Genomic DNA, 461373 nt, shown 5'->3' on the forward strand with positions numbered 1-461373 from the left:
TCGAGCAGAGGAACGTCGCGATCGAGACGGTCTGCCTGCTGCTGTCGAGCTTCACCTGCGGCATGGCCAGCATCGCGGCCGATATGCGCAACCGGTTCTGGTTCTATCTCGGCATGACCGTGACCTGCGCGCTCGGGCTGATCTTCCTCGCCATCGAGTTCCGCGAATTCGCCGACCTCGTCGCGCGCGGCTACGGTCCGTCGCGCAGCGCGTTCCTGACCGCGTTCTTCTCGCTGGTCGGCTGCCACGGCCTGCACGTCTCCGCCGGCGTGTTGTGGCTGCTCACCATGATGGCCCAGGTCTTCGCAAAAGGCTTTCGCGCCGATGTCCTGCGCCGGATGATATGCTTTGCATTGTTCTGGCACGCGCTCGATATCGTCTGGGTCGGGGTGTTCTCGGTCGTCTATTTGCTCGGGAGTGGCGCATGAGCGATCAATCGCACATCGGACACGATCTCGCGCCGGGTGAGGAAGAGCAACATAGTGTCGGGACCCGAATCCTCGGTTACGTCATCGGGCTCGTGCTTGCGCTGCTGCTCACGGCGACATCGTTCTTCATCGCGGGCACCGATCTGGTCTGGCAGCCCTCGATCCCCGTTGCGCTGATCGTGCTGGCGATCGCGCAGATGGGCGTGCATCTGGTGTTCTTCCTGCACATCACGACCGGCCCCGACAACACCAACAACGTGCTGGCGCTGGCCTTCGGATTGCTGGTGGTCTTCCTCGTGGTCGGCGGCACGGTCTGGATCATGGCGCATCTGAACGCCAACATGCCGCCGATGGACCAGATCATGATGCGGCAGTAGCAGCGGGACGCTGCAGAGCCCCCAAAAAAGAAGAGCCGCTTGTTGTGACAAGCGGCCCAAGTCTAGGGAGGAAACGCCCAAGCAAAGACAATCCAATGAGGATCGTCCGCCAAGGAAACGCATGCGCAAACGCTTGCGTATGTTCATAAGTGCAGCAACTCGCGAAGGAGTTCAATTCCGGATCAATACGGTCCCGGACTACCACTCACGGATGCGTGAGCGGCTTGGTTCACTTCGGCCGGCGGCAATTATAGGCCTTGCGGAAGCCGGCCGCCTGGGCGTCGTCCTCCGAGCAGAACCAGCGGTCCGGTTTGGTGGTCGCCGGGTAGCTCGGGCAACCCCGCAAATGATAGATGCCGATATTGCCGGTAACGCGCGCGCGCACCGCAAGCTTGCCCTTGATGCTGCAGCTCGGCGGCATGGTCAGCTCCTCCGGGAACAGCACGGCGCGAATTTCCTTGTCGCGGTCCTGGCGGCAGGCCGCGCCCAGCAGTGCGCCGTCCTTCTTGCCGGCGCGGAAGTCTTGCGGTGCAGCAAAGCAGCCTTTCCAGATTCCGGCCGAGGCTGTCCTGGCTTCGCCTGCCGCCGGCTTGACGTTCGCCTTGATCGGCTCCCGCGCGATGGCAAAGCCGAGCTTGATCAGCTGCTCGTTCAGCGTCGACTTGTCGCCCTCGGCCGTGCAGATGGCCCGGTGCCGCTTGCCGAAGCTTTTCTCCGGCCCGACATCGTCGCAGCGCACGGGCCGCTTGTTGATCAGCTTGGCCAGCTGGTCCCGCGCATCGATGCCGCAGGTCCAGGGATCGGCATGATCGTCGATGCAGACCTGGTCCAGCTCGGGCGCGTCGACGCCGTCGAGCCGGTAGGTGACGTCGCCGAGCTGGATCGAGTTGCCGTCGCGTACCGTCGCGGCGGCGGTCAGCGCGGAGGCCGGCTGGGACGACGCCAGGAATCCGGACAAGGCGAAGAAACAAAGAAGCGCAAACGCGCGGGCGGCGGCAAAGACATTTCGGAAGGACATAAGGTCTCGCTATCGATGGCTCGGACCGCCTGTTCCTAGCATCCGGATGTGGCGATACCAATGGTCTGCGCCCTGCGAAGTGCGACATTCCGGCCTCGCGGCTTTACTCCCCGGCCGCTCTGATCCTATCGTTCGCGGAGCTTGCGAACTGTGCAGGCCGAATCGCCCGGTAAGCGGCGAGGGCGGGAGGACAAGGTTGCGATGAAAGACCCCGTGGACGTCCTGATCATCGGCGCCGGCGCTTCGGGCGCGGCAGTGGCGTGGTCGCTGGCCGAGACCAAGATGCACATTCTCTGCCTGGAGCAGGGCGGCTGGATGAACCCGGCTGAATATCCGAGCACGGGCCGGGACTGGGAGGCCAAATTCTACGGCGAATGGTCGTCGAGCCCGAACGTGCGTGGCCGGCCCGAGGACTATCCCGTCAACGACGACAATTCGCCCATCAAGGTCGTCAACTACAATGCGGTTGGCGGCTCGACCGTGATGTACACCGCACATTGGCCGCGGCTGCATCCCTCCGATTTCAAAGTGAAGACGCTGGACGGCGTCGCCGACGACTGGCCGATCGACTACGACGCCCTGACCCCGTTCTTCGAGGAGAACGATCGCATGATGGGCACATCAGGCCTCTCAGGCGATCCGCTCTCGCCGCTGACGCATCCGCCGATGCCGCCACAGCCGATGGGATTGTCCGGCGCCATCATCGGCAAGACCATGAACCAGCTCGGCTGGCACTGGTGGCCGTCGGACACGACGGTCGCGACGATGGACTATGAGGGGCGGGCGCGCTGCATCAATCTCGGCCATTGCACGCCGGCCTGCGCGCAAGGCGCGAAGTCGTCCACCGACATCACCTATTGGCCGCATGCGATCCGCGCCGGCGTCGAGTTGCGCACCCATTGCCGGGTGCGCGAGATCACCACCGACGAGAACGGCATGGCCTCGGGCGTGGTCTATTACGACGAGGACGGCGTCGAGCAGTTCCAGCCCGCGCATGTCGTCATCATCGCCTGCAACGGCGTCGGCACGCCGCGGCTGCTGCTCAACTCGAAATCAAACCGCTTCCCGAACGGCCTTGCCAATTCGTCCGGCCTCGTCGGCAAGAATCTGATGTTCCACCCCTACGCGCAGATCTACGGCTATGTGAAGGAGCCGACCGATAGCAACCGCGCGCCGCCGACCTGCCTCTGGAGCAAGGAATGGTACGACACCGACCTGTCGCGCGGCTTCGTGCGCGGCTACGGCGTGCAGTTCGTGCGCGGCGCGGGGCCGGTGTTCGAGGCGGTCGTCAGCGAGCAGAAGGGCATTTTGCCGTGGGGCGAGGATCATCACCGCGTTTTCCGCAAGCTCAACGGCCATCGTCTCGGTTTCTCCGCGATCTGTGAGGATTTGCCGGAGGAGCACAACCAGGTCACGCTCGATCCGGTCCTGAAGGACAGCCACGGCATCCCGGCGCCGAAGATCGACTACACGATCAGCGAGAACAGCCGGAAGATGATGGAGCACGCACTCGCCCGCGGGCGGGAGGTTCTCGAGGCCGCTGGTGCGATCGATATCTGCATCAACTCGCCGATCCCGTGGGGCGGATGGCATCTGCTCGGCACCGCGCGGATGGGCACCGACCCGGAGCGTTCCGTCGTCAACGAATGGGGCCGCTCGCACGACGTCAAGAACCTCTTCATCGTCGACGGCAGCATCTTCGTCACATCGGGCGGGGTGAACCCGACCTCCACCATCCAGGCTCTCGCGCTGTACATCGCCGACCAGATGAAGCAGCGCCTGGCCAATTTGTTCGATTGAGGCCGTCATGTCCGCAGATAATCAACTGACGCCGCGGCAGCGCGATGACCTCCGTATCATCGCCGCGATGATCATTCCCGCCAGCGACGAATACAAGGTGCCCGGCGCCGACGATGCGGCAATCCAGGCCGACATTCTGGCAACGCTCGGCCGTGACACCAGGCTGGTGGCCGCAGCGCTCGATCACTTGGCGCGGCTCGCGGGGATGCCGTTTGCCGACCTCGAGCCTGCCGCGCGCGATGCGGTGGCGCAGGAGTTCCGTAAGCACGGCGGCGCTGCTGCGGCGACGCTCGTCCGCGTCGTCCTGCAATGCTATTACCGCGACGACCGCGTGCTGCGCTCGCTCGGGCTCGAGCTGCGCGCGCCGTTCCCCAAAGGCTATGTGCTTCCTGACGGTGACTGGTCGCTGCTCGATCCGGTCAAGGCAAGAGGCGGCTCGCTAAGGCGGGCGCCCTAGCCATCTGGGCAGTCCAGCCCTGCGCACCTTGCGCGGCAGGGAACAGGCCACCATCTGTGTGAGCCTTCAAGGACTCTTGCCATGCTGGATTTCACCTCAGATATCGTCGATGACGCACCGTCATCGCGAACGGCGGCGGCTGCTCCGATCGATGACGGAACGCTGCTGGACGCCTATTCCAATGCCGTGATCGACGTGACCGACCGCGTCGGCCCTGCGGTCGTACGGGTCGAGACCGGGCCCAAGGTGCCTAATAGACGCGAGCGCGGCGGGCTCGGCTCGGGCATCGTGATCTCGCCTGATGGCCTCGTGCTCACCAACAGCCACGTGGTCGGCACGTCCAAGGAGATCCGGCTGCGCGATGTCGAGGGCCATGTCGGCGAGGCCCAGGTGCTCGGTGTCGATCCCGACACCGACCTTGCGCTGCTGCGCGCCAACGGCGCGCGCCATCTGCCCTATGCCTCGCTCGGCAATTCCAAGAGCTTGCGGCGCGGGCAGCTGGTGATCGCCATCGGCAATCCGCTCGGGTTCGAATCGACCGTCACCGCCGGCGTGGTGTCCGCGCTCGGCCGCTCGATCCGCTCGGTGAGCGGCCGCACCATCGAGGACGTGATCCAGACCGACGCCGCGCTCAATCCCGGCAATTCCGGCGGACCGCTGGTGTCGTCGCATGCCGAGGTGATCGGCATCAACACCGCCATCATAAACGGGGCGCAGGGCATCTGCTTCGCTGTCGCCAGCAACACCGCGCAATTCGTGCTGTCGGAGATCATCCGCCACGGCTATGTCCGCCGCGCCTATATCGGCGTCGCCGGGCAGACCGCGCCGGTGCCGCGGCGGCACGCGGTCGCGGCCGGCGTCGAGAACAAGATGGGCGCGCTTCTGATGCAGATCGAGCCGGATGGACCTGCGGCAAAGGCGGGCCTGCTGCCCGGCGACGTCGTGATCAGGCTCGACGGCGTCGAGATCAACGGCGTCGACGATCTGATCCGCGTGCTCGACCGCGACCGGATCGGCCGGCGGCTCGCCATGGACGTGCTGCGGCTCGGGCGATTACGAGCGATCGACATCGATCCCGTAGAGAGGAAGCCCGCCCGCTAGCGTCCGACGGGCGAGGCGAGGTATGACTTTGTCATGCCTCGCCTTCGGACACCCGCCGCATGATGCCGACACATGAGACCTACGACGTCATCGTCATCGGCGCCGGTGCCGGTGGCATGACGGCGGCGGCCGTTGCCGCGGCCGAAGGTCTGCGCGTGCTGGTGATCGAGAAGACCGCGTTCGTCGGCGGCACCACGGCCTGGTCCGAAGGCATGGTCTGGATCCCCGCCAATGCGAAGATGAAGGAGGCAGGGCTCTCCGACAGTATCGCGGATGCCGTCCAATATCTGTCGAGCACGGTCCCTGAAACCGCCAATGCCGGCCTGCGCGCCGCCTTCCTCACGCGCGGGTCCGAGGCGATTGCCTGGCTCGAAGCCAACACGGAAGTTCGTCTCCAGCCGGTGAAGGCCTGTCCGGACTATTATCCGGAACGCCTGGGCGCGACATCAGGCGGCCGCGTGCTGGAGCCGGTTGCGTTCGACGGAACGCGGCTGGGCAGAGCTTTTGCGCGATTGCGGCCACCGCTGCCGGAGTTCACGCTGTTCGGCGGCATGATGGTCAATCGCCTCGATAGTCCGCATTTGCACAGGGTTGGAAGATCGCTGCGCTCGACCATGCGGGCGGCGCGGCTCGTCTCCGCCTATGCATTGCAGCGGCTGCGAAGCCCGCGTGGCACGACGTTGCATCTCGGCAACGCGCTTGCCGCCCAGTTATACGCCTCGCTACTGGCGCGGCGGATTGAAGTTCTCTTCAGCGCCGACGTCGAGGATCTCTCGCTGCAGGGTGATCGCTTCAGCGGCGTGGTGATCCGCCATGGCTCCCGCGACCGGCCGATCGCGGCGCGCCGCGGCGTGGTGCTGGCGACCGGCGGCTTTTCGCACGACGCCGTGTTGCGCAAGCGTTATTTTCCGGCGGCGGCTGGATTTGTCTCGGCGGCCAACACCTCCAGCACCGGCGACGGGCTGCGGCTCGCGGCAGCGACAGGTGCCGCGCTCAATACGGACGCGACCAGCCCGGCCCATTGGGTGCCGGCCTCGCTGTTTCGCCGCGCCGACGGCAGCTGCGGCGTGTTCCCGCACACCGTAACCGATCGCGCCAAGCCGGGGGTGATCGCCGTCAACGCCGCGGGCCGGCGCTTCGTCAACGAGGCGCTGTCGTACCATGAGTTCGTGCTCGGCATGCTGCGCGATGGCAATGGCGAGCCGGACCGGCCGTTCCATTTGATCTGCGATCGCGCGTTCCTCTGGACCTATGGCCTTGGCCGCATCAAGCCGTTCATGCGCAGCTATCGGCGCTACGTGGCGAGCGGCGAGTTGATCGAGGCGTCTGATATCGCACAGCTCGCAGGCAAGATCGGCGTCAAGCCCTCAGTGCTCGCGGCGACGCTGGCGAGCTACAACGAAGGCGCGAAAGAGGGGCGCGATCCCGAGTTCGGCCGCGGCAGCACCATCTATCAGCGCCACCTCGGCGACATCAGCCACAAGCCCAATCCCTGCGTCGCGCCAATCACGCGGGGGCCGTTCTTCGCGATGCGGATCTATCCGGCGGATCTCGGCACGGCGATCGGCCTGAAGGTAGACGCGCAGGCCCGCGTGCTGCGCGCGGACGGCACGCCGATCGCGGGGCTCTATGCCTGCGGCAACGACATGGGCTCGATCATGAGCGGGAATTGTCCGGGGCCGGGGATCACGCTCGGGCCGGCGCTGGCGTTCGGATATATTGCGGGAAGACATCTGGCGGAGAGTGGGGCAGTGGCGCCGACCGCCGCGAAGAAGGTCGTCTGATTGTAACGCGCTCTATCCCCCGTCAGTGCGAGCGAAGCGAAGCAAAGCAATCCAGAGATGTTTCCACGGAAGCAGCCTGGATTGCATCGTCGCAAGGGCCCCTTACAATGACGTGGAGTGAGCCGACCCCAATCTACTCGGCCGCCGCGGCAAAGCGACTGTTCTCCAGCTCCGCTTCCAGGCGCGCCGTCTCGGCCGCCGCCAGTTTGACGTTGGCTTCCTTGACGTGGCCAAAGCCGCGGATCGTCTCGGGCACGCGCGAAAGCCGCGTCAGCAGCGGGATCTGCTCGGCCTTCAGCCCGACGATCCGCTGATCGATCATCGCCAGATAATCCGCGACCAGCTTGCGCTCGGTCCGGCGCTCGTCGGTGCGGCCGAACGGATCGAACGCGCTGCCGCGCAGGAATTTCAGCCTGGCGAGAACGCGGAAGGCGTGGAGCATCCAGCCGCCGAACTCCTGCTTCTGAAGCCGGCCCGTGACCTTGTCGCGCTTCGCAAAGATCGGCGGCGCGAGATGGTATTTCAGCGTGAAATCGCCATCGAACTTTTCCGACACCTTCTTCGCGAAGCTGCCGTCGGTGTAGAGCCGCGCGACCTCGTACTCGTCCTTGTAGGACATCAGCTTGAACAGGTTCTTGGCGACCGCCTCGGTCAGCTCCGTGGACGCCGGCGAGACGGCATTCTCAGCCTTGCGCACCTTGGCGACCTCAGCGAGATAGCGGTCGGCATAGGCCTTGTCCTGATAGGAGGTCAGGAATTCGGCGCGCGTCGCGATGATGTCGTCGAGCGACTTGGTCGGCGCGGCGGCGCGGTTCTTGAACTGCAGCACGCTGCGCACCCGCGACATGTCATGGGCGGCGAGACGGCCCCAGGTGAAGGCGAGCTTGTTCATCTCGATCGCGGCGCCATTGATCTCGATGGCGCGCAGCAGGGCCTCCAGCGACAGCGGGATCGCGCCTTTCTGGAAGGCGAAGCCGAGCATGAAGGGATTTGTGGCGATGCTGTCGCCCATCAGCGCCGCGGCAATGCCTGTCGCGTCGATAATGTCGAGGTTCGTGTCGCCGACGGCGTCACGCAGCACGGTCTGCATCGTGCCCATCTCGAAATCGAGGTCGGGGTTTTGCACGAAGCTCGCGGTCGGCTGCAGATCGGCGTTGATAAAGGCCTTGGTCACGCCGCGTTCGGCGCGGCTGAGCGCGGCGGGACCTGCCGAGACGATCATGTCGCAGCCGAGGATGACGTCGGCACCGCCGGTGGTGATGCGGACTGCCGAAATATCTTCCGGCTTCGGGGCGATGCGAACATGGCTCATCACCGCGCCGTTCTTCTGCGACAGGCCCGTGAAATCGAGCGCCGAGCAGCCGCGGCCATCGACATGGGCGGCCATGCCGAGCAGGGCGCCGATGGTGATGACGCCGGTGCCGCCGATGCCGGTGACGAGGATGTTGTAGGGGCCGTCAAGCTCGCGCGCCGGCGGCAGCGGCAGATCGGCGAACAGCTGGCCGGAATCCACCGCCGACGTCTTCATGCGCTTCAGACTGCCGCCATGCACGGTCACGAAGCTGGGGCAAAAGCCTTCGACGCAGGAGAAGTCCTTGTTGCAATTCGACTGGTCGATCTGGCGCTTGCGGCCGAACTCGGTTTCCAGCGGTTGCACCGAGACGCAGTTGGAAGCCTGCGAGCAATCGCCGCAGCCTTCGCAGACCAGCTCGTTGATGAAGGCGCGTTTGGCAGGATCCGGATAGAGCCCGCGCTTGCGGCGGCGGCGTTTTTCGGCGGCGCAGGTCTGGTCGTAGATCACGACCGTGAGGCCCTTGATGTCGCGCAGCTCGCGCTGGACTGCATCGAGCTCGCGGCGATGATGGATGGTCGCGCCTTGCGGGAAGTAATTGCCTTGCGGATACTTGGCGGGATCGTCGGAGACGATCGCGAGCCGCTTGACGCCTTCGGCCCAGACCTGGTGTGCGATCTGCGCGACGTTGAAGGCGCCTTCCGCCGGCTGACCGCCGGTCATGGCAACGGCGTCGTTGTAGAGGATCTTGTAGGTGATGTTGATGCCGGCGGCCGATGCCGCGCGAAGGGCGAGAAGACCGGAATGGGTGTAGGTGCCGTCGCCCAGATTCTGGAAGATGTGCGTCTCGCTGGTGAAGGGCGACTGGCCGATCCAGTTCACGCCCTCGGCGCCCATATGCGAGATCAGATCGGTGCGGCGGGTCGGCATGCTCAGCGCCATGCCGTGGCAGCCGATGCCGGCCATGGCGCGGCTGCCCTCGGGCACGCGCGTCGAGGTGTTGTGCGGGCAGCCCGAGCAGAAGAACGGCGTGCGGGCGAGTTTGATCTGCGTGCTTGCGGTGACCGGATTGTCGAAGGCCTCGAGCCGGGCAAGACGCTGCTCCAGCACCGGGCTGTGATGACCGAGCTTGCGCAGGCGCGCCACCAATGCGCCCGCGACGATGGTCGGCGTCAGCTCGCCCTCACTCGGCAGCAGCGGCGCGCCGCGCTCGTCGCGCTTGCCCGTGACGGTCGGGCGCCTTGAGGCGTCGATATTGTAGAGGATGCGCATCAGCTGGTCTTCGATGAAGCCGCGCTTCTCCTCGACCACGAGCACGTCCTGCAGGCCTTCCGCAAAGCGCTTGGCGCCGCTTTCCTCCAAGGGCCAGGTCAGCGCGACCTTGTAGATGCGAAGGCCGAGATCCTGCGCGTCCTTGTCGGTGATGCCCAAGTCGGCCAGCGCCTGCCGCAGATCGAGATAGGCCTTGCCGGTCGCGACGATACCGAGCCGCGCGGGTTTGGAATCGAGCACGATACGGTCGAGCTGGTTGGCGCGGGCAAAGGCCTGCACGGCCGCCATCTTCGGCCCGAACAGGCGCTTCTCCGCTTCCAGCGGCGGGTCGGGCCAGCGGATATTGAGGCCGCCGGGCGGCATCTCGAAATCATCAGGAAGGACAATCTTGATACGCTCGGGATCGCTGTCGATCGACGCAGAGCTCTCGACGGTCTCACTGATCGCCTTGAAGCCGACCCAGCAGCCGGAGAAGCGCGACAGCGCAAAACCGTAGAGGCCGAGATCGAGATAATCCTGCAGCGTCGCGGGATTGATCACGGGGATCAGCGCCGCCGCGAACACCTGCTCGCTCTGATGCGCCAGCGTCGAGGACTGGCAACCATGGTCGTCACCGGCGAGCGCGAGCACGCCGCCGTTGAGCGCGGTGCCGGCCGCATTGGCGTGCTTGAGCGCATCGACCGAGCGGTCGACGCCGGGGCCTTTGCCGTACCAGATGCCGAACACGCCATCGACCTTGGCGCCGGGAAACAGGCCGACCTGCTGGCTGCCCCAGACCGCGGTTGCCGCCAGATCCTCGTTCAGTCCGGGGACGAAGGCGATGTCGTGCTGCTGGAGATGCGACTTCGCGCGCCACAGCGCGTGGTCGTACATGCCGAGCGGGGAGCCGCGATAGCCGGAGATGAAGCCGCCAGTGCTCAGCCCCTGGAGCCGGTCGCGTTCGCGCTGCAGCATGGGCAGGCGGACCAGGGCCTGTGTGCCGGACAGGAAGATCCGCTTCGATTCGAGCCGGTATTTGTCGTCCAGCTCGACCTGCAACAGCGTCATTTCAAGGTCCTTGTTGTCATGGTCCGGGGAGGGATTTTGCGCCGCGGGAGGCTTGCGGCTTTGCGAAGCGGAAGATACCCAGTCAAGAGCATGGGCCGGCGAAGTCAATATCGCTGGCCGCATCCGTGGCGCTCCTGCTCGTCATGGCTTGCCGGCGGAGGACATCATGGCTGCAAACGCATTCGACACTGAAATCACCGAGACGACCGAGGCCCTGGTCGGACCATGGCGCCAGCCACGCCAGATGCTGCAGGCCCAAACTTACGACGCGCATGCCTCGATCCACGACGACGCCACCGCGCAGAAGCTCGGCTTCAAGGGCGGCACCATCGAGGGGCCCACGCATTTCAGCCAGTTTGCGCCGCTGGGCGCGCGTCTGTGGGGCCGCGCCTGGTTCGAGACCGGATGTCTGTCCGCGCATTATCGCAGCGTCTGCTATGAGGGCGAGGAGGTGCAGGCAATCCTGTCGAAGCCGTTGCCCGGCAACAGTCAGTGCCAGGTCCAGATGGTCAAGCGCGACGGCACGGAGGTGCTGCGCGGCACGGCGTCCGTCGGTGAACCCCATGCAGCGACGGCACTGGAGGCCCGCCTTGCCGAGCTCAAACCGCTGGCCGATCCCGTGATCCTGCGCGACGTGCGGGTCGGCGTGACCGGCAAGCGGCAAACGGTGCGGATGGCGTTCGACCAGATCATGGGCGACCTCTATCCGTTCTCCCTCAGGCAGAAGCTCGCGGTCATCACCGAGAGTTCGCCTTATTATTCCGGCGCCGACAATCCGTGGGGCAGGGCCATCATCCCCATGGAGATGCTGAGCGTGCTGTTCCAGTATCGCTCCAAGGACGATCCATTGCCGGCCAAGGGACCGGCCGTCGGCCTGTTCGCCGACCAGCAGATCCGCCTGGTGAAGGGCCCGCTCTTCGAGGGCGAGGAGTACCAGGTCGAGCGCGAGGTGGTTGCGCTCTCCGGCAGCCGCCGCACCGAAAGCGCCTGGGCCAGGACCAGCGTGTTCGACAAGACGAACACGCTGGTTGCGACCATGCTGCTGAACATGGCGACGCTGAAGGATTCTTACGCGCCGTACGAGGAAGAGTATCGGCTGCTATACGGCGCGTAGGCCAGGCGACGTCAGAGCTGTTCGTATGACCGCATGCGCGCCATCCCGCCCCATTGCTCGAAGATGGGCTGTGCCGTCGCATTGATCTCCGCAATCGACATTCCTCGGCCCACGCCCGAACCGGCGAACACCGTCCAGATCACGTCTCGCGTTCCGAGGCCGCCCCGCTTGGGATCGGCATTGATGCCGAGGCTGGAAGCCAGCGCGATCGAGCCTTCGCCGATCTTGTCGGCCGGGCCCGTCTCGGCAAACTGACAGAAGCAGAGCTTGCCGTTCAGCTTGTTGTAGGCGACCCCAAGGTCGCCGAGCCGCAGCACTTTTGCCGAGGTGAAGTGCCGGAAGCGGCCACCTGGCAGGACGACGAACGGAATGGTGCTTGCATCGATGTAGTGACTGGGCCGATCGGCAGGGAAGCCGGGGTTGGTCAGCGATGTCGTTGCGACATAATAGCCGGGCGCCGGATCCGCATTGTCCTGAACCCTGGGAACGCCGTGCGCATCGGTCACGAGCGCCCACCAGTTTCCGGGCCGTCCGGCGTTCGCGAGGAAATCGAGCGCGATGGCGTTGTTCTGGTGATAGGCCTTCGGCGCCCCGTCTGCGTCGACCGCGAAGCGGCCGCGGAAGACGGCCGCGCAGACATCGGTCGTCTCGTAGACCTGCCAGCCCTCGGGAGCGCTATAGGCGAGCCGGATGGGGTCGTGCGCCGGCGCGACCCCCAGCATTTCGGCACCAAAATTGGCGACGGCAGGCGCGCCGCCGAAGCGTTCGCGCATGGTTTGATCGATCTGCGGCCATGTTAGACCGGACGAGATCGGATTGTCGTCGGAGCGCAATTGAACATGCGGCGCGTCCTTGAACCGCGGCCAGAGCAGGCCTGCGGTCAGACCGAGCCGCTTCGCCTCCTGGGCGTAGACCTGATAGCCGTTGATCCCGTTGATCTTCCTGGTCGTGGACCATTCGGCTCTTCCCTCGACCTCCCAGAAGCAGTCGACGGCCTCGCCCCATTGATGCCAGCTGTTGCCCGGAAGGACCTTGGTCACCTCGTCTCCGTTCTGGGGACCGACCGACTGCAGCACGTCCGCAAGATACGACGCGCCGTTTTGCCGAAGCGTCGCGATCGCATTGTTGATCTCGATGATCGAACGAGATTGCCGCCAGTAGCGCGCCTGCTGCGCCGGCGTCCTGACGCTTTCGGTCGGCACCATGGTGACGCCGTTTGCCGCACAGGCTTGAAGCAACTCGCTGACCAGCGAGCGGAATTCCGGGACGAGGTCGCCCAGTGAAATGGCCATCGGAAAACTCCACAATCAAATGTTGCGCAATGAGAGAATGCTACCCGATTTGTCGGCCGGTGCAAGATCGGGTGGGGACGGGACACCCGCCAAGCGGCAGGGTGCGCGGCCGGGCCTCGGCTTTATCTAGCGCTGTCATGCCGGGGGAGACGTCGTTGCCGCCGAAGCTCGGAGGCGCAGCGTGCCATCTGCCTCGGAATGATGGAGGGCAAGGTCGCGCCGCTCATCCTCTAGGCAAATGCACGCCGCAAAGCCGTCGCACAGGGAATAAGCAGGTACAGGCATTCTTCCTAACCTTCTGAGCGTGCTTCAAATTCCTCCGCGGCCTGCACGCCGTCGCAATTGTACACAATGGCACGCCGCTTGCAGAACTCCTGGCGCAGTTCTCGCGAGGGGCGGGCGTCATGCTGGACTTGAGCAAGCCGACATTGGGCGTCATTAGCGCCGAGCCCGAGCCAATCGCACTCGACTGGTCCGCCACCGCGCTTCTGATCATCGACATGCAGCGCGACTTCATGGAGCCCGGTGGCTTCGGCGAGACGCTGGGCAACGACGTCAGCCAGCTGGCGCGCGCGGTGAAGCCGATCGGCGCGGTGCTGGCGGCGGCGCGCGACGCCGGCATGCTGGTGATCCACACCCGCGAAGGCCATCTGCCCGATCTCTCCGATGCGCCGCCGGCGAAGATCGAGCGCGGCGCGCCGAGTCTTCGCATCGGCGATCCCGGCCCGATGGGCCGCATCCTCATTCGCGGCGAGGCCGGCCACGACATCATTCCCGCACTTTATCCGCTCGACAGCGAGGTCGTGATCGACAAGCCCGGCAAAGGCGCGTTCTACGCCACTGAGCTCGGCGACGTCCTGGAGAGATACGGTATCGAAAACCTGCTGGTGTGCGGCGTCACCACTGAGGTGTGCGTCAACACCACGGTGCGCGAGGCTAATGACCGCGGTTACCGCTGCGTCGTCATGTCGGACGGTTGCGCATCCTACTTCCCCGAGTTTCACGAGATGGGCCTGAAGATGATCAAGGCCCAAGGCGGCATCTTCGGCTGGGTCACGGACTCGGCCGCAGTTCTGGAGGCAATGAAGACTTCGACCACATCAGGGGGACGATCATGAGCACATTGACGGGGACGGCCGGCAAGTCCGAGATCGATACGTCCGGTTTCAAGCCGGTACTATGGACATCTGGCGACTGGAACGCGTTTTTCGGCTTCGGCACCAACATCCTCGTCAACATGCTGGTGCTCACGGGTCTGTTGCGCTTCGTCCTGAAGATGCCGGACAGTCTGGTGTTCGGCCGCATCCTGCCCGCGCTCGGGCTGATGATGTGCCTCTCGACGTTCTACTACGCCTACCTTGCCTACCGTCTGGCGCAGAAGACCGGACGCAACGATGTCTGCGCGCTGCCCTCGGGCGTCAGCGTGCCGCACATGTTCATCGTCACCTTCGTGATCATGCTGCCGATCACACTGAAGACCGGTGATCCGCTCAAGGGCTGGTCCGCGGGCCTGGTCTGGGTGTTCTTCCAGAGCTTCATTCTCATGATCGGTGGCTTCATTGCGCCGTTCATTCGCAAGATCACGCCGCGCGCGGCACTGCTCGGCACGCTCGCCGGCGTCTCCGTCACCTTCATCTCGATGCGGCCTGCGCTGGAAATGTACATGACGCCGCAGATTGGTCTGGTCTGCTTCGCCATCATCCTGGTGAGCTGGTTCGGCGGCGTGAAATATCCGCGCGGCATTCCCGCAGGCCTCGTCGCCATCGCGGTCGGCATGGTCATCGCCTGGGGCTCGAACCTGTTCGGGCTTGGGCTCGGCGGCTTGAGCATCAAGGGTGTTGGCGATGCCTTCGCCAACTTCGGCTTCTCGGTGCCGATCCCGGCAATTGGCCACGTCTTCTCCGGCTTCGAATTTCTCGGCATCATCCTCGTCACCGCCATTCCGTTCGGCATCTACGACCTCGTCGAGGCCATGGACAATGTCGAGAGCGCGGAAGCGGCGGGCGACGAATATCCGACCACGCGGGTGCTCACGGCCGACGGCGTCGTCAGCCTGATCGGCTGCCTGATGGGCAATCCCTTCATCAACGCCGTCTATATCGGCCATCCCGGCTGGAAGGCGATGGGCGGCCGCATCGGCTATTCGGCGGCAACCGGCATCATGGTGATCGTGCTGGCCTGGTTCGGCATCATCTCGGTGCTACTGGCACTCGTGCCCGTGGTCGCGATCTCGCCGATCCTGCTCTACATCGGCATGCTGATCGGCGCGCAGGCGTTCCAGACCACGCCGGTCAAGCACGCGCCCGCGATCGTGCTGGCGCTGACGCCACATCTGGCCGCCTGGGCCAAGCTGCAGATCGACACGATGCTCGGCTCGACCATGAATGCGGCGGCAACCGTCGGCGGGATGGCCGCCGACAAGGCCGACGCGGTGAAGGCTGCCGCGATCGCCGCGCTGCCGCAGCAGGGCGTGTTCTACCACGGCCTCGAGGTGATGGGCGGCGGCTCCATCCTCGGTGGCCTCATCCTGGGCGCGATCGGCGTCTTCATCATCGAGCGCGATTTCGAGAAAGCCTCGGCGTTTGCGCTGGTCGGTGCCGTGCTGACCTATTTCGGCTTCATGCATGGCGAGGCGGTCGGCATCGGCGGCGGGTTCGGCGTCACGCCCGCGGTCGCGCTGGCCTATGCCGCGATGGCCGCTGGCCTGTTCGCGGCCAGCAGGCTCGGCGCCGGCGAACATTATGCCGCGCATCCGGAGATGTCTGCCGCGCCGGCGGAATAGCAGAACAGCGCGGCCTTCAGCGAAGTGGCCGGCCTGTGCCGGCCGCTTTCGTTTCAGGGCCGCACTGCCGGCGTCTCCATCGGCAGGCCGTGCGCCCGCGACATCAGATAGAGCTCGAGCGCGACCAGCTCGGGCGAGCCGTACTCATAAGCCTGGGCGCGCACGCCGCTCATGCAGCTGCGCAGGCGCCGTTCCAGAGAACCCAGCGTTTGCCATTCCAGGCGGTAGAGCGGATAGCCGGTCGGCTGTCCCTGCGTGATCGGCGCGCCCGCGAGGCGCTTGTCGAAATTGTCGTCGTGGCAATTGGCGCAGGCGAGATTGAGCTGACCCTCGCGCCGCATGAAGAGCTCGCGGCCTTGCTCCACGAACGGTTTTGCCTGCGGATCGTCCCCGGCCGTGATCGCGGCACCACGCGATTGATGGGCAACGAAGGCTGAGAGCGCGAGGAGGTCGCGGCTCTCGTAGGGCAGCGGCGTCGCTTGCTGATGATCGGCTCTGCAGAGATTGATACGCTGGTCGAGCGTGACGGGGCGGCCGAGCGCCTTGTCGAAGGCAGGGTAGCGCGCCGCGACGCCCTTCATGCTGCCGCGCGCATCGCCATGGCAATCCGCGCAGGCCTTCGCCGCGCTGCCGGTCTTCTTCGCCCAGAGCTGTTCGCCATCGAGCACGAACAGCATGGCCGGATTGGAGGTGTCGTCGTCCTGCATCGCCCGGGTGTCGGGTCCCATGAACGAATAGCCGGACCGGCGCGCATCGGGCGGAATTTCACCGGCGAGCAAGGCAGGGGCTGCGGCGAGCAAGGTCGCCGCGGCTATCGCGCGCCAAACGCTCATTCGACCGTGATCGATGCCGATGCGGTGGACGAATAGCCGTTGTCGCCGATCCATTCGAACTCGAACTTGCCGCTCTCCCTGGCGACGGTGAAGAACGACAGATAGGGATTGGCCGCGATCGCCGGAAACAGGTCGGCGCGGAAGATCTCGGCGCCGTTGTAGCGGCAAATGAAGCTCGTGATGATGTCGCGCGGTACCAGCTTGCCGTCCACAGTGTGGCGGAAGCCTGTTTCCATGATGTGCGAGGTCAGCGTGCGGATCTCGATGACGTCGCCGCGTTTGGCCTTCGCGGGAACGTTGATGAGCGCGGCCATCAGTTCATCTCCTCGGTGCAGGCCGCCAGCGTCACGACCACGTCGGCGACGACCTGCCAGAACGTGTCGTCGGACATACGCGCGATCGCCACCACTTTCTGGGTGTCGGCAAGGCGGATGCGGGTCGAGACCTGGGCCCGGCCGGAGGAGGGGCCGAGATAGAAATTGCCGATGTTCGGCTGCGGGTTCTTCTCGTTGAAGACGTGAATGCTCTTGACGTAATCGTCAGCCGTCATCGGGCTTGCGACGCTCACCGTCATCGGCACGGTGTTGCCGTTCTCGACCAGCGGAGGAATATCGAGCTTCACCCTGCCGGTGCGGACGGATGCTTCGCCGACGATGTTGCGGATCGCGCCATTGAGCATCGCGGGCGTCGCCTGAAGCGGACGCAGGGTGACGATCGGGAGCGTCCCGGCGGCGGTGATGCTTCCGGCGAGGCTCAAGAATTGTCGTCGCGTGGTTGGCATGAACAGTCCTAGTCGCGAAGCGTTGCAAGAAAGGCCACGATGTCCTCGATCTCGGCGGCCGACAATATCGGCTTGCCGGCAAAATTGCGTCCGACCCGCACGAGGCCGTCGTTGCGATAATAGGACGGCATGATGGTCTCTGCGTTGAGTCGCGAGGCATCGACCAGTCGAAGCCGCAACTGGCTCGCCGTCCATCGGTTCCCGGCCCCGGTGAGGTCAGGCGCGAGGTCGCCCTGGAACCGCGTCTCCGGGAAGGGGCCGGAATGGCAGAGGATGCAGGTCGTGCTGCGTGCGAGCACAAGCGCTCGTCCGCGTGCGGCATCGCCGTGCGAGCCGGTGAGCGAGACCGGAATTCCGTCACCGACGATGTTGTAGGAGACGAGTTCGTTCGCGCGCACAACGCTGGCAAAGGCGAGGCCCATTACGAGGAATGCGGCAATCGCAAATGTCGGGAAGGACGGCTGCGACCGCCGCGAACTCCACTTACCTCTCCCGCTTGCGGGAGAGGTCGAGCCGAAGGCGAGGGTGAGGGTTCTCGCTTCTTGGGAATTCTCGCGAGTGGAGGCACCCCCCGCAGGCGGTGGAGGGAGCGCACCGAGGCGTTCGCGGCAGGCTTGGTCCATCATTGCTCTAGCCAAAGGTGTCCGCCGTGATGGTTTGAAACCAGCGCTCCGCCTCCGCCGCTTCGCGGGCCCGCAATTCGCGTGGCGCATCGACCGGACTGGTCGCGCCGCCTTCCACCTCGGCGAAGATGTCGCCTCTTGGCTGGTAATTGCCGGCAAGGGAGAAGCCGTAGCCGGGTGCGACGGTATTGTAGCAGACGCCTGTGAACCGCGGCGTTTCCGGTGCGCGGCCGGCGAGGAGACGGACGATGGCGGTGGCGCAAGCCTTGCCTTGCCCGCTTGCGGCCGACGCCGATTTGGGAATGCCGCCGCCGAGGCAGGCATCGCCGATGACATGGATGCCTTTGGCGAGTTTCGACTCGAAGCTCACGGGATCGATCGGGCACCAGCCGGTCGCATCTGCAGCGCCCGCGATCTCGGCGATGCGTCCCGCGCGTTGCGGCGGGATGACGTTGGCGACGTCAGGGGTGTAATTGCCGAACTCGGTGACGATGGTCATGGTCCCAGGATCGACGGAGGTGACGCGGCCGCCTTGCGACAGGCCGACGCGCTCGATCATGTCGCCGTAGAGCTCCTTCCACGCCCTCTCGAACAGCCGCTGCTGGGAGAAATTGTCCTTGGCGTCGAGGATCAGGACTTTCGAGCGTCGCTTGTTCGTCTTCAGGTAATGCGCGATCAGGCTGGCGCGCTCGTAAGGCGCCGGGGGGCAGCGCGACGGATTGGCCGGGACTGCAATGGCGACCGTGCCGCCATCCGCCATCGCTTCCAGCTGCTTGCGCAGCAGCAGCGTCTGCGCGCCGGCCTTCCAGGCATGCGGCATCTTCTCCGATGCGGCATCGTCATAGCCGGGCAGGGCCTCGCCATGGAAGTCGATGCCTGGGGAGAGCACGAGACGATCATAGGCAAACGCGGTGCCATCGGCTGTGGTCACGCTACGCTTTTGCGGGTCGATGGCCGTCGCGGCCTGAGCGACCACGGCGATGCCCTCGGCCGCGATCCTGTCATAGCCGAACTGCTGCGTCTCCATCTTGCGCAGGCCGGCGATCACCTCGTTGCTGAACGGGCAGGACGTGAAAACCTTGTTCGGCTCGATCAGGGTGACCTGCAGGTTCGCATCGGCGCGCTTGAGCGCACGCGCGCAGGCCGCGCCACCGAAGCCGCCGCCGACCACGACGATGCGGCCTGCCGATTGCGCGCGCAGGATCGAAGGTGTGGCGAGCGATGCGGCCGCGGCGGCGATGCCGAGGACGGCATTCCGCCGTGTCACCGGCACATTCATGAGGCTTGTCCGGAAAAGTGTGCCGCGGCGGCCATCGTGACCGCCGCGGCGTTTCTCAGGCGAAGGTGATGTTCTGGTCGCGCAGCGGCACCGAGCGGATGCGCTTGCCGGTCGCGGCGAAATAGGCGTTCAGAACCGCCGGCGCGGCAACACCGATGGTCGGCTCGCCGACGCCGCCCCAGAACCCGCCGCTCGGCACCATCACCGATTCCACCTTCGGCATCTCGTTGATGCGCATCGAGTTGTAGGTGTCGAAGTTGGTTTGCTCGATCTTGCCGTCCTTGACGGTGCAGCCGCCGTAGAACAGCGCGGAGAGGCCATAGACGAAGGAGCCCGCGATCTGCCGCTCCACCTGCGCCGGATTGACGACGTAGCCGGGGTCGGTGGAGGCGACGATGCGATGCACCTTGATCTTGCTGCCGTCGGTCACCGAGATCTCGGCGGCGCCGGCGACATAGCTGCCATAGCCCATGACCTGGGCGATGCCGCGATAGATGCCCTGCGGCGCCGGCTTGTCCCAGCCGATCTTCTCCGCGACCGCATTGAGCACCGCGAGGTGCTTGGGGTGATTGCCCATCAGCTTGCGGCGGAATTCGAGCGGGTCCTGGCCTGCGGCCTGGGCCAGCTCGTCCATGAAGCATTCCATGTAGATCGCGTTGTGATTGACGTTGACGCCGCGCCAGAAGCCGGGCGGGACGTGCGGGTTGCGCATCGCATGCTCGACCAGAAGGTTCGGCACCGAATAGCCGAACGCGGCTTCGCCCGATTGAGCGACGCCCTGGAACGCCGCCGGATCCATGCCGTTCTGCAGCGCCTCGGGGCGCAGCGAGAACAGGATCGATTGTCCGGACAGGCGGTAGTGCAGCGCGACCAGATTGTTGTTGGCATCGAACGCGCCGGTCATCTTGCACTGGGTGATCGGGTGATACCGGCCATGCGCCATGTCCTCTTCGCGCGACCACAACAGCTTGATCGGCGTGCCCGGCATCTGCTTGGCGATGACGACCGCCTGGCGGACATAGTCGGTCTGGCCGCGCCGGCCGAAACCACCGCCCAGCATCACCTTGTGGACGTCGCACTTCTCCGCGGGCAGGCCGGACGCTTCCAGCACTGCAGCGAAGGCGGCTTCGCCGTTCTGCGTGCCGCACCAGACCTCGCATTTGTCCGCGGTGTAGAGCGCGGTGGCGTTCATCGGCTCCATCGTGGCGTGGTTTTGGTAGGGATAGGAGTAGACGGCTTCGACCTTCTTCGCCGCACTCGTAATCGCGGCCTTGGCATCGCCGTTCTTGTTGCCGACATAGGCCGGCTGAGAATCGTCGAGGCCCTCGGTGAGCCACTTCGCAATCGACTCGCTGGAGACCTTGGCGTTGTCGCCCTCGTCCCAGACGATCGGCAGCGCCTCCAGCGCGGTCTTGGCGTGCCACCAGGTGTCGGCGACCACAGCGACCGCGGTATCGCCGACCTTGACGACCTTCTTGACGCCTTTCATGCCGGCGATCTTGGCTTCGTCAAAGCTCTTCAGCTTGCCGCCGAACACCGGGCAGTCCTTGATCGCGGCATTCAGCATGCCCGGCAGCTTGACGTCGGCGCCGTAGATCATGGCGCCGGTGGTTTTGTCGACGGTGTCGAGGCGCTTCACGCCCTTGCCGATCAGCTTCCAGTCCTTCGGGTCCTTCAGCTTGACCTCGGCCGGCGGCGTCAGCTTCGCGGCGGCTTCGGCGACCTTGCCGTAGGTCGTGGTCCGGCCCGACGCCTTATGCGTGATGACGCTGTTTTCAGCCGTGCATTCGGAGGCCGGCACCTTCCATGCGTCGGCGGCGGCCTGGATCAGCATCACGCGCGCGGTGGCGCCGCCCTTGCGGACATAGTCCTGCGAGGAGCGGATGCCGCGGCTGCCGCCGGTCGAGAAATCGCCCCATACGCGCTTGCGTGCGACGCTCTGGCCCGGTGTCGGATATTCGGTCGTGACCTTGGTCCAGTCGCACTCAAGCTCTTCGGCGACGAGCTGGGCGAGACCCGTCAGCGAGCCCTGGCCCATCTCGGAGCGGGCGATGCGGATCACCACGGTGTCGTCGGGCCTGACCACGACCCAGGCGCCGATCTCGGGCGAGCCGTCGGCGGCGCGCACAATGGCGGGCCCGCCGAAGGGGATGTCGAGGCCGATGGCGAGACCGGCGCCGAGCGTGGCGCTGCCGATGACGAAGGCACGGCGGTTCATCTTGGGAGAAACATGCTTGTTCATGGCGCGGCTCCTTTAGGCGCTGGCGATCGTGTGGATCGCTTCGCGCACCTGCTGGAAGGTGCCGCAGCGGCAGATATTGGTGATGGCCTCGTCGATGTCGGCGTCGGTCGGTTTCGGCTTCTCGGTCAGCAGCGCCGCCACCGCCATGATCATGCCGCCCTGGCAATAGCCGCATTGCGGCACGTCCTGGGCGATCCAGGCTTCCTGCACCTTGTGCAGGGTGCCGCCCGAGGCGAGCCCCTCGATCGTGGTGATCTTCTTGCCCTCGGCCTCGCTGACCGAGACGCCGCAGGAGCGGGTGGCGACGCCTTCGATGTGAACCGTGCAGGCGCCGCATTGTGCAATGCCGCAACCGTATTTGGTGCCGGTCAGGCCGGCATTCTCGCGAATCGCCCAGAGCAGCGGCGTATCCGGCTCGACGTCGAGAGTGAAGGTTTTTCCGTTGATTATTAGGTTTGCCATCGCAGTCCCCTGATTGGCCCAATCCACCGATTGAACGCAGGCGCGCAATGTGTCCGGCAAACTGGAACTGTTCAAATCAACAGTCCGCGGGGTGGCTGCCGAAAATTTTCGCGGGCGTGGGAAGATCATGGGCCAAGCGGGGTCATGGCCGAAGCCCGCCCGTGCCCGAGCGGAGGCTTCTCTCTCGCCGCCAACAGGCGGCCTGAGACGACGTTCCGGTGTTCCGCCCGGCGTAATTTGCCACCAATGTCGGGATGCAAGTCGGCGATGCTTTGCTACACTGCGAACGACGCCAGAGGAGTTCCATGATCGTGCCGAGCCCCTGCAACGTGCTGATGCTCTATCCGCTGTTCACGGCGGAATCGTTCTGGAGCTTCGGCGAATCCTGCAAGCTGATGGGCGTCCGGCGTCCCGCCGCTCCTCTCGGTCTGATCACGGTCGCCGCGATGTTGCCGTCGAGCTGGACCGTCCGGCTGATCGACTGCAACACGCAGGCGTTCGGTGACGACGATCTCGCCTGGGCTGACGTCGTCTTCACCGGCGGCATGTTGCCGCAGCAGGCGGATACGCTGCGCCTGATCGACAAATGCCGTGCGGCGGGCAAGCCGGTTGTCGTCGGCGGTCCCGATCCCACGTCGAGCCCCCACGTCTATGAGAACGCTGACTTCCGCGTGCTCGGCGAGGCCGAGAGCGTCATCGACGAATTCATCGCGGCCTGGGAGGGCGGGGCGCGCTCCGGCGTCTTCACCGCGCCGAAATTCCAGGCCGACGTCACCAGGACGCCGGTGCCGCGTTTCGACCTCCTGAAGTTCGAGGACTATCTCTATCTCGGTGTGCAATATTCGCGCGGCTGCCCGTTCACCTGCGAGTTCTGCGACATCATCGAGCTCTACGGCCGCGTGCCCAGGACCAAGACGACCGAGCAGATGTTCGTCGAGCTCGAGACGCTCTACAACATGGGCTACCGCGGCCATCTCGACTTCGTCGACGACAATTTCATCGGCAACAAGAAGTCGCTGCGCCAGTTCCTGCCGCAGCTGGCCGAGTGGCAGCGCGCCCACAACTATCCGTTCGAGCTGTCGACCGAGGCGTCGGTCAATCTCGCCGACGATCCTGAATTGCTGGAGCTGATGGGCGCCGCCAATTTCTTCGGCATCTTCGTCGGCATCGAGAGCCCCGATCCCGCAACGCTGGTCGCGATGCGCAAGAAGCAGAACACGCGGCGCAACATCGCGGAGAGCATCCACAAGATCTACGCGGCCGGCATGCTTGTTACCGCCGGCTTCATCGTCGGCTTCGACAACGAGAAGGTCTCGATGGCGGAAGCGATGATCGACTTCATCGAGGAGGCCGCGATTCCGGTCGCCATGGTCGGGCTACTGTATGCGTTGCCGAACACGCAGCTGACGCGGCGGCTCGCCAAGGAGGGCCGGCTGCATCCGGATCATGACCTGGCTTCGACGACGGGCGGCGACCAGTGCACCGGCGGCATCAATTTCGATCCGGTGCGGCCGCTGCGCGACATTCTGACGGACTACAAGACCGTGCTGGAGCGCGTGTACAGCCCGGCGGCCTACGCCGGCCGCGTCGACAAGCTGATGACGCTGCTCGACCGCTCCAGGCAGCGCCATGAGCTCGCCGAGGGCGACATCCGCGCCAGGGTCGGCGCGATGGAGACCGTGCACAAAGTCGTCACCGCCATTCCCGAGGCGCGCGGGCCGCTGTGGCAGACCTTCATGAATTGCGCCAAGCGTGACACGTCGTCCGCGCGGATCGCGGTGCAGATGATCGCGGCCTATGCGCATCTCGGGCCGTTTTCGCGAAAGGTCATCGATGCCATCGATGCACGCCTGGCCGCGCTGGACGACGAGACGATCGTTCCGGCGGCGGCCGTCGACGTGACGGCGGCCCGCCATTTGGCCTGAGGATTACTTCACCGCCAGCCGCAGGAAGCTCATCACGCTGCCGAGAGCGGCAAAGCCGGCACCGAGCGCCAGCGCCAGCGTTGCGCCCTCGTGGCCGGCGAGCGCGAAGCAGGCCGCGGCAAGCGCGGCGCCCGTCGTCTGTCCCGTCAACCGCGCGGTGGCGACGATGCCGGAGGCGCTGCCGCTGCGATGCGGCGGCGCGCTCGACATCACCGCCTTCATGTTCGGCGCCTGGAAGAACCCGAAACCCATGCCGCAGATCACCATCCGCCAGATGATGTCGGCAATGGCGGGGTTGGCCGGCAGTGTCGCGAGCAGCGTCATGCCGAGGCCAAGCAGCACGAGGCCGATGCCGCCGAGCAGGCCGACCGCATGGCGGTCGGACAGGCGCCCGGCGATCGGCGCCATGATGCCGACCACGAGCGGCCATGGCGTCATGAAGACGCCGGTCTCGACCTGCGAGCGGCCGAGCACGTCCTCGAAATAGAACGGCAGCGAGACGAAGGCGAGGCCCTGCACGGCGAAGGAGCACACGGCCGTCGCCGCCGACAGCGCGAACATCGGCCGGGCGAACAGGTCGATCGGCAGCATCGGCGCCGGATGATCGGCATGCCGGCGCGTCAGGATCAAGCCGAGCGCGAGCGCGGCGACCAGCTCGATGCCGACGACGACAGGCGAGAGATTGTGCGCGGCGCTGCCGATGCCGGTGATGAACAGGCCGAGGCAGGCCGACGCCAGCACCGCGCCGAGGAAATCGAAGCCATGATCGGCGCGCGGCGTCTTCGGCAGCATCGCAAAGCCGATGCCGATCGCGACGAGGCCGAACGGGATGTTGACGGCGAACAGCCAGGGCCACGGGCCGAGCGCGAGAATGGCGGAGGCGATCGACGGCCCGAACGTGAAGGCGGTCGCGACAACAAGCGCATTGTGGCCAAAACCGCGGCCGAGCATCCGGCCCGGATAAACGAAACGCACCAGTGCCGTGTTGACGCTCATGATGCCGCTCGCACCTAGGCCTTGCAGCGTGCGCGCGACCAGGAGGCTCTCCAGCGACCACGCCACCGCGCAGAACAGCGAGGCGATGGTGAACAGGATCAGGCCGCCGAGATAGATGCGCTGGTGCCCGACGATCTCGCCAAGCGCCCCGAGCGGCAGCAGCGTCGCCACCAGTGCGATCTGGTAGACGTTGACCACCCAGACCGACTGCTCCGGCGAGACATGCAGGTCGGCGGCGATGGCGGGCAAGGCGATGTTGGCGATCGCAGTGTCGAGCGAGGCCATCGCCAGCGCGGTGAAGATCGCCGCGATCGCCCAGCGGCGCTGGGCGGCCGGAAGGCCATCGGCGATGGGATGATCGGGCTCGCGCGCGGCGGCAGGTAACGTGATTGTCATTGCGTTCGCGCGTTGCTCCGGCGGCCTCGCTGAGGGGACATTGGCATGTACTACGGCCCGCGCTGCTTCCACAGGCATATGCGTGCATGATGTGTATGCGCGAAGGCTGGGCGATGGTGCTTCGCGCGGGCGTATGATCGCGCCAGCTGCTGCAACGAGGGAAGCGCCATGCAAATCGTCGTTATGCCCGGTGATGGCATCGGACCTGAGATCACGACCGCGACGACGGGCGTGCTGCGCGCAGCGTCCGAGCGCTTCCAGCTCAACCTGCGCCTCGAGGAGCATGCGGTCGGGCATGCCAGCCTGAAGCTGTCAGGCACCACGGTGCGGCCAGAGCTGCTCGACATCGTCCGGGCCGCCGACGGCCTGATCCTGGGCCCGACCGCGACATTCGACTTCAAGGACGAGGCGCGTGGCGAGATCAATCCGTCCCGTCATTTTCGCAAGAACCTCGACCTCTACGCCAATATCAGGCCCGCGCGCACTTATGCGGGGAGGCCGGGCCGCATCAGTGATTTCGACCTCGTCGTGGTCCGCGAGAACACCGAGGGTTTCTATGCAGACCGCAATCTGGAGCAGGGCAATGGCGAGATGCTGGTCACGCCTGACGTCGTGATCTCGCTGCGCCGGATCACGCGGCTGTGCTGCGAACGCATCGCCCATGCCGCCTGCCGTCTGGCGATGAAGCGGCGCAGGCATCTCACCATCGTGCACAAGGCCAATGTGCTCAAGATCGGCGACGGCATGTTCCTCGACATCTGCCGCGAGGCGGCGAAGGCCTATCCCGGCCTCGCGGTCGACGACATCCTGGTCGATGCCATGATGGCGCATGTGGTGCGCAGTCCCGACCGTTTCGACGTCATCGTGTCCACCAACATGTTCGGCGACATCCTGTCCGATCTTACGGCCGAACTCTCCGGCAGCCTCGGCCTCGGCGGCTCGCTCAATGTCGGCGAGCGCTACGCCATGGCGCAGGCCGCGCATGGCTCGGCGCCCGATATCGCCGGACAGGATGTCGCCAATCCGATCTCGCTGATCCTGTCGACCGCGCTGCTGCTCGCCTGGCACGGCGAGAAGACGGGCGCCGTCCGCTATGAAGAGGCCGCGCGTGCGATCGAGGCTGCGGTGGCCAAAGCGATCGGCGATGGCAGGGCGACGCGGGATGTCGGTGGCAAGCTCGGCACCATCGCGGCGGGGGCGGCGATTGCGGAGATCCTGCAGGCGGGGTGAGGCTCCAGACCAAAAAGTCGAAAAACAACCCCATGCACAGTAGAAGTCCCTTGATTGATAAGGGATTTTCGAAACGTTTCCGCGAGGGGGCGTCCGCAGCCGCGATCAAGTTGACCCGTCGGGCAAAACACTGAGCCGCTGCCTGGCCCTGGGGAGTGGGGCACGGTGCACTCCCACCTCAGTTGCCCGGGTCGGTCGCCAATGGCGACGCGCATCTGTCGGCCGACGTTGAGCCAGATCAACACTCCCGCAGCAAGCTCGCGGACCTTTCCATGAGGCATCGATGGAAAGAGCGGCCGACATGCAGATCCTACTCAGGGAAATCCGGAATACTCCTTTGCTCTGGATGCTGGTGTTCGTGCCCATCGTGCTGGTGGCCGAGAAGGCGGCCCCGCATTCCCACACGCTGCTGTTCGTGCTGGCCGTGCTTGCCATCGTGCCGCTCGCGGCCCTGCTCAGCCATGCCACCGAGGCGGTCGCCGCGAAGACAGGCGATGCCGTGGGCGGACTGCTCAATGCCACGCTCGGCAATCTCACCGAACTGATCATCGCCATCACCGCGCTGCGCGCAGGCCAGTACATGCTGGTGAAGGCCTCGATCGCGGGCGCGATCGTCACCAACGCGGTGTTCATGCTGGGGGCCTGCCTGCTGCTCGGCGGCTTGCGCTACCACGTGCAGGAGTACAACCGCGCCGGCGCGCGGCTCTCGTCGGGCCTGCTGTTGATGGCAACCGTGGCGTTGCTTGCGCCTTCGGCGGTCGCCGATCTCGAGCACCTGCCACCGGACGGGGGCGTCCTGAACAAGCTCAGCCTCGGCATTTCAATCCTCCTGATCCTCGCTTACGCACTCGGTTTGTGGTTCTCGCTCGTGACCCACAAGGAATTGTTCGCCAGCGCCGATCACGGCGACGACAAGGAGGCGCACTGGCCGATTGGATTAGCCGTGGGCACGCTGCTGGTCGTCACCGTGCTGGTCGCGCTGGTCAGCGATCTTCGTGGAATCAGTGCAGAAGGCGGCGGAAACCTTCGGAATGAGCCCGGCCTTTGTCGGCTTCATCGTCGTCTCGCTGGTCGGCGCCGCCGCCGAATTCGCGGTGGCGTTCGGTGCGGCGCGCAAGGACCGGCTCGACATGGCCGTCAGCATCGCGCTCGGCAGCGCCTCGCAGATCGCGCTGTTCGTCGCACCCGCGCTGGTGCTGCTCAGCTATGTCGTGGGGCCGAAGCCGATGGACCTGCAGTTCTGGCCGGGCGCCGTCACCATGGTGATGATCGCGACGGTCACGTCGGCCTACATCACCGCCAGCGGCCGCTCGGCATGGTTCGTCGGCGCGCTGATGATCTTCATCTATGCGGTTTTCGCGCTGACGCTCTATGTGGTGCCGCCGGCGGGCCAGGGATGAAGGGCGTTCGTCCGTCCTGAGGGTCACCCCGGCAGGTCATGTCCAAGGCTTCACAGCAGAACGGTCGTGACCACATAGACGACGATGGCGGCGCCGAGACAGCGTCGCCACGGATTCACGCCGCGAAAGATCTCGTCGGCGCCCCAGATGATCAGTCCGGCTTTCATGACGATCGTCAAAGCGACGCTGGATTTGCCTGCGGCAGGCCAGATCCAAAGCAGAACCCCCGCAACGATCACGATCCAGAGGACGAGAGTCGGCCACTGCGCGATGGTGATGGCACCAGTTTCACGGTTTCTGAAGAACCACTCAAGAAATCGCCGCACGTTCCCGCGCTGGTCAGAGCTTAACCTCACCCTCTTCACCGCCCTTCCAATAAGCGATGCGGTTGGCTTTGACCTTGATCAGGACGAGGCCTGGCGTATCGATGCCGTCGTCGAACCAATCGTCGAGATCGCTGGTCCAATGCTGTTGGAAAGCCGCCTTGTCGCGGATCAGCTCGGCGGTCCCTTCGACGGCGACGTAGATCCCGTTCGAAAACAGGCCCGCTTCCGACGAAAACCCGAGCGCGACTTTCGGATTGCGCTGGATGTCCGACACGGTCCGCGTTTGCTCATAGGCAAAGTAGTAGGACGTGCCGTCATAGGCGACATCGCCGTTGTTGCTCATTGGACGGTTGGCGATCTCGCCGTTCTCGGTGTGGGTCGAAAGAATGGCGATGTCGATCCCGGCCATGTCCTTCGCGATTTCGGCAAGCGACGTCTTGGGCATGAACTTTCCTCCGATGAGGCTGGAGCAACGGCGGGATGAACCTCACGTTCCTCGCTCTCGTATCGCTCAAACAAAAACCGCCCCCGGCTTTGACCGGAGGCGGTGTTGAATCAGATCGGCTCAGTGGCCGGTGCCGGGCTTGGTGGTCTTCGGCGGCTTGCCGTCTTCCATGCGGCCCTCGTTGCGAAGATCGCGCCCCTCCTGGGCCTTGCGCTGGCTCTCGGGATCCTTGCCGTGCTCGTTCATCTCTTCCTTGATGTAACCGGCGCCTTCCTTGATCTTGCCTTCAACGCTCATGATGTTCTCCTTCTATATATGAGAGCTAACGCGTTGGCGGATCGACCGTTCCGGCATAGAGCCGCGCGGATTCGCGAGGAACCCTTCCGACATGCCGCGATTCCGAAATGGGTCAGCCAGCACCGCCTCTATTGGGACGGTGTGACGCCCAGGCTGTCGACGACGCCGGAGCCCTCGTCGACGAGTTGTTGAGCGCTCATCCAGATATCGCGGCCGGGAATCTTCTTGCGCAGTCCCGCGAGCCAGGCGGTGTTGACGCGGCGAATTCCCATGTCCTTGTGGAACAGGTCGTCGGTGGCTTGCGTCTCGAGTCTTCACGACCTCCGCGACCACGGCCCTGTTGGCCTCGCCTAATTCCTGTCGCTTCATCATGTCCCTGGCGCTGCCGGTCAGGCTGGCCTCGTGAAACATGAAGTAGGCGTCGGGATCGGCCACGCGCTTCGTGCCCGCGAGAAAGATCGGAACGCACATGGAGGCACAGACGCCGGCCTTCTGCACGAACGTGTCCATCGCACGGTTGCGGGCGCGGATCGCGGCGACGACCTTGCGGCCGTGCTCGATCGAGCCGCCCGGCGAGTTGAGGACCAGCACGAGCCGGCGTTGATCGGACTTGAATTGATCAAGGGCGGCGCCGACCCGCTCGCTCATGGGCTCCTGGACGGGGCCGCTCCAGCCGAGCAGGATGCGGTCCGGCTCTTCGCTGATAGACAGCGTCTGGCGTGACGCTGCCTCCCTGGAACCAGACGGCATTTGACAGATGCCCCACAGCAGCAAGATGCCGCCCGCACCGAGGACGGTTACGAGCCGTGACATGCTCTACTCGCCCAGGTTCACGAATTGAGCGATCGCCAGAACAGGAGCAGCGAGCCGAAGGTGAACAACGCCACCAGGCCCGCCACGGAAACAAACGATACCGTCCGGTTCCAGAGCTTTGTTTCCGCGGCATAGAGAACCGTGATCGCCGCGCGGTCGGTCGTCGAACGCGCCGGCACCAGGGTTTCCCCGCCGCCGCTGCTGAAGAGCATCATGAACTTGTGGGTCACGGCCGGCTGGTCGGGCCTTGCGACTGAAATGATCTTGGTGCTGCAGAAGGTGATCACGAAGTTCGTTCGCTCGCACTTCCCTTCGGTGGCACGCAGGTCATAGGCAGGTTGCCAGGTGCCGGAAAGGCGATGGTCGCGCAGAATGTCCGCGCCGTAGCTTGCGACCAGCCCGTAGAGCATGGCGCCGCAAGCCAGCAGCGCAACCAGCCAGCGGAGCGGGCTGCCTGTCGCCACTGCAGTCCCGGAAGTGGCCTGGCTGGCTGCGGGCGCGGCGGTTAGGCCGACGTCGAACGTTTGAGCTGCGGCACCAACTCCGGACTGACGCTTGCCGAATGCCATTTCGCTCTCTCCGAACAGGGCAGGTTCGGCTGCTACCTGAGGATGAAAAGCAAAAGATTCGTTTAATTTGTATCCGCGAATTTTCTGAATGCGGCTCGAAGGACGGCTGAAGCACCTGCGAAACCCGAGATGCTCCGTGTCGAAAGCCGTCGTCGGGTTCACGGCGCCCTGCCATCCTACGGGCGTCGTCCAGACTCTCGCCATTCAACTTCCGGTAGCCTTGTTTTGACTTCGCGGTGGTCCCTAGAACTGATACCGCCGCAGTCCCCCGTCCACCGGTATCACCGTGCCCGTGATGTACCGCGCCACGGGTGAAGCCAGGAACACCGCGAGCGCGGCGAGGTCTTCCGGCTCGCCCCAATAGCCGACCGGGATCTCTTCCTCGGCAAAACGCTCGCGATAATCCGGCGGATAGTTGCGGCGGATCTGCTCGCTCATGATGCGGCCGGGCGGAATGCAGTTGATGGTGATGCCGTGCTCGCCGATCTCGCGGGACAGGCCCTTGGCCCAGGCGTGCACCGCGGCCTTGGCGGCGAACGCGGCGTTGAGGCCCTCCGGCTCGGACTTGCCGGTGATGTTGACGATGCGGCCCCATTTGCGTTCGATCATCTGCGGCAGCAGCGCATGCGCGATGCGGCGGTAGCTGGTGAAATTCAGCGCGATCGCCTCGTCCCATTTGCTGTCGGGTGCATCGACCGGCAGCGGCCGGCTGCCACCGGCGTTGTTGATGAGGATGTCGACATGGCCAAGCTCCTTCAACGCGAAGGCCGCGATCTTCTCCGCCGCGTCCTTGGCCATGACGTCCTGCTCGAACGGCGTGATCAGCCCGCCGCCGACCTCCTGCACCAGCTCGGCGAGCAGATCGGTGCGCCGCGCCACACCGACGACGCGCACGCCTTCAGCGGCGAGGCCCTTGGCGATGGCACGGCCGATGCCGATGCTCGCGCCGGTGACAACAGCGGTTTTCGATTTGAGCCCGAGGTCCATGGTCACACGCTCTCTTGTTGGTTTTTGCGCCGTCCGTTTCCTGCCCATCCCGCGGGCCTTGAATTGCCTCCGCGGGACGAGCAGTGGTAACCAAGAGCGACGTTGAAGGAAACACGAAAAAGAAAAGGCACCTGAGCGATGGTCTGGGATCCGCAGCAATATCTGAAATTCTCCGGCCACCGGCTCCGGCCCGCGGTCGACCTCCTGATGCGGATTCCGGATTTCGGCCCGCGCGAGATTGCCGATCTCGGCGCGGGCGCCGGCAACGTGACCAAGCTCATCAAGGAGCGCTGGCCGGCCGCGGCGGTGACGGGGGTCGAAGGCTCGGCCGAGATGGTTGCCGCGGGCCGCAAGGCCGCACCCGACGTGGAATGGTCGCATGAGGACCTCGGCCATTGGCGTCCCGCCAGGCAATACGACTTGATCTATTCCAATGCCGCACTGCACTGGCTGCCCAATCACGCGGCATTGTTTCCGTCGGTGATGGAGAAGGTGAAGCCTGGCGGCATGCTTGCGGTGCAGATGCCGCGCAACTTCCTGGCGCCCTCGCACGTGCTGATCGGCGAGACGGCGCTGGATGGTCCGTGGCGGTCCAAGGTCGAGCATCTCGTCACCCCGCCGCCGGTCGAGGGGCCGGCCTTCTACCACGATCTTCTGGCGCCGATGTCCGATAACATCGACATCTGGGAGACCGAATATCTGCAAGTGCTCGAAGGCGAGAATCCCGTCAAGGAATGGACCAAGGGGACCTGGTTGACGCGCTATCTCGACGTGCTGGCGGACGATGAAAAGATCGCATTCGAGGCCGCCTATGGGATGCGCGTTGCAAAGGCTTATCCGAAGAATGCGGCGGGGCAGACCCTGTTCCCGTTCCGCCGTCTCTTCATGGTGGCCCAGCGCAAGGGCTGATGCATTGCCGCAATGCGACATAAGCGCTCGTTCGGAAGGCCGGGCGCGCGTGCCGGGTTGCGCCGACCGCACCCGTCAAGCTAGCTTGGCTGCGGCAAATTGGGCTTAGGTCTAGTTGTTCGGCTTGCGGATTGCTGCCACTACTGACCTGTAAAACAAAAAGAACCCGGTCTTCGAGGTTGTTGGGGAGGTCTTCATGCGCAAACTGCTTCTCGCGGTCGCTGCGGCCGCGTTGGTTCTGGCCCCTGCCGTTGCGCAGGCCCAAAATCCGATCGTCATCAAGTTCAGTCACGTCGTCGCCAACGACACCCCAAAGGGGAAGGGCGCGCTGAAATTCAAGGAGCTTGCCGAGAAATACACCGACGGCAAGGTCAAGGTCGAAGTCTATCCGAACTCCACGCTCTACAAGGACAAGGAGGAGATCGAGGCGCTGCAGCTCGGCTCGGTGCAGATGCTCGCGCCCTCCACCGCGAAATTCGCGCCGCTGGGCGTCAAGGAGTTCGAAGCACTCGACCTGCCGTGGCTGTTCAAGGACGACCAGACCTATTCCAACGCGATGAAGGGCACGCTCGGCAAGTGGCTGTTCCAGAAGCTCGAGGCCAAGGGCATCACCGGGCTTGCCTATTGGGACAACGGCTTCCACATGCTGTCCTCCAATCGTCCCTTGCTGAAGCCGACGGATTTCCAGGGTCTAAAATTCCGCATCTCCGGATCGAAGATCGCCGACCAATATCTGCGTATCATGGGCTCGATCCCGCAGATCATGGCGTTCTCGGAAGTCTACCAGGCCCTGCAGACCGGGGTGGTCGACGGCTGCGAGAACACCGCGTCCAACTATCTGACGCAGAAGTTCTACGAGGTGCAGAAGGACATCACCGTGTCCTATCACGCCCATCTGCAATACGCCGTCATCGTCAATTCGAAGTTCTGGTCGGGCCTGCCGCCCGATATCCGCACCCAGCTCGACAAGGCGATGGCCGAGGCGTCCGACTACACCAACTCGATCGCGCGCCAGGAGAACGAGGACGCGCTGGCCGAGATCAAGAAGACGGGCAAGACCAATCTGCACTACCTCACCGACGCCGATCGCAAGGCCTGGCAGGAGGCAATGCAGCCGACCTATAAATGGGCCAAGGGCAGGGTCGGGCAGGAGGTGCTCGATCTCGTCGCCAAGGAACTCGACGTCAAGATGAACTGACGGCCGCGGCCCAATAAGAACAACACCAACGGTCGGGGGTGATCGCACTCCCGGCCGTTTCGCTCTTGAACGACGAGTCGATGCTTGGGGGGATCAAGTTGCTGCGTGTGCTGAATCGTTTTCTCGATCATCTCGAGGAGTGGCTGATCGCGACGATGATCGCGGCTGCGACGTCGCTGATCTTCGTCGCCGTGCTGCATCGTTACGGCGCCGGGCTGTCGATCGACATCGCCAAATGGGCGGAAGCCCGCAACCTGGCTTTCCTGTCCGTCCCGGCGCGCGCGGCGTTCGTCTGGCTTGCCGCGCTCGATCTGTCCTGGGCGCAGGAGCTCTGCATCTACATGTTCATCTGGATGGCGAAGTTCGGCGCCGCTTACGGCGTGCGGACCGGCATCCATGTCGGCGTCGACGTGCTCGTCAACATCCTTCCGGGCGGATCGCGCCGCCGCGTCATTACCTTCGGGCTGTTGTGCGGCGCGCTCTTCACCGCCATCGTCGCCTATTTCGGCGCCGCGTTCGTCGGCCAGATGTGGCAGACCGGACAGCAGTCCAACGATCTGGAAGCGCCGATGTGGATGGTGTATCTCACCATCCCGCTCGGCTCCGGCCTGATGTGCTTCCGCTTCCTGCAGGTCGCCTGGTCGTTCTACCACACCGGCGAGCTGCCGCATCACGACATGGCGGGCGTCGAAGGCGTCGAGGTGGACCCGGTGCATCCGGCGCCGGTCACACCCACCCAAGTGGTCCGGGACGAGCGCAGCCCGCTCGGCTGGATCCTGATGCTGCTGCCGGTGCTGATCGTCGCGATCTGCTTCGCGCATGCGGGCCATCTCATCACCTTGCCGCAGGGCCTGCGCGTCGCCATCGTGTTCGCGCTGCTGCTCTCCCTGATGCTCACGGGCATGCCGATCTCGATCGCGCTGGGTCTCACCGTGCTCAGCTTCATGTTCACGCTGACCGATGTGCGAACGGAATCGGTGGCGCTGAAGCTGTTCACCGGCATCGAGAATTTCGAGATCATGGCGATCCCGTTCTTCATCCTCGCCGGCAACTTCCTGACCCATGGCGGCGTGGCGCGGCGGATGATCACCTTCGCGACCTCGCTGGTCGGCCATTGGTACGGTGGTCTCGCTTTGTCGGGCGTGGTGGCCTGCGCGCTGTTCGCGGCGATCTCCGGCTCCTCGCCGGCGACCGTGGTGGCGATCGGCTCGGTGATCCTGCCGGCGATGGTCGCGCAGGGCTTCCCGAAGCGATTCGGCGCGGGCGTGATCACGACGTCGGGCTCGCTCGGAATCCTCATTCCGCCGTCGATCCCGATGGTGCTCTACGCCGTCTCCACCAACAGCTCGGTGGGCAAGCTGTTCATCGCCGGCATCGTGCCGGGGCTTGTGCTTGCCACGCTGCTTGGCATGACGACGTTCTATCGCGCTTGGCGCAACGACTATCCGCGGATGCGAAAGGCCACCTTCCTCGAGCGCCTCGATGCCTTCCGCAAGTCGATCTGGGGCATCCTGCTGATCGTGATCGTGATCGGCGGCATCTACAGCGGCCTGTTCACGCCGACCGAAGCCGCCGCCGTCAGCGCGGTCTATGCCTTCATCGTCGCGGTGTTCATCTACAAGGATTTGAAGCTGCGCGACGTGCCGCGGGTGCTGCTGTCATCGGCGAACCTGTCGGCGATGTTGCTCTACATCATCACCAACGCCGTGCTGTTCTCGTTCCTGATGACCTACGAGAACGTGCCGCAGGCGCTCGCGCAATGGATGATCGACCAGGGCCTGGGGTGGATCGGCTTCCTGCTGCTCGTCAACCTGCTGCTGCTGGTGGCGGGCAATGTGATGGAGCCGTCCTCGATCATCCTGATCATGGCGCCGATCCTGTTCCCGGTCGCGATCAAGCTTGGCATCGATCCCATTCATTTCGGGATCCTGATGACGGTCAACATGGAGGTCGGCCTGTGCCATCCGCCTGTCGGCCTCAACCTCTACGTCGCCTCGGGCATCGCCAAGATGGGGATTACCGAACTCACGGTCGCGGTGTGGCCGTGGCTGCTGACGATGCTGGGATTCCTCGTGGTGGTGACGTATTGGCCCGGCTTGTCGCTGTGGCTGCCGCGGCTGCTGGGGATGTAACAGCGCACACGGTGCCCCCTTTCTCCTTGTGGGAGGGGGGCCTGTGCGTCGCTTCATCCGGGCTACGCATCCTTCCGCCGGCAATGGCAATCATCCGCGAGATGCGGTTAGATGCCGCGCGACAAGCCGGGAGGATGCCAGCATGACTGAACGCAGCGGCGAGCCGAAGGACGCGACACCTTCCGTCATCGCGCAGCAGAACGCGATGCTGAACGCGCTGCCGTTTTCCGACACGCAGGATTTCGACGATGCCGCGCGCGGCTTCCTCGGCACGGTCGAGAACGCAGCGATCACGAACCCGCAAGGGCGGACGGTCTGGAGCCTGCAGCCTTACGGCTTCCTGTCCAATGAAGAGGCGCCGCCCACGGTCAATCCGAGCCTGTGGCGGCAGTCGCGTCTCAACATGCAGCACGGCCTGTTCGAGGTCGTGCCCGGCGTCTACCAGGTGCGCGGGCTCGACATCGCCAACATGACGCTGATCGAGGGCGACAGCGGCGTCATAGTCGTGGACACCCTGACCTCGATCGAGGGCGCGCGCGCCGCGCTCGATCTCTATTTCAGGCATCGGGGGGTGAAGCCTGTTGCGGCCGTCATCTTCACGCACACGCACACCGACCATTGGGGCGGCGCGCGCGGCGTGCTGGAGGAGGATGCGCTGGCAAGTGGCCGCGTGCCGATCATCGCGCCGAATCTGTTCATGGAACATGCCGTTTCCGAGAACATCATTGCGGGGCCGGCGATGCTGCGCCGGGCGCAGTATCAGTTCGGCTCGCTGCTCGCCAAGGGCGCGCGGGGACAGGTCGATTGCGGGCTCGGCAAGTCGATGGCGGCAGGATCGGTCGCGCTGCTGCGGCCGACCGACCTGATCATGGCGACCGGCGATACGCGTGTGATCGATGGCGTCGCGTTCGAATTCCAGATGGCGCCGAACAGCGAAGCGCCCGCGGAGATGCATTTCTTCATCCCGCGCTACAAGGTTCTGAACCTCGCCGAGAACTGCACGCACAATTTTCACAACCTGCTGCCGTTCCGCGGTGCCGACGTGCGCGACGCGCTGGCCTGGTCGAAATATCTGGGCGAGGCCCTGCAACTGTGGGACGGCAAGGCGGAGGCGATGTGCGGCCAGCATCACTGGCCGGTGTGGGGACGCGAGCGCATCGGCACGATGATCCGGCAGCAGCGCGACCTCTACAAATTCGCGCATGACCAGACCATCCGCCTGATGAATCACGGCCTCAACGCCGCCGAGATCGCCGAGACCATCCGCCTGCCGAAGAGCCTGGAGGGGGCCTGGCACGGGCGCGGCTATTACGGCCACATCCGCCACAATGTGAAGGCGATCTACCAGAAATATCTCGGCTGGTACGACGCCAATCCGGTCAATCTCGATCCGCTGCCGCCGGTCGAGTCAGGCAGGAAGTATGTCGCGTATATGGGCGGCGCCGAGGCCATTCTGGCGCGGGCGCGTACCGATTTCGACAAGGGTGAATTCCGCTTCGTCGCCCAGGTGCTTGGCCATCTCGTCTTTGCCGAACCGGATAACACGGCGGCGCGCGATCTGCTTGCCGATACGCTGGAGCAGCTCGGCTACGCCGCCGAAAGCGCGACCTGGCGCAACGCCTATCTGTTCGGCGCGCAGGAGTTGCGGCAGGGCATGCCGAAGGTGCCGGCGCGTCCGCCGATGCCACGCGAGACGCTGGCCGCGCTGCGCACCTCGCAGCTCTGGGACGTCCTGGGTATCCGCCTCAACGGCCCCAAGGCGGAGGGCAAGCACATCGTCTTGAACTGGCGCTTTTCCGACACCGGCGAGAGCTTCGTGCTGAATCTGGAGAATTGCGCGCTGACTTACACCGAGGGCGTGCAGGCGGAAGGCGCCGATGCCAGCTTCACGCTGGCGCGCGCAACGCTCGACGAGGTGATCGCCAAGCTGACGAGCTTTCCGGAAGCCGTCGCCGCCGGCAAGGTCCAGCTCGCGGGCAATCCGATGAAGCTTGCCGAGCTGATGGGCCTGATGGACGAGTTTCCAAGGATGTTCGAGATCGTCGAGCCGAAGCGGACGGTGGTGGTGTAGAGGGCTCGTGTCCCGGGCGCAGCGCAGCGCGTCCGGGACACGAGAGTAGCAAGTGCCTCAGCGCTACTCCGCGCTGCTCACCAGCTTGATCCGCGGCGCCTGTTTTTCGGCGAGGCTACGGTAGGCCGCGAGATAGTCGAGCGCCATGCGCCGCGCGGTGAAGCGCGTCTCGAACTGCTTGCGGATCGCGGCGCGGTCGAGTTGCGCGAGGCGGCTGACGACACCGGCGGCGCTGAGCACGTCCTCGACGATGAAGCCGGTCAGCCCGTCGTCGATGATTTCAGGCACCGAGCCGCGGTTGAAGGCGATGACCGGCGTTCCGCAGGCCATGGCTTCGATCATCACGAGACCAAACGGCTCCGGCCAGTCGATCGGCAGCAGAAGCCCGAGCGCACCGCTCAGGAAATCCGACTTCTCGTGATCGCTGATCTCGCCGATGAACTCCACCAGCGGGTTGTTCTCGATCATCGGCCGGATCAGTTCGTCGTAGTAATCCTGGTCGGCGCGATCGACCTTGGCCGCGATCTTCAGCGGAATGCCGCAATGAGTCGCGATCTTGATGGCGCGGTCGACGCCCTTCTCGGGCGCGATGCGGCCGAGCACGGCGAGATATTCCTGTTTCGCCGGCTTCGGCGTCAGCAGGTTCTCCGGAAGGCCGTGATGAATCGTCGTCACCCAGTTCGCCTGCGGCACCGGCCGCCGCTGCGCGTTGGAGATCGAGATGACGGGCATCTTGGAGAAGGTGTTGAAGACCGGCTGATGCTCCGGCAGATCGAGCCGGCCGTGCAGCGTGGTCAGGAACGGCGTCGGCTGCCGGTGGAACAACGACCAGGGATAATAGTCGAGATGGAAGTGGAGGAAGTCGAATTCCTCGTCGTCACATTTCTGCCGCACGCGCTCCAGCAGCACCATGTGCAACGCATTGGGATCGCGCACGGAACCGTCGAGACGAAGGGCCTTCGGCCACAGCGCATCCAGCTTGGCTGAGGTCTGGGAATCGCCGCTGGCGAACAGCGTCACGTCGTGACCAAGCGCTACCAACTCCTCCGTCAACCAATGCACCACCCGCTCGGTGCCGCCATACAGCTTGGGTGGAACAGCCTCCGTCAACGGAGCTACCTGCGCGATGCGCATCTCACCATCTCCTCTGCGATCATGAAAGTTGAAACCCCCGCCAGTACGGCACCGGCATGCCAGAGAAGGGAACGTTCCCGCAGTTGCGAAGTTCCTCCCTGCGAACGTTACTTATTCGACACGTCCGCGGAGCGTCTCGATGCTGCCACGACATCTTCTCAGATCGTCCGCATCCGCATGTCGTGATCGCCCGGCCCGGGAACCGAGGCGAAGAGGTCGATGTTCAGTCGATCAGTAACAAACGAAAACCAAGCATAACGGGGCGATAGCCACATGGATCATCTTTCTGGATACGCGCGCAGACCATTTGCCTTCGTCTTGCGCTATCTTCGGATGCGAATGGCGTCGCATCTGGTGATCCTGACCGCGGTCGTTGCAGCGGTTGCCTGCTCCGTAGGCACGCAATACGGGGTCAAATCCCTGGTCGACGCCTTGTCTGCTGGCCCGTCGCAGAACGGTGGCGTATGGCTGGCATTCATTTTACTCATGTCGCTGATCGCCGCCGACAATTTCCTGTGGCGGATTGCGAGCTGGACGGCGAGCTTCACCTTCGTTCGAGTCACGGGTGATTTACGCCGTGACATATTTCGTCATCTGACCGGGCACGCGCCGAGCTACTTCTCCGACCGCATGCCCGGCATGCTGACGAGCCGCATCACGGCGACGTCGAACGCGGTGTTCACGGTCGAGAACATGTTCGTCTGGAACGTGCTGCCGCCGTGCATTGCCACAGTTGCGGCAATCGCCTTGATTGGAACCGTCAGTCCTTACATGGCGCTCGGCCTGAGCGTGATCGCCGGCGGCATGGTCCTCGCGATGTTCCGCCTCGCCGCCGCCGGCAAACCGCTGCATGACGACTTCGCCGACAAGGCCGCCGCGGTCGACGGCGAGATGATCGACGTCATCAGCAACATGCCGCTGGTCCGCGCCTTCTGCGGCATCGGCCATGAGCATGAGCGGTTCGACGCGACCGTGAACCGCGAACTGACGGCGCGGAGCCGCAGCCTGCGATACCTCGAGAAACTGCGGCTGCTGCACGCCGCAGTGACTGTGGTTCTGACGATCGCATTGATGGCCTGGGCCATCACGCTCTGGCAGAAGAGCGAGGCGACCACCGGTGACGTCGTGTTGGTTTGTACGCTCGGTATCTCCATCCTGAGCGCGACGCGCGATCTCGCGGTTGCGCTGGTCGATGTCACCCAGCACGTCGCGCGGCTGACCGAGGCGATCGCTACGCTGCTGGTGCCTCACGAATTGCGCGACCACCCCGAGGCGGAACCTCTCGTCAAGAGCGGCGCCGCGATCGCATACAATAACGTCACCTTCGGTTATCCCGGCGGCGACAAGATTTTCGAGCGCTTCAGCCTGCGGCTCCAGCCCGGCCAGCGGGTCGGCCTGGTCGGCCAGTCCGGCGGCGGCAAGTCGACGCTGTTCACGCTGCTGCAGCGCTTCTACGATACCGACGAAGGCAGTATCACCATCGACGGCCAGGACATCTCCAAGGTCACGCAGCAGAGCCTGCGCGAGGCGATCTCCGTCGTGCCGCAGGACATCTCGCTGTTCCATCGCTCGATCCGCGAGAACATCCGCTACGGCCGGCCGAACGCCACCGACGACGAGGTGCTGCGGGCGGCGATCGCAGCGCGCTGCGATTTCATCGACAGCCTGCCCGAAGGCCTCGACACCATGGTCGGCGACCGCGGCGTCAAGATGTCCGGGGGCCAGCGCCAGCGCATCGCGATCGCGCGCGCCTTCCTGAAGGACGCGCCGATCCTGCTGCTGGACGAGGCCACCGCGGCGCTCGACAGCGAGTCCGAGGAGGCCATCCGCGAGGCGCTGTCGCGCCTGATGCGCGGCCGCACCGTGATCGCGATCGCGCACCGGCTGGCGACGCTGCGCAATTTCGATCGCGTTGTCGTGCTGAGAAATGGTAAGATCATCGAAGACGGATCGCCCGAGCGCCTCATGCAGGGTCATGGCCCCTATCGTGAACTGGTCACGCAGGAAATGAGCCGGCTCGCGCAAGCCGCCGCGTAAAGCCAACAGTCGCGTTATCGAGTCGGTCGCGTTTCAAAACAAGCGCAGGGGAGCTGCTCATGTCGGCTGAAGCCGTAACCCAACTCGTCTCCGTAACGCGGACCTCGGAACAGGTCGCGGAGCAACCCTTCTATATTCCAATGACGGGGCCCTCGGCACGGCCGCGGCGGTCCCTCAAGCACGACGACATGTTCATCGTGCTCGACAGCCATGGCGACATCGGCGCGTCGGCCGGCGGGCCGGATGGCCTGTTCCATCACGATACTCGGCATCTGGCGCGGCTAGAGCTGGTGCTCGACGATCTCCAGCCGCTGCTGCTCGGCTCCAACCTGCGCGACGACAATTCGGCATTGACCATCGATCTGACCAATCCGGACATTTACCGGGGAGACAGCCTGGTCTTGCAGAAGGATCTGCTGCACATCGTGCGCACGATCTTCCTGTGGCGCGACACCGCCTATCAGCGCATCGGTGTGCAGAACCATGGCGAGCGGCGCGCCAGCTTCGAGCTGACGCTGCTGTTCGACAACGATTTTGCCGACCTGTTCGAGGTGCGCGGCGAGCGCAGGCCGCGCCGCGGGACCGGCACGAGCAGACTGCTCGGGCCGACCGACGTGCTGTTCGAGTATCGCGGTCTCGATGACACCGAGCGCACCACGGGGCTGCATTTCGACCCGCGTCCGACGCGGCTGTCGGTGAACGCGGCGACCTGGCAGCTCGAACTGGACCCTCACGAATCGAAATCGCTGTTCGTGGCCGTATCCTGCAACCGGCCGGTCGCGGAGAAGCCCGCGCGCTTTTTCAGGGGCTTACTCGCCCACCGCCGCGAGATGCGCCAGTCCACGATGGGCGCCGCCAGCATCGAAACCTCCAACAACATCTTCAACGAGGTGCTGTGCCAGGCCATGGCCGACCTCAACATGCTGATGACGGAGACGCCGCAGGGGCGTTATCCCTATGCCGGCATTCCCTGGTACTCCACGACGTTCGGCCGCGACGGCCTGATCACCGCGCTGCAGATGCTGTGGGTCGATCCGCGCGTCGCCAAGGGCGTCCTGCGCCGGCTCGCGCATTTCCAGGCCAAGGCGGTCGATCCGCTTGCCGATGCCGCGCCCGGCAAGATCCTACATGAGATGCGCGGCGGAGAGATGGCGGCGCTGCGAGAGGTGCCGTTCGCGCAATATTACGGCAGCGTCGATTCGACCGCGCTGTTCGTCCTGCTGGCCGGGAGCTATTTCGAACGGACCGGCGACGAGAAGACCTTGATCGAGCTATGGCCGGCGATCGAGGCGGGGCTGGCCTGGATCGACGGTCCGGGCGATCCTGACAAGGACGGCTTCGTCGAGTACCAGCGCGCCACCGAGAAGGGGCTGGCCAACCAGGGCTGGAAGGATTCGTATGACGCGATCTTCCATGCCGACGGCCAGCTCGCGGAAGGCAATATCGCGCTCGCCGAAGTCCAGGGCTACGTCTACGCCGCCAAGCAGCTCGCCGCGCGTTGCGCCTTGCGGCTCGGCAAGCCGGACCGTGCGCGCAAGCTCGAGGCCGACGCCAGGGCGCTGGCCGAACGCTTCGAGAAGGCATTCTGGTGCGAGGAACTCGGCACTTATGCGCTCGCCCTCGACGGCAAGAAGCGGCCCTGCAAGGTGCGGACCTCGAACGCCGGTCAGGTGCTGTTCAGCGGCATGATCCGCGAGGACCGCGCCCGCCTCGTCGCCGCCGATCTGATGCGGCCGCATTTCTTCTCGGGTTGGGGCATCCGCACTGTCGCGCGGGGCGAAGTGCGCTACAACCCGATGTCCTACCATGACGGGTCGATCTGGCCGCACGACAACGCGCTGATCGCGCTCGGGCTCGCACGCTACGGCCTCAAGCACTCGGTGGCGCACGTCTTCAAGGGGCTGTTCGACGCGGCGACCTACATGGACCTGCGCCGGTTGCCCGAATTGTTCTGCGGCTTCCGGCGCGAGAAGCGGCGCGGCCCGACGCTCTATCCGGTCGCCTGCGCGCCGCAGGCCTGGGCCAGCGCGACGCCGTTCACGCTGCTGGAAGCGGCGCTCGGCATCGAGTTCGACGTGGCGCGCGGCGAGATTCGCCTGCGCAACCCGCATTTGCCGGCGTTCCTCAACGAGGTGATCCTGCGCGATCTGCGTCTGGGCGAGTCCAGCGTCGATCTTCGCGTCAGCCGCCATGGCGACGACGTGGCGCTGGAGGTGTTGCGCACGCGCGGCCAGATCCAGGTCTCGATCGTGCTGGCGCGCTAGCGGCGCGCATGGAGGGCGTCATGCGTGCGATCGGAATATTGGGCATAGCCATCGTTGCGAGCCTGGCGGGCGCGACCTCGCACGCCGCGGACGAGCCGCCCACAAGCCCGAGTGAGGCCAATGCGCCGGCGACCCAGCCGCCAGCCTCGACCGTGCCGGTCACGCCGAAGGATGCCGCCCCGCCGCCGTCGGTGACCATCATCGGCGCGAGCGAGGCCCATGGCGTGCTCGGCCGCGACGTGCGCAGTGCGGCCGGCGAGGACATGGGCCGCATCGTCGACGTCATCGTCGATCGCACCGGCCATGTCCGCGCCGCGGCCATCGATTTCGGCGGGTTTCTCGGCGTCGGTAGCCGCAAGATCGTGGTGGACTGGAACGCGCTACGCTTCGGCAAGATCGCCAACAAGAAGGACAGCATCACGCTGGAATTGACCAAGGCGCAGGTCGCGGCCGCGCCGGAATACAAGGAAGACACGCCGATCGTCGTGCTCGGTGCGTCCGGCAGCCTTCAACCGCTGCAAGCAATCCAGTGAGGTGCGGGGAGGGCTGACCGCCTGTGCTGTTGTCGAGGAAGCCGAACCATGCAGATCGCGAGGGCCGCGTTGAACAGGACGACGTCGCCGCGCCATCGGTCGCTGGCATCCCGGCGCCGTCGCGCCAGAGCCTGCGTGGCCTCGACTGGTTCATCTTCTTCCTCGCTGACGTGCAGACCGGATTCGGTCCGTTCATCGCGGTCTATCTGACCACCCAGAAATGGACCCAGGTCGAGATCGGTCTCGTGCTATCGATCGGCGGCATCGTCGCGTTGATCGGGCAGATGCCGGGCGGGGCGATCATCGATGCCGCGAAATCGGAGCGACTGGTTGCCGCCCTTGCGATCGCGACCATCGGCGCTTGCGCGCTGGCCTATGCCGCAATGCCGATCTTCCCCGTCGTGGTGGCCGCGGCCACCTTGCACGCGGCGGCGAGCTGCGTGCTGGGGCCGGCGATTGCGGCGATCAGCCTTGGCCTGGTCGGCCCGTTCGCGATCGGCGAGCGGCTCGGCCGCAATGCGCGCTTTGCCTCGCTCGGCAACGGCGTGGCGGCGGCCGTGATGGGCACAGCGGGCTATCTGTTGTCGAGCCGCTCGGTCTTCCTGGTGACCTTCCTGCTCGCGATTCCGACCCTGATCGCGCTTTCGCGCATCCGCGAGAATGAGGTCGACATCAGGCGCTGTCATGGCGAGATGCCGGCTGACGCAGCCGTGCGCGGCGACACCAACATCTGGCACCTGATCCGGCAGCGTCCGCTCATCATCTTCGCCCTCAGCGTGCTGCTGTTGCAACTCGCCAACGCCTCGATGATGCCGCTGATGGCAAGCGCCGTGACGGCGCGGTCCGCGCAATGGGCGACGGTGCTTGTCGCCTTTTGCATCGTCGTCCCGCAGGCGATCGTGGCGCTGCTGTCGCCAACCGTCGGCCGCAAGGCGCAGGCATGGGGCCGACGGCCTCTGCTTCTGATCGGCTTCGGCGCGCTGATGATTCGCGGCCTGCTGTTTGCGACCGTGCGCGATCCATATCTGCTGGTCGCCGTGCAGGTGTTCGACGGCATCACCGCGGCGGTGTTCGCGGTGATGATTCCGCTGATCGTGGCGGACGTCGCCTTCGGCAGCGGCCATTTCAACCTGGCCCAGGGCATCGTCGGCACCGCGACCGGCATCGGCGCGTCGCTAAGCACGGTGCTCGGCGGCTATGTCAGCGACAAGTTCGGCAACGCGACCGCCTTCATCGGGTTGTCCGGCGTTGCCGCGACGGGGCTGTTGCTGATTCTCTTCGTGATGCCGGAGACGCGACGCACGGCATGATCGCCGCCTCAAGAAAATGGCCGGCCGAAACGAGTTCGGCCGGCCAAGTTGTAGGGAGGAGGAAAGCTAGGATCAGGCGTCGAGATGTTGCAGGCGCTGACGGTTGCGCAGCACGATCTGGCGGGCGCCGGAGAAGCCCAGGATGCCCTGGGTGTGAAGCTGTGACAGCGCGCGCGACACGGTTTCGAGGGTGAGGCCGAGATAATCGCCGATGTCGCGGCGGCACATCGGCAGCGCCATCATGCCGGCAACGGCGAGGCGGCGGTCCATTTCGAGCAGGAAGGTCGCAACGCGCTCCATCGCGGTCTTGCGGCCCAGCAGCAGCATGTGGTCCTCGGCATGGCGCAGCTCGCCAGCCGTCATCGCCCAGAGCTTGCGGGCAACCTGGACGTCGGTGCCTGCAGCCTTCTCGAGGCTGGCGCGCTTCACGAGGCGCACGGTGGTGTCGATGATGGCTTCGGCAGCAAGGCGGTGCGCGGGACCGGATTCGAGGCCGAACACGTCGCCGGGAAGATGGAAGGCGCCGATCTGGCGGCGGCCGTCGGAAAGCAGCTTGTAGCTGCTCACTGCGCCGGAGACGACCTGGTAGACATATTCGGCCGGCTCGTCCTCGCCATAGATCTCCTCGTCCTTGCGGTAGGAGAATTCGGTCGCGACCAGACCGACATGGCCGGTGATGGCGCCGAACTGGTCGGTGACGGGATGGGCGGGAGCAGCCTTGCCGATAATCTGGGTGTTGATCGCCGGGGTGTTGATCGTCTGGGTCAGCATCTTCGCCATCTCCGTTGTGATGGCGCTTTGGTACGCGGTATCCGGCGCTTCGAAAATTTCGATCGATATCTTAAGGGGGGCGCCTTACGTAGAATCCCGTAGGTCAGGCGCGGGGATGGTCCTGGATGGCGTGGCGGATGCACTTGACCAGGTTTTCGTCGAGAAGCGGCTTCAAAACCACGTCTTTGATGCCCGCCGTCGCAGCCCGGGCCGAGATGTTCTCGTCGGGGTAGCCGGTGATCAGGATCACGGGCACATGGCGGTCCGATTTGCGCAAGCGGCCGGCCAACTCGATGCCGTTGATGTCCGGCATCTTGTAGTCGATGACGTAACAGTCCGGTCCTGCCGTGCTGCCGATGTTGAGCAGCGCCGTGCCACTCCTGAAGGTCCGCACGGCAAAGCCGTCGGTCTCCAGCAGGAACCGTAGGGATCCCAGGACGGCGGCGTCATCGTCGACCACAAAGACGGTGGGTCGTGCGGGGGATGACGGCCGCGCAGGATGTGAGCTGACCTCGATCATGATGTCTGGCTAGCATTGCGCCGGGAAGGTGCCTTGACCTGCCTCAATCGTTGAGCATGCCCGCGCGCATCGCCAGCCGGACCAGTTCCGAGAGACTGTTGGCCTGCATCTTGGTCATGACATTGGCCCGGTAGACCTCGATGGTGCGCGGGCTGATGTCGTATTCGCGGGCGATCAGCTTGTTGGAAAGGCCCGCAATCAGACCTTCCATGACCTGGCGTTCCCTGGGGCTCAAGGACGCGACGCGGGCGGCGATGTCCTGCGCGACCGCTTCGTTCTTGGCGGCGGGCTCGGCCTGGCGGATCGCCGATTCGATCATGGCGGTGAGGCGGTCGTCATCGAACGGCTTTTCCAGGAAGTCGACCGCCCCGAGCTTCATCGCCTCGACTGCGAGCGGCACGTCGCCATGACCGGTCATGATCAGGATCGGGAACGCGCTTTGCTGCGCCTTCATCCGCTTGAGCAGCTCGATCCCGTCGAGGCCGGGCATGCGCACGTCGGAGACAACGCAGCCGAAGCCGAGGCCGGGCAGGGCATCGAGAAAGGCGAGTGCGTCATCGAACAGCGTGACGCCGAAACCCGCGGAATCCAGCAGGAAATTCAGCGAATCGCGCATCGCCGCGTCGTCGTCGATGACGTAGACATGTCCCTTGGTCGTCATGAATCAGCTTTCGTCGGTTGCCGGCAAGGTGAAGCGGAATGTCGCTCCGCCCGCTGCGTTGCTCTCGGCCCACATGCGGCCGCCGTGAGCCTCGATGATCGAGCGGCTGATGGAGAGCCCCACGCCCATGCCGGTGTCTTTGGTGGTGAAAAAGGTCTGGAATAGATTTGGAATGACGTCGTCCCGGAAGCCGGAGCCGGTATCGGAGACCTCCACCTCGATCATGTCGTCGGCAACGCGGGTGTTGGCGACGACGAGCTCGCGGCGCGGCGACTGCGCCATCGCCTCCAGCGCGTTGCGGAACAAATTGACCAGCACCTGCTGGATCTGCACCCGGTCGGCGAGCACGAGATCGGCGTCGGGATCGAGGCTGAAGCGGAGCTGGACGTTCTGCTCGCGCGCGCCGGCGAGCCCGAGCGCACCGGCCTCCTCGATCAGCTTTGACAGGCTCTCGACCCGCTTCTCCGATTCGCCGCGGGACACGAAGTCGCGCAGGCGCCGAATGATCTGGCCGGCGCGCAGGGCCTGCTCCGCCGCGCGATCCAGCGCGTTTTCGACCTTCGGCGTGTTGGGATCGCTGCTACCGGCCAGAAGGCGCCGCGACCCCTTCATGTAATTGCTGATCGCCGCCAGCGGCTGGTTGAGCTCGTGGGCGAGCGCAGAGGCCATTTCGCCCATCGCGGTCAGCCGGGAGACGTGGACGAGCTCGGATTGCAATTCCTGGAGCCGGGCCTGGGTCTGCTGATGCTCGGTGAGGTCGCGAACGAAGCCCGTGAAATAGGGCTCGCCGCCGGATTCCATCTCGCCGATCGACAGGTGCATCGGAAAAGTCGTGCCGTCGCGGCGCTTGCCGGTCACGATGCGGCCGATGCCGATGATGTGCGGATCGCTCGTGGTGCGGTAACGGGCGATGTAGCTGTCGTGCCGGGTGCGATCGGGCTCCGGCATCAAGATGTTGACATTCTGGCCGATCGCCTCGTGCTCGGACCAGCCGAACAGGCGCTCCGCGGCCGTGCTGAAAAGCTGCATGATGCCATGGCCGTCGATCACGATCATGGCGTCAGGAATGGTATGGAGAATGGAGCGGAGGTGGGTCTCGCGCGTGCGGAGCGCCTCCTCGACCTGCTTTTCCTCGTCGATGTCGAGAAAGATGCCGGTGAGATGCCGGGCGGTCCCTGCGTCGTCCCTGATAACCCCGGCCCGGGCGCGGATCCACTGCCCGCTGCCGGAGGCGTTCGTGACCCTGAAGGACACGTCGAAGCTGCCGCCACGCTCGGAAACCCGCTTGATTGCGCTCTCGACCCGCTCTCTGTCCGTGGGTTGAAGCCGCGACAGGAAGAGATCGTAGGTCGCCGGTTGATCCCGCTCGATGCCGAGCAAGGCCCTGGCGGTGTCGGACCAGTCCAATTCCCGTGTCGCGAGGTCAAGATCCCAGGTGCCGACGCCAAAGCCCTCGATCCGAACGCGAAAGCGTTCGCCCCGACCGTCGTCCTGCGAGTGCGTTACGCGGGTCGGCGACAAATGATGCTCCTGTCCTGATGCGGCGGTCCCGGACGGGATTACCGCTCGCCTAATGTCGCCCAAGGCCGGGCCGGAGGCAAGTTCTGTTGCCCGCCCGTTGACGGCAAGCCGGGCGTCGGCGGCCTCCTTGATCTATCTCATCTCCATGTGCGGAGGCAGGCGTAAGCTTCACCCAAGTCTTTGCACTGGAGAATTCCGATGACATACGCGACGGTGATGGTCACCCTGGCGCTCGATCAGCCCAACGAAGCGCGTCTTCAGGTCGCCGGTGAGCTTGCTGAACGATTCGAGGCTGCCATCGTCGGGGTCGCCGCGGCGCAGTTTGCACCGCCGCTCTATTTCACCGACGGCGCCGAGGCGCAAGCGCTGATCGACGACGGCGAAGCTTCGGTCAAGGGTCGGCTGGCCGGCCTCGAGGCGCAATTCCGTGCGGCGACCAGGAATCGTGGCGGACATGCGGAGTGGCGCAGCGCCATGGACTTTCCGGCGCGATTCGCCCTGGCGCAGGCGCGCTGCGCCGACATCGTCGTCAGCGGCGGGCAGAGCCCGGCCTTCTCCGACGCGTTCGCGCTCGCAAGTCCCAAGGATCTGGTGATGCAGGCCGGTCGCCCGCTTCTCGTCGTCCCCGATCGGGCCAACTGGCTCGACCTGCGCAGCGTGCTGGTGGCGTGGAAGGACACGCCGGAGGCGCGGCGGGCGGTGGCCGATGCGCTGCCGATGCTGCGCAAGGCGAGGGACGTCACCATCGCCACAATTCCGGAGCGCGACGACGACCGTTCGGTCGTGACGGCTGGCGTCACCGACGTGGCCGCCTGGCTCGCCCGTCACGGCGTCACCGCGACGGCGCGCATCTGCGAGGGCGCCCGGAACGAGACCGCCGCCGCGCAACTGGAGCAAGTCGCGGGCGACGTCGATGCCGGCCTGATCGTTGCGGGCGCTTATGGTCATTCGAGGTTTCGCGAACTGATCCTGGGAGGCGTCACCCAGTATCTGGTCACGCAGACCGCCCGCAGCGTGCTGCTGTCGCACTGACGGCCGGCCGGAATCGAATCGAGGAGACGCGCCGTGTACAGATTTCTTGAACAGACCGTCGACGGCTACATGACGCGCAACGTCAAGGCGGTGCAGCGCGACCGTGATCTGCTCGAGCTCAGCGAGATGTTCGAGACCGACGATTTCAACTCCTATCCGGTCGTGGACGACGGCCAGGTGGTGGGGATCGTCACCAAATTCGACATCCTGAAGTGCTTCGCCTTCACGCCGAGCCAGATGCTGCCGCGCTATCACGACCTGATGAGCCGCAAGGTCGGCGATGTCATGACGCCCGAGTTCATCTATGTCAGTCCCGACACGCGCCTGACGCGCGTGCTCCAGATCATGGTCGAACACCGCATCCGGAGCATCATCGTGCTCGACAGCGCGCAGAAGCTGGTCGGAATCATCGCCCGCGAGGACGTCATCGCAGCACTCAAGGCGACGGCGCAGGACTGACGGATCATCCCTGATCGAGAGTCATCGTCGCCTCCGGGAATTTACGGAGGCGGCTTCCGTTCGCGTGTCACGCCGGGCCGGCGTCCTCGTGCGCCGCGATCTTCGAGGGAACGGGCAAGATCGTCGACGGATCCAAAGAACTTAAGTGCTGCTCTTGATTGAAATCAATTCCCGGTGAGGGCGGATGTGGTTTCTGGCGCTGTGTTCTTTCAGAGAGAATCCGCATGAGCCAGCCCTCCATGTCCAAATCCATGACCATCGGTGAAAGCGGCCTGGCTGTCGTGTTCGCAGTCACCGCCTTCCTCTGCGTGATCGCCGCAGCCAAGGCGCTCGATGCGCCCTTCGCCTTCCATGCCGCGCTCAGCGCGGCGGCGAGCCTGGCCGCGGTGTTCGTCATCGTCAACCGCTACCTCGATCGCCCGGCAGCGCTGCCGCCGGAGGAGATCAACGGTCGCCCCAACTACAATATGGGTCCGATCAAGTTCTCCTCCTTCATGGCGATGTTCTGGGGCATTGCCGGCTTCCTGGTCGGCCTCATCATCGCCTCGCAGCTGGCCTGGCCCGCTCTGAACTTCGATCTGCCCTGGACCAGCTTCGGCCGCCTGCGGCCGCTGCACACCTCGGCCGTGATCTTCGCGTTCGGCGGCAACGTGCTGATCGCGACGTCCTTCTACGTGGTGCAGAAGTCCTGCCGCGCGCGCCTTGCCGGCGATCTCGCGCCGTGGTTCGTCGTGGTGGGCTACAATTTCTTCATTCTGATCGCCGGCACCGGCTATCTGCTCGGCGTCACCCAGTCGAAGGAATATGCCGAGCCGGAATGGTACGCCGACCTGTGGCTGACCATCGTCTGGGTCACCTATCTGCTCGTCTTCCTTGCCACCATCATCAAGCGCAAGGAGCCGCACATCTTCGTCGCGAACTGGTTCTATCTCGCCTTCATCGTGACGATCGCGGTCCTGCATCTCGGCAACAATCCGGCGCTTCCCGTCTCGGTGTTCGGCTCGAAGTCCTACGTCGCCTGGGGCGGCATCCAGGACGCCATGTTCCAGTGGTGGTACGGCCACAACGCGGTCGGCTTCTTCCTGACCGCCGGCTTCCTCGCCATCATGTACTACTTCATCCCCAAGCGCGCCGAGCGGCCGATCTATTCCTATCGGCTGTCGATCATCCATTTCTGGGCGCTGATCTTCCTCTACATCTGGGCTGGTCCCCACCATCTGCACTACACGGCGCTGCCGGACTGGACGCAGACGCTGGGCATGACCTTCTCGATCATGCTGTGGATGCCCTCCTGGGGCGGCATGATCAACGGCCTGATGACGCTGTCGGGTGCCTGGGACAAGCTGCGCACCGACCCCGTGCTGCGCATGCTGGTGGTCTCTGTCGCCTTCTACGGCATGTCGACCTTCGAAGGCCCGATGATGTCGATCAAGGTGGTCAACTCGCTCAGCCACTACACCGACTGGACCATCGGCCACGTGCACTCCGGCGCGCTCGGCTGGGTCGGCTTCGTCTCCTTCGGCGCGCTGTACTGCCTGGTGCCGTGGGCGTGGAATCGCAAGGGCCTCTACAGCCTGAAGCTCGTCAACTGGCACTTCTGGGTCGCGACCCTCGGCATCGTCCTCTACATCTCGGCGATGTGGGTGTCCGGCATCCTCCAGGGCCTGATGTGGCGCGCCTACACCTCGCTCGGCTTCCTCGAATATTCCTTCATCGAGACCGTCGAGGCGATGCATCCCTTCTACATCATCCGCGCCGCCGGGGGTGGGCTGTTCCTGATCGGCGCGCTGATCATGGCCTACAATCTCTGGATGACGGTTCGCGTCGGCGAACAGGAAGTTCAGATGCCCGTCGCTCTTCAGCCGGCGGAATGAGGAGCTAAAGCAATGTCGTTCTGGACACGCCACCAAGTCTTCGAAAAGAACTCGATCGTCCTGATCGTCGGCATCCTGCTGGTGATCGCGATCGGCGGTCTCGTCGAGATCACCCCGTTGTTCTACCTCAAGAGCACGATCGAGAAGGTCGACGGGGTCAGGCCCTACACGCCGCTGGAGCTGGCGGGGCGCAACGTCTACGTCCGCGAGGGCTGCTATCTCTGCCATTCGCAGATGGTCCGCCCCCTGCGCGACGAGGTCGAGCGCTACGGCCACTTCTCGCTCGCCGCCGAGAGCATGTACGACCACCCGTTCCAGTGGGGCTCCAAGCGCACCGGCCCGGATCTTGCCCGCGTCGGCGCCAAATACTCCGACGACTGGCACGTCACCCATCTGACCAACCCGCGGGCGATCGTGCCGCAGTCGGTGATGCCCGGCTACCCGTTCCTCAGCAAGACCGAGGTCGACCCGGATGCGATCGCCGGCGACATGCGCACGCTGAGGGTCGTCGGCGTGCCCTATAGCGACGAGCAGATCGCCAATGCCGCCGCCGATATGAAGGCCCAGGCCGATCCGGAGAACGCCGGCACCGACGCCTTCAACAAGCGCTACGCCAAGGCCGTCGTGCGCAATTTCGACGGCAAGGCCGGCACGCCGACCGAGATGGATGCGCTGATCGCGTACCTGCAGATGCTCGGCACGCTGGTCGACTTCAAGATCTACAACGAGAAAGCCAATCTACGCTGAGAAGGCACGTACGATGAAAGCTATCCTGTCAGTCCACAATCTAGCGTCCGAGCTCGTGACGACGATCTGGACGCCGGTGTTCGTCGCGATCTTTCTCGCGATCATCGCCTACGCATTTTGGCCCCGTAACAAGGCTGCTTTCGATGAAGCAGCACACCTGCCGTTGCGGGAGGAGTGAGAGACCATGACCGATCATCATAGCGACATCGATTCCGTCTCCGGCAAGTCCACGACCGGGCACGAGTGGGACGGCATCAAGGAGCTCAACACGCCGCTGCCGCGCTGGTGGGTGATCTGCTTCTACCTCACCATCGTCTGGTCGATCGGCTACTGGGTCGTCTATCCGGCCTGGCCGCTCGTCTCCAGCAACACCACGGGCATGTTCGGCTACTCCTCGCGCGCCGACGTCGCGGTCGAACTCGCCAATCTCGAGAAGATCCGCGGTGACAAGATGACGGCGCTGGGAGCGGCCTCGCTCGCCGACATCGAGAAGGACCCGGCCTTGCTGGCGCTCGCCCGCGCCAAGGGCAAGACCGTGTTCGGCGACAATTGCGCGCCCTGCCACGGCTCCGGCGCCGCCGGCGCCAAGGGCTATCCGAACCTGAACGACGACGACTGGCTGTGGGGCGGCACGCTCGACCAGATCATGCAGACCATCCAGTTCGGTGCACGTTCCGGTCACGCCAAGACGCATGAGGGCCAGATGCTCGCCTTCGGCAAGGACGGCGTGCTGAAGGGTGACGAGATCGTCACGGTCGCCAATTACGTGCGGTCGCTGTCGGGCCTGTCGACCCGTCAGGGCTTCGACAAAGCCAAGGGTGAGAAGATCTTCGCGGAAAACTGCGTCGCCTGCCACGGCGACGGCGGCAAGGGCAACCAGGAGATGGGCGCCCCGAACCTGACCGACAAGATCTGGCTCTACGGCTCCGAAGAGGCGAGCCTGATCGAGACCATCGGCCAGGGCCGTGCCGGCGTGATGCCGGCCTGGGAAGGGCGGCTCGATCCCGCCACCATCAAGGCGATGGCGGTCTACGTCCACTCGCTCGGCGGTGGAAAATAGCGGATCCGCGGCTCGAACGGTTCAGGCGGGGGCGAACAAAAGTGCCCCCGTTTGAGCTGGATCAACTGATGCGGCGGTGTCGGGTCTAGGTTTAATCGCACCTCTTTTAGAAGTTCCAAGCGATGAACAAGACCGTCAACCCGAACGAGCTCAAGCCTGTGGACGACAACGGACCGCTCTACGCGGCCCGCAAGAAGGTCTATCCGCAGAGCGTCTCCGGCACCTTCCGCCGGATCAAATGGGGCCTGATGGCGGTCTGCCTCGGCGTCTATTATTTCCTGCCGTTCGTGCGCTGGAACCGCGGCCTTGGCGCCCCCAGCCAGGCGGTGCTGATCGATCTTCCCAACAGCCGCTTCTACTTCTTCTTCATCGAGCTGTGGCCGCAGGAGGTCTACTACTTCACCGGCCTGTTGATCGTGGCCGCAGTGGCGCTGTTCCTGATGAACTCGGTCGGCGGCCGCATCTGGTGCGGCTATCTCTGTCCGCAGACGGTGTGGACCGACCTGTTCTACGCGGTCGAACGTCTGATCGAAGGTGACCGGCGCGAGCGGATGAAGAAGGACAAATCGTCCGATCCGCTGAAGCTCGAGCGCATCTCCGAGATCGTGCTCAAGCATTCCATCTGGCTCATGATCGCCTGGTGGACCGGCGGCGCCTGGGTGCTCTACTTCAATGACGCGCCGACCCTGGTGAAGGAGCTCGTCACCTTCCAGGGGCCGATGATCGCCTATATCTGGATCGGCATCCTCACTGCGACGACCTACATCCTCGCCGGCTACATGCGCGAGCAGGTCTGCACCTATATGTGCCCGTGGCCGCGCATTCAGGCCGCGCTCACCGACGAATGGGCGCTCAACGTCACCTACCGCTACGACCGTGGCGAGAAGCGCACCTCGGTCAAGAAGGCTGCCGAGCTGCGCGCGCTCGGCGAGCAGGTCGGCGATTGCGTCGATTGCTACCAATGCGTCGCGGTCTGCCCGACCGGCATCGACATCCGCAACGGACCGCAGATGGAGTGCATCCAGTGCGGCCTGTGCATCGATGCCTGCGACAACGTGATGGCCAAGATCGGCCGGCCGAAGCGGCTGATCGGCTACGACAACGACATCAACATCCATCGCCGCCAGGAAGGCAAGGCGCCGATCTACCGGATCGTCCGAGCCCGCACCATCGTCTACAGCGCGATCATCGCGGCGATCGGCGGCTTCATGGTCTATACGCTGGCGACCCGCAGCCTGCTCGACGTCAACGTGCTGCACGACCGCAATCCGGTCGCGGTCAAGCTCAGCGACGGCTCGATCCGTAACGCCTACACGGTGCGGCTCCTGAACAAGAGCGGCTACGATCGCGCGATCGCCATCGACGTCGAGGGGCCGGTCAATCCCACGATGCACGTCGTCGGCGTCGATTCGGTGACGCCGGATCGGCCGATCATCGTGATCCCGCGCGACTCCACCAGCGAGCTGCGGCTGCTCGTCACCGCACCGGCTGAAAACAATCCGGAGAAGTCAATACCGGTTCGCTTCCACGTCATGGATATCGGCCTCGGCGTCGCCGCGAGCGCCACCGACAATTTCGTCGCGCCGTAAGTTCAGGAGACCGTCATGTCATCCAAGCCGCTGACCGGAACCAAGGTCTTCCTGATGCTGGTCGCTTTCTTCGGCCTCGTGATCGGCGTCAACGTCACCATGATGAAGCTGGCGATCGCGACGCTGCCCGGCACCGACGTCGACAGCCCCTATGCCGCCGGCCTGACCTACGAGCGCGAGATCTCGGCGGCGCACGACCAGGCTTCGCGCAAATGGAAGGTCAACGCCCATATCGAGCGCCGCCACGACGGCGGCGCAATGGTCCAGGTCGAGGCGCGCGATGCCGGCGGCCAGCCGATCTCCGGGCTGAAATTCGGCGGACGCCTGGAACGGCCGACCGACAAGCGCGCCGATCTCGCCGTCGAGCTCACCGAGGCCGGCATCGGCCTTTATCGCGGCGATGCCGCGTCCGTCGCGCCGGGCCAATGGGACCTGGTGATCGAGGGCGAGGCGCGAGGGACGCGCGTGTTCATGTCGCGCAATCGCGTGATCCTGAACTGAAGGATTTTGTCATGCAGGTCACGCGCGATTTCTCTCATTATGTTCGCGATGCGGGCGAGGGGGTCCAGCATATCGATCTCGCGGTCGAGGGCGTTCACTGCGCCGGCTGCATGGCCAAGATCGAGCGCGGCCTGTCCGCCATCCCCGACGTCACGCTGGCGCGCGTCAACCTCACCGACCGCCGCGTCGCGCTGGAATGGAAGGCGGGCACGCTCGACCCCGGCCGCTTCATCGACCGGCTCGAGGAGCTCGGCTACAAGGCCTATCCGTTCGAGACCGAGAGCGCGGAGGTGGCGGAGGTCGCCGAATCGCGCTTCCTGCTGCGCTGCCTCGGCGTCGCCGCCTTCGCCACCATGAACGTGATGATGCTGTCGATCCCGGTGTGGTCGGGCAACGTCTCGGACATGCTGCCCGAGCAGCGCGACTTCTTCCACTGGCTCTCGGCGCTGATCGCGCTGCCGGCGGCGGCCTATGCCGGCCAGCCTTTCTTCCGTTCGGCCTGGCGCGCGCTGTCGGCGAAGACGACCAACATGGACGTGCCGATCTCGATCGGCGTGATCCTGGCGCTCGGCATGTCCGTGGTCGAGACCATCCACCACGCCGAGCACGCCTATTTCGACGCGGCGATCATGCTGCTGACCTTCCTCCTGGTCGGCCGCTTCCTCGACCAGAACATGCGGCGGCGGACCCGCGCGGTCGCCGGCAATCTCGCGGCGCTGAAGGCGGAGACGGCCGCGAAGTTCATAGGTCCCGACGAGATCTCGCAGGTGCCGGTCGCTGCGATCCATCCCGGCGACATCGTGCTGCTCAGGCCCGGCGAGCGCTGCGCGGTCGACGGCACCGTGATCGAGGGCCGCTCCGAAATCGACCAGAGCCTGATCACCGGCGAGACGCTCTATGTCACGGCCGAGCATGGCACGCCTGTCTATGCGGGATCGATGAACATCTCCGGCACGCTGCGGGTACGGGTCTCGGCCGCGTCCGAGGCGACGCTGCTCGCCGAGATCACGCGGCTGCTCGACAACGCGCTGCAGGCGCGCTCGCGCTACATGCGGCTCGCCGACCGCGCCTCGCGGCTGTACGCGCCGGTGGTGCATGCGACCGCGCTTCTGACCATCCTCGGCTGGGTGGTTGCAGGCGCGTCCTGGCATGATGCGATCGTGACCGGCGTTGCCGTGCTGATCATCACCTGTCCCTGTGCGCTGGGCCTTGCCATTCCGACCGTGCAGACCATCGCCTCCGGCGCGATGTTCAAGTCCGGCGTGCTGCTCAATTCCGGCGATGCGATCGAGCGGCTGGCCGAGGCCGACCACGTCATCTTCGACAAGACCGGCACGCTGACTCTGCCCGATCTCGAAGTGATGAATGCCGCCGACATTCCCACTGACATCTTCGAACTCGCTGGCCGGCTCGCGCTGTCGAGCCATCATCCGGTCGCCGCCGCCGTGGCGCAGGCCGCCGGCGCCAAGTCGCCTGTGGTCGGTGCGGTCGAAGAGGCCGGGCAGGGCGTCCATGCGACCGTAGACGGCATCGCGCTTCGGCTTGGCCGCCCCTCCTTCTGCGGCGCTGAAGCGCTGGTTGGCAGCGCCATGGTCGATCCCGAAGCCTCCATCGTCGCGTTCAGCAAGGGCAACGAAAGCTTTATCCTCTCGGTTCGCCAGGGCCTTCGCCCGGATGCGCAGGCCGTGATTGCAGCGCTGAAGGCGCGCAACATCGGCATCGAGATCCTCTCCGGCGACCGCGAGCCGGCGGTGAAGGCGGCGGCGCATGCGCTCGCAATCCCCGAATGGCGCGCCGGCGTGACGCCTGCAGACAAGATCGCGCGGATCGAGGAATTGAAGCAGCGCGGCGCCAAGGTGCTGATGGTCGGCGACGGCATGAACGATGCGCCTTCGCTCGCGGCGGCCCATGTCTCGATGTCCCCGATTTCGGCCGCGCATCTGAGCCAGGCCACCGCCGATCTCGTCTTCCTCGGCCGGCCGCTGGCTCCGGTGGTCGCCGCGATCGATGCCTCGCGCAAGGCGCTGCATTTGATGCGGCAGAATCTCTGGCTTGCGATCGGCTACAATGTCCTCGCCGTGCCGGTTGCGGTCAGCGGTGTCGTGACGCCCCTGATTGCGGCGGCGGCCATGAGCGGATCCTCGATCCTGGTGATGCTGAATTCGCTGCGCGCCCGCAGCGCCTCGCGGGAGATCGTGTGATGGAGATCCTGGTTATCCTGGTCCCGCTGGCCTTGATGCTCGGCGGCGCCGGCCTCGTCGCCTTCCTGTGGTCGCTCCGGAGCGGCCAGTACGACGATCTCGACGGGGCCGCTTGGCGCGCCATCGCCGACGACGAGCCGCCGCAGGAAGCCCCGGCCAAGCGCTAGCGCTTCAGGGCGAAGGTGAGCAGGGCTGCGACCCCCAGGGCCATGCCGATTCCGGCCACACATGCATGCCAGCCGAAGGTGTCGAACAGGCGTCCGAGCACGGCCGTACCGATCAGCCCGCCGCTGAAATAACACGCAAGATAGGTCCCGCTGGCGATGCCGCGGTTGTCGGCGGCCGCCTGTCCGACCAACCCTGTCGCTGCTGCCTGCGCGAAGAATGTGCCGACGCCGACCAGCACCATACCGGTGAGGACTTCGCCCAGATGCGGCATCAGCATCAAGGGCAGGCCCAGCCCGGCAATGGCGAGCGCGCCCCAGATGGTCGGACGCGTTCCGAGCTTTGACGCCACCCTGCCGGCCAGAAGCGTCGTGACGACCGACGGCAGGAAGACGAAATAGACCAGGCCCAGATCCATCATCCCCAGCGCCAGCGGCGGCCGCACCAGCACGAAATTCACGAAGGTGAAGGTGCCGATGAAGGCGAACAGGATGCAGAAGCCGATGCCGAAGGCAGCGCGCAGCCGCGGATTGCGCCAATGCGCGATCATGGCGGCCAGCGGCGGTTCCGGCGGCGCCGCCGCATGCATGGGCGGCACGTGCTTGATCGTGACGTAGACCAGCGCCGCGCCCGCAAGATTGAGGGCCGCGAAGAAATAGAAATTCCAGGCGAGGCCGAGACTGTCGGCAACCGCCGCCGAAATCAGCCGCCCAACGAGATTGCTCGCAACGTTCCCCGTGATGTAGGCAGCAAAAGCGCCGCCGGCGTCCATCGCGCTGCATTGCTCGCCGAGATAGGCGAGGGTGAGCGCGAAGGCTGACGCCATGCAAAGGCCCTGTGCGACCCGCAGGGCGGTGAAGACGGCAAGATTTGGCGCCGAGGCCAGCAGGCTGGTCGGGATCGCCAGCAGCGCCAGGCTGAGCAGGATGCCGCTGCGACGGTCGATGTGCGGGCTGAAAAGGCCGACCACGAGGCTGGCCGTGGCCATGCCGAAGGTGCTGGCGTTGACGGCAAAGCCCATCGCCGCCGGCGTGACGCCGTAGTGCCGCGTCAGCGAGGGCAGGATCGCCTGCGTCGCGAAGAGGTCGACGACGGTCAGGAACGCGGTGAGGCCGATGACGAGCGAGCGCAGCGCCAGACCCGGCGCGTGCGCCTCCATTGTCGGCGTGGCCGGTTTGATCAGTGCGGAAAGATCGGTCATGTCGGTCGTCCTGTAGGGATGCGGCGCCCGGGGTGGGGAAGTCCCGGGCGCCACATCTCGTAGCGAGCGCGCTGGGGCTGGGGGCGCTCGTTACATGTGGTGGTCGTTGGGATCCTTGCGGACGTCGCCGACATAGAGAATGACGGTGTCCTTGCCGAGGTTCTTCCACCAATGCGAGGTGCCGTGGACTTCGGGACGGATGTCGCCGGCCTTGTGCACGATCGGATCGACGCAGTTCGAGGCGTATTCGACGATCTCGCCCTGCTGCACGAAGATCAACGCGGGACGGTCGTCATGGCTGTGCCAGGGCACGATGCCGCCAGGCGCGATGGTCAGCTTGCGGAAACGCAGCTCGCGGCCCTCGATATGGGCGGGCTGCTTGCCGAGGTCGATGGCGCCCAGCGTCACGTCGGTGACGCCGACCGGCTTGTAGTCGACCATCTGCTGTGCGTTTGGCTTGACCTTGTCGGCGGGGCATTCGCCCGCGGCGGCCGGCTGCGACACGAATGTCAGTACGCCGACGAGGGCAAGGCCGGACCAGGCCAGGCGCGACAATCCGGGATGCTTGGACATGAGAAATCTCCTGTGTTGACCGCAACCTCGCTGGTTGCCGGCTATGACGGGAGCTTCATCGAGATCGCCTCCATCCTGAAATGCCGGCTCGCTCTCGATGCGATAGCGCGGTGCTATGTTGATGCGCGGCGGCTATCGATCCGATTGGGCAATTGCATTTCCGCTTTCGCGTCATTCGGCGTCCGATGACAGGGCGCCCGATTGGCGGGCGTTCACGTCAATCCGGAGGAGCACCCCCATGCCGAAATTGTCCAAGACCCTGATCGCCACCGCAGCGTTTGCCATTATCGCCACCTCGGCTTTCTCGGAGGCCGCCTGGGACTTCAAGGCCGGCATGGCCTATGTCTATGGCGGCCCGGGCAAGATGTCGGCGATGGCCATGGCCCCGGCCGAGAAGAACCACGAGGCGATGATGAAGAACGCCAAGAAGGTGCCCGACAACACCGTCTTCTTCATGAGCAACGGATCGATGTACTATACTTCGGGGCGGCTCGATCCGACCGGCAATTTCTACGTGAACTGAACGGGTCCTGGCATCGCGGCCGCCCCTTGCGGGCGGCCGAACCGGGAAACTAATATTCACCGAATGCAATGCCGGAGCAGAAGATGACGTCTCTCTCGCCAGCCGATGCCAAACAGCTCAGGCTCGCCTTCCAGCGCTGTCGCGACATGGACGGCACGCTGAACGAGCAGCTCCGCGCCTATGCTGATGCCAGCCGCGCGGTCTTTCCGGCCTATGGCGAGGCCGTCGACCGCCTGGTGGCGAGATTGGGCGGTAACGGCGGCGGCGAGACCGCGCCGCGTCCGGGCGATGCGATGCCGCCGTTCATGCTGCCGGACGAGGGCGGCCATCTCGTCACGCTGCCTGCGCTGCTGGAGCGCGGTCCGCTCGCCGTGATGTTCTTCCGCGGCCACTGGTGTCCCTATTGCCGGCTCAATGTCCGCGCCGTGGTCCAGGCGCTCGATCGCATCAAGGCGATGGGGGCGCAGGTCGTCGCGGTCATGCCGGAGACGCAGGAATACACTCGGCAGCTCAAGGCCGAATCCGGCGCGCCGTTTCCGATCCTGACCGATCTGGACAACGGCTATGCGCTGTCGCTCAATCTCGCGATCTGGCTCGGCGCCGAGATCCAGGGCCTGTTGTCGTATCAGGACATGGCGAAATTCCACGGCAATGACGGCTGGTTGCTACCGATCCCGGCCGTGTTCGTGGTCGGCCGCGACGGGATCGTCAAAGCCCGCTTCGTCGACCCCGATTTCCGCAAGCGCATGGAAATCGATGATCTGCTCGAGGCGCTGGAGAGTGCGAGCAGGGGTTGAGGCTGCGCACACTCTTCCCCTCCTTGCTTGTGGGGAGGGCGGCTCGCCGCGAAGCGGCGAGACGGGTGAGGGTTCTCTCCGCGCGTGAATCTTTTGCGTCGAATACGCGGACAGAACCCCTCATCCGGCGCTTCGCGCCACCTTCATCCGCAAGGGGAGAAGGGAAAAAGCCGTCCCTATTATCCCGCGATCTCGCGCCAGTCGGCGCCGCGCAGCATGCGCATCACGGCATTGGCGACCGCCGTGCGCTGCCGGCCGGCCACTCCGTAAAGGCTGACGGTGCGACGGGCGTCCAGTCCGGCGACAGTGGCGCGCGTCAGCGTTTCCGGTAAGGGGGAAGTGTGCGGCATCATGGCGACGCCGATATCGGCCTCGACGAGCTCGATCAGGTCGCGCTCGCTCGAAATCTCGTGGCCATGCTCGATGCCGTGCTCGCGCAGGCTGGCGGAGATGCGGCGCGAATGCTCGCAGAACGTCCGGCTCAGCAATTGCTCTGAGCGCAGATCCTCCAGTTCGATGCTGCTGCGTCCGGCCAGCCGATGTCCGTCGCCAACGACGAGCTCGAAGCTCTCGGTGAACAGCGGCCAGGCGTCGAGCCGGTCCCAGGCCTCGTCGATCTCCGCGGCGATGCCGAGCTCGGCCTCGCCCTTCTTCAGGAATTCACCGACCTCGCGGCTCGTCCCGCGCAGGAAGCGCAGTTCGAGCCGGTTGAACTGTCGCCTGATCTCGTTGAGGTGCGGGATCAGCAATGCCAGATCGATCGAATGCGTCAGCGCGATGCGCAGCGCGCCGATCTCTCCGCTCCTGAACGAGGAGGCGAGCGAGCGCGCGCCGGCGGCGGCGTCGAAGCACTGCTTCAGGAGCGGATGCATACGCTGGCCGAGCTCGGTCAGTTGCGCCGCCGGCCGCTCGCGGCGAAACAGGTCGCCGCCGAGCTCGGCCTCGAGCTGCTTGATCGCGCGCGTCAGCGAGGGCTGCGTGACGTTGCACTCCTCGGCCGCGCGCGTGAAGTTCAAAAGCTGCGCCACCGCGAGGAAATAGCGGACCTGGTGCATTTCCATGGATCGGCTCCCCAGCAAGATGGGCTCGAATCTAGCCGATCGGAACGGGAAATGACATCCCGCCCGCAATAGCGCGGACGTATGGAGTCGGAAGCCAGCCGGTATTTCCGTTTGGGCTGGCGATCCTTCAAGTCTTGCGAAGGCTGGAAGCCCAGTCATCGCCGACGGAGACCGTGTCATGAACATACCGCTGAAGCCGCAGACATCCCAACCTGCGCGCGCGCTCGCCGGCAGGGTCGCGCTGGTCACGGGCTCGACCAGCGGCATCGGTCTTGGGATCGCACGTGCCCTGGCGGCAGCCGGCGCCGATGTCGTGCTGAACGGTCTCGGTGTCGTCGCCGAGATCGGCCGGACACGGGAACAGATCGCCGCCGAGTTCGGCGTCAAGGCGAGCTACTCGCCGGCCGACATGACGAGACCGAAATCGATTGCCGAGATGATCGCGGCGACCATCGCCGAGTCCGGCCGGCTCGACATCCTCGTCAACAACGCCGGCATCCAGCATGTCGCGCCGCTCGAGCAGTTTCCGGTCGAGAAATGGGACCAGATCCTCGCGATCAACCTGACCTCGGCCTTCCACACCACGCGGCTCGCGCTGCCGGCGATGCGCCAGAACGGTTTTGGCCGGATCATCAACGTCGCCTCGGCGCACGGCCTGGTCGGCTCGCCGTTCAAGGCGGCCTATGTCGCCGCCAAGCACGGCATCGTCGGTCTGACGAAGGTCACGGCGCTGGAGACCGCGGAGGCGGGTATCACCTGCAATGCGGTCTGTCCCGGCTACGTCTATACGCCGCTGGTCGAAGCGCAGATCGACGGGCAGGCCAAGGCGCACGGCATCTCGCGCGATCAGGTGATCCGCGACGTGCTGCTCGCGCAGCAGCCGAACAAGCGCTTTGCCACGGTCGAGGAGCTCGGCGCGCTGACGGTGTTCCTGTCGACGGACGCGGCGGCTTCGATCACCGGCATCGCGCTTCCCGTCGACGGCGGCTGGACCGCGCACTAACATGAGCCGGCGTAACAAGCCGCCTTCGGCAGCGGCAGTGCAAGCTGATCAGGAGCGACACATGAATGGTACGCAGACGAACATCCAGCGCAAGGACCTGCCGGGGCAGGTGGTTCTCGTGCTCCAGGGCGGCGGCGCACTCGGCTCCTATCAGGCCGGGGCCTACCAGGCATTGCACGAAGCCGGCATCGAGCCGGACTGGATCATCGGCACCTCGATCGGCGCGATCAATGCGAGCCTCATTGCGGGCAACGCGCCCGAGCACCGGCTTGCGCGCCTGAAGGAGTTCTGGAAGCGGATGGAGCAGCAGCCGGTCTGGGATTGGCGCACCGCGTTTCCGGGCTTCAACGAGAAGCTGGCCTATTGGGCGACCGTGACCCACGGCATTCCAGGTTTCTTCCGCCCGAATCCGCTGGCACATGCCGGCGATTCCTACCCACTCGGTGCCGATCACGCGGGCTATTACTCGACCGCTCCGCTGGAGAAGACGCTGTGCGAGCTCGTCGATTTCGATCTCGCCAACCGCTGCACGCCGCGCCTGACGGTCGGCGCAGCTCATGTCGGCACGAGCGAGATGCGCTATTTCGACAGCCGAGACGGCGAACTGACGGTGAAGCATGTCATGGCTTCGGGCGCACTGCCGCCCGCTTTTCCCGCCGTGCGGATCGATGGCGAGCTCTATTGGGACGGCGGCATCCTCTCGAACACGCCGACCGAAGCGGTGTTCGACGACAACCCACGCAGGGACTCGCTGATCTTCTCCGTTCATCTGTGGAACCCGGTCGGGCCCGAACCCACCACGATGGCGGAGGTGCTGAACCGGCACAAGGACGTGCAATATTCCAGCCGGATCGCGAGCCAGATCGTCCGTCAGCAGCAGGCCCATCGCCTGCGCCATGTCATCAACCAGCTCGCGGCGCGGCTCCCCGAGAGCGAACGCAACGATCCTGCGGTGAGGGAGCTGACGAGCTACGGCTGTCCGACCCGCATGCATGTCGTGCGGCTGCTGGCGCCGCAGCTCGAGCGCGAGACCCATACCAAGGATATCGACTTCAGCCCGGCCGGGATCACGCGGCGCTGGCACGCCGGCTATGCTCACACGAAGTCGGTGCTGGCGCGCAAGCCCTGGATCGGCGAATTCGATCCGCTCGCCGGTGTGGTGCTGCACGAGCATACGGACGAGATGCCGATGGCGGCGGAATAGGGACGGCGCCGCTCTTCATCGAATTGCCACAGGGCTTGCCGATCGTCGGTCATCCCACGCAGTCGAAGGGCGTGCAGATGGTGTCCGCGAACGATCTCGAGGCAACGCTCGATCAGGTCCGCGCTTGCGCAGCGGGGCCGGTCGCCGGAGTGTTCGGCCCTGACACGCTGACCTGGCGGATCGACCGCGAGGCCATCATCTTTCTCGGCGCCGGCCGCGCGTTGTTGCTGCAGCTGGCCCACCCTTGGGTCGCTGCCGCCATCGCCGAGCATTCCAGCACGTTTGCCGATCCGATCGGCCGCTTCCATCGCACCTTCGACATCGTCTTTGCCATGGTGTTCGGCTCGCTCGACCGGGCCTTGCTATCGGCCCGGCAATTGCACCGTCGTCACAGCATGATCGTCGGAGAGATGCCCGAGACCGTCGGCCCGTTCGCGGCAGGCTCGCGCTATTGTGCCAACGACATTCCGTCGCTGCGCTGGGTTCACGCGACGCTGGTGGAGTCCGCGCTGATGGCGCACGATTTGGTGCTGCCGTCATTCTCGGCGGAGGAGCGCGAGCGTTACTGGATGGAGAGCCGGCTGTTCGGTGCCTTGTTCGGATTGACCTCGGACGATCTGCCGGCGGACTGGTCGGGCTTTACCGCCTACACCGCGACGATGGCGCAGTCGGAGACGCTGACCGTCAGCCCGGCGGCACGCGAGATCGCGATGCAAATCTTCAGCGGCGCGCGACCATGGCTGCGGCCGCCGCGCTGGTATCGCGCGCTGACGGCGCGGATGTTGCCGGAGCCGATACGTGCAGGCTTTGGGTTTGAGCTGGACGCGCGCGACGAGAAGGCGGCCGACAATGCGCTGCGCTGGATCCGGCGCGTCTATCCGAAATTGCCGGCCAGGCTGCGCTACGTCGGGCCCTATCAGGAAGCGCAGGCGCGCTTGCGCGGCGAGCCGCAGCCCGACTGGATGACCCGCTGTCTCAACCGCGCCTGGATCGGTCGGCCGCAGATGGACATGCGCGGGAAGGGGTGAAAGCCTCTCGTGTCCCGGACAAGCCACAACGCGCAAAGCGCGTTGCGGCGCAGAGCCGGGACCCAGGGGGCCACGAACTCCGGCGCATCATGGGCCCCGGCTCAGCAGCGCACCGTCGAAGAGACGCTGCGCTGCGTCCGGGGCACGAAGCCGGAGTGGAGCGCAGACTCTCTCAACGCCGTCATTGCGAGGAGCCTACCTCACACCGACGCCAGCTTCCGATACAGCGCGCTGTAGCTTCCCGCCGAGATGCTCCAGGAGAACGAACGTCCCATGGCGCTGCGGCGCATGGTGTCGAGCTGGTCTTGCGCCCTGAAAGCCGAGAAGGCCCGGCGGACGCCGCCGAGGAAGGAATCGCGCGAGGGTTTCGAGAACAGGAATCCGGTCTCGCCGTCGGTGATGGTCTCGGCGAGGCCGCCGGTCTGGTGCCCGATCGGCAGCGAGCCGAAGCGCTGGGCGTACATCTGGCTGAGGCCGCAGGGCTCGAAGCGCGACGGCATCAGGGTGAAATCGCTGCCCGCAAAGATGCGGCGAGCCTGGGCGTCGTTGAAGCCGATCACCACGCCGATGGCGTCGGGGCGGCGGCGATGCGCGTCGATCAGGGCCTGCTCGAGCGCCGGCTCGCCGGAACCGGTGACCACGATCTGCCCGCCGGCATCGACGATCTCGTCGGCTGCCGACAGCACGAGGTCGATGCCCTTCTGGTGCACGAGGCGCGCGACGATGCCGAACATCGGGCCGCGCGAGACCGCAAGGCCGAATTGCTTGCGGACGTAATCCGCGTTGGCCCTCTTGCCGACCCAGTCACCGGCGCCGAACTGCTGGGCCAGCTGGGCACAGGAGCGCGGGTCCCAGCTCTCGTCGATGCCGTTGAGGATGCCGGTGAGCTCGGCCGCGTCCGAGCGCTGACGGAGCAGGCCCTCCAGACCGCAGCCGAACTCGGCCGTGGTGATCTCCCGCGCATAGGTGCCGCTGACGGTGGTGAGGTGCGAGGCGTAGACGAGGCCGGCCTTGAGGAAGGAGAGCTGGTCGTAGAACTCGATGCCGTCGATGTGGAAGGAGCTCTCCGGTGCGCCGATCCGCCGCAGCGCCTCCTTCGGGAAGAGGCCCTGATAGGCGAGGTTGTGAATCGTCAGGATCGACGGCAGCTTGGCGCCGCCCCAGGCGAGATAGGCCGGCACGAGCGAGGCCTGCCAGTCATTGGCATGGATCAGGTCTGCTGCCCAATTCTTGTCCAGCCTGCCCATGGCCAGCTCAGCGGCTGCCGAGGCAAAGCGCGCGAAGCGAATGTCGTTGTCCGGCCAGTCGCGTCCGGACTCGTCGCCATAGGGGTTGCCCGGCCGATCGTAGAGTTGCGAGCAGAGCAGCACGTAGACCGGCATTCCGTCCTTGGTCGCGGCCCGGCCGAGCGAGCAGGCCGGCATTTCCGCGAACGCCGGACAACGGCCAACGACCTGAATATGCGTGAGTTGTTCGATGATGTCGCGATAGCCGGGCAGCATGATCCGGATATCGGCGAAGGAGCGCAGGGCGCGGGGCAGGGCCGCGGACACGGCGCCGAGTCCGCCGACGCGGACGAAGTCGTCCATCTCCGTGGTGACGAACAAGACCCTCAAGAACAGCTGCCCTCTTCCGATCCCGTTTGCTGTTATGCCAGAACGGGTCCAGTTGTCCCGGAAATTCCCAAGCCCGCCTACGAGACACGTCGGTTCGGTAAAGACTTTCCTACTCAGCCGCCGCCCTCTAGGGTCGGCGCATCAACAAGAGAGAACATTGATTGTTCCTACGCGACCGAGGACGCAGCAAGTATGCAGCTAGCAGATGAGCATGAGGGGATGACGACAAAGGCCTTCGCGGGCCTCAGGGTCCTGGATTTTTCGACCACCATCGCCGGTCCTCACTGCGCGCGGATGCTTGCCGACATGGGCGCCGAGGTCATCAAGATCGAGACCGACGGCGGCGAGACGATGCGAACCCGGCCGCCTCTGCGCAAGGGTCATAGTACCACGTTCGGCCAGCTCAATGTAGGCAAGAAGAGCGTGGTGCTGGACCTCAAATCCGAGGACGGCAAGGAGGCGGTCCGCCGGCTGGCCGCGACATCGGATATCCTGGTCGAGAACTTCCGCCCCGGCGTGATGCACCGGCTGCGGCTCGACTACGACAGGCTGCGCACCGTCAATCCGAGGCTGATCTATTGCTCGATCTCCGGCTACGGGCAGAGCGGCCCTTCGGCCGAGCTACCGGCCTACGCGCCGGTGATCCATGCCGCCTCCGGCTACGACATGGCGCATCTCGCCTACCAGCCCGGCCGCAATCGCCCCGATTATTGCGGCATCTATCACGCCGACGTCGTCACCGGCACCTATGGTTTCGGCGCGATCGCGTCCGCGCTCTATCAGCGGACCGTGACCGGGCTCGGCCAACACATCGACGTGTCCATGCTGGAATCGATGCTGTCACTGACGCTGACCGAATTGCAGAGTGCGCAATTCGCCGTGAAGCCGCCGCCACGCCCGATGTTCGGGCCGACCGAGACGGCAAGCGGCTATGTCATGATCACGGTCGCCAGCGAGAAGACATTTCAGGCGCTGATGGGTGTGATCGGCCGTCCCGAATGGATCACCGATGCGCGCTTTGCCACCTATGCCCCGCGCCGCGAGAATTGGGCGGAGGTGATGGACGGCGTCGAAGCCTGGTCGCGGCAGTTCACGACCGATGCGTGTCTCGCAGCGCTCAGTGCGGCCGGCGTGCCGGCTTCGGCCTATCGCACCGTGTCCGAGGCGCTGGCCGATCCGCAGCTCGCACACCGGCAGGCGCTCACGTCCGTGCAGGACGAGGGCGGCACCTTTCGGGTGCTCAACCTGCCGTTCCGGATGTCGGGCGCCGACACCACGCCCGCCAAGACGATGGCTGCGCTCGGCGAGCATACGGATGCGCTGCGCGAGGAGCTCGGCCTCGCTGACGAGGCGCCAATTCCGACAGGCAAAACCGCCGCGACATTCTGAGCAGCATTGCGTCGCACATGCGGCGTCATCTCGCGCGCGTTCCTCTTGCCGCCACGCGCTTTTGTCGTCAATCTCGCTTCCAGTCATTCAGCGATCCGAAACATCGGACGAGGGATCCCGGGAGGAACCATGACGAAGATTGCTGCCGCGGCGCGCAAGCACGCGCCGATTTTCCTTGTTGCGGCATTTGGCATCCTTCCGCTGGCCGAGCCTGCGCAGGCGCAGAAGTCCGGCGGCAGCATCACCGTCGGCCAGGAGCTCGACATCCCCGGCTTCGACCCGCTCAAGGTCGGCGTTTACGACACCTCGACCAACACCGCTGCCGCCGCGATCTTCGACACGCTGACAACGCTCGACGACAAGGGCGAGCCGGCACCGAAGCTCGCGGTGTCCTGGACCCATTCCGACGATTACAAGAGCTGGACCTTCAAGCTGCGCGAGGGCGTGAAATTCCACGACGGCACGCCGTTCAATGCGCAGGCCTTCAAGGAGAATTTCGACCGGCAGAAGGACCCCGCCAACAAGTGCCGCTGCGCCTTCTACATCACCAACATGAAGGAGGTGCTGGCGCCGGACGAACACACCGTCGTCTTCAATCTGACCGATCCCTCCGTGAACCTGCCGGCAACGATCACCATCCAGAGTCAAAACAATGTCGTGCATTCGCCGACGGCCTGGAAGACCAAGGGCGACGACTACAACCGCAACCCCGTCGGCACCGGTCCCTACATCCTGAAATCATGGACCGCCGGCGACCGCATGGTGCTGGAGAAGAATCCCAATTACTGGGACAAGGGCCGGCCCTATCTCGACCGCATTGTCCTGAAGCCGTTGCCCGATGCGCAGTCGCGCTTCGCTTCGCTGCAATCGGGCGAGGCCGACATCATCTGGGACGACGAGAACGACGCCGACAACATCATGAAGGCGCAGAAGGACCCCAAGCTCACCGTTCACACCTACAAGGGCTCGGGTGCGCAGGTTTACGCCTTTAACACCAAGGTGGCGCCATTCGACGACGTTCGTGTGCGACAGGCGCTCGTGATGGCGATCGATCGCCCGAAGATGTCGCAGGCGATCACCAATGGCCTCAGCCGGCCCGCGACCAACCCCTATGGCGACGGCTCCTGGGTCAAGTGCAAGGACGACGGCGCGCTGCCGTTCGATGTCGAGAAGGCCAAGGCGCTGATCAAGGATTACGGCAAGCCGGTCGAGTTCAAGACGCTGGTGACCGCGACGCCTAGGGGCCGCATGGTCGGCCAGGTGCTGCAGCAGTTCTGGAAGCGCGTCGGCGCCAACATGGAGATCGAGCAGGTCGATCAGGCCACCATTCCCTCGCGTGCCTTCACCCGCCAGTTCCAGATGACGCCGTGGCGCATCGTCGATCTCGCCGATCCAGATCCGCAAATGTACGCGAATTTCCGCACCGGCAGCCCGCTGGCGCTCGCCGGGTATTCGAACCCCGAGCTCGACAAGCTGCTGGACCACGCGCGCGTCACCGCCGATGTCGGCCAGCGCACCGAGGATTACTGCGCCATCGGCCGCCTGATCAACAAGGAGGCGATCTGGTTCTGGACGTTCCAGAACACGTATTACGCGCTGTCGAGCGCCAAGCTGAAGGGCTTCCCGAAGATCTACAACGGTGTGATCGACGTTTCGACGACCTGGCTGGAATGACGGCGCGATGCTGAACTTCGTCGTTCGGCGACTGCTTGCCATGCTGCCGGTGCTGCTCGCGGTCTCGCTGCTGACCTTTCTGATCGCCTCGCTGCTGCCGGGCGATCTTGCTTTGGTCATCCTCGGCGATCAGGCGACGCCGGAGAACGTAGCGGCGCTGCGCCGCGACATGGGGCTCGACCAGCCGCTGTGGTGGCGTTATCTGAGCTGGCTCGGTCACGTCCTGCAAGGCGACCTCGGCCGCTCGTTCCGCACCGGGCAGACGGTGTTGCAGGCGGTCGCCGAGCGCATTCCGGTCTCGCTCGAGCTGATGCTGATGGCCGAGTTCATCGGCCTCTTGATCGGCGTTCCCGTCGCGATCGCCTGTGCTGCGCGGGCCGGCGGCGCGTTCGACCGCTTCATGACGGGCAGCGCGTTCGCGATGCTGTCGATGCCGTCTTTCCTGATGGCGATCCTGCTGATCTATTTGTTTGCGGTCGAGCTGCACTGGCTGCCGGCGACTGGCTATGTGCCGTTCACCGAGGAGCCGCTGGGCAATCTGCGCTTCTTCGTGCTGCCGGCGCTGACGCTGGCGCTGGCGGAATGGCCTGGCATCATGCGGGTGCTGCGCTCCGACATGATCGCGACCCTGCAGGAGGACTATATCGCGCTCGCCAAGGCAAAAGGCCTCAAGCCGGCGCGTATCCTGTTCGTGCATGCGCTGAAGCCGTCGTCCCTGACCCTGGTGACGGTGACCGGCATCAATATCGGCCGCCTGCTCGGCGGCACGTTGATCGTGGAATCGATCTTTGCGCTGCCCGGCATCGGCCGTCTCCTGGTCGGTGCGATCTACACCCGCGACCTCGTCATTCTCCAGGGCGTGGTGCTGTTGGTCGCCTGCGGCTTCGTCATCGTGAACTTCATCGTCGACATGCTCTACGCCGTGCTCGACCCCAGGATCCGCCATGCCCGCGCTTGAGCTCTCGATGCAGGACGAGGCGGTGCCCGTGCCGGCTGGCCGCAAGCGCCAGCTCGGCCTCTTGTTCTGGCTCGCGAGCACCTGGCTCGCGATCATCCTTGCGCTCGCGATCCTCGCGCCGGTGCTGCCACTGCAAAATCCCGTCGACATGGACATGCTGGAGCGACGTGCGGCGTTCTCCAGCGCGCATTGGTTCGGCACCGACGGACTCGGCCGCGACGAGCTTGCCCGCCTGATTTTCGGCGCGCGGGCCTCGCTGACGGTCGGGTTGATCGCACCGATGATCGGCCTGACTATCGGCGGCGCGTTTGGCCTGCTCGCCGGCTATTTCCGCGGCCGGTTCGAGACGCTGGTGGTCGGCGGCATGGACGTGCTGCTTGCCTTTCCGCCGCTGATTTTTGCGCTCGCGGTGACCGCTTATCTCGGCCAGTCGGTCCCCAACCTCACCCTGATCCTCGGTGTGCTCGGCATTCCCGCCTTCATGCGGGTCGCGCGGGCGGCGACGCTGACGCTAGCGCGGCGGGAATTCGTGATTGCGGCCGAGGCGCTCGGTGCCAGCCATGCGCGCATCCTCCTGCGCGAGCTGTTGCCAAACGTGATCCTGCCGCTGCTGGCCTTCTTCCTGCTCGGCGTCGCCGTCACCATCGTCGTCGAGGGTGCGCTGTCCTTTCTCGGTCTCGGCGTGCCGCCGCCGATGGCGAGCTGGGGCAGCATGATCGGCGAGGGGCGCGACAGCCTCGACGTCGCGCCGCGGCTGGCGTTTCTGCCGGCGGCCGGACTGTTCCTGACCGTGCTGGCCTTCAATCTGGTCGGCGACACCTTGCGGGCCCTGACCGACCCGCGTCAGGGGGCGCTGTGAGCGGCCCCCTTCTGACCATCGCGAACGTCGCGGTCGAGCTGCCGACCCCGCGCGGAACGCTGCGGGCCGTCGATCATGTCGACCTGTCGCTGGAGGCGGGCCGCACGCTCGGCATCGTCGGCGAATCCGGTTGCGGCAAGACCATGCTGTCGCGCGCGGTGCTGCAGCTGCTGCCGAAAAAGGCAAAGCTCACGGGTCGCGTGATGTTCGACGGCCAGGACCTGGTGCGGCTCGCGCCGGAACGCCTGCGACGCCTGCGCGGGCGCGACCTCGCCGTCGTGTTCCAGGATCCCATGACCTCGCTCAATCCGGTCCTGACCATCGGCACACAGTTGATGGAGACGATCCAGGAGCATCTCGAGCTCGATGCGCCCGAGGCACGGAAGCGCAGCATCGAGCTGCTGGCGGCGGTCGGCATTCCCGCGCCGGAGCAGCGGCTCGCGCAATATCCGCATCAATGTTCCGGCGGCATGCGACAGCGCATCGCGATTGCGATCGCGCTGTCCTGCGAGCCGAAGCTCTTGATCGCGGACGAGCCGACGACCGCGCTCGACGTCACTATCCAGGCGCAGATCCTGGATCTGCTCGCGCGCGAACAACGCCGCCGCCACATGGCCATGATCATCATCACCCACGATCTCGGCGTCGTCGCCGGCCGTGCCGACGAGGTCGCAGTGATGTATGCCGGCAGGGTGGTGGAGCGCGCACCGACCTCGGCCTTGTTCAAGCGCATGCATATGCCCTACACCGAGGCGTTGCTGGCGGCGATCCCGAAGCTGGATGCCGCGCCGCATACGCCGCTGCCGGCCATCTCCGGCCGCCCGCCCGATCCGACGCGACCGCTGCGCGGCTGCTCCTTCGCGCCGCGCTGCCGCTATGCGGCGAGCGATTGTCACCACGCCAAGCCCGCGCTGACGCGCGCGGAGATACCCGGACATCTCTATGCCTGCTTCCATCCGATCCAGATGACGGAGGGAGTTGGCGCATGATGCAGCCTGCCGTGCGCGCCGAACCGCTCCTGAACGTCGACAATCTCGTCGTAGAATACGGTCTCGGCAACAAGACGGTGCATGCCGTTTCCGGCGTCAGCTTTCAGGTCGCGCGCGGCGAGACGCTGGGGCTGGTCGGCGAATCCGGCTGCGGCAAGTCGACGCTGGGCCGCGCCGTGCTGCAATTGCGCCGCGCCAGATCCGGGCGTGTACTGTTCGACGGCGAGGATCTCACCGCGATGGAGGGCGAGGCGTTGCGCAAGATGCGCCGCCGCGTGCAGCTGATCTTCCAAGATCCGATCGCTTCCCTGAACCCGCGCCGCCGCATTGGCGACATCGTGGCCGAACCGCTGATCATCGCCGGCGTCAGGGATGCGGCCGAGCGCAAGCGCAGGGTTTACGAGGTGCTTGGCGCGGTCGGGCTCGATCCTGATCTCGTGGCGAACCGCCTGCCGCATGAGTTCTCCGGTGGCCAGTGCCAGCGCATCTGTATCGCACGGTCTCTGGTGCTCAATCCGGAGTTCATCGTCTGCGACGAGCCGGTCTCGGCGCTCGACGTCTCCATTCGCGCGCAGATCCTCAACCTGCTGGAGGAGATGAAGGCGCGGTTCGGCCTGACATTGCTGTTCATCGCGCATGATCTTGCAGTGGTCAAAGCGGTCAGCGACCGCGTCGCGGTGATGTATCTCGGCCGTCTCTGCGAGGTCGGCCCTTCCGAGCAATTGTTCGCGAGGCCCGCGCATCCCTATACGGGACTGCTGTTGCAGGCGATCCCGGTGCCCGATCCGGACGTTCGTCCCGCCGAGAGTGTCGCGGGCGGCGAGCCGCCATCGCCGATTGCACCGCCGTCCGGCTGTCGCTTCCGCACCCGCTGCCCGCGGGCTGATCAGCGATGCAGCGCGGAGATACCGGAGTTGCGCGAAGTCGCACCCGGCCAGTTCGTGGCTTGCCATCATCCGCTGGCCTGAACTAAGACCGGTTTGTCTCGCCTTGCCGGCCATGGCATGGTGGCGCGGCGACAAGAAGCATGCGGGAGGACGCCGATGAAGAGTTTCAAGGTTGCCGATTTCAAGGCGCCGTTGCAGGAGTTCGACGAAGCGACGCCGCAGCCGTCGGGCACGCAGGTGCTGATCAAGGTGAAGGCGGCCGGCGTCTGCCACAGCGATCTCCACATCTGGGAAGGCGGCTACGATCTCGGTCACGGTCGCAAGCCGCTCTCGCTGAAGGACCGCGGCATCAATCTGCCGCTGACCATGGGACACGAGACCGTCGGCGAAGTCCTGGCTTTCGGCCCCGATGTGAAGCCGACCGACCAGGGCGATCTCAAGCTCGGCGACGTCGGTCTCGTCTACCCCTGGATTGGCTGCGGCAAATGTCCGACCTGCCTGGCTGGCGACGAAAACATGTGCCTGACGCCGCGTTCGCTCGGCGTCTATTGCGACGGCGGCTATTCCGATCACATGCTGGTGCCGCATCCGCGCTATCTGCTCAATCTGAGAGGGCTCGATCCGGCGACCACCGCGCCCTATGCCTGCTCGGGCGTCACCACCTACAGTGCGCTGAAGAAGGTCGAGCAGTACTTCGATACGCCGATCGTGATGTTCGGTGCCGGCGGCCTCGGCCTGATGGCGCTGTCGCTCTTGAAGGCGATGGGCGGCAAGGGCGCGATCATGGTCGATATCGACGCCAGGAAACGCGAAGCCGCCGAGAAGGCCGGTGCGCTTGCCACCGTCGACCCCAAGGCGCCCGACGCGCTGGAGCAGCTTGCCAAGAAAGCGGGCGGGCCGATCCGCGCCGTGATCGACCTCGTCGGCAACGCTGCGACGACCCAGCTCGGGTTTGATTGCCTCACCAAGGGCGGCAAGCTCGTCATCGTCGGCCTGTTCGGCGGCGGCGCGACGTGGGCGCTGCCGCTGATTCCGATCAAGGCGATCACGATCCAGGGCAGCTATGTCGGAAACTTGCGCGAAACGCAGGAGCTGCTCGACCTCGTTCGCACCAAGAAGGTGCCGCCGATCCCGGTGACGACGGCGCCGCTCGCCAAAGCCAACGATGCGCTGTTGCAATTGCAGCAGGGCGCGGTGGTCGGGCGCACGGTGCTGACGCCGTAATTCAGTTGTCGTTCCGGGGCGATGCGAAGCATCGAACCCGGAACCTCGAGATTCCGGGTTCGGTCCTGCGGACCGCCCCGGAATGACACCTTGTCTTAGGAATATCCATGTCCGCAAACAACGCCTTCCACATTGCCGTGCTCGCCGGTGACGGCATCGGTCCCGAAGTCATGGCGCCCGCGCTCGAGGTGCTGCGCAAGGTCGGCGACAAATCTGGCCTGAGCTTCCGCTTCACCGAGGCGCCGGCTGGCGCCACCAATTATCTGGCGACCGGAAAATCGATGCCTGATTCGACGATCAAGCTCTGCGAGGAGGCCGACGCGATCCTGCTCGGCGCCTGCGGGCTGCCGTCGGTGCGCTACCCCGACAATACCGAGATCGCGCCGCAGATCGAGCTGCGCTTCATCTTCGATCTCTATGCCGGCGTGCGGCCCGCGCGCCTCATTCCTGGCGTGCCGAGCCCGATCGTCGGTGCCGACCAGCGCGGCATCGATCTCGTCGTGATCCGCGAATCCACGGAAGGGCTGTTCGCCTCGATGGGCAAGGGCGTCGTCACCCACGAGGAGGCGCGCGAGACCATGGTGATCACGCGCAGGACTTCCGAGCGTCTGTTCGAGTTCTCGTTTCGCCTGGCCGAGCGGCGCAAGGCGCGCGGCAAGCCGGGGATGCTCACCTGCGTCGACAAGGCGAACGTGTTCAAGGCCTTTGCATTCTTCCGCGGCATCTTCGACGAGATCGAGAAGAAGCATCCTGGGGTGAAGACCGACCGGCTCTATGTCGACGCCTGTTCGGCGATGCTGGTGAAGCGCCCCTGGGATTTCGACGTGATGGTGATGGAGAACATGTTCGGCGACATCGTCTCCGACATCACCGCGAGCCTGATCGGCGGCCTCGGCATGGCGCCGTCGGCCGACATCGGCGACAAATACGCGGTGTTCCAGCCCTGCCATGGCACGGCGCCCGATATCATGGGGCAGGGCAAGGCCAATCCGACCGGCATGATCCTGTCGGCGGCTATGATGCTCGACTGGCTCGCCGACAAGCACGGCGTCGAGAGCGCGGCGGAAGCGGGCGAGACGATCGAGCGTGCGGTGGATCAGGTCTATGCCGGCGGCATCAAGCCGATGGAGTTCGGCGGCAGCAACGGCACCGCGGACATCACGAAAGCGGTGCTGGGCGCGCTCTGAAAAGCAATCGAGGGCTCCAGTTCATCTCAAAGAAAAGGGGCCTTACGGCCCCTTTGTCGTTCACCAGCGGCGCCAGTGGTGGCGGTGACCCCAGCCCCACGGACGCGGGCCGTAGAAGCGGCGCGGGCCGCCATAATAGCCATAGGCGCCGTAATAGTTCGGGCGCCAGAAGCAGCGGCCCCAGGGGTTACAGACCCAGCGCACCTGATCGACATTCGCGGCCGGCCCGCTCGCGACTCGGTCGGCCTGCGGAATGCCGTTCGGCATCGCGGCAAGCGCTTGCCCTGATGCGAGCGCCGCGCCGCCAAGGGCAGCCAGACCAAGCACAGCAAATTTCAGTTTCATCGCAATCTCCCTCGTTGGTGGCGGGAGAACTACCGCGGGATCAACTGGTTGCTACCGCGCTGAGCCGCACGAGGAATTTAATCTTCCTGAACAAAGGTTCAGCTACTTGCCCTGGAACTGCGGCTTGCGCTTTTCCATGAAGGCCTGCCGGCCCTCGCGGAAATCCGCGCTGTCCATGCAGGCGGTGCCGATCGACTTGATCGCGTCCATGTCGCGTCGGCTTTCGTCCTTCAGCACCTCTGCAATCGTGATCTTTGCGGCCTTGATCGCCAGCGGGGCGTTCTCGGAGATGGTCTGCGCGATCGCCATCGTCTCACCCCAGAGCTCGCCCTCCGGGAACACGCGCTCGACGAGGCCGATGCGCAGCGCCTCCGCGGACTCGATGCGCATGCCCGTGTACATCAGCAGCCGTGCCCAGGACGGGCCGACCAGCGACACCAGATGCTTCAAGCCGTCATAGCCATAGGCGATGCCGAGTTTCGCGGCGGGAATGCCGAACTGGCTGCCGTGTGCGGCGAGGCGGATATCGGCGAGCATCGCGACCTGCATGCCGCCGCCGAGACAGAAGCCCTGGATGCAGGCGATGGTCGGCTTGGGATAGTTGGCCAGCAGTGCGCGCTGGGCGGCGCTGCGCTTGGCATATTCCTCGGACGCCGCCGCGTTATGGCGGGTCTTCTCGAACTGGCTGATGTCGGCGCCGGAGACGAAGGCCTTGCCGCCGGCACCGCGCAGGATCACGACGCGCACGGCATCGTCGTCGCGCAAGGCCGTCAGCGCCTCGCCAAATCCCTCCCACATCTCCAGCGACATCGCGTTGCGCTTGTCGGGATTGTTGAAGGTGATCACGCCGACGCCGTCGGTGACGTGCTGGAGGATCTTGCCGTCGGCGTAGGCTATTTCACGGGAGATGTCGGGCATTGCGCGCTCGCTGGTCGTAGGCCGGGGGCAATGTGGGGCGCCGGCCCTTGCGGGGTCAACCGGGGCCGGGCGGGCTTGTTTGCATCCGCCTGTGCGGTGATTGCATGGCGCGTCGTCCGGAGTGGCGTGCGCGCAAAGAAAAAGGGGCGGTCGAGCCGCCCCGGAAAGGCCACGCGCGAGTGCGCGGGCCGGAATATGCTCGTTCAATCCGGCCGCGCCCCCGCGACGCGGCGGATTGAAAGATCGGCCTTGAAGACCGGAGCGTCGGTCGATCTCAGCTTTCGTTCGCTGCGATCGATTCCATCAGCGAGACGAGCTGGCGTTGCACCGTCTGGTCCTTGATCTTGCTGTAGGCGCGCAGCAGGCGGAGGCTGAAGGCCGAATCGAGGAACAGCAGGCTCTCGACTTCGCGCGCCTTGTTGTCGCCGTCGTAGAAGAAAGTCACGGGCACGTCGAGGGCGGAGGCTATCTGCTGAAGCCGAGCCGCGCCGACGCGATTGACGCCTTTCTCGTATTTCTGGACCTGCTGGAAGCTGACGCCGAGCTTTTCGCCGAGCTCGGCCTGCGAGATCTTCATCTCGACGCGCCGCAGACGAATCCGCTTGCCGAGCTCGATGTCCGGCTTGCCGGCACTACGCTGCTTCATTCTCTTCGCCGCTGCTTTCATTTTCGTTTTCACCTTTGTTCTTCGGTTGAAAATCCCCCGAAGAGCTGGGTCAGGGGTTCGCCCATATACGAGTCCTTGAATTCATGCGGGTGCACGAATTCTTCCTTAAACCACGGGAAACGAGCTGGACTGAAAGCTTCGATCAGCCAGTCGATCATGTGCCGCACGCGCGGAATACGGCCGCTACCGGGATGGTAGGACAACCAGATATCCAGCGGCCGGTTCAGCTCGACCTCCAGTGGAATCAATTTCCCGCCGAGCGCAATGGCGTAGCTGGGGAAGACGCCGATGCCGGCGCCATTCGCGACCGCCCAATAATTGGCGCTCGACACGTTGGTCTTCATGACCAGAAGGTCACGCTCCGAAACGCCCGGGAAGAAGCTCTCGAAGGATTCCTTGGCGGCGAGCTGGTCGGCGAATTGCAGCACCAGGCGATGCTTGATCAATTCCGCCGCCGAACGCGGCGCGCCATGCTTTTCGATGTATTTCTCGGAGGCCCAGAACATCAGGTGCATGCGGCCGAGCCGCACCAGCTTGATGTCGAGCGCCGAGGGACGCGACAGATGGATGGCGACGTCGGCCTCATGGCGCGAGACGTCGGCCGAGCGCATCGCGCAATGCAGGTCGACCAGGATTTTCGGATAGGCCTGCTGGAACTCGACCAGGCGCGGGGCGAGCCAGAACGTGCCGAGCCCCTCGGTGACGGCGACCCGGACCTCGCCTGACAGGGCGTTGGCCATCGAATCACTGGCGCGCAGCACGTCGAAGGTGGCAGCCTCCATGCGCTCGACGGCGGACACCACGAGCGCGCCTTCATCGGTCAGATGGGTACCGTGGACGTCGCGAGTGAACAGCGTGGTGCCGGTCTGGCGTTCGAAATCGTCGATCCGCCGGCGCACGGCGTTGATGGACAGCGACAGGCGTTCGGCCGCCGAACGGAAACTTCCGCATCGGACGACTTCGAGGAATATGCGGGCCGCATCCCAATCAGAGAGGCCGCTGAGATTTGTCTTTGGGCGTTCCGCCACAGGAACGCCCCTTTCCGCCAAGGAGTGCATACAAGTCCCTTCGGACAGCTAAACTGGCAGAATCTGGCGCAAACCACAACCACTGCGGGTTGGGGGATGATGAGTTTTGAACGTCATCCTTACTACCCCGTGGGTGGTATCAGAATGCTGCCAAGGGCTGGGAATCGGGCGGACTGTTCGCCCGGATGAGGGGTGTGGCGTGAGTTCCGTTGCGAGCCGTGAAATGGCTGCGGGATTGCAGGCACTGTCCGCAATGAATGCCGTTGCGCGAGAGCTAGCGCCGTCTCCCTCGATGGATCAATCACAGCGCTCCAAGCGTTTCCTCGCCGATCATTTCGAAACCGAGCGACATCGCAACGCGGCGATGGCAGCCGGAACCGCGGTTCCACAGCGGAATCCCGCTGAAATCAGGTTCAGAGGCACAGCGGCCTCGTGCTATCCTTGGTCTTCCATGGGGGCCGAGGGGGTCGTCACCATTACGTCTCGCAGGCCGAATTAACGGAAAGAACGCCGGTGTCGCATTCAGACGAACAGTTGCAGTCGGTGCTGGAAACGCTCGAGGAGTGCCGCAAGGTTCTCAACGCGTGCAACAGCCGTGAGTCGGCCGAGCTGCTGTCCATTGTCATCCTCGACGTCAGGATGAAACTCAAAGGAATCGACAGTGCCGATCTCAAGGCATTGTGCGACGAAATGCTGCGGAGCGCCGCGAGCGAGCCGCCGCACCCTTCCAAGCAGACGCAGGACCAGCCCCGGCGTCCGCTGCTCCGCGTGGTGAAATAGCCACGCCGCCGAGTCTCGCTTTTTGGCGAGATTTGTGCGCGTCCCGATGCCGCACCTGTGATCACAGACGGCATCGGGAGGAGCCCTGGTTTCGTGCGCTTCTGTTGCGCATTCTCCGGCATCGGCTACACCTGAGCCGGTTCGGCTCCGGGCCGGGCGCATTCCCCGCGCGCCGTACCGGCACCTGAGATGGCTCAGACGGCATCATGCAAAATGTTTCGATCCCGGCGGCGCTGATTGCCGGCCTCGTCAGCTTCCTCTCGCCTTGCGTCCTGCCGCTGGTCCCGCCCTATCTGATCTACCTCACGGGCGCCACGATCGAGCATGTCGAGAGCGACGAGCCGTCCTCGGCCTCCAAGCGCGCGATCATGATGTCGGCGCTGCTGTTCGTGCTCGGCTTCTCCACAGTCTTCGTCGCGCTCGGTGCCAGCGCCTCGCTGGTCGGCGGGCTGATCCGAGCCTGGTCGGCGGAGCTGTCGATCCTCGCCGGCATCGTCATCATCGTCATGGGGCTGCACTTCCTCGGACTGACGCGCATCGGCCTGTTGATGCGCGAAGGACGGCTGCCCATTCCCAAGCCGGTCGGCCTCTGGGGCGCCTATATCATGGGCCTTGCCTTCGCGTTCGGCTGGACCCCCTGTATCGGCCCGATCCTGGCCGCCATCCTGTCGATCGCCGCGGCCGAGGCCACGGTGACGAAGGGCGCCGGCCTGCTCGCGGTTTATTCCGCGGGCCTCGGCATTCCCTTCCTGATCGCCGCCCTGATGATCGAGCAGTTCTCGGCGCTGTTCGCGCGCATGAAGGGCCACCTCGTCAATGTCGAGCGCGCCATGGGCGTGTTGATGGTGATCACCGGCATCGGCTTTCTCACCGGCGCGGTCTCCAATGTGAGCATCTGGCTGCTGGAGACCTTTCCGGCGCTGCAGACCATCGGATAGAGCGGCCCCGTTTACCGCGCCTCGTCCAGCGTGCAGACCACCGTGCAGACCACGCCGCGCGGCAGGAAGTCGACGGTTGCTTCGCCGCCGAGCTGGTCGCGGGCGCTGCGCTCGATCAGGCGCGAGCCGAAGCCGCGTCGCACCGGCGCCGTCACCGGCGGTCCGCCGATCTCGGTCCAGATCAGCCGGAGCCGCGGCTTCGGCGCATCGGTGATGACCTCCCAGTTCAGCGTCACCCGGCCGGTCTCGTTGGACAGCGCGCCGTATTTCGCGGCGTTGGTGGCGATCTCGTGCACGATCATCGACAGCACCACGGCAAGACGCGGCGATAGCGGCACGTCGGGACCGGCCATGCGGATGCGGTCGGGACTGTTCAGCAGGAATGGTTGAAGCGCGCGGGCGATCACGTCGCGGAGCTCGGAGCCGGCCCATTTCTCCTGGCTCAGCAGGTTGTGCGCTTCGGCCAGCGCGCCGAGCCGGCCCTCGAACTTGGCCCGCTCGTCCCGGCTGGCGCTGCGGAAGGTCTGCACCGCGATCGCCTGCATCAAGGCCAGTGTGTTCTTGACGCGATGGTTGAGCTCGTCGATCAGGAGATTGTGCAGCATCTCGCCGCGCGCGATCGTCGTCGCCATTCTGACCGCGAAGGTCAGGCCGGTCAGCAGCAGGATGCCCCCGATCAGGCTGGTGATGGCGATGTTGCGCCAGAGCGGCGCGATCAGCGAGCTCTCGGCGACGCCGGCCACGACCCTCCAGCCGGTCAGGTGCGAGGTGGTGAAGGCGGAAGACAGCGCCACGCCGTCGAGCGACACCGTCGACAAGGTCTCCTCCGAGCTGCGCGACATCGCGTCGTAAATCGCGCCAGACGCCTGCTTGCCGATCGTCGCGCTCGGGTTCGGTACGCGGGCGAAAACGATGGCTTTGGTGTCGACCAGGGACACGGTCCAGAGCTGGTCGGGCCGCTGCTTTTCGACAAGGTCCTGAAAGATGCTGATCGGCGGGCTGAAGCAGAGATCGTAGATCACCTCTCCGTCGCGAAACACCGGAACCTCGACGGTGAGCACCTTCCGTCCGTTGATCGCACCGGTGAACAGATCGGAATATTGCGGCGACTTGTTCGCAAAGACCCTTTCGACGATCGCGAGATTGCCGCGCGCCGGCAGGCTCGCGGTGTCGTCCGTCGCGGAGGAAAACAGCAACCGGCCCTTGCGGTCGGAGACCAGCACCAGACCGCCTTTGCCATACTGCTCGACAAAACCGAGCGCGATGCGGCGGAAGCTCTCGAAGTCGCCGTTGCGCAACGAATTGGTCAACGCCAGCACCTGCAGGCCGCCGGTCATGCGCTGAACCTCCGAATCCAGCACGAGGCGCATGCTGCGCACGTTCTCCAGCACGCGGCGCGTGGCGTCGCCGCGGTCCTGTTGGTAATTGTAGACGGCAATGCCGACCGCAAAGACGATCAGCGGCAACATCGTTCCCGTGACCAGAAGAGCGAGGCGGACCGGCAGGGTAAGCTTTGACAAACGCGAGTGTCCCGGTTCCGGCGCGGCGGCGCCGGAGTATGATTTTGGCCAGACCATACGGGCGGGACTGGCGCTGCGCCACGATTTTCGCGTCGAGCGCAAGCCTCTGCGTATTGAAGAGAGGGACAGAAGTGCAGGCCGGCTGGAGGCCGATTGCACTGCAGCAGTGGCCCTGCGACGAAGGAGTCGCTCCTACGCAGGCGAAATGACTTCCGTCCGGCCGGGGTTTTTCATACGCTTGCCCTCGCAAGCCGCATACCGGCTGCGCTCACGCCCCGGCGACAGGGGCGGAGCATCAAAGGGAGGGGAGACGATGAAGCGAAGATCATTTCTCGCTGGTATCGGCGCGACCACTGCGGCGGCTACGATCGGCATGCCGTCGATCCTCAGGGCGCAAGCGCCGATCACGCTCAACGGAGCCGTGCAGTTCAACGACGACCACGCCTTCAACCGGGCGCTGCTCCGGTTCGAGGAGCTCGTGAAGAAGTATTACGGCAAGCCCGTCAATTTCACCCTGCACAGAAATTCCTCGCTCGGCCTCGAAAAGCAGTATTTCGAGTACATGTCGCAAGGAAAGGCGGTCGACTACGGCATCGTCTCGCCGGCCCATATGTCGACCTTCGCCAAGGCGGCCCCGTTCATCGATGCGCCCTTCGTGTTCAAGGGCATCGACCACATGAACAAGGTGGTCGAAGCCAACATCCTGGCGCCGATCGCCGACGAGGTCGCGGCGAAGGCCGAGGTGGTCCTGATCGGCTATTCCGGCGGCGGCATCCGCAACATCTTCGCCAACAAGCCGCTCAAGAACCTTGCCGACCTCAAGGGGCTAAAGGTTCGCGTGCAGGGCGCGCCGATCTGGTCGAAGACCTTCGCGGCGGTCGGCATGAGCCCGACGGTGATCGCCTATAACGAGATCTACAACGCGATCCAGAACGGTGTGATCGCCGCCGGCGAAAACGAGGCGGCCGGCGTCGAGGCGATGAAGTTCTACGAAGTGGCTCCGCATCTCAGCCTGACCCAGCACGCCGTGTCGATCCGGCCGATCTGCTTCTCGGTGAAGACGCTGAAGACCTTGCCGAAGGATCTGCAGGACGCGATCATGAAGGCCGGCAAGGAGGCCGGCGATTACGGCCGCCAGCTCGAGTCGAGCGAAGAGGTCGTCAAGCTCGACACGCTCGAGAAGGCCGGCAAGCTCAAGCGCGTTCCCTTCGAGGAGCGGGACGCCATGAAGAAGCTCGCCGACCCCGTGATGGCCACCTACGCCAAGGAAATCGGCGCGGAAGGCATTTTCGAGAAGATCAACGTCGTCTGAGATCTCTGCGTCCGCCGACAGCATCTCCGGGCAAGCCCCGCTTCTTGCCCGGACGTGGCGGATGTGCTGCCGCTGGGAGTCCCAATGTCTGAAATGCCCGTCCCGTCCACACCGTCGCTGTGGCGCCGCGCTACGGCGGCTTATGCGAAATTGCTGGAGTTCCTGTTGGCCGCCTGCGTCGGCATCCTCGTCGTTCCGGTCACGCTGCAGATCATCTCGCGCTACACGCCCTTCATTCCGTCCTACATCTGGACGGAGGAGATGGCGCGCTTCCTGTTCATCTGGACGATCATGATCGGTGCCATGGTCGGCGTCCGCGAAGCGCAGCATTTCGAGGTCGACGTGTGGCCGGATCTGTCGCGGCGATCGGAGGCTGCCGTGCGGATCCTGGCGCGGCTCGGCGTGCTGGCGCTGGCGCTGGTGTTCGTAACGGCCGGAATCGAGTTCACCCGCTTTGCCTGGAACAGGACGTCGGAACTGGCCGATCTGCCGCTCTGGCTGATTCACGTCGCATGGCCCGTTGCCGGCGTGACGTGGATTGTCTTCGCGGGCGAACAGATCGTCGATGAAATGCGCGTACTGGTCGGGGCACGGCGATGAGCGGCAATGTACTCTCCGCCGGACAGGCCGCGATGGTGCTGTTCGGGGTCTTCGTCGGCCTGCTCATCGTGCGCGTGCCGGTCGCTTTCGCGCTTGGCCTCGCCTGCGTGCCGATCCTGCTGATCGAGCCGCACCTGTCGCTGATGATGCTCGCGCAGGAGACCTTCAATGCCTACAATTCCTTCATCCTGCTGGCGGTGCCGTTCTTCCTGCTGACGGCGAACCTGATGAGCATCGGCGGCATCACTGACCGTCTGGTGACGCTGTCGCGCTCGATGGTCGGGCATTGGCCGGGGTCCCTCGCGCAGATCAACGTCGTGCTGTCGGTGTTCTTTGCAGGCATCTCGGGCTCGTCGACCGCAGACGCGGCGAGCCAATCGAAAATCTTCATCGATGCCCAGACCAAGGAGGGCTACGACCTTTCGTTCTCGATCGCGATCACCGCGGTTTCCGCGGTGCTGGCAGTCATCATCCCGCCGTCGATCCTCATGATCGTCTGGGGCGGGCTGATCTCGACCTCGATTGCGGCGATGTATCTGGCCGGCATCGTGCCGGGTCTGCTGGTCGCGGGCGCGCAGATGGCGACGGTGCACGTCTACGCCGTCCGACGCGGCTACCCGACCTATCCAAAGTCGACCTGGGTGGAGATGCGCTGCGCCATCTGGAAGTCGATACCTGCGCTGATGACGCCGTTCATCATCGTGGGCGGCATTCTGCTCGGCTGGTTCACTGCGACAGAGTCGGCTTGTGTCGCCGTGCTCTATTCCGTGGCGCTCTCGGCATTCTTCTATCGCGAGACTGGCATTCGCGAGTTGTACAAGGCGCTGCTCGACACCGGGCGCCTTGCCGGCGTGGCGCTGTTCTGCGTCGGCACCGCCAGCGCGTTCGGCTGGCTGCTCGCCTACTACAAGATCCCACAGGAGCTCCTGGCCAATGTTTCGACCTGGGGCATGGGCGCCGTTGCGGCCGGCTTCTTCATCTCCTTCTGCTTTCTGGTGGTGGGCTGCTTTCTCGACGCCATCCCGGCCATCATCATCGTCGGCACCGTGCTGGAGCCGCTCGCCAAATCGGTCGATCTTCATCCGGTCCAGTTCGCGATCATTTCCATCGTGTCGCTGGCCTTCGGACTGGTGACGCCGCCTTATGGTCTTTGTCTGATGATCGCCTGTTCGATCGCGGGCGTGCGGCTGCGCTATGCCCTGAAGGACACGGTGATCATGCTGATCCCGATGCTGCTCGTGCTGGCGGCCGTCATCGTCTGGCCCAGCGTGTCGCTGTTCCTGCCGCGCCTGATCGTGCCGCAAATGCTCAAATGAGCGTCTGCAAGTGAGCTTCTGCAAATAAGCTTCTGAAAGTGCGATCCCGCGGACGAGGGCCGCGGGATCGGGGCAATTGGCTACAGGTTGCTCTCGGTGATCGCGGCGTAGACCATGCTGCGCAGCTCGCGCCGGATCGGGTAGGCGCTCGACGGCAACACCTGCGTCATGAAGATCGCAATCAGCTCCTCGGCCGGATCGATCCAGAACGAGGTGGTGGCCGCACCGCCCCAATTGTATTCGCCGGGGCTGCCGGCGATCAGCGTCTCGGCCGGGCGCATCGTCACGGCAAAGCCGAGGCCGAAGCCGATGCCGTTATAGGCGGCTTCGGAGAACAGCGAGCGGGAGACCTCCGGCAGCGCGCGTCCGCCCGGAATGTGATTGCTCGTCATCAGCGCCAGCGTCTTCGGTCCGATCAGCCTGACACCGCCGAGCTCGCCGCCGTTCAGCAGCGCGCGGCAGAAGGTGAGATAGTCGGCGACCGTCGAGCACAAGCCGCCGCCACCCGAGATGAAGGACGGCGGGGTGAGGAACGAGCTCGTCGACGGATCGTCCTGCAGCGTCAGGCCCTCGCGCCGCTGGCCGGCATGGAAGGTCATGCCGCCGCCGGGGTCGGCAGAATAGCACGCGGCAAAGCGGTGAGCCTTCGAAGCGGGCACATGGAAATCGGTGTCGGTCATGCCGAGCGGATCGAGGATGCGTTGTTTCAGGAATTGCTCGAACGGCATGCCCGAGATCTTGCCGACGAGATAACCGAGCACGTCGGTCGCGACCGAGTAGTTCCAGGCTTCGCCCGGCGAGAATTCCAGCGGGATCTTGGCCAGACCCTCGATCATGGTCTGCAGCGTGCCCGATTTCTCGACCTCGCCGATCTTTTCAGTGCGGTAGGCGGCGTCGACATTGGAGCGCTGCTGGAAGCCGTAGGTGAGGCCCGCGGTATGGCGCAAGAGATCGACGATCAGCATCGGCCGGGACGGCGGCCGGGTCAGGAAGGCCGGGTACGTGCCGGCGACGAAGACGCCGAGATCCTTCCATTCCGGAATGTACTTGGCGACGGGTTCGTCGATCGCGACGAGGCCTTGCTCGACCAGCATCATGAAGGCGACGCTGGTGAGCGGCTTGGTCATGGAATAGATGCGGTAGATGGTGTCGTCCTTGACCGGCAGCTTGCGCTCGACATCGGCAAGGCCCTGGATCGAGCTGTGCGCGACCTTGCCGCGGCGATAGACCAGAAGATGCGTGCCCGGGAAGCGGCCGGCATCGATGTACCGGCTCTTGAGATGCCCATCGATGCGGTCGAGCGCGGCCTTGGACATGCCGACGGATTCGGGCGAGGCGGGGGTGGGCGCGAGCATCAGTTCCTCCGGGCAGTTTTGTCGCTCCGTTGATAGCCAAATGACGGCCCCATTCCAAGCCGCTCTGGCTTAACGCAGGGGGGCGGGCTGGTGTAGGCTGACCCTGGAACGCCTCCAAGGAGCCCCCGGGGCGAACGAGAAAAACACAGGGCAAGCCATCATGACCCAGTTCAACGAGACTGACCTCACCGAAGCCGTCGTCAGGAGCTTCGACAGCACGCCCAATCCCCGCGCGAAATTCCTGCTCCAGGAATTGGTGAAGTCGCTGCACGATTACGTGAGCAAGACCGGCCTGACGTTCGAGGAATGGGACTACGCCATCGATTTCCTGACCCGCACCGGGCAGAAATGCACCGACACCCGCCAGGAGTTCATTCTCCTGTCCGACGTGCTCGGCGTCTCCATGCTGGTCGACGCGGTCAACCATCGCGACCGCGAAGGTGCCACCCAGACCACCGTGCTGGGCCCGTTCTATGTCGGCGAGCACAAGGTGACGGCGCACGGCACCGACATCTCGCCGAACAACCAGACCGGCGAGCGGATGTTCGTGCAGAGCCGCGTCACGGATTTGAAGGGCAAGCCGCTCGCGAACGTGCCCGTCGACGTCTGGCATGCCGATGACGACGGCTTCTACGATTCCCAGAAGGCCAATTATGACGAGGTCGGCGCCTCGGCGCGGGCGCGCTTCATCACCGACGATGACGGCCGCTTCGTCTTCCGCACCATCCTGCCATGCAGCTACCCGATCCCGACCGACGGGCCGGTCGGCGAGATGATCGTGCAGACGGGCCGCCATCCGATGCGCCCCGCGCATGTGCATTTCCTGGTGAATGCGAAAGGCTATGAGCCGCTGATCACCCACGTCTTCATGGACGGCGACAAATATCTGGATTCCGACGTGGTGTTCGGCGTGAAGGACGATCTCGTCGCCAAGGTCGAGCCGCGCACCGACCCCACGATGCCCGACGGTACCAAGGCGAGCGGGCGCTGGCATTTGATGTCTTACGAATTCCACCTCAAGCCCGGTGGCGGCATGGCGCCGAAGCCGCTGGGCGTGAAGGCCGGAGAGCCGGCGTGAGGGCGCGGATTCATCCCCCGATGTAGGCTGCCAACTCGTCGGGCGTTCCCTTCGGAAATGCTTCCTTGAGATGATCGAGGAAAGCGGAGACGCGAGCACTCAGCAATCGCCGCGAGGGATAGAGCGTCCACAGGGCGATATCGGATCCCTCAACGTCGCCCCAGCGTAGCAGCGTGCCGCTGGCCAGGTCGTGGCTGACCAGTGACAGGGGCAGCCGCGCAGCGCCGACGCCGGCTCGAATAGCATCGCGAACCATCATCAGCGACGACAGTCGAAGAACGGGGTCGACAGCGAGACGCGAGGTACCGCTTGGTCGCTTGATGTTCCAGGCGGCAGCCTCGTTGTCCGCTCCGCGCACGACGACAGGAACGGCGAGATCGCCCTTCGGTCGCTTGAGATTGGGACTGGCCACGACCACCAGGCGGTCGTGCAAGAAGATGCGGCCGACCAGGCTTTCATCTGGATGGGGGTTGACCCTGATCGCGAGGTCAAAACCCTCCTCGATCATGTCGACGTAGCGATCATCCGTCGTGACCTCGAGCCTTACTTCGGGATGCTTGAGCGCGAAGCCGGCCGCGAGCCGGCCCATCGCGGTCTGCGAAAAGAGCAGGGGAGCGCTGATCCGCAATCTGCCTCTCGGCTTGTCGCCGCCCGCGGCGATCGCTGCCGCCGCCTCGTCGAGCTCGGTGAGGAGCGCGCCCGTCCGCTCGTACAGCGCGCGTCCCTCCTGGGTGAGCTTGAGCGTGCGGCCGCCGCGCTCGAAAAGGCGCAAATCGAGGCTGCTCTCGAGTTCGGACACGCGCCGGGACAAGGTCGCTTTCGGACGTCCCGCGGCGCGCGCGGCCTTTCCGAACCCTCCGTGTCGGGCGACGAGATTGAAGTCGGCGAGCGCAAGCAAATCCATCTGTTCCACCAGTGAGACGGCCTGTCCAGATATAGCGTCTATCGGCTCACATGTGGATCACTAATTTCCGGGTGTCTCAACCAAACCGGAGTGATCCCCATGACCATCCTCGTTACTGGCGCGACCGGCACGATCGGCCGTCACGTCGTCGAGCAGCTCGTCAAGCGCGGTGCCGATGTGCGCGCGCTGGTCCGAAATCCCGCGAAGGCCAACTTACCGGCAGGCGTCGTTGCGGTGCAGGGCGACTTGCTGGACGTCGATTCCCTGCGCGCGGCGTTCTCCGGCGTTTCGACGCTGTTTCTGCTCAACGCCGTGGTGCCCGATGAATTCACCCAGGCGCTGACGGCGCTCAACCTCGCCCGAGAAGCCGGCATCGAACGGTTCGTCTATCTGTCAGTCATTCACAGCGACCGCTACGTGAACGTTCCGCACTTCGCCGGCAAGTTCGGTGTCGAGCGGATGATCGAGCAAATGGGCTTCAATGCGACCATCCTGCGCCCCGCCTATTTCATGAACAACGAGCTCATGATCAAGGACGCCGTGACCGGATATGGCGTCTACCCCATGCCGATCGGCAGCAAGGGGCTCGCGATGATCGACGCGCGCGATATCGGTGAGATCGCGGCGATCGAATTGATCCGCCGCGAGACGTCCGCCGCGACGCTCCCGATCGAGCGCATCAATCTCGTTGGCCCCGATACGATCACTGGCGCCAAGGCGGCCGCGATCTGGTCGGACGTGCTCGGACGCTCGATCGCCTATGGCGGCGACGACGCCGCGGCATTCGAAAAGAATCTCAGGCAGTTCATGCCCGGCTGGATGGCGTTCGACATGCGGGTGATGAGCGAGCGCTTCGTCACGGAGGGGATGATCCCCGAAGCCGGTGACGTCAAGCGTCTGACCGACATCCTGGGACGTCCCTTGCGCTCCTATCGCGACTTTGTCGCCGAGATCACGGCCTCGGCCTGAGGGCTTGCTCGAGCAGGTGCGCGCTGGCGCCTGGCTGCATCGCTCGCCACTGATCATGTGGTGAGCGGGTAGCCCGGATCAGCGCGCGTGCAAGAGCGCCAGCAGCACGACCACCGCGCAGGCAAGCGCGGCCGAGGTCAGTTTCCAGAACATCAGCGGGCTGCGCTCGAGCAGCGGCGTGATCCGCGTGTCGAGATAGGCCGGGTTGGGGGTGCGCAGCTCGAAGACGAACTCGGACAGATCCTCGTGCCGCTTGTAGGGATCGGGATGCAGCGCGCGGCGGAGCGCGCCGTCGACCCAGGCCGGCACGTTGCGGTCGTCGTCGGCCGAGCGATATTTGAGCTTTCGCACGTCCGCCTTGCGGCGGATCCTGGCGACGTGGGTGCCATAAGGCAGCTTTCCCGTGAGCATCTGGTAGCAGATCACGGCCAGCGAGAACATGTCGGAGCGCGGTGAGCCGCCTTGCCCGAGAAAATACTCCGGCGCGGTGTACTGCACCGTGCCCAGGATTTCGTCGGCTTCGTCCGGCGGCGCGGCCTCGGCGACGCCGGCGACCCTGACCGATCCGAAGTCGATGATCTTCGCGGTGCCGGTCTTGTCGATCAGGATGTTGTCGGGCCTGAGGTCCTGGTGCAGCATCTCCATGCGATGGAAGGCGCGCAAGCCCGCGGCGATCTGCTCAATGATGCCGCGCACGGTTTCGAGATCGGGGCGCGGATTGTCGGTCATCCACTGCTTCAGCGTCTGCCCCTCGACGAACTCGGTCGCGACGTAGAGATAGCTGCGCCGCCGCGACTGGGACAGCGGCTTGAGCACATGCGGGCTGTCGATCCGGCGGGCGATCCATTCCTCCATCAGGAATCGCTTGAGATAGGCGGCGTTGTCGCGCAGATCGACCGACGGCAGCTTGAGCGCTACCGGCTGCTCGGTCTCGGCGTCGACGGCAAGGTAGATATGGCTGCGGCTGCTGCCGTGGATCTCGCGGACGATCCGGTAGCCGTCGAACAACGCGCGCGGCTCCGGCAGCGCGGGAAGCGGCAGTTGCGAGGTCTGATTGAAGATGCCGGCCGGCTCGCGCTGCGGCACCGCATCGATGCGAATGATCTGGACGGTGATGTTGTCGTCGCTGCCGCGCCGGTAGGCTTCCTCGACGATGGCCTTGGCCGCTCCGTCGAGCTCGGCGGCGTGCTCATTCAGCGCGCTCGTGACGAAACGCGCGTCGACGAATTCGTAGGCGCCGTCCGTCGCCAGCAGGAAGGTGTCGCCGGCCTCGACCTCGAACGCCTGATAGTCGATCTCGAGCTGCGGATTGATGCCGAGCGCGCGGCCGAGATAGGTCTGCTCGGACGAGACGATGATGCGGTGGTCGTCGGTCAGCTGCTCCAGCACCTTGCCGGCGACGCGGTAGATGCGGCAGTCGCCGACATGGAAGATGTGCGCGGTGGTCGCCTTGATGACCATGGCGCTGAGGGTGCAGACATAGCCCTTGTCGCGGTCATAGGCGTATTGGCTCTTGCGCGTCTGCGCGTGCAGCCAGGAATTAGTGGCATCGAGCACGCGGCGCGCGGACGTCTTCACCGTCCAGGATTCCGACGTGCAGTAATAGTCCATCAGGAAGCTCTTGACCGCCGACTCGCTGGCGATCTGGCTCACGCTGCTGCTCGAGATGCCGTCGGCGAGGACCGCGGCGATCCCTTTCAGGCCGAGCAGCGGCTCCTCGGGAATCAGGACGCCGTGGAAATCCTGGTTGACGGGCTTGCGACCCTTGTCGGAGTGCTGGCCGACCGAAATCAGGAGTCCGCGGGACATCGTCATCACCAGAGGAAGGGAGCCTCACCCTGCGTGGGCGAGGCTCCCTTGTCGAGACGTATGCGATCAGGCGGCGACGCGGGGCTTCGCAGCCTTGTCGACCTGGCGCTTCGGCTTGGTCATGACATGCGTGGCGTAGAGCGTCATGCCGGTGAAGGCGAGGCCGCCGACGAGGTTGCCGAGCACGGTCGGGATCTCGTTCCAGATCAGATAGTCCATGATCGAGAACTTCGCATGGAGCATCAGGCCCGACGGGAACAGGAACATGTTCACCACGGAATGCTCGAACACCATGTAGAAGAACACCAGGATCGGCATCCACATCGCGATGACCTTGCCGGGGACCGAGGTCGAGATCATGGCGCCGACGACGCCGGTGGAGACCATCCAGTTGCAGAGCATGCCGCGCATGAACAGCGTCGCCATGCCGGCCGCGCCGTGCGCGGCGTAGCCGAGCGTTCGGCCCTCGCCGATGTTGCCGATCGCCGCGCCGACCTTGTCGGGCGCCTGTGTGAAGCCGAAGGTGGTGACAAAGGCCATCATGAAGGCCACGGTAAAGGCGCCGGCGAAATTGCCGACGAAGACCAGACCCCAGTTGCGCAGCACGCCGCCAAAGGTGACGCCCGGGCGCTTGTCGATCAGGGCGAGCGGCGAGAGCACGAACACGCCGGTCAAGAGGTCGAAGCCCAGCAGATAGAGCATCACGAAGCCGACCGGAAACAGCAATGCGCCGATGATCGGCTGGCCGGTGTTGACGTTGATCGTGACGGCGAACCAGGCCGCCAGGGCCAGGATGGCGCCGGCCATATAGGCGCGGATGATGGTATCCCGGGTGGACATGAAGATCTTGGACTCGCCCGCATCCACCATCTTGGTGACGAATTCCGAAGGCGCGAGATACGACATCAATGGTTCCTTTGCTTCGTAAGTGAGATCGACACACCCTCTGGGAGAGCGCGGCTGAACGTCGTTGGTCGTGCGGGGCTGGCGTGCCGCACGAGGGCTATGGGTGTCTGGAAGCCTTGGGAATCGCGTCACGAGGACTTAGCCGGCGAGGGCCGCGAAGCAGTTGAGCTTCCGGAAATGCAGCCGCCAGAGGCTGCAACAATGCGGCGAGGCCGCAGTCTTCGTTGACGCCAAGAGAAATGCAAGTTGCGTGCCGCGTGACGGCGTCGAAAAGACGGCGTGATATCAATGCGATATGTCTTGCCTGACCGGATCCTGGGGTAACCTTGGGGCCTCTTGCATGAGCTGCTGCACAAGCTTTGTGCGGCGCACAAGAATTAAGCAGGCAGCGAATTTCGCAAGCGGAACATGCCTGCGGCAGCCTGGCGCAGCTTCGTCAACATTCTGATTTTTCGATAGTTTCCCCGATGCCGGCCTTGGCATGAAGCTTGAATAGTTCCACGCCGACGCCATTGAAGCCGTCCCGCGAGACTTCTCATCCGACTTGCCGACGCCACCAGACGGGGGTCTCCCCCGTCGCGCGTTCGCATGCGCCAAAGACGGCGCCGCCGGACGGACGGGCTGCTCGTGTGCACTGACGCCAATCAATTCTGCAACGATGCAAAGGACGACACTGCCTATGACCAAGCGCACCCGCCGGCCCTCGGAGACGGGCCTCAGCCGCCGTCGATTGTTGAAAGCCGCCGGCTCCACCGCCGCACTTCTCGCCGCAGCAAAACTGAATTTCCCCGCCGGCGCCTTCGCGCAGGATGCAGGCCCTGAGGTCAAGGGCGCCAAGCTCGGCTTCATCGCACTCTCCGATGCCGGGCCGCTCTTCGTCGCCAAGGACAAGGGCCTGTTCGCCAAATATGGCATGCCCGACACCGACGTGCAGAAGCAGGCCTCCTGGGGCACCACGCGCGACAATCTCGTGCTCGGCTCGGAAGGCAACGGCATCGACGGTGCGCATATCCTCACGCCGATGCCGTATCTGATCTCGGCCGGCAAGGTGACGCAGAACAATCAGCCAACGCCGATGTACATCCTGGCGCGGCTCAATCTCGACAGCCAGTGTATCTCGGTCGCCAATGAATATGCCGACCTCAAGCTCGGCGTCGACGCATCACCCTTTAAGGCAGCGCTGGAGAAGAAGAAGGCTTCCGGCAAGGCCGTGAAAGCTGCGATGACCTTCCCCGGCGGCACCCACGATCTCTGGATCCGCTATTGGCTCGCCGCCGGCGGCATCGATCCCGACAAGGACATCGAGACCATCGTGGTGCCGCCGCCGCAGATGGTGGCCAACATGAAGGTCGGCACCATGGACTGCTTCTGCGTCGGCGAGCCTTGGAACCTGCAGCTGATCAACCAGAAGATCGGCTACACCGCCGTCACCACCGGCGAGCTCTGGAACAAACATCCGGAAAAATCCTTCGGCATGCGCGCCGCCTTCGTCGACAAGTACCCGAAGGCCGCCAAGGCGCTGCTGATGGCGGTGATGGAAGCCCAGCAATGGGCCGACAAGGCCGAGAACAAGGCGGAGCTTGCCGCCATCATGGGCAAGCGGCAGTGGATGAACTGCCCGGTCGAGGACGTGCTCGACCGCAGCGCAGGCAAGTTCGACTACGGCATCCCCGGCAAGGTGGTCGAGAACTCGCCGCACATCATGAAGTACTGGCGCGATCACGCCTCCTATCCGTTCCAGAGCCACGACCTCTGGTTCCTCACCGAGGACATCCGCTGGGGCAAGTACGAGCCTGGCTTCGACACCAAGGCGCTGATCGCCAAGGTCAATCGCGAGGACCTCTGGAAGGAGGCCGCCAAGACGCTCGGTGTCGCCGCCGCCGACATTCCAACGTCCACCTCGCGTGGCAAGGAGACCTTCTTCGACGGCAAGGTATTCGATCCCGAAAATCCGGCTGCCTATCTGAAGTCGCTCGCGATCAAGCGCGTCGAAGTCTGATGGAGCCAGCGGCCGCCCTCGGGCGGCCGCATCGTCTTTTGCAGCCGGAGAAATATTGCGATGAATATGCCTGCCGCCAAAATCGAGATCGAGGCCGCGACGCCCGCGGCAAGTGCCGCGCCGGTCGTTGCGCTGACGCCCAAACGTCCCCCGCGCACGGAAGCCTATGCACGCATGGCGAGGGAGACCGCCGTGCGCGTGATTCCGCCGCTGGTCGTGATCGCTCTCTTGACCCTGGTGTGGGAGCTGGTTTGCCGCCGCGCCGGCTCTGCGCTGCCGCCACCGTCGAAAGTGTTCAAGGACACCAAGGAGCTGATCCTCGATCCGTTCTTCGATCATGGCGGCATCGACAAGGGCCTGTTCTGGCATCTTTCCGCCAGCCTGCAGCGCGTCGCCTTCGGCTACTCGCTGTCTGCGATCGCCGGCATTGCGCTCGGCGTGCTGGTCGGCCAGTCGGTTTGGGCCATGCGCGGGCTCGATCCGCTGTTCCAGGTGCTGCGCACCATTCCGCCGCTGGCCTGGCTGCCGCTGTCGCTCGCAGCGTTCCGCGACGGCCAGCCCTCGGCGATCTTCGTCATCTTCATTACTTCGATCTGGCCGATCATCATCAACACTGCGGTCGGCATCCGCAATATCCCGCAGGACTATCGCAACGTTGCCGCGGTGGTGCAGCTCAACCCGCTCGAGTTCTTCTCCAAGATCATGATCCCTGCGGCCGCGCCCTACATCTTCACGGGCCTGCGCATCGGCATCGGCTTGTCGTGGCTCGCGATCGTCGCGGCGGAAATGCTGATCGGCGGCGTCGGCATCGGCTTCTTCATCTGGGACGCCTGGAACTCCTCGCATATCAGCGAGATCATCCTGGCGCTGTTCTATGTCGGCGTCGTCGGCTTCGTGCTGGACCGCCTGATCGCGGGTCTCGGCAAGGTCGTCACCCGCGGCACCGCGCTGAACTGAGAGGAGAGGGGCCCATGACCGCCTATCTGAAGCTCGACCACATCGACAAGATCTTCACCCGCGGCGCCACCTCGACGGAGGTGCTGAAGGAAATCAATCTCACGATCGAGAAGGGCGAATACGTCTCGATCATCGGCCATTCCGGCTGCGGCAAGTCGACCCTGCTCAACATCATTGCAGGTCTGACCGGCGCCACCACGGGCGGCGTGCTGCTGGAGAATCGCGAGGTCAACTCGCCGGGGCCCGACCGCGCCGTGGTGTTCCAGAACCACAGCCTGTTGCCGTGGCTCACCGTCTACGAGAATGTCAGGCTCGGCGTCGACAAGGTCTTCGCCAGGACCAAGTCCCGCGCCGAGCGCGACGCCTGGGTCATGCACAATCTCAACCTCGTGCAGATGGCCCATGCCAGGGACAAGCGCCCGTCCGAAATCTCCGGCGGCATGAAGCAGCGCGTCGGCATCGCCCGGGCGCTGGCCATGGAGCCGAAAGTGCTGCTGCTCGATGAGCCCTTCGGCGCGCTCGACGCGCTGACCCGGGCTCATTTGCAGGACTCGGTGATGGCGCTGCATCAGAAGCTCGGCAACACCATCCTGATGATCACCCACGACGTCGACGAGGCCGTGCTGCTGTCCGACCGCATCGTGATGATGACGAACGGGCCGAGCGCGCGCATCGGCGAGGTGCTGGAGGTGCCGCTGGCACGGCCGCGCAAGCGGCTCGAGCTGGCCACCAACACCACCTATTTGAAGTGCCGCCAGCGCGTGCTCGAATTCCTCTACGAACGTCATCGTTTCGTCGAGGCCGCGTAAAACAGAAGTTAACGCGAACGATGCGTGCGCCCAAATAATCGACATCACGCTCAATCCTTGTGCGTCGCACAAGGATTGAGCGAATCGCAAATTTAGCGTGCGGAAATGCTCTGCGAAAAATTCGGGCAACGCGAATAACGTTCTGAATTCCCTGTATTTCCAGCGTGCGCGCAACTGGCACGGAAATTGAAACGTCTTTGCGCGACGCCAACGACGACGTCCCTCAACATCATCAATCAGCATCGTAACTCGCCACCGGGGTGAAGCCTCGGAGCGTGCCTCCGTGGCCGGAGGCTGAGCCTGCAACGACGCAGCGGTGAGCCTGGAAGGGATACTCAATGACGAAGAATCCGACTTGGATTTCAGACTGGCGCCCCGAAGATGAGGCGTTCTGGAATGCGACTGGCAAGACTATCGCGCGACGCAACCTGATCTGGTCGATCGTGGCCGAGCATATCGGCTTCTCGGTCTGGCTGATCTGGAGCATCGTCACCACCAAGCTGCCGCAGGCCGGCTTCCACTACACCACCGACCAGCTGTTTCAGCTTGTCGCGGTGCCGGGCCTGATCGGCGCATTGATGCGCTTTCCCTATACATTCGCAGTGACGACGTTCGGTGGCCGCAACTGGACCATCTTCAGTGCGGCGATCCTGTTCATTCCGACCTTGTCGCTGGCCTATTTCGTGAGCCAGCCCGACACGCCGTTCTGGCTGATGCTGCTGGTTGCCTCGACCGCGGGCCTTGGCGGCGGCAACTTCGCCTCCAGCATGACCAATATCTCCTTCTTCTTCCCCGACCGGATGAAGGGCTGGGCGCTCGGCCTGAACGCGGCTGGCGGAAATATCGGCGTCTCCAGCGTGCAGCTGCTGACCCCGATCCTGATGACGCTCGCCGTCTTCAACCTGTTCCAGGCAACGCCCGTCGACGGCATCTTCCTGCAGAATGCCGGCCTGATGTGGGTGCTGCCGATCGCGATCGCGGTGTTCGGCGCGGTGTTCTTCATGAACAACCTCACCACGGCGAAATCGTCGGTGAAGAACCAGCTTGCCATCGTCAAGCGCAAGCACACCTGGATCATGGCGTATCTCTATATCGGCACGTTCGGATCCTTCATCGGCTACTCCGCCGCGTTTCCGCTGCTGATCAAGACTCAGTTTCCGCAAGTCACGATTGCGATCGCGTTCCTGGGGCCGCTGGTCGGCTCGCTGTCGCGTCCGCTCGGCGGCTGGCTTGCCGACAGGATCGGCGGCTCGATCATCACGTTCTGGAATTTCATCGTGATGGCGGGCGCGACGGTCGGCGTGCTCTACTTCGTCGGGCAGAAGGATTTCATCGGCTTCCTGTCGATGTTCCTGATCCTGTTCGTGACGACGGGCATCGGCAACGGCTCGACCTACCGCATGATCCCCTCGATCTTCCGCGAGGAGAACCTGTTCAAGGTGCGCGGCAAGGGCGATGCGGCGCGCGCGATGGCGCTCAAGACGGCGAGCATCGAGAGCGGCGCAGCAGTCGGTTTCATCGGCGCCATCGGCGCGGTCGGTGGCTATCTGATCCCGACCGGCTTCGGCAAGTCGATCGCCATGACCGGTGGGCCGCAACTCGCGCTCGTGATCTATCTCGCCTTCTACGCCACCTGCCTCGCGTTGACCTGGTGGTTCTACCTGCGTCGCAGCCCGCAGGGCGAAGGCGCCTCAGGCCTCGCCCAAGCCAGGGTCTGATACTTGGTACGAATCTCGCTTCTCCCCGTACGCGGGGAGAAGTCCCTCTGATGACGTTTGACCCATGAACTTTTTCCGCAACGGCGCGGACGAAGGCAGACCGAAACAGACAGGAGAACATCATGACGCCAGAACAGATCGCCCTCATCCAGCAGAGCTTCGCCAAGGTCGCGCCGATATCGGAGCAGGCCGCGGTGCTGTTCTACGATCGTCTTTTCAAGGTGGCGCCGTCGGTGCGCGCGATGTTCCCCGAAGACATGACCGAGCAGCGCAAGAAGCTGATGGGTATGCTCGCGGCCGTCGTCGGCGGCCTGTCGAACCTCGAGACGATTCTTCCCGCGGCCTCCGCGCTGGCCAAGCGCCACGTCGCCTACGGCGCGGTGGCCGAGCACTATCCCGTGGTCGGCGAGACCTTGCTGTGGACCCTGGAGAAGGGTCTTGGCGAAGCCTGGACGCCCGAACTGGCAAAGGCCTGGACCGACGCCTACGACGTGCTGTCCGGCTACATGATGTCCGAAGCCTACGGCGCACAGCCGCAGGCCGCTGAATAGGAGATGCCTCGTGAGTGAACCGCTGGTCATCGTCGGTAACGGTATGGCGGCCGCGCGTCTGGTCGACGAGCTCGCCAAGACCTCACTCGGCCGCTACGCGGTCGCCGTGATCGGCGAGGAGCCGCGGCTCGCTTACAATCGCGTGCTGCTCTCATCCGTGCTGGCCGGCGAGACCGGCTCGCACGAGATCGAGCTCCGGCCGGCGGACTGGTGGCGCCATCGCGGCGTCACCGTGCGCTACGGCTATCGCGTCAGCGAGATCGACGTCGGCCGCCGCGAGTTGAAGATCGACGGCGAAGAGAGCATGGAATATTCCAAGCTGGTGCTCGCCACCGGCTCGACGCCGCTGCGGCTGAACGTGCCGGGCGCCGATCTCGCCGGCGTGCACACGTTTCGCGATACGCGCGACGTCGACCTTTTGCTGACGCTGGCCGCGGCCAAGAAGCGCGTCGTCGTCGTCGGCGGCGGCCTGCTCGGGCTTGAAGCAGCCTATGGCCTTGCCAAGGCCGGCGCGCCGGTGACGCTGCTGCATCTGATGGACCGGCTGATGGAGCGCCAGCTCGACGGGCCGGCTGCCGATCTGCTCAAGACGCTGGTCGAGCGCAAGGGCATCCGCATCCTGCTCAACGCTTCGACCGCCCGGATCCATGGCGATGGACATGTCGAGGCCGTCGAGCTTGCCGATGGCAGCCGTATCGAGGCCGACGCCGTGATCTTCGCTGCCGGCATCAAGCCGAACGTCGCGCTGGCCAAAGAGGCGGGGATCGCCGTCAACCGCGGCGTCGTCGTCAACGACGTGATGCAGACCTCCTCGTCCGACATTTTCGCACTCGGCGAGTGCGCCGAGCATCGCGGCACCTGCTACGGCCTTGTCGAGCCCGCTTATGAGCAGGCACGGGTGCTGGCGCGGCACCTGGCCGGCCGGCCCGCCGCCTATCAGGGCAGCGTGGTCTCGACCAATCTGAAGGTGTCCGGAGTCAGCGTGTTCTCCGCCGGCGACTTCATGGGCGGGGAGGGCAGCGAGAGCCTCGTGCTGACCGACCGCAGGCGTGGCACCTACAAGAAGCTCGTGATCGCGGACGGCCGGCTCACCGGTGCGGTGCTGATCGGCGATACCGTCGATGCGCTCTGGTATCTCGAGCTGATCCGCAATCGCGACAAGGTCGCGGCCATCCGCACCGACATGATGTTCGGCCGTGCGCTCGCGCTACCTTCGAAAGCGGCCTGATATGACGGCGATCGATCCCACGCTCCGCGCCACCAAGACGACCTGTCCCTATTGCGGCGTCGGTTGCGGCGTGCTGGCGACGCCCGACGGCAGGGGCGGGGCGGCAATCGCCGGCGATCCCGATCATCCTGCCAATTTCGGCCGGCTCTGCTCCAAGGGCTCCGCGCTCGGCGAGACCGTCGGGCTGGAAGGCCGTCTGCTCTATCCGATGATCCGCTGCAAGGGCCTATTGGAACGCGTCGCCTGGAGCGATGCGCTCGATCATGTCGCCCATCGCATGCAGCACATCGTGGCCCGCGACGGCGCCGACGCGGTCGCGTTCTATCTCTCCGGCCAGCTGCTGACCGAGGACTATTACGTCGCCAACAAGCTGATGAAGGGTTTTGTCGGCACGGCGAATGTCGACACCAATTCGCGGCTCTGCATGTCGTCGTCGGTTGCCGGCCATCGCCGCGCCTTCGGCGCTGACACCGTGCCCGGCTGCTACGAGGATCTCGACCAGGCCGATCTGCTCGTCTTCGTCGGCTCGAACGCGGCCTGGTGTCACCCGGTGCTGTTCCAGCGCATGCTGAAGAACCGCGGGGAGCGCGGCGCGCGCATGATCGTGATCGATCCGCGCCGCACCGACACGGCTGATGACGTCGACCTGTTCCTGGGGCTCAAGCCCGGCACCGACACCGCGCTGTTCTCCGGCCTGTTCGTCCATCTCGCCGACAATGGCGCGCTCGATCAAGACTATATCGCGCAGAACACGAGCGGTTTTGACGACGCACTGGCGCGCGCGCGGAGCATTGCCGGCAGCGTCACCGCGACTGCGCTCGCCACGGGCCTCTCCGAGCAGGACGTCGCGACCTTCTTCAAGATGTTCCGCGACACCGGGAAGGTCGTCACGCTCTATTCGCAGGGCGTCAACCAGTCGGCGCAGGGCACCGACAAGGTCAACGCGATTCTGAACTGCCATCTCGCCACCGGCCGCATCGGCAAGCCGGGCGCCTCGCCGTTCTCGCTCACCGGTCAGCCCAATGCGATGGGCGGCCGCGAGGTCGGCGGCCTCGCCAATATGCTGGCCGCGCATATGGGCTTCACGCCGCCCGACATCGACCGTGTCAGGCGGTTCTGGAAGGCGCCACGCATCGCCACCCATGAGGGGCTGAAGGCGGTGCAATTGTTCGAGGCCATCAATCGCGGCGAGGTCAAGGCGCTCTGGGTGATGGGCACCAATCCCGCGGTTTCGCTGCCGGATGCGGACTTCGTGCGCGAGGCGTTGAAGAAGCTCGAGCTGTTCGTGGTCTCCGAGAACGTGCTGTCCAACGACACGGTCGAGGCCGGTCCGCATGTGCTGCTGCCGGCGCTGGCCTGGGGCGAGAAGTCGGGCACGGTGACCAACTCCGAACGCCGTATCTCGCGACAGCGCTCGTTCCTGCCGGCGCCGGGCGAGGCGCGCCCCGACTGGTGGATCCTGAGCGAGACCGCAAAGCGTCTCGGCTTCGGCGACAGTTTCAACTACAAATCCGCCGCCGATATTTTCCGCGAGCATGCCGCGCTCTCGGCGTTCGAGAACGAGGGCGGCCGCGATTTCGACATTGGCGCGCTGACCTCGCTCTCCGACGAAGCCTTCGACGCGTTGAAGCCGGTGCAGTGGCCGGTGCGCGAAGGCGGGGCGCCTGGCGAACGCTTCTTCGCGAGCGGTGGCTTCTTCACCAATGACGGCAAGGGTCGCTTCGTCGCGCCGGAAGTGCCGGCGCTGCGCAGCGAGACCGGACCATCGCGTCCGCTGCGACTGAACACCGGACGCATCCGCGACCAGTGGCACACCATGACGCGCACGGGCCTCAGCCAGCGGCTCGGTGCGCATCTGCCCGAGCCGTTCGTCGAGATCCATCCCGATGACGCCAGCAAATATGGCATCGTCCATGACGGCTACGCCCGCATCACCACCGACTATGGCCAATGTATCCTGAAAGCGGTTGTGAGCGATCGCCAGCAGCGCGGCGCTCTGTTCGTGCCGATCCACTGGAGCGCGATGAATGCCTCGCACGGCCGCGTCGGGGCGCTGGTGCAGTCGTTCACCGATCCGTTCTCGGGGCAGCCGGAATCGAAGGCGACGCCGGCCGCGATCGCGCCCTATGAATACGTCTTCCGCGGTTTTGCGCTGTCGCGACAGCAGCTCGATCTGCCGCCGAACCTGATGTGGACACGTGTCACGGTTGCCGGCGGTTTCGGCTATCTGTTCGCCGACAATGCGGACCTGTCGCGCTGGCCGGCCTGGCTCGACGGCGTCGCCGGCGAGGATGTCGCCGAATATCGCGATTTCGGCGGCGGTATCTATCGTGCGGCCTCTTTCACCGGCGATCGGATCGAGGCTTGTCTGTTCGTCGGCCCCGGGCATGACGCCGGTGACTGGGAGGTGGTCAGAACCGCCTTTGCGGCCGATCACGTCACCGACGAGCAGCGCCGTATGTTGCTGTCGGGCAAGTCGACGGAGGGGGCAGCCTCTGCCGGACCGATCGTCTGCGCCTGCTTCGGCGTCGGCCGCGGCACCATCTGCGACACCATCGCCGCTGGCGCGCGCACGGCGGCCGAGATCGGTGCGAAGCTCAAGGCCGGCACCAATTGCGGCTCCTGCATCCCCGAGTTGAAGCGCCTGATCGCGACGACGGACGTGCCAGCGAAAGAGGCCAAGCTCGCGCGGGCCGTGGGGTCGGTTTCCTAGGGCGGTTTAGCGCAGCGTAACCCACCGCTCTTCCTCTGCCGAAATGACGGTCTCGTGCCCCGGACGCAGCGCAGCGTCCCCTTGACGGTGCGCTGCAGAGCCGGGGCCCATGTTGCCTCGAGTGCTGGGCTTTTCCGGGTCCCGGCTCTGCGCCGCAACGCTGACGCGTTGCAGCGCGTCCGGGACAGGAGAGTGAGCGGCGATTCCGCCGCGCCTTCGCCCCATTCGACGCGCGCTCGATTGTGCCTTATGGTGCCGCGCGCTCCCCTCAACAATCACAACAACAATGATGTACCTGGAAACGCCGCCGCGTCTGATCGAGCCGAAACTCTTCTCCGCCATGCCCGAACAATTCCGCCGCAAGGGCGTGCGGACCGATTGGGCTGACGCCAACCGGCCGGGCATTGCCACGGACAGCTTCATCGAAGGGCCATCCTTCGATAAGGACGGCAACCTTTACGTCGTCGACATTCCCTTCGGCCGCATCTTCCGTATCGCGCCTGACGGCGAATGGTCGCAAATCGCTGAATATGAGGGATGGCCGAACGGGCTGAAGATCGCGGCCGACGGCCGCGTCCTGGTGGCCGACTACATGCACGGCATCATGGAGCTCGACGTCAAAGCCGGCCGCATGACGCCGGTCCTGACCGCGCGCAACTCGGAATCCTTTCGCGGCTGCAACGATCTGCATCTCGCCTCCAACGGGGACATCTATTTCACCGATCAGGGCCAGACCGGATTGCATGATCCAAGCGGCCGGGTCTATCGGTTGGCGTCGAACGGCCGGCTCGATTGCCTGATCAACACCGGCATCAGCCCGAACGGCCTGGTTCTCGACGCAACCGAAACCGTGCTGTTCGTCGCGATGACGCGCGACAATGCGGTGTGGCGGTTGCCGTTCATGAAGGATGGCAGCGTGTCCAAGGTCGGCCGCTTCTGCTCGCTGTTCGGCACCAGCGGTCCCGATGGGCTGACCATGGACGCCAAGGGCCGCCTGTTCGTCGGCCATGCCTCGCTCGGCCACGTCTTCGTGTTCGCGCCGAACGGTGAACTGATCGCGCGGATCAAGTCATGCGCGGGGCCGAACTGCACCAACGTCGCGATCGGTGGCGCCGGCAAGGATCGTCTCTATATAACGGAGTCGTCGACCGGCAGCGTGCTGGTGGCGGATATCAGTGGACTGTGAGCTCTGACATGAACACCAAATCCTTCGGCAAGACCGGCGCCGATGTTTCCGTGATCGGGCAGGGCACCTGGTATCTCGACCACGGCGACCGCAACCGCGCGATTGCAGCGCTTCAGCGCGGGCTCGATCTCGGCATGACGCATATCGACACCGCCGAGATGTATGGCGATGCGGAGCTCGTCATTGCCGATGCCATCGCGGGACGTCGCGATGAGGTGTTCCTGGTCTCCAAGGTGTTGCCGAGCAACGCCTCGCGCCGCGGAACCGTCACGGCTTGCGAGCGCTCGCTGAAGCGGCTGAAGACCGACCGTCTCGATTGCTATCTGCTGCATTGGCGCGGTTCCTATCCGCTCGAGGATACCGTCGCCGCGTTCGAGGAGCTGGTGAAGGCTGGCAAGATCGGGTCTTGGGGCGTTTCCAATTTCGACGCCGACGATCTCGACGAGATTCTCGCCGTCGCCGGCAAGGGGCGCATCGCCTGCAATCAGGTGCTCTATCATTTGAAGGAGCGCGCGATCGAGCACGCGGTGATCCCGTGGTGCGAGCAGCATGGCGTCGCGGTGGTCGCCTATTCGCCGTTCGGGCACGACGACTTCCCGGACGCGCGCAGCAAGGGCGGAGCGGTGCTGGCAAAGATTGCGGAAGCGCGTCGCGCGACGCCGCGTCAGGTCGCGCTGAGCTTCCTGACCCGTGCAACTACGGTGTTCGCGATTCCGAAGGCCTCGTCCGCGGAACATGCCGCCGAGAATGCGGCGGCCGGCGACCTCGTGCTGACGAAAGACGAGATTGCGGCGCTCGATGCGGCGTTTCCGCGCGGCCCGAAGCCACGCAGCCTGCCCATGCTGTAACGCACAAACGCCCATTGTTAACGGAGCATTGACACGCGCGGCGGCTCGCGCATATCGGCATCCTGTTTTCGGAAGTTGTGAACTCGGCGCATTTGTCGTTTTTTACAACTGCTCTCGATTCGCATTTTGCCCGGGTTCCAGCCGTGACACCGCCGCCCGCCGTAGCCGCAAGGCTCGACAGTATTCCCATGCCCGCCCCGGAGAAGAAGCAGGAGGCTCGCCGTGCGCCCGCGCGCGTCGATCATCCCTTCAAGGGCATTGCGCTGGTGCTGCTGTCGACGGTGTTTCTCGGCACCTCCGACGTCACCGCAAAATACCTCTCGACCAGCCTGCCGTCGATCGAGATCACCTGGATCCGCTTCGTCACCTTCGCGCTGATGTTTACGCCGGTAATGCTGCCGGGCTCGCCGCTCCACGCGATGCGCACCGATCGCCTCGGCCTGCAATTGATGCGCGGCGCCGCGCTGCTCGGCTCGTCGCTGTTCTTCATCACGGGCTTGCGCTTCTTGCCCATTGCCGAAGCCTCCGCCACCGGTTTCGTCTCGCCGCTTTTCGTCACTGCGCTGTCGATCATCTTTCTCAGCGAGAAGGTCGGCATGCGGCGCTGGATCGCCACTGCGATCGGCCTGACCGGCGTGCTGATCATCCTGCGCCCGGGCACGAGCGCGTTTCACGCCGCCGCATTCTTCCCGATCATCTCGGCATTCTGCTGGGCTGCCGCGCTGATCCTGACGCGCATGATGAGCGGCCGCGAAGCCGTGCTCACCACCATGGCCTATTCCGCGCTGACCGGCGTTGCGATCCTGTCCGTGATGGTGCCGTTCGTCTGGGTCACGCCGAGCTGGACCGCGATCGGTCTCGGCATCGTGATCGGCGTTGCCTCCACCGTCGGCCAGTGGATCATCGTGCTGGCCTATCGCTACGGCGATGCCTCGGTGCTGGCGCCGTTCTCCTACACGCAACTGCTCTGGGTCAGTATTCTGGGCTTCTTCATCTTCGGTGAGGTGCCTGATGTCTGGACCGTCGTCGGCGCCGCCTTCATCGTCGCCAGCGGCCTCTACATCGCCCATCGCGAGCGGGTCCGACGGGCCCAATTGCTGGTGCTCGAAGAGCGTTCCCCGAATCCCTGACGCAAGTCGCCCCGCCTGCTTCGTGCTATCAATGGCTCCAACGAAAAGGGGAGGAGCCGGATGCGCGCTGCGATTTTCAGGAACGGTGAGATTGTCGTCGGCGAGATGGCCGAACCCAAGCCCGGGCCCGGCCAGGTGCTGGTCAAGACGCTCGCCTGCGGCATCTGCGGCTCCGACCTGCACGCGCGCCAGCACGCCCATCGCATGGCGGAGATGGCGCGGAAGACCGGGCGCAAGCCGATGGACCTCACCCGCGACGTCGTGTTCGGCCACGAATTCTGCTGCGAGATCGTCGGCCATGGCCCCGGCACCGCGCGCAAGCTCAAACCGGGCACCCGCGTCTGCTCGCTGCCGGCGCTGGTCACGCCCGGTGGTATCGAAGGCATCGGCTATTCCAACGACAATATCGGCGGCTATGCCGAGGCGATGCTGCTGAGCGAAGCGCTGCTGCTCGAGGTGCCGAACAGTCTGGCGCCGGAACACGCGGCGCTGACCGAGCCGCTCGCGGTCGGGGTCCATGCCGTGGCGAAAGCCAATATCCGCGGCGGCGAGGTGCCGCTCGTGATCGGCTGCGGCCCGGTCGGGCTTGCGGTGATCGCCGCGCTGAAGCTGAGGGGACTGCATCCAATCGTTGCGGCCGACTATTCACCGGCACGGCGCGCGCTGGCAGCCAAGCTCGGCGCCGACATCGTCGTCGATCCCAACGTGTCGCAGCCCTATGCGACCTGGGCCGAGCACGCCCAGATGTCGGAGGCCGAGAAGGCGGCGCGGCCGCCGTTCCAGGCCATGCTGCCGGCGCTGAAGCCTGCGATCATCTTCGAATGCGTCGGCGTGCCCGGCCTGCTGCAGCAGGTGTTCGAGGGCGCGCCGCGTGACGCGCGTATCGTCGTTGTCGGGGTCTGCATGGAGAGCGACAGAAACGAGCCGATGCTCGGCATCATGAAGGAGCTCAACGTCCAATACGTGCTCGGCTACACGCCGGAGGAATTCGCTGCCTCGCTGCGCCTGATCGCGGAAGGGCAGGTGGACGCGGCTGCGATGGTGACGGCGGAGGTGGGCCTGGACGGCGTCGCCAGGGCGTTCGCGGATCTCGCCAATCCCGAGGCGCACACCAAGATCATCGTGCAGCCGTGGCGGTGAGGGGCTACACCGGCAGCGCGATCGAATACTTCACCTGGCTGAGCGCGAAGCTCGATTCGATCGAGGCGATGCCGTCGAGCCGGGTCAGCTTGGTCTTCAGGAACGTCTCGTAGGAGGCGAGGTCGGCCGCGACGACGCGCAAGAGATAGTCGCGGTTGCCGGTCATCAGATAGCATTCCAGCACCTCGTCCCATTTCGAGATCGCGCGCGCGAAGCGGTTGAGATCCTCTTCCTTCTGCCGCGCCAGCTTGATCGAGATGAAGACGCTGACATGCAGGCCGAGCGCCTTCTGGTCGACCGTCGCGACATAGCGCGAGATGACGCCGCGCTCCTCCAGCAGCTTGACCCGGCGATGGCAGGGCGAGACCGATAGCCCGACCTTGTCGGCGAGCTCCTGCATGGTCAGCCGGCTGTCGGCCTGGAGATGGCTGAGGATCTTGCGGTCGATGGCATCGAGCTCGGGCATTGGGATGAAACCTGTCATTGGGGCGTTCGGTTGGTAAAATATCCCAATATCGTCAGGTATGGCGCGAAAAATTGAGAAGTTTGGCGCCGCTCGCAGGCGTATCATCGAGCCACCTGTTTTCCGGGAGCATTGCCATGCCCGTTGATTCCGCCCGTCTGGACACATTGACAGCGCTGGCCCGCAAGGCGCTCTGGCTGTCGTCCTGGACCATCCACCACGCCAACCACATCCGCCCCAGCGCGGACGGACTCAAGGTCGGCGGCCATCAGGCCTCCTCGGCCTCGCTCGCCACCATCATGTCGGCGCTGTACTTTAGCGTGTTGCGCCCCGAGGATCGCGTCGCGGTGAAGCCGCATGCGAGCCCGGTGTTCCATGCCATCCAATATCTGTTCGGCCGGCAGAGCCGCGAGAAGCTGGAGAACTTTCGCGGGTTCAAGGGCGCGCAGTCCTATCCTTCGCGCACCAAGGATGTCGATGACGTCGATTTCTCCACCGGCTCGGTCGGCCTCGGCGTGGCGCAGACGCTGTTCGCCTCGCTGGTTCAGGACTACGTGAAGGCGCATGGCTGGATGAAGGACCGCCGCGAAGGGCGGATGATTGCGCTGGTCGGCGACGCCGAGATGGACGAAGGCAACATCTTCGAGGCGCTCGCCGAGGGCTGGAAGCACGGCCTGCGCAACACCTGGTGGGTGGTGGACTATAACCGCCAGTCGCTCGACGCCGTCGTGCGCGAGGGGCTTTGGGAAAAGTTCGAGACCATGTTCCGCAATTTCGGCTGGGACGTCGTCATCGTCAAATACGGCCGTCTGATGCGTGAGGCGTTCGCGGAAGCGGGCGGCGAGGCGCTGAAGCGCTGGATCGACAATTGCCCGAATGCGCTCTACGCCGCGCTGTGCTTCCAGGGCGGCGCTGCGTTCCGCAAGCATCTTCATGATGAGATCGGCGACCAGGGGCCGATCACTAGGCTGATCGACAGGCGCAGCGACGACGAACTGCTGGCGCTGATGTCGAACCTTGGCGGCCACGACATGGCGAGCATGCTGGAGGCATTCGAGTCGATCGACCACGACCGCCCGGTCTGCTTCATCGCCTACACCATCAAGGGCGTCGGCCTGCCGTTCCAGGGCCACAAGGACAACCATGCCGGCCTGATGACGGTCGCGCAGATGGAGAAATATCGCGACAGCCAGAACATCCGGCCCGGCCACGAATGGGACAAGTACGAGGGCCTCGCACAATCCGCGGCCGAGTTTGACGCCTTCCTCGCGCGCGTGCCGTTCAACCAGGACGGCCGCCGCCTGACCGCGCCCGTCATCGAGGTCCCCCAGCAACTTGCGTTCAAGCCGACGCCGCAGATGTCGACCCAGCAGGGCTTTGGCCTCGTGCTGAACGAGATCGCCCGCGGCGACAGCGAGCTGGCGAGGCGCATCGTCACGACCTCGCCCGACGTCACCGTCTCGACCAATCTCGGCCCCTGGGTGAACCGGCGCGGCCTGTTCGCCAGCGCCGAGAAGGCGGACTTATTCCGCAGCGAGAAAATTCCATCCACCTACAATTGGGACGCTTCGCCAAGAGGCCAGCACCTCGAGCTCGGCATCGCCGAGATGAACCTGTTCATCATGCTCTCGGCGCTCGGCCTGTCGCACCAGATCAACGGCGAGCGGCTGCTGCCGGTCGGCACGCTCTATGATCCCTTCATCGAGCGCGGCCTCGATGCGCTGAATTACGCCTGCTATCAGGATGCGCGTTTCATGGTGGCGGCGACGCCGTCGGGCATCACGCTCGCGCCCGAAGGCGGCGCGCACCAGTCGATCGCGACGCCCCTGATCGGCATGGCACAGGACGGGCTCGCCTCGTTCGAGCCGGCCTTCGTCGACGAGCTTGCCGTGATCATGGGTTGGGGCTTTGAGCACATGCAGCGCGATCCGGGCGAGGGCGGCTCGGTCTATTTGCGGCTCTCGACGCGCAGCATCGAGCAGGCGCAGCGCATCATGACACCGGAATTGCAGCAGGGCATCACCGACGGCGCCTATTGGCTGCGCAGGCCTGGCCCGAATGCCGAACTCGTGATCGCCTATACCGGCGCGGTCGCGCCCGAAGCGATCGAGGCCACCGGATTCATCGGCGAGAGCCGCCGCGACATTGGCCTGCTCGCGATCACCTCGGCCGATCGTCTCCATGCGGGCTGGACCGCCGCGCGAAAATTGCGGCGGGACCGGCGCGGCGTGCAGCATCTCAGCCATATCGAAAAGTTGCTGGCGCCGTTGCCGCGCGACTGCGGCATCGTGACCGTGATCGACGGCCACCCGTCCGCGCTCGGCTGGCTCGGCAGCGTCCGCGGCCACCGCGTCGAGGCGCTCGGCGTCGAGCAGTTCGGCCAGACCGGCAGCATCGCCGACCTTTATCGGCACTACGGCATCGATGCGAATGCCATCATCGACGCGGCCGAAAGCCTCACCACCGGCGCCCCGGTGCTGCATCGGAAGATGGCGGTGTAGTCGAGGTACCCGGCTGCATGGGCCCCGGCTCAGCAGGCGCATCACTGAAGAAGTGCTGCCATAGCGCGTCAAAGACGCGCGTAAACGCGCTAATGGCGTCCAAGGCACGAGAGTATTTGCACGCGTTCTAATTTCGTGTCCCGGGCGCACTGCGGCGCGAGGTGCCGCGGTGCTGAACCGGGACCCATGGCTGCGCTTGCCTCGGTTCAAACCAAGTCCCATATTCCGCCCGTCCGCCGCAACGCTGGCCCCGCATATGGCGGGTTCAATTGCCGGCGCTTTCGTGCAAGGATGCCTGCCGAAACGCCCCCACCATGCCCCCAAGAAGAGGTTAACGATGGTCAATCGCATGCAATTCTACATCGACGGCGCCTGGGTCGATCCCGCCGTCAAGAAGTCGACCGCCGTAGTCAATCCCGCGACGGAAGAGGCGATGTACGAGGTTGCGCTAGGCTCCAAGGCCGACGTGGACAAGGCGGTTGCCGCCGCCAAGCGCGCCTTCGCGACCTTCTCCCAGACCAGCCGTGACGAGCGCGTCGCGCTGCTTTCGAAAGTCATCGAGGTCTACAAGGGCCGTCTCAAGGAGATCGGCGCCGCCGTTTCCGACGAGATGGGCGCGCCGCTGCCGATGGCGGAGAAGCTGCAGGCCGGCGCCGGCCTCGGCCATCTCATGACCACGCTCGACGTGCTCAAGAACTATCATTTCGAGGAGCCGGTCGGCACCGCCATGGTGCTGCGCGAGCCGATCGGTGTGGTCGGCATGATCACGCCCTGGAACTGGCCGCTGAACCAGATCGCCTGCAAGGTCGCGCCCGCGCTTGCCGCCGGCTGCACCATGATCCTGAAGCCATCCGAATTCACGCCGACCTCGGCGCTGATCTTCGCGGAAATCCTCCATGAAGCCGGCGTGCCCAAGGGCGTGTTCAACCTCGTCAACGGCCTCGGCCCCGAGGTCGGCGCCGCCATGAGCGAGCACCCCGACATCGACATGATCTCCTTCACCGGCTCGACCCGCGCCGGAATCGATGTGGCGAAGCGCGCTGCTCCCACCGTGAAGCGCGTCAGCCAGGAGCTCGGCGGCAAGTCGCCGAACGTCATCCTCGAAGGTGCCGACCTCACCAAGGCGGTGACCGGCGGCGTGATGCACATGTTCAACAATTCCGGCCAGTCCTGCAACGCACCCTCGCGCATGATCGTGCCGGCCGCGAAGATGAAGGAAGTCGCCGCGATCGCGAAGGCCGTCGCCGACAAGACCAAGGCCGGTGATCCCCGCGCCGAAGGCACCACCATCGGCCCCGTCGTCAACCGCGGCCAGTGGGACAAGATCCAGGGCCTGATCAAGAAGGGCATCGACGAGGGCGCAACGCTCGTCGCCGGTGGTCCGGGCCTGCCCGAAGGCGTCAACAAGGGCTTTTATGTCCGCCCGACCATCTTCGCGGACGTCACGCCCGACATGACGATCGCCCGCGAAGAGATCTTCGGACCGGTGCTGACCATCATCGGTGCCAAGGACGAAGCCGAGGCGGTGCAGATCGCCAACGACACGCCGTACGGTCTTGCTGGCTATGTCACGGGTGCGACGGTCGAGGACGCCAAGCGCGTCGGCCGCCAGATCCGCGCCGGCAACGTCAACCTGCAGGGCGTGCCTAACGACCGCACCGCGCCGTTCGGCGGCTACAAGCAGTCCGGCAACGGCCGCGAGTGGGGCAAGTACGGCCTCGAGGACTTCCTCGAAGTGAAGGCGGTTGCCGGCTTCAACGCGGCCTAAGCGCACGCGACTGACTGACATGACGCCGGAGCGGGCAACCGCTCCGGCGTTTTTTGTTGATCTCTCTCTCTCTCTCTCTCTCGTCATTCCGGGGCGTCGGGTAGCGACGAGCCCGGAATCCATTTGTCCGCAGCCTCTGCTGCACAACGGATTCTCAGGTGCGCAATTGCGCACCATAGCTCGTGCCGCAGACGGCGCGCCCCGGAATGACGCCGGAGAGAAGCGCTTATCCCCCCAACGCTCCCTGCGTGTTCACATACAGCGCGTAGATCGACTGGCTCGCCGCCATGAACAGGCGGTTGCGCTTGACGCCGCCGAAGCAGAGATTGGCGCAGCGCTCGGGTAGCGCGATGCGGCCGATCATGACGCCGTCGGGCGCGAATACCACGACGCCGTCGAGCTCGGGATCGCCCATGCCCCAGCCGCACCAGAGATTGCCGTCGATGTCGCAGCGCATGCCATCGGGCGTGCCCGGGCCCGCGTCGATATGAACGCGCTTGTTGGAGATCGTCGTGCCGTCAGCCGAGACGTCGTAAGCGAGGATCTTGCGATTGGGCACACCGCGGGATTCCACGACGTACAGGATCTTCTCGTCCGGCGAGAAGCACAGCCCGTTCGGCCCGAGCACGCCCTCGGCGACGATGGTTGCCTTATTCGTCGCGGGATCGAACCGGTAGACATTCGGCTCGATCTCCGGCTCGGCCTTGTAGCCCTCGTAATTGCCGAGCAGGCCGAAGGTCGGATCGGTGAACCAGATCGAGCCGTCCGATTTAACAACGACATCGTTCGGCGAGTTCAACCGCTTGCCGTTGAATTGATCCATCAGCACGGTGATGCTGCCGTCATATTCGGTGCGCACCACGCGCCGACCGCCATGCTCGCAGGTGACGAGCCGGCCCTGCCGGTCGCGCGTGTTGCCGTTGGCGAAATTGGAGGGTTTGCGGAACACGCTGACCGCGCCGGTCTCCTCCTCCCATTTGATGATGCGCTGGTTCGGAATGTCGCTGCAGAGCAGATAGCGCCCGTCGCCGAACCACACGGGACCCTCGGCCCAGCGCAGGCCGGTCGCGAGCCGCTCCACCGCCGACAGCTTCAGCCAGTATTTTTCGAAGCGGGGATCCAATGCCCTGATCGCGGGGTCGGGGTAATAGGTCGCTGGCCGCCAGCCTTGGCCGAAATCCGGGGAGTGGGACGATGCCTCATTCATGTCGGTTCTCTCGTTTCGTTCCCTCTGGACAATTCTGCTATCATTAGAGACACGTGACCGCAAATCGGTCACTAACGGCGAGGGACGACAATGCCGCGTATCTTGATGACGGGAGCTTCGGGCGGAATCGGCACGAGCCTGCGAAAACTGCTGCCGCCGATCTATCCGGATCTCCTGCTCTCCGATATCAAGCCGCCGGCCGATCTCGGCGCGAATGAAAAATTCAAGGCGGCGGACCTCGCCGACCTCGCGCAATGCGAGGCGATCTGCGAGGGCGTCGACGGCATCATCCATTTCGGTGGCTATTCGGTCGAAGGCACCTGGGATCAGATCCTCCAGGCCAACATCATCGGTGGCTACAACCTGTTCGAGGCCGCCTACCGCAAGGGCGTCAAGCGCGTGGTGTTCGCCTCGTCGAACCACGCCGTCGGTTTCTATCCGCGCCACCACAAGATCGGCACCGACGTGACCCCGCGCCCCGACGGGCGCTACGGCGTCAGCAAGGTGTTCGGCGAGGCCGTCGGTGCGCTCTACGCCGACAAGCATGGGCTGAAGGTGACGTGCCTGCGCATCGGCAATTTCGGCGACATGCCGCTCGACCAGCGCCGGCTCTCGATCTGGCTCAAGCCAGACGACCTCGTGCAGCTCTGCCGCATCGGGCTCGAGCATCCCGACATCCATTTCGAAGTGTTCTACGGCGCCTCCCTTAACGAGCGCGCCTGGTGGGACAACCACCGCGCCTACGAGTTCGGCTACCGCCCCACGGGCCGTGCCGAAGATTTCCGCGAGCACGCCATGGCCGAGCAAGCCAAGCTGAAGCCGGATCCGGTCGGCGATTATTTCCAGGGCGGCACGTTCTGCAGCATGGAGTTCGATGCTGATCCGAGCCGGATCATCGATTGGAAGAAGCGGTAGGCAGCGCGCTCGACATGGTGAGAGCGGCCAAAGCTCTGCCTGGCCGCTCTCACCGGACGTTCGCGCGGGATCAGAACAGGCAGGGGATCAACATCGCCACCTTCTGCCTGTAGTGCCGGTACTGATCTCCGAACAGGGTGACCAGGTCGCGCTCCTCCAGCCAGATGCCGACGAAGATGTAGGCCGTCGTCACCGTCGCGAACAGCATGTGCCCAAGGGTCATGGTGGGCGTCGACCAGAACGCGATGATGAAGCCGAGATAGATCGGATGCCGGATCAGGCGGTAGAGGCCCGGCGTCCTGAATTTCATCGGCTCGGCAAGCCGGCCTGCAAAGTGGCTGACGACTTGCGTTAGCCCGAACAATTCGAAATGGCTAATCAGGAACGTGCTGTACAGCACGATCAGCCAGCCGGCGAAGCTGCCGGCGACCGCGGCGTAAGCTGCCATCGGCGTCTCGATCTCCCAGACGATGGCCGTGATCGGCCGCCATTGCCAGAACAGCAGGACCAGGCTCAGGCTTGCCAGCAGCACATAGGTGCTGCGCTCGAGCGCGGGCGAGGCGAAGGCGGCGAACAGCTTCTTGAAGCCCTGGCGCGCCATGCCGCTGTGCTGAACGGCAAACAGGGACATCAGCGCGAGGTTGATCAAGAGGGCCTGTCCGGTCGAGGCTGTCGCGCCGCTGTTGATCGTCTTGGGCACGACGAGCTGCGCAATGAAGCCGACAGCGTAAAGAAAAGTCCCGAAGAAGATGAGATAAGCGAGCACGCCGTAGCCAAGCACGAAGCTTCGTGCCGCCAGCGAGCTTGTGGTCTGAGCTGGTCCGTTATGCAGGGTGATGGACATGATAAGGTTCCGATCTTGTGGTGGACATTGAATGGCTGAGTTGGGGGCGTGCCACTGTTGCCTTCGTCACATTGCAAGGACTGTCGGGACCATGGGCGCCTTGCATTTGCCGGGGCTTTTCCGGGCGTTTGCGGCACTCGCCGCCTCGGGCCGAAGGTCGTCTGACGTCGTTGCGGCCGAAGCCAGAACCAGCGACATCATGATGGCGCCGATTGTCCCGATCGCCAGCGCGGCGGTTCTCAACTTGAAATTTCCGAGCATGGAAATCTTGAAATCGGAGGTCCTGGCTCCGGCCTCGGGGTGGTTGAAGGAATTCATGACTATGTCCTCGAAATGAAATCGTTGTGGGGAATGCAAATGCTCTGCAGCGTGTCTCGAGCCGTGCTGTGGTCGTTGGCTGTGGTGCTGCACCCCTTCGCGAACTGCATTGCGGCCTTCTCGCGGTTCGCCAGCATGCTGGCGACAGACCGATTGATGAGCCGGCGAAACCGCAGCAGGATGGCGGCGAGATGTCGCTGCAAAGGGCTTGGCGCGGGCGGCGCCTGAGACTGAACGGACATTTCCTTATCCTTTCGTGGACTCACGAGACGATGACGGCGCCCGCGCTGATTGCTATTCGGCGGCAGCCGTCTGCGGTGTGGGATCGTCGCGGATGACCACGGTCGTGGCGACCTTGTAGAATTCCTCGCCCGGCATGCCGACGCGCCGCGCATGCTCGCGGATCGACTCCCCGTCGCGCGCTTCGTAGATGCAGAAGGTGCCGATGCGCCCGTCGGCCTCATGGACCACGTAGCTGCGGATCCAACGGACGCGGTCGGACATCTGTTCGTTGCCGATCCGCGCGGACTTCGCGCCGGCGGCTTCCAGTTCGTTCAGGTTCGCCCAGGCGCTCGGGCGGCGAATGACATAGAGTTCCATCAAACATCTCCTCAGGGGTTGTCGCCTGCGGGTTGAGAGCGACCCAGGCCGTGAGGAGCTATAGGCGCGGCTAGCGCTGACCGTCCTTACCGCGGGCTGATCATTGCCTGATCCTTGTCTGAACCTTTTCGACCTTGCCTGGACTTAACGATATGACCCTCAGGTTTGGACCCTTCGAGCTCGATGAAGAGGGCCGTGCGCTCATCCATGCGCAGCGGGAAGTCCCGTTGCAGCCGCGTGTGTTCGATCTGCTGGTCTACCTGACCCGCAACCGCGACCGGGTCGTCACCAAGGCAGAGCTGCTTGATACCCTGTGGCCTGACGTCACCGTCACCGACAATTCCTTGCAACGTGCGGTGAGCATGCTGCGTGGCGTGCTGCGCAAGGGTGGCATGGATGGCGCCGTCCGGAATATGCCGGGCAGGGGTTATCGTTTCTGTATCGAAGGCGTATCGGAGCTGCAGGTTGCCGCTCCCGGGGCGAGGGATGAGCAAGCTCCGGACATGCGGGCGCAAGCGCAGCGTGCCGCTGCCGCGCAAGCCTGGGACGAAGCCGCAGCACTGTTCGAGGCGGCCGATGCCGTTCAACCGCTCGAGGGCGCGGACTTGCATCAATGGGCGCTGGCCCTGCAGTGCACCGGCAAGGCCGATGCAGCCCTTCCGCTCTTGGCTCGCGCGGTTGCCGCCCATACCAGAGCCGGCAACGTGCCGCTGGCTGTCGTCGATGCCGTCACACTCTCCGGCTTGCACTTCGAGCGCGGCCAGGCGGCGATTGCCAAGGGGTGGCTGGCGCGGGCGGAGGATTGGGCCTGTGAAGTCGAGGATCCCGCCACGACTGCGCTTATTCTTTGGATGAAGTCGAAGGTCGCGGCGTTCGAAGGCGAGCCCGAACAGGCGCTTTCGCTTGCCGATGTCGCGTACAGCACGGTCCGGCACAAGAACGCTCTTGGCATCGAGGCCCTGAGTCTTGCTTATCGCGGGTTCTACCGGCTGTGTCTGGGCGATACACGCGCAGGACTGGCGGATCAGGACCTCGCCGCTGCGATGGCACTCTCCAGCGGCGATATCGATCCAATCATTGGAGGCATCCTCTACTGCAACATCCTGTGGGCGGCGCGGATGTTCGGAGATTGGGCGAGGGCCGACCAGTGGACGCTGGGCTATCAGAAATATTGCACCGAGAGCGGGATGGAATTAACCGGCTCCTGCCAGCTTCATCGGTCAGAAGTCCTTGGCGTCAGGGGCTCGCTCGGCGAAGCCCTGTCGCGCATTCAAGATTCGCTGGCACGGCTGACCAGTGATGCACCATGGGCGACCGGCGATGCCAATCGCGTGCTCGCTGACATTCAGGCTGCGATCGGGAATGACGACGCCGCGCTCGAGGCCTACGAAAAGGCCTATGCCCTCGGTTGGTGTCCCGAGCCCGGCCGCGCCATGCTCTTGCTGGAACGTGGCGAAGCCGAAGCCGCCTACAGCAGTCTCGAGCGTAGCTTGATCGGAAAATCCTGGTGGACCCTGCAGCGGCGAGGAATATTGTTCGCGCATCTGGCGCTCGCCGCCGCGCATACAGGCCGCCATGAGCAGGCCCGGGAGTTGATCGAAGAGCTTTCCGGAAGTCCCGACCGATGGCCGATGCCGTCGATCCGGGCATTGACGAATGAAGCGCAGTCGGTGCTCGCGCACGCGCGCGATGACTATGAGGCAGCGCTGCGACATCTGCATCTCGCCCGGCAATTGTGGTCGAGCATCGACGGGCGAGTGCAGGCCGTCAGGTTGAGATTGCGGATCGCGAAGCTGCAATTGGCTCATGATGATGTGCGAGGCGCATCAGCGGAGATTCACGCAGCCCAGCTCGCGGCTGGCGAACTCGGTTCGCGGAAGTTCGAGGCTGCGTGTGCGGCTTTGCGAGGCGAGGCCGATACGCGAGCGACGGGACGAGCTGCCTAGCGACCGTCGCGATACTTGCCCAGCCTTGTTAGCGGCATAGATTTTTCGTTCAGGTCAGCACGCGCCGCCGCTTGCCTTGGTGTCCCATCCCTTGATGTGGATCAATGGTGCTCCTGTCTTTTGGCTTTCGATCTGCAATCGTAATTCAGAAACGGTTGCGTTGATGACGACGCAAGGACGGCAGCGAAGTCACGACAATGAAACTCAAATTGTCAGTTGCAATACTCGCGATGATCGTCTCCAGACCGGCGCAAGCCGCGACGCTCACCGACGCCGAGGCAGCGTTCCTCGATCAGATGGTCATCGCATCTGTGGTGCTGGAACAGCGATGTGACGGTTACGAGGTTGATGGCAGCGGCAGCGTTCAGCTCGGCGCCCGGCTGCTCGGCAGTCCGGATGCGGCGATGGCCATGATCGACGCCTATGCCGCGGCCATCAAGGCCCGCGATGGCGAGAGCTACGATCCCGCTAAATTCCGTCCCGAGGTGTCCGATGCGGCCAGCAGAACGTTCAGGCATGTTCGGACGGACTTGATCAGGAACCCGAAAAGGGCCTGCGCCGAATATGGCGAGGCGGGCGTGGATCGCGGGCTGTTGAGGCGGTATTGAAGGGGTCTTCGGCGTCATTCTAACCACAGCTCGACCGATCTACGCGCGAGCTCCTCCAATCCTCCCCAGATAATCCTTCTTGCTGAACTGCATGTGGTCCACGCACAGCTGCGCCAGCGCCCAGCTGTCGCGGCCCCGCAGGAGCTCGATCATCATCTCGTGCTGACGACGTGATTGTGCGAGGCCGTCGCGATCGGCGAGGTTCTTCGCCCGCATCGGTAGTGTCAGGTTCATGTAGTCCTGCAGCGAGCGCACCAGATAGGGATTGCCGCAGGCGGTGAACAGCGCGAGGTGAAAGGCATCGTTGGCTTCATGGATGCCGCGCAGGTCCTGCGCATCCGCCTTGGCGCAATATTGCCGTTGCAGCGCGGTCAGCTCGTCGATCAGGGCTTGCGGCGCGGGCAGTGGGATCATCAGCGCGGCCTGCCGGGTCAGCATCTCCCGGACCTCGTAGATCTGCCGGACCTCCTCGGCGGAGTAGAACCGCACGGTGGCGCCGACATTCTTCTCGCGACGGACGATGCCGCGTCGTTCCGCGTCCACCAGCGCCTGGCGCACGAAATGGCGTGAGGTGCGATAACGCGACATCAGCGCGTCCTCGGTCAGGCGCGCGCCCGGTGCGAGACGGCCGAAGATGATGTCCTCCTCCAGCCGCGCGACGACGTTGTCCGGGTCGTCGCGCCGGACGGGCATGCTGTCTGCGGTATGAATGTCGGACATGCCCTCGGCCTCCGGCTGCGGCCGGTCTGCCCTGTGGAGCAGGGACAAGGCAGATTGTCAATAATCTATGCCCGTGGCGGTGTCCCAGGCGCGAAAAAGCGACACTATGGACCAATCTTATTGACAATCAGGACGCAGGCTGTACCACAATAGCAAATTGAGGAGTGGCATGATGACGAGTGGGTTGCGCAAGGGTCTGACGAGCTATGGCGACGCCGGCTTCTCGCTGTTCCTGCGCAAGGCGTTCATCAAGGCCATGGGCTATTCCGACGACGCGCTGGAGCGCCCCATCGTCGGCATCACCAACACCTATAGCGACTACAATCCCTGCCATGGCAACGTTCCGCAGATCATCGAAGCCGCCAAGCGCGGCGTGATGCTGTCGGGCGCGATGCCGTTCGTGTTCCCGACCATCTCGATCGCCGAGAGCTTTGCGCATCCGACCTCGATGTACCTGCGCAATCTGATGGCGATGGACACCGAGGAGATGATCCGCGCCCAGCCGATGGATTCGGTCATCGTGATCGGCGGCTGCGACAAGACGCTGCCGGCGCAGGTCATGGCCGCCATCAGCGCCGACCTGCCGACCGTGGTCATTCCGGTCGGCCCCATGGTGGTCGGCCATCACAAGGGCGAAGTGCTGGGGGCCTGCACCGACTGCCGCCGTCTCTGGGCCAAATACCGCGCCGGCGAAATGGACGATTCCGAGATCGAGGCGGTGAACGGGCGTCTGGCGCCGTCGGTCGGCACCTGCATGGTGATGGGCACCGCTTCGACCATGGCCTGCATGATCGAAGCCATGGGCCTGTCGCTGCCGATGAGCGCGACGATTCCCGCGCCGCATGCCGAGCGCTTCCGTCTCGCCGAGGCCAGCGGCAAGGTTGCCGCCGAGATGGCCAAGACCAAGGGGCCGAAGCCGAGCGAGCTGCTGACGCCGGCTTCCTTCAAAAACGCGCAGGTGGTGCTTCAGGCCATCGGCGGCTCGACCAACGGCCTGATTCATCTCACGGCGATGGCGCATCGCTCGCCGCATCGGCTCGATCTCGGAGTGTTCGACCAGATCGGCCGCGAGGTGCCGGTGTTGGTCGATCTCAAGCCGTCGGGCGAGCACTACATGGAGCATTTCCATCACGCCGGCGGCGTACCAAAACTGCTGGCGCAGCTCGGCGACCTCGTCGATCTCGACGCCAGGACGATCTCGGGCCAGACGCTGCGCGATGTCGTCGCCAACGCCGAGGACGTGCCGGGACAGGACGCCATCCGCTCGCGCGACAATCCGATCAAAAAGGAAGGCGGCCTCGCCGTGTTGCACGGCAACCTCGCGCCGCGCGGCGCCGTCATCAAGCAATCGGCTGCGAGCCCCAAGCTGCTCAAGCATACCGGCCGCGCGGTGGTGTTCGAATCCGTCGAGGACATGACCTTGCGCGTCGACGATCCCGATCTCGATGTCACCGCCGACGACGTGCTGGTGCTGCGCAATGCGGGCCCGAAGGGCGCGCCTGGCATGCCGGAGGCGGGCTATCTGCCGATCCCGAAGAAGCTCGCGCGTGGCGGCACCAAGGACATGGTGCGCATTTCCGATGCCCGCATGAGCGGCACGGCGTTCGGCACCATCGTGCTGCACATCACCCCGGAATCCGCCGTAGGCGGGCCGCTTGCACTGGTGCAGAACGGCGACATGATCAGCCTGGACGTGGCCAAGCGCAGCATCGAGCTGCTGGTCGAACCGGCCGAGCTGGAGCGGCGCCGTGCTGCGCTAAAACCGGCTGCGGCGCCGGAGGAAGCACGCCGCGGCTACGCCTGGCTGTTCAACGAGACCATCATGCAGGCCGACGAGGGCTGCGATTTCGATTTCATGCAGAGGACTGGGAAGACGGAGACGAGCTGACCGAACGACGAACGCTCAGACCGCTTAAAGCGGCGGGCGATACAACAGGGGGAAACGATGATTGCACGATCCATGCCGAGATTCTTCCATGGGTTGACGGCCGCGGCCGCCATGCTTGTCGTCACCGGAGCGGGGGCACAGGAGGTGAAGCATTATCGCTTCGCCTATGACCAGCCGCGCAATACCGGCTATTCCATCGCGGGTGACCTGTTTGCCGAGAAGCTCAAGGAATTGAGCAGGGGCACCATGATCATCGATCAATATCCCGGTGCACAGCTCGGGCAGGAGCCACAAGTGCTCCAGCTCGTGAAAGCCGGCGACGTCGAATTCTCGATCATCTCCTCCGCCAACACGGCGACGATCTCGCCGCAGGCTGGCGTGATGTCGCTGCATTATCTGTTCCGTGACGAGAACCACGTCGTCAAGGGGCTAGCCGATCCCCGCGTGTTCGAAGCGCTCAAGACCATGATCGACGAGACCACGCAGGGCCTGCATGTGATCGCGACCGGCTCGCAGGGCGTGCGCCACATGTACGCCAGGAAAGAGATCCGCAACGTGGGCGACATCAAGGGCGCGAAGATCCGCGTGCAGGCGACCGCAACCGAGGACACCATGTTCCCGGCCTATGGCGCCCAGACCGTGCACATGCCGTTCGGCAGCGTCTACACCAGCTTGCAGACCGGTGTCGTCGACGTCGCCGAGAACAGCATCAACGTCTATCTCGTCAACAAGCACTACGAAGTTGCGCCGGTCCTCAACCTCACCGAGCACGAGGCCAACAACGCGCTGGTGTTCATCTCCGACAAGCTCTGGCAGAGCCTGTCTGCCGAGCAGAAGGGCTGGGTGCAGGCCGCGGCCAACGAGGTCAGCACCAAGGAGCCGCAGAAGGCGTTCGACCTCGAGCGCAGCGCGGCCGAGAAGCTGAAGAAGATGGGCGTGAAGATCGTCGACAACGTCGACAAGAAGAGCTTCACGGCGATCGCCGATCCCTATCTCGACAAGCTCGCCAAGGAGCTCGGCCCACACGCCGAGAAGATCAAGGATTTGATCCGGTCGATCAACTGACCGCCAGGAAGGTCGTCATGCCCGGGCAGAAGCGCGAAGCGCGTCTTCGCGCCAGGTGTCCCGGGCATCCACGTTCTTCCTTCGAGTCCGCGCCGAGTGCGTGGATGGCCGGGACAAGCCCGGCCATGATGGAAAGCCGCAGCCGGGAACAATCATGGCCATCGCCGACAAACTGCTCGTGCAACGCCAACGCCATCTCAAATGGCGCGCGCTCGACTGGCTCGAGCTTGCGCTGATGATCCTCTGCGGTGTGCTGTGCTTCGGCTTCTCGCTGTCGGTCACCGCCGACATCGTCACCCGCACCATCGGTCATCCCTGGCTTTGGCTGCAGGAGGTGACCTCGACGCTGTTCATCTATGCGATCTTCGTCGGCGCGGCCGCGGCGACGCGCCGCAACGACCATCTCTATCTCACCGCGATCTCCGAGGCGATGCACGGTACCTCGCGGCTGATCGTCGAGGTGATCATCCGCATCGTGGTGCTCGGCGTCGCCTTCTGCCTCGTCTGGTACGGCTATCAGAATTATCTGCGCGGCTTCGGCAGCTTTCGGCTGCCGTCGGGCACGCCGATCGCCTCGCTCTATGCGATCATTCCGTTGTCGGGCGTGCTGATCGGCTTGTTCACCATCGAGCAGCTCGTCAACGGCCTGCGCAACGGCTTTGACCATCCCGAGCCGCCCGAGGAGGACGGAACGCCTATCGTCACCGACGCGCAGGCGAGGGCTCAGCTATGAGCGCACCTGTTGTCCTGACCTTGATGACGTTCTGCTTCCTGTTCTTCGGCTATCTGGGCGTGCCCGTGCCGTTCTCGCTGATGGCGGGTGTCTTCGTCGGCGCGCTGCTGTCGGATGTTTCGCTCGCCGCGATCATCCAGAAGATCTTCGACGGCGTGGACTCCGAAGCGCTGCTGGCAATCCCGTTCTTCCTGCTGGTCGGCGAGCTCATGAGCTCCGCCAACGTCGTTGTGCGAATAGCCAATCTCTCGGTATCGCTGGTCGGCCATATCAGGGGCGGGCTGTCGCAAGTCGTGGTCGTCTTCAGCATGTTCTTCTCGGAGATGTCGGGCTCGACCACCGCCGACGTCGCCGTGATGAGCCGCGCGCTGGGCGGCCCGATGAAGCGCGAGGGCTATGAGCCCGCCTTCATCGCCGCCATCATTGCCTCGGCCTCGACGATTGCCGCTTTGGTGCCGCCGAGCATCACCGCCGTCGTCTATGGCGCCGTCGGCAATGTCTCGATCGCCGGCCTGTTCATGGCCGGCGTCGTGCCCGGCCTGATGATCGGCTTCGGTCTGATGATCTATTGCTATTTCTTCGGCCCCTCGGGCCTGCGCAAGCCCCGCGCGCCGCTGCGCCAGGTGGTGTTCGCGGCTGGCGATGCGGCGCTGCCGCTGATGATCCCGGTGATCCTGCTCGGCGGCATCCTGACGGGCTGGTTCACGCCGACGGAGGCCGGCGTCGTTGCCGTCGTCTGGATCATTCTGGTGGTCATCCCCGCGCTCAACCGCGGACACATCAAGAAGATCCCTTACGATTTCTGCCTGGCCGGCCTGATCTTCTCGCTGCCGCTGATCACCATTGGCGCCGCCAATGCCTTCGGCTGGATGCTCGCCTATCTGCGCGGGGCGACCTACATCGCCGAATGGATCACCTCGATCGCCGGCACCGACCCGCATCTGATCATGCTTTTGATGGTGCTGCTGTTCACCATCGTCGGCGACTTCATCGAGCCGGTGCCCACCATCATCATCTTCATGCCGCTGGTCAACGCGCTGACGGAAGCGGGCGACATCAACGCCGTGCACATGGGCGTAGTGCTGATCGCGACGCTCGCCTTCGGCCTGATCACGCCGCCTTACGGGCTGGTGCTGCTGATGGGCTCGAAATTCGTCGGCGTCAGCTTCGCCAAGGCGCTGCGCGCGGCATTGCCGATCTATGTCGTGTTCCTGGCGACGATCGCGTTCGCGATCTATTTCCCGAGCGTGGTGTTGTGGCTGCCGCGGCACGTGCTGCCGGAGTCGGTCGGCTGCTTCAAGTCGCCGGCGGGGACGGGCTATATTTGTCCGCAATAGGCGCTACTTGCCCTTGCTGGTGAACTTCTTCACGGCGGTGCGGAAGTCTTCCGTGTTCATCGCCATGATGATCTTGTGCTCCTCGGCATCGAGCTGCTGTTTCACCGGTGTGGTGGCGGCCTGATACACCAGCGACTTGGTGCCTGATATCGCGGCCGGCGGGTTCTGCGCGAGCCGCTCGGCGAGCTGCCGCGTCGCCGCCTTCAATTCCCCGGCGGGAACGACCTTGGCCACCAGGCCCCATTCGAGGGCCTGCCGTGCGGTAAAATTGTCCTCGGCGAGGAAGATCTGCAGCGCCCGGCGCGAGCCGACCGTGCCGACGATTCCGACCGTCGAGCCGCCGTCCGGCGACACCCCGATCTTGGCATAGGCCGGCGTGAACTTGGCATCGTCGGCGGCGATGCAGAGATCGGTGACGAAGGCGAGGCCCATGCCGGCACCGGCGGCCGAGCCGTGCACGCTCGACACCGAGATTTTCGGCATGCGCCTGATGATCTCGATGAAGGCATGATAGTGCTTCAACAGCTCACCGACGACCGGTGTCACGGTGCCGGCCTCGGCGGCCCTACCGATCGTCTGCAGATCGCCGCCGGCCGAGAAGGCGCGGCCTTCGCCTTCGATCACCAGGACCTTGATGGCGTCGTCGCCTTCGATATAGGCGGCGAGCTGCTCGAGCTTCTGCGCAATCGCAAGGTTGATCGAGTTGAACGCGGCGGGGCGGTTGAGCGTGATGGTCGCGATCGGGCCGTCGACCTTGAGCAAGGCGGGATCGTCGGGCTGGGAGATGGGAGCTGGCATCTGGATATCCCCGGCATGAGGTGGCTGGTAGCGACTAAATCGCAGATGGGCGGGGGAGACAATCCCCGCGCTGCGCCCTTGCACTGGGCGGAACGATAGGCTCAAATGGACCCGCCTTTTCCAAGGGACGGACACGAGCGCCGGCTCCTCGTAAGGTCAGCAACCAAAATCAGCGAGAGAGGAGACGGCATGGGTCACGCTCGTGTCTTCCGGAAATGGGCTGTCCGATGAGCGACGGTCCGGTGATCATCGTCGGTGCCGGCCATGGCGGCTACCAGGTCGCGGCATCCCTGCGGCAGGCGGGCTTTGCAGGCCGCATCTGCGTGATCAACGACGAGGCGCATCTGCCCTATCAGCGGCCGCCTTTGTCCAAGGCCTACATCAAGGGCTCGGCCGGTCCCGAGAGCCTGATGTTCCGGCCCGAAAAATTCTACCAGGACCAGAAGATCGAGCTGATCGCCGGCCGGGCGGGGTCGATCGACCGCGCGGCGCGGAAAGTTCATCTCGCTTCGGGCGAGACGCTTGGTTACGGCCACCTCGTGCTGGCGACGGGCGCGCGCAACCGGCTGCTCGATCTGCCCAATGCCAATCTGCCCGACGTGAAATATCTGCGCATCCTCGACGAGAGCGAGGCGTTGCGGGCGATCATGCCGTCGAAGACGCGCGCCGTGATCATCGGTGCCGGCTTCATCGGCCTCGAATTCGCGGCGACCGCGCGGATCAAGGGCCTCGAGGTCGACGTGCTCGAGCTCGCGCCGCGCGTGATGGCGCGCGCGGTGACGCCGGAGGTGTCGGAGTATTTCCAGGAGCGGCATCGCGCGGCAGGCATCCGCATCCATCTCGGCGTGCAGGCGACCTCGATTGAGGCCGAGAACGGCAAGGTCACCGGCGTGTCCTTGAGCGACGGACGGCATCTGCCGGCCGACCTCGTCGTGGTCGGCGTCGGCGTGCTGCCGAACATCGAGCTCGCGGCGGAGGCGGGCTTGCCGGTCGCAGCCGGCATCATCGTCGACGAATATCTTGCAACGGCCGATCCTGACATCTCCGCGATCGGCGATTGCGCGCTGTTCGCGAGTCCCAGATTCGGCGGATCGCTGCGGCTGGAATCGGTGCAGAACGCTACCGATCACGCCCGCTGTCTCGCCGCGCGGCTGACCGGCGACAAGAAACCGTATGACGGCCATCCCTGGTTCTGGAGCGACCAGGGCGACGACAAGCTGCAGATCGCAGGCCTCACCACCGGCTACGACCGCGTCGTGCTGCGCGGCAGCCCTGCCAACAAGGCGTTCTCGGCGTTCTGCTACAAGGGCGACAGGCTGCTCGGCATCGAATCGATCAACCGCGCCGGCGATCACATGTTCGGCCGCCGCTTGCAGGCCATGGACCGCTCGATCACGCCGGAGCAGGCAGCGAACGAAAGTTTTGATCTGAAGAGCGCGCTGGCGTGATCAACCAGCGGCGAGAACAGCTTCAACCTCCGCGGCCGTCGGCATCGACGGCCCCGCGCCCATGCGCTGCACGCTGATCGACGCCGCTGCGTTGGCGAAGGCGAGGGCGGCGCGCAGAGGCACGCTGTCAGCCAGTTGCGCCGCCAGCGCGCCGACAAAGCAGTCGCCGGCGCCGGTGGTGTCGACCGCCTTCACGACGCGCCCGGGCACCGAAAACTCTTCGCGCCCGGCCAGCGCGAGCACGCCGCGCTTGCCGAGCGTGATGCAGATGGTCTGGTCCTCGCGCGCCTGAAGTTGTCGTGCGACGTCGATGATCCGTTTGGCAGTATCGTCTTCGGACAGCTCCATGCCGGCGAGGAAGCCGAGCTCGGTCTCGTTCAGCACGAGGATGTCGACCAGCGCGAGCAGCTCATCGGACATTTTTTGCGCAGGCGCCGGGTTGAGCACGGTGACGACGCCGGCCTCGCGCGCCCGGTGGAAGAACGCGGCGATCGTCGGCAGCGGAATCTCGAACTGGCTGACCGCGACATCGCCCTTCAGGAGCGGCACGACGCTGACGTCTTCAGCGCTCACCAGCGCGTTGGCGCCGGGAATGACGACGATCGTGTTGTCGGCCTCGGCGACCGTGATGATCGCGGTGCCGCTGTGGGCCTCCGCATTCTCCTTGAGATAGCCGAGGTCGATGCCCTGGTCGCCGAGGAAGGCTTTCAGCTCGGCCCCGAAGGCATCCTTGCCCAGCCGGCCGATCAGCGTGGTCCCGGCGCCGAGCCGAGACGCCGCCACCGCCTGGTTCGCGCCCTTGCCGCCCGGAAAATACAGCACCTGCCGGCCGGCGACGGTCTCGCCGACGCGGGGATGGCGATCGGCCGTCGCCACCACATCCATGTTGATGCTGCCGGCGACAAAGACGCGCCCCATGGGAAACCTCGGCGAACGCTAGACTCTGACCTCGAACTCGTGCCTGACCTTGGCGATGTCGACCAGTGTCGGCAGGCCGGCCTCGTTGCCGAGGCGCTGGATCTTGTAGGTCGAGGCGGCACGCGCGAAATCGAAATGCTCGCGCCAGCTTTTGCCGGGGTGGGCGAGGTAGGAATAGACATAGGCGCCGTGGAAGACGTCGCCAGCACCGTTGGTGTCGATCACCCGCTCGCGCGGGATCGGCATCGCCGGCATCACCTGCACCGTTCCGGTTTCGTCGAACCAGAGCAGGCCCTTCTCGCCCATGGTGACGCCACCGATCTTGCAACCGCGGCTCTTGAGATAGTCGAGCATTTTCTCCGGCGTCAGGTCCATCTGTTCGCACAGGCGCTCGGCGACGATCGCGACGTCGATGAATTCCAGCAGCTCATGGGTGTTGGTGCGCAGGCCGCCGCCGTCGAGCGAGGTCAGGATGCCGGCCTCGCGGCACACCTTGGCATAATGGATCGCGGCGTCCGGCTGGTGGCCGTCGACATGCAGCGCGCGGCAGCCGCCGAGATTGAGCATCGGGAAGGGATGGATGTGCTCGTCGTCGCGGCAGCGCACGATGGCGCGCTTGCCGTCCTTGGGCATGATGAAGGACAGCGAGGACTGGTTGACCTTCCGCCCGTGCAGCGAGATCGCGTATTTCGCACACATGTCCTGGAACATGCGTCCCAGCCAGTCATTGGCCGCGGTGGCGATGAGATCGGGGACGATGCCGAGCTTGGCGCAGCAGAACGCCGCCGTCACCGCATTGCCGCCGAAGGAGACGGCGTAGTCCGAGGCTACGTGCTTCTCGTCGCCGGTCGGCATGTGGTCGGTGATGAAGACGACGTCGATATAGGTCTGTCCGATGAAGAGAGCCTGCATTGCTTGTCCGTCATGCGCTTGTGGTCCCGGCCGGTACGCCTACTGTAGCACCGGTTCCGCTCCGGCGGGACGCTGAAATTATTCGCAAATCTGCCGCCCGAAGCGCTTGAGGTCAGCATGGTCAGGGAATACGACCATCACCGGGCAATGCCAAGCCCGGACAAACGCCGTGTTTCTGCCCGGGGGTTCCAGAGCCCTGAACGGGGCGATCAAGAGGGGGAAAGATGATCACCGGCCTCGATCATGTCGTCGTTCTAGTGAGGGACATCGGGGCGGCAAAGGCGGCCTACCAGACGCTGCTGGCCCGTGCGCCGTCTTGGCAGAATTCGGGTGAGGGCGCCGACCGCGTGCTGTTCACCCTCGCAAACATGACGATCGAGTTGATGGCGCCCAGCGGCTTCAGCGTGACGGCGGATCGCATGCGCGCGCTGCTGGACGACCAGGAGGGCGTGCTCGCCAGCCTGTGCTTTCGTGTCGCGGACATGAGCCGGATGCACCGGCGGCTGGAGCGGGTGGCCTTGAATCCGGATCCGGTCGCCGAGGTCGAAAGCAGCGATACGGAAACAGGCAATGTCCTGCATTGGAAGCGTACACGCGCCGCCACGGAACTCACGCGCGGTGTGCGCATGTTCTTCCTCGAGCTCGCCGACGAGCGGCCGCTCTCCCTCGCGACCGACATCGCGCCGATCGACGCGCTCGACCACGTCGTGGTCACCACCGAGGATTCCGAACGTGCCGCCGCGCTCTACGGCGCGCGGCTCGGCCTCGATCTGGCGCTCGACCGCTCGCACCAGGATTGGGGCCAGCTGATGTTCTTCCGCTGCGGCGACCTCATCGTCGAGGTGGTTCGCCGGCCCGTCGCCGGCAGCGACCTCGCGCATGACCGTCTCTGGGGCCTGAGCTGGCGCGTCACCGACATCGACGCCACCCGCGCCCGCCTGATCGCCGCCGGCCTCGACGTCACCGAAGTCCGCAACGGCCGCAAGCCGGGGACGCGGATCATGACGGTGCGGAACGGCACTTGCGGGATACAGACGGTGCTGCTCGAGCGCTCGCCAAAGCCGGTCGAGTGAGGGACCTCACTCTCGTGTCCCGGACGCGCTGCAACGCTCTTGGCGTTGCTGCGCAGAGCCGGGACCCATCTCTCCACGAATCCGCTGCAACATGGGCCCCGGCTCTGCAGCGCACCGCTGAAGAAGCGCTGCGCTGCGTCCGGGGCACGAGATCGTTCTCAAACGCTCGCCCGCGTGTTACAGCTGACGAGAGACCACCCAGCGAGCACACGGTTTGGCGAAGGCAAAGCGAACTCTGAAATGGCAGCGTGACCCCGAGGGGATGCGGCTGCGCATTCTCGAAGCCGCCAAGCAGGAGTTCTCCGCCCATGGTCTCGCCGGTGCGCGGGTCGACCGCATTGCGGCCAAGGCCGGCGCCAACAAGCGCATGCTGTACTATCACGTCGGCAACAAGGACGAACTCTATCTCGCGGTGCTCGAAGGCGCCTATGATAAGATCCGCAGCGAGGAGCGCGGGCTCGATCTCGAACATCTCGATCCGCCCGAAGCGATCAGGCGCCTGATCGAGTTCACCTGGAATTATTTCCTGCGCAATCCCGAATTCCTGTCGCTGCTCCAGACCGAAAACCTCGCGCGCGCCAAGCATCTGAAGAAGTCGACCAAGGTCAAGTCGATGCACTCGCCCTTCGTCGAGATGATCCGCACCGTGGTGCGGCGCGGCGTCGACAGCGGCGACTTCCAGGTCGCGGTCGACCCGGTGCAGCTCTACATCTCGATCGCCGGGCTGTGTTTCTTCTATCTCTCCAACTCGGCGACGCTCAGCGTGATCTTCGGCCGGGATCTCCTGGACAAGAAGGCCAAGGACGAGAGGCTGGCGCACATGGTGGGCCTGGTGCTGGCCGCGCTGACCGGACAGTCCGTTGCCCTGTTCGAGATCGCGAAGGCGCCGAAGTCGCGCACCGCGGTGGCGCAGACCGTCTAGCGACGTTCCGTTGCCACTCTCTTCGCGCTCATCGCTCGACTTGATCGGGCGATCCAGTATTCCAAAGGCGGTTGTGATTGAGCCGAGAAGCCGCGGCGTACTGGATTCCCCGCCTTCGCGGGGAATGACACCGAGGGTGGGCGCTCTCGTGCCCCGCAGCGCAGCACGCCAGTGATGCGCTGCAGAGCCGGGGCCCATTCATCCACCCAGCGTGACCGCTGGGGTCCCGGCTCTGCGCAGCAGCGTGTCACGCTGTTGCGCGTCCGGGACATGGGCGCGACCGTCCCGCCACCCCAACGGAACCCGCCGCAAAACGTCACAGGGAAAGCTCTGGACAGTATTTATCCAACGGGTTAATTTCTCCCCACAACGAAGAAGACTGCCGGGAGTGAAAATTGGCCGAGCCGAAGCCGCAAAACGCTGTTTCCAAGATGCTGAATGCAGCCTGGGTTCGGCCGTTCTTGTTCCTGGTCTTCATCGTCGTTGCCTGGGATCTCGCGATCCGTCTGTTCAGGATCCCTGCCTACCAGATCCCGTCGCCGCTCGATGTCGTCGCCGTGCTGCGGACCGAATGGCCGGAGCTGCTGCGCCAGTCCTGGCCGACCACCTATGCGACCGTATGCGGCTTCCTGCTGTCGGCGCTGTTCGGCATTCCCGTCGCGATGCTGATCGCGGGCTCGAAGACGGTGGAGAGCTACGTCTATCCGCTGCTGGTGTTCTCGCAATCCGTACCGAAGATCGCGATCGCGCCGCTGTTCGTGGTCTGGTTCGGCTTCGGCATCATTCCCAAGGTGATTTCGGCGTTCCTGCTCGGCTTCTTCCCGGTGGTGGTCTCCGCCGTGCAAGGCTTCAAATCGGTCGACCCTGACATGGTCGATCTCGCCCGCGCCATGCAGGGCAGCCGCTTCCAGGTGTTTTGCGCGGTGAACCTGCCGCACGCGCTGCCGGCGATCTTCTCAGGGCTGAAAGTGTCGGTGACGCTCGCCGTGGTCGGCGCCGTCGTCGGCGAGTTCGTCGGCTCCAATTCCGGCATCGGCTACGTCATGCAGCGCTCGATCGGCACGTTCGACCTGCCGACGATGTTCGCAGCGCTCGTGATCCTCGCTCTGCTCGGCGTGGTCCTGTTCTGGATCGTTGACCGCATCGAGAAGCTGGTGATTCCCTGGCATGTCAGCCAGCGCGAGGACGTGATTTTCGCCTCTTAACTTAAGCAACGGCTGTCAACGGCCGAAACATAACGACAAGGGAGAGTGACGATGAAGCGTTTGATTGGGGCTGCGTCAGCGGCGCTGATGCTATTCGCGGCCATGCCCGCGCAGGCAGCCGACAAGGTCGTGCTGATGCTGAACTGGTACGTCTATGGCGAGCATGCGCCGTTCTATTACGGCAAGGCCAAGGGCATCTATGCCGCCGAGGGCATCGACCTCGAGATCCAGGAAGGCCGCGGCTCGGCTGCGACCACGCAGGCCGTCGCGGCGAAGACCGCCGATTTCGGCTATGTCGACGTGCCCACCATGATGCGCGCGGCGATCAAGGGCGCGCCCGTGGTCGCGACCGGCGTGCTGCTGCAGACCTCACCGATGTCCGCCATGGGCTTCGTCGACAAGAACATCAGGAAGCCCGAGGACATCAAGGGCAAGACGGTGGCGATCACGCCCGCGGATTCCATGACCCAGATCTGGCCGCTGTTCCTGAAGAAGACCGGCCTGAAGGAGAGCGACTTCCAGACGGTTGCCGGCGACGGCCAGACCAAGCTCAATGCCGTCATCAACGGCCAGGCTGATCTGCTGCTCGGCTATGTCATGGATCAGTCCATGAAGATCAAGGACGCCACCGGCAAGGACGTTTATCCGATCAAGTTCGCCGACTACGGCATCAACATGGTTTCCTCCGGAATCATCGCCAACACCGATTACGTAAAGGCCAATGCCGATCTCGTCCGCCGCTTCATGTCGGCGACGACCAAGGCTGTCGAGGCCGCCGAGAAGGAGCCGAAGGCGGCAGCGCAATCGATCCTCGATGCCAACCCCAAGGGCGGCAAGATCGACACGCTGACGCAAGGTTTCGAACTGACCATCCCGCTCTACCGGACCGCGGAGACCAAGACCAAGCGGCCTTTCCAGGTCACCGATCAGAACATGACGGAAACGGTCAATCTGCTGGTTGAATATGGCGGGCTGGATGCCAAGGCCAAGGACAACCCGAAGGCCTTCTACACCAATGATTACCTGCCGAAGAGCGGCTCGTGAGCGATGATTTTCCGCTGTCGTCCCTGCGTTCGCAGGGACGACGGTTGGAGCGAGGTGAGATGAACCCAGCGACCAAGCCAATCGATATGCAACCGTCCGCCCATCTGCGCCTGGTGTCAGACCGTGCGGGCGATGCCTCGGGCATCAAACTATCAGGCGTGTCCAAGACCTACCGGACGCGCGACGGCGACGTGCCGTCGCTGCGGCCGCTCGACTTCCACATCAATGACGGTGAGTTCTTCGTCGTGGTCGGCCCCTCCGGCTGCGGCAAGTCCACGCTGCTCAAGCTGATCTCGGGATTGCTGCCGCCGACGTCGGGCGAGATCCTGGTCGAAGGCGAGAAGGTGACGACGCCGCACGGCAACGTCGGCATCGTCTTCCAGAACGCGTTGCTGCTGCCCTGGCGCAACATCCTGAGCAACGTGATGTTGCCGATCGACATGAAGCGACTGCCGCGGCAGGAATACCTCGATCGCGCCAAGTCACTGTTGAAGCTGGTCGGGCTCGTAGGCTTCGAGAAGAAGCTGCCCTGGCAGCTCTCCGGCGGCATGCAGCAGCGCGCTTCGATCTGCCGAGCGCTGGTGCACGATCCCAGGATCATGCTGATGGACGAACCGTTCGGCGCGCTCGATGCGCTGACGCGCGAGCGCATGAACGTCGAGCTGATGCGAATCCAGCGCGAGACGAAGAAGACCGTGCTGCTGATCACGCATTCGATTCCGGAAGCCGTGTTCCTCGCCGACCGCGTGCTAGTCATGACCGAGCGCCCCGGCGCAATCGCCGCGATCTACGACGTGCCGCTGCCGCGCCCGCGCTCGCTCGACGTGATGGCCGACCCTGTGTTCACCGAGCTCGTGCAGCGCATCCGCAAGCATTTCTTCTCGCAAGGGGCGTTGGATTAGAGTGGTCATCGGAGTCTCATTGATCGCCTCAAGCGCGGTGCGCTCCTTCCCCCGCCTGCGGGGGAGGGTTGGGGAGAGGGTGTCTCCACTCGCGAGACCCCCCCCGGAAGAGAAAGCCCTCACCCGGCGCTTTGCGCCGACCTCTCCCGCAAGCGGGAGAGGTGCACTGCCGCCTGAGCTGCATCTCGGGAAAGAACTAACACCATGGCGCCGCGCCTGAAGCTGCGAGACATCGCCTTCTTCGAACGTCCCGTGCATTTCGCGCGGCCATTCCGCTTTGGCGCGATTACAATTAATGCAACGCCGCAGCTCTTCGTGAGGGTCGAGATCGAGGTCGAGGGCAGGGGCGTTGAGGTCGGCGCCAGCGCCGAGCTGCTGGTGCCGAAATGGTTCGACAAGCGGCCGGAGTTGTCTCCGGCGCAGACGGTCGATGGCTTGCGGCGGTCGCTGGACATCGCGCGGGGTCTCTATCTGGCGCGGACCGGATTCCATACCGCGTTCGATCTGCATGCCTCATGCATCGGTGCCCAGGTCGCGACCTGCGCGAAGAAGAACATTCCAGCGCTCGCTGCGGCTTATGGTCCCGCGGAAATCGACAAGGCGATCCTCGATGCGCTCTTGCGCGCCGTCGGAACGAGCTTCTTCGACGGGATGGCTGGCAACATCGCAGCCATCGACGCGCGGCTTTCGCCTGATCTGAACGATGCGGATCTCACGGCTTTTCTCACCGGCCGCAAGCCGCTGCCGCGCGTTGCCATCAGGCATACCGTCGGCCTCGACGATACCGTCGAAGGCGAGGGTGGCGTTGCCGATGCCCGCGAGAACGGCGGTGCGAATTATTTCAAGCTGAAGCTGTCGGGCGATCCCACAGCGGATGCGGTGCGGCTGGCGCGGATCGGCAAGGAGCTCGATACGCTCGGGCGCGACTGCAAGGTGACGCTCGACGCGAACGAGCAGTACGCCGATCTCGCCGCGCTGGGCGCGCTGATGGGCCGGCTCGATCACGACGTCGACCTTCGATCGATTGCATCGCGGCTGCTCTATGTCGAGCAGCCGATGCCGCGCGATATCACGCGGCAATCCCCGCTCGGCGCTCTAGCCGCCCGCGGTTTCATCGTCGACGAAGCGGACGATTCCTACGATGCCTTCCCGGCGGCGCGGGCGCTCGGCTATCGCGGCATCTCCTCGAAGTCCTGCAAGGGCCTCTACAAATCCATCGTCAATGCAACCCGCGCAGCGAAGTGGAGCGGGAAAGGCGAGCAGTTCTTCGTCTCCGGCGAGGATCTCACCTGCCAGGCCGGCCTTGCCGTGCAGCAGGACCTCGCGCTCGGCGCGTTTATCGGCGTCACCCACGCCGAGCGCAACGGCCATCATTATGTCGATGGCTTCGGGGAAACGCCTCTCGCCGAAGCGCGGGCCTTTGCAGCCGCGCATCCCGATCTCTACGCCGATGCCGGGCAGGGCATCCGCCTCTCCATTCACGACGGCGATCTCCTGACGGGATCGCTCCATGCTGCGGGCTTTGCGACGTCGGTCCATCCGGACTGGTCGGCGCTCAGCCCGCTCGAACAGCCAAAATCACCTAGGGAGCAATTGGCATGACCACCCAACGCCTCGGTCTCATCATGAACGGCGTCACCGGCCGCATGGGGCTCAACCAGCATCTGATCCGCTCGATCGTCGCGATCCGCGAGCAGGGCGGGGTGCGGCTGAAGAACGGCGACCGCGTCATGCCGGATCCGATCCTGGTTGGCCGCAGCGCCGAGAAGGTCGAGGCGCTCGCCAAGCGTTACAACATCACGCGCTGGACCACCGACCTCGATGCGGCGCTCGCCGACAAGAACGACACCATGTTCTTCGACGCCGCGACCACGCAGGCGCGGCCGGGACTGCTGACCCAGGCCATCAATGCCGGCAAGCACGTCTATTGTGAGAAGCCGATCGCGACGAATTTCGAGGAGGCGCTCGAAGTCGTCAAGCTCGCCAATGCCAAGGGCGTCAAGCACGGCACGGTGCAGGACAAGCTGTTCCTGCCCGGCCTGAAGAAGATCGCCTTCCTGCGCGACTCCGGCTTCTTTGGCCGCATCCTCTCGGTGCGCGGCGAGTTCGGCTATTGGGTGTTCGAAGGCGGCTGGCAGGAGGCGCAGCGGCCGTCATGGAACTACCGCGACGAGGACGGCGGCGGCATCATTCTCGACATGGTCTGCCACTGGCGCTATGTGCTCGACAACCTGTTCGGCAATGTCCAGAGCGTAAGCTGCATCGGCAATACCGACATTCTCGAGCGCTATGACGAACAGGGCAAGAAGTACAAGGCCACCGCGGACGATTCCGCCTACGCGACGTTCCAGCTCGAAGGCGGCATCATCGCCCACATCAACATGTCCTGGGTGACGCGCGTCTATCGCGACGACCTCGTCACCTTCCAGGTCGACGGCACGCTCGGCTCGGCGGTCGCAGGCCTCTCCGACTGCATGATCCAGGCGCGGCAGGCGACCCCGAGGCCGGTGTGGAATCCCGACGAGAAGCGGCTGCATGATTTCTACGGCGACTGGCAGAAGCTGCCCGACAATGTCGCTTACGACAACGGCTTCAAGGAGCAGTGGGAGATGTTCATCCGCCACGTCTACGAGGATGCGCCCTACAAGTTCACGCTGCTCGAAGGCGTCAAGGGCGTGCAACTCGCCGAATGCGCGCTGAAGAGCTGGAAGGAGCGGCGCTGGATTGACGTCGCGCCAATCAAGGCCTGAGGAGGGACACATGAACAAGCCCGTCCAACCCATGTCGTCGTTGTCCCTCAAGCTGCCGAAGGCCGATCGCTCGATCGAGACCTACCGGTTAGCTGCCTCGCGCACGTTTCCCGCAAAGCTCGAGGGGCCGCTGAACCGTATCGCGTTCTCCGCGGTGCATACCGTGGCCGATCCCTTCGCGGACAATGATCCCTGGCTGTCGGTTGCCGTCGACTGGGACAAGACCATCGCCTTTCGCGAACACGTCTGGGACCTCGGCCTCGGCGTCGCCGAAGCGATGGACACCGCGCAGCGCGGCATGGGGCTGGATTGGCCGACCTCGCTGGAGCTGATCACGCGCTCGGTCGGCGCCGCCAAGCGGCGCAACGCGCTGGTGTTCTCGGGCGCCGGCACCGATCATCTCGCGGTCGAGGACGCCAGGAGCCTGGATGATGTGATCCGCGCCTATGAGGAGCAGATTTCGGCCGTCGAGAAGGTCGGCGGCCGCATCATCCTGATGGCGTCGCGCGCGCTGGCAAAGCTCGGCCGCAACGCCGACGACTACGCCAAGGTCTATGACCGCGTGCTGTCGCAAGTCCGCGAGCCCGTGATCATCCATTGGCTCGGCGACATGTTCGATCCCGCGCTGTCAGGATATTGGGGTACCAAAGACCTCGACAAGGCGATGGACACGGCTGTCGCCATCATCAACGGCAACGCCGCCAAGGTTGACGGCGTCAAGGTCTCGCTGCTCGACAAGCAGCGCGAGATCGACATGCGCCGTCGTCTCGACAAGCGCATCAAGATGTATACCGGCGATGACTTCAACTATGCTGAGCTGATCGCCGGCGACAGCGAAGGCTTCTCGCACGCGCTGCTCGGCATCTTCGACGCCATCGCGCCTGCGGCGTCCTATGCGCTGTCGCGGTTAGCTGCCGGCGACGAGGCCGGCTTCCACGACGTGCTCGGACCAACGGTGCCGCTGTCGCGTCATATCTTCAAGGCGCCGACGCGCTTCTACAAGACCGGCGTCGTGTTCATGGCCTACCTTAATGGCCATCAGGACCATTTCACCATGGTCGGGGGACAGGAGAGCACGCGCTCCACGCTGCATCTCGCAGAGCTGTTCCGTCTCGCCGACAAGGCCGGCCTGCTCGCCAATCCTGAACTCGCGACGCAGCGGATGAAGACCGTGCTCGCCACCCACGGTATCGAATCCTGATGCGCGATTTCTCGTCCGACCATCGCTGGCTGTCGCTGAATACGGCGACCGTCCGCAAGCAGGGTGATCTCGTCGCGATCATCGAGGCCTGTGCCAGGCACGGCATCCGCGCCGTCGATCCCTGGCGCGACCAGGTTGCGTCCGTCGGTCTGGAGCGTGCCGCGCGCGCGGTGCGGGATGCCGGTCTCGAATTGTCAGGCTATTGCCGCGGCGGCATGTTCACCTCGGATGCATCGCGCCGGAGCGAAGTGCGCGACGACAACAGGCGCTGCGTCGACGAAGCCAAGGCGCTGGGTGCGTCCTGCATCGTTCTCGTTGTCGGCGGCCTGCCGCAATATTCGCGGCCGGGCAGCGAGGCGTCGAAGGACATCGCGGCAGCGCGCGGGCAGGTCGAGGAGGCGCTGGCCGACATGCTCGACTATGCCAAACAGGCAAATCTGCCGCTGGCGATCGAGCCGCTGCATCCGGCCTACGCGGCCGACCGTGCCTGCGTGAACACGACAAAGCAGGCGCTCGATATCTGCGACCGGCTCGACCCCGGCCGCACCGGCATGCTCGGCGTCGCGCTCGACGTCTATCACATCTGGTGGGACCCCGAGCTGATGAGCCAGGTCGCGCGCGCCGGCCGGGATCGCCTGCTGGCCTTCCATGTCTGCGACTGGCTGGTGCCGACCAGGGACATCCTCAACGACCGCGGCATGATGGGTGACGGCGTGATCGACATCAAATCAGTGCGTGCTGCGGTCGAGGCGCAGGGCTTTGCCGGCTATTCCGAGATCGAGATCTTCTCCAACGACTGGTGGGGCAAGCCGATGGACGAGGTGCTCAGCACCTGCATCACCAGGCACAAGACGGTGGTGTAGGTAATTCGACACCGTGCGCCTGCCCGTCTGATTGACGAGTTGAATCAGAGGGTTGGCTACTGTGCATGGGGTTGTTTTCGCAATTTTTGTTTTGGCGCCTCAGCCGATCGTGCAGGGCACGCTCAAAAAGCCGCGAAACCGCACCCGGCCGCCTCGCACCGGCTGTCCGCTCACGGCATAGTTCGGGAAGCGCGCCAGGAAGCGTGAGATCGCGATCGCGCCTTCCAGCCGCGCCAGCGCCATGCCTGCGCATTGATGCGCGCCGGTGGCGAAGGCGAGGTGCCGGTTCGGCGTGCGCGCGATGTCGAAGCGCTCAGGATCGGGGAACTGCGCGGGATCGCGGTTGGCCGCGCCGATGCACAGCGTCACCGAGGTGCCGGCTTCGAGCATGACGCCGCCGAGCTCGACGCGCTCGGTTGTCATGCGGTTGCCGAGCTGGTTCGAGCTCTCGTAGCGCAGCATCTCCTCGACGGCCGTCTTGATCAGGTCCGGATGGTTGATCAGGCGCTGCTTCTGGTCCGGATTGCGGTCCAGCGCGACGAGGCCGTTGCCGATCAGGTTGGTCGTGGTCTCGTGGCCGGCATTGAGCAGGAAGATGCAATTGTGCAGCAACTCCTTCTCGGTCAGCCGCTCGCCATTCTCCTCGCCCTGGATGAGCCGCGTCAGCACGTCACGCTCGGCATTGCCCGGCTTCGCACGCCGGCGCGCCACCAGCGTTTCGAGATAGGCCAGGAAATCCGTCACCGCCTTGTTGCCGCGCGCGGCGGCTTCAGGCGAGACCACGGGTTCGAGCGCCCCGAGGATCGCCAGCGACCAGTCGCGCAGCGGCCCGCGTTCCTCATGAGGCACGTCGAGCAGATTGCCGATCACCTCGATCGGAATCGAGGCTGCGAAGTCCTCGATCAGCTCGCACGCGCCCTTGGTTGCGATGGCGTCGAGCAGGCCGTCGACCAGCTTGATGAGATCGCCCTCCATCCCAGCAATTGCACGCGGTGACAGCGCCCCCATGATCAGGCGCCGCACGCGCGTGTGCGCCGGCGGATCGTTGAAGACGAGGCTGGTGGTGTGGTGCTCGTAGAGCGGGGTGTCGCCGTATTTCGGGGCGAACTCGCGCTTCTTGTCCGAGCTGAACGACTTCGTGTTCTTGTAGGTCGTGACGAGATCGTCGTAGCGGGTCAGGAACACGGTGCCATTCGGCAGGCGCTTGACCGGCTCGTTCTCCCGCAGTGCACGATAGGTCGGATAGGGGTTGTCGTAGAACTCGGGCGTTAGCTTCTCGAGGTCGAAGCTAGCCGCCAGCTCCTTCGCATCTGCGTTCATCCCGTTATACTCGCCGGTTAAAGCCGATATGCCGTTTTTGTTGTTCGGTCGACGCGAGCATGCGTCTACAGTCTTCGAACACTGCTAGCCGACCGGACAGGAAAATGCACGCGCGCGCTGACGCTCCCGACACGGCCCCAGAATCAAGTGTTCTTTGGCCCGATGATATCTTTGCAACCCTGCAACGCTTCGACGTCCGCCAGGTGCCTTATGTGCCTGACGCAGGCCATTCGAAGCTGATCAACCGCGTGCTGGCCTCACCGACGATGCGCGGCATTCCCCTGACGACGGAGGAGGAGGGCGTTGCGCTCCTCGCCGGCGCCTGGACCGGCGGGCAGCGCGGCGTGCTGCTGATGCAGTCGAGCGGCGTCGGCAATTGCATCAACATGCTGTCGCTGATCCCGATCCTGCGCTTTCCATTCCTCACCCTCGTCACCATGCGCGGCGAGTGGGGCGAGTTCAATCCGTGGCAGGTGCCGATGGGATCGACCACCCAGGGCGTGTTCGAGCTCTCGGGCGTCCAGGTGCTACGCGCCTCGCACGCGGCCGAGGTGCCGGCCGTGTTGGAGGCTGCTGCATCGCAGGCCTACAACGCGCTGACGCCCACCGCTGTCCTCCTGTCGCAGCGCCTGATCGGCGCCAAGGTTTTCACCAAATGAGCAAGGCCAATCTCCTCGACCGCCGGCAGGTGGTCTCCACGCTGCTTGCGAACCGCAAGGACGTCGTCGCGATCGGCGGCCTCGGGGCCTCCACCAACGACATGTGCGCGGCCGGCGACCACGCCCGTAACTTCTACCTCTGGGGCGGCATGGGCGGCGCTGCGATGATCGGGCTCGGCCTCGCACTGGCGCAGCCGAAGCTGCCGGTCTTGGTCATTACCGGCGACGGCGAGATGCTGATGGGCCTGGGCAGCTTTGCCACCATCGGCCTGCAGAAGCCGTCCAACCTGTCGATCGCGGTGCTCGATAACGAGGCCTATGGCGAGACGGGCGGGCAGACCAGCCACACTTCGGCGGCCGCCGATCTCGTCGGCGTCGCCCGCGCCTGCGGCATCAATGACAGCCGTTCTGTCACGACCATGGCCGAGGTCGAGGCCTTCGCCAAAGCCGTCCATGACGTCTCGGCCGGGCCGCGCTTTGCCAATATCAAGATCGGCAGCGCCGAGCTGGAGCGGATTTTGCCAAGCCGGGACGGGACTTACATTCTCAACCGGATCCGCGGCGACCTCGGCTTCCAGCCGATCTAGGGCGGGCCTGTCCCTTCCGGTGGCGCCTAGGGCCTGCACGCGACCCGAGCGGGCGGGATCAATTTCCACTGAATTTACAACGCACTTAGGTTGCGATGCAACATAATACTTGACTTCTGCGTGGGTGAGTGCTTACTCACCCAGCATGAGCTCATTGCGTATGACGAGCGACCTGAGGCGTCAATTGATCCTCGGTGCCGCGAAGCGCTGCTTTGCCCGACATGGCTATACCGGCACCACGACGAAGAGCGTGGCGGCCGCCGCTGCCATTTCCGAGGCGCTGCTGTTCAAGCATTTCCCGTCCAAGGCGGCGCTCTACGCCGAAATCCTCAGCGACGAATGCGAGGCCGATCCGGCGCTCACCGAACTTCTCGAACGGGAGCCTTCGACCGCCACACTGGTCGAGGTGATCCGCGGCATGGTCCAGCATTTCCTCCACATCGCCGATGGTCCCGATCAAGAAGAGGCGCAGCGGTTGCGACTGATGGCCACGAGCCATTTGGATGATGGCGAATTCGCCCGGTTGCTGTATGCCAAGATCGAGACGCTGATCGGGGCGATCTTCGTCGCCTCGCTCGAACGTGCCGTTGTCGCCGGGGACGCGCGGCCATGCAGCGGCGATCCGCTCAACCTGTTCTGGTTTGCGCATCACACGGTGATGACCACGGCGCTGACCAGACTTTCGGCCACGCCTTGCCTGGTCTACGGCAAGGCTGACGACCTCGAGCGGCAGCTGTGTGAGTTTCTCCTGAGGGGTATCGGACTTAACGACGCCGCAATTGCTTCGCATCTGGGCCACGATCAGGCCGCGGATGCCGGCAGGACGGCGATTGCAGAAAGTGCATGACATGAACATCGTAACCGAACACAAGATTTCGGGCGAACCGATCGACAACAAGGCTCCCAAGCGTCCGGTCCGGCCGGTGCTCTGGTTCATCATCGTCGGCACGCTGCTGGCCGCGCTCGTCGGCGGCCTCGTCTGGTTCAATTATTTCCGCGGCCAGATGATCAAGCAGTTCTTCGCCAACAACAAGCCGCCGCCGACCGCGGTCAGCGCGGCGGAGGCAAAGTCCGAGGTGGTGCCGAACCTGCTCACCGCGGTCGGCGGCCTCGTCGCCGTGCACCAGGTCGACGTCAGCGCCGACGTCAACGGCCGCGTCACCGAGATCAAGTTCGAGCCGGGCACGCGTGTCGAGGCTGGCACGCCGCTTGTGCAACTGTTCGACGCGCCGGAGCAGGGCGACCTCGCCAACTACAAGGCTCAGGCAACCGTCGCGCAGCTGTCGCTCGATCGCGCCAAGCAGCTCGCCTCGCGCCAGTTCGGGCCGCAGGCCACCGTCGATTCCGCGCAGGCTGCCTATGACCAGGCGCAGGCCGGCATCGCCAAGACTGAAGCGCTGATCTCGCAGAAGCTGGTGCGCGCACCCTTCGCCGGTGATCTCGGCGTCCGCAAGGTCGAGGTCGGTCAATATCTGACGGCAGGCACGGCGATCGTGTCGCTGACCGACCTTTCCGAACTGTGGGCCAACTTCACGGTGACCGAAAAGGATTCCGGCAGCCTCAAGGTCGGCCAGACCGTCCGCCTCAAGGTCGATGCCTATCCGGGCCGGATCTTTGAGGGCAAGATCACCACGATCGAGCCGCAGATCTCGGCCGACACCCGCAACATCCGCGTGCAGGCGACCGTTGCCAATCCGGAGAAGATCCTTAAGCCCGGCATGTTCGTGAACACCACGGTGGTGCTGCCGGACAAGCCGGCCGTGATCACCGTGCCGGAGACGGCGGTCGACTACACGCTGTACGGCGACTCCGTGTTCGTGATCACCGAGAAGAAAGGAGAGGATGGCAAGACCAGTCTTTCCGCGGTGCGCACCTTTGTGCAGACCGGCAGCCGGGTCGAAGGTCGCGTCGAGATCATCAAGGGTCTGAAGGCGGGCGACAAGGTCGTCGCCGTCGGCCAGCTCAAGCTGCAATCGGGCGCTGCGGTGTCGATTTCGACCGACCCGGTTCCGCAGATCCCGGCGCAGCCGCCGCGCTACTGATCCATGACATTCGAGTGATCCGGCCTCGCCGGATCACTTCTCTTGAGACAAAGAAATCGAGATCGCCGCGATGGCCATTACCGATATTTTCATCAAGCGCCCGGTTCTGTCGGTCGTCGTCAGCCTGCTGATTCTGTTGATCGGCCTGCGTGCGGCGATGGTGCTGCCGATCCGGCAATATCCCAAGCTGTCGAACACGGTCATCAACATCACGACCGTCTATCCAGGCGCATCCGCTGACCTGATCCAGGGCTTCATCACGACGCCTATCGAGCAGGCGGTCGCCTCCGCCGAAGGCGTCGACTACATCACGTCGTCCTCGGTGCTCGGCACCTCGACGATCCAGGTCTACATCAAGCTGAACTTCGATCCGAACCAGGCGCTCACCGAGGTGCTGGCGAAGACGAATTCGGTCAAATATCTGATCCCGAAGGAATCCAACGACCCGATCGTCACCAAGACCACGGGCCAGACCACGGCCGTGATGTATCTCGGCTTCTCGTCCGAGGAGCTCTCGGGTTCGGCGATCTCGGATTATCTGACGCGTGTGGTGCAGCCGGTGCTGTCGACCGTCGACGGCGTGGCTTCCGCCGACATCCTCGGCGGGCAGACCTTCGCGATGCGGCTGTGGCTCGACCCCGAGAAGATGGCCGGCCGCAACGTGTCGCCTGCGGACGTGGCGTCGGCCATCCAGGCCAACAACTTCCAGTCCGCGGCCGGACAGGCCAAGGGCTATCTGATCGTCTCGAACGTCTCGACGAATACGGGCCTGACCAACGTCGACCAGTTCAAGAAGATGATCGTCAAGGCGAAGGACGGCGGCTTCGTGCGGATGGAGGACATCGCCACCGTCGAGCTCGCCGCCCAAAGCACCGATGCGAGCGTCGCCTTCAACGGCGAGCACGCGATCTTCATCGGTGTGCAGGCCACCCCACAGGGTAACCCCTTGACGCTGGTCAAGGGCGTGCGCGCGCTGTTCCCCGAGCTCGAACGCAATCTGCCGCCGTCGATGAAGATGAAGGTCGCCTACGACTCGACCAAGTTCATCCAGTCCTCGATCGACGAGGTGGAGAAGACGCTGGGCGAAGCCGTGATCATCGTGATCGTGGTCATCTTCCTGTTTCTGGCCTCGCTGCGGTCGGTCATCATCCCGGTCGTCACGATTCCCTTGTCGATGATCGGCGTCTGCACCCTGATGCTGGCGCTGGGATTCAGCTTCAACCTTCTGACGCTGCTCGCGATGGTGCTGGCGATCGGTCTCGTGGTCGATGACGCCATCGTCGTGGTGGAGAACATCCATCGCCATCTGGAGGAGGGCAAGACGCCGGTCCAGGCGTCGTTGCAAGGCGCGCGCGAGATCGTCGGTCCCGTCATCTCGATGACCATCACGCTGGCCGCCGTGTACGCGCCGATCGGCTTCCTCGGCGGCCTCACCGGTTCGCTGTTCCGCGAGTTTGCGTTTACGCTGGCGGGTTCGGTGATCGTGTCGGGCGTGATCGCGCTGACCTTGTCGCCGATGATGTGCTCGGTGCTGCTGAAGAACACCGAAGAGGGCCGCTTCGCCAAGCTCGTCAACCGGGTGTTCGGCGCGCTGACGCGCTGGTATGGCCGCAAGCTCGACCGCTCGCTCGACTACAAGGCGATCACGGGCCTGTTCGCGATCACCATCCTCGGGCTCGTCGGCTTCCTCTACATGCACACCTCGAAGGAGCTGGCGCCGGAGGAAGACCAGGGCATCGTGTTCGCGGTCACCAAGGCACCGAAATACGCCAATATCGACTATGTCGATTTCTACGGCGAGAAACTCGACGAGAAATTCCAGCAATTCCCCGAGACCGATCTGCGCTTCGTGCTGAACGGTATCAACGGTCCGCAGGGCGGCATCGCCGGCATGCTGCTCAAGCCCTGGGACGAGCGCAAGCGCTCGTCGATCGCTCTGAAGCCGCTGGTGCAGGCCGAACTCTCCAAGATCGAGGGCGTGCAAGCGTTCGCCTTCAACCTGCCGCCCCTGCCTGGCGGGCCCGGCGGCCTGCCGGTTCAGATGGTGATCAACTCCACCGCGGGGTTCCAAACGGTCTATGAGCAGATGGAGAAGCTGAAGGACGCAGCCCGCAAGAGCGGCATGTTCATCGTCTCCGATAGCGATCTCAACTTCAACCAGCCCAACGTGAAGGTGACGATCGACCGCAGCAAGGCGCAGGATCTCGGCGTCAACATGCAGAACCTCGGTGCGACGCTCGCCGTGCTGCTCGGCGGTAACTACGTCAACCGTTTCAATCTCGAGGGGCGGTCCTATCAGGTGATCCCGCAGGTGCCGCGCGCCAAGCGGCTGTCGCCGGAATCGCTCGGCGGTTACTACGTGACGACCAATACCGGCCAGCAGCTTCCGCTGTCGACGGTGGTGTCGATCCAGACCAAGACCGATCCCAATTCGCTGACCCACTACAATCAGCTCAATTCGGCGACGTTCTCGGCGGTGCCGATGCCCGGCGTGACGGTCGGCGCGGCGGTCGACTTCCTCGAAAGCGAGGCCAAGAAGCTGCCGCAGGGCTTCAGCCATGACTATCTGGCGGATTCCCGGCAATATGTTCAGGAAGGCAACCAGCTCGCGATCACCTTCGGCTTCGCGCTGATCATCATCTTCCTGGTGCTCGCGGCGCAGTTCGAGAGCCTGCGCGACCCGCTGGTGATCATGATCTCGGTGCCGATGGCGATCGTTGGCGCGCTGATTCCCCTGTTCTTCGGCGTGGCGACCATGAACATCTACACGCAGGTCGGGCTGCTGACCCTGGTCGGCCTGATCACCAAGCACGGTATCCTGATGGTGGAGTTCGCCAACGAACTCCAGGTCAACGAGCGGCTCGACCGCCGCTCGGCCATCGAGATGTCGGCTCGCATCCGCCTGCGGCCGATCCTGATGACGACGGCCGCGATGGTCACCGGCCTGATCCCGCTCCTGACCGCGACCGGCGCGGGCGCGGCCAGCCGCTTCTCGATCGGTCTGGTCGTCGTCGCCGGCATGTCGATCGGCACCCTGTTCACGCTGTTCGTGCTGCCGGCGGTGTATGTGGTGCTGGCGACCGACCACCGCGCCGCGGCCGATTCCGAGCGGAACAAGCAGGTTGCCGAGCTCGATCTCGACGCCAAGGCCCTGCGGCCGACCTGAAGCTGTCAGCAAGCGAACCAGGGGGCGGCAGCGGTCCATCCGCTGCCGCCCTTTTTCGTTGCGCCACCGCATCCGCAGTCGGCGCCGCAGCCCTGGGGCGCGGCCTCCTGCGCTCGCAAGAGACAAGGTCCGCGCTTCTTGCTAGTTTCGCGGGATGAGCCTTTCCCTCCATCCTGATACCCCGCAAGCGAGGACGCTGCCGAGCGCGGCTCCGGCTGGGGCCGCCTCCGGCGCGGTCGCGGGACGGGGGATCCGGGCGCGGCTGTTCACCAAATACGTTGCGCTGTTCGTGGCCGTCGTCGCCATCGCGCTGCTGGCCAACGGCCTGTTTGAGGTCTTCTTCTATTATCGTGAGCACAAGGCCTCGCTGATCCAGGTCCAGCATGAGCAGGCCGAAGCAGCCGCGGCCAAGATCGGCCAGTTCGTCAAGGAGATCGAGAGCCAGCTCGGCTGGACCACGCAACTGCCGTGGTCGGCGAGCTCGATCGAGCAGCGCCGGTTCGACGCGCTGCGGCTGCTGCGTCAGGTACCTGCCATCACTGAGCTTGCCCAGGTGGATTCGACCGGCAAGGAACGGTTGCGGGTCTCGCGGCTGGCGATGGACGCGATCGAGAGCGGGACCGACCTGTCCGGTGACCCCAAGTTCATCGAGGCGGTCGCCCACAAGGTCTATTACGGGCCGGTCTATTTCCGCCGGGAGTCCGAGCCCTACATGACGCTGGCGCTGGCCGGCGCGCGCAAGGATGCCGGTGTCAGCATCGCCGAGGTCAATCTCAAGCTGATCTGGGACGTGGTTTCGCAGATCAAGGTCGGCCAGCGCGGGCACGCCTATGTGGTCGGCCCGGAAGGCCGCCTGATCGCCCACCCCGACATCAGTCTCGTGCTGCGCAACACCGACATGTCCGGCCTCGCACAGGTGCGCGCCGCGCAGGCTGCCGGCGGCACGATGCCGAATGCGCTCGAGGGAGCGCGCAATATCCAGGGGCAGAAGGTCTTGACGGCATCGGCCCCCATCGAGCCGCTGCACTGGACCATGTTCGTCGAGCTGCCGGTCGAGGAGGCCTATGCCTCGCTCTACGCCTCGCTGCAGCGGCTCGCGATCGTGCTGCTGGCGGCGTCGATCTTCGCAGTGCTTGCCGGGATATTCCTCGCGCGCCGCATGGTCGGGCCGATCCAGGCGCTGCGCAGCGGCGCCGAAAGGATCGGCGGCGGCGATTTCTCGCAGCGCATCTCGATCCGGACGGGTGACGAGCTCGAAGGGCTCGCCGACCAGTTCAACGACATGGGCGCGCGCTTGCAGGAGTCCTATGCCGACCTCGAAAAGAAGGTCGAGCAGCGGACCTCCGAACTACGGCAATCCCTCAACGAGCTTCGGACCGCGCAGGACCGCCTTGTCCAGACCGAAAAGCTCGCGTCCCTCGGCCAGCTCACAGCCGGCATCGCGCACGAGATCAAGAACCCGCTCAACTTCGTCAACAATTTCTCAGCTCTCTCGACCGAGCTAATCGACGAGCTCAACGAGGTGCTCGAAGCGGCAGGCCTCGACGGCAAGACCAAACAAGAGGTCGACGAGCTCACCCACATGCTCAAGGGCAACCTCGAGAAGGTGGTGCAGCACGGCAAGCGAGCCGATTCCATCGTCAGGAACATGCTGTTGCATTCGCGCGAGGGCTCCGGCGAGCATCGCGCCGTCGATATCAATGCGGTCGTGGAGGAGAGCCTCAACCTCGCCTATCACGGCGCGCGCGCCGAACGACCGTCCTTCAACGTCGCACTTCAGCGCGCCCTCGATCCCGCCGCCGGCATGGTCGACATCTATCCGCAGGAGATCACGCGCGTCCTCCTCAATTTGATCTCCAACGGATTCTATGCCGCCGCCAAGCGCAAGGAGAGCGCGGGCGAAGCGTTCGAGCCCACCTTGAGCGCCGCGACCAAGGACCTCGGCGCCAGGGTCGAAATCCGGATCCGTGACAACGGCACCGGCATTCCGTCCGACGTGATGGAGAAGATGTTCAATCCCTTCTTCACCACCAAGCCGGCCGGCGAGGGCACCGGCCTCGGCCTGTCCATGAGCCATGATATCGTCGTGAAACAGCACGGCGGCACCATCGACGTGAACACCACACCCGGTGTATTCACCGAATTCATCATCACCCTGCCGCGCACGATGACGGCAGGCGACACTTCCGGAGGCAAGTCTTGAACGTTTACATCCTGGTCGTCGACGATGAGCCCGACGTCGAGGCGCTGTTCCGGCAGCAATTCCGCCGCGAGCTGCGCGCCGGCCGCTTCCAGATGGAGTTCGCCTCTTCAGCGCCCGATGCGCTCAAGCGCGCCGCGGAGGTTCGCGACCCCTCGTTGATCCTGATCCTGTCCGACATCAATATGCCCGGCATGAGCGGGCTGGACATGCTGCCGAAAGTTCGCGCCGCACACCCGGACGTTCCCGTGATCATGATCACGGCCTATGGCGACGCCGAGACCCGGCGGAAGGCGATCGAGCGCGGCGCCGTCGGGCTTCTCACCAAGCCGATCGATTTCGCGCTGCTGCGGCAGGAGATCGACACGAGGCTCGAGCAAGCCGCATGAGCGCGACCATCCTCTTCGTCGATGACGAGCCGGATCTCGAGGCGCTGGTCCTGCAAAAGTTCCGCAGGCAGATTCGCGGCGGAGAGGTTACGATCATGTTCGCTCGCGACGGTATCGAGGCGCTGGCTTCGCTCGAGCAGAATCCGCAAGTCGACATGGTGGTCTCCGACATCAACATGCCCCGGATGGACGGGCTGTCGCTGCTGGCGAAGCTCCAGGAGGCCGAGGACAAGAAGTCGACCATCATCGTCTCCGCCTATGGCGACATGAGCAACATCCGGACCGCGATGAACCGCGGCGCGTTCGACTTCCTGACCAAGCCGATCGACTTTGCCGATCTGGAAGCCACGATCGGGAAGACCATCCGTCATATCGAGATGCTGCGCGAGGTGAAGCGCCGCCAGATGGAAGCCGAGCGCGCCCACGCCGCGCTGTCGCGTCATTTCTCGCCTGAGCTCGCCAGGCGTCTGGCCGCCAGCGGTGAGGGCGAGGGCATCGAAGTGCGGTGGCGCGACGTCGCCACCATCTTCACCGACATCACCGGCTTCACCTCGTTGGTCGAGACCGCGCCGCCCGAGACGTTGGGCAAGCTGCTCAACGAGTATGTCGGCGGCATGACCGAGGTCGTCTTTGCCCATGAGGGCACGGTCGCAAAGATAATCGGCGACGCGATCCAGGTGCTCTTCAACGCGCCCGGAGATCAGCCGGATTATGCCACGCGCGCGGTCGCCTGCGCCCACGAGCTCGATGCCTGGGCGCAGGAGTTTCGCGCGCGCCAGAGTGCGATGGGCGTTGCCTTTGGCGCCACCCGCATCGGCATTCACGCCGGCCCGGCGCTGGTCGGCAATTTTGGCGGCAACCGCTTCTTCGACTACACCGCCTATGGCGATACCATCAACATCGCCGCGCGGCTGGAGGCCGCCAACAAGCATCTGGGCACCCGCATTTGCGTCAGCGCTGGCGTCGCCGAGGCGGCTGGGAATTTTCAAGGCCGCCCCGTGGGCGAGCTGATGCTGCGTGGGCGCAGCGAGCCGCTACGCGCGTTCGAGCCGCTGCCCCCGGGCAAATTCGAAGCGCCGGAAACGGCGCTGTACTCTGAGGCTTTCGCCAAGATGGAAGCCGGCGATGCCGCGGCCATGCCGGCCTTTGCCGCGCTGGTCGGCATGCATGCCGACGATTCCCTGGCCGGCTTCCACCTGAAGCGCCTGCTCAACGGCGCCAAGGGCATTCGCATGCAGCTTGAATAGGAGTGCGTCATGGTTCGTGATTTCTCTGCCGGCAATTACCGCTTCATTCCGTCCGTGTTTCAATATTCTGCGGGCGCAGCCGCGGATGAGGGCTATGAGATCGAGCGCGTCCGCTTCGATCGCCTGGTGCCGCTCGCGGAAGGCTTTGCGATGGCGGCAAAGTTCATCCAGGAGGCGGGTCGTCCCCTGACGGCGTTCTGCGCCTGCGAACTGCGTTCGCCGGCGGCCTTCAGCGAGGAAGGCTTTCGCGCGTTCAACCTGCATTATGTGAAGACGCTGTCGGAATGGGGCATCTTCGACGGCACCACCAACCCGGTGGCACGCAGCAATGTCTGCCCCGAGATCGATCCGCCGGCCGAGCCGTCGTTCTATGCGTTCTCCTTCACCCGCCCCACGCGCTCCAAGGCACCGTCTTTCGTGATCGCCGGCGGCGCCGAGGCGCGCGAGGGCAGCGGCACCTATGTTGAGCGCACCGTGCGCTATCGCGACCTCAGCCCGGAGGGGCTGCGGGAAAAGGTGCGCTTCACCACGACGTCGCAGATGGAGAGCCGGATGGCGGCGTTCGGTTTCGGCTGGAAGGACACGACCGGCGTGCAGGCCTATTCCGTCCACGACTTCCACCACGCGCTCGTCGATGAACTGGTCCGCCGCGGCGCGCTGCGCTCCGGCCTGACCTGGCATTTCGCACGGCCGCCTGTGGTCGATCTCGAATACGAGATGGATTGCCGCCGCGTGATGCGGGAGGTGGTGATTTGAGGCCCTTGTGCTGAGGAGGGAAGGCCCTTTCGTCGGGGCGCCAAGCGAGGCTCGTTCCTTCAGCGTTAGCGCTGCCTGGGATCCAGCGCATCGCGCAGGCCGTCGCCGAGCAGGTTCAGCGACAGCACCACGAGGAAGATCGCGAAGCCCGGCCAGATCGCCATCCACGGCGCCTGGGTCAGGAAGCGCTGCGCCGCGTTGAGCATGCTGCCCCAGGACGGCGCCGGTGGCTGCTGGCCGAGGCCGAGGAACGACAATGCGGCCTCGGCGATGATGGCGGCGGCAATCGAGAGCGTCGCCTGCACCAGCAGCGCGGGCAGGATGTTCGGCAGGATATGCGAGAGCGCGATCCGCCACGGCGGATTGCCGAGCGCGCGCGCAGCCTCGACATAATCCTCGGCCTTGACGACGAGGACCTGGCCGCGGGTCAGGCGGATGAAGATCGGGGTCGCCGAGATGCCGATCGCGATCATGGCATTGCCGAGGCTCGGCCCGAGGAACGCGGCGAGCGCGATCGCCAGGATCAGGAAGGGACAGGCCAGCATCGCGTCCGTGATCCGGCTGATCAGCGCATCGAGGAAGCCGCCGCGATAACCGGCGAGGAGGCCGAGCGGAACGCCGATGCCGAGCGCGATCGCGACCGAGATGAGGCCCGCGAGCAGCGAGGCGCGTGCGCCGTAGACGACGCGGCTGAGGATGTCGCGGCCGAGCTCGTCGGTGCCGAACCAATGCGCCGCGGTGGGCGGCTTGCGCACCAGGCTCCAGCTCGTCGCGATGGGATCGTAGGGCACGATGAGCGGGGCCAGCACGGCGAGCACGATGACCAGCACGAGCACGACGAGCCCGAACACCGCCGCCTTGCGCTTGAACAGCCGCCGGCGCGCGCGGCGGGCCGGGCTATCCAGCTCGTCGGCGTGGGTGAGAGGGCTCGGCAGCGCGGCGTCGGTCATGGATCTAGCCTCGAAGCCGCGGATTGACGAGGATGTAGGCGATATCGGCAACGAGGTTCAGCGTGATGTAGACGGTCGCCGTCACCAGCACGACGCCCTGCACCACGGCGTAGTCGCGGTTGAAGACGGCATCCACGATCAGCTTGCCGAAGCCGGGAATGGAGAAGATCTGCTCGGTCAGGACGGCGCCGGACAGCAGCGTGCCGAGCTCCAGCGCGCCGAGCGTGATGACGGGCGTCAGCGCATTGCGCATGGCGTGCTTGAGGATCACCGAGCGCTCCAACAATCCCTTGGCGCGCGCGGTGCGGACGTAGTCGCTGTCCAGCACCTGAAGCATGGCGCTGCGCGTATGCCGCATGAGCACCGCGGCAATCGCATTGCCGAGCACGAAAGCCGGCATGATGGTGGCAGCCAGGCTGGCGCGCCAGTTCTCGGTGAGCGGCACGTAGCCGGACGCCGGTAGCCAGCCGAGCTCGATCGAGAACAGGAAGATCAGCATGATCCCGAGCCAGAAGTTCGGCGTCGAGATGCCCCACAGCGCAAACAGGTTTGCGCCATAGTCCCAGGCCGAGCCTTTCTTCACGGCCGCGACGATGCCTGCGGGAATGCCGATCAGGAACGCGATCACGATCGCCATCGAGCCGAGCTGCAGCGTCACCGGCAGCTTCTGTGCGATCAGCTCGCGCACCGGCATCTTGTTGCGCAGCGATTCGCCGAAATCGCCCGACAGCACGCCCTTGATCCAGTAGGCATACTGCACCGGGACGGGCTGATCGAGCTTGTACTGGCGGCGGATCTGCTCGATCACCGCGGGGTCGCGCTCTTCGCCCGCCATCACCAGCGCGGGATCGCCCGGCAGCAATTGCTGCAGCGAGAAGATCAGCACCGAGACGAAGAACAGCGTCGGCACGATCTGCGCAAGGCGGCGGGCGAGGAAGTTCAGCATCCTCTCGTCGTCACTTCAGCTTGAGGCCGACCACGCGCACGAGGCCGTCGGGCATCTGCTTGTAGCCTTCGAGTTTGGTCGTGTGCGCGATGATGATGCGGCGGTGGTAGAGGTAGAGAATGGCGTGATCTTCCAGCTCCAGCTTCGCGAGTCTCTCGTAAGCTGCTTTGCGCTGAGCCAGATCCGACGTGCGGCGAGCATCGTCGAGCGCCTTGTCCGCATCGGCATTAACCCACGCGCTGTAGTTCTGCGGCGCATCCTTGTGCAAGAAAACATAGGAATTGCCATCGGGATCGATGCGTCCGCTCCAGGCCAGCATGAAGGCTTGGTACTCGCCGGACTCGGCCTGCTTTAGCGATGTCGCAAACTCGGTGACGCGGATCTTCATGTCGAAGCCCGCTTCGCTTGCCATGGATTGCACCACTTGAGCCACCGCTTCGGTCTCGGCCCCCTTCGGTACCAGGAAGTCGACACTGATGGGTCCCGTGACGCCGGCCTCTTTCAGGAGTGCCTTGGCCTTGGCGACATCACGGCCGTGGACCGGGAACGCGCTCTGATAATAGGGGTGATCTGGATTGACCCATTGGTTGCCCGGTTTGAATTCGCCGTTGAATACGACCTGGTTGATCGCCTCGCGGTCGATGGCCAGGTCGAGTGCCTGCCGCACCTTGGCGGACTGGCTGAGCGGTCCCTTGGCCTTGTCCTTGCCGATGTTGAGCGTGATGCCCTGATAGCCGAGCTCGATGGCGGTCGCGACCTTCAGCCGCGAATCCGCGCGCACGTCCTTCAGGTCGGTGGCGAGCACGCGCTCGATCAGGTCGAGCCCGCCGGACTTCAGGTTCGCGAGCCGCACGGTGGCATCGACGATCGGCTGAAACACGATCTTGTCGATGAAGATATTGTCCTTGTTCCAATAGTCCGCGAATTTCTCGAACACGATGCGGTCCTGCTGCACCCGCTCGATGAATTTGTAGGGGCCGGCGCAGACCGGGCGCAGGCCGAACTTGTCGCCGGCTTCCTTCGCCGCCTTCGGCGACACCATCATCCCGGCGCGGTCGGTGAGCTGAGCTAAGAGCGGCGAGAACGGCGATTTCAGCACCAGCTTGATTGAGAGGGGATCGACGACCTCGATATGATCGACCGAGGCCAGCTCCGGTTTGCGGAACGAGCCGGGGAAGGTCAGATGCCGCTCCAGCGAGAACTTTGCGGCTTCCGCGTCGAATGGCTCGCCGTCGTGGAATTTCACGCCGGGCCGGAGCTTGATGACGAGCGCCTTGCCGTCGTCGGCGGTCTCGCTCGATAGCGCGAGCTGCGGCACGATGTTGAGCTTCTCGTCGATGTCGAACAGCTTGTCGCAGAAGGCGGAGAACACGATGCGGCCGACATAGGTTCGCGCCATCGTGGGATCGAGGATATCCGGGTCCTCCGCGAGGCCGATGCGCAACGTACTCTGGGCCTGCGCGGCTCCGATCGACAACAGGATGGCGGCGGCCGTTGCGGCCAGGCGAAACATCTTCATCGGTCAATCCCCATTGCTTCGGCTATGTCGTTGTGGACGCGGCGCCTTGTATACCAACCCCGGCGAGGCTTCCGCCTTCCATCTTTTGGCTGAAGGCCGCGACCAATTTTGCAAGAGTGGGCGAAAACCCGCCGGCGGCCGGCAGGATGGCGTCGGCGGGCGGCAGCTCCGCGATGCGGTGGCATGCGGTGGCATGGCCGGCGCCGTCGGCCAAGAGCTTTGGCGCTTCGCTGCGGCAGCGCTCGATCACGAACGGGCAGCGGGTGTGAAAGCGGCAGCCCGCGGGCGGATTGAGCGCGCTCGGGATCTCGCCCTGCAGCAGGACCGTCGCTCGTTTCGCCTTCGGTTGCGGCAGCGGGATCGCGGACAGCAGCGCCCGGCTATAGGGATGGCGCGGCGATGCGAACAGCGCGTCGGCTTCGGCTGTCTCGACGATCTGGCCGAGATTCATCACCGCCACGTGGTCGGCGATGTGCTTGACCACGGCGAGGTCGTGCGAGACGAAGATGTAGGCGAGACCGAGCCGGTCCTGCAGCTCGCGTAACAGGTTGAGGATCTGCGAGCGGATCGAGACGTCGAGCGCCGAGACCGGCTCGTCGCAGATGATCAGCTTCGGCTCGACCGCGAGCGCGCGGGCAATGGCGATGCGCTGGCGCTGGCCGCCTGAGAATTCGTGCGGATAGCGCCGCGCCAGCCGCGGCTCCAGCCCGACCAGCCGCAGGATCTCCGCGACGCGCGCGCGCCGCTGCGCCGGCGGCACGAGATCGTGCAGCGCCAGCGGCTCGGTCAGGATCTGGCCGACGGTCATGCGCGGATTGAGCGAGGCGTAGGGATCCTGAAAGATGATCTGCGCCTCGCGACGGAATTTTCGCAAGCCGTCGGCATCCAGCGCGAGCAGGTCGCGGCCATTGAAGCGCACCGTACCTGCATCCGGCTCGATCAGCCGCAGCACGAGGCGGCTAACGGTGGATTTGCCGCAACCGGATTCGCCGACCAGGGCCAGCGTCTTTCCGGCATCGAGCGAGAAGGACACGCCATCGACCGCCTTGACGTGCGCCAGCGGCCGGCCGAACAGCGAGCGCTGGGCGACGAAATGCTTGACCAGGCCGGTCACCTCGAGCAGCGCCATCACGACACCAGGCGTTCGAGCGGCGCGCGGATGCAGCGCGAGAGGTGGCCGGGACTGACTTCGATCAAGGGCGGCGGCGCCTTGGTGCAGGCCTCCAGCACGAACGGGCAGCGCGCGGCGAAGCGGCAGCCGGCCGGCGGCTGCGCCATGTTCGGCACCATGCCTTGGATCGTGGCGAGCTGCTCGGCGCGATGGTCGAGCCGTGGGATCGAGCCGAGCAGGCCGACGGTGTAGGGGTGCTGCGGCGCGGAGAACAGCTCATCGACGGCGGCGCGCTCGACGATCTCGCCGGCATACATCACCGCGACCTCGTCGCAGACTTCGGCGACGACGCCGAGATCGTGGGTGATCAGGATGATGGCGGCGCCGCTTGCGGCCTTCAGCTCGCGCATCAGTTCCAGGATCTGGGCCTGCAGGGTGACGTCGAGCGCGGTGGTCGGCTCGTCGGCGATCAGGAGGCGCGGATCGCAGGCGAGCGCCATCGCGATCATCACGCGCTGGCGCATGCCGCCGGAGAGCTTGTGCGGATATTCGTCGATCCGCCGCTCCGGCGAGGGGATGTGGACGCGGCGCAACAGCTCGATGGCCCGCTCGCGCGCGCTCTTCCGCGAACCGCCGCGGTGACGCAAAATGGTCTCGATGATCTGGTCGCCGATGGTGAAGCTCGGATTGAGCGAGGTCATCGGCTCCTGGAAGATCATCGCGAGCCGGTTGCCGCGCAGGTCGCGCAGGGTCTGGTCCGGCGTCCGCAGGAGGTCGATGCCGTCGAAGCGGATCGCGCCCGATATTTCCGTGCTTTGTTTCGGCAACAGCCCCATGATGGCCAGCGAGGTCACGCTCTTGCCGCAGCCGGATTCGCCGACGAGGCCCAGCGTCGCGCCGTTGGCGACGCTGAGATCGACGCTGTCGACGGCATGGGTGACGCGGCCGTCGTCGCCATGGAAGCGGATGCGCAGCTCGGTGATCTCGATGAGGGGGCTCGCGCTCATGATCGTCTTGCGCGCGCTGCTTGGATGCTGGCGTCGATGACGCTGCGATCGGTGTTGCCGGCCGGGTTCTGCCGCGTCGGCATCGAGGGCCGAAAGTGCACCCACAGCTCATGGCTGACCGCTTCGAGCCGTTCGAGCTCGCCGAGTGGATCGGGATGGTCGTCGGCGCGTATGTCCAGCGCCGGCCATTCCTCCTCGCCGTGGATCAGCAGCGCCGCGGACTGCTTGCCGCGTTTGTCGCCGCCGGCAGCTTCTCCTGCGCGCATCGCCGCGAGCAGGCGGCGCGGGAAGGGCAGGCTGTCGTTGGCGAGGTAGGTCTTTGCCGTCTCGGCAAGCACGTCGGCGCCCGCGAGCATGTTGCCGGCGATCGAGAAGCCGCTGCCCGCGGTGTGACCGCACCAGTCGACGCAGTCGCGCCCGGTATGTGCAGCGACCTCGCCGCTCGCATCCATGATGTGGACCTGCCGGCTCTCGCGGCCGTCGTCCGCCGCGAGCAGGGCGGCGAGCACGTCGTGGGCGTTGAGGCCCTCGCGCAGGAGCTTGACGCCGTCGATGCCGTAATAGGGATTGACGAAGGCCTGCGTCGCGATGGCGCCGAGGCCGGCCTCAATATACGGCACGCGCGCGCCGACGGCGAAGAACCGGGTCGCGACTGCGATGCCGAACTGGCCGGTGGCAGGATCTTTCGCGATGATCGACCAGGTCATGTGCTGCCTATCAGCGTCCCGCGGCGTAACCCTGCATGCCGCGCGGATTGGCGGCGGCGCGCCGGCGGACGCCGACACGCGAGGCCGCGGTGAGGCGGCCTTCGGACCAGTCGGGGCCGACCTCGACGATATGCCCGCGCTCGCGAAGGTTTTCGATCGTCGCCTTCGGCACACGGTTCTCGACCACGAGCACGCCGGGACGCGCGGTGCGCGGCCAGAACGAGATCGGGAAATGCTCGGAATGCCAGGCCGGCGCGTCGATGGCTTCCTGCAGATTGAGATTGCAATGGACGTGGCGCAGGAAGAATTGGGTGATCCACTGATCCTGTTGGTCGCCGCCGGGCGAGCCCCAGGCGAGATAGGGCTCGCCATCCCGCAGCGCCATGCTCGGCGACAGCGTGGTGCGCGGGCGCTTGCCTGGCGCGAGCGAACTAGGTTGGTTCTCCTCCAGATCGAACATTTGTGCGCGGCTGCCGAGGCAGAAACCGAGTTCGGGAATGACAGGCGAGGATTGCAGCCAGCCCCCTGAAGGCGTCGAGGACACCATGTTGCCGGCCTTGTCGATGATGTCGAAATGCACGGTGTCGCCGCGCACCTCGCCGAAGCGCCCCACGGTCGGTTCACCGGCGCCTAAAGCACCAACGGCTTCGCGTTGGCCTTCAGCGCGGCGCAGCTTGACCACGCCGCCAAGGCCCTCGACCGCCCCGGGCCGCAGATCGAGCGAAGCCTTCTCGGTGACGAGCTTGCGGCGTTCGTCATTATAGGCATCCGATAGCAGCGTCGCGATCGGGATCTCGCTGAATTTCGGATCGCCGTAGAATTTTTCGCGATCGGCAAAGGCGAGTTTTGCGCATTCGATCTGGAGATGGATGAACTCGGGCCCGGTCGGATCCAGGCCGTCGAGCGCAAAGCCTTTCAGCAGTGCGAGCTGCTGCAGGGTGACCGGACCCTGGCTCCAGACGCCGGCCTTGCAGACGGTGTAGCGGCCATAATCGTAGGTGAGCGGCGCTTCGATCGTCGGCTGCCAGCGCGCCATGTCGTCGGCGGTCAACACGCCGCGATGCGGCGAGCCGCTGACGTCCATTACTTCTTGCGTGCGGCAGAACTTGTCGATCGCTTCCGCGACGAAACCCTGCGACCAGGCCTTGCGCGCGCGCTCGATCTCGGCATCGCGGCCACCGCCGCCGCTTTCGGCTTCGCTCAGGATCCGCGCGTAGGTCGCGGCTAGCGTCTTGTTGGTGAAGAGCGTGCCGGGCTTCGGCACCTCGCCGTTCGGAAGATAGACAGCCGCGGAGGTCGGCCAGTGCTTGCGGAACAATTGTTCGACGGTCTGGATGGTGGCGCAGGCGCGCTCCACGAGCGGATAGCCATCGCGGGCGTAGGAGATCGCGGGCTCCAGCACGTCGCGCACGCGCATCGTGCCGTAGTCGCGCAGCAGCATCATCCAGGATTCGAAGGTGCCGGGGACGCAGGCGGCGAGCAGGCCGGTGCCCGGCACCATGTCGAGGCCCTCGCTCTTGTAATGCGCGATCGTGGCACGCGCCGGGGCCGGGCCCTGGCCGCAGATCACCTCGGTGCGGCCGCGCTTCACGTCGTGCACGATGATGGGCACGTCGCCGCCGGGGCCGTTCAGATGCGGCTCGACCACCTGCAGTGTGAAGGCGGTGGCGACGCCGGCGTCGAAGGCGTTGCCGCCCTTTTCCAGGATGGCCATGCCGACGGCTGTCGCGATCCAGTGCGTGGTGGCGACGACCCCGAAGGTGCCCTCGATTTCGGGGCGTGTCGTGAACGGATCGGGATTGACGTTGCTGGCCATGGGCTACCTCATTTGCGGCGCGCGCAATTGATCACAGCCGATGCTGGGATGCCAAATGCGCAGGCCGCATGGCACGCGCGCGTCACGCTGGGACCGGCGCGGTGTTAACAGCGTGGCAGGCGACGCCGTTGATCAGTTCCGGCGTTTCCTTGCGGCAGAGATCGAACGCCAGCGGGCAGCGCGGATTGAAGGCGCAGCCGGGGGGCGGATTGATCGGGTTCGGGATCTCGCCTTTCACCGGAATTCGCTGGCGGCCGCTCATGGCAAGGTCAGGCACGGCGCCCAGCAGCATCTTGGTGTAGGGCATGCGAGGATTGGCGAACAGCTCGCGTCCCTCCGCGATCTCGACGATGCGGCCGAGATACATCACGCCGACGCGGCTCGCCATGTGGCGGACCACGGCGAGGTTGTGGCTGATGAACATGTAGGTCAGGCCGAACTTGTCCTGGAGGTCGCGCATCAGGTTGAGGATCTGCGCCTGCACCGAGACGTCGAGCGCCGAGGTCGGCTCGTCGCAGACGATGAACTCGGCATCCGAGGCGAGCGCCCTGGCAATCGCGATGCGCTGGCGCTGGCCGCCGGAGAATTCGTGTGGAAATTTCAGCCGGTCGTCGGGATGCAGGCCGACCAGGGTGAGCAATTCGCCGACGCGGGCCTGGATGTCGCGCTCGCCCTGGATCAGGTCGAACGCGCGGATCGGCTCGGAGATGATGGCGTCGACGCGGAAGCGCGGGTTCAGGCTGGCATAGGGATCCTGGAAGATCATCTGGATGCGGCGGCGCAGCTTGCGGCGCGCAGGCGCCTGCCGCGGATCGGTCATCGAGACGCCGTCGATCAGCACGTCGCCCGCGCTCGGCGGCAAGAGGCCGACGACCATCCGAGCGACCGTTGTCTTGCCCGAGCCGGACTCGCCGACCAGCGCAAACGTCTCGCCCTTCCTGATGTCGAAGGTGACGTGATCGACCGCCTTCAGAAATTCGAGGTGGCCGCCTTCGAGCACGCGGTTGAGCCAGGGTTTTGAGACGTCGAACACCCGGCGCAAATTTGTCGCCTGGACGAAGGGAGTGCTCATGCCGCGCTCTCCGCCGGCACGCTGTCATAGAGATGGCAGGCGACCGATTGCGCGCCCCGCGGCAACGGCTCCGGCCGCTCGACCCGGCAGCGGTCGAACGCGAAGGCGCAGCGCGGATTGAAGGAGCAGCCGCGCGGGATCGCCGAGAGGCGCGGCATAGATCCGGGAATCTGCTGCAGGCGCTTGTCGTCGCCGGCCAGCGTCGGGATCGCGCCCATCAGGCCCTTGGCGTAAGGGTGCAGCGGATTTCGCACGACATCCTGGACCGGACCGATCTCGGCGACACGGCCGGCATACATCACCGCGACGCGGTCCGAGGTCTCCGCGATCACGCCCATGTCGTGCGTCACCAGCATCACGGCGGTGCCGTGGTCGCGGCCGAGCCGCTTGATCAGCGAAATGATCTGCGCCTGCACGGAGACGTCGAGCGCGGTGGTCGGTTCGTCGGCGACGATCAGTTCGGGCTCGGCGCAGATCGCGAGCGCGATCACGACGCGCTGGCGCATGCCGCCGGAGAATTCGTGCGGATAGCCGTCGATGCGCTTGTCCGGCGCGGGAATACCGACCTCGGCGAGCAGGTCGATGGCGCGGCGGCGCGCGGCGGATTCTGACAGGTTGAGGTGGGTCCTGATCGTCTCGACGATCTGGTCGCCGACCCGGTAGAGCGGATTGAGCGAGGTGAGGGGATCCTGGAAGATCATGCCGATCCGCTTGCCACGGATGCGCCGCATCTCCTCCGGCGGCAGATTGTCGATGCGCTGGCCGGCAAGGCGAATCTCGCCGCCGGCGATGCGGCCGGGCGGATCGATCAGGCCGATCACGGCAAGGCCCGTGACGGACTTGCCGGCGCCGGATTCGCCGACCACGCCCAGCACCTCGCCCTTGGCGATGTCGAAGGAGACGCCGTCGATGGCGCGCAGCGTGCCGCGGCGGGAGGCGAACTCCACCTGAAGGTTACGCACGGAGAGGATGGGGTCGGTCATGAGCGAGGCGTACTCATCGAAGGATTGCTCATCAAAGTGTTGCTCATCGGAGTTTCGGATTGAGCGCGTCGCGCAACCAGTCGCCGAGCAGATTGATCGACAGGATCAGCCCGGCCAGCGCGAGGCCCGGGAAGGCGACGATCCACCATTCGCCGGCGAACAGGTAGTTATTGCCGATGCGGATCAGCGTGCCGAGCGAGGGCATCGTGTCGGGCAGGCCGACGCCGAGGAAGGACAATGTCGCCTCGGTGATGATGGCGAGCGCCAGGTTGATGGTGGCGATGACCAGGATCGGACCCATCGTGTTGGGCAGCACGTGCCGCAGCATGATCTTCGGCGCCGGCAGGCCGATCAGCTGCGCGGCCGCCACGTAGTCCTTGTTCTTCTCGACCATCACGGAGCCGCGCACCGTCCGGGCATACCCCACCCAGAAACTCAGGCCGATCGAGATCACCAGCACCACCAGCATGCTGGTGGCATCCAGCCGGTTGCCGAAGATCGATTTGGCGATGCCGTTGACGAGCAGCGCGATCAGAATGGCGGGGAAGGTGAGCTGCACGTCCGCGATCCGCATGATCACGCCATCGACCGCACCGCCGAAATAGCCGGCGATCAGGCCGAGTGCGATGCCGAGCGCACCCGCGAAGATCACGCCGGCGACGCCGACGGCAAGCGAGATGCGCATCCCGTAGAGGATGGCCGAGAACACGTCGCGGCCCTGCTCGTCGGTGCCGAGCAGGAACGGGCTCTGGCCGTCGGCGGTCCAGAGCGGCGAGATGCGCGAGTTCATCAACTGGAGCTGCGCCGGATCGAACGGATTCTGAACCGCGAGCGCGGATGCAAAGATCGCGAGCAGGAAGAACAGCACGGTGATGGCCGCCGCCACCATGGTCAGCTTGGAGCGGCGGAACGAATAGAAGATGTCGCTGTCGAGCGCGCGGCTCAGCCAGCTGCGGCCGGCATGCGCAGGCGGTGCGCTCGGCTTGTCGGGACTGGAGGCGACTGCGTCGGACATGCAGGATTGCCTTATGTGGCGCGGCCGACCGTCGCGCGCAGGCGCGGGTCGACCACGGTGTAGAGGATGTCGACCACCAGATTGATGGTGACGAATATCAGCGAAACCATCAGCAGATAGGCGGCCATGATCGGGATGTCGACGTTTTGCACGGCTTGCACGAAGAGCAGCCCCATGCCCGGCCATTGGAACACGGTCTCGGTGATGATGGAAAATGCAATAACCGAGCCAAACTGGAGCCCGGCCACCGTGATCACGGGAATCAGCGTGTTCTTCAGCGCGTGGCCGAAATGGATGGCGCGGGTGGTGAGGCCCCGGGCGCGGGCAAAGCGGATGTAGTCGGTCCGCAGCACTTCCAGCATCTCCGCGCGCACCAGCCGCATGATCAAGGTCATCTGGAACAGGCCGAGGGTGATCGAGGGCATGATCAAGGCCTTCAGTCCCGACAGCGTGAGCAGGCCCGTGCTCCACCAACCGAGCTTGACCACCTCGCCGCGGCCGAACGAGGGCAACCAGCCCAACGTCACCGCAAACAGATAGATCAGCAGAATGCCGATGAGGAAAGTCGGCAACGAGATGCCTATCAACGAAACCGCCTGCAATAGTTTGGCCAACATGGTATCGCGCCTGAGCGCCGAATAGACGCCCATCAGAATGCCGAACACCATGGCAAAGACGGTGGCGCAGATCGCAAGTTCCAGCGTGGCGGGCATACGCTCCATCAACAGCGTCGAGACCGGCTGGCGGAACTGATAGGAGACGCCGAACTTGAACTGCGCGGCATCGGCGAAATAGCGTACGAACTGCACCGGCACGGGGTCGTCGAGGCCGAGCGATTTGCGCACGATTTCGCGTTCGGCCGCCGACGTGTCGATCGAGACGATCTGGTTGACGGGATCGCCGGCGAAACGGAACATCGAGAAGGCGATGATGCCGACGGCGAACATGACGCCGATGGCCTGAAGGGCGCGGCGAAGAGTGAAAGCGAGCATGCCTTCCACTGTCCTTGTGAGCCTGCGGCCGACGACTTTGTCAGCCGGAAAAAGGAAAGGTCCCGGAAGCCTCGCGCTGCCGGGACCTTGTGATCAATCGACTTCTATTCCTTCTTGGTCGCCCAGTGGAACATCACCAGATTGTCGGCGCGCTGCGGCAGGTTGACCTTTTTCGATACGCCCCAGGCCAGCGCCTGCTGGTGCAGCGGAATGTAGGCCCAGTCCTTGATGCTGATTTCGTAGGCCTGCTTGATCAGCTGGTTGCGCTTGGCGGTGTCGGTTTCGACCAGCACCTTGTCGGTGATGGCGTCGAACTCCTTGTTGCAATAGCCGCCGAGGTTGGCCTCGCCGCGCGAGGATTTCGCATCGTCGCGGCAGCCCATGATGTCGTAGAGCACGTTGTGCGAGTCCATCGTGCTCGGCGTCCAGCCCAGCAGGTAGAACGAGGTCTGATAGCCGCCCTGCTTGAGCACCTTGGCGAAGTACTGCGCCTTCGGCTGCGCCAAAAGATTGATCTTGACGCCAATGCGGGCGAGCATGCCGACAACGGCCTGGCAGATTGCGGCGTCGTTGACGTAGCGATCGTTCGGGCAATCCATCGTGACCTCGAAGCCATCGGGGTAACCGGCCTCGGTCAGAAGCTTCTTGGCGCCGTCAGGATCGAATTTCGGCCGCGTGAACTCCTTGGACAGCACGAACAGCTCGGGCGCGATCATCAGGGCTGACGGCGTCGACAACCCGCGCATCACGCGCGTCTTGATCAGCTCGATGTCGATCGCCTTGTAGAAGGCTTCGCGAACACGAGCGTCCTTGAACGGGTTCTTGCCCTTGATGTTGGAGTAGAGCAGCTCATCGCGCGTCTGGTCGAAGCCGATGAAGATCGTGCGCAGCTCCGGCCCCTTCAGTACTTGGGCGTTCGGGCTGGAATCGACGCGGGAGATGTCCTGGATCGGCACCGGCTCGATGACGTCGACCTCGCCGGAGAGCAGCGCGGCGACACGGGTGGCGTCGGAGGAGATCGGGGTGAAGATGATCTCCTTCAGATTACCTTCCATCTTGCCCCAGTAATTGGGGTTGGCCTTGAAGACCGTCTTCACGCCGGGCTGATGGCTTTCGATGATAAAGGGGCCAGTGCCGTTCTCGTGCAGCGAGGCGTAGCTCGGCGTGGTCGCCGCCACCGGCGTCGGATCGACGACGTTGTTCTCCTCGGCCCATTTCTTGTCCATGATGTACCAGACATCCCACGAATTATGCAGGATGGGATTGGGCGAAGGCAGGACGAAATCGACGGTGTAATCGTCGACCTTGACGACCTTGACGTCGGGCGCAAGGCGGGTCTGCATATTGGACCCCTTCTTGCGGACGCGATCGGCGGAGAACACGACGTCGTCGGCGGTGAAGGGGTCGCCGTTGTGGAATTTCACGCCCTTGCGCAAATGAAAGCGCCAGCGGGTCGGCTCGGGGGTTTCCCAGCTCTCCGCCAGCGCCGGAACGATCTTGAGCTCCTTGTCGCGCGCGGTGAGGCCTTGATAGACGTGACCGAGATGGGCGTGTGTCGTGCTCTCGTTGAGCGTGTAGGGATCAAGGGACTTCAGGTCGCCCTGGTTGGCATAGCGTAGCGTCTGGCTGGTTGCCGGCGAGACCGTCAACGCAAATGCACCGGCGAGCGTCGCCGCAAACAGACTTCGACATACAGACATTCTTGACCCTCTCCACGCCGCCGTGCCGGTGGTTTTTGATTGTTCGGCCGGCCGATTAATCCATGTTGCCCAGAGTTCTCGACCGGTGCAAGCGCCATTCCAGCAAGGAACGCGCCAAGTTGCACCGCTGTGCAGCAATGCTGACCAGCAATTTGGGGTGGAGGCCCGTGGGAGATATTCGACTTTCGACCTGTGCATTCCCCGGGGCAGTGCGGTGACGCCTCTGCCGCGGGACGGCGCCAAGGGGGTTGATTGACCATACCCCTGGATTGCGGAAGCCGGCGCCTTGCCGTCCGCCTCAGGTCGCTTGCGTTGCACACCGTGTCGCGGCGATACTCCCGCCAAGCCGCTCGAATCTCATCTGGAGGGGACATGAAAGTTAACATCGAAATCGACTGCACCCCCCTCGAGGCCCGCCAGTTCTTCGGTCTGCCCGACGTCGGGCCGATGCAAACGGCGGTGATGGACAAGTTGCAGCAGCAGGTGCTCAGCAACATCGAGAAGGTCTCGCCGGAATCGCTGATCCAGAGCTGGTTCACGTTCGATCCGAAGATCGCCGAGCGGTTTCAGGACATGTTCGTCACGATGGCGGGCCTCGGCGGCACGCGCAGCAGCGACAAGAAGAAATAGTGTCGCCCGAGCAGGAGGAGGGGCAGGAGAGAGGCCGGCTTCGTCCGCCGGGTCTCGGTCTGTTGCTCGCCGAAGCCCGCGGCCTGTTCGAGCTCAATGCGAGCCTGCTGCTGTCGCCGATCCTGATGCGGGCGCCGAGGGGCGACGGCCATCCGGTGCTTGCACTGCCGGGCTTTCTGGCCAGCGACCTCTCGATGGTGCCGATGCGGCGCTATCTCAGCGAGCTCGGCTATGAGGCACAGGCCTGGCGGATGGGCCGCAATCTCGGCGGTCTCGGCCGGATGCGGGACGCTTTGCGTGCCCGTCTCACCGAGATTCATGCTGCGAGCGGACGCAAGGTCAGCCTGGTCGGATGGAGTCTCGGCGGCGTCTATGCCCGCGATCTCGCGCTGTGGGCACCCGACATGGTCCGCTACGTCGTCACGCTCGGCAGCCCCTTTGCCAATGACGTGCGGGCGACCAACGCCACGCGGCTCTACGAAGCGCTATCCGGTGAGCGGGTCGAGGATCTTGCGGAAGCGCGCGAGGCGATCGCCGGCGATCTGCCCGTGCCGACAACCTCGATCTATTCGCGTGCCGACGGTGTGGTGAACTGGCGGACCTGCTTGCTGCGTCCCTCCGACCGTGCCGAGAACATCGAGGTGCACCTGGCGAGCCATATCGGCCTCGGGGTCAATCCCGCGGCGCTGTGGGCCGTGGCCGATCGTCTGGCCCAGCCGGAGGGGGAATTCTCGCCATTTGACCGGGCAGGGCCGTTTGCCATTGCATATGCCCCGCCGGAACAGGCAATATCGGCCTGACGAGAAGCGCCGGCCAAAGGCGCCCGTCAAATCTTGCGGGAGGGAACTATGGCTGACGGTAAGAAGCTGTCGTCGCTGGACGCGTCGTTTCTCTATCTGGAAACGCCTGAGATGCCGATGCATGTCGGGAGCATGGCGATCTTTCGCCTGCCCGACGACTACAAGGGCGACTTCTTCGAAGACTTCAAGGCGATGATCGTCTCGCGCCTGCACATCGCGCCGATCCTGAAGGCGCGACTGGAGAAGGCGCCGCTCGACATCGACCATCCCTCCTGGGTCGAGGACGATCAGTTCGACATCGATCGTCACATCTTCCGCGCCAGCCTGCCGCAACCACGCGACCGCGCCACGCTCGAGCGCATCGTCGGCTGGATGCATGCCAAGCTCTTGAACCGTGCCCGCCCGCTCTGGGAGTTCTACGTGTTCGAGGGCATGAAGGACAACGAGGTCGGGCTCTATTCCAAGATGCACCATGCCGCGATCGACGGCGGCGCCGGCGCGGCGCTGACCAACATGATCTACGATATCTCGCCGATCCCGCGGCAGGTCGAGCCGCCGACGGCCGGAAGCAAGCCTGGGCAGGAGCCGCGCGACATCGCGGCGAACCTGCTGGATTCCTACCAGCAGCTGTTCAACCAGCCCCTCGATGCCGGCAAGGCCGCCCAGAACCTGCAACTGCCGCGCACCGGCAAGAGCGACATCGGCTCGATCCTGTTCGACAACGCGATGTACCAGATCGAGAGCGCAGTGCGCTTCGCGGGCAATATCCCGACCATGGTCAAGAGCGTCTCCGAGGTGCTGGGCAAGGTCTCCGATCCGAAATCGCGCGAGAGCCTTGCCAGCATGGTGTCGCCGCCGACCATGCTGAACAAGACCATCTCCTCGGAGCGCAGCTTTGCCGGCGTGTCGATCTCGCTGTCGCGCTCCAAGGCGCTGGCCAAGCGGGCGGGCGGCAAGCTCAACGACGTCGTGCTGGCGCTCGCCTCCGGCGTGGTCCGCCGCTATCTGCAGCAATATGGCACGCTGCCTGCGAAATCGCTGACGGCGGCCGTGCCGATCTCGCTACGTGAGGAGGGAAACACCGAGGCCAACAACCAGGTGTTCGGCATGATCTGCGCGATTGCGACCAATATCGACGATCCCAAGGCGAGGCTCGAGGCCATCATCGCGCAGTCGACCAAATCCAAGGAGATGTCGCATCCGCTGCGTGCCTTGATGCCGCAGGTCTCCAACATCTCGATGCTGGGCGCACCGATCATGGTGCAGATCCTGGCGCTGCTCTACAGCCGTTCGAACCTCTCGGACGTTCTGCCGCCGGCAGCCAACATCACGGTGTCCAACGTGCCGGGGCCGCGGCAGACGCTCTATGCCGCGGGCGCCGAGCTGCTGCACATCTTCCCGGTGTCGATCTCGACGCACGGACAGGCACTCAACATCACCGTGCAGAGCTACCGCGACCAGCTCGATTTCGGCTTCATCGTCGGCGCCAACATCATTCCGCATGTGCAGGTGATGTGCGACATGCTGCTGGAGGAGTTCGCCGCGCTGGAGGCGGCCTACGCGCCACCGGCGGCCGAGATCAAGGGCGCCGCGGAATAGGACGTTTGTGATGATTGAAATGCCGCCGCTCCAGTTCGCGCAGACGAACGGAATTCGCATGGGCTATTACGAGGCGGGCCCGGCCGACGACAAGCCGCCGATCGTGCTGTGCCACGGCTGGCCCGAGCTCGCCTTCTCCTGGCGTCACCAGATCAAGGCGCTGAGCGAGGCCGGCATCCGGGTGATCGCCCCGGACCAGCGCGGCTACGGCGCAACCGACCGGCCCGAGCCGGTCGAGGATTATGACATGGAGCATCTGACCGGCGATCTGGTCGGTCTGCTCGACCATCTCAATATCGACAAGGCGATCTTCGTCGGTCACGATTGGGGCGGCTTCGTCGTCTGGCAGATGCCGTTGCGGCACCCTTCGCGCGTCGCCGGTGTGGTTGGCGTCAATACCCCGCATTGGGACCGCACGCCGATCGACCCCATCGCCCTGTTTCGCCAGCGCTTCGGCGATCAAATGTATATCGTCCAGTTCCAGGATCCCGCGCGCGGGCCGGACAGGATCTTCGGCAGCCGCGTCGAGCAGACGTTCGACGCCTTCATGCGCAAACCGCTGGCGCGCCCGCCGGCAAAGCCTGATGAGCCGCCCATCGCGGGTGTCGGCGCCTCGTCGAAGACCAATCTGGCGTTTCCGCAAATGATCGCAGCCTACGATGCCAAAGTCGATCCGCGCGCACCGATCCTGTCGGCCGACGAGAAGAAGGTGTTCGTCGACACCTTCACGAAAACTGGTTTCACCGGCGGTATCAACTGGTATCGCAACTTCTCCCGTAACTGGGAGCGGTCGAAGGGCCTGGATCACAACGTCCATGTGCCCTCGCTGATGATCATGGCGGAGAACGATGCCGTGCTGCCGCCGTCCGCGGCCGACGGCATGGAGAAGCTGATCGGCGATCTCGAGAAATATCTGGTGAAGGATAGCGGCCATTGGACGCAGCAGGAGAAGCCGGAAGAGGTCAGTGCCAAGCTGATCGAATGGCGTAGAAGGCGGTTTGGTTGACGACGCGGTCGTCCAGGTAAGTGCACCGTCGTTCCGGGATGGTCCGAAGGGATCGCGAGGCGACCCAGAGGACCAGACCCGGAACCTCGAGATTCCGGGTTCGATGCTGCGCATCGCCCGGAATGACGGCAAGAGGGGGAAGCGAAGTTAAATGTCATCCAAGAACCGTCTGGACCCGATCCCGCATCCGCCGACCAAGCCCGTGGTCGGCAACATGCTGTCGCTGGATTCGGCCGCTCCCGTGCAGCACCTGACGCGGCTCGCCAAGGAGCTCGGCCCGATCTTCTGGCTCGACATGATGGGCTCGCCGATCGTCGTCGTGTCAGGCCACGACCTCGTCGACGAGCTCTCCGACGAGAAGCGGTTCGACAAGACAGTGCGCGGCGCGCTGCGGCGCGTGCGCGCGGTCGGCGGCGACGGGCTGTTCACGGCCGACACCAAGGAGCCGAACTGGAGCAAGGCGCACAACATTCTGCTCCAGCCCTTCGGCAACCGCGCCATGCAGTCCTATCATTCGAGTATGGTCGACATCGCGGAGCAGCTCGTCCAGAAATGGGAACGGCTCAACGCCGACGACGAGATCGATGTCGTCCACGACATGACCGCGCTGACGCTTGATACGATCGGCCTGTGCGGCTTCGACTATCGCTTCAATTCGTTCTACCGGCGGGACTACCATCCCTTCGTCGAGTCGCTGGTGCGCTCGCTCGAAACCATCATGATGACGCGCGGTCTGCCGTTCGAGCAGATCTGGATGCAGAAGCGGCGCAAGACGCTGGCCGAAGACGTCGCCTTCATGAACAAGATGGTCGACGAGATCATCGCCGAGCGGCGCAAGAGCGCGGAGGGGATCGACGACAAGAAGGACATGCTGGCCGCGATGATGACCGGCGTCGATCGTTCGACCGGCGAGCAGCTCGACGACGTCAACATCCGCTACCAGATCAACACGTTCCTGATCGCGGGCCACGAGACCACCAGCGGGCTGTTGTCCTACACGCTCTATGCGCTGCTCAAGCATCCGGACATCCTCAAGAAGGCCTATGACGAGGTCGACCGCGTCTTCGGTCCCGACGTCAACGCGAAGCCGACCTATCAGCAGGTGACGCAGCTCACCTACATCACGCAGATCCTGAAAGAAGCGCTGCGACTGTGGCCGCCGGCGCCGGCCTACGGCATCTCCCCGCTGAACGACGAGACCATCGGAGACGGCAAGTACAAGCTTCGGAAAGGCACCTTCACCACGATCCTGGTGACCGCGCTGCATCGCGATCCCTCCGTCTGGGGGCCGAATCCCGATGCCTTCGATCCCGAGAATTTCAGCCGCGAGGCGGAGGCGAAGCGGCCGATCAATGCCTGGAAGCCGTTCGGAAACGGCCAGCGCGCCTGCATCGGCCGCGGCTTTGCGATGCACGAGGCCGCGCTGGCGCTCGGCATGATCCTGCAGCGCTTCAAGCTGATCGACCACCAGCGCTACCAGATGCATCTGAAGGAAACGCTGACGATGAAGCCGGAAGGCTTCAAGATCAAGGTACGTCCGCGCGCCGATCGCGAGCGGGGGGCCTATGGAGGGCCCGTTGCGGCTACCGGTTCAGCGCCGAAGGCGCCGCGTCAGCCCACGGCCCGGCCCGGCCATAACACGCCGATGCTGGTGCTGTACGGATCCAACCTCGGCACCGCCGAGGAGCTCGCGACGCGCATGGCCGATCTTGCCGAGATCAACGGCTTTGCCGTGCATCTCGGCCCGCTCGACGATTATGTCGGCAAGCTGCCGCGGGAGGGTGGCGTGCTCATCATCTGCGCCTCCTATAATGGTGCGCCACCCGACAACGCGACGCAGTTCGTCAAATGGCTCGGCGACGATCTGCCGAAGGATGCCTTTGCAGGTGTGCGCTATGCCGTGTTCGGCTGCGGCAACAGCGACTGGGCTGCGACCTATCAATCGGTGCCGCGCCTGATCGACGAGCAATTGTCGAAGCACGGCGCACGTGCGGTTTATCCGCGTGGCGAGGGCGATGCGCGCAGCGATCTCGACGGCCAGTTCCAGAAGTGGTTCCCGGCCGCCGCCCAGGTCGCGACCAAGGAATTCGGCATCGACTGGAATTTCACCCGCACCGCCGAGGACGATCCGCTCTATGCGATCGAGCCTGTGGCGGTGACCGCCGTCAACACCATCGTCGCCCAGGGCGGCGCTGTGGCGATGAAGGTGCTCGCCAACGACGAGCTTCAGAACAAGAGCGGGGCCAATCCGTCGGAGCGCTCGACGCGCCATATCGAGGTGCAGCTGCCGTCCAATGTCAGCTACCGCGTCGGCGATCACCTCAGCGTCGTCCCGCGCAACGATCCAACCCTGGTGGATTCGGTGGCGCGTCGCTTCGGCTTCCTGCCGGCGGACCAGATCAGGCTCCAGGTCGCAGAAGGCCGCCGCGCGCAATTGCCGGTGGGAGATGCCGTGTCGGTCGGGCGCCTGCTCAGCGAGTTCGTCGAGCTGCAGCAGGTCGCGACGCGCAAGCAGATCCAGATCATGGCGGAGCACACCCGCTGTCCCGTCACCAAGCCGAAGCTGCTGGCCTTCGTCGGCGAGGAGACGGAGCCGCTCGAGCGCTATCGCGCCGAGATCCTGGCCAAGCGCAAATCGGTGTTCGATCTGTTGCTCGAATATCCCGCCTGCGAATTGCCGTTCCACGTCTATCTGGAAATGCTCTCGCTGCTGGCGCCGCGCTATTACTCGATCTCGTCCTCGCCGTCGGTGGACCCGGCGCGCTGCAGCGTCACGGTCGGCGTGGTCGAGGGGCCGGCGGCTTCGGGGCGCGGGGTCTACAAGGGAATCTGCTCGAACTATCTGGCCAATCGCCGCGTGGGCGATACGGTCTATGCCACCGTGCGTGAGACCAAGGCTGGCTTCCGCCTGCCGGACGATCCATCCGTGCCGATCATCATGATCGGCCCGGGCACCGGCCTTGCGCCGTTCCGCGGCTTCCTGCAGGAGCGCGCCGCGCGCAAGGCGAAGGGGGCCAGCCTCGGGCCATCCATGCTGTTTTTCGGCTGCCGCCATCCGGATCAGGATTTTCTCTACGCGGAGGAGCTGAAGGCGCTGGCGGCCAGCGGCATCACCGAGCTGTTCACGGCGTTCTCGCGTGCCGATGGACCGAAGACCTATGTGCAGCACGTGCTGGCCGCGCAGAAGGACAAGGTCTGGCCGCTGATCGAGCAGGGCGCGATCATCTATGTCTGCGGCGACGGCAGCAAGATGGAGCCGGACGTGAAGGCGGCGCTGGTTGCGATCCATCGCGAGAGGAGCGGCAGCGATGCCGCCGCCAGTGCGCGCTGGATCGAGGAGATGGGGACGCAGAACCGCTATGTGCTCGACGTCTGGGCGGGCGGGTGATTGTTCGTCCGATCGTGCTAAACGTCGCCCATGATTCCCTGGGAAAAAATCGACACCGCCAAGATCCCCGGCTCCGACGAAGAGCTCCGCCTGATGCGACGGGGCAAGGAGTTCTCCATCAAGCTCGGCACCAACGAGCTGATGAACAATCGCCTGTCCGGGTCGGAAGCCGCGCTCGCGACGCTTGCGGCGAAGCAGATCGAGAAAGTCGCAAAACCCGTCGTTCTGATCGGCGGCCTCGGCATGGGTTTTACCTTGCGCGCGGCGCTTACCGTGCTCGGCCCCAAGGCGAAGATCGTGGTCTCCGAGCTCGTGCCGGCGGTGGTGAGCTGGGCGAAAGGCCCGATGGCGGAGGTCTTCGGCGACAGCCTCGATGATCCCAGGGTGGATATAAGGGAAATCGACGTCGGCGAGATCATCCGTGCGAAGAGCGCAGCCTACGACGCCATTCTCCTGGACGTCGACAACGGGCCCGAGGGGTTGACCCGAAAGGGCAACGACGCGCTCTACAATGCGAGCGGGCTAACGGCGGCGAAGACGGCGCTGCGGCCGGGCGGCGTGCTGGCGGTGTGGTCGTCCGGGCCCAACCCCGCGTTCACCAAGCGTCTCAAGCGCGTCGGCTTGGACGTCAACGAAGTCGCTGTCCGCGCCACCGGCAGAGGCGGCGGCGCGCGCCACGTGATCTGGATCGCGAGGAAGAGTTAAGCGGCCTGTACCGCCGCGCCATGCGCGTGCTTGTCGATGGCGCCGATGATCTCCGGCCAGAACCGCATCGGCAGCGCGTGGCCCATGCCTTCGATCATCAGCAGCTTTGCATTCGGGATCGACGCCGCCGTGTCCTTGCCGCCTTCGGGTCGCACCAGCGGATCGACGGTGCCGTGAATGACGAGTGTCGGCGTCTGAACGGCGTGCAGCCTTTCCTTGCGACTGCCGGATGCCAGCACGGCGCGGAGCTGACGGCCGACGCCGGCCGGATTGAGCCCGCGGGCGAACACGCGCTCGGCGCGACCCGGGTCCAGCGCTTCCTCCTCCGGAAACTGTCCAGCTCTCAGCACTTTCCAGGTCTGGCCGTAGCGGACCATGAATTCTTCCTTGCTGCGCGGCGGTGGCGCCATCAGCATCGCGGCAGCCTCGCGCGACGGCGGCGGGATGCGCGGATTGCCTGTCGTCGACATGATCGATGTCAGCGAACGGACGCGGTGCGGAAACGACAAAGTCACCTCCTGCGCGATCATGCCGCCCATGGATGCCCCGACCAGATGCGCCGACTTGATGCCGAGCGCATCCATCAGCCCGACCGTGTCCTTCGCCATGTCGATCAGTCTGTAGGTCGCGGCGACGGGAATCCTGAGGAACCGCAGCTTCAATAGCTCGAGCGGCGTCAGGCGCTTGCCGCCGGTGAGATGGCTGGACTTGCCGATATCGCGGTTGTCGAAGCGGATCACGCGGAAACCGCGCGCGGCAAGCTGCTCGCAGAACGCATCGTCCCAGTGGATCATCTGCGCTCCGAGCCCCATGATCAGCAGCAGCGGCTCGGAATTGTCGTTGCCAAAGATCTCGTAGCAGATGTCGATGCCGTTGGCGCGGACGGTCTGGGGCGGCTGATGGCTGGTCACGGGTCCCTCCTGCTGATCGATGCTGTATCGCACGGTTTCCCGTCTCAAAGAAGCGGCGTGCCAAGTGGCGGGCGTGCTTGCCGGTTGACCGGCATCGCGCAACGGTGTGGTATGGCGAGAAAAGAAGGGCATCGCAGCTCTCGATTTCAGGAGGACGCCGATGACCGACAAGACCAACGACCCCGTTGCCATGTGGCAGAAGATGGTTGGTGAGATGGAGAAAGGGTTCAACTCTTTTGCCAATCAGGCCATGTCGTCGCCGGAATTTTCGCAGGCGATGAACCGTGCGGGCGGAGTTGCTGCAGGTGCTCAGAAGCAGCTCGGCGAACTCATGGAGAAATACCTCGTCACGATGAACCTGCCGAGCCGGGAGCAGATCACGGGTCTTGCGGAGCGGTTGCAGTCGATCGAGGCCCAGATCGGCGAGATGAAGTCGATGCTGAGCCAGATGGCGGCGAGTTCCGGCATCGCGCAAGGCTTGGATGGCACGCCGCGGCCGCCGCGCACCAAGCGCCCGCCCTCCGAGAACGGAGAGCCGACATGAACGCGCCGACGGGACTCGATTTCGCATCCATCCCGGAGCGCATCCAGTCCGAGGTGCAGCGCGCCATCCAGCGCAGCATCAAGGGCGTTGAATATTTCTCGACCTCGGGCCCTTCGCTCGGCTCGACACCGAAGGACGTGCTGCATTCGCGCGGCACGATGAGCCTCTATCACTACCGGCCGATGTCGGACGAGATCTACCGCGTACCGGTGCTGATCGTGATGGCCACCACCAACCGCGGCTACATTCTCGATCTCGTCCCCGGCCAGAGCTTCATCGAGTTCCTGCTCAAGCGCGGCTACGACGTCTATATGCTCGACTGGAGCGCGCCGCGGCCGGAGGAGAAGAGCCTGCGGATGGAGGACTATGTCCTCGACTTCATCCCGGATTGCGTTCGCCGCGTGCAGGCGGACTCCGGCGAGCAGGACGTCTCCGTCATCGGCTATTGCTTCGGCGGCGTGTTGTCGCTCCTCTATGGCTCGATCCACGCGGACGGGCCGATGAAGAACCTGATCTGCTTCACCACGCCGATCGACTTCCGCGAGATGAAGCTGTTCTCGAACTTCTCCGACCGTCGCTATTTCGACGTCGACCATCTCGTCGACAGTGTCGGCAACGTGCCGCCGGAGATGATCCTGTCCTCGTTCGAGATGCTGCGCCCGGCCTCGCGCACCGTGAGCCAGATCCAGCTCTGGGAGAACATCTGGAACGACGAGTTCGTCAAATCCTACCGGATGTTCGACCGCTGGGCGACCGATACGCTGCCATTGGCCGGCGAGTATTTCCGCACCATCACCAAGGACCTGATGTGGGACAACAAGCTGTTCAACGACACCATGTCGGTCGGTGGCCGCGCGGCGAAGCTCGAGAATATCAAGGTGCCGATCCTGCATGCGGTGGCGGAGCACGACCACATCGTGCCGTATGAGGCCGCCAAGCACCTGATTACGAAGATTGGATCTGCGGACAAGGAAGAGGTGATGCTGAAAGGCGGTCACGTCTCGCTGGTCGCGGGTGCCAACGCCGTGAAGCGGCTATGGCCGAAACTGGATTCCTGGCTGGGAAAGAGATCGATATGAGCGAGCAGCGTTCCTATCCGCGTCACGTCAAGACCGACGCCGGCGATATCGAGATTCGCCTGATGGCATCTTCAGACGAAGCCGCGGTGCTCGCCTTCGGCAAGGGCCTGCCGACGCACGATTTGCTGTTCCTGCCGCGCAACATCAGCGAGCCGAAGGTGCTGTCGGCCTGGGTCAAGGAGATCGAGCGCGGCGCGATCACAAGCCTGCTCGCGGTCAGGGACGGCAAGGTCGTCGGCTGCGGCACGCTGGTGCGCGATCCTCATTCATGGTCGCCCCATGTCGGCGAGATCCGGATGGTGGTCTCGCTCGATGTGCGGGGCAAGGGAGTGGGGCGGGCGCTGTCGCAGGAGACCTTTGCGCTCGCACTTGGGGCGGGCCTGGAAAAGCTCTCGGTCCAGATGACGGTCGACCAGCAGGCCGCCATCGCCCTGTTCGAGAGCCTCGGCTTCAAGGCCGAAGCGTTGCTGCGCGACCACGTCCGGGACGTCGAGGGCAAGACCCATGATATCGTGGTGCTCGGCCACAACATCGCGCAGGTTCAGGCCCAAATGGAGGCCTATGGGCTGCCGGGGGCGGTGCAGCACTAAGGGCCGGGCAGCCGGCGCCGGAAGCTCCGCTGAGAACCCGTTGGCCAGGGAGGCATCGAAGTGCCTCCCATTAAGGCTGTTCACGAATTCGTGATATCGCACTGCAATATGAATATTGCATCGCACAATTAACTATGCCATATAGGACGTGCCCCGGGCCGATACGGACGGGGTGAGCCCATAGCTCAACCCAATGAGGATGGAGAGAACCCCATGACCACTGAAACCAACACCGCTTTCGAGGGCTTCAAGGACGCTTTCAAGAACATCCAGAACCTGGAAGTTCCCGAGGCCGCCCGCGAGTTCGTCAAGAAGACCGCCAACACCGCCAAGGACCGTGCTGCCGAGGCTTTCGCCGGTTCCGAGCGCGTGACCGCCGCCGTCGAGAACGCGGTGACCGAATCCGTCACTGAAGCCGGCAAGATCAGCCGCAACATCCAGCAGGCGATCTACGAGGACGCTGAGGCGTTCTTCTCCAGCATCGACAAGCTCGCTTCCGCCAAGTCGTTCAGCGAGGCCGTCGAGATCCAGTCGGGCCTGCTCCGTTCGCGCGGCGAAGTGTTCGTCTCGCGTGCCAAGGCGACCGCCGACTATTTCGGCAAGCTCGCCGCCAACGGTGCGAAGTCCGCTCAGGACAATTTCGCCAAGGTCTACAACAAGACCGCCTGATCCGGCGCCCTGAGTGCAAACTGAAATTTGAGGCCCGCTTCGGCGGGCCTTTTGTTTTTGTCTGCTGCGTTCCCCGGATGCAGCGCAGCGCGCCCCTGGCGATGCGATGCATCGTCCAGGTGGCGTGGCGCACTGCTGATCCCTGGGTCCATGCTGGGTCCCGGCTCTGCCTCGCAGCGCTGCGCGTTGCGCCTTGTCCGGGACACGAAGAGACCGACGCGCTAAGTATCCCTCATGACTCCGCCTATCACCTTCTCCTTCGACACTCCCGGCGATGCCGAACGTGCGGCCGAGCTGCGCCGCGTCAAGGCGCTGGCGACGCTGGTGCTGGCGTCCACGCTTGGGCTCTTCATAGTCGCCAAGATCTTCTTGAACGTGCATCCCGTCTTCGGCTTCATCGCCGCCTTCGCGGAAGCCGCGACCATCGGCGGGCTCGCCGACTGGTATGCCGTGGTTGCCCTGTTCAAGCGGCCGCTCGGCCTGCCGATCCCGCACACCGCGATCATCCAGAGCAATCAGGCCCGCATCGCCGACAAGCTCGGCGAGTTCATCCAGGTGCATTTCCTCGAGGCCGGCCCGGTCGAGGCCAAGCTGAAGGAGATCGATTTCGGCTCCTTCGTCGCCGACTGGCTGCGTGATCGCAAGCGCAGCGACGATCTGGCGCGCTTTGCGCTACGCCTGTTGCCCGAGGCCGTCTCTGCGACGGAGAGCTCGGGCCTGATGACCTTCATCATCCGCCGCATGTCGTCGCAGCTCCAGGCGATCGACCTTGCGCCGCTCGCCGCCGGCACGCTGCGCGGCTTCGTGGCGGAAGGGCGCCACCAGATCCTGTTCGACGATCTCCTGCGCGTGATGCATGAGACGCTGAACCAGAAGGAGACGATGGGGATGATCCGCGAGAAGGTGCGCGCGGAGTTGCCGACCCTGCTGCGGCTCTATCGCGCCGACAAGTTTCTGGTGAACAAGATCGTGGCGTCCGCCACCGCGTTCTTCAACGAGGTGCGCAATGATCCCAAGCATCCGTTCCGCGGCGAGTTCGACCGCATGGTGCTGAGCTTCGTCGACCGGCTCGGCACCGATCAGGCCTATATCGACCGCATCGCCGGCTTGAAGCGCGATCTCTTGGCGCGGCCCGAGCTCGCGGATCTTGCCCGCACCGTCTGGTCCAATACGCGCTCCTTCATCGAGCGTAGCGCGAGCGGCGAGACGCAGGTGCTGCAGCATCATCTCGCCGGCATGTTCGTCGCGGCCGGCGAAGCGCTCGCGGGCGATGCCGAGCTACGCGGCGAGATCAACAAGGGCTTGGTGACGGTGTTGCGCAGCTTCGTCGCCGACCAGAAGAGCGGCGTTTCGATCTTCATCTCCGACCAGGTCAAGGCGTGGGATATGGCGCAGCTGATTTCGCTGATCGAAATCAACATCGGGCGCGACCTGCAATACATCCGCTTTAACGGCTCGCTGATCGGCGGCCTCGCCGGGCTCGCGCTTTACTCCGTAGAATCCCTGCTCCGATGGCTGTGACTTTTGCGTCACGGCCGGTGGCATTCACACGCGGGCCTATTGTCGCCCCGCATCTCTCCCGCTTGAATGTCGGGAACCGGCCGCCTAGCTGATTCATGTTGCGCTGCGGAACGATCAAGAAGCCGGCGAGTTGGAATCTCTATGCGTTTGCCGGCCTCGTCCGGCCACCTTTTCAGCAATTCTTCCAGGGGACCATTGATGACCGCTACTGCCCAGACGCTGCGTCCGCCGCCCCGTACTCTGATGTTTCTGGAAGGGCGCGCGATCCACGAGTTCGGCGCATTCCTCGGCGCGCTGCCGCTGCTGAGCCTCGCGCCGCGCGGCGATGGGCATCCGGTGCTGGTGCTGCCGGGCCTTGTGGCCTCCGACGCGTCCACGCGCGCGCTGCGCACCTTCCTGACCGGCAAGGGCTATGCGGTGAGCGGCTGGCGCCAGGGCCGCAATTACGGCCTGCGCGATGGCGTGCAGCACGCGATGGTCGATCTGGTCCAGGAGCTCAGCGACAATCATGGCCGCAAGATCAGTCTTGTGGGCTGGAGCCTCGGTGGTCTCTATGCACGCCAGCTCGCCAAGATGATGCCGGAGCGTGTGCGTCAGGTGATTACGCTCGGCAGCCCCTTCGCCGGCAATCCCCGCTCCACCAACGCCTGGCGCGTCTATGAATGGGCGAGCGGACGGAAGTCCGACGAGGTCGATCCGCAGTTCGGAGGCGAGCTTGCCGTCCCGCCGCCGGTGCCGACCACCGCCATCTTCAGCCGCACCGACGGCGTCTGCGCCTGGCAAGGCTGCATGGAGAAATCGGGCGCGCAGACCGAGAGCATCGAGATCGAGAGCAGCCATTGCGGCATGGGTCATCATCCGGCCGCGGTCTATGCGGTGGCCGACCGCCTCGCACAGAAGGAAGGCCAGTGGCGTCCGTTCGACCGCAGCGGCTGGCGCAGCGTGGTGTATCCCGATCCGCACAGGTGATTTCTTCGCCTCTCCCCGCTCGCGGGGAGAGGCCGCAATTTGCGAAAAGCAAATTCCGGGTGAGGGAGACTCTCCACGAGTCCAATTCTCGCCGACTCCGCGGAGACTCCCCCTCATCCCGACCTTCTCAGCCTGAGCGAAGCTCGTCGCGGCCCCGCAAGCATGGAGAAGGAGTAGAGGCATTGTCGCTTCCATCCATTGTCGCGCCCGCACCAAACGCGCTAAGCCTGCCGCATGGCGCATCCGCTTTCCCGCATCATCGACCAGCTCAAGCGTGAACCGTCGCGCACCGGCTCCATCGTCATCACCGTGTTCGGCGATGCCATCGTGCCGCGCGGCGGATCCGTGTGGCTGGGCACGCTGCTGGAATTCTTCCAACGCCTGGATATCGACAGCGGCGTCGTCCGCACCGCAATGTCGCGCCTTGCCGCCGATGGCTGGCTGACGCGCGAAAAGGTCGGCCGCAACAGTTTCTACCGGCTTGCCGACAAGGGACGCCAGACGTTTGAAGCTGCCACGCGCCACATCTACGATCCGCCGCCGTCGGACTGGACCGGACGCTTCGAGTTGCTCCTGATCGGCAACGGCGAGGACCGTGACGTCTCCCGCGAGGCGCTTCGCAACGCCGGCTTCGGCAGTCCGCTGCCGGGCGTCTGGGTCGCGCCGTCGGGTGTGCCGGTGCCGGACGAAGCCGCGGGCGCTATCCGTCTGGAAGTCTCCGCCGAAGACGATAGCGGCCGCCGTCTGCTCAGCGCGAGCTGGCCGCTGCAGCGCACCGCGGACGCTTATCTGAAATTCATGAAAACGTTCGAGCCGCTCCGCGCCGCAATCGCGCGCGGCACGGATCTGTCCGAGGCCGACGCCTTCGCCGCGCGCATCCTCTTGATCCACCATTATCGCCGTGTCGTGCTGCGTGATCCCTTGCTGCCGGGCGAATTGCTGCCGGCGGACTGGCCGGGCAGGGCGGCCCGTGACCTCTGCGGCGATATCTATCGCGCGCTGCTCGCTCCCTCCGAGCAATGGCTCGATGATCATGGAACCAACGAAAAGGGGCCATTGCCGCCGGCGCGAAAGCTGCTGGAACGGAGGTTTGGCGCCTGAGATTTATGTTACAGAAATATCTTGCATGAAGTAATTCTTGTTATATATTCTCTCCCAATCAATCGGGAGGATGCGCATGTATACCCAGGCGCTGAACACGGCCGAGACCGACGACCGCGGTCTGGAGGACGCCGGCAGGGCTGCGCAGTTCCAGGCCCGTATCGATGCCGAGGAGCGCATCGAGCCGAACGACTGGATGCCGGCGGCCTATCGCAAGACGCTCACCCGCCAGATTTCCCAGCACGCCCATTCCGAAATCGTCGGCATGCTGCCCGAAGGCAACTGGATCACGCGCGCGCCGACGCTGCGCCGCAAGGCCGCGCTGCTTGCCAAGGTGCAGGATGAGTGCGGCCACGGCCTCTATCTCTACGCCGCTGCCGAGACGCTCGGCACCTCACGCGAGGAGCTGGTCGACGCCATGCTCGCCGGCAAAGCCAAGTATTCCTCGATCTTCAACTATCCGACGCTGACATGGGCCGACATCGGCACCATCGGCTGGCTGGTCGATGGCGCCGCGATCATGAACCAGATCCCGCTGTGCCGCTGCTCCTACGGCCCCTATGCGCGCGCGATGATCCGGGTCTGCAAGGAGGAATCGTTCCACCAGCGCCAGGGCTACGAGATCATGCTGACGCTGTGCCGCGGCTCGGACGAGCAGAAGGCGATGGCGCAGGACGCGCTGAACAGATGGTGGTGGCCGGTGCTGATGATGTTCGGTCCGCCGGATGCGACCAGCCAGCACAGCGACACTTCGACGAAATGGAAGATCAAGCGCTTCTCCAATGACGAGCTGCGCCAGAAATTCGTCGATGCCACCGTGCCGCAGGCGCAATATCTCGGCCTCACCATTCCCGATCCCGGCATGATTCAGGATGCCGACGGGCACTGGCGCTACAGCGAGATCGACTGGACCGAGTTCAAGCAGGTGCTCGCCGGCAACGGCCCTTGCAATCGCGACCGCATGGCCGCGCGCCGCAAGGCCCACGAAGAGGGCGCCTGGGTGCGCGAGGCGGCCGCAGCCTATGCCGCCAAGCGCGCACAGCGCCAGACCGCGCAAGCCGCGGAATAGGGAGATCGATATGGCCACGCCGAACACGCCGCTGTGGGAAGTCTTCATTCGCAGCCGCAACGGCCTCGCGCACAAGCATGTGGGATCGCTGCACGCGAGCGATGCCACCATGGCCCTGCAGGCCGCCCGCGACATCTACACAAGGCGTGGCGAGGGCCTGTCGATCTGGGTGGTGCCGTCGACCGCGATCACCGCGAGCGATCCCGCCGAGAAGGGCATGATGTTCGAGCCGGCGGAATCGAAGATCTACCGGCATCCGACGTTCTACGAGGTGCCCGAGGAAGTGGGGCACATGTGATGGCGACCGCCAACATCGAGGTCTCCGAAACGCCTTTGGTGCTCTACGCGCTGCGCCGCGCCGACGATGCGCTGATCCTCGGCCATCGGTTGTCGGAATGGTGCGGGCATGCGCCGATGCTGGAAGAGGACATGGCGCTCTCCAACATCGCGCTCGACCTGATCGGCCAGGCGCGAGAGCTCTACAGCTACGCCGCCAAGGTCGAAGGCAGGGATAACGACGAGGACAAGCTCGCCTATTTGCGCGACGTCAGGCAGTACCGCAATTTGCTGCTGGTCGAGCAGCCCAACGGCGATTTTGCGCAGACCCTGGTGCGGCAGTTCTTCTATTCCGCCTTCGCCGACCTCTACTGGCGCGCGATGATGACCTCGCGTGATGCGACGCTGGCTGCGATTGCCGCCAAGTCGGAGAAGGAGAGTGCCTATCATCTGCGCCACGCCTCGGAGTGGATCATCCGGCTCGGCGACGGCACCGACGAGAGCCACACGCGCGCGCAGGCCGCGATCGATCACCTCTGGGCCTTCACCGGCGAGATGTTTGCCGTCGACGAGGCCGAACGCGCTTTGATCCATGCCGGTCTCGCCGCCGATCCCGTCACCTTGCGCGGTCGCTGGCTGCAGACGCTTTCCGATGTCGTCAGCGAGGCCACCTTGGTCCTGCCGCAGAACGACTGGATGCAGCAGGGCGGCCGCACGGGCCGGCACAGCGAACATCTCGGCCATCTCCTGTCCGAGCTGCAATCGATGCAGCGCACCTTCCCGGGGCAGACATGGTGAGCGTGCTGGAGCGCGATAGCGAACTGCGCCAGCGCGCCTGGGACGCTGCGGCAAGCGTGGTCGACCCGGAGATCCCGGTCTTGACCATCGCCGATCTCGGTGTGCTCCGCGAGGTTGCCGTGGCCGGCGATCATGTCGAGGTCGCGATCACGCCGACCTATTCTGGCTGTCCGGCGATGAACATGATCGCGCTGGAGATCGAGCTGGCGCTGGAGCGCGCCGGCTTCCACCGTCCGAAGGTGCACACGGTGCTGTCGCCCGCCTGGACCACCGACTGGATGAGCGAGGAGGGACGCGAGAAGCTGCGCGCCTATGGTATTGCGCCGCCGCAAGCCTCGAACTCGCGCCGCGCGCTGTTCGGCGAGCAGACCATCACGTGCCCGCAATGCGGCTCGGACAAGACCGAGCTTTTATCCGAATTCGGCTCGACCTCCTGCAAGGCGCTGTGGCGCTGCAAGTCCTGCCGCGAACCGTTCGATTACTTCAAGTGTCATTGACCATGTCAGCAGCAGCCGCACCGCGCTTTCATCGCCTGGCCGTCAACGATCTCCGCCGCGAGGCTTCCGACGCCATCTCCATGACCTTCGCCATCCCGGGCGAACTCGCCGGCGACTACGCCTTCACGCCCGGACAGTACCTGACGCTCCGCACCACGCTGGATGGAGAAGAGGTGCGCCGCTCCTATTCGATCTGTTCCGGCCCTGACGACGGTGAGATCCGCATCGCCGTGAAGAAGGTCGACGGCGGCGCGTTTTCGAATTGGGCAGCCGAAGATCTCAAATGCGGCGACGAGCTCGACGTGATGACACCGACGGGCCGCTTCGGCGTGGTCCCGCCGGCAGAAAGCGCGCGTGTTCATGTCGGCTTCGCTGCTGGCTCCGGCATCACGCCGATCCTGTCGATCGTGAAGGGCGTGCTCGCGCGCGAGCCGGGCAGCCGCTTCTTCCTGTTCTACGGCAACCGCAGCACCGACAACATCATGTTCCTCGAAGCGCTCGAGGAGCTGAAGGACCGCTTCATCGATCGCCTCTCGATCTTCCACGTCATCTCCGGCGAGGAGCAGGACATCCCGATCCTGCATGGCCGGCTCGACGGCGACAAGGTGAGGGTGCTGCTGCGCTCGCTGGTGCCGGCGGGAAGCGTCGATCACGCCTATGTCTGCGGTCCCCTTGGCATGAGCGAGGATATCGAGGCAACGTGCCGCGAGCTCGGCATCGTGCAGGACCGTATCCACGTCGAGCGCTTCGTCTCCGAATTCGGCGGCAAGCCCAGGCCAAAGAAGCTGGTTGCGCCCGACGCGCCGCCGAAGGCGATCGCATCGCTGATCATCGACGGCAAGCGGCGCGACGTGCCGGTGGCCGAGGACGAGGCGATCCTCGATGCCGCGCTGCGCGCCGGCGTCGATCTGCCCTTCGCCTGCAAGGGCGGCATGTGCTCGACCTGCCGCGCCAAGCTGGTCGAAGGCGAAGCGCCGATGGACATCAACTATTCGCTGGAGCCGTGGGAGCTGAAGGCGGGCTTCATCCTGACCTGCCAGGCCAAGCCATCGTCGGAGCGCGTCGTGGTCGATTATGACCATGTCTGAGCGGGCGTATCAGTGCCTGACGTTGCAAATGCGTCGCATTATTTGACAGTCCTGGCCAACCAGCAGAACATTATATGCAAGCATTTGACCGGGAGAGGCGCGTGAACCTCAAAGCCGCTGTGTCGCCTGACGATGTTGCCCGCGCCTGCGCCGACGCAATGTGGGCGGAGGACGATGCCTCCAAGGGACTCGGCATGGAGATCATGGAGATCGGTCCGGGCTTCGCGACGCTGGCGATGACGGTGCGGCCGGACATGGTCAACGGCCAGCGCATCGCCCATGGCGGCTTCATCTTCACGCTCGCCGATTCCGCCTTCGCCTTTGCGTGCAACTCGCACAACGACCGCGTCGTTGCCGCGCAGGGCCAGATCACCTTCATCAAGCCCGGCAAGCTCGGCGATCGCCTCGTTGCCAGGGCGCGCGAGATCACGCGCGGCGGGCGCTCCGGCATCTATGACGTGCGCGTCACTGCGGGCGACACCGTGATCGCGGAATTCCGCGGACACTCGCGCGTCATTCCCGGCACGTGGCTGCCGACACAAGAGCAATAACCAACCAAGAAAAGAACAAATCAATGTTGTGGGGAAGCGAGGATGGCTTTGACGAGGGTGAAAGAAAGCGGCGGCTATAGCGCCGAGATGGACGCGCATGAGCGCGCTTCGCGCGACGAGATCATGGCGCTGCAGAAGCAGCGGCTCGCCTGGTCGCTCAAGCACTCCTATGACAACGTCGCACATTATCGCAAGGCGTTCGATGAAGCCGGCGTGCATCCGTCCGACTTTCGCGAGCTGTCCGACCTTGCGAAATATCCGTTCACGGTGAAGACGGATCTACGCGACAATTATCCGTTCAACATGTTCGCCGTGCCGCGCGAAAAGCTGGTGCGCGTGCATGCCTCCTCCGGCACGACCGGCAAGCCGATCGTGGTCGGCTATACGCAGGCCGATATCGACACATGGTCGGACGTGATGGCGCGATCGATCCGCGCCGCCGGCGGCCGGACCGGCATGATCATTCACAATGCCTATGGCTACGGTCTCTTCACCGGTGGGCTCGGTGTCCACTACGGTGCGGAAAAGCTCGGCTGCACCGTGGTGCCGATCTCCGGCGGCATGACCGAGCGGCAGGTGCAGCTCATCAATGATTTCCGCCCTGATATCATCACGGTGACGCCGAGCTACATGCTGGCGATCCTCGACGAGTTCAAGCGCCAGAGGCTCGATCCGCGCCAATGCTCGCTCAAGGTCGGCATCTTCGGTGCCGAGCCCTGGACCAATGCGATGCGCGGCGAGATCGAGGACGCCTTCGACATGGACGCGACCGACATCTATGGCCTCTCCGAAGTGATCGGCCCAGGCGTCGCGCAGGAATGCATCGAGACCAAGGACGGCCTGCACATCTGGGAGGATCATTTCTACCCCGAGGTGATCGATCCCGAGACCGGCGCGGTGCTGCCCGACGGTGAGAAGGGCGAACTGGTCTTCACCTCGCTCACCAAGGAAGCGTTCCCGGTGATCCGCTATCGCACCCGCGATTTGACGCGGCTTCTCCCCGGCACCGCTCGCCCCGGCATGCGGCGCATGGAGAAGGTCACGGGACGCTCGGACGACATGATCATCCTGCGCGGTGTCAATCTGTTCCCGACCCAGATCGAGGAGGTGCTGCTCGCGACCGATTGGTGCGGCGGCCATTTCATCCTGGAGCTGACCCGCGAAGGCCGCATGGACGAGCTCACCATCATCGCCGAGGCGCGGTCCGAAAGCTGGGACGGACGAGGCCTCGTCGACCACGCCGACCGGATCTCGACCCACATCAAGAACACGATCGGGATCAGCTCCAGGGTGAGGGTGGTCGCGCCGGATACGCTGGAACGCTCGCTCGGCAAGGCCAAGCGGCTCTACGACAAGCGGCCCAAGGACTGATTGGAAGGACCGACTTGGCGGATTGACTTGACCGGTCCCAGAGGCGACAAGGCCCGCGAGAAATCGCGGGTCTTTTCATGTCGCCAGCCGATGCCAAAACCGTCGAAGCGCGCTGCGTGCGCCTCAATGCCAAAGCCGAGAACGCCGCCGCGCTTGCGCCGGTGGTCGAGCATCAAATGCTGACGCGCGGTCCGAACGATCTCCTGATCGAGGTGAAGGCCGCCGCCGTCAATCCGTCCGACGTCAAGGCCGCGACCGGGCTGATGCCCTATGCCGTGTTCCCACGCACGCCGGGCCGCGATTATGCCGGCATCGTCATCGACGGGCCGGCAGGCACCGCCGGCCGCGAGGTGTTCGGCTCTTCCGGCGATCTCGGGATCCGCCGCGACGGCACCCATGCCAGCCATCTCGTGGTCGAGGCCGAGGCGGTCGTCGAGAAGCCGAAGACGGTGTCGTGGGAGGAGGCCGCCGGCATCGGCGTGCCCTTCGTCACCGCGATGGAAGGTTTTCGCCGCGCCGGCGTGCCGAAGAGCGGCGAGACCGTGCTGGTGTTCGGCGTCAATGGCAAGGTCGGTCAGGCTGCGGTGCAGATCGCGACCTGGCAGGGCGCGCGCGTCATCGGCGTGGTGCGCAAGGCGGAAGCCTATGAAGGCCACAGCAACGCCCCGATCGAGGTGGTCGATGCCTCCACGACCGACGTTGCCGCGCGCGTGCGCGAATTGACCGACGGCAAAGGCGCCGACATCGTCTTCAATACGGTGGGCGATCCCTATTTCCAGGCGGCACACAAGTCGCTCGCCTTGCGCGGTCGCCAGATCCTGATTGCCGCGATCGACCGCATCGTGCAGTTCAACATCCTCGAATTCTATCGGGGCCAGCACACCTATGTTGGCATCGACACGCTCGGCCTGTCTTCGGCCGCGACCGGCGCGGTGCTGCGCGATCTCGGCCCGGGCTTTGCCGGCGGCCAACTGAAGCCGTTCCCGATCAAAGCGAGCGCCGTCTATCCGCTCGATCGCGCCAAGGAGGCCTATGTTGCCGTCGCCGGCTCCTCGCGCGACCGCGTGATTTTGAAGCCGTAATCATGGAATCGTCCTCCCTGCTCGTCATCCTCGCCGGCCTCGGCATCGGTCTCGTCTACGGCGCCGTCGGCCTGCTCAGCGGGTTCTGCCTGATGAGCAGCATGCGCGGCTGGCTGGCCGAGGGCGACGGGCGGCTGGTGCGGACCTATGCGCTGGCGATCGCGGTCGCGATCGCCGCGAGCCAATTCCTCGCCGGCAACGGCATGGTCGATCTCGGCAAGACGATCTACCTGCAACCGTCGTTCTCGGTGCCGGTGCTGTTCATCGGCGGCCTGCTGTTCGGTTACGGCATGGTGCTGTCGAACGGCTGCGGCTCGCGCGCGCTGGTGCTGCTCGGCCGCGGCAATCTCCGCTCCTTCGTCGTCGTGGTCGTGTTGGCCATCGCCGCGCAGATGACGCTCAAGGGCCTGATCGCGCCGGCGCGCATCGCGCTGGTCCAGGCTTCGCAAACCACGGTCAACGCGAATTCGCTGCCGTCCTTGCTGGCGACGCTCGGTCTCACGGAGGCGCTTTCGCGCGCGCTCGCAACCGTCACGATCGTCGTCGCGTTGATGCTGTTTGCTTTCGCGCATCCGGCGTTCCGCCGTTCGCCCGGCCAGATCGTCGCGGGCATCATCGTGGGCCTCCTCGTTGCCGGCGGCTGGTACGTGACCGGCTGGCTCGGTGCCGACGACTTCAATCCCATCCCGGTGACCTCGCTCACCTTCATCGTGCCGATCGCCGACAGCCTGCAATACGCCATGCTCTCGACCGGCCTGACGCTCAACTTCGGCATCGCGACGGTTGCCGGCGTCTTCGTCGGCAGCCTGGCGACGGCGCTCGCCACCGGCCGCTTCAAGCTCGAAGGCTATTCATCGCCACGCCACATGCTGCGCTCGGGCACCGGCGCTGCGCTGATGGGGATCGGCGGCGTGATGGCGTTCGGCTGCTCGATCGGGCAGGGCCTCACGGGCGTCTCGACCCTCGCGCTGGGCTCGTTCGTCGCGATCGCCGGCATCCTGCTCGGGACTGCGGCAGGCCTGCGCGGCGGGCTGCGGGTTCAGCCTCTCGCTGCAGCCTGACTTCGCAGGAACCGGTCGCCTAGCGTCGCAAGACCGATGCCGCTGACGATCAGCCCGGCCGCGACGGCGAGACTCACATCGACGGGCTCACCGAGCAGGATGGCGGCGCTGGCAATGCCGACGAGCGGCGTTCCCGTGGTGCCGAGCGCCGTCGTCAGGGCCGAGATGCTCTTGTTGACCATCGACATCGCCCAATAGGCCAGCGCCGTCCCGATCAGGCCGGCGTACAGAAATAGCAGGACGAGCCGCCACGACCATTCGGCGTGCGGCAGGCCGTCCGTGACCACCGCCGATCCCGTCAACACGATCGTCGCCACGAGCACTTGCCAGATCAGGAGCTGGAGCGGTGAGGCGATCCAGCGGTGCGCACGGATGTAGATGATGTTCGCGGCCCAGGAAATCGCGGCCAGGATGACCATGCCGGCGCCGAGCACGACGTTGCTATTGGTCCAGTCGATCGAGGTGGGATTCAGGATCACGGCAAGGCCGGCCAGTCCGAGCAAGGCGCCGGCGACTTTTGGCGCAGTCAGCGTGTCCTTTCCGAGCAAGGGCGCGGCGATCGCGACCCAGAGCGGCGTGGTGTAGCCGAGCACGATGGCCTTGCTCGCGGGCAGGAAGCGCACGCCGGCCGCGACCAGGACTGAGAAGATCGTCATGTGCAGCAGTGCGACGCTGAGGACCACCGGAATGTCGCGCCGCTCCGGAATCACCAGATTGTTGCTGAGCCCCAGGATCACGAACAAGCCAGCCAGCGCAATCCAGCTCCGGATCGCCGATGTCCACAGCGGCGGAAGGAACTGGACGAGCTGTTTCGTCACCGACCAATTTACGCCCCATGCCAGCACGACGATGAGGAACAGGCCGACGGCGGTGCGCGGGGACAGGGCGTTCATTTCGATGGTCCTTGAAACAGTCCAGTGCGGCGGATAGCATTCTGCTTGGCACCTGAAAAAGTGCCAGATTGGAGAAGAATGAGGTGCCAGTGTCCGAGGCCATGATCGCGGGCCTGATCGACCTCGATCGCGCCGACGACGAGGGGTTGACGGCGCGGCTGACGGGGCAGCTCCGAAGCCTGATTGCGAGTGGTCGACTTGGTAAGGGCCATGAGCTGCCGTCGAGCCGCCGGCTCGCGAGCGATCTGGCGTGTCCCGCAACACCGTCACCTACGCGTTCGAGCAGCTCGCCGCGGAGGGTTATCTGGCTGCGTCGCAAGGGCGGCGCGCGGTCGTGACCGTGGACGGTGCTGGGCGGTTGGATGCGGCAGGGGCAGCGGCATCGCGCCCGCGCTCCGGTAAGCCGCGGCTCTCCCCTTGGGCCTCAAAGCTCGAGCAGACGGACTGGCCGATGTCTTATCTGGCGCCGCTAAAGCCCTTGCGTCCGGGGCATGGCGACGCCAGAGAGTTTCCGAACGAAATCTGGGGGCGCTGCCTGCGCCGGAGTGCCGTGGGGCAACCAGGCGTGAGCCCGGTCCGGTCAACCGGCCGCGCTTGCGCGCGGCGCTGGCGCATTACCTCGCGACCGGTAGAGGTGTTCGCGCCGACGCGGAGCAGATCCTGATCCTGCCGAGCGCGCAGGCTGCGCTCACCCTGATTGCGGCTGCCGTCATCACGCCCGGCGACGAGGTCTGGGTCGAGGATCCCGGCTATCCCGGTGCTGCGGCCGCCTTTCGTGCCTCCGGCGCGCGCGTGACTGGCATCGGTCTGGACGAACAGGGGATGCAGCGGATGGCGGGCCTGGCGCCTCCAACACTGATCTTCATGACGCCGTCGCACCAGCATCCGACCGGGCGGCTGATGTCACTGGCCCGCCGCACCGAGTTTCTGAAGCTGAGCAGGCCCGGCAAGACCTGGATCGTGGAGGACGACTATGACGGCGAATTCCACTACGACAGCCGGCCGGTACCGGCGTTGCAGGGGTTGGACGCCCACGGCCGCGTGTTCTATGTCGGCACCTTCTCCAAGGCGATGACGTCGGACATCCGGCTCGGCTATCTCGTCGCGCCGCCGGCGCTGGTCTCTACGCTGGAGATCGTGCAGCGGCATATCGGGCTGATCGCCGCCAGCGCCGTCCAGGACGCGCTGGCCGAGTTCATTGCGGACGGGCATTTCCTCGCACATCTGCGGCGGATGCGCCGGCTCTATCACGCGCGGCGCGATCATCTCGTCGAGGGGCTGCAGCGCTATCTCGGCGAGGTGCTCACGGTCGAGGTGCCCTCGGGCGGCATCCAGCTCGTGGCGCGCCTCAAGCGCGGCCGCGCCGATCAGGCAGCAGTCAAACGACTGGTCGAGGCAGGGGTCGAAACGCGCGCCTTGTCGAGCCTGACGCTCGGACGGCCGCGAGATCACGGCCTGCTGCTCGGCTTTGCGGCGTGGCGCGAGAGCGAGATCAGCGCCGCCGTGCGGACGATGGCCTCGTGCTTCTAGAGCATGATCCGGAAAAGTGCGCAGCGGTTTTCCGACAAGATCATACTCAAACAATGGCCTGGCGCGTTAACCCACCGCCTTCGTCACGATACGAATCTCCGACGTCAGCGTGCGGTGCACCGGACACTTGTCTGCAATCTCCATCAGCTTCTTGCGCTGCTCGGCATCGAGCGCGCCGTCGATGGTGATGTCGCGCTCGATCTGGTCCAGCATGCCCTCGCGCGTGTCGCACTCCGCGCAATCCTTGGCGTAGATCTTGGAGTGCTTCAAAGTGACTGTGACGCGGTCGAGCGGCAGCGACTTGCGGTCGGCATAGAGGCGCATGGTCATGGACGTGCAGGCCCCGAGGCCAGCGAGCAGGAAGTCATACGGGCCGGGCCCGGCATCTGCGCCGCCGGCCGCAACGGGCTCGTCCGCCACCAGATGATGCGGACCGACGGTGATGGCCTGGTTGAACTTGCTTTTGCGGGTCTCCTGCACCACGACCTTCCGTGGTTCCTCCGGGAGATCCATCGCTCTCGCGGGTTTTGTCGTGTCGACGTAGCGGCTGGCCCAGGCGGCGATCACGTCGGCCGCGTAAAGCGCGTCAGCCGGCCTGCTCAGCAGGTGATCGGCGTGGTCGAGCGAGACGAAACTCTTGGGGTGCTTCGCTGCCACAAAGATTTTGGTCGCATTGTCGATCCCGACGGTGTCGTCGACCGGCGAGTGCATCACCAGCAGCGCCTTGTGCAGGCCGGTGATATCCCTCATCAGTTCGTGCTCGGCGATGTCCTCGAGGAATTCGCGCTTGATCCGGAACGGGCGTCCCGCAAGCGAGACCTCGACCTCGCCTTGCGCGCGGATGTCGTCGAGATGCTCTTTGAACAGGCCGGTCACATGCGCGGGATCGGAGGGGGCCGCGATGGTCACGACCGCCCTGGCTTCCGAAATATTTCCAGCGGCCGCAAGGATCGCGGCGCCGCCGAGGCTGTGCCCGATCAGGATCGACGGCGCCTTGCGGACGCTGCGCAGATGATCGGCAGCGCGGACGAGATCGGCGACGTTGGACGAAAATGTCGAATTGGCAAAATCGCCCTCGCTGGAGCCGAGCCCGGTGAAGTCGAAGCGCAGCACCGCGATGCCCTTGGCCGCGAGCGCGACGGCGATGCGCTTGGCGGCAAGTGTATCCTTGCCGCAGGTGAAGCAATGCGCGAACAGCGCGTAGGCCGCGGGCTCACCTTCCGGCAATTCCAGCGCGGCCGCAAGCTGATGGCCGCCTTCGCCGGTGAATTGAAAACGTTCCGTCGGCATGGGCTTTCCCCGATTCTTGCTTGAATGCTAATCGTTCGAATAGCGCTGCTCGGCCCAGGGATCGCCGCGGTTATGATAGCCGCGGACTTCCCAGAAGCCCGGCGCGTCCCCGGTCAGGAATTCGATGGCCTGGAGCCATTTCGCGCTCTTCCAGAAATAGAGATGCGGCACGACCAGCCGCACCGGCCCGCCATGCTCCTTCGTCAGCGGCTGGCCGGACCAGCTATGGGCGAGCAGCGCGTCCTCCGCGGCGAAGTCTTCCAGCGCGAGGTTGGTGGTATAGCCGTCGTAGGAATGCAGCGTCACGAAGCGCGCGTCCTCGCGCGGCTGGCAGGCGGCCAGCAGCTCGCGCGTGGCAAGCCCTTCCCACTCGTTGTCATAGCGCGACCAGGTGGTGACGCAATGGATGTCGGAGGTGAAGCGGGCCTGCTTCTGCGTCGCGAACTCCGCAAAGGTCCAGAACACCGGCGTTTCGACCGCGCCGTAGACGTCGAGGCGCCAGCGCTCGCGCGACACCGGCGGCACGACGCCGAGGTCGAGCACCGGCCAATCCTTGGTGAGGTGCTGGCCCGGCGGCAGGCGCTGCTCCTCCGGACGCGTGATCTTGCCGGTGAGGAAGCGGCCCTCGCGCGCCCATTTCTCCTTGGTGCGGGTCAGCTTGCTGTCGGGCGGCTCGTTGTCGTCGGACATGGGCTACTCGTGGCGGTGCATTGCGGAGGCGTGCTTGGTGTCGCGCATGGTGGAATAGATGATCAGCGACACGCAAATGATGGCGCTGAGATAGAAGTAGAACCAGTCTTCGTGCCCGATGCTCTTGAAGTAGAGCGCGATCGCCGGCGCCGTGCCACCGAAGATCGAGACCGTGATCGCATAGGGCAGGCCGACGCCGAGCGCGCGGACATTGGTCGGGAACAGCTCGGCCTTCACCACCGCATTGATCGATGTGTAGCCGGCGACGAACAGCCAGGCGCAGCAGATCAGGATGAAGGCGACGAAGGGTGACTTAGTCTCCTTCAGCGTCATCAACAGCGGAACGGTCGCAAGCGTGCCGGCGACGCCGAAGAAGATCAGAAGCGGCTTGCGCCCGATCCTGTCGGAGATCGCGCCATAGATCGGCTGCAGGATGGTCGCGAAGATCAGGGTGCCGAAGATCACCAGCGTGGTCTGGTCCTCGGTCAAGCCGACCGACAGCTTGACGAAAGTCTGCATGTAGGTGGTGAAGGTGTAGAACGCCGCGGTGCCGCCCGCGGTGAGGCCGACGACCAGCAGGAGCTCGCGCGGATAGCGCAGGAGATTGGTGATCGAGCCGGTGGGCTTCACCACCTTCTTGGCTTCCTCGAACGCCTCGGTTTCATGCAGGCCGCGCCGCATCACCGCGGCAAAGATCGCGAGCGCCGCACCGATCGCGAACGGGATGCGCCAGCCCCAGGCTTTCAGCTCCTCCGGCGTGAGGAAGACCTTTTGCAGGAGCAGCAGCACGATGATCGCGGTGAGCTGGCCGCCGATCAGCGTCACGTACTGAAAGCTGGAATAGAAGCCGCGATGCCTGGGATCGGCGACCTCGCTGAGATAGGTGGCGCTGGCGCCATATTCGCCGCCGAGGCTGAGGCCCTCGATCACGCGGGCGAGCGCCAGGATCACCGGCGCGGCGAAGCCGATCGTGGCATAGGTCGGTGTCAGCGCGATGATCAGCGAGCCGAAGCACATGAAGACGACCGACAGGGTCAGCGAGATGCGCCGGCCGAAATGGTCGGCAAGATAGCCGAAGAACCAGCCGCCGAGGGGGCGCATCAGGAAGGTCGCCGCGAACACGACGGCGACGTTCAATTGCTGCACGACAGGGTCGTTGCCGGGAAAGAAGGCCGGCGCGAAATAGAGCGCGAACGCCGTGTAAGCGTAGAAATCGTACCACTCGACGAGATTGCCGATCGAACCGATGAAGATCGCCTTGATCCGCCGCCTGGCATCGGCGAGGTCGATGTGGTCAGAGGCCGGTTGGGTTGCTTGCTCTGTCACGTCCGGCCTCTCCGCTGTCTGGAAAGGCTTTACATCGCCTTTCCGAGCAAAAATGGCAACTGGCGAGGCCCACGCACCGTGCCTTGCGACCAGGTCACCGTGCCAGCCGGATCGAGGGCGAAATCCGGAATGCGCTTCAGCCACTCCTCCAGCGCAACCTGCATCTCCATGCGGGCGAGATTGGAACCGACGCAGCGGTGGATGCCGAGGCCGAAGGCGGCGTGGCGATTTTCGCGGCGATCGATCACGACTTTGTCAGCATCCGGGAACATCTTGGGATCGCGATTGGCGGCCGGGAAGGACAGCAGCACCATGTTGCCCGCCTTGACCGGGCAGCCCGAAATGGTGGTGTCCTTGACGACCTCGCGGGCCATCGTCACCGGGGAATAGGCACGCAGCAGTTCCTCCACCGCGGTCGGGATCAATGCGGGTTTGGCGATCAGCCGCTCGCGATCGGCCGGCACCCTCGCCAAATGCCACAGCGAAGATCCGATCGCACTCCAGGTGGTGTCGATGCCGGCGATCAGAAGCAGGCGCAGCGAGCCCAGCACGTGGGACTCTTCCAGCGGCTGGCCTTCCTTGTCCTTGGCGTTCATCAGGTAGGAGATGAGGTCGTCGGTCGGCCTCGATTTGCGGTCTTCGATATGCGTCCTGAAATAGGCGCTCATCTCCTGCACGGCCTGGAGCAGCTTGGTCTCGTCCCTGATGCCGAGCTCGAGGATCATGTGGATCCAGTTGATGAAGAGGTCGCTGTCGCTCTCGGGGATGCCCAGCATGTGCGCGATCGCCCGAACCGGGATGTATTTGCTGTAGCGTGCGGCGGCGTCGACCTTGCCGTCGGCGATGAACCCGTCGATCAGCTCGTTGCAGATCGCGCGCATCCGCGGTTCCAGCTTCTTCATCGCATCCGGCGTGAAGGGCGGCAGCAGCAATTGCTTGGCCGGCTTGTGCACGGGCGGATCCGAGGTGATCGGAGGGGCTGCGTTCCTGGCGATCTCCGGCCGCACGTCGCGGACGATGATACGGCGTGAGGAGAAATGCTCGGTGTCGTTGGCGATCTCGCGCACGGCCTCATAGGTCGTCGGCATGTAGCAGCCGAGGAAGCGCTCGGTGTGCACGACCGGACTTGCGGCACGCAGCTCATCCCAGATCGGGAACGGGTCTTCCGTCCACTGCGGATCGGTGTGGTCGAAATCGTTGACCCAGTCGATGACGGGCGGATGGGCGACAGGCTGGCTGACGTCGGACATGGCAGGAAATCCTTGGCTCGTGGTCGCTGACAGGACGCAAGCGGCGAGGCCGCGCTACTCCTCGATCACATCGATTGCGATTTCCGGGCAATTGGATTTGGCGAGCCAGGCCTTGTCTTCGAGCCCGGGCGGGACCGTGCCGTCGCCGGCTTCATGCGCGTTGCCGAATTCGTCGAGCTCGAAAAGTTCCGGCGCGAGTGCCTTGCAGCGTGCGTGGCCCTGGCATTTGTCGGGGTCGACGTGAACCCTCAATCGCTCTGTCATGGCGGCATCCTTGGTCGTATGCGCGTGGCCCGGGAGGGCGGCGCGTTCCTCGTGTCGATTTTATCCGCGGCATCTGCCGCGGGCTTTAAGTTATATGCTATTACATTCGCGACCGGCTTTCCCTGTCAAGCGCAAACTTGTAGGCTTGGCCACAACATGCGCTCTCAACTCGCCCGCAAGCCCGAAAACACTTATCATCATGGGGATCTCCGCGACGCCCTGATCAAGGCCGCGCTACGCGAGGCGGAGCAGGGCGGCGCCGAGGCGATCAGCATCAAGGCGCTGGCAAAGCAGCTCGGGGTCTCGCAGCCGGCGCCGTACCGGCATTTTGCCGATCGCGAGGCGCTGCTTGCGGCGGTGACGGCGGAGGCGTTCCGGCAGCTCAGCGCAACCTTTCGGACGGCGATGGCGAAACCGTCGAAGCAGTCGAAGCTGTCGCGGCTGGCGCAGGCCATGCTGGATTTCGGATTGCGCCGCAACGGCATCTATCGCCTGATGTTCGCGTCTCGTACCGTGTCGTGTGCGGCCAAGGGCAGCGAGTTGCACGAGGCCACGCGCGAAACGTTTGCGCTCGTGATCGAGGCCCTGGAGGTACCTGCCGTCGGCTATTTGCGCGAACGGCAGGCTCTCAAGATCTGGGCGGCGCTGCACGGCGTGGTGATGCTGGCCGAGCAGGGCCTGTTCACCGGCGAGGCTGCACAGACCACGCGCGAGGAACTCGTCGAGGATTTCGTCAACGAGACGAAGGCGGCCCTCGCCGTGGCGATCAAGGACGCGCGGCGTCGGAAGAAGACCGGCGCTTAGGCTTTCGCCTTCAGCATGTTCATCAATTTGTCGACCGCGCTGTCGGGCGTGGTCACGACGGGACGGCCGGTGGCTTCCGCGACCCCCGGAGCAGTGGCGGCGATGCTGAATTGCGCCAGCGCGATGACGTCGCAATCGCGCAGGTCCCTTGACGCTTCGACGATCAGCCGATCGTGCGTGGCGCGATCGCCGCGGTCGAGCGCCGCCAGCGCGCCCTCGGCGAGTTTCGGAACGACCTGGACCGAGGCCGGAAACTCCGGCGGCATCGAGACCAGGGTCGGCGGGAAGGTCGAGAGCAGGCCGATGCGCCTGCCCATCGTCACCGCACGCTCGATCATCGCTTCGTTCGGCTTGAGCACCGGCATCGGCGACTGTGCGCGCGCGACCGCCTCGATACAGGGGCCGAAGGCAGAGCAGGTGAACAGGATCCCATTCGCCCCGGTCGCCGCGGCATAGTCGCCGAGCGCGAGGAAGCGCTCGGTCATGGCATCGTCGAGCTTGCCGTCGCGGGCCAGATCCGCCGACAGGCTGTCGTCCAGCAGGTTCATCAGCCGCACCGCCGGCCACGCCTTTGCGAACGCCGCTTCGATCGGAGCGATGGAGTGCTTGAGGGCATGGATCAGGGCGATGCGTGGGGGCGTCGTCATTGAAGGCGGCTACCTGGGTGATCTTGTGCCCCGGACGCGGCGCAATGCGAAGTATTGCGCCGCAGAGCCGGGGCCCATCCTTTTTGGCGTTAAAAGTCGTGGCTTCCTGTCCCGGCTCTGCGCAGCAGCGTTGCACGCTGCAGCGCGTCCGGGACGCGGGAGACATTTACTTGAACGGCACTGCGTACATCAAGCCGCCCTTGCTCCAGAGGCCGTTGAGGCCGCGATCGAGCTTGAGCGGGCTCGCCTTGCCGACATTGCGCTCGTAGATCTCGCCGTAATTGCCGGTGGCCTTGATCGCGGTGACCAGCCATTTGTTGTCGAGCCCAAGCCGGGAGCCGAGATCGCCGGAGGCACCTAACAGACGCTGGATCGCGGGCGTCTGCGACTTCGTCATCTCCTCGACATTGCCTTGGGTGACGCCGAGCTCTTCGGCCTCGATCAGGCCGTAATGCAGCCAGGTGATGATGTCGCTCCAGACCTCGTCGCCGTTGCGGGTGAAGGGGCCGAGCGGCTCCTTGCTGATGGTCTGCGGCAGCACGACGTAATCGGCGGGGTTCGGCGCGGCGGTGGTCACGGCGCCGGCGAGCGCGGAGGCGTCCTGGGTCATCGCATCGCAGCGGCCGCCGAAGAAGGTCTGATACATGGTGTCGACGCGGTCGAACACCAGCGGCTTCCAGTCGATGCCGTTGGCACGGCCGTAATCGCCCAGCGTGACTTCGTGCGTGGTGCCCTGGGCGACGCAAACGGTGGCGCCCTTGAGGTCCTTGATCTCCTTGACGCCGAGGTCCTTCTTCACGACAAAACCCTGGCCATCGTAGAAGTTGATCGGTCCCTGTCGCAGGCCGAGCGTGACGCCGCGCAAGTACGTCTGCGTCGAGTTGCGGTAGAGCACGTCGATCTCGCCCGATTGCAGGGCGGTGAAGCGGTTCTGCGCGGTCAGCGAAACGTAGCGCACCTTGCTGGCATCGCCGAGCACGCCGGCTGCGAGCGCGCGGCAATAGTCGACGTCGAGACCCCGGTAATTGCCTTGCGAGTCCGGCGCCGAGAAGCCGGCAAAGCCGGCGCTGACGCCGCACACCAGCGTGCCGCGGCTCTTCACCGTGTCCAACGTTGCGGCGGATGCGACAATTGTCGATGCAGCGAGCACGCCCGCCGCGATAACCACTTTCCTCATCATGCTACTCCCCTCAGTGATTGACACTACGCAACACTTTGTCGACAGCCGTGCCGAGCTTGTCGACGATCAGGTCGATCTCGTCGGCGGAAGCGATATAGGGCGGCGCCAGCAACACGTGGTCGCCGCGCACGCCGTCCACGGTGCCGCCGCCCGGATAGCAGCCGAGCCCACCAGCGAAAGCTTCCGCCTTGATCTTCTGATTGAGCTTGAGCGCGGGGTCGAACGGGGTGCGGCTGGCGCGATCAGCGACCAGCTCGATCGCCCAGAACAGGCCGCGGCCCCTGATATCGCCGACATGGCGGTGATTGCCAAAGCGCTCGGTCAGCCGCTGCTCGAGTTGCTTGCCGCGCTCCCTGACGCGGTCGAGTAGGCGATCCTCGCGGATCACATCCTGCACCGCGAGTGCGGCCGCGCAGGCGAGGGGATGTGCGAGATAGGTGTGGCCGTGCTGAAAAGCGCCTGAGCCTGCGCGGATGGTGTCGATGATCTTGCCGCTGGCGAGCATGGCCCCGATCGGCTGGTAGCCGCCGCCGAGCCCCTTTGCGATCGCCTGGATATCGGGCGCGATGCCTTCCTGCTCCCAGGCGTGCGTGGTGCCGGTACGGCCCATGCCGCACATGACCTCGTCGAGGATGAGCAGCGCGCCGTGGCGGTCGCAGATCTCGCGCACCGCCCTGAAATAGCCGTCTGGTGCCGCCACGGCGCCGGCGGTGGCGCCGACCACCGGCTCCGCCAGGAACGCCGCCACGGTCTCAGGGCCAAGCCGCTGGAACTCGGCTTCCAGCTCGGCCGCCAGCCGCGCCACGAACTGCGCATCCGACTCGCCGTCGTGCTTCTCGTGATAGGCGAAGGCCGGTGTCACGTGGCTGAAGGCTCCGGAGAGCAGGGGTGCGTAGGGCGCGCGGCGCCAGGCATTGCCGCCGGCGGCGAGCGCGCCGAGCGTGTTGCCGTGGTAGCTCTGTCGCCGTGCGATGAAATGCTGCCGCTGTGGCTCGCCGCGCTCGATGAAATATTGTCGCGCCAGCTTGATGCTGGCTTCGATCGCCTCGGATCCGCCGCTGACGAAATACGCATAAGCGAGACCGCCGGGCTCGTATCCGACCAGCGCCTCGGCGAGGGCTTCGGCGGGCTCGGACGAGAAGAAGGCGGTGTGCGCATAGGCCAGCGTCGAGGCCTGCTTGGCCATCGCCGCGATCACGCGGGGATGCTGGTGGCCGAGGCATGAGACCGCTGCGCCGCCGGAGGCGTCGATCACGCGTCGTCCGTCCTCGGCAAAGAGATAGACGCCTTCGCCGCCGACCGCCTTGGGCGGCGTTTCGCGGAGCGAACGGTGCAGCACGCGGCTGGTGCGAGTGCTCATGGATCAACCTTTCTCCGAGACGTAGGTGGCGGCAGCAGTGAGACGCGCCTCGGTATTTTCCAGACGCTTCTTCGCGGCGACACCGCCGAGCGAGAATGTGACCGCCGCAAGCGACTGCGCGATCGCGATCGCGCCGGTGAGGCTGGGGAAGAAGCCGGGAGAGGAGGCCGCCTCGAACAGCAGCACGTGGTCGGCGCCCTCGGCCATCGGCGCCGAGAGGCTGTCCGCGATCGCGATCAGCGTTGTACCGCTGCGATAGGCGGCCTGTGCGACACCGACGCTCGCATGGGTATAGGGCAGGAAGCCGATGACGATGACGGCCTCGCCGGGCCTCAACGCACCGAGGTCTAGATCGTCGGGGCCCGAGACGCCAACGAGCTGCACCTGCTCCGGGCGGAACAGCCGCAGCTCGTAGTTCAAGAGCTCTGCAACGCTGCGGCAGCTGCGATAGCCAGCGATCCAGATGCGCTTGGCCTCGTGCAGCGCGCGGGCCGCCTCCGCAATGGGCTGGGCCGGGATCCGTGGCAGGCCGGCGGCCTCCGCCTCGAGCTTGTCGGTGACGAGCGCGACATCGGCGTTCGGGCCAGGCCTGCGGCTTCTGGCGCGGCCGGAGAACGGCGAGGTCTGCGACGGTCGCCGCGCCTCGGTCAGCGCCGCGCGCAATTCGTCCCAGCCCGAATAGCCGATCGCCTTGGCGAGGCGCGTGAACGCGGCGGGATCGGCGCCGGCTTCCGCCGCGAGGTCGCGCATCGAACGGGTGGTGGCGTCGTAATCGTTGGCGGCGACGAAGCGTCCAACCTCCTGTAGCCGCATCGGGAGCGATGGCAATGCAATGCGCAGTTCGCTCAACGGCGAGGATTTCGCGGGCTCGGCCATGAAACATTTGTTGCATGAATTTTATATCAGTGCAACAGTTGACGTGCGCTGCCGGAAATCGTCCCTGTCGAGAAGGATTTTTGCGCTGTGACCACCGATGCTCGAAGACCGCCGCCGCGCCGCCTGTTCGGCGCATGGGGACGCCGCGAGCTGCAAGGCCTGTTCTGGCAGGTGCTGGTGGTCGGGATCGCGCTCGCGGTGATCGGCTTCCTCTGGTCCAACACCGTCACCAACCTCTCGGCTCGCCGCATCACGACCGGCTTTGCCTTCCTCGGCCGCGAGGCCGGCATGCCCATTGCCGATAGTTTGCTGGCCTATAATCCGAGAGACACCTATCTCTGGGCCTTCGTCGTCGGTGTCGGCAACACGCTGCGCGTTGCCGTCATCGGGATCGTGCTCGCGACCGTCCTCGGCACGCTGATCGGTATCTCGCGGTTATCGGCCAACTGGCTGCTGTCGCGGCTTGCCGCGGTCTATGTCGAGACGCTCCGCGATATCCCGCTGCTGCTCCAGCTGCTGTTCTGGTACGTGCTGATGCAGGCGCTGCCGGCCGCACGTGCGGCATGGCGGCCGATCGAGGGCGTGTTCCTTTCCAATCGCGGCCTGATCCTGCCGGCCATTCCGATTGGCCCGCTGCAGCTTTGGGTGCTCGGCGCCGCCGTGCTCGGAGCTGCCGTATTCTATCTCGTCAGGCGGCGGCTGATCGCGCAGCAGATGCGCGACGGCAAGCCGCGCCCGGCCTGGCCGGTTGCGCTTGGCCTCATCATCGTGCCGCCGGCGGCTGTCTCATTGGTGCTTGGCGTGCCCTGGACGATCGAGTGGCCCCAATTGCGCGGCTTCAATTTCGTCGGCGGGTTGACGCTCGCTCCGGAATATTTCGCGCTGCTGATCGCGCTCGTGACCTACACCTCGGCCTTCATTGCCGAGATCGTCCGCAGCGGCATCCAGTCCGTGCCGCGCGGGCAATGGGACGCCGCCAACGCGCTCGGCCTGCGCCGCAGCTTCATGCTGCGGCAGATCATCTTGCCGCAGGCGCTCCGCGTCATCGTGCCGCCGATGACGAGCCAGTATCTCAACCTGACCAAAAATTCCTCGCTCGCGGTCGCGATCGGCTATCAGGACCTGGTCTCGATCGCCAACACCACGCTGAATCAGACCGGCCAGGCGATCGAGGCGATCGCGCTGATCATGGCGGTGTTCCTGACCATCAGCCTTTCCATCAGCTTCTTCATGAACTGGTACAATGCGCGCATTGCGCTGGTGGAGCGCTGATCATGATGGTGATCGCCGATATCCCCGATGCGCCGCGCCGCGCCCGCCGTCCGCAGATTGGAAATCCCGTGCTGCGCTGGCTGCGCGCCAATCTGTTCTCGTCGATCCCGAACGGCATCTTATCTGTCGTGCTGCTGGCGATTCTTGCCAAGGGCGTTTTCAGCTTCGTGCAGTGGGGTGTCGCGAACGCCGTGTGGCTGACGCCCGCCAATGATTCCAGCGCCTGCCGCGCGGTGCGAGGCGTCGGTGCCTGCTGGGCCATCATTCCCGAAAAGTACCGCTTCATCCTGTTCGGCACCTATCCGTTCGACGAGCAGTGGCGGCCGGCGCTGTCGGTGCTGCTGTTCATCGCGCTGTTCTATCTCTCGAGCCGCCGCGCCCTGTGGCGGCGCGAATTGGTCTATCTCTGGATCGGCGTATTGGCGCTGATCAGCGTGCTGATGTGGGGCGGGGTGCTCGGGCTCTCCTTCGTCTCGCAGGACCGCTGGGGCGGATTGCCGGTCACGCTGATCCTCGCGACCTTTGGGCTCGCATTCGGCTTTCCGCTCGGCATCCTCGTCGCGCTCGGCCGGCGCTCGAAGCTGCCGGCGATCCGCTCGCTCAGCGTGCTCTATGTCGAGCTGATCCGCGGCGTGCCGCTGGTCAGCCTGTTGTTTATGGCGAGCGTGATGTTCCCGCTGTTCATGCCAAGCGGGTTCAACATCGACAAGCTGCTGCGCGCGCAGATCGCCATCATCCTGTTCGCGGGCGCCTATCTCGCCGAGGTGATCCGCGGCGGCCTCCAGGCCGTGCCGCGCGGACAATACGAGGCGGCCGATGCGCTCGGGCTGTCCTACTGGCGCAAGAACCGGCTGATCATCCTGCCGCAGGCGATCCGCCACGTCATCCCACCGCTGGTCAACACCTTCATCGCCTTCTTCAAGGACACCAGCCTCGTCCTCATCATCGGCATCTTCGACCTGCTGACGACGGCGAAGACCGCGATCATCGATCCGGCCTGGCAGCAGTTCTCGGTCGAGGTCTACATCTTCGTCGCCGCAATCTATTTTGTCTTTTGCTTTGCGATGTCGCGCTACAGCCGCGGCTTGGAGGCGACGAGCAGGAGATGATCTTCCTTCTCCCCTTGTGGGAGAAGGTGGCGCGAAGCGCCGGATGAGGGGTTCTGTCGCCGTATTCAGACGGTGAGAGAGTCCCTCGTGGAGAGAACCCCTCACCCGTCTCGCCGCTTTGCGGCGAGCCACCCTCTCCCGCAAGGGGAGAGGGTACTGCGGAGTTCGTCGTGCGAAGAAGCGTTACGTCTTAACCCTTCGGATCGATCGGCGTCGTTCCGCGCAGGCCCAAAATATCCTCAAGCACCTTGGCGCCCGCGAGCACCTCCGCGTCGCCCCTGGGCGCCCCGACCACCTGCACGCCGACCGGCAGGCCCGAGGCCGTGAAGCCGCAGGGCAGCGAGAGCGAGGGGCAGCAGGCCAGCGTGATGGCGTAGACGATGCCGAGCCACTCGACGTAGTTCTCGAATCTCTTGCCGGCACATTCGGCGACGTAGCGGTGCTCGATCGGGAAGGGCGGCACGATCGTGGTGGGTGTCAGCAGCAGATCATAGGTCTTGAAGAACTCGACCGCCCGCGCGGTCATGCCGACGCGCTGGGCCTCGGCACGCGCGAGCTGCTCCACGGTGAGCTTGAGGCCTTCCTCGATGTTCCAGATCACCTCGGGCTTGAGCAGGTCGCGCTTGGTGCGCAGCAGCTCCGCCTTGCTGATCGCGAAATCGAAGGCGCGCAGCACGTGGAAGCACTCATGCGCCTCGCGCCAGTCCGGATGCGCTTCCTCGACGATGACACCGGCCTCGGCAAAACGTTCCGCAGCCTTCCGCGTGATCGCCTTCACCTCGGGATCGACAGGGGTGATGCCGAGGTCAGCTGAATAGGCGATGCGCTTCGGCTTCTTGCCGGACCGCGCGGATGTCAGGAACGAGGTCGCCGGCGCCGGCAGCGACAGCGGATCGTCGGCATAATCGCCGCTCATGGCATCGAGCAGCAGCGCGAGATCCTCGACATTGCGTGCCATCGGGCCCTGCACGCCGAGATTGCGATCGATCGCCACTTTCGGCGTATGCGCGACGCGGCCGATGCTCGGCCGCATGCCGACGATGCCGCAGAAGGCTGCCGGGCTGCGCAAGGATCCGCCCATGTCCGAGCCCTGCGCGAGCCAGGCCATGCCGGTGGCCAGCGCCACCGCGGCGCCGCCGGAGGAGCCGGCCGCGGACTTCGTCATATCCCAGGGATTGAGCGTCGCGGCGAAAACCTCGTTGAAGGTGTTGGCGCCGGCGCCGAACTCCGGCGTGTTGGACTTGGCGTAGACGAGCGCGCCGTTGGCCTCGAGGTTCTCGACCATGAGGTCGGACTTGGCGGGAATGTTGTCCTTGAAGATCGGCGAGCCCTGCGTGTTCAGCACGCCCGCAACGTCAGTCAGATCCTTGATCGGCACCGGCAGGCCCGCGAGCAGCCCCCGCGCGCCGGCGGGTTTGCGCATCAAGGCCTTGGCGCTGTCCCGCGCGCGATCGAAGCAGAGCGTCGGCAGCGCATTGACCTTGCCGTCGACCTCCTTGACACGCTTCTCCACCACATCCAGCAGTTCGAGCGGTGAGACATCGCCGGAGCGCAGCTTCTCGACGACGGCGCAGGCGGTTTGTTGGATCAGGTCTTGAGACAATTATTTTACTCCTACCTAGATTGTCATTCCGGGACGCCCGGAGGGCGAACCCGGAATCTCGAAGTTCTCAGGCCCAATTGTGCACTGTAGTTCGATGCTTTGCATCGCCCCGGAACGACGGTGTCAAAAAGGACGAGGCAGCTAACCCCAGCCTGCGCTGATGCCGCCGTCCACGGTGTAAATCACACCCGACGTATAGCCCGCGCGGTCCGAGGCCAGGAACGCCATGAGGTCGCCGATCTCGCGCGCATGCGCAGGGCGGCCGAGCGGCAGACTCTTCTGGAATTCCTTGTAACGGCTCTCGTCGCCGAACTGGTGCTTGGCCCGCGTCTTCAGCAGCGTGACGTGACGATCGGTGCCGACGGGGCCCGGATTGATGCCGACCACGCGGATGTTGTCGGCGAGGCTTTTGCCGCCGAGCGCGCGGGTGAAGGCCATCAGCGCGGCATTGCCGGCGCTGCCGCAGATGTAGTTGGCGTCGAACTTCTCGCCGGCCGCCCCGATGTCGTTGACGATGACGCCGCCGCCTTTGGCTTTCATCTGCGCGTAGATCTGCCGCGTGAGGTTGATATAGCCGAACACCTTCAATTCCCAGGCGTGGCGCCAGGTCGCTTCGTCGATCTTGTCGATCGAGCCGCCGGGAATGTCGCCGGCATTGTTGACGAGCACGTCGATCTCGGCGGCTTCTTTCGCCAGCCGTGCCACGTCCTCCGCCTTGCGCAGATCGACGATGCTTGTTGCGGCATCGATCTGATGCGCCGAGCGTAAGCGCTCGGCCAGCGCCTTGAGCTGATCGCCGCTGCGGGCGGCGAGCAGGAGATGCGCGCCTTCCTCGGCAAATGCCTCGGCCGCGGCAGCGCCGATGCCCTTCGACGCGCCCGTGATCAGGACGCGCTTGCCACGCAGATGCAGATCCATTGGGGGTACTCTCGGAATTGGAACAGGATCAAACCAGTAGGCGCTCGGCCGCGCCACGGTCAACATTGCAGTGCAGCGTTGCACTGCCGCCGCGTTTGGTCCATTGCAGTGCGGTCAAAAAGGCGGCGGCTGCCGGACCAAAAAGGGACGTTCTCGATGAGCAAGAAACAATACCGGATCGCGGTCATTCCCGGCGACGGCATCGGCAAGGAAGTCATGCCCGAGGGCCTGCGCGTCATGGAGGCGGCGGCGAAGAAGCACGGCGTCACCCTGCATTTCGACCATTTCGATTTCTCGTCCTGGGACTATTACGAGAAGCACGGCCAGATGATGCCGGATGACTGGAAGGAGAAGATCGGCAAGCACGACGCGATCTATTTCGGCGCGGTCGGCTGGCCGGCCAAGATTCCGGACCACGTCTCCCTCTGGGGCTCACTGATCAAATTCCGCAGGGAGTTCGACCAATACGTGAATTTGCGCCCGGTGCGGCTGATGCCCGGCGTGCCGTCGCCGCTGGCGGGCCGCAAGCCCGGTGACATCGATTTCTGGGTGGTGCGCGAGAACACCGAAGGCGAATATTCCTCCGTCGGCGGCCGCATGTTCCCCGACACCGACCGCGAGTTCGTGACGCAGCAGACGGTGATGACCCGCACCGGCGTTGACCGCATCCTGAAGTTCGCCTTCGAGCTCGCGCAGTCGCGGCCGAAGAAGCACCTGACCTCCGCGACGAAGTCGAACGGCATCTCCATCACCATGCCCTATTGGGACGAGCGCGTGGAGGCGATGGCGAAGAAGTTTCCCGGCGTGAAGTGGGACAAGTACCACATCGACATCCTGACTGCGAACTTCGTGCTGCATCCTGATTGGTTCGACGTCGTGGTCGGCTCCAACCTGTTCGGCGACATCCTGTCCGACCTCGGCCCGGCCTGCACCGGCACGATCGGCATCGCGCCGTCGGGCAACATCAATCCCGAAGGCGACTTCCCCTCGGTGTTCGAGCCGGTGCACGGCTCGGCGCCCGACATTGCGGGACAGGGCATTGCCAACCCGATCGGCATGATCTGGTCGGGGGCGATGATGCTGGAGCATCTCGGCCAAAAGGAAGCCGGCCGTTCGATCGTCGAGGCGATCGAGCGTACGCTGGCGGAGCGTACGCTGCGGACCAAGGACCTTGGCGGCAACGCCGACACCACGGCCTGCGGCAAGGCGGTTGCAGATATGGTGGATTGAGGCGGGGCTTCCCCTCTCCCCTTGTGGGGAGAGGGTGGCTCGCCGCGCAGCGACGACGTGCTACACATACGACGTCCGCGCCGGATCGAAGATCGGCGGATATTCGTTGTCGTCGAGCAGGTCGAGAAACTCATCGAGCCCGCCGGCCTTGATCAACGCGAGCTCCCGATCCGAGATCAGGTTCACGGTCAAAATCTCGACCGGATCGCCCGCGATTTCCAGCGCTTCGGCGATCTGCTTGTCGGGGCCGATGATCGGCGTGAGGAACAAAAAAGTCTGAAAGTCCGTTCCTGCAACCGGTGGCCACGGCAACGCGACGCGGTGACCGAATCCAAACCAGGTCGTGTCGACGAACGGCAGATTGGCCAGCCAGCGCAGATTGTCGCGGACATCCGGTGTCGGCTCGCGAACATACCACATCAGCTCGGCGCGCGGCTTCGCGTCGCCCTGCACGCCGTGCATCCGCTGCTGGCTCATGCCGTTGGTCAAGAGCACATAGCCTTCATCGGAGCCTTCCCGGCATTCAGGCACGAAATCGCGGCCAAACGCATGGATGTCGATGCGACGTTCGGCGTCGTCCGTGAAGCTGTGCTCGGGCTCGCCTAGCTCGCTTTCATAGACGTCGAGCCGATGCCGGTAGAGGTCGATCGCAGATGACGGCTCGCTGGAGCCGGACATGAGCTTTGCGAGACGGGAGAGCATGTGAACCTCGAGCGGATGTGGGCCGGGATATCCCCGTTGTCGCAACACAATGGGGGCCGGTTCATCTCCGCTCCGCAAGCTTCGCCCTAGTCCAGATTTCCTTGCGCAATTGTCCAGAAGCCCGGGCTCGTGCCGAGCGATGTCGCGCGACTAGCTCACGATCTTCTCGATCGCCGCCTGGTCCAACCCGAATTTCTTCCCGGCCTCCAGGATCTCCTGCCAGGTGGTCGGATCGACCGGAATGCCTTCGGCGAGGCGCTTTGTCTTGGTCTCGCGTTCGGGCTCGCCGGCGATCTTGACCTTGTCGACCCCGGAAGCGGGCGGCGAGCCGGTGTGCCAGGCCACAAAGCTCTCGACTTCACGCGCGAGGTTCTCGCCGGTGCCGAGCTTGGCGGGATCGATGACGATCGAGAGCATGCCGTTGAGGACGTTGTATTTGCCGTCGGACGGGCCCTTGACCACTTGCCCGCCGGAGAGCGCGCCGCCGAGGATTTCGCACACCAGCGCAAGCCCCGAGCCCTTGTGCTCGCCGAACGGAAGGATGGCGCCGTAGGGCGGGATCACCGTGTAGCGCGGATTGACCGTGGGCTTGCCTTCATTGTCGATGATGGTGCCGGGCTCCAGCGCGACGCCCTTGTTGTGGGCGACGCGGGTCTTGCCTTGCGCAATTCTGCTGGTGGCGAAGTCGAGCACGATGGGATCCTTGCCCCGGCGCGGGATGCCGACGCAGAACGGGTTGGTGCCGTGGCGCGGATCGCTGCCACCCCAGGGCGCCACGATCGGCCGCGAGATCACGTTGACGAAGTGGATCGAGACCAGGCCGTGGTCGATGCATTGCTCGGCCCAGTGGCCGATGCGGCCGATGTGGTGCGAGTTGGAGAGGCCGACCAGGCATACGCCGTTCTGCTTGGCGCGCTCGGCCGCAAGCTCCATCGCTTCATGGCCGATCACCTGGCCGTAGCCGGTGAGGCCGTCGAGGGTGAGGAGCGGACCGGTGTCGAGCACGATCTTGACGTGCGCGTTCACGGCGAGGCCGCCATTGGTGACGCTCTGGACGTAGCGCGGGATCATGCCGACGCCGTGGGAATCGTGTCCCTTCAGATTGGCCTCGACGAGATTGCTGGACACGAGCTCGGCCTCTCGGTCCGAGGAGCCGCCGGCCTTGACGATGGCGCGGATGGCCTTGGTGAGCGGCTCAGCCTTGATGATGCGATAGTCGGCCATTGTCGTTGCTCTTATCCCTTCACGATCCGGCGGCAGTGCTCCCACGCCGCGCCAATCAGGTTCTCGCTGGCCTCCGGCGTCCGGAATGCCGAATGTGCCGACAGCGTCACGTTTGGAATCTTCGTCAGCGGATGATCGCCGGGCAGGGGCTCGGTGTTGAAGACATCGAGGCCGGCATGGCGGATGTGGCCGGACTTCAGCGCGTCGATCATGGCGGCTTCGTCGACGATCGCGGCGCGCGCGGTGTTGACGAAGATGACGCCCGGTTTCATTTGAGCGATCTTCTCGCGCGTGATCATGCCGCGCGTCTCGTCGTTGAGCAGCAGATGCAGCGACACCACGTCGCTGCGCGCCAGCAAGGTGTCGAGATCGGTGAACTCGACGCCCGGATTGCTCTTCGGCGAGCGGTTCCAGGCGATCACCTTCATGCCGCTGCCGGACGCAATGCGCGCCACTTCAGCTGCGATGCCGCCAAAGCCGATCAGTCCGAGCGTTTTGCCCGTGAGCTGCATGCCGTCCTCGCGCAGCCAATTGCCGACGCGCATCTCGCGATCCATCTTCGCGATGACCCGGGCCGACGCCCACATCAGCGCGATCGCGGATTCGGCGACCGCGGTGTCGCCATAGCCCTTGATCAGATGCACGGAGATGCCGAGCTCGGCGAGTTCCTCCGGATTCATGTAGCTGCGTGCGCCGGTTCCGAGGAACACGACGTGCTTGAGCCCTGTGCACTTCTTGGCGACCTCGGTCGGCAGTGCGGTGTGGTCGACGATCGCGATCTCGGCGCCGTCGAGAACTTCCGGATATTGCTCCGGCTTGATGTCGGGATTCCGGTGGATCCGCACCTTGGGATCACCGGGCTTTTCCAGCCGCTCCATGATCACGGCGAGGGCTTCGTTGGCGTCGACGAAAACTCCGCGCATGGCTCTCTCCGGTCAGGACGCGACGCCGGCGATTGCCAGCACGGTATGCATGAGGACGTTGGTTCCCGCGGCGCAATCGCCCTGCGTGGCGTCTTCCAGCTCGTTGTGGCTGATCCCGTCCTTGCAGGGCACGAACACCATCGCCGCCGGCATTTTGGTGTTGAGGTTGCACGCGTCGTGGCCGGCGCCCGAGGTGATACGGCGCGAGGAGTAACCGAGCGTATTCGCCGCGCTCTCGACCGCTGCAATGAGCTTGGGATCGAAATGCGTCGGGGGCTTGCGCCAGACCAGATCGAGCTTCACCTCGACCTTGCGACGCGCGGAGATTTCGGCAATCGCCGCGCGCAGATCGCGGTCGAGCGCGTCCATGATCGCGCCATCCGCGCTGCGGCAATCCACGGTGAAGGCGATCTCGCCGGGAATGACGTTGCGCGAGGGATTGGCGATCACGGCCTCGCCGATGGTGCCGACCGCCTTGGGCCCGTGCTTCCTCGCAATCGCCTCCATCGCCAGCACGATCTCCGACAGCGTCGCCAGCGCATCGCGTCGCAGCGGCATCGGGGTCGAGCCGGCATGGCTCTCGAAGCCGGAAATCTTGCCGTCATACCACAAGACGCCCTGGCCGGAATCGACCACGCCGATGGTCTTGCCTTCGGCCTCCAGGATCGGGCCCTGCTCGATGTGCAATTCGACGAAGCAGCCGAGCTTCTGGAAGCCCACCGGCTTGTCGCCGCGATAGCCGATGCTGTCGAGCGCCTGGCCGACGGTCGTGCCGTCGATATCCTTGCGCGACAAAATGTCGTCGGTGGTGAAGTCGCCGACATAGGCTGCGGAGGCCATCATCGCCGGCGCGAAGCGCGAGCCTTCCTCGTTCGTCCAGTTGACGACGCAGATCGGCGCCTCGGTCTCGATGCCGGCATCGTTCAGCGTGCGGATGACTTCGAGCGCGCCGAGCGTGCCCAGGATGCCGTCATACTTGCCGCCGGTCGGCTGGGTGTCGAGATGCGAGCCGATGCCGACGGGCGGCTTCGACATGTCGCGTCCCTTGCGCAGGCCGAATTGTGAGCCGAGCGCATCGGTGTGCACCTCGAGCCCGGCTTCCTCGCAGGCTTTGCGGAACCAGTCGCGTACCTGCTTGTCTTCGGCACTCAGTGTCAGCCGCCGCACGCCGCCTTTGGCCGTCGCGCCGAATTGCGCGGTCTCGTGGATGGAGCCCCAGAGGCGGGCGGAATCGATTTGCAAATTGGTGACGGCTCGGCTCATGCGTTCGGTCTCTCGATTGTCCGGCGCCTTTTTCAATGACCCGCCAGCGCGGGCGCGTCAACCGCGAGGCTGCTCTGCGCAATTTGCCGTGCAAGCTCGGCGACGCGCTCTACGGCGACGACGTCGGGCGAGGCAAGCCAGCTCGCGGTGAAGGTCAGCGGCGCGATGGCAAGATCGGTGTCGAGCAGCTGCAGCCGCCCGTCGGCAAGCTCGTTCTCGACGATGGCGTCGGGGATCACGGCAACGCCGAGCCCCTCGACCGCCATGTGGATGACGGTGGCCAGTGAAGCCGACGCGTGCAGGCGGATCGGCGGCAGGTCCGGCCGGTCGAACACCTCGCGCACGACCTCGTAAGGCTTGGTCTTGCGCGGGAAGGTGATGATCGGAAATCGCGCGAGATCCGCCGGCGTCACCGGGCCCTTGCCGAGGCCGAGCGAGGGGCTTGCGAGAAAGCCGATCGGATAATCGGCGAGCACGCGGTTGTGCACGCCGGAGGCGGACAGCGGCCCGACGACGAACGCAAGCTCGATCTCCTGCGCGAGCAGGCGCGCGGTGAGGTTTGGCGTGATGTCGACTTCGATCTCCAGCGACAGGTTCGGATAGACCTGGTTCACGCTCTTCACGAGGCGCGGCAGCCAAGTGTGCACGATGGTCTCGGCGACGCCGAGCCGCATCACGCCGCGCATCGCCGACCGATCGCCGATCTCCGCCATCATCTGGGCGCGCAGGCCGATCAGCTTCTCCGCATAGACCATCATCTGGCGGCCGCTCGGCGTCGGGGAGGCCACGCGATGATCGCGGTTGAGCAGCTTCACGCCCATCTCGCGCTCGAGCTGGGCGATGCGCTGGGAGATCGCCGGCTGGGTCGTGTTGAGCCGCTGGGCGGCGCCCCGGAAGCTGCCGAGCTTCACAACCCAGAGGAACGTCTCGATCGACCTGAAGTCCAGCATTGGAAGGATTTTCCCAATCGATAAATCAGATTTATCGAGATTGATTAGAAACGACGATTAGACTTTATAGCACGCTTGGTGTTGGCTTGTCCTTGTCGAGTTTATAGGCAGGTCGATCTCATGACTGTTTTGGTGGCAGCGCAGCAAACTGAAACGCCCGACACGCTCCCGAGCCGCAAGGCGCGGCTTGCCTATCGTCAGGGACTGGTCGCTTCCACCGCCGGCGTCGCTCCGGGCTTCGTCCAGGGCAATCTGGCGATCCTGCCGGCGGAATACGCCGGCGCCTTCCATCGCTTCTGCCAGCTCAATCCGAAACCGTGCCCGATCATCGGCATGTCCGATGTCGGCAGCCCCCACATTCCCGCGCTCGGCGCCGATCTCGACATTCGCACCGACGTGCCGCGCTACCGCGTCTGGCGCGACGGCGAAGTCGTCGACGAGCCGACCGACGTGACCAAGCATTGGCGCGATGATCTCGTCACCTTCGTGCTCGGCTGCTCGTTCTCGTTCGAAGAGGCGTTGCTCGACGAGGGCATGCCGATCCGCCACATCGAAGAGAACGTGCGCGTGCCGATGTACCGCACCAACATCGCCTGCGGCGAGGCCGGTCCGTTCGCCGGCCCCATGGTGGTGTCGATGCGGCCGTTCAAGCCGGCGGACGCGATCCGAGCGGTGCAGATCACCTCGCGCTATCCCGCCGTGCACGGCGCGCCCGTGCATCTCGGCCATCCGCATCTGATCGGCATCAAGGATATCGCCAAGCCCGATTACGGCGATCCCGTGCCGGTCGCCGAGGACGAGATCCCGGTGTTCTGGGCCTGCGGCGTGACGCCGCAATCGGTCATCAACGCCGCGAAGCTTCCGTTCGCGATCACGCATTCGCCCGGCCTGATGCTGGTGACGGATCTCAAGAACAGGACCATGGCCGTGATTTAGTGGGCAGCGTTTGCTGCTTCTTCGGGCTTTACCGCATCCATCAATCGCTTCATTCGATCAACCGAAATTCAGTACAGGGGACTTTGCCATGACGATCACTCGCCGCGACGTGTTGTTGGGAGCCACCGCCACTGCCGCTCTCGTGCCGCTGGCAGCGCGCGCGCAGACCTCGGAAGTCGTGATCGGTGTGATCTATCCGTTCTCCGGCGGCAGCGCACAGCAGGGCGTCGACGCGCAGAAGGCCTATGAGACCGCGCTCGAAGTCATCAACAAGAACACCGATTTCGATCTGCCGCTGGCCAAGGGCGAGGGCTTGCCGGGCCTCGGCGGCGCGAAGATCCGCCTCGTCTTCGCCGATCACCAGGCCGATCCGCAGAAGGGCCGCGCCGAGGCCGAGCGCCTGATCACGCAGGAGAAGGTCTGCGCCATCATCGGCACCTATCAGAGCGCCGTCGCCGTCACCGTCAGCCAGATCTGCGAGCGCTATCAGGTCCCGTTCGTGTCCGCCGACAATTCCTCGCCGAGCCTGCATCGCCGCGGCCTGAAGTACTATTTCCGCGCCGCGCCGCATGACGAGATGTACTCGGCCGCCATGTTCGACTTCTTCGACGCCATGAAGAAGAAGGGCACCAAGATCGAGACGCTCTCGCTGTTTCACGAGGACACCATCTTCGGCACCGATTCCGGCAACGCCCAGACCAAGATCGCCGGCGAGCGCGGCTACAAGATCGTCACCGACATCAAGTATCGCGCCAACTCGCCCTCGCTCTCGGCCGAGGTGCAGCAGCTCAAGTCTGCGAACGCCGACGTGCTGATGCCTTCGAGCTACACCACCGACGGCATCCTCCTGGTCAAGACCATGGCCGAGCTCGGCTACAAGCCGAACGCGATCGTGGCGCAGGATGCCGGCTTCTCCGAGAAGGCGCTCTATGACGCCGTCGGCGACAAGCTCGAAGGCGTGATTTCGCGCGGCACCTTCTCGCTCGACCTCGCGCAGAAGCGCCCGATGGTCGGCAAGATCAACGAGATGTTCAAGACGCGCTCGGGCAAGGACTTCAACGACCTGACCTCGCGCCAGTTCATGGGCCTGATCATCCTCGCCGACGCCATCAGCCGCGCCAAGTCGACCGACGGCGAGAAAATCCGCGATGCGCTGGCGGCGACCGACATCCCGGGCGAGCAGACCATCATGCCCTGGAAGCGGGTCAAGTTCGACGAGATGGGCCAGAACAACGACGCCGATCCGGTGCTGCTGCAATATGTCGGCGGCAAGTTCGTCACCATCTTCCCGCCGCAGGCCGCGATCGCCGAGGCGATCTGGCCGATGAAGTAAGATTGGGAAAGCGGGAGCTCAGACGTAGCTCCCGCCCTCATCCTGAGGAGCGGGCGTAGCCCGCGTCTCGAAGGACGGGGGCTGGGCCATCCTTCGAGACGCGCGCTTGTGCGCGCTCCTCAGGATGAGGATCTATTTCGGGGGACAGACTTTTGACAGCCCAAGCCATTATCCAGAGTCTCGCGAGCGGCCTGCTCATGGGCCTGCTCTACGGACTGATCGCGGTCGGCCTCGCGCTGATCTTCGGCCTGATGGACGTCACGAACTTCGCCCATGGCGAGTTCCTGATGATCGCGATGTACCTGTCCTTCTTCCTGTTCGCGTTCTTCGCCATCGACCCCTTGCTGTCGGCGCCATTGGTCGCCGCGGCACTCTTCGTGTTCGGGGCGGTGATCTATCTCTTGATTGTACGCTTCGCCATGCGGGCCAAGGCCAACGCCGGCATGGTGCAGATCTTCACCACCTTCGGCCTTGCCATCGTCATGCGCGGCCTCGCGCAGTTCTTCTTCACGCCGGACTATCGCAGTATTCCGCAGTCCTGGCTCGGCGGAAAGACCATCTCGATTGCCGGCATCTTCCTGCCGGAGCCGCAGCTGGTCGGCGCGCTGGTCTCGATTCTCGCCTTCGCCGGTCTCTATTTCTTCATCCACCGTACTGATTTCGGCCGTGCGCTGGAAGCCACCCGCGAAGATCCCGGTGCAGTCGCGCTCGTCGGCATCGACAAGAACCGCGTGTTCGCGTTCGGCTGGGGCCTTGGCGCCGCGCTGGTCGGCCTCGCCGGCGCGATCATGGCGAGCTTCTTCTACATCTATCCCGACGTCGGCGCGTCCTTTGCCCTGATCGCCTACGTCACGGTGGCGCTCGGCGGCTTCGGCAGCGTGTTCGGCGCCTTCGCCGGTGGCATCATCGTCGGCCTCGTCGAAGCCACCACCGCCCTGGTGCTCCCGCCGTCGCTGAAATCGGTCGGCATCTACGCGGTTTATCTGCTGGTCGTCTTCATCCGGCCGCGCGGCCTGTTCGGATCGATCTGATGGACAAGGAATTTGCAGCGCGGCGCCGCCGCGACCTCATCATCGCCGCGGTGCTCGCCGCGATTGCCGCAGCGGCGCCCTTGTTCGTGAAGGACGTCGTCGTTCAGAACATCCTGATCCTGACGCTAATGTATGCGGGGCTGTCGCAGAGCTGGAACATCCTGTCCGGCTATTGCGGGCAGATCTCGCTCGGCCACGCGCTGTATTTCGGCCTCGGGGCCTACACCACCGAGCTGCTGTTCACCAAGTTCGGCGTGCTGCCCTGGTTCGGCATGCTGGCCGGCGGCGTGGTGTCGGCGCTGATCGCGATGGGGCTCGGTTATCCCTTCTTCCGCCTGCGTGGCCATTACTTCGTGATCGCCACCATCGTCATCGCCGAGATCGGCCTGCTGCTGTTCCACAATTGGGAATGGGCGGGCGCCGCGATGGGCATCACCATTCCGATCCGGGGCGACAGCTGGCTGAAATTCCAGTTCCTGCGCACCAAGCTGCCTTACTTTTATTTCGCGCTGGCGCTGTGCTGCCTCGCCTGGTTCGTCACCTGGTGGCTGGAAGACTCCAAATGGGGCTTCTGGTGGCGCGCGGTGAAGGACAATCCGGACGCGGCCGAGAGCCTCGGTGTCGACGTGTTCAACTCCAAGATGGGTGCGGCCGCGGTCTCCGCCTTCCTGGTCGCCGTCGGCGGCAGCTTCTACGCGCAGTTCGTCTCCTACATCGACCCTGAGAGCGTCATGGGCTTCCAGTTCTCGCTGCTGATGGCGCTGCCCGCCGTGCTCGGCGGCATCGGCACCCTGTGGGGACCGGTGTTAGGGGCCGCCATTCTGATCCCGCTGACGGAGCTGACGCGCTTCAAGTTCGGCGGCTCGGGGCGCGGTGTCGACCTCATCGTCTACGGCACGCTGATCGTCCTGATCTCGCTGGCCCTGCCACGAGGCCTGCTGAGCCTGTTTTCACGCCCGAAGAAGACGGGAGCCGCACGATGACGCCGCTTCTCGAAACCCGCGGGGTCTGGCAACGCTTCGGCGGCCTCGTCGCCAACAGCGACGTTTCGATCTCCGTCGGCCGCGGTGAGATCGTCGGCCTGATCGGCCCCAACGGCGCCGGCAAGTCGACGCTGTTCAATCTCATCGCGGGCGTGCTGCCGCCGACGCAAGGCTCGATCCTGTTCGATGGCGAGGACGTCACCCGCATGCCGGCGGCCCAGCGCTGCCAGCGCGGCGTCGGGCGCACCTTCCAGGTGGTCAAGAGCTTCGAGACCATGACGGTCATCGACAACGTCATCGTCGGTGCGCTCGTCCGCAACACCGTGATGCGCGAAGCGCGCCGCAAGGCGCACGAGGTGCTGGAGTTCACCGGCCTTGCCGCGCGCGCCGACGTGCTGGCGAGCGACCTCGTGCCGGCCGAGAAGCGCCGCCTCGAAGTCGCCCGTGCGCTCGCGACCGAGCCGAAGCTGCTGCTGCTCGACGAAGTCCTCACTGGCCTTACCCCGACCGAGGCGCAGACCGGCGTCGCGCTGGTGCGCAAGGTGCGCGATGCCGGCATCACCGTGCTGATGGTCGAGCACGTCATGGAGATCGTGATGCCGCTGGTCGACCGCGCCATCGTGCTCGACCTCGGCAAGGTGCTGGTCGAGGGCAAGCCAAACGATGTCGTCCGCGATCCCAAGGTGATCAAGGCATATCTGGGAGATCGTCATGCTGTCGGTGCGTGAAGTCACGACCGCCTATCAGGGTCTGGTCGCGATCTCCGCGGTCTCGATCGAAGTCCAGAAGGGCGAGATCGTCTGCGTCGCCGGCGCCAACGGCGCGGGCAAGTCGACGCTGCTGAAATCCATCGCCGGTGCCGAGCGTCCGCGCTCGGGCAACGTGACCTTCGACGGCAGGCCGCTCAACGGCATGGCGCAGCATCACATCACGGCGGCCGGCATCGCCTATGTGCCGGAGAACCGCCGCCTGTTTCCGCGCCTGTCTGTGCGCGACAATCTGCGCCTCGGCAGCTATCTCTATCGCGGCGAAGCCGACCGCGAGGGACCGCTCGATCTCGTCTTCCAGCTGTTCCCGCGCCTCGCCGAGCGCCTCGATCAGCGCGCCGAAACGCTCTCCGGCGGCGAGCAGCAGATGCTCGCGATTGGCCGCGCCCTGATGACCCGTCCGCGGCTTCTGATGCTGGACGAGCCCTCGCAAGGCATCATGCCGAAACTGGTCGACGAGATCTTCCAGGCGGTGCTGCGCATCCGCGACGCCGGCATGACCGTGCTGATCGTCGAGCAGCGCATGGCCGAGTGCCTGGAGATCGCCGACCGCGCCTACATCCTGCAAACCGGCCGCGTGCTGATGCAGGGCCCGGCCGCGGAGATCAAGGGCAATCCGGATGTGCGCAAGGCGTATCTGGGGCTGTAGCGGTAGAGTGTTAGGCCCGCTCGCGCAACATACTCGCTGTCATCGCCCGCGAAGGCGGGCGATTCAGTGCTCAGAGATGCCAACGAGATACGGATAAGCCGCGGCGTACTGGATTCCCCGCCTCGCGGGGAATGACAGTGGTGGACGAGTTCAATGTCCGTGCCCATGCTCCGGCAGCGTCACCCCGAACACCTTCACCAGGTCCGCCACCTGCTCCGGCGACAGATACCGCGGGTTCATCCCGCGCAGCAGCAGGTACAGCTTCGCGGTCTCCTCCAACTCCTCGGTCGCGAACACCGCCGCTTCCAGCGTGTCACCGGCAACCACCGGGCCGTGATTGGCGAGCAGCACGGATGAATATTTTCCCGCCAGTCCCTTGATCGCGTCCGCGACAGCGGGATCGCCGGGCCGATAATACGGCACGAGCGCGGTGGCGCCGCATTTCATCAAATAATAGGCCGTCATCGGCGGCAGCGCGGCGCGCGGGTCGATCTCGGGCAGCATCGACAGCGCGACCGAATGGGTGGAGTGCAGATGCACGATCGCCTTCGCGCTGCCGCGTGTGTCGTAAAGCGCGGTGTGCAGCGGAACTTCCTTGGTCGGCGCATCGCCCGAGAGCAGCCGGCCGGTTTCGTCCAGCCGCGACAGCTTTGCCGGATCGAGGAAGCCGAGCGAGGCATTGGTCGGCGTCACCAGCCAGCCGCCGCCGTCCAGCCTGACGCTGATATTGCCGGAGGAGCCCGGCGTCAGCCCGCGCTCGAACAGGGACCGTCCGAAGCGGCAGATGTCCTCGCGCAGCCGGGTCTCGTTGCTGCTTTCAGTCCTCATGGCCGTCATGCCCCTTTGTCTCACGCTTTGGCAGCGCGACCAAGCCGTGTTATCGGTTCGTCGAGCCCGCCGCAAAGGCCGGCCGTCCAGGAAACGTTCGCAAGGGTCAGTTGCATATGTCCGCCTCCACGTCTCAAAATCAGCGCATAGCCGTCATCGGGCTCGGCTCGATGGGGTACGGCATGGCGACCTCGCTGAAGCGCGCCGGCCACGCGGTCACCGGTTGCGACGTTTCGGCTGACGCCGTGGCGCGTTTCGTCAAGGATGGCGGTGCGGGTGCCAGCACGCCGGCAGAGGCCGCCAAGGGCGCCGATATCGCCGTCAGTGTCGTCGTCAATGCCGCGCAGACCGAGACGATCCTGTTCGGCAAGGATGGCGCCGCCGAGACCATGCCGAAGGGCAGCGTGTTCGTCTCCTCCGCCACCATGGATCCCGATGTGGCGCGACGTCTCGCCAAGCAGCTCGAGGCGACCGGCCGGCATTATCTCGATGCGCCGATCTCAGGCGGCGCGCAGCGTGCTGCGCAAGGCGAGCTGACGATCCTGGCCTCCGGCAGTGCCGCCGCCTTTGCGAAAGCGCGGCCGGCGCTCGATGCCATGGCCGCCAAGCTCTACGAGCTCGGCGATGCCGCAGGGCAGGGCGCCGCCTTCAAGATGATCAACCAGCTGCTCGCCGGCGTGCATATCGCCGCCGCGTCGGAGGCGATGGCGTTTGCCGCCAAGCAGGGCCTCGACATCCGCAAGGTCTACGAGGTGATCACCGCGTCCGCCGGCAATTCATGGATGTTCGAGAACCGCATGCCGCACGTGCTGGACGGCGATTACACGCCGCGCAGCGCCGTCGAGATCTTCGTCAAGGATCTCGGCATCATCCAGGACATGGCGCGCAGCGCCCGATTCCCCGTGCCGGTCTCCGCCGCCGCGCTCCAGATGTTCCTGATGACATCAGCCGCCGGCATGGGCCGCGACGACGACGCGTCGGTGGCGCGGATGTATGCGCAGGTCACGGGCGTGAAGCTGCCCGGCGACAAGTAAGCAAGAGGACTCCCATGCCGCGTTTTGCCGCCAATCTCTCGATGATGTTCACCGAGGTGCCGTTCCTCGATCGCTTCGATGCCGCCGCTTCAGCCGGCTTCACCGCGGTCGAGTTTCTCTTTCCGTACGATCATCCCGCCGAAGCGGTCGGCGAGCGGCTCAAGCGCAACGGCCTGACGCAGGCGCTGTTCAATCTGCCGCCGGGCGACTGGAATGCCGGCGAGAAGGGCTTTGCGGCGTTGCCGGCGCGGTTCAACGATCTCAAGGCGAGCCTCGAGACGGCGCTGCCTTACGCCAAGGCGACCGGCGTGAAGCGCCTGCACCTGATGGCCGGCATCGCCAACCGCGGCGAGCGCGTCGCGATCGAGGCCTTCTACAAATCGGTGGCATGGGCCGCGGAGTTCTTCGCACCCCACGGCATCGACGTCGTGATCGAGCCGATCAACACGCGCAACGTGCCCGGCTACTTCCTCAACGATTTCGGCTTCGCGCGCGACCTGATCCAGGAGCTGAGGCTTGCGAACCTCAAGCTCCAGTTCGACATCTATCACTGCCAGATCATCCATGGCGACGTCACCATGCGGTTGCGTGAGATGATGCCGATCATCGGTCACATTCAGATCGCCAGCATCCCTTCGCGCAACGAGCCCGACGGCGAGGAACTCAACTATCCGTTCCTGTTCGAGGAGCTCGACCGCCTCGGCTATACCGGCTTCGTCGGCTGCGAGTACAATCCGCGCGGCAAGACCACCGACGGCCTTGCCTGGTTCAAGCCCTACGCTGGAGTGAAGCCGTGACACTTGCAGCGAACATTGCTCTTGGCTGCATCGCCGACGACTACACCGGCGCGTCCGATCTCGCCAACACGCTGACGCGCGCGGGCCTGCGTACCGTGCAGACCATCGGCGTGCCCGCGGACGATCTGGCACTGCCCGAGGTCGATGCCGTCGTGGTGTCGCTGAAGAGCCGCTCGATCGAGGCGGGCCTTGCCGTGTCGCGTTCGCGCGCGGCGGAGACATGGCTGCGCAGCCGTGGCGCAAGCCATGTGCTGTTCAAGATCTGCTCGACCTTTGATTCCACCGACGCCGGCAATATCGGCCCTGTCATGGACGCGCTCCGCGCCGAGTGCGGCGAGGCGATCGTGCTGGTGACGCCGGCCTTCCCGGAGACCGGTCGCACCGTCTACCAGGGCAACCTCTTCGTCGGCGCCGTGCCGCTCAACGAGAGCCCGCTGAAAGACCATCCGCTCAACCCGATGCACGATTCCAACCTGGTGCGCGTGCTCGCGCGTCAGAGCAGGACGCAGATCGGTCTCGTCGACCTCGCGACCGTCACGCGCGGCGCCGATGCCGTGCGGGCGCGACTGGCCGAGCTCGCCGGCAAGGGGATCGGCGCTGCGATCATCGACGCCGTGTTCGACCGCGACCTCGAGACCATCGGCCTCGTGGCCGGCGAACATCGCTTGTCGGTCGGTGCCTCCGGCATGGGCCTCGGGCTTGCGCGCGCGCTGGTCTCGACGGGCAAGGTCAAATCGACCGATGCGAGCAGCGACGCCGGTGCGGCGGTCGGCGGACCGGCGGCCTGCCTTGCCGGAAGCTGCTCGCAGGCGACGCTTCAGCAGATCGCCAATGCCGAACGTGTCATGCCGGTGTTGCACCTCGATCCCGAGCAGATTGTCTCAGGCCAAGGCGAAGCGCAGCGCGCGCTCGCCTGGGCCCGGCCACTTCTGGCGGAAGGTCCCGTTCTGATTGCTTCGAGCGCGACGCCGGAGGCCGTTACCGCTGTCCAGGCGCGCCACGGCCGCGACGCCGCCGGCCACGCCATCGAACAGGCCATGGCCGATATCGCCGAAGGGGTGGTGCAGGCCGGCGTCAGGCGCCTCGTCGTTGCCGGCGGCGAGACGTCCGGCGCAGTGGTCGATCGGTTGAAGATCCCCGGATTTCTCGTGGGGGTAGAAATCGCGGCGGGGGTCCCCGTGTTGCGCGCGGTCGGTGCGGCTGCAGGCGAGATGCTGCTTGCCCTGAAATCCGGCAATTTCGGCGGCCCCGCGTTCTTCTCCGACGCGCTTGGGCTCATGCGCTGAGCGCAGGGCATTCTTAGCTGCCCCTTCATTTCTTTCTGGCTTCCGTACTCGTACGGAGCCGTAGTTAACGTCTGCTCAGGTGCTCTGAGGTTGGATGTCGGCGCTGCTCCTTTTGGTTGATTCGATAAAATCTCCGCACGCGCTGCCGCGCCACCACAACGAGACCCGATTATGTTCGCCAAGCTTTCCATCCGCGCCAAGATCATCAGTGTCGTGGCGTTCCTGCTGGTCGCGATGACCGGCATGGGCCTGCTCGCCGTGTCGAAGATGCGGTCGATGAATGCCAGCACCGTCGATATCACCACGAACTGGATGCCGAGCGTCAGGGTGATCGGCGACCTGCGGGCCGCGGTCATCACGTACCGCAACGTGGTACGCCAGCACATGCTGGCCGAAGCCCTGGAAGATAAGCTCGTGGTGGAGAAGACTGCTGTCACCGTGACCGAGGCACTCGCCAAGACGCGCAGCAAGTATGAAGCCATGATCAGTTCCCCGGAAGAGCGCGCGCTCTACAACCAGTGGTCAAAACTCTGGGACGATTACAAGAAAGGCACCGACGAGGTCATGGCCTTGTCGCGCAAGGAGGCGGGCAAGATCCCGCGCGAGGCACAGGAGCTCAACTCCAAGACGGTCAACAAGATCGGACTCCAGGCGGATGAGGTCCTGAACAAGGACATCGAGCTCAACACCAAGGGCGGCGAACAGGCCGCTCAGGATGCCGCCGACAACTATTCCTACGCCTTCATGCTGGTGTCGGTCATTCTCGGCGCCGCTGTGGTGATCGGGATCGGCCTCAGCTTCTATCTGGTCCGCGACGTCTCGAACGGCATCAATTCCATCACCGAGCCGATGCAGGCGCTGGGCCGGGGAGATCTGGCCGCCGAGGTCCCGCATCGCGGCGAGAAGACCGAGATCGGCGCCATGGCCGACGTGCTCCAGATCTTCAAGGAGGCGTTGATCGCCAAGAAGGCCGCGGACGAAGCTGCGGCCGCGGATGCTGAAGCCAAGATCGAGCGCGGCCGCCGCGTCGACAACATCACCCGCGAATTCGAAACCATGATCGGCGAGATCGTTCAGACCGTGTCGTCGGCTTCGACGCAGCTCGAAGCCTCCGCTTCGACGCTGACCTCGACTGCCGACCGCTCCCAGCGGCTGGCGACCACGGTTGCCGGCGCTTCGGAGGAGGCTTCGACCAACGTGCAGTCGGTGGCCTCTGCCACCGAGGAGATGGCCTCGTCGGTCGGCGAGATCAGCCGTCAGGTGCAGGAATCGGCGCGGATGGCAGGCGATGCCGTCGGCCAGGCGCGCGCCACCACCGAGCGCGTCAGCGAGCTGTCCAAGGCCGCCGCGCGCATCGGCGACGTCGTCGAGCTGATCAACACCATCGCGGGCCAGACCAATCTGCTCGCGCTGAACGCGACCATCGAAGCCGCGCGTGCCGGTGAAGCCGGTCGCGGTTTCGCCGTGGTGGCCTCCGAGGTGAAGGCGCTCGCCGAGCAGACCGCGAAGGCCACCGGCGAGATCGGCCAGCAGATCTCCGGCATTCAGGCCGCGACCAACGATTCGGTCGGCGCCATCAAGGAGATCTCCTCCACCATCGAGCGTCTCTCCGAGATTTCCTCGGCGATCGCGGCCGCGGTGGAAGAGCAGGGCGCGGCGACGCAGGAGATCGCCCGCAACGTGCAGCAGGCCGCACAGGGTACGCAGCAGGTTTCCTCCAACATCACCGACGTGCAGCGCGGCGCGACCGAGACCGGCACGGCGTCCTCGCAGGTGCTGTCGGCAGCGCAGATGCTGTCCAACGACTCCGGCCGATTGAAGAACGAGGTCAGCAAGTTCCTGACCAACGTCCGCGCGGCCTGATCCCTCCGTCAGGTATCAGATGACACAAGAGCGGCGCCCCTCGGCGCCGCTCTTTGCCTTTGGAGAGAGCCTGCACGCACTGACATATTTTTCACGTGGGTCGTACGGTTCCAAATCTTTATGGGTTCCGAACTCGGAAAGCTCTATTGGTCCTTGCAGTGTTTCGGAGACGGCCTCGTGAGACTGCCTTCATTTTCTGCCATTTGCTCCATTCAATTGAAGATCGCCCCGATCGCCGGCGTTTGCCTCGCGGTCACCTGTATCGCTCACGGCCGCTCAAATGCGGTCCAGCGACTCGGAGCGGCTGACGAGCGACGTCGGCAGTTGCTGACCATGGCGGTGTGAAGAGACACATTCCATTTGCGTTGCGCCGTGCATTCGCGTGCGCAACGTTTTGATAAGCATAAGCCGTGAAGCCCCAGAGCCATACGACTGCACTTTGACGTGAGACAACATCACGTTGCGAACGTGGGGTAGTTCTCGTGAGACCGACCGATTCCGTTATCGGAAGTGGCGCTCGGAAGAAGGAAGCAAGCGGTGCATCTCAGAATAGGCAGGGTCCTGCCGGCCATCATCTCGGTGCTTGCCTTGATGGGGATCGCGGCAACCGGCTACACAGCCATTCACGCCTACCATGATCGCGAGGAGGCCGCGGCCTTCGTCGGTCTCAACGGCATTTCCCAATCACTGCTGCACAGCGCCGGGCAATGGGCCAAGGAGCGCGGCATGACCAATGCAGCCCTGAACTCGCCAGAGGTAATTCCGACCGATCGTCGTTCGGAGATCGACGGTGTGCGCGCGACGTCCGACCAAGCCTTCCGCGATGCCGTCCAACGGCTGCGCGACGTTCCGGCCATGAAGGGCGTCGAACAGCGCATCTCGGAAGCGGAGCGGGCATTCACGAACTTTGAGGACCTGCGCCGCAAGGTGGATGCAAATCTAGCAAAGTCCGGATCGGAACGGGACAGCGAGGTGGTCAAAGCTTTTGCCCCGGCGATCACCGACCTGATCGAGATCGCCGCCAGCAAGCCGCGCCTGACCTTGGAGACCCTGACCAATTCGCCTTCGGCAGTGATGGCGCGCCTTGTCGGTCTTCGGCATCTGACCGCGGAAATGGCCGAGAACGCCGGCCGCGAACGTGCGTTCCTCGGCGGGTTGATCAGTTCGCGCGCGAAGCTCGCCGCAGATGGGATCGGTCGGATCGCGACCTTCCGCGGCCACGTAGAACTCGCTTGGGCGACAGTCGCTCCGATCGCCGACCGCAGCGACGTGCCGACGGCGCTCGCACGAGCCATCAAGCTGGTGAAGGAAGACTACTTCCAGACCTACGGAGCGCTGCGGGCGGAGGTCCTCGCGGCTGGCCCGGGCGGCGACTATAAGATTAGCGGCCATGACTACGTCACCCGCGCGACAACGGCGATCAATTCCATTCTCGCTCTGGCCGACGCCATCGGCGCAGCGGCCGATATGGAGGCCGCCGAGCAGGCGAAGGCGGGTGCCTCGAATCTGATCGTCAGCGTTGCGATCCTTCTAGCGAGCATCGGGCTCGCATTGCTGAGCTTCTGGGTTGCGATTTCGCGGATCGTGCGTCCGCTCTCGGCTTTGACGGGCACGATGGGCGAACTTGCCGCCGGCAATTTCTCCGTCGTTCTGCCCGGTCTCGGCCGCGAGGACGAAATCGGCGACATGGCGCATGCGGTCGAAATCTTTAAGGTTAAGGCCGAAGAGAAGGCGCGCTTGGAGGCCGAGGCCAAAATCACGCAGGATAAGATTGCCGCCGAACAGCGCAGGGCCGACATGCACAGGCTCGCTGGCGCATTTGAAACCGCCGTCGGCGAGATTATCGACACGGTATCCTCGGCATCTACCGAACTCGAAGCTTCGGCGGGCACGCTGAATACGACTGCCGAGCGCGCACAGCAATTGGCAGTCGTGGTCGCAGCGGCGTCGGACGAAGCTTCCTCCAACGTCGAATCGGTCGCGTCGGCGACCGAGCAGCTCTCCTCCTCTGTCACCGAGATCAGTCGACGCGTACAGGACCAGGCTCGCATGGCCAACGAGGCCGTCGGCCAGGCCGGAAGGACCAACGACAAAATCGGCGAGTTGTCGCGAGCGGCCTCTAGGATTGGCGACGTCATCGAACTCATCGACCAGATCGCCGGACAGACCAATCTCCTGGCCCTCAACGCCACGATCGAGGCCGCGCGTGCCGGCGAGGCCGGCCGGGGTTTTGCGGTGGTTGCATCCGAGGTGAAGGCCCTTGCCGAGCAGACAGCCAGAGCCACCGGCGAGATTTCCCAGCACATCGCAGGAATGCAGGCGGCCACTCAGGACTCCGTCGGTGCGATCCGGGAGATAGGCGGTTCGATCGGGCACCTTTCAGAGATCGCCTCCGCCATTGCGGCAGCCGTCGAAGAGCAGGGCGCGGCCACTCAGGAGATCGCGCGCAACGTGCAGAAGGCAGCCCAGGGAACGCAACAGGTGTCGGCCAATGTCGGGAATGTCGAGCACGGGGCCACTGAGACCGGTTCGGCTTCGGCTCAGGTGCTATCGGCCGCTCAAATGCTGTCACGCGATTCCAATCGCCTCAAGCTCGAGGTCGGAAAGTTCCTTGATACGGTACGCGCCGCTTGAGCCGGGCCACCGCATGGCTGTGATGTCGATTTTGCAGTGCGGTAGCAGGGAAGTGAAGGCAGGATAGTTCTGGCTATTAGCGTTTCCGGCGGTGCTCCGGTAAAGGGAAATGGGGATCGCCGTGGGGGCGGCTTCCGCAGTCTCATTTGACCTGGAATTGCCTGGCGCATGATTGCTCTGGTCCGTATTGCCCTGAACCGGCCGTATACGTTCGTCGTGCTCGCGCTTCTGCTGCTGATCATCGGACCGCTGGCGGCGCTGCGGACGCCGACCGACATCTTCCCTGACATCCGCATTCCCGTGATCGGCGTGGTCTGGCAGTACACCGGCCTGCCGCCCGACCAGATGTCCGGCCGCATCACCACGCCGTTCCAGCGCGCGCTGACGACGACCGTCAACGACATCGAGCACATCACCGCCAACTCCTACAACGGCTTTGGCATCATCAAGATCTTCTTCCAGCCCAACGTCGACATCCGCACCGCCAATGCGCAGGTCACCGCGATCTCGCAGACGCTGCTCAAGCAGATGCCGCCAGGCGCGACGCCACCCTTGATCCTGAACTACTCGGCCTCCACCGTGCCGATCATCCAGGTGGCGCTGTCGGGCGATGGCCTGACCGAGCAGAACCTCGCCGATATCGGCATCAACCAGCTGCGCACGCCGCTGGTCACCGTGCCCGGCGCGGCGATCCCCTATCCGTTCGGCGGCAAGCAGCGCCAGGTCCAGATCGATCTCGATCCCACTGCGCTCCAGGCCCGCGGGCTATCCGGCCAGGACGTCGCCAACGCGCTGGCCGCGCAAAACCTGATCACGCCGGTCGGCACCCAGAAGATCGGCCAGTTCGAATACAACATCCAGCTCAACAATTCGCCGCTGAAGATCGACGAGCTCGGCAACCTTCCAATCAAGACCGTCAACGGCGCCATGGTCTATGTGCGGGACGTTGCGAGCGTACGCGACGGCAATCCGCCGCAGACCAACATCGTTCATGTCGACGGCAACCGCTCGGTGCTGATGATGGTGCTGAAGGCAGGCGCGACCTCGACGCTCGACATCATCGCCGGCATCAAGCAGAAGGTGATCGACGTCAAGGACCAGCTCCCCGACGCGCTGAAGATCGGCTTCATCGGCGACCAGTCGGTGTTCGTCCGCGGCGCGATTCAAGGCGTCGCGGTCGAGGGCGTGATCGCGGCGCTGCTGACCAGCGTCATGATCCTGTTGTTCCTCGGCAGCTGGCGTTCGACCATCATCATCGCGGTCTCGATCCCGCTCTCGGTGCTGGGCGCCATCATCATGCTGTCGGCGATCGGCGAGACGCTGAACATCATGACGCTTGGCGGCCTCGCGCTCGCGGTCGGCATCCTCGTCGACGACGCCACCGTGACCATCGAGAACATCAACTACCATTTGGAGCAGGGCAAGCCGGTCGAGCAGTCGATCCTCGACGGCGCCAACCAGATCGTGACGCCGGCCTTCGTCTCGCTGCTCTGCATCTGCATCGTGTTCGTCCCGATGTTCTTCCTCAGCGGCGTCGCGCGCTTCCTGTTCGTGCCGATGGCGGAAGCCGTGATGTTCGCGATGATCTGGTCGTTCATCCTGTCGCGTACGCTGGTGCCGACCATGGCGAACTATCTATTGCAGGCGCATGTCCACCACGACGGCGCCCCGCCGAAATCGCGCAATCCGCTGGTCTGGTTCCAGCGCGGGTTCGAGGCGCGGTTCGAGCGCATCCGCGGCGGCTACCATGATTTCCTCGGCCTTGCGCTGGCCCACCGTGCGGTGTTCGTGATCGGCTTCCTCTGCGTGGTCGGCGCGTCCTTCGCGCTGGTGCCGTTCCTGGGGCGCAACTTCTTTCCCGCGGTCGATGCCGGCAACATCCTGATGCATGTCCGCACCCAGGTCGGCACCCGCGTCGAGGAGAACGCCAACCAGCTCGCCGACGTGCAGAAGGCGGTGCGCAAGCTGATCCCGGGCGAGATCGAGACCATGACCGACAACATCGGCATGCCGATCTCCGGCATCAACATGACCTACAACAACACCGGCGTGATCGGCCCGCAGGACGGCGACATCCAGATCAAGCTGAAGGAGGGCCATAAGCCGACCGAAGAGCATGTGCGCGTGCTGCGTGAGCAATTGCCGCGGCTGTTCCCCGGCGTCAGCTTCGCCTTCCTGCCCGCCGACATCGTTAGCCAGATCCTGAATTTCGGCGCGCCGGCGCCGATCGACCTGCAGATTCGCGGCGCCAATCTCGCCGCCAACTTCGCTTACGCCAACACCCTGCTGGCAAAGGTCCGCAGGATCCCGGGCGTGGCCGATGCGCGGATCCAGCAATCGCCGAACGCGCCGACCTTCAACATCGACGTCGATCGCACCCGCGCGCAATATGTCGGCCTGACCGAGCGCGACGTCACCAACAGCCTCGTGGTCAATCTCGCGGGATCCTCACAGGTCGCGCCGACCTATTACCTCAATCCCGACAACGGCGTGTCCTATTCGATCGTGATGCAGACGCCGCAATACCAGATCGACTCGCTCAGCGCGCTGCAGACGCTGCCGATCACCGCGGCCGGCAATGCGCAGTCGCCGATCCTCGGCGGCATCGCCGACATCAGGCGCTCGGCCTCGAGCGCGGTGGTCTCGCAATACGACATCCAGTCGATGGTGCAGATTTTTGCGACGACCTCGGGCCGCGACCTCGGCGCAGTCGCCGCCGACATCCGCCAGGTGATTGCGGATACGGCCAAAGAGGTGCCAAAAGGATCCTCCGTGGTGCTGCTCGGACAGGTGCAGACCATGAACAGCGCCTTCACCGGCCTGTTGTTCGGGCTGCTCGGTGCCGTCGTGCTGATCTATTTCCTGATCGTCGTGAACTTCCAGTCGTGGTCCGATCCTTTCGTGATCATCACGGCGCTGCCGGCCGCGCTCGCCGGCATCGTCTGGATGCTGTTCACGACCGGGACCACGCTGTCGGTCCCCGCGCTGACTGGCGCCATCATGTGCATGGGCGTTGCCACCGCCAACAGCGTGCTCGTGATTTCGTTTGCGCGCGAGCGCTACGAGGCGCTCGGCGATCCCATTGCCGCCGCGCTCGAAGCCGGCTTCGTCCGGTTCCGCCCGGTGCTGATGACCGCGCTCGCCATGATCATCGGAATGGCGCCGATGGCGCTGGGGCTGGGCGAGGGCGGCGAGCAGAATGCGCCGCTCGGCCGCGCGGTGATCGGCGGCCTGATCTTTGCGACCTTCGCCACGCTGATGTTTGTTCCCGTGGTGTTCAGTATGGTACACAAGAAACAAGGCGCCAAAGTCGCCGCCCCTTTGGAGACCTCGCATGTCGCCCACTGAATCCGGCTCCCCGGTGTCGCGCCGGAAACTGGGCATCTTCGGCGTGGTGGCGCTGATCGCGGCTGGCCTCGTCGTCGGCACGGGCATCCGTGCCCGCGAGGAGCAGGGCTCCAAGCTGAGGGAATGGACCGATGACCAGGCCATTCCGAGCGTGGCGGTGATACAGCCGAGCGCCAAGGCGCAGAGCGCCACCATCGACCTACCGGGCCGGCTGGAAGCCTATTACCGCGCGCCGATCTTCGCCCGCGTGTCGGGTTATCTGAAGAGCTGGAGCGCCGACATCGGCGCGCGCGTCAAGGCGGGGCAGGTGATCGCCGAGATCGAGGCGCCCGATCTCGATCAGCAGCTCTTGCAAGCCAGAGCTGACCTCGCCAGCCAGCAGGCCAGCGCGAGGCTGTCGGAGGCAACGCTGAACCGGCGCAAGACGCTGGTCGCCTCCAACTTCGTCTCGGCGCAGGAGATCGACGAGCGCACTGCCGACCTCTCCAACAAGAACGCCGCCGTCAATTCGGGCAAGGCCAATGTCGAACGGCTGGAGGCGCTGGCCGGCTACAAGAAGATCACCGCGCCGTTCGACGGCATCGTCACCGCGCGCGACACCGACGTCGGCGCCCTGATCAATGCCGGCGGCGGCTCCGGTCCGGCGATGTTCGTGGTCTCGGACATCACCAAGCTGCGCGTCTACGTCAACGTCCCCCAGAATTACGTGCCGGCGATCAAGATCGGCGCCAAGGCGACCATCGCGCTGCCGGAATATCCGAACCGGAATTTCCAGGCGACGGTGGAGGCGTCCTCGCAGGCCGTCGACGTCGCCTCCGGCACGACGCGCATGCAGCTCGGGCTCGACAATTCGAGCGGAGAGCTGATGCCCGGCGGCTATGCCGGCGTGAAGCTCAACCTGCAGCGCGACTCCGCACCGCTCAGCATCCCCGCCAGCGCCCTGATCTTCAACGGCAGCGGCTTGCGCGTTGCCACCGTCGGCGCGGACGACAAGGTGCTGTTCAAGCCCGTGACCATCGCCCGCGACCTCGGCCGCGAGATCGAGCTCGCCTCGGGGATCGCCGCGGACGACCGCGTCATCACGGCCCCGCCGGACGGCCTCTCCGACGGCGATCCGGTGCGCGTGGTTGGCGCCAGGGGCAAGCCGGCGACGGCGTCGGAGAAGCAGGCGCCGAAGGGGTAGGGCAGTCCCGTTCCCCGGACGCAGCGCAGCAAGTGGTGCGCTGCAGAGCCGGGGCCCATCTCTTCGCGCCGTAGCATGTCGCTTTCTAGGTCCCGGCTCTGCGGAGCGGCCCTTCGCGCCGCGCCGCGTCCGGGACACGAGAACAAGCTAGGCGACGCGCCACTCGGGCACACCATCCGCGGCCATCGTGATCTCGCCCAGCGATCCCACCGGCGTCCGGTCCATATCCAGCAGATGCGCCAGCGTCGCTTCATCGCTCGCCGGTATCCGCGCCAATGTGCGACGATTATCCGCCGTCCGCAGCATCACCACGCCATGCTCGACGTCGCCGCCACGGCCGTAGAGTACCGTAAAGCTCTCGACCTTGCCCTGGCCCGAGGCCTCGCTAGCGAACTCCGGCACCGCGCGCTTGTTGCGGTCGGCTTCGGCTTGCACGCTGGTCTCCTGCGCCAGCGCCTCGCGCGGCGGCGCCTTCGCCACCACCAGCGCGTGATGCTTGGTGACGAAGCCGCCCTGGCCATAGAGCAGACCGAGCCTGGCGCCGTCGCGCAGGCGCCGCACCATCGCGCAGGCCGCATGCGTCATGTAGGTATTGAGCGGTGCGCCGAAGAAGGTGAGGCCGCCGGTCACGGTCGGCTGCACGTCGGCACCAAGGCCGAGCGTGCGCCGTGCCATCTTGGGCACGCAGGGGAAGCAGCTATAGAGCTCGATCGCGTCGAACTTTTTCCCGTCGCCGCCCGCGAGGTCCACCACCGCTTTGAGCACCGCGTTCTGCGGATGGCTCTCGTAGAACTGGTCGCGCAGCAGATAGTCGCGCGGCTCTTCCGCCGAGGCGCCGCCGAGCGGATAGACCAGTTTGTCCTCCGCGATGCCGAGCGCGCGCGCCTTGGCGAGGCTGGTGAGCAGCAGTGCGCCGCCCATGTTGACGCTGGGATTGGCGACCATCAGCTTGTTGTAGGGCCACGCGATCAGGCGGTTGTCCGCGCTCGGCGTCGTGATCTCCTCCGGCGCATAGCGCCGCGTCAGCCACGCATTGGGATTTTGCGCGGCTGCCTCCGAATAGCGCGACCACAGCGTGCCCGATTCCGCCATCGCCTCGCGCGGCGTCTGGCCCCAATGCGCGGAGGAGGCGGCCTCGTAGAATGGATAGACCGTGACGGGCCGGAACACCCCTAGCTTCACCGCCAGCGGCTTCTGGAAGGCCGCGCCGCGCTTGGGCTCCTCGACGTCATGGGCGAACGGCGTCCATGGCAGTTTTGCGCCGGCACGCTCCGCCTTGGTCGCGGTCGATTGCGCCTCGGCGCCGCAGATTGCGGCCGCTGTGCATTCGCCGCGGGCGATACGCTTGGCCGCCTCGTGGATGTAGCGGATCGGGCTCTCGCCGCCGACCGGGCCGTAATAGCAATGCGCTGGCGAAATGCCGAGGCGTTGCGCCAAAAGCTTTTCCGGATCGCGATAGCGCCAGCTCAGGAAGTTGACGACGTCGAGCGACTGCACCTCGCCGAGCAGCTTTGCACCGGCATCCGCCTCGGCGCGCCGCAGCGCCTGTTCGAGCAGGTCGAGCGGCTCGAGGCCTTCGGTGATCTCCTTCGGGCGGTCGACGATCTCGCCGATGCCGACGATGACGGGGATGCGTTCGGGGGAAACAGTCGTCATTTTTCTTGCTTCTTCACTCTCTCAGAAATCTCCGACCTCATCCTGAGGAGCCCGCGAAGCAGGCGTCTCGAAGGATGGGCCGCGGGCTCTCATGGTTCGAGACGGCGCTTGCGCGCCTCCTCACCATGAGGGTCTATCATTCCGCCACCAGCGCATTCATGTGCTCGACGGCTTCGGCGAAATCTACCTTGAACTCCTGCACCACGGCACCCGCCGACTTCACGCTGTCGATCAGCCCGACGCCCTGGCCGACGAAATAGCTGACGAGATCGCGCGCCCTGGCGTTGCCGCTCGCGGCCGCGCGATCGATCGAATGAAACGCGTCGCGGCTGATGATGCTCTGCAGCGGCATCGGCAATGCGCCCGGGCTGTCCGGCGCGCGGTCCCAGGCGTCGGTCCAGACCGAACGGAGCTGCCGCGCCGGCTTGCCGGTGCGTCCCTTTGAGCGCACGGCGTCGCGCGAGGACGCCGCGATCATCTTCTCGCGGAAGATCTCCGTGGTTTCGGCTTCCACCGTCGCAAGCCACACCGAGCCGGTCCAGGCGCCGGCCGCGCCCATTGCCATGCAGGCCGCCATCTGCCGTCCGGTCATGATGCCGCCGGCCGCCAGCACCGGCACGTCGCGAATGGGCTTGATCGCCTTGATCACCTCCGGCACCAGCACCATGGTCGAGACCTCGCCGCAGTGGCCGCCGGCTTCGGTGCCCTGCACCACGAGGATATCGACGCCGGCCGCGACCTGGCGCAGCGCATGCTCCTTGGCGCCGACCAGCGCTGCGACCGGCACGCCGTGTTTCTTGCCCATCTCGATCATCGCCTTGGGCGGCACGCCGAGTGCGTTGGCAATCAGGCGGATCGGATGATTGAAGGAGACCTCGAGCAGCTGCAGCGCGGTTTTTCCGTCGAACGGCTGCGGCTGATCGGCTGCGACCTCCGTGCTCGCCAGTTCGATGTCGTATTTCTTCAGGAGCTCGCGCGTGTAGGCGCGGTGCTCTTGCGGCACGCGCGCTTCCAGGCTCTTCCAGGTGACGTCCTTCTCGCCCGACGTCGAGATGTTCTCGGGGATCAGCACGTCGATGCCGTAGGGCTTGCCGTCGACGTGATCGTCGATCCACTTCAACTCGCGTTCGAGCGTATCGGGCGTGTGCACGGTCGCCCCCAGCACGCCGAAGCCGCCTGCGCGGCTGACGGCGGCGACGACGTCGCGGCAATGGCTGAAGGCCAGCAGCGGGAACTCGATTCCCAGCATGTCGCAGATCGGCGATTTCATGGCTCTCTCTCCCGGCGGCCTTCGCATTTTCGTTGTTTTCGCTGGCGAAGCAAAGTGACGCGAGCCAATCGATGACATGCCGGATTCGGCGAGGCATCTTGTGTGTAGGCGTCGCGCGCTTCCCACACGCCGACCGCCCGTCATTCCGGGGCTCGCCCTGTGGGCGCCCCGAATGACGGGGAGGGCCGCCTGCCATGACAAAACGTGAAGTTGTCCCGGCCGGCAATGCGTTGCCGTGCCCTTGTCATCGGCCATTCCAGGGCTAATTAATGCAGACGCATCTTTCCGCCGGAGCCCCCGCATGACCGACACCCCCGCCTACGTGCCGCCCAAAGTCTGGACCTGGAACAAGGAGAATGGCGGGCAGTTCGCCAGCATCAATCGCCCGATCGCCGGCCCCACCCATGACAAGGAGCTTCCGGTCGGCAAGCACCCGCTGCAGCTCTATTCGCTGGCCACCCCGAACGGGGTCAAGGTCACGGTGATGCTGGAGGAGCTGCTGGCCCTCGGCCACAAGGGTGCCGAATACGACGCCTGGCTGATCAAGATCGGCAATGGCGACCAGTTCGGCAGCGGCTTCGTCGCCATCAACCCGAACTCGAAAATCCCGGCGCTGATGGACCGCTCGGGTCCGGAGCCGATCCGGGTGTTCGAATCCGGCTCGATCCTGTTCTACCTCGCCGAGAAGTTCGGCGCCTTCCTGCCGAAGGACGTCAAGGCCCGCACCGAGGCGATGTCCTGGCTGTTCTGGCAGATGGGCAGCGCGCCCTATCTCGGCGGCGGCTTCGGCCATTTCTACGCCTACGCGCCGACCAAGATCGAATACGCCATCGACCGCTTTGCGATGGAGACCAAACGCCAGCTCGACGTGCTCGACCGGCGCCTCGCCGACAACGAATATCTCGCGGGCAAGGAGTACACGATCGCCGACATGGCGGTGTGGCCGTGGTACGGCGCGCTCGCCAAGGGGCTGGTCTATGGCGCCGGCGAGTTTTTGTCGGTGCAGGACTACAAGAACGTGCAGCGCTGGACCGACCAGATCGCGCAGCGCCCCGCCGTGAAGCGCGGCCGCATGGTCAACCGCGTCTCCGGCGATCCCGCCAGCCAGCTGCACGAGCGGCACGACGCCGGCGATTTCGAGACCAAGACGCAGGACAAGATCGAGCCTGCGACGTAGGTGCGTAGGGCGGATTAGCCGAAGGCGTAATCCGCCACTCTTCGTCACGTAGGCGTTCGGCGGATTATGCTCTCGGACTGCGCTTCGCGCAGCCGGGAGCTAATCCGCCCTACGCGATCAATCCGGCAAAATTTCCCCGGAGCCGCCAAGATCCGCGGGCAGGTCGGCATATTTCGGCAGGCCATCCCTAACCGAGACCATCTTGCTCGCGTAGTTCGCGTGCAGGGTCGGCTGGTGTCGGTATCCCTTCAGCAGATTGGCGTAGACGTCGATCAGCCGCATCCGCGGATGCTCGGTCATGACGTGGCCGCCGCAGCGCTTGCAGAACTTTCGATAGGAATGCTCGGTCTTGTTGAACGTCCCGAGCTCTGTCTCGCCCTTAATGATGCGCACAGCGTCCGACTTCCACAGGCTGAAGGCGTTGATCGGCGCCGCCGACCAGGCTTGGCAATCGGCGCAATGGCAATAGCCAGCAAACATCGGTTTGCCGGTGACCTCGACCTCGACCGCGCCACAGAAACAGCCGGCGCGATAGCTCGCCTGTGGCTCGGCATGCGCATTCTTTCCCTCGGCGAGGAGATCGTTGTATTCAGGACTCTTCCGCATGAAATTGCGAATGAAATCGCACTCGACCAAGAGCTTGCGGCCCTGCGCCCGCACCGCATCCAGCGTGGCGCGGCCGAGTTTCGAGCCGATGCCGCGGCCGCCGAGCTCCGGCGGCACCTCGGTGTGCACCAGCGTGATCGCGCCGTCGGTCTTGCGGTAGGTGACGAAGGCGACCGGCCCGTCGACGTCGAGCTCGAACCGCTCGCGTTCTTCATTGTCGCGAAAGGCTTCCGGCATCGTCTCGCTCCTGGGTTCGACTATTTGGTCTTTGCGCCTTCCGCCGCCGGAAACACCACGCGGTCGTCGGTGCGGCAGTAGCGGTCGGCGAACATGCGGCCGATCGGGTGATAGCGGTCCATATGCACTCGCATCGTCTCGTCATCCCACAGTTCGTCGCGAATGTGGAAGTGGAGACCTTCGCCCATGATCAGTTTGCGATCGTCGTTGACGTCGATCAGCTTCCAGAGCTTGCACTCCATCGCCCAGGGCGTGTCGGCGAGCCGCGGCACCGCGATTGTCGTCGAGGCCGCAAGCTTGAGGCCGAGATAATCTGGCTCACCGATCTCAGGCGGAAAGTCGCCGCTGCTCTCGTGCATCGCTCGCGCCAGCGGCTCATCAGCGATATTGACCACGAATTCGCCGGTGCGCTGGATGTTGAGGAAGGTGTCCTTGTCCTCACCATCAGGCTTGCGGTTGGCCGCGAACATGCAGAGTGGCGGATCCTCGCAGAAGGCGTTGAAGAAGCTGAATGGCGCTGCGTTGACGACGCCGGTCGGCCCGAGCGTCGTGACCCACGCGATCGGCCGCGGCAGGATGAAGGACGTCAGCACCTTGTAGCGCTCGCGCGGCGTCAGCTCGCTGGCGGCGTAGTCCATGGTGGCTCCTGGGCAAGTCGTCATTGCCGGGCTTGACCCGGCAATCCGTCAATCCTGAAGACATGCTCCTCACGATGGATGCGCGGGTCAAGCCCGCGCATGAGGAGTTGGGATCACGCCATGCTCAGCTCGTGGCGCCCGACCACCATCCAGTGCACCTCGTCCGGACCATCCGCAAAGCGCAGGTGACGTACGTCCTGGTACATCTCGGCGAGGGGAGTCCAGTGCGAGATGCCGGTGGCGCCGTGCATCTGGATGGCCTGGTCGATGATCTTGCAGGCGCGCTCCGGCACCATGGCCTTGACCATGGAGACCCAGACGCGGGCCTCCTTGTTGCCGAGCACGTCCATCGCCTTCGCGGCCTTAAGCACCATCAGTCGCATCGCCTCGATCTCGCAGCGCGCCTGCGCGATGATTTGCATGTTGCCGCCGAGATGGGCGATCTTCTTGCCGAAGGCTTCGCGGGTGAGGCCACGCTGCACCATCAGGTCGAGCGCCTTCTCGGCCTTGCCGATGGTGCGCATGCAGTGATGGATGCGGCCGGGGCCGAGGCGAAGCTGCGAGATCTCGAAGCCGCGGCCTTCGCCGAGCAGCATGTTCTCCTTGGGCACGCGCACATTGTTGAAGCGCATGTGCATGTGGCCGCGCGGCGCATGGTCCTGGCCGAACACGTACATCGGCCCGAGCACCTCGACGCCGGGCGTGTCGCGCGGCACCAGGATCTGCGACTGCTGCTTGCTCGGCGCCGCGTCCGGATTGGTCTTCACCATCACGATGAGGATCTTGCAGCGGGGATCGCCGACGCCGGAGATGTAGTACTTCTCGCCGTTGATGACCCATTCGTCACCGACCAGTTTTGCGGTCGTCGAGATGTTCTTGGCGTCGGAGGAGGCGACGTTCGGCTCCGTCATGACATAGGCCGAACGGATCTCGCCGTTGAGCAGCGGCTTCAGCCACTTCTCCTTCTGCTCCTTGGTGCCGACGCGCTCCAGCACCTCCATGTTGCCGGTGTCGGGCGCCGAGCAGTTCATGCTCTCCGACGCCAGCGGGCTCTTGCCGAGCTCGGAGGCGATATAGGCGTAGTCGAGGTTCTTCAGGCCCTGGCCGGTCTCGTCGTCGGGCAGGAAGAAGTTCCAGAGGCCTTCCTGCTTGGCCTTGTTCTTGGCTTTCTCCAGCACCTCGAGCTGCTTCGGCGTAAAGCTCCAGCGGTCTTCCTTGCCTTCGCCGGCCTTGGCGAACTCGATCGACATCGGCTCGACGGTGTCGCGGATGAACTTCTTGACGTGATCGTAGAGCGGCCGGACCTGGTCCGACATCCGGAGGTCGTTGAGCTCGTCGCCGGGATTGAGGGTGTAGTTGGTGGTGCGGGGAATATAAGTGTGTTTTGTCATTGTTCCTCCCGGGGACGCTGAGATCGTTCTGGCGGCAGAATAGTGCCAGCGCGGCCAAAGTGCGAGCGCGCATTTTTCACGCGGAGCCATGCCACGCGATGGAATTTGGCGAGCTCGTTTGAAATGTTGTTTGAATGGAGTGGAGAGGCGGCAAGTCCGCGCCTCACACGCCGCTGTCATCGCCCGGCGAAGACCGGGCGATCCAGTATTCCAGAGACAGCGACGATTGGATCGAGAGGTCGCGGCGTATTGGATTCCCCGCTTTCGCGGGGAATCCACCGAGCGTGAGGTTTAGTTTGGCAGCCGATGCATCGCGCAGATCTTGTTGCCGTCGAGATCGCGCAAATAGGCGAGATAGAGCTTGCCGCCGGGGCCCTGGCGGATGCCGGGCGGATCCTCGATCGGTTTTGCGCCGGCGGCAACGCCCGCCGCATGCCAGGCATCGACCTGCTCCGGCGAATTGGCGGCAAAGCCGATCGTGCCGCCGTTCGCGCAGGTCGCGGGCTCGCCGTTGATCGGCTTCGACACCGAGAACACGCCGGTCTTGGTGATGTAGAAGATGCGGTGGCCGTCGACCCTGGCGGGCCGGACCTCGAGCGTGCTCAGCAAATTGTCGTAGAACGTCTTGGCCTTGTCGAGATCGTTGGTGCCGATCATGATATGCGAGAACATTTGCCCGTTCCCTCAGTGTTGTAGCCCGGATGGAGCGAAGCGAATCCGGGTCTTGTTTGCTTGTGCGGTCCCGGATTGCGCTTCGCTCCATCCGGGCTACAAAATCAAAACGCCGTATAGCCGCCGTCGATCACGAACGTATCGGCCGTATGATACGACGACGCCTTGCTCATCAGATACACCGCGATGCCGCCGAAATCGGATGGTTCGCCGAAGCGCCGCACCGGAATCCGCGGCATCACGTTGGCGACGAATTTCTCGTTCGCCATGATGCCTGCGGTCATGTCGCTCTTGATCCAGCCCGGCAGGATCGCGTTCGCGGTGACGCCGTGGCGGGCGAGCTCGACGCCGAGCGCGCGCACCAGCGCGTTGATCGCGGCCTTGGTTGCGGCATAATGCTCGTTGCGCGCGGTGCCGAAGATCGAGGCGAGGCTCGAGGTCGCGACCAGTCGGCCGAAGGGATCGCCGGCATTGGCGCGCTCGGTCATGTGCCGCGCGGCAGCCTGGAAGGCATGGAACACGCCGTCGAGATTGGTGGCAAACATCGTGCGCCATTCCTCCTCGGTGCGCTCGATGAAGGAGCGCCGGCCGCCGCCGCCGATGCCGGCATTGGCGAAGCAGCCGTCGACCCGGCCGAAAGTGTCGAGCGTCGCCTTCATCGCGGCATTGACCGAGGCCGGATCGGTGACGTCGCAGACGCGGCTGTCGACCTTGCCGGAGAGCCCCGACAGGCTCGCGGCGGCGGCCTTGTTCTTCTCGGCATTGCGGCCCCAGATCGAGACGTTGCAGCCCTGGCCCGCGAGCGCCTGCGCGATGCCGAGCCCGATGCCGCCATTGCCGCCAGTGATCACGGCGACGCGGCCGGTGAGGTCGAAGAGGTTCATGGCGTTTCCCGTTTTTTGGCACAGATGCGCATCAGCCGCTGCGCGCAAGATTGCTTGCTATGCTCTGATCACCATGGACAAGACCGCGTCAAAAATCAAATATGCGCTCCGGCAAAACGAATTCCGGTCTGCGAAACTGGCGCAGGCCGCAAATCACGAGGAAACCATGCAGTTCAAACACGTCACGCTCGATTTCGATGGTTCGGTCGCAATCCTCAGGCTCGACCATCAGGAGGTGATGAACGCGGTCTCCGTGGACATGCTGGGCGGTCTTTCCGAAGCGCTCGATACGATCGAGGAGAAGAAGGACGAGGTGCGCTGTGTGGTGCTGACCGGCGCGGGCCGCGCCTTCTGCACCGGCGCCAATCTGCAAGGCCGCAACAACCAGTCGAAGAAGACCAAGGCCGGCCTGACGCTGGAGACCGGTTTCCATCCCTTCCTCCGCCGTATCCGCAATCTGCACTGTCCCATCATCACCGCAGTCAATGGCCCGGCCGCCGGCGCCGGCATGAGCTTCGCGCTGCTCGGCGACATGATCTTGTGCGCGCGCTCGTCCTATTTCCTGCAAGCCTTCCGCCGCATCGGCCTCGTGCCGGATTGCGGCTCGACCTGGCTGTTGCCGCGGCTGGTCGGCCGCGCGCGCTCCATCGAATTGTCGCTGATGGGCGAGCGGCTGCCGGCCGAGAAGGCGCTGGAATGGGGCCTCGTCAACCGCGTCTATGACGATGGCGTGCTGATGGAGGAGGCGATGAAGCTCGCGCGCGACCTCGCCAGCGGTCCGACGGTGGCGCTGTCGCTGATCCGCAAGCTCTACTGGGACAGCCCGGAAAATTCCTTCGAGGATCAGCTCAATCTCGAATTCCAATGCCAGCTTCGTGCGGGCGACACCCAGGATTTCCGCGAGGGCGTCGGCGCATTCCTGGAGAAGCGGCCCGCCAAATTCAACGGCAAATGATTGAGGCCGAGCTTTCCCGCAGCGTCCAGCGCTGGTGCAAGGGCGCGACCGGCGTGACCGGCGCCGCCAAGCTGTCGGGCGGCGCCAGCCAGGAAACCTGGCGCTTCGACATCACCCATCCCGACGGTGCGATCGGTGCGATCCTGCGCCGCTCGCCGAAAGGCTACGGCGCTGCGCCGACGCGCGCGGCGGGTCTGGGGGCTGAAGCGCAGCTGATGCAGCTCGCTTATGAGGCCGGTGTGCCGTCGCCACGCGTGATGCATGTGCTCGTGCCGGAGGATGATCTCGGCACCGGCTTCATCATGCAGCGGGTCGAAGGCGAGACCATCGCGCGCAAGATTCTGCGCGACGATGAGTTCGCGGCGGCGCGGCCGCATCTGGCGCGCCAGATCGGCGGCATTCTCGCCGGCCTGCATCGGCTGCCGCAGGACAAGCTGCCAGAACTGCGCAGCAGGTCGGCGACGCAGGAGATTTCCGAGTTCGAGCGTGACTATCGCAGCCTGAACTGGCCCAAGCCCGTGTTCGAGCTGGCGCTGCGCTGGCTGCGCGACCACGATCCTGGCCCCTCGGTCGAGGCGACCTTGGTGCACGGCGATTTCCGCAATGGCAATCTCATCATCGGTGCCGACGGCGTGCGCGCCGTGCTCGATTGGGAGCTCGCCCATCTCGGCGATCCCATGGAAGATCTCGGCTGGGTCTGCGTCAATTCGTGGCGCTTCGGCGAGATCGACAAACCCGTCGGCGGTTTTGGCTCGCGCGAGGAATTGTTCGCCGGCTATGAGGCGGGAGGCCGCAAGGTCGATCCCACGCGCGTCGAATTCTGGGAAGTCATGGGCACGCTGCGTTGGGGCATCATGTGCGGCGGCATGATGCAGCGGTTTCGCGAGGGCCCCGACCATTCGATGGAGCGCGCCATGATCGGCCGCCGCGCCAGCGAGACCGAGATCGATCTGTTGCGGCTGCTATCGCCGCGCGGGAGCTGAGCCATGCAGGACGAGCCGACCCCGATCGAGCTGACCAAATCAGTCGCCGATTTTCTGCGGAGCGACATCACCCCGCTGATCTCCGGCCACCAGGCCTTCAAGCTCCGCGTCGCCATCAACATCCTCGACCTCGTGACAAGGCAATTGACGCGGGAAGAGGGAAGTGATGCTGCGGAAGTGGCGCGGCTGCGCGCGCTGCTCGGAATCGACGGATCAGTGACGGATCTCAACCGCGCGCTCGCGGATCGCATCGCCAAAGGCGAGATCGATCTCGCAACCCCCGGCCTCGCCGAGCATCTGTGGGCGACCACGATGGACAAGCTCGCCGTCGATCAGCCGAACTACGCGTCCTACAAGCGGGAACTGGGGCGGGGCGGGTAAACGACGCTCCATCCGCCGTCATTCCGAGGCGTCGCACAGCGACGAACCCGGAATCCATTCATCGGCTCGCTTTGGCGCTCGATGGATTCCGGGCTCGCGCCTGTCGGCGCGCCCCGGAATGACGAGCGGCGAGAAGCCCGGTTACTTCCCCACCCATTTCGGCGGCCGCTTCTCCGAGAACGCCTTCGGGCCCTCGATGTAATCCTGCGAGGCCACCATCGCCTGCACCGCCGGGTACTCGCGCTGCTCCGCGATCGCCTGCTCCAGCGAGACGCCAAGCCCCTTCTGGATCGCCTGCTTCGAGGCCCGGATCGACATCGGCGAGTTCTTGGCGATCGTCTCGGCCCAGCGCAGCGCGGCGGTGAGTGCCTCGCCCTGCGGCACCACTTCGTTGACGAAGCCGAGCTCGAGGCCTTCCTTGGCGCTGACATGGCGCGCGGTGAGGATCATGCCCATGGCGCGCTTGAGGCCGATCTGCCGCGGCAAGCGGTGCAGGCCGCCAGCGAGCGCGGCGAGGCCGACGCGCGGCTCAGGCAGTGCGAAGGTCGCGTTCTCCGAGGCGATGATGAGGTCGCAGGCGAGCGCGATCTCGAAGCCGCCGCCCATCGCGACGCCGTTCACCGCCGCGATAACAGGCTTGTCGCAGTCGAAGCGCGCGGTGAGGCCGGCAAAGCCGCCCTTGTCCCAGCCGCGCTTGCCGCCCGCCGCCTGCCACTTCAGGTCGTTGCCAGCGCAGAACGCCTTGTCGCCGCTGCCTGTGACGATCGCGATCCATTGCTCGGGATCTCCGGAGAAATCGTCGAACACCTTCTGCAGCTCGAAATGCGCATCGGTGTGCAGGGCGTTGTAGACCTCCGGCCGCGACAGCGTCACGATCGTGATCGGCCCCTTGCGTTCCACCTTGGAAAATTTCAGCTCCATCGCGCGCTCCCGGATTTTCTTTCGAAGGAATATTGGCGCCATACTACCGCGCGCCCGCGCTCAAGCACCATCGAATTGCGTGGGTGCGCCTTGCGCATCCGGCACGCCTCGCATTGCTTGACTCGGCAGCGCTCTTCTCACCTTAATCGTGCGAAGCAAAAGCGCGCCTAGCGCCTTAACGCAAAACGATAAAATCAATCCGGGAGAGAACCTGTGGATTTTTCATTGCCAGCCGATCTCGTCGCCTATCTCGGAGAGCTCGACCGTTTCATCGAACGCGAGATCAAGCCGCTGGAAGAGGCCGACGACAACATCCGCTTCTTCGATCATCGCCGCGAATGGGCGCGCACCGATTTCGAGAACGGCGGCCTGCCGCGCCACGAATGGGAGGCGCTGCTGCGCAAGGCCAAGGACCTCGCGGATGCCGCGGGGCATCTGCGCTTTCCGGTGCCGAAGCAATATGGCGGCAAGGATGGCTCCAACCTCTGGATGGCCGTGATCCGCGAGCACTTCGCCGCAAAAGGCCTCGGCCTGCACAACGATCTCCAGAACGAGCACTCCGTCGTCGGAAATTTCCCCGTCGTCACCATGCTCGACCGCTACGGTCGCGACGACCAGAAGGCGATGATCGACGGCTCGATCAAGGGCAAGTATCGCATCACGTTCGGCCTCACCGAGCCGCATCACGGCTCGGATGCCACCCACATGGAGACGCGCGCGGTGCCCGCGACCCGCGATAACGTCAAGGGCTGGATCATCAACGGCGAGAAGATGTGGACCACCGGCATGCATGTTGCCACGCATTGCGCGCTGTTCGCGCGTACCAGTGGCAATGACGGCGACGCGCGCGGCATCACGTGCTTCCTCGTGCCGGCCAAGAGCCACGGCGTCAAGGTCGAGGAATACATGTGGACCTTCAACATGCCGACGGATCATCCGCGCGTCAGTTTTACGGACGTGTTCGTCCCGGAAGATGCGCTGTTCGGCGAGGTCGGTCGCGGCCTGTCGCTGGCACAGTGCTTCGTGCATCAGAACCGCATCCGGCAGGCCGCAAGCTCGCTCGGCGCTGCCGTCTACTGCATCAACGAGAGCGTCAAATACGCGCGCGAGCGCAAGCCGTTCGGCAGGGCGCTCGCCGAGAACCAGGCGATCCAGTTCCCGCTGGTCGAGCTTGCGACGCAGGCCGAGATGCTGCGCCTGCTGATCCGCAAGACCGCCTGGGAGATGGACCAGCTCACCGAGGAGCAGATCGAGCGCACGCTCTCCGACCGCGTCTCGATGTGCAACTACTGGGCAAACCGCCTCTGCTGCGAATCCGCCGACCGCGCCATGCAGGTCCATGGCGGCATGGGCTATTCACGCCACAAGCCGTTCGAGCACATCTACCGCCACCATCGCCGCTACCGCATTACCGAGGGCAGCGAGGAGATCCAGATGCGGAAAGTCGCAGGGTTCTTGTTCGGATATATGGGGCCGGGGAAGCATTGAGGCTTACACAGGTCTCGTAGGGTGGATTAGCCGCAGGCGTAATCCACCACTTCCGTCACCCCGGAAAATAAAGAGGTGGGTTACGCCTGCGGCTAACCCACCCTACGGCACCTCGTCCTAATTCACCCGCCGATCCTTCCCCGCCCAGTGCGGCTCGCGCAGCTGCCGCCGCAAAATCTTTCCCGACGGGTTCCGCGGCAGCGCCGGCAGGAACTCCACGCTCTTCGGCGTCTTGAAGCCGGCGATGCGCGTCCGGGTGAAATTGATGATGTCGGTGGCGGTCGCCTCCTTGCCCGGCTTCATCACCACCACGGCCTTCACCGCCTCGCCCCATTTGTCGTCGGGCACGCCGATCACGGCGGCCTCCGCGACGTCAGGGTGATCGCACAGCGCGCTCTCGACCTCGGCGGGATAGATGTTCTCGCCGCCGGAGATGATCATGTCCTTGATGCGGTCGTGGATGTAGAGATAGCCATCCTCGTCCATGTAGCCGGCATCGCCGGTACGCAGCCAGCCGTCGCTGCGCAATGTCGAAGCGGTCGCCTCCGGCAGGTTCCAGTACCCCGCCATGTTCGAGCCCGACCGCGTCGCGATCTCGCCGACCTCACGTGGTGGCAACGGCTTGCCGTCGGCGTCCAGGATCGCGATCTCGACCCCCGGCAGCGCCTTGCCGGCCGAGCGCATCCGCTCCAGCCCCTCGACGTGATCTTCAGGCGGCAGCGCGACGATGGTGCCGGTGGTCTCCGTCATCCCGTACAGCTGCACGAAGCCGCATTTGAAGACCTCGATGCACTCCTTCAGCAGCGCCGCCGGGATCGGCGAGGCGCCATACAGCATGTATTTCAATCGTGAAAAGTCCACCGTCTTGGCGCGCGGCTGCCGCACCACGAATTGCATCGCCGCAGGCACCATGAACAGTTTTGTGATGCCGCTGTGCTCGAAGAAGTCCAGCACTTTGGTCGGATCGAACTCGCGCGCGATCACGCCGCGGGCGCCGTGATAGAGGCCCATCACGCCCCAGCCCGAGCCGCCGATGTGGAACACCGGCATCGCGACCAGCGAGACGTCGTCGGTCGACCACCGGTTCCACTCCGGCTTGTCCTCGGCATTGCCTGATTGCACCAGGTTGAGAAAGTTGGCGTGCGAGAGCATCGCGCCCTTCGGCTTGCCCGTGGTGCCCGAGGTGTAGAGCTGGATCGCGATGTCCTTGGTGTCGATCGCCACCTTCGGATCATCGCCGCTCTGCGCATCGCGCCAGGCCGTAAACTCCTGCCATTCCGGCGCACCGCCTTCGGTGGTGATGACAGTGCGCACGCCCGGGATCTGATCCCTGATCTGGTGGACCTGCGTGATGAATTCCGGCCCGACGAACAGCACCGGCGCCTTGCAGTCTTCGACGATGAAGGCGACCTCGGGCCCGGCGAGCCGCCAGTTGACCGGCGCCATCACGACGCCGGCCTTCATCGCGCCCATCAGCAGCTCGAAATAGATGTCGCTGTTCTTGCCGAGATAGGCGATGCGGTCGCCATGTCTGACGCCCATCGCGATCAATGCGTTGGCGACCTTGTTGGTCCTGACGTCGAATTCGGCGAAGCTGGTGAGGCGGCCCTCAAACTCGTAGGCGATGGCATCGCCGCGGCTCCCGGCGCGCTCGCGCACGATGTCGACGAGAGTTGCCAATTTCTGTGTGGACATGTTTCTCCCGTGGCGTCTTGTTTTTGTGCGGGGGAGTGTGAAGTCAATCGCGGAGGAAGACAAGACGGAGGGGGATGCCGCGGTTTCGTGTCCGGGACGCTGCGCACCACAGAGTGATGCGCTGCGCTGCGTCCGGGGCACGAGAGAGCACTACCCCCGCTTCGCCCGGTCCTTCTCGTTCTGCGCCTTGATGCTCTCGCGCGCGGTCTTCCAGTCGTCGTCGCTCCAGTCGCGGAGCTGGTAGAAATTGCCGCCCATCGCGAGCGCCTGCGCGCCGTCCATCGCGATCGTCTCGCCGCTGATCCAGTCGCAGCCGCCGGAGATCAGGAACACCGCGACGTTCTGCAGCTCCTCCATGGTGCCGACGCGGCCCATCGGGTTCATCGCCTTGGTGCGCGCGCCGGCTTCGTCGCCGGGCTTGATGCGCTTGCTCATGCCCTCGGTCGGAATTTCGCCGGGCGCGATGGTGTTGAGGCGGATGCCGTAGCGGCCCCATTCGGCCGCAAGCGACATCGTCATGGCGTGGATCGCCGACTTGCTCATCGCCGACGGCACCACGTAAGGCGAGCCGTTGCGCACCCAGGTCGTGGTGATCGAGACGACGTTGCCGGGTTGCTTGGCCGCGATCCAGCGCTTGCCGACCGCCTGGGTCACGTAGAACGTGCCGTGCATGACGATGTTGGCGACGGCGTCGAAGCCGCGCGGCGACAGCTCCTCGGTGCGCGAGATGAAATTGCCGGCGGCGTTGTTGATGAGGTCGGTGAGGCCGCCGTCGCGAAAGATGGTCTCCACCATCTCCTCGACCGCGAGCGCGTTGCGGATGTCGACGCCGTGACTGGTGACGCGGCCGCCATGGAGATCCATCAGCTCGGTCGCGGTCTCGTCGCACACGATCTTGCGCCGGCCGCAGATGTGCACTTCGGCGCCGAGCTGGAGGAAGCGCGCCGCCATCGACTTGCCGAGGCCCGTGCCGCCGCCGGTCACGAGGATGCGCCGTCCAGCCAGAAGATTTTCCTTGAACATGGCTGTTTCTCCCGTACGGATTGTCAGTTAATTGGTCGATTGACTAAATCCGGCCGCCAGCGTCCTGTAAAGCGGCACTGAACAAGAACAGGCAAGAACTAGGGGAGAATTCGTCCATGGAAGAGCGCGTCTCGATCTCGATCTCGGAAGGTGTCGCCGACGTGCGCCTGGTGCGTGCGGACAAGATGAATGCGCTGGATCAGGCCATGTTCGAGGCGCTAGTCGCCGCCACCGACCGGCTTTCAAGGGATAAGAGCGTGCGCGCCGTCGTGCTTTCAGGCGAGGGCCGCGCCTTCTGCGCCGGGCTCGACATGGGGCGTTTTGCCGCCATGAAGGAGAAGGGCGGCAACGGAATTCCGGGTGGCGAAAATCGTGATCTCACCAAACGCACGCATGGCCAGGCCAACTTCCCGCAACAGGCGGTGTGGGGCTGGCGCCAGCTTCCTGTGCCCGTCATCGCAGCGGTGCATGGCGTCGCCTTCGGCGGCGGCTTCCAGCTCTCGCTCGGCGCCGACATGCGCTTCCTCTCGGCGGATGCGCGGATGTCGATCATGGAGATCAAATGGGGCCTCGTGCCCGACATGGCCGGCACGCCGATCCTGGCAAGCCTCGTGCGCGACGATATCCTGCGCGATCTCACCTACACCGGCCGCATCTTCTCGGCGCAGGAAGCGATGACCTACGGCCTCGCCACCCGCATCTGCGACGACCCGCGCGCGGCGGCGCTGGAGGTCGCGCGCGAGATCGCCGGCAAGAGTCCGGATGCGATCCGCGCTGCCAAGCGGCTGCTCAACAATCTCTCGGTCGATCCGGGGCCGGCGCTGCTGGCGGAATCCGTCGAGCAGCAGAAGCTGATCGGCAGCCCGAACCAGACCGAGGCGGTGCGCTCCAATCTGGAGAAGCGCGCGGCGAAGTATGTGGATTAGCCCCTCCTGTCATTCCGGGATGCGCCGGAGGCGCAGGCCCGGAATCCATCGAGCCGCACGCTCTGTCGCCAAATGGATTCCGGGTTCGATGCTTCGCATCGCCCCGGAATGACGATCTGACTGGTACCCATTTCTCAACCCGACGAAAGATCGGAAAACAACAATGAGCGAAACCTCCGACTTCCTCGGTATCGTCTCCGGCGACCGCCGCCGCACCCACACCGAAGTGGCAGCCCGTGCCGACCGCATCGCCTCCGGACTCGCCAGGATCGGGGTGAAGCCAGGCGATTGCGTCTGCATGCTGATGCGCAACGACATCGCGTTCCTGGAGGCGGCCTATGCCGCGATGCGCCTCGGGGCCTATGGCGTGCCGATCAACTGGCACTTCAAGCCGGAGGAGATCAACTACATCCTTGGCGACACCGGCACGTCCGTGCTGATCGGGCATGCCGACATGCTGCACGGCCTGCGCGATGCGATTCCTGAGGGCGTCACGGTGCTCAGCGTGCCGACACCGCCGGAGATCCTGTCCAATTACAAGATGGATCCGGGTCATCTGACGACGCCCGACTTCGCGATCGATTTCGAATCCTGGCTCGCGCAGCATCAGCCCTATGCCGGGCCAGTCGTGCCGCAGCCCATGAACATGATCTACACGTCAGGCACCACAGGTCACCCCAAAGGGGTGCGGCGCAACGCCCCGACGCCGGAGCAGCAGGCCGCCGGCGAGCGAATGCGCGCGATGATCTACGGGCTAAAGCCCGGCGCCCGCGCGCTGCTGCCGGGCCCGCTCTATCATTCCGCGCCGAACTCGTTCGGCATCCGCGCCGGCAAGCTCGGCGGCGCCTTGGTGCTGATGCCGCGCTTCGAAGCGGAAGAATTTCTCGAAGCGATCGAACGGTACAAGATCGACACCATCTTCATGGTGCCCACCATGTTCATCCGCCTGATGAAGCTGCCGGAGCAGGTACGCAGGAAGTACGACGTCTCCTCGCTGCGCCACGTCATCCATGCCGCCGCGCCCTGTCCGGCCGACGTCAAGCGCGCCATGATCGAATGGTGGGGACCGGTGATCTACGAATTCTATGGCTCGACCGAATCCAGCGCCGTCACCTTCGCGACCTCCGAGGACGCGCTGAAGAAGCCCGGCACGGTGGGCAAGATCTCGCCCGGTGCCGAGTTGCGCTTCCTCGGTGAGGACGGCCGTGTGCTCGGCACAGGCGAGATCGGCGAGATCTATTCCCGCATGACTGAGCTTGCCGATTTCACCTACCACAACAAGCCGGAGAAGCGCACCGAGATCGACCGCGACGGCTTCATCACCTCCGGCGATGTCGGCTATATTGACGAGGACGGCTACGTCTTCATCTGCGACCGCAAGCGCGACATGGTGATCTCGGGCGGCGTCAACATCTACCCGGCCGAGATCGAGTCCGTGCTGCATGCCGTTCCCGGCGTGCATGATTGCGCCGTGTTCGGCATCCCCGACGCCGAATTCGGCGAGGCGCTGATGGCCGTGGTGGAGCCGCAAGCTGGCGTCACGCTCGAGGCCGCCGGCGTTCGTGCCGCGCTGAAGGCGCACCTCGCCGACTACAAGGTGCCCAAGCACATCGAGATCCGCAGCGGCCTGCCGCGCGAGGATTCCGGAAAGATCTTCAAGCGCCGCCTGCGCGATCCCTATTGGGAGCAGGCGGGTCGGAAGATCTGACAGTCCGTTGCCCGGATGAGCGACAGCGATAGCCGGGACGATATGAGAGTAGAGCCCCCGGATGTCGCTTCGTTGATCCGGGTTACAGAACCGATCAGGGAAGGGACCTCCATGAACGACGCGGCAGCTGCGACCCACGAAGTCCTCTACGAGATCGCCGATCACATCGCGACCATCACGCTGAACGCGCCGGAACGCATGAACACCATCTCCGGGCCGATGCTGAACGATCTGGCGCGGCTGCTCACCGAAGCCAACGAGGACAAGGACGTCCGCGTCGTGATCCTCACCGGCAAGGGCAGGGCGTTCTGCGCCGGGCTCGATCTGCGCAAAGAGCGGGACGGCAACGGCCTCAGCGCCGCGTCGTCGCCAACCACGATCAACCTCCGCAACACGCCGCCGACAGTCCTGCAGGCGATGGACAAGCCGACCATCTGCGCCGTCAACGGCGGCGCGGCCGGCTATGGCATGGACACCGCGCTCGGCTGCGACATCCGCATCATGGCGGAGTCCTCGAAACTAGCCGCTGCCTTCGTCAAGCGCGGCGTGGTGCCGGAATCCGGCGGCACCTGGCTGCTGCCGCGCATGCTCGGCTGGGCCAAGGCGTCCGAGCTGATCTTCACCGGCCGCACCCTCAGCGCCCGCGAATGCCTCGAATGGGGCCTCGCCAACGAGGTCGTACCGGACGCGGAGCTGATGACCCGTGCCACCGCGATCGCCCGCGAGATCGCCGCCAACGCGCCGCTTGCGGTGCAGGCCTCCAAGCGGATGATGCGGATGGGCCTCAACGAGACCTTCCACGACCACGTCCACCACGTCTATCTCCAGCTGCTGCCGCTGTTCAAAACCCAGGACATGGCCGAGGGCATGAAGGCGTTCATGGAAAAGCGGGAGCCGAAATTTGAAGGGCGGTAGCCCGGGTGAGCGCAGCGATACCCGGGACGGTGAGAGTTAAGTCCCGGATTTCGCTTCGTTCATCCGGGCTACCTTGCCGTCTTAGCAGAGACAGATTTCGATCCTATATAGAGGGCGTCATCGTCCAACGGATCATCCCATGACCCCCGTTTCCATCCTCCTCAACATCCTCTGGATCCTCATCGGCGGCGCCTGGATGGCGTTCGGCTGGTTGATCGCCGCGGTCATCATGGCCATCACCATCGTCGGCCTGCCCTGGGCGCGGGCGGCATTCAACATCGCCGTCTACACGCTGCTGCCGTTCGGCTCGCGCGCGGTCAACCGCTACGACGTCACCGGTATCGAGGATATCGGCACCGGCCCGCTCGGGGTGATCGGCAACATCATCTGGTTCGTGCTCGCCGGCTGGTGGCTCGCGCTCGGCCATCTCCTGACGGCGCTGGTGCTCGCAATCACCATCATCGGCATCCCCTTCGCCTGGGCTCACCTCAAGCTCGCCGGCATCGCGCTCTGGCCGATCGGCAAGGTGATCGTGCCGGCGTAAGGCCGGCTCGTAGGATGGGGAGAGGGCCCCGGCGAAGTAGGGCGTCGTCGTCGCTTCCGGACGGGACACTTTGGGGCTGCATCGCTGCGAGTAAGTGAGTGCTTCTCGTTGAGCCAACTTGCCGGCGCTGACTGATGCGACATCCCCATCATCGTTCAGGCACGCCTGCCTTGCGCAGTCCATCGAGGTAGTGAACGACATCCTCGGCAGACTGAAGATAACGCTGCCCGGATAGTTTCATCAGCGAGCAGTCAGGCTCCAGCCTGAGCAGGGCTTCGATGTGGGGGGCTGCCTCGCGTGTCTTTCCGAGGTGCCCGTAGGTCGCGGCCAACAACATGCGGCCGTTGCGGAAGTTCGGCGCGCGAGCGACCATTTCTCGAAACGGAGGAAGTGCGTCCTCGTATCGCCGCTGGATGAAATGTGCGAGCCCCTCGGTCATCAATGCCTGTGGCGGAAAGAAGGGATCGAGCCGCATATAGCGGCGAAGGGCGGCCAGACCCTCTTCCGGTTCGCCAAACAGCACCAGGCATTGGCCGTACCGCCAGTCGAAAAAGTTGGGATTGAGAGCAAACACCCTGTCCCAGGCCGCCAGGCACGCCGCGCGATCGCGCTGGAATAGGGCGACAGTGGCCAGGACATCGTGCCCGAACGGTTCGTTCGGACCGAGTTCGATGGCTCGTCGGGCGAGTTCAAACGCCTGCAGCAAGGTTTCGGTCCTCTGGTGTTCCTCATTGACGGGATTGATCCACGTTACAGTGTAGCTGCGGGCGAGCACCGCACACGGACGAGCGAACGCGGAATCCAGTTCAATGGAACGTTCGAGGAGCTTTCGAGCCTTGTAGAGCTCGTCGACCGGTTCTCCTGTCAGCAATCGTTTCATCATGTGGTTGCCGCGCAGGAAGTAGTCATATGCGTCCCAGTTCGCCGTGGGCTTGCCCAGCGGCCGATGCGCCTCCGCATCGTTGATATGGACGGCCAGTTTGACGGAAATGATCCGTGCGATTTCGTCCTGGATCGAGAAGGTGTCACCCAGCGTCCGGTCGAATCGATCCGCCCACAGGTGCGTACCCGTTGCGGCGTCGATCAATTGCGCCGTGATCCGAACGGTACCGTCGCTCCTTTGAATGCTTCCCTCGAGGATGTAGCGCGCCCCGAGTTCGCTACCGATCTGCCGGACGTCGATGCTTCGGCCCTTGTACTGAAACGACGAATTCCTGGCGATCACCAGCAGCTCGGAAAACCGCGAGAGTTCGGTGATGATGTCTTCGGTGATGCCTTCGCAGAAATAATCCTGATTTGGATCGCCCGAGAGATTGACGAAGGCCAGAACCGCGATCGAGGGAAAGTCGCCAGAGGGTCGGCGTGACGGGCTACCGGCTTTGTCATCGTGCGACACCGGTCCTTCGAGCAGGTAGCCGCGCTTCGGCAGGGTCTTGATCACGCGCTGCGCCTGGTCGCCGATCGCCAGCCTGATATCGCTGATGCAGCGGGTCAGCGACTCATCGGTGACGGTGACGTTTGGCCAAATGGCCGCGATTAATTCGTCCTTGGTGATGGTCTGTCCGGCGCGCTCGACGAGATAGCGCAGCACTTCGAAGCTCTTGGGCCGCAGCTTGATCTCGCCGGCCGGCCCAAGCAGGCACAGCCGCTCCAGGTCGAGCGTCCAAGAGCCGAAAATCAGCTTCATGTCCTGATCTTACCCGAACGACGCTCCGTCCGGAGCGGCAAGTTTCAGGCTAATTTCATGACAGTTTCAGGACGGCGAGCCCCCTTTCATGGTTTGCTGGAATTTGTCCATGCTTGCCCTCTGCCAGGCTCTCTCAGGGAGAAAGCTGATGCGGTTGCGAAACCTTCGAAATGTCATTGCCTTAACGATGCTTCTGGGCGGAACCGTTGTGGCGACCGCGCCGGCCTGTCGGGGTGACGACGCCTGGCCGGTGCACACCGTGAAGATCATCGTGCCGTTCGCCGCAGGCTCCGCCAATGATGTGAGCGCGCGCTTCTATGCCGACGGATTGGCCAAGCGTTGGGGCAAGCCCGTCGTCGTCGAGAACCGGCCCGGCGCCGATGCCGTCGTCGGTGGCGGTGCGTTTGCAAACGCCAGGGACGACCATACCCTTCTCTACGGGACCGCCTCGATGCTCACCGTGAACCCACTCTTGCAAGACTCGCTTCCCTACGACCCGTCCCGGGACATGGTGCCGATCGCTTCGACGGCTAGCTCCATCCTGGTCATCGCGGTTCAGGACCGTCTGCCGGTGCGCTCACTGCAGGAGCTGATGCAACTGGCCCGGTCGAAACCGGGCGAGCTGTCGTGGAGTTCGGGACCGAGCCTGCCGCATTTCGTGTACGCGGCGATGCTGGTACGGCACGCGCTCGAGCAGGTCTATGTTCCGTACCGGGATGCAACGGCCCAGCAGGCAGACTTCGGCGAGGGGCGTGTCCAGATCCTGTCCCATGCCCTGCTGGCGGTCAGGGCTCCGGTCGCTGCCGGCAAGGCGCGGATACTTGCCGTCACGAGTCCCGCACGCCAACCCAGCTTGCCCGACGTGCCGACGGTCGCCGAGGCCGGCTTTGCTGAAATGGAAATCGAGGGTCTTGCCGGTCTTTTTGGCTGGCGCGACATGCCTCCGGCGCTGCGCGACAGGATTTCCGCGGACGTGCAGGCGGTGGCGGCCGACCCCATTCTCCGCTCCCGAATAGAGGCAAGTGGCGCACAAGTCCTCGGCAGCACGCCGGTTGAGTTTTCTGCGGCCATCGAGCGGCAGCGAGCGCGCATCGAGCAAATCAACCGCCTCGTCAATTTGAAGAGTGCGGCGAAGTAGTACGATCCTTGGCAAGCGAGGGGATGCGAATGAGACTTCGGGCAGCCGTCGTCGGTGGAGGAATAGGCGGTCTTTCAGCGGCATGCGCGCTGTCTCGAAGGGGTGTCGAGGTCACGGTTTTCGAGCAGGCGGAAGTGCTTGGCGAAATAGGTGCCGGCGTGTCGATCTTTCCGAACGCTTTGCGGCAACTCGAGCGAATGGGGATGGGGCCGGCTCTGGCCAAAGTCGGCGCCAGGATCGGCGAGGCATCACAATATTGCCGCTCCGACGGCACCAAGGTCGGCACTGTCATCACGACCGACTCGAGCGGCTGGAACGGGTTGTATGGCATGCACAGGGCTGATCTGCTGAACGTGCTCGCGGCGAATCTTCCAGGTGAGTTCGTGCGCACCGGCCATCGCTGCGTCGGACTCGAGCAGAGCGCGGCTGCGGCGAGATTGACATTCGCGAACGGGGAAACCGCCGAGGCCGACGTCGTGATCGCCGCCGACGGCATACATTCTGCCTTGCAGAAATATGTGGTCGAGCCGAAGCCGCCCGAATATTCCGGTGTGCGCTCCTATCGCGGCTTGATTGCCAGCGACAAGCTTCCCGGATGGCGAGAGGCAGCCCACCAGGTCTGGATGGGAGAGGGCAAGCACTTCATCGTATTTCCTGTGCGCGCCGGCCGGCTGCTGAATTATGTCGGCTTTGTCCCCAGCAAGGACGCCAAGGCCGAGTCTTGGTCCGCAGTCGGAGACCGTGACGAGCTCGCATCGGCCTTCGTCGGATGGGATGCGCCCGTCGTGAGACTGCTCGAAGCCATCGAGAGCTGCTTTTGGTGGGGTTTGTATGACCGCAAACCGCTGCAATCGTGGACCAATGGGCGGCTTGCGCTGCTGGGCGATGCAGCTCACGCCATGCTTCCGCATCTGGGGCAGGGCGCCAACCAGGCGATCGAAGACGGCGTTGCATTGGCGGTCCTTCTCGAAGGGCGGAAACCGGCCGACGTGTCGGCGATCCTGCCGCAATACGAAAAGATGCGCCGCGTTCGCACCGACGTCATTCAGGCGGAGGCACGGAACAATGGCCTGCGTTATGATTCCAAATATGAGGACCTCGGACAACGCGATCGCGAAGTCGCGGACTTCGCCGCGTTCCGCAGGTGGCTATTTGATTATGATGTCGAAGAAGCCGCCATTGTCCAGCGCGCACAGGTTCTGGAGTAACCCAGGTGGGTGCTCCGGCCCGCTCGAGCTCCGTGGTGACGATGCGCCGCGTGCGCCGTGCCTTTTGCCCCAATTCCTCGCGTCGCCCGACGGGCAAAACACGCCAGATGCAGGTCAAGAGGCGGTGCCGCAAAATATTCTGATTGACCGAAATTACTGTTTCGGCTAAACCGCATTCCATCCCGGCCCGCCAAAGGGGCGTTTCGCGATCGTCACGATACGTGAGCCGGGAGGCGATGGACGCGGCAGCGCCGGCGCGTGAGGTGATGGCAGGGCGGGCAACCCTCGTGAGCCATCACGATCCGCGATACGACACGGCGCGGTCACAGCGTTTGTTTTCGGCGTCGGGGGCGAGCACGCGCGAGCTCTCGAATGTCCGGGGAGGGACGTCCGCGGACGGCAAAAGCGTGTGGTCCTGACGCCCGGGGTTCTGGCGTCAAGGCTTGCGGTGATGTGGCGGCCCGACCGGGCGCGTGCATCGATCAGCCGCAAGGCGACGGGGGCAATAGTGCATCGCTCCCCGGGGAGAGCGCGCCATAAGCCGTAACACCATTGCGCAGGGAAGGCCGGGAGCTCGGCATCACCTGTGGTCAACCCCGCGTGCGTTCTTGTCGCGTGCGGACCTTTCGGGGTGCCAGCCGGCGCCCGGCCTTCCCTGCGCCCTTTCTCTTCGATGGGGCGAAACGGACAGCCAAGCTCGGGCGGAACGCGCCGCGAGATCGCGAAGGCGTGTTTACAGAGATAAACCAGGCAGCTCTCGTGCCAGTCGAAGCTCTCGTGCCCCGGACGCAGCGCAGCGCTCCTTCAGCGGTGCGCTGCAGAGCCGGGGCCCATCTCTCCACGTGGACCGTGTGGCTCCTGGGTCCCTGTGTATCGAAATCCTGTCATGGTGGAGTGGGCGGGAAGCCGTTGGGTCCTTGGCGCTTGACGCCGTGAGCCGGCTCGGTCTCCCGCCCGTTCCATCTATCAACCTGAACAGTTGCACGAGGCTGCGCCAACAGACCACGCATCACAGGGACAGGCACCATGATCATACGCCCTCGTTACGTCGGAATCGACGTCTCCAAACGATATCTCGATATCTTCGATGAGAGCCTGGGCGTGCCGGAGCGCATCGCCAACGCGCCGCAGGCCATCACACAGATCGCGGCGCGTTGGCGATGCGATGTGCTGGTCGTCTTTGAAGCCACGGGCGTCTATGACCTTGAGCTTCGTGAGGCGCTCAGCCAGGCCGGCATCCGCTTTGCCCGGATCAACCCGGCCCGGGCCCGGGACTTTGCGCGCGCCAGCGGCCAGCTCGCCAAGACCGACCCGATCGATGCCCGGATGCTGGCGAGCTTTGCCCGGGCCATGCAGCCTGCCGCTGAGCAGGCTGCCAATCCTGCCCGCAATGCCCTGGCGGGGCTTGCAAAACGGCGGGATCAACTGGTTCTCATGCGTGCCCAGGAGAAGAACAGGCGCAGCGAGGCCGAGGACCGCGCCATGGCCGATCGCATCGGTCGGCTCATTGAAGTCCTCGACAATGAGATCGCCGAAATCGAGGCCGATATTAGCGCGCTGATCAAGACTGAGCCGGAGGTCTCCGATGATGCGCAGTTGATGCGGTCACTTCCCGGCGTGGGCCCCGTAACCTGCATGCAGCTGATCGCGCAGATGCCGGAACTCGGAAAAGTGGGACCGAAGCAGGTGGCCGCGCTCGCCGGCCTGGCTCCCTTCAACGTCGACAGCGGCGCTTACCGCGGCAAGCGGAAGATCGTCGGGGGCCGAAAGCGCGTCCGCGATGCCCTCTACATGGCCGCTCTCAATGCGGTCCGCCGGGCCGATCCATTCAAGGCCTTCTACGCTCGACTGCGACAGGCCGGTAAACCTGCCAAGCTCGCTCTCATTGCCGTTGCCAGGAAGCTGTTGACGGTCCTCAACGCCATCATGCGCGATCGAAAGCCGTACCTGTACACTAGACCAACATAACAGTTGCCGGCTCCGCAGCAACGCCGCCAGCGCGTTTACGCGCGTCTTCGACGCACGAACGGCGTTGCTGCCTTTCCGGGAGACGAAGGCCACCGTGTGCACCGCTCCCAAGTTCATCTTGCGCTGCGGTAGAAAAATATCGCACACTCATTCGCGCCGGGGAGCCACAGGGAGCTCTGCAAGAGGAGCGAGCCATGTCCCTCCAGACCATTTCATCCGACGCCACTGAGCATCGCGCCAACCGGCCCGAGGACGCCCAGGCCACGGAAGCGGAGGCGCGGCTGCGGGACGACATCCGCCTGCTCGGGCGCATCCTCGGCGACACCGTGCGCGACCAGGAGGGCGCCGACGTGTTCGACCTGGTCGAGCGCATCCGGCAGACTTCGATCCGGTTCCATCGCGACGAGGACCGGCTCGCCCGCCGCGAGCTCGAGCAGATCCTCGACAGCATGTCGACCTCCGAGACGGTGCGGATCGTCCGCGCCTTCAGCTATTTCTCCCACCTCGCCAACATCGCCGAGGACCAGAACAACATCCGCCAGATGCGGGCTCGCGGCGCAGGCAAGAACTCAGGCGTGCTGGCGGAAACGCTGGCCCACGCCAAGGCGGCGGGCATCGACCCCGACGCGCTGCGCAGCTTCTTCAAGTCCGCGCTGGTCAGCCCGGTCTTGACCGCGCACCCCACCGAAGTGCGCCGCAAGAGCACCATGGACCGCGAGATGGAGGTCGCAGGCCTGCTCGACCGCCGCGAGCGCGTCGCGCTGACCGCGGAGGAGGCGGATGCCAGCGACGAGCAGCTCCGCCGCGAGGTGCTGACACTATGGCAGACCAATCTACTTCGCCGCACCAAGCTCACCGTGCTCGATGAGGTCGCCAACGGCCTGTCGTTCTATGATTATACCTTCCTGCGCGAGGTGCCGCGCCTCGTCAACGCGCTGGAAGACCGTCTGGAGGAGGTCGGCGAGCAGGCGGCCGGCGAGCTTGCCTCGTTCCTGCGCATGGGGAGCTGGATCGGCGGCGACCGCGACGGCAATCCCTTCGTCACCGCCGACGTGATGCGTGGCACGCTGCGGCTGCAGTCGAGCCGCGTGATGCAGTTCTATCTGAACGAGCTGCACGTGCTGGGCTCGGAATTGTCGATCGCAGCGCATCTCGCCGATGTCTCCGAGGAGCTGCGTAACCTCGCCGAGCGCTCGCCGGACACCTCGCCGCACCGGAGCGGCGAGCCTTATCGGCTGGCGGTCTCCGGCATCTATGCGCGCCTGACCGCGACGGCCGAAAAGCTCGAGGTCGAGATCACGCGCCGGCCGGTCGGCAAGGGGGCGCCTTATACCAGCGTCAAGGAGCTGCAGGCCGATCTCGACGTGCTGCACCGTTCACTGATCTCCAACAACGCCCGCGTCATCGCGCGCGGCCGGCTGCGGCTGCTCCGGCGCGCGGTGGATTGCTTCGGCTTCCATCTGGCGCGGCTCGACATTCGCCAGAACTCGGCGGTGCACGAACGCACCATCGCCGAGCTGATGGATGCCGCCAACCCCGGCATGTCCTATCTCGCGCTCGGCGAGGACGCGCGCATCTCGCTGCTGACCAACGAGCTGCGCTCGACGCGCGCGCTGGTCTCGCCCTTCGTCAAATACAGCGACGAGACCATGGGCGAGCTCAACGTCTTCCATGCCGCCGCGGAGGCGCATGCCAAGTTCGGCTCGGACGCCATTCCCCAATGCATCATCTCGATGTGCAAGGGCATGTCCGACATGCTCGAGGTCGCGGTGCTCCTCAAGGAGGTCGGCCTCGTCCATCCCTCCGGCCGCAGCGCCATCAACATCGTGCCGCTGTTCGAGACCATCGAGGATCTGCAGGCCTCCTCCGGCATCATGGACCGCATGCTGTCGCTGCACGATTACCGGCGCCTCGTCGACAGCCGCGGCAGCGTGCAGGAGGTCATGCTCGGCTATTCCGACAGCAACAAGGATGGCGGGTTCGTCACCTCGGGCTGGGAGCTCTACAAGGCCGAGATCAATCTCGTCGAGGTGTTCGAGCGGCATCACGTGCGCTTGCGCCTGTTCCACGGCCGCGGCGGCTCCGTGGGGCGCGGCGGCGGACCGAGCTATGACGCCATCATCGCGCAGCCCGGCGGCGCGGTGAACGGCCAGATCCGCATCACCGAGCAGGGCGAGATCATCTCGTCGAAATATTCCAACGCCGAGGTCGGCCGCAACAATCTGGAGATTCTGGCGGCCGCGACGCTCGAGGCGAGTCTCTTGCATCCGCGCCAGAGCGCGCCGCGCCGCGAATATCTGACCGCGATGGACGAATTGTCGAACCTCGCCTTCAAAGCCTATCGCGGCCTCGTCTACGAGACCGAGGGCTTCGTCGATTATTTCTGGTCATCGACCGTGATCAACGAGATCGCGACGCTGAACATCGGCAGCCGCCCGGCCTCGCGCAAGAAGACTCGCGCCATCGAGGACCTGCGCGCCATCCCCTGGGTGTTCTCCTGGGCGCAATGCCGCTTGATGCTGCCGGGCTGGTACGGCTTTGGCAGCGCGGTCGAGCAGTGGATCGCGGAGCATCCCGACAAGGGCATGCCGTTCCTCAAGGAGCTCTACAAGGAATGGCCGTTCTTCCGCATGCTGCTGTCGAACATGGACATGGTGCTCGCGAAAAGCTCGATCGCGATCGCCTCGCGATATGCCGAACTCGTGCCCGACGAAGCGTTGCGTGAAAAAATCTTCGGTCGCATCCGCCGCGAATGGCACGCCTCGATCGAGAGCCTGCTCGACATCATGGGGCAGGACCGGTTGCTGCAGGGTAATCCGTTGCTGGAGCGCTCCGTGCGCCACCGCTTCCCCTATCTCGATCCGCTCAACCACGTGCAGGTCGAACTCCTGAGAGAGCACCGCGCGCAGAACCCCGACGAGCAGGTGCTGCGCGGGATTCAGCTGACGATCAACGGGATCTCGGCGGGGCTGCGGAATACGGGATAGGAGCGAGTGGCGAATAGCGAACGGCGAGTAGCGAAAGGGAGGCATATTCCCTAACTATTCGCAGCTCACCACTCGCCACTCGCGCTACCTTACGGCTTCATCGCGCCCTGCACGCTGGTGTAGACCGCATAGAGCGAGGTCGAGCCGCAAATATAGAGCCTGTTGCGCTGCTGGCCGCCGAAGCAGAGGTTGGCCACGGTCTCCGGAATGTGGATCTTGCCGAGCAATTCGCCCGATGCCGTATAGCACCGCACGCCGTCCTCGTTCGGATCGCCCCAGCCGACCGAGCACCAGACCCGCCCTTCGGTGTCGCAGCGGACGCCGTCGGTGATGCCAGGCTTCGGCATCTCGGCGAAGACCTTGCTGTTCGAGACCTTGCCCGCGGCGACGTCCAGGTCGAACACGCGGATATGGGATGGATTGTCCGGCCCGTCCGTGAAGCCGGTGTCGCAGATGTAGAGCTTCTTCTCGTCCGACGAGATGGCGAGCCCGTTCGGCTCGACGAAGTCGTCGACGACGACCTTGACCTCGCCGGATTTCGGATCGACCCGGTAGACATTCTTCTTCTCCTGCTCGGGCTCGGCCTTGATCCCCTCGTAGAACCCGCCGATGCCGTAGGCGGGATCGGTGAACCAGATCGCGCCGTCGGCGGTGACGACTGCATCGTTCGGCGAGTTCAGCCGCTTGCCGTTGAACTTGTCGGCGATCACGGTGATCGAGCCGTCGAGCTCGGTTCGCGTCACGCGCCGGCCGCTGTGCTCGCAGGTGATGAGGCGTCCTTCGCGATCGATGGTGTTGCCGTTCGAGTTCATCGAGGGCTGACGATAGACGCTGAGGTGACCGTCATCCTCCGAGAAGCGCATGATGCGGTTGTTCGGGATGTCGCTGAACAGCACATAACGGCCTGCCGCGAAATAGACCGGCCCCTCCGCCCAGCGGAAGCCGGTCGCGACGCGCTCGACCGCCATGGTGCCTGCGAAGGCGGGAAAACTGGATGGGCCGAACGTCGGCGGCCCTTTCTTGGCGGATTCCAGGCGGGCATCCGGGTAGCGGCTGCCGGGCAACGGTCCGAGCGGCAATGGCGCCGTCGACATCGTCGGCGCGCCGGTCTGGCCCAGGGGCGCCACGGAAGCAGCGCCGGCCGCGCCGATGCTCATGCCCGTTGCCGCGACTGCCGCGGCGCCCTTCAGCAGGGTGCGGCGGGCGAGAACGGGTTCGCCGGAATCGGTGATGATAGGCTGGGGTATCGTCATGGTCGCCTCCCGATTTTTTTGTTGGGAGGAGACCATCCGCCCGCATTCGGGCGTAAAGCGGGCGATCTCCGGCCGAACAACCGGAGATCGCAATGCAGCAATAGAAGGGGATCCGGCTAGACGGGATCCCAGGTGAAGATGTCGGCGGAGCGGTCGAGCTTGTAGAACGAGCCCTTCAGCGCCGGCATGCCGTGTTCCGCGATCGACTGCGGCGTCCAGCCCTCGCTCCGCTGCACCGAGCGAATGGGGCGGTTCTGGCTGAACAGGAAGATCTCGTTCATGCGCACGCCGAAAATCTGCCCCGTGACGTCCTTGGCGGAATCGCCGAGCAGATAGCCGCACAGCGGGGCGATCTTTTCGGGCCCCATCTGCTTGATCTTTTCGACCCGCGCCTTCTCCGCTTCAGTCTCCGTCGGGATGGTGCCGATCATGCGCGTCCAGGCGAACGGCGAGACGCAGTTGGAGCGGACGTTGAAGCGGCCCATGTCGAGCGCGATGGACTTGGAGAGGCCGACGATGCCGAGCTTGGCGGCGGCGTAGTTGGCTTGTCCGAAATTGCCGATCAGGCCCGAGGTCGAGGTGAAGTGCACGAAGGAGCCGCTCTCCTGCTCGCGGAAGATCCGCGCCGCGGCGTGGCTGACATAGAACGAGCCCATCAAATGCACCTTGATGACGGCCTCGAACGCCTCGACGCTCATCTTGTGGAAGATCATGTCGCGCAAAATGCCGGCATTGTTGACGACGCCGTCGAGCCGGCCGAAATGATCGGTCGCGGTCTTCACGATCTTGCTGGCGGGAATGGCTTCCGCGACGCTCTCGAAATTGGCGACCGCCGTGCCGCCGCGCTTCTTGATCTCCTCGACCACTTCCTCGGCCGGTGCCGCGTTCGAGCCCGCGCCGTCGGAGGCGCCACCGGGATCGTTGACGACGACCTTGGCGCCTTCGCCCGCGCACAAGAGCGCAATCTCGCGCCCGATGCCGCGGCCTGCGCCGGTGACGATGATGACCTTGTCCTGCAGTGATTTGCTCATGGGGATTACCTCTCGTTCGTAAACACGATCGTGCCCGACGCGGCGAACATGCCGCCGACGCCATGACACACCGAAATTGTCGCGTTCGGCACCTGCGCCGGCGCGATGCCGCGCATCTGTCGCACGCTCTCCTGCAGCGCGTACATGCCGTACATGCCCGAATGCATATAGCTCAATCCGCCGCCATTGGTGTTGAGCGGCAGTTTCCCGCCGGGCCGCGTATTGCCGTCCGCGATGAATTTTCCGGTCTCCTCATGGGGCATGAAGCCGAGATCGCCGAGGCCGAACAGCGGCAGATGCGCAAACGCATCGTAGATCATGAGATGATCGACATCTGCGTGCGTAATGCCAGCTTCCTTGAAAGCGAGGGGACCTGCGGTCTTGAACGCCCGCGAGGAGTTGAACGTCTCCATCTGGCTGACCATCGGCGTCTCGACGCTCTCGCCGGTGCCCATGATGTAGACCGGCTTGCGCGGAAAGTCCTTGGCGCGGTCGGCCGAGGTCAGGATCAGCGCGCCGCCGCCATCGGTGACGAGGCAGCACTGCAGCAGGCGGAACGGATAAGCGATCATGCGCGAGTTGAGAACGTCGGCGACGGTGATCGGGTCCTTCATCATCGCGCGCGGATTCTTCGCCGCCCATTCGCGCTGCACCACCGCGACCGAAGCCAGCTGCTCGTGGGTGATGCCGTAGGTCTTCATGAAGCGCAGCACGGGGATCGGGAACATGCTGGGCGGACCGTAGACGCCGTAGGGCGCCTCGAACTGGCCTTGCAGGCTATCGGCGGGGATCGAGCGCGGCGCCTTGCCGATCATTGACTTGCCGCTCTCGGCATGGGTGATCAGCACGGTCTTGCACAGCCCGGCCTCGATTGCTGCCGCGGCGTGACGAACGTGCAGCATGAACGAGCAGCCGCCGACCGAGGTGCCGTCCACCCAGGTCGGTTTGATGCCGAGATAGTGGCAGACCTGCTGCGGCGTCTCGACCGCGGTGGCGAAGCCGTCGATGTCGGACAGCTTCAGCCCGGCATCCGCGATGGCATTTAGCGCCGCATCCGCGTGAAGCTGGAGCTGCGACATATTCGGGATAACACCGAGCTCGGTGGTCTCGGCCGCACCGACGACGGCAACCTGGTTCTTGCGCATGGCTTACCCCTTCGCCGGACGGAAGACGGGAAGGGTGATCTTGTCGTCGAGCGCCTCGAAGGCGACTTCGAGCATCATGTCGAGCTCGAGCGCCTCCGGCGTCTGCGGGCAGTCGATGATGTTGCTCATCATCCGCGGCCCCTCGGCAAGCTCGACCACGGCGATCGCGTAGGGCGGCGTGAAGCCGGGCGCGGCGGGCCGGTGGTTGATCACGTAGCTGTAGAGGAAGCCCTTGCCGCTCGCCTTGAAGATGCTGACCTTGCGCGAGGCGCAGGACGGGCAGAACGGGCGCGGCGGGAAGTAGACATGCGCGCAGGCGTCGCAGCGCTGCAGGCGCAGTTCGCCGGCCTTCGTGCCGTCCCAGAAATGCTGGGTCTCCGGCGTCGGTTTCGGTCGCGCGCGCTGCGGTTCGGCCATCTCGGCGGCTCCTCCAAGAGACAGGCTTGGCGCCCGCCTGTTTCGATCTTGATGCGACAATCGGCTATCGTGCGTCAACGGTCCAGCAATACGCATGCATGCCATCATGCGCACAATGCTTGTGTCGAACTCAGCCAGCGCTATAGATTGCGCGCGACAATATTCCGTGAGACAGACATGCCCGATTTTCCGACACTGGCAAAACTCGCCGAAGACCTCGAAAGCGGCCGCACCACCTCCCGACAGCTGGTCGAGGCGTGCATCGCCAGGATCGCCGATCCCTCGGGCGAGGGCCGGCGCACCTTCCTCCATGTCGACAAGGACGCTGCGCTTGCCGCGGCGGATGCGATGGACGGCTTGCGCAAGGTGAAGGCGGCGCCGTCGCGCTATGCCGGCATTCCGGTCTCGATCAAGGATCTCTTCGACATCAAGGGCCAGGTGACGCGCGCCGGCTCTCGCGCGCTCGACGATTCGCCGCCGGCCGAGCAGGATGCTGCGACGGTGGCGCGGCTGCGCAAGGCCGGCTTCGTCGTGATCGGCCGCACCAACATGACCGAGTTCGCCTATTCCGGCATCGGCATCAATCCGCATTACGGCACGCCGAAAGGCGCCTGGAACCGGGCTGCCGGCCATGTGCCGGGCGGCTCGTCCTCGGGCGCGGCGGTGTCCGTGCTCGACGGCATGGCACATGGCGCCCTCGGCACCGACACCGGCGGCTCCTGCCGGATTCCCGCGGCCTATAACGGTATCGTCGGCTACAAGCCGACGCAGCGGCGCGTGCCGCTCGACGGCTCGGTGCCGCTGTCGTTCTCGCTCGACAGCATCGGGCCCTTGGCACGATCGGTCAGCTGCTGTGCCATTCTCGATGCCGTGCTCGCGAACGAGCCGATCACTGCGCTCAAGCCGCGCCAGGTGAAGGGCATGCGGTTCGCGGTGCCGACCACCATCGCGCTCGACGACCTCGACGCAGAGGTCTCCGAGACCTTCGAGCGCGCGCTGAAGACGCTGGCCGACCACGGCGCCATCATCGAGCGCATCGAGATGGCCGAATTCCACGACATCGGACCGATGAACGCCAAGGGCGGCTTTGCCGCGTCCGAGAGCTATGCCTGGCATCGCTATCTCCTAACGTCGAAGGGCGACGTCTACGATCCCCGCGTCTCCGTTCGTATCATGCGCGGCGAGGCGCAGAGCGCGGCCGACTACATTGATCTGCTCAACGAGCGCCGCTCGCTGATCGCCCGCGTCAATGCACGCATCGCGCCCTATGACGCGCTGGTGCTGCCGACCACGGCCAACACGCCGCCGAAGATTTCGGATTTGGCCGACGACAAGGCGTTCACCACGCAGAATTTGCGCGCGCTGCGCAACTGCACCCTGATCAACATGATCGACGGCTGCGCCATTTCGCTCCCTGCGCATCGCCAGGGCGACGTTCCCGTCGGCCTGATGCTGGCTGGTAGCGGTGGTTCGGACCGCCGCATCTTCGAACTTGCTGCCGGCATGGAGGCCGTCATTCGTGTTTGACCTCACTTTCACCGTCGACGCCCAGGATACCACCACGCCGCTGACGCTGGCGATCGACCAGATGGTCATCGCCGGCTGGACCGGCCGCGATCCCGTCGCGCGCGACAAGCACATCAAAGAGCTGCAGGAGATGGGCATCGCCCCACCGGCCTCGACGCCGATCTACTACCGCGCCTCGGCGCGGCGGCTGACCCAGGACAACAGCATCGAATGCACGGGCGGCGATTCCTCCGGCGAGGTCGAGTTCGTGCTGATCGGCTGGCAGGGCCGCATCTTCGTCGGCTGCGGCTCCGACCACACCGACCGCAAGGTCGAGGCCTACAACGTCACGGTGTCCAAGCAGATGTGCGACAAGCCGATCGCCTCCACGCTGTGGGAGCTCGAGGACGTCATCGGCCATTGGGACAAGATGATCCTGCGCTCCTGGGCCACCATCAAGGGCGAACGCGTGCTCTACCAGGAGGGCACGCTGGATGCGATGCTGCCGGTCAAGGATCTCATCGCGCGCGGCTTCGACGGCAAGAAGTTCCCCGACGGCTGCGCCATGTTCGGCGGCACCTTCGCCGCCAAAGGCGGCATTCGCCCGGCCGAGCGGTTCGATTTCGAGCTCGAGGACCCCGTGCTGAAGCGCACGATCAGGCACGGCTACGACGTGACGACGCTGCCGGTGCGGGGCTAGGTTCCCTACGGGAATCGGGTGGTCGTAGCCGTTGCGTTCTGCCAAACACTCTTCGTCATTCCGGGGCGCGCCTCTTGGCGCGAACCCGGAATCCATCGTGGAGCAAATCGGTGGAGGAATGGATTCCGGGCTCGCGATTTCGTCGCGCCCCGGAATGACGGAGAGACAGGATCATCGCCATGGCAATCGCGAAACGTATTACCGATGTCGATGCTGCGCCCGATCTTGCATCGCACGTCGATGCCCTCGACTGGGCTCAAATCACCGCCGAGCTCGACTCCCAGGGCTGCGCCGTCCTGAAGAACCTGCTGACGCCGGAGCAGTGCCGCGCCGTTGCCGCGCTCTATCCTGACGACACGCATTTCCGCAGCCGCATCGTGATGGGCCGCCATGGCTTTGGCCGCGGCGAATACAAATATTTCTCCTATCCGCTGCCCGACCTGATCGCGCAATTGCGGCCGGCGCTGTACGCGCATCTGGAACCCGTTGCCAATCGCTGGAACGAAGCGATGGGGATCGACATCCGCTATCCCGCCGTGCATGCCGCTTTCCTCAAGCGTTGCCACGAGGCGGGGCAAGCGCGGCCGACGCCGCTGCTGCTGCAATATGAGGCCGGCGACTTCAACTGCCTGCACCAGGACCTCTACGGCGAGCACGTGTTCCCGCTGCAGGTCGCGATCCTGCTGTCCGAGCCGGGCCGCGATTTCACCGGCGGCGAGTTCGTGCTGACCGAGCAGCGCCCGCGCATGCAATCGCGCGCAGAGGTGGTGCCGCTCGCGCAGGGCGACGCGGTCGCCTTCGCTGTGCATCACCGCCCGGTGCAGGGGACACGCGGCGCCTATCGCGTTAATCTGCGCCATGGCGTCAGCCGGATCAGGTCCGGTCAGCGCCACACGCTGGGTGTGATCTTTCACGACGCGAAATGAGCGGAGCCATTGACGGCTGATTTGTTCGACAGCGTTGCCGAGGCGCAGCCGTCGCGCGAGGAGATCGCGGACGGCGCCGTGCTGTTGCGCGGCTTCGTCACGCCGATCGAGAGCGAGCTGATCGACGCCGTGCGCGCCATCGTGGCGCAATCGCCGTTCCGCCGCATGACCACGCCCGGCGGCCACCTGATGTCGGTGGCCATGACCAATTGTGGCGAGCGTGGCTGGATCACCGATCACACCGGCTATCGCTACGATCCCATCGATCCCAGAACCGGCGCGCCCTGGCCGGCGATGCCGCCGGTGCTGCGCGATCTCGCTCGCCGCGCGGCGGAGCAGGGCGGTTTTACGGGCTTCGCGCCCGATGCCTGCCTCGTCAACCGCTACGAGCCCGGCACGCGGCTGTCGCTGCATCAGGACAAGGACGAGCTGGATTATTCGGCGCCAATCGTCTCGGTCTCGCTCGGGCTGCCCGCGACCTTCCTGTTCGGCGGCCTCGCCCGCGCCGACAGGCCGCGCCGTTTCCGGCTGGTCCACGGCGATGTCGTGGTCTGGGGCGGCCCGTCCAGGCTCGCCTATCACGGCGTCGCGCCGCTCGCCGACGGCGAGCATGCGTTGCTCGGGCGGAAGCGGATCAATCTGACCTTCCGCCGAACGCGCTGAGGCGTTTCCTCGCCCGTTTGGCTCGTCTAAGCTCGGGACCGGGGGGAGGCGGCTGACATGACGACCATCGAGCACACGGCGGGTGCCGGGACGGCTAATCGCACCGGCCTTTATCTGGCCGCGCTGCAATTGGTGTTCACGCTGGGCTGGACAACTTACGTCATCTACCTGCCGAAGCTCGCCGCAGAGGTCGGCATCGCGCCGTCGGCAGTCATCCTCATCTTGATGCTGGATCAGGCCATCTTCACCATTGCCGACACCGCGATGGGAATCGCCGCCGACAAGCTCTCGCCTTACGTCGGCCGGCTCGGCCTGTTCGTCGGGATCGTCACCGCGATCTCCTGCGCCGCGTTCGTGGCGCTGCCCTTCGTCGCCGGGGCCGGTGCTGCGGCGCAGGGCTGGTTCATCGCCCTGATCGTGGTCTGGTCGGCGACCTCCTCGGCGCTGCGCGCGCCGCCGCTGACCTTGCTCGGCAAGCACCGCGCCAAGCCACAGATGCCGTTCCTCGCGGCGCTGGCGATGCTCGGCTACGGCATCGCCGGTGCGGTCTCGCCCTATCTCGGCGTGGTGCTGCGCGAGCACGACGCGCGGCTGCCCTTCGTCATCTCCAGCGTGGTGCTGCTGCTCACGGCACTCGGGCTGTCGCGGATCGAGCACGACGTGGCGCGCGACACCATCCCGCCGAGGCCCGACGAGGCGGCAAAGCCGCTCGGTCTCGTGCCGATCGCCTTCATCGTCGCGATGGTCGCGCTCGCGCTCGGTTACCAGTTGCACTTTGCCATGAACAGCGCGCCGGCCTATCTGCGGTTCGCGGCATCCGGCGAACTGCAATGGCTCATGCCGGTGTTCTGGATCGGCTTCAACATCGCGATGTTTCCGGCGAGTCTCGTCGTCAAGCATCGCGGCGGCCTGATCGTGATGGGCGCCGCAGGACTGCTCGGCGCGGTCGCGATCGCGGCGGCGGAACTCGCGGGCAGCCTCAACACGCTGATCGCGGCGCAGTTTCTCGCCGGCGCCGCATGGGGCTGCATGCTGATGAGCGCGATCTCGGCTGCGCTCGCGATCGGGTCGACCGGCGCCGAGGGCAAGGTCACGGGCCTGGTCTTCTCCGCGCTCGCGCTCGGCACGTTCGCGCGCATGGCGGCCGTCGCTGGCGGCCTGCAGAAGATGCCCGAATACGCGCCGCTGCTGCACTGGGCGCCGGTCGCCTGCTGGTCGGTCGCAGGCGCGGGCGTGCTGGTGATCGCGGCGGCGCGGCTACAGGGCGGCGGTGCTCAGATCAAGGCTTCGGCGGGTGGATGAACGCCCACGGGCTGACTTCGGAATCCCTCGTCACCTCCACCGAAATCAGATACGGCCCGCCATGGCTAAGCGCCTTCTCCATCGCCGCCTTGAACTGGTCCGGCGCGGTGACGCGCGCCGCCGCGACGCCAAAGGACTCCGCGAGCTTGACGAAATCCGGATTGACCAGATCCGATGCCACCACGCGGCCGTCGAAGCGTTCGCGCTGGTCGCGGCGGACATTGCCGTAGGCGTTGTTGTTGAACACCAAGGTCACCACGCCGATGTTGAACTGCACCGCGGTGGCAAGCTCCTGCACGCCGAACATGAAGCCGCCGTCGCCGGTGATGGCGACCACCGGCTTATCGGGATTGGCGACCTTGGCGCCAAGCGCGGTCGGGAAGCCCGAGCCGAGCGTGCCCTGGTAGCCCGACGTGATGAAGGTGCGCGGCTGGTAGATCGGAAAACCGTACCAGGAGGCGAAGCCGAACTGCGACAATTCATCGGTCACGATCGCATTCGCCGGCAGCACCTCGCGCAAAATGTTGAGATAGGCCATCTGCGGCTGGATGCGCTGGATCTCGGCCTGCGCGGCCGCGGTGGCCTCGCGGATCTCCTCCCGCCGCCCACGCGTCCGCGCAAAGCCGGCTTTCTTCACCGCCGTGACCAGGTCGGCCGTGCCGGCTTTGGCATCGGCGACGATGGCGGTATTGACGGCGAGACGGCGCATCTCTGCCGGGTCGATGTCGATGCGAATGGATTTGAGGCCGCTCGGCTGATAGGGCCAGCGGAAACCGGACGCCGGCAGCTCGGCGCGCGTGCCGATCGCGATCATCAAATCGGTCGTGGGCCACAGCTTGTAGGCCGCGGCCATGGTCAGGCCGAGCTCATGCGCGTTGGAGACGATGCCGCGCCCGCTGCGGAAGGCGACGACGGGCGCATCGATCATCTCGGCGAGTTCGAGGATCTCCTCGCCGGCCTCGATCGCGCCGCTGCCGACGAAGATCATCGGCGCCTTGCTGGCCTTGATCAGCGCCGCCGCCTGCTTGACCAGATCGGGATCGGGTTGCGGGGAGGGCAGCGGCTCCAGCACCCGGGCCGCCGAAGTTGCGGCGCGCTGCGTGAAGACGTCCCAGGGCATCTCGACCGAGGCGGGGCCGCGCCGACCCGAATTCATCTCCTGGAAGGCGCGCGCCACGATTGTCGGTGCGTTGGCTGGATATTCGATCCGGTCGGCCCATTTCACATAGGTGCGCAAGGTCGCGAGCTGGTCCGGCATCTCGTGCAGATGGCCGCGGCCCTTGCCCAGGAATGGCGTCGGCACCTGGCCGGTGACGCACAGCACCGGCTCGTTGCAGCCGAACGCGGTGAGCAGCGCCGCACTGGCATTGAGCACGCCGGGGCCGGGCACCACGCTGAACACGCCGGGCCTGCCGCTGGAGCGCGCATAGCCGAACGCCATGTAGCCGCAGGCCTGTTCGTGCCGCGCGCCGATCACCTTGAGCTGGGCCTGGTGAAAGGCGTCGAACAGGCCGTAGACCTGGGCGCCGGGCAGGCCGAACACGGTGTCGACGCCGTGGGCGACCAGGCCGCTTACGATTGCTTCGCCGCCGGTGAGGGTGGTCATTGCGCTAAATCCCATTCAATTGCGGTCGGGTATTCTCGACACTGGCATTTTGACAGAACTCGGACGCCCGCGGCTTCGAAAAACATCAACCCGCTTGTGCATCCGCTTTCAGGGCGTCGTGGATGTTGTTGCGCTTCCAGCTGGTGTCCTTGTCGTTGATCTGCATGTCGAATGACAAAGCGAACTTGCTGGCGGCGAAGACGGGATCGAGATGGCGCGAGAGCGCCTGGAAGACGTGCTCGCCGGCCTGCTGTCGCGTCTTGAGGTCGCGGCCCTCGCCGATGCGGAGCACCATGTCGAGAAAGCCGTAGTCCTGCCTGGCGTCGGCGATCGCATAATGCTCGCAGCGGATGGCGCGGACGCGGATGCCGCCGAGCGGGAAGATGCCGGTCTCGACCGCCGCCTTGCGCACGACTTCGCACACCAGCTTCATGTCGAGACGGCCATCGAGATTGGCCGAATATTCGATCGTGAAATGCGGCATCGCGTTTTCACTCCCTGTCGTCTTGTTGCCTTACGCGAAGTAGCAGCTCACCGAGCCATAGGCGCCATAATCGGCCTGAATTGTGTCGCCCTTGCGGGTCTCGATCGGACGGATGAAGGAGCCCGCGAGCACGATTTGGCCCGGTTCGAGCGCGAGCCCAAGCGGCGCGATCTTGTTGGCGAGCCACGCCACGGCGGTCGCCGGATGATTGAGCACGCCGGCGGCAAGGCCGGTCTCCTCGAGCTGGCCGTTCTTGAAACACAGCGCACCGATCCAGCGCAGGTCCGCGTCGAGCGGGCGGATCGGCCGGCCGCCGAGCACGATGCCGGCATTCGCCGCATTGTCGGCGATGGTGTCGAAAATCTTCCGCGTCGCTTTCGTGGTGGGATCGACGCGCTCGATCCGGGTGTCGAGGATTTCCAGCGCCGGCACGACGAAGTCGGTGGCGTTGAGCACGTCGAACAGCGTGCAGTCGGGGCCTGAGAGGCGCTTGCTCATGACGAAGGCGAGCTCGGCTTCGACCCGCGTCGCGATGAAACGCTCGGTCGGCACCAAGCCGCCATCGGCAAAGAACATGTCGTCGAGCAGCACGCCCGAATCCGGCTCGTCGATGTTGAGTGCGCTCTGCATCGCCTTCGAGGTCAGGCCGATCTTGTGGCCCTTGACGGTGCGCCCCTCCGCGATCTTGACGTCGACCCAGGCCTTTTGAATCGCGTAGGCGTCAGTGATGGTAATGCCGGGGAAATCCTGCGAGAGCTGCCGGATCTGCGTACGGGTCTTCTCCGCCTGGTGCAGACGCCTCGCGCAGGCTTGGATATCGTCGTCGGAAAGCGCCATTTGTGATCTTACAAATTGAGGTGCCGCGAGATGCTTAACATGTTAAATGAATGCGTCAAACCCCATTTCGGCTTGCTGCACCGCAAACTTGCTGCGGTTTGAAAGGGCATCATGGTGAAGAAACCGGCTGATCCAGCGAACGGAAGCGTGTCCGCCACACGCCAGGTGCCGATGCGTGATTTCTCGCGCTCGCTGCCGATGTCGCTGCTGCGGGCCCGCGAGGCGGTGATGCGGCAGTTTCGTCCCTCGCTGCGCGAGCACGGCTTGACCGAGCAGCAATGGCGTATCCTGCGCGCGCTGGCGGCGATCGAAGCGGTCGAGGTCACGGAACTCGCGCGCACGGCGTTCCTGCTCGGACCGAGCCTGTCACGCATCCTGCGCGATCTCGAGGCGCGCAATCTGATCGAGCGCAGAATCGCGAAAGCCGACCAACGCCGCAGCATGGTCTCGATCTCCAAAGAGGGGGTGAAGCTGATGGCCGCCGTGGCGCCGAATTCCGAGGCGATCTATGCCGAGATCACGCGACGCTTTGGCGCACGCAAGCTCGCCGAATTGCAGGACATGCTGAGCGAACTCGAACACAGTCTTGCCGGGCTCGGAAGCGCGGATGACACCCTCGCGGAGGGGTGAACCCAGATATGCGCGCGTGCGCGGCGAGAGCCATGGACATTCACGCTTTTTTTCGCTCAAAGTGCGGCCGAACCCGATCCGCGGCGAGTGAAAGCAACAGGGAAGGAAAGCAACGTGGGCAATAAGGTCAAGGACATCTGGAAGTCGGGCAAGGCCGTGGTCAACGCGTGGCTGGCTATTCCCTCCGGCTTCTCGGCCGAGATGATCGCGCAATGCGGCTTCGACAGCGTCACCGTCGATATGCAGCATGGCGTGCAAGACTATCTGTCGATGGTGCAATGCTTCCAGGCGATGGACAAGCATCCGGTCACCCCGATGGTCCGCGTGCCCTGGAACGAGCCCGGCATCATCGGCAAGGTGCTCGACGGCGGCGCCTATGGCGTGATCTGCCCGATGGTCAACACGCCGCAGGAAGCCAGGAACCTCGTCTCCTATTCGAAATATCCGCCGCAGGGCGTCCGCTCCAACGGCCCGATCCGCGCCGGCATGTACGGCACCGCGGGCTCCTACCAGAAGACCGCCAACGCCGACACCATCCTGCTGCCGATGATGGAAACCAAGACCGCGGTCGAGAACATGGAAGCGATCCTCGACGTCGAGGGCATCGACGGCGTCTATATCGGCCCGTCCGATCTCGGCTTCTCCTACGGCCTCGAGCCCAAGCTCGACCGCTCGGAGCCCGAGATCCTCGCGATCTACGAGAAGATCATCAAGGAGTGCGGCAAGCGCGGCCTCAATCCGGGCATCCATTGCAGCGGCGCCGAAGGCGCAGCGCGCGCCATCAACATGGGCTTCAAGCTGGTGACGCTGTCGAATGAGGTCGGCCTGATGACAACCTACGCCAAGATGCAGGTCAATGCGACCCGCAAGGATTCCGGCGGCAAGGCCTGAGCTAACGTCGGGTGTCCCGGACGCGGTGCAGCGCAAAGCGCTGCTCCGCAGAGCCGGGACCCAGTCGTTGTCAAGCACATGACGTAACACTGGGCCCCGGATCTGCAGCGCACCGCTGTCGCGCTGCGCAGCGTCCGGGGCACGATACTTGAAGACCCAAGGAGACCTCCCATGACCATCAGCCCCGTCATCCGCCTGCATCCAGATGATGGCGTGCTGATCGCGCGCGCCAGCCTGCCGCCGGGGACATTGGTGGCCGACGGCGTGACTACGGTCGAGCGCATTCCCTCCGGCCACAAGGTCGCGATCAAGCCGTTCGCTGTGGGCGAACCCGTGATCCGCTACGGCCAGATCATCGGCTTTGCGACCCAGGCCATCGCACCGGGCCAGCACGTGCACGTGCAGAACATCGGCATGGGCGATTTCGCCAAGGACTATGCCTACTGCGCCGACGTCAAGCCGACACCGAATTTCGACCTGCCGGCAACGTTCGAAGGCATCCGCCGTCCGGACGGCCGCGTCGCCACCCGCAACTATATCGGCATCCTCACCTCGGTGAATTGCAGCGCGCATGTCGCAAGCCTCGTCGCCGACGTCTTCAAGAAGAATCCCTTCACCGGCGACAATCCGCTGGCCGATTTCCCTAATGTCGACGGCGTGGTCGCGCTGACCCACAAGACCGGCTGCGGCATGACCCAGAACGAGCCGCTCGCGCTGCTCCGCCGCACGCTCGGCGGCTATGCGCGGCACGTCAATTTCTCCCACGTCATCGTGCTCGGCCTCGGCTGCGAGGTGAACCAGATCGGCGGACTCATGGAAGAGCAGAAGCTCGCCGGCCGCCTGCGCGCGATGGACATCCAGGAGGTCGGCGGTACCCGCAAGACGGTGGAGGCGGGCATCGCCTTCGTGCGCGAGGCGCTGGCGGATTCCAACAAGGTCAGGCGCGAAACCGTGCCGGCAAGCGAACTCACCGTGGCTCTGCAATGCGGAGGTTCAGATGGCTATTCCGGCGTGTCGGCCAATCCGGCGCTGGGTGCGGCCAGCGATCTCATCGTGCGCCACGGCGGCACCGTGATCCTGTCGGAGACGCCGGAAACCTACGGTGCCGAGCATCTCTTGACGCGCCGCGCCGTCAGCCGCGAGGTCGGCGAGAAGCTGGTCGATCTCATGCGCTGGTGGGACGACTACACCGCGCGCGAAGGCGCCGAGATGAACGCCAATCCGAGTCCCGGCAACAAGGCCGGCGGCCTCACCACCATTTTGGAGAAGTCGCTCGGCGCGATGGCGAAGGCCGGCACCACCAATCTCGTCGAGGTGCTGCGCTATGCCGAGCCCATCACCAAGAAGGGCTTTGTGTTCATGGACACGCCCGGTTACGACCCGGTCGCGGCGACCGGCCAGGTTGCCGGCGGTGCCAACCTCGTCTGCTTCACGACCGGTCGCGGCAGCGTGTTCGGCTGCAAGCCGGCGCCCTCGATCAAGCTCGCCACCAACACGCCAATGTACACGCGCATGGAAGAGGACATGGATGTCAATTGCGGCACCATCCTCGAAGGAGAGGAGAGCGTTCAGGAATGCGGCCAGCGCATCTTCGACCTCATCCTGAAGACGGCCTCGGGCCAGCCGACCAAGAGCGAGAGTTTTGATTTCGGCGGCGCCGAGTTCGCGCCCTGGGTGCTCGGCGCGACGATGTAGTCGCGCTACGCACGGATGCAATCGCGATGCAGTCGCAATTGAATCAAGTGATAACGCCGGCGTGTGCAATTGCGCCAGACGCAACGATCGCTCGCTAAGTAATGATACGGAGGCGCGTATCGCGCCCGCAAGTTCCCAAGCTTACACCTGATTAACACTGTTGCCGTAGACAGGGCGTGATGCGGCTCCACAGCGTGGTGGGGCCGGCCTTTGTTTAGGGATCAGACGATGCAAGCGATACGTCCTACTGGGGTGGAGAATCTCCTCGGTGAGGAGGAGCTGATCGTATCGAAGACCGATCTCAAGGGACGCATCACCTACGCCAATGACGTCTTTCTGCGCATGGCGAAATATCCCTGGAAGCAGCTGATGGGCGCGCCCCACAGCCTGATCCGCCATCCCGACATGCCGCGCTGCGTCTTCAAGCTGCTGTGGGATACGCTCCAGGCCAAGCAGGAAATCTTCGCCTACGTCGTCAATCTCGCCGGGGATGGCAGCCATTATTGGGTGTTCGCCCATGTCACCCCGACGCTTGACGATCGCGGCAACATCATCGGCTATCATTCCAACCGGCGCAGGCCCGATCCGGCGCCGGTCGAGAAAATCAAGCCGATCTACAAGGCGCTCTGCGCCGAAGAGGCGCGCCACGCCAATGCCAAGGACGGCATGCGTGCGAGCTTCGACGTGATGGTCGGACTGCTCAAGCAAAACGGTGTCGGTTACGATGAATTCGTGCTCTCTCTCTAAGGCGCAGGGAGCGACCGCGCTCGCGTGTGTTGTTGCCGTCGTTGCTTTTGTTCTCTCTGTTATCGGTGTGACCGGAGTGGCCAGCGCCGCATTGCTCGGCGCGACGATCGCGCTGCTCGGCTATGGGCTCTGGTGCCAGCATCGCGCGGCACTGGCCGTCGACGAAGTTGCAGATGTCTGCCGCAAGGCGGCGCGCGGCGATCTCGAAGCGCGGGTCCTGAGCGAGCGCCAGGCCGGGCGGATCGGCGCCATCCAGAAATCCGTCAACGACATGCTCGACATCACCGACGCCTTCGTGCGCGAGGCTTCGGCGTCGATGGACTATGCCAGCCGCGGCAAGTATTTCCGCAAGATCCTGGCGCGCGGATTGCCCGGCTCGTTCCGCCGCTCGGCCAGTGTGATCAATGCCGGCACCGACAGCCTCGGCCGCCGCGTGGTCGAGATCGCGGGCCTCGCCCAGCAGTTCGGCACGCATCTCGACGACGTCGCAGGCAGCCTCATGAGCGCCGCGACAGATCTCGAATCCGACGCCGGCCAGATGGCGGCCGCGGCGGAGATGACGAGCCGCCAGACCTCCGGCATGCGCAACGCATCCGATCAGGCCTCGAGCAACGTCGCGACGGTGGCGAGCGCCGCGGAGCAACTCACATCCTCGATCGCGGAGATCAGCCGCCAGGTGGAGGGCTCGACCACCAGCACCGGCCGCGCCGTCGATGAGGCCAATCGTGCCGGCAGCGAGATCCGCATCCTTGCGGATGCCGCGCTGCGGATCGGCGACGTCGTCAAGCTGATCAGCGAGATCGCCGAGCAGACCAACCTGCTGGCGCTCAACGCCACGATCGAGGCGGCGCGGGCGGGCGAGGCCGGCCGCGGCTTCGCGGTCGTCGCCTCCGAGGTCAAGAGCCTCGCCAACCAGACCGCGAAGGCGACCGAGGAGATCAGCGCCAAGGTCGGCGAGATGCAGCAATCGACGACCAATTCGGTCGCAGCCGTCGAGGCGATCGCACAGACCATCGCCGAGATCGACGGCATCACCGCGAGCATTGCGGCCTCGATCGAGCAGCAGGGCTCCGCGACCCGCGAGATCGCCCGCAACGTCCAGGAGGCCTCCGCCGGCACCTCACAGGTCTCCTCCAACGTGACAGGCATCAGCGAAGCCGCCGCCGATACCGGCCGCGTCGCCAGCCGCGTCAACAGCGCCTCCGAGCGCGTCCACGGCGAAGTCGAGACGCTCCGCCGCGAGGTGACGCAGTTTTTGCAAAGGCTGACCTCGGCGGCGTGAGGCTTTCGCGGAGAGGACGGCGCCGTCTTTCCCTCCTCCTTGTGGGAGAGGGTGGCTCGCCGCGTAGCGGCGAGGCAGGTGAGGGGTTCTCTCCGCAAGTGATCCTGCACCGAGTTTGCAGAGACAGTCCCCTCATCCGGCGCCATAGCGGAAGCTTCGCTTCGGCGTTCTTAGGAACGGCGGCTGAAGGCCGCCTATGCCACCTTCTCCCGCAAGGGAAGAAGGAAGAAAGCACCCAGCCGCATCTTACCTAGGCACCCGCTGCCCGTTGTTAGTGCTTGATCGCACCCACATCAGGTGTTCTGCTCAAAAAAGCTGCTGGAGCACCGCACCCCGTGTCGATCTACGTCGCTTTGCATCATGTCACGCACTACAAATACGACCGCCCGATTGACCTTGGTCCGCAGACGATCCGCCTGCGCCCGGCGCCGCATACGCGTACGCCGATCCTGAGCTATTCGCTCAAGGTCACGCCATCCAACCATTTCGTGAACTGGCAGCAGGATCCGCTGGGCAATTGGATCGCGCGTTACGTCTTCCCGGAGAAGACGACCGAATTGAAGATCGAGGTCGATTTCACGGCGCAGATGACTACGGTCAACCCGTTCGACTTCTTCGTCGAGCCCTATGCCGACAGCTTTCCGTTCGAATATCCCAGGGATCTCAAGACCGAGCTCGCACCCTATCTCGAGACCATCAAGCCCGATCGCCTGTTTGCGAAATATCTGGATACGATCCCGCAGGACGCTCCGAACACCGTCAACTTCCTGGTCGAGCTCAATCGCGAGCTGCAGAAGAAGATCCGCTACATCATCCGGATGGAGCCGGGCGTGCAGACGCCGGAGGAGACGCTTGCCTCGGGTGCGGGATCATGCCGCGACTCCGCCTGGCTGCTGATCCAGATCTTCCGTCATCTCGGGCTCGCCGCGCGCTTCGTCTCCGGCTATCTGATCCAGATCCGCCCCGACATCGACCCGATCGAGGGCCCGCCGGAGGTGGAGAACGACTTCACCGACCTTCACGCCTGGGTCGAGGTCTATCTGCCCGGCGCCGGCTGGATCGGCTTCGATGCGACCTCCGGCATGCTGGCGGGCGAGGGCCACATCCCGGTTGCCGCCACGCCGCATTATCGCTCCGCCGCGCCGATTTCGGGCGGCGCCGGCTTTGCCGAGGTCGAGTTCGCCTTCGACATGAGCGTGAAGCGCATCCGCGAGGCGCCGCGCATCACAAAGCCGTTCTCCGACGAATCCTGGGCGCGGCTCAACGATCTCGGCGAGCAGGTCGACGGTGATCTCGCGAGCGCCGATGTGCGGCTCACCATGGGCGGCGAGCCGACCTTCGTCTCGGTCGACGATCTCGAAGCTGCGGAGTGGAATACGGAAGCCGTCGGCCCGACCAAGCGCGCGCTCGGCGATGATCTGATCCGCCGCTTGCGCACGCGCTTCGCGCCCGGCGGTCTGCTGCATTACGGCCAGGGCAAATGGTATCCGGGCGAGAGCCTGCCGCGCTGGGCCTTCGGCCTGTACTGGCGCAAGGACGGCGTGCCGATCTGGAAGAATGCGGACCTGATCGCCAGGATCGAACATCCGCGCCGCGCGGAGGTGAAAGACGCCGAGGCCTTCATGGAAGGCACCGCGGCCCGGCTCGGCCTCGATCCCGGCTACATCATGCCGGCCTATGAGGACACCGCCTACTGGCTGCAGAAGGAGGCCGAGCTTCCTTTCAATGTCGATCCCTCCGACTCCAAATTGTCCGATCCGGAAGCGCGCGCACGGATGGCGCGCGTGTTCGACGAGGGCCTCAACACGCCGCGCGGCTTCGTGCTGCCGGTGCAGCGCTGGAACGCGCCGCCGCGCTGGCGCAGCGAGCGCTGGCAATTGCGGCGCAATCATCTGTTCCTGATGCCGGGCGATTCACCGTTGGGCTTGCGCCTGCCGATCGGCTCGCTCGGCTACGTCCCGCCGAACCAATATCCCTACATCGTCGAGCAGGACCCGATGGAGGCCCGCGGCAAGCTGCCGGTGTTCACGCTTGCGGCGCGTCCGGAATCACCACCGCGGGCCGCCCCTGAAAACCTCAACACGGCCGTCCCGGTGCGCACCGCGATGTCGGTGGAAGTCCGCGATGGCGTCATCTGCGCGTTCATGCCGCCGGTCGAGCGCATCGAGGATTATCTCGAACTGGTCGCCGTGCTCGAAGCCACCGCCGAGGAGATGCAGCTCCCGGTTCACGTCGAAGGCTATCCGCCGCCGTTCGATCCGCGCATCGAGGTGATCAAGGTGACGCCCGATCCCGGCGTGATCGAGATCAACATCCAGCCGGCGAAGAATTGGCGCGAAGCGGTCGAGATCACCTCCGGTCTCTATGAAGACGCCGGCAAGGTGCGTCTCGGCGCCAACCGTTTCCTGGTCGACGGCCGCCACACCGGCACCGGCGGCGGCAACCATGTCGTGATCGGCGGCTCAAGCCCGCAGGACTCGCCGTTCCTGCGCCGGCCGGATCTGCTGAGGAGTCTCGTGCTGTATTGGCAGCGGCATCCCTCGTTGTCCTATTTCTTCTCCGGCCTGTTCATCGGCCCGACCAGCCAGGCGCCGCGCATCGACGAAGCCCGCCACGACAGCATCTACGAGCTCGAAATCGCGCTCTCGCACGTGCCGCCGCCGGGGTACCAGACGCCGCTGTGGCTGGTGGACCGCCTGTTCCGCCACCTGCTGGTCGACATCACCGGCAACACCCACCGCGCCGAGATCTGCATCGACAAGCTCTATTCGCCGGAGGGGCCGACGGGCCGGCTCGGCCTCGTCGAATTCCGCGCGCTCGAAATGCCGCCCGATCCGCGCATGTCGCTGGCGCAGCAGCTATTGATCCGCGCGCTGATCGCGAAGATGTGGCGCGAGCCGCAAGCTGGCAAGTTCGTGCGCTGGGGCACCGCGCTGCATGACCGCTTCATGCTGCCGCATTTCATCTGGGAAGATTTCCTCGACGTGCTCGGCGAGCTCAAGCAGTTCGGCTACCCCTTCGAGCCGGAATGGTATCTGGCCCAGCTCGAATTCCGCTTTCCCGCCTTCGGCCGCGTCCATCACGGCGGCGTCACGCTGGAATTGCGCCAGGCGCTGGAGCCCTGGCACGTGCTGGGCGAGGAGGGTTCGGCCGGCGGCACCGTGCGCTATGTCGATAGCTCGGTCGAGCGGCTTCAGGTCAAGGCGGAGGGCTTCGTCGAGGGCCGCCACATCGTCACCTGCAACGGCCGCCGCCTGCCCATGACCTCGACCGGCCGCTCGGCCGAGGCCGTCGCCGGCGTCCGCTTCAAGGCCTGGCAGCCGGCCTCCGGCCTGCACCCGACCATCCCGGTCCACGCACCGCTGACGTTTGACCTTATTGATACCTGGAACGGCCGCTCGCTCGGCGGCTGCGTCTACCACGTCGCCCATCCGGGCGGGCGAAGCTACGATACCAAGCCGGTCAACACCTATGAGGCCGAGGCGCGGCGGCTGGCGCGCTTCCAGGACCACGGCCATACCCCGGGACCGGTCCAGCCGCCGCCCGAGGAACGCACAAATGAGTTCCCGCTGACCCTCGACTTGCGGACTCCGCTCCTGCAATGAGTATGATGGTGGGGCAGGGAGAGGCGCATGGCCGAGGGCGCAGCCGAAGAGAACGACAAGGCGGGTAGGGCGCCAAGTCAACGTGATGGCCAACGTGAGAGCCAGCGCCGCCTCGCGCAATGGGTCCGCGACTATCGCCGGCTGCCCGGCATTCCCGACGAGTTCTTGGGGTCGGACGGCGCCCCGCGCGGGGTCTGGAGCCGCTTCTTCGACGCCTTCGGCGCGCTCGCGCCCGACGAGATCGAGCGGCGATTCGGCATGGCCGACCGCCACCTCCGCGAGGCCGGCGTCACCTACCGCGCCCCCGGCGACAGCGCCGACCGGCCCTGGGCGATCAGCCATCTGCCGCTCCTGATCGACGAGACCGACTGGCGGCAGCTTTGCGCCGGCATCACCCAGCGCGCCGAGCTGCTCGAGCGCGTGCTGGCCGATATCTATGGCGAGGGCCGGCTGGTCGCCGAGGGGGCGCTGCCCGCGGCCGCGATCGCCGGCAGCCCGGAATACCTCCGCCCCGTCTGTGGCGTGCCGCCGCCGGGTGGGCGCTATCTCTCGCTCTATGCCGCCGATGTCGGCCGCGGTCCCGACGGCCGCTGGTGGGTGCTCGGCGATCGCACCCAGGCCCCATCAGGCGCGGGCTACGCGCTGGAGAACCGCCTGGTGCTGTCGCGCGCCTTCTCCGACCTCTACAAGTCGATGAACGTGCCGCGCGTCGCGCCGTTCTTCGAGGCCTTTCGCGACTCTCTTCGCGCACGCGCCGACCGCGACGAGCCGCGCATCGGCGTGCTCACCCCCGGCAGCTTCAGCGAGACCTATTTCGAGCACGCCACGCTGGCGCGCTATCTCGGCTTCCTCCTGGTCGAGGGCGACGATCTCGCCGTCAGCGACAACCGCATCCACATCCGCACCGTTGCCGGCCTCAAGCGGCTCGACGTGCTCTTACGCCGCGTCGATTCCAATTCGCTCGATCCGCTCGAGCTCGATGCGTCCTCGCATCTCGGCGTGCCCGGCCTGATCGACGTGCTGCGCAAGGACGGCGTCGTCGTCGCCAACATGCCGGGTTCGGGCGTCCTGGAGGCGCGGGCGCTGCTCGGCTTCCTGCCGGCGCTGAGCCGGCGCCTGCTCGGCGAAGAGCTGAAGATGCCGCATATCGCGACCTGGTGGTGCGGCCAGCGCAGCGCGCGCGAGGAGGTGCTGGCGCGGCTCGACGAGGTCGCGATCGAAGGCGCCTATCGGCGTGGCGTACCCGGTTTCGACCGCGCAGGGCCGGTGCTCGCGAGCGAGCTCGATGCAAGCGATCGCCAGCGCCTGGTCGACGCCATCACCACGCGCGGCATGGACTATGTCGGCCAGGAGGTGGTGCGGCTTTCGACCATGCCGGTGTGGGAGCAGGGCCAGATCACGCCGCGTCCTTTCGTGCTGCGCGTGTTCGCCGCCGCAACGCCCGACGGCTGGGCCATCATGCCCGGCGGCTTCTGCCGCATCGCCGAACAGCCGGATGCGCGCGCGGTGTCGATGGGCGACGGTGCGCGCGCCGCCGACGTCTGGATCGTCTCCGACAAGCAGGTCTCGACCGCGACCTTGCTGCCGGCGACCGACAAGGTTCGCATCCGCCGCATCGCCGGCGTGCTGCCGAGCCGGGCCGCCGACAATCTGTTCTGGCTCGGCCGTTATCTCGAACGCGCCGAGGCGACGCTGCGCCTGGTGCGCGCTTTGGGCTCGCCGAGCGGACCCAACAAGGGCACCGCGGCCTCGCTGCAATCGGCCGAGCGCATCCAGCGCCTGCTGGTGGCCTGGGGCGCGGTCTCGCAGACATCGCGCACCGCGTCCGGGCGCATCGTGGCGGAAGCGCTGCAGAGCCCTGATCGTTTCGGCTCGGCCCTGTCACTGGTCCGCGCGGCGCAGCGCACGGCGACCTCCCTGCGCGAGCGGCTGTCGCCCGATGCCTGGCAGGTCATCACCGAGATGGCCGAGCGTCTGGCGTACGAAGTCGAGGACGACGACAGCGTGCTGAGCGCGGCCGAGCTGACCTTGCAGGAGCTCGCGAGCTTCGCTGGCCTCGCGCAGGAGAACATGAACCGCGCCGCCGGCTGGCGCTTCCTCGACATCGGCCGCCGCACCGAGCGCGCCATCAACACCACGCGCTTCACGCGCCAATTCGCCTATGACGAGGCCGGCGACGAGGACCTCGACATCCTGCTCACCCTGGTGGATTGCCAGATCACCTACCGCTCGCGTTATCTGCTGGCGCCGATCCTGGCGCCGGTGCGCGACCTCGCCGTGCTCGACGGCTACAATCCGCGGTCGGTGGCGTTCCAGGTGACGACGCTGAACGAGCACATCGCCGCGCTGCCGAGCCTGAGGGAGCACGGCCTGATCGAGAAGCCGGAGCGGCTGGCGGTGGCGATGCAGGCGATGCTTGCGACGGCGGAGGCCGAGAAGCTCGAGGTCAAGACGCTGTTCGCGCTGGAGCAGGACCTGCTCAGCCTTGCGGATGCGATCGGACAGCACTACTTCCCGCATGGCCCCAATGCCGCCCGGCCGGAAAAGCTGACGGGGCTGGCGTGATCTACGACATTCGTCACGTCACCACCTACGAATACGAGAGTCCGGTCAGCTTCGCCCGCTGCACGCTGCGGCTCGAGCCCAGAAGCGGCGCCGGCCAGGAGCTGATCTCCCACAGTGTCGAGATCCGTCCGCGTCCTGCCGAGCGCAATGTGCGGCGCGATTTCTTCGGCACGCTGACCGAGAGCGTGGTGATCGAAGCCGCGCATCGCAATCTGCGGATCGATTCACGGTCGCGTGTCTCTGTCTCGCGGCAGCCGCCGGCGCGCGATGCAGCGAGCCCCGCCTGGGAGAGCATTCGCGACATTGCCTTCGAGGCGACCAGCCTCGGGCCGTCCTCTCCGATCGGTTATGTCTTTGCGAGCCCGCTGGTGCCGGTGCTCCGTCCAGTCAGCGCTTATGCGGCGGAAAGCTTTCCGCCCGGCGCGGCCATCCTCGAATGTGCCGTCGATCTGATGCACCGCATCCGCGGCGAATTTCGTTACGACCCGAAGGCGACGGTGATCTCGACGCCGCTGACCGAGGTCTTCGACAAGCGCCACGGCGTCTGTCAGGATTTTGCCCATGTGATGATCGCAGGGCTGCGCGGGCTCGGTCTGCCGGCGGCCTATGTCAGCGGCTATCTGCGCACCATTCCGCCGCCGGGCCAGCCGCGCCTGCAGGGCGCCGACGCCACCCACGCCTGGGTCTCGCTGTGGTGCGGTGCGGTGCTGGGCTGGGTGGATTTCGACCCGACCAACGACCTCTTGATCGGCAACGACCATATCGTGCTCGCCGTCGGGCGCGACTTCTCCGACGTCTCGCCGATCGACGGCATCATCGTCGGCTCGCCCAAGCAGAAGCTCGGCGTCGCCGTCGACGTGTTGCTGGTGGAATGACCGCGATCACCGTCCCGCAGCCCGCTCCCGGGGTGTAGCGAGACGTTAGCGCAACCGTGATGTCGCACAGCACAACTGCAACATTTTTTCGTGTTCTCGTTCCAGCATTTGGTTACTCGGCCCAAGATGGGCTATGCTGGCGTCGCGTCGAGAACAATAGAGACTTCGGGAGATGGCATGGGACACCAGCGGCGGACGGGGCTGCATCCATGATAACCTTACCGAGACTAGCGGCTGAATCCCTCGAGAACTTTCTCGGTAAGTTCATGCGTCGCCGGTACGATGAGACTTCTGCCAATATCGTCGAGAGCGCGACCCGCACCGCGATGGAATGTATCGGCAACAGCGATGCGCTCTATCACAATATCGAGCATACGATGCTGGTGACGCTGGCGGCCCAGGCGATCCTCGGCGGCCGAAGCCTTCATGCCCATCTGTCGGCCGAGGATTACGTCCACGTGCTGATCGCCTGCCTCGCCCACGACATCGGTTATGTGCGCGGACTGTTCGAGGAGGACGATGCCGAGGGCTTCGTGATCGACGCGGCCGACACCAAGATCTCGCTGCCGCGCGGTGCATCGGATGCCAGCCTGATGATGTATCACGTCGATCGTTCGAAGCTGTATGTGACTCGGCGGTTGCGGCATATTCCCGGAGTCGATCCGGAGCGCGTTGCCCGCGCCATCGAGGGCACACGCTTCCCGGCGCGCGAAGGGCAGGAATATGACGACGAAGCCTCGATCCTGCGCGCCGCCGACTTCATCGGCCAGCTCGGCGATCCCAACTATCTGCGCAAGGCCAACGCGCTCTACTACGAGTTCGAGGAGGTCGGCATCAACCGCCAACTCGGCTACGATTCGCCCGCCGATATCGTGAACCGCTATCCACAGTTCTATTGGAACAGCGTCGCACCGTACATCCAGACCGAGATCGGCTATCTCAACAAGACCGAGATCGGCCGGCAGTGGATCGCCAATCTCTACAGCAACGTGTTCCGTGCCGAGCGCGACATCTCGCTGTCGGGACCGCAGAAGTAGGGGTGCTTCATCCGGGCTACGCCCCCGCAAGCTCCGTGAGCAAACCATGCAACAAAAAACCGTCACCACGGACATCCTCGACATCGCCTATCGCGAATACGGTGCGCCCGACGGCTGGCCCTGCATCATGGGCCACGGCTTTCCCTACGATGTGAACGCCTATGCCGAGACGGCGCCTGTCATCGCCGAGGCCGGCGCGCGGGTGCTGGTGCCCTGGCTGCGCGGCTACGGGCCGACGCGGTTTCGCTCTCCCGACACGCTGCGCTCCGGCGAGCAGGCGGCGCTCGGCGCCGATCTCCTGGCCTTCATGGATGCGCTTGGTATCGAACGCGCGGTTGTCGGCGGCTACGATTGGGGCGGGCGCGCGGCCTGCGTGGTCTCGGCGCTCCATCCCGAGCGCGTGATCGGGTTGGTCTCCGGCAATTCCTACAACATCCAGAACATCGCCCGCGCCATGGAGCCGGCCTCGCCGCCGGAAGAAGCGGCGCTGTGGTATCAATATCTCTTCCACAATGAGCGCGGTCACCGCGCGCTGGAGCGCAACCGGCGCGGCTTTGCGCGTCAGCTCTGGGCCATGTGGTCGCCGACATGGAGCTTCGACGATGCCACGTTCGAGACCAGCGCGGCGTCGTTCGACAATCCTGATTTCGTCGACGTCGTGATCCATTCCTATCGCCACCGTTACGCGCTGGTCGCGGGCGATCCCGCCTATGCGGACATCGAGGCGAAGCTCGCCGCGCAGCCGGCAATCCGCGTCCCCACGATTGCGATCGACGGCGACAGCGACGGCGTCAATCCCGGCACGGCCCATCACGCCCGCAAGTTCGAGGCCTTCTTCGAGCGGCGCGTGTTCGCTGGCGCCGGCCATAATCTGCCGCAGGAGCGCCCGGCCGAATGGGCGCAGGCCGTGGTCGACGTGCGGAAGGCGTCCACCTCGCAATCCGCCTGACCGCCGTCCCCTTCCCAAATTTCCCTGATCTGCGGGAACCTTTTCCGATCGCAGCCGTCCAAGCTGTGGGCCCGCTTCTGGATCCGGGCTCGCTGCAGGGGAGGATCTCGATGAAGTCGCACGTGCGTAAGCTGGAACGGGTCGCGGTGGCGCAGGCGCCGGTCGAACGGCCCGACAGGGCGGAAGTCGAGCAGGCGATCCGGACCATGATCCGCTGGGCCGGCGATGATCCCGCGCGCGATGGTCTGCGCGAGACCCCTGATCGCGTTGCGCGGGCTTTCGAGGAGTATTTTTCCGGATACGCGCAGGACCCGACCGAAATCCTGCAAAAGACCTTCGAGGAGATCGAAGGCTATGACGAGATGATCGTGCTGCGCGGCGTTCGCTTCGAGAGCCATTGCGAGCACCACATGGCGCCGATCGTCGGCCGCGCCTGGGTGGCCTATATCCCGCAGGGGCGCGTCGTCGGCATCTCCAAGCTCGCGCGCGTGGTCGACGTCTACGCCAAGCGGCTCCAGATCCAGGAGAAGATGACCGCGCAGATCGCCAACACCATCAACGACGTGCTCAAGCCCGAAGGTGTCGGCGTCATCATCAAGGCGACGCATCATTGCATGACCACGCGCGGCGCGCACAAGCCCGGCACCGATCTCGTCACCAGCCGCATGCTGGGCGTGTTCCGCGACAATGCGCTGACGCGCCAGGAATTGCTGGGGCTCGCCAATTCGAACGATTGATCCGCGCGCATGAAGGAGGCGTTGCCATGGCCGAGGACAAAAAGCCGAGCGGACCGGACCTGAGCAAGGGCGTGCCGCTGACCGCGTTCAAGGACGGCAAATTGCTCGGTCATGTCGGGGAGGACGACGTCCTGCTGGTGCAGGCCGGCGGCGAGATCTTTGCGATCGAGCCGGCCTGCAGCCATTATCACGGCCCGCTCGCCGAGGGCCTCGTGGTGGGCGATACCATCCGCTGCCCCTGGCATCATGCCTGCTTCTCCTTGCGCACGGGTGAAGCCAGCCGTCCGCCGGCTTTGAACGCGCTGGCGGTCTGGGAGGTCGAGCGCGATCGCGACAACATCATCGTCCGGCGCAAGCGCGAGGCCCCGAAGCCGTCGGCCGCACATCGCAGTGCGCCCGCTCGGGAAAAATTCGTCATTGTCGGCGGCGGTGCCGCCGGCTTCACCGCCGCCGAGACGCTCCGGCGCGAGGGCTTTGCCGGCGCCATCACCATGCTCAGCAATGACGGCGCGATGCCGGTCGACCGGCCGAACCTCTCCAAGGATTACCTTGCGGGTAACGCGCCGGAGGATTGGCTGCCGCTGCGCGGCGAGGACTATTATGGAGATGCAGGCATCGATCTCAGGCTCAACACCGAGGTCGCCGCCATCGATGTCAAGTCGCGCAGCGTCACGCTCGGCAATGGCGACAAGCTGCCGTTCGACCGGCTGCTGCTCGCGACCGGCGCCGAGCCGGTCAAGCTACGGATTCCGGGCGCGGACCAGCCGCATGTTCACACCTTGCGCTCCCTCGCAGACAGCCGCGCCATCATCAAGGCTGCAGGCAGTGCCAGGCGTGCGCTGGTGATCGGCGCCAGCTTCATCGGCCTCGAGGTCGCGGCCTCCTTGCGGGCGCGCAAGATCGAGGTGCATGTCGTCGCGCCTGACGAGCGGCCGATGCAGAAGGTGCTGGGCGCCGAGATGGGCGATTTCGTCCGCTCCCTGCATGAGGAGAACGGTGTCATCTTTCACCTGAAGGACACGGTGGAGAAGCTCGACGGCATGCGTGCGACGCTGAAGAGCGGCGCGGTCATCGAGGCTGACCTCGTTGTCGTCGGCATCGGCGTCAAGCCGCGTCTCGCGCTTGCCGAGCAGGCGGGACTGGCGGCCGATCGTGGCGTCAGCGTCAGCGAATATCTGGAGACCAGCGTCGCGGGCATCTTCGCGGCCGGCGACATCGCGCGCTGGCCCGATCCGCATTCCCGGCAGACCGTCCGCGTCGAGCATTGGGTGGTGGCGGAGCGGCAAGGCCAGACCGCGGCGCGCAACATGCTCGGCAGGCGCGAGCGCTTCGACGCCGTGCCGTTCTTCTGGAGCCAGCACTACGACGTGCCGATCAACTATGTCGGCCACGCCGAGAGCTTCGACGACATCGCCATCGACGGCAGCATTTCCGGAAAGGACTGCCTGCTGAAGTACCGCAAGGACGGCCGCGTGCTCGCGGTCGCTTCAATTTATCGCGATCTCGACAATCTCAAGGCCGAACTGGAGATGGAGCGCTCGCAGGGCTGAAGCTGCCCGCTCGATCTTGATTTGTGTCAACGTTGCAGCAGGTGAGGGCTGCTCTGGTCGCTGTGGTCCCGGTGCGGCGCGTGCTATCCTGGCGTGTGCCCCGGGCTTCGCATGCAGGAGTGGCCCATGACCAGTGCTTCAGATGCATCTCATCCTTCCAGTCTCGGCTCGGGTATCTCGGCGCTCCATGGCAAATGGGGCTGGATCGTTGCGCTTGGCGTCGTGTACCTCATCGCCGGCTTCGTCGCGCTCGGCAGCATGGTGATGGCGACGGTGGCGAGCGTGATCGTTGTCGGCGCGATGATGATCGTCGCCGGCGTGACCGAGGTCATAGGCGCCTTCCAGATGAAGACCTGGGGCAAGTTTCTGATCTGGGCCTTGCTGGGCGTGCTCTACATCATCGCCGGCTTCCTCACCTTCGAGAACCCGCTCTTTGCCGCGGTTCTGCTGACGCTGTTCCTCGGCGCCTCGCTGCTGGCCTCCGGGGCAGTCAGGCTGTTCCTCGCCTTCAGCATGAAGCGGGAAAGCCCGTGGGTCTGGGTGGCGCTGTCGGCGGTCGTCACCCTGCTGCTCGGGCTGCTGATCCTGGCGCGCTGGCCGGTGAACAGCGTCTACGTTCTCGGCCTGTTTCTCGGCATCGACCTGATCATGGCGGGTGCCGGCTGGGTCAGCCTTGGCCTCAGCCTGAAGCAGCGCCGCTAGGCGAAATGAGAGCAAACTGAATCGCTACGCGGCCAAGAGTTTGGTTTGTCTCTCACCGATGGGAGAGGTGAAGCGCCGCCTCATGGTGCGAACGCATCATCAGCAACTCGACGCAAGACCGTCTGGCGGAACTCCGCTGATCTGACGTGCTGACTATAAAGCAGCACGCCGCGCGCCTCTTCGCGCGGACGATGATCATCGGGGAGAAACCATGAAAGCTGCCTTGGTCCTGGCCGCAGCATTGGCTGCCGCCTGCCTGTCGACGCCTGTCTCCGCGCAAAAATCCTATGGTCCCGGTGTCAGCGACACCGAGATCAAGATCGGCAACACCATGCCCTATAGCGGGCCGGCTTCGCCGCTCAGCATCACGGGCAGGGTCATTGCGGCCTATTTCGACGAGGTCAACGAGAAGGGCGGGGTCAATGGCCGCAAGCTCAATCTGATCTCGCTGGACGACGCATTCTCGCCGCCCAAGACCATGGAGGCGGCGCGTCGCCTCGTCGAGGGCGACGGCGTCGCCTTCATCTTCGCGACCATGGGCACGGCGCCGAGCTCGGCGATCGCAAAATATCTCAACAGCAACAAGGTGCCGCAGCTGTTCTTGATCAGCTCGGCCTCGAAGTGGAACGATCCCGCCAACATGCCGTGGTCGATGGCGCTGCCCTGGGCCCCGAACTACACCAGCGAGGCCGCGATCGACGTCGCCTATGCCCGCGCCAAGAACCCGAATGCGCGCTTCGCTGTGCTCTATCAGAACGATGATGCCGGCAAGGAATATCTGCGCGGCGTCAAGGAGGCGCTCGGCGCCGATGCCGACAAGGCGATCGCGATGGCCTCGAGCTTCGAGGTCACCGACCCCACCGTCGATTCCCAGGTGCTGACGCTGGCGAACACCAAGGCGGACGTCTTCATGATCTATTCGGTGACGCCGCGCGCCTGCGCGCAGGCGATCCGGAAAGCGCACGAGGTCGGCTGGCAGCCGACGCGCTTCCTCGCCAGCGGCTGCGCCAACAAGGCGACCGTGATGGTGCCTGCGGGGCTCGATGCCGGCAAGGGCGTGCTGTCGCTCGGTTCGCTCAAGCCCTTCGTCGAGCAGCCGAAGGACGATCCGGCGATGACGGCCTATATCGACTTCATGAAGAAGCGCCTGCCCAATGCCGACGTCAACAACGTCGCCGGTCTTTACGGCTACACCGTCGCCGAGGCCCTCGTGGTGCTGCTGAAACAATGCAAGGACAATCTGACGCGCGAGAACATCATGGCGCAGGCCGCGAATTTGAAGAACGTGCCGCTGTCGCTGCTGATGCCCGGCATTACGCTGAACACCACGCCGCAGGATTTCCGCCCGATCAAGGACGGTTACATGCTGCAGTTCGACGGCAACGACTGGGTGGTGGCGAGCGAGCTCTTGAAGGGGACGTGAGGGTCGAGATAGCGGCCCACGGGCGCTGTACCCTCTCCCCTTGCGGGAGAGGGTGGATCGCATCGAAGATCCGAGCCGGGTGAGGGGTATCTATCCTCACGAACGGTATCGCTAGCGGAGAGAATCCCTCATCCGGCGCATCGCGCCACCTTCTCCCGCAAGAGAAGGAAAGAGGAGACCACCATGGACTTTCAACACTCCGCCCGTTCGCTGGAGCTGCAGGAGCGCGTTCGGCAGTTCATGCGGACGCATGTCGAGCCGGTCGAGGAGCTCTATTACGAGCAGGTGAAGCCGGAAGCTGCGCGCTACAGGACGCCGCCGGTGCTGCAGGATCTGAAGAAGATGGCGCGCGAGCAGGGGCTCTGGAACCTGTTCCTGTCAGGTGAGCACGGACCGGGCCTGACCAATCTCGAATACGCGCCCGTGAAGGAGATCATGGGCCGCATCCTCTGGGCGCCCGAAATCTTCAACTGCTCGGCGCCCGACGTCGGCAACATGGAGGTGCTGGCAAGCTACGGCACCAAAGCGCAGCAGGAGCGCTGGCTGAAGCCGCTGCTGGAAGGGCGCATCCGCTCCGGCTTCTCGATGACGGAGCCGCAGGTCGCATCCAGCGACGCCACCAACATCCAGTGCGCCATCACGCGCGACGGCGACGACTACGTCATCAACGGCCGGAAGTGGTTCACGTCAGGCGCGATGAACGAGGATTGCGAGATCCTGATCGTGATGGGCAAGACCGCCCCTGATGACCCCGACCGCCACCGCCAGCAATCCATGATCCTGGTGCCCCGGAACACGCCGGGCGTGCGCGTCGTCCGCGACATGCTGACCTACGGCTATGACGATGCCCCCAGCGGCCACCCCGAGATTTCTTACGACAACGTCCGCGTGCCCGCCGAAAACATCCTGCTCGGCGAGGGCCGCGGCTTCGAGATCGCGCAGGGCCGGCTCGGTCCCGGCCGCATCCACCATTGCATGCGGCTGATCGGCTGTGCCCAGCGCGCGCTGGAATTGATGTGCCAGCGCGCGGTGTCGCGTGTCGCCTTCGGCAAGCCGCTGGCCGAGCAGGGCTCGGTGCGCGAGGACATCGCACACTCCTTCTGCGAGATCGCGCAGGCGCGCCTGCTGACGCTGCAGGCCGCCGACAAGATGGACCGCGAAGGCAACAAGGCCGCGCGCGACCTGATCGCCGCCGCCAAGATCGTCGTGCCCGGCATGGCCGCCCGCGTCATCGACCGCGCCATCCAGATCCACGGCGCCGCCGGCGTCTCGCAGGACACCTTCCTCGCCCGCGCCTACGTCTACGCCCGCTTCATCCGCATCGGCGACGGCCCGGACCAGGTGCACCTCGCTGCGGTCGGCAAGGAACTGATCAGGCGGGGCGGGGTGATGGGGTAGGCAGACAGATTTTCGGGCGCTCGCGCAAAAATTGGTGCTGACATCTGGTCAGGCGGTAGCACGGTATGCTTTGATGAACCAGATGATTGGTGCGTCACTGCCGACGTTGTTGCGCTCGGCACTTGAGCGAGCAGGTCAACAATGTACAGTTTCGTCTCGAGCAGCCGGACGTCCGGCGTGCGAGTCATCGCGGCCGTTCTCGTCTCCATCCTGATCCTCGTGAGCGGCCGATCCGCATTTGCGGCGATCGAGCCCTTTCCTTCGGATTTCAAAATCCAGCGCATCTCGGTCAACGGCGTCACGCTGCATGTCCGCGTAGGCGGACAAGGGCCGGCCGTCGTCCTCCTGCACGGCTTCGGCAACACCGGCGACATGTGGGCGCCGCTCGCCAAGGCGCTCTACAAGAACCACACGGTGATCGTTCCGGACCTGCGCGGCATGGGGCTGTCGTCGCAGGCCCCAGCTGGTTACGACAAGAAGACCCAGGGCGTCGACATCGCCATGGTCATGGACAAGCTCAACGTACAGAAAGCCGATCTGGTCACACACGACATCGGCAACATGGTGGGCTACGCGCTCGCGGCGCAATACCCTGATCGCATCACCAAATGGGTCGTCATCGACGCGCCGCTGCCCGGCATCGGGCCCTGGGACGAAATCCTCAAGAGCCCCATGCTGTGGCATTTCAATTTCCGCGGTCCCGATGTCGATCGCCTGGTCAAGGGCCGCGAGCGCATCTATCTCGACCGCTTCTACAACGAGCTATCGGCCGATCCCAAGGCCATCGACGAAGCCACGCGCAATCATTATGCGAAACTGTACGCTCGGCCCGGCAACATGCATTACGCCTTCGAGCAGTTTGCCGCGTTCGGGAAGGACGCCACGGACAACAAGGCCTTTGCCGCGACCAAGCTGAATATGCCGATCCTCGCCCTTGGCGCCGAAAAGTCCTTTGGCAATCAGCAGGCCGCGATCATGCGCGAGGTCGGCACCAAGGTCGAGGGCGGCATCATCACCGGCTCCGGACATTGGATCATGGAAGAGCAGCCGGCGCAGACCGTGAGCAAGGTGCGCGCGTTTCTCGATCGGAAGTGACGAGGAGGGCGATGGGGTGGGGCGGCGCCCGGTGCGGTCGCGCCGGGGGTGTGCACCAATCGGCGCCGGGATAAGACGTTGAAGCTAGGCCAGCACCACGCAATTGCGGCCGCCGTCCTTGGCGCGATAGAGCGCCGCGTCCGCGCGTGACAAGGCCTCTTCAGGTGTCTCGTGAAGGCGGAGCTGGGTAACGCCGGCCGACATGGTGACCCGCAAGTTCTTCGAAACAGAACTCCAATCCAGATCGGCGACCGCCTGGCGCAGACGGTCCAGGGCAAGCAGGGCCTGGTCCTTGCCGCTACTCGGAAGAATCAATAAGAACTCTTCGCCGCCGTATCTGCCGAGCTTGTCCACCGCTCTCAGGTTTGCGGTGAGCGCTTGCGCAAAGCGTCGCAACGCTTCGTCGCCGACAAGGTGGCCGAATCCGTCATTGATGCGCTTGAAGTGGTCGAGGTCGATGATGGCGACCGAGCATGGCGCGCCAGATCGTTGCGCGCGCGCTATTTCATCGTTCAGCATGCGCATGATGGACCGGCGGTTGTTGAGCCCGGTAAGCTCGTCGATCTGAGCCAGAGCTTCGATTCTGGCCTGCGCTGCCTTGAGCTCGTTGCTTCGCTTGTACAGCGCTTCGCGGAGAGATGTCCCATACAAGCCGGTGAAGGCACAGCGGCCCAATGCCGTTACGAAGCAAAGCAACGCCAGCTGGCGTTCAGCGAACGTGCCCATTGGCATGGCGATCGGCTTATCCGTCAGCGCAAATATGACGGTCAGCCCAAAAGCGGCATACGCCCATACGATTCCGGTCTGTTGCGCTGACATGCGGAGTGCCCCAAAACCGAGCACGATGAAGATGATGCAAGCGAAATAGAAGCCGACCTCGGGTGCCAGGTAAATTGCGCCCAGCTGGATGGTGATGCTGCTCATGCTTTGAGGCACAGTGAGGTAGTGGTCCCGAAAGCGATCATTGAAATGCGCTTCCGACAAGGCCAGCACGATGCCCGTCCATAGCGATCCAGCCGCGAGGTATCCCGCAGCGGTCGAGAATGATGTCGTACCGGCGAAGTAATACAGAAGAAGAACCGCCGCATCGACCAGATAGCTGCAGAATTGCGCGAGGTACATCTGGCGGCGCAATTGGCCGCGCTTGGAGGATTCGGGCCGATGCGCGCCAGCCCGCGCCGCACCGCCAGCTCCGCTAATTGCAGTTTCCGCCATTGCCGCTTCTTCCCGGTTTCGCTCCAGGAAAGCGCAAATCCGTTAAAGATCGAGTGGGATAGACGGTTAAGTGAATATTAAGTTTGCGTCCTAGCTCTCCGCGCACGCTGGCGAAGCCCGAGTGGGCAAGATTCAACCCGGCACGATCTCGTCGAGCGGCCAGATCGGACGGCGGACGTTTCGGTACGTGAGCTTGCTGTGATCGAAGGTGGCAAGGCCGCCGCTGTCGGCCAGGATCACCTCCTTGGCCATGGGCGCGAAGGCCGCCCGGAAGTGGTGCGCCGACTTGACGGCGACGACCCGGAATTGAGCCGGCTCTGCCCCGAGGATCCGGAACATTTCCCGATCATAGGTCTGCAGCGTGTTGGTCGAAATCGCGATGGAGATGCCGTCGACCTCGAGCAGGGCGCTGGGCCCGAGCGTCATGGGCTGACCGGCATTCATCGGTCCCTCGCAGACGAAGGCGCCGTCCGACAGGCCGGTCACCCGCCCGGTCAGCATGAGCGGCGGTCCGTAGCTTTCGGGATGGCGCTTGGCCCCGAGAACGACATCCACGCTGGCCCCGAGGCCCGCAGCGTGGCAGCGGGTCGCGGCTTCGGGATCGCCGAGGACGCCGAACAGCACGCTGCGGATTTCGGCCTGCAGCAGCGCCTCCAGCAGGCGGATGCCATCGCCGTAGGCGCCCGAACCGGGATTGTCGCTGAAGTCGGCGATGACGAAGGGGCGGGTGTCAGCGACGTCAGTCGCGGCTGCGGCGGCAAGCTTCATTGCATCAGGCAAGTCGAGCGCCGTGACCGTGACCTCGGCGCGCCGGCGGACCATCTCGTCCTCGAGCGCCGCCGCGGCCTGCCGCGCGGCCGCTTCGGCGGCGTTGTGGGAGGCATCGTAGGTGATCTGAATGCTGGGGCCGACCTCGGCAATGTCCGAGCGGCTGAAGCCCGCGCAGACATCGATGGACAACAGGCCCGGCGTCTGCGCCTCCATGTCCGCGGCACGCGCCAAGAGGTCGCTCATCACGCCGCCCTGGGTCCGTCCGTGATTGCATCCGTCGAGCAGAGCTGGCTGCGAGCGGAAGACCTTCGGGCGGGTCGTGCCGTCCATCGCCGCCTGCAGCAGCTCGGCGGCCCGGAACGCCGTCTCGTATTGGTCGATGTGCGGATAGGTGCGGTAGGGCAGCATGATGTTGGCCAGCCGGCCCATGCGTTCGGTGACGTTGGCATGCAGATCGAGCGTCACCGCAATCGGAATCGCCTCACCGAGACGCTGGCGCAGGCCTTCGAGCAGTGCACCTTCGGCGTCGTCGTCGGTCTCGGTCACCATCGCGCCGTGCAGGGCCAGGATGACGCCGTCGAGCGGCCCGCTCTCGCAGGCCGCGTAGACCAGGCGCTGCAGTTCGGCCCAGCACGCCGCCGTTACCTTGCCGGACGGGGTGGCTGCGGCGGCGAGCGGCTGCACCAGGGTCCAGCCGTAACGTTTGGCTGCGGCCAGGTGCGCGGCTATCTCCATTCTTGTGTCGGCCAGCGCCGCGGCGATCTCGCCGTCACGCAGAAACAGCCGCTTGCGGTAGTCCTCGAGCGTGGTCGGGATGACCGAGAAAGTGTTGGTCTCGTGGGCGATCTGCGCCGAGAGAACGCGCCGCGTCTGGCTCATGGGATTCCTTTGTTTTTTTCTTATGCAATCTCACAAGTCAGCCGCGCCGACACGCGCCGTCTCCTGCTCGGCACTGCATGACCGCATCGTGCCCCTGTTTTGCCCGACGAGTCAAAATCAATTGCGCAAGAGCTGCAGGTTTCGCGCGGGCCGCCAAGCCATTGAAAAACCTGACCCCGGCTACTGTGCATGGGGTTGTTTTCCAGATTTTTGTTTGGAGGCCCCCACCGCCGCCCGGCGATGGCGTTGGCGCGGTCACCCCGCCTTGGCGATGCGGCTGTCCGCGCGCAGGTTCTGGAAGAACGTCTCGACCTCGCGGGACAGCGTGTCCGCGGTCTCGGCCACGCTGCCCGCCGCCGTCAGCACCGAGGCTGCTGCCGTATCGGTCTTGCCGATGGCGTCGCGCAGCGAGGTGATGTTGGCGACCAGCGTCTCGTTGCCTTGCGCGGCGCTTTGCGCGTTGGACGAGATTTCGCGCGTGGCGGCGTCCTGCTGGCCGATGGCGCCGGCGATCGCCGAGGTGACCTCGTTGATCTCGCGCACGGCACCGCCGATCTCGCGCACGGCGTCGACCGCGTTACGGGTCGAGGCCTGGATCATCGCGACGTTCTCGCTGATCTCGGCGGTGGCCTTGGCGGTCTGGCCCGCCAGCGCCTTCACCTCATGAGCGACCACGGCAAAGCCCCGGCCGGCATCGCCGGCGCGGGCGGCTTCGATTGTGGCGTTGAGCGCGAGCAGGTTGGTCTGCTCGGCGATCGCCTGGATCAGGTTGAGCACGCCGTCGATGCGCTGCGTGGCCGCGGCAAGGCTCTCGATCTCGGAGATCGACTTCTCGGTGCGCTGGCCGGTCTGCTCGACCGCGCCGGCGCTCTGCCGCACCTGGCGGCCGATCTCCACCACCGACGCCGACAGCTCCTCGGCCGCGCCCGCCACCGCCGTGACGTTGTGCGAGGCCTGCTCGGTGGCGTTGGCCGCCGTGCCGGCGCGGCTGTTCGCATCCGCGGTGACGCGGGTGATGGTCTGCGCGGTCTCGCGCATGGTGGAGGCGTTGTCGCTGAGGCCGCGCATGATCGCACCGATCACCTCGCGGAATTGCTCGACGGACCGCTCGATATGGCGGGCGCGCTCCTCGCGCGCGGCGGAGTCCTGCGAGACCTGCGAGGCGAGGTTGCGGTTGCGGCCCATGGCCTCCTGGAAAACCTGGATCGCGCGGGCGAGCGCGCCGATCTCGTCGGCGCGGCCGGAGTGCGGCACCACGACGTCCTCGGTGCCTTCGGCGACCTGCTTGATGGTGTCGGTGATGGCGGCCAGCGGCCTTGCGATCGAGCGGGCGATGATGACGATGCCGATCACGACCAGGGCCAGCGCCACGCCGCCGAGGCAGGTCAGCACGAAGGACAGGGTGCGGTTGGTCTCCGTCTCGTGCGCGATCTGCTTGGCGCGCTCGGCATAGACCTTGGACAGTGCCTCGAGATCCTTGTTGAGCGCCGAACGCACGGCGCGGTTGGCGTCGTTGTCGCCCCATTCGCGGCCCGCGGCCGCATTGATCTCGACGCCCCGGCGCACCAGCTCCTTGCGGAACTCGACAAATTGCTCGATGCGCTTCTTGAAGGTGGCGAACTGCTCGGCATCGTCGGCTTTCACGATGGTTTGCCAGCGCTTCACGACATCGAGGATCTGCTCGTTGAACTTGAGCAGGCCGTCGCCGTATTTCTTCACGACCTTCGGCTCGGTCGACATGTAGACGCCGCGGGATTCCATCACGACCGCATAGACCAGCGAGTTGACGCGCTCGACGTTCAGCGCGGCGGCGTTCGCCGTCTCGATCGCGCTCGTCAACTCGGCGCCGCGGCGGCTGTTGTAGTCGGACAGCCCGGCGATCGCCGCCGTGAGCAGCGCGAACAGCGCGAAGATCGCATAGAGCCTGGTGGCGAGCGTGAAGCGGCCGGCGAGACCGGCGGCAGTCCCAGATCGGTCTGATGTCATGGTCATTCAGGGGCCCGGATTGGCCTGAAGCGGCCGGTGAGCGGGATTCTGCAAAATTGATGCAAAACTATGCAGAACGAAGATGGATGCGGCGTTAACGCGCCGCTCCGCCGCCTCCGTCCTTGGTCGAAGGAAAGGCAAGTTATTTCAGCGTCTTGATCAGAAGGTAGAGTTTCAGGATAGTCCCTGCGTCGGCCGTTGGCCGACCACCCTCGGAGAGGCCCTTGGTCTACCGCCACACCATCGACGCCACGACCCACATTTTCCCGGACCTGCGCGATCTCCTGGCCAAGGCGACGCCGCCGCGCTCCGGCGACCGGCTGGCCGGGATTGCCGCCGACACGGCCGAGCAGATGATCGCGGCGCGGATGGCGCTCGCCGACGTCCCGCTCGCAAAATTCCTGCAGGAAGCCGTCATCCCCTATGAGGCCGACGAGGTTACCCGCCTCGTCATCGACAGCCACGACGCCAAGGCCTTTGCCCCGGTGGCATCCCTGACGGTTGGGGCCTTCCGCGACTGGCTGCTGTCGGACGCCGCCACGCCGGAGGTCCTGAAGACGCTGGCCCGCGGCATCACCCCGGAGATGGCGGCAGCGGTCTCAAAACTGATGCGCAACCAGGATCTGATCCTGGCGGCACGGAAATGCGAGGTCACCACCGCCTTCCGCAACACCATCGGCCTCAAAGGCCGGATGAGCACGCGGCTGCAGCCCAACCATCCGTTCGACGATGCCAGGGGCATCACCGCCTCGGTCCTCGACGGCATCCTGCTCGGGGCCGGCGATGCCTGCATCGGCATCAATCCGGCGAGCGACGATCCGGCCGTGATCGCGCAATTGCTGCGGCTGCTCGACGAGATCATCTCGCGGCTGCAGATCCCGACGCAAGGCTGCGTGCTGACCCATGTCACGACGACGCTGTCGCTGATCGGGCAGGGCGTGCCGGTCGATCTCGTCTTCCAGTCGGTTGCCGGCACCGAGGCCGCCAACCGCAGTTTCGGCATCGACCTTGCGCTTCTCAAGGAGGCGCAGGAGGCCGGGCTGTCGCTGCGGCGGGGCACCATCGGGCAGAACGTGATGTATTTCGAGACCGGCCAGGGCTCGGCGCTGTCGGCCGGCGCCCATCACGGCGTCGACCAGCAGACCTGCGAGGCGCGCGCCTATGCGGTGGCCCGCGCCTTTGCGCCTCTCCTGGTCAACAGCGTGGTCGGCTTCATCGGCCCGGAATATCTCTATGACGGCAAGGAAATCATCCGGGCGGGGCTGGAGGATCATTTCTGCGGCAAGCTGCTCGGCCTGCCGCTCGGGATCGACATCTGCTACACCAACCATGCGGAAGCGGACCAGGACGACATGGACAATCTGCTGACGCTGCTCGCCGCCGCCGGCGTCACCTTCATCATGGGCGTCCCCGGCGCCGACGACGTCATGCTGAACTACCAATCGACGTCTTTTCACGATGCGCTCTATGTCCGTGACGTCTTCGGCTTGCGCCGCGCGCCGGAATTCGACGATTGGCTGGCTCGGTCGGGCATTACAGGCGCCGATTTCCGGCTTGCCGGCGATGCAGGCCTGCTGCCCGATTTTGCCTCGCGGCTGATCGCGTGAGGCGGTGCGCAGCGCCAAACTCCCCTCGAGGAAACTATCTGCGCCTCCCGGAATTATGCTTGTGCCACAATATTGAGAAATTCCGGCGGCAGCATTACGCTATGTGTCTGGCTGGCAATTTCCGCAACATCAGTCGAGCGTGGCGGGGGAGCTTAGATGCGAGCTGAAAGTAACGGAACGTCCCGGCGGATCCTCTGTGTGTTTCCGCGCTACACCTCCTCGTTCGGCACGTTCGAGCATTCCTATCCGCTGACCGACGGTGTCCGTGCCTTCATGCCGCCGCAGGGGCTGTTGCTGATCTCGGCCTATCTACCTGGGGATTGGCAGGTCAAATTCGTCGACGAGAACCTGCGTCGTACCACCAGGGAAGAGTTCGAATGGGCCGAGGCGGTCTTCGTCAGCGGCATGCACATCCAGCGCCAGCAGATGAACGACATCTGCCGTCGCGCCCATGAGTTCGATCTGCCGGTCGCGCTCGGCGGCCCCTCCGTCAGTGCCTGTCCCGACTATTACCCGTCGTTCGACTATCTCCATGTCGGCGAGCTCGGCGATGCCACCAACCAGCTGATCGAGATCCTGTCGCGCGACACGGCGCGTCCAGACGAACAGGTGGTCCTCACCACCAAGGACCGCGTGCCGATGACGGAGTTTCCGATCCCGGCCTACGAGCTTGCCGACGTGAAGAAGTACTTCCTCGGCAGCATCCAGTATTCCAGCGGCTGTCCCTATCAGTGCGAGTTCTGCGACATCCCCGGTCTCTACGGCCGCAACCCGCGCATCAAGTCGCCGCAGCAGATCATCGCCGAGCTGGATCGTCTGCGTGAATGCGGCATGACCGACACGGTCTATTTCGTCGACGACAATTTCATCGGCAACCGCAAGGCGGCGATGGATTTGTTGCCGCACCTGATCGAATGGCAGAAGCGGACCGGCTACGTCGTGCGGCTCGCCTGCGAGGCGACGCTCAACATCGCCAAGCGGCCGGAGATCCTCGAGAAGATGCGCGAGGCCTACTTCATCACCATCTTCTGCGGGATCGAGACGCCCGATCCCGACGCGCTGAAGGCGATGCAGAAGGACCACAACATGATGGTCCCGATCCTGGAGGGCGTGCGCACCATCAACTCCTACGGCATGGAGGTGGTTTCGGGCATCATCATGGGGCTCGACACCGACAAGCCGAATACGTCGGAGGCGCTGCTTGGCTTCGTCGAGGAATCGCGCATTCCGCTGCTCACGATCAACCTGCTCCAGGCGCTGCCGAAGACGCCGCTGTGGGACCGGCTGGAGCGCGAGGGTCGTCTTGTCCACGACGATGGCCGCGATTCCAACGTCGACTTCCTATTGCCCTATGACGAGGTCGTCGCGTCCTGGAAGCACGCCATGGGCGTCGCCTATGAGCCCGAGAGGGTCTACGCGCGCTTCCAGTACCAATGCGACCACGTCTATGTGCACCGCCTGAAGATGCCGACACCGGACGAGATGAAGACCTGGCCCAATATCCGGCGCGGCCTCGTCATGCTGCGCAACATCTTTTGGAAGGTCGGCGTGCTCGGCGACTACAAGCGCGTGTTCTGGAAGTTCGCGCTGGGGCGCATCAAGCGCGGCGATCTCGAAGGTCTGATCGGCTGCACCCTCATCGCGCATCATCTCATCACCTTTGCGCGCGCGGCCTCCAGCGGCAGGCAGAACGCCTCGAACTACTCGATCCGGCTGCGCGAGGCCGCCGTTCCCGCCGAATGAGTGATCCGTCCGTTCCGGCTCGCCCGATCATCGACCTCAGGTCGTTCACGCCCGCGCGCGTTGCGCTCGGGCGCAGCGGGGCAAGCGTGCCGACCAAGGCGCTGCTCGATTTCACGCTCGATCATGCCCGCGCCCGCGATGCCGTGCATGCCGCCTTCGATGCGCCGCGTCTGGTCGCCGATCTCGCAGGCCTCGGCCTCGACGTCACCGAGGCGAGGAGCCAGGCGGTCGACCGCGGGGATTATCTGCGGCGGCCGGATCTGGGGCGACGGCTCGAGCCCGGCTCGGCCGATGTTCTGGCGCGAGCGGCTTCCGCGCCATGCCAGCTCGCGCTGGTGATCGGCGACGGCCTCTCCGCGGCGGCGGTCCACGCCCATGCGGTGGCCCTGGTGAGGCGGCTGCTGCCGTTGCTCGCCGAAGGCGATGCTGTCGCGCTCGGCCCTGTCGTCGTCGCCTCAGGCGCGCGCGTTGCGCTCGGCGACGAGATCGGCGCCCTTCTCGGCGCGCACATGGTGGTGACGCTGATCGGCGAGCGGCCCGGCCTGTCGGCGCCCGACAGTCTCGGTGCCTATCTGACCTTCGCGCCCAAGCCCGGCCGCACCGATGCCGAGCGCAATCCAACACGCCGGACTGAGCTATGACGAGGCTGCCTGCAAGATCGCCTGGCTGGTCCGCGAGGGGCTGGCGCGCCAGGTCAGCGGCGTGGCGCTGAAGGACGAAAGCGCGGACCGCGCGCCGCGTCGAATTGGCACATTCTCGGCCGGATGACCCGCGCAGGACCCAAAATCGCCGCATCTTGATCGATTCGCCCACACTTCGCCTGCTTGCGAAAAGACCAGTTGACCTGCTAAACCCCTCGCGGCGATTTTCCGCGCATTTTCAAAGGGCAAGCCTCCCATTGGTATGGCATTTTCAAGCCGTTCGCGGGGCGCAACAAGCTCTCAAGACCGAGCCGATTTAGGAACTGGATAAGGCATGCTCGAAAAGCACAGCGAGAATGAGGTTCATGTCGACAAGGTCGAGCAGGGACCTACGTCCTCGATCGCCTTCGGGCTGGAGCGTCTCGGGCTGATCGCCGTCCGGGCGCCGATCGTCTCCTGCATCGTCCTGCTCGTCCTGATCGTCGGCGCCGTGTTCGGCATCCACCGGATCAAGATCGACGATTCGCTGTCGCAGCTCTTCCGCTCCGACAGCCGCGAATTCCACCAGTATGAAGAGGTGACGAAGAAGTTCCCGGCCGAGGAATTCGACGTCCTCGTCGTGGTCGAAGGCAAGAACCTCCTGGCGCGGAATAACCTCGAGAAGCTGCGCGACTTCGTCACCGACATGCAATTGGTCGAAGGCACGCGCGGGCTGGTCTCGCTGTTCTCCGCGCGCCAGGCGCCTGCACCGGGCAAGCTGCCGGCGGCCCTGTTCCCGGCCGAGCTGCCTCAGGGCGCCGACTACGACAAGTTCATCGAGACGGTCAAAAACAACGAGATCATCCGGGGCAAGCTGTTGTCGGAAGACGGCACGCTGGCGCTGATCGTGCTGTCGCTCGATCCGGAGGTGGTGGCGTCCAGCAGGCTGACCAAGACCGTCGCCGACATCCGCGCGCTGATGAAGGAGGATCTCAGCGATACCGGGCTCAACGTGCAGCTTTCCGGCGTGCCCGTGATGCAGCTCGAGATCCGCAACGCCGTCGAGCGCGACGGCCTCACCTACAACATCCTCGGCATTCTCGCCGGCTGCATCATCGCCATCATCTTCTTCCGCAAGATCTCCTTCATGGTCGCCGCGGCGTTCCCGCCGATGATCGCGATCCTGCTGGCGCTCGGCGCGCTCGGCTGGGCCAATTTCAATCTCAACATGTTCCTGAACGTGATGACGCCGCTCATCATGGTCATCAGTTTCTCGGACTCGATGCAGCTCACCTTTGCCGCGCGTGACCGGCTGATCGCGGGCCAGGACAAGTTCACCGCGTTCAAGAACGCCGTGCTGGTGGTGGGACCAGCCTGCGTGCTGACGCATGGCACCGCCGGCATTTCCTTCATCGCGCTGCAGTTCTCCAACTCCGACCTGATCCGCAAGTTCGGCGAGGCGGGTCTGGCCGCCACCATCATCGCGCTGGTCGCGGTGCTGTCGCTGGTGCCGGTGTTCGGCGTGCTGCTCGTGCGCAACGAGAAGACGTTCGCGGTCAAGTTCCAGGGTGCGGATGCCGGCGTCCAGGCGCTGCGCAATTTCTGCTACTGGATCGCGGTGCGCATGGTCGGCCGGCCCGGCCTGTTCAGCCTGATCGCGGTGCTGTTCGTCGGCGGCCTCGGCGTCATCTACGCCAATCTGGAGCCGCGCTACCGGCTCGCCGACCAGGTGCCGGACAAGCGGCAGGCGGTCGCCGCCAGCGACCGGCTCGATGCCAAGCTCACCGGCGCCAATCCGGTCAACGTGCTGATCCAGTTCCCGAAGGGTGAATCGCTCTATTCGCCGGAGACGCTCCAGACTATCGCGGACGTGCATGCGACCGTGGAGAAGGCGGCCGGCGTCGGCAATGTCTGGTCGGTCGAGACCCTGCGCCGCTGGCTGGCGGAAAAGGCCGGCAGCGCCGACGTCGCGACGCTGAAGGAATATGTCAGCGTCATTCCCGAGCATCTGGTGCGTCGGTTCATCGACGCCGAGCAGGACGCCGTCGTGGTCGCCGGCCGCGTGCCGGACAAGGATTCCAGCCAGCTGTTGCCGATCGTCGACAAGCTCGATGCCGAGCTCGACGCCGTCCGCAAGAAGCATCCCGGCTATGAGGTCGCGGTGACCGGTCTTGCTGCGATCGCGGCACGCAATTCGGCCAGCATGATCGAGAAGCTGAACCGCGGGCTCACCGTCGAATTCGCGCTGGTCGCGATCTTCATCGGCCTTGCCTTCCGCTCCTGGGTGGTGATGTTCGCCTGCATCCTGCCGGGCATCTTCCCGGTGGTGATGTCGGGAACGGTGCTTTGGGCCATGGGCGAGGGCCTGCAATTCGCCAGCGTGGTCGCGCTCACCGTCTCGTTCGGCCTGGGCCTGAGCGCCACCATCCACTTCCTCAACCGCCTGCGCCTGGAGAGCAAACCGGGCGTCGGCTCGGCGCTCGCGGTGGAGCGGGCGACCGTGCTGGTCGGACCTGCGCTGATCCTGACCACGGTGGTGCTGGCCTGCGGCCTCGTCGTCACCGTGTTCTCCGACCTGCCGTCGCTGCGGCTGTTCGGCTGGCTCAGCGCCTTCTCGATGGTGATGGCCCTCGTCGCCGACCTCTTCATCCTCAGGCCGACGGCGATGTGGCTGATCAATTTGCACGGCAAGCTGCAGGGCACCGACAAGCCGGCGATCTGAAACTGGGACGGCGGACGTCGCCCAGCGCTCACGCCTCGATCCGAACGATCCCGTACGGATTGAACTTGAAGTCGGCCTCGGCGTAGTCCCGTTCGCGCGACAGCGTGAGCCTGCGATTGCGCAAGGTCTCATCGATGCCTTGCTCGGCCATGGCGTCGGCGATCTCATCCATCAGCAATGCAGACCACGCTTTCGGGAAGACACGGTCCCAGCACACGCCGAACGAACGCGTCATGTTCGCATCGGGCCTTGCTTGCGAATGGGTGCGGTCGATCTCGAAGCCGAAATCGGCGATGGTCTTGGCCACCGCCTTCGGCGGCTGCAGCAGGTTTTCATTCATGCCGAGGAAGCAGAGCACGTGACGCGGCTTCACGGACGAAGGCTGCATGCTCGCTCCAGGCGGGTCATCGGCGAAGGCGCGTGGCCACGAAGAGCCCGGCGGCCTTGAGCAGATGTCTGCGGATCGGTCCATCTCGGCAAGTCGTCTCGGTGAGTCCATGTCAGCAAAAAGCCCCCGGCTCGCGAGAACCGGGGGCTTGATACTCATCGACGCGAGATGAGATCAGCTCTTCGTCATGGTGATGTTGACGCCGCGGATCTCGCCCTTGGACGAGATCTGCACCGTTTGCTTGGTGCCGTTGGTGCGCAGCGAGAGGTTGGCGGCAAAGCCGTTGGCCTCGACGAACACGTCGATCTGGCCGCCGCCGGCGGTGCCCTGCAGATTGCCGAAGATGTTGCGGCTGGACTCGCTCCAATTGCCGGAGATGCGCTCGCCCTGGCTCGTCACATCGCTGGTGAGGTCGAATTTGTAGCTGTCGGACGCGCAGTGCAGAGCCTGCTTCAAATTGAGGCCGCTGCCGGCGACCTTGTAGTCGGCCTTGCAGCGAATGCGCTCGGTGGAGCCGTCGGACAGCGACACCGTGCCGGTGCCGGTCCAGGCGCCGTCGAAGCCGGCAAACGGGCCGGAGGACTGAGCATGGCTTGCCGAAACCGAGAAGAGCAGTGCCGCCCCGATGCCGGCCGCCTTGATTGCCAGTCCAGATCGCCCAAAGAATTTCATCTCAAATATCCCGTTTTTAGAACGACGCCCGCTCACGCTCGAGAACGTCTCGCCACATCGAAAGTTTAGTGCTCCGAGCCGGTGTCAGGTTCAAAGCCAGGCTGCCAGAGATGGCGGTTCACAACGCCTCGCGCCAGGCCTGGATCCGCCGATTTGCTCTGTTTCGGTATGTTTCCGGCGGAAAAGGCCGCGCGGAGAGATGCAGCTCTGCAACAGGTATGCAGTAAAACGCAGCGGTCCTGAATTATGACGTAGTATCAACCTCTTACATCTGCCAATGAAGGTTGAGGGAAGACCTGATTTGGTGGGCGCGGCGCCAATTTGGCCGCATTTGCCAGTGCTTGTGCCTTCTCCGAGGCCGCTACCGCGCGGCGACTTGCCATCAGAACAATCCGTTCCGGTCGTCCGCCCTGTGCAGTCCGGGTTCGGTGCGATTCTGCCGTCAGAATGAAGGAATACAATGCGTAAGCTTCTCGTCGCTCTCACCCTGCTGTCGGCATCTGTTTCGACGGTGGCGTTCGCCCAGCAGGGGCGTGGCACCGAGTCCGAGCAGAAGGCCTGCACGCGCGACGTGCAGAAGTTCTGCCGTCCGGTCATCGACCAGGGCGATTTCACCATCCTGGCCTGCCTCAAGGAGAACCGGTCCAAGATCTCGCAGGCCTGCGACCAGGTCCTGAAGAACCACAACCAGTAAGATCGGCCACTGGCCCACAAAAGGCGGCCTCGAGTGCCGCCTTTTCGGGCCCGATTCGCGGAAGGGCAGCCATCGCCAGACAGGATTGGTTTTGCGGCCGTATTCCCCTATATGGGGGCCGCGGCGGATCGCCGGCATGAGCCCGCGAGAAGAAGCCTTTCTATCCAAACGATTGTAGCCAGCCCTCGATGACCTCTGCGAGCGAATTGCGATCCGGCAAGGGAGACCGCGACGAGAATTTTCCCGTCGCGTCCTGGATCATTCATCCGCGTCATCGCGCCCTGATCCTGGCGTATTACAATTTCGTCCGCACCGCCGACGACATCGCCGACCACGCGACGCTGCCGCCCGACCAGAAGCTGGCCTATCTCGACCTGCTCGAGGCGGAGCTGCTCGGCAAGGGCGACACCCAGGCAGAGGCCGTCAGCTTGCGCCGTGCGCTCGCCGAGCGCGGCATGGCGCCGCGCCATGCGCTCGACGTGCTGATCGCGTTCCGCATGGACGTGACCAAGCTGCGCTATGAGACCTGGGACGAGGTCATTCACTATTGCCGCTATTCGGCGATGCCGGTCGGCCGCTTCATGCTCGACGTCCATGGCGAGAGCACCTCGACCTGGGCGGCATCGGATGCGCTCTGCGCGGGCCTGCAGATCAACAACCATTTGCAGGATTGCGGCAAGGATTTCCGCGAGCTCAACCGCGTCTATCTGCCGCGCGATGCGCTGGCAGCACACGGCGCCTCGGTCGAGCAGCTCGGGCTTTCACAGTCGCCGCCGGCGATGCTGGCCTGCCTGCAGGCGCTCGCCGCGCGCAACGAAGCACTGCTCGACGAGGGCAGGTCGCTGGCTGCGGAGATCCGGGATTTCCGTCTCGGCATCGACGTCGCGGTGATCCAGGCCTATGCCGACCGCATCGTGCGCCTCTTGAAGGTGCGCGATCCGCTGCGCGAGCGGGTGCATCTGAACAAGTTCGAGCTGCTCGTCTTCAGCCTTGCCGGAATGCTCGGTGAGGCCGGCCGCCGCGCGATGGGACGCAAGGCCATTTCCAGACCGGGGACCGCACATGACGCTTGAGGCGACAGCGCCCGGCGCCAATTATGGCTCGACCGCATCCGGCAGCTCCTTCTACGCCGCGATGCGCATCCTGCCGCGCGACCAGCGCGAAGCGATGTTCCAGATCTACAGCTTCTGCCGCCAGGTCGACGACATCGCCGATTCCCATGGCCCGCGCGAAGAGCGGCTCGCCGCGCTGCAGGAATGGCGCAACGACATCGACGCGCTCTACCAGGGCAATCCGCCGCCGCGGCTGAAGGACTATGTCGCCTCGGTGAAGACCTTCGGCCTCAAGCGCGAGGATTTCCTGGCGATCGTCGACGGCATGGAGATGGACGTGCCGCAGGACATCCGCGCGCCCGACATGGCGACGCTGGATCTGTACTGCGATCGCGTCGCCAGCGCCGTGGGACGGCTGTCGGTGCGGGTGTTCGGCCTGCCCGAAGATGACGGCATCCAGCTCGCCTATCATCTAGGCCGCGCGCTTCAGCTCACCAACATCCTGCGCGACATCGACGAGGACGCGGGTCTCGGCCGGCTCTATCTGCCGCGGGAGGCGCTGCTGCATGCCGGCATCACCTCCGACGATCCGAACCGCGTGATCGCCGAGCGCGCGCTGCCGAAGGTCTGCCTGCCGCTGACGCAGCGTGCGAAAGCGCATTTCGAGAAGTCGGACGAGATCATGAACCGCAACAAGCGCCGCACCGTGCGCGCGCCGCGGATCATGTCGAAATACTATCATTCCATTCTGGATCTCCTGATTGCGCGCGGTTTCAATGCGCCGCGCCAGCCGGTGCGTGTGTCGAAGATCACACGCATCCTGATCCTGCTCCGCTACGCTTTCATCTGATGCAAAAGACAGCTCACATCATCGGTGCTGGAATTTCCGGCCTCTCCGCCGCCGTGCGGCTCGCCAATGCCGGCTTCAAGGTCGCCGTGCACGAGGCGACGCAGCAGGTCGGCGGCCGCTGCCGTTCCTATTTCGACGGCGCCACCAACCTCACCATCGACAACGGCAATCATCTGCTGCTGTCGGGCAACAGCCACGCCCGCGCCTATGCGCGCGCGATCGGCACCGAGGCCGGCCTCGTCGGCCCGGAGAGCGCGCAGTTTCCGTTCGTCGACCTCAAGACCGGGCAGCGCTGGCAGATCGATCTCGGCACCGGCCGGCTGCCGACCTGGGTGCTCGACGAGGGCCGTCGCGTTCCCGATACGGGTCTCACCGATTATCTGAAGCTGGCGCCGCTGATCTGGGCGTCGGAAGAGACGCTGGTCGGCAAGTCCATTCCGACCGAAGGCATCCTCTATCAGCGCCTGGTGCAGCCGCTGCTGCTGGCGGCGCTCAACGTCGATCCGCCCGAGGGCTCGGCCGGGCTCGCCGGCGCGATCGTGCGCGAGACGCTGCTTGCGGGCGGGCAGGCCTGCCGTCCGCTGATCGCGCGCGACGGCCTCAGCGCCGTGCTGATCGAGCCCGCTGTGAAGTTTCTGCAGGATCGTGGACACACCGTTCAGCTCGGCCATGAGCTGCGTTCGTTTGCGAGCGGCGACGGCAAGGCCAGTGCGCTGCACTTCGGCGGCGAGGACGTCATCCAACTCGCTGAGGGCGATGTCGTCGTGATGGCGGTGCCGCCGCGCGCCGCCGCCGGCCTGCTGCCGGGGCTGAAGACGCCGACCGAATTCCGCGCCATCGTGAATGCGCATTTCCGCATCACGCCGCCGGCGGGCTCGGCGCCGATCCTCGGCGTGATCGGCGGCGTCGTGGAATGGCTGTTCGCGTTTCCGAACCGGCTGTCCGTCACCATCAGCAATGGCGACCGTCTGGTCGACATGCCGCGCGAGGAACTCGCGCAGAGCATCTGGAACGACGTCTGCAAGGCGGGCGGGGTGTCGGGGGAGCTGCCTCCGTGGCAGATCGTGCGCGAGCGCCGTGCCACATTTGCGGCGACGCCGGCGCAGAATGCCCTGCGCCCGGGGCCGGTCACAGCGCTGAAAAACCTGTTCCTTGCGGGGGATTGGACTGCTACGGGATTGCCTGCAACCATCGAGGGATCAGTCCGGTCCGGTGATCGCGCCGCCGATCTGGTTCTGGCCGCCAAAGGATAGGCGGCCCTGACGGGCAAATGTCCCGGCCTATTTCAATCGACTATCGGAGCAATCGAGCGACATGGATTCCGTGACCGCGACCAGCCGCGAAGCTTTGGAATCGAGCATTGCATCGGCGACGCAGGGCGTCCTCGACGTCCAGCAATCCGACGGCCATTGGGTGTTCGAGCTCGAGGCCGACTGCACGATTCCCGCCGAATACGTCCTGTTGCGCCACTATCTCGCCGAGCCCGTCGATGTCGCGCTCGAAGCCAAGATCGCCAATTATCTGCGCCGCATCCAGGGCGCCCATGGCGGCTGGCCGCTGGTGCATGACGGCGAGTTCGACATGAGCGCCAGCGTGAAGGCCTATTTCGCGCTGAAGATGATCGGCGATTCCGTGGATGCGCCGCACATGGTGCGTGCGCGCGAGGCGATCCACGCCCGCGGCGGGGCGATCAACAGCAACGTCTTCACCCGCTTTCTGCTTGCGATGTACGGCGTGGTGACCTGGCGCGCGGTGCCGGTGCTGCCGATCGAGATCGTGCTGCTGCCGTTCTGGTCGCCGTTCCACCTCAACAAGATCTCCTACTGGGCGCGCACCACCATGGTGCCGCTCATGGTGCTCGCAGCGCTGAAGCCGCGCGCGAAGAACCCGAAGGGCGTCGGCATCGACGAACTGTTCCTGCAGGATCCGCGCTCGATCGGCATGACCGCCAAGGCGCCGCACCAGAGCATGGCCTGGTTCGTGCTGTTCCGCGCGCTCGACGGCATTCTGCGCGTGGTCGAGCCGATGTTTCCGAAGAGCCTGCGCAAGCGCGCGATCGACGCCGCGCTTGCCTTCACCGAGGAGCGGCTCAACGGCGAGGACGGCATGGGCGCGATCTATCCGCCCATGGCCAACATCGTCATGATGTACGACGCGCTCGGCAAGGACGAGAATTTCCCGCCGCGCGCGATCACGCGCCGTGGCATCGACAAGCTGCTGGTGATCCACGACAGCGAGGCCTATTGCCAGCCCTGCGTCTCGCCGGTCTGGGACACGACGCTGACCGCACACGCGTTGCTCGAAGCTGGCGGCGACAAGGCGGTGCCCGCGGCCAAGCAGGGCCTCGACTGGCTGATCCCGCGGCAGGAGCTCGAGGTGAAGGGCGACTGGGCGGTGAAGCGGCCCGACGTGCGCCCGGGCGGCTGGGCCTTCCAGTACAACAACGCGCATTACCCCGACCTCGACGACACCGCGGTGGTGGTGATGTCGATGGACCGCATGCGGCGGGAGCACGGCGCCACCGGCTATGACGCCGCGATCGCGCGCGGCCGTGAGTGGATCGAGGGCATGCAGAGCGACGACGGCGGCTGGGCCGCCTTCGACGTCAACAACCTCGAATATTATCTCAACAACATCCCGTTCTCGGACCACGGCGCGCTGCTCGATCCGCCGACCGAGGACGTCACGGCGCGCTGCATCTCGATGCTGGCCCAGCTCGGCGAGACCGCGAAGACCAGCAAGCATGTGGCCGACGGGGTCGCTTACCTCCGGAAGACCCAGCACCCCGAGGGGTCCTGGTACGGCCGCTGGGGCATGAATTTCATCTATGGAACCTGGTCGGTGCTCTGTGCCCTCAACATGGCCGGCGTCGACCACGGGGATCCCATGATTCGCAAGGCCGCCGACTGGCTGGCCTCGATCCAGAACGAGGACGGCGGCTGGGGCGAGGATGCCGTCAGCTACCGGCTGGACTACCGGGGCTGGGAAGCCGCCCCCTCGACCGCCTCGCAAACGGCATGGGCCTTGCTTGCCCTGATGGCGGCAGGCGAGGTTGATCACCCGGCCGTCGCCCGCGGGGTGGAGTACCTGATTGCAACACAGAACGAAAAAGGACTGTGGGACGAGCAGCGGTACACCGCCACAGGCTTCCCCCGCGTGTTCTATCTGCGGTATCATGGTTACCCAAAGTTCTTTCCGCTGTGGGCGTTGTCGCGGTATCGGAACTTGCGGAACACCAACAGCAGGGTGGTAGGGGTCGGAATGTGACTTTGGGGACGGGGGACTATTTTACCGCGGGTAATGCCATCGACCCGCGGCCGATACTGATCGTGACTGGATTGGTGCAGGAGGCCCGCATCGCGGCCGGGCCCGGAATGGCGGTCATCTGCTCATCCAGCAGCCCGACCCAGTTGCGGGCGCTGCTGACCGTGGTGGATCCTGAGACGATTCGCGGCGTGATCTCGTTCGGCGTGGCCGGCGGGCTGGACCCGACGCTGCGCTCCGGCGACGTCGTGCTGGCGACCGAGGTGCTCTCCGGCGATACCCGCTGGGCCGCAGGCCTCTCGCTCGGCGACGATCTGATCGACCGCCTGACCTCGGGACGCCGCCGCGTGGTGCGCGGCAGCCTCGCCGGGGCCGAGGAAGTGGTCACGAAGAGCTCCTGCAAGGCGGCGCTGCATTCGGAGACGGGTGCTGCCGCCGTCGACATGGAAAGCCACATCGCCGCCGCCTACGCCACGGAAGCCGGGCTGCCCTTCGCCGCGGTCCGCGTCATCAGCGATCCCGCCCACCGCGCGCTGCCGGCGCTCGCCCGTGCCGCGATCAAGCCGAACGGCCAGATCGATCTCGCCGCCGTGCTGCGCGGCATCGTCCGCAATCCGGCGACGCTGCATGCACTGGTCTCGACCGGCATCGACTTCAACCGCGCGCTGCGATCCTTGCGCGGCTGCCGCGATTATCTGATCGGGACGGAGCTGATCGAGAGCGAGGCAATGGTGTCGAAGGCGGCCTGAGCGGGACGTCGATCCCTAGAATAAGGAAAGGCCCGGTCGCGCGACCGGGCCTTTTGTTTGGTGTCCCTGATCCGGATGTAACTCGCTGACAGTACTGGACCGGTGCCAGCGAGAGCCGTCGGGCAAAACACCGCAAACCCCGTCAACGCCTTCGTACAAAATATTCCACTTTCCCGAATTTCGGATTTGTGGCATAGAGCGTTCATCCCGGCCCTGCCAGAGGGGCGCTTCGCGATCGTCACGAAATGCGGGTCGGGGTGCGGTGGACGCGGTAGCGCCGGCGCGGCAGGCGATGACAGGGGCGGGCGACCGTTGAGTCATGCGCGGCGCGCTACGACACGGCGCGGTCACAGCGGCTTCGGTCGTCGTCGGAGGTGAGCACACGCGAGCTCCCGGCGATCAGGTCGAAACCGTCCGCGGACGGAACCATCCGCGCAGGGAAGGCCGGGCGACCGGCAACACCTGTGATCCACCCCGTGTGCATTTTCATTGCGCACGGACCGCGGGTACCGCCGGCGCCCGGCCTTCCCTGCGCCCTTTGGCTTCTATGGGGCGCGAACTAAACGCATAAGCCCGGGCGGATACGCCGCGGGACTGCGAAGGTGTGTCCGCGGAAGAGCGCGCTGATGAAAACGCAAGCCGGTGCACATACGCCGTCATTGCGAGGAGCGAAGCGACGAAGCAATCCAGAATGCCTCCGCGGACGCAGACTGGATTGCTTCGCTGAGCTCGCAATGACGATGTCGCGAATAGCGTGGCTCAAGCGCGAATCAAAAAGGCCCGGTCGCGATCGCGGCCGGGCCTTCGTCGTGAGATTTGATTGCGTCCGCTTACGCGGCGGTCGAAGCCTTCTGCGCGGCCTTCGCCTGCGCGGCTTCGGCCTCGTCCTTGCGGATCTCCGACAGGCGCTTCTGCACTTCGGCCGAGAAGATGTATTGCGCCGGGCGCTGCTTGCTCATGTCGATCTCCGGCGCCATCGGGCCCGAGGTCCTGATGCCGCGCAGCGACACCCACATCGCCTTCAGCGGGTTGTTGAGCGCGGCAGTCGCAGCCGTCGGCTCGTAGCCGCAATGGGCCATACAGTCGGCGCACTTCTCGTACTTGCCGGTGCCGTAGGTTTCCCAGTCGGTGGTGTCCATCAGCTCCTTGAAGGTTTTTGCGTAGCCTTCACCGAGCAGGTAGCAGGGCTTCTGCCAGCCGAAGATGTTGCGCGCGGGCATGCCCCAGGGGGTGCACTCGTATTCCTGGTTGCCGGCGAGGAAGTCCAGGAACAGGCCGGAATGCATGAAGTTCCACTTCTTGCCCTTGCCCATCGCGAAGACGTCGCGGAACAGCTTCTTGGTCTTGGTGCGGTTGAGGAAGTGCTCCTGGTCCGGCGCACGCTCATAGGCGTAGCCCGGCGACATCGAGACGCCGACGCCGAGCTCGACGGTGAGGTCCAGGAACTTTGCGATCTCCTCGGCCGGATGGCCGTCGAAGATGGTGGCGTTCACGTTGACGGTGAAGCCGCGCGCCTTGGCCGCCTTGATCGCGGACACGGCGCGGTCGAACACGCCCTTCTGCGAGACGGCCTTGTCGTGATGGTCACGCAGGCCGTCGAGATGCACGGAGAAGAACAGATACGGGGAGGGCTCGAACAGGTCGAGCTTCTTCTCGAGCAGCAGCGCGTTGGTGCAGAGCGAGACGAACTTCTTGCGCGCGACCAGGCCGCGCACGATCTCGCCGATCTCCTTGTGGATCAGCGGCTCGCCCCCGGGAATCGCCACCATCGGCGCGCCGCACTCGTCGGCCGCGTCCCAGCACTCCTGCGCGGTCATGCGGCGGTTGAGGATCGCATCGGGATAATCGATCTTGCCGCAGCCGACGCAGGCGAGGTTGCAGCGAAACAGCGGCTCCAGCATCAGCACGAGCGGGTAGCGCTTGCGGCCAAGCAGTTTCTGCTTGAGCAAATAGCCGCCGATACGCATTTCCTTGAAGAAGGGGATTGCCATTACAAGTTTCTTTCTGGGCTTTTCAATTCGGGTGGGTCAGCTCGCAGCCAGTTGGGCCGGAAGCCGGAATTCGATGTTTTCCTCGCGGCCCGGCAACACCTGGACCTTCACCGGTCCGATCCGCCGCATCGCTTCGATCACGTCATCCACGAGTACCTCAGGCGCCGAAGCGCCGGCCGTGATGCCGACGGTCCTGGCATTTTTCAACCACTCCGGATTGAGCTCGCTGCCGTCGGCAATCAAATAACTCGCGACGCCGGCCTCTGTGCCGATTTCGCGAAGCCGGTTCGAATTCGAGCTGTTGGCAGCGCCCACCACCAAGATCACGTCGACCAGCTTGCTCAAGTCCCTTACCGCAGATTGGCGGTTCTGTGTCGCATAGCAGATATCCCGGATATCCGGACCTTGAATGTCTGTAAAGCGGGCCTGGAGGGCCGCGATGATGTCCTTGGTGTCGTCGACCGACAGGGTGGTCTGGGTGATGTAGGCCACTGGCGTATCCGCCGGCAGGGTGAGCGCCTTAACCTCTTGAATGCTTTGAACAAGCAGCACGGGGGCGGGAACCTGGCCCATGGTGCCCTCGACCTCGGGGTGGCCGGCATGGCCGATCAGTATCAGCGTGCGGCCCCTGGTGATGTAGCGCTTCCCCTGATTGTGAACTTTCGTGACCAGGGGGCAGGTGGCGTTGAGCACCGGAAGGTCGCGCGCGGCGGCCTCTTCCTCGACGCTGCGGGCGACGCCATGGGCGCTGAAGACCGTTACCGATCCCGGCGGAACCTCGGACAGTTCCTCGACGAAGATGGCGCCTTTGTTCTTCAGGCTCTCGACGACGTATTTGTTGTGCACGATCTCGTGGCGCACGTAGACGGGCGGGCCGTACTTCTCCAGCGCCCGTTCCACGATCTCGATTGCACGCACCACGCCCGCGCAGAAGCCACGCGGTTGCGCCAGATAAACTTCCATAGGACGCCCATCACGTAAGTTGCACCAATCCGCTTTCCGCAAGTCCCCGGCGGCACCCCGATACTGACCAATGAGTTGCAATATCCGCACCATTGGTTCGCGCACGCGGTAGCCACCCACCCCCGTTGGGGCTCCGGCGCATGGAGGCGCAATACTTTGTGTCAAAAAATCGGCAGCAAGGAAAGGTCGAATGAAACCCTGGGATACCCTGCCACCGGCTTGAAGGTATCATAGTATGGATTTCATCTCATGCGAAATGGCGACGTTTGCGCTCACCCTTGGCCACTTTCCCGCCTCAACTCGCCGGCTATACCGGGACCGCCCCGCATGATTTTGCCCGGTCTCCCGCCGTTTACTTCGAACCTTGTTGCGGCGAGAACCACCCAAAACAGCAATAGGTTTCGCCCGGGAACTCCGATAAACAGCGGGCGTTTCCGGCAAGCTGTTAACCGCAGAAAGAAAAGAAGTGCTGCAAAGCGTAGTCGTTGCCATCGTCAGGGCCTGCACCCGGCTTGCCACCCTCGTCGTCGTTCTCGGGCTCCTGCTGGCGGTGGGCGCGGGCTATTACGCGTCCCAGCACTTCGCCATCAACACCGACATCAATTCGCTGATTTCTCAGAACCTCGATTGGCGCAAGCGTGACCAGCAATTCGACAAGGCGTTTGATCAGAATGAACTGATCCTCGCGGTGGTCGAAGCCCGAACGCCGGAGATGGCGAGCGCTGCGGCAGACGCGCTCTATGCCAAGCTGAAGGGCGACAAGACCAACTTCCAGTCGATGCAGCAGCTCGGCAGCGGCGAGTTCTTCGAGAAGAATGGCCTGCTGTTCCTGCCTACGGAAGAGGTCGGCAAGATCACCGGCCAGTTCGAATCCGCCGCGCCCCTGATCGAGATCATGGCCGGAGATCCCTCGATCCGCGGCCTGACCGGCGCGCTGGAGACCGGACTTGCGGGCGTCAAGCGCGGCCAGGTCAAGCTCGACAACACCGAGCGGCCCTTCAACCTGATAGCGCAGACGGTCGAGACCGTGCTCAACAAGGGCAATGCGAGCTTCTCCTGGCGCGAACTCGTCAGCGACGAGCCGCTGAAGGATTCCGACAAGCGCGCTTTCATCGAGTTCAAGCCGATCCTCGACTACAACGCGCTGGAGCCCGGCAAGGATGCCACCGACGCGATCCGCAAGGCCGCCACGGATCTGGATTTTTCGACCAAGTACCAGGCCCGCGTGCGGCTGACCGGACCGATTCCGATCGCCAACGAGGAATACGCCACCGTGCAGGAAGGCGCCGTCGTCAACGGCGTCGGCACCGTTCTCGTCGTGCTGGTCATCCTGTGGCTGGCGCTGCACTCGTCGAAGATCATCTTCGCAGTGTTCATCAATCTCTTCGTCGGCCTTGCGATCACGACCGCGGCCGGACTGATGATGGTCGGATCGTTCAATCTGCTGTCGATCGCGTTCGCGGTGCTGTTCGTCGGCCTCGGCGTCGATTTCGGCATCCAGTACAGCGTCCGCTACCGCTCGGAGCGCTACAAGCACAACGACCTTTCGGGCGCGCTGGTGCTGGCGGCCAAGCGCTCGGCGGTGCCGCTGTCGCTCGCGGCGATGGCGACGGCCGCCGGTTTCCTCTGCTTCATGCCGACCGACTACAAGGGCATCGCAGAGCTCGGCCAGATCGCCGGCGTCGGCATGCTGGTGGCGTTCCTCTCATCGATCACCGTTCTGCCGGCCATGCTGAAGCTGCTGAACCCGCCCGGCGAGAAGGAGCCGGTCGGCTATGCCTTCCTCGCGCCGCTCGACAATTTCCTGGAGAAGCACCGCGTGCTGGTCGTCGGCGGCACGCTGTTGCTGGCGCTCGCCGGCCTGCCGCTGCTCTATTTCATGAAGTTCGACTTCAACCCGATGAACTTGCGTAACCCGCGTGCCGAATCGATCGCGACCTTCCTCGATCTGCGCAAGGACCCCAACACCGGCGCCAACGCCATCAACGTGATGGCGACGTCCGAGGAGCAGGCAAGGCAGATCGAGGCGAAGCTGGAGAAGGTGCCCGAAGTGCTGCGGGTGATGTCGCTCAACAGCTTCGTGCCGCAGGACCAGCCGCCGAAGCTGAAGCTGCTCGCGCAGGGCGCCAAGGTGCTGAACCCCGCGCTCAACCCCGATCAGATCGATGCGGCGCCGTCCGACCAGGAGAACGTCGAGGCCCTGAAATCCTCGGTCGACAATCTCCGCCGAACGGCGGGCGACGCGAAAGGCCCGGGCGCGGCCGCCTCGCGCCGTCTCGCCGACGCGCTCGAAAAGCTCGCCAATGGCGACGAGGCGACACGCAACAAGGCGCAGGATGTGTTCGTCGCGCCGTTGAAGGTCGTGTTCGACCAGCTCAGGAACGCGATGCAGGCGGGGCCCGTTACCCTGAACTCGCTGCCGCCCGACCTCGCGAGTGCCTGGAAGAGCAAGGACGGCATCATCCGTGTCGAGGCGCTGCCCAAGGGTGATCCCAACGACAACGACACGCTGCGCAAATTTGCGGCGGCGGTGCTCGTTGCCGAGCCGACCGCGATCGGCGGGCCGGTCTCGATCCTGAAATCCGGCGACACCGTGGTGCGGGCGTTCATCCACGCCGGCATCTATGCGTTGCTGGTGATCAGCCTCTTGCTGTGGATCACGCTGCGCCGGTTCGTCGACGTGCTGATGACCCTGGTGCCGCTCCTGGTTGCAGGCGCGGTGACGCTCGAGATCTGCGTGTTGATCGGCCTGCCGCTCAACTTCGCCAACATCGTCGCGTTCCCGCTGCTGCTCGGCGTCGGCGTCGCCTTCAAGATCTATTATGTCGTGGCCTGGCGCTCAGGCAGGACAAACCTGCTCCAGACCAGCCTGACACGCGCGATCTTCTTCAGCGCGCTGACGACCGCGACGGCGTTCGGCAGCCTGTGGCTGTCAAGCCATCCCGGTACGTCCAGCATGGGCAAGCTGCTGGCGCTCTCGCTGGTGACGACGCTCGCAGCCGTGTTGCTGTTCCAGCCGGCCCTAATGGGCAAACCCCGCAATCTCAGGGAGTAGGCAGATGTCGCCGACCGGATCGGCGGCGCCCTTCTGAGCGGGTTTGGCGGCGCCGGCCGCCTTCGGGGCTGCGGGAGCAGGCGCGGGCGCGGCGGCAACCGTCGTGCCTGCGGCTTTCGGCGCCGCGCCGGCGGGCTTCGGCCCGCCCTTGGCCATGGCGTTGGCAGGGCTCAAGGGGATCGGCGGGCCGACCCGGGTCCAGGTCTCGCCGCCGCAGAGGAAGCCCATCACGCAGCCCTTGATTTCGAGCTGGTCGGTGCTGACAGGCGTGATGGTCGCGCTGTAGATCTGGCCGTCCTGGGCGTTGTAGACCTGTCCCTCCCACTGATCGGCGCCCGCCTTCTTCTTCATGTCGATCAGCGTCACCATGCCGAGCGTCGGCCTGTTCTTTTTCGAGACATCCGGATTGTTCTCGTCGCGCCCGCCGGGCTTCTTTTCCCAGGCAACAGCGCCCCACATGCTGCCATTGCATTGGGCGACGCGGATGTTGGCGACGCCGTCAGCGACCCGCCAGTCGCCGGTCGGGTCGGCGGCGAGCGCCGGGGTCAGGCAGGTGTAACCGCCAGCCAGTATTAGTCCGGTGTAAAGGGCTAAACGCATGATAGTTCCTCGGCAGTGCAACATGGTTTAAAGCTGTGCTTGCGAAGATGGTCCGAAAAAGGGCAAAAGGCCGCACAGACCGTTTTCAGTCACGGTCCCTTTTCAGTTGACGAGACGACCCTCAACCGAAGTATGTAACGGATGCACAGCCCAAATCCAGACATGTCTCAGCTATTCGCGGACCGTCAGGCCCAGCGCAGCACCCTGCATAATCGGTATCTGAACGAGCAGTTCGTTCGGGTCCTCAAGACCATCGGCTACGATGTCGGCTTCCAGAAGGGGCAGGGGCAGTATCTCTACGATCGCGACGGCGCGCGCTATCTCGACCTGCTGTCCGGCTTCGGCGTGTTTGCGATCGGGCGCAATCATCCGGTCATGCGCGATGCGCTCAAGAGCGTGCTCGATGCCGACCTGCCCAACCTCGTGCAGTTCGACGTCTCGGTGCTCGCCGGCGTGCTCGCCGAGCGGCTCCTGAAATACGTCCCCTATCTCGACAAGGCGTTCTTCGCCAATTCTGGCGCCGAATGCGTCGAGGCCGCGATCAAATTCGCGCGCGGCGCCACGGGGCGCCCCGGCATCGTCTATTGCGCCCATGGCTATCATGGCCTGACCTATGGCGCGCTGTCGCTGACCGGTGATTCGAATTTCCGCACCGGCTTCGAGCCGTTGCTGCCGGGCTGCACCTCGATCCCGTTCAACGATCTGGCGGCGCTGGAAAAGGCGCTGGCCTCGCGCGAGGTCGCGGCCTTCGTCGTCGAGCCGATTCAGGGCAAGGGCGTCAACATGCCCACCGACGAGTTCCTGCCCGGCGCGGCTGCGCTCTGCAAGAAGTACGGCACGCTGTTCGTCGCCGACGAGATCCAGACCGGCATGGGCCGCACCGGCCGCTTCCTCGCGGTCGAGCACTGGAACGTCGAGCCCGACATGGTGCTGTTGTCGAAGTCGCTCTCGGGCGGCCACGTGCCGGTCGGCGCGGTGCTGACGCGCAAGGCCATCTTCGACAAGATCTTCAACCAGATGGACCGCGCCGTGGTGCACGGCTCCACGTTCTCCAAGAACGATCTGGCGATGGCCGCGGGCATTGCGACGCTCGACGTCATGGAGTCCGAGAAGCTGATCGACTCCGCCGCCAAGCGCGGCGCCGAGCTGCGCCTCGCGCTGACGCGCATGGTGCCCGGCTACGAGCTGATGAAGGAAGTGCGCGGCAAGGGCCTGATGATCGGCGTCGAGTTCGGCCCGCCGAAATCGCTGCGTCTGCGCGCCTCCTGGAACGTGCTGGAGACCGCCAACAAGGGCCTGTTCTGCCAGCTCATCACCGTGCCGCTGTTCAAGGACCACAAGATCCTGACGCAGGTCGCCGGCCACGGCAGCCACACCATCAAGCTGCTGCCGCCGCTCACCATCACCGAGGAAGACTGCACCTGGATCGAGAAGGCGTTCGACGACGTCATCGCCGGCAGCCACAAGGTCCCCGGCGCGATCTGGTCGCTCGGCAAGACGCTGGTGGACAACGCGGTGAGAAGGTCGGCCTGATCTTCGGCCGACCGCGCCGATCAGCAGCGCCCGGCGTAGTCCCAGATATGAAGCATGTTCAGCGTGAACAGGCCGGCAAAGCCGACAATGGCGGCGAGGAGCGCGAACCAAATCCATTGCTTGCGCTCCTTGAGGGCCAGCAATGCAGCGCAGCCCGCCGCGAACATCGACGGAAGCGTGGTGCAGATAATCAGTGACGGAATGATGTCTGTCCTCCCAATGGAGCTGCAATCTGTCGAATTGCGCTCGCGAGGACTGTGAGAGGCGTCACTTCTCCGAACCATGGTGCGGCGCTTCGCCCGCTGCCGGCAATTAACCCTCCACATTCGCCTTCATCGCCGCCTCGAACTTGTCGACGAACTCGGCGAGCTCGTCGGCGCCGATGTCGCTGACGGCCCAGAAGTTCAGGCCGCGATTGCCCCAGCGGCGGCAGTTGAAGCCCTGCATCGTCTCGGTCTTCGGCGCGCGATACTCGGCGTTCGAGGTCTGCGACACGAACAGGTTGATCACATGCTGCCGGCGCCGGTAGACGACGGCGCCGATGGCGCGGGCGTCGATATAGTCGAGCCGGCCGCCGACCAGCGTGAAGCCTTGCGCGGTGAGATCGATCACGGGCGGGGCGACGTCGAGCTTGCCGTTGAACCACGGCTTGACCGTGTGCTGGTCGGTCGAGACCACGTCTGTGAGGTGGCCCGCCTGGAGCGAGCGCAGATGCGCGGAGACGACCTCCGACAGGATGCGCTGCTGGTCGTCCTGGCGCAGCACAAATGCGACGACGCCGGAGGCGGCGAGCGCGGAGACGGCCGAGCCCATCGCAAAGCCGCGCAGCACGGAGCGGCGTGACGGCTGCCGACGCGGTGCCTGCGGCAGCGAGGCTTCGATCCGGTTGCGCAGGCTCGCCGGCGCCGTGTAGCGCAGATCGGCGTCGGCAAGCACGCGCTGCATCTCGCGCTGCGAGGCGAGCTCCGCGGCGCAGTCCGGGCAGGTTGCGATATGGGCTTCGACCTCGCGCGCATGGCCGGCATCGAGCTCGTTGTCGAGCAGCGCGTGAAGCAGGATCCTTGCTTCGTCGCAGGTCATTTCGCTTGCTCCTCTTCCGCCGTCCAGGCCGCGCGCAGCATGGCGCGGGCGCGGGCGAGGCGGGACATCACGGTGCCGACGGGGGCGCCGACGGCGTCGGCGATTTCACGATAGGACAGGTTGTTGATCTCGCGCAGCACGAAGGTTTCCTTGAACGGCTCGGCGAGCGCGTCGATCAGCTTGCGGATCGCGCCGGCATCGCGGCTGCGCAGCATCTCGGTTTCCGGGCTTGCCTCGTTCTCCTGCCAGATCGGCGTCTGCTCGGCGGCACCGGGCGTATCCTCGATCGGGCTGGGCCTCGACGCGCGCCGCGCATATTCGGCGTTGCAGACATTGCGCAGAATCGCGAACAGCCAGGGCTTCATGGCCGGCCCGCGATAGCTGTCGAAGTGCTTCAGCGCGCGCAGATAACATTCCTGCACCGCATCCTCGGCGTCGGAGGCATCGCGCAGCAGATAGCGCGCGAGCGTGTAGACGTCGTCGAGATAGGGCAGCGCTGCTTCGCGGAAGCGTTGCGCCTTCTGCAAATCGTCGGTGGCGGGCATCGCTCCTCGCTTTGCCTCTGCTTCTTCTGTTGTCGCGATCGAAGGCGCACGCGCCCGGCCGGCGTGGGACCACCGGCCGGGCAAGACGTTGATGCCTTGGTTGGAGAGGTTACTCAACCTTGATCATCCCCGTCATATGCGGGTGCAACGAACAAAAATATTTGTAGTCGCCCGCATTGGTGAAGGTGAACGTGAACTTGTCGTCGGTGTCCAGGGTCTTGGACCTGAACTTGCCGGCCGACACCACAGTGTGGGGGATGTCGTCCCGGTTGGTCCAGGTCACGGTGGTGCCGACTTTGATTGTGAGCTCGGGCGGCTGGAAGACGAAATTGTCGATATGAATCTCCATGTCGTCGGCGCGGGCGCTTGTTGCGGGCAACAGGATGGAAGCGGCCAAGGCGAGACCGAGATCGACGCCGAAGTCGCGGCGGTTGAGTGTCTTCATTGTCAGCTTCCACTCTAGCCCTGGAGCGGCGTGTCGATGATCGCGAGCCGCTGCTCGTTTTGCTTGAAGTTGACGCTGGCAACGCCGAGCATGCTTCGGAGCCTGGCGTCCTCGACCTTCATCGGGCCGGGCGAGGGAGCGGCGCCCGGCGCCGGCTGCGGGAAAGCGGTGGAGCGCGCGGTGTGGAAGGTGACGTTGCCCTCGACCTTCTGCATCACCTGGTGGATGTGGCCGTTGAGCACGGTGACCGAGCCGAAGCCCTTGACGTATTCGAGCGCGCGGCCGCCGTCCTCGGTGCCCCAGCCCCACTCGGGATAGACGGTCCAGAGCGGAATGTGCGCAAACAAGACGATAGGCGTCGATTTCGACTTGCCGCGCAGGTCGTCCTCGAGCCATGCGAGCTGCTCGGCGCCGAGATTGCCGAGACCGCCGGCCTTGAGATCGACCACGTTGACGAGGCCGATGAAGTGCACACCGCCGGCGTCGAACGAATACCAGCCGTGGCCCTTGGTGCCGCGGCCGTAGCGCTCGCGATAGAGCTTCACCTCCTCATCGATGAAGTCGTGCTCGCCGGGCACGTAATGCACGTCGAGCTTGGTCTGCGAGATAATGCGCTCGGCGTTGTCGAACTCGGCGGCCTTGGACAGATGGGTGATGTCGCCGGTGTGGATCATGAAAGACGGCTTGACCGGCATTGCGTTGATCTTGTTCACGGCCTCCTCCAGCGTGCCGAGCGCGTTGGGATTGGCCGGCTTGTCGAAGCCGACATGGCTGTCGCTGATCTGCAGGAAGGTCATGCCGGGGGCGGCCGCGGTCGCAGCTTGTGCGGAATCGATGATGCCGAGCGAGCGCGGCACGCCGCCCGTGACGGTCCAGAGCACCCCGGTGCCGGCCCATGTCATGCATTCCAGCACCTTGCGGCGGTTGACGCCGTCGTTCCCGTGATCGTGTCCGCTCATCGCGCATCTCCGCTCGCCCTGAATTGGGCTTCGGGGAGGTGATTGCGGGAGAGGGAAACTTATTCCCGGGTGGGATGACGTTTTCGTGAGCAGAACGATTTCGTGTTCCGGACGCGCTGCAATGCGGAGCGTTGCTGCGCAGAGCCGGGCCCAGCAAGCTGCACTATGGGCCCCGGCTCAGCAGCGCATCACTGCGTGCTGCGTCGCGTCTGGGGCACGAGACCTATCTTGTGAATTCCCTTACCGCATCCACCACAGCCGCCGGCATTTCCTGCGCCACGCAATGCCCGGCACCCTCGAACACCATCGTGCTGACGCGGGGAATCAGCGAGACCGCGCGCGCTGCCATCTCCTTGTAGATCGGCCCCGACTTCGCTGCGGTCGTGACGCGCACCGGGCAGTCGATCTCGGTGAGAGAGCCGAACGGATTGCCGCGGGCATCGCCGACGTAAACCTGCTCCATTGCCTCGTAGATCGGGCGCAGGATCGCGGTCTCGATCTCGGGCGTGCAGCAGAGCCGCACTCGCCCATCGTCGAGCGACACGAAGCCGTGACGCACATAGGCGCGGAGCGAGGTCTCGGTCCAATCCGCAAACGCTGGCGCCGTGCGGTAGCGCTCGAAGACGGCATCCGCGCTGTCGAACTCGGCGCGCCGGCGCAGCGTGCCCTGCACGCGAGCGAGGGATTCGTCGTTCAGTCCTCCGGAACGGGCCGCGCGCGGGTCCATCACGGTCGGCTCCATCACGAACAGGCGGGTGAAACGTCCGGGCAGGAGCTTTGCCGCGAGCAGAAGATCGGTCGCGCCCGCGCTATGGCCGATGCCGTAGACATCGCGCAGCTCGAGCGCGTCGATCACCCGGCAAATGTCATCGGCATAATCCAGGAAATGATAGGCGCCGGGCTTGTGGCTGGCGCCGTGGCCGCGGCGGTCGAGCCCATAGACGGTGTAGGTCGAGGCGAGCTCGCGCGCGACCTCGTCCCAGACGGCGGCGACGAAGCCGGTGCCGTGCACGAGCAGGGCGGGCGGCCTGCCGCTCTCGCCCCATTGCAACATCGCGATCTCAGCGCCGGCCGGGCCGATTGAAAAGCGGTGGGGGTTCATGATGGCGGGACGCTACTTCGCATCCTCCAGGATCATGGTCGCGCCCTTCTCCGCGATCATCGCGGTCGGGGTGTTGGTGTTGCCCGAAGTGATGGTCGGCATGATCGAGGCGTCGACGATGCGCAGGCCTTCGAGGCCGTAGAAGCGCAGGCGCTCGTCGACCACGGCCATGGGATCGCTCACCGCGCCCATCTTCGCCGTGCCGACGGGATGGAAGATGGTGGTGCCGATGTCGCCGGCGGCTTTCGCCAGCGAGGCGTCGTCGTCGCCGACGGTCGGACCGGGCAGGTATTCGCTCGGGCGATATTTGGCGAGCGCCTTCTGCTGCATCAGGCGGCGGGTGGTGCGGATGGCGTCGGCGCCGACCTGGCGGTCGTCGTCGGTCGACAGATAATTCGGCGCGATGATCGGCTTCTCGTCCGGGCTCGCCGAGCGCAGCCGCACGGTGCCGCGCGAGGTCGGCTGCAGATTGCAGGCGCTGACGGTGATGGCGGGAAAGCGGTGCAGCGGATCGCCGAACTTGTCGAGCGACAGCGGCTGCACGTGGAACTGGATGTTGGCGCGCGCGCGCGTCGCATCCGAGCGGGTGAAGATGCCGAGCTGCGAGGGCGCCATGGTCAGCGGACCACGGCGGCGGAAGGCGTAGTCGAGGCCCATCAGGCCGCGGCGGAACAGATTGTAATAGGTCTCGTTCAGCGTGCGCACGCCTTCGACCTTGTAGATCGCGCGCTGCTGCAGATGGTCCTGCAGATTGCGGCCGATGCCGGGCTTGTCCATCACGATGTCGATGCCGAGCGGCGACAGCCAGTCGGCAGGGCCAATGCCCGAACGATGCAGCACTTGCACCGAGCCGATGGAGCCGGCCGAGAGGATCACCTCGCGTTTCGCGCGTGCCTCGATGATCTCGCCGTTCTGGATGAAGCGCACGCCGACGGCATGGCCCTGCTCGATGATCAGGCGATCGACCAGCACATGCTTCTCGAGCCGCAGGTTCGGACGATTCAGCGCCGGCTTGAGGAAGCCGCGCGCCGAGGACCAGCGCCGGCCGCGCTTCTGGTTGACGTGGAAATAGCTGGTACCTTCATTGTCGCCGGTGTTGAAATCCGGAATGCGCTTGATGCCCATCTCCTCGGCGGCGTCGCCGACCGCGTCGAGCACGTCCCATGACAGCCGCGGCGCTTCGATGCGCCAGCCGCCGCCGGCGCCGTGATGCTCGCTCGCGCCGAGGAAGTGGTCTTCGAGCTTTCGAAACAGCGGCAGCACGTCGTCGTAGCCCCAGCCGGTCATGCCGAGCTGGCGCCAGTGATCGTAATCGGCAGCCTGTCCGCGCATCGAGATCATGGCGTTGATCGCCGAGCAGCCGCCGATCACCTTGCCTCTGGGATAGGCGAGCGAGCGGCCGTTCAGCCCCGGCTCGGCCTCGGTCTTGAACATCCAGTCCGAGCGCGGGTTGCCGATCGCGAAGAGATAGCCGACGGGGATGTGGAACCAGATCCAGTTGTCGTCGCCGCCGGCTTCGAGGATGAGGACGCGGTTCCTGGGCTCGGCCGAGAGCCGGTTGGCGACGATGCAGCCGGCCGTGCCGGCCCCAACGACAATGTAGTCAAACTCACCTTCGAGCCGTCTTGGCATTCTGCTTCCACCCGGATGGTCACTCAACGTTTCGTCCTAATAGGCAGACGCCGCGGGCCGGGACAAGCCCGGCCATGACGACAGGACAGAGCTACCCTCAATCTGCGGGAGTTAGGTGGACTGCCGCTTGCATGGTAGACAGTCCTGCATTTTCAACAAAGCTCGAGACCCTCCATGCCCATCGTGAACCGCGTCGCCGACCTCCAACCCGATATTCAGGCCTGGCGCCGGGACATCCATGAGCATCCCGAGCTGCTGTACGATGTTCATCGCACTGCAGCATTCGTGGCGGACCGGCTGCGCGAGTTCGGCTGCGATGAAGTCGTGACCGGCCTCGGCCAGACCGGCGTCGTCGGCGTGATCAAGGGCAGCAAGCCGGCCGGCGAGGGGCTCAAGGTGATCGGCATGCGTGCCGACATGGATGCGCTGCCGGTCGACGAGCAGACCAACCTGCCTTACGCCTCCAAGACCCCGGGCAAGATGCACGCCTGCGGTCATGACGGTCACACCGCGATGCTGCTCGGGGCAGCCCGCTACCTCGCCGAGACCCGCAATTTCGCCGGCGATGCGATCGTGATCTTCCAGCCTGCCGAGGAGGGCGGCGCCGGCGGCGCGGCCATGGTCAAGGACGGCCTGATGGAACGCTTCGGCATCGAGCAGGTCTACGGCATGCACAACGGCCCGGGCATCCCGATCGGCTCGTTCGCGATCCGGCCCGGTCCGATCATGGCGGCGACCGACGAGGTCGATATCAATATCGAAGGCGTCGGCGGTCACGCCGCGCGTCCGCACAAATGCATCGATTCCGTGCTGGTCGGGGCGCAGGTGATCACCGCCTTGCAGTCGATCGTCGCACGCAGCGTCGATCCCCTGGAATCGGCCGTGATCTCGATCTGCGAATTCCACGCCGGCAACGCCCGCAACGTCATTCCGCAGACCGCGACGTTGAAGGGCACCATCCGCACGCTCTCGCCCGAGGTGCGCAAGCTCGTCGAGAAGCGCGTGCACGAGGTGGTCGCGGGCGTCGCCCAGATCACCGGCGCCAAGATCGACCTGCGCTATCAGCGCAATTATCCCGTGGTGAACAACCATGCCGCGGAGACCGAGGTGGCGCGGCGCATCGCCAGGCAGGTCGCGGGCGATGCGAATGTGCACGAGATGCCACCGCTGATGGGCGGCGAGGATTTCGCGTATATGCTGGAAGCGCGGCCCGGCGCCTTCATCTTTTGCGGCAACGGCGACAGCGCCGGCCTGCATCACCCCGCCTACAATTTCAACGACGAGGCGATCGTGTATGGCACGTCGTACTGGGTGAAGCTGGTCGAGGAATCGCTGGCGGCGTCGTAAGGCTTTTTCTTCACCTAGCCCCGCTTGCGGTCGGGCATCGCGAATGAGGTTTGGGCTGGGGCATTGACACCAACCACAGCGTCACGGCCGGGCTTGTCCCGGCCATCCACGCTTGTCCACGCGCTGAGAACGTGGATGCCCGGGACAAGCCCGGGCATGACGACGTCTGTGCAGTCTTGAGAGGCAAGAGCTTTAGAAGATTCGCGAGAAGATCACGTAGAGCGTGGCCGACAGCATGATCGCGCAGGGCAGCGTCAGCACCCAGGCCATCAGCAGGTTGCGGATGGTCGACCATTGCAGGCCCGAGCCGTTCGCCGCCATGGTGCCGGCGACGCCTGACGACAGCACGTGGGTGGTCGAGACCGGCAGGCCGAACACGTCGGCGGCACCGATCGTGGCGGCCGCCACGAGCTCGGCCGAGGCGCCCTGCGCGTAGGTGAGATGGGTCTTGCCGATCTTCTCACCGACGGTGACAACGATGCGCTTCCAGCCGATCATGGTGCCGAGGCCGAGCGCGATGGCAACCGCGATCTTCACCCAATTCGGGATGAACTTGGTGGCAGCATCGAGCGAGCCCTTGTAGGCGTTCAGGGTCGCGATCTCGTCCTTGCTAAGATCGTTCTCCTTGTCCTTCATCAGGAAGCGGATCGCTTCCGAGGTCATGTACATGTCGTTGCGGGTGTTGCCGACGGCCTCCGCCGGCACTTTGCTCAGCGAGCCGTATTGGGCAACCTGATTGCCGACGTCCTTCACCAGCACGGCGAGCGAGGGATAGGTGCCTTCGTTGAGCTGACGTAGCGCGATGTATTGCGTCACGGCGGGGCGGGGATCGCCGATGATGCTGTGGCCGGCGCCCTTCGCCGCGATCACCCTGGACGCGGCCTCCGAGGTCTTCTGGAACTGGGCGACCTGGGATTCCGGCAGCGCGCGGTTGAGGGCGTAAGCCGTCGGCACGGTGCCGATCAGGATCAGCATGATCAGGCCCATGCCCTTCTGGCCGTCATTGGAGCCGTGCGCGAAGCTGACGCCGGTGCAGGTTGCGATCAAGAGGCCGCGGATCCAGAGCGGCGGCGCCTTGTTGCCCTCGGGCGCGGCGTAGAGCGCCGGGTTGCGCACGATGAACTTGAGCAGCAGCAGCAGAACGGCGGCGCAGATGAAGCCGAACAGCGGCGACAGCAGCAGTGCGTAGCCGATCTCGGTCGCCTTGGTCCAATCCACGCCCGAAGTGCCGTCGCGGCCGCGCATGACGGCGTTGGCGACGCCGACGCCGATGATCGAGCCGATCAGCGTGTGCGAGGAGGAGGCGGGCAGGCCGAAGAACCAGGTGCCGAGATTCCACAGGATCGCGGCGATCAGCAGCGCGAACACCATCGCGAAGCCGGCGCTGGAGCCGACCTGGAGGATCAGTTCGACCGGCAGCAGCGAGACGATGCCGAAGGCGACCGCGCCGGAGGAGAGCAGCACGCCGAGAAAGTTGAAGAAGCCCGACCACATCACCGCGACTTCGGCCGGCAGTGAATGGGTGTAGATCACGGTCGCCACCGCATTGGCGGTGTCGTGGAAGCCGTTGACGAATTCGAAGCCGAGCGCGATCAGCAGCGCGACGAGCAGGAGGATGTAGGGCAGATAGGTCGTCACCTTCGTGCCGGTGGCGTTGACGTCGGCATAGATGCTGTAGGCGACGAACAGCAGGCCCGCGGCGAGGATGCCGAAGAACAAAATCATCGTCAGCGGATTGAAGCCCTTGTCGAGATTCGGCCGCGAGGCCGGCTGAACGGGCGCGGGATCGGCTACCGCGCGGTCGAATGCAACATCGGTCATGTCTGGACGCCCCTTACCTTGCAGTTGAGGGGCATTGTCCGCGATGGATTTGAAGGCTGGATGACAAGCGGCGGTTGAAGGCCGCTTTCCCACCACTATTCAGGCGGCGTGCGCGGCTTTCCTCTGCAGGCCCGCTGCAATCTTCAGATCTTCGACAAAGCGCCGATATTCCAGCACTTTGGCCTCCGGATCGGGCAGTCGCAGCAGATAGGACGGGTGCACCGTCACCAGAGCCTTGCGCCCGTCGGGAAGGTCTATGAGGCGGCCGCGGGTCTTGCCGATCGGGGTGATCTTGCCGAACACGCTCTGCGCCGCGGTGGCACCCATCGCTACGATCAGATCGGGTTGGATTACTGAGACTTCCCGCTCGAACCATTGCCGGCACGCGCGGATCTCCGGCGTATTCGGCTTCTGGTGCAGGCGGATCTTTCCACGCGGCACGAATTTGAAGTGCTTGACCGCGTTGGTGACGTAAACCTTCTTGCGGTCGACCCCGGCTTCCGCAAGCGCACGGTCGAGCATCTGCCCGGCCGGGCCGACGAAGGGGTGGCCCGCGAGGTCTTCCTTGTCGCCGGGCTGCTCGCCGACCAGCATGATGTTGGCCGATCTCGGGCCTTCGCCGAACACGGTCTGTGTCGCGTCCTTGTAGAGAGGACAGGCGCGGCAATGCGCGGCCTCCTCGCGGAGGGTTTCGAGATCGTCGGCGGCGGTCTTGCGTGGCATCGGAGCCTCCGGCCGCTTCTGAGGCTTGTGCGGATCGGTTGCGGCGTTGGCGATCATGGCGCCGGTCATGCGCTCGGCGTCCTCGATCAAGGGCTTAATGATCGAGGCCTCGGGCAGGTTCCTCCAGTATTTCTTCGGCATCTCGGCCTGCATCGCCTTCACCTTGAGCCGGGCCGGATTGAAGATGCTGGCGTAGTAGCGCCGCCAGGTTTCCTCCAGCCGGTCCTCGCCCGGCGCTTCGCTCTTGCTGACGCCCGGTGTGAACGCGAGCGCATGGCCATCCCAATGCGCGCAGAGGTCCGGCGTCAGGATCGACCAGGGCATGTCGGCGAAGCGTTTGGCGAAGAACGGCGCTGCGAGCTCGACGATGTGATGCTCCGGCTCGAACCAGGCGACGTAATGCGCTGCGCGTTCCCTGCCGATCTCGCGGAAGCGCACGAAGGCATGCATCTTGTGCTCGTCGCGATGGACCGCTCTCGCCATGGCGGTGACTTGCGCGACGTCAGGGTCGGTCGCGACCTCGATGAGATCGTGATTGTCCTTCAGCCGAAACAGCAGCCGATAGAGGATGGCAAAGCGCTCGGGATCGCGGTGCAGGATCGCTGCTTTCGCGAGCTCGATGAACTTGCCTGATACGTTGAAGGTGCCGTCGTTCACCTCGAGGATTGGTGACGGCGCGGGCGGGGCGAACAGCTCGGCTTCGCCGCCTTGCACGGCAAAGGTGACATCGGCGGGCCTCACGTGGTGAAGCACGAGGCTGCGGGCGGCTGTGCGCCAGCCGTCGAAATCGGTTTCGGTGTCGAGGGTGATGTACTGCATCAGAAGCCAAATCCCAGTTGCGTTGCCTTCGGCTTGAACCGTTCGATCAGCCGCGCGTCGTCGAGACGGTGCGGCGAAGGGCGGTGATCGCTGAGGACGATGAACGGCAGCGCCTTGTGCTTGGGCACATGCAGCCGTGCGAGATCGGCGAAGCGGATCGTGGTGGTGCGTCGTGTCGCGATGATGCGCTCGACCGCCTTGGTGCCGAAGCCGGGCACACGCAGCAGCTCCTCGCGGCTGGCGCGATTGACGTCGAGCGGAAAGCGGTCGCGGTGGCGCAGCGCCCAGGCGAGCTTTGGATCGATGTCGAGCGGCAGCATCGCGCTGTCGTCGACGATCTCCGCAACGTCGAAGCCGTAGAACCGCATCAGCCAGTCGGCCTGGTAGAGCCGGTGCTCGCGCAGCAGCGGCGGCTGCACCAGAGGCAAGGCGCGGCTCGCATCGGGGATCGGGCTGAAGGCGGAATAATAGACGCGCCGCAGCTTGTACGAGCCGTAGAGATTGGAGCTGGTGTGGAGAATGGTGTGATCGGAGGCGCTGTCGGCGCCCACGATCATCTGCGTGCTCTGGCCCGCCGGCGCGAAGCGCTGCGGCCTCGCCTTCGTCTTCGCGGCGCGGTTCTCCTCGGCTTCGTCCAGCTTCAGCCGCAGCCGGCCCATGGTGCGGCGGATCGCGCGCACGTCCTTCTCGGGCGCGAATTGCTGCAGGCTGGTCTCCTCGGGCATCTCGATATTGATGGAGAGGCGGTCGGCATATTTGCCGGCCTCCGCGATCAGCGCGTCGTCGGCCTCGGGAATGGTCTTGAGATGGATATAGCCGCGGAAGTGATGCTCCTCGCGCAGTTTTCGCGCGACGCTAACGACTTGCTCCATGGTGTAATCGGGGCTGCGGATGATGCCGGAGGAAAGGAACAGGCCCTCGATGTAATTGCGCCGGTAGAAGTCGAGCGTCAGCTTGACCACTTCCTCGATGGTGAAGCGGGCGCGCGGCACGTTCGAGGAGGCGCGGTTGACGCAATAGAGGCAATCGTAATTGCAGGCGTTGGTCAGCAGCACCTTGAGCAGGGAGATGCAGCGTCCGTCCGGTGCGTAGGAATGGCAGATGCCCATGCCGGGCGCGGTCGAGCCCATGCCCTTGCGGTCGCTGGAATCCCGCTTTTCAGTACCGCTGGAGGCACAGGACGCGTCGTACTTGGCGGCGTCGGCCAGGATTTCCAGCTTGCGTTGTACGTCCATGTTTGAATCCCGTTGATTCCACTGATGAATCCGCAAGCGCGCCAATTCGATTGACTCTCCGCGCGCCGTTAGCTTTATATTAGAACATATCATGAACAAATGAGCTAGCCATTGGTTCTCTTTGGGAGCCACCGGCAATCACCTCTGAAGGAGCGGCGAGCATGAGCGGCGCACGTCTAAGCGCGCTTGCGACCTTGCGCGGCCAGATCGAACGCATCGAGACCGCGGAGATCGTGCATCAGCACGACCGCGTCGCGCTCGGCCATAACGAGGTCGATGCCGTGCTGAAGGGCGGGCTCGCGCGCGCGGCGATCCACGAGGTGTTTTGCGAGGGGCGGCAGGGTACGACCGCCACAGGATTCGTCATGGGGCTTGCGGGACGCGTGAGCGCGCAGCGGCCGCTGTTGTGGGTGCGGCAGGATTTTTCGGAGCTGGAAGCCGGCGCGCTGTCGATGAGCGGGCTCAAAGAGCTCGGCCTCGACCCGCGCCGCGTGGTGATGGTGCGCGCCGCCGATGTCGAGAGCGCGCTGCGCACCTCGGCCGATGCGCTTGCCTGCGACGCGCTGGGGGCCGTCGTGCTCGAGCTCTGGGGCGAGACCAGGCAGTTCGATCTCGTGGCGAGCCGCAAGCTGACACTGGCCGCGCAAGGCTCCGGCGTCACGGGTCTCTTGCTGCGCATGGCGGCGCAGCCGCTGCCCTCGACCGCAGAGACCAGGTGGATGTTGCGCGCGGCGCATTCGCCGCCGGGAGCTGTGTGGAGTGCCTGGGGCACGCCGCGCTTCGATGCCGAGCTCTTGCGCAATCGTCATGGCCCCTGCGGCCGGTGGATCATGGAATGGAATTGTGATGAGTGCCAGTTCAGTGAGCCGAAGGCGTATTCTCAGCCTGTGGCTGCCGCGCCTGCCCATCGACCGGATCCAGCGGTTCTTGCAGGGGAGCGGCGGCGCGCAGGATGAACCCGGCATCGTCGTCATCAAGGACAACAATGCGCTGGTGATCCATGCGCTGGACGAGGCCGCCGAGCGCCTCGGCCTGTATATCGGTCAGCCGCTGGCGAATGCGCGGGCGATGTGTCCGGATTTGCGTGTGTTCGACGCCGATGTCGTGGCCGATGCGAAGACGCTCAGCGACATCGCCGATTGGTGCGATCGCTTCACGCCGCTGGTGGCGCTCGATCCGCCGCACGGGCTGTTCCTCGATATCACCGGCTGCGCGCATCTGTTCGGCGGCGAGGCTGCGCTGCTCAAGACGCTGGTCCGGGCGCTCGCCCGCCAGGGCTTTGCCGTCGGTGCGGCGATCGCCGGCACGTCGATCTGCGCGCGTACGCTGACGCGGCAGGCATCTGGCAGCATCGTTGCCGATGGCAACGAGGCGGCGGCGATCGAGCGGTTTCCGGTGTCCGCGCTCGGTGCGGACGAGGCCATCACCACCGGCTTGCGCCGCGCCGGCCTCAAGACCATCGGCGACGTCGCATCGCGCAGCGCCTCCGAGATCACGGCGCGGTTCGGCGCCCGGTTCTCCACGCTGCTCGCGCATGCGCTGGGGCAGGGCGATGCGCCGATCAGCCCGCGCAAGCCGCTGCCCGATTACATCGTCGAGAAGCGCTTTGCCGAACCGATCGCGACCGACACCATGATCGCGATGACGCTGTCGCGGCTCGCCGAGACCTTGATCGCATCGATGGAGAAACAGGGCAAAGGTGCGCGGCGGCTGGAGGCCGCCTTCTTCCGCACCGACGGCGTGGTGCGCGCCATCATGGTCGAGACCGGACGTCCCGTGACGCGAAGCGCGGTGATCGACCGCCTGTTCCGCGAGCGGCTCGATGCGCTTGCCGATCCGCTCGATCCCGGTTTCGGCTTCGACATGGTGCGCCTGTCGGCGAGCCGCACCGAGATCGTGGTGCAGGAGCAGCGCGATCTCGACGCCCATGTTCATGACAATGACGAGCTCGCCGCGCTGATCGACCGCATCGCCGCGCGCATCGGGGGGAAACGCGTCGTCGTGCACCTGCCGGAGGATACCCATATTCCTGAATGTGCGGTGATGGCCGCGCCGGCGCAGCATCATCTCGCAGCCTCCATGCAGGCCGAATGGCCCGCGCGTGTCGAGAGCGAGCCGCCGCTGCGTCCCCTGAGGTTGTTCGACAAGCCGGAGCCGATCAAGGTGCCGTTCGCGGCCGTGCCGGATGGTCCGCCGCATCAATTCACCTGGCGCCGCGCGCTCCATGCCGTGGTGCGGGTGGAGGGGCCGGAACGCATCGCGATGGAATGGTGGCGGCAGGACGGCAAGCAGCTGACGCGGGATTATTTCCGCATCGAGGATGCCGAGGGCCTGCGCTTCTGGATCTTTCGCGACGGTCTTTACGAGGGGGAAGTGTTCGATGGCGATGGCAAGCCCGCTTCTCCCGGCTGGTATGTGCACGGTCTCTTCGCATGACGTCCCCCGCCTATGCCGAGATCGGCATCACCACGAACTTCTCTTTCCTGCGCGGCGGCTCGGATCCGCGCGCCTATGTGCGTCAGGCGAGCGAGCTCGGCCTTCCCGCGATCGGGATCGCCGACCACAACACGCTAGCCGGCGTGGTGCGGGCGTGGAGTGAGCTCGACAACGATAAGGTGGTGCACAAGCCGAAACTGCTGATCGGCGCGCGCATCGTCTTCAGCGACGGCACGCCCGACATTCTGGTCTACCCGCGCGACCGCGCCGCCTATGGCCGGCTGTGCCAGCTCCTGACCCGGGGCAAGCGTGGCGACGACATCACGCGGATCGAGAAGGGCGAGTGCCGTCTCGCCTTTGCCGATCTCCTGGAGTTTTCGGAAGGACAGCTCCTGGTTCTGACGCTGCCGCATCGCTTCGAGCCGGTGCAGGCGCTGGATGTTCTCGCAAAGCTGAAAGCGAGCCGCGCCGAAGGCGTGTGGCTGGCGGCGAGCCTGGTCTATCGCGGTGACGACCGCCGCCGCCTCGCGCGGCTCGATGATCTCGCCTCGAAGGCAAAGGTGCCGCTGCTCGCGACCAACGAGGTGCTCTATCACGATCCCGCACGCCGTCCTCTGCAGGACGTGCTGACCTGTATCCGGGAAAAGACCACGATCGAAGCTGTGGGGCGGAAGCTCGAGGCCAATGCCGAACGGTTCTTGAAGACGCCGCGCGAGATGGCGCGGCTGTTCCGAGATTTCCCCGAGGCGATCGCGGAGACCATGCGCTTTGCGGACGCAATCGACTTCTCGCTCGACCAGCTCAAATACCAATATCCTGACGAGCCGGTGCCGCCCGGGAAGACCGCGCAGGGGCATCTGGAAGATTTGACCTGGGCAGGCGTCGACAAATATTTCGGCGGTATCGATAATATTGACGCAAAGCTGAGCGCCACGCTGAAGAAGGAGCTCGCGCTGATCGCCGAGCTGAAATACGCGCATTACTTCCTCACCGTGCATGACATCGTGCACTACGCGCGCAGCCAGAACATTCTGTGTCAGGGGCGGGGATCGGCGGCGAATTCGGCCGTGTGCTACGTGCTCGGCATTACCTCGGTCGATCCGACCAAGGTCGATCTGCTGTTCGAGCGCTTCATCTCCAAGGAGCGGCTGGAGCCGCCCGATATCGACGTCGATTTCGAGCATTCGCGCCGCGAGGAGGTGATGCAATATGTCTATCGCCGCTACGGCCGTCACCGCGCCGCGATCATCGCCACCGTCATCCATTATCGCCCGCGCAGTGCCATTCGCGACGTCGGCAAGGCACTGGGCCTGACCGAGGACGTCACCGCCGCGCTCGCCGACACCGTCTGGGGCAGCTGGGGCAAGGGCCTCAACGACATGCAGGTCCGGCAGGCCGGGCTCGATCCCAAAAACCCCATGATCAACCTCGCGGTCGAGCTTGCGACCGAGCTGATCGAATTCCCGCGCCACCTTTCCCAGCATGTCGGCGGCTATGTGCTGACGCAAGACCGGCTCGACACCTATGTGCCGATCGGCAACGCCGCGATGGACGATCGCACCTTCATCGAATGGGACAAGGACGACGTCGACGCTCTCAGCATGATGAAGGTCGACGTGCTCGCGCTGGGCATGCTGACCTGCATCCGCAAGTGCTTTGATCTGATCGACCAGCACAAGGGCGAGCGCTACGCGCTCGCGGATATCAAGGGAGAAGATGACGACGAAGTCTATCAAATGCTGCAGCGGGGAGAGTCGCTTGGGGTGTTCCAGGTCGAGAGTCGCGCCCAGATGAACATGCTGCCGCGCCTGAAGCCGCGGACGTTTTACGACCTCGTCATCGAAGTCGCGATCGTGCGGCCCGGGCCGATCCAGGGCGACATGGTGCACCCTTACTTAAGGCGTCGGAAAATGAAGCCGGAGGATATCGAGTATCCTTATCCGAAGGGTGGCAACAAGAACGAGCTCCGTGAGGTCCTGCACAAAACACTCGGTGTGCCCCTGTTCCAGGAGCAGGCCATGCGGATTGCGATCGTGGCCGCAGAGTTCACCTCGGAAGAGGCCAACGGATTGCGGCGTGCCATGGCAACGTTCCGCAACGTCGGGACCATCGGCAATTTCGAAGAGAAAATGATCGGCAATATGATCCGTCGAGGGTACGATCCTCAATTCGCGCGAAACTGCTTCGACCAGATCAAAGGCTTTGGTTCCTACGGCTTTCCCGAGAGTCATGCGGCGAGCTTCGCGCAGCTCGTCTACATCTCGTCATGGCTGAAATACCATCACCCTGACGCGTTCTGCTGCGGCCTGCTGAACTCGCAGCCCATGGGCTTTTACGCCCCGGCGCAGATCGTCGGCGATGCCCGCAAGAACGGCGTCGAGATTCGTGACATCGACGTATCCTATAGCTTTGCGCAAAACACGCTGGAGGAGGGGAACGGCAAATATTGCGCGGTGCGTCTCGGCTTCCGTCAGATCGACGGATTCCACTGGCTGGACGAGGATGAGGAGCGGCTGAAGCGCTCTCAGCTGTCATTCCGGGGCGCACCACGTGGCGCGAGCCCGGAATCCATCGGGCCGCATACGCCTGGAGGAATGGATTCTCAGATGCGCAATTGCGCATCAGAGCTCGACGCTGACGCGTCCCGGAATGATAGGAAGGAAGACTGGGCCGACCGCATCGTCGCCGCCCGCAAGCGCCGGCCCTTCACCTCGCTGGAAGACTTTGCCCGCGACACCGGTCTGCCCAAGCGCGCGCTGATCCTGCTGGCGGATGCCGACGCCTTCCGCTCGCTCGGGCTCGACCGCCGCGAAGCGCTGTGGCAGGTGCGGCGGCTGCCTGACGATGTACCGCTGCCGCTGTTCGAGGCGGCGACCGCCCGCGAGCAACCGGACGAGCATGCCAAGCCGCTGCCTGAGATGCCGCTCCCCGAGCAGGTTGTCGCGGATTACCAGACCATCCGGCTGTCGCTGAAGGGCCATCCGATGGAATTCCTGCGCGAGATGTTTTCGCGCGAGCGGATCGTCGCCTGCAGGGAGATCATCCACGAGAACGAGCGGCGCCGCGTCCGCTGCGCGGGTGTGGTGCTGGTCCGGCAGCGGCCGGGCAGCGCCAGCGGCGTCGTGTTCATGACGCTGGAGGACGAAACCGGCATCGCCAATGTCGTGGTGTGGCCCAAGATCATGGAGCAGTACCGGAAAGAAGTGATGGGCGCGCGCCTCATCGAGGTTCACGGCTATATCCAGAGCAGCCCCGAAAAGGTGACGCATCTGATCGCCCAGCGCATGATCGACCGCTCGCACGATCTGGTCGGTCTTGCCAACGATGCGCTGAGCCGCAAGCATTCGGCGCCGGCAGGCGCCACACTGGTCGAGCCGCTCAATGAAGACCCCCGCGCGCTCGCGGACATGCCCGCGCAAAAGATCCGCCACCCCCGGAACGTGCGCATCCTGCCGCCGTCGCGGGATTTCCATTGAGGGATGGCGCGGGATGCCTCTACACCGTCATTGCGACGACGGTGCGCCACACTCTCGGTCGTCATGCCCGGGCTTGACCCGGGCATCCACGTTGTTCAGCGAGCGCGGCAACGCGTGGATGGCCGGGACAAGCCCGGCCATGACGGAAGAGAGAGCCCGGCAAGCCGCATCCTCAAAAATTCACCCGGTTCGAGATCGCCCCATCCACGACGAGATTCGATCCCGTGGTGAATCCCGACACCGGGCTCGCCAGAAACACCGCGGCGTTCGCGATGTCCTGCGGCGTTGCCATGCGGCCGGTCGGATTGCGCTTCATCGCGTCGTTGTAACGCTCGGGCATGTTCTTCTCGATCATCTCCCAGACGCCGCCTTTGAAATAGACCGTGCCGGGCGACACGACATTCACGCGGATCTTCTTCCTGGCGTATTGCCGCGCCAGTCCCTTGGCCATGTGGATCAGCGCCGCCTTGATCGGGCCGTAGGAGCTGGCCGTGTCGGCCTGCGCTGCCGAGATCGAGGAAATGATGACGAAGGCGGCGTCGCCGCTGCTCGTCCCACTGGCCTCGAGAAGCGGCCGCGCGGCGTCGAACGCGTGCACGGCACCGAGCACGTCGAGCCGGAAATTCTGCTCCCACGATGCAGGATCGTGGCCCTGCGCCATCGCGCCGGCATTGGCGAACAAAAGGTCTACGCCGCCAAGCTCCTTGGCCGCGCCCTCGATCCAGGATTTCAGCGCCGCGCCGTCGGTGACGTCGACCGCGCCGCCGGTCGCCTTGATGCCGCTCGCCTTCAGTTCCGCGACAGTGGCCGCGACCTGATCGGCGTTGCGCGCGCACACCGCGACATTGGCGCCTTCACCGGCGAGCGTCGCCGCGATCGCCCGCCCGATGCCGCGCGTGCCGCCGAGGACGATGGCGTTCTTGCCTTTGAGACCGAGATCCATTGTTGGCTCCTTTTTGTTGGTGCCGCGAGTGTAGCTGTTTCAGGAGATCCGCATAAGCCTCCACATCGTCATTGGAGCTAACGGTCCGCGCGAAGCGCGGCCCGATGACAGGCTCCGCGAAGCAATCCAGAAATGCGTCCGCGGAAACAGTCTGGATTGCTTCGTCGCAAGAGCTCCTCGCAATGACGGGGAGAGACCCTCACTCCGGCGCCGCTCCCACCGGCGGACCGCCGGGCGGGCGGTGCAGGAAGGTCAGCGAGGCATAGGCGCCGGCCCAGGAGCCGATGGCCGCGAAAGCGACGTAGAACGCGTTTTCGGTGTAGCTGATCACGGCATAGGAGGAGAGCAGGTACCAGATCGCGCTCCAGTTCGCCGCCGGAATGCGCTTGCGCGCGATCACGGCCGAGGTGAACATGACATAGACGGCATCGGTGGCCGCCGTCGCGATGAATACGGCACCTGCGATGAGGGGATCGATGGCGGCCATTGCAAACCTTTCTGTGAACGTGACATGGTCGGGAAAACTAAAGGGAGAGAAGCGGCCATGCAAAGCCCCGCCGACATTCTCAAGGACATCTGGACCTCTGCAGGTGGTGACGCGGCCGCCCTCGATCGCGTGCGGCTGACCGGCGAGGAGCCTCAAATCCCGTCCTCGTTTCGCGTCGCGGTCGCCGGGCAGACGACGATAGCTGCCGCCGGCCTTGCTGCTGCTGAAATCTGGCGGCTGCGCAGCGGCGAGACGCAGCAAGTTTCCGTCGACATGCGCCACGCCGTCGCCGAATGCCGCTCCGAGCGCTATCTCCGTCTCGACGACAAACCGCCGCCGCCGGCCTGGGACGCCATCGCCGGCGTCTACAGGACCGGCGATGGCCGCTTCGTTCGCTGCCACACCAACTTCCCGCACCATCGTGACGCCGTCTGCAAGGTGCTTGCTTGCGAGCCGGAGCGCGACAAGGTGCAGGCGGCGCTCATGCATTGGAAGGGCGAGGATTTCGAGACTGCGGCTTACGCCGCGGGCGGCGTCGTTGCCCTGATGCGCAGCTACGACGAATGGTCCGCGCTGCCGCAGGCGCGCGCGCTTGCGCAATTGCCGCTGATCTCGATCGAAAAGATCGGCGAAGCCGCGCCGAAGCCGTGGCCACAAGGATCATCGAGCAACGATCGTCCGCTTTCGGCCCTTCGCGTGCTCGATCTCTCCCGTGTCATCGCAGGTCCCGTCGCCGGCCGCACGCTCGCCGCGCACGGTGCTGATGTGCTGCTGGTGTCGGGTCCGGAGCTGCCCGCCATCGACTGGCTCACCATCGACACCGGCCGCGGCAAGCTCACCACCTTCATCGAACTGAAGAGCGAGGTGGGCAGGGCGCAGTTGAGCGAATTGCTGGCGGATGCCGACATCTTCTCGCAAGGCTATCGTCCGCATGCGCTTGCCGCGATCGGATTCGCGCCGGAGGATGCAGCTAAGATCAATCCCGGCATCGTCTATGTCACGCTGTCGGCCTATGGCCATGCCGGTCCTTGGGCCGAGCGCCGCGGCTTCGATTCGCTCGTGCAGACCACGACCGGATTCAACCACGCCGAAGGGCGCGCGGCCGGCCTCGATGGTCCCAAGGAATTGCCGGCGCAGATGCTCGACCACGCCACCGGCTATCTGATGGCGTTCGGTGCGATGATGGCCAAGGCGCGTCAGGCCAGCGAGGGCGGCAGCTGGCACGTACGCGTGTCGCTGGCGCAGACCGGGCGCTGGCTCTGGAATCTCGGGCGGCTCGACGGCGGACTGAACACCCCGGATCTTACGGGCGAGGCCGTACATGCTGCGTTCATCGAGAGCATGCCATCTGGCTTCGGCATGTTGAAGGCGGTGCGCCATTCAGCGCTGCTGTCGACGACACCGGCACAATGGTCTCGTCCGGCGATGCCGCTCGGCTCTCATCCGGCACGGTGGCCGGAGCGAAGCTGACGTGAAGCTGACACGTCGCAAAAATTTAACGCAAACCGAAAGGTGCGCAGCGTTTTTTAGGTTGTCTGAAATCCTAATTCGGCACTATTAGCGCAACCGATAAGGCAGGTACCTGCCGAGATCGTCGCAGACACGACCGGGCTCCATGGTAGTTCAAAATACCAAGCTATTGCAGGTGTTTACAAAACAACGGGTGATCACATCCGTAGTTCTACTAGCTCTTGCCGGCGCCGGTGCCTACGGTTTCCTGTCCTTGAGCCCCAAGGAAAAGAAGCACTCCGAGATCTCCAGCCAGTCGCGCAGGAATGCGCAGAACTTCACGCCGACGCCGTCCGAATGGGCGACGCTGACGATCGAGCCGGTCAAGGCCAGGGCCTTCCGCGCCGAATACGTCACCGAAGGCAAGGTCGCCGTCGACGAGGACCGTTCGACGCCGGTGTTCTCGCCCTATGCCGGCCGCGTCACCAAGCTGCTGGCCAAGCCGGGTGAGACGCTGAAGCAAGGTCAACCGTTGTTCACAATCGAGGCCGCCGACACGGTGCAGGCCCAGAACGATTTCATCGCGGCGATGACCTCGCAGAACAAGGCGAAGTCGGCGCTCGAACTTTCCGATATCCAGTACAAGCGCGCCAAGGACCTCTATGAGGGCCATGCCATTCCGCTGAAGGACTATCAGCAGGCGGAAGCGACGCAGGTTCAGGCGCGCAACGACATGCGCTCCTCGCAGACCGCGCTCGAGGCCGCGCGCAACAAGCTCCGCATCCTCGGCTTCACCGACGAGACCATCAAGGCGTTCCAGGACAAGGGCGCCATCAATCCGGAAGTCACGATCTATTCGCCGATCGCCGGCACGGTGGTGCAGCGCAAGATCGGCCCCGGCCAGTACGTCAATTCCGGTGCCAGCGATCCGGTCTTCGTGATCGGTGACCTCTCCACGGTCTGGCTCACCGCCTTCGTGCGCGAGAGCGACGCGGCCGCCGTGTGCATCGGGCAGGACATCACCGTCAACGTGATGGCGCTGCCGGGCCGGCCGCTGACCGCCAAGATCAATTACGTCGCCGCCGCCATCGATCCCAACACCCGCCGCCTGCTGGTCCGCGCCACCATCGACAACAAGGACGGCCTGCTCAAGCCGGAGATGTTCGCAAACGTCACGATCTATTCGGCCGGCGACCGCGCCGCACCGGCCGTGCCGAAACAGGCCCTGATCTATGAAGCCGACAAGGTCCGTATCTGGGTCGCGCGTGAGGACAAATCGGTCGAGCTGCGCCAGATCAAGATCGGCCTCATCAACGGCAACCTCGTCGAAGTCACCAGCAATCTGAAACCCGGCGAGCAGATCGTCACCAAGGGCAGCCTGTTCATCGACCGCGCGGCGTCCGGCAGCTGATCGACGACCCAAGAAAATTGAAGACCTGAATGGATCGTCTCGTCGCCCTTGCCGTCAACCGGCGCTTCCTGATGGTCGGCATGTTCGTCGCTGTCTTGATCGGCGGCGTGATCGCGTTCAACCAGCTCAACATCGAGGCCTATCCCGATCCGACCCCGCCGATGGTCGACATCGTGACGCAGAGCCCCGGACTGTCGGCGGAGGAGATCGAGCGCTACATCACGATCCCGATCGAGACCCAGGTCGCAGGCCTGAAGAACGTCACGACCATCCGCACCATCTCGCTCTACGGTCTCTCCGACGTCAAGATTCAGTTCTCCTTCGCCTACACCTATGACGAGGCGTTGCAGCAGGTGTTGAACCGCCTGGCGCAGCTCGCGCCGCTGCCGGGCAACGTGCAGCCGCAGATTTCGCCGCTGAGCCCGATCGGCGAGATCTTCCGCTACCGCCTCGTGGGGCCGCCGAACTACAGCGTGCTCGATCTCAAGACCATTCAGGACTGGATCCTGCAGCGCCGCTTCCGCGCCGTGCCAGGGGTCATCGACGTCACCGGCTGGGGTGGCAGAAGCAAGACCTATGAGATCCAGGTCGACTTCAACAAGCTGGTCGCCAACGGGCTGACGCTGCCGCAATTGCTCCAGGCGGTCGGCAATTCCAACGTCAATGTCGGCGGCAACACCGTCAATATCGGCCAGCAGTCGGCCGTGGTGCGCGGCGTCGGCCTGATCCGGTCGATCGACGATCTCGCCAATACCATGGTGGCACAGAGCGGCGGCAATCCGGTGCTGGTGAAGGACGTCGCAACCGTCACCGTCGGCCAGAAGCCGCGCCTCGGCATTGCCGGCCTCGACGAGGCCGACGACATCGTGCAGGGCATCGTCCTGATGCGGCGCGGCGAGCAGAGCTCGCCGACCATCAAGCGGGTCCATCAGCTCGTCCAGACCATCAACAATTCCAGCATCCTGCCGCCCGGCGTGCGCATCGAGCGCATCTACGACCGCGGCGATCTGATCGAGCTCACCACCCATACGGTGCTGCACAACATGGTGGTCGGCATTCTCTTGATCGTGCTGCTGCAGTGGATCTTCCTCGGCGATCTGCGCAGCGCGCTGATCGTCGGCGCCACCATTCCGTTCGCGCTGTTCTTCGCCGTCATCATCCTGGTGCTGCGCGGGGAATCGGCCAATTTGCTGTCGGTCGGCGCGATCGATTTCGGCCTGATCGTCGATGCCACCGTCATCATGGTGGAGGCGATCTTCCGTCGTCTGACGCAGACGACGCCGATGTCGGAATCCGAGCACATGTCCAATGAGACGTTGTTCGGCATGAAGAGCCACGCCATCCTCAGCGCGGCCGCCGACGTCTCGCGCTCGATCTTCTTCGCGGCGGCGATCATCATCGCGGCCTTCCTGCCGCTGTTCACGCTGTCGGGCGTCGAGGGCAACATCTTCGGACCGATGGCCCGCACCTATGCCTATGCGCTGGCCGGCGGGCTGCTTGCGACCTTCACCGTCACGCCGGCGTTGTCCGCGATCATCCTGCCCGCGCATGTCGAGGAAACCGAGACCAGGGTCATGCTGATCCTGCACCGGCTGTACTCGCCGCTGCTGCGATGGGCGGTCGCCAATCGCAGCATCGTGCTTGGCGGTGCGGTCGGCCTCGTGCTGATGACGGTGGCGCTCGCCCGGCTGCTCGGCCTCGAATTCCTGCCGAAGCTGGAAGAGGGCAATCTCTGGATTCGCGCCACGCTGCCGCCGACCATCTCGCTCCAGGAGGGTAACTCCTACGTCAACGAGATGCGCAAGGTGATCCGCGCCCGGCCCGAGGTCGAGTCCGTCGTATCGCAGCACGGCCGTCCCGACGACGGGACCGATGCCGCCGGCTTCTTCAACGCCGAGTTCTTCGCGCCGCTGAAGCCGATCAGCCAATGGCCCGGGACCCGCGACAAGGAAGAGCTGACCGCGCAATTGCTCAAGCAGCTCGACGATCGCTTCCCCGGCGTCGAGTTCAACTTCTCGCAATATCTCCAGGACAACGTCTCCGAAGCCGTCTCCGGCGTGAAGGGCGAGAACTCGATCAAGCTGTTCGGCAGCGACCTCCAGGCGCTGACCGACACCGCCAACAAGATCAAGCAGGTGCTGTCGACCGTGCAGGGCGTCACCGACCTTGCGGTGTTCACCTCGCTTGGCCAGCCGACCGTCCAGATAGACATCGACCGCGCCAAGGCCGCGCGTTATGGCCTTGCGCCGGGCGACATCAATGCCACGATCAAGGTCGCGATCGGCGGCGACACGGCCGGTGACCTCTACGAGCCCGGCAGCGATCGTCACTTCCCGATCATCGTCCGCCTCGCCCCGGAATATCGCAGGAGCGCGGAGGCCATCCAGAATTTGCGGATCGGCGCGCCCGGGCCGAACGGCACCGTCACCCAGATTCCCCTCAGCGAGGTCGCCAATATCAGCCTCGTCTCGGGCGCGGCCTACATCTATCGCGAGCAGCAGGAACGCTATCTGCCGATCAAGTTCTCGGTGCGCGAGCGCGACCTCGGCAGCGCGATCAGCGAGGCCCAGCAGAAGATCGCGGATCAGGTGCAGCTGCCGCCCGGCGCGCACATGGACTGGGTCGGCGAGTTCGGCAATCTCCAGGATGCGATCCGGCGGCTGTCGATCGTGGTGCCGATCTCGCTGGCCCTGATCGGCGTGCTGCTCTGGTTCAATTTCGGCTCGATGACCGACACGCTGCTCGCGATGAGCGTGATCCCGATGGCGATCTTCGGCGGCGTGCTCGGCCTCTTGATATCAGGCACGGCATTCAGCGTCTCCGCGGCGATCGGCTTCATCGCGCTGTTCGGCATCGCCGTGATGGACGGCATCATCATCCTGTCGCAGTTCAACCAGCTCATCGAAGAGGGCATGGACCGCATGACGGCGGTGGTGCGCACCGGAGAGCTACAGCTCCGGCCGGTGCTGATGACATGCGTCGTCGCCGGCGTCGGCCTTCTGCCGGCGGCGCTGTCGGAGGGGATCGGCTCGCAGGTGCAGAAGCCGCTCGCGGTCGTCGTCGTCACCGGCATGATGCTGGCGCCGGTCGTGATCCTCGTGACCTTGCCGGTCCTGATCTCGTTCTTCTCGCGCCGCGCGCGCTGAGCGTCAGAAGCCGTAGAGCCGCGCCGGATTGTCGACCAGGATCTTCTTGCGCACGCCGGCATCCGGCGCCCAGACCGGAAGCTGGTTGAGCAGACATCCGTCGTCGATCTGGTAGAGCGGCGCGATGTCGGTGGCCTTGCGTCCCTCGACCCGGCTTGAATCCGGATGCGGCCAGTCCGTGCCCCAGACGATGCGGTCCGCATTGGCCGCGATCAGCGCCTGCGCATAAGGCACCATGTCCTGATAGTCGGGCGCGAGCTTCGACGAGCGATAGGCGCCGGAGATCTTCACATAGGCCTTGCCGGACTTCACCAGCGCGACGAGATCGGAGAAGCCGGGCTGCTCCAGGCCGCGCTCGGCTTCGAGGCCGCCGAAATGGTCGAACACGACGGGTACCGGAGCCGTCTCGACCAGGTCCTTGATCGCCGAGATCATGGCCAGCGTGGTGTAGAGCTGCACGTGCCAGCCGCGCGCCTTCATGCGCTCGACGGCCGCGGTGAAGCGCGGCCGGCCGACATTGGGGTCGTTGACGCCGCCGGTCGCCAGGTTGAGGCGGATGCCGCGGAAGCCGTCCTGATGCATCGTGTCGAGCTGCGCCTCGGTGGTCTTGTCGTCGATCACGGCGACGCCGCGCGCGGTCGCGCCGCGCGCCTTCATGCCGAACAGGGTCGACGAGTTGTCGGTGCCGTAGACGCTCGGGGTGACGATCACCACGCGCTCGATATGCAGCGCCTTGTGCAGTGCGGCCATTTCTTCGGGGCTGGCGGGCTCGGGCGTGTAGACGCGCCCTGCGAAGAACGGAAATTTTTCGACATCGCCATGGATGTGGGTGTGGCAGTCGCAGGCATGCGCCGGGACGTCGAAATTCACCGGCGTTGCAGGCTGCGCCGCACGGGCGTGGGCTTTGCTGGTCATGGCTACTCCGGCGGCAAGGGAGGCGAAGAGGACGCCGCGTCGGCTGAGCATGGTCTCTCCCTGCATCGTTCTTGAAGACGATGCCGGGACAGTATCACATCAGCCCGGCAACCGTTGCACGTCACTGCATAGCTGCTCAACGAGGTCCGCAAGCGGGCGTGCGCCGTCAACACGCACGACCGGGCAGGACAGGCCAGCGAGCCACGCTTCATGCTTTGCGAGGCTGCGGCCCTCGCGATCTCCGATTTCGTAATGGGACGCCCATTCGATGAAGGCTTCGGTCTCCTCATGACGCCAGCCGCCGGGCGCGACGGCATCAGCACCGAAATGCGCGGCCTCGCGGGCGCGCAATCGCTTCAACCGTAGTTCGCGCGGCGTGACCACGAAGACGACGAGGTCGAAATACGCGACGAGTTCGTCGCCCCAGCCGGTGGCGGTTCCGCTCAAGACCCAGTCGTGCCGCGGCAGGAACATCTCGCGCATCAGACGCAGCCGATCAGCGGCCGGGCGCGTGGTCTGGTAGGGCGGCACGGTCGGAAGCCAGAAGTAATCGTCGCTATCGTGATGTGGCAGTGCAAGCCGGCCGGCAAGCGCGCGACCGAGCGTCGTCACGCCGGCGCCAGAGGCTCCCGTCAGATGGATGCGGCGGCTTTTCATCTGCTCCGCCCCAGATGATTTGAAACTTACTGTCCCGACGGCGTGCGCAGGCCGTGCCAGGCGTCGCGGACCTGGTGGTAGTGCACCTCGGGCAGGTAGTCCGGCGTGTTCAGGCTCAGCGTCTTGACGTCGAGATGGCCGCTCGCGCTGAGCAGCGTGTAGGAGGCGATGACGCGATCGCGCTGCGCGCCGATCAGGCGGGCCTTGGCCTGGATCAGGTCGGCCTGCGAGTTGAGCACGTCCACCGTCGTGCGCTGTCCGCCGGCGGCCTCGCGCTGCACGCCTTGCAGCGCGACGGTCGCGGCCTTCACCTCGGACTCCGACGCGGAGACCGCGACCTTGGCGCCCTCATTGGCAACCCAGGCGCTGACCGCCGCCGTGCGCGCCTGGTTGCGCACCTGGTCGAGCACGAGCCGGCTCTGCGCCGTGATCTCCTTGGCCTGCCGGGTCTGCGCGGCGGCCTGGCCGCCGTCATAGATCGGCGCGGTGACGTTGGCGACGATCGAAGCCTGGTCTTCGGCGAAGGTACCGAGCGTCGGGTCGTTGTTGCGGCTCTTGCTGGCGCTGCCCTGGATGGTGGCGCTCGGCAGCAGCGCGCCTTCGGCGATGCGGATGTTGGTGGAGGCAACGTCGACGTCGAAGCTGGCGGCCATCACTGCCGGATGCTGGCGGATCGCCATCGTCATGGCGTCTTCGCGGCTCTTCGGCAGATAGCGGTCGACGACTTCGGCGGGCCGAAGCTGCGAGGGCGAATTGCCGATCACTTGCGCATAGGTCGCCTGGCTGATGGCAAGCGCGACTTCGGCGGCGTTGAGATCGGCAAGGCCGCGATTGAGGCGCGCCTCGGCCTGCGCGCTGTCGGTCGGCGTGACATCGCCGGCGTTGAGGCGGCGCTGGGTGACCGCGAGCGTCTCGCGCAGGAAGGCGACGTTGGAACGCTGCGCCTCGACCAGCGACTGGTTGGCGAGCACGTTGGTGTAGGCGGTGACCGCGTCGAGCAGGACGCCCTGGCCGACATTGCGCAGCGCCTCGCGGCCCGACTGCACCTGGAGTTCGGCGGCCCGCACATTGTTGGCGGTACGGAACCCGTTGAACAGGGTCTGCGTCACGGTGACGCCGATGATCCATGGCTTCAAATTGCCGGTCTGGATCGTGTTGTCGGGCAAGAGATTGCGCACCGTTTGCAGGCCGGCGCTGAGGCTCGCCACGATCTGAGGCCGGTAACCGGCGAGGGCCTGCGGCACGTTCTCGTCCGTGGCGCGTTGTCGCGCGCGTTCGGCATTGAGCTGCGGGTTGGTCTGGTAGGCCTTGGCCAGCGCCTCCGGCAGGGCTTCGGCCCAGGCGCTGGAGGGCAGGGCGCAACAGAACGCCAGCGTGGTCCATGTCGCAAGCGCAGGACCCACGCCCGATCGATGCCGCGTCATCACGCGACCAGCTCTGGCGGTACGTCCAATCATGTAATCCCGCTTAACCCGGCTGTCCGCCCCCGCCGACGGTGGCCTCTTAACTGTTTAACCAGCCGAGGTCCCGCAGGCAAACTGCCGCGGGGGAAACCCCCATGAAATCCGTGCTTGTTGCAGCTTCGTCACAGGGGGCTTAAGGGAGCGCGGCAGAGCCTTACACCAGCCTGACCGCTCGCCGAAATTACCGGTTCTTGTTCACCGGCTTGCGCTTCTCGATGAACGCCGCCATGCCCTCGGAGCGGTCCTCGAGCGCGAAGGTCGCGTGGAACAGGTTTCGCTCGACGCTCATGCCTTCGGCGAGCGTGGTCTCGAAGGCGCGGTTCACCGCTTCCTTGGCCATCGCGACGGCAGGGCGCGACATCGCGGCGATCTTTTCAGCCGCGGCCATCACCTCGTCCATCAGCTTGTCGGCGGGGACGATCCGGCTGACGAGGCCTGAGCGCTCGGCTTCCGCCGCATCCATCATGCGACCGGTGAGGCACAAATCCATGGCCTTGGACTTGCCGATCGCGCGCGTCAGGCGCTGGGTACCGCCGATGCCGGGAATGGTGCTGAGCGTGATCTCGGGCTGGCCAAACTTTGCGGTGTCGGCGGCGATGATGATGTCGCACATCATGGCGAGCTCGCAGCCGCCGCCGAGGGCATAACCGGCAACTGCCGCAATCGTCGGCTTGCGGCAACGCGCGACGCGGTCGCCGCCGATCGCGGCAAAGTCCTCGGAGAACATGTCGATGAAGCCCTTCGGCTGCATCTCCTTGATGTCGGCGCCGGCGGCAAAGGCTTTCTCGCTGCCGGTCACGACGATGCAGCCGATGGCGTCGTCGGCTTCGAGATCATCGACGGCAGCTGCGATCTCGCGAAAGACTCCGAAGGAGAGCGCGTTGAGCATTTTCGGCCGGTTCAGCTTGATGATGCCGACCGCGCCTTTGCTTTCGACGATGATGTGTTCGAACGTGCTCATGCTCCACCCACGCGTTTGATTGGGCGGGCAATGTGCCCGCTGGCGCGGATGCCTTCAAGGGGGCTCAAGGCCCCGGAACACGCGGCGAGCGCGCGTTCCGGAAGAGGTGTTTCAGACGAAGAATTCGGGCCGGGCCGGGCTCGCAATCACGCCATGAACATGCGTGCGGCGGATGCCAGCGTCAGCAGCGTGCCGACGCCGATGAAGATCTTCCCGATCAGGGAGCTCTGGTCCCAGGCCGAGCTCTGCTGGCTGCTTGCCATCACCGGCGCCGGCCGTGGCTGGGCCTCGGTTGCGGCAATCACCGTCTTCTGCGCCGGCGGGCTGTCCTGTTGCACGGCACGGTCGATGTCGTTGAGCTGATCGGGTGCGACGACCTGGCTCTCGGCGTTCGGGGCGCCGGGATTGTCGGCCGCGGCCTGGACATTGTCGTTGGCGCGGTCCGTCATCGCGGAGGCCGCAGCCGCGGTCGGCGTATCGGCGGCGGCGAGCTGGGCATTGGCATTGGCGACCGCCGGCGGCATCTGGCTCGAGGCCGGCGTGTCATTCTCGGCCTTGGTGTCGGCCTTCGGCTCCTCGGTCTTTGCCGGGGCGTCGGTCTTGTCGTCGGATTTCTGTGCGGTCTTGCTGCTGCTGGTGCGGCGCGACTCATGGCGCCGGTGCTTGCTCGGCTTGGCCGCGTCAGCCTGTTTGCCTGCGCTGTCCGATTTTCCGCCGGTGGCTTGGTCCGGCGCCGCCTGTGCAACGCCTCCGAACAGCACGAAAAGGCCGGCAAGAAGGATCAATGCCGCGCGCCCGCTGGCTTTCATCATGGTGATGATCTCCCCAATTCCGCCCGTCCCGGGAGCGAACAGAGACCCCGGGGCGTGACGACAGCGGGGCAGAAAATGGGAATCTTCGGGCTAGACCGGGCAAAAACGGGGCAAACCCGCCCGCTGCCACCGGCCGCCGGGTGCGGGACGGGCCGATCGGTGTTATGAGCCGTCGCAGAGGTTGACGGCCTTATCGGTCGCGAGGTCCGGGCGTTGATCACGAATTCGTGATCTCGTTCGGCCCGCGTAACAAATTGAACGAACGGCCGAATTGCATGGTGAGGGGCGCGCGTGCGCGGACGTGAGGACGAATGGACCGGCCTGATGCGGTCGGCCATGGCAGGCGATGATGCGGCATATCATCGCCTGTTGAAGGCGATCTCGCCGGTGCTGCGCGCCGCGGCGAGGCGTGGCCTGGCGCGGGCCGGGCAACCCCCTGATCAGGCCGAGGATATCGTGCAGGAGATACTGTTGGCGGTGCACCTGAAGCGGCACACCTGGGACAGCGAGGCCCCCTTCGCCCCCTGGCTGTTCGCGATCGCCCGCAACAAGCTGATCGATGCGCTGAGGCGACGTGGCAGGCGCGTCTTCGTCAACATCGACGATTTCGCCGAGACGCTGCCGGGCGAGACTGCGCAGGAAACAGTCTCTGCGGGCGAGGTCGCAGCGCAACTGGGCACGCTGCCGCAGCGCCAGCGCGACGTGCTGCAGTCGATCGCGGTCGAGAGCGCCTCGATCAAGGACACGGCTTCGAAGTTTTCGATGAGCGAAGGCGCGGTGCGGGTCGCACTGCATCGCGGACTTGCGGCACTAACTGCCAAATTGCGGGACCACTAGTCATGGATACCGACCAACTGATCCGCTCGCTCGCAGCCGACAACGCCCACCGCGCCCCGCGCGTCGGCGCCGTGCTGACCATGGCGCTGCTGGTGGCCGCGCCCTTGTCGATCCTGATTTTCGCGACCTTCCTCGGCGTGCGCGCCGACGTGATGACGGCCATGCGCAACCCGTTCTTCGACATGAAGTTCGCGGTCACGCTGTCGCTCGCGATCCCGGCGATCATCGTCAGCCTGCATCTGTCGCGTCCCGAAGCCCTGATGCGCGGCTGGGGCTGGCTGCTGTTGCTCCCCGTAGGGCTGCTTGCGGTCGCGATCGGCAGCGAGGCGATGATGGCGCCGGCGATGCCGATGACGATGCGGCTGGTGGGCAAGAATTCCAGGGTGTGCCTGCTCGCGATCCCCGCGATGTCGCTGCCGTTGCTCGCGGGTGCGCTATTCGGCCTGCGACATGGTGCACCCTCGCAACCCGCGCTGGCCGGCGCGCTCGCCGGCCTGGTGTCGGCCGGCTTGGCCGCGACGCTCTACGCCTCGCACTGCACCGATGACTCGCCCCTGTTCGTCGCGACCTGGTACACGCTTGCCGCCGCGCTGGTGGCGGCGATCGGCGCGGCGGTCGGATCCAGGGTCCTGCGCTACTGACGAGCCAGTCTCACGCCGGAGTCGTGCCCTGCTGCATGCGGTGGAAGCGCAGCACCTGCTGCGCGGTCGACGAGCGCAGCGCCTCGTAAGTATCGCGCAGCGTCAGCATGTCGGTCTGCGAGCCGCCCGAGAGCTTCTCGCGCATGGCGATGATGGCGCGCACGCTCGGCCAGGTCATGCCCGCGACCTTGGCGAGGATCATCACGCCCTCGGTGCGGCTTTCGATCATCATGGTCTCGGCGGTCTCGACCGGGATGCCCGCGAGCGCGGCGAGCCCCGCATTGGTTTCGTCGAACTTGCCCTGCTCGGCGAAATTGGTGACCTGGAATTCGTTGAGACGGCCGTCCTCGTGCAGCGATTTCACCAGCGCGCGCGCCATCTCGGTCTGCTTGGTCATGGCGGCGGCGCGGACCCTCTGGGCCACTTCCTGGACCACGCTCGACACCTCGTCCGCGAGATCGGGATGCGCGGCCTCGAGCTTCCTGCGCACGCTCAAGGAGGCCTTGGCGACCAGCCTCAGGTAATGATGACGCGGCAGGTCGGGCCGCAGGCCGATGCAGGTGGCGAGGTCGTCGTCCCGTTCGGCGCGGGTGACGAGGTCGGTGAGGCTTCCCTCGGAGAGCCGCGCGCCCGGATTCTTGACGGTCGACTGCACCACGTCCGCGTCGCCGCGCGTCACCAGCACGTCGGTCAGCGCTTCCGACAGCACGCGCCGCAGCGAGATCGCCTTGAGATGCGCCTGGCCCCTCGTGCGCGCGATCTCGATCAGGGTCGTCTCGTCCAGCCGCTCCGATTTCGACAGCACGGGCCCGGAGACCTCGATGACCTCGTCGAGCGCGAGCGTGCGCATGATTTTCGGCGGCGCGGCCGCGATCGGTGCGAGGCGGTCGGCGAGCAGCGCCCTGGCCGACGTCTCGATCTGCTCGGCCAGGCACTGGAATACGTCGTCGAACACGCGGATGTGGTCGTCGGAATAATCCACCGCGTTGCCCACGAAGAGATCGGTGACGCGGCGCAACGTCTCGACCCGGCGCGCCACGGTGCCGTGCGAGAGCGCGGTCTGTAATTCTTCCAGCAGATTCTCGGATGATTTTGCGGATTTGGATCTCATTGCCCTGTCCTGGAGCGCTCGGTCCGGCGGCGGCTTCTGCCGCACCGGAGAAAAATGGATTGGTCAGCTCGTTGCAATGCGGTTGCGCCCTTGCGCCTTGGCGGAATAGAGCGCGCGGTCGGCGCGCGCGAGAAACGTGTCGGCGGTATCATTGTCGCGCAGCGTGACGACGCCCGCGGAAATGGTCACGTGCATGCCCGGAGAGAATGCGCTCCAGTCGAGATCGGCGACGATGCTGCGCAGGCGATCGAGCATGCGCTGGGCGGCGTCGCCCGGGGTGTCCGGCAAAAGCAGCAGGAATTCCTCGCCGCCGTAGCGGCCGAAGCTGTCGGCCGGGCGGATGTTGGCGAAAATGGTGATCGCGAAGGTGCGCAGCACCTCGTCGCCGATGGGATGGCCGTGGGCGTCGTTGATGCGCTTGAACCAGTCGAGATCGATCAGCGCGATCGCGCAAGGCGTCGAGGCCTGTCGCGACTTTTCGATCGCGACGTCGAGGAGGCGCATGATGCAGCGGCGGTTGTAGGAGCCGGTGAGCTCGTCGAGCTCGGCCAGTTCCTCGATGCGCTGATAGGCGGCCTTCAGCTCGATGCTGCGCCGGTACAGGATCTTGCGCAGGGTGGCGCCGAACAGGCCGAGAAAGGCACATTGGCCGATCACCAGCACGAAGCAGAGCATCGAGGCAGTTCGCTCCAGGCGGGTCCCGACCGGCAGTCCGATCGGCAGGTCCGAGCCCAGGAAGACCAGGGCGAGCCCGCAGGTGGCAAGGCCCCAGGTGACCATCGCCTGGCGCGAGGTCATGCGCAGCGTGCCAAACGCGAAGATCAGGAACAGCACGGCGAGGAACGCGACCCCGACCGTCGGCACGGCGAGCAGGAACACCAGCTGCAGCGCCATATGCGCCGAGATCTGGAACACGGTGAGGTAATGATCCTCGAACCGGTCGCCGAAGCCGGCTTCCGACAGCACGGTGAACGTGCCGATGATCAGGAGGCCGCCGAGCCAGAACAGCGACGGAACGGCCATGTCGACCGCGCCGCCAAAGGCGTAGAGCAGCAGGACCGAGGCGCCCAGCGAATAGCTTGCCACCTGGCCGATATACATCTGGCGGCGCTGCCGGGTCCGGCGCGCCTGGACCTCGGAGGCCGCAGCCTCGGGCGCGAGGACGAGATCCGCGACCTCAGCGGCATTCCTCTCGGGAAAGGACGTCGCGGCCGTGCTCATGGTCCCGCCAATGGTGGATGTCAGCGTAAAAATCTACGTGGCAAGCCTTTAGGTTTGGTATCCTTTTGAAACCGAATCCGAACCGTGCAGCACGGAACAAGGTGATGGGCCGGCGGAGGAAATTTTACGGGGATCAGGCATCCGCTGCGATGCGGTCGAGCCAAAGTCGCGCTTGGCGCGACATATGTCGGGCAGGACTGCTGTCGGGCAAAACTGCTATGGGAACCGGATGAGGCCGGGCCGCCTGTGCCGGACAGGCATTCCGCAGGGAAGTATCTCAGTATTATGTTACCGATCTGGATTGTAGCGGCCGACCGCCGCGGGTGGGACGAGAAAAACGCGCGTATGTGGGGTGGATCACACAGGCGCCCGTATGACTGCGGTATGTTGAACAATTTTGCACCCCCCGTCGAACCGTCCGCCGTATCGACCCGACCAACTTTGCGAGACGGCAATTGAGCGTGACACAGGCGGCTTCGGACGAGGTCCTGATCGCCAGGATCGCTCAAGGTGACCGGCTCGCCATGCAGGTGCTGTACGGGCGGCATCATGTCAGGGTGTATCGTTTCGGGCTGAGGCTCGTGCGAGACGAGCAGGCGGCGGAAGACCTCATCAGCGAGGTGTTTCTCGACGTCTGGCGTCAAGCCGGCAAGTTCGAGGGCCGATCCGCCGTTTCCACCTGGCTGCTGGCAATTACCCGGTTCAAGGCCCTGTCTGCGCTCCGGCGCAGGAAGGATTTCGAACTGGACGAAGACGCCGCGAACGCGATTGAGGACACGTCCGACAATCCGGAAACGGTGGTTCAGAAGAAGGATACCAGTGAAGCGTTGCGAGGGTGTCTGACGGGCCTCTCGCCGGAACACAGGGAAATCGTCGATCTCGTCTACTACCACGAGAAGTCCGTGGAAGAGGTGGCCGAAATCGTCGGGATACCCGAGAACACTGTTAAGACGCGCTTGTTCTATGCGCGCAAGAAATTGGCCGAACTGCTGAAGGCAGCCGGCGTTGAGCGAGGCTGGCCATGATGGCTTTGAGCAAGAAGATGCTGGAGCAAGAGCCCAGTGAAATTGAACTGCTGCTGCCCTGGCACGCTGCCGGCACGCTGAACGCGCGCGATGCGCGCCGTGTCGAGGAAGCGCTGGCGCGCGATCCCGAGCTCGCCAAGCAATATGCCGTGATCCGCGGCGAATACGAAGAGACCATTCATTTGAACGAGAGCTTGGGCGCTCCGTCGGCACGCGCGATGCAGAAGCTGTTCGCCGCCATCGACGCCGAGCCGGCGCGGGCGATCGGCTCGCTGCCGCTGTCGGCGCGCATCTCGACCTTCTTCGCGAGCCTGTCGCCGCGCACGCTGGCGTGGTCGGCAAGCCTTGGCGCCGTCGCGCTCGTGCTGCAGGCCGGCATCATCGGCGCCGTGCTGATGAAGAACCAGCCCGCGACCTTCCAGACCGCCTCGCTCTCGACCAGCGCGCCGATCACGCGCGAGCTTGGCAGCGCCACCGCGCCGGCCCGCGCGCTGGTGCGCTTCACGCCCGAGGCGCGCGTCTCCGACATCACCGGGCTGCTCGACAGCTACCAGGCCTCGATCATCGGAGATGCCAAGGGCGGCATGTTCCGCCTCCAGTTCGACAAGGCCATGAACCGGGACGAGCTCGCTTCGCTGCTCGGCAGGATGCAGCGCGAGAAGTTCGTCAACCTTGCCGTCGCGGCGCCCTAGGCGCGCCGCTGAACCGATGACGGGCAAATCCGAGAGCAGGGTGCGCGCCGGGGCCTACGCTTCATCGGTCGGCGCTGCGCTTCTGATCGCCGCCTGTCTCGGCGTCGAGGTTGCACAGGCGCAGGCGATCATGCGCACGCCCACGATCAGCGTGCCCTCCCGAACGCCGACCATCTCCACGAACATCACCCCGCGGGTCAGTCCCAATATCGCCGCGCGCGCGGTCAGCGTCGGCCGCGGCCCGCGGACGATGGCCACCATTCCCCACACCACGACGTCCCGCATCCGGCCGACGACGACGGTGCTGCCCTATGCGCACTACTCGCCGAACCTGTACCCGGCCTGCACCGCGCCTTATCGCGATGCCGATGGCGAATGCCTGGCGCAGCCGAATGCAGGCGGCGGTGGCTCAGCCAAATCCGGCAAGAAGAGCGCCGGCAAGGGCCGGGGCGATGCCACGCCAAGCGCCGCCAATCTGCGCAGCTTCGCCAACGAATTCGTGGCGGAGATCGACGGCACGCTGTCGCCTGGCGACACCGACGCGCTTGCCCGCCGGCACGGCCTGACGCGCGTCTCCTCGGAGAATTTCCCGCTGATCGGGGCGACGTTCGGCCTGTTCCGCATCACGGACGGCCGACCGTACGAGACCGTGAAACGCGAATTCGCGGCCGACGGCAGTGTCCGCTCGGTCCAGCCGAACTTCCGGTACGTGCTTCAGGACCAGAAATCGACGACGCAGAGCGAGGGCGACCCGGCGCAATATGCCCTGGCCAAGCTCCGCCTACCGCAGGCGCATACGCTGGCGCACGGCGCCAACGTCACGGTGGCCGTGATCGACTCCGGCATCGACGCCAAGCATCCCGAGCTTGCCGATTCCGTCTCCGACAATTTCGATGCGCTCGGCAGCGCCGAGGGGCCGCACGTCCACGGCACCGGCATCGCCGGCGCGATCGTGGCGCATGCCCGCCTGATGGGCAGCGCGCCCGAGGCGCGCATCATCGCGATCCGTGCCTTTGGCGGTGCCAATGGCGGCGCCGAAAGCTCGTCCTACATCATCCTGCGCTCGCTGAATTACGCCGCCGAGCACGGCGCGCAGATCGTCAATATGAGCTTTGCCGGTCCAAAGGACGCGGTGATCGAGCGCGCCATCGCGGCGACCGCCGCGCGCGGCCTCGTGCTGATTGCGGCCGCCGGCAATGCCGGCGCGAAATCGCCGCCGCTCTATCCGGCGGCCAATCCCAACGTGATCGCGGTCAGCGCGACCGACCAGCAGGACAGGCTGTTCACCGCGTCCAACCGTGGCAATTACATCGCCGTCGCAGCGCCCGGGGTCGACATCTTCCTGCCGGCGCCGGACGGCAAATACCAGATGACCTCGGGAACCTCGTTCTCGGCCGCCTATGTCTCCGGCGTCGCGGCGTTGCTGCTCGAGCGCAACTACGCCCTGAAGCCGGAAGCGTTGCGCATGACGCTTTCGAAGACTGCGCGCGACCTCGGCTCGCCCGGGCGTGACGAGCTGTTCGGCGACGGGCAGGCCGATGCCTTTGCCGCGGTCATGGCCGTCCCCGCCGACAACGCGACGCCGGTCGCGGCTGCGTCCGGTACAACAAAACGTGAAGATGCCGGCAAGCGTCGCGACGAGCCTAATAGCCGCGCGATCGAACAACCCTCGCTGTCGAGCGCGGATGATAAAGCCACGGTTTCTCAGGCGGATAGGCCGGCGACGCGCTAGCGGCTGCGGCAAAGCTGCGCGGCAGAGCGAAGCTCAAAAAAGCGAACCCCGCGTTGAACGTTCAGCCCGCTGCCACGACCAAATTATGTGGGAGCGGTCATCCCTCCCCATCAGTCATATCAGGCGCGAGCGCCCATCCACCCCAAGCGCCCATATGGCTCGACCCGTCCGGTTGTCCCCCCGGACGGGTCTTTTCTTTTTGGGCGTCCGATTTTGTGAAACTCGGTATGCGTTCAGCTTTCGGTTGAAAGGTCGCGTCGGCATTCCGGCCGCCGCTCGAGCAACACGCCGCAAGCCCGCTATGCTTGTGCGAAGCTTGACTCGAAAACGCAGTAAATCTCCGCACGACTACGGAGTTTGGCGACGCGCGGGGTGTCGTTGCTGGACAAGTCAAAACTTTTCCACAAAATATTCATGTCGCTTCTAAATTGATTCGTGTGCGTTGCGTCCCCGCGTCCGTGTTCTCTCCTGACGGGCTGGTCTATGACACTTCGCCAAGAATCTAACGGCGCGTCTATTCGCGCCGTGGCCGGCGGCCGCGACGTCGCGGCGCGCTGGTGCGCTCTCGCCGAGCAGCGGCTGCAGCATCTCTCCGAAATGATCGAGACCGGCCGCTGGCGCCGTTATCATTCCGAGATCGCATTCCTCGAAAACATCCAGGAAGCCAAGCGCGCTGTCCAGACCTGGCGCGCGCTCGCAACCGGCGGGGACGTCGCGGAGGCGGCCGCGAGCGTGACGCCGGCATTCGGTTGGTCGCCGGCGACCATGCCCCGCGTATTTCCGCGTGAGCAGCAGGCGCAGGCCGTGCAGCCCAAGACCCTGCAGCCCAAGACCCTGCAGCCAAAGGCCGTCCATATCGCCTCCGAGACCGCCGTGCCGGTCAGGCTTGATCCCAAGCCGAACGTTCTTGCCGAAATCACCGAAGCCCCGCTCGCGCCGCTCGCCGCGCCCGCAGCGTTGGCGTCATTTACCGCGCCGGCCGAGGTGCCACCGCTCAGGGCTCCCGCTGCGAGGGCCCCGCTCACCGCACCCGCCGTGAGGTCACCGCTCGACACGCCCGCCGCAATGGCTCAGTTCACCGCGCCGGACGTGAAGCCGCCGCTGGCGGTACCTGCCGCGAAGCCGCCCAGGGCCGCGCCTGCCGCGATGGCGGCGCTCTTGCCGCAATTCACCCCGCCGGCCGAGGAAATCGTCGCAGCCCCCGAGCGCGTCGTCGAATTCACCTTCAGCCTCGACGGCCTGGAAGCCAAGTACCCGCTGCTGCGGAACGCGTTCTAAGAGACGCTCAGCAAGGGATTGCATCCGTCATCCCCGCGCAACCGCGAAGCGGTTGTCGCTGGAGGGTGCGAGGCATGGACGCAACGCGTCCCATGGGGAGGCTCGAAGGATGAACGGCCGGCTGTCAGCCGCGCCTACCTTCGGACCGCATTTCCACCGAGCACCACCTGCGCAAATCGCTGCGCGCCCTCTGCCGACAGATCCGAGGTCACGGCACGCGCGTGATCGAGGCCGACGACGGCGCCGCGCGGAGTCTCCGAGATCATGTTGTTGTTGACGAGCGCAATGCCGGCGCCCGGCACGATGGAGACGCCGATTCCGGCCAGGGCCTTGCGGATCACGTTGCCTGTGATCGCGACGTCGCGCAGATATTTGCCCCAGCCGGCGACGATGCCGTAGGACGGCGCGTTCTCGATCACGTTCCCGGTCACGGACGAATCCGCCTCGATATAGATGCCGACGCCGGCATCGTCATCCGGCGCGGTGCCGATCGGCCGCTTCGGAATCAGATTGCGGATGATGTTGCCCTGGACCACCGCGATGCGGCCGCCCTCGTTGAAATTGCAGACGGAGACGCCGACGGCCGCGCCATCCACAATGTTGTTGGCGATCACCGCGGCTTCGAACGCGAACTCGGAATAAAGCGCGACCTCGCGCACGTCGCTGACGCTGTTGCCTGATATTTGGATGTTCGAGGCGGAGTTGCCGCGCACGGCGGAGTAATCACAGTTTTTGATGCGATTGCCGCGCACGATCACGTTGCCGGCGCGGAAAGCATTGATGGCGTTGCCGTACTGGCCGGAGCCGCCGGGGCCCGCCTTGATGTTCTCGATGCGGTTATCGGTGACCAGCGTGCCGTCATCGCCGATCGCGGTGCGCAGGATCTCGATGCCGTTGTCATTGGTGCCGAGAATCGTGTTGCGGGAGACGTTGAGGCCCTTGGCATCGAACGACACCACCGCCGTCACCGCGATGTCGGTGAAGATATTGCCGGCGATCTCGCCGGACACCTGCTCGAGCCAGATGCCGCTGCCGCCCGATCTCGTGACCTCGCAATCGGTGATGCGGACGTCGCGGCCGCCCAGAACATGGATCAGCCCGCGCCGCGTCGGCAGCGGGATGCCGGCGCCGTCGAAGGTGAGGCCGGTGAGGCCGATCGCATCGGAGCCGTCGCTCTGGATCGCCGAAGCTCCACCGGTGAAGATGAGTTTCGTTGCGCCGCGCACGCCGATCAATTGTGCGCCGTTCGGCAACCGCAGCAGCCCGCTGCGATAAATGCCGGGCGGCAGCGCCAGCGGCATCTGCGCTCGCGCCGCCTCGTCAATCGCACGCTGCAGCGCGCGGGTCTGATCTTCGCTGCTGCCGGGCCGCACGCCGTATTGCGTGGCATCGCGGCCGAGCAGGGACGCCAGCGGCGCCGCGCGCGCGGCGTCGGCCGGCATGGCCAGCGCACCGGCGATGCCGGCAGTGGAAGCTCCGATGAGGTGGCGGCGATTGAGGTCCATGACGCGTCCTCCGCGCGGATTAGGTAGCGCAGGGCGGACGCGGGCGCGGGGATTGTTCGCGGTAGGGTTAAACGTTTACCGCGGCGGAGGCGCCAGCGTGTTCCGTCGCTTCCTTGCCAACCCCACCATTTCCATCAGCATGGCCTCGCCGGCATCAACGAGTTCCTCCAGCGTAATCCGGGCTGCGCCCTTCCGTCGCACCGCGCCGCTGCGCCCAAGCAGGGGGATGTGGATGAACGCCGCAAGCTGCGGACCACCGGCCTTGACGTTCTCGATCGCGCGCCAGCTCAAATAGTTGCAGAGATAGGCGCCGGCATCGCGCGAGGACCGTGCGTCGATGCCGGTAAGGCGCGCGGCGCGCAGCAGCCTTGCCGTGTGCGGGCCGAACGCCATGGCGTCCGCGGTGCCTGTGATGCCGCGCTTGCTCGAACGGGTGTTGGCGGCATCGGGCCAGAGCATGGTGACGGCGTTGCGCGCGCGGGTCTCGATGCGCAGGTAAGGCGTGCGTGCGGCGAGGCCGAACATCAACAGCGCATCCGGCCTCACCTTCGCGAGCGCGTCAGGCAATTGCCGGTCGACCGCGGCGTAGGTGACCGGGAAGATGTGGCTGAACAGCTCGACATCGTCGAGCGCTGGCCGACGCAATTGCGCGAGCCGCGCCACCAGCGGCTGGGTCGGGTTGTAGGGCGCGCCGGGAAACGGCCCGAAGCCGGTGAGGAGAACGCGGAGCCTGTCGCTCATTGCAGCAACTCCAAAATCTGCTCGGCGGCGAGGGCCGGGGTGAGGAGGCCTTCGGCGACTTCAGTCTCGATCTTCTTCACCTTGGTGCGAACCGATGCCTCGCTGCGCAGCCGCGCCAGCATGCGTTGCTCCAGCATCGACCACATCCATTTCACCTGCTGCTCGCGACGCCGCGCGGCGAACTCGCCGGAGGCATTCATCGCCTTGCGGTGGTCGAGGACCTTCTGCCAGAGCTTTGCGATGCCGTCGCCGGTCAGCGCCGAATAGGTCTCGACCGGAGGATGCCAATGTTCGGAGCGGGGGCTGAGAATGTGCAGCGCGCCGCGATAGTCGGCGGCCGTGACCTTGGCGCGCTTGAGATTGTCGCCGTCGGCCTTGTTGATCGCGATCATGTCGGCGAGCTCGACCAGGCCCTTCTTGATGCCCTGCAATTCGTCGCCGCCGCCCGGCAGCATCAGCGCAAGGAAGAAGTCCGTCATGTCACAGACCGCGGTCTCGGACTGGCCGATGCCGACGGTCTCGACCAGCACGACGCCAAAGCCGGCCGCCTCGCACAGCAGCATCGCCTCGCGCGTCTTGGCCGCGACGCCGCCGAGCGTGCCCGAGGACGGCGAGGGTCGGATGAAAGCATCATTCGAGGCCGACAGCTGCGCCATCCGCGTCTTGTCACCGAGGATCGAGCCGCCGCTGCGCGCCGAGGACGGATCGACCGCGAGCACTGCGACCTTGTGGCCCTGTTCGATGAGATACGTGCCGAGCGCATCGATGGTGGTGGATTTTCCGACGCCGGGCGATCCCGTGATGCCGACGCGGAATGCCTTGCCGGTGTCCGGCAGCAGCATCTGCACCAGCTCGCGCGCCAGCGCCTGATGGTCGCCGCGCCGGCTCTCCACCAGCGTGATGGCGCGGGCAAGGGCCGCGCGGCTGCCGGCGCGGAGCTCCTTGGCGAGGGATTTGATGTCGAGCGAGGCCTTCTTCTCAGTCATGCCCTGCTTTACAACGCCGATTCGGGGCAGGCGAGGGCCGCCCGCCTCAAATCACCTGCTTGTTGCTGCGGCGGCTTGCGCCGGTTTCACCTTGCGCCAGGCCCAGACCATCACCGGCCAGAGCAGGGCGCCGATCGCCATCGACGCGAGGATGGCCGCGACGGGCCGCTCGAAGAACGGCAGGATACTGCCGTCGGACTTGATCAGCGACGTGACAAAGGCCTGCTCGACCATGGTGCCCATGACGATGCCGAGCACCATGGCGGCCACGGGATAGCCGTTCGCTTCCATGACATAGCCGATCACGCCGAAGGCGGCGACGGTGACGACGCCGAACATGTTGTTGCCGATCGCGAACGAGCCGACCGCACAGCACAGCATGATGATCGGCATGATGGCCGCGCGCGGCGCCAGCAGGATGTAGGCGGCGACCCGGATCATGGCGATGCCGAGCGGGATCATCAGGATGTTCGCGATGATGAACATCAGATAGATCGCGTACATGCTCGACGCTTTCTCGGTGAACAGCGTCGGGCCGGGATTGAGACCCTTCATGTAGAGGACGCCGATCGCGATCGCGGCGATGGTGTCGCCGGGGATGCCGAACAGCAGCGAGGGCACCCAGCCGGAGGCAATGCTGGCATTGTTGCTGGCACCGGCCTCGACCAGGCCTTCGACATGGCCGGTGCCGAACTTTTCCGGCTCCTTGGAGAAGCGCTTCGACATTGCGTAGGACACCCAGGCGGCCATGTCGGCGCCGGCGCCCGGCAGCACGCCGATGATGATGCCGACGATGTTCCCGCGCGTCATCTGCCAGTGATACTGCTTGGTCAGCTTCCACTGTCCCGCCATGATGCTTCCGAATTTTCGTCGTGGCAGGGGCGGCGGTTCCGGCGTCAGCATCGCGCGCATCACCTGCGCCACCGCGAACACGCCGACCAGCGCCGGGATCGGCTCGATGCCGCCGAACAGATCGGTGAGGCCGAAAGTGAAGCGTGGGACGCCGCCGGGATTCTCGATGCCGACGCAGGAGACGAGCAGGCCGATGAACATGCCGGCGATCGCCTTCACCGGCGAGGAGCGGGCCACCAGCGTGGCGCACATCAGGCCGAGCAGCGCCAGCCAGAAATATTCGAAGGTCGAGAACGACAGCGCGATCTCGGCGAGCGGTGGCGCCAGGATCATCAGCGACAGTACGCCGGCGATGCCGCCGACGGCGGAGAACCACACGCCGGCGCCGAGCGCGAGCTCGGCCTGGCCCTTGCGCGTCATGGCGTAGGCTTCATCGGCATAGGCAGCGGAGGCTGGCGTGCCGGGAATACGCAAGAGCGCGCCGGGAATGTCGCCCGAGAAGATCGCCATCGAGGAGGCCGCGACGATGGTCGCGATCGCCGCGATCGGCGACAGGTAGAAGGTGACGGGGACGAGCAGGGCGGTCGCCATCGTCGCCGACAGGCCTGGCAGCGAGCCGATCACGAGGCCGTACACGGAGGCTGCGACCATCGCGATGATGACCTCCCAGGTGGAGATCAAGGCGAACGCTTCAATCAGGGTCTTGAGCATGGAGAATTACCAGGGCGTCGGCAGCAGGCCGGCAGGAAGCGGCACACGCAGCAACTTGCCGAAGATGAGGTGGATGGCGAATGGCGAGAGCGCGGCGAGCGGCAGCGCCAGCTTCCACTTGGCCCCGAGCGCGGTCGAGGTGACATAGACCATGATCGCCGCGGTGATGATGAAGCCGAGCCGGTCGGCGGCAAATACGTAGAACAGCAGCAGCGCCGGCGGCAGCAACGCGCGCAGGCCGTATAGCTTGCTCTGCGGCGGCGGAGCTGCGGCCTGGCCGTCCTCCAGCGGGATCAGCTCTTCCTCTTCCTCGAAGGAGTGGCCGATCCCGAACACGATCGCGAGCCCGCACAGTGCGAGCCCGCTGCCGATCACCAGCGGAAACACGTTGGGGCCGACCGGCTGGCCCGGCACCGGCGGCAGGATATAGCCGCCATAGGCGGCCGCAGCGCCGAGTGCGACGAGAAACGATCCCGTGATGGAGTCGGGAAGACGCATGGAGAGAAGTCCTGTGAGAGAAGTTCTCTCTCTCCCCGTATGCGGGGAGAGAGTGGGGTGAGGGGAGTCTCCGCGACAACGGTGAGAGTTGGACTCGTGGAAGCTCCCCCTCACCCGCATTCGAGCGAAGCTCGAGTTCGACCTCTCCCCGCAAGCGGGGCGAGGTGAAAAAATCAAGCCTTGCTGAGGCCCGCCGCCTTCATCGCCTCGCCCATCTGGGCGTCGCCCTTGTCCATGAAGCCCGCGAACTGGGTTGCATCGCCCCATACGGTGCCGAAGCCGCGGTTGCTCATGAAGTCCTTGAATTCGGCGGACTCGTAGACCTTCTTCAGCGCCGCGGTGAGCTTGGTTGCGATCTCCGGCGGCAGGCCCTTCGGTGCGCCGATGCCGCGCCAGGCGCCGGTAGCGTAGTCGATGCCCATCGCCTCCTTCAGCGTCGGCACGTCCTTGAAGACCGGATTGCGTGCGGGCGCCATGATGGCGAGGCTCCTGGCCTTGCCGGCCTCGATGATGGCGCGCGCCTCCGGAACCGAGCAGGTGGTGAGATCGAGGCCGCCGGCGGCGAGATCCTGCATCGCGGGCGCGGCGCCGTTCGACGGCACCCAGGCAACCTGGTTGGCGGGCAGGCCCATCGCCTGCATCCAGCCGACCAGCGCCAGATGCCAGATGCCGCCCTGGCCGGTGCCCGAAGCCTTGAACTTGCCGGGAGGGGCGGCCTTGATCGCCTCGGCGAGCTCCTTGACCGTCTTGTAGGGCGAGGAGGACGAGACCTGGATGCCCGGGGGATCCTCGTTCATCAGGGCCAGCGGCGTGTAGCTCTTCGGCGTCAGCTCGGTGAGGCCCTGCCAGTGCATCATCGAGATTTCGACGGTGAGCATGCCGATGGTGTAGCCATCGGGCTGCGCGGTCGCGATCGCGCTATGGCCGACCACGCCGGAGCCGCCGGTGCGGTTGACCACGTTGAAGGGCTGGCCGAGGTCCTTTTCCAGCAGCGCAGCGACGATGCGCGCGGTGGCATCGGTGCCGCCGCCGGCGCCCCAGGGCACGATCACGGTGACCGGACGGGCCGGATAGGCTTGTGCGAGTGCCGGCTTGAACCCGAAAGCGGCGGATGCCGCGACGGCGGCGGTCGAAGCCGCAAAGGTGCGGCGCGAAATCTTGGACATTGAATGCCTCCCAGCGGCGCCCGTGACGTCGGGCGCTCTTGTCAATGACGACATTCTAGTCGGCTTTGCAGCGCCGCCGCAAGGTAGCGCTACCAACGAGATCGACATGTTGTGTGAAAACCGCATGCCCATCGGATGTGCAATCGGAAATCGGGTGGGTTTTGTCTGCGCGCTCCACCAACCTGAGCGCGTAACGAAAGCCGAAGGCAAGTAACGATGACCCAAGCCTATTACAGCGCCGTGCTGGACCGCCCGCTGGACCAAGTCTGGTCGCTGATCCGCGATTTCAACAATTATCCCGCCTATATCGATGGCGTCAGCGAGAGTGTGATCGAAGACGACAAGCGCGGCGATGAAGTCGGCGCCGTCAGGCGCTTCTGCTATCTCGGAAACTGGATCCGCCAGCGCCTGGTCGATCATTCGGACCGCAAGCACACCCTGACCTATGCGGGCCTCGAAGCGCTGCCCTATCCGCAAGATGACGGACGTCAGGCGCCGGCACCGACACGCTATCAAGGCACCATGCATCTGCGCCCGATCACCGAGGGCGACCGCACCCTCATCGAATGGTCGGTCGCCCTCGAGACCGAGCCCGCGGACGCCGATCGCTGGCAGGCCCTGTTTGCGTCCTGGATTCCGGATTGGACGGATTCACTTGCGCGGACGTTGGCGCGGACCCAACCGCGATCCGGTTAGCGATCGCTCACGGCTCGTCCGCATCGCCCTTCGGCCGCGCGCCGCCGAAGATGCGGGTGCCTTCCGCCGCCAGGTAAGGCTTCAGCGTCTCCCACGGCACGAAGGCGACATACTCGCCTTCGGCATAGGGGCCGACGGCGTAGGGCGGATAGTGGAAGGTGAGGCCGGAGCTCTTGCCCGCCACGGTCGAGGGCGCGAGCGTCACCGCACCGATCTTGAGCAGGCTCGGTTTCAGCTCCTTGAACCATTCGTCGGTTGCGGTCTCGCCGGCGTCGCGCTTCTTCTTCTCGGCCTTCAGCGAGGTGATGATGGCCTTCACCATCGCCTTCATGGTCGCGCCGTTGTCGGCGGTCTCGGTGAAGAAGGGGCGGATCGAGATGCGCTTGTTGTCCACCTTGTCCCACAGGATCGTGTTCACGTCCGAATTGGGATGCGCGCCGCGAGTGTTCATGTAGTCGTCGCGCAGGATGCTGACATAGCGATCGGCGACGACGGAGCGGATTGAGTATTTGCGCTCGAAATCCCAGCCGCCGTCTTTAAAGAACTGCGGATCGGCCTTGCGCGTGGCGGCAGCTTCGGCCGCGTTCTTGTCGAGCCACTTTTTGCCTTCGGCGAGGCAGTCCGCCGCCAGTGCCGCATCCGCCTTGATCTTGTCGTCGAGGAAGAGGCGCGCCTCGATGCTCTTGGTCTTGATGACGGTGTCGGGCTTGGGGTCGGCGGCGTGGGTGGGATCGAACAGCGCGCTGCAAACCGCGGCAACAGCGAGCGCGCGCATGAAACCTGGCGCGAGAAACATCACGCAAACCTTTCTTGCCGGAAAATAGACGGCGAAGCTACTCCGCCGCCTCGCTATGGCCGAGCCGGGCGTTCAGCTTGCGGATCAGTTCCTCGGCGGCCTCCGCGATCACCGTGCCCGGCGGGAAGATGGCTTCCGCGCCTGCGGCATAGAGCGCATCGTAATCCTGCGGCGGCACCACGCCGCCGACGATGATCATGATGTCGTCGCGGCCCTGCTTCTTCAGCGCGGCCTTCAGCTCCGGCACGGCGGTCAGATGGGCGGCGGCGAGCGAGGAGACGCCGAGGATGTGCACGTCGTTCTCGACCGCCTGCCGGGCGGCCTCGTCCGCGGTGGCAAACAGCGGCCCGATGTCGACGTCGAAGCCGATATCGGCAAACGCGGACGCAATCACCTTCTGGCCGCGGTCGTGGCCGTCCTGGCCGATCTTGGCGACCAGGATGCGCGGGCGGCGGCCTTCGGCCTCCTCGAAGGCGTCGATCAGCGCCTGTACCTTCTCGACCTGGTTGCCCATGCTGGACGCCTCCCGCTTGTAGACGCCGGTGATGGATTTGATCTCGGCGCGGTGCCGGCCGAACACCTTCTCCATCGCGTCGGAAATTTCGCCGACGGTCGCCTTGGCCCGCGCAGCATCAATCGCGAGCGCCAGCAGATTGCCGTTGCCCTCGCCGGCCGAACGCGTGATCGCGGCGAGCGCGGCATCGACGTCCTTCTGGTTGCGCTCGGATTTCAGCCGCGTCAGCTTGTCGATCTGCAGGCGCCGGACGTTGGAATTGTCGACCTTCAGGATCTCGATCTTGTCCTCGTCGGTCGGCTTGTACTTGTTGACGCCGATCACCGCCTGCTTGCCGGCGTCGATGCGGGCCTGGGTCTTGGCGGAGGCTTCCTCGATGCGCAGCTTCGGCAGACCGGCCTCGATCGCCTTTGCCATGCCGCCGAGCTCCTCGACCTCCTGGATATGGCTCCAGGCCTTGGCCGCGAGGTCGCGGGTGAGACGCTCGACATAATAAGAGCCGCCCCAGGGATCGATGATCCGCGTCGTGCCGCTCTCCTGCTGCAGGAACAGCTGGGTGTTGCGGGCGATGCGCGCCGAGAAATCGGTCGGCAGCGCCAGCGCTTCGTCGAGCGCGTTGGTGTGCAGCGACTGGGTGTGGCCTTGCGTCGCCGCCATCGCCTCGACGGTGGTGCGCATCACGTTGTTGAAGACATCCTGCGCGGTCAGCGACCAGCCCGAGGTCTGGCTATGCGTGCGCAGCGACAGCGAGCGCGGATCCTTCGGGTTGAAGGGTTTCAGGAGCTTCGCCCAGAGCAGCCGCGCGGCGCGCAGTTTTGCCACTTCCATGAAGAAGTTCATGCCGATGGCCCAGAAGAACGACAGGCGCGGCGCGAAGCGGTCGACATCCAAGCCAGCGGCAAGTCCGGCGCGCAGATATTCGACGCCGTCCGCGAGCGTATAGGCGAGCTCGAGGTCCTGCGTCGCACCGGCCTCCTGCATGTGATAGCCGGAGATCGAGATCGAATTGTACTTCGGCATCTTCTGCGAGGTGTACGCAAAGATGTCCGAGATGATCCGCATCGAGGGCGCGGGCGGATAGATGTAGGTGTTGCGTACCATGAACTCTTTCAGAATGTCGTTCTGAATGGTGCCCGACAGCTTCTCCGGCGGCACGCCCTGTTCTTCGGCCGCCGCGACATACAGCGCGAGGATCGGCAGCACCGCGCCGTTCATGGTCATGGACACGCTCATCTGGTCGAGCGGAATGCCCGCAAACAGCGTGCGCATGTCGTAGATGGAATCGATGGCGACACCAGCCATGCCGACGTCGCCGCCGACGCGCGGATGGTCGGAGTCATAGCCGCGATGGGTCGCGAGGTCGAAGGCGACCGAGAGGCCCTTCTGTCCGGCAGCGAGGTTGCGGCGGTAGAACGCGTTGGAATCTTCCGCCGTGGAGAAGCCGGCATATTGCCTGACCGTCCAGGGCTGGTTGACATACATGGTCGGATAGGGACCGCGCAGATAGGGCGCGATGCCCGGATAGGTCTCGAGGAAGTCGAGGCCCGCAAGATCGGCTTCGCCATAAGCGGGCTTCACCAGGATTCCCTCGGGCGTCAGCCACGGCTCGGCGCTCCCCGCGGGCGCGGCGGTGGTAGCCCTTTCGAAGGCGATGTCGGCAAAATTCGGAATGCGGCTCATGGCTTCAACCATATCATCAATCATGATCCGGATGCTGATGGCTGACGATGGTCGCCATCTTCTCCGGTCCGTAATTCTGTTGCGTGGTCTGGCTCGGCAGATTGGCGATGCCGACCACCCAGCCGAGGCGGGATTCGGTGCCGAACTGCCGGGTCGGGATCACCCGGTCGGGGCGGTCGAAGGCGCCGGTCATGATCTCGATGCGGTCGCCGTCGATCCGGCCGAAACTCAGCGGGGTGCCGCAGGCGGCGCAGAAGCCGCGTTCGGCAATGGTGGAGGAGCGGAAGAAGGACGGCTGCCCCTTGGTCCAGGTGAAATCGGTCTTGTTGATGTCGGCAAAGGAGGCGAACGGCGCGCCGGCCGCCTTCTGGCACATGCGGCAGTGGCAGATCGAGACCCGGTTCGGCGCCGTCGTGACGCCGAAGCGCACCGCCCCGCATTGGCAGCCGCCGGTGAGAACGGGTTTAGAGGTGTCGGTCATGGCTGCTCCATCCGTCGATAGGCGTCTTGCAGCGTGGCAAGCGCATCGCCTCCGGCGAAGACAAAGCCCGTGACGCCGGCGGCCCGCAGCGTCGCCTCGGCATCAGCAGGGCGACCCGCCAGATAGATATGTCGCGCGCCCGTGGTTTGCAGGGCCTTGGCCGCGGCTTCGGCGTGTTCCGCATAGACCTTGTCGCTGGAACACAGGCAGGCCAGCTCGGCGCCGGAAGCCTTGAAGGCGGCGGTAAGCTTCGCTGGATCGACAAAGCCTTCGCTGCCCGTGGCCTCGATGCCGCCGGCCTCGAAGAAGCTTTTGGCAAAGGTCGCGCGCGCCGTGAAATCGGCGGGCGTGCCGAGGTTGGCCAAAAATACTTTTGGCCGCGTCCCGCGCGCCTTCAGCATCGCATCGGATTTGTCGCGCAGTGCCTCAAACGGTTCCGCGAGCCGGATCGGCGGCAGCGGATCGAATTTATACTTCTGCTCGCCATAGGGGGCGAGCGCGACCGGCGTGGCCTTCAGGACGGTGGCTTCGCTTTCATGCAGGTTTGGAAACTCGCTGGCGCCGGTGAGCACGTCGCGGCGTTTTGCGATGTTGGTGTCGCGCGCCTTGCGCGCGGCCACGACCTTGCTCTGGAACAGGCCTTGCTGAAGCGCGGCAAAAGCGCCGCCGGCCTTCTCGCTCTCCTGGAACAGGGCCCAGGCGGCTTCGCAAAGCTGCGCGGTCAGCGTCTCGATGCCGCCGGCGCCCGCTGCGGGATCGCTGACCTTGGCGAGATTGCTTTCTTCCAGCAGCAAAAGCTGCGTGTTGCGCGCCACGCGGCGCGCGAACGGATCGGGCAGCCCGAGCGCCAGCGTATGCGGCAGCACGGTGATCGCGTTGGCGCCGGCGAGCCCGGCGGCAAACGTCGCGATGGTCGCGCGCAGCATGTTCACGTAGGGATCGCGCTGCGTCAGCATGCGCCAGGCCGTATCGGCAGCGATGAACAGCGGCTTCGGCGTCAGCCCGCAGGCCTGCTCGATGCGCGCCCAGAGCAGCCGCAGCGCGCGGAATTTGGCCATGGTCAGGAACTGGTCCGCGTCGGCGGAGAGCCGCGCGTAGACCATGCCTTGCGCGGCTTCCAGCGGAATACCGGCGCCTTCGATCGCGCGCAGATAAGCGATGCCGCAAGCGAGCACGAAGGCGAGCTCCTGGACCTCGGAGCCGCCGGCATCGTGGATCACGCGTCCGTCGGCGGAGGCGAACGGTCCCTTGAAGCCGAGCCCGGCGAGGCCCTTGATGGCACCCGTGATCGCGGGAGCGATCTCTTCCCACGTGTAAGGGCTGTGGCCCCACACCGCGCCGGCCGCGAGCGGGTCGAGCCCGAAGCGAATGTTGCAGGCCGCGGGATCGAGGCCCTGGGTCTTCACATATTCCGCGACATGGATCGCCGCCATCCGCGACTGCGGACCGATCTGAAGCTCTAGGCCGATGCCGGCATCGAGATGAATGTCCTTCAGGACCTTTGCGACCGCGTCGGCCGAAGGTTCCAGCCCGAAACCGTAAGCGCCGTTTGCGCCGGCGAACACCAGCGCGAGCCCGGTCGCGCCGTTCTCCAGATCCTGCAAGGCCTGCGCATTGGCAAGCGCCGCATCGGGATGGTCGATCCGCTGGATGATTTGCCAGGGCGCGGCCGCAGCCCGTCCCGCCACGGGCGCGACACCCTTGGCGCGCGGATAGAGGGGATCGATCTTGAGTCCGTCATAGGTCTTGCCGACCAGTTTCTCGAACGGCGCGCCCTTCAGCACGCCATCGACCAGCTTGCGCCAGTCCTCGACGGTCGCCTTGGGAAAATCCGCCGCCAGCGGCAGGTCGTCAGTCACGGAGGTCATGCGGCGAAGGGCTCCCAAACGTCTTGTTATTCGCGGGGCGAATTTGCCACGGCGGACCGTCCCTGCAAACGGTCGTTTTTGGTTAACCGGTATCCGGAAGCCGCTCAATGCCTTGCGTCGAGACGCTGGCAAGCCCGTCGCGCACACGAATGCCCGAGATCACGCGGTCCGGCGCGATCTCGGCCAGCGGCACCAGCACGAAGGCGCGCTCGAACAGGCGCGGATGCGGCAAGGTCAGGTCGGGCTTCTGCAAGGACACATCGTCATAGGCGATCATGTCGAGATCGAGCGTGCGCGGGCCCCAGCGCCGATCCTTGTCGCGCGTGCGGCCGAACTTCTGCTCGACCTTCTGCAGCACGAACAGCAGCGCGTGCGGATCGAGGCGGGTCTCGATCTCGATGCAGGCATTGGTGAATGGGGCCTGGTCCTGGTCGCCCCAGGGCGGGGTCGCATAGTCCGAAGAGCGTGCGATCAATGCGCCTTGCGCCATGCCGCAGATGTGCGCGATCGCTTTGCGGAACGTCGCGCGGACATCGCCGACATTGCCGCCGAGTGCGATCAGTACGCTCGCCATGTCAGGGATGCCGCGAGCGCGTCAGCATGATGCCGACATCGTCGAAGATCGCGGCGATCGGCGCATGCGGCTTGTGCACGGTGATCTTCACGGCGCGGATGCGCGGGAAGTGCGACAGGATGGCATCGGCCACCGCGCCGGCGGCGCGCTCCAGAAGCTTGTAATTGGTGTTCTTGAACGCCGCGGTCGTGGTCGCCACCACGTCGGCATAGGACACGGTGTCGGCGAGCCGGTCGCTGCGCGAGGGCTCCGACAGGTCGGTATAGAGCTCGAGGTCGATGACGAAGCGCTGGCCGACTTCGGTTTCGTGATCCATCACGCCGTGGCGGGCATGGATCGACAGGCCGGTGACGAAGATCGTGTCGGTCATTACTTGCCCTCTGGCTTGCCCTCGATCGCGTGCGCGACCCGCAGGGCCTGCAGGGTCTCGGCGACGTCATGGGTCCGGATGATCTTGGCGCCGCGCTGCGCGGCGATCAGATGCGCGGCGATCGAGCCGGCGAGACGCCCCGATGGCTCGGACGGCGACACCGAGGCGATGAAGCGTTTTCGCGAGGCGCCGACCAGGATCGGCAGGCCGAACATCTCGAATTCGCGTAACCGCGCCAGCGCGGTCATGCTCTGCTCGGCGGTCTTGCCGAAGCCGATGCCGGGATCGAGCACGATCTTGTCGCGGGCGATGCCGGCCTTGGCGGCGATATCCAGAGAGCGCAGGAAGAACGTCTTCATGTCCGTGACGATGTCGATTGCGGGATCGGCGTCGTCGCGGTTGTGCATGACGATGATGGGCACGCCTCTTGCCGCCACCAGCGGCGCCATGGCGGGGTCGCGCTGCAGGCCCCAGACGTCGTTGGCGATCGACGCGCCCTGGTCGAGCGCGAAGGCCACAACCTCCGCCTTCATGCTGTCGATCGAGACCGGCACGCCGAGGGCCGCGACGCCAGCCAGCACCGGCTTCAGCCGGGCGAGCTCGTCGTCCGCCGTGACCGGCTTCGCGCCCTTGTAGGGCCGGGTGGACTCGGCCCCGATATCGATGATGTCGACGCCGTCCGCGATCATCGCCCGCGCGCGCGCGAGCGCCTTGTCGGGCGTGATGAACTCGCCGCCGTCGGAGAAGGAGTCCGGGGTGACGTTGAGCACGCCCATCACCGCCGGGACAGGCCGTTCCAGCAGCGTCCGCAGCGCATCTGGCCCGGCCGAGCCGGCCGGGGAGACGGTTGGGGAGGGCGAGGCATTCATGCGGGTGGCTTTAGCGGTCGGGGAGGGGGAGTCAAGCGGGGTCGGGATGCCGAGGGCTACCAGCCTCGCTTTCCCGTCACCCTGAGGTGGCCGTTCCTTCAGCGGCCCTCGAAGGGCGACGGCCCGGCTGTCGAGGTGTGGCCGCTCATCCTTCGAGGCTCTCCACGGGACGCGCTGCGTCCCGTGCTTCGCACCTCAGCATGACGGGGAGAGGGCGGACCAATACGCCACAGCTAATACGTGATCTTCGGCTGCAGCTTCTTCGCCTTGGCGATGATGTCGCCGACCGACTTCTCGGAGGGCAGGATACGGAGCAGCTTCTTCTTCTCGTTGGCGTCGCGCATGCTCTGGGCGAGCCTTGCCGGATTGCGATAGGCGAGTTCGCGCACGGTGGTGACGCCGGCGGCGCGGACGAGGCCGACCTTGGCCCGGCCCATGCCGGGGATGCGCATGTAGTCGGAGACGTTGGCCCATTCCAGCAGCAACTGCTCGCTGATGCCGGTCTTGGCGGACAGCGCCTTGCGGCCCTTCACCGTGCCGGCCGCCTCGAGCAGCGCGTCGGTGGTGCGGATACCTTCCGCCTTCAACTTGTTGGCGGCAAAGACCGACAGGCCCTCAATCTCGGAGATCGGATATGTCATGATACTCGATATGAAATGCCAAGGCTCAGGCGAAATAAGGCTCAGGCGAATTGGCTGAGGCCCGGCGTCCCCGCAACGATCTTGCCCATCTGATCCGCTCCGATTTTGTCTCGGCCGAAGCGGAAAAGTTCACGGGCGACTTTTTGAATCTCCGACATGCCGAGCCCCAGGCCCATCAGGCGCGTGCCGACCGCCATCAGGCCGCCGCCCATCAGCCGCGACAGTCCGCCGCCGCTCCTGGATGCCTCGATCGCGGCTTCCGCTCCGGGGATCTGATCGATCAGGGCCTGCACGCTATCGGGAGGACCCTCGCTGCGGAGGAAGCCCAGGATGATGCCGACGGTCTTTTCAGCGACAGCACCATCTATGCTGGCGTTTGTCGCCAGCCGCCCGATCAGCTCGTCCATAAGGCCCGCCCCTCAGCCGGTTGTATGCCGGAGTATTGCTTTCGAAAATGATCTTGAGCCGGTGTGATGTGAAATACAAGCGATGAACGCGGGCCTCGCCGCGATTCACCTTCGAACGCGCAAAAGGTGTTGCAGCGTTGCAAGAGCGGAGATGGAATCGGCGAAAAAATGCCGCGTTGCGAACGGCTCGTTCCTACTTTTGGCTGATAGCATTCGTCGGTTTCCGACAATGTCGCATGCGCGGAGCGCGTTGAATGGTTTTAATCGGCGCGCGACATGCGTTAAACTACGGAACTGGTGCATTCGAGTTTCAATACGCGAAACCCGGCAGAAGAGATCAGAGAGAAGTATGACCGCACAGGACAGCAAGCTCGGCGATACCGACGACAAGATCTTCGTCGGCAAGGGAGACGAGCAGGCATGGCTGGCGCTGGCGCTCGCCAATCGCCACGGCCTCGTTACCGGTGCAACCGGAACCGGCAAGACCGTGACGCTGCAGGTCATGGCCGAAGGATTTGCGCGTGCCGGCGTTCCGGTCTTCGCCGCCGACATCAAGGGCGACCTCTCCGGCATCTCCGAGGTCGGCGAAGCCAAGGACTTCATCCTCAAGCGCGCCTCCGAGATGGGGCTGACATTCCAGCCCGACCAGTTCTCGACGGTGTTCTGGGACGTGTTCGGCGAGCAGGGCCACCCGGTGCGGGCGACCGTCACGGAAATGGGGCCGCTTCTGCTCGCGCGCATGCTCGATCTGAACGACGTGCAGGAAGGCGTGCTCAACGTCGCCTTCCGCGTCGCCGACGACGCCGGGCTGACCCTGATCGACATGAAGGATCTGCGCGCACTGCTCGACGCCATCGTGCCCGATAGCGGAAAGAAGGGGGCGGATGCCGAAGAGAGCCCGCTGGCCGACGTCAAAAAGGCGGCTCAGGGGTTCGGCAACGTCACCAAGGCCACCGTCGGCACCATCCAGCGCCAGCTGCTGGTGCTGGAGAACCAGGGCGGCACCAAATTCTTCGGCGAGCCGGCGCTGACGCTGAAGGACTTCATGAAGACCGACCGCGACGGCCGCGGCATGGTCAACATCCTGGTCGCCGACAAGCTGCTGCAGAACCCCAGGCTTTACGCGACATTCCTGCTGTGGATGCTGTCGGAGCTGTTCGAGGAGTTGCCCGAGGCCGGCGATCTGCCCAAGCCGAAGCTGGTGTTCTTCTTCGACGAGGCGCATCTGCTGTTCAACGACGCGCCCAAGGCGCTGATGGACAAGATCGAGCAGGTGGTCCGCCTGATCCGCTCCAAGGGTGTCGGCATCTACTTCGTGACGCAGAACCCGATCGACGTGCCCGACCGTGTGCTCGGACAGTTGGGTAACCGGGTGCAGCACGCGCTGCGCGCCTTCACCCCGCGCGACCAGAAGGCGGTCGCGGCCGCGGCCCAGACCTTCCGGCCCAACCCCAAGCTCGATACCGCCAAGGTGATCATGGAGCTCGGCAAGGGCGAGGCGCTGGTGTCCTTCCTCGAAGGTAACGGCACGCCGACCATGGTCGAGCGGGTGATGATCCGTCCGCCGTCGGCCCGCATCGGACCGATTACGCCGGACGAGCGCAAGGCGATCATGGCTGCAAGCCCGGTGAAGGGTAAATACGACACCGCGGTCGATGAAGAGTCCGCCTACGAGATGATCCAGAAGCGCATCGCCGGCACGGCGGCGACGGCCGACGGATCGGCTGGCGGAAGCGGCGGCGGCATTCTTGGCCAGATCGGCTCGATCGTCGGCACGGTGTTCGGCACCAACGTCAAGCGCGGCCGCATGTCGACCGGCCAGGTCATCGCGCGGGATGTGACGCGATCGGTCACCAACCAGGTGATCGGCGGGATGGCGGCCAATATCGGCAAATCGCTCGGCGGCCAGCTCGGCGGCTCGATCGGCCGCACGCTGGTTCGCGGCGCGCTCGGCGGATTGCTGCGAAGGTAGGCAGCTCTCCCGTAGCGACCTTCGAGACGCCCGCCATGCGCAGGCTTGCTACGTCGTGTCGTGGCTGGCACCGGCGCGGCGGCGGCGCTAAAAGCGCAGATATCTCGACACCGGAAATCAGGAACATGACCATGGCCCATGCGCAGCTTCAATCCGTGCTCGATCACATCGACAAGGACTTCGACAACAGCCTGGAGCGTCTGTTCGCACTGCTCCGGATCAAGTCGATTTCCGCGGATCCGGCCTTTGCCGGGGATTGCAAGGCGGCGGCGGACCATCTCGCCAAGGACATCGCGAGCCTCGGCGTCGCCACCGAGGTGAGGCCGACCGCGGGCCATCCCGCGATCGTCGGCAAGACCCAGGGAGACGGCAAGTCCGGCGGGCGGCCGCATGTGATCTTCTACGGCCATTACGATGTGCAGCCTGTCGATCCCCTCGATCTCTGGCACCGTCCGCCGTTCGAGCCCGTCGTGACCGACCACGCCGACGGCCGCAAGATCATCGTCGCGCGCGGCGCCGAGGACGACAAGGGCCAGGTGATGACCTTCGTCGAAGCCTGCCGTGCCTGGAAGAAAGTGACCGGTTCGCTGCCGATCGACGTCACCTTCCTGATCGAAGGCGAGGAGGAGGTCGGCTCGAAGAATTTCGTGCCCTTCATCGAGGCCAACAAGGACGAGTTCAAGGCCGACTACGTGCTCGTCTGCGACACCGGCATGTGGGATCGCAACACGCCAGCGATCACGACCTCGCTGCGCGGCCTGCTCTATGAAGAGCTGAAGATCACCGCCGCCAATCGCGACCTGCATTCCGGCGTGTTCGGCGGCAGCGCGATGAACCCGATCCGGGTGCTCACGAAAATTCTCGGCGGCCTGTTCGACGACGACAACCGCATCACCATTCCCGGCTTCTATGACGGGGTGAAGGATCTGCCGCCGGACATCCTCGCGCAATGGAAGAAGCTCAACCTCACGCCGGAGATGTTCCTCAAGCCGATCGGCCTGTCGATCCCGGCGGGCGAAAAGGGCCGGCTGCTGATCGAGCAGGCATCGTCGCGCCCGACCTGCGATGTCAACGGCATCTGGGGCGGCTATATCGGCGAGGGCTCCAAGACGGTGATCCCCTCGCACGCCTCGGCCAAGGTCTCGTTCCGCCTGGTCGAAGGGCAGGACCCGCAAAAGATCCGCAAAGCCTTCCGCGACTACGTCACGGCGCGGCTGCCGGGCGACTGCAAGGTCGAGTTCGGCGACCATTCCGCCGCGCCCGCCGTCGCGCTCGACTGGAACATGAAGCCGCTTGCGGCGGCCAGCAAGGCGCTCACGGAGGAATGGGGCAAGGAGACCGTGCTGATGGGCTCGGGCGCCTCGATCCCGATCGTCGCCGACTTCAAACGCACGCTCGGCCTCGACTCGCTGCTGGTCGGCTTCGGCCTCGATGACGACAACATCCACTCGCCGAACGAGAAATACGACCTGCGCAGCTTCCAAAAGGGCATCCGCTCCTGGGCAAGGATCCTCGCCGCGCTCGCGGAAGTGAAATAAGGGCACTCTGTCCCCGTCATCGCGAGCGCAGCGAAGCAATCCAGAAATCCCGCCGCGGATTGCTTCGTCACTTCGCTTCTCGCAATGACGAGTGGCCCAAAATAAAAACGCCGCCCGGAATTGGGCGGCGTTTCATTCCAAAAGGCGTAGAGGTTCGTTGAGAGCTACTCTACACCAAATCCCGAAAATCTCAAGACCGGTAGCCCGGAAGCTCGCGGTCGAGCTTGCGCAGCAAGGGCGGCCAGACGAGGTTCGTCGCGCGCAGCTCGGCGCGATCGCGGTTGGCGAGCAGCTCGGTGTTCTTCTCGATCGCGATTTCCTCGACCGGATAGACCGGCGTACCGAGCGCGCGCGTGCGCACCTGCATCGAGCAGGCGCGCTCGAGGTGGTACATGCGCTCGAAGGCGGAGGCGACCGAGCGGCCGACCGTCAGCGTGCCGTGATTGCGCAGCAGCATGTGGTTGTGGTCGCCGAGATCCTTCTGCAGCCGCGGCCGCTCGTCGTGGTCGAGCGCGATGCCTTCATAGTCGTGATAGGCGAGGTCGTGGGTGACGAGCTGGGCGGTCTGGTTCAGCGGCAAGAGACCCTCCGCGCTGCTCGACACCGCGGTGCCGTCGAGGGTGTGGAGATGCAGCACGCAGATCGCGTCCTCGCGCACCTCGTGGATCGCAGAATGAATGGTGAAGCCGGCCGGGTTGATGCTGTATTCGCTCTCGGAGAGCTGGTTGCCGTGCAGGTCGACCTTGACGAGGCTCGAGGCCGTGATCTCGTCGAACATCAGCCCATAGGGGTTGATGAGGAAGTGATGGTCGGGACCGGGCACGCGGGCGGAGATGTGGGTGTCGACCAGATCGTCCCAGCCGTACAGCGCGACCAGGCGATAGCAGGCGGCGAGATTGACCCGTTGCTGCCACTCGGCCTCCGTCATGTTGGAGGGCACTTCCTTCAGGCGCGCTTCCGCTGGCGACATGGCTGGTCTCTCCGAACATCGTTGTTGCGGGGAGGGAGCGTAGTACCGCTCCAGGTTGGCAGCAAGGCACACAGAGCGCGGCAGTCCAGCGTAGCCCGCATGGAGCGGGCCACGAAGATCATTACGGCGCGGGGATCGACAGCAGGCTGGAAATGCTGCGGCCGCGGATGTCGTAGACGCGGGCGAACACCACGTCGTCGCGCTTGATCTCGACCATCACGGGCGCGGTGAGGCCCTTGCAGTAGAACTCGCCGAGCGTCATCGCGAAATCGGCCGCGTTGGAATCCCAGCCGATGGTGAAGTCGGGCCCGAGGGCGACCTGCGCCGGGCGCTGCGGACCGCACACCGCGACCTTCCATTTGCGGCCAGCCGGCGGCACTTCCTGGCGCTCGACGATCTGCTCGCGCAACTCGTCGGAGGCCTGCTTCAGCGCCAGACCCCAATAGTCCAGCATGAAGCGGTCGTCGGCGCCGCGTACGGTGCCGGCGATGTGGTTGAAATGCGTGTATTGATAGGGATGCAGCCGGATCATCTCGGCGAGCGACAGCGCGAGGCCGAAGCAGAAGGTCGCGAGCACGACCGGCTGCCAGGTGCGGTGATTGGCGCGCAGGCGCTCCATTCCCCTCGCGAATGCGACGCCGCCCAGCACCGCCATCGGCGGAATCACGAACACGAAATGGCGGATGCCGTTGTACAGCGCCGGCCGCTTCACCATCGCGATCGCGAGCGGCAGGGTCGCCGCCAGCGTCAGCATCAGCATGATGGTCTTGCGCCGCGCCGGCACGTGGCCTCGCGGCAGCATGGCGAAGGTGCTGACCACGGCGCCGGCCGTCAGCACCAGCATCACCTCGGGCAACTGGAGCGCGAACAGCGTCGGCAGATAGGACCACGGCATGTCGGGCACCGACACGATCGCGCCGTCGAACATCTCCTTCCACGGCTTCTCGAAGAAGTGCGAGAAATAGGTCAGCGCCTCGAAGGGATTGCCGGGCTCCAGGATCGACCACGGCCAGATCAGGCCCATCACGAGATAGCCAAACGCGAGGCCGGGCAGCAGCACATAGACGACATGGGCGAAGCGCCTGATAGCCTCGCGCAGACCCTCGCCGCGCAGTTCCTCCAGGAACAGCGGCACGAAGCCGAGCATGGCATAGACCAGCGCAAGCCCGCCGAGAATGCGGCAGCCGAGCGAGAGGCCCGCGCCGAGCCCGACGATCAGGATCGTGCGCGGCGACGGCTGTGGATATTCCTCGGCGAGCCGGACGAGGCCGAGCATCAGGATGATCATGGCCACCGCGAAGGGCGCGTCCTTCGGGTTCATGAACATGTGGCCGTAGAAGATCGGGCAGAGCGCGAGCAGCAGGAGTGCGGCCAGGCCGGCCAGGGGGCCGCCGATGCGGCGGGCGAGGCGCCAGGTCACCGCAAGTCCGATCACGCCGACGATGGCGCCGACCAGGCGTCGCGTCTCGAACAGTTCGAGCGGAATGATCTTGTGCAGGAGGGCCGCGACCATGTCGAAGCCGCCGCCATACATGTAGAGATTGGCGAAGGAGAGCGCCGCGGTGTCCTTGAAGCCGGAACCGAACATGCGCAGCAGCAGGTCGGCATATTCAGCGTGGGTGTAGTCGTCCCAGCCGAGGCCGTAGTCGCGGAAGGTCAAGCCGGCAATGACGGCGACCGCAGCCAGCACCAGCATGGCAAGATCGTCGCAAGTTCGTTCGACCGAGCGCCGCTGCGGCGTGTCGATCGCCGAAGTCGTGATGGATGTCATGGCTATCGGTGCCCCGGAATCCCCTCTTGGCCCTGCTGGTGCGCGCGGGCCTCAACCCCGGACTCCCTATAGCGCAGTTCCATTACCAAGTAATTGGGCATTATGGCTAAATTCCTGATGCGACGCAGCAATTCCGGATCAGCGGCAGTCACCCAGCAGTAGCGAGCCCTAGCTGAAGGGAATGTGAATAAGTCTCTGATTTCCTTCCCATTAGGAACGCTGCTTGTATTTGGTCGTTGGCGTGGAACACCGTATGACGGTATCGTGGCGTGACGGGTCGCGTGTGGACGTGCGACCGGGGGTGAGTTCGATGACCTTGGCATTGTTGATCGTGGGGATTTTCGCCGTCGTGGCGGGCCTCCTTTCGATCCTGTTCGGCTTCTCAGTCAGGGAGTTCAGCCTCGGCAGCCCCCTCATAATCTCGGGCACCATCGCCGTCTGCTCCGGATTGTTACTGGCCGGCCTCTATGTCGTGGTCGCGGAACTGCGGGGCATCGCGCGCCGGCTGGCCGGTGCGCCGTCCGAGGTGCGGGTCAGGCCCGTGCTGCCGGGCCTCGGTGCATCCGGGCCGGGCGCCGCTGCGCCCGAGCCGATGCCTGCATCGGCGGCAAGGAGCGAGGCAAGAAACGACTCGGCGCCGCCACCGCCGCCACCGGCTGCAGGGCCGCCGCCTTGGCAGAGCGAAGCTGCCGCGCGGGAGCGTCCGCGTGTCGAGGCTCCGCCGGAGCCTGAGGCTGCAACGCCGCTCGCGGCTCCGGAAACGCCGCGCCGGCGCAATCTGTTGTTCGCATCGACCTCGCGCAAGGAGCGGGAGCGTGCCGAGGCGAAGGCCACCGACGGCGCGCCGCCGCAACTGCCTGCCGAGCCCAGTGAGGCCCTGGAGACTCCGTCTGCAAGCTTTGACGATGCCTGGCCGAAGCCGGACCGCATGCGTCCGCCGGAGCCGCCGCCTGCCTTGCGCCGCCCGCCGCCGCGCTCGCCATCGACCTTCGCGGAGGCCGCCCCGCCTGCGCCGGAGCCGGCGCCTCCACCACCTGTCGAGCAGCCGTCCGTCACCGTGCTCAAATCCGGCATCGTCGACGGCATGGCCTATTCGCTCTATTCCGACGGCTCGATCGAAGCGCAGATGCCGGAGGGCATGATGCGCTTTGCCTCGATCGACGAACTGCGCTCGCATCTCGACCAGCGCGGCTGAGCGAGATAAAGCTCTCTCCACCCGTCGTCAGCTCATCCTCGCCAGTTGTCGCATTTCGGCCGAACGGCTGGTTGACACGGATAGTTCGGCGTCGTCTATCCCGTGAGGCGCAAGGTGGAGAGAGGGCGGGCCGATGTCGGACGCTGGGGCGAAGAATTTCATCGAGCTGACGGCGAGCATCGTGTCGGCCTATGTCGGCAACAACCCGACGCCGGCCGCCGATATTCCGAACCTGATCAGCCAGGTGCATGGCGCGCTGGTGCGGGTGTCGTCCGGCCGCACTGAGAGCGCACCGCTCGAACCGGCGAAGCCCGCGGTCTCGCTGAAGAAGTCGATCGCGCCGGATTATCTGGTTTGCCTCGAAGACGGCAAGCGCTTCAAATCGCTGAAGCGCCATCTGCGCACGCAGTACAACATGACGCCGGAGCAATATCGCGAGAAATGGGGCCTGCCGGCCGACTATCCCATGGTCGCGCCGAACTACGCAGTGGCGCGCTCGCAGTTGGCCAAGCAGATGGGCCTCGGGCAGCAGCAGCGGAAGAAGGGGAAGTAGCGCGGGTAGCGTGACACGCCGCTGCTCTGGAGGTGTCGCAGGGCGGGCAAGGTGCGCTCTTGCGCGCCGTGGCCACGAGTTTTTCCGATCACGCTCAGGACGTGGGCACGCTTCGCTTTGCGAAGCTACTTACGACGCTTCCGCCAGCGCTTCCTTCGCATCGGTCTTGATGCGCTCGACCATCGAGCGAAGGCCGTTGGAGCGCTGCGGCGTCAGATGATCGCGAAAGCCGAACTCGTTGAACACCGCGATCGCGTCGGTATCGAGAATCTCCTGCGGCGTGCGGCCCGAATAGAGCGACAGCACGATCGCGACCAGTCCGCGCACGATATGGGCGTCGCTGTCGCCGCGATACTTCAGGATCGGCGCGCCATGGCTGCGGTCGACCAGCTTCTGCAGCCAGACCTGGCTGACGCAGCCGTTCACCTTGTTCGCGGCGGAGTGTTCCGCCTCCGGCATCGGTTCCAGGGTGCGGCCAAGCTCGATGACGTACCGGTAGCGGTCGTCCCACTCGTCCAGAAGCTCGAAATTGTCCCTGATTTCGTCGATTGTCGTCATGCTGGCCCGTGTTCCCGCTTCCCGCCAATATAGGGATGCGAAGCGGCGAAATCGATAGGGTTGGGGCCTAATTCGCTGCTTGAGGGCCGCGCCATTCCAGCGCGAGATCGTCCTGACTCAGGGTGTCGTGCGGCGCTTCGCTCGAGACGGCATCGCCTTCGCCGGCCATGGCGATCGAGCCGGTATGGTCGGGCGCCTTCTTGTCGTTCTTGTCGTTTTTCTCGTTCTTGTCGTTGGTGATCTGATCTTTCTTGTCGTTGATGATCTGGTAGATCTTCTTCGCGCCGTCCTGGGCGCGCTGGCCGATGATGGTCGCGGCCTGCCCGCCGACCTCGCAGGCCGCCGGCTGGCGCTTGCAGAACTGGGTCATGTCGGAGACGGCCGCGGTCGCAGCCTGAACCGCGTCGGCAGCGCCGATCTGCGGCAGCTTGTCCGATTCGGGCGTCTTGTCCCGCGGCAGGAGCACCAGCACCAGCCCGAGCCAGAATGTGATGCGGAGCAGAAAGCGCATCTCTATCGACCTGTATGGTAGATCCCGTCCGCGGCGAACTCCGGGGATGTCGGACCTAGCAACTCTCGATAAATCGCAAGTGATTGCCTTGAGCTTAATTCGCGGAAAATTGGCGCAAAATTCTTCGCGATCGAAGGTGTCGTAAATTTTCGATTGACGCCGCGGCCCGTGATACTGCTGGCGGGCCTATCCACCAATTCGAAACCATGAGCGGGACGGTGAAACCCTGTGTTCACCATCCTCACTGAAGACGTCGCCAAATCGTCTAAAAAGCCCCGCGATGTCCCGGCGTCCGGCCGCGTGTCGCGCCGCCTTAGCACTCGTTTAAGGTCGCTCTGACACGGTGGGTTCAACGACAAGGAGGCGTTCCGGCGCGTCTTCTAAGACGATTGAGCCGAAGCGCGAGACCCGTGACAGTTTTGAGTATCATCCGCGATTGTCTCGATGCGCTGCTGCATCCCTCCGCGCGTTACGATGCGCTGATGCGCGCGCGCCATCGTGCCTTCATGGCGCCGCGGCTGCTGGGCAGCCTGGCCGCCTTTGCCGCATTCCCGATCTATCTCGTCCTGCGCGGCGCGCCGAGCGCGATCGAGGTCGCCGCCTTTGCATGGCTGGTCGCGCCGATCATGCTGTCCTGGTTCCTGTCGCGCACCGGCCGCTATGAAGGCGCGCATGTGCTGTCCTCGCTGGCGCTCGCCGGCCTGATCATGGCGGTCGCGGGCTCAACGGGCGGCATCGAATCGTTCGCCGCGGTCTGGCTGGTCGTGGTTCCGCTCGAAGCCGCGCTGTCGGCCTCGCGCCGCGTCACCGTCTTCGCTGCATTGCTCGCACTGTCCTGTGCGGGACTGCTGACCCTTCTCAGTCAGCTCGGCTGGCTGCCGTCAGCAGACACCAGCGCCGCAGAACGCGGCGTGCTGATGGCGTGCGGTGTCGTCTCGGCGACGGTCTATGCCGCGGGCCTCGCCTTCGGTGCGGAATCGCTCGCGCGCACCAGCGTTGCGCTGCTGTCTCGCGAAGAGGAGCGTTACCGCCTGCTCGCCCGCAACATGAGCGACATCGTCTCGCGGCATCAGCGCAACGGTGCCGTGCAGTTCATCTCGCCGGCGGCGGAGGCCATGCTCGGCCTGCCGATGGCGCAACTGCTCGGTCATGGTCTGTTCGACCGCGTCCATGTCGCCGATCGCCCGGCCTATCTCACCGCGCTGTCCGATGCCGCGCGCGGCGAGGTGCGCAGCGTCGAGTTCCGGCTGCGGCGTGAGCCGGATGGGACCGAGCGCGGCCAGATCGATTTTCTCTGGGTCGAGATGCGCTGCCGCCCGCTCGACCAGGATCTGGGACGTGACGCCACGCGCGAGGCCGAAGTCGTCGCCGTGATGCGCGACGTCACCGGTCACAAGCTGTCCGAGCAGGCGCTCGAGCAGGCGCGCAGCGCCGCTGAAGCTGCCGATGCCGCCAAGACGCGCTTCCTTGCCACCATGAGCCATGAGCTGCGGACGCCGCTGAACGCCATCATCGGCTTCTCCGAGATGATCGCGCAGGAGCAGACCCTGATGCTGGGTGCGGCCCAGCGCCGGGAATATGCCCAGCTCATCAACGATTCCGGCCAGCATCTGTTGTCGGTCGTCAACGGCATCCTGGACATGTCGAAGATGGAGTCGGGCAATTTCGAGATCGCGTCCGAGCCGTTCGCGCCGCGCGCCTCGCTCTTGCATTGCTGCAATCTCCTGGCGCTGAAGGCGCGGGAGAACGGCATCGACCTCATCACCGACGCGCCGCAGGACCTGCCCGTCATGACCGGCGATCCCAGGGCCTTCAAGCAGATCGTGCTCAATCTGGTCGCCAACGCCATCAAGTTCACCGAGCGCGGCGGCCAGGTGTCCGTGTCCGCAGCGGTGACCGGCTCGCAGCTGACGCTGCGCATCAGCGACACCGGCGTCGGCATCTCGCCCGACGATCTCAAGCGCATCGGCGCGCCGTTCTTCCAGGCGGGCAAGACCTATCAGCGCCGTCACGAAGGCACCGGCCTCGGATTGTCGATCGTGAAGAGCCTCGTGGCGTTGCATCTCGGCGAATTGACGGTACAAAGCAGGTTGGGCGAGGGCACCGCCGTCACCGTCAGGCTGCCGCTCGTCTACACGCCGTCGCAAGCCAAGCCGGCCGAGAGCAAGATCGCGACGCTGACGCCGGTGCTGCGCCAGGAAATTCAAGGTCAGGAACTTCAAGGCCGGGAGATTCAAGACCAGGCTCACGCCCCCTCTCAGGACCAATCCGCTCTGGTGAAGAAAAGTGCCTAAGAAATCTGCCAAGAACGAAGTCGCTCCGCGCCGCCGTGGTGCCAAAGCAGCGGTTGTCGATATCGAGACCGAGCGCAACCTCGTGATGCGCGTGCTGCTGCACAGCCCCAAGGACACGTTGGCTGGTCTCATCGCCGTCGCCGCGATCGGCGCGATCGTTGCCAATGCGCTGTTCCTGCAGACCGGCCGGCATCCGGCGCCGATGTTCGGCACCGTGATCAATCTGCCCGCGCCGTCCTCCGTGGCGCTGTCGAATCCCTTGCCGCGGCCGCGCCCCGTCGGCGCCGACAGCTCGCCACTCGAGCCGCGCGCGACCGAGTTCCGCGCTGAGCCCAAACCCGCCGAGCGCGCCGCCGAGAAGCCGCCGGAGAAACCCGTCGAAGCGACCGCATCGACGCGCGCGAACGATCCCATGACCAATCTGGTCAAGCAGACGACCTCGACGCCGTCCTCCGCGATGCGTCCGCCGGCCCCGATTCCCGTAACCCACAACCCGGCCGCACGGCGTATCGCCGGCGTGCAGCGCGCGCTGTCCGAATATGGCTACGGCAATCTGAAGATCACGGGCACGATGAGCGGCGAGACCCAGTTCGCGATCCAGAAGTTCGAGCGCGAGCACAAGATGCAGGTCACCGGCCAGCTGTCCGACCGGCTGCTGCGCGAGCTCGGTGCCGCGATCGGTCATCCCGTCGAATAGCCACGCCGCTCGCTGTCATTGACGCCGATCAATTGTCGGGCATGCCGCACCGGCACATCATGGCGTCTTCGGCAGGCGCGATTTGCTTGGGATCAATGACGGCCGAGAGTTACGTGGACCATGATCGCCCATCTTCAACGAGGAAGAGAGGGTGTCATGTTCAAGGTCTCGGTCTTGGTCTGGATCATGCTGGGTACGGTGCTGGCGGGTGTCAGTCTGATCGTCGTGCTGATGGTGCCGAGTTTCGCCGCCGATGCGATCAGGAACATCCCCTATGCGGTCGCCGTGGGATTTGCGCTTGCGGTGCCGCTGTCATACCTCGTTGCGCTTCAGATCCGCGGCGGGAGGGGCGTCAGCAAGGCGTGATAATCGGACGCTGAGACTGGCGGCGCGCGTCACGCTGGCCTATCGTTCGACTCATGCGTTTGAAATCCAACATATGGGTCGCGGCTTACCTGCGCCGGTGCCAGACCGAGGGCGTGTTCGGAGCGGTCCGCCGTCGCGGCGCCGAGGAGGCGGGCGCGGTGTTCGTGAAGGTGTCGCTGCTCGACGGCCATGCGATGCTGTATGCGCCGGCCCCGCAGACCTCTTACGATGACGGCCGCCCCGTCGATCGCTTCTTCGTGCCGGTCGCGCCGCAGCCTCTGCCGGAGCATACCATCGAGGAACGTCTCACTAAGGAAGTCCGCTTCGACCCGGACGCCTGGATCGTCGAGACAGAGGACCGCGCCGGGCGGCATTTTCTGGAGCTGGCGAAGACGTAACGGCTGCTTCGATCGTATCCCGGCTCTGCACGGCGACGCGTCAGCGTCGCCGTGCAGAGCCGGGACCCAGTGGGCTGCACGGCGTAACGCGGTGAGATGGACCCTGGCTCTGTAGCGTATCGCTAGCGCGCTGCGTCCGGGGCACGAGCTGAAGAAGCCTCAGGGCCGGCTCTAGCGCTCCGACGACCCGTCGGTGCCGGTGCGGCGCGGCGGCATCGCGCCCGGCTGCACGCTTGGCCGCGTCTGGCTCGCGCCGGCACGGGCGCGCTGGCGTTCGCCGTCGTGCAGTGACGGCTGGTACTTCGCGCGGGTGACGGCGAGCGTCGAGCCGCGCCAGGCCGCCAGCATCACCAGCGCCGCGCGTTCGCTGATTCGGTCGTAGAGCCGCGACAACCGGTACACCTCGTTCACGGAGGTGCCGATCTCCGGCTTGAAGAACAAGAGGATGCGCTGGAAGTTCGGGCTCGGCATGTCGAGCGCGCGCGCGGCGACCGCGAGGGCCTCGCCGCCGGCATCGTCGACGATCTGGGCTGCGACGCGCGAGGGTAGGATCAGGCTGTCGCCGAGCTCCAGGGCGAAGTTCTCGACATCGCCCGCGATCGCAGCCATCTCCAGGATCTGAATCGCACGCTTGGCGCGCACGGTCGGAATGCGAGGGGCGGCCTTCAGCGGGGTCTGCGCCAGATTGTGCAGGATCAGCGCGCGCTCGGACGGGCCGGCGCCAAAGAACATGTCGTGGATCTCGGCGGCGTCCTTCGGCTGCATCGCCATGCTGGCGGCCATGCGCAGCTCGGCGTCGGAGGGCGTGCGGACCGGCGCGGGGGCGGGGGCGGGAACGGGAATCTCGCGGGCAAGCGGAATCCTGCGGCCTTCCTGGGCTGCGACCAGCCCGAGCTTCTGCAGCACCGCCACGGGCGTCTGCGGATAGACCGCGAGCTTGGCCTTGATGGCCGCGCGCGTCGCATCGTCGACCTGGTCGATCAGCCGTGTTGCAAGCTCGGTGAATTGCCGCTGCTCGTCCTCGCTGTGGACGCGCGTCTGGACATAGAGGTCGGTCAGCACGCGCAGCAGCGTCGGCCGAACATCGACGCCTTCGCGACGGGACAGCGACATCAGCCCGTCGAATCCGGGAAACAGCGACTTGGTCATGGAGGGATACGCGACCTGAAAAACATGCTCGCCGCCAGCCTAGCGCAGGCTCCTTTAAAGGCTCGTTAAGGAAAACGAGGCGTGAAGCCGAACGCTCGACTTGTAGCAATTCCGTGCCTTGACGGGACGTCGCGGCCGGCCCGTGCGGCTACGGTCGGAACGCCGCGTTTACACCCCGTTAACCATGAACTGATCTTAATGAATTGCATGTTGCAGGGGCGCGTTCGGTCGCGCGGCAATTGAAGAGAGCTGACATGGGGACCATCATTGAATTTCCGGCCGGTCGCCGGGTGGGCTCGTCGGGGGATGTCGCTCCGCGCGCGGACATGGGAACGATCCTGATCCTTCCCGTCATCCGTATCGAGCGCGAGGCAGATGAAACCAGCGGCGATCGCGGCCCTGAGCAGGGCACAGCGCCGGGACGCCGTCGTCGCCGCCGCTGACATCCGGCTGCGTGCAATGCCGGACACCATCCGCCAGATCCGGCCCGTCATATCGGCCGTCCTGCTCGCAGCCACGCTCGGTGCGTGCAGCGGTGGCGATTTCGGCCGTACGCGCGCCGACATGCGCAGCGACGACATGCATCGCTGGCTGGGTGCGGAGGTCACTTCCAGCGTCGGCCTGAAGCCTTCGCAATTCCAGCTCACCGACGAGGAGCGCCAGCTGCGCGACCTCGCCTATCCCATGATCGAGCCGCCATTGTCGCGCCCCGCCTGGAAGAGCGTGTTCGGCGACTACAAGGCGATGCCCTCGCCCTGGCGGCAGAAGGTCGTGTTCGACCGCACCATGTACGGGCGCACGCTGATCGACGAGCCGCACCGCTCGCACTCCTCGCGCTATGCGCAGCTGATCGAGGACGTGCGCAACGACATCACCCGCTTCGAGCCGTTCTTCGGCAGCGCCATCCGCGTCATCGATCTCGACAGGAAGCGCGATGCCAGTATGGCGCGCGTCTCAGCGCTCTCGCCGAAGGAGAAGGACGACGCGGTCGCACGCATGCAGGAGAACTCGCTGATCGTGCAGTGGGTGCAGCAATGCCTGGAGCAGCGCGTCTCGTCCTACCGCTGGGCGCTGGAGCGCCTGGTGATCCAGGCGCCCGACGGAATGGCCGCCGACGCCGACCGCCTGATCGGCGAGCTCGCCGCCCAGACCGCCAACCCGCCGGTCCAGGCGCAACCGCCCTACGGCCGCGCGGTGGTCTCGAAGGGCTGAGGCGATCGCCTTCCATTCACAGGGAGGCCGACCGCGAACACGCAGGCGGCAGAGGTGACTTCACCTACGCGTTTCGATAGCCGAGCCGCTTTCGCAGCCGTGGGGTGGCAAAGTCCAGGAAGGCGCGCAGCTTCAACGGAACCTGGCGCTGGCTCGGATAGATCAGGCTGACCGGAAGTGGCGTGGATTCGTAAGCGCCGAGCAACTTCACCAGCGTTCGCTTCTTCAATTCGTCAGCGATGAGATACGACAGGACGCGGGCGATCCCGGCACCTGAAACAGCGGCTGCGACCGCAGCTTCGGCGAGGGAAACTGCAAGCCGGCACCGGACCTCGACCGTCTGTTCGTTTCTTCCGGTCGAGAACTTCCAGTCGGACGTCGCGGTATGGGCCTGCTGGGTGATGCAATCATGGTCCGCGAGGTCGGCCGGCCGCTTGGGCGTGCCGCGTGTCTTCAGGTAGGCGGGGCTGGCGCAAGCGACGAGGCCGACGGCGCCGACGCGCGTGCCGATCGTGTTGCTGTCCGGTAACTCCCCGATGCGCATGGCGAGATCGACGTGCTCCTCGATCAGGTTGACGTATCGATCGGTGAACTGCACCCGAACCCGGACGTCGGGGAAGGCGCGCTGAAACTCCACGACGATGGGCAAGAGATGGCTGCGGCCCATGACCGCAGGCGCGGTGACGATCAACTCGCCCTGCGGCGCGCGGTATTCACCGGCTGCCGTACGCTCGACTTCCGCGATCTCTTCCACGATCCGACGGCATGAGGCGACATAGCTGCGCCCGATATCGGTGAGCACGAGCTTGCGGCCGCCGCGGTGGAGAAGGCGGACGTTGAGGTGTTCCTCGAGATCGGACACACGGCGGCTCACCGTCGCCAGCGGGATGCGCAATTGGCGGCTCGCGGCCGACAGGCTGCCGCTGTCGGCCGCCGTCACCAGGATGGTCATGGCTTCGAGGCGGTCCATCGTCCTTCCAAAATTGAAAGCATCGTTCTCATTTTGACAGATATCGCTCAAATCTGGAAGGCATTAGATCGACTTCGGAGCCTAACACGTGAGGTGAGCGAAGCCATGAAGGCGATCCAGTACCAGCAGTACGGAGATTACAGTCAAAACCGCCTGGTCGAGCTAGCGAGGCCGGAGGCGCGCGCCGGCGAGGTCATCGTCCAGATGCGAACGGTCGGTATCAATCCCTTGGACAACACGTTCCGATCAGGCCACCACTACGCCGCGACGCCGGAAAACCTGCCGCGCGTCGGCGGCCAGACCGGCGTCGGAGCGGTCGTCGAGAGCCAGAGCGAAGACTTCAAGGCCGGCGATCGCGTATTCGTCAGAGGAGCGGGTTTCGGCCTCACGGCCGACGGCACCTGGCGCGAATTCGTGGCCGCACCAGCCTCTGGCCTGTCACACGTCCCCGAGACTGTCGATGACGATCACGCCGCAGCCTATCTGGCAGGCGCGGGATATCTGACGGGCTACCTGGCTCTGACTGAACTCGCAAAATTCAGGCCGGGACAAACGGTTCTCGCACCGGCCATCGGCGGTGCCGTCGGCATGGAAACGGTGCAAGTCGCGCGCCGCCTCGGTGCCGCGCTGACGATCTCGACCGCAGGCAATACGCAAAAGGCCGAGCAGGCGCGTGCGGCCGGTTACGAGCATGTCATCGATCTCTCCAGGGAGAGCCTCAAGGACGGCGTGCGCCGCATCACGGAGGGCAAGGGCGTGGACGTCGTGGTGGATGGGGTAAGCGGCAACCTCACGGCCGAAGTGCTTGCCTCGCTCGCCTTCGGCGGCACGGTCGTCGTCGTCGGCTACGCCGGAGGGCGCCAGTCGAATGTCAACGTGACCGACATCATCTGGAGGGCCGCGACGATCCGCGGCTTCACGTTCCGGCTCTTCACGCCGGAAACGGTCGCTGCGGCCGGCGCCACGCTTCTGAATTACCTTAAGGAGGGAACGTTGCATCCCACCATCGGCAAGGTGTTTCCCATGTCCGAGGCGGCGGAGGCCGTCCGCTTCCTGATCGAGGACCGACCGTTCGGGCGCGTGCTCATGCACGCCCGGCGGTGACGGCAGCGCGGCGCTCGCGGCCGGTCCTGGTTGAGCCGCCGCGCGCGCCCGAGGTCGGTCTTCGCCGCTGCTTCTGCAGCTTGTCCACAAACTCCTTCAGCGCATCCGCCAGCGGGACCGAGGCGCGCCAGGCGATCCTGCCCCCGCGGCCAATCAGCGCGCTCAGCCCGAGGCCACGCGTCAGTTCGAAATCCCGAGGACCTGTGCCGTCCCTGGACCGCTCAACTCTGTTGAGGCCTCAGGGAACCGGATTCATGGCTCTTGTCCTTCCGGACCGGCCGGATAGGATTGTCCCGTTTCTTCAAAGTCATTTTACCCTGAAGGTCTTTCGCGATGAGCTTAGACGCCCTGCGTCCGTTCAAGAGCTGTCCGGACGTTACCCCGCGCCATCACCTGCTCGCGCTTGCCATTTTCCTCGGGTCGACCGGCTCCGCGGCCGCGTTGACCAAGGAGGCAGCGATCGAGAATTGCCGGATGAGCGTCGGCAAACCGATCGTGCAGGCCTGCATGCGCGCTGGCGGCGGACCCGCCGGGGGCGCCAATCTCGAAGCCTGCCGCGCCAAGGCCTCGCCTCAGGTCAAGGCTTGCGTGATGGCGGCGCTGAATGCTGCCAATGGTCGTGCCAATATCGCGGTCGAGCTTCCCAAGGAAACGGCGCCCAAGCTCGAGGTAGGTGCCGCGCTCCCGAACGATTTCGTTGCGCCGCCGCGCAGCATTGCCGACATCACGGCGGTCCTCGACGGCGACAAGCCCGACGAGAAGATGATCGCGGAATTGAAATCGGACGCCGACGCCGCGCCCAGCGGTAAGGAATCCCGCCAGGATCTCGCTCAGCTCTATTTCGATCGCGCCAACGCACGCGCTCAGCTCGGTCGGCTGGCCGAAGCGATCTCCGATTCCGACAAGGCCGTGGAGGTGGGGCGCGGCGCGGTCGGTCCGCAATTGCTAGGACGGATTCTTCAACTCCAGTCGCTGCAATATGCTCTCGCCGGCGATCCGAAGCGCTCGCTCGAGATCATGCAGAGGCTTCTGCGCGAATCGGCCAGCATGCCGGGCGCCAAGGGATTGCAGTTCAACACCAACCGCGCCGTCGCGTCCGTCCTCATCCAGATGGGCGATGTCGCCCAGGCCGAAGCCTATGTCCGCCGCAGCCAGATCGCGATCCAGGAGGCCCGCACCAGCGGTCATCCCAATTGGCGGTCGGCTTACGCGAAGTTCGGCCAGAGCTGGGAAGGCGAGTTGGAGCTCTCGCGCGCCCTGATCTTCGAGGCGCGCGGGCAGTTTGCCGACGCCGAGGCCGCATATCGCAAGGCCGAGCTGCGCAAGCGCGCAAGTACGAAGGCAGTCATGGAATCCGACAATCCGCCGGCGGAGACCATCCTGCTGCAGGCGATCGACGGCATCGTGCTGAATCAAGCCCGCATGAAGGCCAGGCAGGGCAGGCTCGCCGAGGCTGAGGTGGATGCGCGCCGCGCGCTGCTCTCGCGCCTGAAGGATACCGGCAAGTACAATTCCGTCACGCCGCGCTTCGTGATGGGGCTGGCGGGCATTCTGGTCGACCAGGGTCGTTACGAGGAGGCCGAGAAGCTCGGCCGTGTCGCCCTCGAGATCAACAAGAAGGTCGGCGTGCCGGAGGAGTCGCAGGCGACGGTGCAGTTGCTGTCGCAGCTTGCAGGCATCCTGACGCTGCGCCGCCAGACCGCCGAGGCGAGCAAGATGTTTGCCAGGATCGACAAGGCCGTCGCCGGCTGGGATTCACAGCGCCGTCAGGTGTTCGAACTCAATCCGTCTCGTATCCTGTCGCTCTATGGTTCCGGACAGTTGGACGCAGGCATTGCCGCCGCCGAGCAGCTCGTGAAGAAGCAGATCGCCCGGGTCGGCGAGAACCATTTCGATGCCGCTTCGGCGCGCGGCACGTTGGCCGTCGGACTGATGCGCGCTCGGCGCGACTCCGATGCGATCAGGGAGTTCAAGGCGGCCATTCCGGTCATGATGGCGAGCGCCAATGAGAACGCCGATGACGAGAACACCACGGTGGTGGCCGCGCGCAGCCAGCGGCTGCAAACCATCGTCGAAAGTTACTTGATGCTGCTCGCCAGGGCCGAAGGGACCGGCAAGGACGTCGGGGAAGAGACGTTCGGCCTCGCCGACGCTGTCCGCGGCCGTTCGGTCCAGCAGGCGCTGGCGGCTTCGAGTGCGCGCGCGGCGGCAAAGGATCCCGCGCTCGCCGACCTCGTGCGCAAGGAGCAGGACTTGACCAAGCGGGTCAACGCCCAGCTCGGTACGCTCAACAACGTGCTTGCGCTCCCCGCCGCGGAACGGGACGACAAGGGCGTTGCGCAAATCCAGGCCTCGATCGCGGCACTGCGCGGACAGCGCGACAAGGCGCGCCAGGAGATCAAGCAGAAATTCCCAATCTACGCCGATCTTGTCTCACCCCGGCCGCCGAGTGTCGCGGAAATCCGCGCCACGCTGGCCGACAACGAGGCCATGCTGTCGTTCTATTTCGGCCAGAACGGCAGCTTCGTCTGGGCCGTGCCGAAGTCGGGGCCTGTCGCATTCGCCGCCGTGCAGGCGAAGATCGGCGATATCGAAAGCAAGATCCGCAAGCTGCGCGAAGCGCTCGAACCGCAGGCCGCGATGATCTCGGATATCCCGCCGTTCGACCTCAAGCTCGGCTATGAACTCTACGAGCTGTTGCTCAAGCCCGTTGAGAGCGGATGGAAGCCGTCCAGGAACCTAATCGTCGTGACCAATGGCGCGCTCGGCCTGTTGCCACTGTCATTGTTGCCGACGGCGCCGGCGGAGGTCGCCGCCGACGAGGATCCGCTGTTCATCGGTTACCGCAACGTGGCGTGGCTGGCGCGAACCCATGCCGTGTCGACGGTCCCATCCGCGGCGGCGTTGCGCACGCTGCGGCAACTGCCGCCGGGCAAGCCGGGACGCGGCGACCTCGTCGCCTTCGGCGATCCTTACTTCAACAGGGATCAGCAGGTTGAGGCGGACGGCGCCGGGGAGAAAGTTCAGGTCGCCGACGCGGGCGGCAATGTCACGCGCGGCGGCCCGCTCAAGCGGCGCAACAGTCCGAAGCTCGATGGCGTCGACAGCGCCGAGCTTGGTTTGCTGCCGCGGCTACCCGACACCGCGGACGAGCTGAAATCGATCGCGCTGGCGCTGCAGGCCGATCCCTCGAAAGTCCTGTTCCTAGGCAAGGACGCCACCGAGAGTGCGGTAAAGACCATGAATCTGTCCGGCTTCAGGATCCTGGCCTTTGCCACCCACGGCCTCGTCCCGGGCGAGCTGAACGGGCTCACGCAGCCAGCACTCGCCTTGTCCTCTCCGGCGGTGACGGGAGAGGGCGGCGACGGCCTCCTGACCATGGAGGAGATATTGGGTCTCAAGCTCGATGCTGACTGGGTGATCCTGTCGGCCTGCAACACCGGTGCGGGCGCTGGCGCAGGGGCCGAGGCGGCGTCCGGGCTTGGGCGCGCATTCTTCTACGCTGGAACGCGTGCGCTCCTTGTGACGAACTGGTCGGTGCATTCGCAGTCGGCGCGGCAATTGGTGACGGACTTGTTCAAACGGCAGGCCGACGATCCCAAGCTGTCGCGCAGCGAAGCGCTGCGTCAGGCGGCGATGGCTCTCGTCGATGGTCCGGGCTATCTCAACAGCGAAGGAAAAACCGAGTTTGCCTATGCGCATCCGCTGTTCTGGGCGCCGTACACGATCATCGGCGATGGCGGCGTGCGCTGACAAACAAATGAGGGAAGGGGTGAACGGACGATGACGCGGAATGTCTTGTTGGGCATTGTGGCGGCAGCTTTGTTGCTTTCGGCACCTGCGCACGCCACGCAATTGATCACCGAGGAAGAAGCCAAGCTGCCGCCGCCGAAGGGAGCGGTCGCGGCCGACCGGCGCGGCATTCTGCGCGGTCCCAAGGTCGAATTCATCTCGCCCGGCGGTGCCGTCAGCTCACCGATGCCGCTGGTGTTGAAGTTCGAGTCGTTCGGCGGGGCTAAGATCGACCCGGAATCGGTCAAGGTGATCTTCCTCCGCACGCCCAACGTGGACCTCACTCCGCGGGTCAAGCCATTCGTGAAAGCGGAAGGCATCAACATGCTCGACGCGGAGCTGCCACCGGGGGAATACACCGTGCGGGTCGACGTCAAGGACAGCGATGGTCGGCCCGGCACGACCATCTTCACCTTGAAGGTTGCACCCAAGTGACGTGTCCTTACTGCCGGGCTGACAGCGCCGAGGGGGCGCTGGTCTGCGCTGCCTGCGGGCGCGACATCGCCGTGCCCGCCACGTTGATCGCCGAGAGAGACGATCTCCTGCGCAAACGGGAGGAGCTGCGCGATGAACTGAGGCGCGCCAGAGCCGAAATCGAAGCCGTCACAAGGCGAAGGAAGTCGCGCTAGCGATGGAATGTCCGTTCTGCGCCGAAACCATCAAGGATGAAGCGATCGCGTGCAAGCATTGCTCGCGGGACTTACGCGTCGTGCAGCCGATGCTGCGCGAGATCGACGACATTGTCGCCGATCTGGACAAGCTCAGGCGCGATCTCGACCGCATCAATGTCCGGCTGGAGCGCTACAACAATCCGCTGCGTTATTACGGCACGCACGCCGTGCTCTACGTTGCCATTCCATCCCTCCTGCTGGTGGTCGCGCATGTGCTCGTGACCATCACCTTCAACGTATCCGCGCTCCCGCTTCGGATCGCGTCGATCGCGATACCACTTCTGTTCGGCTTCGTGGCCTATCCGTTGCACCGCGTCTCTACCTTGCCCGCCTTCGTGCTGGCGTTCCTGACGGCAGGTGTCAGCATCCTGTCGATGCTGACGGTAACCGGAGTTCACGATCATGTCCCGATCTTGCCGGAAGCCTGGATCGAATGGCGCGAGGTGTTCGAATATGGCGCTAGCATCCTGCTTGCCTTCGTCTCCGGAAACATCTTGAGCGTGGTGATCTTCCAAGTGCTGCCGCGGGTTTTGACCCAGGGCGGCAAGCCGAATGCGTTTGCCTTCCGCGTGGCGCGCTTGCTCGGCCAGCACGTCGGCGAAGAGCAACTGCGCCGCCGCGCCCGCCTAATTCAGGATCTCATGCAGACCGTCGGGCCGCTGGCCGGCGTGGCCGCGACCGGTATCGGCTCTATCTATGCCGGCTTGAAGGGCTTGTTGGGTTAGCTCGGTCTTTAGCCCCAGCGCGCGGTCCGGCCGGCCGCTGCTTCTGCAGCTTCCCCACAAACTCCTTCAGCGCATCCGCCAGCGGGACCGAGGCGTGGTAGGCGAGGCCGACCTCGCGCGTCACCTTGACCTCGATCTCGCGCACCGCGATGTCGGGATTGCCGCGCGCCACGCCCTCGGGGACGATGGCAATGCCGACACCGGCCGCGACCAGCGCGATGGCCCAATCCTCGGATTGTGCGATCGCAGCGGTCTGGCGCCGCTGCGCATTGCGGCCGAAGAACGCGCTTTGTTCACAATGGCAGCGGTCGATCCGCGGGACGCCGGCGAGATCGGCGGTGCGAAGCTTGTCCTTCAGCGTCAGCGGATGCGACGGCGGCAGCGCGGCGACGTAGCGCTCGCTCCACAGCGCGACGAACTGCTCGTCCTTGCGCAGCATGCTCTTCGAGATGATGCGCGCATCCGCCTGCTCGTCGCTGCCGACGAGGCGGAGCGCGACGTCGCTGCGCGCTGTCAGCGGCTTCAAGAGCGCGATCGTGCGAGGCACGTCGAGCGTGCGCATCAGGCCGAGCGTGACATTGGTCTTCGTGCTCGGCTTCCTGAACAGGCTGCGCGCCGCGTCGGTCTCGTCGATGATGCGGCGCGCCAGAATGTGAAACTGCTCGGCCGAGGCGGTCGGCGCCACGCCCTTCTTGTGCCGGATGAACAGCGTGGTGCCGAGCTCGGCCTCGAGACTGGTGATCGCGGTCGAAATCGACGGCTGCGACACGAAGCAGGCCCGTGCGGCGGAAGTCAGATTGCGTTCGCGGTAGACGGCGGCGAAATAGCGAAGCTCGCGGATGTCCATAGGATAAGCCTAGAGATAGCATCAATAATCGATATTTTACCTATGACGAGAGCGATGACAAGAACGGCTGCTCAGGACAGGCGAGGGTCATCCATGAAAATCCACCACCTCAACACCGGCACGATGTGCCCGCTCGGCCGCCGCTTGGTGAACGGCTCTGGCGGCCTGTTCCAGCGCGCCCGCCTGGTCTGCCATTGCCTGCTGATGGAGACCGGGGACGGACTCGCTCTGGTCGATACCGGCATCGGCCTCGGCGACATCGCGACGCCCGAGCGGCTGGGGCGGCGGTGGGTCCGGCAGACCGCGCCAAAGCTCGATCCCGCGGAGACGGCGGTCGAACAGGTGAGGGCGCTCGGCTATTCACCCAACGACGTGCGTCACCTGCTGTTGACGCATCTCGACCGAGACCACGCCGGCGGCGTACCCGATTTTCCCCACGCCGCGATTCACGTCCATCGCGCCGAATACGACATGGCGGTAGAGCGCAAGCCGGCGCCGCCCGAAGGGCGCTATGTCACGGGGCAGTGGAGCCACGGACCGCGCTGGCAATTCTATGGCGAAGCCGGCGAGGACTGGTTCGGCTTCAAAGGCGTGCGTGCGCTCGGCGACACGGAAGCCGATATCCTGATGATCCCGCTTGCCGGGCACACGCTCGGCCATTGCGGCATCGCGGTGCGCTCGGGCGACAAATGGCTGCTGCATGCCGGCGACAGCTACTTCCATCATGCTCAGCTCGACCCATCGCCGCGCGTGCCCCTGATGCTCGGCTACTTCCAGCGCCGCGGCGACATGGACCGCGCGATGCGGATCGCCAACCAAGCCCGGCTGCGCGCGCTGAAGCGCGATCACGGCGATCGCGTGACGATCGTCAACAGCCACGATCCCGCCGATTACGAGCGCTGCCGCTGCGGCGCGCATTGAGCGCGGCAGCGCCTCAGCGCTGCCCGTCGTGCACGGAGATCTCGGATGCCTTCAGGCCCCCGATGCGCGCGTGGGGGCGGCCGCCGGTTGCCATCACGAGGCCGAAGGCGATCTCGTCACGTCTTGGTGCGTCCCACAGCGTCATCTCGGCGGTGCCGAAATGGCTGCGCACATAACACGCGTGGATGTGGCCGAGCGGCACCATCAGCCGCGTGCCGGGACCGCCGATGGTCTTTGCCGCCGGCACGATCGCCTTCGGTTGTCCCAACACCTCGCGCATGCCCTGGCCGCCGGCTTCATGCCAGACCGCGCCATGCTCAAGCTCGCCGTCTTCGCCGACGATGATGCCCTTGCCATAGGCCTCGATGCGCTCGGCGCCGCCGAGCTGCGCGATCAGTGCGCCAGCGAGCTCGCGGCCCAGGCCGCGCAGGGACGCCTGGAACGGCATCAGATCCGGCTCATAGCGGCCGGCGAAGGGATTGCGGATCACGGCAATCGCGGTGCCGACCAGCAGCGGCTTCTCCAGCCGGGGGCCGCGCTCATGCCAGACGGTCTCGACGCCGAGCGCGGTCTTGCGAATGTCGTAGGACATGCGGCGTCTTACGCCTCGTCCACGACGGGATTGCGGAGCACGCCGATATTCTCGATCTCGACCTCGACCACATCGCCCGGCTTGAGGAAGACTGGCGGCTTGCGGGTGAAGCCGACGCCGGCCGGCGTGCCTGTCGCGATGACGTCGCCGGGCACGAGGTCGAAGATGGTCGAGCAATATTCGATCAGCCGCGGGATCGAGAAGATCAGCATCGAGGTGTCGGAAGACTGCACGGTCGCCCCGTTGACGCGCGTCTCCAGCTTGAGTTTCGTCGGGTCGCCGATCTCGTCCGGCGTGACCAGCCACGGACCGAACGGGCCGGTGCCGACAAAATTCTTGCCGGAGGCGATCTGCTGCGCATGGCGCTGCCAGTCGCGCACGCTGACGTCGTTGTAGATCGAGTAGCCCGCAACGTGAGTCCAGGCGTCGGCCTGGCTGATGTGACGGCCGCCCTTGCCGATCACCACGGCGAGCTCACCCTCCCAGTCGAAATTGTCCGAGACTTTGGGCCGGATCACCGGCGCGTTGTGGCCGACCTGGGAGCGCCAGACCCGCAGGAAGATCGGCGGAAACTCCGTGATCTCGCGCTTCATGCCGAACGCCACGGCTTCGTTGTGGTGGTCGAGATAGTTGCGCACGGCGCAGACGATCTTCTCGGGGCGCGGGATCACCGGCAGGTATTTGACGTCGCTCAACGCCAGCGTCGGCTTGTGCTGGGCGACGATGGCGTCGCGCTTGGCGTAGTCATCGCTGCCGAGGAAGTCCGCGAGCGTGGGGTATTGGGGCAGGGCACGGCCGAGATCCACCACGCCGCTTTCGACAACGGCACCCCAGCTTTCCCGATTTCCATCCAAGAACGACAGTAGCTTCATGGTTTCGCCCCAAGGGTTCTAATTTTCGATCTGGCATATTATTTTCGAAAATCAGGCGGGGCGCAAGCCCGCCCTGTGAAAATGCCGCCGCCTATTCGCTGTCGAGCAGGTGGGCGGCGTATTTTGCGACATTATCAGCGGTGGTGCGGATATGGGTCTCGATCAGCTGCACGGCGAGATCGGCGTTGCGCGAGATTGCGGCCTGCATGATGGCCTGGTGCTCGCCGGCCTTGTCGCGCGGGCGCGGCCGGAAATTGGCCGACAGGTGCCGGTAGCGCTCGGCACGGTCGAACAGCTCGGCGCGAATGGCGAGCAACGTCGCCGAGCCGCAAGCAGACACCAGTGCTTGGTGGAATTGCCGATGCGCGATCTTCCATTCGGGGTCGCGCAAGGGATGCTCGGGATCGCGCTGCTCGATCCGCTTCAGGCGGTGCAGCGTGGAGATGACAGCGATTTCCCAGTCGTCGTCGCCGCGCTCGATCGACCGGCGGATCAATTCCACCTCGATCAGCACCCGCGCATCGGTCACTTCAATCAGATCCTGGCGGCTGACCGGCGCGACGCGAAAGCCGCGCTGCTCCTGCGCGTCGACCAGGCCTTCGGCGGCGAGCGCGGTCAGCGCCTCACGCAGCGTCGTAAAACTCGCGCCGAACCGCTCGCGCAGCACGTCGAAGCGCAGCGGCTCGCCCGGCGCAAGCGCGCAGGCGATGATCTCCTCGCGCAGCCGATGCGTGATGTCGGCGGCGATGGTCTTGCCGAATTCCTTGCGCGGGCGAACGGCGCTGTCAGCCATGGGGTCTGCCATTGAATCGATGCCCCAAGATGCCGTGCCAACGACCGTCTTGCAATAATTTTCGTAATGAGTATGATTTTCGAAAATATGGCTTGGGAGGCTGAGGACGTCATGAGAGCGGTGCTGGTGCGTCAGCCGGGTGGGCCGGATGCACTCGAAATGGTCGAGCTTCCGATGCCTGCGCCCGGTGCTGGCCAGGTGCAGATCCGGGCCGAAGCATTCGGGGTCGGTCAGCCCGACGTGCTGATCCGGCGCGGCGTCTACAAATGGATGCCGCCGCTGCCGGCCAATCCCGGCAATGACGTCGCGGGGCGCATCGCCGCTCTCGGATCCGGCGTTGCGGGACTTGCGATCGGCCAGAAGGTGCTGCTGAGCGCGCGCGATCTTGCCCAGCGCGGCGGCTGTTATGCCGACTACGTCGTCGCACCCGCGGATGCCGTTCACGCGCTGCCCGACAATGTCGATCTGCAAGCCGCGGTGTGCCTGTCGAACTACCAGGTGGCCTATGCCCTGCTGCACGAGTGCCGCCATCCGCGCGCGCCGGCCAGCGTGCTGGTGATTGGCGCCGCCGGCGGCGTCGGCACCGCGCTGGTGCAGCTGGCCAAGCTCGCCGGGATGACTGTGATCGGCACGGTCTCCACCGAGGAGAAGGCTGCCTTCGCGAAAGCGAACGGCGCCGATCACATTATCTTCTACCGCAGCGAGGAAGTGGTGGCGCGCACCCGCGAGCTGACGGGGGGCGAGGGCGTCGGCCTCGTGCTCGATCATGTCTGCGGTCCCGAGTTTACCGGCTATCTTGGCGCACTCGGCAAATGGGGCACGCTGCTGTCCTACAACGCCTTCGCGGGACTTCCGGAAGAAAACCTGATGGCGGCGATGCGCAACCATCTCGACATTTGTCCGGCGATACGATGCTTCTCCTTCCACATCTACGACCACGATCGCGACGGCCGCCGCGCCCTGATGCGCAGCGTGATCGAGGCGCTCGGCCGCAACGCGATCAAGCCGGCGATCTCGGCCGTGCTGAGGCTCGACGAGGTCAGGAAAGCGCATACGCTGCTGGAGCAGGGCTCGGCGCTCGGCAAGATCATCATGATTCCATGAGGGGGTGGATTGCACGATGAGCACACAAGCACCCATTGCACGCTTCACCCGGCTGCGGCACGTGACCTTCACCTCGCCGGATCCGGAGCGGCTGCTCGACTATTATCGCGGCGTGATCGGCCTTGGCCTCGTTGCCCGCGATGGCGACCGCCTGTTCCTTGCCAGCGAGTCCGAGCAGCTCTCGCTCGTGATCGAGCCTGGTGATGCCGCGCTCGGCAGCATCGCCTTTGAAATCTCCCCGGAGGTCGAGATCGACGCACTGGGCGCCGCGCTGAAGCAGGCGGATCTGCGGCCCGAGCTGCGGAGCGATCCGTTGCCCGGTGTTTCCAGACTGCTGTCCTTTACCGATCCGGAAGGCACGCGCTTCGAGCTGATCCAGGGCTGGACGCCGACGCCCGCGCAGGAGCGGATCGGCGGGTTCGCGGTCGCCAAGCTCGGCCATGTCGCGCTGCGCACGCCTGACCCGAAAGCCGCCTCGGAGTTTTACGCGAACGTGATGGGCCTGCGCGTCTCCGACTGGATCGAGGACCGCTTCGTCTTCATGCGCAGCGGCTTCGAGCATCACACGCTCAATTTTGCCCGCGCGCCCGTCCGCAGTCTTCATCACTTCGCCTTCGAGCTGCGGGGCCCCGACCACATGCATCGCGCCTGCGATCATCTCGCGCGGCACAAGCTGCCCGTGCTCTGGGGGCCGGTGCGTCACGGCCCCGGCCACAACACCGCGATCTATCACCGCAATCCCGATGGCCACCTGGTCGAGCTGTTCCATGATCTCGACCGGATGGTGGACGAGGAGCTCGGCTATTTCGAGCCGCGCCCCTGGCACCGCGATCGCCCGCAGCGGCCGAAGGTCTGGGTCGGGCTGCCGCGCGACGTCTGGGGCATGCCGCCATCGCCTGAGTGCACCGAGTTCGCGCGCTAGCGCGATCACGACTTGAAGAGGCCGCACGCGCTGCGGCCAACGATAGAACAATCAAGGGGAGAAGCATCCATGCAAGGGATGAAGCGGCTTGCTGCGGCCATTTTTCTGCTCGGCGTTTTTCTTGCCAGTTGTCTGGCCGGTCCGGCATCGGCGGAGAATTATCCGTCGCGTCCGATCCGCCTGCTGCATGGCTTTGCCGCCGGCGGTGCGGCCGACACGCTCTCGCGCATCATCGCCGACGGACTGTCGAAGAAGCTGGGCCAGCCGGTTATCGTTGAGGCCAAGCCGGGCGCCGGCGGCAACATCGCGGCGGATGCGGTCGCCAAGGCGGCGCCTGACGGTTATACGCTCGGGCTCGTCACCGGCGCCCACGCGATTTCCGCGGCGACCTACAAGAGCCTCGCCTATCAGCCGGCCGACAGCTTCGAGATGATCTCGACGCTGGTCTACTACGCGCTCGTCATCGCCGTGCGCAACGACTATCCCGCGAAATCGCTGGGCGAGCTCATTGCGATCGCCAAGGCGAAGCCCGGCTCGCTCAGCTTCGGAGCGGTGGGTTTCGGCTCGACCCATCACCTCGCGGGAGAATTGCTCAACGCCACCGCGGGAATCGAGATGGTGCACGTGCCGTATCGCGGCGATTCCCAATCCACCACCGCGCTGCTCGGCGGCGACGTTCCCGTCGTCGTCGGAACGCCCGTTTTGCTCGCCCCGCAAATCCAGAACGGCGCGATCCGCGGCCTTGCCGTGACCTCGCCGGCGCGCACCGCGTTGCTGCCCGATGTCCCGACGGTTCAGGAAGCCGGCATCAAGGGTTACGACGTGCGCACCTGGGCCGGCCTGCTGGCCCCCAAGGGAACGCCGCCCGCCATCATCGCCGCGCTCAATGCCGCAACGCTGGACTCGCTGAGGGATCCCGAGCTCAAGCAGCGGCTGGAGACGGCCGTCGGCGGCGAGGTCCGCGGCAGTTCGCCGGAGGAGATGAAGAAGCTGATCGAGACCGAGATCGCCAAATGGACCGGCGTGGTGGAGCGGGCAAAGATCCCGAAGATCTGAGCCGGGCAGGGGGACCGCGCGATGCCGGCCGGGCCCTCTGCTCACGAATGCTTGATCCGGATCAACAAGCGCCGCCGGCTCTGGGATATGTTAGGAAGAAGGCATTGCGGCCCGAAAGGTAAATTCATCTAGATGTGGTTCGTCCGTACCATCCTGGCATTTGCCATCGCCATCTCCTTGGCGATGCTGCCGGTTGGCGTGTCCGCATCAAGCCTTGCCACGTCGTCGGACGACATGCACGCGACCATGCAGATGGGCGGCGACGCCGAGATGGCGATGGACGATTGCTGCCCCGACATGAAGGGACCGGCCTCCACCACGGGCGGCTACAAATGCGGGATGGGCTTCTGCTGCGTCGGCGGGCTCGTTGCGCTCGATGACGTCAGGCCCGTCGTCTTCGGGCATTTCGCCGTCGCGGCGAGCACGCTTCCCATCCCTGAGGACCAGGTCGTCTCCGTCCGCGGCGGCCCTCCTCCCTTCCGACCTCCTCGAATCTGACCTCGCCAAGCCCAAAGACGCGTGCGGCATGCCCGCGCGCGAGGACTGACGTGCGCGCTTCCTGCGCCACGGCGAAGATCAGATCATGAGGACAAGACAATGCTTGCCAGATTCAGCACAGCGGCACTCGCCGCCACCCTTTCGCTTGCCGCTTCCGCCGCGATGGCGGGCGCCGGTGACTACGCCTTCGAGCCCGTCACGGCGCAAATGAAGAAGGGCGACGACGTCACGCTCTCGGTGCGCCTGACCAACAAGCAGACCGGCAAGCCGGTGGCGGACGCCGTCATCTTCAAGACCCGCGTCGACATGGCTCCGGACGGCATGGCTGAGATGGAATCGGCCGTGGCGCCGTTGCCGTCGCAGGAGCCGGGCGTCTACGCCTTCAGGACCGACCTGCCGATGGCGGGCCGTTACCAGGTCACGCTGTCGGCCAAGGTGCAGGGCGAGGCTGAGACCGTCACCGGCAAGGTGATCGTCACGGCGACCAAGTGAGCGTCCGGACGCGCCCCGCGGCGTCCGGACTTCTCTGTCCCTTTCACATGGACACGATCACATCATGACAACGCTGCGTCTCCTGACTGTTCTCGCGCTGGGCGGTGGCCTCGCGCTGGGCGCGACCTGGGCCTTGTTCGACGGGCATTGGTCCGTTCACGCCGAGGCAACGCCGGCTGCGGCCGAGGCGAACCGGGCTCCGCTCTATTACCGCGATCCCAGCGGCGCGCTGTTCTGGTCCGCCGCTCCGAAGAAGGATGACCGCGGCCGCGACTATCTGCCGGTCTACGAGGACGGCCAAGCCGCCGCTGCGGCACCGAAGCCGCCGCAGGCGGCGTCATCGCGAAGGATCCTCTACTACCGCAATCCCATGGGCCTGCCCGACACCTCGCCGGTGCCGAAGAAGGACCCGATGGGGATGAATTACATCCCTGTCTACGAAGGCGACGAGGTCGACGACGGCACGGTAAAGCTCTCGCCGGGCAAGATTCAACGTACCGGCGTCAAATCCGAGCCCGTCGAACGGCGCGCGATCCGCGTCTCGGTCAAGGCGCCCGGCACGATCCAGCTCGACGAGCGCCGCATCTCGGTGATCGCGATGCGCGCCGAAAGCTTCGTGCAAGAGGTTGCCGACGTCACCACCGGCACGCGCGTGAGGGCAGGCCAGCCGCTGATGGAGATCTACAGTTCGGCGGTCGCCTCCGCCGCGGCGGAATATCTCGCGACGATTACCTCGAAGACGGTGGGCGGCGTCGAGATGTACGGCCGCGGCTCGCGGCAGCGGCTAATGAACCTCAACGTGCCCGAACAAATCATCGCCGAGATGGAGCGGACGCGCGTCGCGCCCGTCACCGTGCATTGGTCGGCGCCGCGCGACGGCATCGTGCTCGAACGCAGCGCGATCGAAGGCATGCGCGCCAATCCCGGCGACGTGTTGTTCCGGATCGCGGATATCTCGCTGGTCTGGGCGCTGGTCGACGTCGCCGAGCGCGATCTCGGCACGATCGCGGTGGGGCAGCCCGTGGCGGTGCGCGCGCGGAGCTTTCCCGGCCGCATCTTCAGCGGCAAGATCGCCGTGGTTTATCCGCAGGTGAACCGCGACACCAGGACGGTGCGCGTCCGCATCGAGCTCGCCAATCCCGATGCTGCGCTGCTGCCGGACATGTATGTCGATGCCGACATCGACACGGCCGATGGCGCGCCCGTGCTGGCGATCCAGGACAGCGCGGTGCTCGACACCGGCGCGCGTCAGGCCGTCCTGGTCGACAAGGGCGAGGGCCGCTTCGAGCCGCGCGAGGTGAAGCTTGGCCGGCGCGGCGGCGGCTATATCGAGGTGCGCGACGGACTCGCGGATGGCGAGGTGGTGGTCACCTCCGCCAACTTCCTGATCGATGCGGAAAGCAATCTGAAGGCCGCGCTCAAAGGCTTTGCCGAAGCCGCGCCGCAGGCGTCCGAACCCGGCCACGCCGCGGGAGAGCACAAATGATCGCCCGCATCATCGCCTGGTCGGCGCGCAATCTGCTGCTGGTGCTGTTTGGTACCGGCTTTGCGGCCGCCGCCGGTCTCTACGCGCTGATCCATCTGCCGCTGGATGCGATCCCGGACCTCTCCGACACCCAGGTCATCGTCTACACCGAATATCCCGGCCAGGCGCCGCAGGTGATCGAGGACCAGGTGACCTATCCCCTGACCACGGCGATGCTGACCGTGCCGAAATCGAAGGTCGTGCGCGGCTTCTCCTTCTTCGGCGTGTCGTTCGTCTACGTGATCTTCGAGGACGGCACCGACATCTACTGGGCGCGTTCGCGCGTGCTGGAGTTTTTGAACGGCGCGGCGTCGCGGTTGCCCGCCGGCGTCAGCCCGACCATCGGGCCCGATGCCACCGGCGTCGGCTGGGTCTATCAGTACGCGGTGATGTCGAAAGAGTTGAATCTCGCCGACCTCAGGACGATCCAGGACTGGAATCTGAAGTTCGCGCTGGCCAAGGCCGAAGGCGTCGCCGAAATCGCCGGCATCGGCGGCTTCGTCAAGCAGTACAACGTGGTGCTCGATCCGCAGCGGATGCGCGACCGCGGCATCAGCATGCAGAAGATACGTGACGCCATCCGCGCCAGCAACGCCGATGTCGGTGGGCGCACCGTCGAGCTCGCCGAGTTCGAATACGTCATCCGCGGCAAGGGCTACATCAAGAGCATCAACGATCTCGGCAACATCGTGCTGAAGACGAGCAATGGCACGCCGGTGCTGCTCCGCGACGTTGCCCATGTCGAGCTCGGACCGGACGAGCGCAGGGGCATCACCGAGCTGAACGGCGAGGGCGAGGTCGCAAGCGGCATCGTGCTGCAGCGCTTCGGCGTCAACGCCCTCGACGTCATCGAGAACGTCAAGCGACGCTTCAAGGAGATCGCGAGCAGCCTGCCGGCATCGGTCGAGATCGTCCCGGTCTACGACCGCTCCAGCCTGATCTACGCGGCGATCGACACGCTCAAGCACACGCTGTTCGAGGAGAGCATCGTCGTCGCGCTGGTCTGCATCGTGTTCCTGCTGCACGTCCGCAGCGCGCTGGTCGCGATCCTGATGCTGCCGGTTGGCGTGCTGATGGCGTTCGGCGCCATGAAGCTGCTCGGCCTCGGCTCGAACATCATGAGCCTAGGGGGCATCGCGATCGCAATCGGCGCCATGGTCGATGCCGCGATCGTCATGATCGAGAACGCGCACAAGCATCTCGAACGCGCCAAGCCCGATCGGTCGCGCGTGCAGATCCTGATCGATGCCGCCTCGGAAGTCGGTCCTGCGCTGTTCTTCAGCCTGCTGATCATCACCGTGTCGTTCATGCCGATCTTCACGCTGGAATCGCAGGAGGGGCGGCTGTTCAGTCCGCTCGCCTTCACCAAGACGTTCTCGATGGCCGCTGCGGCCCTCTTGTCCGTCACGCTGGTGCCGGCGCTGATGGTGATCTTCGTCCGCGGCCGGATCGTGCCGGAGGGCAGGAATGTCATCAATCGCTTCCTGATCTGGATCTACCGGCCGGTCATCAAGGGCGTGCTTCGCGCCAAGACGCTGGTGATCCTCGCCGCCGTCGCAGTGCTCGCGGTCACCGCTTGGCCGGCAGGCCGGCTCGGCACCGAGTTCATGCCGACGCTGAACGAGGGCACGCTGCTCTACATGCCGACCACGCTGCCCGGCATCTCCGTCACCAAGGCGGCCGAGCTGATGCAGACCCAGGACCGCATCATCAAATCATTCCCCGAGGTCGCCTCGGTCTACGGCAAGGCTGGACGGGCGGCGACCGCGACCGACCCGGCGCCGACCGAGATGTTCGAGACGGTGGTCAATCTGAAGCCGAAGGAGGCTTGGCGCCCCGGCGTCACCGTCGACAGCCTGATCGCCGAGATGGACAAGGCGCTGCAATTCCCTGGTGTCTCCAACGCCTGGACCATGCCGATCAAGGCGCGCATCGACATGCTGTCCACCGGCATCCGCACGCCTGTCGGCGTCAAGGTCATGGGCACCGATCTCGTCGAGATCGACCGCCTGGCGCGGCAGGTCGAACGCGTGATCAAGACGGTTCCGGGCACGTCATCGGCCTATGCCGAGCGCGGCATCGGCGGCTATTATCTCGAGATCGTGCCGGACCGCGAGGCGCTCGCCCGCTATGGCATCCTGATCCAGGACGTTCAGGACACCATCGCTGCTGCGCTCGGCGGCCAGACGGTGACGACGACCGTGGAGGGCCGGCAGCGCTTCACGGTGAACATGCGCTATCCGCGCGACCTCCGCGACAATCCCAAGGCGATCGCCAGCGAAATCCTGGTGCCGATGCCGGCGGGCGGCGCCGTGCCGCTCGGCGAGGTCGCCAAGGTCGAGCCGGCGCGCGGACCGACCTCGATCCGCACCGAGAACGGCCAGCTCGCGACCTACATCTATGTCGACATCCGCGATCGCGACATCGGCAGCTACGTCGCGGATGCGCAACGCGCGGTGACGGAGAGCATCCAGTTTCCCGCCGGCACCTATGTGGTCTGGAGCGGACAGTACGAATATCTGCAGCGCGCCGCCGCGCGCCTCAAGATCGTGGTGCCCGTGACGCTCACGAACATCTTCCTGCTGCTGTACCTGAATTTCAAGGCGTTGACCGAGACCCTGATCGTGATGCTGTCGCTGCCGTTCGCGCTGGTCGGCGGCATCTGGATGATGTGGTGGTTCGGCTTCAACCTGTCGGTCGCGGTCGCCGTCGGCTTCATCGCGCTCGCGGGCGTCGCCGCCGAGACCGGGGTCGTCATGCTGATCTACCTCGATCACGCACTGGCCGAGATGAAGGCAAGGTGCGGCACCGTGGGCAGGGTCTTCACCCGTGCCGATCTTCACGACGCCATCATGGTTGGCGCGGTCGAGCGCGTCCGGCCCAAGATGATGACCGTGGTCGCCATCATGGCGGGCCTGCTGCCGATCATGTGGAGCACCGGAACCGGATCCGAGATCATGCAGCGCATCGCGCTACCGATGATCGGCGGCATGATCTCGTCGACCCTGCTGACGCTGATCGTGATCCCCGCGATCTTCGGCCTGGTGAAGGGGCGGGGACTGCCTGATGGCGAGCAGCCGGCGCTGGCCGACGAGGTCGCCGTCGAAAGAGAGCGCGGCATGCGTGCACCGGAAGCCGCCGAGTAGGCGACATGCCCGACGCAGAGACCGACGTATCTAAAGCATGATCCGAAAAAATGCGCAGCGGTTTTCCGAAAGGATCATGCTTAATGCGACAACCTGAAGCGCGATGGCGATTCATCCTAATCGCATCGCGCTTTAAGTGAGCCTTTCACCGAGAACGCGATCCAGCCGTAATCGATGCCGATGATCGGTGAGAAGGCGAGCGCCTCCCAGCACCGCAGCGAGAGTTCCCAATCCTGTGCCGCCGGCGATTAAGAACATGATCAAAAGCTGATATTTGACGGCGTCGATTGGTTCGACGCCTGCGAGGATTTGACCGGTCATCATTCCTGGCAATGAGACAAGGCCGATCGCGGCCATCGCATTGATGGTCGGCATCAGCCCGCTCCGCATCGCATCCCGCAGGACAGGCAGCAGCGCCTGATATCGGGTCGCGCCTAGAGCAAGGCAGGCTTCAACGGCCGCCCTTTCGCGCACCAAGCCATTTGTCAGCACGTCCAGGCCCAGGCTTATTCCCGTCATGGTGTTGCCCAGGATCATACCCAGCAATGGCAGCGCATAGCGCGGATGATACCAAGGATCCGGGCGGAGCTCCGTCAGCAGCGAGAAAATCGTGACGGTGCCGGCCGCGAGCAGCGTGCATCCGGCCCCCAAGCCGTAGCTCCAGATACCTGGCAGCCGCCGCTTTTGCCGCGCGACGATCTCTCGTGACGCGAAGAGAACCATGGTGAAGGCCGCGAGGGCCGTCCAGAGCAGCGAGACCGCGGCAAACAGGAACGTCAACACGTATCCGACCAGCACCAGCTGAAGCACCATCCGCACGGTTGCAATGGCCAGTTGCTTTTCGAGCTTGAGGCGGAGAGCAAGCGAGAGAGCGCCGTCCATGACAACAAGAAGTGCGGGCAGAACCAGATCACCATATGTCAGTTGGATGTAAGTCACATCAGGCTTTCCCCGATCCGTCCATCGGCGCCCATCACGATGAGCCTTGACGCAACACGGCTGGCCTGGGCGCCGTCGTGGGTGCTCCAAACCACACTCGTCCCATTCGAAACGCGCTCGGCGATCAGGGATTCCACGGCCGCAGTCGATGCTGAATCGAGCGCCGAAGTGGGCTCGTCCAGGAGAAGAACCCGCGACCGCAGCATCAGCGCCCGCACAAGCCCCAATCGTTGTCTCTCTCCGGTCGAAAGCCTCTGGACCGGCCAAGGACCGCAATTGCACGGCAATCCCAATCTCGTGACCAGAGGCAGGGCATCGTCCCATCTGCTGAAGTGATCCTGCACCGTGTCTGACCACCACCCCGGCTCGGCAGCGAGGTAGGTTACCCGCTTTCGCCAGGCAGGAGCCGGCATCGCCTCCCTGAGCGTTCCGTCCAATGTGACTGTTCCCTCGTTGGGATCGAGATCTGCGAGGGAGCGCAGCAACAGTGTCTTACCGGCGCCAGAGGGGCCCTGCAGGGCGACGCATTCGCCGTCCTGCAAGTCGAATGAGACAGAGACATGCAAACGCTTGAGTGCGCGGACCGTCAGCATCTGTCAGAGCTTGCGCTGCAGCCGATCGGCAACCCGCTTGGCGATTTCCGCCGGCGCCTCGTCCGGGTAAGGATGCACCGAGCTGACATTGATCTCGCCGAGGACATAGGTGTCGCTCCCGTCGGGAAGGACCGGACCAAGCATGAAGTCGGCGTCCCAGATCATTGGCAAGTCAGCTCGCGCGATATCCAGCAACGAGGTCAGCTGCGGCGTCCACTCCTCTTCCATCAAGCGACGCAGCCGCTGGAAGCGGGGGTCTGCGTTCGACGTGTAGAGCCGTGGCCCGGCCCCGGAACGTGCAGCCGGCGAGTCAACCAGGGCCTTGACTTTGTGATGACCGAAGCCGGCGCAGCGATCACCGGCCATATAGCAGCGCACCACACCTTCGCTCAAGCGAGGCTGGAACGGCTGATCGACCACGCTGCCGTTTTCGAAATACTCCGCGCAACGGCGGACAAAATCATCCAGCGTCAGTTGCTCGGACCCATCCCTGGTCGCGTCGAGCACCTTTATCATCGGGGAATCCGGCAGTCTCTCGACTTTCCAGACGCCTTGACCGCCGTTGCCCCGGTTGCGCTTGATCACCCGCGGACCGGTGGCGAGACGTATCGGCAACTCGGCGCGCATCGCCGCGGCGGTTTGATATAAAGCCGTGTCGCATCCCCACCCCATCGAGCGGGTCCGATAGAGCACCTCCTTGGTACCCATCTTGAGAATGACGTCCGGATGAGCGCTGACCCACACGCCCCGTGCGGCGACGTCCCGTAACAGCGCGTCGAGATCGGCGCGATTTCGACCGTCCTGAATCGGATTGACCCAGACCAGCACGCCGTCCGCCGCGAGCAACTGATGCCGCACCTGCTCGGCGAAACTCTCATCGTAGATCGCCGGGCGCGCTTCGATCCCCAGAGCGGCGAGGGCTTCGAAGAGGTGCAGGAAGCGGCTGTTCCGCGGGTTTGCATCCTGGCGCGCCGCAGCGTCGCCTCGCGAAAGAATGGCCACGGAAGGTCGGGAAGGGGGCTGTCGTTCGGTATTCATGCGCAAGCTCCACGAATGGCGTGCTGCGCAGAACTTGGACCGAGGCCTCACGGGGAGTCTGCTTTGTCCCCACTTGAGGAACAATAGTCGGGTCGTTCGCGAGTTGCAAGACGGCGGTCCGCGCGTTCCGTTCCAATCGGCAGCTCTTGGCGATATTCGCTCGCGGTCGGTGGGCTTGCTCCAGCACATGCCGGTTGACAGCTTCCGGGCCTCGGGGTTCTATCCCCGGATCGGGGACGTGCGATCTCCCCGTGAGGCGACAAGCCCAAGCATCGCGTCCTGATCACCAAGGGCGCAGCATGCCATCATACACCCCCGATATATCCGACAGATTATCCCGGCCTCGGCACGGCGCCCGCGCCGATCGCATCGCTGCGCGCGCGTCGTTTCGCTCTTTGGAGCACCAAGTCGGGATGTAGGGGACAGGATCGCGACGGACTTCGCCTGGGGCAGGGACCCAACCAGGAGAACGATCATGCGACCACGAACAACCTTCCGCACCGTTCTATTGCTTGCGATCGCAGGCGGGCTGTCGAGTGCCCAAGCCCTGACACAAGAGGAACTCGTCGCGAGGATCCAGGCGGCCGGCTACGCCCAGGTCAGCGACATCAAGTCGACTGCCGAGGGCATCACTGCCAAGGCGGTGAAGAACGGCAAGACGGTGACGCTCGTCGTCGACAGCAGCGGCCAGGTCAAAGAGCGAAACTAACCCGGAGGAGTAGAACGATGAAGAGAATCGTCTGGTCCGTGGCGGCCATTGGCGTCTGCCTTCTTGCATTTCGCGTTGGCCCCTTCGTTCCGGCATATGCCCAAGATGCCGACTGGAAGAAAGTCGACGAGATTTTGGGGCGCAAGCCCGTCGTTGCGGACGATGTTCACCGCTATGGCTTTCCCCGCACCGATCTCTCCGTGACCTTGGATGGGGTCACAATCAAGCCGGCGCTGGCGCTCGGGGGCTGGCTCGCGTTCAAGCCTGCGCATGGCGGCGCCATGGTCATGGGCGATCTCGTGCTGCTAGAGACCGAGATCAATCCCGTGATGGCGAAGATGATCGCGAGCGGTCTTGCGATCACCGCCGTGCACAATCACCTGCTGCGCGCGAACCCGGCGACGTTCTACATGCACGTCGCCGGACACGGCGATCCCGTCAAGCTGGCCGCGGCCATTCATGATGCGCTCGCCGAAAGCAAAACCCCCTTGACGGTCGTTGCGCCGGCGGGCCCGCCGCCTGCCATCGATCTCGACACCGCAAAGCTCGATCAGGTCATCGGGGTGAAGGGGCAGGGCAACGGCGGCGTCTACCAGTTCAACGTCAAGCGGCGCGACCCGATCACGGAGGATGGCATGCTGCTGACCCCCGTCGGTCCGATGGGCGTCGCCACCGCCATCAATTTCCAACCGACCGGGGCAGGCAAGGCCGCCATCACCGGGGATTTCGTGCTGACCAGCGACGAGGTGAATCCGGTCGTCGTGGCGCTGCGGTCGCACGGCATCGAGGTGACGGCGCTGCACAGCCACATGCTGGATGAACAGCCGCGGCTCTTCTTCATGCACTTCTGGGCCAATGACGACGCGGTCAAGCTCGCGAGCGGCCTGCGTGCCGCGCTCGACAAGATCGCCAGCACGAACAACTGAGTCGGCAGTACCTAGCTGCGGAGATGAGCAGACGCGTTGCTCTCGCAGGGCGAGGCGCGGCGCGTTTGGTTGAGGGAAAAGGAGCAATCAGCCAGTGGTCCCCAGTCGGCGATGGGAGATTTTCGAGCTGCCGCAACGATCGGTCTCGACAAACCAACGTCCGCGAGCAACCGGTCATCCAGTTCGAGAAGCTCGTTATATTCGCGGCGCCGCGTTATCGCGTTCAGGAGCGTGAGCGGCAATCTCCAGACCCATGCAAGATTTGGAGCAGGGCCGAAGGCTGCGCGGGATATGCCGGATGAGGCAGTGGTGCTGTCGCAAGACATGTTTCTTCTCCGAAAGGGAGCGAAACAACGCTTGGCTCAAGAGCTGGTCGGGCGGTTGTATGTGGCCCGAAACCCATCGCTATCACGCGCCTCCTCGGCAAGCAATGCCTGGCGACGCTTGGTCCCAGCAGCAACTGCGCTGAATATCGCGCCGGCATGTGAACCGGCTCATACAATCGAGCACAGATTGCTCCTATTCTTTGGCCGCGACCACGGAGCGTTTTTTGTCACGCTCCGCTTGCCTTTGAGGAATGTCCTCCGGCCCGTCGCCCCCACGAGAACGCGACACGGCCAAACCGAACGTCTCGTCCCCTGCGGCAGTAGCGTCTCGAAAGGAGCCCTCCGATGCTGACCTTTCTTCAACGTGACCCTTCCATCCCCATCGACATCCAGGACACGGAGTTCACGCGCGATCTGCTCGGCAGATACGTGTGCAGCACGTTCGACGAGGCGGTGAACAACGGCGGCAGGCCGTTCGATGTCGTGGTGATCGGCGCCGGCATGTTTGGCGCGTATGCGGCCAACAGGATCTACCGCAGAGGTGCCGATCAGAACCTTCGGGTGCTCTTGCTCGATGCGGGAGGCTATCTTGCCCCGACGCATGTGCAGAACATGCCGCACCTGGGCCTCAATGCGCCCGATACCGCCCTGGTGACTCGCAATGATCAGGATCCGCGTGCGCGCAACGGCGTCTGGGGCATTCCCTGGCACAGCAACGAGCCGTTCACCGGCCTCGCTTACTGCCCCGGAGGACGTTCTCTGTTCTGGGGCGGCTGGGCGCCGCGACTCATGCCGGCCGACCTCGCGGCATGGCCCAATGACGTGCGCACGTTTCTGATGGCGACCTACCCGGACGTGGAGCGCGAGATAGGCGTGCAGGACAAAGCAGACTATCTATCGGGCCCGCTCAACACGGCGCTCAACGGACAGTTGCAGGCCGTCGCCTCAAGCACGAGCGCGATCATGCCTGACGTGACATTGGACCTCGTCGAAGAAGCTCCGATCGCTGTGCAGGCGAGCTCGCCCGGTCCCGGGCTGTTTTCGTTCGACAAGTTCAGCAGCGGACCCGTGCTGCTCGAAAGCATCCGAGACGATATCGCCAGACGCTGGACCTTGAACGATAACTCGCGGCGGCGCTTCTTCCTCGTTCCGCGCTGCCATGTGATCCGACTTCGCAACAGCGGAGGCAGGGTCACCGGGATCGATGTCGCCTACAATGGTCAGTTCCGGTCGCTTTCCGCTCCCAATCTCAGTCCGGATTGTCAGATCGTGGTCGCGGCGGGAACGATCGAGACGACGCGACTGGCCATCGAATCGTTTCCGGTCACGCGCGGCGCATACAGCATGGGTGCCAATTTCATGGCGCATCTGCGCACGAATCTCACGGTGCGCGTCAAACGTAGCGCGCTCGGGCTGGCCGCGGCCGCGACCCTCGAGCAGGGCGGCGCGATCGTGCGCGGCGAGATCACGAACCCGGACGGAAGCAGGCGGCGCTATCACATCCAGGTGCTGGCGTCGGCCGAGAAAGGACAGAATCCGGAAGCGACGATGTGGACGATGGTGCCCGACATCGACCTCTTGCGAAACCTGCTTTCCAACGAGGATCCCGATTGGGTGGCGATCGTCTTCCGCGGCCTCGGAGAGATGGACGGCGACAGGACGGCCGGCCCCGGCGGCGCCACCAGTTTCGTCAATCTCACCAATGCGGCCGATCCGCTGCAAAATGACGGAATGAGCGCGCGTGCGTGGGTCAATTTCACGCCGACATCGAATGACTACGCGGCATGGGCCAAACTCGCCGCCGCAGCCGTCAAGCTGGCCGAACGTCTCGGCAAAACTGCCGGCGACGTCCAGTACCTCTACAACGGTGGCTGGCAAAGCGCTCCGCCGCCCGATCCGTTTGCTACCACCAAGGACCAGCTCGGCAACACCCATCACGAAGCGGGCACGCTGTGGATAGGCGACGACCCAACCACGTCAATCACAGACCCGACAGGGCGATTCCATCATATCTCGAACGCCTACGTTGCTGGCCCTGCCTTGTTTCCCACCGTCGGCTCCGCGAACCCGTCCTTGACGGGCCTTGCGCTCGCGCGCCTGACGAGCGCGGCGGTCGTTGCGGCCTTGACGCCGGCGCCTTCGGCACGTTTCAAGCAGCTCTATGCCGGAAGTCTGGCCGACTGGCAGATGTCGGGAGCAGGAAGCTTCCTCCAGGTGTACGACATCCTCGAATCCGTCGGTGGGCCCGGCTTGCTCTGGTACACGCGCGAGAGCTTCTCCGACTTCGTGCTCGAACTCGAGTGGCAATACGCAAACCGCACCGACAATTCCGGTGTGTTCATCCGCGTCCCCAACTTGAACAGCTCGAATCCAAACGACTGGACCGCCGCAATCGACCAAAGCTACGAAATCCAGATCGATCCGCGCGGGTACAACGCCGAAAAGGCCATGGAGAACGATCCCTTGCGCAGCACGGGCGCGATCTACAACGTCAATGCGCCGATCCGCACCGATGTTGCGAAAGGCCCTTGGCAGTGGAACACGTTCGTCATCGAGGCTGTCGGGAGCCGCATCAAGGTGACGCTGAACGATGTGGTCGTGAATGACTTCACCGATCCCAGGCCCAGGTCTCTTCGCGGCCACATCGCGCTGCAAAGCCATCACGATGGTTCGAAGGTGCAATTCCGGAACATTCGCATCAAAGCGGTGGTGCCGGGGGTTACCGAACTGCCTCTCGCCAGGGTTGCTTGATCTGATCAGGCCGCCGCGCGACGTGGGGCGCTCATGGGCGCCCTGCGCCTGGTCGCCGCTTGTCTTGCGATTCCGGTCCGGGTCATGGCTGAAAGGAGAAGCACGAACGTCCTTGTCTGCTTGGACTGGCGGTCGCCTCACGCCACTATTGCTGCGGCGGAAAGCGCTCGAACGCCGGCAATTCGTGCGCGTGCTCCATCCAGCGCAGGCGCTCGGCGACCTGGATCTGCATCGTGGGCGGCACGGCCTCGGGATCGTCGTAAGTCGCGCTCTGGATGTCGATCACCCCGGCATCAGGCTGGCATTGACGTAAAACAGGCCGGTGCCGCAATCGCCGCAGAAGTGCCGCCGGCCGTGTTCCGACGAGCTGTAGATCCTGGGCTCGCCCCTGGTCAGTTTGACGGCGCCATCCGCATACATCGTCCAGCCAACGACAGGTGCGCCGGCATGGAGCCGGCAATCGCGGCAATGGCACAGCGCATGCACGATCGCCTCGCCCTCGACCTCATAACGGATCGCGCCGCAGTGACAGCCGCCGGTGATGGTGTTCATGCGTCTCTCCCGATCGGATATTTCTTCGCCGATCGATAGCGCTCGCGATTTGCAGCATCAACGGCGCAATCGGTTTGCGCTTGCGTCCTACTGTCGCGTGACAGCTGCTGCCATCGACACCGTCTATCGCGTTTCCACCACTTCACCGTCCTCCTTGACGAAGCGGCCGACGGGATTGTCCAGCAGGTCGATGACGGCTTCCGATGGGCGGCACAACCGCGTGCCCTTTGGGGTCACGACGATCGGACGGTTGATGAGAATGGGGTGTGCGAGCATCTGATCGATCAACTCGTCGTCGGACCATTTGGGATCGTCGAGGCCGAGCTCCTTGTAGGGTGTTCCCTTCTCGCGCAGCAGCGCGCGCACGGAAACGCCCATCGTCTCGATCAGCTCCTTGAGTTTCTCGCGCGTGGGCGGCGTCTTCAGATATTCGATGACGATGGGCTCGACGCCGCTCTGCCGGATCATGGCCAGGGTGTTGCGCGACGTGCCGCAGGCGGGGTTGTGGTAGATCGTGACGCTCATCGAGATGTCTCCGCGGTTGGAACCGGGCCGCGCGCGTGCGAGGGGCCGAGCAGCCAGTTCATTAGCAGCATGCCGGCAAACGCTCCACAAAGCTCGGCCAGGATGAAGCCGGGCAGGTCGGCGGGACGGATGCCGGCGAAAGTGTTCGTCAGTGAACGCGCGATCGCGACTGCCGGATTGGCGAACGAGGTCGAGGCCGTGAACCAATAGGCCGCCGTGATGTAAAGGCCGACCAGCCAGGGCACCGCATTGCGCTGAAACCGGGCGCCGGCGAGGATGGTCGCGACCAGCCCAAAGGCCGCCACGGCTTCGGCGAACCATTGCGGCCCGCCAGTTCGAACCTTTGTCGAGACGTCGAGCACGGGCAGGCCGAACATCAGATGCGCGGCTATCGTTCCGGCGATGCCGCCGAGGATTTGCGCGACGACATAGAGCGCCGCCTCATTGACCGGCAGCTCGCGCTTGCCGGTGAACACCAGCGTGACTGCCGGATTGAAATGCGCACCTGAGATCGGACCGAGCACGGTAATGAGGACGACCAGAATGGCGCCGGTCGGCAATGTGTTGCAAAGCAGAGCAAGCGCGACATCCCTGGTCAGCGTCTCCGCCATGATGCCGGATCCGACCACGGTGGCGACGAGAAGACCGGTGCCGAGCGCCTCGGCTGCAAGTCGCCGCGAAAGATCGAATGCTTCCATCAGCGCGCTCGCATCTTTCGTTTCGGCGTGCAGCAGGCTTGCAGCGTCTCGACGACGGGGTTGCAGACTTCGGGGCGTCCGCCGCAGCAATCGCGCAACAGGAAAACCGCGACATCGCGGAATTCGCCGAGATTGGCGCGGTAGACGATCGAGCGGCTGTGCCGCTCCGAGGAGACGAGGCGGGCGCGCGTCAAGATCGCCAGATGCGCGGAGAGCGTGTTCTGCGGCACCTCCAGCAGGCGGGCGAGGTCGCCGGCGGCCAAGCCGTCAGGCTCGTGCCTGACCAGCGTCCGGAAGGCTTCCAGGCGCGTCGGCTGCGCCAGCGCGGCGAGGGCGAGGACGGCTTCTTCATTTTCCATATATCCAGATTTATGGAATTATCAGGAGGTCGTCAATTGAATCCTGTGCCGAGGGATCCTCCGTAATTCGAATATTCTAGAAATACAGTTTGACAGAAAGCGTGGACAGGCGCAGCGTGGGCATCATGAAGATCGCCGACGCAGCAGCACGTTTGGAGGCCCTGGGCAATCAGACCCGGCTCCAGATCTACCGGGCCCTGGTCCGGGCCGGGCACGCGGGCATGCCCGTCGGCCGCCTGCAGGACAAGCTGAAGATCCCTGCGTCGACGCTGTCGCATCACATCAAGACCCTGGTTGCGGTCGGGCTCGTCAGCCAGGTCAGGGAATCGACCACGCTGATCTGCCACGCCAATTTTGACGCGATGCGAGGCCTGGTGGCCTTCCTGGCGGCGGAATGCTGCGCCGACGAAGTCGGATGCAAGGGGGCGCAAACGGCGGCGTGATTCTTTTGCGAACTTGTTCGATGATTCTAGAAATATGGGAGAAGTCGGAGTGAGCACCAAAATGAACGCCAAGACGGTCGCCATCATCGGAGCCGGGCCGGTGGGCCTCGCTGCCGCCGCACATGTGCTCGAACGCGGCATGTCTCCTATCGTGCTCGAGGCCGGGCCTGAAGCCGCGCACGCGGTCCGCCAGTGGCAGCATGTCCAGCTGTTCTCGCCGTGGGAGTACAATATCGACAAGGCGGCGGCGCGCCTGCTCGCGCCGACGGGGTGGAATTCGCCGGACCCTCAGTCCTATCCGACGGGCGGCGAGCTGATCGACCGATATCTGACGCCGCTCGCCACGCGCACGAAGCTGCGGGAGACGATCCGGACTTCGAGCCGCGTTACGGCGATCAGCCGCGCCGGCTTCGACAAGGCGAAGACGAAGGGGAGGGAGCAGGCTCCCTTCGAGATCCGTTATCAGAACGGCAGGGGTCCCGAGGTGCTGCGTGCCGATGCCGTCATCGACGCGTCAGGCAATTGGTTCTCCCCCAACCCCGCCGGCAGCAACGGTTTGCCCGCGATTGGCGAGCGCGAGCGGGCCGACTGCATCTCCTATGGCATGCCGGATGTGCGGGGCACAGGTCGCGCCAGATATGCCGGCAAGACCGTTGCCGTGCTCGGTGCCGGCCATTCGGCGGTCGGTACGCTGATCGATCTCGCGCAGCTCGCGGGCGAGGCACCGGGCACGCAAGCGATCTGGTTGTTGCGCGGTGCCGATCCCGCCAAGGCCTTCGGCGGCGGCCGCAATGACAAGCTGGCCGCGCGCGGCGAACTGGGCTCGGCCTTTGCCGCACTCGTCGCCACCGGCAAGGTCAAGGTGGAGAGCGAATTTGGAGTCACGCATCTCGGGGAGGCCGAAGGTCGCCTGAAGATTTCGGCTAACAGCGGCTGCGGTGCGCGAAGTGTGGTGGCTGATCAACTCGTCGTCTCCACCGGCTTCCGTCCCGATCTATCGTTCCTGTCCGAATTGCGGCTGCGGCTCGATCCGGCCATCGAGGCGCCTGTGGCGCTCGCGCCGCTGATCGATCCCAACGAGCACAGCTGCGGCACGGTCCGTCCCCACGGCGCGCGCGAGCTCGCGCACGACGAGCCGGGCTTCTATCTTGCCGGCATGAAGTCCTACGGCCGTGCGCCGACCTTCCTGATGATGACCGGATACGAGCAGGTCCGCTCCATCGCGGCCGACATCTCAGGTGACAAGAAGGCCGCTGCTCGGGTCGAGCTCGTGCTGCCGGAGACCGGCGTCTGCACGCGCGGTGGGGTGGAGACGGCGGATGCGGGATGCTGCGGCGGCCCGGCGAAGCAGGATCTCTCGGCTTGCTGCGCGGCCGATGAATCGGCCAAGAAGGCAGGCCGCGCCGGGTGTGGCTGCTCATGACGCGATCAGACAGGAGGAGAGCATTCGGAGCTTGAGCGGGGCGCCGCTGATTGCGGTGATGTGTCTCGGCCAGCTCGGCAATCTGCTGCCGCATGTGACGCTGTCCGCGAACCTGGCGCAGCATCTGATGCCGGCGTGGGGGCTGTCTGCTGCCGAAGGCGGGCTGATGGCGAGCGGCTACGCGTTCGGATACATGCTGGCCGTTCCGGTCCTGACGACGCTGACCGATCGCATCGATGCGCGGGTCGTGCTGCTGTGCGGCTCCATCGTCAGCGGACTCGCGACCCTGGCGTTCGGCGTCTTCGCCGACGGGTTCTGGTCGGGCACCATCATCTGGTCGCTCGCGGGGTTGGGCTTTGCCGGCGCCTACATGCCGGGGCTGAAGGCGCTGACCGACCGATTGCCTGCCGGCGACACGTCGCGGGCGGTGACGCTGTACACGTCGAGCTTCTCGGTGGGCGTCGGCCTGTCGTTCCTGGTTGCGCAAGTCCTCGCCGATCGCTGGGGCTGGCGGACCGCGTTCTACGTCACCGCCGTCGGCCCGATCGCGATGGTGACCGCGTGCCTGCTGATCGAGCAACGGCGGCCGGCGCCGAAGGCCGGACGGCTGCTGAATTTCGCACCCGTCTTCACCAATCGCGAAGCGCTCGGCTACATCCTCGGTTACGGCGCCCACTGCTTCGAGCTCTACGGCATCCGCACCTGGCTGGTCGGGTTCTGGATCTTCGTCGTTGCGCATCAAGGCGGGCCGTCCTGGATGACGCCCGTGCTGATGAGCTTCTGCTTCGCGGTGATCTCGATGCCCGCCAGCATCCTCGGCAACGAGGCCGCCCTGAAATTCGGACGTCATCGTGCGATCACGGTCGTGATGATCGCGTCGGCCTGCGTTGCGCTGGTGATCGGACTCAACGCCACGGCTCCGGCATGGGTGCTCGCGCTGCTGCTGATGCTCTACGGCCTGACGGTGCCGGCGGATTCAGGCGCGCTCACCGCGGGCATGTCGGCTGCGGCTGTCTCCGAGCATCGCGGCGCGACACTGGCCCTGCACTCGACGGTCGGCTTTGGCTTGTCGGCGCTCGGCGCCTGGGGCACCGGCGTGGCACTCGACATCGCCGGCGGACCGCAGAGCGCAAGCGGCTGGCTGCTGGTGTTCATCGTGCTCGCGGCCGGAATCGCGCTGGGTCCGCTGGCGCTATTGTGGGCCCGGAATGATCACTCGGGCAAGCCGCCGTCGTAACCGGCCAGGAGGCAGGGTTACTCGATCACCTTGTCGGCCATGATCAATACCTTTTCCGGAATTGAAAGGCCGAGCGCCTTTGCGGTTTGCAGATTGATGGCAAATACGAATTGGGTTGGCTGTTCAACGGGGAGCTCGGCAGGATTTCCACCCTTCAAGATGCGATCGACATAGTGCGCAGCCTTGACGAACAGCGGCAAAATGTCCGGCCCGTAGCTCATGAGCCCGCCCAGTTCCGTGTAGCTGTTGACCTGAAAAACCGAAGGCAAGCGGTGCTCCAACGCGATGGGCGGAAGCGAAGGTCTGATGGGATCGGCGAGCACGTACACGACGTCGCAGCCTCGGGCCTTCATGTCCTGATAGGCCTTCTTCAGGTCTTCCGGATTCGCTGCGATATAGCGTTCCGCCGAAATCCCGATCTTTGCTGCGGCGTCGCGGGCAACCTCATAGAGCGCGGGGTGGGTCGGATTGTTGGACGTCAGGACGCCGAGTTTTGCCACGTTCGGGAATACGAGCTGGACGATGTCGAGCGTTTTGGCGGTGAGGTCGCCGAACATGTTGGCGACACCGGTGATGTTGCCGCCGGGTCTGGCAAAACTCTTCACGAAGCCGGAGCCGATCGGATCCGTCGATGGCGACATGACGATGGGGATGGTCGATGTGGCCTTCTGGGCAGCGGCTATCGCCGGAGTGGCCTCGGCGATGATGACGTCCGGCTTCAATTGGAGAAGTTGCTGCATCAGATCCGGAAGCTCTGAGTAATGGCCATTCGCTTCGCGAACTTCGAAAACGAGATTTTTGCCTTCCTCGTAGCCCAGGGAGCGGAGCGTATCCTTGATGACGGGAGTCGTGGCCGCGGCTCTTCCAGACACCAGATAGGCGACGCGCCAGGTCCGGGATCGTTGCGCCACCGCATTCCGCGTTACCAAACCCAGGCAACCGATGAGCGCCACGCGACGAGAGACTGTGCGATGCATGACGTTGCTCATGAAACACGTTGCTCATGAAACTTGAAAAACCCAATGCTAGCATGCCGTTGAAATCCCGCCAGCGGCTTTTGAACCCGTAGACCCGCGCGGGATGGTCCCGCGCAGGCGTCACGACTTCTAATGGTGGCGCTCTGCCACCGTCGGCGCCACGGCTTCGCCAGAGATTCTGCGCCCCGATTGTCCACACCCACGACACGCAGTATCGAACTGCACGCTCGACGTACTAGCGATCGATAATTTGCCAACGCTCGCCGGGCTCGCTTTGGTTGCGGCATGAGCACGAAATCGCGCGAGGTCATCTGGAGCGGCCGGATCATGGGGGCGGAAATCTCCGCCAAGCACGCGCGCGAGGAGGCCAGGAAGGCGGTCCGCACGGCCGACCGCGCCGAGGCCGAAGCCTGGTCGGTCCGAATGGAAGGCTATGGTGGCCCCTCGCAGCCCTCGCCGACGATCGCGCAATGCCTCAACGGCGGCATGGGATGGCTCGAGGTCGAGTGCAACAGGTGCAAGACGCGTGCGAGCCTGCCCCTCGACGCCATCCGCCGGCCACGCGATACGCCGATCTGGAAGCTGGAAGCCTCGCTCAAATGCCGGTCGTGCCGAAAGGGACGTTCCGCGCCGCCAGTCCACATGATCAAGCTGACCGCAACGCAAAGCATCACACCCTACAAATGGGTGCATCCGACCGAGGAGCGCTAGTGCTGACCAGTTCTCGCGGAGCGAACCATTCGCGGTGCTATGCTGCGGATCGTCAGTGCGGCTATGGAAAAAGCTCCTCCGGCAGCATGCATCATGACCGCAGCCAGGAACCTTTTCTGGGCAGACCTGTTGGCGTGCCACGGCGCGGCCGCAAATACGAGGCCCGCTCATGAAGACCGTATGGATGAGTGCCTGAGCGGCTGTCCTATGCAGTGTCGTCCTGCACCCCTGCAGCTGAAATCATTGCGCGCTCAGCGGACGACGGGGACAGGGACGGCAAATGAGGCCTGTAGCAAGACAGCCCTTCAAACCACGCACCACTGAGGAACTGATGGCGCTGCTTGGTGCAGTAGCGACAGCGATTCTCACCGTCATCATCATCGCGATGCTCTATTTCGGCCGGGATATCTTCGTGCCAGTGGCGCTGGCTATTCTCCTCAGCTTCGTGTTGGCGCCACTGGTCGAAATATTACAACGCGTGCGGGTCCCGCGGGGATTGGCCGTCGTGAGCGTGGTTGGCGTTGCCTTTGCGCTTATCTTCGCAATAGGAAGCCTTCTCGCCGCGCAATTGACGCAGCTCGCCGGTGACCTTCCCCGCTACCAGTCGACGATCAGCGAAAAGATCCAATCATTCCGAGATACCAAAGCCGGTCGGGGCACGCTGGAGCGGGCCTCCGACATGCTGAAGGATCTCAGCAAGGAGCTCGATAAGCCGAAAGACGCCCCATCTGTGCCCAAGATCGGCACGATCGCTGCTGGATCGAATGCTTCCGCGCCCCCGGTGCCCGTTGAAGTACGCCAACCGGATCCCGGGGCGTTGGAAAGTCTTCGAACCTTGATTTCTCCCCTCATTCATCCGCTGGCGACCACCGGCATCATCATTATTTTCGTCATATTCATTCTCATTCAGCGCGAGGACCTTCGTAATCGCTTTATTCGACTGGCCGGTTCGTCGGATTTGCAGCGTACGACGGCTGCACTGGACGATGCCGCGAGCCGCCTGAGCAGGCTGTTTCTGACCCAGCTCATCCTAAATGGCGGATTCGGCGTGGTGATCGGCGCCGGCCTATACTTCATCGGAATACCAAGCGCCATTCTCTGGGGTATCCTCGCGGCTGCGCTTCGCTTCGTCCCCTATGTCGGGGCCGTTATCGCGGCCGCGTTCCCGTTGGCGCTGGCGGTTGCCATCGATCCCGGTTGGTCGATGCTGCTTTGGACTCTCGCCCTGTTTTTTGTTGTGGAACCGTTGGTAGGCCATGTCGTCGAGCCGATGGTTTACGGTCACAGCACGGGGCTGTCGCCCATTGCCGTGGTTGCCTCGGCGACGTTCTGGACGGCGCTTTGGGGCCCGATCGGGCTCGTCCTCGCGACTCCCTTGACCGTTTGCCTCGTGGTTCTCGGGCGGCACGTGGAGCGCTTGGAATTTCTCGACGTCATGTTCGGCGACCGGCCAGCGCTTTCTCCTCCGGAGATCTTCTATCAGCGGATGCTGGCCGGCGATCCGACCGAAGCGGCCGAAAAGGCCGAAGAGTTTCTGAAAGAGCGTTCGCTAGCGTCGTACTATGACGAGGTCGCCCTGAAGGGTTTGCAACTGGCGCAAGCCGACGCCGAACGCGATGCGCTTGACCAGGAGCGTCTTGCGAAAATCCGGGACGCCGTTAGCGAATTTACCAGCGATCTTTCCGATCAGGACGACCGGCCGCCGGCGAAGAGCAGCTCAACCAGCGATGTCGAAGCATGGTCAGCGGTGGAGGGCGTTGCAGAAAATGCTGTCAATGAACGCTTGCCTTACGTTCGCAAGGAAACTCTCCCGCTGGATTGGCAGGGCGAGCACCCTGTCTTGTGCGTGGCCGGACGCAGCCTCATTGACGAGGCGGCCGCAATCATGCTGGCTCAGCTGTCGACGGAGCATGGTCTCGCGGCACGAGTCGAAGGGCCGGAATCGCTTTCCACGACGAATGTCTTCCGCCTTGATACCACGGGAGTCGCAATCGTCTGCCTGGTCTATCTCGATGCCCGCGGTGCGGCACACATGCGGTATTCAGTCCGGCGCCTGAGGCGAAAATTGCCGAAGGCGACCATCATTCTGGGCTGCTGGGTCAAAGACATTGATGCGGCTGCGCTGGAATCGCTGCGGGAGGGCGCCAAAGCCGACCTTGTTGCGACGAGCATCGGCGAGGCCGTCAGGCTGTGCATCGAGGCAACGGGCTGGACTGAGCCGGCGGGTGAGGCCCTCGGGCAGAAGAGCCCACCGACGGCTGCGGCGTAAGAGTTCGACCCTGCCGGTGTTTTGTCCGAGGAGTTAGAGCGGAACAGTAGGACGGGCGGATGACTGGTCATCGACCCAGGCAGACGTCATCGACGGCTTGTGACCCAACTGAGACGTGCGTGCCGCAGAATTGTTGCGATGCAGAGCGCCTGGATATAGAAATGGACGACGGCGAAATCGTCCGCACCACTAACTACGCTACGTCCAGCGCCCCAGCTTCCGGGACCTCATCTCATGACCAAAGCGCGCGCCGTGCCCATGCCCAGCAACAGCGTGCTCACGCCGCTTTATGAGGGCGCGGACCTTCTGGACGCCTTTGCAATTCAACTGCCGGCGGGCGCTAGCGACGATGTCGAGGTGCTGGCACGCGCCGCGCTTGAGCGACAGGCGTGGTGGATTCGTGCACTCACGCGCCTCCGCGATGTGGTGATGTCGATGGTCGGCGTCAAATCGTCGCGCGCCGTCGGTCTCGCCGGCGCGGCGCGTGGGCCGGTGATCGGCTTCTTCCCGGTGCTGTCAAAGAGCGCGACGGAATTGATCCTCGGCGCGGACGACCGGCATCTCGACTTCCGCCTCACGATCCAGCTTCGCGCCGACGCAGCCAATCGGCGCGAACTGGTCGCGGGCACAGTGGTGCATTGCCATAACCGGCTCGGGCGCATCTATCTGGCGACGATAGCACCGTTTCATCGCGTGATCGTGCCGGCCAGTCTGGAGCAGGCGGCAAGAGCAGTGAAGATTTAGGCCGGCCACGCTGTAGGGGCAATCGCATCTGGGCAAGACGTGACGAGGCGCGCGTGCTCACGATGACAAGGCAACGCATAGGTGCCTGAGACGATGGGGTTTTCATCGCGTTGGATTTCAGTGCAATGCGCTGAAATCAAATCAAAACAGCCAGCCGAGCCCCCCGAACGACGGGGATCCGGAAAATACATTGTTCTCACCAATTTTTGGTTGCAATCTACCTTCGGATCAAGCCTCGCAGGCTCGCGCCCTGCCAGTCTGATCATTGATTGCGATGGTGCTTGCCCCTCCGCTCTGATGTGGGGCCGGGCCAATTTCGAGCGCTAGCATTGGTGCAGTTCAGTCCGCCAGTTTAGTTTTGGCCATGTGTCATGCCTCCGCTATACCCGCCGAGTTAAGTGCGCTCTTGGTGTCCCCCAGGGCCTACGCCACCCAGAATGCATTGATGGCTGGCTTTCGCTGGTTGCGATCGAATAAGCCGCTTGGCTGGCTCGAGATGGACGGCTTCGACCCGTTTTGGGCGGTCACTCGATATGCCGATATCGTCGAGGTCAGCCGCCGCCACGATCTCTTCCGCAATGGCGATCGGGCCAGCACACTCGTGCCCAAGGCCGCCGACCGGCTGGCGCGTAGCCTGACCGGCGGCAGTCCGCATCTCATGCGGACACTTTTGCAAATGGACGCCCCGGACCATTCACAATATCGCCAAGTCACGCAACGATGGTTCGCGCGGCAAAGCGTTGCGATGCTTGAAGACCGCGTTCGAGCGATCGCGCGTGACCTCGTCGACGAAACGATCAAGCGGGGCGAGACCTGCGAATTCGTGCACGACGTGGCCCAGCTCTACCCGTTGCGCGTCACGATGACGATGCTCGGGCTACCGGCGGAGGACGAGGCGCATCTGCTCGCTCTCATCCAGGGACTGTTCCGTAGTCAGGACGACCCACCGGCGCGCGCGCGCTGGGCCAGCCGTGATCCGGCACGGCACGCCAGGCGTTTGAGAGACGCCGTTGCCGACTTTGACAGCTATTTTGCGCCGCTGATCGAACAGGCTCGTCGATCCCCGCGCGATGGCCTCATCAGCGTGATCGCAAATGCCACGGTGGACGGCGAGCCGATCGATCGGTTCGAAGCCGTCAGCTATCTGATGGTGCTCCTGACGGCCGGTCATCACCCCGTTGGCTCCGCCATATCGGGCGCAATCTGGGCAATGTGCGAAAATCCCGGCGAATTCCGCAAGGTCAAATCCGACCTCCGTCTCGTGCCTGATCTGGTCGAGGAAGCGGTGCGCTGGACCGCGCCAGTGCAGCACGTGATGCGGACCGCGAGGGAGAATGTCGTGTTGGACGGGCGCCAGATCGCCGCCGGCGACTGGTTGATGTTGTGCTATCTCTCGGGAAACCGGGACGAGCAGGCCTTCGACTCGCCGGACCATTTCCGTATCGGCCATGATCGTGGCCGCAACGTTGCCTTTGGTCATGGTGCGCATATTTGCCTTGGTCAACATCTGGCAAGGCTGGAAATGCAGGTCTTTTTCGAGGAATTGCTGCGCCGGCTGACGTTCATCGAGCTTTCGGGTACGCCGCGCCGGCTGGCGTCGATTTTTATCGGCGGCCCTCGGACTCTGCCTGTCAGGTTTTCCGTTCTGTGATCTTGGAAGAGTGTTCTTTTACGTGGGCGGCATTTGAGGACAAACCAATGAATACTCCGGATTTCGCACGCATCGTCGAGGACGCAATCGAGGCTGCCGACCCGCCCGTCGCAAATACAGGGGTTGGCGTCGCGATCCTGCAGAATGGCCGGATGGTCTATGCCGGTGGCTTCGGCTTCCGCAACCGCGCGACCGGGACGCTTGTCAATGAGCACACGCTCTTTCCAATCGGCTCGGCCACCAAGGCGTTCACCAGCACGTTGCTCTCGATCTTCGCGGAGGACAAGGTGTTATCGCTTGACCGGCCGATCTGCCAGTTTGTTCCATCCTTCAAGATGTCGGACCCGCTCGCCTCGGGCGAGGCAACGTTGATCGACCTCCTCTGTCATCGCACCGGGCTCGCCCCGCATGATTGCCTCTGGTACCTCGGTCCTTTCGCGCGCGCGGAGTTGTTCTACCGCCTGCGCGATCTGCCGTTTGCGGTGCCGTTCCGGGCGAAGTTCATCTACAACAACTTGTTGTACATGGTTGCCGGCCATCTCCTCGAGATACTGACCGGCGAGAGCTACGAGGATATCATACGGAGCCGCATCCTCGGTCCTCTCGGAATGACTGAGACGACGCTGTCGTTTGCGGACTATCTGCAAAGTTCGAATCGCGTGCTCGGCTATATCGGCGAGGCACCCCTAGCCCTGAAGGACTTCACCAACATTGGTCCCGCGGGCGAGATCAACTCATCGGCACTCGACATGGCGAAGTGGGTCGAGCTGTTGCTCAGAAGGGGGATGACGGGGAACGGCAAGGTCGTGATCGGCGAGGGAGCGCTGGGACTCACCTATCACCCGTTCAGCGATCCCGGCGACGGTACCATGTATGGACTGGGGTGGAACGTCGGGAAGCTGACCATCAAGACACCCAACGGTCCTCGGCAGAAGAGATTGGTTTTCCATACCGGCGATCCCCAGGGCGGTTCGGCATACGTGTCGTTCATGCCGGACGACGGGATGGGGGTGGTCGTCCTCACCAACCAGCACTGCACCAACCAAATGCTGCGCAACAAATGGCCCGACAAGATCGCGACCGCCGTTTACGATTATTTGCTAACCAACTCGCTTTCCAATACCGTCGAGCTTCCCAGCTGTGCTCCGATGGGAGCCCTGAGCTTGTCCGCCGAGCCGCCATCGCCGGTGGCCAAGGGCGTGGCCATGGCCCTGGCGCCGCCCGCAATCGCGAAATTCACGGGAATGTTCAGCAATCCCGGATATGGCGATCTCGTGGTGAGCCTGAATGGCACCATTCTGTCGATCAGCTATTACGGGTCGAGCTGGCAGCTGGATCAGTTTGGCGACACGACCTTCCTGTTCACAGTGGGGGCGTTCGGGACCTTTTTCCCCGTGCTGGTCGAATATTATAGGGATAACGACGGTGCCATTGCGGGACTTTCCGCCCAGCTTGTCCAGCGACCGCTCCTGATGATGATCCCGTTCGCAAAGCGTTAGGACCTCGGAAGGTTGGGGGTCGAATGCGCGGCGGGACCATGACTATGGCAACAACGCATTTCCCGCGTTATCCTGATCCGTGGCGATCGGATGCAAGGTCCTGCGTATGCTTTGCCGATACTGCAATAGCGACAACAGCGCGACGAATGCATTCTGCGAGACCTGCGGAAAGCCGATGCGCACGGTCTGCATCGCGTGCGGCCACATCAACGGCCCGATCAGCCGCTTCTGCGGCAAATGCAGCGCGCCGCTCACCATTTCCTCGAGCCGGTCGGCGGAAGAATGGTTGCGCGCGCTGAGCGCGACCGGCGGCGAACGCAAGCAGCTCAGCATCCTCTTCGCCGATATCAGCAACTCGACGTGGCTGATCCAAAACGCCGACCCCGAGGACGCAATGCGCCGGATCCAGCCGGCGATCAACGCCATGCGGCGGGGCGTTGAGCGCTACGACGGCATCGTCAACAAGGTGCAGGGCGACGGCGTGATGGCGTTGTTCGGCGCACCGGTGCCCCGTGAGGACCACGCGGTGCGCGCTTGCGGCGCGGCCCTGGCGCTTCAGGCCGCCCTGGCGGAACTCGGTGATCGCGATCTGAGGATCCGGGTCGGCGTCCACAGCGGCGAGGTGATTTTGCAGGCGGTCGTCAACAGCCTCTATCACACATACGATGTGTCCGGGTCCACCGCGCATGTGGCGGCGCGCATGGAGCAGATGGCCGAGCCGGGCGAAATCCTGATCACCGGCGCCACGGCCGCCGCGGCCCGCAACTACGTCGAAGCGACGCCGCTTGGACTGCGTGTGGTTCGCGGAGTGACCGAACCAATGGAGGTTTTCAGGCTGGAGCGCCTGCTTCATGCGCCGGCTAGCGTCATATTTCGCAGTCAGCCTGCGCTAACCCCGCTGATCGGTCGCTCCGCTCAGATCGACCTGCTTGAGGCAGAACTCGCCAGCGCAGCCGCCGGCGAGCCGCGGGCTGTCGGCGTCGTCGGAGAAGCCGGCTCGGGGAAGAGCCGGCTTTGCTTCGAATTCGCCGAGCGCTGTCGCGATCGAGGCTATCGGGTTTTCGAAGCTCGTGTGACAGCGCACGGCCACGCGACGCCCTATCAGCCCATCGTCGAACTGGCTCGCGACTTTCTTGGCATCAAGCCCGGCATGCTGGCCTCCGAGGCGCAGGAGCGGGTGGAAAGCGTCATGTCGGCATACGGGGTGGACGACGAGACGCTGGCACTGTTGCTCGGCTTTCTTGGCCTCGTCGACCCGGATCAGCCGACGGCCCAGACCGATCCCGCGATGCGCAAGAAGCGGCTCGTCGAACTGGTGCGTCTGTTCGTGCGATCGGGACCGCAGCTGCAGCCCGCGCTCATTCTCCTCGAGGACTTGCACTGGATCGACGCCGCGAGCGAGGAATTCATCGACGTGATCGCCGATGCCATCACCGGCACCAAGACCATGCTGCTGCTGAACTTCCGGCATGGCTACAGCGCGCCTTGGATGCAGCGAAGCCATTACCGGCAAATCAACCTCTCCTCGCTGGCCGATACCGAGTCCGAAGGACTATTGCGCCTGCTTCTCGGCTCCGATTCCTCGCTGGCGCTGGTTTCGCGCAATATCGCCCATCGCGCACAGGGCAACCCGTTCTTTCTCGAGGAGCTGGTGCGTTGCCTTGTCGACCGCGGCGATTTAGAGGGGGAACGCGGCAATTACCGGCTTGCGGGCGGCATCGAGGCGATTCCCTTGCCGCCCACGATCCGAGCCCTGCTCGCTGCCCGGATCGATCACCTCGACGAACCAGCGCGCCGCGTGTTGCAGTATGCCGCGGTGATCGGCCGCGAAGCGCCGCGCGATATTCTCGAAGCGCTGACGGGGCTGTCGTCTCCGGAGCTCGACGATGCGCTCGACCGGCTGCGCCGCTCGGAGCTGCTGCGCGAACTGGCGCTTGATCCCGGCGTCCATGCCTTCTCGCATCCACTCGTTCAGGAGACCTGCTATGGCGTTCTCCTGCGCGAGCGCCGTCGCGGCATCCATGGCGACGTCGCGCGCATCATGAAGCAGCACTTCACGGACCGGAAGGAGGAGCGGGCCAGCCTGCTGGCCTATCATCTCGAAGAAGCCGGCCAGCCGATGGAAGCGGCGCAGGCCCATATCCGGGCCGCACTATGGATCGGTACGCACGATTCAAGCCAGGCCTTGCGAAGCTGGCGGAAGGTCCATCAGTTGCTGGAAGGCCAGCCGTTATCCGAGTCTATCGGTTATCTGCGGCTGACCTGTTGCATCCAGGTCCTGACCTTCGGGTGGCGCGAAGGTATTTCGGCCGAGGAGGCGCGGCGTTGGTTCGAGGAAGCACGGCAACTGGCGCTCGTCTCGGGCAATGCGCGGGCCCATGCCTGGATTCATGCCGCATATGGCCGGAACCTCGCGGTGAGCGGATCAGCGGACGACTACGTCGCGCGGACGCGCGAGGCGCTCGCGTTGACGAGTGGGCAGGACCGTAGCGGCGAGGCGATGCTGACCGCCGTGCTGTCACAAGCAACGCGGTTGTCGGGACGGCTCGACGAGGCGCTGCAGGCCATCATCGACGCGACCGACCGCGTTGACGCCATCAGCGAATTCGACCGTCAGCTCTTCAACTTCGACGTCGCGCGCTGGCTGACCGCAATGCGCGGGCAGGTCCTGGTCCAGCTCGGCCGCTTCGACGAGGCGAGGCCCTGGCTCGACCGTATGCTGCAGACCGAAGCCGATTCCAACGACATCACGCTCCATCTCGTCAACGTTGCCTTTGTCGACATGGCGTGGGCGCTTGAGGATAAGGCGCTCGCCGATCTTCACGCCGCGCGTGCCATGGCGATGGCCACCGAAACCGGCAGCCCCTATATCCTCGTCAATGCGCTCGCCTGTCTTGGCCTGGCGCATCTGGTTGGCGGCCGGTTTGCCCAAGCGGTGGAAAGCCTCGACAAGGCGCTGTCGGTTGCGCGAGTGCGCAAGGCCGGGCTTGAATCGGAGGCGCGGATTCTGGCCGATCTTGCCAATGCACACCGGCTGAACAATGAGCTGGAGGCGGCTCTACTCGTGGCAGCAGAGGCGATCGAGGTGGCGACGGCACGGACGGCGCGCGTTGCCGAATGTCTCGCCCGTCTCGTCCGGACGGATGTACAGCGACAGGCGGGCCGGGTCGAGCTTGCGCTCTCGGATTTGGCGCGCGCCCGAAGCCTGATGCAGGAAACCTGCGCGAAGCTATACGCGCCTTTGATGGATGAGGTCGCCGCAAGGTTCGATGAAGGTCCGACGTCTGCACGCGATGCGGTAAACGGTCAGGGCAGATAATCGCCGTTGCGCCGGCTATGGAGCGGTGTCAATCTTAAGCTGCATTGAGTTTTCTTCAGCCATTTGATCGGAGATTGCGGATGCCTCATCTTCAAACAGCGCTCGGTAAGCTCAACATCGCGTTCTCGAAGGAAAGGATTGCCAAGTTGGTGCCGCACAGGGACGCCTTCAAGGAAGGCCAGCCTCTTGGGCAGAGCGGCGTCGTCATCGACGACAAGATGGCGATCAAGGGCGAATGGAGGAAGTTCCTGGGGCAGATACCGATCGCGCAGCAGGAAGCGATCCGCGCCGTCATTTTCGCCGCACTCGGGACTGACCCGGCGACGCCCATCACATTTGCCTGGGCACCTGGGTACGATTTCGAGGTCTTGATTTGGCAGGCACCGGACACACGGACTTCGCGCGGCGGTATCACCATCCTGATCAAGAGTCGCTATCCCTCCGACAGCCATCCGTTGGCGAACGAGCCGCCGTACGGCAGCTGAATCTGCGGGCTCAAGGCGGGTTCGGGTTCGTCACGACGGTGTGCCGCCGACGGACCCGCTGCCGTGCGTCCCCAGCCAGCGGAGATAATTCCCGCAACGATCGATCACCTCGCTTGGGGAAAGGCCGAACTGGTCGAGCGCATAAGTGTGCCGCGCTTTTGCGGCCTGCTCGCTCTCGAGATGGCGCGCCATCGTCCCTTCAAAACTCGCGCCGCCGTAGGGATAGCCGAAGCGCCGGTAAATGCTGCGTACCGTCGCCACGGGATCCGCGACGAGATCCTCAAATCGGATGTCGGTGATCTGGCCCGCCTTGTCCGCCGGCGCCGCCATGGACCGGTCCATGTTATCCACGAACATGTCCAGAAGAGTGGAGCCGATTTCGGCATAGTCCACTCTTTGCGCGAACAGCCGCCGGTAACCGGCCACGAGGCTGCACAGGGATGGCACCGCGTCGGAGGGATGGCGGTGCAGCCGCACCACGTTGGCGTCGGGAAAGACGTCGAACAACACTGGCAAGAAATGCAGGTGGGTCGTAGGGGATTTGCTCACCCAGACATCGCCGCGGACATATAACTGCAAATGCTGTACCTGCAGCCGATAATGCGAGTAGAGCTGGTGGAGGTCTGCCTTGCTGAGCTGCTTTAACCATTCCCAATATTCAGGCGCCTGATAGAACATTGGCGTCAGCGTGTTATGCCGCATCATCCAGTGACACTCGTCCGGCGCAAGGGCTGCCATCGGATGTATCTTCAGGATCGACGGATCGGCGGCAGTAAACGCCTTCAGCCGTCGCCGCGCGAACGCGATGCGCGGATCGGACGCGGCCGTCTCGGGACGCGGAGGCGGCGACGGGCTCCATAATTCCCACAGCCGAGGCGCGCGCATGTGAGGATCGAGCGCGATCAGATTATGGAGGAGAGTGCTTCCGGTGCGGCCGTATCCGGTGATCAAGAGCGGGCGCCTGACCGGAATGTCTGCGATCTCGGGATGATCAGCGATATCCCGGGATACGCTGAGGTCGGCCAGGATGCGGACGAATAATTCGCGCTGGAGGAGACGCAACTCCCCTTCGGTGTACCGACCGGGTCTCGCCAGCGCCGAGGCGAGGCAGCGCAATCCATCGAGATGGACATCGTCTGGTGGTTTGCTCCAACCGCCGAGCTTTCGCGCGGCGGCGCGCCAGAGGTCGTCGATATCGATGGTGCGAGCCGGCGACATTGGCTGCAAGGCTATGCGCGCCGACAATGGCTTTCAAGATCCGAACAGGCCGACATCAGGTCAGCGGCCGCTTGAGTGGTCCGCGGTTTAAACCCAACGATTTCAATGCCCCTGCTACTGTGCATGGGGTTGTTTTTCAGATCTTGCTCTTGAGGGCCGCCGAACCAGCCGCGCTCAGCGCCGGCCGCGCGGCGCTTCGGCCTTGGCGGGCGGCTCGGTCTGTGGCGCGCAGGTCGCGGCTTGCAACGTGGCCTGCGCCTGCTGCATCAGGCCGGGCTCGGGGGCGAGCGCCTTCATCACGATCAGGCCGGTGGTGCTGGGGGAATCGATGATGAGGCGGTCGGCCGCGGTGACCTCTTCGTCCTCGGGCAGATCGTTGTGCTGCGCTTCCGTCATCAAATCGAGCTCGATCACCTTGCGGCCCGCCGAGCGGTCGTTGATGGCGTAATAGGCGATCTCGTTGCGGGTGTAGAACGACACCGAGGTGTAGGCCTGGCTGACGGGCACCGTGAGCTTGATCGGTCCACCCGAAAGGTCGTAGCGGCAGATCGCCAGCGCAAAGGCCGGGTCCATGAACGGCATCGGCGAAGTCTGGGGATCGGCGAGGGGAAGCTGGCTGACGGCGTTCAGCTTCGTCATCGGCGTCAGCCTGGAATAGGCGTCCTGCGTCGCGATCCGCGGCAGCGCCAGCACGCTGACGAGATGGACGACGAGGCCCAGCACGATGCCGGCAACGATGGTGAACAGCAGGCGGATCATGAGCAGCCCACCGTCGAGATGGAGGGCATAGGCGCATCGCGTTGGGTACGCGTCGCAACGCCGACCGGGGTGTCGTAGAGGCGCAGCATCAGGGCGTAGCGCTCGATGCCGCCGGTCGGCAGCCAGTTGCCGGCGCGCGAGCGCGAGGCGATGCGGATCTCGAACGAGCCGTCGGACTGCCGCACGATCTCCTGGCTGGTGAAGCCGTAACGCTGGAGCGAATTCGCGACGAGATGGCCCTTGCGGTCGTAGAGCGTCAGCGTCCAGAACCGCGCGGGCGGCGTCACGCCGGAGACGATCACGTCGCAGCGGCCGTCGAGCGCCTTCTTCTTGTCGTCGGTGGTGGCGGTGAAGGCGACGCCGTCGCCGGTGCCGATCGGCAGCTCGCCGTTGCGCACGATGGTGGCGCGCGAATAGGGATCGACGTCGGCGGTGCCGGTGCGCGGGCGCGCGGTCCAGGCGCCGATGGTCAGCGCACCGATCTCGGTGCCGCGCGTCGTCGTCATCCAGGTCGCGCCGACGCCGACCACCGTCGCGAGCAGAAGGGCCGTCAATGTGATCAGGATCAGCCGCACGGGTTTCGATCAGTTCTTGCGCGGGGCGGTGGCGTTGGCATTCTCTTCCGCATAGTTCTGCGGGAAGGCGAGCGCGCTCGTCGCCGAGGCCGGCTTGGCCGCCTTGGCGTCGGCATCCGCCGATTTCCTGGCCGTCTTGGCCGCGTCATCCAGCAGCTTCTCGACGCGCACCAGGATGTCGGCGCCGCGCTTGGTCAGCACCGGCGGCGGACCGGGCTTGGTCTCCAGGATCTTCGGCGCCGCGTTGGCCTGCGCGTTGCTCACGTGCTGCGGCGGCAGCTTCTGGCCCATGCCGATGCCGGGGATCTCCCGCACCTCGACGCCCTGATGCGCCGCGAGCATGATGTCGTGCCAGGTCTGCGCCGGCAGCGAGCCGCCGGTCATGCGGTTGGTCGGCGAGTAATCGTCGTTGCCGTACCACACCGCGCAGGTGAAATTGCCGGTGTAGCCGACGAACCAGGCGTCGCGATACGCGTTTGTGGTGCCGGTCTTGCCAGCGGTCGGAATGCCGTCGAGCGCGGCGCGGCGCGCGGTGCCTTCGCTGACGACGTGGCTCATCATGCCGGCCATGTCGGCGGCAACGGAGGCCGGGATCGCCTGCCGCGGCTTCGGGCCGTCGCGGTCCCAGCGCCAGACGAGGTCGCCGGCGCCGGTGCGCACTTCGAGCACCGAATGCGGCGTCACCGCCTTGCCGCGGTTGGGGAAGGTCGCGTAGGCGACGGCGTGCTCGAGCACGGTGACTTCGTCCGAGCCGATCGGCAGCGACGGCGTGTCGGGCAGCGGCGCCTTGAGGCCGAAGCGGCGCGCGACCTCGACGATCTTGGCGCGGCCGACCTTGGCCGGGTTCTGCGCTTTGGGCTCGTTCCTCCGGCCGATCTCGATCGAGAGCTTCACCGGCACCACGTTGATCGAGCGCGTGATCGCCTGTGTCAGCGTCACCGAGCCGGAATAGGAATGACCATAATTCTGCGGGCACCAATTGCCGATGCAGACCGGGCCGTCGACCACGACCGAGTTCGGCGTGTAACCGTTCAGCAGGGCGGTGGTGTAGACATAGGGCTTGAACGAGGAGCCGGGCTGGCGATAGGCGTCGGTGGCGCGGTTGAACTGGCTGGCGCCGTAGTCGCGGCCGCCGACCATGGCGCGGATGCCGCCGTCGAGATCGGACACCACGGTCGCGGCCTGCGTCGCGTGATAGTCGCGGCCGAACTGGCGCAACTGGTTCTCGACCGCGTCCTCCGCGGCCTTCTGCACGTTGGTGTCGATGGCGAGCCGGACCACGAAGACGCGCTCGGTGTACGACTTCGGGAAGGTGTCGACCAGCTTGCGCATCTCGTCGAAGGCGTAGTCGAGATAGTAGTTCGGCGAGGCCTCGTCGCGGCGGTCGACCGCGAAGGCCGGGTTGCGGCGGGCGCCGAACACCTGGCCCTCGGTCATGAAGCCGGCATCGACGAGGTTATCGAGCACGACGTTGGCGCGGGCGCGGGCGGCGGGCAGGTTGATGTGGGGGGCGTATTTGGTCGGCGCCTTGAACAGGCCGGCGAGCATCGCGGCTTCCGCCAAGGTCACGTCGCGCGCGGATTTGTTGAAGTAGAAATGCGCCGCGCCGTCGACGCCGAAGGTGCCGCCGCCCATATAGGCGCGGTCCAGATACAGCTTGAGGATCTCGTTCTTGGTCAGGCGCCATTCCAGCCAGACCGCGAGGAAGGCCTCGTTGACCTTGCGCTCGATGGTGCGCTCGTTGCTCAGGAACAGGTTCTTGGCGAGCTGCTGGGTGATCGAGGAGCCGCCCTGGCGGACGCCGCCCGCTTGCGCGTTGGTCACGAGCGCGCGCGCGGTGCCGGCGATGTCGATGCCGAAATGCTCGTAGAAGCGGCGGTCTTCGGTCGCCAGCGTCGCCTTGATCAGCACGTCAGGAAAATCTTCCAGCGGGATCGAGTCGTTGTGCTTGATGCCGCGGCTGCCGATCGGGTTGCCGTAGCGGTCGAGGAAGGTCACCGCGAGATCGGACTTCTTCAGCCAGTCCTCGTCCGCGGTCTCGCGGAAGGCGGGAATGGCGAGGGTGAGCATCACGACCAGGCCACCGAGGCCCAGCGTCGCGGCTTCCGACAGTGGCTCGATGAACACCCAGCGCTTCCAGCGCCCGACATAGAAGCGGTCCATGAAGGTCGAATAGCGCTCGTAGAGCTCGCGGATGCCCTTGGCCGAGGAGAACAGCGAGGAGTCGATGCGCGCATCGAGATCCAGGAAGAAATTCCGGATCTTCTGCTTCCAATGCGGTGGTATGATCTGGCGCACCTAGAACCCTTGAGGCTCGCTTCGAAAGCGTCCAAGCACCCGGCCGGGGCGGCGTCGAGACGTCTTGGGGGAATGTTGCGGCAAACCCAAGGCGCCCGGCCAGCATCCGAGGGACTTGCTGTTCCTTCTAGCCGAGCGGGGGCCATAAACCAATGGTCAGGCTCGCGATTTTGAACAACAGGCCTAATTGACCCCGGGTCATTACGGGCCTCAAAGGCGCGTTGCTTGCACCATGGCGGCCGCACGCCCTAGATGGCATGGCTCGTTGCTCTTTCGAACCTTTGTTGAGGCGCATGACCGCAGCTCCCAAACGACCTTCAGGCCAGGAAGGATTCTTCTGGAAAACCAAGACGTTGGAAGAGATGTCGGCGGGCGAGTGGGAAAGCCTGTGCGACGGCTGCGGCCGCTGCTGCCTGAACAAGCTCGAGGACGAAGACACCGGCGAGATCTATTTCACCCATATCGGCTGCAAGCTGCTCGATGGTGCGAGCTGCGCCTGCAAGGACTATCCGAATCGGTCCGACAAGGTTCCGGATTGCGTCCGCCTAACGCCGGCCAATGTCCGCACCCTGAACTGGCTGCCGCCGAGCTGCGGCTACAAGCTCGTCGCCGAGGGCCGTGACCTCTATTGGTGGCATCCGCTGGTCTCCGGTGATCCCAACACGGTGCACGAAGCCGGCGTCTCCGTGCGCGGCCGGGTCGAGGGCAGCGAGGAGGAGATCCCGGACGAGGAGCTCGAGGACCACATCGTGCAATGGCCCGCGCTGCTGCCGAAGCGGGCGCGCCTGAAGCGACGTCCGAAGGACTGAGCCGCCGCACGGCTCCGATCACTTGTTCGGGATGACCCGGGGGTGGGATGCTCCCATGCGCCGGGGTGCCTGCCCGGGACAAACTTTGCTGTCTAGATTGGGCTGCATAGAACGAATCCTTTGCGGCGTTGCGCCGCCCCATGACGTCCGAGCGAGATGAACAAGTTCGACCGGCAGAGCAGTTCTGCCGACATCCAGACTTTGCCCGACGACATCGCCGAGGAGCTGTCCCGGCTTCCGAGCGAGGTCATCAGTGTCGATGACGCGCCGTCCATCACGCCGCCGGCGCCGCTGTCGCAGGACGAGGTCCGCACCATCGTCATCAGCCTGATGCTGACGATGTTCCTGGCGGCGCTCGACCAGACCATCGTGGCGACCGCGCTGCCGACCATCGGGCGCCAGTTCCAGGACGTCTCCAATCTCTCCTGGGTCATCACCGCCTATCTGCTCGCCTCGACCGCGGTCGCGCCGGTGTTCGGCACGCTCAGCGACATCTACGGCCGCCGCGTCATGATCATCATCTCGCTCAGCCTGTTCGTGGCGGGCTCGGTGCTGTGCGCGGTGGCACCGAACATGCCGATGCTGATCCTGGCGCGCGGCCTTCAGGGGCTTGGCGGCGGCGGCATCATGCCTGTCGTTCAGACCGTGATCTCCGACGTCGTCTCGCCGCGCGAGCGCGGCCAGTACCAGGCCTATTTCTCCAGCGTCTGGATGGTCGGCGGCATTTTGGGTCCGGTCATCGGCGGCGTGTTCGCCGAGCATCTGCATTGGTCGATGATCTTCTGGATCAATCTGCCGCTCACCGCCGCGGCGCTTGGGCTGCTGCTGCCGAACATGAAGAAGATCCCGGTGTTCCACCGCAAGCGCAAGGTCGACTGGCTCGGCGGCGTGCTGCTGATGGCGTCTGCGGTCGTCTTCATGCTGGTGCTGACCTGGGGCGGCTCGCGCTATCCCTGGCTGTCGCCGACCGTGCTGGCGATGGTGGGCAGCGCCATCGCGCTGGCGGTGACCTTCGTCTGGCACGCCCGGCGGGCCGACGAGCCGTTCCTGCCGCTGAAGCTGCTGACCGGATCGGTGGCGCCGTTCGCGTTGACGGCCGGCGGCTGCGGGCTCGGCGCGATCACCGGCCTCACGGTGCAGCTGCCGCTTTATTACGAGTCGGTCTACCATCTCACCGCCAGCGAGGCGGGTCTCGCGCTGATTCCGCTGGCGGCGGTCTCGACCTGCGGCGCGGCGATCGCAGGCCGCACCATGGCCCGTGCAAAACACTACAAGCGCGTCGCCATCATCGGCACCTCCTGGGCCGCGCTGTGCGGCCTCGGCCTCACGCTCACCACCTTGCCGCTGTGGGGCCTGCTCACGCTGATGGCGGCGTTCGCGCTCGGGCTCGGAACCACGTTCCCGGTCTGCGTGGTCTCGCTGCAGAACTCGGTCGCCCGCCCGCAGGTCGGCACCATCACCGGCGCGATGAACTTCTTCCGCTCGCTGATGTCCTCGTTCACGGTCGCCGCCTTCGCGGCGATCCTGCTGATCGCGCTCGGCATCGACGTTCCGCTCGCCGGCGAACATCACGCCGCGGGCAGCGTCGCCATTCCCACCGAGGACATGCGGCACGCCTTCCGCTACGTGTTCGGCGCCGCCACCGCGCTGATGACCATTGCCGCGCTGTGCCTGATCGCGATGGAGGAGCGGCCGCTGGCCGGCCCTTCGGCGAAGCAACCCGTCGAGATGGCGGAGTAGGGCTCAGTCCGCGCGATCCGGGAAGCTGCTCTTGCGCGGCAGCAGGATCGTGAATTCGGTGAACTTGCCCGGCTCCGTCGCGACCTCGATCGTGCCGCCATGCTGCTTCACCACGATGTCGTGGCTCATCGACAGTCCGAGGCCGGTGCCTTCGCCGGCCGGCTTGGTGGTGAAGAACGGGTTGAACATCTTCTCCTTCACCTCATCCGGGATGCCCGTGCCGTTGTCGCGGATGCGGATCTCGATGCTGTCGCCGCGGTCGCGGGTCGCGGCGGTCACGACCGGCTCGTAAGCGCCCGCTGCGGTCTCCGCCTTGCGCTTGGCGACCGCATGGAATCCGTTTCCGATCAGGTTCAGCAGCACCCGCGTGATCTCCTGCGGGAATACGTCGGCCGAGCCGGCGGCCGGATCGAGGTCGCGTTCGAGCGTCACGTCGAACTGCGGCTTCTCGGCCCGCGCGCCGTGATAGGCGAGGTTGAGGCTCTCCTCGACCACCGCGTTGATGTCGCTCAGCCGGTGCTCGCCGCCGCCCTCGCGCGAATGCAGCAGCATGTTCTTGACGATGGAATCGGCGCGCCGTCCGTGCTGCACGACCTTGCCGAGATTGTCCTTCAGCAGCCCCGTGAGCTCGTCGACCTCGGCGCGAACGTCGTCGGCGAGGTCGACAGGTGCGAGCACCTCGTTCAACTCGTCGGTCAATTCGGCGGAGAGCGAGGCGAAATTGTTGACGAAGTTGAGCGGGTTCTTGATCTCATGCGCGATGCCGGCGGTGAGCTGGCCGAGCGAAGCGAGCTTCTCGGTCTGGACCAGCCGGTCCTGCGCCGCGCGCAAATCGTCGAGCGACCTGGCAAGCTCCCGCGTGCGGCTCGCGACTTCATTGAACAGGCTGACATTCTTGATCGCGATCACCGCCTGGTCGGCGAAGGTCTGCAGCAGGTGCACGTGATGCTCGGCGAACGGGCCCGTCGCACGGCGCGTCGCGATGATGATGCCGATCGCTTCGCCCTCGCTCATCAGCGGCGCGAACAGCATGCTGCGATAGCCGCGGGCGCGCGCGATGTCGCGCGCCGCCGGCTCGAGCTCGGTGTCGGGCAATTGCGCGGCGGTCCCCTTGGCCACGAGCTGATAGGGCGGGAATCGCGCGAACGGCACCGGGAACGAGGCCTGCAGCACGCGATCGCCGGCCGGATCGGTCGGCGTGAACGCCGCAAGGTGCGCGGCGCCGTCGACATAGCGCAGCACCGCCGTCGAGAAGCCGCCGATCAGCCGGTTGGCGTTGGCGGCGATGGCCTCGAACACGGGCTGCACGTCGGACGGCGAGGCCGCCATCACCTTCAAAATGTCGGCGGTCGCGGTCTGGCGCTCCAGCGCCTCCTGTGTCGCGTTGAACAGGCGTGCATTCTCGATCGCGATCACGGCCTGGTCGGCGAAGGTTTGCAAGAGCTGCACGAGGTCAGGCGCGAACGCGCCCGGCTCGGCGCGCGTGACGCTGATCATGCCGACCGGCGTGCCGCGGTTCATCAGCGGCATGAACAGCACGCTGCGGAAGCCGCGCAGCCGCGCCAGCTCGCGGTTCAGCTCGGGGACGTCAGCGGCCTCGCTGTCGGGAAACTGGATCGTCTCGCCGCCGCGCACCAGCGCAAAGGTCGGAAACTCCGCGATCTTGCGCGGGAACGAGGCCTTCAGCCCTTCGTCGGCCTCCGGGCTGGTCGGCGTGTAGGCGACGAGATGCAGCTCGTCGCCGATGAACTGGAGCACGGTGGCTGAGAAGCCGTCGAGCAGGCGCTTGGAGCTCGACGCAATCGCGGCGAACACCGGGCGGGCATCGGAGGGCGAGGCCGCGATGTTGCGCAGGATCTCGGCGCTGGCGTTCTGGCGGTCGCGCGCAATGGCAAGCTCGCTGCGCAACCGCGCATTCTCGGCTGCAAGCTCCACGGCGACATCATGGGAAGAATTGATCATTCGCAATCCGGCTTGGTGCCGCGGCAGGCGCGGCACCGGGCCGGATTATCACATCCCCTGCGGCCGGAGCCAGCGCCCGGCTTGCCTCACGTGCCCGGCCGCGACACCTCGGTCTCCTTGCTGGTGATGAATTCCAGCAGCACCGGGATGCCCTCCTGCGTCTTCTGGATGCCGCGCTTGATCGCGGGGATGATGTCTTCCGGCCGCGTCACCCGCTCGCCATAGCCGCCGAAAGCGCGCGCCATGGCGGCGTAATCGCCGGAAATGTCGGTCGAGCGATATTTTTCGGTCGAGATCGGCATCACCTTCAGTTCGATCGCCATCGAGAAATTGTTGAGTAGGATCGACATGATCGGGATGCGCTCGCGCACTGCGGTCTCGAAATCCATGCCGGTGAAGCCGATCGCCGCATCGCCCCAGACATTGACGCAGAGCTTGTCGGGCCTTGCGAGCTTGGCGCCCATCGCGAGCCCGAGGCCGTAGCCCAGCTGCGTCGTCTTGCCCCAGCCGAGATAGGTGAGGGGTTTTGTCGATTTCCAGAACGGCGAGAGCTGGTCGCGCGGGCTGCCGGCATCGTGCGTGATGATGGTGTTGTCGATGTCGACCGTGTGCTGCAAATCCCACAGTACGCGATAGGGGCTGAGCGGCGCATCGTTGCTGGTGAGCTTCGGCATCCATTTCGCCAGCCACTCCTGGTGCGAGGCCGCGATCTCGGCCGCCACCGCCGATGCGTCACGATCCGCGGTGACGGTCTTGGCGATCTCCTCCAGCAGCGCATCGAGCACGAGGCCGGCGTCGCCGACGAGGCCGATTTTTGCCTCCACATCCTTGTTGAGATGATTGGGATCGAGCGTGGAATGGATGATGGTCTTGCCCTTCGGCATCGCGATGCCGAAATTGGTTTCCGTGAACGAGCAGCCGATGCCGAAGATGACGTCGGCTTCGCCGAGGAATTTCGGCACCGCGCGCGGCACCGCAAGGCCGCCGGAGCCGAGCGAGAGCGGATGCGTTTCGGGGAATGACGATTTGCCGCCTAAGCTGGTGGTGACGGGGATCGCCAGCCGCTCCGCGAGCCGCTTCAACTGCGGCCAGGCCTGCGCGTAATGCACGCCCTGGCCGGCATAGATCACCGCGCGCTTGGCGTTGACGAGCAGTTGCGCGGCTTCCTTCACATGAACGGGATCGGCGCCGTAGCGCGTGCGCAGCACCGGCGTGTAGTCGAGCGGCTCCGGTACCTCCTCGTTCCACATGTCGGAGGGGATCTCGACGATCACGGGGCCGCCGCGGCCGTTCTTCAGTTTGGTGAAGGCGCGGCGGAAGATGTTGGCGACCTCCGCCGCGAGGATGATCGGCTCCGACGATTTCGCGAACGGCTTCATCGCTTCGCTGGAATTGAAGTTCGGCTCGATATGCGCAAGCCGGCGCTGATAGCCCATCGGCAGCACCAGCACGGGCACGGATTCGCCGAAGCATTGCGCGACACCGCCCATCGCATTCTCCGCGCCGGGCCCATGTTGCATGCAGAACGCGCCGACGCTGCGTCCCGAGGTCACCCGCGAGATTGCATCCGCCATGTGGATGCCGACGCGCTCCTGCCGCACCATCACCGGGCGGATCTCTACTTTCGCGGCGTGCTCGATCAGATGGTTGACGGGATAGCCGCAGAGGATCTCGATTCCCTCGCGCCGCATGATTTCCGCAATGGCGGTGCCGAGCTTCATGGCGTCTCTCCCTTTGAGGCTTTGGCCGGTTGATCCGGCCGGTTGGGCAGAGAGGATCAGGAATCGACTGCAGGGTAAAGCGAAGCGCGGCGCGGATGCGGTAGGTCAGCCATGCAGGAGGGGTGTCACCAGGCCAAAGTGGAGCCGAGTGACGACGTTGCAAGCCGGAGATGACGATTGCATGATGAGGCAACCTCGCCGCGGAATCCCGGAAGATGTTGCAGCTCGATCATATCACGGTCATCGCTCCGAGCCTGGCCGAAGGCGTCCTCCATGTTCGAAACTGCCTCGATCTCGATGTCCCGTTCGGGCAGCGCCATGCCTATATGGGCACCCACAATCACCTGCTTCAGCTCGGTGACTCCGTCTACCTGGAAATCGTGGCGCTCGATCCCGAGGCCGTTGCGACGGGCCGCTCGCGCTGGTTCGGCCTGGACGACCAGGATCAGGTCAGGTCCGATTGGGACGAGGGCCGCCGCCTGCGCGGCTGGGTCGCGCGAACCGATGTGATCGACGCGGTCCTCGCGGGCCGAGAAGATATCTTCGGCGCCAAGGTTCCGCTTCCCGCAAATGATCCGTCGTTCGACTTCGCCATTCCGAACGACGGCTCACTCCCGCTCGACGGCGCCGCTCCCTCGATCATCGACAGGCGTGGCAAGCCCCGCTCGATGGCTGCGATCGCGGATCTCGGCGCGCGGCTCAACTCCTTCACGCTCGAACATCCGGAACCCGCCGCGCTGGAGACGCTGTATCGTGCGCTGACGATCGATCGTCCGCCCGAAATCGTGAAGGGACCGAAGCTGCGCTACCGCGCCCGGATCGAAACGCCTGCCGGAGCAAGAGAGCTGACCTGAGCGAGCCGACCTGACCGTCGCAGCATCCGCCGGCACTCCTGCATTCTCGTCTCCGCACTTGCCTCCCGGCGCCGATCAAAATGTCGCGCGACGAGACGGCGCACCCAGGCGCTGCGCTGCTGTCGCATTAGGCAGTTCGCCGCATCAGAGGCGGTTCCGAATTCACATTGCAATCGTTGCCGTGCGAATTTGAAACTGTGCGCTGTTGTGATGGGGATTCGGTTTGACAGTCGCGCGGGCGCGAAGGCACGCTGACATCTACTTTGCAAGGGAAGCATCGACATGATCGAGCTCACCGTCAATGGCACCAGTCACCGCGTCGACGTGGTTCCCGAGATGCCTCTGCTTTGGGTGCTGCGCGACGAGCTCGGCATCACCAGTCCCAAATACGGCTGTGGCGTAGCGCAATGTGGCGCCTGCACTGTCCATATCGACGGAATGGCGGTCCGATCCTGTCAGGCGCATATCGGCGAGGTCGCAGGCAAGTCGGTCGTCACGCTCGAAGGCCTCGACAAGAAGGAGCAACATCCGGTCTTGCAGGCCTGGCTCGAGCATCAGGTGCCGCAATGCGGCTACTGCCAGACCGGACAGATCATGCAGGCCATCTCGCTGCTCGATCTGATTTCAAATCCGACCGACGACGAAATCAACCAGGTGATGTCCGGCAATCTCTGCCGCTGTGGCACCTATCCGCGCATCCGGGCGGCGATCCACGCGGCGGCCGCGAAGAAGATGGCGGAGAAGTGAGATGGGTCACATGCAGAGCCTTTCGCGCCGGGCCTTCGTCATAGGCTCCGCTGCCATCACCGGCGGCATTGCCTTCGGTGCCTTTGATCGCGCCGAAGCGGCCGCACAGAGCGCCGATGGCAATCCACTCGCCGTCGGCCTTCCGCCGAACTCGGTGACCTTCAATCCCTGGGTCGAGATCAGCCCGGACAGGATCACGCTGATCGCACAGCACGCCGATATCGGGCAAGGCGTCGGCTCGGTGCAGCCGATCATGATCGCAGAAGAGATGGACCTCGATCCCGGCCAGTTCGAGATCCGCTTCGCCGGTCCAAGCCCCGCCTATTTCAACACCGGCTTCGCCGACGAGTTCGCGCCGTTTGTGGCGGCGGACCAGAGCCCGGCCGCGGAGGAAGCACGAGCCAAGACGCTCGAATGGCTGAGAGAGGCCGGCCTGCAGATGACCGGCGGATCGAGCACGCTGCCGGACACCTATGAGAAGCTGCGTGTCGCCGGCGCGGTCGCGCGCGAGACGCTGAAGGCCGCCGCCGCCAAGCGGTCGGGCGTCGCCGTGGCCGACCTGCGCACCCAATCGGGCCATGTGATCCTGCCGGGCGGCACCAAGATCGCCTATGTCGATCTGTCCGCGGACGCCGCCAGGATTCCGCCGGTGCTCGATGCCAAGCCGCGCGACCCGTCCAAGTGGCGCATGCTGGGCAAGCCGATGACGCGGCTCGACATCCGCGACAAGGTGATGGGCGAGCTGAAGTTCGGCATCGACCTGAAAATGGAAGGCATGCTCTACGCCTCCGTCAAGCTGAACCCCGCCAAGGGACAGCCGCTGAAATCATACGATGCAGGCAAGGCGCTTGCGATGCCGGGGGTCAAGAAGATCCTCGAGATCAAGAATGGCGTCGCGGTGATCGCCACGAACAGCTGGTACGCGATGAAGGCGGTCGACGCCATCGTTTGCGAGTGGGCGCCTTCGGCGTATCCCGCGGAGCAAGCCGATCATTGGAAGGTTCTGGAGTCGTCGTTCAAGCCCGAATTCCTGGGCAAGCAGTGGCGGAAGATCGGCGACATCGAAACTGGCCTCAAGACAGGGACGCGCGTCGAGGCCGAATATCGCGCTCCTTACGTGGCGCATCAGCCGCTCGAGCCGCTGAACGGGATCGGCATCGTCACGGATCAGGGAATGGAGATCTGGGTCGGCCATCAGAGCCCCCGCTTCGTGCAATGGGTCGCGGCGACGGCGATCGGCCTCAAGCCGGAACAGGTCACCTTCCACAATCAGTGGAGCGGCGGAAGTTTCGGCCATCGTCTCGAATATGAGAACGTCCGCGTCCTCGCCGAGATCGCCAATCAGATGAAGGGCACGCCGATCAAGCTGGTGTTCTCGCGCGAGGAGGATTTTCTCCAGGATATTCCGCGGCAGATTGCAATCGCCCGGCATCGCGGCAGCGTCGACAAGGGCAAGATCGTCGCGGCCGATCTGCAGCTGGCTTCGACGCCGCCGCTCAAGGGATTGCTCGAGCGTTCGGGCACGCCCTCGAAGGATCCCGACGGGCAATTGGCCGCGGGCCTGTGGAACGTCTACTACGACATTCCCAATTTCCGGGCCACCAGCTACGAGGCGCAAGGGCTGTCGCCCAGCACCACGTGGCGGTCGGGCCTCGACATCGGGCTTCTTCACCGAAAGCTTCATCGACGAGCTGATTCATGCAGCTGGCCTCGATCCGCTGCAAGCGCGTATCGCGATGTGTACCGTGCCGCACTATCGCAAGGTGCTGGAGACGGTCGGGCAGATGTCGGAATGGAAGGGACCGCTCGGCAACGGCCGCGGACGCGGCGTCGCGTTCGTCGAGTCGTTCGGGACGCCGACCGCCGAAGTCGTCGAGGTGACCGCAACGCCGCAAGGCATCAGGATCGACAAGGTCTGGGTCGCGGTCGACGTCGGCAAGGTCGTCGATCCCGTCAATTTCGAGAACCAGGTACAGGGCGGCGTGATCTGGGGGCTCGGTCACGCCATCAATTGCGAGCTCACTTACGCTAGGGGCGCGGTGCAGCAGACCAATTACAATCACCACGAAGCCATGCGGATCTATCAATGCCCGGTCATCGAGGTTCGCGGGCTCGAGCACGATCCGAAGGTGAGGGGCGTCGGTGAGCCGCCGGTGCCTCCCGCTGCGCCTGCGCTCGCCAATGCGATCTTCGCGGCGACCGGGCAGCGCATCCGCGAGATGCCTTTCAACAAGTTCATCGATTTCGTGTGAGGCGGATGATGAAGGGATTCCTGATCGCGGCGGTCCTCGCCGTCTCGTCGATTGCAGCCCTCACAGGACTGGTCGCTGCCAAGGACGAAGCCAGCAAGGACGTCTTGCCGCCGGGCAGCGTCAGCCAGGCGGCGGGACTGGAAGCCTGGAAGCGGATCGAGGCGGTGGTGACGCATCCGCGTTGCGCCAATTGCCATGTCGATGCCAAGGCCATCCCGATCTGGACCCCGGCCGGCGAAACCAAGCCGCGCGTGCATGGCATGAACATCCACGGCGGCGAGAGCCGTATCGGCGCGGAAGCGATTCCGTGCTCGACCTGTCACATGACCTCAACCCAGGCGAACGAACCGGCGCCTGCGCCGCCGCGCGCCGGCATCGACTGGCAGCTCGCTCCGGTCGAGTTCATCTGGTTCGGCAAGAGTGGTGCCGAGATTTGCGCGCAGATGAAAGATCCCAAGCGCAATGGCGGTCGCGACGCCGCCGGTCTCGTCGAGCACTTGCGGCACGATGCGTCGCTGAGCGGCTTCATCCCGCGGGGCTGGGCGCCGGGAGCGGGACGTACGACCCCGCCGGGCACCTTCGAGGATCACGTCAAGGACATGGTCCTGTGGGGCGCCGCCGGGCAACCCTGCCCGAATTGACGACCGCGCGCCAGGGTCGCGCGCGATCGTATCGGTGACATGATCCGAAGGCTCAGATCAGCGTGCCCGCGCTCGCATGCGCGAGCAGCGACTGGATCACGACGTTGTCGCCGGGGCCTCCGTCCAGCACGTCGAGGCCGCCGCCGCCGATCAGCACGTCGTCACCGAGCCCGCCAAGCAGCGTGTCGTTGCCGGCGCTGCCGATGAGTACGTCGTTGCCGGCGCCGCCGTCGAACACAAGGTGCGGCCCGCCCGGGCCGACGCCCGACGCCGTGATCACGTCGTCGCCGCCGAGGCCGTTGATGGTGATGGTGTCGTTGAAGTCGAAATTCTCGATCACGACCTGGCTGGCCAGACCGTCGATCACCAGCGCGCCATTGCTGTTGAGCGACAGCGTGATGACGTCGTCCCCGCCGGTGCCGTTGATCACGATGTTGTCGACCGTGCCGTCGCCGCCGGGGGTGCCGGGAACGGCGCCGAGGTCGATCTGCACCTGCGTCACGTCGGTGCCGGTCATGTCGCCGACAGTGATCTTGTCGGCGCCGCCGCGGGCGTTGAACGCGATCGTCTCGACGCCGCCCGTGTCCATCGTGATATTGGCGACGTCCCGCGTCAGCTCGGCACGGGAGCCGTTCGCGAAGATGTTGATGGTTTCGGCGATGTTGGCGCCGTTGAACAGCAGGGAGTCGCTGCCCGCTTGGCCCTCGACCGTGTCGTTGTCGTCACCGGGATTCCAGACGAAGGTGTCGTTGCCGGCGCCCATCAGCGCGACGTCATTGCCGTCGCCGCCGTTGATGATGTCGTCGCCCTGACTGCCGCGGATGGTGTCGTTGCCGATGCCGCCGTTGATCGTCAGCTGCAGCGCGCCGGCAGCGAGCCCGCTCGCGTCGATGACGTCGTCGCCGCTGAGGCCATTGAGCGTCAGCTGATCGGTTCCGTCCATTCCGGTCACGTGCGTCGCCGCATGCAGGCCGAACACCGTCACGCCGCCGGCATTGCCGCGCACGCCGAACGTGTCGGCAGCCTGGCTGGCATCGACCGAGACGGTATCGACGGCGCCGTCGGGCGTACCGGTCGAGCCGCCGAGGTCGATGTTCACCTGCGTCAATTCGGTCCCGGTCAGATCGCCCACCGCGATATGGTCGGCGCCGCCCAGCGTATGGAGATCGACGTGCTCGACCCCGTGCAGGTCCATCGTGATATTGGCGACGTCGCGCGTCAGCAGGGCGCGGTCGCCGTTCGCCACGATGGACATGGTCTCGGCAATGTTGGCGCCGAAGAACCGCAGCGTGTCGACGCCGGCACCGCCCTCGACGGTGTCGTTGCCGTCGCCCGGATTCCACTGGAAGATATCGTTGCCGGCGCCAAGCAGGGCGACGTCGTTGCCCTGGTTGCCGTCGATGAAATCATTGCCGTCGCCGCCGATCAGCGTGTCGCTGCCGGCGCTGCCGAGGATCGTATCGTTGCCGGCGTCGCCGTCGATCGTCAGGTGCACGATTCCGGCGGCCAGCGCGGCGGCCGAGATCGTGTCGTTGCCGCCGAGGCCCTCGATGAGAAGCGCATCGTTCGCGCCTTCCGCATTGGTGATGGCGAGTGCGGCCGGCAGTCCCGTGACCGCAACCGAGGTGCCCGTGCCGGACACTTCGATCGCATTGGCGCCGTTCGTGCCGACGAGCGTCACGGCGTCGGCCGCGCCGTCACCAGTGCCGTTCGACCCGAGATCGATATTGACCTGCTTGACGTCGGTTCCAGCCAGGTTGTTGACGACGATATCGTCGCTGCCGCCGCGGGCGTTGATGGTGACGGTCTCGATGCCGTCGAGGTCCATCGCGATGTTGGCGACGTCGCGCGTAAGCAGCGTGCGTCCGCCATTGGCGGCGGACAGGGTGATGTGCTCGGCAATGTTCGAGCCGTTGAACAGCAGGGTGTCGGTGCCGGCCTGTCCGTCGACCTTGTCGCTGCCGTCGCCGGGATCCCACTGGAAGGTGTCGTTGCCCGCGCCCAGGAGGGCGGTGTCGTTGCCCTGGTTGCCGTCGATGAAATCGTTGCCGTCGCCGCCGAGCAGCAGATCCGCGCCGTTGCCGCCGAGGATCGTGTCGTTGCCGGCCCCGCCGTCGAGCGTCAGCGCGATGAGCGCGGCGAGATTGCCTGAGGCCGAGATCATGTCGTCGCCGCCGCCGGCATGGACCACGAGGTTCTCGGTGGTGCCGATGTCGAGCGAGAAGGGGGCCGGGTCGACCCGGTCGAAGCGCACGCGCGTGCCGTTCGCCGTGATGGCAAAGGTTTCGCTGCCGTTGCCGCCGTTTACCTCGGCGGTATCGATGCCTTCGCCGCCCTCCATCAGGTCGCTGTCGTCGCCGGGATTCCAGATCATGCGGTCGTTGCCGGCTTCACCGAACATCTGGTCGTTGCCGTCGCCGCCGACCAGCACATCATTGCCGGAACCGCCGAACAGCAGGTCGTTGCCGCCCTTGCCGAACAGCGTGTCGTCGCCGGACTGGCCGAACAGCATGTCGCCGGCGGATCCTCCGGTCAGCACATCGTTGCCGGCGCCGCCGAACAGGTTCGCCGCGGGCATCCCGCCGTTGCTCTCGTCGATCGCGATGATGTCGTTGCCGTCCAAGCCGAAGGCCTGGATCAATTTGGTGTTGGCGACCGTCGCGGGGCCGCCCTTGATCGCGACTGCGCCGTGGTTGACGACGATCGTCCCGGCTGCGTTGCGGCCCAACGTGACCGTATTGTTGTGGCCGTTGCCAAGGACGGTAAGAATTCCGGCGGAAAAATTTGCTGTGACAGCCATGTGCACTTCTCGCTCTGCGTGATCGAAATAGGCCGTGCGGCGGTATCGTGACGCTTTTCGCGATGCCGAGGCGAACGGCGAACAATCTCGTCTGTAGGCCGGGATGCAGGTTCCGGCTTGGCTGAAGTCTTCCGATGGGCTCCTGTTTTCCTTGAGAACAGCTTGATTTTCGGGAAGGGCGGGGTGGAGCGGCAGTTCACGCAGCCGTGTTCGCGGCAACCCGGCCGATGCTACCCACCATCCGTTGTGTTGCCCGACGGGCAAAACACGCCAGCGCTGGGTCCATATACTCTGGCGAAAATATTCGAATTTACAGAAGTTCGGTTTTGCCGTACAACCCGCGCCATCCCGCCCGCCACAAGGGGCGTTTCGCGATCGTCACGAGACGCGGGCCGGGATGCGGTGGCCGCGACGGCGTCGGCGCGATGATGGCTTGCAGGGCGGGAAACCGTGAGCAGCGCCAGGCGCGATACGACACGGCGCTGACAGCGTCTTTCGCATGGTCTCGACGGTGAGCGCACGCCAGCCGTGGAGAGCCCAGCGAGGACGTGCGCGGACGGAGAAGTCGTGTGGTCCCGACGCCCGCGGTTCTGGCGTCAAGTCTTAGCGGAGATGCAGCGGCCAACCGGTGCGCGCATCACACATCCGCAAGGCGACGGGGGCAATAGTGCAACGCTCCCCGAGGAGAGCACGAAGGACACCGTGAAAACCATCGCGCAGGGAAGGCCGGGCGACCGGCATCACCTGTCGTCCACCCCGTGCGCGTTCTCTAGCCCACGCGGGACCTCGGGTGCCAGCCGGCGCCCGGCCTTCCCTGCGCCCTTGCTTTCGAAGAGGGCAGAAGAGACAGCAAAGCTCGGGCGAGATTCGCCGCGAGGATGGGAAGCTATGTCCATCGCCAGAGATCAGTCCCGTGCCCCGGACGCGCCGCAGCACGAAGTGATGCGGCGCAGAGCCGGGGCCCATATCTCACAGCGCGACGATCGGAAGCATGGGTCCCGGCTCTGCGCAGCAGCGCAAGAGCACTGCAGCGCGTCCGGGACACGAGAGCGGCGCGACATGGCCAATGACGTCGGTTGGAGAGGCGCCAACGCGCCGCTACGTCGTCTCCTCCAGCGCGCGGCGCAGCCGTCGGATGATCACGCCGCGGGCGCGGTCGTCGGCGGCGACTCCAATCCGGTCGTTGATGTCGAGCATGAGCTCGGACATCTCGTTGTGCCAGTCGAGGCGGGTCACGGCCTCCGGCGCGAGGCGGCGGCGGTGATCGACGTCGAGCACGCGCGGTTCGGGCGCGGCGAGCTCGTAGATGTCGTCCAGTGTCGGCTGATAGACCTTCGCCGCCGGAATGATGCGCTCGGCAACGCGTTCGGCGAGGCCTGCGATGGCGCCTTCCTCGCCGTGGACCAGGAACAGCCCGCGGGCGATCGGCCGGCGCGCCGCGATCCAGCCGGCCATGCCGGCGCCGTCGGCGTGGCCCGAATATTCGTCGATCATGCGGATGCGGGCCGCGACCTTGATCTCCTCGCCCTGGATCCGCACCGCCTTGGCCCCGTTCTGCAGGAAGCGGCCGAGCGTGCCGTTGGCCTGGAAGCCGGCGAGCAACACGGTCGCGCGCTCGTTCCACAGCCAGCGCTTCAGATGATGGCGGATGCGGCCGGCGTCGCACATGCCGCTTGCGGCGATGATGATGTGGAATCCGGACAGGCGCATGATCGCCTTGCTCTCGTCCGCCGTCTCGGTGAATTTGAGATGCGGCGAGTTGAGCAGGCGCTCGGCATCGACCGAGGGGTCGAGGCTCTCGGCATGGCGGCGAAACACTTCGGTGGCGCGGATTGCGAGCGGAGAATCGAGGAAGATCGGTGCGGTCGGAATCTCGCCGTGCTCCATCAAGTCGACGAGATCGACGATCAGCTCCTGGGTGCGCTCGACCGCGAAGGCGGGCAGCAGCAGCGCGCCGCCGGCCGCCGCCGCATCGCGCACCTCGGCCGCGAGGTGCTTGCGGCGAAGGGCAGGGGTCGTCGCCTCGCGCACCCGGTCGCCATAGGTCGATTCCGAGATGACGTAGTCGAGATCGCTTGGCGCTTCGGGATCGGGTTGCAGCAGCTTAGCCTCCGGCCCGACGTCGCCTGAGAGCAGCACGCGCAGCGGACGTGGCGCGCCCTGCTCGGCGATCTCGAGCTCGATCGAGGCCGAACCGAGCAGATGGCCCGCGTTCCAGTAGCGCGCGCGGACGCCCGGGATCACGTCGGTCCAGCGTTCGTAGTCGACTGCGCGAAACGATTGCAGCGATGCGATCGCATCGGCCTGCGTGTAGATCGGGTAAACTTCCTTGCGGCCTCGCGAGGCATTGCGCCGGTTGAGCTGGGTGACTTCCGATTCCTGGATGCTGCCGGCGTCGGGCAGCATGTAGGAGCAGAGGTCGATCGTGCCACGCGTCGCCAGGATCGGTCCCTCGAATCCCGCGCGCACGAGTTTCGGCAACAGGCCGCTGTGGTCGATATGGGCATGCGTGAGCAGCACGGCATCGATATCGGCGGCACGAAACGGAAAGGCGCCGTAGTTGAGCTCCTTCAGCGTCTTCTGGCCCTGGAACAGGCCGCAATCGACCAGGAAGCGGCCGCCTGCGGTCTGGAACAGATAGCTCGAGCCCGTCACGGTGCGGGCGGCGCCGCAAAATCGAACGGTGATGCTCATGGAATCGTCTCCGCAAGATGTGCCGTCGGCAGTTCGGATCGCAACGCGGTCGCGAGAACCTCGTCGAGCGCAATCGCGTTGGTCGGATGTGGCACGCTGTCGGTCGAGCGGATCGACCGGATACCGGCGCTGGAGAATGCGACGGTCATCGCGGGCGGAAACAGCGCGTGCGTGATGACCGCATCGACGGCGGTCGCGCCCATCGCCGTCAGAGCCTTGGCCGCTTCGATGAGCGTCGTCCCTGAGGAGACGATATCGTCCACCAGCAGCGCCGGCCGTCCCGACAGCAGCCCGGGATCGGCAAAACTGATCGCCACGGAACGATCGCCGTGTCGCGTCTTGTTCGCCACCGTGTGCTGCAATCGCAGCCGGCGCGCGATGTCGCTGACCCAGGGCTCGGACTCCATGTCGGGTCCGATCACGATGGTCGCGGGGTCGATGCCGCCGCTTGCCAGTGCGGTCGCGATAGCAGGCATGGCGGACAGATTCTCCGCTTCAATGCCTGGAAAGACCAAGCGGATGTCGGAGGTGCGATGCAAATGCGCATCCACGGTGACGATTCGGTCGACGGTCCTTGCGAGCAGATCACCCATGGCACGCTGGCTGATGGCCTCGCCCGCATGAAATGCAGCATCCTGCCGCATGTAGCAGAGATAGGGCGCGACCAGCACCAGCCGCTTCGCGCCGCCACGTCGCAAGGCCTCCGCAGCGAACAGCAGGGCGATCAGCTTGTCATTGGGTTGATCGAGCGGGGCATAGAGGAGGGTGGTGTCGGTCGCCGGCGCGACGGTGACGCGCAGCTCGCCGTCCGGAAAGCGATGCACGGCGATCTCCGCGCAGGACAGCCCAAGCCGCGCCGCAAGGCGTTTCGCCGCATCGTTGCCGCGGGACAATGTCTGCAGCGCGATCGTGCTCATGGCGCGGTCTTGCCCTGCGGGGGCTCATGACCGTTGACGACGTAACCGCTCTCCTCGGTGGCGGCATCGGTGGCCAGGTCATGCTCGGGGCGGCCGAACGTGTAGACGCGATAGAGCGGCTCGCCCTGCTCGACGCGATCGCCGATCTTCTTGAACAGGCGGATGCCGGCACCCTTGTCGAGCGGCGCGCCGGCGGTGCGGGCGAGGCGGTTCAGTCGCAGGCAGTCGATGGCGGACACGGTGCCGTCATGCGCCGCCTTGACGTCGAAGCTGAGCGATCCCAGCTCGTTGCTGCATGTCGACGGGCCCTGGGCGTCGATGATCTTCTGCATCTGCCTCAGCGCCGCGCCGCTGTCGAGCAGCTCGCGCGCCCGTGCATAGCCGGCGCCGCCGCGCAGCTTCGGATCGTATTCCAGCAGATGCGCGGCCAGCCGCAGCGACTTCTCGCGCAGATCGCGCGGCGCATCCGGATCGTTGCCGAGCACGGCCATGACGTCATTGGCCTCGAGCACCGGGCCGATGCCGTTGCCGATCGGCTGGCTGCCGTCGGTCATGATCACCTCGACCGTGCGGCCGAAGCGGTCGCCGACGAATTCGAACAGCTTGCGCAGCCGCATCGCCTCGACGCCGCTGGTGACCTTCGCGGTCGGCCCGACCGGGATGTCGATCAACAGATGCGTCGAGCCGGCCGCGATCTTCTTGGACATGATGGAGGCGACCATCTGCTCGCGGGTGTCGAGGCTGAGCGGGCGCTCGACGGAGATCAGGACGTCGTCGGCCGGCGACAGGTTCACATGTCCGCCCCAGATCAGGCAGCCGTTGCAGGCCGAGACGATCGCCTTCATCTCCTCGACGCCGACATTGACCCGCGCCAGCACCTCCATCGTGTCGGCGGTGCCGGCGGGCGAGGTGATGGCGCGCGAGGAGGTCTTGGGGATCGGCAGGCCATGCGCGGCGACGATCGGCACCACGACCATCGAGGTGCGATTGCCGGGGATGCCTCCGATGCAATGCTTGTCGACGACAACAGGCGTCGGCCACACCAATTGCGTGCCGGCCTGGGCCATCGCGCCGGTGAGGGCGAGCAGCTCGTCGCTGGTGATGAAGCTCGCCGAGCCGATCAGGAAGGCGGCGATCTCCATGTCCGAGTAGCGATAATGGGCGAGGTCGTTGATGATCGCGCCGATCTCGGCCTGGCTCAAGGTTCGGCCGCGGATCTTCGCGCGCACCGCTTCCAGGCTCTCCGGAGGCGAGGCCGGCCTGACGGTGACCTGGGTGCCCACGCCTTGCGCGAAGCGGTGGAACGCCGGCTCGGAGAGGCCGATCTCGTCCCGGGCCACCAGCGTATCGTCGTCGGTGATCAGCAACGTCGCCAGCAGGACCTTGCCGCCCTGGCGCAGCTCGACGCGGCTGAAGCCGCGGAAGATCTCGGCGCGCAGCGCCTTCGACTGCCGGGAGAGCACGACGACGTTTTCGCGTCCGGTATCGAGCCGGACGCGGCGGATCTTCAGTTGGGCGTGCGGAAGGTCTGGATGCATGGACGGGCCGGCAGGAGGAAACTCGGCCTCCATGCTTAAACGTCGAGGTCCTTATGCTGTTGACCCAGATCATGGCCCGCGCGCGGCTACAGTACGGCGGGCTGCGGCGTGCCGTCACGCAGCCGTGCTGCTGCAGGCGCGTCGGTCCGGAAAAGAGGAGGAGCCGAATGCGGCGGCGATATCGCCGATATCGGCCGGCCAGATCGGGGATCGGGGCTACTTCATCGCCGTGCTGATTGCGACGAACTTGCTGTTGAGGAGGGTGGTGCCCATGGTGTTCACGGCCGTTATGATTGCCAGAGCGATGCCGGCGGCGATGAGGCCGTACTCGATCGCGGTCGCACCGTTTTCATCGGCAAGGAAAGACCTAAGCAAAGGCATTGCCAACTCCTGTTCGTCCGATCCAACGTATGACTGCGTCGTCATCGAATTCGTCAATAGATCGAATAAGTCTTTATGCGCGCCAAAAGAATTAAGACCGGGCGATCGCGCCTCCGCTGATACGACGGCAGTCATTAAATTAAGGTTCCGCCGGCCTGTCCAAATGGATTCAAATCGCGGGGCCCGTGTGGCTGGTCAAGCCTCGGGAGGCGCTTGCCACGATACCCGCATCGAGAGAGGGGTGGCGCTTAACGAATTGTTGAGGCTGTTTGCCGGGCCATCGCGGTCATCGGCGCCCGCCAGGCGCGTTCAGGGCCCGCAACATCGCGATACGGGCGAACATCACCCAGCCGCCGCCCGTCTCGGCCGCATTGATCAAGGTCTCGACGGCGGTCTGCCAATGTGCCTCGTGCTGGGCTTCCGCGGGCAGCTGCATGATGTAGTCGGCGGCGTCCTGGAGCGTGAGCAGCGCGCGCTTGCTGCTCACGCGAACGGGATCGTCGAACGCCGTCGACCAGGGCATGTCAGGCCGCCCGATCCGCGAGAGGTGACATCACGGCGTGATCGCGGGGCTGATGCGGCTAACCGGCCTTCTTCGTTCGCGCCGGCGCGCGCACCGGCTTGTCGGCCTTCTTCGGTGCGGTTGCGGCCTTCGCCGCGGCCTCCTTGCCGCCCTTGCCGGCGATGGGCAGCAGCATCTCGCGCTGGCCCTCGACGCGCTTCTTCGGCTTCTTGGCCTTGGTCTCCTTGGCAACCTTCGCCGCGGGCACTGTATCCTTCTCGTTCGCGATGCTCTTCTTCAGCGCGTCCATCAGGTTGATGACGTTGCCGCCGGTCTTCGGCGCGGCCTTGGCCGCGATCGGCATGCCCGAGCGCTTCTTGTTGATGAGATCGATCAGGGCGGTCTCGTAATGATCCTCGAAAAGCTCGGGCTCGAACGCGCCGGACTTCTTCTCGACGATGTGCTTGGCGAGGTCGAGCATGTCCCTGGTGAGCTTCACGTCCTGGATGTCGTCGAAATATTCGCTCTCGCTGCGGACCTCGTAGGGATAGCGCAGCAGCGTGCCCATCAGCCCGCTCTCGAGCGGCTCGAGCGCGATGATGTGCTCGCGGTTGGTCAGCACCACGCGGCCGATCGCGACCTTGTCCATGCTGCGGATGGTCTCGCGGATCACGGCATAGGCGTCGTGACCGACCTTGCCGTCCGGCACGAGATAATAGGGGCGGATCAGATAGCGGTTGTCGATGTCGGACTTCGGCACGAACTCGTCGATCTCGATCGTGTGCGTGGAGTCCAGCGCGATGTCGTCGAGCTCGTCCTTGGTGACCTCGATATAGGTGTCGGTGTCGACCTTGTAGCCCTTGACGATGTCCTCGGAGGTGACCTCGTCGCCGGTCTCGGCGTCGACCTTGAGGTACTTGATCCGGTGCCCGGTCTTGCGGTTGATCTGGTTGAAGGAGACCTTCTCGGTATCCGAAGTGGCCGGATAGAGCGCGACCGGGCAGGTCACGAGCGACAGACGCAGAAAACCCTTCCAATTGGCGCGGGGGGCCATGGGCTACTCCAAACGCAACGGGGACAGACGACTAGGATACCATCGGGGAACAACGAATCAAAGCAAGGTCGGTCGCTGAATCTTGCAACTGCGTTAACTGGCCGCTGGGCCATGCTGTGCCGCCCGATCCGGCCGCAAAAGCCGGAACATCGTATCCCATCACGCGTTGGCTCTGGACATCAGCTGCGAGGAGGTCGCGGCTATCGGGAGCGACATCCAGAGATTGAGGGCATCATGGCAACCACGCGAGAGCAGCATCAGATCGTCGAAACGGCAACCGAGGCGCGGCAGGGTGAACCTGGGCCGTCCGTTGCCGCCCTGCTCGCCATCTCGACCGGGCTTGCGATCCTGATCCTCGCCGTCATCTGGTTCGTGTTCTTCCGGACCTGACGGCCGAATTCACGGGAAAGGCGGACCTTCCACTTGCCGCAGTCCGCGGCCCATCTGCGCCCGTCCTGCTGCCGGCTCGTCCGGCCGCACGGCGGGCGCAGTCGCGTTGGCTGCGAACACGGCGTATATGACCAAAAAGTAACGCGGCAGGTTCCCGGCGTTCATATTCAGTTCACGCCGGAATTGCTCATCTGGCGCAGTGTTGATGCGGCCTATCTCTGGAGAGAAACGTGCGCCTGCTCGTTGTTGAGGACGACCCCGATCTCAATCGCCAGCTCACCAAGGCGCTGACCGACGCCGGCTATGTCGTCGATCGGGCCTTCGACGGGGAGGAGGGGCATTATCTCGGCGACAACGAGCCGTATGATGCCGTCGTGCTCGACATCGGTCTGCCGAAGAAGGACGGCATCTCGGTGCTGGAGGCCTGGCGCCGCAACGGCCGCACCATGCCGGTCCTGATCCTGACAGCGCGCGACCGCTGGAGCGACAAGGTGCAGGGCTTCGATGCCGGCGCCGACGACTATGTCGCAAAACCGTTCCATCTGGAGGAAGTGCTGGCGCGCATCCGTGCGCTGCTGCGCCGCTCCACCGGCCATGCCCAGAGCGAGCTCAGTTGCGGCCCCGTGACCCTCGACACCCGCACCGGCCGGGTCAGCGTCTCCGGCAATCCCGTCAAGATGACCTCGCACGAATATCGGCTTCTGGCCTACCTGATGCACCATTCCGGGCGTGTGGTGTCCCGCACCGAGCTGGTCGAGCACCTCTACGACCAGGACTTCGACCGCGACTCCAACACGATCGAGGTGTTCGTCGGCCGCATCCGCAAGAAGCTCGACGTCGACATCATCCAGACCGTCCGCGGCCTCGGCTATCTCCTGACCCCGCCGGCCGCTTGAGGCGTTCCGGGGCTTGACGGGCCGCCCGGCACGGGCCTTGGTCCGGTCATGACCTCCGACGCCCTGCCATCCTGCGCCTCCCGGGATCGTTCCGATGGCCGCTAGCTCACTTGCCAACCGACTGTTCCTGTCGGCGACCGCCTGGCTCGTGGTGATCCTGGCCATCACCGGCGTGGTGCTGTCGTCGGTCTACAAGAACGCCACCGAGCGCGCCTTCGACCGCCGGCTCAACCTCTATCTGCGCACCCTCATCGCCGAGGTCGCGACCCCCGACGAGCCGCCGGACCGCCAGTTCCAGTCGCTGGGCGAGCCCCTTTTCGAGCTGCCGCTGTCGGGCTGGTACTGGCAGATCACGCGGACCGACACCGAAAAGCCGGAAGTGCGCTCCTCGCGCTCGCTCTGGGACAAGAAGCTGCCGAAGCTGGAGGAGCAGGGCACCGAGCTCACCGCCGCCGGCATCCGCCTCGCCTATGTCGACGGGCCCGAGGGGCAGAATTTGCGCATGGTCGAACGTCCCGTCGATCTCGGCGCCGACGGCAAATTTCTCGTCAGCGTCGCCGGCGACGACACCGAGATTTTCGACGAGACGCGCAGCTTCGACTATTATCTCGGCGGCACCTTCACCGCGCTTGGCATCGTGCTGCTGCTGACGACCGTGTTCCAGGTCCGCTTCGGCCTCGCACCGCTTAAGCGCATCTCGGAATCGATTGCGGACATCCGCTCCGGGCGGGCGGAGCGGCTCGAAGGCGAATTCCCGGTCGAGATCGCGCCATTGGCGCGCGAGACCAACGCGCTGATCGATGCCAACCGCGAGATCGTCGAGCGCGCGCGCACCCATGTCGGCAATCTCGCCCACGCCATCAAGACGCCGCTCTCGGTCATCGTCAACGAGGCCGGCGCCCACATTGCCGATCCGTTCGCGGCCAAGGTGATGGAGCAGGCGGACGTGATGCGCGACCAGGTCGCCCATCATCTAGAGCGCGCGCGCATCGCGGCGCGGGTCTCCGTGGTCGCGACCGTGACGGAGGTGGCGCCTGCCATCGAGGCGCTGCGGCGGACCATGGAGAAGATCCATCGTGATCGCGGCATCGTGGTCGAGGCCAAGGCGGATCATTCGGCGAAATTTCGCGGCGAGCGCCAGGATCTGGAGGAGATGGTCGGCAATCTCGTCGACAACGCCTGCAAATGGGCGGCCTCGCGCGTCTTCGTCGAGGTCCGCGTGGAGGCGCCGCACCAGGCGGGGGTGGGCCCGCGGCTGCGGATCATCGTCGATGACGACGGCCGCGGGCTGTCGGAGGCCGAGCGCGCCCAGGTCTCCCGGCGCGGCCAGCGGCTCGACGAGTCCAAGCCCGGATCGGGGCTGGGGCTGTCGATCGTGACCGACCTTGCCGCGCTCTATGGCGGCAGCCTCTCGCTCGGTGGCGCCCCGACCGGCGGCCTGCGGGCCGAACTGGTCCTTCCGGGAATATAATCCCTTGTTCTGACGTGGCTTTTCGTCCCCGCCCAAGGCCTGCGGACGCCAACCGAGGGGATTCGAGCCGACTTCCTAAACGGCTTCTTAAGTGGGGCCTCCTATGATCGCGCCCGGACGCATCCCATGTCCGCCATTTTACCGTGCATTACCCGGGCGCATGAGCCAGACATCGATCGAGCGGCTGAGGGAATATCTCGCGCAGCTCCCGCCGCAGTCGCAGGCGCTGCTGATGCGGGAGTTCGAGCGTGCGCTCGATCGCGGCCAGGACACCGCGGTGGCGACCCTCGTGCTCGAGCAGTTGCGCAAGATCGTCCGCAAGACCGAAGCCGAAGAAGCCCCGCCGCCGCGCACGGATGATCTGTCGCGGCTGCTGTTCCAGGTGCTGGAACCCTTCCTGGTCGAAGCCGGCACCCCGATCCGGGTCGGTCAGATCCGCCGCTCCTCGCTGCAGCCGATCTGGCAATGGCTCGGCCGCGACGGCGCGCCGGACAAGGTCAACGAATTCGAGGCCGCGCTGGCGCGTATGCCCGCCGACAGTGCGGGGCAGGTCGAGGCCTTGGCGCAGAAGCTCCAAGCGGTGGCTGCGGACGCCATTTTCGAGCTGACGGGTCCCGGCGGCGGCGACAAATCGCGCGCGCTGGCCCGGGTCGGCCCGCCCAACGTGATCGAGGACCTCTACTCGATCGGCGCGGTGCTGCAGGTCCGGGAGGCCATCGCCGGCCTGAACGAGAAGCTGCCGCGGACCTTGCGCGCCTTCGGCGATTCCCAGATCGCCTCGGTGACGTCGGCGCTCAACATTCCGGTGCTCCAGACGCCGCAGATGCTGCCCTTCGCGCTGTCGATCGTGGTGCAGAGGATGACCGCGCCGTGGCAGATCATCCGCCTCGCCATCAAGATTGCCGCCTCCGACGACGAGATCCGCGTTGCGGCGACGCCTTACGGCGTCGCGGTCACGATCGCGCTGCACGATCTGTCCTGTGTCGCCGCCACCCTGCGCATGGACATCAAGCGCGGCCATTTCGACAATGTGGCCGGCAACCTCAAGACGTTGCACGATGGCGTGCGGGGCCTGCGCACCGAGCTCGACCTGCGCAACGATTCCGCCTGGGGCAAGCAGCTGACCTCGATCCGGGCCGACATCTCCAACGCGCTGCAATCCGAGATCGACAGCGTTCCC

401 protein-coding genes and 7 pseudogenes (2 of these 408 only partly in view) are annotated in these 461373 nt (G+C 65.0%); 238 read left to right on the forward strand and 170 right to left on the reverse strand.

The features are described 5' to 3' along the window. Positions 1-428: the 3' portion of a cytochrome (ubi)quinol oxidase subunit III gene (locus ML401_RS09980; RefSeq protein ID WP_285811735.1), read on the forward strand. It extends 214 nt beyond the left edge of the window; 428 of the gene's 642 nt are visible here — the last part of the coding sequence; the start codon falls outside the window, past its left edge; its stop codon occupies positions 426-428. Beyond that, positions 425-805: a cytochrome o ubiquinol oxidase subunit IV gene (gene cyoD / locus ML401_RS09985; protein ID WP_211417901.1), complete on the forward strand. Its 381-nt coding sequence runs from the start codon at positions 425-427 to the stop codon at positions 803-805. Before ML401_RS09980 ends, cyoD begins: the two co-directional genes overlap by 4 nt. A gap of 229 nt (positions 806-1034) precedes the next feature. Here cyoD and ML401_RS09990 read toward each other — a convergent pair whose 3' ends face one another. Beyond that, positions 1035-1823, reverse strand: a complete 789-nt coding sequence (locus ML401_RS09990) for a thermonuclease family protein (protein ID WP_259204971.1) — start codon at positions 1821-1823, stop codon at positions 1035-1037. A gap of 201 nt (positions 1824-2024) precedes the next feature. On the opposite strand from ML401_RS09990, the gene ML401_RS09995 reads away from it, so the two are divergent. The 4 genes from ML401_RS09995 (at position 2025) to ML401_RS10010 (ending at position 6965) form a co-directional block, all read left to right on the forward strand. Further along, positions 2025-3623 carry a GMC family oxidoreductase gene (locus ML401_RS09995; RefSeq protein ID WP_285811738.1) on the forward strand — a complete coding sequence of 533 codons (1599 nt, stop codon included), beginning with the start codon at positions 2025-2027 and terminating at the stop codon, positions 3621-3623. Between the two features lie 7 nt (positions 3624-3630). Then, the gene (locus tag ML401_RS10000) at positions 3631-4080 is read left to right on the forward strand and encodes a hypothetical protein (protein ID WP_211417898.1); all 450 of its coding nucleotides are present in this window, start codon (positions 3631-3633) and stop codon (positions 4078-4080) included. Between the two features lie 81 nt (positions 4081-4161). Further along, on the forward strand, positions 4162-5181 hold the full coding sequence (locus ML401_RS10005) for a S1C family serine protease (RefSeq protein WP_285811741.1): 1020 nt from the start codon (positions 4162-4164) through the stop codon (positions 5179-5181). A gap of 59 nt (positions 5182-5240) precedes the next feature. Next, positions 5241-6965, forward strand: coding sequence for an FAD-dependent oxidoreductase (locus ML401_RS10010; protein ID WP_285811743.1), 1725 nt, complete (start codon positions 5241-5243; stop codon positions 6963-6965). A 133-nt stretch (positions 6966-7098) separates the two neighbouring features. On the opposite strand, the gene ML401_RS10015 is transcribed toward ML401_RS10010, so the two are convergent. Next, a complete protein-coding gene (locus ML401_RS10015; RefSeq protein WP_285811744.1) occupies positions 7099-10575 on the reverse strand; it encodes an indolepyruvate ferredoxin oxidoreductase family protein in 3477 nt (1158 codons plus the stop codon). A 166-nt stretch (positions 10576-10741) separates the two neighbouring features. On the opposite strand from ML401_RS10015, the gene ML401_RS10020 reads away from it, so the two are divergent. Next, the gene (locus ML401_RS10020; protein ID WP_285811746.1) at positions 10742-11689 is read left to right on the forward strand and encodes a hypothetical protein; all 948 of its coding nucleotides are present in this window, start codon (positions 10742-10744) and stop codon (positions 11687-11689) included. Positions 11690-11700: 11 nt separating this feature from the next. On the opposite strand, the gene ML401_RS10025 is transcribed toward ML401_RS10020, so the two are convergent. Next, positions 11701-12981, reverse strand: a complete 1281-nt coding sequence (locus tag ML401_RS10025) for a glycoside hydrolase family 75 protein (RefSeq protein WP_194406846.1) — start codon at positions 12979-12981, stop codon at positions 11701-11703. Between the two features lie 404 nt (positions 12982-13385). On the opposite strand from ML401_RS10025, the gene ML401_RS10030 reads away from it, so the two are divergent. Further along, positions 13386-14099 (forward strand): cysteine hydrolase family protein, encoded by a 714-nt coding sequence (locus tag ML401_RS10030; protein ID WP_211417893.1) that lies wholly within the window; start codon positions 13386-13388, stop codon positions 14097-14099. After that, positions 14096-15763, forward strand: coding sequence for a regulator (locus tag ML401_RS10035; protein WP_285811752.1), 1668 nt, complete (start codon positions 14096-14098; stop codon positions 15761-15763). The genes ML401_RS10030 and ML401_RS10035 overlap by 4 nt, the downstream gene beginning before the upstream one ends. Before the next feature lie 53 nt (positions 15764-15816). Here the strand turns inward: ML401_RS10035 and soxA are convergent, their stop codons facing one another. The 7 genes from soxA to ML401_RS10070 form a co-directional block, all read right to left on the reverse strand. Beyond that, positions 15817-16596, reverse strand: a complete 780-nt coding sequence (soxA, locus tag ML401_RS10040) for a sulfur oxidation c-type cytochrome SoxA (RefSeq protein ID WP_285811755.1) — start codon at positions 16594-16596, stop codon at positions 15817-15819. Then, positions 16593-16910: a thiosulfate oxidation carrier complex protein SoxZ gene (soxZ, locus tag ML401_RS10045; protein WP_211417890.1), complete on the reverse strand. Its 318-nt coding sequence runs from the start codon at positions 16908-16910 to the stop codon at positions 16593-16595. Before soxZ ends, soxA begins: the two co-directional genes overlap by 4 nt. Next, positions 16910-17377 (reverse strand): SoxY-related AACIE arm protein, encoded by a 468-nt coding sequence (locus ML401_RS10050; RefSeq protein WP_211417889.1) that lies wholly within the window; start codon positions 17375-17377, stop codon positions 16910-16912. The genes soxZ and ML401_RS10050 overlap by 1 nt, the downstream gene beginning before the upstream one ends. An 8-nt stretch (positions 17378-17385) precedes the next feature. Continuing rightward, a complete protein-coding gene (gene soxX / locus ML401_RS10055; protein WP_211417888.1) occupies positions 17386-17799 on the reverse strand; it encodes a sulfur oxidation c-type cytochrome SoxX in 414 nt (137 codons plus the stop codon). Between the two features lie 208 nt (positions 17800-18007). Then, complete coding sequence (locus ML401_RS10060; RefSeq protein WP_285811759.1) at positions 18008-19279, reverse strand: NAD(P)/FAD-dependent oxidoreductase; 1272 nt, start codon at positions 19277-19279, stop codon at positions 18008-18010. Between the two features lie 55 nt (positions 19280-19334). After that, the gene (locus tag ML401_RS10065) at positions 19335-21521 is read right to left on the reverse strand and encodes a molybdopterin cofactor-binding domain-containing protein (RefSeq protein WP_285811761.1); all 2187 of its coding nucleotides are present in this window, start codon (positions 21519-21521) and stop codon (positions 19335-19337) included. 12 nt (positions 21522-21533) lie between these two features. Then, entirely contained in the window at positions 21534-21983 is a 450-nt protein-coding gene (locus ML401_RS10070; RefSeq protein WP_285811763.1) for a (2Fe-2S)-binding protein, read from the reverse strand. A 305-nt stretch (positions 21984-22288) separates the two neighbouring features. Between ML401_RS10070 and ML401_RS10075 the strand changes: the two genes are divergently transcribed. Beyond that, entirely contained in the window at positions 22289-23908 is a 1620-nt protein-coding gene (locus ML401_RS10075; RefSeq protein ID WP_285811765.1) for a B12-binding domain-containing radical SAM protein, read from the forward strand. A 3-nt stretch (positions 23909-23911) separates the two neighbouring features. Here ML401_RS10075 and ML401_RS10080 read toward each other — a convergent pair whose 3' ends face one another. Beyond that, positions 23912-25300 (reverse strand): MFS transporter, encoded by a 1389-nt coding sequence (locus ML401_RS10080; RefSeq protein WP_285811767.1) that lies wholly within the window; start codon positions 25298-25300, stop codon positions 23912-23914. 168 nt (positions 25301-25468) lie between these two features. On the opposite strand from ML401_RS10080, the gene ML401_RS10085 reads away from it, so the two are divergent. Both ML401_RS10085 and cax read left to right on the forward strand, forming a co-directional pair. Next, a complete protein-coding gene (locus tag ML401_RS10085) occupies positions 25469-26530 on the forward strand; it encodes an isocitrate/isopropylmalate dehydrogenase family protein (protein WP_285811770.1) in 1062 nt (353 codons plus the stop codon). 301 nt (positions 26531-26831) lie between these two features. Then, positions 26832-27930 (forward strand): annotated as a pseudogene (gene cax, locus ML401_RS10090) (calcium/proton exchanger). A gap of 50 nt (positions 27931-27980) precedes the next feature. Here the strand turns inward: cax and ML401_RS10095 are convergent. The 6 genes from ML401_RS10095 to ML401_RS10120 all read right to left on the reverse strand — a co-directional run bounded on the left by ML401_RS10095 (position 27981) and on the right by ML401_RS10120 (position 31367). Then, positions 27981-28256: a hypothetical protein gene (locus ML401_RS10095; protein WP_285811772.1), complete on the reverse strand. Its 276-nt coding sequence runs from the start codon at positions 28254-28256 to the stop codon at positions 27981-27983. A gap of 13 nt (positions 28257-28269) precedes the next feature. After that, positions 28270-28701 (reverse strand): pyridoxamine 5'-phosphate oxidase family protein, encoded by a 432-nt coding sequence (locus ML401_RS10100; RefSeq protein WP_211417881.1) that lies wholly within the window; start codon positions 28699-28701, stop codon positions 28270-28272. Positions 28702-28821: 120 nt separating this feature from the next. Beyond that, positions 28822-28998 carry a hypothetical protein gene (locus ML401_RS10105; protein WP_018322718.1) on the reverse strand — a complete coding sequence of 59 codons (177 nt, stop codon included), beginning with the start codon at positions 28996-28998 and terminating at the stop codon, positions 28822-28824. Positions 28999-29010: 12 nt separating this feature from the next. Further along, positions 29011-29811, reverse strand: coding sequence for an ATP-dependent Clp protease proteolytic subunit (locus ML401_RS10110; protein WP_285811776.1), 801 nt, complete (start codon positions 29809-29811; stop codon positions 29011-29013). Positions 29812-29828: 17 nt separating this feature from the next. Continuing rightward, on the reverse strand, positions 29829-30542 hold the full coding sequence (locus tag ML401_RS10115; protein ID WP_285811778.1) for a hypothetical protein: 714 nt from the start codon (positions 30540-30542) through the stop codon (positions 29829-29831). 81 nt (positions 30543-30623) lie between these two features. Continuing rightward, on the reverse strand, positions 30624-31367 hold the full coding sequence (locus ML401_RS10120; RefSeq protein WP_211418308.1) for an SDR family NAD(P)-dependent oxidoreductase: 744 nt from the start codon (positions 31365-31367) through the stop codon (positions 30624-30626). Positions 31368-31505: 138 nt separating this feature from the next. On the opposite strand from ML401_RS10120, the gene ML401_RS10125 reads away from it, so the two are divergent. The 5 genes and pseudogenes from ML401_RS10125 to ML401_RS10145 all read left to right on the forward strand — a co-directional run bounded on the left by ML401_RS10125 (position 31506) and on the right by ML401_RS10145 (position 37677). Next, positions 31506-32276: a methyltransferase domain-containing protein gene (locus ML401_RS10125; RefSeq protein ID WP_194406865.1), complete on the forward strand. Its 771-nt coding sequence runs from the start codon at positions 31506-31508 to the stop codon at positions 32274-32276. A gap of 196 nt (positions 32277-32472) precedes the next feature. Further along, complete coding sequence (locus ML401_RS10130) at positions 32473-33474, forward strand: DctP family TRAP transporter solute-binding subunit (protein WP_194406866.1); 1002 nt, start codon at positions 32473-32475, stop codon at positions 33472-33474. Between the two features lie 155 nt (positions 33475-33629). Continuing rightward, positions 33630-34103 (forward strand): annotated as a pseudogene (locus ML401_RS10135) (TRAP transporter small permease); the annotation flags it as partial. A 222-nt stretch (positions 34104-34325) separates the two neighbouring features. Then, a complete protein-coding gene (locus ML401_RS10140) occupies positions 34326-35606 on the forward strand; it encodes a TRAP transporter large permease (RefSeq protein WP_249131519.1) in 1281 nt (426 codons plus the stop codon). Positions 35607-35748: 142 nt separating this feature from the next. Next, on the forward strand, positions 35749-37677 hold the full coding sequence (locus ML401_RS10145) for an alkyl/aryl-sulfatase (RefSeq protein WP_212065389.1): 1929 nt from the start codon (positions 35749-35751) through the stop codon (positions 37675-37677). 63 nt (positions 37678-37740) lie between these two features. Here ML401_RS10145 and ML401_RS10150 read toward each other — a convergent pair whose 3' ends face one another. After that, entirely contained in the window at positions 37741-38811 is a 1071-nt protein-coding gene (locus ML401_RS10150; RefSeq protein ID WP_212065388.1) for a glycosyltransferase family 4 protein, read from the reverse strand. A 273-nt stretch (positions 38812-39084) separates the two neighbouring features. Between ML401_RS10150 and ML401_RS10155 the strand changes: the two genes are divergently transcribed. From ML401_RS10155 to ML401_RS10170, 4 genes are read left to right on the forward strand one after another with little or no spacing between them, the layout of a single operon-like run. Continuing rightward, a complete protein-coding gene (locus ML401_RS10155; protein ID WP_211417874.1) occupies positions 39085-40848 on the forward strand; it encodes an ABC transporter ATP-binding protein in 1764 nt (587 codons plus the stop codon). A gap of 59 nt (positions 40849-40907) precedes the next feature. Next, positions 40908-43112 carry an amylo-alpha-1,6-glucosidase gene (locus tag ML401_RS10160; RefSeq protein WP_285811782.1) on the forward strand — a complete coding sequence of 735 codons (2205 nt, stop codon included), beginning with the start codon at positions 40908-40910 and terminating at the stop codon, positions 43110-43112. Between the two features lie 20 nt (positions 43113-43132). Next, on the forward strand, positions 43133-43645 hold the full coding sequence (locus tag ML401_RS10165; protein WP_285811784.1) for a PRC-barrel domain-containing protein: 513 nt from the start codon (positions 43133-43135) through the stop codon (positions 43643-43645). Between the two features lie 23 nt (positions 43646-43668). Further along, positions 43669-44955, forward strand: coding sequence for an MFS transporter (locus ML401_RS10170; protein WP_194406873.1), 1287 nt, complete (start codon positions 43669-43671; stop codon positions 44953-44955). Positions 44956-45027: 72 nt separating this feature from the next. On the opposite strand, the gene ML401_RS10175 is transcribed toward ML401_RS10170, so the two are convergent. From ML401_RS10175 to fixL, 4 genes are all read right to left on the reverse strand, one after another. Continuing rightward, on the reverse strand, positions 45028-45726 hold the full coding sequence (locus ML401_RS10175; protein ID WP_194406874.1) for a helix-turn-helix domain-containing protein: 699 nt from the start codon (positions 45724-45726) through the stop codon (positions 45028-45030). Positions 45727-45829: 103 nt separating this feature from the next. After that, the gene (locus ML401_RS10180; RefSeq protein ID WP_285811788.1) at positions 45830-46246 is read right to left on the reverse strand and encodes a response regulator; all 417 of its coding nucleotides are present in this window, start codon (positions 46244-46246) and stop codon (positions 45830-45832) included. A 43-nt stretch (positions 46247-46289) separates the two neighbouring features. Next, positions 46290-46907: a response regulator FixJ gene (gene fixJ, locus ML401_RS10185; RefSeq protein ID WP_194406876.1), complete on the reverse strand. Its 618-nt coding sequence runs from the start codon at positions 46905-46907 to the stop codon at positions 46290-46292. A 3-nt stretch (positions 46908-46910) separates the two neighbouring features. After that, the gene (fixL, locus tag ML401_RS10190; protein ID WP_211417868.1) at positions 46911-48428 is read right to left on the reverse strand and encodes a sensor protein FixL; all 1518 of its coding nucleotides are present in this window, start codon (positions 48426-48428) and stop codon (positions 46911-46913) included. A gap of 198 nt (positions 48429-48626) precedes the next feature. Here fixL and ML401_RS10195 point away from each other — a divergent pair, with 198 nt between their 5' ends. From ML401_RS10195 to ccoS, 10 genes are all read left to right on the forward strand, one after another. Next, positions 48627-49460 carry a universal stress protein gene (locus ML401_RS10195; protein WP_259205023.1) on the forward strand — a complete coding sequence of 278 codons (834 nt, stop codon included), beginning with the start codon at positions 48627-48629 and terminating at the stop codon, positions 49458-49460. A 33-nt stretch (positions 49461-49493) separates the two neighbouring features. Then, entirely contained in the window at positions 49494-49919 is a 426-nt protein-coding gene (locus ML401_RS10200) for an HPP family protein (protein ID WP_211417866.1), read from the forward strand. Between the two features lie 224 nt (positions 49920-50143). Next, on the forward strand, positions 50144-51793 hold the full coding sequence (ccoN, locus tag ML401_RS10205) for a cytochrome-c oxidase, cbb3-type subunit I (protein ID WP_259205025.1): 1650 nt from the start codon (positions 50144-50146) through the stop codon (positions 51791-51793). Positions 51794-51805: 12 nt separating this feature from the next. Next, positions 51806-52540: a cytochrome-c oxidase, cbb3-type subunit II gene (ccoO, locus tag ML401_RS10210; RefSeq protein ID WP_212065382.1), complete on the forward strand. Its 735-nt coding sequence runs from the start codon at positions 51806-51808 to the stop codon at positions 52538-52540. Positions 52541-52553: 13 nt separating this feature from the next. Next, complete coding sequence (locus ML401_RS10215) at positions 52554-52718, forward strand: cbb3-type cytochrome c oxidase subunit 3 (RefSeq protein WP_194406882.1); 165 nt, start codon at positions 52554-52556, stop codon at positions 52716-52718. Between the two features lie 6 nt (positions 52719-52724). Then, on the forward strand, positions 52725-53600 hold the full coding sequence (gene ccoP / locus ML401_RS10220; RefSeq protein ID WP_212065381.1) for a cytochrome-c oxidase, cbb3-type subunit III: 876 nt from the start codon (positions 52725-52727) through the stop codon (positions 53598-53600). A 122-nt stretch (positions 53601-53722) separates the two neighbouring features. After that, positions 53723-55189, forward strand: a complete 1467-nt coding sequence (ccoG, locus tag ML401_RS10225) for a cytochrome c oxidase accessory protein CcoG (RefSeq protein WP_285811795.1) — start codon at positions 53723-53725, stop codon at positions 55187-55189. Between the two features lie 15 nt (positions 55190-55204). Continuing rightward, complete coding sequence (locus ML401_RS10230; RefSeq protein WP_259205028.1) at positions 55205-55690, forward strand: FixH family protein; 486 nt, start codon at positions 55205-55207, stop codon at positions 55688-55690. An 11-nt stretch (positions 55691-55701) separates the two neighbouring features. Continuing rightward, positions 55702-57891 carry a cation-translocating P-type ATPase gene (locus ML401_RS10235; protein WP_211417862.1) on the forward strand — a complete coding sequence of 730 codons (2190 nt, stop codon included), beginning with the start codon at positions 55702-55704 and terminating at the stop codon, positions 57889-57891. Beyond that, complete coding sequence (ccoS, locus tag ML401_RS10240; RefSeq protein ID WP_008550618.1) at positions 57891-58058, forward strand: cbb3-type cytochrome oxidase assembly protein CcoS; 168 nt, start codon at positions 57891-57893, stop codon at positions 58056-58058. Before ML401_RS10235 ends, ccoS begins: the two co-directional genes overlap by 1 nt. Here the strand turns inward: ccoS and ML401_RS10245 are convergent. Then, entirely contained in the window at positions 58055-59257 is a 1203-nt protein-coding gene (locus ML401_RS10245; protein WP_212065377.1) for an MFS transporter, read from the reverse strand. The genes ccoS and ML401_RS10245 overlap by 4 nt on opposite strands. Before the next feature lie 90 nt (positions 59258-59347). Then, positions 59348-59830, reverse strand: coding sequence for a cupin domain-containing protein (locus ML401_RS10250; RefSeq protein ID WP_285811817.1), 483 nt, complete (start codon positions 59828-59830; stop codon positions 59348-59350). A gap of 238 nt (positions 59831-60068) precedes the next feature. On the opposite strand from ML401_RS10250, the gene ML401_RS10255 reads away from it, so the two are divergent. After that, positions 60069-60353 (forward strand): hypothetical protein, encoded by a 285-nt coding sequence (locus ML401_RS10255; RefSeq protein ID WP_194406889.1) that lies wholly within the window; start codon positions 60069-60071, stop codon positions 60351-60353. Positions 60354-60436: 83 nt separating this feature from the next. Further along, entirely contained in the window at positions 60437-61150 is a 714-nt protein-coding gene (locus tag ML401_RS10260) for a peroxiredoxin-like family protein (RefSeq protein WP_285811819.1), read from the forward strand. Positions 61151-61329: 179 nt separating this feature from the next. Here ML401_RS10260 and ML401_RS10265 read toward each other — a convergent pair whose 3' ends face one another. After that, on the reverse strand, positions 61330-62211 hold the full coding sequence (locus ML401_RS10265; RefSeq protein ID WP_194406891.1) for a LysR family transcriptional regulator: 882 nt from the start codon (positions 62209-62211) through the stop codon (positions 61330-61332). A 178-nt stretch (positions 62212-62389) separates the two neighbouring features. On the opposite strand from ML401_RS10265, the gene ML401_RS10270 reads away from it, so the two are divergent. From ML401_RS10270 to ML401_RS10280, 3 genes are all read left to right on the forward strand, one after another. Further along, positions 62390-63214 (forward strand): 3-hydroxybutyrate dehydrogenase, encoded by an 825-nt coding sequence (locus tag ML401_RS10270; RefSeq protein ID WP_194406892.1) that lies wholly within the window; start codon positions 62390-62392, stop codon positions 63212-63214. Positions 63215-63275: 61 nt separating this feature from the next. After that, the gene (locus tag ML401_RS10275) at positions 63276-64418 is read left to right on the forward strand and encodes a patatin-like phospholipase family protein (RefSeq protein WP_194406893.1); all 1143 of its coding nucleotides are present in this window, start codon (positions 63276-63278) and stop codon (positions 64416-64418) included. A 77-nt stretch (positions 64419-64495) separates the two neighbouring features. Next, positions 64496-65446, forward strand: a complete 951-nt coding sequence (locus ML401_RS10280) for an oxygenase MpaB family protein (protein ID WP_285812654.1) — start codon at positions 64496-64498, stop codon at positions 65444-65446. 200 nt (positions 65447-65646) lie between these two features. Here the strand turns inward: ML401_RS10280 and glgA are convergent, their stop codons facing one another. Next, on the reverse strand, positions 65647-67062 hold the full coding sequence (glgA, locus tag ML401_RS10285) for a glycogen synthase GlgA (protein ID WP_194406894.1): 1416 nt from the start codon (positions 67060-67062) through the stop codon (positions 65647-65649). A gap of 192 nt (positions 67063-67254) precedes the next feature. Here glgA and ML401_RS10290 point away from each other — a divergent pair, with 192 nt between their 5' ends. From ML401_RS10290 to ML401_RS10325, 8 genes are all read left to right on the forward strand, one after another. Continuing rightward, a complete protein-coding gene (locus ML401_RS10290; protein WP_285811825.1) occupies positions 67255-68451 on the forward strand; it encodes a CaiB/BaiF CoA-transferase family protein in 1197 nt (398 codons plus the stop codon). A gap of 129 nt (positions 68452-68580) precedes the next feature. Then, positions 68581-70125, forward strand: a complete 1545-nt coding sequence (locus ML401_RS10295) for an ABC transporter substrate-binding protein (protein WP_212065372.1) — start codon at positions 68581-68583, stop codon at positions 70123-70125. A gap of 7 nt (positions 70126-70132) precedes the next feature. Then, on the forward strand, positions 70133-71083 hold the full coding sequence (locus tag ML401_RS10300) for an ABC transporter permease (RefSeq protein WP_212065371.1): 951 nt from the start codon (positions 70133-70135) through the stop codon (positions 71081-71083). Beyond that, on the forward strand, positions 71070-71942 hold the full coding sequence (locus ML401_RS10305) for an ABC transporter permease (protein ID WP_212065370.1): 873 nt from the start codon (positions 71070-71072) through the stop codon (positions 71940-71942). Before ML401_RS10300 ends, ML401_RS10305 begins: the two co-directional genes overlap by 14 nt. After that, the gene (locus tag ML401_RS10310; protein ID WP_212065369.1) at positions 71939-72931 is read left to right on the forward strand and encodes an ABC transporter ATP-binding protein; all 993 of its coding nucleotides are present in this window, start codon (positions 71939-71941) and stop codon (positions 72929-72931) included. Before ML401_RS10305 ends, ML401_RS10310 begins: the two co-directional genes overlap by 4 nt. After that, the gene (locus ML401_RS10315; protein WP_211417854.1) at positions 72928-73899 is read left to right on the forward strand and encodes an ABC transporter ATP-binding protein; all 972 of its coding nucleotides are present in this window, start codon (positions 72928-72930) and stop codon (positions 73897-73899) included. The genes ML401_RS10310 and ML401_RS10315 overlap by 4 nt, the downstream gene beginning before the upstream one ends. 75 nt (positions 73900-73974) lie before the next feature. Beyond that, a complete protein-coding gene (locus ML401_RS10320; protein ID WP_285811834.1) occupies positions 73975-75042 on the forward strand; it encodes an alcohol dehydrogenase in 1068 nt (355 codons plus the stop codon). A 107-nt stretch (positions 75043-75149) separates the two neighbouring features. Beyond that, entirely contained in the window at positions 75150-76229 is a 1080-nt protein-coding gene (locus ML401_RS10325; RefSeq protein ID WP_212065366.1) for an isocitrate/isopropylmalate dehydrogenase family protein, read from the forward strand. Between the two features lie 60 nt (positions 76230-76289). On the opposite strand, the gene ML401_RS10330 is transcribed toward ML401_RS10325, so the two are convergent. From ML401_RS10330 to ML401_RS10345, 4 genes are all read right to left on the reverse strand, one after another. Beyond that, a complete protein-coding gene (locus ML401_RS10330) occupies positions 76290-76574 on the reverse strand; it encodes a hypothetical protein (protein ID WP_194406903.1) in 285 nt (94 codons plus the stop codon). A 102-nt stretch (positions 76575-76676) separates the two neighbouring features. Further along, positions 76677-77492 (reverse strand): enoyl-CoA hydratase, encoded by an 816-nt coding sequence (locus ML401_RS10335; RefSeq protein ID WP_211417851.1) that lies wholly within the window; start codon positions 77490-77492, stop codon positions 76677-76679. A gap of 274 nt (positions 77493-77766) precedes the next feature. Beyond that, the gene (locus ML401_RS10340) at positions 77767-78138 is read right to left on the reverse strand and encodes a helix-turn-helix domain-containing protein (protein WP_020608151.1); all 372 of its coding nucleotides are present in this window, start codon (positions 78136-78138) and stop codon (positions 77767-77769) included. Between the two features lie 29 nt (positions 78139-78167). Continuing rightward, positions 78168-79217, reverse strand: a complete 1050-nt coding sequence (locus ML401_RS10345; RefSeq protein ID WP_194406905.1) for a LysR family transcriptional regulator — start codon at positions 79215-79217, stop codon at positions 78168-78170. Positions 79218-79700: 483 nt separating this feature from the next. On the opposite strand from ML401_RS10345, the gene ML401_RS10350 reads away from it, so the two are divergent. Together ML401_RS10350 and ML401_RS10355 are read left to right on the forward strand one after the other, a co-directional pair. Then, entirely contained in the window at positions 79701-79967 is a 267-nt protein-coding gene (locus ML401_RS10350; protein WP_194406906.1) for a hypothetical protein, read from the forward strand. Between the two features lie 206 nt (positions 79968-80173). Beyond that, complete coding sequence (locus tag ML401_RS10355) at positions 80174-80905, forward strand: cytochrome c biogenesis CcdA family protein (RefSeq protein ID WP_194406907.1); 732 nt, start codon at positions 80174-80176, stop codon at positions 80903-80905. 11 nt (positions 80906-80916) lie between these two features. On the opposite strand, the gene ML401_RS10360 is transcribed toward ML401_RS10355, so the two are convergent. Further along, positions 80917-82374, reverse strand: a complete 1458-nt coding sequence (locus ML401_RS10360; RefSeq protein WP_285812655.1) for a sensor histidine kinase — start codon at positions 82372-82374, stop codon at positions 80917-80919. A 364-nt stretch (positions 82375-82738) separates the two neighbouring features. On the opposite strand from ML401_RS10360, the gene ML401_RS10365 reads away from it, so the two are divergent. The 3 genes from ML401_RS10365 to ML401_RS10375 all read left to right on the forward strand — a co-directional run bounded on the left by ML401_RS10365 (position 82739) and on the right by ML401_RS10375 (position 85653). After that, complete coding sequence (locus tag ML401_RS10365; RefSeq protein WP_211417850.1) at positions 82739-83737, forward strand: TRAP transporter substrate-binding protein; 999 nt, start codon at positions 82739-82741, stop codon at positions 83735-83737. A gap of 84 nt (positions 83738-83821) precedes the next feature. Continuing rightward, entirely contained in the window at positions 83822-84337 is a 516-nt protein-coding gene (locus ML401_RS10370; protein ID WP_212065365.1) for a TRAP transporter small permease, read from the forward strand. Beyond that, complete coding sequence (locus ML401_RS10375; RefSeq protein WP_285811858.1) at positions 84334-85653, forward strand: TRAP transporter large permease; 1320 nt, start codon at positions 84334-84336, stop codon at positions 85651-85653. The genes ML401_RS10370 and ML401_RS10375 overlap by 4 nt, the downstream gene beginning before the upstream one ends. Positions 85654-85733: 80 nt before the next feature. Here the strand turns inward: ML401_RS10375 and ML401_RS10380 are convergent, their stop codons facing one another. Continuing rightward, a complete protein-coding gene (locus ML401_RS10380) occupies positions 85734-87008 on the reverse strand; it encodes a serine hydrolase (RefSeq protein WP_212065363.1) in 1275 nt (424 codons plus the stop codon). A 160-nt stretch (positions 87009-87168) separates the two neighbouring features. Between ML401_RS10380 and ML401_RS10385 the strand changes: the two genes are divergently transcribed. Beyond that, on the forward strand, positions 87169-88086 hold the full coding sequence (locus ML401_RS10385) for an intradiol ring-cleavage dioxygenase (RefSeq protein ID WP_212065362.1): 918 nt from the start codon (positions 87169-87171) through the stop codon (positions 88084-88086). Between the two features lie 10 nt (positions 88087-88096). Here the strand turns inward: ML401_RS10385 and ML401_RS10390 are convergent, their stop codons facing one another. Then, the gene (locus ML401_RS10390; protein WP_194406913.1) at positions 88097-88990 is read right to left on the reverse strand and encodes a LysR family transcriptional regulator; all 894 of its coding nucleotides are present in this window, start codon (positions 88988-88990) and stop codon (positions 88097-88099) included. Positions 88991-89089: 99 nt separating this feature from the next. Between ML401_RS10390 and ML401_RS10395 the strand changes: the two genes are divergently transcribed. Further along, positions 89090-89959: an SDR family oxidoreductase gene (locus ML401_RS10395; RefSeq protein ID WP_285811862.1), complete on the forward strand. Its 870-nt coding sequence runs from the start codon at positions 89090-89092 to the stop codon at positions 89957-89959. Between the two features lie 78 nt (positions 89960-90037). On the opposite strand, the gene ML401_RS10400 is transcribed toward ML401_RS10395, so the two are convergent. Both ML401_RS10400 and ML401_RS10405 read right to left on the reverse strand, forming a co-directional pair. Then, the gene (locus ML401_RS10400) at positions 90038-91774 is read right to left on the reverse strand and encodes a bifunctional protein-serine/threonine kinase/phosphatase (protein ID WP_285812656.1); all 1737 of its coding nucleotides are present in this window, start codon (positions 91772-91774) and stop codon (positions 90038-90040) included. Between the two features lie 60 nt (positions 91775-91834). Continuing rightward, the gene (locus ML401_RS10405) at positions 91835-92674 is read right to left on the reverse strand and encodes a formate/nitrite transporter family protein (protein WP_211417845.1); all 840 of its coding nucleotides are present in this window, start codon (positions 92672-92674) and stop codon (positions 91835-91837) included. A 679-nt stretch (positions 92675-93353) separates the two neighbouring features. Here ML401_RS10405 and ML401_RS10410 point away from each other — a divergent pair. The 11 genes from ML401_RS10410 to ML401_RS10460 all read left to right on the forward strand — a co-directional run bounded on the left by ML401_RS10410 (position 93354) and on the right by ML401_RS10460 (position 106953). Then, entirely contained in the window at positions 93354-94673 is a 1320-nt protein-coding gene (locus tag ML401_RS10410; protein WP_211417844.1) for a CmpA/NrtA family ABC transporter substrate-binding protein, read from the forward strand. Between the two features lie 60 nt (positions 94674-94733). Beyond that, a complete protein-coding gene (gene ntrB, locus ML401_RS10415; RefSeq protein WP_259205053.1) occupies positions 94734-95630 on the forward strand; it encodes a nitrate ABC transporter permease in 897 nt (298 codons plus the stop codon). 14 nt (positions 95631-95644) lie between these two features. Next, positions 95645-96439: an ABC transporter ATP-binding protein gene (locus tag ML401_RS10420; protein ID WP_211417842.1), complete on the forward strand. Its 795-nt coding sequence runs from the start codon at positions 95645-95647 to the stop codon at positions 96437-96439. A gap of 338 nt (positions 96440-96777) precedes the next feature. After that, entirely contained in the window at positions 96778-98157 is a 1380-nt protein-coding gene (locus ML401_RS10425) for an MFS transporter (protein ID WP_212065358.1), read from the forward strand. Positions 98158-98279: 122 nt separating this feature from the next. Further along, positions 98280-98708 carry a globin family protein gene (locus ML401_RS10430; RefSeq protein ID WP_285811867.1) on the forward strand — a complete coding sequence of 143 codons (429 nt, stop codon included), beginning with the start codon at positions 98280-98282 and terminating at the stop codon, positions 98706-98708. A 43-nt stretch (positions 98709-98751) separates the two neighbouring features. Beyond that, entirely contained in the window at positions 98752-99936 is a 1185-nt protein-coding gene (locus ML401_RS10435; protein WP_246776495.1) for an NAD(P)/FAD-dependent oxidoreductase, read from the forward strand. A gap of 1 nt (position 99937) precedes the next feature. Beyond that, positions 99938-102649, forward strand: a complete 2712-nt coding sequence (locus ML401_RS10440) for a nitrate reductase (protein WP_285811868.1) — start codon at positions 99938-99940, stop codon at positions 102647-102649. Between the two features lie 289 nt (positions 102650-102938). Next, entirely contained in the window at positions 102939-103835 is an 897-nt protein-coding gene (locus tag ML401_RS10445; RefSeq protein ID WP_285812657.1) for an SMP-30/gluconolactonase/LRE family protein, read from the forward strand. A gap of 8 nt (positions 103836-103843) precedes the next feature. Continuing rightward, positions 103844-104683 carry an aldo/keto reductase gene (locus ML401_RS10450; protein ID WP_285811869.1) on the forward strand — a complete coding sequence of 280 codons (840 nt, stop codon included), beginning with the start codon at positions 103844-103846 and terminating at the stop codon, positions 104681-104683. Positions 104684-104871: 188 nt separating this feature from the next. Then, positions 104872-105813, forward strand: a complete 942-nt coding sequence (locus tag ML401_RS10455; protein ID WP_194408224.1) for a DMT family transporter — start codon at positions 104872-104874, stop codon at positions 105811-105813. Between the two features lie 60 nt (positions 105814-105873). Then, positions 105874-106953 carry a zinc-binding dehydrogenase gene (locus ML401_RS10460; protein WP_285811870.1) on the forward strand — a complete coding sequence of 360 codons (1080 nt, stop codon included), beginning with the start codon at positions 105874-105876 and terminating at the stop codon, positions 106951-106953. A 4-nt stretch (positions 106954-106957) separates the two neighbouring features. On the opposite strand, the gene ML401_RS10465 is transcribed toward ML401_RS10460, so the two are convergent. After that, on the reverse strand, positions 106958-107419 hold the full coding sequence (locus tag ML401_RS10465; protein WP_097659511.1) for an Lrp/AsnC family transcriptional regulator: 462 nt from the start codon (positions 107417-107419) through the stop codon (positions 106958-106960). Between the two features lie 134 nt (positions 107420-107553). Between ML401_RS10465 and ML401_RS10470 the strand changes: the two genes are divergently transcribed. Both ML401_RS10470 and ML401_RS10475 read left to right on the forward strand, forming a co-directional pair. Continuing rightward, a complete protein-coding gene (locus ML401_RS10470) occupies positions 107554-109917 on the forward strand; it encodes a transketolase (RefSeq protein ID WP_285811871.1) in 2364 nt (787 codons plus the stop codon). 337 nt (positions 109918-110254) lie between these two features. Beyond that, positions 110255-111685: an aldehyde dehydrogenase family protein gene (locus tag ML401_RS10475; protein ID WP_194406927.1), complete on the forward strand. Its 1431-nt coding sequence runs from the start codon at positions 110255-110257 to the stop codon at positions 111683-111685. A 226-nt stretch (positions 111686-111911) separates the two neighbouring features. Here ML401_RS10475 and ML401_RS10480 read toward each other — a convergent pair whose 3' ends face one another. Then, the gene (locus tag ML401_RS10480) at positions 111912-112892 is read right to left on the reverse strand and encodes an SMP-30/gluconolactonase/LRE family protein (RefSeq protein ID WP_212065352.1); all 981 of its coding nucleotides are present in this window, start codon (positions 112890-112892) and stop codon (positions 111912-111914) included. Between the two features lie 90 nt (positions 112893-112982). Between ML401_RS10480 and ML401_RS10485 the strand changes: the two genes are divergently transcribed. Next, the gene (locus ML401_RS10485) at positions 112983-113807 is read left to right on the forward strand and encodes an NAD(P)-dependent oxidoreductase (RefSeq protein ID WP_194406929.1); all 825 of its coding nucleotides are present in this window, start codon (positions 112983-112985) and stop codon (positions 113805-113807) included. A gap of 70 nt (positions 113808-113877) precedes the next feature. On the opposite strand, the gene mddA is transcribed toward ML401_RS10485, so the two are convergent. The 4 genes from mddA to ML401_RS10505 all read right to left on the reverse strand — a co-directional run bounded on the left by mddA (position 113878) and on the right by ML401_RS10505 (position 115569). Further along, positions 113878-114651: a methanethiol S-methyltransferase gene (mddA, locus tag ML401_RS10490; protein WP_285811872.1), complete on the reverse strand. Its 774-nt coding sequence runs from the start codon at positions 114649-114651 to the stop codon at positions 113878-113880. A gap of 66 nt (positions 114652-114717) precedes the next feature. Further along, entirely contained in the window at positions 114718-114969 is a 252-nt protein-coding gene (locus ML401_RS10495) for a hypothetical protein (RefSeq protein WP_376717353.1), read from the reverse strand. A 2-nt stretch (positions 114970-114971) separates the two neighbouring features. Then, positions 114972-115211 carry a hypothetical protein gene (locus ML401_RS10500; protein WP_285811874.1) on the reverse strand — a complete coding sequence of 80 codons (240 nt, stop codon included), beginning with the start codon at positions 115209-115211 and terminating at the stop codon, positions 114972-114974. 52 nt (positions 115212-115263) lie between these two features. Then, the gene (locus ML401_RS10505; RefSeq protein ID WP_285811875.1) at positions 115264-115569 is read right to left on the reverse strand and encodes a nickel-binding protein; all 306 of its coding nucleotides are present in this window, start codon (positions 115567-115569) and stop codon (positions 115264-115266) included. Positions 115570-115721: 152 nt separating this feature from the next. Here ML401_RS10505 and ML401_RS10510 point away from each other — a divergent pair, with 152 nt between their 5' ends. Continuing rightward, positions 115722-117515 carry a winged helix-turn-helix domain-containing protein gene (locus tag ML401_RS10510; RefSeq protein WP_285811876.1) on the forward strand — a complete coding sequence of 598 codons (1794 nt, stop codon included), beginning with the start codon at positions 115722-115724 and terminating at the stop codon, positions 117513-117515. 197 nt (positions 117516-117712) lie between these two features. Next, entirely contained in the window at positions 117713-118123 is a 411-nt protein-coding gene (locus tag ML401_RS10515; protein WP_285811877.1) for a hypothetical protein, read from the forward strand. 39 nt (positions 118124-118162) lie between these two features. Here ML401_RS10515 and ML401_RS10520 read toward each other — a convergent pair whose 3' ends face one another. After that, on the reverse strand, positions 118163-118843 hold the full coding sequence (locus tag ML401_RS10520; RefSeq protein ID WP_285811878.1) for a GntR family transcriptional regulator: 681 nt from the start codon (positions 118841-118843) through the stop codon (positions 118163-118165). A gap of 172 nt (positions 118844-119015) precedes the next feature. On the opposite strand from ML401_RS10520, the gene ML401_RS10525 reads away from it, so the two are divergent. The 4 genes from ML401_RS10525 to ML401_RS10540 all read left to right on the forward strand — a co-directional run bounded on the left by ML401_RS10525 (position 119016) and on the right by ML401_RS10540 (position 123866). Next, complete coding sequence (locus tag ML401_RS10525; protein ID WP_285812658.1) at positions 119016-120731, forward strand: IlvD/Edd family dehydratase; 1716 nt, start codon at positions 119016-119018, stop codon at positions 120729-120731. 57 nt (positions 120732-120788) lie between these two features. After that, a complete protein-coding gene (locus tag ML401_RS10530) occupies positions 120789-121796 on the forward strand; it encodes a TRAP transporter substrate-binding protein (protein ID WP_285811879.1) in 1008 nt (335 codons plus the stop codon). Positions 121797-121950: 154 nt separating this feature from the next. Beyond that, positions 121951-122529 (forward strand): TRAP transporter small permease, encoded by a 579-nt coding sequence (locus ML401_RS10535; protein ID WP_212065345.1) that lies wholly within the window; start codon positions 121951-121953, stop codon positions 122527-122529. Then, positions 122526-123866, forward strand: a complete 1341-nt coding sequence (locus ML401_RS10540; RefSeq protein ID WP_194406940.1) for a TRAP transporter large permease — start codon at positions 122526-122528, stop codon at positions 123864-123866. The genes ML401_RS10535 and ML401_RS10540 overlap by 4 nt, the downstream gene beginning before the upstream one ends. A 3-nt stretch (positions 123867-123869) precedes the next feature. On the opposite strand, the gene ML401_RS10545 is transcribed toward ML401_RS10540, so the two are convergent. Then, the gene (locus ML401_RS10545) at positions 123870-124664 is read right to left on the reverse strand and encodes an enoyl-CoA hydratase/isomerase family protein (protein WP_285811880.1); all 795 of its coding nucleotides are present in this window, start codon (positions 124662-124664) and stop codon (positions 123870-123872) included. A 227-nt stretch (positions 124665-124891) separates the two neighbouring features. Between ML401_RS10545 and ML401_RS10550 the strand changes: the two genes are divergently transcribed. Continuing rightward, on the forward strand, positions 124892-126112 hold the full coding sequence (locus tag ML401_RS10550; RefSeq protein ID WP_285811881.1) for an NAD(P)/FAD-dependent oxidoreductase: 1221 nt from the start codon (positions 124892-124894) through the stop codon (positions 126110-126112). On the opposite strand, the gene rbsK is transcribed toward ML401_RS10550, so the two are convergent. Both rbsK and ML401_RS10560 read right to left on the reverse strand, forming a co-directional pair. Then, positions 126113-127030: a ribokinase gene (gene rbsK, locus ML401_RS10555; protein ID WP_212065342.1), complete on the reverse strand. Its 918-nt coding sequence runs from the start codon at positions 127028-127030 to the stop codon at positions 126113-126115. It abuts the gene before it with no gap. A gap of 18 nt (positions 127031-127048) precedes the next feature. Next, positions 127049-127942, reverse strand: coding sequence for a sugar kinase (locus tag ML401_RS10560; RefSeq protein ID WP_211417825.1), 894 nt, complete (start codon positions 127940-127942; stop codon positions 127049-127051). Positions 127943-128166: 224 nt separating this feature from the next. Between ML401_RS10560 and ML401_RS10565 the strand changes: the two genes are divergently transcribed. The 9 genes from ML401_RS10565 to ML401_RS10605 all read left to right on the forward strand — a co-directional run bounded on the left by ML401_RS10565 (position 128167) and on the right by ML401_RS10605 (position 137902). Continuing rightward, the gene (locus ML401_RS10565; RefSeq protein WP_259205073.1) at positions 128167-129015 is read left to right on the forward strand and encodes a VOC family protein; all 849 of its coding nucleotides are present in this window, start codon (positions 128167-128169) and stop codon (positions 129013-129015) included. A gap of 214 nt (positions 129016-129229) precedes the next feature. Further along, the gene (locus ML401_RS10570) at positions 129230-129937 is read left to right on the forward strand and encodes a TetR/AcrR family transcriptional regulator (RefSeq protein WP_211417823.1); all 708 of its coding nucleotides are present in this window, start codon (positions 129230-129232) and stop codon (positions 129935-129937) included. 395 nt (positions 129938-130332) lie between these two features. Continuing rightward, entirely contained in the window at positions 130333-131142 is an 810-nt protein-coding gene (locus ML401_RS10575; RefSeq protein ID WP_194406947.1) for an ABC transporter permease, read from the forward strand. A gap of 51 nt (positions 131143-131193) precedes the next feature. Beyond that, complete coding sequence (locus ML401_RS10580; RefSeq protein WP_211417822.1) at positions 131194-132186, forward strand: ABC transporter substrate-binding protein; 993 nt, start codon at positions 131194-131196, stop codon at positions 132184-132186. 59 nt (positions 132187-132245) lie between these two features. After that, the gene (locus tag ML401_RS10585; RefSeq protein WP_285811882.1) at positions 132246-133088 is read left to right on the forward strand and encodes an ABC transporter ATP-binding protein; all 843 of its coding nucleotides are present in this window, start codon (positions 132246-132248) and stop codon (positions 133086-133088) included. A 204-nt stretch (positions 133089-133292) separates the two neighbouring features. Further along, on the forward strand, positions 133293-134690 hold the full coding sequence (locus tag ML401_RS10590; protein WP_259205074.1) for a hypothetical protein: 1398 nt from the start codon (positions 133293-133295) through the stop codon (positions 134688-134690). After that, complete coding sequence (locus ML401_RS10595) at positions 134687-135838, forward strand: Gfo/Idh/MocA family protein (protein WP_259205075.1); 1152 nt, start codon at positions 134687-134689, stop codon at positions 135836-135838. The genes ML401_RS10590 and ML401_RS10595 overlap by 4 nt, the downstream gene beginning before the upstream one ends. 10 nt (positions 135839-135848) lie before the next feature. Next, positions 135849-137039, forward strand: coding sequence for a dihydrodipicolinate synthase family protein (locus ML401_RS10600; RefSeq protein WP_212065337.1), 1191 nt, complete (start codon positions 135849-135851; stop codon positions 137037-137039). Beyond that, positions 137039-137902: a sugar phosphate isomerase/epimerase gene (locus ML401_RS10605; RefSeq protein ID WP_259205076.1), complete on the forward strand. Its 864-nt coding sequence runs from the start codon at positions 137039-137041 to the stop codon at positions 137900-137902. The genes ML401_RS10600 and ML401_RS10605 overlap by 1 nt, the downstream gene beginning before the upstream one ends. A 99-nt stretch (positions 137903-138001) precedes the next feature. On the opposite strand, the gene ML401_RS10610 is transcribed toward ML401_RS10605, so the two are convergent. Continuing rightward, positions 138002-139222 (reverse strand): cytochrome P450, encoded by a 1221-nt coding sequence (locus tag ML401_RS10610; protein ID WP_259205077.1) that lies wholly within the window; start codon positions 139220-139222, stop codon positions 138002-138004. 104 nt (positions 139223-139326) lie between these two features. On the opposite strand from ML401_RS10610, the gene ML401_RS10615 reads away from it, so the two are divergent. The 9 genes from ML401_RS10615 to ML401_RS10655 all read left to right on the forward strand — a co-directional run bounded on the left by ML401_RS10615 (position 139327) and on the right by ML401_RS10655 (position 150268). Then, entirely contained in the window at positions 139327-139881 is a 555-nt protein-coding gene (locus tag ML401_RS10615) for a phosphonopyruvate decarboxylase (RefSeq protein WP_211417815.1), read from the forward strand. Then, on the forward strand, positions 139878-140468 hold the full coding sequence (locus tag ML401_RS10620) for a thiamine pyrophosphate-dependent enzyme (protein WP_194406956.1): 591 nt from the start codon (positions 139878-139880) through the stop codon (positions 140466-140468). Before ML401_RS10615 ends, ML401_RS10620 begins: the two co-directional genes overlap by 4 nt. 145 nt (positions 140469-140613) lie before the next feature. After that, positions 140614-141315: a TetR/AcrR family transcriptional regulator gene (locus ML401_RS10625; protein WP_194408225.1), complete on the forward strand. Its 702-nt coding sequence runs from the start codon at positions 140614-140616 to the stop codon at positions 141313-141315. 1 nt (position 141316) lies between these two features. Continuing rightward, complete coding sequence (locus tag ML401_RS10630) at positions 141317-142510, forward strand: efflux RND transporter periplasmic adaptor subunit (protein ID WP_194406957.1); 1194 nt, start codon at positions 141317-141319, stop codon at positions 142508-142510. Between the two features lie 70 nt (positions 142511-142580). Continuing rightward, the gene (locus tag ML401_RS10635) at positions 142581-145676 is read left to right on the forward strand and encodes a MexW/MexI family multidrug efflux RND transporter permease subunit (protein WP_212065332.1); all 3096 of its coding nucleotides are present in this window, start codon (positions 142581-142583) and stop codon (positions 145674-145676) included. Between the two features lie 154 nt (positions 145677-145830). Beyond that, positions 145831-147879, forward strand: coding sequence for an ATP-binding protein (locus ML401_RS10640; protein ID WP_285811883.1), 2049 nt, complete (start codon positions 145831-145833; stop codon positions 147877-147879). After that, positions 147876-148265 carry a response regulator gene (locus ML401_RS10645; RefSeq protein ID WP_018315558.1) on the forward strand — a complete coding sequence of 130 codons (390 nt, stop codon included), beginning with the start codon at positions 147876-147878 and terminating at the stop codon, positions 148263-148265. The genes ML401_RS10640 and ML401_RS10645 overlap by 4 nt, the downstream gene beginning before the upstream one ends. After that, positions 148262-149512 carry an adenylate/guanylate cyclase domain-containing protein gene (locus ML401_RS10650; protein ID WP_259205082.1) on the forward strand — a complete coding sequence of 417 codons (1251 nt, stop codon included), beginning with the start codon at positions 148262-148264 and terminating at the stop codon, positions 149510-149512. The genes ML401_RS10645 and ML401_RS10650 overlap by 4 nt, the downstream gene beginning before the upstream one ends. A 9-nt stretch (positions 149513-149521) precedes the next feature. Then, on the forward strand, positions 149522-150268 hold the full coding sequence (locus tag ML401_RS10655; RefSeq protein WP_285811885.1) for a hypothetical protein: 747 nt from the start codon (positions 149522-149524) through the stop codon (positions 150266-150268). 65 nt (positions 150269-150333) lie between these two features. Here ML401_RS10655 and ML401_RS10660 read toward each other — a convergent pair whose 3' ends face one another. From ML401_RS10660 to ML401_RS10715, 12 genes are all read right to left on the reverse strand, one after another. Then, a complete protein-coding gene (locus ML401_RS10660) occupies positions 150334-151218 on the reverse strand; it encodes an ABC transporter permease (protein ID WP_285811886.1) in 885 nt (294 codons plus the stop codon). 4 nt (positions 151219-151222) lie between these two features. Then, positions 151223-152164, reverse strand: coding sequence for an ABC transporter permease (locus ML401_RS10665; RefSeq protein WP_285811887.1), 942 nt, complete (start codon positions 152162-152164; stop codon positions 151223-151225). Positions 152165-152174: 10 nt separating this feature from the next. Then, positions 152175-153683 carry an ABC transporter substrate-binding protein gene (locus ML401_RS10670; RefSeq protein WP_285811891.1) on the reverse strand — a complete coding sequence of 503 codons (1509 nt, stop codon included), beginning with the start codon at positions 153681-153683 and terminating at the stop codon, positions 152175-152177. Positions 153684-153705: 22 nt separating this feature from the next. Further along, positions 153706-154812, reverse strand: a complete 1107-nt coding sequence (locus ML401_RS10675; protein WP_285811894.1) for an ABC transporter ATP-binding protein — start codon at positions 154810-154812, stop codon at positions 153706-153708. Further along, complete coding sequence (locus ML401_RS10680; RefSeq protein ID WP_285811896.1) at positions 154812-155801, reverse strand: ABC transporter ATP-binding protein; 990 nt, start codon at positions 155799-155801, stop codon at positions 154812-154814. The genes ML401_RS10675 and ML401_RS10680 overlap by 1 nt, the downstream gene beginning before the upstream one ends. Then, entirely contained in the window at positions 155798-156508 is a 711-nt protein-coding gene (locus ML401_RS10685) for a DUF1028 domain-containing protein (protein WP_211417805.1), read from the reverse strand. Before ML401_RS10685 ends, ML401_RS10680 begins: the two co-directional genes overlap by 4 nt. Positions 156509-156518: 10 nt before the next feature. Further along, entirely contained in the window at positions 156519-158324 is a 1806-nt protein-coding gene (locus ML401_RS10690; protein ID WP_285811897.1) for a gamma-glutamyltransferase family protein, read from the reverse strand. 82 nt (positions 158325-158406) lie between these two features. Continuing rightward, positions 158407-159396 (reverse strand): ABC transporter ATP-binding protein, encoded by a 990-nt coding sequence (locus ML401_RS10695; RefSeq protein ID WP_194406969.1) that lies wholly within the window; start codon positions 159394-159396, stop codon positions 158407-158409. Next, positions 159393-160379: an ABC transporter ATP-binding protein gene (locus ML401_RS10700; protein WP_285811898.1), complete on the reverse strand. Its 987-nt coding sequence runs from the start codon at positions 160377-160379 to the stop codon at positions 159393-159395. The genes ML401_RS10695 and ML401_RS10700 overlap by 4 nt, the downstream gene beginning before the upstream one ends. 43 nt (positions 160380-160422) lie before the next feature. Beyond that, positions 160423-161394, reverse strand: a complete 972-nt coding sequence (locus ML401_RS10705; protein ID WP_212065324.1) for an ABC transporter permease — start codon at positions 161392-161394, stop codon at positions 160423-160425. A gap of 11 nt (positions 161395-161405) precedes the next feature. Beyond that, the gene (locus ML401_RS10710; RefSeq protein ID WP_211417801.1) at positions 161406-162386 is read right to left on the reverse strand and encodes an ABC transporter permease; all 981 of its coding nucleotides are present in this window, start codon (positions 162384-162386) and stop codon (positions 161406-161408) included. A 104-nt stretch (positions 162387-162490) separates the two neighbouring features. Further along, positions 162491-164086, reverse strand: coding sequence for an ABC transporter substrate-binding protein (locus ML401_RS10715; protein ID WP_285811900.1), 1596 nt, complete (start codon positions 164084-164086; stop codon positions 162491-162493). 372 nt (positions 164087-164458) lie between these two features. On the opposite strand from ML401_RS10715, the gene ML401_RS10720 reads away from it, so the two are divergent. From ML401_RS10720 to ML401_RS10745, 6 genes are all read left to right on the forward strand, one after another. Beyond that, positions 164459-164716, forward strand: coding sequence for a DUF6489 family protein (locus ML401_RS10720; RefSeq protein WP_028135213.1), 258 nt, complete (start codon positions 164459-164461; stop codon positions 164714-164716). Continuing rightward, positions 164716-165516, forward strand: a complete 801-nt coding sequence (locus ML401_RS10725) for a triacylglycerol lipase (RefSeq protein WP_285811908.1) — start codon at positions 164716-164718, stop codon at positions 165514-165516. Before ML401_RS10720 ends, ML401_RS10725 begins: the two co-directional genes overlap by 1 nt. 48 nt (positions 165517-165564) lie before the next feature. Continuing rightward, complete coding sequence (locus tag ML401_RS10730; RefSeq protein WP_285811909.1) at positions 165565-167115, forward strand: wax ester/triacylglycerol synthase family O-acyltransferase; 1551 nt, start codon at positions 165565-165567, stop codon at positions 167113-167115. Positions 167116-167125: 10 nt separating this feature from the next. Beyond that, complete coding sequence (locus ML401_RS10735) at positions 167126-168121, forward strand: alpha/beta fold hydrolase (protein ID WP_259205095.1); 996 nt, start codon at positions 167126-167128, stop codon at positions 168119-168121. A gap of 151 nt (positions 168122-168272) precedes the next feature. Next, positions 168273-171509 (forward strand): bifunctional cytochrome P450/NADPH--P450 reductase, encoded by a 3237-nt coding sequence (locus ML401_RS10740; protein WP_285811910.1) that lies wholly within the window; start codon positions 168273-168275, stop codon positions 171507-171509. A gap of 30 nt (positions 171510-171539) precedes the next feature. Next, positions 171540-172214 (forward strand): spermidine synthase, encoded by a 675-nt coding sequence (locus tag ML401_RS10745; RefSeq protein WP_285811911.1) that lies wholly within the window; start codon positions 171540-171542, stop codon positions 172212-172214. On the opposite strand, the gene ML401_RS10750 is transcribed toward ML401_RS10745, so the two are convergent. Continuing rightward, entirely contained in the window at positions 172211-173125 is a 915-nt protein-coding gene (locus tag ML401_RS10750; RefSeq protein ID WP_285811912.1) for an alpha/beta fold hydrolase, read from the reverse strand. The genes ML401_RS10745 and ML401_RS10750 overlap by 4 nt on opposite strands. 160 nt (positions 173126-173285) lie before the next feature. On the opposite strand from ML401_RS10750, the gene ML401_RS10755 reads away from it, so the two are divergent. The 16 genes from ML401_RS10755 to ML401_RS10830 all read left to right on the forward strand — a co-directional run bounded on the left by ML401_RS10755 (position 173286) and on the right by ML401_RS10830 (position 187391). Further along, positions 173286-173669, forward strand: a complete 384-nt coding sequence (locus ML401_RS10755) for a hypothetical protein (protein ID WP_285811913.1) — start codon at positions 173286-173288, stop codon at positions 173667-173669. Further along, positions 173666-174748, forward strand: coding sequence for an alpha/beta hydrolase (locus tag ML401_RS10760; RefSeq protein WP_211417794.1), 1083 nt, complete (start codon positions 173666-173668; stop codon positions 174746-174748). The genes ML401_RS10755 and ML401_RS10760 overlap by 4 nt, the downstream gene beginning before the upstream one ends. Beyond that, on the forward strand, positions 174745-175338 hold the full coding sequence (locus ML401_RS10765) for a GNAT family N-acetyltransferase (RefSeq protein WP_285811914.1): 594 nt from the start codon (positions 174745-174747) through the stop codon (positions 175336-175338). Before ML401_RS10760 ends, ML401_RS10765 begins: the two co-directional genes overlap by 4 nt. Before the next feature lie 213 nt (positions 175339-175551). Then, a complete protein-coding gene (locus ML401_RS10770) occupies positions 175552-176007 on the forward strand; it encodes a phasin (protein WP_211417793.1) in 456 nt (151 codons plus the stop codon). A 234-nt stretch (positions 176008-176241) separates the two neighbouring features. After that, positions 176242-177528, forward strand: a complete 1287-nt coding sequence (locus ML401_RS10775; RefSeq protein ID WP_285811915.1) for a DUF445 domain-containing protein — start codon at positions 176242-176244, stop codon at positions 177526-177528. A 198-nt stretch (positions 177529-177726) separates the two neighbouring features. Then, positions 177727-178497 carry an alpha/beta hydrolase gene (locus ML401_RS10780; protein WP_285811916.1) on the forward strand — a complete coding sequence of 257 codons (771 nt, stop codon included), beginning with the start codon at positions 177727-177729 and terminating at the stop codon, positions 178495-178497. A gap of 234 nt (positions 178498-178731) precedes the next feature. Beyond that, positions 178732-179598, forward strand: coding sequence for a phenylacetic acid degradation operon negative regulatory protein PaaX (gene paaX, locus ML401_RS10785; RefSeq protein ID WP_285811917.1), 867 nt, complete (start codon positions 178732-178734; stop codon positions 179596-179598). 76 nt (positions 179599-179674) lie between these two features. Next, positions 179675-180667, forward strand: coding sequence for a 1,2-phenylacetyl-CoA epoxidase subunit PaaA (paaA, locus tag ML401_RS10790; RefSeq protein ID WP_211417790.1), 993 nt, complete (start codon positions 179675-179677; stop codon positions 180665-180667). Positions 180668-180677: 10 nt separating this feature from the next. After that, on the forward strand, positions 180678-180965 hold the full coding sequence (gene paaB / locus ML401_RS10795) for a 1,2-phenylacetyl-CoA epoxidase subunit PaaB (protein WP_008136594.1): 288 nt from the start codon (positions 180678-180680) through the stop codon (positions 180963-180965). After that, on the forward strand, positions 180965-181741 hold the full coding sequence (gene paaC, locus ML401_RS10800; protein ID WP_285811919.1) for a 1,2-phenylacetyl-CoA epoxidase subunit PaaC: 777 nt from the start codon (positions 180965-180967) through the stop codon (positions 181739-181741). Before paaB ends, paaC begins: the two co-directional genes overlap by 1 nt. After that, the gene (gene paaD / locus ML401_RS10805) at positions 181735-182238 is read left to right on the forward strand and encodes a 1,2-phenylacetyl-CoA epoxidase subunit PaaD (RefSeq protein WP_259205118.1); all 504 of its coding nucleotides are present in this window, start codon (positions 181735-181737) and stop codon (positions 182236-182238) included. The genes paaC and paaD overlap by 7 nt, the downstream gene beginning before the upstream one ends. Before the next feature lie 2 nt (positions 182239-182240). Then, a complete protein-coding gene (paaE, locus tag ML401_RS10810; protein WP_285811920.1) occupies positions 182241-183326 on the forward strand; it encodes a 1,2-phenylacetyl-CoA epoxidase subunit PaaE in 1086 nt (361 codons plus the stop codon). 101 nt (positions 183327-183427) lie between these two features. Continuing rightward, positions 183428-183877 carry a hydroxyphenylacetyl-CoA thioesterase PaaI gene (gene paaI, locus ML401_RS10815; RefSeq protein WP_285811921.1) on the forward strand — a complete coding sequence of 150 codons (450 nt, stop codon included), beginning with the start codon at positions 183428-183430 and terminating at the stop codon, positions 183875-183877. Between the two features lie 42 nt (positions 183878-183919). Then, on the forward strand, positions 183920-185248 hold the full coding sequence (gene paaK / locus ML401_RS10820; protein WP_285811922.1) for a phenylacetate--CoA ligase PaaK: 1329 nt from the start codon (positions 183920-183922) through the stop codon (positions 185246-185248). A 77-nt stretch (positions 185249-185325) separates the two neighbouring features. Continuing rightward, positions 185326-186330, forward strand: a complete 1005-nt coding sequence (locus ML401_RS10825) for a zinc-binding alcohol dehydrogenase family protein (RefSeq protein ID WP_285811923.1) — start codon at positions 185326-185328, stop codon at positions 186328-186330. A gap of 2 nt (positions 186331-186332) precedes the next feature. Next, positions 186333-187391, forward strand: a complete 1059-nt coding sequence (locus ML401_RS10830) for a YeeE/YedE family protein (protein WP_285811924.1) — start codon at positions 186333-186335, stop codon at positions 187389-187391. On the opposite strand, the gene ML401_RS10835 is transcribed toward ML401_RS10830, so the two are convergent. Then, the gene (locus tag ML401_RS10835; RefSeq protein ID WP_211417781.1) at positions 187370-188284 is read right to left on the reverse strand and encodes a DMT family transporter; all 915 of its coding nucleotides are present in this window, start codon (positions 188282-188284) and stop codon (positions 187370-187372) included. The two genes, ML401_RS10830 and ML401_RS10835, sit on opposite strands and share 22 nt — an antisense overlap. Before the next feature lie 101 nt (positions 188285-188385). Between ML401_RS10835 and ML401_RS10840 the strand changes: the two are divergent. Beyond that, positions 188386-189814, forward strand: a pseudogene (locus ML401_RS10840) (PLP-dependent aminotransferase family protein). Positions 189815-189880: 66 nt separating this feature from the next. Here the strand turns inward: ML401_RS10840 and ML401_RS10845 are convergent. Genes ML401_RS10845 through ML401_RS10865 form a run of 5 tightly spaced genes read right to left on the reverse strand, consistent with a single transcriptional unit; the run spans position 189881 to position 194634 of the window. After that, positions 189881-191104: a bifunctional alpha/beta hydrolase/OsmC family protein gene (locus ML401_RS10845; protein WP_285811925.1), complete on the reverse strand. Its 1224-nt coding sequence runs from the start codon at positions 191102-191104 to the stop codon at positions 189881-189883. Between the two features lie 27 nt (positions 191105-191131). After that, positions 191132-191794, reverse strand: coding sequence for a sulfite oxidase-like oxidoreductase (locus ML401_RS10850; RefSeq protein WP_285811926.1), 663 nt, complete (start codon positions 191792-191794; stop codon positions 191132-191134). Positions 191795-191797: 3 nt separating this feature from the next. Continuing rightward, positions 191798-193120 (reverse strand): MFS transporter, encoded by a 1323-nt coding sequence (locus ML401_RS10855; RefSeq protein WP_211417778.1) that lies wholly within the window; start codon positions 193118-193120, stop codon positions 191798-191800. A gap of 29 nt (positions 193121-193149) precedes the next feature. Next, positions 193150-194370 carry a cytochrome P450 gene (locus ML401_RS10860; protein WP_285811928.1) on the reverse strand — a complete coding sequence of 407 codons (1221 nt, stop codon included), beginning with the start codon at positions 194368-194370 and terminating at the stop codon, positions 193150-193152. A 54-nt stretch (positions 194371-194424) separates the two neighbouring features. Then, positions 194425-194634 carry a ferredoxin gene (locus tag ML401_RS10865; RefSeq protein ID WP_100181354.1) on the reverse strand — a complete coding sequence of 70 codons (210 nt, stop codon included), beginning with the start codon at positions 194632-194634 and terminating at the stop codon, positions 194425-194427. 156 nt (positions 194635-194790) lie between these two features. On the opposite strand from ML401_RS10865, the gene ML401_RS10870 reads away from it, so the two are divergent. Continuing rightward, complete coding sequence (locus ML401_RS10870) at positions 194791-195438, forward strand: TetR/AcrR family transcriptional regulator (RefSeq protein WP_212065306.1); 648 nt, start codon at positions 194791-194793, stop codon at positions 195436-195438. Here ML401_RS10870 and ML401_RS10875 read toward each other — a convergent pair. The 4 genes from ML401_RS10875 to ML401_RS10890 all read right to left on the reverse strand — a co-directional run bounded on the left by ML401_RS10875 (position 195435) and on the right by ML401_RS10890 (position 199501). After that, positions 195435-196085, reverse strand: coding sequence for an aspartate/glutamate racemase family protein (locus ML401_RS10875; RefSeq protein ID WP_285811930.1), 651 nt, complete (start codon positions 196083-196085; stop codon positions 195435-195437). The genes ML401_RS10870 and ML401_RS10875 overlap by 4 nt on opposite strands. A gap of 166 nt (positions 196086-196251) precedes the next feature. After that, positions 196252-197265: an amino acid ABC transporter substrate-binding protein gene (locus ML401_RS10880; protein ID WP_212065304.1), complete on the reverse strand. Its 1014-nt coding sequence runs from the start codon at positions 197263-197265 to the stop codon at positions 196252-196254. 10 nt (positions 197266-197275) lie between these two features. After that, the gene (locus ML401_RS10885; RefSeq protein WP_285811931.1) at positions 197276-198625 is read right to left on the reverse strand and encodes an aspartate aminotransferase family protein; all 1350 of its coding nucleotides are present in this window, start codon (positions 198623-198625) and stop codon (positions 197276-197278) included. A gap of 3 nt (positions 198626-198628) precedes the next feature. After that, positions 198629-199501 (reverse strand): MurR/RpiR family transcriptional regulator, encoded by an 873-nt coding sequence (locus ML401_RS10890; protein WP_285811932.1) that lies wholly within the window; start codon positions 199499-199501, stop codon positions 198629-198631. Between the two features lie 87 nt (positions 199502-199588). On the opposite strand from ML401_RS10890, the gene ML401_RS10895 reads away from it, so the two are divergent. Then, positions 199589-200773 (forward strand): amino acid ABC transporter permease, encoded by a 1185-nt coding sequence (locus ML401_RS10895; RefSeq protein ID WP_285811933.1) that lies wholly within the window; start codon positions 199589-199591, stop codon positions 200771-200773. Between the two features lie 2 nt (positions 200774-200775). Then, positions 200776-201882 carry an amino acid ABC transporter permease gene (locus ML401_RS10900; protein WP_285811934.1) on the forward strand — a complete coding sequence of 369 codons (1107 nt, stop codon included), beginning with the start codon at positions 200776-200778 and terminating at the stop codon, positions 201880-201882. Positions 201883-202072: 190 nt separating this feature from the next. Here the strand turns inward: ML401_RS10900 and ML401_RS10905 are convergent, their stop codons facing one another. Both ML401_RS10905 and ML401_RS10910 read right to left on the reverse strand, forming a co-directional pair. Beyond that, positions 202073-203485 carry an amidase gene (locus ML401_RS10905; RefSeq protein ID WP_285811936.1) on the reverse strand — a complete coding sequence of 471 codons (1413 nt, stop codon included), beginning with the start codon at positions 203483-203485 and terminating at the stop codon, positions 202073-202075. Positions 203486-203626: 141 nt separating this feature from the next. Then, on the reverse strand, positions 203627-204403 hold the full coding sequence (locus ML401_RS10910) for an SDR family oxidoreductase (protein WP_211417768.1): 777 nt from the start codon (positions 204401-204403) through the stop codon (positions 203627-203629). Positions 204404-204559: 156 nt separating this feature from the next. Here ML401_RS10910 and ML401_RS10915 point away from each other — a divergent pair, with 156 nt between their 5' ends. Beyond that, entirely contained in the window at positions 204560-205633 is a 1074-nt protein-coding gene (locus tag ML401_RS10915; protein ID WP_212065297.1) for a tartrate dehydrogenase, read from the forward strand. 60 nt (positions 205634-205693) lie between these two features. Here ML401_RS10915 and ML401_RS10920 read toward each other — a convergent pair whose 3' ends face one another. From ML401_RS10920 to ML401_RS10940, 5 genes are all read right to left on the reverse strand, one after another. Further along, positions 205694-206335 carry a suppressor of fused domain protein gene (locus ML401_RS10920; RefSeq protein ID WP_285811938.1) on the reverse strand — a complete coding sequence of 214 codons (642 nt, stop codon included), beginning with the start codon at positions 206333-206335 and terminating at the stop codon, positions 205694-205696. 150 nt (positions 206336-206485) lie between these two features. Then, the gene (locus tag ML401_RS10925; protein WP_211417766.1) at positions 206486-207559 is read right to left on the reverse strand and encodes a malate/lactate/ureidoglycolate dehydrogenase; all 1074 of its coding nucleotides are present in this window, start codon (positions 207557-207559) and stop codon (positions 206486-206488) included. 11 nt (positions 207560-207570) lie between these two features. Beyond that, positions 207571-208482, reverse strand: coding sequence for an NAD(P)-dependent oxidoreductase (locus tag ML401_RS10930; protein ID WP_211417765.1), 912 nt, complete (start codon positions 208480-208482; stop codon positions 207571-207573). Between the two features lie 12 nt (positions 208483-208494). Continuing rightward, positions 208495-209745 (reverse strand): Zn-dependent hydrolase, encoded by a 1251-nt coding sequence (locus tag ML401_RS10935; RefSeq protein ID WP_285811939.1) that lies wholly within the window; start codon positions 209743-209745, stop codon positions 208495-208497. A 32-nt stretch (positions 209746-209777) separates the two neighbouring features. Further along, positions 209778-210695: a LysR family transcriptional regulator gene (locus tag ML401_RS10940; RefSeq protein WP_194407013.1), complete on the reverse strand. Its 918-nt coding sequence runs from the start codon at positions 210693-210695 to the stop codon at positions 209778-209780. A gap of 120 nt (positions 210696-210815) precedes the next feature. Here ML401_RS10940 and ML401_RS10945 point away from each other — a divergent pair, with 120 nt between their 5' ends. From ML401_RS10945 to ML401_RS10970, 6 genes are all read left to right on the forward strand, one after another. Continuing rightward, entirely contained in the window at positions 210816-211631 is an 816-nt protein-coding gene (locus ML401_RS10945) for a putative hydro-lyase (protein WP_285811940.1), read from the forward strand. Between the two features lie 88 nt (positions 211632-211719). Then, the gene (locus ML401_RS10950; protein ID WP_285811941.1) at positions 211720-212964 is read left to right on the forward strand and encodes an ABC transporter substrate-binding protein; all 1245 of its coding nucleotides are present in this window, start codon (positions 211720-211722) and stop codon (positions 212962-212964) included. A 197-nt stretch (positions 212965-213161) separates the two neighbouring features. Continuing rightward, positions 213162-213995 (forward strand): branched-chain amino acid ABC transporter permease, encoded by an 834-nt coding sequence (locus ML401_RS10955; RefSeq protein ID WP_246776496.1) that lies wholly within the window; start codon positions 213162-213164, stop codon positions 213993-213995. After that, positions 213995-214978 carry a branched-chain amino acid ABC transporter permease gene (locus ML401_RS10960; protein ID WP_194407017.1) on the forward strand — a complete coding sequence of 328 codons (984 nt, stop codon included), beginning with the start codon at positions 213995-213997 and terminating at the stop codon, positions 214976-214978. Before ML401_RS10955 ends, ML401_RS10960 begins: the two co-directional genes overlap by 1 nt. After that, positions 214975-215706 (forward strand): ABC transporter ATP-binding protein, encoded by a 732-nt coding sequence (locus ML401_RS10965; protein ID WP_194407018.1) that lies wholly within the window; start codon positions 214975-214977, stop codon positions 215704-215706. The genes ML401_RS10960 and ML401_RS10965 overlap by 4 nt, the downstream gene beginning before the upstream one ends. Then, entirely contained in the window at positions 215690-216394 is a 705-nt protein-coding gene (locus ML401_RS10970) for an ABC transporter ATP-binding protein (protein WP_194407019.1), read from the forward strand. Before ML401_RS10965 ends, ML401_RS10970 begins: the two co-directional genes overlap by 17 nt. 150 nt (positions 216395-216544) lie before the next feature. Here the strand turns inward: ML401_RS10970 and ML401_RS10975 are convergent, their stop codons facing one another. Continuing rightward, positions 216545-217231 carry an aldolase gene (locus ML401_RS10975; protein ID WP_212065290.1) on the reverse strand — a complete coding sequence of 229 codons (687 nt, stop codon included), beginning with the start codon at positions 217229-217231 and terminating at the stop codon, positions 216545-216547. Positions 217232-217338: 107 nt separating this feature from the next. Between ML401_RS10975 and ltnD the strand changes: the two genes are divergently transcribed. From ltnD to ML401_RS11010, 7 genes are all read left to right on the forward strand, one after another. Beyond that, complete coding sequence (ltnD, locus tag ML401_RS10980) at positions 217339-218256, forward strand: L-threonate dehydrogenase (RefSeq protein ID WP_376717354.1); 918 nt, start codon at positions 217339-217341, stop codon at positions 218254-218256. Positions 218257-218270: 14 nt separating this feature from the next. Continuing rightward, complete coding sequence (gene otnI / locus ML401_RS10985; RefSeq protein ID WP_211417757.1) at positions 218271-219053, forward strand: 2-oxo-tetronate isomerase; 783 nt, start codon at positions 218271-218273, stop codon at positions 219051-219053. Next, positions 219050-220339 carry a 3-oxo-tetronate kinase gene (gene otnK, locus ML401_RS10990; RefSeq protein WP_285811943.1) on the forward strand — a complete coding sequence of 430 codons (1290 nt, stop codon included), beginning with the start codon at positions 219050-219052 and terminating at the stop codon, positions 220337-220339. Before otnI ends, otnK begins: the two co-directional genes overlap by 4 nt. A 171-nt stretch (positions 220340-220510) precedes the next feature. Then, on the forward strand, positions 220511-222202 hold the full coding sequence (locus ML401_RS10995) for a methyl-accepting chemotaxis protein (RefSeq protein WP_285811944.1): 1692 nt from the start codon (positions 220511-220513) through the stop codon (positions 222200-222202). Positions 222203-222739: 537 nt separating this feature from the next. Continuing rightward, positions 222740-224836 (forward strand): methyl-accepting chemotaxis protein, encoded by a 2097-nt coding sequence (locus ML401_RS11000; RefSeq protein WP_285811945.1) that lies wholly within the window; start codon positions 222740-222742, stop codon positions 224834-224836. A gap of 168 nt (positions 224837-225004) precedes the next feature. After that, complete coding sequence (locus ML401_RS11005) at positions 225005-228184, forward strand: efflux RND transporter permease subunit (protein ID WP_285811946.1); 3180 nt, start codon at positions 225005-225007, stop codon at positions 228182-228184. Continuing rightward, positions 228171-229367, forward strand: a complete 1197-nt coding sequence (locus ML401_RS11010) for an efflux RND transporter periplasmic adaptor subunit (protein ID WP_285811947.1) — start codon at positions 228171-228173, stop codon at positions 229365-229367. The genes ML401_RS11005 and ML401_RS11010 overlap by 14 nt, the downstream gene beginning before the upstream one ends. A gap of 147 nt (positions 229368-229514) precedes the next feature. Here the strand turns inward: ML401_RS11010 and ML401_RS11015 are convergent, their stop codons facing one another. Together ML401_RS11015 and ML401_RS11020 are read right to left on the reverse strand one after the other, a co-directional pair. Continuing rightward, the gene (locus ML401_RS11015; RefSeq protein ID WP_285811948.1) at positions 229515-231023 is read right to left on the reverse strand and encodes an acetyl-CoA acetyltransferase; all 1509 of its coding nucleotides are present in this window, start codon (positions 231021-231023) and stop codon (positions 229515-229517) included. A gap of 136 nt (positions 231024-231159) precedes the next feature. Further along, positions 231160-232293, reverse strand: coding sequence for a nitronate monooxygenase (locus tag ML401_RS11020; protein WP_211417752.1), 1134 nt, complete (start codon positions 232291-232293; stop codon positions 231160-231162). A 301-nt stretch (positions 232294-232594) separates the two neighbouring features. Between ML401_RS11020 and yghU the strand changes: the two genes are divergently transcribed. Then, the gene (gene yghU, locus ML401_RS11025; RefSeq protein WP_211417751.1) at positions 232595-233470 is read left to right on the forward strand and encodes a glutathione-dependent disulfide-bond oxidoreductase; all 876 of its coding nucleotides are present in this window, start codon (positions 232595-232597) and stop codon (positions 233468-233470) included. 117 nt (positions 233471-233587) lie between these two features. On the opposite strand, the gene ML401_RS11030 is transcribed toward yghU, so the two are convergent. The 5 genes from ML401_RS11030 to ML401_RS11050 form a co-directional block, all read right to left on the reverse strand. Beyond that, the gene (locus ML401_RS11030) at positions 233588-234313 is read right to left on the reverse strand and encodes an N-acetyltransferase (protein WP_349643151.1); all 726 of its coding nucleotides are present in this window, start codon (positions 234311-234313) and stop codon (positions 233588-233590) included. 20 nt (positions 234314-234333) lie between these two features. Beyond that, positions 234334-234951, reverse strand: coding sequence for a flavin reductase family protein (locus tag ML401_RS11035; protein WP_211417750.1), 618 nt, complete (start codon positions 234949-234951; stop codon positions 234334-234336). A gap of 113 nt (positions 234952-235064) precedes the next feature. Next, positions 235065-236342, reverse strand: a complete 1278-nt coding sequence (locus ML401_RS11040; RefSeq protein ID WP_028143270.1) for an acyl-CoA dehydrogenase family protein — start codon at positions 236340-236342, stop codon at positions 235065-235067. A 291-nt stretch (positions 236343-236633) separates the two neighbouring features. Beyond that, positions 236634-237014, reverse strand: a complete 381-nt coding sequence (locus ML401_RS11045) for a VOC family protein (RefSeq protein ID WP_211417748.1) — start codon at positions 237012-237014, stop codon at positions 236634-236636. Between the two features lie 104 nt (positions 237015-237118). Then, positions 237119-237898, reverse strand: a complete 780-nt coding sequence (locus tag ML401_RS11050; protein WP_194407032.1) for an SDR family NAD(P)-dependent oxidoreductase — start codon at positions 237896-237898, stop codon at positions 237119-237121. A 166-nt stretch (positions 237899-238064) separates the two neighbouring features. Between ML401_RS11050 and ML401_RS11055 the strand changes: the two genes are divergently transcribed. From ML401_RS11055 to ML401_RS11065, 3 genes are read left to right on the forward strand one after another with little or no spacing between them, the layout of a single operon-like run. Continuing rightward, positions 238065-238853 (forward strand): enoyl-CoA hydratase/isomerase, encoded by a 789-nt coding sequence (locus ML401_RS11055; RefSeq protein ID WP_285811950.1) that lies wholly within the window; start codon positions 238065-238067, stop codon positions 238851-238853. Further along, positions 238850-239836 (forward strand): phosphotransferase family protein, encoded by a 987-nt coding sequence (locus ML401_RS11060; RefSeq protein WP_285811951.1) that lies wholly within the window; start codon positions 238850-238852, stop codon positions 239834-239836. Before ML401_RS11055 ends, ML401_RS11060 begins: the two co-directional genes overlap by 4 nt. A gap of 3 nt (positions 239837-239839) precedes the next feature. Continuing rightward, positions 239840-240217, forward strand: coding sequence for a DUF6285 domain-containing protein (locus tag ML401_RS11065; protein WP_259205198.1), 378 nt, complete (start codon positions 239840-239842; stop codon positions 240215-240217). A 141-nt stretch (positions 240218-240358) separates the two neighbouring features. On the opposite strand, the gene ML401_RS11070 is transcribed toward ML401_RS11065, so the two are convergent. Continuing rightward, a complete protein-coding gene (locus ML401_RS11070; RefSeq protein ID WP_194407036.1) occupies positions 240359-241138 on the reverse strand; it encodes an enoyl-CoA hydratase-related protein in 780 nt (259 codons plus the stop codon). 213 nt (positions 241139-241351) lie between these two features. Here ML401_RS11070 and ML401_RS11075 point away from each other — a divergent pair, with 213 nt between their 5' ends. Continuing rightward, positions 241352-242626: an acyl-CoA dehydrogenase family protein gene (locus ML401_RS11075; protein WP_259205204.1), complete on the forward strand. Its 1275-nt coding sequence runs from the start codon at positions 241352-241354 to the stop codon at positions 242624-242626. 117 nt (positions 242627-242743) lie between these two features. On the opposite strand, the gene ML401_RS11080 is transcribed toward ML401_RS11075, so the two are convergent. Next, positions 242744-244321, reverse strand: a complete 1578-nt coding sequence (locus tag ML401_RS11080) for a fatty acid--CoA ligase (RefSeq protein ID WP_285811953.1) — start codon at positions 244319-244321, stop codon at positions 242744-242746. Positions 244322-244471: 150 nt separating this feature from the next. Then, positions 244472-245344: an SDR family oxidoreductase gene (locus ML401_RS11085; RefSeq protein ID WP_285811954.1), complete on the reverse strand. Its 873-nt coding sequence runs from the start codon at positions 245342-245344 to the stop codon at positions 244472-244474. 116 nt (positions 245345-245460) lie between these two features. Between ML401_RS11085 and ML401_RS11090 the strand changes: the two genes are divergently transcribed. The 4 genes from ML401_RS11090 to ML401_RS11105 all read left to right on the forward strand — a co-directional run bounded on the left by ML401_RS11090 (position 245461) and on the right by ML401_RS11105 (position 249437). After that, positions 245461-246270, forward strand: coding sequence for a crotonase/enoyl-CoA hydratase family protein (locus ML401_RS11090; RefSeq protein WP_211417741.1), 810 nt, complete (start codon positions 245461-245463; stop codon positions 246268-246270). A gap of 163 nt (positions 246271-246433) precedes the next feature. Next, the gene (locus ML401_RS11095; RefSeq protein ID WP_285811955.1) at positions 246434-247978 is read left to right on the forward strand and encodes an acyl-CoA synthetase; all 1545 of its coding nucleotides are present in this window, start codon (positions 246434-246436) and stop codon (positions 247976-247978) included. A gap of 111 nt (positions 247979-248089) precedes the next feature. Beyond that, on the forward strand, positions 248090-248893 hold the full coding sequence (locus ML401_RS11100; protein WP_211417739.1) for an enoyl-CoA hydratase/isomerase family protein: 804 nt from the start codon (positions 248090-248092) through the stop codon (positions 248891-248893). Between the two features lie 139 nt (positions 248894-249032). Next, positions 249033-249437 carry a YccF domain-containing protein gene (locus tag ML401_RS11105; protein ID WP_194407043.1) on the forward strand — a complete coding sequence of 135 codons (405 nt, stop codon included), beginning with the start codon at positions 249033-249035 and terminating at the stop codon, positions 249435-249437. A 148-nt stretch (positions 249438-249585) separates the two neighbouring features. On the opposite strand, the gene ML401_RS11110 is transcribed toward ML401_RS11105, so the two are convergent. Continuing rightward, positions 249586-251124, reverse strand: a complete 1539-nt coding sequence (locus tag ML401_RS11110) for a winged helix-turn-helix domain-containing protein (RefSeq protein ID WP_285811956.1) — start codon at positions 251122-251124, stop codon at positions 249586-249588. A 148-nt stretch (positions 251125-251272) separates the two neighbouring features. Between ML401_RS11110 and ML401_RS11115 the strand changes: the two genes are divergently transcribed. From ML401_RS11115 to ppc, 4 genes are all read left to right on the forward strand, one after another. Further along, positions 251273-252262 carry a tripartite tricarboxylate transporter substrate binding protein gene (locus tag ML401_RS11115; RefSeq protein ID WP_211417736.1) on the forward strand — a complete coding sequence of 330 codons (990 nt, stop codon included), beginning with the start codon at positions 251273-251275 and terminating at the stop codon, positions 252260-252262. A gap of 29 nt (positions 252263-252291) precedes the next feature. Then, positions 252292-253470: an FAD-dependent monooxygenase gene (locus ML401_RS11120; RefSeq protein WP_285811957.1), complete on the forward strand. Its 1179-nt coding sequence runs from the start codon at positions 252292-252294 to the stop codon at positions 253468-253470. 1101 nt (positions 253471-254571) lie between these two features. Then, the gene (locus ML401_RS11125) at positions 254572-255438 is read left to right on the forward strand and encodes an IS110 family transposase (protein WP_376717324.1); all 867 of its coding nucleotides are present in this window, start codon (positions 254572-254574) and stop codon (positions 255436-255438) included. 194 nt (positions 255439-255632) lie between these two features. Next, the gene (gene ppc / locus ML401_RS11130; protein WP_285811958.1) at positions 255633-258425 is read left to right on the forward strand and encodes a phosphoenolpyruvate carboxylase; all 2793 of its coding nucleotides are present in this window, start codon (positions 255633-255635) and stop codon (positions 258423-258425) included. Positions 258426-258514: 89 nt separating this feature from the next. Here the strand turns inward: ppc and ML401_RS11135 are convergent, their stop codons facing one another. The 4 genes from ML401_RS11135 to ML401_RS11150 form a co-directional block, all read right to left on the reverse strand. Next, on the reverse strand, positions 258515-259678 hold the full coding sequence (locus tag ML401_RS11135) for an SMP-30/gluconolactonase/LRE family protein (RefSeq protein ID WP_285811959.1): 1164 nt from the start codon (positions 259676-259678) through the stop codon (positions 258515-258517). A gap of 116 nt (positions 259679-259794) precedes the next feature. Beyond that, a complete protein-coding gene (locus ML401_RS11140) occupies positions 259795-260709 on the reverse strand; it encodes an SDR family NAD(P)-dependent oxidoreductase (RefSeq protein ID WP_194407049.1) in 915 nt (304 codons plus the stop codon). Positions 260710-260714: 5 nt separating this feature from the next. Beyond that, complete coding sequence (locus ML401_RS11145; RefSeq protein ID WP_211417732.1) at positions 260715-261854, reverse strand: thiolase; 1140 nt, start codon at positions 261852-261854, stop codon at positions 260715-260717. 3 nt (positions 261855-261857) lie between these two features. Beyond that, entirely contained in the window at positions 261858-262271 is a 414-nt protein-coding gene (locus tag ML401_RS11150) for a Zn-ribbon domain-containing OB-fold protein (RefSeq protein ID WP_285811961.1), read from the reverse strand. 177 nt (positions 262272-262448) lie between these two features. On the opposite strand from ML401_RS11150, the gene ML401_RS11155 reads away from it, so the two are divergent. The 5 genes from ML401_RS11155 to ML401_RS11175 all read left to right on the forward strand — a co-directional run bounded on the left by ML401_RS11155 (position 262449) and on the right by ML401_RS11175 (position 267368). After that, positions 262449-263798, forward strand: a complete 1350-nt coding sequence (locus ML401_RS11155; RefSeq protein ID WP_285811962.1) for an amidase — start codon at positions 262449-262451, stop codon at positions 263796-263798. Further along, positions 263791-264477, forward strand: coding sequence for a DUF2848 domain-containing protein (locus ML401_RS11160; RefSeq protein ID WP_285811963.1), 687 nt, complete (start codon positions 263791-263793; stop codon positions 264475-264477). Before ML401_RS11155 ends, ML401_RS11160 begins: the two co-directional genes overlap by 8 nt. Positions 264478-264656: 179 nt before the next feature. Then, complete coding sequence (locus tag ML401_RS11165; protein WP_285811964.1) at positions 264657-265403, forward strand: 2OG-Fe(II) oxygenase; 747 nt, start codon at positions 264657-264659, stop codon at positions 265401-265403. A gap of 9 nt (positions 265404-265412) precedes the next feature. After that, positions 265413-266066, forward strand: coding sequence for a DNA oxidative demethylase AlkB (alkB, locus tag ML401_RS11170; protein WP_285811965.1), 654 nt, complete (start codon positions 265413-265415; stop codon positions 266064-266066). Between the two features lie 57 nt (positions 266067-266123). Next, positions 266124-267368, forward strand: a complete 1245-nt coding sequence (locus tag ML401_RS11175) for an MFS transporter (RefSeq protein WP_285811966.1) — start codon at positions 266124-266126, stop codon at positions 267366-267368. Here ML401_RS11175 and ML401_RS11180 read toward each other — a convergent pair. The 3 genes from ML401_RS11180 to hpaH form a co-directional block, all read right to left on the reverse strand. Beyond that, positions 267346-268974: a thiamine pyrophosphate-dependent enzyme gene (locus ML401_RS11180; protein ID WP_285811967.1), complete on the reverse strand. Its 1629-nt coding sequence runs from the start codon at positions 268972-268974 to the stop codon at positions 267346-267348. The genes ML401_RS11175 and ML401_RS11180 overlap by 23 nt on opposite strands. Positions 268975-269059: 85 nt before the next feature. Then, the gene (locus ML401_RS11185) at positions 269060-269458 is read right to left on the reverse strand and encodes a 5-carboxymethyl-2-hydroxymuconate Delta-isomerase (RefSeq protein ID WP_194407057.1); all 399 of its coding nucleotides are present in this window, start codon (positions 269456-269458) and stop codon (positions 269060-269062) included. Between the two features lie 30 nt (positions 269459-269488). Then, entirely contained in the window at positions 269489-270295 is an 807-nt protein-coding gene (gene hpaH, locus ML401_RS11190) for a 2-oxo-hept-4-ene-1,7-dioate hydratase (RefSeq protein WP_211417725.1), read from the reverse strand. A 111-nt stretch (positions 270296-270406) separates the two neighbouring features. Between hpaH and hpaR the strand changes: the two genes are divergently transcribed. From hpaR to ML401_RS11270, 16 genes are all read left to right on the forward strand, one after another. Continuing rightward, positions 270407-270925: a homoprotocatechuate degradation operon regulator HpaR gene (hpaR, locus tag ML401_RS11195; RefSeq protein WP_194407059.1), complete on the forward strand. Its 519-nt coding sequence runs from the start codon at positions 270407-270409 to the stop codon at positions 270923-270925. Positions 270926-271039: 114 nt separating this feature from the next. Continuing rightward, entirely contained in the window at positions 271040-271816 is a 777-nt protein-coding gene (locus ML401_RS11200; protein ID WP_194407060.1) for an HpcH/HpaI aldolase/citrate lyase family protein, read from the forward strand. 171 nt (positions 271817-271987) lie between these two features. Next, complete coding sequence (locus ML401_RS11205) at positions 271988-273511, forward strand: UxaA family hydrolase (RefSeq protein ID WP_259205246.1); 1524 nt, start codon at positions 271988-271990, stop codon at positions 273509-273511. Positions 273512-273739: 228 nt separating this feature from the next. Further along, positions 273740-274258 (forward strand): PAS domain-containing protein, encoded by a 519-nt coding sequence (locus ML401_RS11210; RefSeq protein WP_194407062.1) that lies wholly within the window; start codon positions 273740-273742, stop codon positions 274256-274258. Then, positions 274236-275540, forward strand: a complete 1305-nt coding sequence (locus tag ML401_RS11215) for a methyl-accepting chemotaxis protein (protein ID WP_285811968.1) — start codon at positions 274236-274238, stop codon at positions 275538-275540. Before ML401_RS11210 ends, ML401_RS11215 begins: the two co-directional genes overlap by 23 nt. Before the next feature lie 335 nt (positions 275541-275875). Continuing rightward, complete coding sequence (locus tag ML401_RS11220) at positions 275876-279145, forward strand: DUF2126 domain-containing protein (protein ID WP_211417722.1); 3270 nt, start codon at positions 275876-275878, stop codon at positions 279143-279145. A 27-nt stretch (positions 279146-279172) separates the two neighbouring features. Then, positions 279173-281710, forward strand: coding sequence for a circularly permuted type 2 ATP-grasp protein (locus tag ML401_RS11225; RefSeq protein WP_285811969.1), 2538 nt, complete (start codon positions 279173-279175; stop codon positions 281708-281710). Further along, positions 281707-282585 carry a transglutaminase family protein gene (locus ML401_RS11230; protein ID WP_259205251.1) on the forward strand — a complete coding sequence of 293 codons (879 nt, stop codon included), beginning with the start codon at positions 281707-281709 and terminating at the stop codon, positions 282583-282585. The genes ML401_RS11225 and ML401_RS11230 overlap by 4 nt, the downstream gene beginning before the upstream one ends. Before the next feature lie 209 nt (positions 282586-282794). Then, complete coding sequence (locus ML401_RS11235) at positions 282795-283622, forward strand: HD domain-containing protein (RefSeq protein ID WP_194407067.1); 828 nt, start codon at positions 282795-282797, stop codon at positions 283620-283622. 46 nt (positions 283623-283668) lie between these two features. Beyond that, complete coding sequence (locus ML401_RS11240; RefSeq protein WP_259205252.1) at positions 283669-284571, forward strand: alpha/beta fold hydrolase; 903 nt, start codon at positions 283669-283671, stop codon at positions 284569-284571. A gap of 110 nt (positions 284572-284681) precedes the next feature. Further along, on the forward strand, positions 284682-285308 hold the full coding sequence (gene folE / locus ML401_RS11245) for a GTP cyclohydrolase I FolE (protein ID WP_194407069.1): 627 nt from the start codon (positions 284682-284684) through the stop codon (positions 285306-285308). Positions 285309-285334: 26 nt separating this feature from the next. Further along, the gene (locus tag ML401_RS11250; protein WP_285811970.1) at positions 285335-286858 is read left to right on the forward strand and encodes an FAD-dependent oxidoreductase; all 1524 of its coding nucleotides are present in this window, start codon (positions 285335-285337) and stop codon (positions 286856-286858) included. 126 nt (positions 286859-286984) lie between these two features. Continuing rightward, positions 286985-287560, forward strand: a complete 576-nt coding sequence (locus ML401_RS11255) for an HdeD family acid-resistance protein (protein WP_212065256.1) — start codon at positions 286985-286987, stop codon at positions 287558-287560. Between the two features lie 211 nt (positions 287561-287771). Continuing rightward, on the forward strand, positions 287772-288983 hold the full coding sequence (locus ML401_RS11260) for an ABC transporter substrate-binding protein (RefSeq protein ID WP_212065255.1): 1212 nt from the start codon (positions 287772-287774) through the stop codon (positions 288981-288983). 183 nt (positions 288984-289166) lie between these two features. Further along, entirely contained in the window at positions 289167-290381 is a 1215-nt protein-coding gene (locus ML401_RS11265; RefSeq protein WP_285811972.1) for an acyl-CoA dehydrogenase family protein, read from the forward strand. A 141-nt stretch (positions 290382-290522) separates the two neighbouring features. After that, positions 290523-291476: an alpha/beta fold hydrolase gene (locus tag ML401_RS11270; RefSeq protein ID WP_285811973.1), complete on the forward strand. Its 954-nt coding sequence runs from the start codon at positions 290523-290525 to the stop codon at positions 291474-291476. Between the two features lie 84 nt (positions 291477-291560). Here the strand turns inward: ML401_RS11270 and ML401_RS11275 are convergent, their stop codons facing one another. The 3 genes from ML401_RS11275 to ML401_RS11285 all read right to left on the reverse strand — a co-directional run bounded on the left by ML401_RS11275 (position 291561) and on the right by ML401_RS11285 (position 296327). Continuing rightward, the gene (locus ML401_RS11275; protein WP_249156973.1) at positions 291561-292691 is read right to left on the reverse strand and encodes a GGDEF domain-containing protein; all 1131 of its coding nucleotides are present in this window, start codon (positions 292689-292691) and stop codon (positions 291561-291563) included. Between the two features lie 132 nt (positions 292692-292823). Beyond that, positions 292824-294341 (reverse strand): M81 family metallopeptidase, encoded by a 1518-nt coding sequence (locus tag ML401_RS11280; protein ID WP_285811975.1) that lies wholly within the window; start codon positions 294339-294341, stop codon positions 292824-292826. A gap of 255 nt (positions 294342-294596) precedes the next feature. Next, positions 294597-296327 (reverse strand): methyl-accepting chemotaxis protein, encoded by a 1731-nt coding sequence (locus tag ML401_RS11285; protein WP_285812659.1) that lies wholly within the window; start codon positions 296325-296327, stop codon positions 294597-294599. Positions 296328-296551: 224 nt separating this feature from the next. Here ML401_RS11285 and ML401_RS11290 point away from each other — a divergent pair, with 224 nt between their 5' ends. From ML401_RS11290 to ML401_RS11305, 4 genes and pseudogenes are all read left to right on the forward strand, one after another. Then, positions 296552-297934, forward strand: coding sequence for an ethanolamine ammonia-lyase subunit EutB (locus ML401_RS11290; protein ID WP_285811976.1), 1383 nt, complete (start codon positions 296552-296554; stop codon positions 297932-297934). 156 nt (positions 297935-298090) lie between these two features. Continuing rightward, positions 298091-299677: a B12-binding domain-containing radical SAM protein gene (locus ML401_RS11295; protein WP_211417710.1), complete on the forward strand. Its 1587-nt coding sequence runs from the start codon at positions 298091-298093 to the stop codon at positions 299675-299677. Continuing rightward, a pseudogene (eutC, locus tag ML401_RS11300) lies at positions 299674-300445 on the forward strand (ethanolamine ammonia-lyase subunit EutC). Before ML401_RS11295 ends, eutC begins: the two are co-directional and overlap by 4 nt. Before the next feature lie 207 nt (positions 300446-300652). Then, positions 300653-303019, forward strand: coding sequence for an RND family transporter (locus ML401_RS11305; protein ID WP_285811977.1), 2367 nt, complete (start codon positions 300653-300655; stop codon positions 303017-303019). Positions 303020-303047: 28 nt separating this feature from the next. On the opposite strand, the gene ML401_RS11310 is transcribed toward ML401_RS11305, so the two are convergent. Continuing rightward, a complete protein-coding gene (locus ML401_RS11310) occupies positions 303048-303407 on the reverse strand; it encodes a hypothetical protein (protein WP_285811978.1) in 360 nt (119 codons plus the stop codon). 174 nt (positions 303408-303581) lie between these two features. After that, positions 303582-304079, reverse strand: a complete 498-nt coding sequence (locus ML401_RS11315; RefSeq protein ID WP_211417707.1) for a hypothetical protein — start codon at positions 304077-304079, stop codon at positions 303582-303584. Positions 304080-304539: 460 nt separating this feature from the next. Here ML401_RS11315 and ML401_RS11320 point away from each other — a divergent pair, with 460 nt between their 5' ends. The 6 genes from ML401_RS11320 (at position 304540) to ML401_RS11345 (ending at position 310688) form a co-directional block, all read left to right on the forward strand. Further along, entirely contained in the window at positions 304540-304773 is a 234-nt protein-coding gene (locus tag ML401_RS11320) for a hypothetical protein (RefSeq protein WP_194407084.1), read from the forward strand. Positions 304774-304961: 188 nt separating this feature from the next. After that, positions 304962-305846: a squalene synthase HpnC gene (gene hpnC, locus ML401_RS11325; protein ID WP_211417706.1), complete on the forward strand. Its 885-nt coding sequence runs from the start codon at positions 304962-304964 to the stop codon at positions 305844-305846. Continuing rightward, the gene (gene hpnD, locus ML401_RS11330; RefSeq protein ID WP_194407086.1) at positions 305836-306675 is read left to right on the forward strand and encodes a presqualene diphosphate synthase HpnD; all 840 of its coding nucleotides are present in this window, start codon (positions 305836-305838) and stop codon (positions 306673-306675) included. The genes hpnC and hpnD overlap by 11 nt, the downstream gene beginning before the upstream one ends. Further along, positions 306675-307928, forward strand: a complete 1254-nt coding sequence (hpnE, locus tag ML401_RS11335; protein WP_194407087.1) for a hydroxysqualene dehydroxylase HpnE — start codon at positions 306675-306677, stop codon at positions 307926-307928. Before hpnD ends, hpnE begins: the two co-directional genes overlap by 1 nt. 61 nt (positions 307929-307989) lie before the next feature. Further along, a complete protein-coding gene (shc, locus tag ML401_RS11340) occupies positions 307990-309942 on the forward strand; it encodes a squalene--hopene cyclase (RefSeq protein ID WP_285811979.1) in 1953 nt (650 codons plus the stop codon). Continuing rightward, the gene (locus ML401_RS11345) at positions 309939-310688 is read left to right on the forward strand and encodes a phosphorylase (RefSeq protein ID WP_285811980.1); all 750 of its coding nucleotides are present in this window, start codon (positions 309939-309941) and stop codon (positions 310686-310688) included. The genes shc and ML401_RS11345 overlap by 4 nt, the downstream gene beginning before the upstream one ends. 830 nt (positions 310689-311518) lie before the next feature. Here the strand turns inward: ML401_RS11345 and hpnH are convergent. Then, positions 311519-312679 carry an adenosyl-hopene transferase HpnH gene (gene hpnH / locus ML401_RS11350; RefSeq protein WP_212065245.1) on the reverse strand — a complete coding sequence of 387 codons (1161 nt, stop codon included), beginning with the start codon at positions 312677-312679 and terminating at the stop codon, positions 311519-311521. A gap of 36 nt (positions 312680-312715) precedes the next feature. Continuing rightward, the gene (gene ispH, locus ML401_RS11355) at positions 312716-313642 is read right to left on the reverse strand and encodes a 4-hydroxy-3-methylbut-2-enyl diphosphate reductase (protein ID WP_212065244.1); all 927 of its coding nucleotides are present in this window, start codon (positions 313640-313642) and stop codon (positions 312716-312718) included. A gap of 466 nt (positions 313643-314108) precedes the next feature. Between ispH and ML401_RS11360 the strand changes: the two genes are divergently transcribed. Then, entirely contained in the window at positions 314109-316697 is a 2589-nt protein-coding gene (locus ML401_RS11360; protein WP_285811981.1) for an MMPL family transporter, read from the forward strand. On the opposite strand, the gene ML401_RS11365 is transcribed toward ML401_RS11360, so the two are convergent. Continuing rightward, positions 316665-317297 carry a DUF2147 domain-containing protein gene (locus tag ML401_RS11365; protein WP_194407093.1) on the reverse strand — a complete coding sequence of 211 codons (633 nt, stop codon included), beginning with the start codon at positions 317295-317297 and terminating at the stop codon, positions 316665-316667. The two genes, ML401_RS11360 and ML401_RS11365, sit on opposite strands and share 33 nt — an antisense overlap. 141 nt (positions 317298-317438) lie before the next feature. Between ML401_RS11365 and hpnO the strand changes: the two genes are divergently transcribed. Continuing rightward, the gene (hpnO, locus tag ML401_RS11370; RefSeq protein WP_285811982.1) at positions 317439-318830 is read left to right on the forward strand and encodes an aminobacteriohopanetriol synthase HpnO; all 1392 of its coding nucleotides are present in this window, start codon (positions 317439-317441) and stop codon (positions 318828-318830) included. Between the two features lie 20 nt (positions 318831-318850). On the opposite strand, the gene ML401_RS11375 is transcribed toward hpnO, so the two are convergent. From ML401_RS11375 to ML401_RS11405, 7 genes are all read right to left on the reverse strand, one after another. After that, positions 318851-318997, reverse strand: a complete 147-nt coding sequence (locus ML401_RS11375; protein ID WP_211417700.1) for a hypothetical protein — start codon at positions 318995-318997, stop codon at positions 318851-318853. Positions 318998-319142: 145 nt separating this feature from the next. Next, on the reverse strand, positions 319143-319910 hold the full coding sequence (locus ML401_RS11380; protein ID WP_211417699.1) for an anti-sigma factor: 768 nt from the start codon (positions 319908-319910) through the stop codon (positions 319143-319145). Beyond that, on the reverse strand, positions 319907-320455 hold the full coding sequence (locus ML401_RS11385; RefSeq protein ID WP_194407097.1) for a sigma-70 family RNA polymerase sigma factor: 549 nt from the start codon (positions 320453-320455) through the stop codon (positions 319907-319909). Before ML401_RS11385 ends, ML401_RS11380 begins: the two co-directional genes overlap by 4 nt. Before the next feature lie 109 nt (positions 320456-320564). After that, positions 320565-320900: a cupredoxin family copper-binding protein gene (locus ML401_RS11390; RefSeq protein ID WP_194407098.1), complete on the reverse strand. Its 336-nt coding sequence runs from the start codon at positions 320898-320900 to the stop codon at positions 320565-320567. A 14-nt stretch (positions 320901-320914) separates the two neighbouring features. After that, the gene (locus ML401_RS11395) at positions 320915-321859 is read right to left on the reverse strand and encodes a metallophosphoesterase (RefSeq protein ID WP_211417697.1); all 945 of its coding nucleotides are present in this window, start codon (positions 321857-321859) and stop codon (positions 320915-320917) included. A gap of 223 nt (positions 321860-322082) precedes the next feature. Next, entirely contained in the window at positions 322083-322961 is an 879-nt protein-coding gene (locus ML401_RS11400; RefSeq protein ID WP_211417696.1) for an alpha/beta fold hydrolase, read from the reverse strand. 12 nt (positions 322962-322973) lie between these two features. Further along, complete coding sequence (locus tag ML401_RS11405) at positions 322974-324593, reverse strand: GMC family oxidoreductase (RefSeq protein WP_211417695.1); 1620 nt, start codon at positions 324591-324593, stop codon at positions 322974-322976. A 174-nt stretch (positions 324594-324767) separates the two neighbouring features. Between ML401_RS11405 and ML401_RS11410 the strand changes: the two genes are divergently transcribed. Then, positions 324768-325940: a M20 aminoacylase family protein gene (locus tag ML401_RS11410; protein WP_285811983.1), complete on the forward strand. Its 1173-nt coding sequence runs from the start codon at positions 324768-324770 to the stop codon at positions 325938-325940. Between the two features lie 192 nt (positions 325941-326132). Here the strand turns inward: ML401_RS11410 and ML401_RS11415 are convergent, their stop codons facing one another. The 3 genes from ML401_RS11415 to ML401_RS11425 all read right to left on the reverse strand — a co-directional run bounded on the left by ML401_RS11415 (position 326133) and on the right by ML401_RS11425 (position 330538). After that, positions 326133-327761, reverse strand: coding sequence for an inorganic phosphate transporter (locus tag ML401_RS11415; RefSeq protein WP_285811984.1), 1629 nt, complete (start codon positions 327759-327761; stop codon positions 326133-326135). A gap of 99 nt (positions 327762-327860) precedes the next feature. Next, entirely contained in the window at positions 327861-329303 is a 1443-nt protein-coding gene (locus tag ML401_RS11420) for a UdgX family uracil-DNA binding protein (protein ID WP_285811985.1), read from the reverse strand. Continuing rightward, positions 329303-330538 (reverse strand): putative DNA modification/repair radical SAM protein, encoded by a 1236-nt coding sequence (locus ML401_RS11425; protein ID WP_211417691.1) that lies wholly within the window; start codon positions 330536-330538, stop codon positions 329303-329305. Before ML401_RS11425 ends, ML401_RS11420 begins: the two co-directional genes overlap by 1 nt. 161 nt (positions 330539-330699) lie before the next feature. On the opposite strand from ML401_RS11425, the gene ML401_RS11430 reads away from it, so the two are divergent. The 3 genes from ML401_RS11430 to ML401_RS11440 are packed head-to-tail and all read left to right on the forward strand — an operon-like array spanning position 330700 to position 336450. Beyond that, positions 330700-331494: an ImuA family protein gene (locus ML401_RS11430; protein ID WP_285811986.1), complete on the forward strand. Its 795-nt coding sequence runs from the start codon at positions 330700-330702 to the stop codon at positions 331492-331494. Beyond that, positions 331385-332974, forward strand: a complete 1590-nt coding sequence (locus ML401_RS11435; RefSeq protein WP_285811987.1) for a DNA polymerase Y family protein — start codon at positions 331385-331387, stop codon at positions 332972-332974. Before ML401_RS11430 ends, ML401_RS11435 begins: the two co-directional genes overlap by 110 nt. Next, positions 332971-336450 carry an error-prone DNA polymerase gene (locus ML401_RS11440; RefSeq protein WP_285811988.1) on the forward strand — a complete coding sequence of 1160 codons (3480 nt, stop codon included), beginning with the start codon at positions 332971-332973 and terminating at the stop codon, positions 336448-336450. The genes ML401_RS11435 and ML401_RS11440 overlap by 4 nt, the downstream gene beginning before the upstream one ends. 172 nt (positions 336451-336622) lie before the next feature. Here ML401_RS11440 and ML401_RS11445 read toward each other — a convergent pair whose 3' ends face one another. Next, positions 336623-337393 carry an SDR family NAD(P)-dependent oxidoreductase gene (locus ML401_RS11445; protein ID WP_285811989.1) on the reverse strand — a complete coding sequence of 257 codons (771 nt, stop codon included), beginning with the start codon at positions 337391-337393 and terminating at the stop codon, positions 336623-336625. Positions 337394-337592: 199 nt separating this feature from the next. Next, positions 337593-337880 carry a hypothetical protein gene (locus ML401_RS11450; protein WP_285811990.1) on the reverse strand — a complete coding sequence of 96 codons (288 nt, stop codon included), beginning with the start codon at positions 337878-337880 and terminating at the stop codon, positions 337593-337595. Between the two features lie 57 nt (positions 337881-337937). Here ML401_RS11450 and ML401_RS11455 point away from each other — a divergent pair, with 57 nt between their 5' ends. From ML401_RS11455 to ML401_RS11465, 3 genes are all read left to right on the forward strand, one after another. Next, on the forward strand, positions 337938-339350 hold the full coding sequence (locus ML401_RS11455) for a CoA transferase (protein WP_285811991.1): 1413 nt from the start codon (positions 337938-337940) through the stop codon (positions 339348-339350). 145 nt (positions 339351-339495) lie between these two features. Further along, positions 339496-340740 (forward strand): efflux RND transporter periplasmic adaptor subunit, encoded by a 1245-nt coding sequence (locus ML401_RS11460; protein WP_285811992.1) that lies wholly within the window; start codon positions 339496-339498, stop codon positions 340738-340740. Positions 340741-340769: 29 nt separating this feature from the next. Next, positions 340770-343886 carry an efflux RND transporter permease subunit gene (locus ML401_RS11465; RefSeq protein ID WP_212067178.1) on the forward strand — a complete coding sequence of 1039 codons (3117 nt, stop codon included), beginning with the start codon at positions 340770-340772 and terminating at the stop codon, positions 343884-343886. Between the two features lie 3 nt (positions 343887-343889). On the opposite strand, the gene ML401_RS11470 is transcribed toward ML401_RS11465, so the two are convergent. The 5 genes from ML401_RS11470 to ML401_RS11490 all read right to left on the reverse strand — a co-directional run bounded on the left by ML401_RS11470 (position 343890) and on the right by ML401_RS11490 (position 348694). Continuing rightward, entirely contained in the window at positions 343890-344852 is a 963-nt protein-coding gene (locus ML401_RS11470; RefSeq protein ID WP_285811993.1) for an amidohydrolase family protein, read from the reverse strand. 48 nt (positions 344853-344900) lie between these two features. Then, entirely contained in the window at positions 344901-345458 is a 558-nt protein-coding gene (locus ML401_RS11475) for a hypothetical protein (protein WP_211417683.1), read from the reverse strand. Between the two features lie 26 nt (positions 345459-345484). Further along, positions 345485-346882, reverse strand: coding sequence for a TolC family outer membrane protein (locus ML401_RS11480; RefSeq protein WP_211417681.1), 1398 nt, complete (start codon positions 346880-346882; stop codon positions 345485-345487). Between the two features lie 220 nt (positions 346883-347102). Then, positions 347103-347882 (reverse strand): enoyl-CoA hydratase, encoded by a 780-nt coding sequence (locus tag ML401_RS11485; RefSeq protein WP_285811995.1) that lies wholly within the window; start codon positions 347880-347882, stop codon positions 347103-347105. 146 nt (positions 347883-348028) lie between these two features. After that, positions 348029-348694: a hypothetical protein gene (locus tag ML401_RS11490; protein ID WP_285811996.1), complete on the reverse strand. Its 666-nt coding sequence runs from the start codon at positions 348692-348694 to the stop codon at positions 348029-348031. Positions 348695-348985: 291 nt separating this feature from the next. Here ML401_RS11490 and ML401_RS11495 point away from each other — a divergent pair, with 291 nt between their 5' ends. Continuing rightward, a complete protein-coding gene (locus ML401_RS11495; protein ID WP_285811997.1) occupies positions 348986-349531 on the forward strand; it encodes a sigma-70 family RNA polymerase sigma factor in 546 nt (181 codons plus the stop codon). A 2-nt stretch (positions 349532-349533) separates the two neighbouring features. Further along, entirely contained in the window at positions 349534-350172 is a 639-nt protein-coding gene (locus ML401_RS11500; RefSeq protein ID WP_212067174.1) for an NrsF family protein, read from the forward strand. A gap of 10 nt (positions 350173-350182) precedes the next feature. Here the strand turns inward: ML401_RS11500 and ML401_RS11505 are convergent, their stop codons facing one another. After that, complete coding sequence (locus tag ML401_RS11505) at positions 350183-351283, reverse strand: DUF2336 domain-containing protein (RefSeq protein WP_285811998.1); 1101 nt, start codon at positions 351281-351283, stop codon at positions 350183-350185. Positions 351284-351346: 63 nt separating this feature from the next. Beyond that, positions 351347-352504, reverse strand: coding sequence for a GGDEF domain-containing protein (locus tag ML401_RS11510; protein ID WP_211417676.1), 1158 nt, complete (start codon positions 352502-352504; stop codon positions 351347-351349). 455 nt (positions 352505-352959) lie between these two features. Between ML401_RS11510 and ML401_RS11515 the strand changes: the two genes are divergently transcribed. From ML401_RS11515 to ML401_RS11530, 4 genes are all read left to right on the forward strand, one after another. Continuing rightward, positions 352960-353529, forward strand: coding sequence for a sigma-70 family RNA polymerase sigma factor (locus ML401_RS11515; protein ID WP_259205323.1), 570 nt, complete (start codon positions 352960-352962; stop codon positions 353527-353529). Further along, positions 353526-354221: a hypothetical protein gene (locus ML401_RS11520; RefSeq protein ID WP_194407125.1), complete on the forward strand. Its 696-nt coding sequence runs from the start codon at positions 353526-353528 to the stop codon at positions 354219-354221. Before ML401_RS11515 ends, ML401_RS11520 begins: the two co-directional genes overlap by 4 nt. Positions 354222-354237: 16 nt before the next feature. Then, positions 354238-355953 carry a S8 family serine peptidase gene (locus ML401_RS11525; RefSeq protein ID WP_285811999.1) on the forward strand — a complete coding sequence of 572 codons (1716 nt, stop codon included), beginning with the start codon at positions 354238-354240 and terminating at the stop codon, positions 355951-355953. A gap of 525 nt (positions 355954-356478) precedes the next feature. After that, on the forward strand, positions 356479-357231 hold the full coding sequence (locus ML401_RS11530; RefSeq protein WP_285812660.1) for a TIGR03809 family protein: 753 nt from the start codon (positions 356479-356481) through the stop codon (positions 357229-357231). A gap of 134 nt (positions 357232-357365) precedes the next feature. On the opposite strand, the gene ML401_RS11535 is transcribed toward ML401_RS11530, so the two are convergent. From ML401_RS11535 to ML401_RS11560, 6 genes are all read right to left on the reverse strand, one after another. Next, a complete protein-coding gene (locus tag ML401_RS11535; RefSeq protein ID WP_211417672.1) occupies positions 357366-358736 on the reverse strand; it encodes a TIGR03808 family TAT-translocated repetitive protein in 1371 nt (456 codons plus the stop codon). Positions 358737-358811: 75 nt separating this feature from the next. Beyond that, positions 358812-359477: a pyroglutamyl-peptidase I gene (locus ML401_RS11540; RefSeq protein ID WP_194407129.1), complete on the reverse strand. Its 666-nt coding sequence runs from the start codon at positions 359475-359477 to the stop codon at positions 358812-358814. Then, on the reverse strand, positions 359474-360463 hold the full coding sequence (meaB, locus tag ML401_RS11545; protein ID WP_285812000.1) for a methylmalonyl Co-A mutase-associated GTPase MeaB: 990 nt from the start codon (positions 360461-360463) through the stop codon (positions 359474-359476). The genes ML401_RS11540 and meaB overlap by 4 nt, the downstream gene beginning before the upstream one ends. Before the next feature lie 51 nt (positions 360464-360514). Then, positions 360515-362026 (reverse strand): tripartite tricarboxylate transporter permease, encoded by a 1512-nt coding sequence (locus tag ML401_RS11550; RefSeq protein WP_194407131.1) that lies wholly within the window; start codon positions 362024-362026, stop codon positions 360515-360517. 6 nt (positions 362027-362032) lie between these two features. Next, positions 362033-362524, reverse strand: a complete 492-nt coding sequence (locus tag ML401_RS11555) for a tripartite tricarboxylate transporter TctB family protein (RefSeq protein ID WP_211417668.1) — start codon at positions 362522-362524, stop codon at positions 362033-362035. Positions 362525-362697: 173 nt separating this feature from the next. Continuing rightward, positions 362698-363690, reverse strand: coding sequence for a tripartite tricarboxylate transporter substrate binding protein (locus ML401_RS11560; protein WP_194407133.1), 993 nt, complete (start codon positions 363688-363690; stop codon positions 362698-362700). Between the two features lie 216 nt (positions 363691-363906). Between ML401_RS11560 and ML401_RS11565 the strand changes: the two genes are divergently transcribed. Beyond that, a complete protein-coding gene (locus ML401_RS11565; protein WP_285812001.1) occupies positions 363907-364386 on the forward strand; it encodes an SRPBCC family protein in 480 nt (159 codons plus the stop codon). A gap of 7 nt (positions 364387-364393) precedes the next feature. On the opposite strand, the gene ML401_RS11570 is transcribed toward ML401_RS11565, so the two are convergent. From ML401_RS11570 to ML401_RS11610, 9 genes are all read right to left on the reverse strand, one after another. Further along, entirely contained in the window at positions 364394-365161 is a 768-nt protein-coding gene (locus ML401_RS11570; protein ID WP_285812661.1) for an RsiV family protein, read from the reverse strand. A 58-nt stretch (positions 365162-365219) separates the two neighbouring features. After that, a complete protein-coding gene (scpA, locus tag ML401_RS11575) occupies positions 365220-367376 on the reverse strand; it encodes a methylmalonyl-CoA mutase (RefSeq protein ID WP_212067203.1) in 2157 nt (718 codons plus the stop codon). Between the two features lie 16 nt (positions 367377-367392). Further along, positions 367393-367857, reverse strand: a complete 465-nt coding sequence (locus tag ML401_RS11580; protein WP_140478053.1) for a GFA family protein — start codon at positions 367855-367857, stop codon at positions 367393-367395. After that, positions 367854-369725 carry a methylmalonyl-CoA mutase family protein gene (locus ML401_RS11585; protein WP_285812002.1) on the reverse strand — a complete coding sequence of 624 codons (1872 nt, stop codon included), beginning with the start codon at positions 369723-369725 and terminating at the stop codon, positions 367854-367856. The genes ML401_RS11580 and ML401_RS11585 overlap by 4 nt, the downstream gene beginning before the upstream one ends. A gap of 82 nt (positions 369726-369807) precedes the next feature. Beyond that, complete coding sequence (gene folK / locus ML401_RS11590; protein WP_285812003.1) at positions 369808-370299, reverse strand: 2-amino-4-hydroxy-6-hydroxymethyldihydropteridine diphosphokinase; 492 nt, start codon at positions 370297-370299, stop codon at positions 369808-369810. 1 nt (position 370300) lies between these two features. Beyond that, positions 370301-370669 carry a dihydroneopterin aldolase gene (folB, locus tag ML401_RS11595; RefSeq protein WP_027533885.1) on the reverse strand — a complete coding sequence of 123 codons (369 nt, stop codon included), beginning with the start codon at positions 370667-370669 and terminating at the stop codon, positions 370301-370303. Then, on the reverse strand, positions 370669-371538 hold the full coding sequence (gene folP / locus ML401_RS11600; protein ID WP_285812004.1) for a dihydropteroate synthase: 870 nt from the start codon (positions 371536-371538) through the stop codon (positions 370669-370671). The genes folB and folP overlap by 1 nt, the downstream gene beginning before the upstream one ends. Positions 371539-371771: 233 nt before the next feature. Next, on the reverse strand, positions 371772-372179 hold the full coding sequence (locus ML401_RS11605; RefSeq protein WP_194407141.1) for a DUF4332 domain-containing protein: 408 nt from the start codon (positions 372177-372179) through the stop codon (positions 371772-371774). A gap of 41 nt (positions 372180-372220) precedes the next feature. Then, complete coding sequence (locus ML401_RS11610; protein WP_211417661.1) at positions 372221-372586, reverse strand: DUF2267 domain-containing protein; 366 nt, start codon at positions 372584-372586, stop codon at positions 372221-372223. Positions 372587-372935: 349 nt separating this feature from the next. Here ML401_RS11610 and ML401_RS11615 point away from each other — a divergent pair, with 349 nt between their 5' ends. Together ML401_RS11615 and ML401_RS11620 are read left to right on the forward strand one after the other, a co-directional pair. Next, the gene (locus ML401_RS11615) at positions 372936-374558 is read left to right on the forward strand and encodes a helicase HerA-like domain-containing protein (protein WP_212067161.1); all 1623 of its coding nucleotides are present in this window, start codon (positions 372936-372938) and stop codon (positions 374556-374558) included. A gap of 131 nt (positions 374559-374689) precedes the next feature. Beyond that, positions 374690-376096, forward strand: coding sequence for a M20/M25/M40 family metallo-hydrolase (locus ML401_RS11620; protein WP_211418294.1), 1407 nt, complete (start codon positions 374690-374692; stop codon positions 376094-376096). A 190-nt stretch (positions 376097-376286) separates the two neighbouring features. Here ML401_RS11620 and ML401_RS11625 read toward each other — a convergent pair whose 3' ends face one another. Beyond that, positions 376287-377066, reverse strand: coding sequence for a class II aldolase/adducin family protein (locus ML401_RS11625; RefSeq protein ID WP_145663372.1), 780 nt, complete (start codon positions 377064-377066; stop codon positions 376287-376289). 121 nt (positions 377067-377187) lie between these two features. After that, on the reverse strand, positions 377188-378837 hold the full coding sequence (locus ML401_RS11630) for a glycosyltransferase family 39 protein (RefSeq protein WP_211417658.1): 1650 nt from the start codon (positions 378835-378837) through the stop codon (positions 377188-377190). Positions 378838-379147: 310 nt separating this feature from the next. Between ML401_RS11630 and ML401_RS11635 the strand changes: the two genes are divergently transcribed. Further along, a complete protein-coding gene (locus ML401_RS11635) occupies positions 379148-380032 on the forward strand; it encodes a DUF308 domain-containing protein (protein WP_285812005.1) in 885 nt (294 codons plus the stop codon). Between the two features lie 133 nt (positions 380033-380165). Beyond that, positions 380166-380585, forward strand: coding sequence for a MucR family transcriptional regulator (locus ML401_RS11640; protein ID WP_211417656.1), 420 nt, complete (start codon positions 380166-380168; stop codon positions 380583-380585). 129 nt (positions 380586-380714) lie between these two features. On the opposite strand, the gene ML401_RS11645 is transcribed toward ML401_RS11640, so the two are convergent. Together ML401_RS11645 and ML401_RS11650 are read right to left on the reverse strand one after the other, a co-directional pair. Continuing rightward, on the reverse strand, positions 380715-381143 hold the full coding sequence (locus ML401_RS11645) for a SufE family protein (RefSeq protein WP_194407147.1): 429 nt from the start codon (positions 381141-381143) through the stop codon (positions 380715-380717). A 67-nt stretch (positions 381144-381210) separates the two neighbouring features. Further along, positions 381211-381654, reverse strand: coding sequence for a DUF5330 domain-containing protein (locus ML401_RS11650; protein WP_194407148.1), 444 nt, complete (start codon positions 381652-381654; stop codon positions 381211-381213). Between the two features lie 410 nt (positions 381655-382064). Between ML401_RS11650 and ML401_RS11655 the strand changes: the two genes are divergently transcribed. The 4 genes from ML401_RS11655 (at position 382065) to ML401_RS11670 (ending at position 385409) form a co-directional block, all read left to right on the forward strand. Further along, complete coding sequence (locus ML401_RS11655) at positions 382065-383948, forward strand: PAS domain-containing sensor histidine kinase (RefSeq protein ID WP_285812007.1); 1884 nt, start codon at positions 382065-382067, stop codon at positions 383946-383948. Further along, a complete protein-coding gene (locus ML401_RS11660; protein ID WP_285812008.1) occupies positions 383941-384645 on the forward strand; it encodes a peptidoglycan-binding domain-containing protein in 705 nt (234 codons plus the stop codon). Before ML401_RS11655 ends, ML401_RS11660 begins: the two co-directional genes overlap by 8 nt. 156 nt (positions 384646-384801) lie before the next feature. Continuing rightward, entirely contained in the window at positions 384802-385011 is a 210-nt protein-coding gene (locus ML401_RS11665; protein ID WP_211417653.1) for a hypothetical protein, read from the forward strand. A gap of 53 nt (positions 385012-385064) precedes the next feature. Then, complete coding sequence (locus ML401_RS11670) at positions 385065-385409, forward strand: DUF1491 family protein (RefSeq protein ID WP_211417652.1); 345 nt, start codon at positions 385065-385067, stop codon at positions 385407-385409. Positions 385410-385580: 171 nt separating this feature from the next. Here the strand turns inward: ML401_RS11670 and ML401_RS11675 are convergent, their stop codons facing one another. Then, a complete protein-coding gene (locus ML401_RS11675) occupies positions 385581-386558 on the reverse strand; it encodes a DUF2336 domain-containing protein (RefSeq protein WP_285812010.1) in 978 nt (325 codons plus the stop codon). A gap of 254 nt (positions 386559-386812) precedes the next feature. Here ML401_RS11675 and ML401_RS11680 point away from each other — a divergent pair, with 254 nt between their 5' ends. Both ML401_RS11680 and ML401_RS11685 read left to right on the forward strand, forming a co-directional pair. Next, positions 386813-387001, forward strand: coding sequence for a hypothetical protein (locus ML401_RS11680; RefSeq protein WP_212067156.1), 189 nt, complete (start codon positions 386813-386815; stop codon positions 386999-387001). A 16-nt stretch (positions 387002-387017) separates the two neighbouring features. Beyond that, positions 387018-387770: a hypothetical protein gene (locus ML401_RS11685; RefSeq protein WP_285812011.1), complete on the forward strand. Its 753-nt coding sequence runs from the start codon at positions 387018-387020 to the stop codon at positions 387768-387770. A 64-nt stretch (positions 387771-387834) separates the two neighbouring features. Here the strand turns inward: ML401_RS11685 and ML401_RS11690 are convergent, their stop codons facing one another. Further along, entirely contained in the window at positions 387835-388740 is a 906-nt protein-coding gene (locus ML401_RS11690; RefSeq protein ID WP_285812012.1) for a LysR family transcriptional regulator, read from the reverse strand. Positions 388741-388833: 93 nt separating this feature from the next. Here ML401_RS11690 and ML401_RS11695 point away from each other — a divergent pair, with 93 nt between their 5' ends. From ML401_RS11695 to ML401_RS11710, 4 genes are all read left to right on the forward strand, one after another. Then, the gene (locus ML401_RS11695) at positions 388834-389844 is read left to right on the forward strand and encodes a zinc-binding alcohol dehydrogenase family protein (protein ID WP_285812013.1); all 1011 of its coding nucleotides are present in this window, start codon (positions 388834-388836) and stop codon (positions 389842-389844) included. Positions 389845-390177: 333 nt separating this feature from the next. Then, a complete protein-coding gene (locus ML401_RS11700; protein ID WP_285812014.1) occupies positions 390178-393597 on the forward strand; it encodes a CHAT domain-containing protein in 3420 nt (1139 codons plus the stop codon). Positions 393598-393699: 102 nt separating this feature from the next. Further along, the gene (locus ML401_RS11705; RefSeq protein WP_285812015.1) at positions 393700-394071 is read left to right on the forward strand and encodes an Ig domain-containing protein; all 372 of its coding nucleotides are present in this window, start codon (positions 393700-393702) and stop codon (positions 394069-394071) included. A gap of 196 nt (positions 394072-394267) precedes the next feature. Then, positions 394268-395032 carry a hypothetical protein gene (locus tag ML401_RS11710; protein WP_211417648.1) on the forward strand — a complete coding sequence of 255 codons (765 nt, stop codon included), beginning with the start codon at positions 394268-394270 and terminating at the stop codon, positions 395030-395032. On the opposite strand, the gene ML401_RS11715 is transcribed toward ML401_RS11710, so the two are convergent. Then, positions 394998-395879: a LysR family transcriptional regulator gene (locus ML401_RS11715; protein WP_285812016.1), complete on the reverse strand. Its 882-nt coding sequence runs from the start codon at positions 395877-395879 to the stop codon at positions 394998-395000. The genes ML401_RS11710 and ML401_RS11715 overlap by 35 nt on opposite strands. A gap of 93 nt (positions 395880-395972) precedes the next feature. Between ML401_RS11715 and ML401_RS11720 the strand changes: the two genes are divergently transcribed. Next, on the forward strand, positions 395973-396800 hold the full coding sequence (locus ML401_RS11720) for an MBL fold metallo-hydrolase (protein WP_211417646.1): 828 nt from the start codon (positions 395973-395975) through the stop codon (positions 396798-396800). Positions 396801-396813: 13 nt separating this feature from the next. Here the strand turns inward: ML401_RS11720 and ML401_RS11725 are convergent, their stop codons facing one another. The 3 genes from ML401_RS11725 to ML401_RS11735 form a co-directional block, all read right to left on the reverse strand. Then, positions 396814-397392, reverse strand: coding sequence for an amino acid synthesis family protein (locus tag ML401_RS11725; RefSeq protein ID WP_194408233.1), 579 nt, complete (start codon positions 397390-397392; stop codon positions 396814-396816). 8 nt (positions 397393-397400) lie between these two features. Beyond that, entirely contained in the window at positions 397401-398264 is an 864-nt protein-coding gene (locus tag ML401_RS11730) for a fumarylacetoacetate hydrolase family protein (RefSeq protein WP_285812017.1), read from the reverse strand. A gap of 91 nt (positions 398265-398355) precedes the next feature. Next, positions 398356-399057 (reverse strand): FCD domain-containing protein, encoded by a 702-nt coding sequence (locus ML401_RS11735; RefSeq protein WP_212067150.1) that lies wholly within the window; start codon positions 399055-399057, stop codon positions 398356-398358. Between the two features lie 66 nt (positions 399058-399123). Here ML401_RS11735 and ML401_RS11740 point away from each other — a divergent pair, with 66 nt between their 5' ends. The 7 genes from ML401_RS11740 to ML401_RS11770 all read left to right on the forward strand — a co-directional run bounded on the left by ML401_RS11740 (position 399124) and on the right by ML401_RS11770 (position 407800). Continuing rightward, positions 399124-400161, forward strand: a complete 1038-nt coding sequence (locus ML401_RS11740; RefSeq protein ID WP_376717355.1) for a zinc-dependent alcohol dehydrogenase family protein — start codon at positions 399124-399126, stop codon at positions 400159-400161. Between the two features lie 16 nt (positions 400162-400177). Further along, on the forward strand, positions 400178-401083 hold the full coding sequence (locus tag ML401_RS11745; protein WP_285812019.1) for a VOC family protein: 906 nt from the start codon (positions 400178-400180) through the stop codon (positions 401081-401083). Positions 401084-401152: 69 nt separating this feature from the next. Further along, a complete protein-coding gene (locus tag ML401_RS11750) occupies positions 401153-402139 on the forward strand; it encodes a tripartite tricarboxylate transporter substrate binding protein (RefSeq protein WP_285812020.1) in 987 nt (328 codons plus the stop codon). 132 nt (positions 402140-402271) lie between these two features. After that, a complete protein-coding gene (locus ML401_RS11755; protein WP_285812021.1) occupies positions 402272-402637 on the forward strand; it encodes a hypothetical protein in 366 nt (121 codons plus the stop codon). Between the two features lie 99 nt (positions 402638-402736). After that, positions 402737-403129 carry a FixH family protein gene (locus ML401_RS11760; protein ID WP_285812022.1) on the forward strand — a complete coding sequence of 131 codons (393 nt, stop codon included), beginning with the start codon at positions 402737-402739 and terminating at the stop codon, positions 403127-403129. Between the two features lie 64 nt (positions 403130-403193). After that, complete coding sequence (locus ML401_RS11765) at positions 403194-404615, forward strand: efflux RND transporter periplasmic adaptor subunit (RefSeq protein ID WP_285812023.1); 1422 nt, start codon at positions 403194-403196, stop codon at positions 404613-404615. Then, positions 404612-407800: an efflux RND transporter permease subunit gene (locus ML401_RS11770; RefSeq protein WP_285812024.1), complete on the forward strand. Its 3189-nt coding sequence runs from the start codon at positions 404612-404614 to the stop codon at positions 407798-407800. Before ML401_RS11765 ends, ML401_RS11770 begins: the two co-directional genes overlap by 4 nt. 132 nt (positions 407801-407932) lie before the next feature. On the opposite strand, the gene ML401_RS11775 is transcribed toward ML401_RS11770, so the two are convergent. From ML401_RS11775 to ML401_RS11785, 3 genes are read right to left on the reverse strand one after another with little or no spacing between them, the layout of a single operon-like run. Continuing rightward, complete coding sequence (locus tag ML401_RS11775) at positions 407933-408739, reverse strand: ABC transporter permease (protein ID WP_259205378.1); 807 nt, start codon at positions 408737-408739, stop codon at positions 407933-407935. Beyond that, positions 408736-409332 (reverse strand): ATP-binding cassette domain-containing protein, encoded by a 597-nt coding sequence (locus ML401_RS11780; RefSeq protein ID WP_259205379.1) that lies wholly within the window; start codon positions 409330-409332, stop codon positions 408736-408738. Before ML401_RS11780 ends, ML401_RS11775 begins: the two co-directional genes overlap by 4 nt. Before the next feature lie 3 nt (positions 409333-409335). After that, a complete protein-coding gene (locus tag ML401_RS11785) occupies positions 409336-410370 on the reverse strand; it encodes a Cj0069 family protein (RefSeq protein WP_285812025.1) in 1035 nt (344 codons plus the stop codon). A gap of 475 nt (positions 410371-410845) precedes the next feature. On the opposite strand from ML401_RS11785, the gene ML401_RS11790 reads away from it, so the two are divergent. Next, on the forward strand, positions 410846-411079 hold the full coding sequence (locus tag ML401_RS11790; RefSeq protein ID WP_259205381.1) for a PepSY domain-containing protein: 234 nt from the start codon (positions 410846-410848) through the stop codon (positions 411077-411079). A 17-nt stretch (positions 411080-411096) separates the two neighbouring features. After that, on the forward strand, positions 411097-412005 hold the full coding sequence (locus tag ML401_RS11795; RefSeq protein WP_259205382.1) for a DUF1259 domain-containing protein: 909 nt from the start codon (positions 411097-411099) through the stop codon (positions 412003-412005). An 11-nt stretch (positions 412006-412016) separates the two neighbouring features. Here the strand turns inward: ML401_RS11795 and ML401_RS11800 are convergent, their stop codons facing one another. Continuing rightward, positions 412017-412331 carry a DUF1127 domain-containing protein gene (locus ML401_RS11800; protein ID WP_259265517.1) on the reverse strand — a complete coding sequence of 105 codons (315 nt, stop codon included), beginning with the start codon at positions 412329-412331 and terminating at the stop codon, positions 412017-412019. Between the two features lie 345 nt (positions 412332-412676). Here ML401_RS11800 and ML401_RS11805 point away from each other — a divergent pair, with 345 nt between their 5' ends. Continuing rightward, on the forward strand, positions 412677-415082 hold the full coding sequence (locus ML401_RS11805; protein WP_285812026.1) for a family 16 glycoside hydrolase: 2406 nt from the start codon (positions 412677-412679) through the stop codon (positions 415080-415082). 145 nt (positions 415083-415227) lie between these two features. Here ML401_RS11805 and ML401_RS11810 read toward each other — a convergent pair whose 3' ends face one another. The 5 genes from ML401_RS11810 to ML401_RS11830 form a co-directional block, all read right to left on the reverse strand. After that, positions 415228-415368 carry a hypothetical protein gene (locus tag ML401_RS11810; protein WP_285812027.1) on the reverse strand — a complete coding sequence of 47 codons (141 nt, stop codon included), beginning with the start codon at positions 415366-415368 and terminating at the stop codon, positions 415228-415230. Next, on the reverse strand, positions 415365-415634 hold the full coding sequence (locus tag ML401_RS11815; protein WP_285812028.1) for a GFA family protein: 270 nt from the start codon (positions 415632-415634) through the stop codon (positions 415365-415367). Before ML401_RS11815 ends, ML401_RS11810 begins: the two co-directional genes overlap by 4 nt. Positions 415635-415757: 123 nt before the next feature. After that, positions 415758-416159, reverse strand: a complete 402-nt coding sequence (gene arsC / locus ML401_RS11820; RefSeq protein WP_285812029.1) for an arsenate reductase (glutaredoxin) — start codon at positions 416157-416159, stop codon at positions 415758-415760. After that, the gene (locus ML401_RS11825; RefSeq protein ID WP_285812030.1) at positions 416156-416857 is read right to left on the reverse strand and encodes an MIP/aquaporin family protein; all 702 of its coding nucleotides are present in this window, start codon (positions 416855-416857) and stop codon (positions 416156-416158) included. The genes arsC and ML401_RS11825 overlap by 4 nt, the downstream gene beginning before the upstream one ends. After that, complete coding sequence (locus tag ML401_RS11830) at positions 416857-417216, reverse strand: helix-turn-helix transcriptional regulator (RefSeq protein ID WP_211417634.1); 360 nt, start codon at positions 417214-417216, stop codon at positions 416857-416859. Before ML401_RS11830 ends, ML401_RS11825 begins: the two co-directional genes overlap by 1 nt. 125 nt (positions 417217-417341) lie before the next feature. Between ML401_RS11830 and ML401_RS11835 the strand changes: the two genes are divergently transcribed. From ML401_RS11835 to ML401_RS11845, 3 genes are all read left to right on the forward strand, one after another. Next, positions 417342-417659: a helix-turn-helix transcriptional regulator gene (locus ML401_RS11835; RefSeq protein WP_194407171.1), complete on the forward strand. Its 318-nt coding sequence runs from the start codon at positions 417342-417344 to the stop codon at positions 417657-417659. Between the two features lie 61 nt (positions 417660-417720). Next, complete coding sequence (locus ML401_RS11840) at positions 417721-419082, forward strand: NAD(P)-binding domain-containing protein (protein WP_285812662.1); 1362 nt, start codon at positions 417721-417723, stop codon at positions 419080-419082. A gap of 58 nt (positions 419083-419140) precedes the next feature. After that, positions 419141-420319, forward strand: a complete 1179-nt coding sequence (locus ML401_RS11845; RefSeq protein ID WP_285812663.1) for an MFS transporter — start codon at positions 419141-419143, stop codon at positions 420317-420319. Between the two features lie 17 nt (positions 420320-420336). On the opposite strand, the gene ML401_RS11850 is transcribed toward ML401_RS11845, so the two are convergent. Further along, entirely contained in the window at positions 420337-421308 is a 972-nt protein-coding gene (locus tag ML401_RS11850) for an ABC transporter substrate-binding protein (protein ID WP_285812031.1), read from the reverse strand. A gap of 273 nt (positions 421309-421581) precedes the next feature. Here ML401_RS11850 and ML401_RS11855 point away from each other — a divergent pair, with 273 nt between their 5' ends. The 8 genes and pseudogenes from ML401_RS11855 (at position 421582) to ML401_RS11890 (ending at position 431974) form a co-directional block, all read left to right on the forward strand. Continuing rightward, on the forward strand, positions 421582-422007 hold the full coding sequence (locus tag ML401_RS11855) for a hypothetical protein (RefSeq protein ID WP_211417631.1): 426 nt from the start codon (positions 421582-421584) through the stop codon (positions 422005-422007). A gap of 331 nt (positions 422008-422338) precedes the next feature. Beyond that, positions 422339-424276 carry an AI-2E family transporter gene (locus ML401_RS11860; protein WP_212067137.1) on the forward strand — a complete coding sequence of 646 codons (1938 nt, stop codon included), beginning with the start codon at positions 422339-422341 and terminating at the stop codon, positions 424274-424276. Positions 424277-424510: 234 nt separating this feature from the next. Next, positions 424511-425020, forward strand: a complete 510-nt coding sequence (locus tag ML401_RS11865) for a DUF2867 domain-containing protein (RefSeq protein WP_211417629.1) — start codon at positions 424511-424513, stop codon at positions 425018-425020. 445 nt (positions 425021-425465) lie between these two features. Beyond that, positions 425466-426671: a cytochrome P450 gene (locus ML401_RS11870; protein WP_285812032.1), complete on the forward strand. Its 1206-nt coding sequence runs from the start codon at positions 425466-425468 to the stop codon at positions 426669-426671. A gap of 47 nt (positions 426672-426718) precedes the next feature. Continuing rightward, complete coding sequence (locus tag ML401_RS11875; protein WP_285812033.1) at positions 426719-428170, forward strand: serine hydrolase; 1452 nt, start codon at positions 426719-426721, stop codon at positions 428168-428170. A gap of 106 nt (positions 428171-428276) precedes the next feature. Then, positions 428277-428351, forward strand: a pseudogene (locus ML401_RS11880) (hypothetical protein); the annotation flags it as partial. A gap of 105 nt (positions 428352-428456) precedes the next feature. Continuing rightward, the gene (locus ML401_RS11885; protein WP_285812035.1) at positions 428457-431489 is read left to right on the forward strand and encodes an adenylate/guanylate cyclase domain-containing protein; all 3033 of its coding nucleotides are present in this window, start codon (positions 428457-428459) and stop codon (positions 431487-431489) included. A gap of 74 nt (positions 431490-431563) precedes the next feature. Continuing rightward, complete coding sequence (locus tag ML401_RS11890) at positions 431564-431974, forward strand: hypothetical protein (protein WP_313754983.1); 411 nt, start codon at positions 431564-431566, stop codon at positions 431972-431974. A 30-nt stretch (positions 431975-432004) separates the two neighbouring features. On the opposite strand, the gene ML401_RS11895 is transcribed toward ML401_RS11890, so the two are convergent. From ML401_RS11895 to ML401_RS11910, 4 genes are all read right to left on the reverse strand, one after another. Next, positions 432005-433192, reverse strand: a complete 1188-nt coding sequence (locus tag ML401_RS11895; RefSeq protein ID WP_285812664.1) for a sulfotransferase — start codon at positions 433190-433192, stop codon at positions 432005-432007. Between the two features lie 174 nt (positions 433193-433366). Then, positions 433367-433951 (reverse strand): DUF1254 domain-containing protein, encoded by a 585-nt coding sequence (locus ML401_RS11900; protein WP_285812036.1) that lies wholly within the window; start codon positions 433949-433951, stop codon positions 433367-433369. Then, the gene (locus ML401_RS11905; protein WP_194407180.1) at positions 433948-434526 is read right to left on the reverse strand and encodes a DUF1214 domain-containing protein; all 579 of its coding nucleotides are present in this window, start codon (positions 434524-434526) and stop codon (positions 433948-433950) included. Before ML401_RS11905 ends, ML401_RS11900 begins: the two co-directional genes overlap by 4 nt. 9 nt (positions 434527-434535) lie before the next feature. Next, positions 434536-436824: a transglycosylase domain-containing protein gene (locus ML401_RS11910; RefSeq protein ID WP_194407181.1), complete on the reverse strand. Its 2289-nt coding sequence runs from the start codon at positions 436822-436824 to the stop codon at positions 434536-434538. A gap of 293 nt (positions 436825-437117) precedes the next feature. Between ML401_RS11910 and ML401_RS11915 the strand changes: the two genes are divergently transcribed. After that, positions 437118-437633 carry a YcgN family cysteine cluster protein gene (locus ML401_RS11915; RefSeq protein WP_194407182.1) on the forward strand — a complete coding sequence of 172 codons (516 nt, stop codon included), beginning with the start codon at positions 437118-437120 and terminating at the stop codon, positions 437631-437633. Positions 437634-437789: 156 nt separating this feature from the next. Further along, positions 437790-439373, forward strand: a complete 1584-nt coding sequence (locus ML401_RS11920) for an MDR family MFS transporter (RefSeq protein ID WP_285812037.1) — start codon at positions 437790-437792, stop codon at positions 439371-439373. Positions 439374-439376: 3 nt separating this feature from the next. Here ML401_RS11920 and ML401_RS11925 read toward each other — a convergent pair whose 3' ends face one another. Together ML401_RS11925 and ML401_RS11930 are read right to left on the reverse strand one after the other, a co-directional pair. Further along, the gene (locus tag ML401_RS11925) at positions 439377-441335 is read right to left on the reverse strand and encodes a GAF domain-containing protein (RefSeq protein WP_285812038.1); all 1959 of its coding nucleotides are present in this window, start codon (positions 441333-441335) and stop codon (positions 439377-439379) included. Positions 441336-441421: 86 nt separating this feature from the next. Beyond that, a complete protein-coding gene (locus ML401_RS11930; RefSeq protein WP_285812039.1) occupies positions 441422-443056 on the reverse strand; it encodes a thiamine pyrophosphate-requiring protein in 1635 nt (544 codons plus the stop codon). 215 nt (positions 443057-443271) lie between these two features. On the opposite strand from ML401_RS11930, the gene ML401_RS11935 reads away from it, so the two are divergent. From ML401_RS11935 to ML401_RS11960, 6 genes and pseudogenes are all read left to right on the forward strand, one after another. Beyond that, complete coding sequence (locus ML401_RS11935; RefSeq protein WP_259205403.1) at positions 443272-443910, forward strand: VOC family protein; 639 nt, start codon at positions 443272-443274, stop codon at positions 443908-443910. A gap of 282 nt (positions 443911-444192) precedes the next feature. Continuing rightward, a complete protein-coding gene (locus ML401_RS11940; protein WP_211417619.1) occupies positions 444193-444657 on the forward strand; it encodes a (2Fe-2S)-binding protein in 465 nt (154 codons plus the stop codon). A 925-nt stretch (positions 444658-445582) separates the two neighbouring features. After that, positions 445583-446083, forward strand: a pseudogene (locus tag ML401_RS11945) (molybdopterin cofactor-binding domain-containing protein); the annotation flags it as partial. A 358-nt stretch (positions 446084-446441) separates the two neighbouring features. Continuing rightward, positions 446442-446684, forward strand: a pseudogene (locus ML401_RS11950) (molybdopterin cofactor-binding domain-containing protein); the annotation flags it as partial. Between the two features lie 12 nt (positions 446685-446696). Next, positions 446697-446909: a hypothetical protein gene (locus tag ML401_RS11955; protein WP_285812817.1), complete on the forward strand. Its 213-nt coding sequence runs from the start codon at positions 446697-446699 to the stop codon at positions 446907-446909. Between the two features lie 5 nt (positions 446910-446914). After that, positions 446915-447550, forward strand: a complete 636-nt coding sequence (locus ML401_RS11960) for a hypothetical protein (RefSeq protein WP_285812040.1) — start codon at positions 446915-446917, stop codon at positions 447548-447550. Positions 447551-447602: 52 nt separating this feature from the next. On the opposite strand, the gene ML401_RS11965 is transcribed toward ML401_RS11960, so the two are convergent. From ML401_RS11965 to ML401_RS11995, 7 genes are all read right to left on the reverse strand, one after another. After that, positions 447603-450350, reverse strand: a complete 2748-nt coding sequence (locus ML401_RS11965) for a calcium-binding protein (protein WP_285812041.1) — start codon at positions 450348-450350, stop codon at positions 447603-447605. A gap of 1098 nt (positions 450351-451448) precedes the next feature. Further along, positions 451449-453044, reverse strand: coding sequence for an MBL fold metallo-hydrolase (locus ML401_RS11970; RefSeq protein ID WP_211417616.1), 1596 nt, complete (start codon positions 453042-453044; stop codon positions 451449-451451). Next, positions 453041-453961, reverse strand: coding sequence for a ribose-phosphate pyrophosphokinase (locus tag ML401_RS11975; RefSeq protein ID WP_285812043.1), 921 nt, complete (start codon positions 453959-453961; stop codon positions 453041-453043). Before ML401_RS11975 ends, ML401_RS11970 begins: the two co-directional genes overlap by 4 nt. Next, complete coding sequence (locus ML401_RS11980) at positions 453958-455499, reverse strand: thymidine phosphorylase family protein (protein WP_211417614.1); 1542 nt, start codon at positions 455497-455499, stop codon at positions 453958-453960. The genes ML401_RS11975 and ML401_RS11980 overlap by 4 nt, the downstream gene beginning before the upstream one ends. Positions 455500-455715: 216 nt before the next feature. Continuing rightward, positions 455716-455880 (reverse strand): Flp family type IVb pilin, encoded by a 165-nt coding sequence (locus ML401_RS11985; protein WP_194408239.1) that lies wholly within the window; start codon positions 455878-455880, stop codon positions 455716-455718. Positions 455881-456166: 286 nt separating this feature from the next. After that, entirely contained in the window at positions 456167-456403 is a 237-nt protein-coding gene (locus ML401_RS11990) for a hypothetical protein (protein ID WP_285812044.1), read from the reverse strand. Between the two features lie 58 nt (positions 456404-456461). After that, positions 456462-457436, reverse strand: coding sequence for a Ku protein (locus ML401_RS11995; RefSeq protein WP_211417612.1), 975 nt, complete (start codon positions 457434-457436; stop codon positions 456462-456464). A 234-nt stretch (positions 457437-457670) separates the two neighbouring features. On the opposite strand from ML401_RS11995, the gene ML401_RS12000 reads away from it, so the two are divergent. The 4 genes from ML401_RS12000 to ML401_RS12015 form a co-directional block, all read left to right on the forward strand. Next, the gene (locus tag ML401_RS12000; RefSeq protein ID WP_174718932.1) at positions 457671-457826 is read left to right on the forward strand and encodes a hypothetical protein; all 156 of its coding nucleotides are present in this window, start codon (positions 457671-457673) and stop codon (positions 457824-457826) included. Positions 457827-458056: 230 nt separating this feature from the next. Beyond that, positions 458057-458722, forward strand: coding sequence for a response regulator transcription factor (locus tag ML401_RS12005; RefSeq protein ID WP_018315821.1), 666 nt, complete (start codon positions 458057-458059; stop codon positions 458720-458722). Between the two features lie 94 nt (positions 458723-458816). Then, positions 458817-460193, forward strand: coding sequence for a sensor histidine kinase (locus tag ML401_RS12010; protein WP_285812047.1), 1377 nt, complete (start codon positions 458817-458819; stop codon positions 460191-460193). 160 nt (positions 460194-460353) lie between these two features. Further along, positions 460354-461373, forward strand: partial view of a hypothetical protein gene (locus tag ML401_RS12015; protein ID WP_194407193.1) — the 5' portion only. It continues 381 nt past the right edge of the window; the window shows 1020 of its 1401 coding nt (coding positions 1-1020); it begins with the start codon at positions 460354-460356; the stop codon falls past the right edge of the window.

It is taken from the genome of Bradyrhizobium sp. 62B (genome assembly GCF_030272265.2).
Lineage (GTDB): Bacteria > Pseudomonadota > Alphaproteobacteria > Rhizobiales > Xanthobacteraceae > Bradyrhizobium.

What these genes read in the sequence shown, in the direction of transcription:
- ML401_RS10530 (WP_285811879.1), top strand. Translation starts at nt 120,789, where the DNA reads ATGATTGCACGATCCATGCCGAGATTCTTCCATGGGTTGACGGCCGCG.
- ML401_RS10480 (WP_212065352.1), bottom strand. Translation starts at nt 112,892, where the DNA reads ATGAATGAGGCATCGTCCCACTCCCCGGATTTCGGCCAAGGCTGGCGG.
- ML401_RS11040 (WP_028143270.1), bottom strand. Translation starts at nt 236,342, where the DNA reads ATGACAAAACACACTTATATTCCCCGCACCACCAACTACACCCTCAAT.
- ML401_RS10675 (WP_285811894.1), bottom strand. Translation starts at nt 154,812, where the DNA reads ATGGCGCTGCTCGAGGTGACCGGCCTGGTCAAGCATTTCGTCGCCCAG.
- ML401_RS10975 (WP_212065290.1), bottom strand. Translation starts at nt 217,231, where the DNA reads ATGACGGCCATGAGGACTGAAAGCAGCAACGAGACCCGGCTGCGCGAG.
- ltnD (WP_376717354.1), top strand. Translation starts at nt 217,339, where the DNA reads ATGTCCGCCTCCACGTCTCAAAATCAGCGCATAGCCGTCATCGGGCTC.
- ML401_RS10080 (WP_285811767.1), bottom strand. Translation starts at nt 25,300, where the DNA reads ATGACAATCACGTTACCTGCCGCCGCGCGCGAGCCCGATCATCCCATC.
- ML401_RS11445 (WP_285811989.1), bottom strand. Translation starts at nt 337,393, where the DNA reads ATGGATCTCGGTCTCAAAGGCAAGAACGCCATCGTCCTCGGCGGCACG.
- ML401_RS11205 (WP_259205246.1), top strand. Translation starts at nt 271,988, where the DNA reads ATGACCATCAGCCCCGTCATCCGCCTGCATCCAGATGATGGCGTGCTG.
- ML401_RS10315 (WP_211417854.1), top strand. Translation starts at nt 72,928, where the DNA reads ATGATGCAGCCTGCCGTGCGCGCCGAACCGCTCCTGAACGTCGACAAT.
- ML401_RS11815 (WP_285812028.1), bottom strand. Translation starts at nt 415,634, where the DNA reads ATGAACACCATCACCGGCGGCTGTCACTGCGGCGCGATCCGTTATGAG.
- ML401_RS10300 (WP_212065371.1), top strand. Translation starts at nt 70,133, where the DNA reads ATGCTGAACTTCGTCGTTCGGCGACTGCTTGCCATGCTGCCGGTGCTG.
- ML401_RS11855 (WP_211417631.1), top strand. Translation starts at nt 421,582, where the DNA reads ATGAGCACGAAATCGCGCGAGGTCATCTGGAGCGGCCGGATCATGGGG.
- ML401_RS11005 (WP_285811946.1), top strand. Translation starts at nt 225,005, where the DNA reads ATGATTGCTCTGGTCCGTATTGCCCTGAACCGGCCGTATACGTTCGTC.
- folP (WP_285812004.1), bottom strand. Translation starts at nt 371,538, where the DNA reads ATGAATGCCTCGCCCTCCCCAACCGTCTCCCCGGCCGGCTCGGCCGGG.
- ML401_RS10335 (WP_211417851.1), bottom strand. Translation starts at nt 77,492, where the DNA reads ATGCCCGACATCTCCCGTGAAATAGCCTACGCCGACGGCAAGATCCTC.
- ML401_RS11080 (WP_285811953.1), bottom strand. Translation starts at nt 244,321, where the DNA reads ATGTCCACACAGAAATTGGCAACTCTCGTCGACATCGTGCGCGAGCGC.
- ML401_RS10005 (WP_285811741.1), top strand. Translation starts at nt 4,162, where the DNA reads ATGCTGGATTTCACCTCAGATATCGTCGATGACGCACCGTCATCGCGA.
- ML401_RS10565 (WP_259205073.1), top strand. Translation starts at nt 128,167, where the DNA reads ATGATCACCGGCCTCGATCATGTCGTCGTTCTAGTGAGGGACATCGGG.
- folB (WP_027533885.1), bottom strand. Translation starts at nt 370,669, where the DNA reads ATGACCGACACGATCTTCGTCACCGGCCTGTCGATCCATGCCCGCCAC.
- ML401_RS11110 (WP_285811956.1), bottom strand. Translation starts at nt 251,124, where the DNA reads ATGAAGCTGATTTTCGGCTCTTGGACGCTCGACCTGGAGCGGCTGTGC.
- ML401_RS11035 (WP_211417750.1), bottom strand. Translation starts at nt 234,951, where the DNA reads ATGGACTACGCCGCCAGCGAGCTGACGCCGCGCGAGCGCTACAAGGTG.
- ML401_RS11500 (WP_212067174.1), top strand. Translation starts at nt 349,534, where the DNA reads ATGGATACCGACCAACTGATCCGCTCGCTCGCAGCCGACAACGCCCAC.
- ML401_RS10260 (WP_285811819.1), top strand. Translation starts at nt 60,437, where the DNA reads ATGACGTCTCTCTCGCCAGCCGATGCCAAACAGCTCAGGCTCGCCTTC.
- ML401_RS11155 (WP_285811962.1), top strand. Translation starts at nt 262,449, where the DNA reads ATGCCCGATTTTCCGACACTGGCAAAACTCGCCGAAGACCTCGAAAGC.
- ML401_RS11425 (WP_211417691.1), bottom strand. Translation starts at nt 330,538, where the DNA reads ATGGACGTACAACGCAAGCTGGAAATCCTGGCCGACGCCGCCAAGTAC.
- ML401_RS11060 (WP_285811951.1), top strand. Translation starts at nt 238,850, where the DNA reads ATGATTGAGGCCGAGCTTTCCCGCAGCGTCCAGCGCTGGTGCAAGGGC.
- ML401_RS11250 (WP_285811970.1), top strand. Translation starts at nt 285,335, where the DNA reads ATGGCCGAGGACAAAAAGCCGAGCGGACCGGACCTGAGCAAGGGCGTG.
- ML401_RS10630 (WP_194406957.1), top strand. Translation starts at nt 141,317, where the DNA reads ATGAACATCGTAACCGAACACAAGATTTCGGGCGAACCGATCGACAAC.
- ML401_RS11090 (WP_211417741.1), top strand. Translation starts at nt 245,461, where the DNA reads ATGGAAGAGCGCGTCTCGATCTCGATCTCGGAAGGTGTCGCCGACGTG.
- ML401_RS10160 (WP_285811782.1), top strand. Translation starts at nt 40,908, where the DNA reads ATGTCGGCTGAAGCCGTAACCCAACTCGTCTCCGTAACGCGGACCTCG.
- folE (WP_194407069.1), top strand. Translation starts at nt 284,682, where the DNA reads ATGAAGTCGCACGTGCGTAAGCTGGAACGGGTCGCGGTGGCGCAGGCG.
- ML401_RS10420 (WP_211417842.1), top strand. Translation starts at nt 95,645, where the DNA reads ATGACCGCCTATCTGAAGCTCGACCACATCGACAAGATCTTCACCCGC.
- ML401_RS11535 (WP_211417672.1), bottom strand. Translation starts at nt 358,736, where the DNA reads ATGGACCTCAATCGCCGCCACCTCATCGGAGCTTCCACTGCCGGCATC.
- ML401_RS11960 (WP_285812040.1), top strand. Translation starts at nt 446,915, where the DNA reads ATGATGAAGGGATTCCTGATCGCGGCGGTCCTCGCCGTCTCGTCGATT.
- ML401_RS11765 (WP_285812023.1), top strand. Translation starts at nt 403,194, where the DNA reads ATGACAACGCTGCGTCTCCTGACTGTTCTCGCGCTGGGCGGTGGCCTC.
- ML401_RS10670 (WP_285811891.1), bottom strand. Translation starts at nt 153,683, where the DNA reads ATGAAGATGTTTCGCCTGGCCGCAACGGCCGCCGCCATCCTGTTGTCG.
- ML401_RS12000 (WP_174718932.1), top strand. Translation starts at nt 457,671, where the DNA reads ATGGCAACCACGCGAGAGCAGCATCAGATCGTCGAAACGGCAACCGAG.
- ML401_RS11725 (WP_194408233.1), bottom strand. Translation starts at nt 397,392, where the DNA reads ATGTCCTACGACATTCGCAAGACCGCGCTCGGCGTCGAGACCGTCTGG.
- ML401_RS11750 (WP_285812020.1), top strand. Translation starts at nt 401,153, where the DNA reads ATGCAAGGGATGAAGCGGCTTGCTGCGGCCATTTTTCTGCTCGGCGTT.
- ML401_RS11990 (WP_285812044.1), bottom strand. Translation starts at nt 456,403, where the DNA reads ATGCCCTGGTCGACGGCGTTCGACGATCCCGTTCGCGTGAGCAGCAAG.
- ML401_RS10395 (WP_285811862.1), top strand. Translation starts at nt 89,090, where the DNA reads ATGACCATCCTCGTTACTGGCGCGACCGGCACGATCGGCCGTCACGTC.
- ML401_RS11380 (WP_211417699.1), bottom strand. Translation starts at nt 319,910, where the DNA reads ATGACCTGCGACGAAGCAAGGATCCTGCTTCACGCGCTGCTCGACAAC.
- ML401_RS11740 (WP_376717355.1), top strand. Translation starts at nt 399,124, where the DNA reads ATGAGTATGATTTTCGAAAATATGGCTTGGGAGGCTGAGGACGTCATG.
- ML401_RS10060 (WP_285811759.1), bottom strand. Translation starts at nt 19,279, where the DNA reads ATGAATGTGCCGGTGACACGGCGGAATGCCGTCCTCGGCATCGCCGCC.
- ML401_RS11260 (WP_212065255.1), top strand. Translation starts at nt 287,772, where the DNA reads ATGAAAGCTGCCTTGGTCCTGGCCGCAGCATTGGCTGCCGCCTGCCTG.
- ML401_RS10275 (WP_194406893.1), top strand. Translation starts at nt 63,276, where the DNA reads ATGAATGGTACGCAGACGAACATCCAGCGCAAGGACCTGCCGGGGCAG.
- ML401_RS10515 (WP_285811877.1), top strand. Translation starts at nt 117,713, where the DNA reads ATGAAACTCAAATTGTCAGTTGCAATACTCGCGATGATCGTCTCCAGA.
- ML401_RS11870 (WP_285812032.1), top strand. Translation starts at nt 425,466, where the DNA reads ATGGCTGGCTTTCGCTGGTTGCGATCGAATAAGCCGCTTGGCTGGCTC.
- ML401_RS11570 (WP_285812661.1), bottom strand. Translation starts at nt 365,161, where the DNA reads ATGCGCGCGCTCGCTGTTGCCGCGGTTTGCAGCGCGCTGTTCGATCCC.
- ML401_RS11310 (WP_285811978.1), bottom strand. Translation starts at nt 303,407, where the DNA reads ATGCAGCCTTCGTCCGTGAAGCCGCGTCACGTGCTCTGCTTCCTCGGC.
- ML401_RS10365 (WP_211417850.1), top strand. Translation starts at nt 82,739, where the DNA reads ATGAAGCGAAGATCATTTCTCGCTGGTATCGGCGCGACCACTGCGGCG.
- ML401_RS11850 (WP_285812031.1), bottom strand. Translation starts at nt 421,308, where the DNA reads ATGAGCAACGTCATGCATCGCACAGTCTCTCGTCGCGTGGCGCTCATC.
- ML401_RS10265 (WP_194406891.1), bottom strand. Translation starts at nt 62,211, where the DNA reads ATGGAAATGCACCAGGTCCGCTATTTCCTCGCGGTGGCGCAGCTTTTG.
- ML401_RS10730 (WP_285811909.1), top strand. Translation starts at nt 165,565, where the DNA reads ATGGCTGACGGTAAGAAGCTGTCGTCGCTGGACGCGTCGTTTCTCTAT.
- rbsK (WP_212065342.1), bottom strand. Translation starts at nt 127,030, where the DNA reads ATGGGGCGCGTCTTTGTCGCCGGCAGCATCAACATGGATGTGGTGGCG.
- ML401_RS10510 (WP_285811876.1), top strand. Translation starts at nt 115,722, where the DNA reads ATGACCCTCAGGTTTGGACCCTTCGAGCTCGATGAAGAGGGCCGTGCG.
- ML401_RS10145 (WP_212065389.1), top strand. Translation starts at nt 35,749, where the DNA reads ATGACTGAACGCAGCGGCGAGCCGAAGGACGCGACACCTTCCGTCATC.
- ML401_RS11450 (WP_285811990.1), bottom strand. Translation starts at nt 337,880, where the DNA reads ATGGCCGCCATCGATCCCCTCATCGCAGGTGCCGTATTCATCGCGACG.
- ML401_RS11720 (WP_211417646.1), top strand. Translation starts at nt 395,973, where the DNA reads ATGAAAATCCACCACCTCAACACCGGCACGATGTGCCCGCTCGGCCGC.
- shc (WP_285811979.1), top strand. Translation starts at nt 307,990, where the DNA reads ATGGATTCCGTGACCGCGACCAGCCGCGAAGCTTTGGAATCGAGCATT.
- ML401_RS10545 (WP_285811880.1), bottom strand. Translation starts at nt 124,664, where the DNA reads ATGCCAGCTCCCATCTCCCAGCCCGACGATCCCGCCTTGCTCAAGGTC.
- ML401_RS11805 (WP_285812026.1), top strand. Translation starts at nt 412,677, where the DNA reads ATGCTGACCTTTCTTCAACGTGACCCTTCCATCCCCATCGACATCCAG.
- ML401_RS11020 (WP_211417752.1), bottom strand. Translation starts at nt 232,293, where the DNA reads ATGAAATCGCCGATCTGCGACATGCTGGGAATCGAGTTCCCGCTGCTG.
- paaK (WP_285811922.1), top strand. Translation starts at nt 183,920, where the DNA reads ATGGCTTTGACGAGGGTGAAAGAAAGCGGCGGCTATAGCGCCGAGATG.
- ML401_RS10290 (WP_285811825.1), top strand. Translation starts at nt 67,255, where the DNA reads ATGCAGCTAGCAGATGAGCATGAGGGGATGACGACAAAGGCCTTCGCG.
- arsC (WP_285812029.1), bottom strand. Translation starts at nt 416,159, where the DNA reads ATGAGCGTCACGATCTACCACAACCCCGCCTGCGGCACGTCGCGCAAC.
- ML401_RS11505 (WP_285811998.1), bottom strand. Translation starts at nt 351,283, where the DNA reads ATGAGATCCAAATCCGCAAAATCATCCGAGAATCTGCTGGAAGAATTA.
- ML401_RS11240 (WP_259205252.1), top strand. Translation starts at nt 283,669, where the DNA reads ATGCAACAAAAAACCGTCACCACGGACATCCTCGACATCGCCTATCGC.
- ML401_RS11455 (WP_285811991.1), top strand. Translation starts at nt 337,938, where the DNA reads ATGCAAAGCCCCGCCGACATTCTCAAGGACATCTGGACCTCTGCAGGT.
- ML401_RS11115 (WP_211417736.1), top strand. Translation starts at nt 251,273, where the DNA reads ATGCGGTTGCGAAACCTTCGAAATGTCATTGCCTTAACGATGCTTCTG.
- ML401_RS10540 (WP_194406940.1), top strand. Translation starts at nt 122,526, where the DNA reads ATGAGCGCACCTGTTGTCCTGACCTTGATGACGTTCTGCTTCCTGTTC.
- ML401_RS10175 (WP_194406874.1), bottom strand. Translation starts at nt 45,726, where the DNA reads ATGCTGACCCAGACGATCAACACCCCGGCGATCAACACCCAGATTATC.
- ML401_RS10920 (WP_285811938.1), bottom strand. Translation starts at nt 206,335, where the DNA reads ATGCTCTCCCGTCTCGCAAAGCTCATGTCCGGCTCCAGCGAGCCGTCA.
- ML401_RS11430 (WP_285811986.1), top strand. Translation starts at nt 330,700, where the DNA reads ATGAGCGGCGCACGTCTAAGCGCGCTTGCGACCTTGCGCGGCCAGATC.
- ML401_RS11770 (WP_285812024.1), top strand. Translation starts at nt 404,612, where the DNA reads ATGATCGCCCGCATCATCGCCTGGTCGGCGCGCAATCTGCTGCTGGTG.
- ML401_RS10655 (WP_285811885.1), top strand. Translation starts at nt 149,522, where the DNA reads ATGGTTCGTGATTTCTCTGCCGGCAATTACCGCTTCATTCCGTCCGTG.
- ML401_RS10875 (WP_285811930.1), bottom strand. Translation starts at nt 196,085, where the DNA reads ATGACGACGCCCCCACGCATCGCCCTGATCCATGCCCTCAAGCACTCC.
- ML401_RS11395 (WP_211417697.1), bottom strand. Translation starts at nt 321,859, where the DNA reads ATGAGCGGACACGATCACGGGAACGACGGCGTCAACCGCCGCAAGGTG.
- ML401_RS10180 (WP_285811788.1), bottom strand. Translation starts at nt 46,246, where the DNA reads ATGATCGAGGTCAGCTCACATCCTGCGCGGCCGTCATCCCCCGCACGA.
- ML401_RS10105 (WP_018322718.1), bottom strand. Translation starts at nt 28,998, where the DNA reads ATGAGCGTTGAAGGCAAGATCAAGGAAGGCGCCGGTTACATCAAGGAA.
- ML401_RS10455 (WP_194408224.1), top strand. Translation starts at nt 104,872, where the DNA reads ATGCCCGCCCCGGAGAAGAAGCAGGAGGCTCGCCGTGCGCCCGCGCGC.
- ML401_RS11030 (WP_349643151.1), bottom strand. Translation starts at nt 234,313, where the DNA reads ATGCCGGAAGCCTTTCGCGACAATGAAGAACGCGAGCGGTTCGAGCTC.
- ML401_RS10780 (WP_285811916.1), top strand. Translation starts at nt 177,727, where the DNA reads ATGACCGCTACTGCCCAGACGCTGCGTCCGCCGCCCCGTACTCTGATG.
- ML401_RS10870 (WP_212065306.1), top strand. Translation starts at nt 194,791, where the DNA reads ATGCGCTCTCAACTCGCCCGCAAGCCCGAAAACACTTATCATCATGGG.
- paaE (WP_285811920.1), top strand. Translation starts at nt 182,241, where the DNA reads ATGTCAGCAGCAGCCGCACCGCGCTTTCATCGCCTGGCCGTCAACGAT.
- ML401_RS11365 (WP_194407093.1), bottom strand. Translation starts at nt 317,297, where the DNA reads ATGCGTTTAGCCCTTTACACCGGACTAATACTGGCTGGCGGTTACACC.
- ML401_RS10385 (WP_212065362.1), top strand. Translation starts at nt 87,169, where the DNA reads ATGACCCAGTTCAACGAGACTGACCTCACCGAAGCCGTCGTCAGGAGC.
- ML401_RS10775 (WP_285811915.1), top strand. Translation starts at nt 176,242, where the DNA reads ATGACTCCGCCTATCACCTTCTCCTTCGACACTCCCGGCGATGCCGAA.
- ML401_RS10375 (WP_285811858.1), top strand. Translation starts at nt 84,334, where the DNA reads ATGAGCGGCAATGTACTCTCCGCCGGACAGGCCGCGATGGTGCTGTTC.
- ML401_RS10650 (WP_259205082.1), top strand. Translation starts at nt 148,262, where the DNA reads ATGAGCGCGACCATCCTCTTCGTCGATGACGAGCCGGATCTCGAGGCG.
- ML401_RS10885 (WP_285811931.1), bottom strand. Translation starts at nt 198,625, where the DNA reads ATGAGCACTCGCACCAGCCGCGTGCTGCACCGTTCGCTCCGCGAAACG.
- ML401_RS11680 (WP_212067156.1), top strand. Translation starts at nt 386,813, where the DNA reads ATGGGGACCATCATTGAATTTCCGGCCGGTCGCCGGGTGGGCTCGTCG.
- paaC (WP_285811919.1), top strand. Translation starts at nt 180,965, where the DNA reads ATGGCGACCGCCAACATCGAGGTCTCCGAAACGCCTTTGGTGCTCTAC.
- ML401_RS11800 (WP_259265517.1), bottom strand. Translation starts at nt 412,331, where the DNA reads ATGTCTTGCGACAGCACCACTGCCTCATCCGGCATATCCCGCGCAGCC.
- ML401_RS10440 (WP_285811868.1), top strand. Translation starts at nt 99,938, where the DNA reads ATGACGGCGATCGATCCCACGCTCCGCGCCACCAAGACGACCTGTCCC.
- ML401_RS11510 (WP_211417676.1), bottom strand. Translation starts at nt 352,504, where the DNA reads ATGAGCACGGCCGCGACGTCCTTTCCCGAGAGGAATGCCGCTGAGGTC.
- ML401_RS11485 (WP_285811995.1), bottom strand. Translation starts at nt 347,882, where the DNA reads ATGAGCACGTTCGAACACATCATCGTCGAAAGCAAAGGCGCGGTCGGC.
- ML401_RS10000 (WP_211417898.1), top strand. Translation starts at nt 3,631, where the DNA reads ATGTCCGCAGATAATCAACTGACGCCGCGGCAGCGCGATGACCTCCGT.
- ML401_RS11235 (WP_194407067.1), top strand. Translation starts at nt 282,795, where the DNA reads ATGATAACCTTACCGAGACTAGCGGCTGAATCCCTCGAGAACTTTCTC.
- ML401_RS11385 (WP_194407097.1), bottom strand. Translation starts at nt 320,455, where the DNA reads ATGCCCGCCACCGACGATTTGCAGAAGGCGCAACGCTTCCGCGAAGCA.
- ML401_RS11615 (WP_212067161.1), top strand. Translation starts at nt 372,936, where the DNA reads ATGACCGCACAGGACAGCAAGCTCGGCGATACCGACGACAAGATCTTC.
- ML401_RS11215 (WP_285811968.1), top strand. Translation starts at nt 274,236, where the DNA reads ATGAATTCGTGCTCTCTCTCTAAGGCGCAGGGAGCGACCGCGCTCGCG.
- ML401_RS11675 (WP_285812010.1), bottom strand. Translation starts at nt 386,558, where the DNA reads ATGACCAAGTCGCTGTTTCCCGGATTCGACGGGCTGATGTCGCTGTCC.
- ML401_RS10425 (WP_212065358.1), top strand. Translation starts at nt 96,778, where the DNA reads ATGACGAAGAATCCGACTTGGATTTCAGACTGGCGCCCCGAAGATGAG.
- ML401_RS09995 (WP_285811738.1), top strand. Translation starts at nt 2,025, where the DNA reads ATGAAAGACCCCGTGGACGTCCTGATCATCGGCGCCGGCGCTTCGGGC.
- ML401_RS11105 (WP_194407043.1), top strand. Translation starts at nt 249,033, where the DNA reads ATGACCCCCGTTTCCATCCTCCTCAACATCCTCTGGATCCTCATCGGC.
- ML401_RS11970 (WP_211417616.1), bottom strand. Translation starts at nt 453,044, where the DNA reads ATGAGCATCACCGTTCGATTTTGCGGCGCCGCCCGCACCGTGACGGGC.
- ccoO (WP_212065382.1), top strand. Translation starts at nt 51,806, where the DNA reads ATGTCGTTCTGGACACGCCACCAAGTCTTCGAAAAGAACTCGATCGTC.
- ML401_RS11930 (WP_285812039.1), bottom strand. Translation starts at nt 443,056, where the DNA reads ATGAAGCTCGGCACCGCCATTGCGGAAATCATGCGGCGCGAGGGAATC.
- ML401_RS11520 (WP_194407125.1), top strand. Translation starts at nt 353,526, where the DNA reads ATGATGGCTTTGAGCAAGAAGATGCTGGAGCAAGAGCCCAGTGAAATT.
- ML401_RS10030 (WP_211417893.1), top strand. Translation starts at nt 13,386, where the DNA reads ATGCTGGACTTGAGCAAGCCGACATTGGGCGTCATTAGCGCCGAGCCC.
- ML401_RS11270 (WP_285811973.1), top strand. Translation starts at nt 290,523, where the DNA reads ATGTACAGTTTCGTCTCGAGCAGCCGGACGTCCGGCGTGCGAGTCATC.
- ML401_RS10025 (WP_194406846.1), bottom strand. Translation starts at nt 12,981, where the DNA reads ATGGCCATTTCACTGGGCGACCTCGTCCCGGAATTCCGCTCGCTGGTC.
- ML401_RS10935 (WP_285811939.1), bottom strand. Translation starts at nt 209,745, where the DNA reads ATGAGCCGAGCCGTCACCAATTTGCAAATCGATTCCGCCCGCCTCTGG.
- ML401_RS11550 (WP_194407131.1), bottom strand. Translation starts at nt 362,026, where the DNA reads ATGCTCAAGACCCTGATTGAAGCGTTCGCCTTGATCTCCACCTGGGAG.
- ML401_RS10890 (WP_285811932.1), bottom strand. Translation starts at nt 199,501, where the DNA reads ATGGCCGAGCCCGCGAAATCCTCGCCGTTGAGCGAACTGCGCATTGCA.
- ML401_RS11840 (WP_285812662.1), top strand. Translation starts at nt 417,721, where the DNA reads ATGAACGCCAAGACGGTCGCCATCATCGGAGCCGGGCCGGTGGGCCTC.
- ML401_RS10165 (WP_285811784.1), top strand. Translation starts at nt 43,133, where the DNA reads ATGCGTGCGATCGGAATATTGGGCATAGCCATCGTTGCGAGCCTGGCG.
- ML401_RS10595 (WP_259205075.1), top strand. Translation starts at nt 134,687, where the DNA reads ATGACCACCCAACGCCTCGGTCTCATCATGAACGGCGTCACCGGCCGC.
- ML401_RS10355 (WP_194406907.1), top strand. Translation starts at nt 80,174, where the DNA reads ATGCAAAATGTTTCGATCCCGGCGGCGCTGATTGCCGGCCTCGTCAGC.
- ML401_RS11985 (WP_194408239.1), bottom strand. Translation starts at nt 455,880, where the DNA reads ATGCCTTTGCTTAGGTCTTTCCTTGCCGATGAAAACGGTGCGACCGCG.
- ML401_RS10995 (WP_285811944.1), top strand. Translation starts at nt 220,511, where the DNA reads ATGTTCGCCAAGCTTTCCATCCGCGCCAAGATCATCAGTGTCGTGGCG.
- paaB (WP_008136594.1), top strand. Translation starts at nt 180,678, where the DNA reads ATGGCCACGCCGAACACGCCGCTGTGGGAAGTCTTCATTCGCAGCCGC.
- ML401_RS11650 (WP_194407148.1), bottom strand. Translation starts at nt 381,654, where the DNA reads ATGCGCTTTCTGCTCCGCATCACATTCTGGCTCGGGCTGGTGCTGGTG.
- ML401_RS11825 (WP_285812030.1), bottom strand. Translation starts at nt 416,857, where the DNA reads ATGGAAGCATTCGATCTTTCGCGGCGACTTGCAGCCGAGGCGCTCGGC.
- ML401_RS10400 (WP_285812656.1), bottom strand. Translation starts at nt 91,774, where the DNA reads ATGACGATGTCCCGCGGACTCCTGATTTCGGTCGGCCAGCACTCCGAC.
- ML401_RS11685 (WP_285812011.1), top strand. Translation starts at nt 387,018, where the DNA reads ATGCCGGACACCATCCGCCAGATCCGGCCCGTCATATCGGCCGTCCTG.
- ML401_RS10500 (WP_285811874.1), bottom strand. Translation starts at nt 115,211, where the DNA reads ATGTCCGTTCAGTCTCAGGCGCCGCCCGCGCCAAGCCCTTTGCAGCGA.
- ML401_RS10325 (WP_212065366.1), top strand. Translation starts at nt 75,150, where the DNA reads ATGTCCGCAAACAACGCCTTCCACATTGCCGTGCTCGCCGGTGACGGC.
- ML401_RS11795 (WP_259205382.1), top strand. Translation starts at nt 411,097, where the DNA reads ATGAAGAGAATCGTCTGGTCCGTGGCGGCCATTGGCGTCTGCCTTCTT.
- ML401_RS10010 (WP_285811743.1), top strand. Translation starts at nt 5,241, where the DNA reads ATGATGCCGACACATGAGACCTACGACGTCATCGTCATCGGCGCCGGT.
- ML401_RS11440 (WP_285811988.1), top strand. Translation starts at nt 332,971, where the DNA reads ATGACGTCCCCCGCCTATGCCGAGATCGGCATCACCACGAACTTCTCT.
- ML401_RS10735 (WP_259205095.1), top strand. Translation starts at nt 167,126, where the DNA reads ATGATTGAAATGCCGCCGCTCCAGTTCGCGCAGACGAACGGAATTCGC.
- ML401_RS10925 (WP_211417766.1), bottom strand. Translation starts at nt 207,559, where the DNA reads ATGGCCGACTATCGCATCATCAAGGCTGAGCCGCTCACCAAGGCCATC.
- ML401_RS10765 (WP_285811914.1), top strand. Translation starts at nt 174,745, where the DNA reads ATGAGCGAGCAGCGTTCCTATCCGCGTCACGTCAAGACCGACGCCGGC.
- ML401_RS11255 (WP_212065256.1), top strand. Translation starts at nt 286,985, where the DNA reads ATGACCAGTGCTTCAGATGCATCTCATCCTTCCAGTCTCGGCTCGGGT.
- ML401_RS11165 (WP_285811964.1), top strand. Translation starts at nt 264,657, where the DNA reads ATGGCAATCGCGAAACGTATTACCGATGTCGATGCTGCGCCCGATCTT.
- ML401_RS10475 (WP_194406927.1), top strand. Translation starts at nt 110,255, where the DNA reads ATGGTCAATCGCATGCAATTCTACATCGACGGCGCCTGGGTCGATCCC.
- ML401_RS10230 (WP_259205028.1), top strand. Translation starts at nt 55,205, where the DNA reads ATGTCATCCAAGCCGCTGACCGGAACCAAGGTCTTCCTGATGCTGGTC.
- ML401_RS10635 (WP_212065332.1), top strand. Translation starts at nt 142,581, where the DNA reads ATGGCCATTACCGATATTTTCATCAAGCGCCCGGTTCTGTCGGTCGTC.
- ML401_RS10660 (WP_285811886.1), bottom strand. Translation starts at nt 151,218, where the DNA reads ATGACCGACGCCGCGCTGCCGAGCCCTCTCACCCACGCCGACGAGCTG.
- ML401_RS11150 (WP_285811961.1), bottom strand. Translation starts at nt 262,271, where the DNA reads ATGGCCGAACCGCAGCGCGCGCGACCGAAACCGACGCCGGAGACCCAG.
- ML401_RS10955 (WP_246776496.1), top strand. Translation starts at nt 213,162, where the DNA reads ATGGGCCTGCTCTACGGACTGATCGCGGTCGGCCTCGCGCTGATCTTC.
- ML401_RS10590 (WP_259205074.1), top strand. Translation starts at nt 133,293, where the DNA reads ATGGCGCCGCGCCTGAAGCTGCGAGACATCGCCTTCTTCGAACGTCCC.
- ML401_RS11415 (WP_285811984.1), bottom strand. Translation starts at nt 327,761, where the DNA reads ATGACCGATGTTGCATTCGACCGCGCGGTAGCCGATCCCGCGCCCGTT.
- ML401_RS11065 (WP_259205198.1), top strand. Translation starts at nt 239,840, where the DNA reads ATGCAGGACGAGCCGACCCCGATCGAGCTGACCAAATCAGTCGCCGAT.
- hpaR (WP_194407059.1), top strand. Translation starts at nt 270,407, where the DNA reads ATGGTGAAGAAACCGGCTGATCCAGCGAACGGAAGCGTGTCCGCCACA.
- ML401_RS10250 (WP_285811817.1), bottom strand. Translation starts at nt 59,830, where the DNA reads ATGTCCAAGCATCCCGGATTGTCGCGCCTGGCCTGGTCCGGCCTTGCC.
- ML401_RS10020 (WP_285811746.1), top strand. Translation starts at nt 10,742, where the DNA reads ATGGCTGCAAACGCATTCGACACTGAAATCACCGAGACGACCGAGGCC.
- ML401_RS12010 (WP_285812047.1), top strand. Translation starts at nt 458,817, where the DNA reads ATGGCCGCTAGCTCACTTGCCAACCGACTGTTCCTGTCGGCGACCGCC.
- ML401_RS10345 (WP_194406905.1), bottom strand. Translation starts at nt 79,217, where the DNA reads ATGCACTCCTTGGCGGAAAGGGGCGTTCCTGTGGCGGAACGCCCAAAG.
- ML401_RS10665 (WP_285811887.1), bottom strand. Translation starts at nt 152,164, where the DNA reads ATGCTGAACTTCCTCGCCCGCCGCCTTGCGCAGATCGTGCCGACGCTG.
- ML401_RS11390 (WP_194407098.1), bottom strand. Translation starts at nt 320,900, where the DNA reads ATGAAGACACTCAACCGCCGCGACTTCGGCGTCGATCTCGGTCTCGCC.
- ML401_RS11995 (WP_211417612.1), bottom strand. Translation starts at nt 457,436, where the DNA reads ATGGCCCCCCGCGCCAATTGGAAGGGTTTTCTGCGTCTGTCGCTCGTG.
- ML401_RS11730 (WP_285812017.1), bottom strand. Translation starts at nt 398,264, where the DNA reads ATGAAGCTACTGTCGTTCTTGGATGGAAATCGGGAAAGCTGGGGTGCC.
- hpnH (WP_212065245.1), bottom strand. Translation starts at nt 312,679, where the DNA reads ATGGCAATCCCCTTCTTCAAGGAAATGCGTATCGGCGGCTATTTGCTC.
- ML401_RS10755 (WP_285811913.1), top strand. Translation starts at nt 173,286, where the DNA reads ATGACCGACAAGACCAACGACCCCGTTGCCATGTGGCAGAAGATGGTT.
- ML401_RS10695 (WP_194406969.1), bottom strand. Translation starts at nt 159,396, where the DNA reads ATGAGCACTCCCTTCGTCCAGGCGACAAATTTGCGCCGGGTGTTCGAC.
- ML401_RS11565 (WP_285812001.1), top strand. Translation starts at nt 363,907, where the DNA reads ATGACCCAAGCCTATTACAGCGCCGTGCTGGACCGCCCGCTGGACCAA.
- ML401_RS10600 (WP_212065337.1), top strand. Translation starts at nt 135,849, where the DNA reads ATGAACAAGCCCGTCCAACCCATGTCGTCGTTGTCCCTCAAGCTGCCG.
- ML401_RS10505 (WP_285811875.1), bottom strand. Translation starts at nt 115,569, where the DNA reads ATGGAACTCTATGTCATTCGCCGCCCGAGCGCCTGGGCGAACCTGAAC.
- ML401_RS10495 (WP_376717353.1), bottom strand. Translation starts at nt 114,969, where the DNA reads ATGAATTCCTTCAACCACCCCGAGGCCGGAGCCAGGACCTCCGATTTC.
- ML401_RS11645 (WP_194407147.1), bottom strand. Translation starts at nt 381,143, where the DNA reads ATGACGACAATCGACGAAATCAGGGACAATTTCGAGCTTCTGGACGAG.
- ML401_RS10970 (WP_194407019.1), top strand. Translation starts at nt 215,690, where the DNA reads ATGCTGTCGGTGCGTGAAGTCACGACCGCCTATCAGGGTCTGGTCGCG.
- ML401_RS10940 (WP_194407013.1), bottom strand. Translation starts at nt 210,695, where the DNA reads ATGCTGGACTTCAGGTCGATCGAGACGTTCCTCTGGGTTGTGAAGCTC.
- ML401_RS10430 (WP_285811867.1), top strand. Translation starts at nt 98,280, where the DNA reads ATGACGCCAGAACAGATCGCCCTCATCCAGCAGAGCTTCGCCAAGGTC.
- ML401_RS11045 (WP_211417748.1), bottom strand. Translation starts at nt 237,014, where the DNA reads ATGTTCTCGCATATCATGATCGGCACCAACGATCTCGACAAGGCCAAG.
- ML401_RS11225 (WP_285811969.1), top strand. Translation starts at nt 279,173, where the DNA reads ATGGCCGAGGGCGCAGCCGAAGAGAACGACAAGGCGGGTAGGGCGCCA.
- ML401_RS11295 (WP_211417710.1), top strand. Translation starts at nt 298,091, where the DNA reads ATGCGAGCTGAAAGTAACGGAACGTCCCGGCGGATCCTCTGTGTGTTT.
- hpnD (WP_194407086.1), top strand. Translation starts at nt 305,836, where the DNA reads ATGACGCTTGAGGCGACAGCGCCCGGCGCCAATTATGGCTCGACCGCA.
- ML401_RS10235 (WP_211417862.1), top strand. Translation starts at nt 55,702, where the DNA reads ATGCAGGTCACGCGCGATTTCTCTCATTATGTTCGCGATGCGGGCGAG.
- ML401_RS11400 (WP_211417696.1), bottom strand. Translation starts at nt 322,961, where the DNA reads ATGAACCCCCACCGCTTTTCAATCGGCCCGGCCGGCGCTGAGATCGCG.
- ML401_RS11865 (WP_211417629.1), top strand. Translation starts at nt 424,511, where the DNA reads ATGACCAAAGCGCGCGCCGTGCCCATGCCCAGCAACAGCGTGCTCACG.
- ML401_RS10615 (WP_211417815.1), top strand. Translation starts at nt 139,327, where the DNA reads ATGCACGCGCGCGCTGACGCTCCCGACACGGCCCCAGAATCAAGTGTT.
- ML401_RS10130 (WP_194406866.1), top strand. Translation starts at nt 32,473, where the DNA reads ATGCGCAAACTGCTTCTCGCGGTCGCTGCGGCCGCGTTGGTTCTGGCC.
- ML401_RS11965 (WP_285812041.1), bottom strand. Translation starts at nt 450,350, where the DNA reads ATGGCTGTCACAGCAAATTTTTCCGCCGGAATTCTTACCGTCCTTGGC.
- ML401_RS10930 (WP_211417765.1), bottom strand. Translation starts at nt 208,482, where the DNA reads ATGCGCGGAGTTTTCGTCGACGCCAACGAAGCCCTCGCCGTGATCATG.
- ML401_RS10035 (WP_285811752.1), top strand. Translation starts at nt 14,096, where the DNA reads ATGAGCACATTGACGGGGACGGCCGGCAAGTCCGAGATCGATACGTCC.
- ML401_RS10075 (WP_285811765.1), top strand. Translation starts at nt 22,289, where the DNA reads ATGATCGTGCCGAGCCCCTGCAACGTGCTGATGCTCTATCCGCTGTTC.
- ML401_RS11375 (WP_211417700.1), bottom strand. Translation starts at nt 318,997, where the DNA reads ATGTTCGCGGCGGGCTGCGCTGCATTGCTGGCCCTCAAGGAGCGCAAG.
- paaX (WP_285811917.1), top strand. Translation starts at nt 178,732, where the DNA reads ATGGCGCATCCGCTTTCCCGCATCATCGACCAGCTCAAGCGTGAACCG.
- ML401_RS10715 (WP_285811900.1), bottom strand. Translation starts at nt 164,086, where the DNA reads ATGTCTGTATGTCGAAGTCTGTTTGCGGCGACGCTCGCCGGTGCATTT.
- ML401_RS10720 (WP_028135213.1), top strand. Translation starts at nt 164,459, where the DNA reads ATGAAAGTTAACATCGAAATCGACTGCACCCCCCTCGAGGCCCGCCAG.
- paaD (WP_259205118.1), top strand. Translation starts at nt 181,735, where the DNA reads ATGGTGAGCGTGCTGGAGCGCGATAGCGAACTGCGCCAGCGCGCCTGG.
- ML401_RS10685 (WP_211417805.1), bottom strand. Translation starts at nt 156,508, where the DNA reads ATGACCTGGTCGATCATCGCGAAAGATCCTGCCACCGGCCAGTTCGGC.
- ML401_RS11895 (WP_285812664.1), bottom strand. Translation starts at nt 433,192, where the DNA reads ATGTCGCCGGCTCGCACCATCGATATCGACGACCTCTGGCGCGCCGCC.
- folK (WP_285812003.1), bottom strand. Translation starts at nt 370,299, where the DNA reads ATGGCGAGCGTACTGATCGCACTCGGCGGCAATGTCGGCGATGTCCGC.
- ML401_RS11835 (WP_194407171.1), top strand. Translation starts at nt 417,342, where the DNA reads ATGAAGATCGCCGACGCAGCAGCACGTTTGGAGGCCCTGGGCAATCAG.
- ML401_RS10330 (WP_194406903.1), bottom strand. Translation starts at nt 76,574, where the DNA reads ATGAAACTGAAATTTGCTGTGCTTGGTCTGGCTGCCCTTGGCGGCGCG.
- ML401_RS10125 (WP_194406865.1), top strand. Translation starts at nt 31,506, where the DNA reads ATGGTCTGGGATCCGCAGCAATATCTGAAATTCTCCGGCCACCGGCTC.
- ML401_RS11975 (WP_285812043.1), bottom strand. Translation starts at nt 453,961, where the DNA reads ATGAGCACGATCGCGCTGCAGACATTGTCCCGCGGCAACGATGCGGCG.
- ML401_RS11470 (WP_285811993.1), bottom strand. Translation starts at nt 344,852, where the DNA reads ATGCTCAGCCGACGCGGCGTCCTCTTCGCCTCCCTTGCCGCCGGAGTA.
- ML401_RS11525 (WP_285811999.1), top strand. Translation starts at nt 354,238, where the DNA reads ATGACGGGCAAATCCGAGAGCAGGGTGCGCGCCGGGGCCTACGCTTCA.
- ML401_RS10405 (WP_211417845.1), bottom strand. Translation starts at nt 92,674, where the DNA reads ATGTCGTATCTCGCGCCTTCGGAATTCGTCACCAAGATGGTGGATGCG.
- ML401_RS09990 (WP_259204971.1), bottom strand. Translation starts at nt 1,823, where the DNA reads ATGTCCTTCCGAAATGTCTTTGCCGCCGCCCGCGCGTTTGCGCTTCTT.
- ML401_RS11790 (WP_259205381.1), top strand. Translation starts at nt 410,846, where the DNA reads ATGCGACCACGAACAACCTTCCGCACCGTTCTATTGCTTGCGATCGCA.
- ML401_RS11900 (WP_285812036.1), bottom strand. Translation starts at nt 433,951, where the DNA reads ATGATCCGCCTGCTGTTCACCATCGTTGCCGGCATCGTGCTGGGCCTC.
- ML401_RS10110 (WP_285811776.1), bottom strand. Translation starts at nt 29,811, where the DNA reads ATGTCACGGCTCGTAACCGTCCTCGGTGCGGGCGGCATCTTGCTGCTG.
- ML401_RS10520 (WP_285811878.1), bottom strand. Translation starts at nt 118,843, where the DNA reads ATGTCCGACATTCATACCGCAGACAGCATGCCCGTCCGGCGCGACGAC.
- ML401_RS11670 (WP_211417652.1), top strand. Translation starts at nt 385,065, where the DNA reads ATGCGTTTGAAATCCAACATATGGGTCGCGGCTTACCTGCGCCGGTGC.
- ML401_RS10610 (WP_259205077.1), bottom strand. Translation starts at nt 139,222, where the DNA reads ATGAACGCAGATGCGAAGGAGCTGGCGGCTAGCTTCGACCTCGAGAAG.
- ML401_RS10900 (WP_285811934.1), top strand. Translation starts at nt 200,776, where the DNA reads ATGATGGTGATCGCCGATATCCCCGATGCGCCGCGCCGCGCCCGCCGT.
- ML401_RS11095 (WP_285811955.1), top strand. Translation starts at nt 246,434, where the DNA reads ATGAGCGAAACCTCCGACTTCCTCGGTATCGTCTCCGGCGACCGCCGC.
- ccoN (WP_259205025.1), top strand. Translation starts at nt 50,144, where the DNA reads ATGAGCCAGCCCTCCATGTCCAAATCCATGACCATCGGTGAAAGCGGC.
- ML401_RS10770 (WP_211417793.1), top strand. Translation starts at nt 175,552, where the DNA reads ATGACCACTGAAACCAACACCGCTTTCGAGGGCTTCAAGGACGCTTTC.
- ML401_RS11010 (WP_285811947.1), top strand. Translation starts at nt 228,171, where the DNA reads ATGTCGCCCACTGAATCCGGCTCCCCGGTGTCGCGCCGGAAACTGGGC.
- ML401_RS11830 (WP_211417634.1), bottom strand. Translation starts at nt 417,216, where the DNA reads ATGGAAAATGAAGAAGCCGTCCTCGCCCTCGCCGCGCTGGCGCAGCCG.
- ccoP (WP_212065381.1), top strand. Translation starts at nt 52,725, where the DNA reads ATGACCGATCATCATAGCGACATCGATTCCGTCTCCGGCAAGTCCACG.
- ML401_RS11735 (WP_212067150.1), bottom strand. Translation starts at nt 399,057, where the DNA reads ATGGCTGACAGCGCCGTTCGCCCGCGCAAGGAATTCGGCAAGACCATC.
- ML401_RS10245 (WP_212065377.1), bottom strand. Translation starts at nt 59,257, where the DNA reads ATGACCGATCTTTCCGCACTGATCAAACCGGCCACGCCGACAATGGAG.
- ML401_RS10700 (WP_285811898.1), bottom strand. Translation starts at nt 160,379, where the DNA reads ATGACCGACCCCATCCTCTCCGTGCGTAACCTTCAGGTGGAGTTCGCC.
- ML401_RS11845 (WP_285812663.1), top strand. Translation starts at nt 419,141, where the DNA reads ATGTGTCTCGGCCAGCTCGGCAATCTGCTGCCGCATGTGACGCTGTCC.
- ML401_RS10865 (WP_100181354.1), bottom strand. Translation starts at nt 194,634, where the DNA reads ATGACAGAGCGATTGAGGGTTCACGTCGACCCCGACAAATGCCAGGGC.
- ML401_RS10280 (WP_285812654.1), top strand. Translation starts at nt 64,496, where the DNA reads ATGGTGTCCGCGAACGATCTCGAGGCAACGCTCGATCAGGTCCGCGCT.
- otnI (WP_211417757.1), top strand. Translation starts at nt 218,271, where the DNA reads ATGCCGCGTTTTGCCGCCAATCTCTCGATGATGTTCACCGAGGTGCCG.
- ML401_RS11085 (WP_285811954.1), bottom strand. Translation starts at nt 245,344, where the DNA reads ATGTTCAAGGAAAATCTTCTGGCTGGACGGCGCATCCTCGTGACCGGC.
- yghU (WP_211417751.1), top strand. Translation starts at nt 232,595, where the DNA reads ATGACCGACACCCCCGCCTACGTGCCGCCCAAAGTCTGGACCTGGAAC.
- ML401_RS11560 (WP_194407133.1), bottom strand. Translation starts at nt 363,690, where the DNA reads ATGTCCAAGATTTCGCGCCGCACCTTTGCGGCTTCGACCGCCGCCGTC.
- ML401_RS11580 (WP_140478053.1), bottom strand. Translation starts at nt 367,857, where the DNA reads ATGACCGACACCTCTAAACCCGTTCTCACCGGCGGCTGCCAATGCGGG.
- hpnE (WP_194407087.1), top strand. Translation starts at nt 306,675, where the DNA reads ATGCAAAAGACAGCTCACATCATCGGTGCTGGAATTTCCGGCCTCTCC.
- ML401_RS11320 (WP_194407084.1), top strand. Translation starts at nt 304,540, where the DNA reads ATGCGTAAGCTTCTCGTCGCTCTCACCCTGCTGTCGGCATCTGTTTCG.
- ML401_RS11620 (WP_211418294.1), top strand. Translation starts at nt 374,690, where the DNA reads ATGGCCCATGCGCAGCTTCAATCCGTGCTCGATCACATCGACAAGGAC.
- ML401_RS10465 (WP_097659511.1), bottom strand. Translation starts at nt 107,419, where the DNA reads ATGCCCGAGCTCGATGCCATCGACCGCAAGATCCTCAGCCATCTCCAG.
- ntrB (WP_259205053.1), top strand. Translation starts at nt 94,734, where the DNA reads ATGAATATGCCTGCCGCCAAAATCGAGATCGAGGCCGCGACGCCCGCG.
- ML401_RS10560 (WP_211417825.1), bottom strand. Translation starts at nt 127,942, where the DNA reads ATGCAGGCTCTCTTCATCGGACAGACCTATATCGACGTCGTCTTCATC.
- ML401_RS11760 (WP_285812022.1), top strand. Translation starts at nt 402,737, where the DNA reads ATGCTTGCCAGATTCAGCACAGCGGCACTCGCCGCCACCCTTTCGCTT.
- ccoS (WP_008550618.1), top strand. Translation starts at nt 57,891, where the DNA reads ATGGAGATCCTGGTTATCCTGGTCCCGCTGGCCTTGATGCTCGGCGGC.
- ML401_RS11210 (WP_194407062.1), top strand. Translation starts at nt 273,740, where the DNA reads ATGCAAGCGATACGTCCTACTGGGGTGGAGAATCTCCTCGGTGAGGAG.
- ML401_RS11145 (WP_211417732.1), bottom strand. Translation starts at nt 261,854, where the DNA reads ATGCGCAAGAACCAGGTTGCCGTCGTCGGTGCGGCCGAGACCACCGAG.
- soxZ (WP_211417890.1), bottom strand. Translation starts at nt 16,910, where the DNA reads ATGGCCGCGCTCATCAACGTTCCCGCGAAGGCCAAACGCGGCGACGTC.
- ML401_RS11100 (WP_211417739.1), top strand. Translation starts at nt 248,090, where the DNA reads ATGAACGACGCGGCAGCTGCGACCCACGAAGTCCTCTACGAGATCGCC.
- ML401_RS11480 (WP_211417681.1), bottom strand. Translation starts at nt 346,882, where the DNA reads ATGACGCGGCATCGATCGGGCGTGGGTCCTGCGCTTGCGACATGGACC.
- ML401_RS10215 (WP_194406882.1), top strand. Translation starts at nt 52,554, where the DNA reads ATGAAAGCTATCCTGTCAGTCCACAATCTAGCGTCCGAGCTCGTGACG.
- ML401_RS11690 (WP_285812012.1), bottom strand. Translation starts at nt 388,740, where the DNA reads ATGGACCGCCTCGAAGCCATGACCATCCTGGTGACGGCGGCCGACAGC.
- ML401_RS11860 (WP_212067137.1), top strand. Translation starts at nt 422,339, where the DNA reads ATGGCGCTGCTTGGTGCAGTAGCGACAGCGATTCTCACCGTCATCATC.
- ML401_RS11140 (WP_194407049.1), bottom strand. Translation starts at nt 260,709, where the DNA reads ATGAGCAAATCACTGCAGGACAAGGTCATCATCGTCACCGGCGCAGGC.
- hpaH (WP_211417725.1), bottom strand. Translation starts at nt 270,295, where the DNA reads ATGGCGCTTTCCGACGACGATATCCAAGCCTGCGCGAGGCGTCTGCAC.
- ML401_RS11175 (WP_285811966.1), top strand. Translation starts at nt 266,124, where the DNA reads ATGACGACCATCGAGCACACGGCGGGTGCCGGGACGGCTAATCGCACC.
- ML401_RS11610 (WP_211417661.1), bottom strand. Translation starts at nt 372,586, where the DNA reads ATGGACGAGCTGATCGGGCGGCTGGCGACAAACGCCAGCATAGATGGT.
- ML401_RS11540 (WP_194407129.1), bottom strand. Translation starts at nt 359,477, where the DNA reads ATGAGCGACAGGCTCCGCGTTCTCCTCACCGGCTTCGGGCCGTTTCCC.
- ML401_RS10320 (WP_285811834.1), top strand. Translation starts at nt 73,975, where the DNA reads ATGAAGAGTTTCAAGGTTGCCGATTTCAAGGCGCCGTTGCAGGAGTTC.
- ML401_RS10640 (WP_285811883.1), top strand. Translation starts at nt 145,831, where the DNA reads ATGAGCCTTTCCCTCCATCCTGATACCCCGCAAGCGAGGACGCTGCCG.
- ML401_RS10155 (WP_211417874.1), top strand. Translation starts at nt 39,085, where the DNA reads ATGGATCATCTTTCTGGATACGCGCGCAGACCATTTGCCTTCGTCTTG.
- ML401_RS11915 (WP_194407182.1), top strand. Translation starts at nt 437,118, where the DNA reads ATGACCGCAGCTCCCAAACGACCTTCAGGCCAGGAAGGATTCTTCTGG.
- ML401_RS11015 (WP_285811948.1), bottom strand. Translation starts at nt 231,023, where the DNA reads ATGACGACTGTTTCCCCCGAACGCATCCCCGTCATCGTCGGCATCGGC.
- ML401_RS10960 (WP_194407017.1), top strand. Translation starts at nt 213,995, where the DNA reads ATGGACAAGGAATTTGCAGCGCGGCGCCGCCGCGACCTCATCATCGCC.
- ML401_RS10825 (WP_285811923.1), top strand. Translation starts at nt 185,326, where the DNA reads ATGTCGCCAGCCGATGCCAAAACCGTCGAAGCGCGCTGCGTGCGCCTC.
- ML401_RS11715 (WP_285812016.1), bottom strand. Translation starts at nt 395,879, where the DNA reads ATGGACATCCGCGAGCTTCGCTATTTCGCCGCCGTCTACCGCGAACGC.
- paaA (WP_211417790.1), top strand. Translation starts at nt 179,675, where the DNA reads ATGTATACCCAGGCGCTGAACACGGCCGAGACCGACGACCGCGGTCTG.
- ML401_RS11070 (WP_194407036.1), bottom strand. Translation starts at nt 241,138, where the DNA reads ATGGAGCTGAAATTTTCCAAGGTGGAACGCAAGGGGCCGATCACGATC.
- ML401_RS10625 (WP_194408225.1), top strand. Translation starts at nt 140,614, where the DNA reads ATGAGCTCATTGCGTATGACGAGCGACCTGAGGCGTCAATTGATCCTC.
- ML401_RS11185 (WP_194407057.1), bottom strand. Translation starts at nt 269,458, where the DNA reads ATGCCGCATTTCACGATCGAATATTCGGCCAATCTCGATGGCCGTCTC.
- ML401_RS10585 (WP_285811882.1), top strand. Translation starts at nt 132,246, where the DNA reads ATGAACCCAGCGACCAAGCCAATCGATATGCAACCGTCCGCCCATCTG.
- ML401_RS10380 (WP_212065363.1), bottom strand. Translation starts at nt 87,008, where the DNA reads ATGCTCGCGCCCACCCCCGCCTCGCCCGAATCCGTCGGCATGTCCAAG.
- ML401_RS10195 (WP_259205023.1), top strand. Translation starts at nt 48,627, where the DNA reads ATGACATACGCGACGGTGATGGTCACCCTGGCGCTCGATCAGCCCAAC.
- ML401_RS11630 (WP_211417658.1), bottom strand. Translation starts at nt 378,837, where the DNA reads ATGACATCCATCACGACTTCGGCGATCGACACGCCGCAGCGGCGCTCG.
- ML401_RS11315 (WP_211417707.1), bottom strand. Translation starts at nt 304,079, where the DNA reads ATGAAATTCTTTGGGCGATCTGGACTGGCAATCAAGGCGGCCGGCATC.
- hpnC (WP_211417706.1), top strand. Translation starts at nt 304,962, where the DNA reads ATGACCTCTGCGAGCGAATTGCGATCCGGCAAGGGAGACCGCGACGAG.
- ML401_RS11420 (WP_285811985.1), bottom strand. Translation starts at nt 329,303, where the DNA reads ATGCAGTACATCACCCTCGACACCGAAACCGATTTCGACGGCTGGCGC.
- ML401_RS10150 (WP_212065388.1), bottom strand. Translation starts at nt 38,811, where the DNA reads ATGCGCATCGCGCAGGTAGCTCCGTTGACGGAGGCTGTTCCACCCAAG.
- ML401_RS10740 (WP_285811910.1), top strand. Translation starts at nt 168,273, where the DNA reads ATGTCATCCAAGAACCGTCTGGACCCGATCCCGCATCCGCCGACCAAG.
- ML401_RS11180 (WP_285811967.1), bottom strand. Translation starts at nt 268,974, where the DNA reads ATGACCACCCTCACCGGCGGCGAAGCAATCGTAAGCGGCCTGGTCGCC.
- ML401_RS10915 (WP_212065297.1), top strand. Translation starts at nt 204,560, where the DNA reads ATGAGCAAGAAACAATACCGGATCGCGGTCATTCCCGGCGACGGCATC.
- ML401_RS10535 (WP_212065345.1), top strand. Translation starts at nt 121,951, where the DNA reads ATGGCCATCGCCGACAAACTGCTCGTGCAACGCCAACGCCATCTCAAA.
- ML401_RS10015 (WP_285811744.1), bottom strand. Translation starts at nt 10,575, where the DNA reads ATGACGCTGTTGCAGGTCGAGCTGGACGACAAATACCGGCTCGAATCG.
- ML401_RS11635 (WP_285812005.1), top strand. Translation starts at nt 379,148, where the DNA reads ATGACCTTGGCATTGTTGATCGTGGGGATTTTCGCCGTCGTGGCGGGC.
- ML401_RS10950 (WP_285811941.1), top strand. Translation starts at nt 211,720, where the DNA reads ATGACGATCACTCGCCGCGACGTGTTGTTGGGAGCCACCGCCACTGCC.
- ML401_RS11745 (WP_285812019.1), top strand. Translation starts at nt 400,178, where the DNA reads ATGAGCACACAAGCACCCATTGCACGCTTCACCCGGCTGCGGCACGTG.
- ML401_RS10410 (WP_211417844.1), top strand. Translation starts at nt 93,354, where the DNA reads ATGACCAAGCGCACCCGCCGGCCCTCGGAGACGGGCCTCAGCCGCCGT.
- ML401_RS11120 (WP_285811957.1), top strand. Translation starts at nt 252,292, where the DNA reads ATGAGACTTCGGGCAGCCGTCGTCGGTGGAGGAATAGGCGGTCTTTCA.
- ML401_RS11665 (WP_211417653.1), top strand. Translation starts at nt 384,802, where the DNA reads ATGTTCAAGGTCTCGGTCTTGGTCTGGATCATGCTGGGTACGGTGCTG.
- ML401_RS11710 (WP_211417648.1), top strand. Translation starts at nt 394,268, where the DNA reads ATGGAATGTCCGTTCTGCGCCGAAACCATCAAGGATGAAGCGATCGCG.
- ML401_RS11405 (WP_211417695.1), bottom strand. Translation starts at nt 324,593, where the DNA reads ATGCCAAGACGGCTCGAAGGTGAGTTTGACTACATTGTCGTTGGGGCC.
- ML401_RS11410 (WP_285811983.1), top strand. Translation starts at nt 324,768, where the DNA reads ATGCCCATCGTGAACCGCGTCGCCGACCTCCAACCCGATATTCAGGCC.
- ML401_RS11935 (WP_259205403.1), top strand. Translation starts at nt 443,272, where the DNA reads ATGTTGCAGCTCGATCATATCACGGTCATCGCTCCGAGCCTGGCCGAA.
- hpnO (WP_285811982.1), top strand. Translation starts at nt 317,439, where the DNA reads ATGCACAGCCCAAATCCAGACATGTCTCAGCTATTCGCGGACCGTCAG.
- ML401_RS11305 (WP_285811977.1), top strand. Translation starts at nt 300,653, where the DNA reads ATGCTCGAAAAGCACAGCGAGAATGAGGTTCATGTCGACAAGGTCGAG.
- ML401_RS11700 (WP_285812014.1), top strand. Translation starts at nt 390,178, where the DNA reads ATGAGCTTAGACGCCCTGCGTCCGTTCAAGAGCTGTCCGGACGTTACC.
- ML401_RS10390 (WP_194406913.1), bottom strand. Translation starts at nt 88,990, where the DNA reads ATGGATTTGCTTGCGCTCGCCGACTTCAATCTCGTCGCCCGACACGGA.
- soxA (WP_285811755.1), bottom strand. Translation starts at nt 16,596, where the DNA reads ATGAGCGTTTGGCGCGCGATAGCCGCGGCGACCTTGCTCGCCGCAGCC.
- ML401_RS10085 (WP_285811770.1), top strand. Translation starts at nt 25,469, where the DNA reads ATGCAAATCGTCGTTATGCCCGGTGATGGCATCGGACCTGAGATCACG.
- ML401_RS11585 (WP_285812002.1), bottom strand. Translation starts at nt 369,725, where the DNA reads ATGACCTCCGTGACTGACGACCTGCCGCTGGCGGCGGATTTTCCCAAG.
- ML401_RS10340 (WP_020608151.1), bottom strand. Translation starts at nt 78,138, where the DNA reads ATGAAGCAGCGTAGTGCCGGCAAGCCGGACATCGAGCTCGGCAAGCGG.
- ML401_RS10680 (WP_285811896.1), bottom strand. Translation starts at nt 155,801, where the DNA reads ATGAGCGCGAGCCCCCTCATCGAGATCACCGAGCTGCGCATCCGCTTC.
- ML401_RS11475 (WP_211417683.1), bottom strand. Translation starts at nt 345,458, where the DNA reads ATGAAAAGCCGCCGCATCCATCTGACGGGAGCCTCTGGCGCCGGCGTG.
- ML401_RS11555 (WP_211417668.1), bottom strand. Translation starts at nt 362,524, where the DNA reads ATGCGTCTTCCCGACTCCATCACGGGATCGTTTCTCGTCGCACTCGGC.
- ML401_RS11275 (WP_249156973.1), bottom strand. Translation starts at nt 292,691, where the DNA reads ATGGCGGAAACTGCAATTAGCGGAGCTGGCGGTGCGGCGCGGGCTGGC.
- ML401_RS10065 (WP_285811761.1), bottom strand. Translation starts at nt 21,521, where the DNA reads ATGAACAAGCATGTTTCTCCCAAGATGAACCGCCGTGCCTTCGTCATC.
- ppc (WP_285811958.1), top strand. Translation starts at nt 255,633, where the DNA reads ATGTCCCTCCAGACCATTTCATCCGACGCCACTGAGCATCGCGCCAAC.
- ML401_RS10360 (WP_285812655.1), bottom strand. Translation starts at nt 82,374, where the DNA reads ATGTTGCCGCTGATCGTCTTTGCGGTCGGCATTGCCGTCTACAATTAC.
- ML401_RS11460 (WP_285811992.1), top strand. Translation starts at nt 339,496, where the DNA reads ATGGTAGTTCAAAATACCAAGCTATTGCAGGTGTTTACAAAACAACGG.
- ML401_RS10760 (WP_211417794.1), top strand. Translation starts at nt 173,666, where the DNA reads ATGAACGCGCCGACGGGACTCGATTTCGCATCCATCCCGGAGCGCATC.
- ML401_RS10270 (WP_194406892.1), top strand. Translation starts at nt 62,390, where the DNA reads ATGAACATACCGCTGAAGCCGCAGACATCCCAACCTGCGCGCGCGCTC.
- ccoG (WP_285811795.1), top strand. Translation starts at nt 53,723, where the DNA reads ATGAACAAGACCGTCAACCCGAACGAGCTCAAGCCTGTGGACGACAAC.
- ML401_RS10445 (WP_285812657.1), top strand. Translation starts at nt 102,939, where the DNA reads ATGTACCTGGAAACGCCGCCGCGTCTGATCGAGCCGAAACTCTTCTCC.
- mddA (WP_285811872.1), bottom strand. Translation starts at nt 114,651, where the DNA reads ATGTCCATCACCCTGCATAACGGACCAGCTCAGACCACAAGCTCGCTG.
- ML401_RS10550 (WP_285811881.1), top strand. Translation starts at nt 124,892, where the DNA reads ATGAGCGACGGTCCGGTGATCATCGTCGGTGCCGGCCATGGCGGCTAC.
- ML401_RS10690 (WP_285811897.1), bottom strand. Translation starts at nt 158,324, where the DNA reads ATGGCCAGCAACGTCAATCCCGATCCGTTCACGACACGCCCCGAAATC.
- ML401_RS11135 (WP_285811959.1), bottom strand. Translation starts at nt 259,678, where the DNA reads ATGACGATACCCCAGCCTATCATCACCGATTCCGGCGAACCCGTTCTC.
- ML401_RS10705 (WP_212065324.1), bottom strand. Translation starts at nt 161,394, where the DNA reads ATGTCCGACGCAGTCGCCTCCAGTCCCGACAAGCCGAGCGCACCGCCT.
- ML401_RS10965 (WP_194407018.1), top strand. Translation starts at nt 214,975, where the DNA reads ATGACGCCGCTTCTCGAAACCCGCGGGGTCTGGCAACGCTTCGGCGGC.
- meaB (WP_285812000.1), bottom strand. Translation starts at nt 360,463, where the DNA reads ATGACTGAGAAGAAGGCCTCGCTCGACATCAAATCCCTCGCCAAGGAG.
- ML401_RS10070 (WP_285811763.1), bottom strand. Translation starts at nt 21,983, where the DNA reads ATGGCAAACCTAATAATCAACGGAAAAACCTTCACTCTCGACGTCGAG.
- ML401_RS10305 (WP_212065370.1), top strand. Translation starts at nt 71,070, where the DNA reads ATGCCCGCGCTTGAGCTCTCGATGCAGGACGAGGCGGTGCCCGTGCCG.
- ML401_RS11980 (WP_211417614.1), bottom strand. Translation starts at nt 455,499, where the DNA reads ATGCATCCAGACCTTCCGCACGCCCAACTGAAGATCCGCCGCGTCCGG.
- ML401_RS10835 (WP_211417781.1), bottom strand. Translation starts at nt 188,284, where the DNA reads ATGAACGCCCTGTCCCCGCGCACCGCCGTCGGCCTGTTCCTCATCGTC.
- ML401_RS11435 (WP_285811987.1), top strand. Translation starts at nt 331,385, where the DNA reads ATGAGTGCCAGTTCAGTGAGCCGAAGGCGTATTCTCAGCCTGTGGCTG.
- ML401_RS11920 (WP_285812037.1), top strand. Translation starts at nt 437,790, where the DNA reads ATGAACAAGTTCGACCGGCAGAGCAGTTCTGCCGACATCCAGACTTTG.
- ML401_RS10580 (WP_211417822.1), top strand. Translation starts at nt 131,194, where the DNA reads ATGAAGCGTTTGATTGGGGCTGCGTCAGCGGCGCTGATGCTATTCGCG.
- ML401_RS10945 (WP_285811940.1), top strand. Translation starts at nt 210,816, where the DNA reads ATGACTGTTTTGGTGGCAGCGCAGCAAACTGAAACGCCCGACACGCTC.
- ML401_RS10100 (WP_211417881.1), bottom strand. Translation starts at nt 28,701, where the DNA reads ATGCCCAAGACGTCGCTTGCCGAAATCGCGAAGGACATGGCCGGGATC.
- ML401_RS10745 (WP_285811911.1), top strand. Translation starts at nt 171,540, where the DNA reads ATGATTCCCTGGGAAAAAATCGACACCGCCAAGATCCCCGGCTCCGAC.
- ML401_RS10880 (WP_212065304.1), bottom strand. Translation starts at nt 197,265, where the DNA reads ATGATGAGGAAAGTGGTTATCGCGGCGGGCGTGCTCGCTGCATCGACA.
- ML401_RS10370 (WP_212065365.1), top strand. Translation starts at nt 83,822, where the DNA reads ATGTCTGAAATGCCCGTCCCGTCCACACCGTCGCTGTGGCGCCGCGCT.
- ML401_RS10830 (WP_285811924.1), top strand. Translation starts at nt 186,333, where the DNA reads ATGGAATCGTCCTCCCTGCTCGTCATCCTCGCCGGCCTCGGCATCGGT.
- ML401_RS11465 (WP_212067178.1), top strand. Translation starts at nt 340,770, where the DNA reads ATGGATCGTCTCGTCGCCCTTGCCGTCAACCGGCGCTTCCTGATGGTC.
- ML401_RS11785 (WP_285812025.1), bottom strand. Translation starts at nt 410,370, where the DNA reads ATGAATACCGAACGACAGCCCCCTTCCCGACCTTCCGTGGCCATTCTT.
- ML401_RS11285 (WP_285812659.1), bottom strand. Translation starts at nt 296,327, where the DNA reads ATGACATCAGACCGATCTGGGACTGCCGCCGGTCTCGCCGGCCGCTTC.
- ML401_RS11605 (WP_194407141.1), bottom strand. Translation starts at nt 372,179, where the DNA reads ATGACATATCCGATCTCCGAGATTGAGGGCCTGTCGGTCTTTGCCGCC.
- ML401_RS10450 (WP_285811869.1), top strand. Translation starts at nt 103,844, where the DNA reads ATGAACACCAAATCCTTCGGCAAGACCGGCGCCGATGTTTCCGTGATC.
- ML401_RS10845 (WP_285811925.1), bottom strand. Translation starts at nt 191,104, where the DNA reads ATGCCGACGGAACGTTTTCAATTCACCGGCGAAGGCGGCCATCAGCTT.
- ML401_RS10710 (WP_211417801.1), bottom strand. Translation starts at nt 162,386, where the DNA reads ATGCTCGCTTTCACTCTTCGCCGCGCCCTTCAGGCCATCGGCGTCATG.
- ML401_RS10435 (WP_246776495.1), top strand. Translation starts at nt 98,752, where the DNA reads ATGGCGGCCGCGCGTCTGGTCGACGAGCTCGCCAAGACCTCACTCGGC.
- ML401_RS10460 (WP_285811870.1), top strand. Translation starts at nt 105,874, where the DNA reads ATGCGCGCTGCGATTTTCAGGAACGGTGAGATTGTCGTCGGCGAGATG.
- scpA (WP_212067203.1), bottom strand. Translation starts at nt 367,376, where the DNA reads ATGAGCCGCATTCCGAATTTTGCCGACATCGCCTTCGAAAGGGCTACC.
- ML401_RS10120 (WP_211418308.1), bottom strand. Translation starts at nt 31,367, where the DNA reads ATGGACCTCGGGCTCAAATCGAAAACCGCTGTTGTCACCGGCGCGAGC.
- ML401_RS11940 (WP_211417619.1), top strand. Translation starts at nt 444,193, where the DNA reads ATGATCGAGCTCACCGTCAATGGCACCAGTCACCGCGTCGACGTGGTT.
- ML401_RS10470 (WP_285811871.1), top strand. Translation starts at nt 107,554, where the DNA reads ATGCCCGTTGATTCCGCCCGTCTGGACACATTGACAGCGCTGGCCCGC.
- ML401_RS10850 (WP_285811926.1), bottom strand. Translation starts at nt 191,794, where the DNA reads ATGTCCGACGACAACGAGCCGCCCGACAGCAAGCTGACCCGCACCAAG.
- ML401_RS11925 (WP_285812038.1), bottom strand. Translation starts at nt 441,335, where the DNA reads ATGATCAATTCTTCCCATGATGTCGCCGTGGAGCTTGCAGCCGAGAAT.
- fixJ (WP_194406876.1), bottom strand. Translation starts at nt 46,907, where the DNA reads ATGACGACCAAGGGACATGTCTACGTCATCGACGACGACGCGGCGATG.
- ML401_RS11490 (WP_285811996.1), bottom strand. Translation starts at nt 348,694, where the DNA reads ATGATGAAAGCCAGCGGGCGCGCGGCATTGATCCTTCTTGCCGGCCTT.
- ML401_RS11755 (WP_285812021.1), top strand. Translation starts at nt 402,272, where the DNA reads ATGTGGTTCGTCCGTACCATCCTGGCATTTGCCATCGCCATCTCCTTG.
- ML401_RS11280 (WP_285811975.1), bottom strand. Translation starts at nt 294,341, where the DNA reads ATGAGCCAGACGCGGCGCGTTCTCTCGGCGCAGATCGCCCACGAGACC.
- ML401_RS10620 (WP_194406956.1), top strand. Translation starts at nt 139,878, where the DNA reads ATGAGCAAGGCCAATCTCCTCGACCGCCGGCAGGTGGTCTCCACGCTG.
- ML401_RS11875 (WP_285812033.1), top strand. Translation starts at nt 426,719, where the DNA reads ATGAATACTCCGGATTTCGCACGCATCGTCGAGGACGCAATCGAGGCT.
- ML401_RS10910 (WP_211417768.1), bottom strand. Translation starts at nt 204,403, where the DNA reads ATGGATCTGCATCTGCGTGGCAAGCGCGTCCTGATCACGGGCGCGTCG.
- ML401_RS11050 (WP_194407032.1), bottom strand. Translation starts at nt 237,898, where the DNA reads ATGAACCTCTTCGACCTCACCGGCCGCGTCGCCGTGATCACTGGCGGC.
- soxX (WP_211417888.1), bottom strand. Translation starts at nt 17,799, where the DNA reads ATGGGCCTCGCCTTTGCCAGCGTTGTGCGCGCGAACGAACTCGTCTCC.
- ML401_RS11055 (WP_285811950.1), top strand. Translation starts at nt 238,065, where the DNA reads ATGCAGTTCAAACACGTCACGCTCGATTTCGATGGTTCGGTCGCAATC.
- ML401_RS11625 (WP_145663372.1), bottom strand. Translation starts at nt 377,066, where the DNA reads ATGTCGCCAGCGGAAGCGCGCCTGAAGGAAGTGCCCTCCAACATGACG.
- ML401_RS11640 (WP_211417656.1), top strand. Translation starts at nt 380,166, where the DNA reads ATGTCGGACGCTGGGGCGAAGAATTTCATCGAGCTGACGGCGAGCATC.
- cyoD (WP_211417901.1), top strand. Translation starts at nt 425, where the DNA reads ATGAGCGATCAATCGCACATCGGACACGATCTCGCGCCGGGTGAGGAA.
- ML401_RS10525 (WP_285812658.1), top strand. Translation starts at nt 119,016, where the DNA reads ATGACGAGTGGGTTGCGCAAGGGTCTGACGAGCTATGGCGACGCCGGC.
- ML401_RS10860 (WP_285811928.1), bottom strand. Translation starts at nt 194,370, where the DNA reads ATGTCCGACGTCAGCCAGCCTGTCGCCCATCCGCCCGTCATCGACTGG.
- ML401_RS10295 (WP_212065372.1), top strand. Translation starts at nt 68,581, where the DNA reads ATGACGAAGATTGCTGCCGCGGCGCGCAAGCACGCGCCGATTTTCCTT.
- ispH (WP_212065244.1), bottom strand. Translation starts at nt 313,642, where the DNA reads ATGGAAGTTTATCTGGCGCAACCGCGTGGCTTCTGCGCGGGCGTGGTG.
- ML401_RS10050 (WP_211417889.1), bottom strand. Translation starts at nt 17,377, where the DNA reads ATGCCAACCACGCGACGACAATTCTTGAGCCTCGCCGGAAGCATCACC.
- ML401_RS10605 (WP_259205076.1), top strand. Translation starts at nt 137,039, where the DNA reads ATGCGCGATTTCTCGTCCGACCATCGCTGGCTGTCGCTGAATACGGCG.
- ML401_RS10485 (WP_194406929.1), top strand. Translation starts at nt 112,983, where the DNA reads ATGCCGCGTATCTTGATGACGGGAGCTTCGGGCGGAATCGGCACGAGC.
- ML401_RS11265 (WP_285811972.1), top strand. Translation starts at nt 289,167, where the DNA reads ATGGACTTTCAACACTCCGCCCGTTCGCTGGAGCTGCAGGAGCGCGTT.
- ML401_RS11780 (WP_259205379.1), bottom strand. Translation starts at nt 409,332, where the DNA reads ATGCTGACGGTCCGCGCACTCAAGCGTTTGCATGTCTCTGTCTCATTC.
- ML401_RS10255 (WP_194406889.1), top strand. Translation starts at nt 60,069, where the DNA reads ATGCCGAAATTGTCCAAGACCCTGATCGCCACCGCAGCGTTTGCCATT.